This window comes from Rhizobium sp. 9140 (genome assembly GCF_900067135.1).
Taxonomy (GTDB): domain Bacteria; phylum Pseudomonadota; class Alphaproteobacteria; order Rhizobiales; family Rhizobiaceae; genus Ferranicluibacter.
Genome location: NZ_FJUR01000001.1, coordinates 917,218 through 1,370,340, shown reverse-complemented (window position 1 = coordinate 1,370,340; position 453,123 = coordinate 917,218). Strand labels below are relative to the sequence as shown.

At 63.2% G+C, this 453,123-nt stretch carries 427 protein-coding genes, 7 tRNA genes, 1 other RNA gene, 10 pseudogenes and 1 riboswitch (1 of these 446 only partly in view); of the genes and pseudogenes, 193 read left to right on the top strand and 252 right to left on the bottom strand.

The window, feature by feature from the left end; translation table 11 throughout:
- From flhA to GA0004734_RS06215, 31 genes and pseudogenes are all read right to left on the bottom strand, one after another.
- On the bottom strand, positions 1-307 hold the start of the coding sequence (gene flhA, locus GA0004734_RS06365) for a flagellar biosynthesis protein FlhA (RefSeq protein ID WP_092932175.1). 1,781 nt of this gene lie to the left of the window's left edge; the window shows 307 of its 2,088 coding nt (coding positions 1-307); it begins with the start codon at positions 305-307; its stop codon lies off the left edge, out of view.
- A 149-nt stretch (positions 308-456) separates the two neighbouring features.
- A complete protein-coding gene (gene fliQ / locus GA0004734_RS06360) occupies positions 457-723 on the bottom strand; it encodes a flagellar biosynthesis protein FliQ (RefSeq protein WP_062595080.1) in 267 nt (88 codons plus the stop codon).
- 51 nt (positions 724-774) lie between these two features.
- Complete coding sequence (gene flgD, locus GA0004734_RS06355) at positions 775-1,200, bottom strand: flagellar hook assembly protein FlgD (RefSeq protein ID WP_092932173.1); 426 nt, start codon at positions 1,198-1,200, stop codon at positions 775-777.
- Positions 1,191-1,640 (bottom strand): flagellar biosynthesis repressor FlbT, encoded by a 450-nt coding sequence (gene flbT / locus GA0004734_RS06350; protein WP_092932171.1) that lies wholly within the window; start codon positions 1,638-1,640, stop codon positions 1,191-1,193. The genes flgD and flbT overlap by 10 nt, the downstream gene beginning before the upstream one ends.
- A complete protein-coding gene (gene flaF / locus GA0004734_RS06345) occupies positions 1,637-1,984 on the bottom strand; it encodes a flagellar biosynthesis regulator FlaF (protein ID WP_092932169.1) in 348 nt (115 codons plus the stop codon). The genes flbT and flaF overlap by 4 nt, the downstream gene beginning before the upstream one ends.
- Positions 1,985-2,021: 37 nt before the next feature.
- Positions 2,022-3,119, bottom strand: a complete 1,098-nt coding sequence (locus GA0004734_RS06340; RefSeq protein WP_092932167.1) for a flagellar hook-associated family protein — start codon at positions 3,117-3,119, stop codon at positions 2,022-2,024.
- Between the two features lies 1 nt (position 3,120).
- Positions 3,121-4,599, bottom strand: coding sequence for a flagellar hook-associated protein FlgK (gene flgK, locus GA0004734_RS06335; protein WP_092932165.1), 1,479 nt, complete (start codon positions 4,597-4,599; stop codon positions 3,121-3,123).
- Between the two features lie 23 nt (positions 4,600-4,622).
- Entirely contained in the window at positions 4,623-5,825 is a 1,203-nt protein-coding gene (locus tag GA0004734_RS06330) for a flagellar hook protein FlgE (RefSeq protein ID WP_092932163.1), read from the bottom strand.
- A gap of 229 nt (positions 5,826-6,054) precedes the next feature.
- The gene (locus GA0004734_RS06325) at positions 6,055-6,726 is read right to left on the bottom strand and encodes a transcriptional activator Rem (protein ID WP_092932161.1); all 672 of its coding nucleotides are present in this window, start codon (positions 6,724-6,726) and stop codon (positions 6,055-6,057) included.
- Between the two features lie 293 nt (positions 6,727-7,019).
- Positions 7,020-7,565, bottom strand: coding sequence for a transglycosylase SLT domain-containing protein (locus GA0004734_RS06320; RefSeq protein WP_245292490.1), 546 nt, complete (start codon positions 7,563-7,565; stop codon positions 7,020-7,022).
- On the bottom strand, positions 7,546-9,852 hold the full coding sequence (locus tag GA0004734_RS26380; RefSeq protein WP_245292355.1) for a flagellar hook-length control protein FliK: 2,307 nt from the start codon (positions 9,850-9,852) through the stop codon (positions 7,546-7,548). The genes GA0004734_RS06320 and GA0004734_RS26380 overlap by 20 nt, the downstream gene beginning before the upstream one ends.
- A 2-nt stretch (positions 9,853-9,854) precedes the next feature.
- Entirely contained in the window at positions 9,855-11,171 is a 1,317-nt protein-coding gene (gene motC / locus GA0004734_RS06310) for a chemotaxis protein MotC (protein WP_092932156.1), read from the bottom strand.
- 3 nt (positions 11,172-11,174) lie between these two features.
- On the bottom strand, positions 11,175-12,353 hold the full coding sequence (locus GA0004734_RS06305) for a flagellar motor protein MotB (RefSeq protein WP_092932154.1): 1,179 nt from the start codon (positions 12,351-12,353) through the stop codon (positions 11,175-11,177).
- The gene (locus tag GA0004734_RS06300) at positions 12,350-13,003 is read right to left on the bottom strand and encodes a hypothetical protein (protein WP_092932152.1); all 654 of its coding nucleotides are present in this window, start codon (positions 13,001-13,003) and stop codon (positions 12,350-12,352) included. The genes GA0004734_RS06305 and GA0004734_RS06300 overlap by 4 nt, the downstream gene beginning before the upstream one ends.
- Positions 13,004-13,458: 455 nt before the next feature.
- A complete protein-coding gene (locus GA0004734_RS06295) occupies positions 13,459-14,427 on the bottom strand; it encodes a flagellin N-terminal helical domain-containing protein (RefSeq protein WP_092932150.1) in 969 nt (322 codons plus the stop codon).
- Positions 14,428-14,732: 305 nt separating this feature from the next.
- Entirely contained in the window at positions 14,733-15,647 is a 915-nt protein-coding gene (locus GA0004734_RS06290; protein ID WP_092932148.1) for a flagellin N-terminal helical domain-containing protein, read from the bottom strand.
- Positions 15,648-15,912: 265 nt separating this feature from the next.
- On the bottom strand, positions 15,913-16,833 hold the full coding sequence (locus tag GA0004734_RS06285) for a flagellin N-terminal helical domain-containing protein (protein ID WP_092932146.1): 921 nt from the start codon (positions 16,831-16,833) through the stop codon (positions 15,913-15,915).
- 310 nt (positions 16,834-17,143) lie between these two features.
- Positions 17,144-17,881 carry a flagellar type III secretion system pore protein FliP gene (gene fliP / locus GA0004734_RS06280; protein ID WP_092932144.1) on the bottom strand — a complete coding sequence of 246 codons (738 nt, stop codon included), beginning with the start codon at positions 17,879-17,881 and terminating at the stop codon, positions 17,144-17,146.
- Positions 17,878-18,453, bottom strand: coding sequence for a flagellar basal body-associated FliL family protein (locus GA0004734_RS06275; protein WP_092932142.1), 576 nt, complete (start codon positions 18,451-18,453; stop codon positions 17,878-17,880). Before GA0004734_RS06275 ends, fliP begins: the two co-directional genes overlap by 4 nt.
- A 76-nt stretch (positions 18,454-18,529) precedes the next feature.
- A complete protein-coding gene (flgH, locus tag GA0004734_RS06270) occupies positions 18,530-19,237 on the bottom strand; it encodes a flagellar basal body L-ring protein FlgH (protein WP_092932140.1) in 708 nt (235 codons plus the stop codon).
- A complete protein-coding gene (locus GA0004734_RS06265) occupies positions 19,234-19,770 on the bottom strand; it encodes a MotE family protein (RefSeq protein WP_092932138.1) in 537 nt (178 codons plus the stop codon). Before GA0004734_RS06265 ends, flgH begins: the two co-directional genes overlap by 4 nt.
- Positions 19,767-20,804, bottom strand: a pseudogene (locus GA0004734_RS06260) (flagellar basal body P-ring protein FlgI); the annotation flags it as partial. The gene GA0004734_RS06265 and the pseudogene GA0004734_RS06260, both read right to left, overlap by 4 nt.
- A 98-nt stretch (positions 20,805-20,902) precedes the next feature.
- A complete protein-coding gene (flgA, locus tag GA0004734_RS06255; RefSeq protein WP_245292354.1) occupies positions 20,903-21,472 on the bottom strand; it encodes a flagellar basal body P-ring formation chaperone FlgA in 570 nt (189 codons plus the stop codon).
- Between the two features lie 29 nt (positions 21,473-21,501).
- The gene (gene flgG / locus GA0004734_RS06250; protein ID WP_092932136.1) at positions 21,502-22,290 is read right to left on the bottom strand and encodes a flagellar basal-body rod protein FlgG; all 789 of its coding nucleotides are present in this window, start codon (positions 22,288-22,290) and stop codon (positions 21,502-21,504) included.
- Positions 22,291-22,315: 25 nt separating this feature from the next.
- Positions 22,316-22,654, bottom strand: a complete 339-nt coding sequence (locus GA0004734_RS06245) for a flagellar hook-basal body complex protein FliE (protein ID WP_092932134.1) — start codon at positions 22,652-22,654, stop codon at positions 22,316-22,318.
- A complete protein-coding gene (gene flgC / locus GA0004734_RS06240) occupies positions 22,654-23,073 on the bottom strand; it encodes a flagellar basal body rod protein FlgC (protein WP_092935979.1) in 420 nt (139 codons plus the stop codon). Before flgC ends, GA0004734_RS06245 begins: the two co-directional genes overlap by 1 nt.
- A gap of 5 nt (positions 23,074-23,078) precedes the next feature.
- Entirely contained in the window at positions 23,079-23,459 is a 381-nt protein-coding gene (flgB, locus tag GA0004734_RS06235) for a flagellar basal body rod protein FlgB (RefSeq protein WP_092935977.1), read from the bottom strand.
- A gap of 254 nt (positions 23,460-23,713) precedes the next feature.
- Complete coding sequence (locus GA0004734_RS06230; protein ID WP_092932132.1) at positions 23,714-24,265, bottom strand: flagellar protein; 552 nt, start codon at positions 24,263-24,265, stop codon at positions 23,714-23,716.
- A 19-nt stretch (positions 24,266-24,284) separates the two neighbouring features.
- Positions 24,285-25,667, bottom strand: coding sequence for a flagellar protein export ATPase FliI (gene fliI / locus GA0004734_RS06225; RefSeq protein ID WP_092935975.1), 1,383 nt, complete (start codon positions 25,665-25,667; stop codon positions 24,285-24,287).
- Between the two features lie 5 nt (positions 25,668-25,672).
- A complete protein-coding gene (gene flgF / locus GA0004734_RS06220; RefSeq protein ID WP_092932130.1) occupies positions 25,673-26,398 on the bottom strand; it encodes a flagellar basal-body rod protein FlgF in 726 nt (241 codons plus the stop codon).
- A 2-nt stretch (positions 26,399-26,400) separates the two neighbouring features.
- Positions 26,401-27,180, bottom strand: a complete 780-nt coding sequence (locus GA0004734_RS06215) for a DUF1217 domain-containing protein (protein ID WP_092935973.1) — start codon at positions 27,178-27,180, stop codon at positions 26,401-26,403.
- A gap of 196 nt (positions 27,181-27,376) precedes the next feature.
- On the opposite strand from GA0004734_RS06215, the gene motA reads away from it, so the two are divergent.
- From motA to GA0004734_RS06185, 6 genes are all read left to right on the top strand, one after another.
- Entirely contained in the window at positions 27,377-28,255 is an 879-nt protein-coding gene (gene motA, locus GA0004734_RS06210; RefSeq protein ID WP_092932128.1) for a flagellar motor stator protein MotA, read from the top strand.
- A 3-nt stretch (positions 28,256-28,258) separates the two neighbouring features.
- Positions 28,259-29,197: a FliM/FliN family flagellar motor switch protein gene (locus GA0004734_RS06205; protein ID WP_092932126.1), complete on the top strand. Its 939-nt coding sequence runs from the start codon at positions 28,259-28,261 to the stop codon at positions 29,195-29,197.
- Positions 29,198-29,257: 60 nt separating this feature from the next.
- Complete coding sequence (gene fliN / locus GA0004734_RS06200) at positions 29,258-29,836, top strand: flagellar motor switch protein FliN (protein WP_092932124.1); 579 nt, start codon at positions 29,258-29,260, stop codon at positions 29,834-29,836.
- Positions 29,837-29,996: 160 nt separating this feature from the next.
- Positions 29,997-31,028, top strand: coding sequence for a flagellar motor switch protein FliG (fliG, locus tag GA0004734_RS06195; protein WP_092935971.1), 1,032 nt, complete (start codon positions 29,997-29,999; stop codon positions 31,026-31,028).
- 232 nt (positions 31,029-31,260) lie between these two features.
- The gene (flhB, locus tag GA0004734_RS06190; RefSeq protein ID WP_092932122.1) at positions 31,261-32,343 is read left to right on the top strand and encodes a flagellar biosynthesis protein FlhB; all 1,083 of its coding nucleotides are present in this window, start codon (positions 31,261-31,263) and stop codon (positions 32,341-32,343) included.
- A 5-nt stretch (positions 32,344-32,348) separates the two neighbouring features.
- Positions 32,349-32,789: a hypothetical protein gene (locus tag GA0004734_RS06185; protein ID WP_092932120.1), complete on the top strand. Its 441-nt coding sequence runs from the start codon at positions 32,349-32,351 to the stop codon at positions 32,787-32,789.
- A 9-nt stretch (positions 32,790-32,798) separates the two neighbouring features.
- Here GA0004734_RS06185 and GA0004734_RS06180 read toward each other — a convergent pair whose 3' ends face one another.
- The 14 genes from GA0004734_RS06180 to GA0004734_RS06115 all read right to left on the bottom strand — a co-directional run bounded on the left by GA0004734_RS06180 (position 32,799) and on the right by GA0004734_RS06115 (position 45,698).
- On the bottom strand, positions 32,799-33,542 hold the full coding sequence (locus GA0004734_RS06180; RefSeq protein ID WP_092932118.1) for a transcriptional regulator VisR: 744 nt from the start codon (positions 33,540-33,542) through the stop codon (positions 32,799-32,801).
- A gap of 8 nt (positions 33,543-33,550) precedes the next feature.
- Positions 33,551-34,363, bottom strand: a complete 813-nt coding sequence (locus GA0004734_RS06175; RefSeq protein WP_245292353.1) for a transcriptional regulator VisN — start codon at positions 34,361-34,363, stop codon at positions 33,551-33,553.
- A 264-nt stretch (positions 34,364-34,627) separates the two neighbouring features.
- The gene (locus GA0004734_RS06170; protein WP_139056238.1) at positions 34,628-34,948 is read right to left on the bottom strand and encodes a hypothetical protein; all 321 of its coding nucleotides are present in this window, start codon (positions 34,946-34,948) and stop codon (positions 34,628-34,630) included.
- A 237-nt stretch (positions 34,949-35,185) separates the two neighbouring features.
- Positions 35,186-36,868 (bottom strand): flagellar basal-body MS-ring/collar protein FliF, encoded by a 1,683-nt coding sequence (gene fliF, locus GA0004734_RS06165; RefSeq protein WP_092932117.1) that lies wholly within the window; start codon positions 36,866-36,868, stop codon positions 35,186-35,188.
- A gap of 291 nt (positions 36,869-37,159) precedes the next feature.
- Positions 37,160-37,549 carry a chemotaxis protein CheT gene (locus GA0004734_RS06160; RefSeq protein ID WP_092932115.1) on the bottom strand — a complete coding sequence of 130 codons (390 nt, stop codon included), beginning with the start codon at positions 37,547-37,549 and terminating at the stop codon, positions 37,160-37,162.
- Positions 37,550-37,590: 41 nt separating this feature from the next.
- Positions 37,591-38,145, bottom strand: a complete 555-nt coding sequence (gene cheD / locus GA0004734_RS06155) for a chemoreceptor glutamine deamidase CheD (protein WP_092932113.1) — start codon at positions 38,143-38,145, stop codon at positions 37,591-37,593.
- Complete coding sequence (locus GA0004734_RS06150; RefSeq protein ID WP_062470356.1) at positions 38,142-38,531, bottom strand: response regulator; 390 nt, start codon at positions 38,529-38,531, stop codon at positions 38,142-38,144. Before GA0004734_RS06150 ends, cheD begins: the two co-directional genes overlap by 4 nt.
- A complete protein-coding gene (locus GA0004734_RS06145; RefSeq protein WP_092932111.1) occupies positions 38,532-39,593 on the bottom strand; it encodes a protein-glutamate methylesterase/protein-glutamine glutaminase in 1,062 nt (353 codons plus the stop codon).
- A complete protein-coding gene (locus GA0004734_RS06140; RefSeq protein WP_092932109.1) occupies positions 39,593-40,498 on the bottom strand; it encodes a protein-glutamate O-methyltransferase in 906 nt (301 codons plus the stop codon). Before GA0004734_RS06140 ends, GA0004734_RS06145 begins: the two co-directional genes overlap by 1 nt.
- A complete protein-coding gene (locus tag GA0004734_RS06135; RefSeq protein WP_092932107.1) occupies positions 40,495-40,962 on the bottom strand; it encodes a chemotaxis protein CheW in 468 nt (155 codons plus the stop codon). The genes GA0004734_RS06140 and GA0004734_RS06135 overlap by 4 nt, the downstream gene beginning before the upstream one ends.
- Positions 40,963-40,966: 4 nt before the next feature.
- Positions 40,967-43,261 (bottom strand): chemotaxis protein CheA, encoded by a 2,295-nt coding sequence (locus tag GA0004734_RS06130; protein WP_092932106.1) that lies wholly within the window; start codon positions 43,259-43,261, stop codon positions 40,967-40,969.
- A gap of 25 nt (positions 43,262-43,286) precedes the next feature.
- Complete coding sequence (gene cheY1 / locus GA0004734_RS06125) at positions 43,287-43,652, bottom strand: chemotaxis response regulator CheY1 (protein WP_062470377.1); 366 nt, start codon at positions 43,650-43,652, stop codon at positions 43,287-43,289.
- A gap of 2 nt (positions 43,653-43,654) precedes the next feature.
- On the bottom strand, positions 43,655-43,948 hold the full coding sequence (locus GA0004734_RS06120; protein ID WP_092932104.1) for an STAS domain-containing protein: 294 nt from the start codon (positions 43,946-43,948) through the stop codon (positions 43,655-43,657).
- Positions 43,949-44,075: 127 nt separating this feature from the next.
- Positions 44,076-45,698, bottom strand: coding sequence for a methyl-accepting chemotaxis protein (locus GA0004734_RS06115; protein WP_245292352.1), 1,623 nt, complete (start codon positions 45,696-45,698; stop codon positions 44,076-44,078).
- A 751-nt stretch (positions 45,699-46,449) separates the two neighbouring features.
- On the opposite strand from GA0004734_RS06115, the gene GA0004734_RS06110 reads away from it, so the two are divergent.
- The 4 genes from GA0004734_RS06110 (at position 46,450) to GA0004734_RS06095 (ending at position 48,048) form a co-directional block, all read left to right on the top strand.
- Positions 46,450-46,704, top strand: a complete 255-nt coding sequence (locus GA0004734_RS06110) for a GlsB/YeaQ/YmgE family stress response membrane protein (RefSeq protein WP_092932100.1) — start codon at positions 46,450-46,452, stop codon at positions 46,702-46,704.
- A gap of 12 nt (positions 46,705-46,716) precedes the next feature.
- Positions 46,717-46,905, top strand: coding sequence for a hypothetical protein (locus GA0004734_RS06105; protein ID WP_092932098.1), 189 nt, complete (start codon positions 46,717-46,719; stop codon positions 46,903-46,905).
- A gap of 107 nt (positions 46,906-47,012) precedes the next feature.
- Positions 47,013-47,477, top strand: a complete 465-nt coding sequence (locus tag GA0004734_RS06100; protein WP_092932096.1) for a YbaK/EbsC family protein — start codon at positions 47,013-47,015, stop codon at positions 47,475-47,477.
- A gap of 181 nt (positions 47,478-47,658) precedes the next feature.
- On the top strand, positions 47,659-48,048 hold the full coding sequence (locus GA0004734_RS06095; protein WP_092932094.1) for a DUF930 domain-containing protein: 390 nt from the start codon (positions 47,659-47,661) through the stop codon (positions 48,046-48,048).
- A 39-nt stretch (positions 48,049-48,087) separates the two neighbouring features.
- Here the strand turns inward: GA0004734_RS06095 and GA0004734_RS26665 are convergent, their stop codons facing one another.
- Positions 48,088-48,222: a hypothetical protein gene (locus GA0004734_RS26665; protein WP_280949470.1), complete on the bottom strand. Its 135-nt coding sequence runs from the start codon at positions 48,220-48,222 to the stop codon at positions 48,088-48,090.
- Between the two features lie 236 nt (positions 48,223-48,458).
- On the opposite strand from GA0004734_RS26665, the gene GA0004734_RS06090 reads away from it, so the two are divergent.
- The 7 genes from GA0004734_RS06090 to GA0004734_RS06060 all read left to right on the top strand — a co-directional run bounded on the left by GA0004734_RS06090 (position 48,459) and on the right by GA0004734_RS06060 (position 53,965).
- Entirely contained in the window at positions 48,459-48,995 is a 537-nt protein-coding gene (locus GA0004734_RS06090) for a sigma-70 family RNA polymerase sigma factor (RefSeq protein WP_092932092.1), read from the top strand.
- Positions 48,982-49,767 carry an anti-sigma factor family protein gene (locus tag GA0004734_RS06085; RefSeq protein WP_092932090.1) on the top strand — a complete coding sequence of 262 codons (786 nt, stop codon included), beginning with the start codon at positions 48,982-48,984 and terminating at the stop codon, positions 49,765-49,767. Before GA0004734_RS06090 ends, GA0004734_RS06085 begins: the two co-directional genes overlap by 14 nt.
- Before the next feature lie 59 nt (positions 49,768-49,826).
- Entirely contained in the window at positions 49,827-50,543 is a 717-nt protein-coding gene (locus GA0004734_RS06080; RefSeq protein WP_092932088.1) for a Bax inhibitor-1/YccA family protein, read from the top strand.
- Between the two features lie 124 nt (positions 50,544-50,667).
- Positions 50,668-51,306 (top strand): DUF2076 domain-containing protein, encoded by a 639-nt coding sequence (locus GA0004734_RS06075; protein ID WP_092932086.1) that lies wholly within the window; start codon positions 50,668-50,670, stop codon positions 51,304-51,306.
- Between the two features lie 235 nt (positions 51,307-51,541).
- Positions 51,542-51,976, top strand: coding sequence for an IS66-like element accessory protein TnpA (locus GA0004734_RS06070; protein WP_092932084.1), 435 nt, complete (start codon positions 51,542-51,544; stop codon positions 51,974-51,976).
- A complete protein-coding gene (gene tnpB / locus GA0004734_RS06065; protein ID WP_060716621.1) occupies positions 51,969-52,322 on the top strand; it encodes an IS66 family insertion sequence element accessory protein TnpB in 354 nt (117 codons plus the stop codon). The genes GA0004734_RS06070 and tnpB overlap by 8 nt, the downstream gene beginning before the upstream one ends.
- 53 nt (positions 52,323-52,375) lie before the next feature.
- Complete coding sequence (locus tag GA0004734_RS06060; RefSeq protein ID WP_092932082.1) at positions 52,376-53,965, top strand: IS66 family transposase; 1,590 nt, start codon at positions 52,376-52,378, stop codon at positions 53,963-53,965.
- 126 nt (positions 53,966-54,091) lie between these two features.
- Here the strand turns inward: GA0004734_RS06060 and GA0004734_RS06055 are convergent.
- Positions 54,092-54,166, bottom strand: a tRNA-Thr gene (locus tag GA0004734_RS06055).
- A gap of 244 nt (positions 54,167-54,410) precedes the next feature.
- On the opposite strand from GA0004734_RS06055, the gene GA0004734_RS06050 reads away from it, so the two are divergent.
- The 10 genes and pseudogenes from GA0004734_RS06050 to GA0004734_RS06005 all read left to right on the top strand — a co-directional run bounded on the left by GA0004734_RS06050 (position 54,411) and on the right by GA0004734_RS06005 (position 61,274).
- Positions 54,411-54,644 (top strand): hypothetical protein, encoded by a 234-nt coding sequence (locus GA0004734_RS06050; protein WP_139056237.1) that lies wholly within the window; start codon positions 54,411-54,413, stop codon positions 54,642-54,644.
- Positions 54,645-54,952: 308 nt separating this feature from the next.
- Positions 54,953-56,245 carry a UDP-N-acetylglucosamine 1-carboxyvinyltransferase gene (gene murA / locus GA0004734_RS06045; protein WP_092932080.1) on the top strand — a complete coding sequence of 431 codons (1,293 nt, stop codon included), beginning with the start codon at positions 54,953-54,955 and terminating at the stop codon, positions 56,243-56,245.
- Between the two features lie 132 nt (positions 56,246-56,377).
- Positions 56,378-56,833: a DUF2948 family protein gene (locus tag GA0004734_RS06040; RefSeq protein WP_092932078.1), complete on the top strand. Its 456-nt coding sequence runs from the start codon at positions 56,378-56,380 to the stop codon at positions 56,831-56,833.
- 132 nt (positions 56,834-56,965) lie between these two features.
- A complete protein-coding gene (gene hisD / locus GA0004734_RS06035) occupies positions 56,966-58,270 on the top strand; it encodes a histidinol dehydrogenase (RefSeq protein WP_092932076.1) in 1,305 nt (434 codons plus the stop codon).
- Positions 58,267-58,743 (top strand): UPF0262 family protein, encoded by a 477-nt coding sequence (locus GA0004734_RS06030; protein ID WP_092932074.1) that lies wholly within the window; start codon positions 58,267-58,269, stop codon positions 58,741-58,743. The genes hisD and GA0004734_RS06030 overlap by 4 nt, the downstream gene beginning before the upstream one ends.
- Before the next feature lie 3 nt (positions 58,744-58,746).
- Positions 58,747-59,223: an arsenate-mycothiol transferase ArsC gene (locus GA0004734_RS06025; protein WP_092932072.1), complete on the top strand. Its 477-nt coding sequence runs from the start codon at positions 58,747-58,749 to the stop codon at positions 59,221-59,223.
- A gap of 250 nt (positions 59,224-59,473) precedes the next feature.
- A complete protein-coding gene (gene infA, locus GA0004734_RS06020) occupies positions 59,474-59,692 on the top strand; it encodes a translation initiation factor IF-1 (protein WP_004435948.1) in 219 nt (72 codons plus the stop codon).
- A 261-nt stretch (positions 59,693-59,953) separates the two neighbouring features.
- Positions 59,954-60,574 carry a Maf-like protein gene (locus tag GA0004734_RS06015; RefSeq protein WP_092932070.1) on the top strand — a complete coding sequence of 207 codons (621 nt, stop codon included), beginning with the start codon at positions 59,954-59,956 and terminating at the stop codon, positions 60,572-60,574.
- 79 nt (positions 60,575-60,653) lie between these two features.
- A pseudogene (gene yacG / locus GA0004734_RS06010) lies at positions 60,654-60,860 on the top strand (DNA gyrase inhibitor YacG); the annotation flags it as partial.
- Between the two features lie 338 nt (positions 60,861-61,198).
- A tRNA-Phe gene (locus GA0004734_RS06005) sits at positions 61,199-61,274 on the top strand.
- Positions 61,275-61,354: 80 nt separating this feature from the next.
- Here GA0004734_RS06005 and GA0004734_RS06000 read toward each other — a convergent pair.
- Positions 61,355-61,849 (bottom strand): nucleoside deaminase, encoded by a 495-nt coding sequence (locus GA0004734_RS06000; protein ID WP_245292489.1) that lies wholly within the window; start codon positions 61,847-61,849, stop codon positions 61,355-61,357.
- A 177-nt stretch (positions 61,850-62,026) separates the two neighbouring features.
- The gene (locus GA0004734_RS05995; protein ID WP_092932064.1) at positions 62,027-63,277 is read right to left on the bottom strand and encodes an amidohydrolase family protein; all 1,251 of its coding nucleotides are present in this window, start codon (positions 63,275-63,277) and stop codon (positions 62,027-62,029) included.
- A gap of 166 nt (positions 63,278-63,443) precedes the next feature.
- Here GA0004734_RS05995 and GA0004734_RS05990 point away from each other — a divergent pair, with 166 nt between their 5' ends.
- Entirely contained in the window at positions 63,444-65,024 is a 1,581-nt protein-coding gene (locus GA0004734_RS05990; protein ID WP_092932062.1) for a gamma-glutamyltransferase family protein, read from the top strand.
- On the opposite strand, the gene cysG is transcribed toward GA0004734_RS05990, so the two are convergent.
- The 9 genes from cysG to GA0004734_RS05945 form a co-directional block, all read right to left on the bottom strand.
- A complete protein-coding gene (cysG, locus tag GA0004734_RS05985) occupies positions 65,017-66,573 on the bottom strand; it encodes a siroheme synthase CysG (protein WP_092932060.1) in 1,557 nt (518 codons plus the stop codon). The genes GA0004734_RS05990 and cysG overlap by 8 nt on opposite strands.
- Positions 66,545-69,250, bottom strand: coding sequence for a nitrate reductase (locus GA0004734_RS05980; protein ID WP_092932058.1), 2,706 nt, complete (start codon positions 69,248-69,250; stop codon positions 66,545-66,547). The genes cysG and GA0004734_RS05980 overlap by 29 nt, the downstream gene beginning before the upstream one ends.
- 211 nt (positions 69,251-69,461) lie before the next feature.
- A complete protein-coding gene (nirD, locus tag GA0004734_RS05975) occupies positions 69,462-69,854 on the bottom strand; it encodes a nitrite reductase small subunit NirD (protein WP_092935967.1) in 393 nt (130 codons plus the stop codon).
- A gap of 5 nt (positions 69,855-69,859) precedes the next feature.
- Positions 69,860-72,307, bottom strand: a complete 2,448-nt coding sequence (nirB, locus tag GA0004734_RS05970) for a nitrite reductase large subunit NirB (RefSeq protein ID WP_092932057.1) — start codon at positions 72,305-72,307, stop codon at positions 69,860-69,862.
- Positions 72,308-72,320: 13 nt separating this feature from the next.
- Complete coding sequence (locus tag GA0004734_RS05965) at positions 72,321-73,118, bottom strand: ABC transporter ATP-binding protein (protein ID WP_092932055.1); 798 nt, start codon at positions 73,116-73,118, stop codon at positions 72,321-72,323.
- A gap of 14 nt (positions 73,119-73,132) precedes the next feature.
- Complete coding sequence (ntrB, locus tag GA0004734_RS05960; protein WP_092932053.1) at positions 73,133-74,023, bottom strand: nitrate ABC transporter permease; 891 nt, start codon at positions 74,021-74,023, stop codon at positions 73,133-73,135.
- 59 nt (positions 74,024-74,082) lie between these two features.
- Positions 74,083-75,375 carry a CmpA/NrtA family ABC transporter substrate-binding protein gene (locus GA0004734_RS05955; protein WP_092932051.1) on the bottom strand — a complete coding sequence of 431 codons (1,293 nt, stop codon included), beginning with the start codon at positions 75,373-75,375 and terminating at the stop codon, positions 74,083-74,085.
- A 344-nt stretch (positions 75,376-75,719) separates the two neighbouring features.
- Positions 75,720-77,012, bottom strand: a complete 1,293-nt coding sequence (locus GA0004734_RS05950; protein ID WP_092932049.1) for a CmpA/NrtA family ABC transporter substrate-binding protein — start codon at positions 77,010-77,012, stop codon at positions 75,720-75,722.
- Positions 77,013-77,055: 43 nt separating this feature from the next.
- Positions 77,056-77,643, bottom strand: a complete 588-nt coding sequence (locus GA0004734_RS05945; protein ID WP_062595138.1) for an ANTAR domain-containing response regulator — start codon at positions 77,641-77,643, stop codon at positions 77,056-77,058.
- Between the two features lie 270 nt (positions 77,644-77,913).
- Between GA0004734_RS05945 and GA0004734_RS05940 the strand changes: the two genes are divergently transcribed.
- The 6 genes and pseudogenes from GA0004734_RS05940 to GA0004734_RS05915 all read left to right on the top strand — a co-directional run bounded on the left by GA0004734_RS05940 (position 77,914) and on the right by GA0004734_RS05915 (position 93,196).
- On the top strand, positions 77,914-79,815 hold the full coding sequence (locus tag GA0004734_RS05940) for a potassium transporter Kup (RefSeq protein ID WP_092932047.1): 1,902 nt from the start codon (positions 77,914-77,916) through the stop codon (positions 79,813-79,815).
- A 553-nt stretch (positions 79,816-80,368) separates the two neighbouring features.
- A complete protein-coding gene (locus tag GA0004734_RS05935; RefSeq protein WP_092932045.1) occupies positions 80,369-87,901 on the top strand; it encodes a type I polyketide synthase in 7,533 nt (2,510 codons plus the stop codon).
- A complete protein-coding gene (locus GA0004734_RS05930; protein ID WP_175386229.1) occupies positions 87,898-89,310 on the top strand; it encodes an aminotransferase class I/II-fold pyridoxal phosphate-dependent enzyme in 1,413 nt (470 codons plus the stop codon). The genes GA0004734_RS05935 and GA0004734_RS05930 overlap by 4 nt, the downstream gene beginning before the upstream one ends.
- 52 nt (positions 89,311-89,362) lie before the next feature.
- Positions 89,363-90,166, top strand: a complete 804-nt coding sequence (locus GA0004734_RS05925) for an SDR family oxidoreductase (RefSeq protein WP_092932043.1) — start codon at positions 89,363-89,365, stop codon at positions 90,164-90,166.
- Between the two features lie 83 nt (positions 90,167-90,249).
- A complete protein-coding gene (locus GA0004734_RS05920) occupies positions 90,250-91,854 on the top strand; it encodes an LTA synthase family protein (protein ID WP_092932041.1) in 1,605 nt (534 codons plus the stop codon).
- A 6-nt stretch (positions 91,855-91,860) separates the two neighbouring features.
- A pseudogene (locus GA0004734_RS05915) lies at positions 91,861-93,196 on the top strand (capsular biosynthesis protein).
- Here GA0004734_RS05915 and GA0004734_RS05910 read toward each other — a convergent pair.
- From GA0004734_RS05910 to GA0004734_RS05885, 6 genes are all read right to left on the bottom strand, one after another.
- Positions 93,166-94,191: a KpsF/GutQ family sugar-phosphate isomerase gene (locus tag GA0004734_RS05910; protein WP_092932039.1), complete on the bottom strand. Its 1,026-nt coding sequence runs from the start codon at positions 94,189-94,191 to the stop codon at positions 93,166-93,168. The pseudogene GA0004734_RS05915 and the gene GA0004734_RS05910 sit on opposite strands and share 31 nt — an antisense overlap.
- Before the next feature lie 135 nt (positions 94,192-94,326).
- Positions 94,327-94,794, bottom strand: coding sequence for an RrF2 family transcriptional regulator (locus GA0004734_RS05905; RefSeq protein WP_092932037.1), 468 nt, complete (start codon positions 94,792-94,794; stop codon positions 94,327-94,329).
- Between the two features lie 158 nt (positions 94,795-94,952).
- Positions 94,953-95,195, bottom strand: a complete 243-nt coding sequence (locus GA0004734_RS05900; RefSeq protein WP_092932035.1) for a hypothetical protein — start codon at positions 95,193-95,195, stop codon at positions 94,953-94,955.
- A 511-nt stretch (positions 95,196-95,706) separates the two neighbouring features.
- Positions 95,707-98,241 carry a protein translocase subunit SecD gene (gene secD / locus GA0004734_RS05895; protein ID WP_092932033.1) on the bottom strand — a complete coding sequence of 845 codons (2,535 nt, stop codon included), beginning with the start codon at positions 98,239-98,241 and terminating at the stop codon, positions 95,707-95,709.
- Between the two features lie 89 nt (positions 98,242-98,330).
- Positions 98,331-98,816: a hypothetical protein gene (locus GA0004734_RS05890; RefSeq protein WP_139056236.1), complete on the bottom strand. Its 486-nt coding sequence runs from the start codon at positions 98,814-98,816 to the stop codon at positions 98,331-98,333.
- A 212-nt stretch (positions 98,817-99,028) separates the two neighbouring features.
- Positions 99,029-99,907, bottom strand: coding sequence for a dimethylarginine dimethylaminohydrolase family protein (locus GA0004734_RS05885; protein WP_092932029.1), 879 nt, complete (start codon positions 99,905-99,907; stop codon positions 99,029-99,031).
- A 566-nt stretch (positions 99,908-100,473) separates the two neighbouring features.
- On the opposite strand from GA0004734_RS05885, the gene GA0004734_RS05880 reads away from it, so the two are divergent.
- On the top strand, positions 100,474-100,788 hold the full coding sequence (locus GA0004734_RS05880) for a chorismate mutase (RefSeq protein WP_092932027.1): 315 nt from the start codon (positions 100,474-100,476) through the stop codon (positions 100,786-100,788).
- A gap of 33 nt (positions 100,789-100,821) precedes the next feature.
- Here GA0004734_RS05880 and GA0004734_RS05875 read toward each other — a convergent pair whose 3' ends face one another.
- The gene (locus tag GA0004734_RS05875) at positions 100,822-102,027 is read right to left on the bottom strand and encodes a pyridoxal phosphate-dependent aminotransferase (RefSeq protein ID WP_092932025.1); all 1,206 of its coding nucleotides are present in this window, start codon (positions 102,025-102,027) and stop codon (positions 100,822-100,824) included.
- A gap of 107 nt (positions 102,028-102,134) precedes the next feature.
- Complete coding sequence (gene mscL, locus GA0004734_RS05870) at positions 102,135-102,572, bottom strand: large conductance mechanosensitive channel protein MscL (RefSeq protein WP_092932023.1); 438 nt, start codon at positions 102,570-102,572, stop codon at positions 102,135-102,137.
- A gap of 215 nt (positions 102,573-102,787) precedes the next feature.
- Here mscL and GA0004734_RS05865 point away from each other — a divergent pair, with 215 nt between their 5' ends.
- Positions 102,788-106,285, top strand: a complete 3,498-nt coding sequence (locus GA0004734_RS05865; RefSeq protein ID WP_092935963.1) for a hybrid sensor histidine kinase/response regulator — start codon at positions 102,788-102,790, stop codon at positions 106,283-106,285.
- A 43-nt stretch (positions 106,286-106,328) separates the two neighbouring features.
- On the opposite strand, the gene GA0004734_RS05860 is transcribed toward GA0004734_RS05865, so the two are convergent.
- Positions 106,329-106,976, bottom strand: coding sequence for a response regulator transcription factor (locus tag GA0004734_RS05860; protein WP_092932021.1), 648 nt, complete (start codon positions 106,974-106,976; stop codon positions 106,329-106,331).
- A gap of 84 nt (positions 106,977-107,060) precedes the next feature.
- Entirely contained in the window at positions 107,061-107,528 is a 468-nt protein-coding gene (locus tag GA0004734_RS05855) for a hypothetical protein (protein ID WP_092932019.1), read from the bottom strand.
- A gap of 273 nt (positions 107,529-107,801) precedes the next feature.
- On the opposite strand from GA0004734_RS05855, the gene GA0004734_RS05850 reads away from it, so the two are divergent.
- Positions 107,802-108,152 carry a DUF952 domain-containing protein gene (locus GA0004734_RS05850; RefSeq protein WP_092935961.1) on the top strand — a complete coding sequence of 117 codons (351 nt, stop codon included), beginning with the start codon at positions 107,802-107,804 and terminating at the stop codon, positions 108,150-108,152.
- The gene (locus GA0004734_RS05845; protein ID WP_092932017.1) at positions 108,149-109,234 is read left to right on the top strand and encodes a quinone-dependent dihydroorotate dehydrogenase; all 1,086 of its coding nucleotides are present in this window, start codon (positions 108,149-108,151) and stop codon (positions 109,232-109,234) included. Before GA0004734_RS05850 ends, GA0004734_RS05845 begins: the two co-directional genes overlap by 4 nt.
- On the opposite strand, the gene GA0004734_RS05840 is transcribed toward GA0004734_RS05845, so the two are convergent.
- From GA0004734_RS05840 to GA0004734_RS05830, 3 genes are read right to left on the bottom strand one after another with little or no spacing between them, the layout of a single operon-like run.
- Entirely contained in the window at positions 109,213-110,583 is a 1,371-nt protein-coding gene (locus tag GA0004734_RS05840) for an MATE family efflux transporter (protein ID WP_092935959.1), read from the bottom strand. The genes GA0004734_RS05845 and GA0004734_RS05840 overlap by 22 nt on opposite strands.
- A 43-nt stretch (positions 110,584-110,626) precedes the next feature.
- Complete coding sequence (locus GA0004734_RS05835; protein WP_092932015.1) at positions 110,627-111,133, bottom strand: CAP domain-containing protein; 507 nt, start codon at positions 111,131-111,133, stop codon at positions 110,627-110,629.
- A gap of 1 nt (position 111,134) precedes the next feature.
- Positions 111,135-111,401, bottom strand: coding sequence for a DUF6460 domain-containing protein (locus GA0004734_RS05830; protein ID WP_092932013.1), 267 nt, complete (start codon positions 111,399-111,401; stop codon positions 111,135-111,137).
- Positions 111,402-111,605: 204 nt separating this feature from the next.
- Between GA0004734_RS05830 and GA0004734_RS05825 the strand changes: the two genes are divergently transcribed.
- Together GA0004734_RS05825 and GA0004734_RS05820 are read left to right on the top strand one after the other, a co-directional pair.
- Positions 111,606-112,601, top strand: coding sequence for a class I SAM-dependent DNA methyltransferase (locus tag GA0004734_RS05825; RefSeq protein ID WP_092932011.1), 996 nt, complete (start codon positions 111,606-111,608; stop codon positions 112,599-112,601).
- A 199-nt stretch (positions 112,602-112,800) separates the two neighbouring features.
- A complete protein-coding gene (locus GA0004734_RS05820) occupies positions 112,801-113,433 on the top strand; it encodes a YitT family protein (protein WP_092932009.1) in 633 nt (210 codons plus the stop codon).
- Positions 113,434-113,480: 47 nt separating this feature from the next.
- Here GA0004734_RS05820 and GA0004734_RS05815 read toward each other — a convergent pair whose 3' ends face one another.
- Positions 113,481-113,768 carry an Rmf/CrpP family protein gene (locus tag GA0004734_RS05815; protein WP_092932007.1) on the bottom strand — a complete coding sequence of 96 codons (288 nt, stop codon included), beginning with the start codon at positions 113,766-113,768 and terminating at the stop codon, positions 113,481-113,483.
- Positions 113,769-113,830: 62 nt separating this feature from the next.
- Positions 113,831-114,040 carry a hypothetical protein gene (locus GA0004734_RS05810; protein ID WP_092932005.1) on the bottom strand — a complete coding sequence of 70 codons (210 nt, stop codon included), beginning with the start codon at positions 114,038-114,040 and terminating at the stop codon, positions 113,831-113,833.
- Between the two features lie 147 nt (positions 114,041-114,187).
- Between GA0004734_RS05810 and GA0004734_RS05805 the strand changes: the two genes are divergently transcribed.
- The 3 genes from GA0004734_RS05805 to pdeM are packed head-to-tail and all read left to right on the top strand — an operon-like array spanning position 114,188 to position 118,208.
- Positions 114,188-114,826 carry a YitT family protein gene (locus GA0004734_RS05805; protein WP_092932003.1) on the top strand — a complete coding sequence of 213 codons (639 nt, stop codon included), beginning with the start codon at positions 114,188-114,190 and terminating at the stop codon, positions 114,824-114,826.
- Positions 114,827-114,882: 56 nt separating this feature from the next.
- Positions 114,883-117,480, top strand: a complete 2,598-nt coding sequence (locus GA0004734_RS05800) for a ligase-associated DNA damage response DEXH box helicase (RefSeq protein WP_175386226.1) — start codon at positions 114,883-114,885, stop codon at positions 117,478-117,480.
- A complete protein-coding gene (gene pdeM / locus GA0004734_RS05795; RefSeq protein WP_092931999.1) occupies positions 117,480-118,208 on the top strand; it encodes a ligase-associated DNA damage response endonuclease PdeM in 729 nt (242 codons plus the stop codon). Before GA0004734_RS05800 ends, pdeM begins: the two co-directional genes overlap by 1 nt.
- Before the next feature lie 212 nt (positions 118,209-118,420).
- Here the strand turns inward: pdeM and GA0004734_RS05790 are convergent, their stop codons facing one another.
- The 4 genes from GA0004734_RS05790 to GA0004734_RS05775 form a co-directional block, all read right to left on the bottom strand.
- Complete coding sequence (locus GA0004734_RS05790) at positions 118,421-118,657, bottom strand: Lrp/AsnC ligand binding domain-containing protein (RefSeq protein WP_092931997.1); 237 nt, start codon at positions 118,655-118,657, stop codon at positions 118,421-118,423.
- A gap of 118 nt (positions 118,658-118,775) precedes the next feature.
- Positions 118,776-119,576: a TIGR02186 family protein gene (locus GA0004734_RS05785; protein WP_092931995.1), complete on the bottom strand. Its 801-nt coding sequence runs from the start codon at positions 119,574-119,576 to the stop codon at positions 118,776-118,778.
- The gene (locus GA0004734_RS05780; RefSeq protein WP_092931993.1) at positions 119,576-120,502 is read right to left on the bottom strand and encodes a sulfite exporter TauE/SafE family protein; all 927 of its coding nucleotides are present in this window, start codon (positions 120,500-120,502) and stop codon (positions 119,576-119,578) included. Before GA0004734_RS05780 ends, GA0004734_RS05785 begins: the two co-directional genes overlap by 1 nt.
- Positions 120,503-120,697: 195 nt before the next feature.
- Complete coding sequence (locus GA0004734_RS05775) at positions 120,698-124,579, bottom strand: peptidoglycan-binding protein (RefSeq protein WP_092931991.1); 3,882 nt, start codon at positions 124,577-124,579, stop codon at positions 120,698-120,700.
- A 343-nt stretch (positions 124,580-124,922) separates the two neighbouring features.
- On the opposite strand from GA0004734_RS05775, the gene GA0004734_RS05770 reads away from it, so the two are divergent.
- From GA0004734_RS05770 to GA0004734_RS05760, 3 genes are all read left to right on the top strand, one after another.
- Positions 124,923-126,719 (top strand): acyl-CoA dehydrogenase C-terminal domain-containing protein, encoded by a 1,797-nt coding sequence (locus tag GA0004734_RS05770; protein WP_092931989.1) that lies wholly within the window; start codon positions 124,923-124,925, stop codon positions 126,717-126,719.
- Positions 126,720-126,792: 73 nt separating this feature from the next.
- Positions 126,793-128,001: an acetyl-CoA C-acetyltransferase gene (locus GA0004734_RS05765; protein ID WP_092931987.1), complete on the top strand. Its 1,209-nt coding sequence runs from the start codon at positions 126,793-126,795 to the stop codon at positions 127,999-128,001.
- Between the two features lie 296 nt (positions 128,002-128,297).
- Positions 128,298-130,511, top strand: a complete 2,214-nt coding sequence (locus tag GA0004734_RS05760; RefSeq protein WP_092931985.1) for an FAD-dependent oxidoreductase — start codon at positions 128,298-128,300, stop codon at positions 130,509-130,511.
- Positions 130,512-130,644: 133 nt separating this feature from the next.
- Here GA0004734_RS05760 and GA0004734_RS05755 read toward each other — a convergent pair whose 3' ends face one another.
- From GA0004734_RS05755 to GA0004734_RS05740, 4 genes are all read right to left on the bottom strand, one after another.
- On the bottom strand, positions 130,645-131,700 hold the full coding sequence (locus GA0004734_RS05755; protein ID WP_092931983.1) for a Tim44 domain-containing protein: 1,056 nt from the start codon (positions 131,698-131,700) through the stop codon (positions 130,645-130,647).
- A gap of 176 nt (positions 131,701-131,876) precedes the next feature.
- A complete protein-coding gene (locus GA0004734_RS05750) occupies positions 131,877-132,908 on the bottom strand; it encodes a glycerophosphodiester phosphodiesterase family protein (RefSeq protein ID WP_092931981.1) in 1,032 nt (343 codons plus the stop codon).
- Between the two features lie 101 nt (positions 132,909-133,009).
- The gene (locus GA0004734_RS05745) at positions 133,010-133,441 is read right to left on the bottom strand and encodes a DUF4174 domain-containing protein (protein ID WP_092931979.1); all 432 of its coding nucleotides are present in this window, start codon (positions 133,439-133,441) and stop codon (positions 133,010-133,012) included.
- A gap of 90 nt (positions 133,442-133,531) precedes the next feature.
- Positions 133,532-134,899, bottom strand: coding sequence for an Nramp family divalent metal transporter (locus tag GA0004734_RS05740; RefSeq protein WP_092931977.1), 1,368 nt, complete (start codon positions 134,897-134,899; stop codon positions 133,532-133,534).
- Positions 134,900-135,161: 262 nt separating this feature from the next.
- Between GA0004734_RS05740 and mntR the strand changes: the two genes are divergently transcribed.
- Positions 135,162-135,611: a manganese-binding transcriptional regulator MntR gene (mntR, locus tag GA0004734_RS05735; RefSeq protein ID WP_245292351.1), complete on the top strand. Its 450-nt coding sequence runs from the start codon at positions 135,162-135,164 to the stop codon at positions 135,609-135,611.
- A 90-nt stretch (positions 135,612-135,701) separates the two neighbouring features.
- Here the strand turns inward: mntR and GA0004734_RS05730 are convergent, their stop codons facing one another.
- The gene (locus tag GA0004734_RS05730; RefSeq protein ID WP_245292350.1) at positions 135,702-136,796 is read right to left on the bottom strand and encodes a calcium:proton antiporter; all 1,095 of its coding nucleotides are present in this window, start codon (positions 136,794-136,796) and stop codon (positions 135,702-135,704) included.
- Positions 136,797-137,051: 255 nt separating this feature from the next.
- Here GA0004734_RS05730 and GA0004734_RS05725 point away from each other — a divergent pair, with 255 nt between their 5' ends.
- The 3 genes from GA0004734_RS05725 (at position 137,052) to GA0004734_RS05715 (ending at position 139,006) form a co-directional block, all read left to right on the top strand.
- Positions 137,052-137,711, top strand: a complete 660-nt coding sequence (locus GA0004734_RS05725; protein WP_092931973.1) for a S24 family peptidase — start codon at positions 137,052-137,054, stop codon at positions 137,709-137,711.
- Positions 137,712-137,724: 13 nt separating this feature from the next.
- Positions 137,725-138,477: a hypothetical protein gene (locus tag GA0004734_RS05720; protein ID WP_092931971.1), complete on the top strand. Its 753-nt coding sequence runs from the start codon at positions 137,725-137,727 to the stop codon at positions 138,475-138,477.
- A 118-nt stretch (positions 138,478-138,595) separates the two neighbouring features.
- Positions 138,596-139,006, top strand: a complete 411-nt coding sequence (locus GA0004734_RS05715; protein ID WP_092931969.1) for a tellurite resistance TerB family protein — start codon at positions 138,596-138,598, stop codon at positions 139,004-139,006.
- A 121-nt stretch (positions 139,007-139,127) separates the two neighbouring features.
- Here GA0004734_RS05715 and GA0004734_RS05710 read toward each other — a convergent pair whose 3' ends face one another.
- Positions 139,128-139,901, bottom strand: coding sequence for a transporter substrate-binding domain-containing protein (locus GA0004734_RS05710; RefSeq protein WP_245292349.1), 774 nt, complete (start codon positions 139,899-139,901; stop codon positions 139,128-139,130).
- Between the two features lie 158 nt (positions 139,902-140,059).
- On the opposite strand from GA0004734_RS05710, the gene GA0004734_RS05705 reads away from it, so the two are divergent.
- A complete protein-coding gene (locus tag GA0004734_RS05705) occupies positions 140,060-141,982 on the top strand; it encodes a glycosyltransferase family 2 protein (RefSeq protein ID WP_092931965.1) in 1,923 nt (640 codons plus the stop codon).
- Between the two features lie 73 nt (positions 141,983-142,055).
- Here GA0004734_RS05705 and GA0004734_RS05700 read toward each other — a convergent pair whose 3' ends face one another.
- Entirely contained in the window at positions 142,056-143,498 is a 1,443-nt protein-coding gene (locus tag GA0004734_RS05700; protein WP_092931963.1) for a sensor domain-containing diguanylate cyclase, read from the bottom strand.
- A gap of 264 nt (positions 143,499-143,762) precedes the next feature.
- On the opposite strand from GA0004734_RS05700, the gene GA0004734_RS05695 reads away from it, so the two are divergent.
- Genes GA0004734_RS05695 through GA0004734_RS05685 form a run of 3 tightly spaced genes read left to right on the top strand, consistent with a single transcriptional unit; the run spans position 143,763 to position 147,795 of the window.
- Positions 143,763-145,301, top strand: a complete 1,539-nt coding sequence (locus tag GA0004734_RS05695) for an FGGY-family carbohydrate kinase (protein WP_092931961.1) — start codon at positions 143,763-143,765, stop codon at positions 145,299-145,301.
- Positions 145,298-146,074: a DeoR/GlpR family DNA-binding transcription regulator gene (locus tag GA0004734_RS05690; protein ID WP_092931959.1), complete on the top strand. Its 777-nt coding sequence runs from the start codon at positions 145,298-145,300 to the stop codon at positions 146,072-146,074. Before GA0004734_RS05695 ends, GA0004734_RS05690 begins: the two co-directional genes overlap by 4 nt.
- 35 nt (positions 146,075-146,109) lie before the next feature.
- Positions 146,110-147,795: a glycerol-3-phosphate dehydrogenase/oxidase gene (locus tag GA0004734_RS05685; protein ID WP_245292487.1), complete on the top strand. Its 1,686-nt coding sequence runs from the start codon at positions 146,110-146,112 to the stop codon at positions 147,793-147,795.
- Positions 147,796-148,134: 339 nt separating this feature from the next.
- Here the strand turns inward: GA0004734_RS05685 and GA0004734_RS05680 are convergent.
- Positions 148,135-148,208 (bottom strand) — tRNA-Gly (locus GA0004734_RS05680).
- 76 nt (positions 148,209-148,284) lie between these two features.
- Positions 148,285-149,379 (bottom strand): 2'-deoxycytidine 5'-triphosphate deaminase, encoded by a 1,095-nt coding sequence (locus GA0004734_RS05675; protein ID WP_092931955.1) that lies wholly within the window; start codon positions 149,377-149,379, stop codon positions 148,285-148,287.
- Positions 149,380-149,452: 73 nt separating this feature from the next.
- Positions 149,453-149,531, top strand: a riboswitch (SAM riboswitch).
- A 45-nt stretch (positions 149,532-149,576) separates the two neighbouring features.
- Here GA0004734_RS05675 and GA0004734_RS05670 point away from each other — a divergent pair.
- Together GA0004734_RS05670 and apaG are read left to right on the top strand one after the other, a co-directional pair.
- Positions 149,577-150,770 carry an O-succinylhomoserine sulfhydrylase gene (locus GA0004734_RS05670; RefSeq protein WP_092931953.1) on the top strand — a complete coding sequence of 398 codons (1,194 nt, stop codon included), beginning with the start codon at positions 149,577-149,579 and terminating at the stop codon, positions 150,768-150,770.
- A gap of 154 nt (positions 150,771-150,924) precedes the next feature.
- Positions 150,925-151,317 (top strand): Co2+/Mg2+ efflux protein ApaG, encoded by a 393-nt coding sequence (gene apaG / locus GA0004734_RS05665; RefSeq protein ID WP_092931951.1) that lies wholly within the window; start codon positions 150,925-150,927, stop codon positions 151,315-151,317.
- A gap of 51 nt (positions 151,318-151,368) precedes the next feature.
- Here apaG and GA0004734_RS05660 read toward each other — a convergent pair whose 3' ends face one another.
- The 3 genes from GA0004734_RS05660 to GA0004734_RS05650 form a co-directional block, all read right to left on the bottom strand.
- The gene (locus GA0004734_RS05660) at positions 151,369-152,355 is read right to left on the bottom strand and encodes an Hsp33 family molecular chaperone (RefSeq protein ID WP_092931949.1); all 987 of its coding nucleotides are present in this window, start codon (positions 152,353-152,355) and stop codon (positions 151,369-151,371) included.
- A gap of 207 nt (positions 152,356-152,562) precedes the next feature.
- Positions 152,563-153,480, bottom strand: coding sequence for an ornithine carbamoyltransferase (argF, locus tag GA0004734_RS05655; RefSeq protein WP_092931947.1), 918 nt, complete (start codon positions 153,478-153,480; stop codon positions 152,563-152,565).
- Between the two features lie 96 nt (positions 153,481-153,576).
- Positions 153,577-154,776 carry an aspartate aminotransferase family protein gene (locus GA0004734_RS05650; RefSeq protein ID WP_092931945.1) on the bottom strand — a complete coding sequence of 400 codons (1,200 nt, stop codon included), beginning with the start codon at positions 154,774-154,776 and terminating at the stop codon, positions 153,577-153,579.
- Positions 154,777-155,213: 437 nt separating this feature from the next.
- Between GA0004734_RS05650 and GA0004734_RS05645 the strand changes: the two genes are divergently transcribed.
- Entirely contained in the window at positions 155,214-155,786 is a 573-nt protein-coding gene (locus GA0004734_RS05645; protein ID WP_092931943.1) for a GcrA family cell cycle regulator, read from the top strand.
- Positions 155,787-155,944: 158 nt separating this feature from the next.
- On the opposite strand, the gene phoB is transcribed toward GA0004734_RS05645, so the two are convergent.
- From phoB to phoR, 7 genes are all read right to left on the bottom strand, one after another.
- Positions 155,945-156,628 carry a phosphate regulon transcriptional regulator PhoB gene (phoB, locus tag GA0004734_RS05640; protein WP_062595195.1) on the bottom strand — a complete coding sequence of 228 codons (684 nt, stop codon included), beginning with the start codon at positions 156,626-156,628 and terminating at the stop codon, positions 155,945-155,947.
- Between the two features lie 188 nt (positions 156,629-156,816).
- Positions 156,817-157,527 carry a phosphate signaling complex protein PhoU gene (phoU, locus tag GA0004734_RS05635; protein WP_092931941.1) on the bottom strand — a complete coding sequence of 237 codons (711 nt, stop codon included), beginning with the start codon at positions 157,525-157,527 and terminating at the stop codon, positions 156,817-156,819.
- 55 nt (positions 157,528-157,582) lie between these two features.
- Entirely contained in the window at positions 157,583-158,398 is an 816-nt protein-coding gene (gene pstB / locus GA0004734_RS05630; protein WP_092931939.1) for a phosphate ABC transporter ATP-binding protein PstB, read from the bottom strand.
- Positions 158,399-158,412: 14 nt separating this feature from the next.
- A complete protein-coding gene (gene pstA / locus GA0004734_RS05625; RefSeq protein WP_092931937.1) occupies positions 158,413-159,735 on the bottom strand; it encodes a phosphate ABC transporter permease PstA in 1,323 nt (440 codons plus the stop codon).
- Positions 159,732-161,216 carry a phosphate ABC transporter permease subunit PstC gene (gene pstC, locus GA0004734_RS05620; protein WP_092931934.1) on the bottom strand — a complete coding sequence of 495 codons (1,485 nt, stop codon included), beginning with the start codon at positions 161,214-161,216 and terminating at the stop codon, positions 159,732-159,734. Before pstC ends, pstA begins: the two co-directional genes overlap by 4 nt.
- A 140-nt stretch (positions 161,217-161,356) precedes the next feature.
- Positions 161,357-162,391, bottom strand: coding sequence for a substrate-binding domain-containing protein (locus tag GA0004734_RS05615; RefSeq protein ID WP_092931932.1), 1,035 nt, complete (start codon positions 162,389-162,391; stop codon positions 161,357-161,359).
- 196 nt (positions 162,392-162,587) lie between these two features.
- Complete coding sequence (gene phoR, locus GA0004734_RS05610) at positions 162,588-163,826, bottom strand: phosphate regulon sensor histidine kinase PhoR (protein ID WP_245292486.1); 1,239 nt, start codon at positions 163,824-163,826, stop codon at positions 162,588-162,590.
- Between the two features lie 309 nt (positions 163,827-164,135).
- Here phoR and ppk2 point away from each other — a divergent pair, with 309 nt between their 5' ends.
- On the top strand, positions 164,136-165,020 hold the full coding sequence (ppk2, locus tag GA0004734_RS05605; protein ID WP_245292485.1) for a polyphosphate kinase 2: 885 nt from the start codon (positions 164,136-164,138) through the stop codon (positions 165,018-165,020).
- A 55-nt stretch (positions 165,021-165,075) separates the two neighbouring features.
- Here ppk2 and GA0004734_RS05600 read toward each other — a convergent pair whose 3' ends face one another.
- Complete coding sequence (locus GA0004734_RS05600) at positions 165,076-166,392, bottom strand: hypothetical protein (protein WP_092931926.1); 1,317 nt, start codon at positions 166,390-166,392, stop codon at positions 165,076-165,078.
- A gap of 354 nt (positions 166,393-166,746) precedes the next feature.
- On the opposite strand from GA0004734_RS05600, the gene GA0004734_RS05595 reads away from it, so the two are divergent.
- Together GA0004734_RS05595 and GA0004734_RS05590 are read left to right on the top strand one after the other, a co-directional pair.
- On the top strand, positions 166,747-167,706 hold the full coding sequence (locus tag GA0004734_RS05595; protein WP_092931924.1) for an NAD(P)H-dependent flavin oxidoreductase: 960 nt from the start codon (positions 166,747-166,749) through the stop codon (positions 167,704-167,706).
- 142 nt (positions 167,707-167,848) lie between these two features.
- A tRNA-Thr gene (locus GA0004734_RS05590) sits at positions 167,849-167,924 on the top strand.
- 230 nt (positions 167,925-168,154) lie between these two features.
- On the opposite strand, the gene GA0004734_RS05585 is transcribed toward GA0004734_RS05590, so the two are convergent.
- Positions 168,155-168,559 (bottom strand): host attachment family protein, encoded by a 405-nt coding sequence (locus GA0004734_RS05585; protein WP_092931922.1) that lies wholly within the window; start codon positions 168,557-168,559, stop codon positions 168,155-168,157.
- Positions 168,560-168,871: 312 nt separating this feature from the next.
- Positions 168,872-169,108 (bottom strand): DUF6894 family protein, encoded by a 237-nt coding sequence (locus tag GA0004734_RS05580; RefSeq protein ID WP_092931920.1) that lies wholly within the window; start codon positions 169,106-169,108, stop codon positions 168,872-168,874.
- Between the two features lie 221 nt (positions 169,109-169,329).
- On the opposite strand from GA0004734_RS05580, the gene GA0004734_RS05575 reads away from it, so the two are divergent.
- Positions 169,330-170,049, top strand: coding sequence for a Crp/Fnr family transcriptional regulator (locus GA0004734_RS05575; RefSeq protein WP_092931918.1), 720 nt, complete (start codon positions 169,330-169,332; stop codon positions 170,047-170,049).
- A 9-nt stretch (positions 170,050-170,058) separates the two neighbouring features.
- On the opposite strand, the gene GA0004734_RS05570 is transcribed toward GA0004734_RS05575, so the two are convergent.
- From GA0004734_RS05570 to GA0004734_RS05555, 4 genes are all read right to left on the bottom strand, one after another.
- The gene (locus tag GA0004734_RS05570) at positions 170,059-170,319 is read right to left on the bottom strand and encodes a hypothetical protein (RefSeq protein WP_092931916.1); all 261 of its coding nucleotides are present in this window, start codon (positions 170,317-170,319) and stop codon (positions 170,059-170,061) included.
- 111 nt (positions 170,320-170,430) lie between these two features.
- Positions 170,431-172,485: an NAD(+) synthase gene (locus tag GA0004734_RS05565; RefSeq protein WP_092935955.1), complete on the bottom strand. Its 2,055-nt coding sequence runs from the start codon at positions 172,483-172,485 to the stop codon at positions 170,431-170,433.
- 91 nt (positions 172,486-172,576) lie between these two features.
- On the bottom strand, positions 172,577-173,734 hold the full coding sequence (locus GA0004734_RS05560) for an AI-2E family transporter (RefSeq protein ID WP_092931914.1): 1,158 nt from the start codon (positions 173,732-173,734) through the stop codon (positions 172,577-172,579).
- A 137-nt stretch (positions 173,735-173,871) separates the two neighbouring features.
- A complete protein-coding gene (locus GA0004734_RS05555; protein ID WP_092935953.1) occupies positions 173,872-175,071 on the bottom strand; it encodes an MFS transporter in 1,200 nt (399 codons plus the stop codon).
- Positions 175,072-175,398: 327 nt separating this feature from the next.
- Here GA0004734_RS05555 and GA0004734_RS05550 point away from each other — a divergent pair, with 327 nt between their 5' ends.
- The 3 genes from GA0004734_RS05550 to GA0004734_RS05540 all read left to right on the top strand — a co-directional run bounded on the left by GA0004734_RS05550 (position 175,399) and on the right by GA0004734_RS05540 (position 179,869).
- A complete protein-coding gene (locus tag GA0004734_RS05550) occupies positions 175,399-177,099 on the top strand; it encodes a long-chain-fatty-acid--CoA ligase (RefSeq protein WP_092931912.1) in 1,701 nt (566 codons plus the stop codon).
- Between the two features lie 188 nt (positions 177,100-177,287).
- The gene (gene pgi / locus GA0004734_RS05545; protein WP_092935951.1) at positions 177,288-178,913 is read left to right on the top strand and encodes a glucose-6-phosphate isomerase; all 1,626 of its coding nucleotides are present in this window, start codon (positions 177,288-177,290) and stop codon (positions 178,911-178,913) included.
- Between the two features lie 245 nt (positions 178,914-179,158).
- A complete protein-coding gene (locus GA0004734_RS05540) occupies positions 179,159-179,869 on the top strand; it encodes a L,D-transpeptidase family protein (RefSeq protein ID WP_092931910.1) in 711 nt (236 codons plus the stop codon).
- 47 nt (positions 179,870-179,916) lie between these two features.
- Here GA0004734_RS05540 and GA0004734_RS05535 read toward each other — a convergent pair whose 3' ends face one another.
- From GA0004734_RS05535 to GA0004734_RS05500, 8 genes and pseudogenes are all read right to left on the bottom strand, one after another.
- Positions 179,917-180,843: a carbohydrate kinase family protein gene (locus GA0004734_RS05535; RefSeq protein ID WP_092931908.1), complete on the bottom strand. Its 927-nt coding sequence runs from the start codon at positions 180,841-180,843 to the stop codon at positions 179,917-179,919.
- Between the two features lie 68 nt (positions 180,844-180,911).
- Entirely contained in the window at positions 180,912-181,607 is a 696-nt protein-coding gene (locus GA0004734_RS05530) for an orotate phosphoribosyltransferase (RefSeq protein WP_092931906.1), read from the bottom strand.
- 54 nt (positions 181,608-181,661) lie between these two features.
- A pseudogene (locus GA0004734_RS05525) lies at positions 181,662-182,021 on the bottom strand (glyoxalase superfamily protein); the annotation flags it as partial.
- A gap of 16 nt (positions 182,022-182,037) precedes the next feature.
- Positions 182,038-183,102 carry a dihydroorotase gene (gene pyrC / locus GA0004734_RS05520; protein ID WP_092931902.1) on the bottom strand — a complete coding sequence of 355 codons (1,065 nt, stop codon included), beginning with the start codon at positions 183,100-183,102 and terminating at the stop codon, positions 182,038-182,040.
- 159 nt (positions 183,103-183,261) lie between these two features.
- Positions 183,262-183,897, bottom strand: a complete 636-nt coding sequence (locus tag GA0004734_RS05515; protein WP_092931900.1) for a nucleoside triphosphate hydrolase — start codon at positions 183,895-183,897, stop codon at positions 183,262-183,264.
- Entirely contained in the window at positions 183,894-184,691 is a 798-nt protein-coding gene (locus GA0004734_RS05510; RefSeq protein ID WP_092931898.1) for an ATP-binding cassette domain-containing protein, read from the bottom strand. Before GA0004734_RS05510 ends, GA0004734_RS05515 begins: the two co-directional genes overlap by 4 nt.
- A complete protein-coding gene (locus GA0004734_RS05505; RefSeq protein WP_092931896.1) occupies positions 184,691-185,782 on the bottom strand; it encodes an ABC transporter permease in 1,092 nt (363 codons plus the stop codon). Before GA0004734_RS05505 ends, GA0004734_RS05510 begins: the two co-directional genes overlap by 1 nt.
- 154 nt (positions 185,783-185,936) lie before the next feature.
- A complete protein-coding gene (locus tag GA0004734_RS05500) occupies positions 185,937-186,959 on the bottom strand; it encodes a sugar ABC transporter substrate-binding protein (protein ID WP_092931894.1) in 1,023 nt (340 codons plus the stop codon).
- Between the two features lie 258 nt (positions 186,960-187,217).
- Between GA0004734_RS05500 and GA0004734_RS05495 the strand changes: the two genes are divergently transcribed.
- Together GA0004734_RS05495 and GA0004734_RS05490 are read left to right on the top strand one after the other, a co-directional pair.
- Positions 187,218-188,450, top strand: coding sequence for an ROK family transcriptional regulator (locus GA0004734_RS05495; RefSeq protein ID WP_092931892.1), 1,233 nt, complete (start codon positions 187,218-187,220; stop codon positions 188,448-188,450).
- Positions 188,450-188,884, top strand: a complete 435-nt coding sequence (locus tag GA0004734_RS05490; protein ID WP_092931890.1) for an RbsD/FucU family protein — start codon at positions 188,450-188,452, stop codon at positions 188,882-188,884. Before GA0004734_RS05495 ends, GA0004734_RS05490 begins: the two co-directional genes overlap by 1 nt.
- 73 nt (positions 188,885-188,957) lie before the next feature.
- On the opposite strand, the gene GA0004734_RS05485 is transcribed toward GA0004734_RS05490, so the two are convergent.
- Positions 188,958-189,341, bottom strand: coding sequence for a DoxX family protein (locus GA0004734_RS05485; protein ID WP_092931888.1), 384 nt, complete (start codon positions 189,339-189,341; stop codon positions 188,958-188,960).
- A gap of 160 nt (positions 189,342-189,501) precedes the next feature.
- Positions 189,502-190,536, bottom strand: a complete 1,035-nt coding sequence (locus GA0004734_RS05480) for a proline racemase family protein (protein ID WP_092931886.1) — start codon at positions 190,534-190,536, stop codon at positions 189,502-189,504.
- A gap of 170 nt (positions 190,537-190,706) precedes the next feature.
- Between GA0004734_RS05480 and GA0004734_RS05475 the strand changes: the two genes are divergently transcribed.
- From GA0004734_RS05475 to GA0004734_RS25870, 5 genes are all read left to right on the top strand, one after another.
- A complete protein-coding gene (locus GA0004734_RS05475) occupies positions 190,707-191,021 on the top strand; it encodes a YkgJ family cysteine cluster protein (RefSeq protein ID WP_092931884.1) in 315 nt (104 codons plus the stop codon).
- A 181-nt stretch (positions 191,022-191,202) separates the two neighbouring features.
- A complete protein-coding gene (gene putA, locus GA0004734_RS05470; protein WP_092931882.1) occupies positions 191,203-194,898 on the top strand; it encodes a trifunctional transcriptional regulator/proline dehydrogenase/L-glutamate gamma-semialdehyde dehydrogenase in 3,696 nt (1,231 codons plus the stop codon).
- Between the two features lie 103 nt (positions 194,899-195,001).
- On the top strand, positions 195,002-195,598 hold the full coding sequence (locus tag GA0004734_RS05465; RefSeq protein WP_092931880.1) for an IMPACT family protein: 597 nt from the start codon (positions 195,002-195,004) through the stop codon (positions 195,596-195,598).
- An 83-nt stretch (positions 195,599-195,681) separates the two neighbouring features.
- Complete coding sequence (locus tag GA0004734_RS05460; protein ID WP_092931878.1) at positions 195,682-196,167, top strand: DUF1810 domain-containing protein; 486 nt, start codon at positions 195,682-195,684, stop codon at positions 196,165-196,167.
- A gap of 34 nt (positions 196,168-196,201) precedes the next feature.
- Positions 196,202-196,354, top strand: a complete 153-nt coding sequence (locus GA0004734_RS25870; protein ID WP_092931876.1) for a hypothetical protein — start codon at positions 196,202-196,204, stop codon at positions 196,352-196,354.
- Between the two features lie 47 nt (positions 196,355-196,401).
- Here the strand turns inward: GA0004734_RS25870 and GA0004734_RS05455 are convergent.
- From GA0004734_RS05455 to GA0004734_RS05445, 3 genes are all read right to left on the bottom strand, one after another.
- Positions 196,402-196,478: transfer RNA gene (locus tag GA0004734_RS05455), tRNA-Arg, on the bottom strand.
- 161 nt (positions 196,479-196,639) lie between these two features.
- On the bottom strand, positions 196,640-198,115 hold the full coding sequence (locus GA0004734_RS05450) for a sensor histidine kinase (RefSeq protein WP_245292483.1): 1,476 nt from the start codon (positions 198,113-198,115) through the stop codon (positions 196,640-196,642).
- A 136-nt stretch (positions 198,116-198,251) separates the two neighbouring features.
- A complete protein-coding gene (locus GA0004734_RS05445; RefSeq protein WP_092931872.1) occupies positions 198,252-200,360 on the bottom strand; it encodes a methyl-accepting chemotaxis protein in 2,109 nt (702 codons plus the stop codon).
- Between the two features lie 369 nt (positions 200,361-200,729).
- Here GA0004734_RS05445 and rpmH point away from each other — a divergent pair, with 369 nt between their 5' ends.
- The 4 genes from rpmH to yihA all read left to right on the top strand — a co-directional run bounded on the left by rpmH (position 200,730) and on the right by yihA (position 203,867).
- Positions 200,730-200,867 (top strand): 50S ribosomal protein L34, encoded by a 138-nt coding sequence (rpmH, locus tag GA0004734_RS05440; RefSeq protein WP_092931870.1) that lies wholly within the window; start codon positions 200,730-200,732, stop codon positions 200,865-200,867.
- Between the two features lie 81 nt (positions 200,868-200,948).
- Positions 200,949-201,347: a ribonuclease P protein component gene (rnpA, locus tag GA0004734_RS05435; protein ID WP_092931868.1), complete on the top strand. Its 399-nt coding sequence runs from the start codon at positions 200,949-200,951 to the stop codon at positions 201,345-201,347.
- Positions 201,347-203,146 carry a membrane protein insertase YidC gene (gene yidC, locus GA0004734_RS05430; protein WP_175386458.1) on the top strand — a complete coding sequence of 600 codons (1,800 nt, stop codon included), beginning with the start codon at positions 201,347-201,349 and terminating at the stop codon, positions 203,144-203,146. Before rnpA ends, yidC begins: the two co-directional genes overlap by 1 nt.
- 67 nt (positions 203,147-203,213) lie before the next feature.
- Positions 203,214-203,867, top strand: coding sequence for a ribosome biogenesis GTP-binding protein YihA/YsxC (gene yihA, locus GA0004734_RS05425; RefSeq protein ID WP_092931864.1), 654 nt, complete (start codon positions 203,214-203,216; stop codon positions 203,865-203,867).
- Positions 203,868-203,925: 58 nt separating this feature from the next.
- Here yihA and msrB read toward each other — a convergent pair whose 3' ends face one another.
- A complete protein-coding gene (gene msrB, locus GA0004734_RS05420; RefSeq protein WP_092931862.1) occupies positions 203,926-204,420 on the bottom strand; it encodes a peptide-methionine (R)-S-oxide reductase MsrB in 495 nt (164 codons plus the stop codon).
- Between the two features lie 118 nt (positions 204,421-204,538).
- Positions 204,539-205,279 (bottom strand): anti-sigma factor, encoded by a 741-nt coding sequence (locus GA0004734_RS05415; RefSeq protein ID WP_175386224.1) that lies wholly within the window; start codon positions 205,277-205,279, stop codon positions 204,539-204,541.
- Positions 205,280-205,516: 237 nt separating this feature from the next.
- On the opposite strand from GA0004734_RS05415, the gene argB reads away from it, so the two are divergent.
- A complete protein-coding gene (gene argB, locus GA0004734_RS05410) occupies positions 205,517-206,404 on the top strand; it encodes an acetylglutamate kinase (RefSeq protein WP_092931858.1) in 888 nt (295 codons plus the stop codon).
- A 4-nt stretch (positions 206,405-206,408) separates the two neighbouring features.
- On the opposite strand, the gene GA0004734_RS05405 is transcribed toward argB, so the two are convergent.
- On the bottom strand, positions 206,409-207,041 hold the full coding sequence (locus GA0004734_RS05405) for a histidine phosphatase family protein (RefSeq protein WP_092931856.1): 633 nt from the start codon (positions 207,039-207,041) through the stop codon (positions 206,409-206,411).
- A gap of 105 nt (positions 207,042-207,146) precedes the next feature.
- Between GA0004734_RS05405 and GA0004734_RS05400 the strand changes: the two genes are divergently transcribed.
- Positions 207,147-207,860, top strand: coding sequence for a pyrimidine 5'-nucleotidase (locus tag GA0004734_RS05400; RefSeq protein WP_092931854.1), 714 nt, complete (start codon positions 207,147-207,149; stop codon positions 207,858-207,860).
- Between the two features lie 187 nt (positions 207,861-208,047).
- Entirely contained in the window at positions 208,048-208,566 is a 519-nt protein-coding gene (locus GA0004734_RS05395; protein WP_092931852.1) for an EF-hand domain-containing protein, read from the top strand.
- A 79-nt stretch (positions 208,567-208,645) separates the two neighbouring features.
- Here GA0004734_RS05395 and GA0004734_RS05390 read toward each other — a convergent pair whose 3' ends face one another.
- Positions 208,646-209,068 (bottom strand): pyridoxamine 5'-phosphate oxidase family protein, encoded by a 423-nt coding sequence (locus GA0004734_RS05390; RefSeq protein ID WP_092931850.1) that lies wholly within the window; start codon positions 209,066-209,068, stop codon positions 208,646-208,648.
- Positions 209,069-209,149: 81 nt separating this feature from the next.
- Positions 209,150-210,049 carry an LOG family protein gene (locus tag GA0004734_RS05385; protein ID WP_092931848.1) on the bottom strand — a complete coding sequence of 300 codons (900 nt, stop codon included), beginning with the start codon at positions 210,047-210,049 and terminating at the stop codon, positions 209,150-209,152.
- Positions 210,050-210,216: 167 nt separating this feature from the next.
- Between GA0004734_RS05385 and dapD the strand changes: the two genes are divergently transcribed.
- The gene (dapD, locus tag GA0004734_RS05380; protein WP_092931846.1) at positions 210,217-211,074 is read left to right on the top strand and encodes a 2,3,4,5-tetrahydropyridine-2,6-dicarboxylate N-succinyltransferase; all 858 of its coding nucleotides are present in this window, start codon (positions 210,217-210,219) and stop codon (positions 211,072-211,074) included.
- A 21-nt stretch (positions 211,075-211,095) separates the two neighbouring features.
- On the opposite strand, the gene GA0004734_RS05375 is transcribed toward dapD, so the two are convergent.
- The 4 genes and pseudogenes from GA0004734_RS05375 to GA0004734_RS05360 form a co-directional block, all read right to left on the bottom strand.
- Complete coding sequence (locus tag GA0004734_RS05375) at positions 211,096-212,247, bottom strand: GAF domain-containing sensor histidine kinase (RefSeq protein ID WP_092931844.1); 1,152 nt, start codon at positions 212,245-212,247, stop codon at positions 211,096-211,098.
- A 120-nt stretch (positions 212,248-212,367) separates the two neighbouring features.
- A complete protein-coding gene (locus GA0004734_RS05370) occupies positions 212,368-213,408 on the bottom strand; it encodes an aldo/keto reductase (protein ID WP_092931842.1) in 1,041 nt (346 codons plus the stop codon).
- Between the two features lie 98 nt (positions 213,409-213,506).
- Positions 213,507-214,514 (bottom strand): annotated as a pseudogene (dmeF, locus tag GA0004734_RS05365) (CDF family Co(II)/Ni(II) efflux transporter DmeF).
- Positions 214,511-214,789, bottom strand: a complete 279-nt coding sequence (locus GA0004734_RS05360) for a metal/formaldehyde-sensitive transcriptional repressor (protein WP_092931840.1) — start codon at positions 214,787-214,789, stop codon at positions 214,511-214,513. The pseudogene dmeF and the gene GA0004734_RS05360 overlap by 4 nt, the downstream one beginning before the upstream one ends.
- A 116-nt stretch (positions 214,790-214,905) precedes the next feature.
- Here GA0004734_RS05360 and dapE point away from each other — a divergent pair, with 116 nt between their 5' ends.
- Complete coding sequence (gene dapE, locus GA0004734_RS05355; protein ID WP_092931838.1) at positions 214,906-216,171, top strand: succinyl-diaminopimelate desuccinylase; 1,266 nt, start codon at positions 214,906-214,908, stop codon at positions 216,169-216,171.
- Positions 216,158-216,757, top strand: coding sequence for a hypothetical protein (locus GA0004734_RS05350; RefSeq protein WP_092931836.1), 600 nt, complete (start codon positions 216,158-216,160; stop codon positions 216,755-216,757). Before dapE ends, GA0004734_RS05350 begins: the two co-directional genes overlap by 14 nt.
- Before the next feature lie 6 nt (positions 216,758-216,763).
- On the opposite strand, the gene truA is transcribed toward GA0004734_RS05350, so the two are convergent.
- Genes truA through def form a run of 3 tightly spaced genes read right to left on the bottom strand, consistent with a single transcriptional unit; the run spans position 216,764 to position 219,024 of the window.
- Positions 216,764-217,507, bottom strand: coding sequence for a tRNA pseudouridine(38-40) synthase TruA (gene truA / locus GA0004734_RS05345; protein ID WP_092931834.1), 744 nt, complete (start codon positions 217,505-217,507; stop codon positions 216,764-216,766).
- A gap of 1 nt (position 217,508) precedes the next feature.
- Complete coding sequence (gene fmt / locus GA0004734_RS05340) at positions 217,509-218,444, bottom strand: methionyl-tRNA formyltransferase (RefSeq protein ID WP_092931832.1); 936 nt, start codon at positions 218,442-218,444, stop codon at positions 217,509-217,511.
- Positions 218,445-218,499: 55 nt separating this feature from the next.
- Complete coding sequence (gene def / locus GA0004734_RS05335; protein ID WP_092931830.1) at positions 218,500-219,024, bottom strand: peptide deformylase; 525 nt, start codon at positions 219,022-219,024, stop codon at positions 218,500-218,502.
- A gap of 143 nt (positions 219,025-219,167) precedes the next feature.
- Here def and GA0004734_RS05330 point away from each other — a divergent pair, with 143 nt between their 5' ends.
- The 3 genes from GA0004734_RS05330 to GA0004734_RS05320 all read left to right on the top strand — a co-directional run bounded on the left by GA0004734_RS05330 (position 219,168) and on the right by GA0004734_RS05320 (position 221,781).
- Positions 219,168-220,400, top strand: a complete 1,233-nt coding sequence (locus GA0004734_RS05330; protein ID WP_092931828.1) for a DNA recombination protein RmuC — start codon at positions 219,168-219,170, stop codon at positions 220,398-220,400.
- A gap of 62 nt (positions 220,401-220,462) precedes the next feature.
- Complete coding sequence (locus tag GA0004734_RS05325; protein ID WP_092931826.1) at positions 220,463-221,362, top strand: ribokinase; 900 nt, start codon at positions 220,463-220,465, stop codon at positions 221,360-221,362.
- Positions 221,363-221,460: 98 nt separating this feature from the next.
- Complete coding sequence (locus GA0004734_RS05320) at positions 221,461-221,781, top strand: hypothetical protein (RefSeq protein ID WP_092931824.1); 321 nt, start codon at positions 221,461-221,463, stop codon at positions 221,779-221,781.
- A gap of 75 nt (positions 221,782-221,856) precedes the next feature.
- Here the strand turns inward: GA0004734_RS05320 and GA0004734_RS05315 are convergent, their stop codons facing one another.
- Positions 221,857-222,801 carry a nucleoside hydrolase gene (locus GA0004734_RS05315; RefSeq protein WP_092931822.1) on the bottom strand — a complete coding sequence of 315 codons (945 nt, stop codon included), beginning with the start codon at positions 222,799-222,801 and terminating at the stop codon, positions 221,857-221,859.
- Between the two features lie 212 nt (positions 222,802-223,013).
- On the opposite strand from GA0004734_RS05315, the gene GA0004734_RS05310 reads away from it, so the two are divergent.
- The 6 genes and pseudogenes from GA0004734_RS05310 to GA0004734_RS05285 form a co-directional block, all read left to right on the top strand.
- Positions 223,014-223,442, top strand: coding sequence for an Hsp20 family protein (locus GA0004734_RS05310; protein WP_092931820.1), 429 nt, complete (start codon positions 223,014-223,016; stop codon positions 223,440-223,442).
- A gap of 140 nt (positions 223,443-223,582) precedes the next feature.
- Complete coding sequence (locus GA0004734_RS05305; protein ID WP_062595250.1) at positions 223,583-223,840, top strand: BQ00720 family protein; 258 nt, start codon at positions 223,583-223,585, stop codon at positions 223,838-223,840.
- A gap of 150 nt (positions 223,841-223,990) precedes the next feature.
- Positions 223,991-224,455: pseudogene (locus GA0004734_RS05300) on the top strand (EamA family transporter); the annotation flags it as partial.
- Between the two features lie 125 nt (positions 224,456-224,580).
- Positions 224,581-226,077, top strand: coding sequence for an IS21 family transposase (istA, locus tag GA0004734_RS05295; protein WP_139056207.1), 1,497 nt, complete (start codon positions 224,581-224,583; stop codon positions 226,075-226,077).
- Positions 226,074-226,832: an IS21-like element helper ATPase IstB gene (istB, locus tag GA0004734_RS05290; protein WP_092930036.1), complete on the top strand. Its 759-nt coding sequence runs from the start codon at positions 226,074-226,076 to the stop codon at positions 226,830-226,832. Before istA ends, istB begins: the two co-directional genes overlap by 4 nt.
- Before the next feature lie 132 nt (positions 226,833-226,964).
- A pseudogene (locus tag GA0004734_RS05285) lies at positions 226,965-227,396 on the top strand (DMT family transporter); the annotation flags it as partial.
- Positions 227,397-227,408: 12 nt separating this feature from the next.
- Here GA0004734_RS05285 and GA0004734_RS05280 read toward each other — a convergent pair.
- The 18 genes and pseudogenes from GA0004734_RS05280 to mutS form a co-directional block, all read right to left on the bottom strand.
- Entirely contained in the window at positions 227,409-228,125 is a 717-nt protein-coding gene (locus GA0004734_RS05280; RefSeq protein WP_092931814.1) for a tRNA (guanine(46)-N(7))-methyltransferase TrmB, read from the bottom strand.
- Between the two features lie 83 nt (positions 228,126-228,208).
- Positions 228,209-229,450 carry a methionine adenosyltransferase gene (gene metK, locus GA0004734_RS05275; RefSeq protein ID WP_092931812.1) on the bottom strand — a complete coding sequence of 414 codons (1,242 nt, stop codon included), beginning with the start codon at positions 229,448-229,450 and terminating at the stop codon, positions 228,209-228,211.
- Between the two features lie 219 nt (positions 229,451-229,669).
- Positions 229,670-230,095 carry a helix-turn-helix domain-containing protein gene (locus GA0004734_RS05270; protein WP_092931810.1) on the bottom strand — a complete coding sequence of 142 codons (426 nt, stop codon included), beginning with the start codon at positions 230,093-230,095 and terminating at the stop codon, positions 229,670-229,672.
- Positions 230,096-230,247: 152 nt separating this feature from the next.
- A complete protein-coding gene (gene lnt / locus GA0004734_RS05265) occupies positions 230,248-231,843 on the bottom strand; it encodes an apolipoprotein N-acyltransferase (RefSeq protein WP_092931808.1) in 1,596 nt (531 codons plus the stop codon).
- 184 nt (positions 231,844-232,027) lie between these two features.
- On the bottom strand, positions 232,028-233,242 hold the full coding sequence (locus GA0004734_RS05260; protein WP_092931806.1) for a hemolysin family protein: 1,215 nt from the start codon (positions 233,240-233,242) through the stop codon (positions 232,028-232,030).
- A gap of 12 nt (positions 233,243-233,254) precedes the next feature.
- A complete protein-coding gene (ybeY, locus tag GA0004734_RS05255; RefSeq protein WP_092931804.1) occupies positions 233,255-233,770 on the bottom strand; it encodes an rRNA maturation RNase YbeY in 516 nt (171 codons plus the stop codon).
- Positions 233,771-233,773: 3 nt separating this feature from the next.
- On the bottom strand, positions 233,774-234,820 hold the full coding sequence (locus GA0004734_RS05250; protein WP_092931802.1) for a PhoH family protein: 1,047 nt from the start codon (positions 234,818-234,820) through the stop codon (positions 233,774-233,776).
- Positions 234,821-234,860: 40 nt separating this feature from the next.
- On the bottom strand, positions 234,861-236,282 hold the full coding sequence (miaB, locus tag GA0004734_RS05245) for a tRNA (N6-isopentenyl adenosine(37)-C2)-methylthiotransferase MiaB (RefSeq protein ID WP_245292482.1): 1,422 nt from the start codon (positions 236,280-236,282) through the stop codon (positions 234,861-234,863).
- A gap of 111 nt (positions 236,283-236,393) precedes the next feature.
- Complete coding sequence (locus GA0004734_RS05240; protein ID WP_092931800.1) at positions 236,394-237,182, bottom strand: lysophospholipid acyltransferase family protein; 789 nt, start codon at positions 237,180-237,182, stop codon at positions 236,394-236,396.
- A gap of 8 nt (positions 237,183-237,190) precedes the next feature.
- A complete protein-coding gene (locus tag GA0004734_RS05235; protein ID WP_092931798.1) occupies positions 237,191-237,691 on the bottom strand; it encodes a GNAT family N-acetyltransferase in 501 nt (166 codons plus the stop codon).
- Between the two features lies 1 nt (position 237,692).
- Positions 237,693-238,379: a tRNA (adenosine(37)-N6)-threonylcarbamoyltransferase complex dimerization subunit type 1 TsaB gene (gene tsaB, locus GA0004734_RS05230; RefSeq protein WP_092931796.1), complete on the bottom strand. Its 687-nt coding sequence runs from the start codon at positions 238,377-238,379 to the stop codon at positions 237,693-237,695.
- A gap of 107 nt (positions 238,380-238,486) precedes the next feature.
- Positions 238,487-239,053, bottom strand: a complete 567-nt coding sequence (locus tag GA0004734_RS05225) for a NifU family protein (RefSeq protein ID WP_092931794.1) — start codon at positions 239,051-239,053, stop codon at positions 238,487-238,489.
- Between the two features lie 175 nt (positions 239,054-239,228).
- Entirely contained in the window at positions 239,229-239,720 is a 492-nt protein-coding gene (locus tag GA0004734_RS05220) for a universal stress protein (protein ID WP_092931792.1), read from the bottom strand.
- Between the two features lie 86 nt (positions 239,721-239,806).
- Positions 239,807-240,871 carry a tryptophan--tRNA ligase gene (gene trpS / locus GA0004734_RS05215; protein WP_092931790.1) on the bottom strand — a complete coding sequence of 355 codons (1,065 nt, stop codon included), beginning with the start codon at positions 240,869-240,871 and terminating at the stop codon, positions 239,807-239,809.
- 118 nt (positions 240,872-240,989) lie between these two features.
- The gene (locus GA0004734_RS05210; protein ID WP_092935947.1) at positions 240,990-241,382 is read right to left on the bottom strand and encodes a VOC family protein; all 393 of its coding nucleotides are present in this window, start codon (positions 241,380-241,382) and stop codon (positions 240,990-240,992) included.
- 20 nt (positions 241,383-241,402) lie between these two features.
- Positions 241,403-243,022, bottom strand: coding sequence for a murein biosynthesis integral membrane protein MurJ (murJ, locus tag GA0004734_RS05205; protein ID WP_092931788.1), 1,620 nt, complete (start codon positions 243,020-243,022; stop codon positions 241,403-241,405).
- A gap of 140 nt (positions 243,023-243,162) precedes the next feature.
- A pseudogene (locus GA0004734_RS05200) lies at positions 243,163-246,009 on the bottom strand ([protein-PII] uridylyltransferase); the annotation flags it as partial.
- 266 nt (positions 246,010-246,275) lie between these two features.
- Positions 246,276-248,966 (bottom strand): DNA mismatch repair protein MutS, encoded by a 2,691-nt coding sequence (mutS, locus tag GA0004734_RS05195; protein ID WP_245292481.1) that lies wholly within the window; start codon positions 248,964-248,966, stop codon positions 246,276-246,278.
- Positions 248,967-249,161: 195 nt separating this feature from the next.
- On the opposite strand from mutS, the gene GA0004734_RS05190 reads away from it, so the two are divergent.
- Positions 249,162-251,444, top strand: a complete 2,283-nt coding sequence (locus GA0004734_RS05190) for an NADP-dependent malic enzyme (RefSeq protein WP_092931784.1) — start codon at positions 249,162-249,164, stop codon at positions 251,442-251,444.
- A 224-nt stretch (positions 251,445-251,668) separates the two neighbouring features.
- Here the strand turns inward: GA0004734_RS05190 and GA0004734_RS05185 are convergent, their stop codons facing one another.
- The 5 genes from GA0004734_RS05185 to GA0004734_RS05165 form a co-directional block, all read right to left on the bottom strand.
- On the bottom strand, positions 251,669-252,535 hold the full coding sequence (locus GA0004734_RS05185) for a GNAT family N-acetyltransferase (RefSeq protein WP_245292480.1): 867 nt from the start codon (positions 252,533-252,535) through the stop codon (positions 251,669-251,671).
- A 222-nt stretch (positions 252,536-252,757) separates the two neighbouring features.
- Entirely contained in the window at positions 252,758-255,052 is a 2,295-nt protein-coding gene (locus tag GA0004734_RS05180) for a hybrid sensor histidine kinase/response regulator (RefSeq protein ID WP_092931780.1), read from the bottom strand.
- Between the two features lie 54 nt (positions 255,053-255,106).
- Complete coding sequence (gene lspA / locus GA0004734_RS05175) at positions 255,107-255,634, bottom strand: signal peptidase II (protein WP_092931778.1); 528 nt, start codon at positions 255,632-255,634, stop codon at positions 255,107-255,109.
- Entirely contained in the window at positions 255,631-256,515 is an 885-nt protein-coding gene (locus GA0004734_RS05170; RefSeq protein ID WP_092931776.1) for a TrmH family RNA methyltransferase, read from the bottom strand. The genes lspA and GA0004734_RS05170 overlap by 4 nt, the downstream gene beginning before the upstream one ends.
- Complete coding sequence (locus GA0004734_RS05165) at positions 256,512-257,603, bottom strand: class I SAM-dependent rRNA methyltransferase (RefSeq protein WP_092935943.1); 1,092 nt, start codon at positions 257,601-257,603, stop codon at positions 256,512-256,514. The genes GA0004734_RS05170 and GA0004734_RS05165 overlap by 4 nt, the downstream gene beginning before the upstream one ends.
- 240 nt (positions 257,604-257,843) lie before the next feature.
- On the opposite strand from GA0004734_RS05165, the gene GA0004734_RS05160 reads away from it, so the two are divergent.
- Positions 257,844-258,299, top strand: coding sequence for a CoxG family protein (locus GA0004734_RS05160; protein ID WP_092931774.1), 456 nt, complete (start codon positions 257,844-257,846; stop codon positions 258,297-258,299).
- A 3-nt stretch (positions 258,300-258,302) separates the two neighbouring features.
- Here GA0004734_RS05160 and GA0004734_RS05155 read toward each other — a convergent pair whose 3' ends face one another.
- The 3 genes from GA0004734_RS05155 to sppA all read right to left on the bottom strand — a co-directional run bounded on the left by GA0004734_RS05155 (position 258,303) and on the right by sppA (position 260,184).
- Positions 258,303-258,698 (bottom strand): DUF1049 domain-containing protein, encoded by a 396-nt coding sequence (locus GA0004734_RS05155; protein ID WP_245292348.1) that lies wholly within the window; start codon positions 258,696-258,698, stop codon positions 258,303-258,305.
- Positions 258,699-258,799: 101 nt separating this feature from the next.
- Positions 258,800-259,114 (bottom strand): integration host factor subunit beta, encoded by a 315-nt coding sequence (locus tag GA0004734_RS05150; RefSeq protein WP_092931772.1) that lies wholly within the window; start codon positions 259,112-259,114, stop codon positions 258,800-258,802.
- Between the two features lie 119 nt (positions 259,115-259,233).
- Positions 259,234-260,184 carry a signal peptide peptidase SppA gene (sppA, locus tag GA0004734_RS05145; RefSeq protein WP_092931770.1) on the bottom strand — a complete coding sequence of 317 codons (951 nt, stop codon included), beginning with the start codon at positions 260,182-260,184 and terminating at the stop codon, positions 259,234-259,236.
- 299 nt (positions 260,185-260,483) lie between these two features.
- Between sppA and lptC the strand changes: the two genes are divergently transcribed.
- From lptC to GA0004734_RS05105, 8 genes and pseudogenes are all read left to right on the top strand, one after another.
- The gene (gene lptC, locus GA0004734_RS05140) at positions 260,484-261,152 is read left to right on the top strand and encodes an LPS export ABC transporter periplasmic protein LptC (protein ID WP_092931768.1); all 669 of its coding nucleotides are present in this window, start codon (positions 260,484-260,486) and stop codon (positions 261,150-261,152) included.
- Between the two features lie 15 nt (positions 261,153-261,167).
- Entirely contained in the window at positions 261,168-261,737 is a 570-nt protein-coding gene (locus tag GA0004734_RS05135) for an LptA/OstA family protein (protein ID WP_092931767.1), read from the top strand.
- Positions 261,738-261,856: 119 nt separating this feature from the next.
- Positions 261,857-262,588, top strand: a pseudogene (gene lptB, locus GA0004734_RS05130) (LPS export ABC transporter ATP-binding protein); the annotation flags it as partial.
- A 623-nt stretch (positions 262,589-263,211) separates the two neighbouring features.
- A complete protein-coding gene (gene rpoN, locus GA0004734_RS05125) occupies positions 263,212-264,753 on the top strand; it encodes an RNA polymerase factor sigma-54 (RefSeq protein WP_092931764.1) in 1,542 nt (513 codons plus the stop codon).
- A gap of 241 nt (positions 264,754-264,994) precedes the next feature.
- Complete coding sequence (raiA, locus tag GA0004734_RS05120; RefSeq protein WP_092931762.1) at positions 264,995-265,567, top strand: ribosome hibernation-promoting factor, HPF/YfiA family; 573 nt, start codon at positions 264,995-264,997, stop codon at positions 265,565-265,567.
- A gap of 262 nt (positions 265,568-265,829) precedes the next feature.
- Positions 265,830-266,294 carry a PTS IIA-like nitrogen regulatory protein PtsN gene (ptsN, locus tag GA0004734_RS05115; RefSeq protein WP_092931760.1) on the top strand — a complete coding sequence of 155 codons (465 nt, stop codon included), beginning with the start codon at positions 265,830-265,832 and terminating at the stop codon, positions 266,292-266,294.
- Between the two features lie 109 nt (positions 266,295-266,403).
- Positions 266,404-267,183, top strand: a complete 780-nt coding sequence (locus tag GA0004734_RS05110) for an SDR family NAD(P)-dependent oxidoreductase (RefSeq protein ID WP_092931758.1) — start codon at positions 266,404-266,406, stop codon at positions 267,181-267,183.
- 23 nt (positions 267,184-267,206) lie between these two features.
- A complete protein-coding gene (locus GA0004734_RS05105; protein ID WP_175386455.1) occupies positions 267,207-268,445 on the top strand; it encodes a D-arabinono-1,4-lactone oxidase in 1,239 nt (412 codons plus the stop codon).
- Between the two features lie 77 nt (positions 268,446-268,522).
- Here the strand turns inward: GA0004734_RS05105 and grpE are convergent, their stop codons facing one another.
- Positions 268,523-269,158 carry a nucleotide exchange factor GrpE gene (grpE, locus tag GA0004734_RS05100; RefSeq protein WP_092931754.1) on the bottom strand — a complete coding sequence of 212 codons (636 nt, stop codon included), beginning with the start codon at positions 269,156-269,158 and terminating at the stop codon, positions 268,523-268,525.
- A 117-nt stretch (positions 269,159-269,275) separates the two neighbouring features.
- Positions 269,276-270,337 (bottom strand): heat-inducible transcriptional repressor HrcA, encoded by a 1,062-nt coding sequence (gene hrcA / locus GA0004734_RS05095; protein ID WP_092935941.1) that lies wholly within the window; start codon positions 270,335-270,337, stop codon positions 269,276-269,278.
- A 203-nt stretch (positions 270,338-270,540) separates the two neighbouring features.
- On the opposite strand from hrcA, the gene rph reads away from it, so the two are divergent.
- From rph to hemW, 4 genes are all read left to right on the top strand, one after another.
- A complete protein-coding gene (gene rph / locus GA0004734_RS05090) occupies positions 270,541-271,257 on the top strand; it encodes a ribonuclease PH (RefSeq protein WP_092931752.1) in 717 nt (238 codons plus the stop codon).
- A gap of 17 nt (positions 271,258-271,274) precedes the next feature.
- Complete coding sequence (locus tag GA0004734_RS05085) at positions 271,275-271,700, top strand: VOC family protein (protein WP_092931750.1); 426 nt, start codon at positions 271,275-271,277, stop codon at positions 271,698-271,700.
- 120 nt (positions 271,701-271,820) lie between these two features.
- Entirely contained in the window at positions 271,821-272,468 is a 648-nt protein-coding gene (gene rdgB, locus GA0004734_RS05080; protein ID WP_092935939.1) for an RdgB/HAM1 family non-canonical purine NTP pyrophosphatase, read from the top strand.
- A 5-nt stretch (positions 272,469-272,473) separates the two neighbouring features.
- Positions 272,474-273,649, top strand: coding sequence for a radical SAM family heme chaperone HemW (gene hemW, locus GA0004734_RS05075; RefSeq protein WP_092931748.1), 1,176 nt, complete (start codon positions 272,474-272,476; stop codon positions 273,647-273,649).
- Positions 273,650-273,698: 49 nt separating this feature from the next.
- On the opposite strand, the gene GA0004734_RS05070 is transcribed toward hemW, so the two are convergent.
- The 6 genes from GA0004734_RS05070 to GA0004734_RS05045 form a co-directional block, all read right to left on the bottom strand.
- Positions 273,699-274,946: an aminopeptidase gene (locus GA0004734_RS05070; RefSeq protein ID WP_092931746.1), complete on the bottom strand. Its 1,248-nt coding sequence runs from the start codon at positions 274,944-274,946 to the stop codon at positions 273,699-273,701.
- Between the two features lie 73 nt (positions 274,947-275,019).
- Positions 275,020-275,814, bottom strand: coding sequence for an ABC transporter permease (locus GA0004734_RS05065; RefSeq protein ID WP_245292347.1), 795 nt, complete (start codon positions 275,812-275,814; stop codon positions 275,020-275,022).
- Between the two features lie 27 nt (positions 275,815-275,841).
- Positions 275,842-277,149, bottom strand: coding sequence for a hypothetical protein (locus tag GA0004734_RS05060; RefSeq protein WP_092931744.1), 1,308 nt, complete (start codon positions 277,147-277,149; stop codon positions 275,842-275,844).
- A gap of 162 nt (positions 277,150-277,311) precedes the next feature.
- Complete coding sequence (locus GA0004734_RS05055) at positions 277,312-278,466, bottom strand: polysaccharide biosynthesis/export family protein (protein ID WP_092931742.1); 1,155 nt, start codon at positions 278,464-278,466, stop codon at positions 277,312-277,314.
- 159 nt (positions 278,467-278,625) lie between these two features.
- Entirely contained in the window at positions 278,626-279,606 is a 981-nt protein-coding gene (locus GA0004734_RS05050; protein ID WP_245292346.1) for a polysaccharide pyruvyl transferase family protein, read from the bottom strand.
- A gap of 76 nt (positions 279,607-279,682) precedes the next feature.
- On the bottom strand, positions 279,683-280,720 hold the full coding sequence (locus tag GA0004734_RS05045) for a polysaccharide pyruvyl transferase family protein (RefSeq protein ID WP_245292345.1): 1,038 nt from the start codon (positions 280,718-280,720) through the stop codon (positions 279,683-279,685).
- Positions 280,721-280,974: 254 nt separating this feature from the next.
- Between GA0004734_RS05045 and GA0004734_RS05040 the strand changes: the two genes are divergently transcribed.
- From GA0004734_RS05040 to GA0004734_RS05020, 5 genes are all read left to right on the top strand, one after another.
- The gene (locus tag GA0004734_RS05040; protein ID WP_092931738.1) at positions 280,975-282,156 is read left to right on the top strand and encodes a glycosyltransferase family 4 protein; all 1,182 of its coding nucleotides are present in this window, start codon (positions 280,975-280,977) and stop codon (positions 282,154-282,156) included.
- Entirely contained in the window at positions 282,153-282,878 is a 726-nt protein-coding gene (locus GA0004734_RS05035) for a hypothetical protein (protein WP_092931736.1), read from the top strand. The genes GA0004734_RS05040 and GA0004734_RS05035 overlap by 4 nt, the downstream gene beginning before the upstream one ends.
- Positions 282,875-284,203 (top strand): capsular polysaccharide export protein, LipB/KpsS family, encoded by a 1,329-nt coding sequence (locus GA0004734_RS05030; RefSeq protein ID WP_092931734.1) that lies wholly within the window; start codon positions 282,875-282,877, stop codon positions 284,201-284,203. The genes GA0004734_RS05035 and GA0004734_RS05030 overlap by 4 nt, the downstream gene beginning before the upstream one ends.
- A 120-nt stretch (positions 284,204-284,323) precedes the next feature.
- Positions 284,324-285,643: a glycosyltransferase family 4 protein gene (locus GA0004734_RS05025; RefSeq protein WP_245292344.1), complete on the top strand. Its 1,320-nt coding sequence runs from the start codon at positions 284,324-284,326 to the stop codon at positions 285,641-285,643.
- A 32-nt stretch (positions 285,644-285,675) separates the two neighbouring features.
- Positions 285,676-286,350 (top strand): hypothetical protein, encoded by a 675-nt coding sequence (locus GA0004734_RS05020; RefSeq protein ID WP_092931732.1) that lies wholly within the window; start codon positions 285,676-285,678, stop codon positions 286,348-286,350.
- Between the two features lie 32 nt (positions 286,351-286,382).
- Here the strand turns inward: GA0004734_RS05020 and GA0004734_RS05015 are convergent, their stop codons facing one another.
- The 3 genes from GA0004734_RS05015 to GA0004734_RS05005 form a co-directional block, all read right to left on the bottom strand.
- Positions 286,383-287,444: a polysaccharide pyruvyl transferase family protein gene (locus GA0004734_RS05015; RefSeq protein WP_245292343.1), complete on the bottom strand. Its 1,062-nt coding sequence runs from the start codon at positions 287,442-287,444 to the stop codon at positions 286,383-286,385.
- Between the two features lie 87 nt (positions 287,445-287,531).
- The gene (locus GA0004734_RS05010) at positions 287,532-288,752 is read right to left on the bottom strand and encodes an adenylate/guanylate cyclase domain-containing protein (protein WP_092931730.1); all 1,221 of its coding nucleotides are present in this window, start codon (positions 288,750-288,752) and stop codon (positions 287,532-287,534) included.
- A gap of 175 nt (positions 288,753-288,927) precedes the next feature.
- Positions 288,928-289,641 (bottom strand): transcriptional regulator NanR, encoded by a 714-nt coding sequence (locus GA0004734_RS05005; RefSeq protein WP_092935929.1) that lies wholly within the window; start codon positions 289,639-289,641, stop codon positions 288,928-288,930.
- Between the two features lie 217 nt (positions 289,642-289,858).
- Here GA0004734_RS05005 and oiaX point away from each other — a divergent pair, with 217 nt between their 5' ends.
- The 5 genes from oiaX (at position 289,859) to ggt (ending at position 297,340) form a co-directional block, all read left to right on the top strand.
- Positions 289,859-291,112 (top strand): 3-oxo-isoapionate-4-phosphate decarboxylase OiaX, encoded by a 1,254-nt coding sequence (gene oiaX, locus GA0004734_RS05000; protein WP_092931728.1) that lies wholly within the window; start codon positions 289,859-289,861, stop codon positions 291,110-291,112.
- The gene (locus tag GA0004734_RS04995) at positions 291,105-292,457 is read left to right on the top strand and encodes a four-carbon acid sugar kinase family protein (RefSeq protein ID WP_092931726.1); all 1,353 of its coding nucleotides are present in this window, start codon (positions 291,105-291,107) and stop codon (positions 292,455-292,457) included. The genes oiaX and GA0004734_RS04995 overlap by 8 nt, the downstream gene beginning before the upstream one ends.
- A gap of 82 nt (positions 292,458-292,539) precedes the next feature.
- Positions 292,540-293,574, top strand: coding sequence for a Gfo/Idh/MocA family protein (locus GA0004734_RS04990; RefSeq protein WP_092931724.1), 1,035 nt, complete (start codon positions 292,540-292,542; stop codon positions 293,572-293,574).
- Complete coding sequence (locus tag GA0004734_RS04985; RefSeq protein ID WP_092931722.1) at positions 293,571-295,514, top strand: D-apionate lactonase; 1,944 nt, start codon at positions 293,571-293,573, stop codon at positions 295,512-295,514. The genes GA0004734_RS04990 and GA0004734_RS04985 overlap by 4 nt, the downstream gene beginning before the upstream one ends.
- 86 nt (positions 295,515-295,600) lie before the next feature.
- Positions 295,601-297,340: a gamma-glutamyltransferase gene (gene ggt, locus GA0004734_RS04980; protein WP_092931720.1), complete on the top strand. Its 1,740-nt coding sequence runs from the start codon at positions 295,601-295,603 to the stop codon at positions 297,338-297,340.
- A 4-nt stretch (positions 297,341-297,344) separates the two neighbouring features.
- Here ggt and GA0004734_RS04975 read toward each other — a convergent pair whose 3' ends face one another.
- From GA0004734_RS04975 to treZ, 3 genes are all read right to left on the bottom strand, one after another.
- Positions 297,345-297,947, bottom strand: coding sequence for an alpha/beta hydrolase (locus GA0004734_RS04975; RefSeq protein WP_092931718.1), 603 nt, complete (start codon positions 297,945-297,947; stop codon positions 297,345-297,347).
- Between the two features lie 83 nt (positions 297,948-298,030).
- Positions 298,031-298,960 carry a VOC family protein gene (locus tag GA0004734_RS04970; RefSeq protein ID WP_092931716.1) on the bottom strand — a complete coding sequence of 310 codons (930 nt, stop codon included), beginning with the start codon at positions 298,958-298,960 and terminating at the stop codon, positions 298,031-298,033.
- A 203-nt stretch (positions 298,961-299,163) separates the two neighbouring features.
- Positions 299,164-300,954: a malto-oligosyltrehalose trehalohydrolase gene (gene treZ, locus GA0004734_RS04965; RefSeq protein WP_175386221.1), complete on the bottom strand. Its 1,791-nt coding sequence runs from the start codon at positions 300,952-300,954 to the stop codon at positions 299,164-299,166.
- 373 nt (positions 300,955-301,327) lie between these two features.
- Here treZ and glgX point away from each other — a divergent pair, with 373 nt between their 5' ends.
- A complete protein-coding gene (gene glgX / locus GA0004734_RS04960) occupies positions 301,328-303,418 on the top strand; it encodes a glycogen debranching protein GlgX (RefSeq protein WP_092931712.1) in 2,091 nt (696 codons plus the stop codon).
- 109 nt (positions 303,419-303,527) lie between these two features.
- Here the strand turns inward: glgX and glgA are convergent, their stop codons facing one another.
- A complete protein-coding gene (gene glgA / locus GA0004734_RS04955) occupies positions 303,528-304,985 on the bottom strand; it encodes a glycogen synthase GlgA (RefSeq protein WP_092935927.1) in 1,458 nt (485 codons plus the stop codon).
- A gap of 243 nt (positions 304,986-305,228) precedes the next feature.
- Positions 305,229-305,501: a DUF2934 domain-containing protein gene (locus GA0004734_RS04950; RefSeq protein ID WP_092931710.1), complete on the bottom strand. Its 273-nt coding sequence runs from the start codon at positions 305,499-305,501 to the stop codon at positions 305,229-305,231.
- Positions 305,502-305,789: 288 nt separating this feature from the next.
- On the opposite strand from GA0004734_RS04950, the gene GA0004734_RS04945 reads away from it, so the two are divergent.
- Positions 305,790-306,188 carry a hypothetical protein gene (locus tag GA0004734_RS04945; protein ID WP_092931708.1) on the top strand — a complete coding sequence of 133 codons (399 nt, stop codon included), beginning with the start codon at positions 305,790-305,792 and terminating at the stop codon, positions 306,186-306,188.
- Between the two features lie 70 nt (positions 306,189-306,258).
- Here GA0004734_RS04945 and GA0004734_RS04940 read toward each other — a convergent pair whose 3' ends face one another.
- The gene (locus GA0004734_RS04940; RefSeq protein ID WP_092931706.1) at positions 306,259-306,918 is read right to left on the bottom strand and encodes a TetR/AcrR family transcriptional regulator; all 660 of its coding nucleotides are present in this window, start codon (positions 306,916-306,918) and stop codon (positions 306,259-306,261) included.
- A gap of 120 nt (positions 306,919-307,038) precedes the next feature.
- On the opposite strand from GA0004734_RS04940, the gene GA0004734_RS04935 reads away from it, so the two are divergent.
- A complete protein-coding gene (locus tag GA0004734_RS04935) occupies positions 307,039-307,305 on the top strand; it encodes a hypothetical protein (protein ID WP_139056234.1) in 267 nt (88 codons plus the stop codon).
- A 135-nt stretch (positions 307,306-307,440) separates the two neighbouring features.
- On the opposite strand, the gene pncB is transcribed toward GA0004734_RS04935, so the two are convergent.
- Positions 307,441-308,745, bottom strand: a complete 1,305-nt coding sequence (pncB, locus tag GA0004734_RS04930) for a nicotinate phosphoribosyltransferase (protein WP_092931702.1) — start codon at positions 308,743-308,745, stop codon at positions 307,441-307,443.
- A gap of 238 nt (positions 308,746-308,983) precedes the next feature.
- On the opposite strand from pncB, the gene GA0004734_RS04925 reads away from it, so the two are divergent.
- The 3 genes from GA0004734_RS04925 to GA0004734_RS04915 are packed head-to-tail and all read left to right on the top strand — an operon-like array spanning position 308,984 to position 311,013.
- Positions 308,984-309,742 (top strand): DeoR/GlpR family DNA-binding transcription regulator, encoded by a 759-nt coding sequence (locus tag GA0004734_RS04925; RefSeq protein WP_092935925.1) that lies wholly within the window; start codon positions 308,984-308,986, stop codon positions 309,740-309,742.
- Between the two features lie 30 nt (positions 309,743-309,772).
- Positions 309,773-310,540, top strand: a complete 768-nt coding sequence (locus tag GA0004734_RS04920) for a triose-phosphate isomerase (protein WP_092931700.1) — start codon at positions 309,773-309,775, stop codon at positions 310,538-310,540.
- A 35-nt stretch (positions 310,541-310,575) separates the two neighbouring features.
- Positions 310,576-311,013 carry a D-erythrulose-4-phosphate isomerase gene (locus tag GA0004734_RS04915; protein WP_092931698.1) on the top strand — a complete coding sequence of 146 codons (438 nt, stop codon included), beginning with the start codon at positions 310,576-310,578 and terminating at the stop codon, positions 311,011-311,013.
- 87 nt (positions 311,014-311,100) lie between these two features.
- Here the strand turns inward: GA0004734_RS04915 and GA0004734_RS04910 are convergent, their stop codons facing one another.
- Positions 311,101-313,368, bottom strand: a complete 2,268-nt coding sequence (locus GA0004734_RS04910) for a heavy metal translocating P-type ATPase (RefSeq protein ID WP_092931695.1) — start codon at positions 313,366-313,368, stop codon at positions 311,101-311,103.
- 140 nt (positions 313,369-313,508) lie between these two features.
- Between GA0004734_RS04910 and GA0004734_RS04905 the strand changes: the two genes are divergently transcribed.
- The gene (locus tag GA0004734_RS04905; RefSeq protein WP_092931693.1) at positions 313,509-314,063 is read left to right on the top strand and encodes a 2'-5' RNA ligase family protein; all 555 of its coding nucleotides are present in this window, start codon (positions 313,509-313,511) and stop codon (positions 314,061-314,063) included.
- Between the two features lie 5 nt (positions 314,064-314,068).
- On the opposite strand, the gene GA0004734_RS04900 is transcribed toward GA0004734_RS04905, so the two are convergent.
- The 17 genes from GA0004734_RS04900 to GA0004734_RS04820 form a co-directional block, all read right to left on the bottom strand.
- Positions 314,069-314,386: a DUF6074 family protein gene (locus tag GA0004734_RS04900; RefSeq protein WP_092931691.1), complete on the bottom strand. Its 318-nt coding sequence runs from the start codon at positions 314,384-314,386 to the stop codon at positions 314,069-314,071.
- Between the two features lie 83 nt (positions 314,387-314,469).
- Positions 314,470-314,943 carry a Cys-tRNA(Pro) deacylase gene (gene ybaK, locus GA0004734_RS04895; protein WP_092931689.1) on the bottom strand — a complete coding sequence of 158 codons (474 nt, stop codon included), beginning with the start codon at positions 314,941-314,943 and terminating at the stop codon, positions 314,470-314,472.
- 18 nt (positions 314,944-314,961) lie between these two features.
- Complete coding sequence (locus tag GA0004734_RS04890; protein ID WP_092931687.1) at positions 314,962-315,312, bottom strand: ArsC family reductase; 351 nt, start codon at positions 315,310-315,312, stop codon at positions 314,962-314,964.
- A gap of 4 nt (positions 315,313-315,316) precedes the next feature.
- On the bottom strand, positions 315,317-316,390 hold the full coding sequence (locus tag GA0004734_RS04885; protein ID WP_092931685.1) for a succinylglutamate desuccinylase/aspartoacylase domain-containing protein: 1,074 nt from the start codon (positions 316,388-316,390) through the stop codon (positions 315,317-315,319).
- 241 nt (positions 316,391-316,631) lie between these two features.
- Positions 316,632-318,209: a glutamine-hydrolyzing GMP synthase gene (guaA, locus tag GA0004734_RS04880; RefSeq protein ID WP_092931683.1), complete on the bottom strand. Its 1,578-nt coding sequence runs from the start codon at positions 318,207-318,209 to the stop codon at positions 316,632-316,634.
- Positions 318,210-318,294: 85 nt separating this feature from the next.
- The gene (locus GA0004734_RS04875) at positions 318,295-318,936 is read right to left on the bottom strand and encodes a 5'-methylthioadenosine/S-adenosylhomocysteine nucleosidase (protein ID WP_092935923.1); all 642 of its coding nucleotides are present in this window, start codon (positions 318,934-318,936) and stop codon (positions 318,295-318,297) included.
- 17 nt (positions 318,937-318,953) lie between these two features.
- Entirely contained in the window at positions 318,954-319,406 is a 453-nt protein-coding gene (locus tag GA0004734_RS04870) for a PaaI family thioesterase (protein ID WP_092931681.1), read from the bottom strand.
- 124 nt (positions 319,407-319,530) lie between these two features.
- Positions 319,531-319,983, bottom strand: coding sequence for a TspO/MBR family protein (locus tag GA0004734_RS04865; protein ID WP_092931679.1), 453 nt, complete (start codon positions 319,981-319,983; stop codon positions 319,531-319,533).
- Between the two features lie 152 nt (positions 319,984-320,135).
- The gene (locus GA0004734_RS04860; protein ID WP_092931677.1) at positions 320,136-321,245 is read right to left on the bottom strand and encodes a DUF1513 domain-containing protein; all 1,110 of its coding nucleotides are present in this window, start codon (positions 321,243-321,245) and stop codon (positions 320,136-320,138) included.
- 12 nt (positions 321,246-321,257) lie between these two features.
- Entirely contained in the window at positions 321,258-322,391 is a 1,134-nt protein-coding gene (locus GA0004734_RS04855; RefSeq protein WP_092931675.1) for an imelysin family protein, read from the bottom strand.
- Positions 322,391-323,983, bottom strand: coding sequence for a di-heme oxidoreductase family protein (locus tag GA0004734_RS04850; protein WP_092931673.1), 1,593 nt, complete (start codon positions 323,981-323,983; stop codon positions 322,391-322,393). Before GA0004734_RS04850 ends, GA0004734_RS04855 begins: the two co-directional genes overlap by 1 nt.
- A 35-nt stretch (positions 323,984-324,018) precedes the next feature.
- Positions 324,019-325,299, bottom strand: a complete 1,281-nt coding sequence (locus GA0004734_RS04845; RefSeq protein WP_092931671.1) for an imelysin family protein — start codon at positions 325,297-325,299, stop codon at positions 324,019-324,021.
- Between the two features lie 162 nt (positions 325,300-325,461).
- Positions 325,462-326,751: an RsmB/NOP family class I SAM-dependent RNA methyltransferase gene (locus tag GA0004734_RS04840; protein ID WP_092931669.1), complete on the bottom strand. Its 1,290-nt coding sequence runs from the start codon at positions 326,749-326,751 to the stop codon at positions 325,462-325,464.
- Between the two features lie 186 nt (positions 326,752-326,937).
- On the bottom strand, positions 326,938-327,261 hold the full coding sequence (locus GA0004734_RS04835) for a septal ring lytic transglycosylase RlpA family protein (protein ID WP_170865907.1): 324 nt from the start codon (positions 327,259-327,261) through the stop codon (positions 326,938-326,940).
- A 396-nt stretch (positions 327,262-327,657) separates the two neighbouring features.
- Positions 327,658-328,530, bottom strand: coding sequence for an SDR family oxidoreductase (locus tag GA0004734_RS04830; RefSeq protein WP_092931667.1), 873 nt, complete (start codon positions 328,528-328,530; stop codon positions 327,658-327,660).
- Positions 328,530-329,705 (bottom strand): tRNA epoxyqueuosine(34) reductase QueG, encoded by a 1,176-nt coding sequence (gene queG, locus GA0004734_RS04825; protein WP_092931665.1) that lies wholly within the window; start codon positions 329,703-329,705, stop codon positions 328,530-328,532. The genes GA0004734_RS04830 and queG overlap by 1 nt, the downstream gene beginning before the upstream one ends.
- Positions 329,686-330,378, bottom strand: a complete 693-nt coding sequence (locus GA0004734_RS04820; RefSeq protein WP_092931663.1) for a glutathione S-transferase family protein — start codon at positions 330,376-330,378, stop codon at positions 329,686-329,688. Before GA0004734_RS04820 ends, queG begins: the two co-directional genes overlap by 20 nt.
- A 195-nt stretch (positions 330,379-330,573) precedes the next feature.
- On the opposite strand from GA0004734_RS04820, the gene GA0004734_RS04815 reads away from it, so the two are divergent.
- Positions 330,574-331,380 carry an undecaprenyl-diphosphate phosphatase gene (locus GA0004734_RS04815; RefSeq protein WP_092931661.1) on the top strand — a complete coding sequence of 269 codons (807 nt, stop codon included), beginning with the start codon at positions 330,574-330,576 and terminating at the stop codon, positions 331,378-331,380.
- A gap of 517 nt (positions 331,381-331,897) precedes the next feature.
- On the opposite strand, the gene GA0004734_RS04805 is transcribed toward GA0004734_RS04815, so the two are convergent.
- The 5 genes from GA0004734_RS04805 to pmtA all read right to left on the bottom strand — a co-directional run bounded on the left by GA0004734_RS04805 (position 331,898) and on the right by pmtA (position 335,220).
- On the bottom strand, positions 331,898-332,878 hold the full coding sequence (locus GA0004734_RS04805) for a complex I NDUFA9 subunit family protein (protein ID WP_092931657.1): 981 nt from the start codon (positions 332,876-332,878) through the stop codon (positions 331,898-331,900).
- A gap of 111 nt (positions 332,879-332,989) precedes the next feature.
- Positions 332,990-333,277: a DUF1330 domain-containing protein gene (locus tag GA0004734_RS04800; protein WP_092931655.1), complete on the bottom strand. Its 288-nt coding sequence runs from the start codon at positions 333,275-333,277 to the stop codon at positions 332,990-332,992.
- Between the two features lie 36 nt (positions 333,278-333,313).
- Entirely contained in the window at positions 333,314-334,027 is a 714-nt protein-coding gene (pyrF, locus tag GA0004734_RS04795; RefSeq protein ID WP_092931653.1) for an orotidine-5'-phosphate decarboxylase, read from the bottom strand.
- Positions 334,020-334,616, bottom strand: coding sequence for a histidine phosphatase family protein (locus GA0004734_RS04790; RefSeq protein WP_092931651.1), 597 nt, complete (start codon positions 334,614-334,616; stop codon positions 334,020-334,022). Before GA0004734_RS04790 ends, pyrF begins: the two co-directional genes overlap by 8 nt.
- A 7-nt stretch (positions 334,617-334,623) precedes the next feature.
- Entirely contained in the window at positions 334,624-335,220 is a 597-nt protein-coding gene (gene pmtA, locus GA0004734_RS04785) for a phospholipid N-methyltransferase PmtA (RefSeq protein WP_092931649.1), read from the bottom strand.
- Between the two features lie 201 nt (positions 335,221-335,421).
- Between pmtA and GA0004734_RS04780 the strand changes: the two genes are divergently transcribed.
- Positions 335,422-336,333: an arginase family protein gene (locus GA0004734_RS04780; RefSeq protein WP_092931647.1), complete on the top strand. Its 912-nt coding sequence runs from the start codon at positions 335,422-335,424 to the stop codon at positions 336,331-336,333.
- A 48-nt stretch (positions 336,334-336,381) separates the two neighbouring features.
- Here GA0004734_RS04780 and dnaN read toward each other — a convergent pair whose 3' ends face one another.
- On the bottom strand, positions 336,382-337,500 hold the full coding sequence (gene dnaN / locus GA0004734_RS04775) for a DNA polymerase III subunit beta (RefSeq protein ID WP_092931645.1): 1,119 nt from the start codon (positions 337,498-337,500) through the stop codon (positions 336,382-336,384).
- Between the two features lie 231 nt (positions 337,501-337,731).
- On the opposite strand from dnaN, the gene rsmI reads away from it, so the two are divergent.
- Complete coding sequence (gene rsmI, locus GA0004734_RS04770; protein WP_092931643.1) at positions 337,732-338,664, top strand: 16S rRNA (cytidine(1402)-2'-O)-methyltransferase; 933 nt, start codon at positions 337,732-337,734, stop codon at positions 338,662-338,664.
- Entirely contained in the window at positions 338,661-339,026 is a 366-nt protein-coding gene (locus tag GA0004734_RS04765; protein ID WP_092931641.1) for a YraN family protein, read from the top strand. Before rsmI ends, GA0004734_RS04765 begins: the two co-directional genes overlap by 4 nt.
- Positions 339,027-339,051: 25 nt before the next feature.
- On the opposite strand, the gene GA0004734_RS04760 is transcribed toward GA0004734_RS04765, so the two are convergent.
- Entirely contained in the window at positions 339,052-339,315 is a 264-nt protein-coding gene (locus GA0004734_RS04760) for a BON domain-containing protein (protein ID WP_245292342.1), read from the bottom strand.
- Between the two features lie 164 nt (positions 339,316-339,479).
- Complete coding sequence (locus GA0004734_RS04755; protein WP_092931639.1) at positions 339,480-339,752, bottom strand: DUF982 domain-containing protein; 273 nt, start codon at positions 339,750-339,752, stop codon at positions 339,480-339,482.
- Positions 339,753-339,882: 130 nt separating this feature from the next.
- Between GA0004734_RS04755 and GA0004734_RS04750 the strand changes: the two genes are divergently transcribed.
- On the top strand, positions 339,883-340,827 hold the full coding sequence (locus GA0004734_RS04750; protein WP_092931637.1) for an AEC family transporter: 945 nt from the start codon (positions 339,883-339,885) through the stop codon (positions 340,825-340,827).
- Positions 340,828-340,910: 83 nt separating this feature from the next.
- On the opposite strand, the gene GA0004734_RS04745 is transcribed toward GA0004734_RS04750, so the two are convergent.
- Positions 340,911-341,567, bottom strand: a complete 657-nt coding sequence (locus GA0004734_RS04745) for a c-type cytochrome (RefSeq protein ID WP_092931635.1) — start codon at positions 341,565-341,567, stop codon at positions 340,911-340,913.
- A 176-nt stretch (positions 341,568-341,743) separates the two neighbouring features.
- On the opposite strand from GA0004734_RS04745, the gene GA0004734_RS04740 reads away from it, so the two are divergent.
- The 3 genes from GA0004734_RS04740 to GA0004734_RS04730 all read left to right on the top strand — a co-directional run bounded on the left by GA0004734_RS04740 (position 341,744) and on the right by GA0004734_RS04730 (position 344,596).
- Positions 341,744-342,508, top strand: a complete 765-nt coding sequence (locus tag GA0004734_RS04740; RefSeq protein WP_092931633.1) for a 3-deoxy-manno-octulosonate cytidylyltransferase — start codon at positions 341,744-341,746, stop codon at positions 342,506-342,508.
- Positions 342,505-343,359 carry a prephenate dehydratase gene (locus GA0004734_RS04735; protein ID WP_092931631.1) on the top strand — a complete coding sequence of 285 codons (855 nt, stop codon included), beginning with the start codon at positions 342,505-342,507 and terminating at the stop codon, positions 343,357-343,359. The genes GA0004734_RS04740 and GA0004734_RS04735 overlap by 4 nt, the downstream gene beginning before the upstream one ends.
- Positions 343,360-343,534: 175 nt before the next feature.
- A complete protein-coding gene (locus GA0004734_RS04730) occupies positions 343,535-344,596 on the top strand; it encodes a porin (protein WP_092931629.1) in 1,062 nt (353 codons plus the stop codon).
- A gap of 127 nt (positions 344,597-344,723) precedes the next feature.
- On the opposite strand, the gene nudC is transcribed toward GA0004734_RS04730, so the two are convergent.
- Positions 344,724-345,692 (bottom strand): NAD(+) diphosphatase, encoded by a 969-nt coding sequence (gene nudC / locus GA0004734_RS04725; RefSeq protein WP_092931627.1) that lies wholly within the window; start codon positions 345,690-345,692, stop codon positions 344,724-344,726.
- Positions 345,689-346,096, bottom strand: a complete 408-nt coding sequence (locus tag GA0004734_RS04720) for an HIT domain-containing protein (RefSeq protein ID WP_092931625.1) — start codon at positions 346,094-346,096, stop codon at positions 345,689-345,691. The genes nudC and GA0004734_RS04720 overlap by 4 nt, the downstream gene beginning before the upstream one ends.
- A 108-nt stretch (positions 346,097-346,204) precedes the next feature.
- Between GA0004734_RS04720 and ffs the strand changes: the two genes are divergently transcribed.
- The 3 genes from ffs (at position 346,205) to GA0004734_RS04705 (ending at position 348,688) form a co-directional block, all read left to right on the top strand.
- Positions 346,205-346,301, top strand: an RNA gene (gene ffs, locus GA0004734_RS04715) — signal recognition particle sRNA small type.
- A gap of 117 nt (positions 346,302-346,418) precedes the next feature.
- Entirely contained in the window at positions 346,419-348,341 is a 1,923-nt protein-coding gene (locus GA0004734_RS04710) for a DNA polymerase III subunit gamma/tau (protein WP_092931623.1), read from the top strand.
- 23 nt (positions 348,342-348,364) lie between these two features.
- Positions 348,365-348,688, top strand: coding sequence for a YbaB/EbfC family nucleoid-associated protein (locus GA0004734_RS04705; RefSeq protein ID WP_092931621.1), 324 nt, complete (start codon positions 348,365-348,367; stop codon positions 348,686-348,688).
- On the opposite strand, the gene GA0004734_RS04700 is transcribed toward GA0004734_RS04705, so the two are convergent.
- Both GA0004734_RS04700 and GA0004734_RS04695 read right to left on the bottom strand, forming a co-directional pair.
- Positions 348,685-349,239, bottom strand: coding sequence for a hypothetical protein (locus GA0004734_RS04700; protein ID WP_092931619.1), 555 nt, complete (start codon positions 349,237-349,239; stop codon positions 348,685-348,687). The two genes, GA0004734_RS04705 and GA0004734_RS04700, sit on opposite strands and share 4 nt — an antisense overlap.
- 85 nt (positions 349,240-349,324) lie before the next feature.
- Positions 349,325-349,945 (bottom strand): MOSC domain-containing protein, encoded by a 621-nt coding sequence (locus GA0004734_RS04695; RefSeq protein WP_092931617.1) that lies wholly within the window; start codon positions 349,943-349,945, stop codon positions 349,325-349,327.
- A 90-nt stretch (positions 349,946-350,035) separates the two neighbouring features.
- On the opposite strand from GA0004734_RS04695, the gene recR reads away from it, so the two are divergent.
- Entirely contained in the window at positions 350,036-350,641 is a 606-nt protein-coding gene (recR, locus tag GA0004734_RS04690) for a recombination mediator RecR (protein WP_092931615.1), read from the top strand.
- A 1-nt stretch (position 350,642) separates the two neighbouring features.
- Positions 350,643-351,896, top strand: a complete 1,254-nt coding sequence (locus tag GA0004734_RS04685) for a lytic murein transglycosylase (protein WP_092931613.1) — start codon at positions 350,643-350,645, stop codon at positions 351,894-351,896.
- Between the two features lie 10 nt (positions 351,897-351,906).
- On the opposite strand, the gene GA0004734_RS04680 is transcribed toward GA0004734_RS04685, so the two are convergent.
- On the bottom strand, positions 351,907-353,538 hold the full coding sequence (locus GA0004734_RS04680) for an MFS transporter (protein WP_245292341.1): 1,632 nt from the start codon (positions 353,536-353,538) through the stop codon (positions 351,907-351,909).
- A 304-nt stretch (positions 353,539-353,842) separates the two neighbouring features.
- On the opposite strand from GA0004734_RS04680, the gene rimP reads away from it, so the two are divergent.
- The 4 genes from rimP to infB all read left to right on the top strand — a co-directional run bounded on the left by rimP (position 353,843) and on the right by infB (position 359,691).
- A complete protein-coding gene (rimP, locus tag GA0004734_RS04675) occupies positions 353,843-354,478 on the top strand; it encodes a ribosome maturation factor RimP (RefSeq protein ID WP_092931609.1) in 636 nt (211 codons plus the stop codon).
- Positions 354,479-354,560: 82 nt separating this feature from the next.
- On the top strand, positions 354,561-356,183 hold the full coding sequence (gene nusA / locus GA0004734_RS04670; protein WP_092931607.1) for a transcription termination factor NusA: 1,623 nt from the start codon (positions 354,561-354,563) through the stop codon (positions 356,181-356,183).
- A gap of 6 nt (positions 356,184-356,189) precedes the next feature.
- Positions 356,190-356,918, top strand: coding sequence for an RNA-binding protein (locus GA0004734_RS04665; protein ID WP_280949468.1), 729 nt, complete (start codon positions 356,190-356,192; stop codon positions 356,916-356,918).
- A gap of 106 nt (positions 356,919-357,024) precedes the next feature.
- Positions 357,025-359,691: a translation initiation factor IF-2 gene (gene infB / locus GA0004734_RS04660; RefSeq protein WP_092931605.1), complete on the top strand. Its 2,667-nt coding sequence runs from the start codon at positions 357,025-357,027 to the stop codon at positions 359,689-359,691.
- A 60-nt stretch (positions 359,692-359,751) separates the two neighbouring features.
- Here the strand turns inward: infB and GA0004734_RS04655 are convergent, their stop codons facing one another.
- Positions 359,752-360,168 carry a DoxX family protein gene (locus GA0004734_RS04655; protein WP_245292478.1) on the bottom strand — a complete coding sequence of 139 codons (417 nt, stop codon included), beginning with the start codon at positions 360,166-360,168 and terminating at the stop codon, positions 359,752-359,754.
- 251 nt (positions 360,169-360,419) lie between these two features.
- Here GA0004734_RS04655 and GA0004734_RS04650 point away from each other — a divergent pair, with 251 nt between their 5' ends.
- From GA0004734_RS04650 to GA0004734_RS04625, 6 genes are all read left to right on the top strand, one after another.
- Positions 360,420-360,710, top strand: a complete 291-nt coding sequence (locus GA0004734_RS04650) for a SelT/SelW/SelH family protein (protein ID WP_092931601.1) — start codon at positions 360,420-360,422, stop codon at positions 360,708-360,710.
- A complete protein-coding gene (locus GA0004734_RS04645) occupies positions 360,707-361,132 on the top strand; it encodes a YqaA family protein (protein WP_092931599.1) in 426 nt (141 codons plus the stop codon). Before GA0004734_RS04650 ends, GA0004734_RS04645 begins: the two co-directional genes overlap by 4 nt.
- 131 nt (positions 361,133-361,263) lie before the next feature.
- Positions 361,264-362,733 (top strand): phosphomannomutase, encoded by a 1,470-nt coding sequence (locus GA0004734_RS04640; RefSeq protein ID WP_092931597.1) that lies wholly within the window; start codon positions 361,264-361,266, stop codon positions 362,731-362,733.
- 95 nt (positions 362,734-362,828) lie between these two features.
- Positions 362,829-362,915, top strand: a tRNA-Leu gene (locus GA0004734_RS04635).
- 351 nt (positions 362,916-363,266) lie between these two features.
- Positions 363,267-363,470, top strand: coding sequence for a hypothetical protein (locus GA0004734_RS04630; protein ID WP_092931595.1), 204 nt, complete (start codon positions 363,267-363,269; stop codon positions 363,468-363,470).
- 171 nt (positions 363,471-363,641) lie between these two features.
- On the top strand, positions 363,642-363,869 hold the full coding sequence (locus GA0004734_RS04625; RefSeq protein ID WP_092931593.1) for a hypothetical protein: 228 nt from the start codon (positions 363,642-363,644) through the stop codon (positions 363,867-363,869).
- Positions 363,870-363,917: 48 nt separating this feature from the next.
- On the opposite strand, the gene GA0004734_RS04620 is transcribed toward GA0004734_RS04625, so the two are convergent.
- Entirely contained in the window at positions 363,918-364,949 is a 1,032-nt protein-coding gene (locus tag GA0004734_RS04620) for a hydroxyacid dehydrogenase (RefSeq protein WP_092931591.1), read from the bottom strand.
- A gap of 129 nt (positions 364,950-365,078) precedes the next feature.
- Positions 365,079-365,411, bottom strand: coding sequence for a hypothetical protein (locus GA0004734_RS04615; RefSeq protein WP_139056233.1), 333 nt, complete (start codon positions 365,409-365,411; stop codon positions 365,079-365,081).
- Positions 365,412-365,592: 181 nt separating this feature from the next.
- Between GA0004734_RS04615 and GA0004734_RS04610 the strand changes: the two genes are divergently transcribed.
- Complete coding sequence (locus GA0004734_RS04610) at positions 365,593-366,219, top strand: ribonuclease D (RefSeq protein ID WP_092935915.1); 627 nt, start codon at positions 365,593-365,595, stop codon at positions 366,217-366,219.
- Positions 366,220-366,278: 59 nt separating this feature from the next.
- Here GA0004734_RS04610 and GA0004734_RS04605 read toward each other — a convergent pair whose 3' ends face one another.
- Positions 366,279-367,661 carry a nicotinate phosphoribosyltransferase gene (locus GA0004734_RS04605; protein ID WP_092931587.1) on the bottom strand — a complete coding sequence of 461 codons (1,383 nt, stop codon included), beginning with the start codon at positions 367,659-367,661 and terminating at the stop codon, positions 366,279-366,281.
- A 286-nt stretch (positions 367,662-367,947) separates the two neighbouring features.
- Here GA0004734_RS04605 and GA0004734_RS04600 point away from each other — a divergent pair, with 286 nt between their 5' ends.
- Positions 367,948-370,467, top strand: a complete 2,520-nt coding sequence (locus GA0004734_RS04600) for a hypothetical protein (RefSeq protein WP_092931585.1) — start codon at positions 367,948-367,950, stop codon at positions 370,465-370,467.
- Between the two features lie 134 nt (positions 370,468-370,601).
- Here GA0004734_RS04600 and rpsA read toward each other — a convergent pair whose 3' ends face one another.
- From rpsA to GA0004734_RS04585, 3 genes are all read right to left on the bottom strand, one after another.
- Positions 370,602-372,308, bottom strand: a complete 1,707-nt coding sequence (gene rpsA, locus GA0004734_RS04595; protein WP_092931583.1) for a 30S ribosomal protein S1 — start codon at positions 372,306-372,308, stop codon at positions 370,602-370,604.
- Positions 372,309-372,445: 137 nt separating this feature from the next.
- Positions 372,446-373,078, bottom strand: coding sequence for a (d)CMP kinase (cmk, locus tag GA0004734_RS04590; RefSeq protein WP_092931581.1), 633 nt, complete (start codon positions 373,076-373,078; stop codon positions 372,446-372,448).
- Positions 373,075-373,899 carry a hypothetical protein gene (locus tag GA0004734_RS04585; RefSeq protein WP_092931579.1) on the bottom strand — a complete coding sequence of 275 codons (825 nt, stop codon included), beginning with the start codon at positions 373,897-373,899 and terminating at the stop codon, positions 373,075-373,077. The genes cmk and GA0004734_RS04585 overlap by 4 nt, the downstream gene beginning before the upstream one ends.
- A gap of 219 nt (positions 373,900-374,118) precedes the next feature.
- Here GA0004734_RS04585 and GA0004734_RS04580 point away from each other — a divergent pair, with 219 nt between their 5' ends.
- Both GA0004734_RS04580 and GA0004734_RS04575 read left to right on the top strand, forming a co-directional pair.
- On the top strand, positions 374,119-374,511 hold the full coding sequence (locus GA0004734_RS04580; protein ID WP_092931577.1) for a TIGR02300 family protein: 393 nt from the start codon (positions 374,119-374,121) through the stop codon (positions 374,509-374,511).
- Between the two features lie 216 nt (positions 374,512-374,727).
- Positions 374,728-374,803 (top strand) — tRNA-Ala (locus GA0004734_RS04575).
- A 51-nt stretch (positions 374,804-374,854) separates the two neighbouring features.
- Here GA0004734_RS04575 and xth read toward each other — a convergent pair.
- Together xth and GA0004734_RS04565 are read right to left on the bottom strand one after the other, a co-directional pair.
- On the bottom strand, positions 374,855-375,628 hold the full coding sequence (xth, locus tag GA0004734_RS04570) for an exodeoxyribonuclease III (protein WP_092931575.1): 774 nt from the start codon (positions 375,626-375,628) through the stop codon (positions 374,855-374,857).
- Between the two features lie 66 nt (positions 375,629-375,694).
- On the bottom strand, positions 375,695-375,886 hold the full coding sequence (locus tag GA0004734_RS04565) for a hypothetical protein (protein WP_092931573.1): 192 nt from the start codon (positions 375,884-375,886) through the stop codon (positions 375,695-375,697).
- Positions 375,887-376,672: 786 nt separating this feature from the next.
- Here GA0004734_RS04565 and GA0004734_RS04555 point away from each other — a divergent pair.
- The 5 genes from GA0004734_RS04555 (at position 376,673) to GA0004734_RS04535 (ending at position 381,228) form a co-directional block, all read left to right on the top strand.
- Positions 376,673-377,122, top strand: a complete 450-nt coding sequence (locus GA0004734_RS04555) for a helix-turn-helix domain-containing protein (RefSeq protein WP_092931569.1) — start codon at positions 376,673-376,675, stop codon at positions 377,120-377,122.
- 38 nt (positions 377,123-377,160) lie between these two features.
- The gene (locus GA0004734_RS04550) at positions 377,161-379,008 is read left to right on the top strand and encodes a hypothetical protein (RefSeq protein ID WP_139056231.1); all 1,848 of its coding nucleotides are present in this window, start codon (positions 377,161-377,163) and stop codon (positions 379,006-379,008) included.
- Between the two features lie 99 nt (positions 379,009-379,107).
- The gene (locus GA0004734_RS04545) at positions 379,108-379,311 is read left to right on the top strand and encodes a hypothetical protein (RefSeq protein WP_092931565.1); all 204 of its coding nucleotides are present in this window, start codon (positions 379,108-379,110) and stop codon (positions 379,309-379,311) included.
- Positions 379,312-379,316: 5 nt separating this feature from the next.
- Positions 379,317-380,486, top strand: a complete 1,170-nt coding sequence (locus tag GA0004734_RS04540; RefSeq protein ID WP_092931563.1) for a YcaO-like family protein — start codon at positions 379,317-379,319, stop codon at positions 380,484-380,486.
- A 10-nt stretch (positions 380,487-380,496) separates the two neighbouring features.
- Positions 380,497-381,228, top strand: a complete 732-nt coding sequence (locus GA0004734_RS04535) for a TfuA-like protein (RefSeq protein ID WP_092931561.1) — start codon at positions 380,497-380,499, stop codon at positions 381,226-381,228.
- A gap of 76 nt (positions 381,229-381,304) precedes the next feature.
- Here GA0004734_RS04535 and GA0004734_RS26270 read toward each other — a convergent pair whose 3' ends face one another.
- The 12 genes from GA0004734_RS26270 to GA0004734_RS04475 form a co-directional block, all read right to left on the bottom strand.
- The gene (locus tag GA0004734_RS26270) at positions 381,305-381,580 is read right to left on the bottom strand and encodes a hypothetical protein (protein ID WP_092931559.1); all 276 of its coding nucleotides are present in this window, start codon (positions 381,578-381,580) and stop codon (positions 381,305-381,307) included.
- Between the two features lie 56 nt (positions 381,581-381,636).
- Positions 381,637-382,425 (bottom strand): ABC transporter permease, encoded by a 789-nt coding sequence (locus GA0004734_RS04525; protein ID WP_092931557.1) that lies wholly within the window; start codon positions 382,423-382,425, stop codon positions 381,637-381,639.
- Positions 382,422-383,360 (bottom strand): ABC transporter ATP-binding protein, encoded by a 939-nt coding sequence (locus GA0004734_RS04520; protein WP_092931555.1) that lies wholly within the window; start codon positions 383,358-383,360, stop codon positions 382,422-382,424. Before GA0004734_RS04520 ends, GA0004734_RS04525 begins: the two co-directional genes overlap by 4 nt.
- On the bottom strand, positions 383,357-384,523 hold the full coding sequence (locus GA0004734_RS04515) for an ABC transporter permease (protein ID WP_092931553.1): 1,167 nt from the start codon (positions 384,521-384,523) through the stop codon (positions 383,357-383,359). The genes GA0004734_RS04520 and GA0004734_RS04515 overlap by 4 nt, the downstream gene beginning before the upstream one ends.
- Before the next feature lie 181 nt (positions 384,524-384,704).
- Positions 384,705-385,574, bottom strand: coding sequence for a glycine betaine ABC transporter substrate-binding protein OsmF (locus GA0004734_RS04510; RefSeq protein WP_092935913.1), 870 nt, complete (start codon positions 385,572-385,574; stop codon positions 384,705-384,707).
- A 180-nt stretch (positions 385,575-385,754) separates the two neighbouring features.
- Complete coding sequence (abc-f, locus tag GA0004734_RS04505) at positions 385,755-387,377, bottom strand: ribosomal protection-like ABC-F family protein (protein WP_092931551.1); 1,623 nt, start codon at positions 387,375-387,377, stop codon at positions 385,755-385,757.
- Positions 387,378-387,463: 86 nt separating this feature from the next.
- On the bottom strand, positions 387,464-388,741 hold the full coding sequence (locus GA0004734_RS04500; protein WP_092931549.1) for an arsenic transporter: 1,278 nt from the start codon (positions 388,739-388,741) through the stop codon (positions 387,464-387,466).
- 63 nt (positions 388,742-388,804) lie between these two features.
- The gene (locus tag GA0004734_RS04495; protein ID WP_175386220.1) at positions 388,805-390,022 is read right to left on the bottom strand and encodes a CHASE3 domain-containing protein; all 1,218 of its coding nucleotides are present in this window, start codon (positions 390,020-390,022) and stop codon (positions 388,805-388,807) included.
- 144 nt (positions 390,023-390,166) lie between these two features.
- A complete protein-coding gene (locus GA0004734_RS04490) occupies positions 390,167-391,126 on the bottom strand; it encodes a sugar-binding transcriptional regulator (protein WP_092931545.1) in 960 nt (319 codons plus the stop codon).
- Between the two features lie 161 nt (positions 391,127-391,287).
- Complete coding sequence (locus GA0004734_RS04485) at positions 391,288-392,223, bottom strand: sugar phosphate isomerase/epimerase family protein (RefSeq protein WP_092931543.1); 936 nt, start codon at positions 392,221-392,223, stop codon at positions 391,288-391,290.
- A gap of 9 nt (positions 392,224-392,232) precedes the next feature.
- Positions 392,233-393,744 carry a glycerol-3-phosphate dehydrogenase gene (locus GA0004734_RS04480; protein WP_092931541.1) on the bottom strand — a complete coding sequence of 504 codons (1,512 nt, stop codon included), beginning with the start codon at positions 393,742-393,744 and terminating at the stop codon, positions 392,233-392,235.
- Between the two features lie 10 nt (positions 393,745-393,754).
- Positions 393,755-395,383 (bottom strand): FGGY-family carbohydrate kinase, encoded by a 1,629-nt coding sequence (locus GA0004734_RS04475; protein ID WP_092931539.1) that lies wholly within the window; start codon positions 395,381-395,383, stop codon positions 393,755-393,757.
- A gap of 887 nt (positions 395,384-396,270) precedes the next feature.
- On the opposite strand from GA0004734_RS04475, the gene GA0004734_RS04470 reads away from it, so the two are divergent.
- From GA0004734_RS04470 to GA0004734_RS04450, 5 genes are all read left to right on the top strand, one after another.
- On the top strand, positions 396,271-396,927 hold the full coding sequence (locus tag GA0004734_RS04470) for a DUF2291 family protein (RefSeq protein ID WP_092931535.1): 657 nt from the start codon (positions 396,271-396,273) through the stop codon (positions 396,925-396,927).
- Positions 396,924-398,519 (top strand): sugar ABC transporter ATP-binding protein, encoded by a 1,596-nt coding sequence (locus tag GA0004734_RS04465; protein WP_092931533.1) that lies wholly within the window; start codon positions 396,924-396,926, stop codon positions 398,517-398,519. Before GA0004734_RS04470 ends, GA0004734_RS04465 begins: the two co-directional genes overlap by 4 nt.
- A 50-nt stretch (positions 398,520-398,569) precedes the next feature.
- Positions 398,570-399,559: an ABC transporter permease gene (locus GA0004734_RS04460; RefSeq protein WP_245292477.1), complete on the top strand. Its 990-nt coding sequence runs from the start codon at positions 398,570-398,572 to the stop codon at positions 399,557-399,559.
- A gap of 132 nt (positions 399,560-399,691) precedes the next feature.
- Positions 399,692-400,639 (top strand): D-ribose ABC transporter substrate-binding protein, encoded by a 948-nt coding sequence (locus GA0004734_RS04455; protein WP_092931529.1) that lies wholly within the window; start codon positions 399,692-399,694, stop codon positions 400,637-400,639.
- A 151-nt stretch (positions 400,640-400,790) separates the two neighbouring features.
- The gene (locus tag GA0004734_RS04450) at positions 400,791-401,636 is read left to right on the top strand and encodes a DeoR/GlpR family DNA-binding transcription regulator (RefSeq protein ID WP_092931527.1); all 846 of its coding nucleotides are present in this window, start codon (positions 400,791-400,793) and stop codon (positions 401,634-401,636) included.
- Positions 401,637-401,645: 9 nt separating this feature from the next.
- Here the strand turns inward: GA0004734_RS04450 and phnF are convergent, their stop codons facing one another.
- Positions 401,646-402,380, bottom strand: a complete 735-nt coding sequence (gene phnF / locus GA0004734_RS04445) for a phosphonate metabolism transcriptional regulator PhnF (protein ID WP_245292340.1) — start codon at positions 402,378-402,380, stop codon at positions 401,646-401,648.
- Between the two features lie 113 nt (positions 402,381-402,493).
- Between phnF and phnG the strand changes: the two genes are divergently transcribed.
- The 11 genes from phnG to GA0004734_RS04390 all read left to right on the top strand — a co-directional run bounded on the left by phnG (position 402,494) and on the right by GA0004734_RS04390 (position 411,874).
- Entirely contained in the window at positions 402,494-402,955 is a 462-nt protein-coding gene (gene phnG / locus GA0004734_RS04440) for a phosphonate C-P lyase system protein PhnG (protein WP_092931523.1), read from the top strand.
- Complete coding sequence (gene phnH, locus GA0004734_RS04435; RefSeq protein WP_092931521.1) at positions 402,952-403,542, top strand: phosphonate C-P lyase system protein PhnH; 591 nt, start codon at positions 402,952-402,954, stop codon at positions 403,540-403,542. Before phnG ends, phnH begins: the two co-directional genes overlap by 4 nt.
- 3 nt (positions 403,543-403,545) lie before the next feature.
- Positions 403,546-404,649: a carbon-phosphorus lyase complex subunit PhnI gene (locus GA0004734_RS04430; protein WP_092931519.1), complete on the top strand. Its 1,104-nt coding sequence runs from the start codon at positions 403,546-403,548 to the stop codon at positions 404,647-404,649.
- Entirely contained in the window at positions 404,646-405,545 is a 900-nt protein-coding gene (locus tag GA0004734_RS04425; RefSeq protein ID WP_092931517.1) for an alpha-D-ribose 1-methylphosphonate 5-phosphate C-P-lyase PhnJ, read from the top strand. The genes GA0004734_RS04430 and GA0004734_RS04425 overlap by 4 nt, the downstream gene beginning before the upstream one ends.
- The gene (gene phnK, locus GA0004734_RS04420) at positions 405,542-406,315 is read left to right on the top strand and encodes a phosphonate C-P lyase system protein PhnK (protein WP_092931515.1); all 774 of its coding nucleotides are present in this window, start codon (positions 405,542-405,544) and stop codon (positions 406,313-406,315) included. The genes GA0004734_RS04425 and phnK overlap by 4 nt, the downstream gene beginning before the upstream one ends.
- A gap of 75 nt (positions 406,316-406,390) precedes the next feature.
- Positions 406,391-407,107 (top strand): phosphonate C-P lyase system protein PhnL, encoded by a 717-nt coding sequence (phnL, locus tag GA0004734_RS04415; RefSeq protein ID WP_092935911.1) that lies wholly within the window; start codon positions 406,391-406,393, stop codon positions 407,105-407,107.
- Positions 407,107-407,724, top strand: coding sequence for a DapH/DapD/GlmU-related protein (locus GA0004734_RS04410; protein ID WP_092931513.1), 618 nt, complete (start codon positions 407,107-407,109; stop codon positions 407,722-407,724). The genes phnL and GA0004734_RS04410 overlap by 1 nt, the downstream gene beginning before the upstream one ends.
- Positions 407,725-407,847: 123 nt before the next feature.
- Complete coding sequence (gene phnC, locus GA0004734_RS04405) at positions 407,848-408,714, top strand: phosphonate ABC transporter ATP-binding protein (RefSeq protein WP_092931510.1); 867 nt, start codon at positions 407,848-407,850, stop codon at positions 408,712-408,714.
- Between the two features lie 30 nt (positions 408,715-408,744).
- Positions 408,745-409,740 (top strand): phosphonate ABC transporter substrate-binding protein, encoded by a 996-nt coding sequence (gene phnD / locus GA0004734_RS04400; protein ID WP_092931508.1) that lies wholly within the window; start codon positions 408,745-408,747, stop codon positions 409,738-409,740.
- Between the two features lie 93 nt (positions 409,741-409,833).
- A complete protein-coding gene (gene phnE, locus GA0004734_RS04395; RefSeq protein ID WP_245292339.1) occupies positions 409,834-410,664 on the top strand; it encodes a phosphonate ABC transporter, permease protein PhnE in 831 nt (276 codons plus the stop codon).
- 70 nt (positions 410,665-410,734) lie between these two features.
- A complete protein-coding gene (locus GA0004734_RS04390) occupies positions 410,735-411,874 on the top strand; it encodes an alpha-D-ribose 1-methylphosphonate 5-triphosphate diphosphatase (protein WP_092931506.1) in 1,140 nt (379 codons plus the stop codon).
- A 20-nt stretch (positions 411,875-411,894) separates the two neighbouring features.
- On the opposite strand, the gene GA0004734_RS04385 is transcribed toward GA0004734_RS04390, so the two are convergent.
- From GA0004734_RS04385 to GA0004734_RS04365, 6 genes are all read right to left on the bottom strand, one after another.
- Entirely contained in the window at positions 411,895-412,554 is a 660-nt protein-coding gene (locus GA0004734_RS04385) for a peroxiredoxin (RefSeq protein WP_092931504.1), read from the bottom strand.
- Between the two features lie 170 nt (positions 412,555-412,724).
- Positions 412,725-413,285, bottom strand: a complete 561-nt coding sequence (locus tag GA0004734_RS04380) for a DUF922 domain-containing Zn-dependent protease (RefSeq protein WP_245292338.1) — start codon at positions 413,283-413,285, stop codon at positions 412,725-412,727.
- Between the two features lie 111 nt (positions 413,286-413,396).
- Positions 413,397-413,573, bottom strand: coding sequence for a hypothetical protein (locus GA0004734_RS25865; protein ID WP_175386218.1), 177 nt, complete (start codon positions 413,571-413,573; stop codon positions 413,397-413,399).
- The gene (locus GA0004734_RS25860) at positions 413,570-413,746 is read right to left on the bottom strand and encodes a hypothetical protein (RefSeq protein ID WP_175386216.1); all 177 of its coding nucleotides are present in this window, start codon (positions 413,744-413,746) and stop codon (positions 413,570-413,572) included. Before GA0004734_RS25860 ends, GA0004734_RS25865 begins: the two co-directional genes overlap by 4 nt.
- 240 nt (positions 413,747-413,986) lie before the next feature.
- Entirely contained in the window at positions 413,987-415,297 is a 1,311-nt protein-coding gene (locus tag GA0004734_RS04375) for an NAD(P)/FAD-dependent oxidoreductase (RefSeq protein ID WP_092931498.1), read from the bottom strand.
- 420 nt (positions 415,298-415,717) lie between these two features.
- Entirely contained in the window at positions 415,718-415,900 is a 183-nt protein-coding gene (locus GA0004734_RS04365; protein WP_092931496.1) for a hypothetical protein, read from the bottom strand.
- Positions 415,901-416,142: 242 nt separating this feature from the next.
- Between GA0004734_RS04365 and GA0004734_RS04360 the strand changes: the two genes are divergently transcribed.
- The 3 genes from GA0004734_RS04360 (at position 416,143) to GA0004734_RS04350 (ending at position 416,856) form a co-directional block, all read left to right on the top strand.
- Positions 416,143-416,316, top strand: coding sequence for a DUF1328 domain-containing protein (locus tag GA0004734_RS04360; RefSeq protein WP_082477214.1), 174 nt, complete (start codon positions 416,143-416,145; stop codon positions 416,314-416,316).
- An 89-nt stretch (positions 416,317-416,405) separates the two neighbouring features.
- Positions 416,406-416,564, top strand: a complete 159-nt coding sequence (locus GA0004734_RS04355; RefSeq protein ID WP_092935907.1) for a YqaE/Pmp3 family membrane protein — start codon at positions 416,406-416,408, stop codon at positions 416,562-416,564.
- Between the two features lie 103 nt (positions 416,565-416,667).
- A complete protein-coding gene (locus tag GA0004734_RS04350; RefSeq protein WP_092931494.1) occupies positions 416,668-416,856 on the top strand; it encodes a hypothetical protein in 189 nt (62 codons plus the stop codon).
- Positions 416,857-416,871: 15 nt separating this feature from the next.
- On the opposite strand, the gene GA0004734_RS04345 is transcribed toward GA0004734_RS04350, so the two are convergent.
- Positions 416,872-418,119: a TIGR03862 family flavoprotein gene (locus GA0004734_RS04345; RefSeq protein ID WP_092931492.1), complete on the bottom strand. Its 1,248-nt coding sequence runs from the start codon at positions 418,117-418,119 to the stop codon at positions 416,872-416,874.
- Positions 418,120-418,285: 166 nt separating this feature from the next.
- On the opposite strand from GA0004734_RS04345, the gene GA0004734_RS04340 reads away from it, so the two are divergent.
- Together GA0004734_RS04340 and GA0004734_RS04335 are read left to right on the top strand one after the other, a co-directional pair.
- Positions 418,286-419,086, top strand: coding sequence for a YdcF family protein (locus GA0004734_RS04340; RefSeq protein ID WP_092931490.1), 801 nt, complete (start codon positions 418,286-418,288; stop codon positions 419,084-419,086).
- The gene (locus GA0004734_RS04335) at positions 419,083-419,718 is read left to right on the top strand and encodes a trimeric intracellular cation channel family protein (protein ID WP_092931488.1); all 636 of its coding nucleotides are present in this window, start codon (positions 419,083-419,085) and stop codon (positions 419,716-419,718) included. The genes GA0004734_RS04340 and GA0004734_RS04335 overlap by 4 nt, the downstream gene beginning before the upstream one ends.
- Positions 419,719-419,747: 29 nt before the next feature.
- Here the strand turns inward: GA0004734_RS04335 and irrA are convergent, their stop codons facing one another.
- Entirely contained in the window at positions 419,748-420,167 is a 420-nt protein-coding gene (irrA, locus tag GA0004734_RS04330) for an iron response transcriptional regulator IrrA (protein ID WP_092931486.1), read from the bottom strand.
- 305 nt (positions 420,168-420,472) lie between these two features.
- Here irrA and fabA point away from each other — a divergent pair, with 305 nt between their 5' ends.
- The 5 genes from fabA to GA0004734_RS04305 all read left to right on the top strand — a co-directional run bounded on the left by fabA (position 420,473) and on the right by GA0004734_RS04305 (position 424,746).
- A complete protein-coding gene (gene fabA / locus GA0004734_RS04325) occupies positions 420,473-420,988 on the top strand; it encodes a 3-hydroxyacyl-[acyl-carrier-protein] dehydratase FabA (protein WP_062595396.1) in 516 nt (171 codons plus the stop codon).
- Between the two features lie 55 nt (positions 420,989-421,043).
- Complete coding sequence (gene fabB / locus GA0004734_RS04320; RefSeq protein WP_092931484.1) at positions 421,044-422,267, top strand: beta-ketoacyl-ACP synthase I; 1,224 nt, start codon at positions 421,044-421,046, stop codon at positions 422,265-422,267.
- A 6-nt stretch (positions 422,268-422,273) separates the two neighbouring features.
- Positions 422,274-423,080, top strand: a complete 807-nt coding sequence (gene fabI, locus GA0004734_RS04315; RefSeq protein ID WP_092931482.1) for an enoyl-ACP reductase FabI — start codon at positions 422,274-422,276, stop codon at positions 423,078-423,080.
- A 109-nt stretch (positions 423,081-423,189) separates the two neighbouring features.
- Entirely contained in the window at positions 423,190-424,434 is a 1,245-nt protein-coding gene (locus GA0004734_RS04310) for a S8 family peptidase (protein ID WP_245292337.1), read from the top strand.
- Positions 424,435-424,503: 69 nt separating this feature from the next.
- On the top strand, positions 424,504-424,746 hold the full coding sequence (locus GA0004734_RS04305; protein WP_092931480.1) for a hypothetical protein: 243 nt from the start codon (positions 424,504-424,506) through the stop codon (positions 424,744-424,746).
- 115 nt (positions 424,747-424,861) lie between these two features.
- On the opposite strand, the gene GA0004734_RS04300 is transcribed toward GA0004734_RS04305, so the two are convergent.
- From GA0004734_RS04300 to rbfA, 6 genes are all read right to left on the bottom strand, one after another.
- Positions 424,862-425,878, bottom strand: a complete 1,017-nt coding sequence (locus GA0004734_RS04300; protein WP_092931478.1) for a class I SAM-dependent methyltransferase — start codon at positions 425,876-425,878, stop codon at positions 424,862-424,864.
- Positions 425,879-426,049: 171 nt separating this feature from the next.
- A complete protein-coding gene (gene pnp / locus GA0004734_RS04295; protein ID WP_092931476.1) occupies positions 426,050-428,182 on the bottom strand; it encodes a polyribonucleotide nucleotidyltransferase in 2,133 nt (710 codons plus the stop codon).
- A gap of 294 nt (positions 428,183-428,476) precedes the next feature.
- Positions 428,477-428,746 (bottom strand): 30S ribosomal protein S15, encoded by a 270-nt coding sequence (rpsO, locus tag GA0004734_RS04290; protein WP_092931474.1) that lies wholly within the window; start codon positions 428,744-428,746, stop codon positions 428,477-428,479.
- Positions 428,747-429,026: 280 nt separating this feature from the next.
- Positions 429,027-430,748: a sensor histidine kinase gene (locus GA0004734_RS04285; RefSeq protein ID WP_245292336.1), complete on the bottom strand. Its 1,722-nt coding sequence runs from the start codon at positions 430,746-430,748 to the stop codon at positions 429,027-429,029.
- Positions 430,749-431,047: 299 nt separating this feature from the next.
- Positions 431,048-431,983, bottom strand: coding sequence for a tRNA pseudouridine(55) synthase TruB (gene truB, locus GA0004734_RS04280; protein ID WP_092931472.1), 936 nt, complete (start codon positions 431,981-431,983; stop codon positions 431,048-431,050).
- A gap of 95 nt (positions 431,984-432,078) precedes the next feature.
- Complete coding sequence (rbfA, locus tag GA0004734_RS04275) at positions 432,079-432,492, bottom strand: 30S ribosome-binding factor RbfA (protein ID WP_092931470.1); 414 nt, start codon at positions 432,490-432,492, stop codon at positions 432,079-432,081.
- Positions 432,493-432,670: 178 nt separating this feature from the next.
- On the opposite strand from rbfA, the gene GA0004734_RS04270 reads away from it, so the two are divergent.
- The 3 genes from GA0004734_RS04270 (at position 432,671) to GA0004734_RS04260 (ending at position 434,837) form a co-directional block, all read left to right on the top strand.
- Complete coding sequence (locus GA0004734_RS04270; RefSeq protein ID WP_092931468.1) at positions 432,671-433,411, top strand: type 1 glutamine amidotransferase; 741 nt, start codon at positions 432,671-432,673, stop codon at positions 433,409-433,411.
- A gap of 180 nt (positions 433,412-433,591) precedes the next feature.
- Positions 433,592-434,368, top strand: a complete 777-nt coding sequence (locus GA0004734_RS04265; RefSeq protein WP_245292335.1) for a pentapeptide repeat-containing protein — start codon at positions 433,592-433,594, stop codon at positions 434,366-434,368.
- 10 nt (positions 434,369-434,378) lie between these two features.
- On the top strand, positions 434,379-434,837 hold the full coding sequence (locus GA0004734_RS04260) for a GFA family protein (RefSeq protein WP_092931466.1): 459 nt from the start codon (positions 434,379-434,381) through the stop codon (positions 434,835-434,837).
- A gap of 3 nt (positions 434,838-434,840) precedes the next feature.
- Here the strand turns inward: GA0004734_RS04260 and GA0004734_RS04255 are convergent, their stop codons facing one another.
- From GA0004734_RS04255 to lepA, 5 genes and pseudogenes are all read right to left on the bottom strand, one after another.
- Complete coding sequence (locus GA0004734_RS04255; RefSeq protein ID WP_092931464.1) at positions 434,841-435,140, bottom strand: CcdB family protein; 300 nt, start codon at positions 435,138-435,140, stop codon at positions 434,841-434,843.
- Positions 435,140-435,370 carry a type II toxin-antitoxin system CcdA family antitoxin gene (locus GA0004734_RS04250; RefSeq protein WP_092935900.1) on the bottom strand — a complete coding sequence of 77 codons (231 nt, stop codon included), beginning with the start codon at positions 435,368-435,370 and terminating at the stop codon, positions 435,140-435,142. The genes GA0004734_RS04255 and GA0004734_RS04250 overlap by 1 nt, the downstream gene beginning before the upstream one ends.
- Before the next feature lie 193 nt (positions 435,371-435,563).
- Positions 435,564-435,773: a YegP family protein gene (locus GA0004734_RS26375; protein WP_245292476.1), complete on the bottom strand. Its 210-nt coding sequence runs from the start codon at positions 435,771-435,773 to the stop codon at positions 435,564-435,566.
- A gap of 12 nt (positions 435,774-435,785) precedes the next feature.
- A pseudogene (locus GA0004734_RS26370) lies at positions 435,786-435,938 on the bottom strand (DUF1508 domain-containing protein); the annotation flags it as partial.
- A gap of 147 nt (positions 435,939-436,085) precedes the next feature.
- Complete coding sequence (lepA, locus tag GA0004734_RS04240; RefSeq protein ID WP_092931460.1) at positions 436,086-437,912, bottom strand: translation elongation factor 4; 1,827 nt, start codon at positions 437,910-437,912, stop codon at positions 436,086-436,088.
- A gap of 131 nt (positions 437,913-438,043) precedes the next feature.
- Between lepA and GA0004734_RS04235 the strand changes: the two genes are divergently transcribed.
- The 3 genes from GA0004734_RS04235 to GA0004734_RS04225 are packed head-to-tail and all read left to right on the top strand — an operon-like array spanning position 438,044 to position 439,974.
- Positions 438,044-438,643 carry a helix-turn-helix domain-containing protein gene (locus GA0004734_RS04235; RefSeq protein WP_092935898.1) on the top strand — a complete coding sequence of 200 codons (600 nt, stop codon included), beginning with the start codon at positions 438,044-438,046 and terminating at the stop codon, positions 438,641-438,643.
- 32 nt (positions 438,644-438,675) lie between these two features.
- On the top strand, positions 438,676-439,254 hold the full coding sequence (locus GA0004734_RS04230; protein ID WP_092935896.1) for a GNAT family N-acetyltransferase: 579 nt from the start codon (positions 438,676-438,678) through the stop codon (positions 439,252-439,254).
- A gap of 54 nt (positions 439,255-439,308) precedes the next feature.
- Entirely contained in the window at positions 439,309-439,974 is a 666-nt protein-coding gene (locus GA0004734_RS04225) for an OmpA family protein (RefSeq protein ID WP_092931458.1), read from the top strand.
- 59 nt (positions 439,975-440,033) lie between these two features.
- Here GA0004734_RS04225 and GA0004734_RS04220 read toward each other — a convergent pair whose 3' ends face one another.
- Both GA0004734_RS04220 and epmA read right to left on the bottom strand, forming a co-directional pair.
- Positions 440,034-441,074 carry a lysine-2,3-aminomutase-like protein gene (locus tag GA0004734_RS04220; RefSeq protein ID WP_092931456.1) on the bottom strand — a complete coding sequence of 347 codons (1,041 nt, stop codon included), beginning with the start codon at positions 441,072-441,074 and terminating at the stop codon, positions 440,034-440,036.
- A 7-nt stretch (positions 441,075-441,081) separates the two neighbouring features.
- A complete protein-coding gene (gene epmA / locus GA0004734_RS04215; RefSeq protein ID WP_092931454.1) occupies positions 441,082-442,146 on the bottom strand; it encodes an EF-P lysine aminoacylase EpmA in 1,065 nt (354 codons plus the stop codon).
- Between the two features lie 225 nt (positions 442,147-442,371).
- On the opposite strand from epmA, the gene efp reads away from it, so the two are divergent.
- Positions 442,372-442,941 carry an elongation factor P gene (gene efp / locus GA0004734_RS04210; protein WP_092931452.1) on the top strand — a complete coding sequence of 190 codons (570 nt, stop codon included), beginning with the start codon at positions 442,372-442,374 and terminating at the stop codon, positions 442,939-442,941.
- A gap of 79 nt (positions 442,942-443,020) precedes the next feature.
- Here the strand turns inward: efp and GA0004734_RS04205 are convergent, their stop codons facing one another.
- Positions 443,021-443,350 (bottom strand): hypothetical protein, encoded by a 330-nt coding sequence (locus tag GA0004734_RS04205; RefSeq protein ID WP_092931450.1) that lies wholly within the window; start codon positions 443,348-443,350, stop codon positions 443,021-443,023.
- Between the two features lie 55 nt (positions 443,351-443,405).
- On the bottom strand, positions 443,406-443,660 hold the full coding sequence (locus tag GA0004734_RS04200; RefSeq protein WP_062471330.1) for a GlsB/YeaQ/YmgE family stress response membrane protein: 255 nt from the start codon (positions 443,658-443,660) through the stop codon (positions 443,406-443,408).
- A gap of 233 nt (positions 443,661-443,893) precedes the next feature.
- On the opposite strand from GA0004734_RS04200, the gene mbfA reads away from it, so the two are divergent.
- Entirely contained in the window at positions 443,894-444,877 is a 984-nt protein-coding gene (gene mbfA, locus GA0004734_RS04195; protein WP_092931448.1) for an iron exporter MbfA, read from the top strand.
- A 117-nt stretch (positions 444,878-444,994) separates the two neighbouring features.
- Here the strand turns inward: mbfA and GA0004734_RS04190 are convergent, their stop codons facing one another.
- Positions 444,995-445,615 (bottom strand): transglutaminase-like cysteine peptidase, encoded by a 621-nt coding sequence (locus GA0004734_RS04190; RefSeq protein WP_092935894.1) that lies wholly within the window; start codon positions 445,613-445,615, stop codon positions 444,995-444,997.
- Between the two features lie 464 nt (positions 445,616-446,079).
- Between GA0004734_RS04190 and GA0004734_RS04185 the strand changes: the two genes are divergently transcribed.
- The 5 genes from GA0004734_RS04185 (at position 446,080) to GA0004734_RS04165 (ending at position 451,476) form a co-directional block, all read left to right on the top strand.
- Positions 446,080-447,429, top strand: a complete 1,350-nt coding sequence (locus GA0004734_RS04185) for an extracellular solute-binding protein (RefSeq protein WP_092931446.1) — start codon at positions 446,080-446,082, stop codon at positions 447,427-447,429.
- A gap of 79 nt (positions 447,430-447,508) precedes the next feature.
- Positions 447,509-448,399, top strand: a complete 891-nt coding sequence (locus tag GA0004734_RS04180) for a carbohydrate ABC transporter permease (protein WP_092931444.1) — start codon at positions 447,509-447,511, stop codon at positions 448,397-448,399.
- A gap of 7 nt (positions 448,400-448,406) precedes the next feature.
- A complete protein-coding gene (locus GA0004734_RS04175) occupies positions 448,407-449,294 on the top strand; it encodes an ABC transporter permease subunit (protein ID WP_092931442.1) in 888 nt (295 codons plus the stop codon).
- 47 nt (positions 449,295-449,341) lie between these two features.
- A complete protein-coding gene (locus GA0004734_RS04170; RefSeq protein WP_092931440.1) occupies positions 449,342-450,463 on the top strand; it encodes a sn-glycerol-3-phosphate import ATP-binding protein UgpC in 1,122 nt (373 codons plus the stop codon).
- A 74-nt stretch (positions 450,464-450,537) separates the two neighbouring features.
- Positions 450,538-451,476: a sugar phosphate isomerase/epimerase family protein gene (locus tag GA0004734_RS04165; RefSeq protein ID WP_092931438.1), complete on the top strand. Its 939-nt coding sequence runs from the start codon at positions 450,538-450,540 to the stop codon at positions 451,474-451,476.
- 14 nt (positions 451,477-451,490) lie between these two features.
- On the opposite strand, the gene GA0004734_RS04160 is transcribed toward GA0004734_RS04165, so the two are convergent.
- Positions 451,491-452,291, bottom strand: coding sequence for an alpha/beta hydrolase (locus tag GA0004734_RS04160; protein ID WP_092931436.1), 801 nt, complete (start codon positions 452,289-452,291; stop codon positions 451,491-451,493).
- Between the two features lie 233 nt (positions 452,292-452,524).
- On the opposite strand from GA0004734_RS04160, the gene infC reads away from it, so the two are divergent.
- A complete protein-coding gene (gene infC / locus GA0004734_RS04155) occupies positions 452,525-453,061 on the top strand; it encodes a translation initiation factor IF-3 (protein WP_092931434.1) in 537 nt (178 codons plus the stop codon).
- The last annotated feature ends 62 nt before the right edge of the window (positions 453,062-453,123 follow it).

The window sequence follows — 453,123 nt, the reverse complement described above, 5'->3', positions numbered from 1 at the left end:
CATCGTGCCCCTGGTGTCCGTGCGAGAGAATGACGCGCGTCGTCGCGATGTTCAGCGCGAGGCGGATCATCGTCGAGATCAGCAGAATGACCGGGAAGGACGAGAAATCGAGCGGTCGCTGGATCCAGAGCGACACCATCAGGATAAGGATGGAGAAGGCGATGGAGAAGGCCAGTCCCATGTCGATCAGGAAGGGCGGTATCGGCAGGAAGAGGATCGACAGGATCGCGACGATGCCGAGCGCGAAGCCGACATCGCGCCCGTTCGGGGCGATCTTGGGAATGACTATTGCAGGAGGTTGTGCCATCGGAATGTCCGTCTCGTCATGAGAGGCGGGCGACATTCATACCTGTCGCCCCATATGCCGACAGTTCTAGGTGTCCAAGCTTGCGCGGGGATGGCTGGCGAGGCGAAACGGACGGCGCCATCGATGGCTTGCCTGGTCCGGGAGACGGATCAAAAGCCGGTCTGGATGCGGGAGAAGACGATGTCGGTGAAGATCGAGACCTGCGAGCCGATGAACGGTGCAGCGATGGCTACGGTCACGAGGACCGCCAGGATCTTCGGAACGAAGGTCAGCGTCATTTCCTGAACCTGCGTCAGCGCCTGGATCAGCGCGACGACGAGGCCGACGATCATGGCGGCGAGAACGGGCGGGCCAGATGCCACGACCACCGTCCACATTGCCGTCTGAACCATGTCGAGAGCGTCGGCCTCGTTCATTGCAGTATCACTTCACCACGGAGGACCGGACCCAATCCTGGGCCGAGACCGCTACTTTACCGAAACCCCAGGACCGATGGGAAGCTTGGTGCCATTTTCGAGAAGCGCAACGATTCCGTCGGAGTATAGCGTGACCTCCTTGACCACGCCAGTCGTCTTGCCGTCCGCGCTCGTCACCGTCTTGCCGATGACGGCATTGGCTTCCGAGAGCGAGGTGCGCTGCAGCAGGCTTTCCAGATTGGTGTTCGTCTGGATGGTCTGCTCGACCTGGGAGAAGGTCGCGAGCTGGGCGATCTGCTGGGTCGAATCCATCGGCTGAGTCGGATCCTGATTCTTCATCTGGGCGACGAGCAGCTTGAGAAAGCTGTCATAATTGAGGTTGGCCTTGCTGGCCGCACTGGCCGCGTCCTTGGCTGTCGAGGTCGCTGCCTTCGTCGCTGCGGCTGCCGCAGCGCCGGTGACTGTGTCTACCGCCATGGTGCAATCTCCTTACGGATGTGTTCGATCATCGCCGGCGCCATTTCCTGGGCGTTGAGGATCTTGTCTTCGATCGGGTAGAGACCACGGATCGCCTTCAGGGCGTCGAAGGCACGACCCTGCATGACGAGACCGTCGACGCGCTTCAGTTCGGACAGGATCTCGTCGTTCTTGAAGCAATTCAGCAGCATGACGATCGACTTGCGGAACATGATGGTCGACTGCTCGGCACCTTCCGGGTTGATCAGGATCATCTGGGCGATGAAATAGAGCTGACGCAACGGGGTGGTCGCGTCCTCCGGCTGGAGGACGTGATTTTCGAGCAGGAAGGTGACATCGTTCAGGAACTCGACCGCCACCTTGCGATCGACCCGCAGAACGGCGCCATTCACAAAGATCCGTTCGCCCGACTTCAGCGAGATGCGCAGTGTGCTTTTCATTTCAGTCCATCCCTGATGATGGTTGTGATGTCGATGATGCCCTGGAAGTTCGAGGATTCGCGTTTGCGGATCTTCTCGGTTTCGTTCAGAATCCAGATGGCAATGGAGATGAGATTGGCACGCAGCTCTTCGTTCAGCTGATTGTCGGGCGCACGCAGATCCTCGATGAAACGGATCCAGAGGCGCCGCGTGTAGTAGACCGCTTCGATCGCTTCTCGGGAGTACCCCTTCTGCAGGCTGGCAGATGCGAGAAGTGCGATCGAACGGTCGAGGACTTGCCGCTCACGATCCTTGGAGTCGGCAACGCCGTCCTCCATGATCTCGGCATACGAAAACTGATACATTCAGACATCCCTCATGTTTGTCTAAGGCCTCTTCGCATCAGAGGAAATTGATCAAGCTCAACTGCTGCATTCGCGACGTGAGCGTGTAAGACGTCTCGATCTGCGTCATCAGGGCCTTCATTCGCGTGGTCGCCTCATAGGGATCGACACCTTCGAGGTCGCTGACGTGCGTGGTGAGCAGCTTCGTCTGGGAGTCCAGCAACGCATTGGCCTTGGCGACGCGCCCCTCGGACGTACCGAGATCGCTTCCCATGCTGATCAAGCCGGAAATTGCCTGCTGGGTATAGTTCTGCGCCGTCTGGTTGACGACCTGGCGCGCCTGGCTGGAGAGATCCTCGGCCAGCAGCTGGGAGGCGATCACGGAAGCCAGCACCATCTTACGGACACCCGCCTCGTTGGCGTTCGTCGTCGTCGATACGACTTCGGATCCGGAAATTCGGCTCTGGACATTCTTGTCCGACGCCTGCGACCAATCTGTCATCCACTGATCGGGAACCGCGTTTTCACCGGCGCTCGTATCGCCCACGTAGAGAGGCACGATCTTGCGATCGATGAAGTCCTTCATCTGATCCGCGGAGAGGTCGCGATACCCCGTGATCGTCGCGTTGGCAGGATTGCTGTTGTTCTCCAGCTTGAAGCTTTCGAACGCGTCGGCGAAGGTTTGCTTGGCGGCCGCGTTCTCGGCGTAAGGCGTCAGCGGCCTGGCGTCGGAATTCAGGCCGGAAAGAAGGTATTCTCCGTTCGACTGGGAGTTTGCCGCGACAAAGAACGCGTTAAACGTCGAGGTGAGAGCCGTCTTCGTGTTGGCAAGCCGCGAGGCGTCGTCGACGCCCATGCTCCCCACCAGCGTGGTGTTCATTTCCTCGCCCGCCTTGCGCATCGATTCGACGGCAAGCTGCGATGTCGAGAGACGCTGGGTTACGAGTGCATTCGTGTCCTTGATGTTGGCCAGACGCTGCAGCTCGTCCTTCAGGCTGACGAGCCGCGCCGCGCTGGAACCGAGAGCCGCGCCCGGATCGGCATGAATGCCGGTCGTGACTTCCTGCTGGAGCTTCACGACTTCGGACTGGCCGCGCTGGACGCTGAGCCGCATGGCGTTCTGAACCGCCAGGTTGGAAATGAATGACGTCTTCATCTTATCTCACCATGTCCAGCAGGGATTTGAGCATCTCGTCCACCGTGGTCATCAGCTTTGCCGACGCTTTGTAGGACTGCTCGAGATCGAGCATCAGCGACAATTCCTCGTCAAGACTGACACCGGTTTCGTTGCTCAGCGTCTGCTGCATCTGGGCCAGCATAGCGCCCTTGGTCTCGTCGGCAGAGGTTGCCGCCTTGCGCAGCTGCTCGATCCAGCCGATCGAGTTGGAGGCGTAGCCCATGAGGGTTGCGGTTCCGCCGATATCCGCCGTGGCATCGAACGCCTGCGGCGTTCCCATCTGTTCGATGAGGCCGTCGAGGCGACCGGTATAGGCCGCAACACCGTCTGTGTTGTACGTGTAGTTGGTGGAGGCGGGCGTGCTGTTAAAACCGCCGTCCCGCAACAGCATAGGATTGTCGTCGATCGTAGCGTTGATCGTAATGCGTCCGGCGAGACCTGAGGATATCGTGCCCGACGTCGGAATGGGCATGGGTTTTCCCGTGCTATCCGGTTCAATGAAGAGACCCGCCAATCCCGGCTCCCGATCTTCAACGGCAAGCGTCTGGTCCGTCTCACGGAAGGCGACGATGAGACCGCGGGCGATCTCGTCCAGCTGGTTCTGCATCATGGGTGCGATATCGTCGCGCAGCTGAAAGAGAGCTGCGAGGGTTCCCTGCGCCGAGGTGTTGCCACCGATGCCGGGCTTCAGCTCTTCATTGTCGATCTCCACATGAAACGGCGGAGACGAAGACCCGTCCTTGCCGACCAGTTCGACCTTGCGTGCCGACGTTTCGAAGAGCACGCTGCCATCGCTCGTATAGATGACGGTGTCCATGCTCTGGCGCACGGTGGTCGAGATTCCGACGATGCCGGCGATCGACTTCAGGAGCGAGTCCCGCTTGTCGAGCGCATCGCTCGCATCCTTGCCATTGGCCAGCATTCCGATGACGGTATAGTTCACCTTTTCGAAGGCCGAGAGATATTCGTTGAGCTGCACCACCTGCTCACCGATCTCCTTGTCCGTCGTCGCCTTGACCTGATCGATGACCGTGGAGGCGGAGTTCAAGGCGTTTGCAACGTCTCGCGCGTCCGCAACGGCGGATCTCGCGATCGTGATGCTGCTGGGCGATGCGGCGAACGTCTGAAGACTGCTGCGGAAGGCGGTCATGTAGGTCGACGGCGACGTCGGATAATCCGCGCCGCCGAAAGCCGACTGTATCTGCTGGAGACCGAACAACAACCGCGACTGCCCCGCATTGTCCGAGATGCTGGCAACGGTCTGCTTGAACAGCGCGTCGTTCTGGGCGCGCTGCACCTTGAGATAAGGCTGTCCGTCGTTGTCTACGCCCATCATGGCGAGACGACGCGAGTAGTCGGCGCTGCCGACATTCGCGATGTTCTGCGATACGACGGCCGTCTGCTTGCCGGTATTGCTGAAGATCGTCTGAGCCGTGGTAATGGCAGAAGCAAGAGACATGACGGAGCCCGTCCTTTTCTAGATCAGCGCTTGAGGTTGACCAGGACGTCCAGAAGGTCGGCGCCTGTCTGGAAGACCTTGGAATTTGCCGTGTAGCTGCGCTGGGATTCGATCATCGCTGTCAGTTCGTCAGCGATATCGACGTTGGAACCTTCGAGAGCGTTATCCTGAACGCCGCCGAACTGTCCGGTACCCGCATAACCAACGGAAACTTCGCCGGATGAGGATCCTGCCAGATAGACGTTGCCGGTCTGCGGCTCGAGGTTGTTGACGCTCTGAACCGTTGCGAGGGCCAGGCGATAACGGGGATCCAGATCGTTGTTTTCGTAGCGAACGTAGACGATACCTTCCTTGTCGATCTCGAAGCCGGCAACGGCGCTCGGCGCGTTTCCGTCCTTGTCTCCGGGTACGGGCGTGAAGGCAGAGCCCAGCTGGGTCGTCTTGGACAGATCGAGCGTGATCTCGTTGAGCTTGGCACCGGCATATGTCTGCTCGGTCGTCGTGACCGTGACAGGCGACGTCGTCAGGCTGCCGTCTGCTTCGAAGGACATCGTGGTCGCGCCGAGCGCGTCACCTGTGGCGCGATCCGTCACGGCGACGTTCCAGGCGTTGGTTCCGCTCTTCGTGTAGGAAATGTCGAGGACGCGCGCATTGCCCTGCGTGTCGTAGACGCTCAACGAGGTCGTGGATGCAGGATCACCTGCCGTCGTCCGCGAGTCCAAGTTGGCACCGAAGGCTGCAACTGTCGTTCCTGTTGCCGTCAGGCCACCGGACGAGAGATTGATGTTCGTCAGACCGTCGAAGCTGTTGGCCACAGCCGTCGGCGCTTGGCCATTGACATAGGCATAACCCTGAAGGGCGTAACCACCCGAATTGATCAGGTTGCCATCTTCGTTTTTGGTAAAGGCGCCGGCGCGGGTCATGTAGGGGCTGCCGGTCGCATCCGATACGACGAAGAAGCCCTCGCCGTTGATCCGCAGATCGGAGCCGGATGTCGTGGTGACCGTGGCGCCTTCGTTCTCGATGCTGCGGCGAACCTTCGTCTCGACGCCACCGGAATTGTAGCTTCCACCCGTGGCTGGCAGGATCAACGAGGAAAATTCCGTCGATGAGCGCTTGTAGCCAGTGGTGCTGACATTCGCGATGTTCTCCGCGACGGTGCTAAGGCGGTTGGCCTGTGCGTTCATGCCGGAACCGCCGGTCTGCATCATTCCAAAGAGACTCATGTCCAATCCTCGTTTCGTTCGTCTTGGCGACACTAGGAAGCAAGCCTTGCGTGAACCTGTTCAGGCTGCCTGCCGCAGCGTCGAAAGCAAAACATCGAATGCGAATTCTGCAAGAAAATCAGTATACTAAAACGAGAAAGAGCCATGGCGCCTCCCGATTGCGAACCCTCGTCGTTCGCTTTCGAAAGACCCCATGGCTCCCACAGAAACCGGGGTAGAAGATAGAGCCTCAGCTCCAGTCGATGCAGTAGCCCAGGAAGCGCTTGCTATCGATCGGGTCGAAGCCCAGCTTCTTGCGCAGCTTCTTGCGCAGCTTGCTGATGTGGCTCTCGACGACGTTCTCTTCGACGTCTTCGTCGAAGATGCCGTAGATCGCGTTGAAGATCTGCGACTTGGAAACGCGCCGGCCGCGGTTGGCGACCAGATATTCCAGGATGCGGCGCTCGCGGCGCGGCAGGGCGAAGGTATCGCCTTCGATCTCGGGATCGCGGCCGTCCGAAAAGACGCGGATCGCACCGATATCGGTGTAGTTGGACAGGGACTTGAGGCGGCGGCGAATGGCCGCCGCACGGGCGAGGATCTCGCGGGGATGGACCGGCTTGCGCACGACGTCATCGACTCCGCAGTCGAAGAAGGCGAGCGTGGCTTCCAGCGACGGCGTGTCGCTGATGGCGATGACCGGGGCCGTGGAACGATCGCGGATGGCGCGGGGCAGCGTCATGGCCCGTTCGCCCTGGCCGATCAGGAACACCTCGACGGCGTCGATATCGCTGTCGGCGGCGGTGGAGACCCAGTCGCCGAATTCCTTGGGATCAAACCCGGTGGAGGGTACGCCTTCCCGTCCGAAGAGAGAGGTGTATCCATCTTTTACAAGTTCACGTTCATCAACCACTACGATCATTCGTCCGCTCCGAATCAGTATGGTGTTTTCCAATACGTCATTGGTACGAATCGTGGCGCCTCGTCACAATTAGAGGCTTTTGGTGGGTAGAAATGGTACTAGCTCAGGGTCCCCGCACCGATTTGATCAATATATAGTGGTTCATTTCGATACACCGACTATTAATTCTGTGGAAAGGTTAACGCGTGTTAATGAGCGCCATTGCACGTGCCTTATTTCTGCGACTCAGACTATGCGTTTGCACTGCAACAAATCATCGATTTAAAATCGTATAGGTTGTGACCAACGAACGTTTAACGACAGAAGGACGCGGCGTTTGGCGTCCATTTTCCGTAACCTGTCGCGACCAGATTTGCGATCACGCGGCAGACATATCGCTTCTGGGCAGGATCATTGTTCGGACCGGCATGATACCGCGCGACCGCCATGGTCCAGGTCTCGTGGCGGGCATGGAGATTTGCAAGGAAGCGGGCGGCATATTCGACGTTTGCGCGCGGATCGAGCATCGCTTCAGGTGACGTGAAATTCTCTCCATGGTAGCGATAATTGATCTGCATGCAACCCAGATCAATGAGCTTGGCACCTTCCGCCCGAGCCGTTTCGAACCTCTGCAGCACCTCACCCGCACTCGACGCGAACACAGCCTTGCCATCGATGTTCATGGCATAGGGCTGCAACGAACCCTTGCGGCCCGTTTCCGTCAGTCCGACTGAATAGAGGATACCTTCGGGAATGCCGTATTTGGCGGCGGCTGCGACGATCTGGCTTTCGCACAGGCCGGCATCCGAGCCGGATGCGGCGTGTGCGACTATGGGAGCACTAGAAATAAAGCTCGTCAGACAGGCCAGGCTGAGGTGCCGCAGGTGTTTCACGACGCGTGTCTTGTCTGGTCCGCCCGTCATCTGCACTCCGCTGTCCCGCCGCGCCATTGCGGCCGTCGCCGCCATTACGGCCTTCTCCGCCATTGCCTGCCGCAAGGCCGCCCTGGCTGTCGCGTCCGTTCTGCGACGGCTGCTGCTGGTTGCTCTGTGGTTGCCCCGAGCCGTCATTTCCACCGGAACTGTCCGACGGGGTGAAGATCACATTGACCTGATCGACCTGGAAACCCTGCGCGCGAAGCGCCTTGATCATCGCATCCTGATCGTTGGTGAGCTGCCGGTAGGCGTCACCCGTCTGGACACGAAGATCGATCTGCAACTCGTCGTCGCGCAGGCGCAGCGTGGCCGTGACGAGACCGAGGTCGATCGGATGCATCTGGATCTTGAGCGTGTTGACCACCTTGCCGGTGGCGCCCTGCGGCCCTGCGATGCCGGTGTTCGCCTGGAGGCCCTGCGTTGGATCGCCATTGCCCGTGATCGCGGCAGCAACGGCTTGCGCGTTGGCCGTCATCGGCAGCTGGTTGCCGAGGGTCGGTGCGATGCCGAGATAGCGCCGGGCTTCCAGCACGGTGACGGTCTCGGCCTTGGTGTTTGCCTGGTCGTTCGATGCTGTGGAAACGGGCCGGTCGGCATCCGCTCGCAGAGAGATCGGGCTCGCTTTGCCATCCGCCCGCGCGAAACGGAAGACCTGATCCGTGGCGTCCGTCGACGTTGGCAATGTCGATGACTCGGCTGCGGCCATCGTAGCCATGGGGATTGTGATCCTGTCACCCGCCAGCTTCAGGCCCGGCATACCGGCATCCGCACCGGGCTTGGCCTCGATATTTTCCGTTCTGGCGGACGTATCCGCCACCGGCTGTGCCACGGCCGGACCGAGAATCGCCATGAGGCTGCGGATATCCACCTCTTCGTCCGGCACGGATGCTGCCGCAGGCTCCTCCGCAGCTTCAGGCGGCATCTCGGCCGTCAACTGCCTTGTCGGGCGCGCTAGAGGCGCCGAGGTTCCCGCGGGCTCTTCCGCAGCTTCAGGCGGCATCTCGGCCGTCAACCGCCTTGTCGGGCGCGCTAGAGGCGACACTGCGACCTGCACAGGCACTTTTTCGGCCGCGGCCTCGACAGAAATTGAGGGCGGGGTAGCACCTGTCTTTTCAGCAGCGAGCGCCTGCACGAGCGCAGGCATTGCCGGTTCCGAGCCAGCTTTGGAGTCCGCCGTTGCAGGAGTCTGGTTCGCGGCGTTCGCGAGGACAGCGGCCGAAGCCGGCTCCCGCGGAATTTCGAACGGGGCCGCAGCCGACACCTCTTGCATCGTTGCCGTCTCGACAGAAGCAGCCTTTGCAGTCCGTTCCGGCATAACGGCGCGAAGCCTTGCCACGGGCGCCTGCGTTTCGAGGTCGCGACTGACCAGTGGCGCGGCCATATTTTCCTTCGTCTTCCAGACTGCCTTCGAGGGTGTCTCGACCGTATCGAGGCTCTTGCCGACTCCAACCTTCGTCTCGTCGTCCGCAGGCGCTGTCGCGGCAGCCGCAACATTTTCGGCACGAGTTGCCTCGGGATCGGCCTTTATGGCTTTGAGAGCGAGGGTGGCGGAGAGCGTTGCGGCAGCAGATGGTCTGGTGGGCGCCGTTGTGGATGCCGTGGCCACCGGCGCCTTCTCCGGGTTGCCGGCAGGCACGGACTTGCCTTCAATGCGCTCGCCGACAACCGTCGCCTGCACCTTCGTTTCGGGGGCTGGACGGTTCCCGCTGGGTTCATCGGCCGATCGAGTTGGAATATCGACCGTTTCTCCGTCTGCGTCTCGCGGTTGGTCTGCCGTCGTGAGAGACAGAAGAGCGAGCGCATCGGTCTTCCCGGCAGGAGCCTTGGACGGCTCCCTGGAAGTCTCCGACGTCGCTGCGGGTGTGCCACGGGCGGTAGCCGCATGTAGCGTCTGTTCCGATTTGTGCTCTGCTTCCGAGGGAGTCGGAACATGGGTTCCGGACGCACGCGGCTGCGCAGCATTCGACGTGCCTGCTTGAGCGGTCGTTGCAGACGACGCGGATGGCGTCACGTTTGCCTGCTCATTCGACTGTGTCTTGGCGTGGCCGGCCGGCACGTGCGTCTTCGCGTTCGTATCCCGTGCGTGCCCGAGATCGGCGAACGCCTTGCGAAAGGCTGCGCCGCCTTCGGCCTCGCCCTGCCGGTTCTTCACCGCAGAAACACTCGCGCGGGCAGCTTTCGCTGCCGGCAGCATGTCATCAAGGGATCTCATGTCTACATATCCTCCCGCAGCAGGGCGTCGATCTCGCCCAGCTTGCTCTTCCCGCTCGTTAGAAACGTCGCCAGCGCCGGATCAAGATCCGCCGGGGTTGGTTTCTCGGGCTCGCTGGTGACAGCCTCGGATGCCGACGGCGTTGCCGGGGCTGCAAAGGGGCTGTCGCTGCTACCGGATCCCGACAGAGCTTCGGGAGACGGCGTTTGAGACGCCAGAATGTCAGCGCTGGCTTGTGCTGAACTGTCGGCACGGGGCTGCACATCTGCAACCGGAGCCCGCAGCACCTCCCGTGCAACGGCCTGGGCTGCCTCCCTCAAGCTGAGATCGCGCGAAGAAAGTTCGGCATCGGGAATGGCTTCGATATCCTTGACGGCTTCGAGGATGCCGGTCGACGGCACATTGACGAGACCGGAATAGAATGTCGCGAGCGCGTTCGGCTCCATATCGGCCGCAGCGGAAAGGGCCGCCGCGCGTTCGGAGGCCAGTTTCGTCAGAGGCTTCAGCCCCGCAATGGCGGCATTTCGCGCGATCCGCAGGAAGATCTCGCGCTGGCGCGGCTTGTCCATGAAGGACAGGATTTCCTCGACCTTCTGGCGCTTTGCGTCGCCGTAATTGGCGACAGCAAGCTCCACGAAGATATCCGCGAACTGGCCCGCATAGGGCGACGTCATGAAGCGGCGGGTATAGGAGAGCGAGTAAGCCAGCGCCTGATCGACATTGCCGGCACGGGTGGTGAGCATGAGGGAACGGCGCAGAGCCGCTTCCTCGATATTGGTGCCGGGCGCAACAAGCCTCGCCCAGTCATAGGCCTTCACGGCCTTGCCGGGATCCTGCTGGGCGACCGCATTGCCATAGACGAGATAGAGATACGGCCCGATTGGCGCATTCTTGTACTCGTCGATCATCTTCGACAGGGTCTCCACGATCAAGCCGCCCTTGCCGTTCAGGTAATGGCTCAGGGCATCGGTGACACGATTGTCGAAATTGCCATCGATGTCGCGGCTGGCAAGGTAGGCGAGCGTCTTCGGGTTGCCCCCGCTCATGGCGTAGATCAGCGCCGCGTCCACATTGCGGGGATCGGCGAAGACGCTCCGATCGGCCGTCATCAGACGTTTTTCGATGGCGCCGAGCATGAACTGCTGCATATCGGCCGAGGAGAAATCGCCATGCACCACGCTGTCTTGAACGTGCTGCAGCGAGCGGATCATCTTGTAGGGCGGCAGATTATCGTCTTCGCTGCCTGCAGCGTGAACGGCCGAAAGCGAGACGAGCGATGCGCATGCGCCGAGCAGAATGGAGCGGAGAGCCTTCATCATGGCCTAGCCCTGGTTCGTCTGGACAAGGATCTCGATGCGCCGATTTGCAGCCGCGTTCGGATCCGTTGGAACCTGCAGGCGCCGGTCGGCGAAGCCACTGATCTGGCTGACGCGGTTTTCGGCAAGGCCACCGTGCACCAGCATGTAATAGGCGCTCTGCGCGCGATCGGCGGACAGGCGCCAGTTGTCGTAACCACCCGACTTGAACGGCCGTCCGTCGGTATGGCCGCGGATGGCGATCGCGCCGGTCCGGGTCGAGAGCAGCTTGCCGATCTTCTCCATGGCGAGAACCGTCGCGCGCTCCGGAACGGCCGAACCCAGGCCGAACATCGGCGTATCGCTCTGCTCACTGATCGAGACCAGCAGCCCGCCTTCGGTCGGCGTCACGATGAGGCCTTCGGCAAGCTTGCCGGCAGCGCCGCCGATTTCCTTCTCGATGGCCTGTTTCAGATCCGTCGCAGCCTTGGCCTCGGCGACAGACGGCGCGGCTTTCGGGGTTGCGGGATCGTTCGCAGCTGCCATCGCATCGCTCTTGCCATCGCCGATATTTTCGGCAGCACCGTTGCCCGCCTTGTCGGCGGCACTCGAACCGGCGTCGGCGATCTTCTTCAATTCGACCTGCTTCGTCCAGAAATCCGGATCGAAGGGATCGCGATAGGCTTCTCCGCCATCGGCGCCGGTCGCCGGGCCGGAGGTCGAGGCTCCGCCATCGCCTTTCGAGCTGATATTGGCCTCGCGGCCGACCTCGTTGGCGATTTCGGACAAGACAGAATAGGGATTCTCGAAGAAATCGGCGTCGGAATATTTGGTTTCCTCGCCCGATGTCGCGGCTTCATCCTCTCCGGTCTTGGCCGATCCGCCGCTTTTCGGCTGATCGCCATCGACCTTGGATCGTGACTGCGTCTCTTCGCCTTTTGCGTCCTTCGCCGGCGCTTTGACGCCTTTCTCCGCCGGTTCCTGCTGGGTCAGCTGGACCGGATTGAAATAGGAGGCAATGGCAGCCTTGGTTTTCGGGTTGGAGGCGTTGACCAGCCACATGACCAGGAAGAAAGCCATCATGGCCGTCATGAAGTCGGCATAGGCGATTTTCCATGCACCGCCATGGCTGCCGCCATGGGCGGGGGCATGGCGCTTGATGATGATAATTTCATTCTTGCCGTGATGGCTGTTGCTCTCGCTCATGCTATCACTTTCCGCACGGTATCAGCCCAGGCCGATAGCCGGGTCATCAGAATCGAATCGCCGAATTCGGCAGAGAGGTCGATGTCGTCGGTTTCGACGTGGCGGAAGGTCGCCTCCGTGTCGGAGAGACGAGCCTCGAGCGCCTGGAACATCCGGGACGGGCCGCGCACCGTGATCTTCACGGCATCGCCATCGACGGAATGCCGGATCGCGACGGCGAGCGACTCGATGGCCTTTTCGGCCAGTTGCTCCTGCAGGATCGGCGCGAGAACCTGGGCGGTCTGCTCGGAGATCATGTCGGCGAGCAGCGAGCCGATCTCGCTGAAGCGCTGGTGGATCATCGCGGCAGCCTCGTTTTCCAGGCGCTCGCGAATCGTCTCGCACTCGGCTTCATGTTCGGCCCGCAAGGCGGCGATCTCGGCCTGGTGACGGACGCGCATCTCCATTTCGGCGTGCTCTCGGCCACGCCCATAGGCGCTCTGGCGTTCGGCCTCGATATCGATGACCGGCTCCGGCGGCTGCTTTGCGACCGGACGCGTATCGCGGGAGATCGGCTCTTCGAGTTCGTGGAAATACGTCTTGGGCACGCGCGTCAGGTCCACCTTGGGCGCGCTGAAATCCTTGAGATATCGGGAAAGCGGCGCCGTCATCGTTGCATCTCCGGCATCGGCCGCTGCGCATCGGTGCGCATGGGGGCGGTGCAGGCTGGGGACAACAGGCTTTCGGGGCCGAAACAACGGGTCATGGGCACGTCCGACCGTCTCCTTCTAGGCTCGTGCCGTGTCAGCAGAGCCCGGACATCTCGTTGAGCAGACAGGCGGAACGGGATCCGATCCGGAAGGCTGCAAGCGGCAGTGCAAGGACAGGATGCACCGGCGGCCCCTTCCCGCGACAAGCGGGATCTTCTGCCTCGACCGCGCTCCTGAGAAAGAGGCACGTGCCAGAGACGGGGCTGCGAGAGGAGACTAACGGGTCAAACTTGTGCGAGGGTTGAAGGGTGTTGGACCGCGCTCGGGCAATAGCGCGGTCCAACCGATCCACCGAAGCCGATGACCGCGGCTCCGGCGAATGACGGCCTCCCCGCGAAGGGAGGCCTTGTCCCGGCTTACTGCTGGAAGAGGCGCAGGATGTTTTCGGAATTGGTGTTGGCGATCGAGAGAGACTGGACGCCGAGCTGCTGCTGCGTCTGCAGGGCCTTCAGACGGGTCGATTCCTCGTTCATATCGGCATCGACCAGACGGCCGACGCCCTTGTCGATCACGTCGATCAGGTTGGCGACGAAGCCTTCCTGCAGGTCGATGCGCTTGGTGATGGCGCCGAGCGTCGAGGCCGCGTCCGTCAGGCCGGACAGGATCGAATTGACCGCAGAAAGCATCCCCGCAATTTCCTGGGGGGTCGTCGAGGTCTTCAGTTCGATCACTGTGCCAGGCGCGGCGACGCCGCCTTGAGCAGCGATCAGGTGGTAGGTGGCAGACGTCGTTCCGCCCAGACCGTCCGGCTGATCGACCGTGATGTCCTTGGTCAACTGACCGCGCGACGGATCTTTCAGGTCGATCATGATCGACGTGGAGGTATCGTAGTCGAGCGTCGTGACGGAAACCGAGCCATCCGACGAGCGGTTGAAGGAACCGACGATCGACTTGACGCCGACAGCGGCCGTGTTGGCGTTGTAGAGCCAGTTTTCGCCGGAGAACGAGGCGGACTGCGAGGCGGCGGCGAGCTGGTTCTTCAGCTCGGTTATTTCCTTGTTGATCTTGGACTTGTCGACGCCCGGCTCGCTGGCCGCGACGAGCTTCGACTGGATCTCGCTGATGACGTCGATCGAGGAGCTCATGGCCGAATAGGAGGTATCAACCTTTGCAGCGCCGAGACCCAGCGCGTCCTGTACGGTCGAAAGCGCCATGTTGTCCGAGCGCATGGTCGTTGCGATGGACCAATAGGCGGCATTGTCGGCGGCGGTTTCGACGCGGTAGCCCGAGGATACACGCGCCTGCGTTTCTTCCATAGAGGTGTTGATCGTCCGCAGGGTCTGCAGAGCCGCCATTGCGGCAGCGTTGGTCATGATGCTGGTCATTGGGGTTTGCCCTTTTGTCAAACGTCGGGAAACATGCGGCCGGAGGCCTGCTGCGACGGAACGGCGTCATGCACACTGCCCAATTTACCCGATCGGCAGTTCGTCGTCTTAAGGATGATTTAATCCCGTTATGGTTAACAAAGGTTTAAATGACGCGCCGGTGCGTCAATCTTCATGAACAGATTTTAAACGAAGATGACGAATTCGTTAAGCCATTGTTCGCCAACGAGAAAAGCCGCCCTCTTGCGAGAGCGGCTTTTGTCTGGTCGGATGGAACGACGCTGGAGCGCCCTTTCCTCGGTCTCTTAACGGAAGAGCGAGAGGATATTTTCCGAGTTGGAGTTGGCAATCGAGAGCGACTGAACGCCGAGCTGCTGCTGAGTCTGCAGGGCCTTCAGGCGGGTCGATTCTTCGTTCATGTCGGCGTCGACCAGACGGCCGATACCCTTTTCGAAGGACGAGCTGAGATCGTTGACGAAATCGGCCTGCATGTCGATACGCTTGTTGAGAGCACCGAGGTCGGCGCCGGCGTCCGTCATGTCCTGAAGAACGGAGTCAACACCGGAAATGGCAAGCTTCAGTTCCGCAGCGTCCAGCGTCGAGATATCGAGGGTCAGAACGCTCTTGGCTGTAGCAAGCCCGGTAATGTCGGTCGTCAACTTTCCTGCACTACCACCAACAGCGGGGACCCCGTTTGCGTCGACTTCGATCAGGATGCTCTTCGTCGTGTCAAAGTCCAGCGTCGTCAGGCTGACATTGTTGGCGCTGTCTCGGTTGAAGCCGCCAACAACGCTCTTCGTCGCGCCTGCTGTGCCCTGAACCCAGTTTTCGCCGGAGAATGCGGCCGACTTCGAGATCGACTTCAGCTGGTTCTGGAGCTCGGTGATTTCCTTCTGGACCTTGGCCTTGTCGACGCCCGGCTCGCTGGCCGCGACCAGCTTGGCCTTGATTTCATCGACGACCTTGATCGACGAGTCCATTGCGGTGTAGGCGACGTCGGTCTTTGCGGCGCCCAGGCCGAGCGCGTCCTGAACGGTTCCGAGTGCCTTGTTGTCGGACTTCATGGTCGTCGCGATCGACCAGTATGCGGCGTTATCGGCGGCTACGCCGACCTTGAGGCCGGAGGAAACGCGACCCTGCGTCGTCTCCATGTCTGCGCCAATCTGGCGCAGCGTGGAGAGTGCTGCCATTGCGGAAGAATTCGTCAGAATGCTCGTCATTGTAATCTGCCCCTCTTGAACAGGAAAATATGGAAGGGACATTCCGGCCTTTACCGGGAAACAGCAGCCAGCTTCATGCCTGCTAACGTGTTAAATCTTTTGGTTAACCCGCTGTTTCGATGACCACAGAAAACACCATCAGGGTTAAGGAACAGCTAAAGCGGAAAAAAAATCGAATCGCACAACAGAAAAGGCCGCGCCTCCTGCGAGACGCGGCCTTTTCGACATTGCGTTCTGTCAAGGCCCTAGCAGGACCCCACTCCGATTAACGGAAGAGCGACAGGATGTTCTGTGCGTCGGAGTTGGCGATCGAGAGCGACTGGATGCCGAGCTGCTGCTGCGTCTGCAGAGCCTTAAGGCGGGTCGATTCTTCGTTCATGTCGGCGTCGACAAGGCGGCCAACGCCCTTCGTGAAGGATGCCGTCAGGTCGCTGACGAAGTCCGTCTGCAGGGTGATACGCTTGTTGAGAGCGCCAAGGTCGGCGCCAGCATCGGTCATGTCCTGCAGAACCGAATCGACGCCGGAGATGGCTGCGGTCAGGTCGGCAGCACTGAAGCCGGAAGCCGAAATATCGAGCGTCAGCACGCTCTTGGCGGTCGTCAGTCCGGTAATATCGGTCGTCAACTTTCCTGCAGTACCACCAACAGCGGGGACTCCGCTTGCGTCGACTTCGATGAGGAGGCTATTCGTCGTATTGAAGTCCAGTGTCGTCAGGCTGACGGCGTTGCTCGAGTCACGGTTGAAGCCGCCGACAATGCTCTTCGTCGCGCCTGCGGTGCCCTGTACCCAGTTCTCGCCGGAGAAGGCGGCCGACTTCGAGATCGACTTCAGCTGGTTCTGGAGTTCCGTGATGTCCTTCTGAACCTTGGCCTTGTCGACACCCGGTTCGCTGGCAGCAACCAGCTTGGCCTTGATTTCATCGACGACCTTGATGGAAGCGTCCATGGCCGTGTAGGCGACGTCGGTCTTTGCAGCGCCAAGGCCGAGGGCGTCCTGTACGGTTGCAAGCGCCTTGTTGTCCGACTTGATGGTCGTGGAGATCGACCAGTAAGCGGCGTTGTCGGACGCCGAACCGACCTTGAGGCCGGAGGAGATGCGCGACTGCGTCGACTCCATGTCGTTGTTGATCGTGCGCAGCGTGGAGAGTGCTGCCATTGCGGAAACGTTGGTATTGATGCTCGTCATTAGACTGTCCCTCTAAGGTACAAAAAACAAAAAACTTAGGGACATACCGGACTAACTTACCGGTGATAACGGTTCGGCATCATGCCACTCGGTACCTGTTATTCCTCAGGAGAACCAAACCCGTCATGTAGGGTGAATATCGCAGTCAAAGCTTGCGATTTGCTTAAATCCACCTTTTGGGGGCACAGGCTCGAAGGGCCGCAAAACGACGCAACCTCGAAAAATTTATCAATAAAAACAGTTATTTGAAAAAGCTATTAAGACTAAATATACCGTGCCGCGCAATACTTGGTTAACCACGCCGCAAAGGTCAGTTAAACGAGCGCACCAAACTGCCCACGAGCAGGTTCCAGCCGTCGATCAGGACGAAGAAGAGAATCTTGAAGGGCAAGGAAATGGAGGTCGGCGGCAGCATCATCATGCCCATCGCCATCGTGATGGTCGCCACGATCAGATCGATGACGAGGAAGGGCAGCATGATCAGGAAGCCGATCTCGAAGCCACGCCGGATCTCGGAGATCATGAAGGCGGGGATGACGGCACGCAGATCGACGCGGCCGTCCACGACCACGGTCTGGTTCTTCTCCTGGGCGATATCGACGAAGAGCTGAAGGTCCCGGTCTCGGGTATTCGCCAGCATGAACTCGCGGAAGGGCTCGCTGATGCGGGTGAGCGCTTCCGTCTCGGTGATCTGGTTCTGGATCAGCGGATCGACACCCTCGCGCCAGGCGCGGTCGAAGGTGGGGGCCATGACGTAGAAGGTCATGAACAGCGCGAGGCTGACCATGATCATGTTCGACGGGGTGGTCGCAAGACCCATGCCGGTGCGCAGGATCGCAAAGGCGATGACGAAGCGCGGGAAGCTCGTGACCATGATAAGGATGCCGGGCGCGACCGACAGGATCGTCAGGAGCCCGAATGTGCGGATGATCCACGAGGCCGCGGAGCCGTCGATCGGCTGGTTGAAGATCTGGGAGGGAAACCCTTGAGCCCCTGCGATCCCCGTCATGGCAACCATGGCGGCTATGAATGCGACCAGACGAATCATTGGACCACGAATGTTCTGAAGATCACATTCGTTACGCGCCCTTCGGAGCGCAGGTCAACCCGTTCCTGAATATCGTCCTTCAGATACTGGAAGCCGCGAGGGCCTTCGATCTGTTGCAGGGAGACAGTGCGCAGGTAAGCGGCGACATCCTCGTGGATCTGCTGCGCCATGGCCACGTCAGGCGCGCCCTTGAAGAGGAGCGCCAGTTCCAGCCGGATCCAGTTTTCCGTGGGATAGGACAGGTTGGTGGTGATCGGGTCGAGCTGGAGAACGCCATTGGCCTCCGTCGAGGCCTTCGGGAGACCTTCCTCGTCCTCCTTCTTGGCTTTGCCATGCTCGCCGCCGGCCGGAGCTGCCTCGTTGGCCGCCTCCGCCGCTTCGCGGGCCTTGATGGTGGCCTTCGCCTCCTCCAGCACCCTCGCCTCGTCCGAACTCAGGGGCTCGGGCGCCAGCATGCCGCCGAGAAACCACCCACCGCCCGCGCCGAGCACCGAGACGATGGCGATCGCCGCGATGGTCATGACCATGCCGCTTTTCTTTTTCGGCGGAGCGCCGTCTTCGATCTCGTCCATCACAGCCTCGCTTATGCCTTCCAGATGCCCGTCCGATCCGCTTCACGCCCACCCTTGCGGGTCTGCGCAGCGGCGATCAGAGCGGCGATATGATGTCCATGACCTGCTGCCCCCAGGGCGGCTGCTGCACTTCCGTCAGGCGACCGCGTCCGCCGTAGGAGATGCGGGCCTCGGCGATCTTGTCGTAGGAGATCTGGTTCTTCGCATCGACGTCCTGTGGCCGCACGATACCGGCAACGTTGAGGATGCGGAGTTCGTGGTTGACGCGAACCTCCTGGGAGCCGCTGATCAGCAGGTTGCCGTTTTCGAGGACGCCTGTGACCACGGCCGCGACGAGCAGGACGAGCTTCTCGGACCTCTCCGTCGTCCCCTCCCCCTTGGTCGAGGTATTGGAGCCGTAGTCGAGATTGCCTTTCCAGCCAAAATCGCTGACCTCGGAATTGCCGGAGGCGCCGATATTGTAGCCACTGTCGTTGGTGCGCTTGCGGTCGGTCTTGTTGTCGAAGCTCGCCTTGTCGTCGATGCGGATATCGACGGTGATGATGTCGCCGATCTTCATGGCGCGAGCGTCCTTGAAGAGCGCTGATTGCTGGTCGCTCCAAAGGGAGTATCCGCTCGCCACCTGATGCGGCTCCTTGGGATACATCGCCAGCTGCGGCGTCTGGGTATATTGCAGGCCGCTGCCGATCGGGCTCATAGCCGGGGCGCGGCCGACATCGTGCAGCGACGACTGGCAACCGGTCAGAAGACTTGCGGCCAGGGCGGCCGAAAGGCGAATGTTCATGACGGTTCCTTCGATGTGTTCGGATCGGCGGCACTGGAAATGATGTTGGTCAGAATGGCCGCCTTTTCGTCGCTCATCTCGCTGAGGATGAGGCTCGACTGGCGAGGCGGCAGCTTCATGATGACGGCGGCGGCGATTTCAGAGCGGACCAGGGTCAGTTTGCTGGCCGCCGCGTCCGGCTTCATGGTCTTGTAGATATCGACGAGGTTAAGTTCCGCCTGCTTCAGGAATTCGTCGCGACGCTTGCGCCAGTCCTCGTACTCCGCACGCTTCTTTTCCAGAAGCGCGATGCTCTCATCGACACCGGCCTGTAGCTGTTCGATCTGCTGCTTCTGCAGGAGGTAGCGCTGGTCGCGGGCGGCATCCGCAATATTGGTGCAGAATTGCTGGATCTCGCCGCCCTGGGGAGCACCTGGTCCCGTAGGTGCGGCGACCTCCTGGGCGAAGGCGCCCGGGATCGTCAGGACGAGCGTGGCTGCGGCACCGATGAGAAGCTGGCGCAGGCGTGGGGAAAGCGTATGTGTTGCGGTCATTGCAGAACGAGCTCCGCCTGGAGGGCACCGGCCGATTTGATGCCCTGGAGAATGGAAATGATGCCGTCCGGCTTCACGCCGATCGAATTCAGGCCCGAGACGAGCGTCCGCAGATTGGAGCCGTTGAGGATGGCGACCCTGCCGCCGGCCTCGGTGGCGTCGATCCTCGTGTTCGGCTCGACGGCGGTTTCTCCGCGCGAGAAGGGTTCGGGCTGGATGACCGTCGGCGTTTCGGTGACCTGCACCGTCAGCGTGCCGAAACTCACCGCCACCGGAGAGATTTGCACGTCCTGTCCGATGACGATCGTGCCGGTCCGCTCATTGACGACGACCCGGGCGGGGACATCCGTCTCGATGACGAGGTTCTCGACATCCGCCATCAGGCGGGCGAGATCGGCCATCTTGGGCTTGTCGATGACCACGGTCTGGCTGTCGCGGGCTTCGGCAATCTGGCCGCCGAACTGCTCGCGCCCATAACGGTTGATGGCCGCGGCCATGCCGACGGCGGTGGAGAAGTCGGGGTTGCGGAGCTGGAGGACGAGATTGACCCCGTCCTTGAACTTTGCCGGCAGCTCGCGCTCGATGATGGCGCCGTTCGGCACGCGTCCGGCCGTGGTGATGCCCTGCTGCAAGGTCGCGGCATCGCCTTCGGCGCTGAAACCGGTGACGACGACGGACCCCTGGGCCACCGCGTAGATCTGTCCGTCGGCACCTGACAGAGACGTCATGACCAGCGTGCCGCCGCGCAGCGAGGTGCTGTCGCCGAGCGACCCGACCGTCACGTCGATACGGCTGCCGGGGCTGGCGAAGGGCGGAAGGTTGGCGGTGACGAGGACGGCCGCGATGTTCTTCGACCGGGATTCGCCGCCCTGCGTGGAGATGCCGAGGTTCTGCAGCATGGCGCGCAACGACTGCTCGGTGAAGGGCGAGGAGCGCAAGCTGTCGCCCGTGCCCTGCAGGCCGACCACGAGGCCGTAGCCGATCAGCTGGTTGTCGCGGCCCGACTGCAGCGAGGCCACATCCTTGATGCGCGCCGCGGCGGATGCGGTATCGACGCCGAGGGTGAGGTTGAGCGGCAGGCTGAGAGCCAGCGCCGCAACCACCGCGATGAGGCGCCGTGCCATGGAAACGATCATTTTGCCACCACGTGTACTGTGCCGTCTGCCATGACGGTGCCCGAGACGATCATGCCGGAATCGGTGTTGCGGATACGAATAAGGTCGCCGACCGAGGCATTGTCGAGCGGCGAGCCGCCGGCCGTGATGGTCAGCGAGCCGTTCGAATAGACGATCCGCACGGCCTTGCCGCGTTCCACGGCATAGGGCTCGCGCAGCCCGGCGACGAAGATGACGCGCCCGGCGAGAAGCGTGCGGTTGGTGACCTTGCCGACGACCTGGTCGAGACCTGAGGCATAGTCGCCCGACAGGTCCGGATTGGTGACGGCCACCACCTGCAGGTGCGTCTCCTCGATGGTCTGGCCGGGATAGATGGTTTCCGTGGGGATGACGGCGGTCTTGGAGGCCGTCCGGGCGCCGCTTTGGCTGCTGCTCTGGCTTCCGGCCTGACCGCTTGCGCCGGTCACCGTCATCGTCGAAAAGGCGGCAGCACACAGCATCGTGGCCAGCAGACGCCGGGTGGCGTGCTGCACGAAGCGCGCTGCCAACCTTTCCTTCCCCAGCCTGTTCATCGGGCGAAACATCATGTCTGCCGCTCCTTCCGCGTTCTTGCCGCTTATCTCAGGTTCTTGCTGACCGTGGAGGCCATCTCGTCGGCCGCCTGGATGATCTTCGAGTTCATCTCATAGGCGCGCTGCGCCGAGATGAGATCGGTGATTTCCTTGACCGGATCGACGTTCGACGCCTCGAGATACTTCTGCTTGATCTGGGCGTAGCCCGGATCGGCCGGCGAGCCGACGACGGCGGCACCCGATGCCGGCGTTTCCTTGAAGAGGTTGTCGCCCTGCGGCGCGAGACCGGCTTCGTTGATGAAGTTGGCGATCGTCAGCTGGCCCACCGTCTGGGGAATACTGCTGCCGTCGATCAGCGCCATGACCTGCCCGGACGTGCTGACCGTAACCTGCGATGCGCCCTGCGGAATGGTGATGCCGGGGACGACCGTGTAGCCGTCGATGGTGACGAGCTGACCCGTATCATTGGTGTTGAAGGCGCCGGCGCGGGTATAAGCCGTCTCGCCATCCGGCGTTTCGACCTGAAACCAGCCGCGGCCGACGAGCGCCATGTCGAGATCGTTGCCGGTGGAAACGAGGCTGCCCTGGATGTGCAGGTTGCGCACGGCCGAGGTCTGGACGCCGAGGCCGACATTGGCCCCTTCCGGAACGACCGCCTGATTTGCCCGGTTGGGTACACCGGCGGCACGCTCGGTCTGATAGAGAAGATCGGAGAACTCGGCACGCGCCCGCTTGTAGCCCGTCGTGTTGATATTCGCGATGTTGTTCGCGATCACTTCGAGGTTGAGCTGCTGGGCGTTCATGCCGGTGGCGGCAATGGAGAGAGCCTTCATGGTACTATTCCTTTAGATCCGCGCCTCAGATCGGTGTACGGGCGATTTCGAGATAGGCGGTGACGATCTTGTCGCGGATGGCGATGGCGGTCTGAAGCGACTGTTCGGCGCTCATGACGGCATCGATGACTTCGCGGGTGTTGGCCTTGCCGCTGATCCCCGCGATGGACGAGGTTTCGGCGGAGCGCAGCGAATTGGTCATTTCGGACGCCATGCCGCTGAAGACCTCCGAGAAACTCTGCCCGGCCGGCGCGGCGCTGCCGAGCGCCTGCGAGGCCATGGAGGCTGCGGAACTCGTGGCGTTTGTGGTGCTTTCGGTGGCGGAAGAGAGCGCGGCACCGATGGTCTTGATTGCGTCGATCATTATTGCGAAGCCCTCAGAAGGTCGATTGTCTGGGAAATGAGGTCGCGCGCCTGCTTGGTGGTCTGCAGGTTGGCCTCGTAGGAACGGTTGGCTTCGCGCATGTCGGCCATTTCGATCAGCACGTTGACGTTGGGCAGCTTGACCATGCCCTTGTCGTCGGCGGCCGGGTTGCCGGGGTCGAATTCGACGCTGAAGTCGGACTGGTCGACGCCGAGCTTCTGGACCTCGACGCTCGAAGCCCCGCTGGCCCGATCCACCTCGGCGGCAAAGCTGATCGTCTTGCGGCGGTAGGGATCGGCACCGGCGGTATCGCCGGTCGAGCGGGCGTTGGCGATGTTTTCGGACACGATGCGCAGGCGGGTAGACTCGGCTTCGAGACCGGAGGCTGCGACTTTGAGAGCGGAGACGAGAGGATCCATGGCCATTACTTCCTGACGACCATCAGCATCATGCGATGGAAGGACTTCACGAGACCCGTGTTGAGTTCATAATCCCGCTTCACTTCGCCGGACTTCATGAGCTCCTTCTCGATCTCGACGCTGTTGCCCGACTGCTGGACTTCGCCATCGTCGATCAGCGAGGTCTCGGTGATCTGGTTGCTCATGGGACCGCTGGAAAAATGCGCGGGATTGGTGGCCGCCAGCTGAAAGCCGGTTTCCTTCATGACGCTATCGAACGGCTTGATATCCTTCGATGCGTAGTGCGGCGTATTGGCGTTGGCGATGTTGCCTGCGACGACATTCTGGCGGACGGCGAGCCACTGCGCTTGCCTCGATGCCAGTTCGAACAGCTGAATAGGTTGCATCATGCGACTCCATGCTTGTTGCTGGAGACACTAGGCTTGTAAACTTGCGTGGGACTGGCGCGGATTTGCAGGCTTTCGGCGCGTGAGTGCGCACGAAAACGGCCTTCGACCAAACTGTGGAAAAGGCCGTCATGGCGGGGCTCCGGGCGAGTGCCAGGCGTTTCGGGAACGCAAATGGCGCTGCGGCCATCCTTCGAGATGGCGGAGCCTGCGCAAGCATCATGCAAGCGGAAGATGAGGAAGGGCGGAACGTGTCACTCCGCCTTGAAGACGTCTCCCCGGGACGTGATCATCACCCAGCTGCCATCGCGCTCCTCAAGCGTGGCAAGCCGGCTGTTGTCCGGCAAAGGCGACCCCACCCGGACGATATACATACCGCTGACATCCTCGATCAGGGCGCGACCGCCGGCGACGTGGACGAGCTTAAAGGTGATCGATCCGGGCAATGGCTGGTCGAGCATCGGCTCGGCGGGCTCTCCCGTTCTAGGCGCGGGCACCGTTGCGGTGACGAGCCGATCGACGGCGGCCTGCGTTTCCGCAGCCAGTGTCTGCGCCGGTTCGGACGGAGACGCCTCCGGAGCGGACGCCATGCCCGGCGTGCCGATTTTTTCGGGAAGGTCCCGGGTGGCACCGTTCCAGAGGGCGGGAAGCGCGAATTTCTCCTGATTGAGGAAGGCATACCACGGGAAGAACATGGCAAGGCCCGCAAGGGCGATGCCCGTGCCGACGAGCGCCTTATCGAAAATGGGCATGCGATCGCTCTGCTTGCGCTGCCTGACGATTTCGTCTGCGTCCATGTCGTTCATGCCGGCCTCCTTCCCGTCGTCAGCGCCGCGCCTGCTGTCCGCCCGCTCCGGCCTTCAGCGCATTGGCGAGGTCGGTAAAGGCGTCGAAAGCAGGGCGTTCGCCCGGTGTCTGCTTCAAGATGTCGTAGATGACCGGCACCTGTTTGATGGCCATGTCGAGATCGGGATCCGAGCCGGCGCGGTAGCCGCCGATGAGGCGGAGGTCGCGGGTTTCCTCGTAGCGGTGGATGAGCGACTTCAGCCGCGAGACCAGCATTTCCTGATCCGGCGTCCAGGCCTTGCGCGCGAGACGCGAGACGGAGGACAGCGGGTTGATCGGGGGATAGCGACCCTCTTCGGCGAGGCTCCGGTCCATGACGATGTGACCGTCGAGAATACCGCGCGTGGAGTCGGCGATCGGGTCGTTGTGGTTGTCGCCATCAACGAGAATCGAGATGATTGCCGTGATGGTGCCTGTGCCTTCGGGACCGGGGCCGGCACGCTCGAGAAGACGGGGCAGCTCCGTGAAGACGGAGGCGGGATAGCCGCGCGCGATCGGCGGCTCGCCGGATGCCGTCGCCACTTCGCGGATCGCGTGGGCGAAGCGGGTCACGCTGTCGATGATGAGAAGGACGTTGTCGCCCTGGTCGCGGAAATGCTCGGCGATGGTGATGGCCGTCAGCGGCGCCATCTTGCGCAGCATCGGGCTCTCGTCGCTGGTTGCGACCACGGCGACCGACTTCTTCAGATTGTCGCCGAGCGTGTCTTCGATGAATTCGCGCACTTCGCGGCCACGTTCGCCGACCAGGGCGATGACGACGCGATCGAAGGCATCCGCACGGGCGAGCATGGAGAGAAGCGTGGACTTGCCGACGCCGGAGCCGGCGAAGACGCCGAGGCGCTGGCCGAGGCAGAGCGGCGAGAAGATATCGACGGCGCGAACGCCCGTGCGGAAGCCGTGCTCGACGCGCTGGCGCGTCATGGACGGCGGCGCGGAGGTGGAAATGGCGCGACGGACATCGCCCTGCATCATCGGCCCGCGACCGTCGATCGGCTCGCCGAGCGAATTGATGGTGCGGCCGCACCAGCTGGCCGTGGGGGCGACGCGGAAGGCGCCCTTGCGGATGACCGTATCGTGTATGCCGATCGGCTCGCCCGGCTCGATCGGGCAGACGACGACGGTTTCCGGCTCGACCTTGACGACTTCGCCGAGATGGATGCCGGTCGCGCTCTTGTGGGCGACGAACTCGCCGAGGCGAACATGGCGCGACAGGCCGCTGACGGTGTAGTGACCGGGCGAGATGGTCTGGACATGGCCGCCGGGCGCAACGGCATGCTCGGCCTTGGCGTACCGATCGACGAGACCGGCAAGCGCCGACAATGCGGTCGATGGCTGCCGGACGTCCAGCGGCTGATCGCTGATGACGGTCACTTGCTGCCACCGAGCGTCTTGATCGCCTCATCCAGCGAGGTCTCGCTGTCGCGCAGCAGCGAGGCGATGCTCTCGAAGGCGCGCGAGACGGTGATCAGCTGCGACATCTCCTGAACGGGATTGACGTTGGATTCCTCGACATAGCCCTGCATCACGCCGACATCCATGCGATCGACCACCGGCTCCGGAGCGGTCGTCGGAATCACGGAGGAATTGTCGTAGCGACGGAAACCGTTGGCGAAGTTGGCCTCGGAGAGACCGAGGGCCGCCACCTGGGTGCCGTTCTGGCGGATGGAGCCGTCGTTGCCGATGACGACCTCGCCGGCATTGGCGTTCAGCTGGATGGGAGCACCGCCAGCGTCGAGGACCGGGTACCCCCGCATGGTGACGAGATCGCCGGTTTCGGTCAGGGTAAAACGTCCGTCGCGCGTCAGCGCCGGGCCGGCCGGTGTTTCGATGGACAGCCACGCATCGCCCTTGATGGCGACATCGAGCGTATTGCCCGTATGGGACAGACCACCGGACGAGGTGTTCAGGAACTCCGCGCCCTCGCCGACGAAGGCGACCTTCGTCGGCCGGGTATCGCCGAGCACGGTATTGAACTTCACTTCCGTGGCGCGAAAGCCGACGGTGGTGGCATTGGCGACATTGTCGGCCAAGGTGTTCATACGCTTTTCGAGCGCAATCTGCGAGGAAACGCCGACGTACAGACCGGTTTGCATGCTCATCGACCTCCGAGCTTCAAAGTGTTGATGGACAGGAGCAGATCGGACGAAATGCCGAAGCCGCTCTGCGTGCCGAAAAGCGCCAGTGGATCGTAGTTGCTCGTGGCATGGTCCAGCTCCCAGAGCGCCGTGAAGCGCTCCATCAGCTTCGACATCTTCTGCGGATCCTGAAGATCCTTGAGGTCGATCGCCTTGGAAACGGCGTCGGCCTGCTTATCGATATCGGCGGCAGCAAAGGCCTCCGGGACCTGCATGATCGTTCGCACGACCTGCGCCAGCGCCTCGTCGGCCAGGAGGCCGAAGGCATTGGTGACGCCGGGCGCCATGCGCTCGAAATAGAGTGCCAGGCGAACGCCGGCATTGTCCTCGCCCGCATCCTGCTCCAGCGTCTGGCGGGCATATTTCTCCGTCACGCCCTTGCGGGCCTTGTCGGAGGCGGTGGCAGTAGCGCCGTCCGCGGCGAAGTTGAGCGACTTCACGAGATCGGTGTAGCGGCTGTCGGAGAGCTTGTTGGCGAAGGCATCGTCGCTGGCAACGCCTTCGGTCAGCACCTTGCGCATGAAGGCTTTGGCATAGCCCATGTCTTCGAGGCCGTGGGCCTTCATGGCATAATCGTAAAGGCGGGGATCGGCGAAGAAGTCTTCGATCGATTTCACATTGCCGATATGCGCGAGATAATATTCGGTTTCCCGCGCCACGTCGGGCTTCTCCGTGACGCGCTTCAGCGACGTCGTCAGGTCGGCCGTTATCTGCCTGTAGCTGGTAAATGTGGTGGTCACGGCATATCCCCGAAGGCGAAGCGCACGGCTTGGGGCCGGCTTCTGTTCATCGCCAAGCTGGACCATGCTCCTTGCGCGAACCTGTCGGGGCTCCTTGCGCGAACCCGTCGGACTTTCCACAGGTTGCAACCAGCCTCACGCAAGCATCGGACCCTAGGGATGGACCCCACAATCCACCACTGCGGCAGGTAGAGACATGAACATCATCATCGGACTCGTCATGACAATGGGCTGTATTCTCGGCGGCTTCATTGCGATGGGCGGGCACATGGCCGTTCTCAACCAGCCGTTCGAGCTCGTCATCATTGGCGGTGCCGGCATCGGCGGCTTCATCATGGGCAATTCCATGAAGACGGTGAAGGACGCCGGCAAGGCGCTCGTGGAAGCCTTCAAGCACAAAGTGCCCAAGCAGCGCGAATATCTCGATACGCTGGGCGTGCTGTACAGCCTCATGCGCGATCTGCGCACCAAGTCGCGCAACGAGATCGAAAGCCACATCGACAACCCGGACGAATCCGCGATCTTCCAGTCGGCACCGACCGTTTTGAAGAACAAGGACCTGACGGCCTTCATCTGCGACTACGTCCGCCTCATCATCATCGGCAATGCGCGCAGCCACGAGATCGAGGCGCTGATGGATGAGGAAATCAACACCATCACCCATGACAAGATGCATTCGTACAATTCGCTGGCAACGATGGGCGACGCCTTCCCCGCCATCGGAATCGTCGCGGCCGTTCTCGGCGTCATCAAGGCCATGGGCGCCATCACCGAGAGCCCGGAAGTTCTCGGCGGCAAGATCGCGGCCGCCCTCGTCGGCACCATGCTCGGCATCTTTCTGTCCTACTGCATCGTCAGCCCGCTGATCGCCAACGTGAAGCATGTGCGCGAGAAGCAGAACCGCCTCTACATCATCGTGAAGCAGACGCTGCTCGCCTACATGAACGGCTCCGTGCCGCAGGTGGCGCTCGAATACGGCCGCAAGACGATTTCCTCCTACGAGCGCCCGTCGATCGACGCGGTCGAGCAGGAAATGATGAACCCCGGCGGTGGCGGCGAGAGCAAGGCGGCCTGATCCATGACCAGCGAGAACATCTACTCCTTCGATCGCAGACTGCTGGCGCGCATGACCGGCGCGCTCGGCGACGACAAGACCATCGGCAAGATCTGCGCCGATCTCGGCCAGGTCTTCGGCGAGTTCCTGCCGGACCTGCTGCAAAGCGAAACCGGGCTCGACCTGACCATCGGCTATGCCGGGTTCGACACGGGCCTGAAGAGCGCGCTGATCCGCAAGCTCGGCGACGGCGTAGCCCTTTCTGACTGTGAGTTGCGCAACTGGTGCAGCGACTTCACCATCAGCTGCGACAGCCCGGCGATCATTACCATGATGGAAATGCTGCTGGGCTCGCCGGCCGAGTCCATCGAGGAGCCGAAGCCGCGCAACCTGTCGGGCATCGAGCTCGACGTAGCGGCCATCGTCTTCGAAAAGGTCGCGGGCGTTCTGAAATCCGCGGTGAATGCGGCCGGCGGCTTCGAGCCGATCGTCGGCAAGGCGTATAATGCGGAGAGCCGGCCGGCGCCCGACAAGGATGTCGAGGACGTCTACGCGGCCTGCGTGAACATCACCCTTGGCGTCGGGCCGGTCCTGTCCACATTCTCGATCCTCGTACCGCAGCAGACGCTGCTGAAAACCACCATCGTGTTTCCCAAGGGCATCGGACAGGCGCGCCGCCAGAAGACCGCGTGGGCCGAACAGGTCGAGCAACAGGTTCGCCGCTCCATGGTCGAGCTGCAGGCGCATATCAAGCTCGAGGAGCTGACGCTCGCCGCGATCACGCAGCTGAAGCCCGGCGACGTCATCCCCTTCCACGACCCGAAGGATGTCCGCGTCGATGTGAAGGCGAACGGCCGCGATCTCTATGTCTGCGAATTCGGGCGCTCGGGTGCCCGCTATACCGTGCGGGTCAAGGACACGTACGGCACGGAAGACGAGCTTCTTCAGCATCTCACGCGCTAATCCACGGGTCCCCCACGCCACGACAGGCTTGGGGCAAGTTTCAACTGGAATACTCTCGACATGGCACCCAAGACAGCACCACTGACAGACGACCAGAGCGCGGTCACCGGCGATGCCGAGCTCGATCAGGCCATCGACGATCTGCGCGGCGTCCTGAAAACGGATGCCGAGGGCGGCATTGCGGAAACGGACTTCGACATGGACTTCGGCGCGGCCCCTGCGGCGGCTCCCGACTTCATGAGCAATTTCGGCGCGATCGGCGACGACGACGACCCTTTTGCCGGCAGCTTTGCCGAGCCTGCACCAAGTGCCGCGACGGCTTTTGGCGAGACGTCGTTCGACGACAGCTTTGCGACGCCTTCGGCAACGGCCGGCACCACGATGCACGGCAATCTCGATCTGATCATGGACATCCCGATCGATGTGCAGATCGTGCTCGGATCCAGCCGGATGCAGGTTTCCGGCCTGATGGGTCTGACGGAAGGCGCGACGATCGCTCTCGACAGGAAGATCGGCGAGCCGGTCGAGATCATGGTCAACGGCCGGGTTATCGGCCGCGGCGAGATCACTGTTCTCGAGGAAGACGATACCCGGTTCGGCGTCAGGCTGATCGAGGTCAACAGCGGAAAGAAGGCCTGAGGGCCGGATGAGACTGGAGAAAGGCGGTCATGATGGCCGGCTTTCACATCCCGCAAGGGAACTGCATTCCCTCCGGGCCATCAAGGCCTGGAGACAACCGCAGCAGATGAAAAAGCGTTTCGGCGGCGTGACCGAGAGCGACGCCGTCCAGGAAGGATCCATGATGGATTACGACGATTTCGAAGCATCGGCGCTGACGCGCCCCCTGACCCAGATGGACAAGGCTGCGGCCGTGCTGTTGAGCATGGGCAAGCCGATCGCCGGGAAATTGTTGAAATTCTTCACGCAGAGCGAGCTGCAGGGCATCATCGCCTCCGCGCAGACGCTGCGATCCATCGAGCCGCACGAGCTCGAAATCCTCGTCAACGAATTCGAAGACCTGTTTACCGAAGGTGCAGGCCTAATGGACAATGCCAAGGCGATCGAGGCCATCCTCGAAGAGGGCCTGACACCCGACGAGGTCGATGGCCTGCTCGGCCGCCGCACAGCATTCCAATCCTACGAGACCAGCATCTGGGACCGGCTGCAAGATGCCGATCCGGTCTTCGTCTCGCAGCATCTTTCCAAGGAACATCCCCAGACGATCGCCTACATTCTGTCGATGATGCCCTCCACCTTCGGCGCCAAGGTGCTGCTGCAGCTGCCGGAAGCCGGGCGTGCCGACATCATCAACCGAACCGTCAACATGAAGAACGTGGCGCCGAAGGCAGCTGCGATCATCGAGACGCGCGTCATCGAGCTGCTGCGCCAGATGGATTCCGAGCGCAACTCGGCCGGTTCGGTCAAGATCGCAGAAGTCATGAACGAGATGGAGAAGAGCGACGTCGATACGCTGCTCGCCTCGCTCGAGTCGATCAGCACGGATTCGGTCAAGAAGGTCCGCCCGAAGATCTTCCTGTTCGACGACATCCTGCTCATGCCGCAGAAGAGCCGCGTGGCTCTGTTCAACGATATCGCCGGCGACATCATCACCATGGCACTCCGCGGTTCGAGCATGGAGATGCGCGAAAGCGTGCTCGCCTCGATCGGCGCCCGCCAGCGCCGTATGATCGAGTCGGATCTGAGTTCGGGCGATGCCGGGATCAATCCGCGCGACATCGCGGTTGCACGCCGCTCGGTCACGCAGGAAGCCATTCGCCTCGCCGCCAGCGGCCAGATCGAACTGAAGCCGAAGGAAGCCGTCGCCGCTTAGGCCGGTCGATCCCGAGATCTCCAGAGCCCGCCTGCAACACGCGTTGCGGCGGGCTTTCGCATTTCTGACTGCACCTGCCTACCGAGAGGCCGGCTGGACCGACCTTTAAAATATGGGAAAAGACGAGGCTCTTGCCAGACGGCGCCCGTCAGCCCACAACATCGGCGACAATGCCAGCCGGCACGAGACGATCGGCCCCGGCACAGGCGCGATATCGTGAAGGGCCGTTTTGATGTCGGACGATCAGGATAAAGACAGCAAAACCGAGTTGCCGTCCGAGAAGAAGATCAGCGATGCCCTCGAGAAGGGAAACGTCCCGTTCTCCCGCGAGGTCACGATGTTCGCCTCGACGCTCGCCATCTACATCTATGTGGTCTTCTTTCTGCCGGACGGGTTCCGCAGCATGGCCGAAGCGCTGAAGGATGTGTTCGAGCAGCCGGACGCCTGGCGAATCACCACGTCGAACGACGCATCCGCCCTGATATCAAAGCTCCTCTGGGCATCCGGCGCGCTGGTCGTGCCGGTGTTCGTGCTGATGATTGCGTTCGGTGTGGGATCATCGATCCTGCAGAACCTGCCGAGCCCCGTCTTCGACCGAATCGCCCCGAAGCTGAACCGGATTTCGCCGATCGCCGGGGTGGGCCGGATCTACAGCCTGCCCGGTCTCGTGGAATTCGCGAAATCTTTCTTCAAGATCGCCGTCATCTCCGGCATCGTCGCGCTGACACTCTGGGACGATTTCTACGCGACGCTCGACGCGATGTTCTCGGACCCGATCACGATCTTCGAGATCATGGGTCGCGACTTCAACAAGATCATGAACGTCGTCCTCTTTTCGACCGCGGCCATCGCCATCGCCGACTTTTTCTGGACACGGCATCACTGGCACAGCGAGCTGCGCATGACGAAGCAGGAGGTGAAGGAGGAAATGAAGCAGACGCAGGGCGATCCAATCGTAAAGGCTCGCTTACGTTCCATCGCACGCGACCGTGCGCGGCGTCGAATGATTTCCTCCGTTCCCCGCGCAACGCTGGTCATTGCGAACCCGACCCACTTTGCCGTGGCGCTACGCTATGTCCGGGAAGAAGGCGACGCTCCGGTCGTGGTTGCCAAGGGGCAGGACCTCGTGGCGCTGCGCATTCGCGCCCTTGCGGAGGAAAACAACATCCCCGTCTTCGAGGACCCGCCCCTCGCACGCTCAATGTTTGCGCAAGTCTCGGTGGATAGTGTCATTCCACCGGTGTTTTACAAGGCGGTCGCCGAACTCATCCACCGGGTCTACGCAACGAAATCGAACCCGACACGGATGAACTGATTGCGATGAAAAAATGCGAATATTCCGAACAGCGCGAAAAGATCGTTGCGGATGCCATCCGTCCGGTCGCGACCGAACTTCGTCTCATCGATGCCGCCGACTTCATTGCGCTTCTGCGCTATGAATCGCACGGCAGCCTCGCCGACCTGGTGTCGTCGGCAGCCGAGCTTTATTTCGTTCCGGGTACCGTCAATTTCGGCATTGGCGGCAACTACATGCTCGATTGGAATCGCAATCCGGAAATCGTGCTCGATCTCGAACTGAAGCCCGATGGCGTCACCGTCTACGCGCAACTCGCGCTCCGCGACAACTCGGCTGCCATCGAGATCAACCATATCGCCTTCAAGAAGCCGTCCGTCGATCCGGAAGAGAACACGGCGTTCCTCGCCCGCAGCCTGGATGCGGCCAAGTTCATCAAATCCTATCCCACGGCGATGGCCAGCTGAACGGGCAGCTCAGCTAATATAGCCGAGGCGGATCGCCTTGGCGATCGCCTGGATGCGGTTGACGGAATCGAGCTTGGCGGTGGCCGCACCCAGATAGGCGTTCACGGTGTGCACCGACAGGCCCATCTTTTCCGCGATCTCTTCGCTGATGTACCCGTCCCCGGCCATCTGCAGGCAGCCGATCTCGCGTTCGCTCAGCGCCTCGGCCGGCTGCAGGCGGCGCTCGTCGGCGGCAAACAGATCGGTCATGACGTGACAGCTGCGGCCGTGGAGATCGAGAATGACCTCGCTGGTCAGATCGAGCGACGGCGCCATGAAGGCGACGTAGCCGTTGCCCTGCGCGCCGAGGCGCACGGGAAAGGCGATGCCGGCATAGGGAAGCGTGCGCGGCTTCATGCGAAGCACGAAGCGGTCGAAATCGATCGTTTCCGCCGTCTGCCGATTGTCTGCACCGTTCCACAGGAGGGGCAGAAGCGAGATATCGAGATGATGCTTCATCTCGTCGCCATAGGTCGAGACGACGTCATGCGTCATCTCTTCCGCCGCCGTTCCCCAGTTGTCGAGAACGCATGTCAGCTTGCGCGACGCCGGAAGGCCGTTTCCGTTCATTCGGAAGACGGCGAAGTTGCGGGCTTCGATATCCTTCTGCATCACCTGCAGGCGGGCGACCAGAGTGGCTGTGCGCGAGGCCCGGGTCTGGCGGCCGTTGCGGTTGTCATCGCCGCTTCGACCCCCTGGGATATAGATGACCATCGGCGTTCCTATACGAGGTTGTTTCGGACCGCGCAGGCAATCGCTTCCGAGCGCGTCTTGGTCGCCGTCTTACGCATGACACTGGTGATGTAGTTGTTGATGGTATTGCGCGAGATGCCGAGAATGAGGGCGATCTCCTCGCTGGTCTTGCCTTCCGCGATCCACGAGAGGCATTCAAGTTCGCGATCCGTCAGGTCGAAATCGCGTTCCGAGCGCAGTGACGTTTCGCGCGCGAGGCTGGCGAAATAGCCGGTGAGCAAGCCGATGTCGCGCAGACCCTCCCGCGACAGGATCAGGTCCTGCGGGAAGAGCAGCATCAGCGACAGCCGCAGCCGGCCGATGGAAAAGGTGATGGCGCAATATTCACGGCTGATGCCGCGACCAAGGACAGCCTCTTCGGGAAGGCGCATGAAGACGGGATGCAGCAGCGACAGGCACTTTTCCTGTTCGTTGGTCTTGGCGTGAAGCCCCTGCATCACCTGGCCCAGCCGCTTGACCACATCAAAGGGCCAATCCGAAACCATGACGAAGTCGAGGCCGCTATCCTGCGACAGGTCGTAACGCGCGAGAAGATAATGGCTGGCGCCGACATAATCCGTCAGGGCCGCAAGTGCCTTGTTGAGCTGGCCGCGCGCCGCATAATCGCCGAGCTTCTCCAGAAGCTGGCGCTTTGCAGCGGGATGGCCGGCCGTACCTAGGCACGTCGGGCTTGCCGGCGCCGGCTGGCCGGTGTGAACAGTCAGGCTCGATCCGCCCATTGCCGTTCGCATCGAGGCGACCGGCACAGGTCGACCCGCAATCTCTGTCTGAAGAGCTTCCATGATATTTTCCCCGTGTGGATCCGGTCATGCGATCTGCGCACGCGCTCTGCCGGAGGGCAGCGACACGGCCGGGGATCCGCATTCCCCGGCGAGCACACATCATCACGCGAATCACTGTTAAAACTATACAGGCCCGAACTCAAAAAACTACTGCCAGCTTATCGGGATTTACTTTTTGTTAATAACCTGAAGTGATTCGTAAATGCAGTATCACAGAACGGTCGCCCACCGTGAACAAACGAGAACAAACAAATTATCGCTTTGTTAATACTCGTTTTTCTCCGCGATATTTAAGGCTCTCAGAGCCGGAACCGAAGAGAAATCGCGTTTTTCAAAGCCGCCAGCATGCTGAAAATTGGCATCCAATGAATCAAGTGGCGAATCGGATTTGTATTTGAGGGTATCATGTTGCGCAATTGCACCAAAATGATTTGGAGCACAACAGCGAGCCTCTGCAAGCACACACTTAGGAACCTTTCTAACTATACCAGTTTCTGGAAGAATTTTTCTTGAACTGGCACAATCAATTTTCCCACGCCCGGAGTCGAAGAGCATCCGCAAGCAAGCAAAGTCGTCTTTCCACATAAAAAAATAACCAAATGGTTAAATAGAGGAATCCCTGGTGCGCCGCGGCGACTCTGGCGACGCAGACAGGACACTGCGGAAACGACATGAAGACTCCGGCCATCGTTGCCCGGACCTTTCCAGGCCCGTCGACCGGCAGACGAGCCACCGCCGTTTCTTTGTCATGCCACTGTCAGGTCCGAACGAAAAAAAATCCGCCGAAGGGGCGGATTTTTTCGTCTGCTTCTTTTTTTGGTCTCAGGCGGCTTTTTCTGCGACCCATTTGCGCAGGATCTTGGCAGCGCGTTCCTCGTTGATCTCGACCATGCGCGCCAGCCGCCGTTCGGGGCCTTCCTTGACGCGGCGGTTGAAGTCGCCGCCGTCTTCGCCGAGGCTCAGCAGATCGTCGGTGCTGTCGAAGCCGAAATCCGAACCGAAACCTTCCATGAGCGCACCACCTGCAGCACCCCCCGGGGCCGGCGAGAAGTCGGGGAGTTCAAGGCCGACGGCCTCGGTTTCCGTGAGGGTGCCCGGTCCGCCGAAGCCCATGGAGCGGGCCAGAGGACGCAGGCCCATCCAGACCACGAGGACGGCGACCGTGATGAAGGCGAGGGCGTTGATGATGCCGCCGAGATTGCGCGTCAGCGTTTCCATAATGCTCGGGCCTTCGACCGGCGTGTCGAGCAATTGGTTGTTGACGAAGTCCATGGCGGTCAGCGTCACCACATCGCCGCGGGCCGCGTCGATGCCGACGGCGGACGCCACGATCTTCTGCATATCGGCGAGATAGGTGTCGATCTTTGCCTGGTCCGCACCTTCGCCGACCATGGCGGCGACACGGCCGCGATTGACGACGACGGCGACGGAGAGCTTTTCGACCTTGTAGCTGTTCTTGGTGGTGGCGACCGTCTTCGAATTGATCTCGTAGTTGGTCTGCTCTTCCTTCTTCTCGGCCTGGTCGTTCGACTGCGGGCCGGCACCACCGCTCTTGGGGGCTGCCTGCGGCACGTTCTGCTGAACGGTCGCCGCATTGTCCGCCTGCTGCTGGCTCGACTTCTGCTCTTCCTTGGTGACCCGTGTCGAACGTTCGACGCGCGATTCCGGATCGAAGGTGGTTTCCTGAACCTGCTGCGTATCGGTGTTCAGCTGCGCGGTGACACTGGAGCGGAAGTTGTCGACGCCGAGGAAGGGTGAGAGGGCCTTGTCGATGTTCTTTTCGATTTCGCCCTGGACGGACTGGACGATGGAGAGCGACTGGCTCATCGCACCGTTCTGCGGATCGTCGCCGGAGGCGAGCAACTGACCGGCGCTGTCGAGAATGGTCACGTCGTCGATGGACAGGCCAGGGACGGACGAGCCGACAAGGTGTCGGATCGAGGCGGCCGCGTTGCGACCGATGGTCGAGCTGGCGCGGATCATGACGGATGCGGTGGGCTTCTGCTCGGTCTTGCGGAAGCTGCCGCGGTCGGCCATCACGATGTGAACGCGGGCCGAGGCGATACCAGAGATCTGCTGAATGGTGCGGGCGATTTCGCCTTCCAGTGCGCGGACCCGGGTGACTTCCTGCATGAACGACGTCAGGCCGAGCGAGCCGACATTGTCGAACAGTTCGTAACCGGCATTGGCGCTGTTGGGCAGGCCGCGCTCGGCGAGAAACAGGCGGGCCTTGCCCGTGGTGCCGACCGGAACCTGAACGCTCTTGCCATCCGTGCCGACGTCGAAGGGGATACCGCCCTCGGCCAGCGCCATGCTGACCTGGTTCAGGTCCCCTGATTCAAGGTTGACGTAGAGCGTCTCGTATGCCGGCTTGTTGACGTAGAGCCCGGCTGCCAGAACAAGCCCGACTGTGACCATGGCTGCTGCCGCCAGCGCGATCAGCTTGCCCTGCCCCAGGCTCTTCAAATTTCTCGTGACCGACGAAAGTTGTTCTAACAGATTCATTCTGTTTCGCACCCAGTAGCGCACTTCACCGTGCGAGATTGCACGGACGAAGCTTCATTGCGCAGTCCCAACATTTTGATCCGATCCGGCCGCATCTGGCGAAAACTCTCGCAAATGCTGGCATAGATCCATCTGACCCGTTTGGAGAATAGGATGCGAAGCTTGCGCGAACTTGTCGCTCGCCCCCGCAAAGTTCACTATTTCGAAAGACTCTAAAACGGCAAAACGCACCTTCGGATGAAACCGGAGGTGCGTTTTGCCGCTTTTTCCGCCTGGCGACAGCCGTTTCGGCTAGAAGGCTTCGAAATCGCCGGCGGCTTCCGTCAGCGGCTGCGAATGGCCGTGGCGCAGGCCGTTTGCGAGCGATTTTTGCATATCCGCCAGCTTCACCAGGTTCAGCGCCGTGGAGATATCCACCAGCCAGGACTCCGGCAGCGCCGCTGTTATGGTGTCGATGAACTCCGCAAGCCCGCGCGTCTTCTGAACCGCAAGGTCGATGCCCTGCAGCACCTGGATGCGGTGCGCGGCATTCGCCTGCGGATCGCCGGCTATCTCACCGAGCATCGGCTCGATCCGCTCGATGAGGTAGGCGACGTCGTGCAGTTCCGAGACGACACGCATCATCACGTCCGGCAGGGCCTCGTCCATGTCGCCGGGGTGCTCGTTTCGCTCGCTCTGCATATGATGTCCCCTGACCGCGCGCCGGACGGCGCGGTTGCTGTTTAAAAGAATTCGATCGAATTGTCTGCGGGCTTGGGAGCCGGGACCGGGCGCTGCTCCTGGGCCACAGTCTTCTGCGTCTCGATGCCGGTCAGGGCGTATTGACGTGCCCGGCCGGTGACCGGCCAGTATTCCAGCTTGCGTCCGTGCTCGCCGCCCGTGCTCTCGCCGACGATGGGAATACCTTCGTCCTGCAGGAAGCGGCGGGCGAACAGGGCGTTCTGCTCACCGACATTGGAAAAGCGTGCAATGGTTTTAGCACCGCCGAAGATCTTGGCCTCAAGACGGTCGCGCCGCGCGCCTTTCTTGAGAAGTCCGTTGATCAGCAATTCCATGAGATGGACGCCATATCGCGTAGCGTCTCCTCCCGATGACATCGCTTCGGCGGAACCGGGCAGCAGGAAATGGTTGATGCCGCCCACGCCTGCCACGGGATCACGCATGCAGGCAGCCACACAGGAGCCAAGAATCGTCGAAAGAACCACGTCCGGGTCCGTGACGACCTTGTACTCGCCCTGGATGACATGCACGCGCTTAACCGCAGCGTCTAAGGTCATTTGAGTGCTCCGAACACGGCTTCGATCGCCGCCCGCATCTTTTCGATGGTGAAGGGTTTGGCCAGGACGTTGTTGGCGCCCAATGCTGCCGCCTTGGTGACGAGGGCACGGTCGCCCTGAGCCGTCAACATGATGAAGGCGGCCTTCTTGGTTGCCGGATTGGTGCGAACGGCCTGAAGCAGGCCGAGACCATCCATCTTCGGCATGTTGAAGTCCGAGATCACGAGATGGTGCGGCTGTTGCGCCATGATCTTGGCCCCCTGCTCGCCATCGGCGGCAACGGTGATCTGCTTGAAGCCGAGCTGCTGGAGCGCTTCGCCCAACAGAAGCCGGCTGGTAACCTGATCGTCGACGATCAGCACTTTGATTTTTTCGGCGATAGACATTTATTCAGTTCCTTCCCTTCGGGTCGCGGCGCATTTCAGAACTTCCTCCCCGATGGAGTTGAGGGGCAGTTGCATTTCGACGGCGCCTATTTCGTAGGCCACCCTCGGCATTCCATAGACCACACAGGTCTTTTCGTTTTGGCCGAACGTCCGGGCTCCGGCTTGGCGCATCCGCAGAAGGCCGGAGGCGCCATCACGCCCCATGCCCGTCAGGATGATGCCAATGCCGTTGCGCCCGGCGAGATCCGCCACAGAATCGAACAGAACGTCCACGGACGGGCGATGTCCATTGACGGGCTCCCGGTCGATCAGCCGGCACGTCGGTGCGGACGGATTGACCACCTGGAGGTGACGATCGCCCCCGGGGGCGAGGTAGATCTTGCCGATCTCAAGCTTGGCACCGTCGAAGGCCTCTTCGACCGTCGGGGCACAAAGCCGGTTGAGACGTTCCGAAAAGCTCTTCGTGAAGGTGACCGGCATGTGCTGGGTAATCACCGTCGGCGGGCAGTTCTTCGGAAACTTCTGTAAGACGTTGATCAGAGCCTCCACCCCCCCGGTGGAGGACCCGATGGCGATGATCCGGCGGGCGGCCCGGTAGTCGACTGCCGTCGCATTGGTGTTCGCGGCACTCGGTGCTGCGACCTTGTTGCCAGATATGATGAACTTGCGCTGCGACCGCGCCGCCGCCTTCACCTTTTCGGCAAGGTCGGCGAAGGGGTGCGGATCGCCCGGCAAGGGCTTGCCGACGCAGTCGAAAGCGCCGATCTCAAGGGCCGCGACCGAGGCTTCCGCGCCCTTGTGGGTCAGCGTGGAGACCATGATGACGGGCATCGGGCGCAGCCGCATGATCTTCTCGAGAAATTCGAGACCGTTCATGTTGGGCATCTCGATGTCGAGCGTGACGACGTCGGGATCGAGATCCTTGATGGCCTGGCGCGCCTGCATGGCATCGGCCGCCTGACCGACGACGTTGACGGCGGGATCGGCATTCAGGATGGCCGTGATGAGACCGCGCATGGTGGCGCTGTCATCGACGACGAGGACGCGAGCGGGCGCGGTCATCAGCGGCCTCCCCCGTGCTTGCCGGTGTAGCGGTAGGCGGTGATGCCGATATTGTCGAACACGGCCTTTGCATCGCCGGAGACGCGTTCGGAGTGACCGATATAGAGGTGCCCTCCCCCATCCAGCATCGTCGAGAACCGGGACCAGATCTTCATCTGCGTCGGCTCGTCGAAGTAGATGACGACGTTGCGGCAGAAGATCACGTCGAACGGACCCTTGAACGGCCACTGCGCCATGAGGTTGAGTTCGTTGAAGGTGATAAGCCGCTTGACCTTGTCGTCGATCTGCCACTTCTCGCGGCCGTTGACCGAGGTCTGCGAAAAGAACTGCTTGCGCATCTGCGGTGTGACCGTTTCCAGCGCGTTGATATCGTAGGCACCGGCCCGGGCGATCGCGAGGATCTTCGGGTCGATATCGGTCGCCAGGACGCGGATGTCGTATTCTGCCGCGTTGGGCAGGACCGACAGGATGGTCAGCGCGATCGAATAGGGCTCCTGCCCGTCGGAACAGGCGGCAGACCAGATGCGCACGCGGCCGCCGGCCTTGGCACGCGCAATCAGTCCCGGCAGGACCGTGTCGCGCAGATGCTCGAAATGATGGTTCTCGCGGAAGAACCGCGTGAAATTGGTGGTGAGGTGCGAGAGCATGTCCCGGCGCTCGGCGGCACCGGCTGGGGACGCCACGAGGTTGCAGTACTCGCGGAAGCCACCGAGCCCAAGATTGCGGATGTGTTTCGACAGGCGCGAATAGACGAGCGAGGCCTTGGTCTCGTTCAGATAGATGCCGGCATCCGCATAGATCATCGCTGCGATCTCGGAAAGATCGCGGCGCGTCAGCGGGTATTCGCCGCTGGCCAGGCACTCGTCGGGCGACGCTTTCGTGTCGAAGGCGGCCATTCTGCTCATGCGGCTTCGCTTTCTTGGTGAGGAAATACGGCGTCCAGTTCGATCAGGCAGATCATGCGCTTCTCGATGGGAAGGACCCCGCGGGCAAAGGTTCGCTCGAAGTCGGAACTGACATCGGGCGTCGGCTGTATGTTGTCGTTCGTCACGCTCAGTATGTCGGAAACCGCCTCGACCAGCAGCCCGACGATCCTCTGTCCGGACTGAGCGACGATGATGACATGCCGAACGGTCGGTTCGGCCGGGTTCATTCCGAGGCGCGCTGCCAGATCGATGATCGGCAGGACTGCGCCCCGCAGGTTTATGACGCCGAGCATGTAGCCCGGCGTATGTGGCATCGGCGTCGCAGGCGTCCAGCCACGGATCTCGCGCACGGACATGATATCGACGCAGAATTCCTGGTCGCCGATCCTGAAGGCGATCAGTTCGCGGGCACCGCTGGTCATGGTGTTTGCGAGCGTCGTCATGGCTTTATCCTACAGCGGACAAGGCTGATTCCAGCCTCAGGGGCTGGCCGCGGGAGGCGGCGACCACAGCGTCCACATCCAGGATCAGCGCCACGCGGCCGTCACCGAGAATGGTCGCCGCGGCGATGCCGGGCACATGGGTGTAGTTCGCCTCCAGGCTCTTGATGACGACCTGGCGCTGGCCCTGGATCGCATCGACCATCAGCGCGCGCTGACCGCCGCCTTCCGATTCCACCAGCAGCGCCACGCCCTCGACGGGATTGGCCTGCGTGGCGCGGAAGTTGAGGATCCGGCCGACATCGACCAGCGGGCAGAAGGAGTTGCGGATCGAGATCAGACGCTGGGTCGCACCGAAGGAATGGATCGAGGCGGCATCCGGCTGAAGCGTTTCGACGATGGCCGTCAGCGGCACGACCAGCGTCTGGCTGGCGACCGTGACCACCATGCCGTCGAGAACGGCCAGCGTCAGCGGCAGGCTCATGGTGAAGACGGAGCCCTGGCCGGGCTTCGAAGAGATGTTGATACGTCCGCCGAGCGCCTGGATGGAGCGCTTGACCACGTCCATGCCAACGCCGCGGCCGGAAAGGTCGGAGACCTTCTCGGCGGTCGAGAAGCCGGCGTGGAAGATCAGGTTGTCGATTTCCTCGTCCGACAGGTTGGCGTCGGCCGCGATCAGGTCGTTGTCGATCGCCTTCTGGCGGACGCGTTCGCGGTTGATGCCGGCGCCATCGTCAGCGAGCTCGATGATGATGCGGCCCGAACGGTGCTTGGCGGTCAGACGAACGGTACCTTCCGGGTTCTTGCCGAGCGCGATGCGCTTCTCCGGCATTTCCAGGCCGTGATCGACCGCGTTGCGGATCATGTGCGTTAGCGGTTCGGCGAGCTTGTCGATGACGGTCTTGTCGACTTCGGTGTTCTCGCCCTCGGTGACAAGGCGCACCGACTTGCCGGTGATATCGGCGATTTCACGCACCGTACGGGCCATGCGCTGGAAGACGGGCTTCACCGGCTGGGCGCGGATGGCCATGACCGAGTCCTGGATCTCGCGGGTGAGCTGCTGCAGCTCTTCGAGGCCCATATTGATCGAAGACGTGCCGTTGGCGTCGTTCTCGATGACGCTCTGGGACAGCATAGCCTGGTTGATGACGAGCTCGCCTACGAGGTTGATCAGGCGGTCGACGCGATCGAGATCGACGCGGATCGTCTGGCCTGCGGCTGCGGCCTGCTGCGCACTGGCGGCGTTTGCAGCGGGCGCCTGCTTTGCGTCCGCTACCTTGGCGGCGGCGCTGGCAAGGTTGAGGACGTTGCTGACGGTTTCGAGAGCCGTGATCGTGGCTTCGCGCTCGCCGGCGGCGATCTGTTCTTCTTCTTCCACCACGCCGAGGGGATGTTCAGGCTCCTCGTCGAGGATCGACAGATCGAAGGGCACGGCCTGCATCGGGGCGTCGCCTTCGACCGCTACCGGCTGCTCGCCTTCGGCAAGCTCGGCCACGGAGAGTTCGCAGTCCCATTCGGCAAATTCGAACACCCCGCGGATCGCATCTTCGCCCTTGTCGGTGCGGAGCGAGATCTTCCACGAGAAGTAGGCGTCTTCCGGGTTCAGGCCATCGAGCGACGGCAGGCTGTCCATGTCGCAAAGAATGCTCATCTCGCCGAGACGGGAGAGATCGCGCAGGAGCAGCGTCGCCTCGTTGCCCTTGCGATAGAGATCGGCATTCGGCTTGAAGGAGATTTCGAAGGTCGGCACCTCGACCGGCACGGCGTCAGGATCGAAGTCATCGAACGAGAAAGCGACAGGCATGAAGCCTTCGTCATTGGGGGCGGCCGGAGCCGGAGCTGCTGTTGCAGGGGCGGGCTTGGCGGCTGCGGGTTTGGCGAAAGCCTTCACGGGAGCGTCTGCGGCCCCCGGGAGTGGCGTGCCGTGCGCCAAGGCCTCAAGTTCGCGGATCAGCTGCTTGGACCGCGCTTCATCGACACTGCCGCCGTCGCGGGCGCAGTTGGTCAGGTCGGCCAGAACGTCGGCCGACTTGAGCATAACTTTGAGAACCTCCTGCGTGGGTTCCAGCTTGTTGGAGCGAACGCAATCCAGCGTGGTTTCGAACACGTGAGCGAACGATACCAGATCGTCCAGCCCGAAGGCGCCTGCGCCACCCTTGATGGAGTGAACGGCCCGGAAGACCGCATTGACCGTCTCCGGATCGCGATCCCCGTCATTCAAACGAAGGAGACCGGATTCCAGTTCTGCGAGCTGTTCTTCACATTCCTGGAAGAAGATCTCTTTGATTTCATTCATATCCATAGCTGGAATCCTGGCGAGGGCTTTTTTAAGCGGTTACGCGCTCGATGGCGTCGATCAGCTTGGTCGGATCGAAGGGCTTGACGATCCAGCCTGTCGCTCCGGCCTGGCGGGCGCGGTTCTTCTTTTCCGCGTCGCTTTCCGTGGTCAGGACCAGGATCGGGATGGCGCGGTACTTCTCGTTGCGGCGCACGCCTTCGATGAAGCCGAAGCCGTCGAGGCGGGGCATGTTGATGTCGGTGACGATGACATCGGGATTACAGTCTTCGAGGACTTCGAGACCTTCGATGCCGTCTTCGGCCTGAATGGTTTCGAAACCGGCATTGTTGAGCGTCACGAGGAGCATATTCCGGATCGTCCGGCTATCGTCCACGGTAAGGACCTTCTTCTTCATTTTCAGATCTCCTTAGCCATCAGGTGGTCGACATTGACCCCGATGAGCTGCGTCGTTTTGGTGAAAGCGTCCGACACCTTGGAAAGGGTGAAGGCGTGTTTGTCCTCTTCCCAGCTTTTGGCTCCCGCCATCAGCACCTGCACGCAAAGCGCTCCGACCCGCTCTACGGCCGAGGCATCGATGACGATGTTGCTGCCGCGCATCTCCGTCAGCTTGCGATGAAGGACGCTGGCCTCGTTGAGGTCGAGGACCGGCGCGAGATTGAGCGTCTTCGATGCGGCTTTCTTTGGGGCCATCACGGCGCCTTTCCTTGTGTCACCTGGAGGAGATTGACCTGTCGAACGAAACCGTCCGCGTTTCGATGGCCGGCAGGACCGGTGTCACGCAGGCGGAACGGGCATGGACGCAGAGCCGGGAGCGTCGTCATGATCGCCCCCATGCCGACACGCGCCCGAAGGCCATGTCGTCCTCGTCTTCGAGAAAAGCCTCCGCCCTCGCCACCTGCGCAGGCAGAGCCTGTCGCGGCGGCGTAGCAGCGGCCATCGTCTTGTCTGCCGCGCGTGCGCCCGTGTTTGCGGGGCGCAGCGTGAAGCGGCGAATGGTTTCGCCAAGCTCGATCGTCACGATGCGCGCCGTCTGACCGGCAGCCGCCGTGCGTTCGGCATCGCTGGTGAGACCGGCAAGCGCGCGGCCGGAGCGGTCGATCTCGGTGCGCAGGTCTTCGAGGCTGGACAGGTCCTCACCCGACTGACGGGCAATACCGATGATGGCGGACTGAATGCCGTGGACCTGCTCGACGATGCTGCCGATGGCGGCCTGCGTGCGTCCGACGCGTTCGACACCGGCATCGACCTGGGCCTTGGTGCCCGTGACGAGCTGCTTGATTTCGCGGGCCGCATCGCCGGAACGCTGGGCGAGTGCCCGGACTTCCTGGGCGACAACCGCGAAGCCGCGACCGCTTTCGCCGGCGCGCGCAGCTTCGATACCGGCATTCAGTGCGAGGAGATTGGTCTGGAAGGCGATCTCGTCGATCACGCCGATGATCTGACCGATCTTCTCGGCGGAAGATTCGATATCAGCCATGGCCGCAATCGCAAGACCGGCGATCTCACCGCTGCGCTCGACGGAATGTCCCGTCGCCGCGACGGCCTTCTCGGCCGCGGAGCTCTCCCGTGCGCTGTCGCGAACCCTGATAACGAGGGCTTCCAGCCGTTCGGCAACCGAATCCAGCGCCGCCGCTTCCGATTGCGCGGCCGATCCCAGGCGCTCGGTTCCCGCGGTCATCGTCTCGCTGGCCGCGGCCGAGGAAGAGATCCCGGTGTCCAGATTGCGCAAGTTAGCCTCGATCGTGTCAAGGGCAGCATCCAGCGACCGGGCAAGCGGCACAGCCGCTTCCGGCACGTCGGTCGGGGTGCGCGCAGAGACGTCGCCCGCGGCCAGTGCCTCGGCGATGCCGGTGAAGGCTGCGAGCAATTCGGCTTCCGACGTCGCGCGCGTCTCGGCCAGCTGGCGCTGGTGGGTCTGGCGCTGTTCGTTGAAGCGAAGGGTGACGCCGATTTCCGTATCGACGAAGACAGTGCGGATGAGGGCGGAGATAAGGTCCGTCAGTTCCTGCTGCTTACCCTTGCCGGTCGACAGCATGGATTTAGGCCAGAACGCTTCGATGGCGGAGACGATCAACCGCTCGAGGATGACGCCATGGCCGGCGATCTGCCAGCGGGGGTCGAGGCCCATGCGGCTTTCCGCATCGGCGAGAACCTTGACGCGCTCGGCATAGAGACTGTCGAACCGCGCATCTGTCAACACGCCCCAATGAGAGGCGTGGAGGTCGTGCAGCCGGTCGATCTGACGGTCGCTGGAGAAATGGCGCGCGGCTTCGGGGAAGGTCTGAAGGCGCTGGAAAAGATCGCGCAGAGCGAGATCGACCTGCGGCTGGAGGGCCTGGCGGTGACGGCGCAGGATGTCGGTTTCGCTGGAATCCAGCCCGGCAAACCGCAGGCGCTCGACCAGGCTTCCTGCCTGCGCCCTCCGATTCTGGTCTGCCACGGCTTCCTGTCCCACGTTTGTCCCCGGCCCCGGTATGTCTCCCGTCAGGACCGGTGACCATCACCGCCTGCCGAATGAAATGAGAATGCGCGCCCGATGGCGCCAGATGATGCCTGCTTGTCCGAAAACGGAGCATAGGCCCCGTTAACATCACATACCGGGTTGGGACCGGCTCGTCGGATCGGCATCATGCCCGGGAGGGGACAAAAGGGTCCCCGCTTCGACGTGTAGGGACCATGTTTATGGTTAATTCCTTGCTTGAAAGTTAACGCCGACCCCCTATTCCACAGATCGCTGAAAGATAGCATCGAAAAGGGCGCAAACGCCTGTCGGCACAGGTTTTCATCCCCCATTCCTCGCAATTGTGGCTGTGGTCTCGCGCGCATAGAAAGAGGACACTTCCGGCGCGACACGCAGCTGCCCGGCGACCGCGTCTTGGACGGCGCGATGAGGTCGTCCCGGCATCGTGCGCGTCTTCCAGGGAAGGATCCAGCGGACATCATGATGATGACGCGAAAAGGAAACGGGCAATGATTGTTCTCGGACTGAGCGCCACCCTCATCGCATGCCTGACGCTCGTTGCCATCTCTGTCCTTCTCAACATCGACGACGGCCGCGTCGCGCTTCCCTCGCGGATCCTCTAAGCCGTTTTCGGGACAGTCTTCGACTTAACATTTCCTCTTGCTGAAGATCTAACCCGGCGCGCGCGCTGCCCTATCTCCTGGTTCATCCATTCGGAAAGGAACCATCCATGGGTATCGAAAGCATTCTCATCTTCCTCCTGATCGGCGCAGTGGCCGGTTGGCTTGCCGGCCTCATCGTGTCCGGCTTCGGCTTCGGTCTGTTCGGCAACATCATCGTCGGCATCATCGGCGCCTTCATCGCAGGCTGGCTGTTTCCGCGTCTCGGCTTCGTGATCGGCGGCGGCATTCTCGCCGCCATCATCCATGCGACGCTTGGTGCGATCATCCTGCTCGTGCTCATCCGCGTGATCAAGCGAGCCTGAGGAAGAGGCATCATGTCCAGCACGACAGACCCCAAGATCGAAGCCGCGCTCGCATCGTTCATTTCCGACCATCCGGAAATCGACAGCCGCGACGCGGCCATCGCCGCCATTCTCGAGAACTGGTTTACGAGCCATGGCTATCTGCCACATGGTCAGGAGGGCACGCGCCCAGAAGACCTTGACGCAACCAACGACGACTGAAAAAATCGGCGACAGCAATGCTGGAGGCGGGCTTAACGGCCCGCCTTTTCGTGTCAGGCGTGACACCGGCTGGCGACCGACGAATCTTTCAGAGAGCGGACAGCCTCATGAGCCTATCCTCCGTGACCGCCTTCCTAGCCGAGAAGGCGCCCGACCTCAAGGTCATCGTTCTCGACGAGAGCACGGCGACGGTCGCCATGGCGGCGGCGGCACATCGCGTCGTGCCGGCGCAGATCGCCAAGACCCTGGCGCTCCGGGTCGCAGACGCGGTGATCCTGATCGTTACGGGCGGTGAAGCGCGTATCGACAACAAGAAATTCAAGGCGCGGTTCGGCACCAAGGCCCGGATGCTCGACCTTGCTGACGTGGAGGCGGAGACGAGCCATCCGGTGGGCGGCGTCTGCCCTTTCGGTCTGCCAAAGCCGCTTGCGGTTTATTGCGACGTCTCGTTGCGCGCCTTCGACATCGTCGTTCCGGCGGCGGGCGCCACCAATGCTGCCGTGCGGATTTCGCCCGAGCGCATGGCCGACATCACCGGAGCAGAGTGGATCGACGTGACCGCCTCGACATAAATCGGGCAGCTTGCAGATGTTCGTGGAAAGGCCTTTCGAAACAACGGGTAACGCCATTGCGCGTGCGTCATTTCATACGCAAATTCGAGCCAGCCGGTGACGTCGCCTTGTTTCAGCCATCGAATGGCCAAGAAAATTGCCTTGAAGCGGCGGTTCCGACCGATAGTGAGAGAATCAACGCATGAACAGGATTGCCTTGTCGGCTCTGCTGGCGGCATGCACCGCCACCTCGGCTGCTGCCATGGATCAGACGCTCGTTCGCCAGTTCCAGAAGCTCGATCCCGCCACACGACTGGAGCAGCGCTGCGATACGGAAGCAATGGAGCGCATCAACAAGGACAAGACGCAATACCGGCCCGACAAGGTCATCGCCTACGCGTTCGGCGATCCGGTGACGGGTACCAACACCATCACCGCGCCCGGCGCGGTCTTCCGCAGTCAGGGAGAATGGTACCGGCTGAAGTTTCGCTGCACCACCGGTCCGGACCACATCGACGTGCGGTCGTTCAAATACGAGATCGGCAGCCAGATCCCGCATGATGCCTGGGAGAGGCACTATCTTTATCCCTGAGGTTCGCCGAGCTATAGGCTCACGGCTCTCAACGGGATCCTACAGGACGGCCCAGAGACCGAGAACCGTCAGGACGGCAAGGAACGCCATGGTGTTCAACAGCGTGCGCATCATATGTGTGGCCATGTTCAACTCCTCCCTCAGCGCGGCCAATGCCTCAGCATGCCGCGCCATTTCTCCCGATCGACGGTCACATTTTCGGAACGGCCTCCTCCAAGGCCTATCCATCCGCAGGCGCTTGGGCGCCTCTGATTTTGTGAGCATATCATCAACACGTTAATAAACCTCATGACAGAGGTGTGAACCGCTGTCCATTAGCGGATGCGAAGATTCCGTTTTAGAATTTCGCGCCTGCGAGAAATATTTCGCGAGGCGTGGAATAGAGTGTCGTCGCCATGCGTATATCTCACATGGACGACAGGAAAAGCCCCTTCGATGTCATCGGCCAGCTCGGCGCTCTCCGGCGCTATGCCCGTTCGCTCGTGCGCAATCCCGACGATGCCGAGGATCTGGTGCAGGACGCGCTGATGCGCGCTTATGAGCGCCGGCCAAGCTTTCGTCAGGGCGCGAACCTACGGACATGGCTGATGTCCGTCCTTCACAATACGCATATCGACAGCCTGCGCCGCAAACGCTCGCAAACGCAGCGCGTGGAGGAAGCGGCCCTGCTTTCGCAAGGCGTGCATCATAGCGGCGCGGAAGATGTCGTTCGTCTCGGGCAGTTGCGCGAAGCGTTCTTCAGCCTTCCCGAAGAGCAGCGCGCTGCACTTCATCTCGTCGCCATCGACGAGATGTCCTACCAGGACGCCGCGCGCGTTCTCGATATTCCCGTGGGGACGCTGATGTCGCGCCTTTCCCGCGCGCGGGCGCGCCTGCGCGCCTTTGAGGAAGACCGCACGCCGACTCACCTCAAGATCGTTGGAGGCACCGACAATGACCATGGCTGACCCGATCCTCGACAGCGACCTCGATGCCTATGTGGACAACCAGCTGACGCCACAGCGCCGGCTTCAGGTTGAGGCGCATCTGGCGCAGAACCCGGAGTCTGCTGCCCGCGTGATGGGCGATCTGCATCTGCGCGGTGAGCTGCGTCTGTCGCTTCAGGCAACCGTCGATCCCGGCGGCACACGGCACACCCGGGATGCGGCGCGTCGGCTGGAAAACGGCCTGCGCTTTCCCCGCGTCAGTCAGCAGTTGCAGAAGGTGGCGGCCGTCGGCCTTCTCGTCGGCGCCGGCTGGGTTGCCAGCACAAGCTTCGGGCCGTTCCAGGTGACCGAGGTCGTGGCATCCGAGCCGCCGCCCGCGCATGTGGAAGAGGCCGTTCGCGCTCACCGCACGGCAGAGATCCGCGAGACCATGACGTCGCAGCCGGAGGTGCAGACCTACGACCGCGAGGACATTCGCGCGGCGACGGCGATCATCATGCCGGCCCTGCCCGAAAGCTGGACCGTGGTGGACGTGCAGGTGTTCCCCTCGCGCTTCGGCCCGAGCGTCGAGCTTGCGATCCGCACGCCGGACAAGGAGCAGATGTCGCTCTTTGCCGTGCGCCCGGGTGCGTTCTCGGTACGGCCGGTCAAGACCTACGCCATCGACGGGATCGAGGCGGCGGACTGGCAGATCGGCGACGTGGCCTATGCACTGGTGGCCGCGCCCGGTGGCACCACGGGTAAGGCCAAGCTGGCGCAGACGGCGGAGCGCCTGTCCAAAACCCTTTACTGACCTCTGGCCGCCCGACGCCAGAGTCCTTCACACTTTCTCATCTACCAAGGAGAACCTCGATGAGCTTCAGCAATCCCGGCCCCCGTTACGGCGCTACGGCGCAAAGCGGCGCCTTCCTCGACCAGGCCCTGCGCCAGCATATGCTGCGGGTGTACAACTATATGGGCCTCGGCCTTGTGGTCACCGGCCTTGTCGCCTTCATCGTCGGTACGACGCCGGCGCTCTACGTGCCGATCTTCCAGACGCCCTTGAAGTGGGTCGTCATGCTGGCACCGCTCGGCTTCGTGCTGTTCCTGTCGTTCCGCCTGCAGACCATGTCGGCCGGCGCTGCACAGGCCATGTTCTGGGCATTCTGCGCCGTCATGGGCCTGTCGCTGGCTTCCGTGTTCCTCGTGTTCACGGGCACGAGCATCGCGCGCACCTTCTTCATCGCCGCGACCATGTTCGGTGCGACGAGCCTTTACGGCTATGTGACCAAGGCCGACCTGTCGAAGATGGGCTCGTTCCTGATGATGGGTCTGATCGGCGTCGTCATCGCCTCGGTCGTCAACATCTTCCTCGGCTCGTCGGCTCTGCAGTTCGCCATCTCGGTGATCGGCATCGTCGTCTTCGTAGGCCTCACCGCCTACGACACACAGAATATCAAGGAACAGTTCGCCGAGAACATGGACCAGGAATCGCAGCAGAAGCTCGCCGTCTTCGGCGCCCTGTCGCTGTACCTCAACTTCGTCAACATCTTTCAGCTCCTGCTGAACTTCACCGGCGAGCGCGAATAGCCGACGCCGGTCCGCAACAGGACAGACACCCCTTCCCTTCCGGCCCCGATGGCCGGGAGGGAGCCCATCCGACCCGACCCCTGCAACAATCTTGTTGCGCATGAGATCACGGAGACACATCACCATGGACAGCAATGACCGCCAGGCGATCGACGGGCTTTTCTCCCGCATTGCCGAGGTCGAGCGCCAATCCGGCCCGCTCGATCAGGAGGCCAATGCCTTCATCGGCCAGAAGATCGCGGCCCAGCCGACGGCCCCCTACCTGATGGCGCAGACCATCGTGGTGCAGGACCAGGCCCTTGCCGCAGCCGAGAGCCGCATCCAGGAACTGGAGCGCCAGTCCTCAAGCCGCTCCTCCGGCGGGCTGTTCTCCAGCCTGTTCGGCGGCGGAAGCCAGGCCGCGCCTGCCCGCCGCGCGGCCCCCGCCACCCCTTACGCACAGCAAGCGCCGCAGCAAGGCGCCTACGGCCAAACCGGCCCGGCCATGGGCCAGCCGCCGGCAGGCCAGCCCAACGGCCAACCGAATAGCCCCTGGGGCAACCAGGGTGCCGCCCAGCAGGGCCAGCGCAGCGGCGGCGGCTTCCTGCAGGGTGCCGCCCAAACCGCCATGGGCGTCGCCGGCGGCATGCTTCTCGGCAGCGCCATCGGCAGCATGTTCTCCGGCAACGAAGCCAACGCGGCGGAAACGCCCGCTGAAGCGGAAGCACCGGCGGAGGACGTCGGTGCGGATATGGGCGACGACATGGGCGATATGGATTTCTGATCGCCGGAACAGTTATGTCCGTGCATGAGAAAGAGCCGGTCAAAAGCCGGCTCTTTTTTGCGTGAACACCGCTGTCGGTCACGGCCCAAGCCTGTCCAGATGCCGTATCGACACGCGAAGCGGCGTTGTACTGTGCTGCACGAAGCTTCAGTGGTAAGCGCGAATTTCTCCGCACCTTCTGTAATTGAGTGAGCTTTGGCATGAGGTGTCCACTTAAAAAAGGTGGACACCAAGTATGGGTGAAGGTCAAAAACTTGCTGTGCGGCTGGTTGGTCGGAATGGAAGACGGCGCTTCGATCAAGGTTCGAAAGATCGCCTTGTTGCGGCCTGCCTTGAACCCGGCGCATCAGTATCGAAACTGGCGCGAGAACACGGGGTCAACGCGAACCTCGTTTGGAAATGGATCAGGAAACATACCCCGGCACATCCATTATCGCCGTCTTCGACATCTGCGTTTATTCCAGTTCAGATTGCCGCCCCGAGCAGCGAGTTCGACATTGAGATGCCTGCCACGGATCGCGAAGAGCGATTGCCGACGACGGAGAGGAGCGACCCGCTGACCTCTCCAGCGAAGGTGAGTGTATCATTGCCGAATGGTGTGAGATTGACGCTGGAGTGCCGCGATCTCAACGCATTGACGGCAATCATCGGAGCTCTGGGTCATGTTTAAGCTTGGCGCTGATCTTCAAGTCTATCTGCATCGCGAACCGATCGACTTCCGGGCCGGCATCAACAGCCTTGCGGTCCTGGTCCAGGAGACGATGGCGCTGGACCCGTTTGCTCCTGCAGTGTTTGCCTTCTGCAACCGCCGGCGTGACCGGGTGAAGCTGCTATTCTTCGATCGCTCGGGCTTCGTGCTCATCCTGAAGCGGTTGACCGAAGACAAGTTCCGATGGCCGCGCCGAGAGGTGACGGTGGTCACACTGACGACCGAGCAACTGCACTGGATCCTCGACGGGATCGATATCGATGCGATGATCCGCCATCCCGTGCGGCAGTATCAGATCGCCGGCTAAAGGTGGCGAATTGAGCTATTGACGCGGCAGCACGGCTCAGATTCAAAACTGGGATGACCCGAACCGGCGAACTGAGCGTTGCAGAGCTGATGGCGCATTTGGCGGCCAACGCCGCCGAAATTGCTGCGCTCAAAGCCGAGAAGGAGGCCCTCTCGCAGCGGGTCGTCAAGCTTGAAGAAGAACTGGCGCTTGCAAGGCTCCATCGTTTTGCCCCCCGCAGCGAAAAGCACATTGATCGCATCTTCAACGAGGCCGAAGAGGCCGCGGACGAGGATGATCCTGATTATGGCGACGCGGCCGCCGATCTCCCGGATACAGGCTTGCCGGTGGTCCAAAGCACAACGGGAAAGAAGCGTGGCAGAAGGCCTCTACCGGAAGATTTGCCACGCGAGCGTGTCGAATATGACCTTGCCGACGATCAGAAAGCTTGCCCTTGCTGCGACAGTCAAATGCATCGCATGGGCGAGGCCGTCACCGAGCAGCTCCATATCGAGGTCAAGGCAAAAGTCCTGCAGAACGTGCGGTTCAAGTATGCCTGCCGCCATTGCGACCGCACCGGGATCAATACGCCTGTCGTGATCGCTCCGATGCCGACGCAGCCCCTGCCGGGCAGCATCGCCACCGCCTCGACACTGGCTTTCGCGCTCGTCCACAAATACGTCGATGGCACGCCGCTCTACCGCGTGGCTCAGACATTCGAGCGTGCCGGCGTTCCGATCAGCCGAGGCGCTCTCGCTCACTGGGTGATCGGCTCGAGCGAGAAGCATCTTCACCGCATCTATGATGCGCTGAGATTGCGGCTCAGGTCGCAGCCTCTCATTCACGGTGATGAGACGACCGTTCAGGTCCTCAAGGAAAAGAATAAGGAAGCCACCAGCACATCGTATATGTGGGCTTATCGCAGCGGCGAGGACAGTGACGAGCCGATCGTGCTTCTCGACTACCAGCCCGGCCGCGGTCAGATTCACCCACAAACCTTCCTTGGCAAATACCGCGGCATACTCATGACGGATGGCTACACAGCCTGGCGCACCTTCGATGATGCCACCCATGTCGGATGCATGGCTCATTCCCGGCGGCGCTTTGTCGAGGCACTCAAAACCAGAAAGAATGGAGGCGGACCGCCGGAACAGGCACTCCGGTTCTTCGAGCAGCTCTACCGGATCGAAAAACAGGCGCGAGACAAAAAGCCCGACGCCGATGAAACGCAGGCCGATTGCATTCGCCGTTTCCGGCAACAGCACAGCTTGCCGGTCCTGAACGCTCTAAAGGCATGGCTTGACAACATCGCGCCGAAGATTATGCCTGATACAAAGCTCGGCGATGCAGTGTCCTACACCCTCAACCAATGGGATTATCTGACGCGCTATATCACCGACGGCAGGATGCCGATCGATAACAACATTCTGGAGCGTGACATCAGGGTCTTTGCGACAGGAAGAAAATCGTGGCTGTTCAGCGACACCGCTGACGGAGCCAAGGCCAGCGCAGTGGTCTACAGTTTGATGCTGACTTGCCGCGCATGTGGCGTCGACCCACTCACCTGGCTGCGCTATGTGCTCACTGAGTTGCCGCAGCGGGACGAAGCGGCCGAAATCGACGACCTGCTGCCGTTCAACTACGCCACGACCACTGCGGCGTAATAGAGCTGGATATCAAAATCGGTGTGACGGCGGTTCAGCGCTGCCGCAGCCGTCAAGGTGCATCGAAAATTGCGCTTACCTTCAGTGTGCTTGCACCGGGCTTTGATGTGTCCGACGGGAGGAAGATGGTGCTGCTAGAGAGATTTGAACTCTCGGCCTCTCCCTTACCAAGGGAGTGCTCTACCCCTGAGCTATAGCAGCACTGAAGACAGCGGCGGCGTGTTGGCGACCGTGTCGGAGCGAGGGCCTATTGCCATAGGTTTTCGGGGAGCGCAAGGCGGATGGTGCGGTTTTCTTATGTTTGGTCGGATTTGGATGATGGGACGCGGGTTTCGCGAGGCTTGGTGATTTCGTAGGAAGGGTGCCTGGTAAAGCGGTGATAGGTAGCCTTGGTGCCATCGATCGTTCGGTGCAGGCGATAGCGTGAGGAAAAGGGGAGCGACGGATGAGTGAGGCGGAGCGGCAGGCGCAGGCTCGGCGGGAACGGGCAGCGCGGACGTTGCGGGAGAACCTTCAGCGCCGCAAGCAGCAGGGGCGTGCCCGGCGGGCGGGCGATGCCGACGAGGCCGTGGGGCTGCCGGCGGCCGGTGGTGCGGCATCCCGTGATGCGGCTTCGGCGACCGAGGGCGGCCTTCCTATCGCAGGCACGGGTTCAGCCGATGACACGGCGGAAAAATAGAGGGATGCCATTTTCGACGGAAATCGAATCGGGTCACGTTGCCGATGTCGCCTGGGAGAGGGCGAGCGATACTGATCGCAATTGTCGAGCAAACCGGCACCCTGCCGTAAATCCGGACGAATCCTTGAGATAGTAGCGCGCGGCACCCTTCTTTTAGGGCTCCGGTGTTGGCGATACACCCGCTTGCGCCTCGGCGTGCTGCGGGTCGCTTCTCATTTGCCGTGGCTTGCTTTATGGAAGCCGTCTTTCCTGCCGACGAACGGCACATCTATCATTCAGGGGCTCCCTAGCCCTGACGAGGACCGATCATGGATCGCATCAGAATTACCGGTGGCAACGAGCTTCACGGGATCATCCCGATTTCCGGCGCCAAGAACGCCGCCTTGCCGTTGATGATCGCATCGCTCCTGACGGACGACACGCTGACACTGGAAAACGTGCCGCACCTGGCCGATGTCGAGCAGCTGATCCGCATCCTGGGCAATCACGGTGCTGACATTTCGGTCAACGGCCGGCGCGAGCGGCAGGGCGAAAGCTACGCCCGGACCATCCATTTCACCTGCCGCAACATCGTCGATACCACGGCGCCCTACGAGCTGGTCTCCAAGATGCGGGCGAGCTTCTGGGTCATCGGCCCGCTTCTGGCGCGCGAAGGCCGCGCCCGCGTATCGCTGCCGGGCGGCTGCGCCATCGGCACGCGGCCGGTCGATCTGTTCATCGAGGGCCTTGCGGCGCTCGGCGCGAACATCGAGATCGACAGCGGCTACATCAATGCGACGGCGCCGATCGGCGGGCTCATCGGCGCGCGCTACGTTTTTCCGAAAGTCTCCGTCGGCGCGACCCACGTCATGATGATGGCGGCGACGCTTGCCAATGGCACGACGACGATCGGCAACGCCGCGCGCGAGCCGGAAGTGGTCGATCTCGCGAACTGCCTCAACGCCATGGGCGCAAAGATTACGGGCGCCGGCACCTCGACCATCACCATCGACGGCGTCACGTCCCTTTCGGGCGCGCGCCACCGGGTCCTTCCCGACCGTATCGAAACCGGAACCTACGCCATGGCTGTGGCCATGACCGGCGGTGACGTCATTCTCGAAGGGACCGATGCGAGCCTGCTCGATACGGCGCTGGAGGCCATCCGCCGCGCGGGCGCGGAGATCACGCCGACGGAAACCGGCATCCGGGTCTATCGAAATGGCGGCGGCATCAAGCCGGTCGATGTGGTCACAGACCCCTTCCCCGGCTTCCCGACCGACCTGCAGGCGCAGTTCATGGGCCTCATGACCCGCTCCAGCGGCGTTTCGCACATCACCGAGACGATCTTCGAGAACCGCTTCATGCATGTGCAGGAACTCGCCCGCCTCGGCGCGCGCATCACCCTGTCGGGCCAGACGGCGAAGATCGAGGGCGTGCCGCGCCTCAAGGGTGCGCCGGTCATGGCGACCGACCTTCGCGCCTCCGTATCGCTCGTCATCGCGGGGCTCGTGGCCGAAGGCGATACGATGGTGTCGCGCGTCTACCATCTCGATCGCGGTTTCGAGCGGCTGGAAGAGAAGCTGACCCGCTGCGGCGCCATCGTCGAGCGTGTCACCGACTGATGCCGTCCGGGTCGTGGCCCGTTGCGTGATGACACGTTGCGCATGCGCGGGCCGCGACCTATCTCTGCTACAGACCACGGAACCCGACGGCCTGACGGGCAGGACCGCAGGCTGGATCACAGGCAGGATCGCATGGACACATTGAAGCTCATGGCGCTGGACGCTGAGGATCTCGAGATCATCTCCGCCCATGTGCAGGATGCGGTCTTCAAGGTCGAGGGCATCTCCTATGCGCCCCGCACCGGCAGCTTCGCGCTCGTCGTGAACCGCTTCGTCTGGGAAAAGACGGTCGGCGGGAAAACAGCGGCGTCCGCAAAGAAGACCAACGAGCGACGCCGCGCCGTCATCGGTTTTCACCGGGTCACATCCGTGCGCTCCATCGGCTTCTCGCGAGCAGACAGGGATGCCGTCCTGTCGCTGCTCGCCCTGCGGTTCGAACCCAAGGGCGAAGGTCCCGATGGCGTGCTGGAACTGGTGCTGGCGGGCGACGCGACCATTGCACTGAATGTGGAATGTATCGAGGTACAGCTTGCGGATACGGGCGGGGCGTGGGAAACCGCTTTCAGGCCCTATCATCCGGAAAGCTGAGAAGACGAGCTGAGACGGTGCGGGCCACGCCTGACGGGAGCGGCCAAGTCCGGCCGCCAGCCGAACGGCGCCGTTTCGCTTGACAGACCTGCATCTCATACGACATCCGCCGACACGAAGGATCCAGACCCAGTGGCCATTCGCCTCGATCATCGCGCTTCCGATTTCGAGGCCGCTTTTGCGGCCTTTCTCACCACCAAGCGGGAGGTGTCCGAGGATGTCGACCTCGTCGTGCGCCGGATCATCGCCGATGTGCGCGAGCGGGGCGATGTAGCGGTCGCCGAATACACCCTGAACTGGGACAAGCTCGACCTCTCCACCACGCCCATGACCGTGACAGCCGAAGAGATTGACGCCGCCATCGAGGCCGTGCCCTCCGAAGTGCTGGGCGCACTCAAGGTCGCCGCGGTACGCATCGAGGCGCATCATGCCCGCCAGCTGCCGAAGGACGACATCTATACCGATGCCATGGGCGTCGGTCTCGGCTCGCGCTGGACGCCGATAGATGCCGTCGGCCTCTATGTCCCCGGGGGAACAGCGAGCTATCCAAGTTCCGTGCTGATGAACGCGCTACCGGCCAAGGTCGCGGGCGTTCCGCGCGTGGTCATGGTGGTGCCAGCGCTGGCCGGCGCCATCAATCCCGCCGTGCTGGCCGCGGCCCGCATGGGCGGCGTGTCGGAGATCTACCGGATCGGCGGCGCGCAGGCCATTGCGGCGCTCACCTACGGCACGGCCACCATCGCGCCGGTCGCCAAGATCATGGGTCCGGGAAATGCCTATGTGGCAGCCGCCAAGCGGCAGGTGTTCGGCACCGTCGGCATCGACATGATCGCGGGGCCTTCCGAAGTGCTCGTGATCGCCGACAAGGACAACGACCCGGACTGGATTGCCGCCGATCTCCTGGCGCAGGCCGAGCATGATCCGAGCGCGCAATCGATCCTCATCACCGACGATATCGATCTCGCCGATGCCGTGGAGCGTGCCGTCGAGCGGCAACTCACCACCCTTCCCCGGGCCGAAACCGCCCGCAGCAGCTGGCGCGACTTCGGCGCGATCATTCTCATCGACGATCTTGCCAAGGCGCCGGATCTCGCCAACCGGATTGCCGCCGAGCATGTCGAGCTGGCGCTCGCCGATGCCGATGCGATGATCCCGCAGATCCGCAATGCCGGGGCGATCTTCGTCGGGCGTTATACGCCGGAGGTGATCGGCGATTATGTCGGCGGCTCCAACCATGTCTTGCCCACGGCCCGCTCCGCACGCTTTTCCTCCGGCCTCGGCGTGCTCGACTATATGAAGCGCACTTCGATCCTCCGGCTCGGCCCGGACGAGCTGCGCGATCTCGGTCCCGCCGCCATCGCGCTTGCCCGCGCGGAAGGGCTGGAGGCGCATGCGCGCTCCGTCGCGATCCGGCTCAACCTCGGAGAGGCGGGATGAGCCAGCTACCCGCTTATCGCCTGTGCGACGTGGTGCTGGACGAAACGATCGGCCGCTCGACGCCCGATGTGGAGCATGAGCGAGCGGTCGCGATCTTCGACCTGATCGAAGAGAACAGTTTCGAGCCGCTCGGTCACGAGGGCGGCCCCTACCGGCTGAAACTGTCGCTGATGGACAGCAAGCTCGTGCTCGTCGTGACCACGGAGGCCGGTGGCGACGTCATCACCCATATTCTGTCGCTGACGCCGTTCCGGCGGATCGTGCGCGATTACTTCATGATCTGCGAGAGCTATTACGAGGCGATCCGCAGCTCGACGCCGAGCCAGATCGAGGCGATCGACATGGGGCGGCGCGGCATTCACAACGAAGGCTCGCAAACGCTGATGGATCGCCTTTCGGGCAAGATCAAGCTCGACTTCGATACGGCACGCCGGCTTTTTACCCTCGTCTGCGTGCTCTACTGGCGGGGATAGGCGATGGCGCCGGGGCTTGAACCGCGAGACGACGGCGCCAGTCCACCCCGGTCGGTGCTGTTCATGTGCGGCATGAATGCCATCCGCTCGCCCATGGCCGAGGTCTTGGCGAAGGCGCTTTTGCCGCCTGGCACCTATATCGCGTCCGCCGGCGTAAAGACCGGCGAGCGGGACCCCTTCGTCGATGTCGTGCTGGACGAGCTGGGCCTGACCGCCGGTCGCCACGAGCCGCACACGCTGGACCAGCTCGAGGACGATTATTTCGACATGATCGTCACCCTTGCCCCGGAAGCGCATCACGCGGCACTGGAACTCACCCGTTCCATGGCGGTGGATGTGGAATACTGGCCGACAGCGGACCCGACGGCCACCCGCGGCACGCGCGACCAGATCGTCGCGGCCTATCGCGACGTCCGCGACCATCTGGAAAGTCTCATCCGGCATCGTTTGCTTGGACAATCGCCGCGCAAGATGCCATAGAGCGGGTCACGCGCAGCCGCGCATGCGAGGACAAACGTTCTCCGGCGGCCGCACGGACCCTCGTCGACGCCATCGTGCCCGGCCTGCAGCGTCGAAAGACGCCGTTTTGCCGTTGCCGAACCCCGGTTGCTGACGGAAAGATCGAAAACCGGAACGCCGCTGTTCACAAACGGACGGTGATTGTGTAGTTTCCGGCAAATTTTTTAAAGAGGCCCAGTGCCTTCATGAAACTCGGAAAGACAAATCGTCAATGGCGAAAGAAGAAGTCCTCGAATTCCCGGGCGTCGTAACCGAACTGCTCCCCAATGCGACGTTCCGCGTCAAGCTGGAGAACGAACACGAAATCATCGCTCACACGGCCGGCCGCATGCGCAAGAACCGTATTCGCGTTCTCGCTGGTGACAAGGTGCTCGTGGAAATGACTCCCTACGACCTGACCAAGGGCCGCATCACCTACCGCTTCAAATAAGGCGGGCGGCAGCCTCTGGCACCGATCGCGGTGGAACGGCTGCCGTCGACGGACGTTTGATGACGACCGTGCTTTCGCCCTGCCCTCCATGGTTCCGGCGAAGTGAGGCCTCGAAGACGCGCTGTTACCTTGCGCTGGCTGTTTTGACGCTATGTGGGCTCTCTCCACGCCGCTCCGCAACGAAACATGCCGCAGGGGGTTCGTTCCTGGAAACCGGTTCCGGTCGAGATCCTTGCGGAGAGATCCGGGAAACGACAGACGATGGCAAACGATCAGACGCTTATTCTGGCATCCGGCTCGCCGCGCCGGGTCGAACTTCTCGCTCAGGTCGGTATCGAACCCAAACGCCTGATGCCGATGGATCTCGACGAGTCCCCGCGGCGCACCGAGCACCCGCGTTCGCTTGCCTGGAGGCTTTCCGTCGAGAAGGCGCGAGCCGCCGCAGCCGTGCTCAAGGGTATGGACGAGGCACGCGGTGCTTATCTGCTCGCGGCCGATACCGTCGTCAGTGTCGGCCGGCGTATCCTGCAGAAACCCGAGAGCGTCGGCGAGGCCACGGCGGCATTGACGCTTCTCTCCGGCCGCAGCCACAGGGTCTATACCGGCATCTGCCTCATCACTCCGGATGGCTCCGTGCGGCAGAAGGTCGTGGACACGAAGGTCCGTTTTCGCCGCCTCACCTCGCACGATATCGAGAGCTACCTCGCCTCCGGCCAGTGGCGCGGCAAGGCGGGCGGCTATGCCATTCAGGGCATCGCGGGCAGCTTTGTCGTGAAACTCGTCGGCTCCTATACCAATGTCGTCGGCCTCCCCCTGACCGAAACCGTTGCCCTCCTCTCCGGCGAGGGCTTCAACGTGCATGACGCCTGGCTCGAAGGATGACACCATGAGCAATGATACCTCCAAGTCCCCACGCGGCTCCAAGCCTGCCAACGACGCCGGAGCTGCCGAGGCCAAACCTGCGTCCAACGTCGCCCCGCTGCGCAAGACCGTGCCCTGCCCCGAATGTGGCCGCCCATCCCACCGCGAGCACTACCCCTTCTGCTCCAACCGCTGCCGCGACCTCGACCTCAGCCGCTGGCTGACCGGCGCCTACGCCATCCCCGTCTCGCAGGACGAGGACAATCCCGACGACACGCTCCAGAGCGGTACGCGCGACGACGAATAGATCGTAGCGCCTGACGAAGAGTACGCCCGCGTTATAATCCGCCGTTCGGACTGCGATGACCGTCATCGCGTTCAGGATGCCCGGCTCTCGACCATCGCGCGCCACTCTCCCCCAATACGATCTTGCAATGTCGCCTCATTGGCCTTGCCGAACGGCCCCTCCGCACCCCGAAGCCTCTCCAGAACCTGAATTCTATCAACACGTTGATCCCGAAACGCATTTTCTGTCAGAAAAACGCCATCTGGTGCTGGACACCTCCGAACAAGATGTTATAACCCCGCTCGCTTCCCGGGGAAAACCAAAGCCCCATGGTCTGCAAAGATCCTCGAAGCCGGTATGCCCGGATAGCTCAGTTGGTAGAGCAGCGGATTGAAAATCCGCGTGTCGGTGGTTCAAATCCGCCTCCGGGCACCATTTTTCCCAACTTGTTCATCAGCCCTGCCTTTTGGGCGGGTCATCGTGTCGATCGTTCGGTCCCCCGGACTCAGCGGTCCTCAGCCCCAAGCCCCTCTGTGTACGTCGCCGGCCTCGTCCTCGAGACACGGGCCTGTGACCGCAATCGCTTTCTGTCCCGCGGCGAAGACGGTGCGGGAGGGGAGGTCCATGGTGGGGTTGTCGGGGTGGTCTCCGGTGAGGGTTTTCAGGGCGTGTTCGGAGAGGCCGTAGACGACGCGGCCGATGCCGGTCCAGTAGATGGCGCCGGCGCACATGGCACAGGGTTCGGCCGAGGAATACATGGTGCATGTGGCGAGGAAGGGTTCGCGGTAGCGTTTGGAAGCTTCGGTCGCAAGCAGGCGTTCGGCATGGGCGGTTGCGTCGAGGTCGGGGAAGTAGCCGTTTTCCATTTCGATCAGCACCTCACCTTCGGGGCCTGTCAGAAGCGCGCCGAAGGGCATGTTGCCGTGGGTCTGGGCACGGCGTGCGATGTCGAAGGTTTTTCGCAGGAGGCGGGCGTCGGCTTCGGTAAGAGGTTGGCTTGCAAAAGGCAGGTTGCCTGTGGCTTCGTCCGCCTGCGTGCTGGCCGCCTCACGTGGCCGCGCTGCAACGCAGTCGATCGCGGCCGGTTTCGTCGATGTTTGGTCGGCTGTCGTCTTGTCGCTCATGACGGACTCCTTCATCTCCCGTGGGACATGGATCTTTGGTGGGACGTTTGCGCTTTCAGGGCGTCAGGCTGTCGGGATAGGACGGAAGAGTTGGGGTAGCGGGCGCTCGAAGGTCTGTCGGCCGTTCTTCCAGGCGGCCGTGGCCGTTGCCGGACCGGCTATGGCCTGCGCGGCGGAGGGGGCAGACAGGAGGACGAGGGTGGCGGGATCGCCAATGGCCGGCGGCAGAGCGTTCAGGCCGAGCAGGCGTTCCGCGTTGACCGTGATCATATCGAAAACGCCTGCGAGAGCCTGCTCCGTGCCCAGTTGCGCAACATTTGCGTAGAGATTGGCCATTCGCAGCAGCGAGACGTCGCCGAACGGGGTGAACGGGTTCAGCACATTATTGGTGGAAATGGTGGTGAGCACGCCGAGGCTTGCAAGGCGATGGGCCGGCGTGACGCCACGGGGAACGAGATGCGTCGCGGCGCGGCCGGTGAGGAAGAGATCGGTCGCCGGAAGGACGGTGACGGCGATGCCGGCGTCCGCGATCTTCCGGGCGACCTCCGTAAATGCCTCCGGCGGCAGCGCGGACAGTTTGGTAACGTGACCGACGGAGACCCGGCCCTGGTAGCCGCGCCGCAGCGTCTCGGCGATGACCGTCGGCAGGTTGGAGCCTTCGGGGTCGAGATCGAAATCCAGGTGGAAATCGACGGGTACGCCGTGGCGTTCGGCAAGGTCGAAGATGGCGGCGACATGCGCCCGCGGATCGGGATCGGTATAGGGGCAGCCGCCAACGAGATCGGCGCCGGACCGCAGAGCCGCGTCCAGCATCTCCAGCGTGCCCGGATCGTTGGTCAGGCCTTCCTGCGCGAAGGCGCAGATCTCGATGTCGATAAGCGCGCGATAGTCGATCCGCACCTGCTTGATCGCCTCGAAGGAGCGGAAGCCGGCGCGTCCGTCGATCTCCACGAAGGTGCGGATACGGTTCGTTCCGTTGACAACCGCCTGCTCCACCACCGCAGCGGCCCGGGCGTACACGTCAGCCTGCGTGAAGGCAGCCTTGGCGCGCGAGGTCTCCGCAACCGCCTCCGCCAGCGTGCCTGTGCAAAGCGTGCATCGGCCGATGATGCCGGCCTTGTCGAGATGCAGGTGGGTTTCGACAAGGCCACGGCAAAGGAGGTTGCCTTTCGCATCGCGCTCCGGCGAATCGCAGACGAAGGCTCGTGCCGTGCCATCGGCGATGCCGGCGATCACGCCGTTTTCGAAGGCGATATCGGTGACAGCGTCTCTTCCCGGCAGGCGGGCATTGCGGATCACGAGATCGATGGTCATTGTTGCCTCGCCGTCGCCAAGGGGTCGGCGAAGTTGAAACGGGTTTTTGCGGGAACGCAAGGCCGGAGATGGCAATGAACCGATGAGCAGTCAGCAATCCACGGAAACGTCCGGAACGTCAGTCACGGGATACGCAGCCAAGGGTTGCGTGCGGGGGCGTGGCGGGATGGTCACCAGTCCTCATGCACGGGCGAGCGACGCGGGCGCACGCATGTTGCGCGAGGGCGGCAATGCGCTGGAGGCCTGTATCGCAACCGGCGCGGCCATCGCCGTGCTCTACCCGCATTTCTGCGGTCTCGGCGGCGATGCCGTCTGGATCGTCGCGGACCCCGACGGGCGTCGGACATGCTTTCTCGGGATCGGGCAGGCAGCGCGGCAGTTGCCCGCGCGAAGCGGAGACGAAGCCGGCATTCCCCTTCGCGGGGCGGGCTCGGCGCTGACCAGCGCCTGTTTGGTCGATAGCTGGGGGCATGCGCACGCCTACTCGGCGCAGCATTGGGGCGGAACGCGAACCTTTGCCAGCCTGCTGGACGATGCCATCGGTTTTGCGAAAGACGGATTTCCGGTAACGGCATCGCAGGCCTTCTGGCTCGACTTCCGAAAGGCGGAGGCGGCGGGTTGGCCGGGTTTTGCCGAGGTGTTCATGCCGGGCGGCGCGGCGCCGGAGGTCGGCGCGATCTTTCGCCAGCCGCAGCTCGCGCGCACCCTCGAACGGCTGGCGGCGGATGGACCGCGCGCCTTTTACGAGGGGCCGCTGGCGCAGGCGATTGCAGACGGGCTGCATGCGGCCGGGTCGCCGCTGACGGCGGCGGATCTCGCGGCAACGCGAACGCGGGAAGAGGCACCGGCAAGCCTCGTCTATCGCGGGGTCGAGCTTCTGGCCCCGCCGCCGCCGACGCAAGGCGTGACGACGCTGGCCATCATGGGCATTCTCGCGCATTTCGACCTTGGCGCGCTCGACGTCGGCAGCGCCGATCATCTGCATCTCTGCGTCGAGGCGGTGAAGCAGGCTTTTCTCGACCGGCGCGGGCTTGCCGATCCCGATGCGAGCGCGCAGCGGGTCGATGCGCTTCTCGATCCCGGCCATCTCGCCGGGCGGGCGCAGGCCATCGACATCGCGCGGGCGCAGGCCTGGCCGCATGTGTTTCGCACCGGCGACACCGTGTTCTTCGGCGCGACGGACGCCTCGGGGCGTAGCGTCAGCGTGCTCCAGAGCACTTATTTCGACTGGGGAAGCGGCGTGGTCGTCGGCGATACCGGCATTCTCTGGCAAAACCGGGGTGCCGCCTTCTCGCTCGATCCCGGTCACCCCAATGTGCTCGCGCCGGGCAAGCGGCCCTTCTACACGCTCAACCCCGGCATGGGCCTGCGCAACGGGCGTCCGGAACTGATCTATGGTACGCAAGGCGCCGACGGGCAGCCGCAGACGCTGGCCATGCTTCTCACCCGGCTGATCGATTTCGGGGAAAATCCGGCAGAGGCGCTTGCCGGGCCGCGCTTCCTGCTCGGCAAGACCTTCTCCGACAGCCGCGACAGCCTGAAGCTCGAAGCGGATGCGGGTGAGGCCGTCTTCGAGACCCTCGCCGCTCGCGGCCATCTGTTGTCGCCCCTGCCCGCGCAGAGCCCGATCGCCGGACAGGCCGGCGTCATCCGCTTGAACGCGGATGGCACGCTCGACGGCGCGCATGATCCGCGTGGGGATGGCATCGCCATCGCTGTCAACGAGGATATGTCGCCGGCTAAATAGCGATCCGCTGCACGGGAAGCTCCATGTCTTCCGGGACCGCATGGCTCTCGCTGGCGGCCTTGGGAAAGACGCTGCCGACGCCGATCAGGACCGGATTGTCATAGCCGATTTCGCCGATGCCGATATGCATCGTCGATACGGTGCCGTGCCAGCGTCGCTCCTCTGCACGGCTGATGTTGGAGGCGATGACCACCGGCATGTCACCGGACATACCCTCGGCCATCAGGCGCTCGGCGATGGCAGGGGCCTTGCGTCCGCCCATGTAGAAGACCGTCGTGGTGCGCGGGTCGGCGCAGGCGCGCCAGTCGACATCGGTCGGCAGGCAGCCTTTGCGCGAGTGGCCGGTGATGAAGCGGACGGCGTGCGTGTGATCGCGGTGGGTCAGGGACACGCCGAGGCGGGAGGCAAGCGCGCTGGCGGCGGTGATGCCGGGTACGACCTCCACCGGAATGCCATGCGCCTCCAGACAGGCGATCTCTTCCCCTGCCCGGCCGAACACCATGGGATCGCCGCTCTTCAGGCGCACCACGGTCTTGCCGGCCTTGGCAAAGGTGACCATCATCGCGTTGATGTCCTCCTGCTTGCAACTGGTGCGGCCACCGCGCTTGCCGACCAGCATGCGCTTGGCCTCGCGACGGGCGAGCTCCAGAACATCCCCGGAAACGAGATCGTCAAACAGGATGACATCGGCGGCCTGAAGCGCGCGGACGGCCTTCAGCGTCAGCAGCTCCGCATCCCCCGGGCCGGCGCCGACCAGCGTCACCTTGCCGAGAGCCGGCCCCCCATGCGCGTCTTTGCGACCGGCAGCCAGTCGATCGGCCTCGGCGACGAGATCCGCAGCGCTCTGCGCCGTGGGAACGCTGGTGAAGGCCCGATCGACGAAGCGCTCCCAGAAGGCGCGCCGCTCCGGGCCGGGATGCAGACGCGCACCGACAGCATCGCGCAGCGACTGCGCCAGCATCGACCAGCCCTTGATGCTTTGCGGCAGCAGCGTCTCGATACGGCGGCGGATTGCCTGCGCCAGGATCGGCGCGGCGCCATCCGTGGAGATCGCCACGACGACCGGCGAGCGGTTGACGATGGAGCCGAACTGGAACTGGCAGAAAGCCGGCTTATCGATGACATTGACCGGCACGCCGGCAGCAATCGCGGCATCGTAGAAGGCACGCGCCTCGTCTTCTTCCTCACAATCGGCGATAGCGAGGGCGGCACCGGACATGATGTCTGCCGTCCACGCCTGCGGGTGGTGGACGAAGGCGCCGCGCGCATGTTCTGCAGCGTGGTCTTCTGCGTGACGCTGGAACATATCGGCAAAGGCGTCGCAGAGCGCATCGCCGGAGGCATATACATGGACCTCGGCGCCGCAGGCGGCGAGAAGTTCCGCCTTCCAGCATGCCCCCTCCGTGCCGCCGGCGAGGATGACCCGCTTGCCGTCCAGACCCCAGAAGACGGGGAGTTTTGCCAGCGCCTCGACGCGGGCACCAGACCTCGCTGTCGCACCTTCGCGGGGAAAGGTTGCGTCACTCCGCAGCAGCGATACGCGTTCCATTGAGGATCTCCCTGATCTCTGCGCGGCAGGAGCCGCAATTGGTGCCTGCATTGAGGGCTTTGCCGATGGCCTCGACCGTGCAGCATCCGCCGGTCGCCGCCGCGACGATCTGGTTGATGCCCACGTTGAAGCAGGAACAGACCGTTGCGCCGGGATCGACCGCTTCCGCGCCCGGCCGGCCCGCGACGACCGCAAAGCGGCGGCGCAGATCGGAATGGACGACGCCGAGCTGGGCGATGGCCCAGTTGCGTGCGACGGCTACAGGGCGCGGGCTGAGGAAGACGGCACCGAGCAGCTGCTCGCCATCGAAGAAGGCCAGCCGGATATGGCCGGTCACGGCATCGCGGTAGCCGAGAGGTTCAAGTCCGGGGGGAATGCCGAGCGTTTCGACACTCCACCCGGTCCAGTCGCGATCCTGCACCTCGCCCTCCTCCCCGAGGGTTAAGGGTGCAGCCGCAAACTCCATCCGCCAGCCACCGGTCGCCCGGGCGAGCGCGTGATAGGCGAGAGGATGAGAGGAAAACTTGGATATTTCGGGCTTCTCCACCGAGATGGCAAAGCCGTAGAGCCCGACATCGAGCTTGGCAGCGGCGACGGCCACATGCTTGGAGGCGGGCTGGCCTGACACAGGGTCAACCAGCCCCGGCACCAGCGCATCGATACGGGCGGCAGAGGCGAACTGGTCGTTCCAGTGCATGGGCGCAAAAAGATGACCCGGCTTCTGGCGCGGGGTCACGAGGGCGCGCAGCACCGCCCTTCCCTGCGGGCTCTCCAGCACCACGAGGTCTGCCGGTGTCAGATCCAGTGCCTCCGCATCGTCGGGATGAATCTCCACGAAGGGTTCTGCGAAATGGGCTGTCAAGCGCGCCGTCTTTCCGGTGCGCGTCATCGTGTGCCACTGGTCGCGGATGCGGCCGGTATTGAGCGCGAAGGGATACGCCGTGCTCGTGCGACGATCCCGCGCAGGGATGACGGGTACGAAGCGCGCCCGGCCATCCGGATGGTAGAAACGGCCCTCTGCGAAGAAGCGGCTGTCGGCACCGCTTGCCGCCATGCCGGCCGGCTGCGGCCACTGGAAGGGCAAAAGCGCGTCGTAGGCATCCGCCATGATATCGGCATGGGCGCCGATGTCGAAATCCCGGTTCCCTTCGTTCTCGAAGGTGGACAGCGCGGCGTGCTCCGCAAAGACGGCGGCCGGATCAGCGAAGTCGAATGCGGCGGCAAAGCCCATCCGCCGGGCGACCTGCGCCATCTGCCACCAGTCGGCTTTCGCCTCTCCCGGCGCACTCAGAAACGCCCTCTGGCGCGATATGCGGCGCTCGGAATTCGTCACCGTCCCGCCCTTTTCGCCCCAGCCGAGCGACGGCAGCAGGACGTGGGCATGGGCCGTGGTGTCGGTCTCGGCCATGACATCGGAGACAACGACGAAGGGACAGGCGGCGAGCGCCGCCCGCACGAGGTCGGCCTCCGGCATGGAGACGACGGGGTTGGTCGCCATGATCCAGATCGCCTTCACCCGGCCATCGGCAACGGCGTGGAAGAGATCGACGGCCTTGAGGCCGGGTCTTTCGGCGATGGCGGGCGACTGCCAGAAGCGCTGGACGGTGTCGCGATCCCCGGCGCTTTCGATGGCCATATGGGCCGCGAGCATGTTGGCAAGGCCGCCGACCTCGCGTCCGCCCATGGCGTTCGGCTGGCCGGTCAGGGAGAACGGCCCCATGCCGGGCCTGCCGATGCGGCCCGTGGCAAGGTGGCAATTGATGATGGCGTTGACCTTGTCGCTGCCGGAGGAGGACTGGTTGACCCCCTGGCTGTAGCAGGTGACGACGCGCTCGCTGGCGGCGAACAGGCGGTAGAACGCTTCGATATCTGCAACATCGAGCCCTGTGGTCGCGGCAACGCCGGCGGTGTCGAGATCTGCGACGCGGGACAATGCGGCGTCGAAGCCCTGCGTGTGATCCTCGATGAAGGTCCGGTCGAGCCTGTTTTTCGCTGTGAGATCGGCGAGCAGCCCGCCGAACAAGGCCGTGTCGCCATCGGGGAGGATCGAGAGGTGCAGGTCGGCGATATCGCTCGTCGCGGTGCGGCGCGGATCGATGACCACAACCTTCATCTGCGGCCGCGCGGCCTTGGCAGTGGCGAGGCGCTGGTAGATGACCGGGTGGCACCAGGCGAGATTGGAGCCGGTGAGCACGACGAGATCGGCAAGCTCGATATCCGCATAGGTCCCCGGCACCGTATCCGACCCGAAGGCGCGCCGGTGGCCGGCAACGGAGGAGGACATGCAGAGGCGGGAATTGGTATCGATGTTCGCCGAGCCGATGAACCCTTTCATCAGCTTGTTGGCGACATAATAATCCTCGGTGAGGAGCTGGCCGGAGACGTAGATGGCGACCGCATCCGGCCCATGCTGCCGGATGGTGTCGGCGAAAGTCGTGGCCACCAGATCGAGTGCCGCATCCCATGACGCCGGCGCGCCGGAGATGTGGGGGGTGAGCAGCCGACCGTCGAGATCGATGGTTTCGGCGAGTGCCGAGCCCTTGGAGCAGAGCCGACCGAAATTCGCGGGATGGTCCGGATCGCCCTTCACCGAAACGGCGCCGGTCGCCTCGACGCGAGCTATCACGCCGCAGCCGACACCGCAATAGGGACAGGTGGTCTTGGTCTCAACGGGCATCGATATTTCCCAAGGTTGACGTGAAGGGTCGCCCCTCATCCGGCTGCCGCCACTTTCTCCCCGCAGGCGGGGAGAAGGGATTTGTGGCAAGCGCTCGCTTCTATCTCGAAGGCTCATGATCGTGTCTGAGCCGGCGCCGTATGTCCCTTCTTCCCGCCTGCGGGGAGAGGTCCCGGCAGGGGGATGAGGAGCCGATACGAGCGCTGCCCCCCTACTCGGCCGCGACGAGCAGGCTCAGATTGTCCACCGCGATCGACAGGAGACCATCGCGGTTGCGGATCGGGATGGTGCGAACCTCGCCCTCGTCGGCACCCTGCGCCTGGCCGGTTTCGAGCGAGATCACCATGTTGTGCAGCGGGCAGGTGACGGAGGTGCCGTGGACGATGCCCTGCGACAGGGGGCCGGCCTTGTGGGGGCAGCGGTCCTCCATCGCAAAAACCTGATCGTCCGCCGTGCGGAATACGGCGATGCGACCCTGCGGCGTGCGCACGCAGCGGGCGCCGCGCAAGGGAATGTCGTGAATCGTGCCGATATCGACCCAGTTCACGCCAAAGCCGTTCTCGAAACCGCCTGCATCGCTTTCCCGGATGGTCTTCGTTTCCATGGTCATCACTCCGCCGCTTCCGCCATGCCGACGATGGCCATGGGCTTGAACTCGTGCTTGTCCTTGCCGGAGACGCGCTCCGACCAGGGATCGACCTGTGCGAATTTCTGAGAGAAGACGAAGCGGTCGAAGTAGCCCTTGCGCTTTTCGGCATCGCCCATGATCTGGCGGCGGATTTCGTCGAGCCCGACCCGCTTTGCCCATTTGTAGATGCGCTCGAGGTAACGGCCCTGCTCGCGGTACATCTGCGCCAGCGCGACGATGTGTTCTAGAGCCTCGTCTTCCGTCGCCACGAGACCGAGCACTTCGGTTCCCTTGATGTCGAGGCCGGCGGCACCGGCGAAATGGATCTCGTAGCCGCTGTCGACACAGATGACGCCGATGTCCTTGCAGGTGGCTTCCGCGCAGTTGCGCGGACAGCCGGACACGGCAAGCTTCAGCTTGGCCGGCGTCCAGGAGCCCCACATGAACTTCTCCAGCCGTATTCCGAACCCGGTCGAATCCTGCGTGCCGAAGCGGCACCAGTCCGTGCCGACGCACGTCTTCACGGTCCGAAGACCTTTGGCATAGGCCTGTCCCGAGACGAAGCCGGCCTTGCCGAGATCCGCCCAGACGGCCGGCAGATCTTCCTTGTGGATGCCCAGAAGGTCGATGCGCTGCCCACCGGTCACCTTGACCATAGGGATCTCGAACTTGTCGACCACGTCGGCGATGGCCCTGAGTTCGCCGGCATTCGTGACACCGCCCCACATGCGGGGAACGACGGAATAGGTGCCGTCCTTCTGGATGTTGGCGTGGACGCGCTCGTTGATGAAGCGCGACTGGTAATCGTCGGCATACTCGTCCGGCCAGTCGCAGACGAGGTAATAGTTGAGCGCCGGCCGGCACTTGGCGCAGCCGCAGGAGGTCTTCCACTCCAGTTCCTGCATGACGGCCGGAATGGTCTTGAGCCCCTTGGCGACGATCAGGCGGCGGACATCGTCATGGCCGAGCTCGGTGCATTTACACATGGGCTGCACGGCGGCCGGGTTGTAGCTGTCGCCGAGCGTCAGCACCATCAGCTGCTCGACGAGGCCGGTGCAGGAGCCGCAGGATGCGGAGGCCTTGGTATGGGCGCGCACATCGTCGAGCGACGTCAGGCCCTTGGCCGTGATCGTGCCGACGATCTTGCTCTTGCAGACGCCGTTGCAGCCGCAGATTTCCGCATCATCCGGCAAGGCTGCAACGGCCGCCGTAGGGTCCAGCGGGCTGCCCCCCTGATAGGCTTGGCCGAAAATAAGGGTATCGCGCATCTCGGAGATGTCGGTTCCCCGCTTGATCATGTCGAAGAACCAGGCGCCGTCGGCCGTCTCGCCGTAGAGCACGGCGCCGACGATGCGGTTGTCCTTCAGCACGAGGCGCTTGTAGACGCCGGCTGTCGCGTCGCGCAGCACGATCTCCTCGCGGTCCTCCCCTTCGGCGAAGTCGCCGGCGGAGAACAGGTTGATGCCCGTGACCTTGAGCTTGGTATTGACGACCGAGCCCCGGTACTCCGAAGCGCCGCCGATCAGGCAGTCGGCGAGCGTCTTAGCGCTTTCGTAGAGCGGCGCCACGAGGCCATAGCAGACGCCCCGGTGTTCGGCGCATTCGCCAAGCGCATAGATCGAGCCGTCCGACGTCATCATGCCGTCGTCCACCACGATGCCGCGATTGGTGACCACCCCGGCGTCCTTGGCAAGCTGGGCTGCCGGACGGATGCCGACGGCCATCACCACGATGGTTCCTTCGATCACCCGGCCGTCTTCAAGCTCGATGCCCTCGACCTTGTCCTCGCCGACGATGCGCTTGGTGTTCGCCTTGGTGATGATCTCGATGCCGCGATCATTCAGGGCCTTTTCGAGCAGGTAGGCGGCCGGCGGATCGAGCTGTCGCTCCATGATCGTCGGCATGATGTGGATAACGGTGACATCCATGCCCTGTCGCTTGAGGCCATAGGCGGCCTCCAGCCCGAGCAGGCCGGCACCGATGACGATGGCGCGGCCGCCGCGCCGGGTGGCGTCGAGCATCTTTTCGACATCGTCGAGATCGCGATAGGCGAGCACGCCGGGCAGCGTGTGTCCCGGCACGGGGATGATGAAGGGAAGCGAGCCCGTGGCGATGATCAGCTTGTCGTAAGCTTCGGTCACGCCGTTTGCCGAGGTCACGGTCTTGGCAAACCGATCGATGCCGGTGACCTTGGCGCCCTTGTGCAGCGTCACGCCGTGGCGGGCGTACCAGTCGTCGCCATGGATGACGATGTCCTCGTAGAGCTTCTCGCCGGAAAGGACCGGCGACAGCATGATGCGGTCGTAGTTGACGCGCGGCTCGGCGTTGAAGATCACGACGTCGTAGAGGCCGGGAGCCTGTTCGAAAAGCTCTTCCAGCATGCGGCCGGGCGCCATGCCGTTGCCGATGATGACCAGTTTCTGTTTCATGTCATCCTCTCCTTCAAGCGGCTTCCACGAGGCGGTGGCGCTCGTAGAGGAATTTCAGGACGGCTTCCCGGCACTTCAGGTAGCTGCGGTCGGTGGCCAGCTCGATGCGGTTGCGCGGACGGGCGATCGGCACGTCGAGGATCTCGCCGATGCGGGCCGCCGGCCCGTTGGTCATCATGACGATACGGTCCGACAGCAGCACGGCCTCGTCCACGTCGTGGGTGATCATCAGCACCGTGTTGCCGAGCTTTGCATGGATCTGCATCACCTGGTCCTGAAGGTGGGCGCGGGTGAGCGCGTCGAGCGCGCCGAAGGGCTCGTCGAGCAGCAGCACTTTCGGCTCCATGGCGAGCGCGCGGGCGATGCCGACGCGTTGCTTCATGCCGCCGGACACTTCGGACGGCTTCTTGTCCTTGGCATGCGTCATCTGCACGAGATCGAGATTGCGCATAACCCAGTCATGGCGTTCCGCCTTGGACTTCTTGCGGGAAAAGACCTTGTCGACGGCGAGCGACACGTTTTCGTAGACGGTGAGCCAGGGAAGGAGCGAGTGGTTCTGGAAGACCACGGCGCGCTCCGGGCCGGGCTCGGAAACTTCCTTGTCCTCAAGCAAAACCGCACCGCTGGTAACCTTGGTCAGGCCGGCGACGAGGTTGAGCAGCGTGGACTTGCCGCAGCCGGAATGGCCGATGATCGAGATGAACTCGCCCTTTTCGACGCCGAGCGAGACCTGCTTGAGCACTTCGGAAACCTGACCGTTGCGCTCGAACGACTTGTCGACCAGTTCGATGGAGAGATAGCTTTTTGCCATGAGAACGTCCTCCTTCAGGCCGTTGCGGTGCCGCGGGTGACCGCGCGGCCGATGAATGCGATGAAGCGATCGAGGAAAAAGCCGACGACGCCGACGTAGATGAGGGCGACGATGATGTCGCTGATGAGCGACGAATTCCACGCATCCCAGATGAAGAAGCCGATGCCGACGCCGCCGATGAGCATTTCGGCCGCGACGATGGCGAGCCAGGAAAGGCCGATGCCGATGCGCAGGCCGGTGAAGATGTAAGGGGCGGCGGCGGGCAGCATGATCTTGGAGAAATATTCGAGCTGGTTGAGGCGCAGCACCTTGGCGACGTTCTGATAATCCTGCGGGATGTTGCGGATGCCGACGGCGGTGTTGATGATGATCGGCCAGACGGCGGTGATGAAGATGACGAAGATCGCCGAGGGATTGCCATCCCGGAAGGCGGCGAGCGACAGCGGCAGCCAGGCGAGCGGCGGCACCGTGCGCAGGATCTGGAAGATCGGATCGAGACCCTTCATGGCCCACTGGCTCTGCCCGACGAGCACGCCCATGGCGATGCCGACGACGGCGGCGATGGCATAACCCACGGCCACGCGCTGGAGACTGGCCATGATGTGCCAGGCCATGCCCTGATCCGTGCCTTGGCCGATGTAGAAGGGATGGACGATCAGATCCCAGCTCTCGGCCATCACGCGCGTCGGAGACGGCAGGCTCGATGTCGGGGAGGAACAGATGAGCTCCCAGGCCGCGAGCAGCACGAGCAGCGTCACGAGCGGCGGCACGAGATCGCCTGCGATGGCCGACAGGCGGCGCATGAGGTGGGAGGGTGCCGGGCGCTTCGCCGGCGCGGAAAATGGAACGACCTGTGCGCTTGGCTTTGCCTTTGCGGGAGCCGCGTTGAGATTGGTGACGGACATGCCGGTCTCCTGAGAATGAGGGTTGCGGCCGACGCCAGGCGCCGGCCGATCGGGTCCGGTCAGGCGAAGCGCTTGATCGAGAGGCTCTGCAGGTAGGCTTCCGGGTTCGCCGGATCGAAGGTCTTGCCGTCGAAGAAGGTCTCGACGCCGCGCGACGTGGAGGCGGGAACATCGGTGATGCCGAGATCCTTGGCGGCGGCGCGCCAGATGTCCTCGCGGTTGACCTTGGAGATCAGCGCCTTGATGTCCGTGTCCGCTGCGTACTTGCCCCAGCGCATGTCCTCGGTCAGGAACCAGGCATCATGGCTCTGGTAGGGGTACGAAGCATGGTCCGCCCAGAACTTCATGAGGTGCGGGCTCTGGTCGACCACCTTGCCGTTACCGTAGTCGTACTGACCCTTCAGGCGCCCGACGATGTCCTTGGCCGGCACGTTGAACCATGCGCGTTTGCCGATGATGGCAGCCAGTTCTTCTTTGTTGGCCATGTCGTCGCACCATTGCTGGGCTTCCATGATGGCCATGGTCAGCGCCTTGGCGGCATTCGGGTTGGCTTCGACCCAGTCGCTGCGCATTGCGAAGGACTTTTCGGGATGCTTGTCCCAGATCTCGGCCGTATTGACGGCGGTGTAGCCGATGCCCTGATTGACCAGCTGCGCGTTCCAAGGTTCGCCGACGCAGAAACAGTCCATGGTGCCGACCTTCATATTGGCGACCATCTGCGGCGGGGGAACGACGATGGTTTCGACGTCCGTATCCGGATCGATGCCGCCGGCCGCAAGCCAGTAGCGGATCCACAGATCGTGCGTACCGCCGGGAAAGGTCATGGCGACCTTTGCCGCCGCGCCTTCGGCCTTTTTCTTCGCAAAGACCTCCTTCAGCACGCCGGAGTCGATGCCGACCTTCAGGTCCGCATAGGCCGAGCCGACCGAGATCGCCTGGGCATCGAGGTTGAGCCGGGCAAGGATCGACATGGGCAGCGGCTGGTTGTTCTGCGTCACCTTACCGGCCGAGATAAGGTAGGGCATGGGGGTGAGAATGTGCGCACCGTCAATGCCGTTGCCGGCCGAGCCGAGCACCAGATTGTCGCGGGTCGTACCCCAGGATGCCTGCTTGACGACGTTGACGTCGGTCATACCGTGCTTGTCGAAAAGGCCTTTCTCCTTGGCGACGATCAGCGGCGCGCTGTCCGTCAGCGCGATGAAGCCGAGCGTTGCCTTGGTGGTCTCTGGCCCTGCCCCTTGCGCAAAGGCGCCACCGGGGAAGGCAGCCTTCACGGCCGTAAGGAGCGCTGCGGTGGCAGTGGTCTTGAGGATCGAGCGGCGGCTCAGGGACGGGGTCGGAATACGGGTCATCTAAGGATATCCTCTGGTGAAACGGGCGGAAGCTGGGAAATTCGGCACAAAAAAACGCCGCTCGGAAAATGCCTCTCGAGGAGCCTGAAGCTCCGGAGCAAAAACCTTGCGACGTCGGTGTCATTGGGTGAGCGCGTCTTGCGCTCTTTCGCTTCAATCGCCGTTGACTGAGCAGCTTCTAACAAGCAAGCGGCGTGCCAGATGCCAGAAACTCGATCAACGGATTGTTTCTAATGGAAAATCACGACCGTGCTTGAAATATACCCAATGTTTTCTTTGCTTATCTTCTAGCCACATGCCTGCAACGCAGCGAAAAGCATGCATCGCAAAACGGCACCGTCCCATCAGGCATCGTCGCTGAGGGGTCCCGCAACCTGTTCGTAGCGGACGGGAAAGGCAGCGACATAATCCGGAATGGCTTGGGGATCGAAGGTGAAGCCATCCATAAAGCGGTCGCCATAGGAAGTGCCTTCCGCCCGGAGATCGGCATCGGCAGGGCCTGTACCCAGAGCGGCGCGATAGAGATCGGGCCGATAGGCCGAACGGGCCTTTTCCGCCAGCGCCGGCGACCATTCGGCCTGTCCCCAACGGAGCATCTGGCTATAGGTCCAGAGCGCGTGGCTCGGCCGGGGATAGTTCGCAAAGCCGCCATGGAAGGTGAAGTAATCCGGGATCACCCGACGCTCGCCGGTATCATCGAGGCTGAACTCGCCGGCGAGCACCCGGCGGATGATATCGACCGGAGCCGCGATGTAGTTCGGCTGCGCGAGAAGCGCCGCGAGTTCGTCATGGTTTTCGCCCCTGTCGCACCAGCGGGCGGCCTCATCCAGCGCGACCAGCAGGCGCGAGACGGTTTCGGAATGGCTTTCCGCCCAATCCGGCCGCATGCCGATGACCTTCTCGGGCGCGGACGGCCAGATATCCTGTTTCGCGGCAACGATTCGGCCGACGCCGCGTTCCGACGCCACCATATTCCAAGGCGCGCCGACGCAGAAGCCATCGATGGCGCCCGCGGCCAGCGCATCGGAGGTCAGGGGCGGGGGAACGACGACCAGCTTCACGTCCCGGTCGGGATCGATGCCCCCAGCGGCGAGCCAATAGCGGAACTCGTAATTGTGGGACGAGAACGGATAGGTCATGCCGAAGGTCGGCGGCGCCTCGCCGGCGTCCCGCATTCCGTCGAGAACGCGGCGAAGCACGCGGGCATGCGCCAGAGCATCAGCCCCCTCCGGCGCGCCGGCATCGCGCATCCGGGCAAAGAGCCGGGTCGAGAGCGTGATGGCATTGCCGCCGCGCCCCAGTGAAAACGGCGTGATCGTCGGCGACGGGTTGGAGCCGAGCCCCAGCATAGAGGCGACGGGCATCGGCGAGAGCATATGGGCGATGTCGAACTGGCGGAATGCCAGGCGGTCGCGCACATTGGCCCAGGACACATCACGCACGAGATCGAGCGCCAGTCCCTCGCGGGCCGCGAAACCAAATTCGGCCGCCGCGATCAGCACAGAGGCATCGACAAGCGGAATGAAGCCGGCCCTCAGGACGCGCGCACCCTCGCTCTTCGCACCGCGTGCCGGTGCCGCAAGGGCAGCGCCGGGCGCCGCAGACGCTGCGCCGGGGGCGATCAGCGTTGTCGTCATCGGCGTATCCTCCGGTCGATGGGTTGGTGGTGGAACGCGGCGATCATGTCAGAAGACCCGCCGCCGTCACGACGCTTTGCGCGATATCGGCGATCTTCTTCTTCTCGTTCATGGCGGTCTGCCGCAACAGGGCGAACGCCTCTTCCTCAGAGAGCCCGCGCATTTTCATCATGATGCCCTTGGCACGCTCCACCACCTTGCGCTCCTCCAGCGCGGATTTCGCTTCCGCCAGTTCCCGCTGCAGTCTGGAGAAGGCGTTGAAGCGGCTGACGGCCATGTCGAGGATCGGCTTCACACGCTCCTTGCGCAGGCCATCGACGATATAGGCGGAAACGCCGGCATCGACGGCAGCCTCGATCGAGGCCGTATCCGAGCGATCGACGAACATGGCGATCGGGCGGCTGACGGTTCGGGTCAACTGGAAGAGATGCTCCATCATGTCCCGGTTCGGGTTCTCGAGGTCGATGATGATGACGTCCGGCTTCAGTGTCTCGATGATCCGGGCAACGCCATTGACCTCGTGGATGACCGTCACCTTCAGATGCCCGGCCTCGCGCAGCCCCTCCTCGATGATCGAAGAGCGGATGGCATTTTCATCGATAACGAGGATCGTGAGATCGGCGTGGCGCATGCGTCTATTCTTGTGCAGCGCAACAGAATGCGCAAGCGGTACCGCTGCAACATTTGGGCACGCAAGACAGCGATGCGTCTTCGTGCTTGCTCGCGACCGGACAATAATTGTAACGGTGTGTTCGAAACGGCCGGGATACAATGTCCGTCTGGGCTCGCAGGCGCCGTGACCGACGGCGTTTCGCGTCTCGGACGAAGCATCTCGATCGAGCCGTTTGCGCACGCAACGTGTCTTGCCCGGTGCGAGACGTGAAGGAAAGTCTGACATTCCATGACCGCATCCGCCGGCCCTGCCCAGCAGGACACCGCAGGCACGAAGAAATTTCTCGTCCTGCTCATGGGATCCATCGGCGTCGTTTACGGCGACATCGGGACCAGCCCACTCTACGCTTTTCGCGAAGCGCTTCGCCCCTTTTCGCATGACGGCATCAGCCATAACGAGGTCATCGGCCTCATCTCGCTAATGGTCTGGACGCTGACGATCATCGTCACCTTCAAATACGTCCTGTTCCTTCTGCGCGCCGACAATGACGGCGAAGGCGGCACGCTGTCGCTTCTCGCTTTGCTGATGAAGAAGACCGGGCGCTACATGCCAGTTCTGTTCTTTGCCGGCATCATTGGCGCCGCCCTGTTCATCGGGGATGCCATGATCACGCCGGCGCTGTCGGTCATGTCCGCCGTTGAGGGGCTGAAGCTCGTGACGCCCGCGCTCGGTGACTATGTGCTGCCGATTTCGGCCGCCATGATGGTGGGCCTTTTCGCTGTCCAGTCTCGCGGTACCGCCGCCGTCTCCAATTTCTTTGGACCGATCACCATTCTCTGGTTTCTTGCCATGGCCTGGGGAGGCATCCTGCATATCGGTGACGACTATACGATCCTCGAAGCTCTCAACCCCGTCAACGCCGTGTGGTTCATCACGCATGCGGGCTTCGTCGGCCTCATCGTGCTCGGCGCCGTTTTCCTGACCGTCACCGGGGCCGAAGCGCTCTACGCCGATCTCGGTCACTTCGGCCGCAAGCCGATCCAGGTAGCGTGGTTCATCCTGGTCTTCCCGTCGCTGGCACTCAACTATCTGGGCCAGGGCGCCTTCGTCCTGGCGCATCCGGAGGCGGCGGAAAACCCGTTCTACCTGATGTATCCGGACTGGGCGCTGTTGCCGGTCGTGCTTCTGGCAACGGCCGCCACGATCATCGCCAGCCAGGCCGTCATCACCGGCGCCTTCTCGCTGGCGCGGCAGGCGGTCCATCTCGGGTTCCTCCCACGCCTGCAGATCACCTTCACCTCGGAGACGAATACGGGGCAGATCTACGTTCCCGCCGTGAACACCCTGCTCTTCGTCGGCGTTCTCGTGCTCATCTTCACCTTCGGGGACTCGGAGTCGCTTGCGACCGCCTATGGCATCTCCGTCACCGGCGCCATGGTGGTCACCACGCTGATGGCGTTCCAGTTTCTGCGCTCGGTGTGGAAATGGAGCGCCGTTGCCGCCGGTGCGATCCTCCTGCCACTGCTGCTTCTGGAAACCGTGTTCCTTGCCGCAAACCTCCTGAAGATCCACGATGGCGGTTGGGTGCCCGTGCTGCTGGCGGCCACCATCATGGTCATCATGTGGACATGGCGGAAGGGCTCGATGATCCTGCGCGAAAAGACCGCGCGCAACGACATCCCGCTCGAAACCTTCATCCGGTCGATAGAGAAGAAGTCGGATCATGCCCCCGTGGCCGTTCCCGGCACGGCCGTGTTCCTGACCAGCGTGCCCGACAAGACGCCGGCCGTGCTGCTGCACAATATCAAGCACAACCACGTCCTGCACGAGCAGAACGTCATCCTGACCGTTCGCACGGCCGATACGCCCTATGTGCCGCCCACATCGCGCATCGAACTCGTCCGGATTTCCGAACGCTTTCTCCGCATCCAGATCACATTCGGATTCATGGACGACCAGAACGTGTCCAAGGCGCTCGGCCTTTGCAAGAAAGCGGGCTTCAAGTTCGAGATCATGCAGACGTCGTTTTATGTCGGAAGACGCAACCTGATCAGCGACCCGAACTCGGGCCTGCCGAAGTGGCAGGATCGCCTCTACATCGCGCTCGCGGGTATCGGCATCGATCCGTCCGACTACTTCCGCCTGCCGGCAAACCGGGTGGTGGAACTGGGCGAACAGGTGACGATCTGATTGCCGGGAGAGCACGTTCTTTGCTGACCATGCGCTCGGTCCTGCATCGCGCATTGAAGCATCCGACCGTACGAAGACCGCCCTCCTATGGCATTGGGGGTAAAGTTCTGCTAACCACCGCATCGATACGCCTTGGCATCGGCGGTGATAATGAGGCACGCGCATGGTGGCCTCTTCGGGTAGCCGTGATCCAGCAGGCCTCAAAACCTGCACATTTTCGGGTCATCCATCGCCAATATTAAGAACATTCAGCCTCCGTTCATGCAGGGAAGGGCGTTGTTCTTCTGTGATCAGGAGAAAATGAAATGAGTCTCTCGACAAAAGGGCTCGCTTGTTGCTGTACTCATCCAGACGAGCGACATTGCGCCGTAAAGTTGAAGGCATACGCACTATATCGATAGATTATATTTTATATATATCTTATATGAAGTGAACGATGAGATTAAAGTCTCCGATCGGGGACCACCATCCAGGAGAAGTTCTGATTGATTTTTCGGGACCCAAGTGCAATCAGCAAGTCACACCGCAGACAGTTCAGAGCGTTCGATAAAAGATGACAGCAGAAATCATAGGGCGCGCCTGCGTCGCTCCGGGAGCTGATTCGCCTCAAGCTCTTTTTCGGCTTCTGCGGCAGGGCAAATGTGCGGTAACGCGGATTCCATCCGACCGGTGGGACCTTGCCCGCTTCTGGCACCCCGAAATGAACAACCCCGGCAAGACCTATTCGTTTGCCGCCGGCGTGATCGACGATATCTACGGCTTCGACCCTGCCGCCTTCGGCATGTCGCAGCGCGAAGCCATGTATATGGATCCGCAGCAGCGCGTTCTCCTGCAGCTGGCGTGGCGGGCGATCGAGGATGCCAACATTTCGCTGACCTCGCTTCAGGGCGAGAATGTCGGCGTCTATGTCGGCGCGTCGAGCCTCGACCATGCCAACCTGACGGTCGAGGATCCGGCGGCCGCCGGCCCCTACTTCATGACCGGCAATACGCTGTCCGTCATTTCCAACCGGATCTCGCACATCTTCGGGCTCAGCGGCCCGTCCATGACCATCGACACGGCCTGTTCGTCCTCCATCGTCGCGCTCGATCAGGCGATGCGGGCGCTGAATGCCGGAGAAATCGACACTGCCATCGTCGGCGGCATCAACATCCTTGCGCATCCCCTGCCCTTTGTCGGCTTTGCGCAGGCGCGCATGCTGTCGCCCGAAGGCCTGTGCCGCGCCTATGACAATGACGGCGCCGGCTATGTGCGCGCCGAAGGTGGCGTCGTGTTCGTCCTGCGCCGCTCCGACCGGGCGCGGCAGGAAAAGGACCGCAGTTACGCTCGCATCGTCGCGACCGGGACCAACTCGGCCGGCCGCACGAACGGCATCTCGCTGCCGTCGCGCGAATCGCAGGCCGCCCTGCTTCGGTCGATCTATGAGGGCAACAATATCGACGCCAATCAGGTCGCCTTCGTCGAGGGCCACGGGACCGGTACGAAGGTCGGCGACCCCGCGGAAGTCTGGTCGATCGGCACGGTCATCGGCACCAACCGACGTGCGCCGGTGCCGATCGGCTCCATCAAATCGAATATCGGCCATACCGAGCCTGCCTCCGGCCTCTTCGGCATGCTCAAGGCCGTCATGGCGCTGGAGAACAATTATCTCCCGGCATCGCTGCATTTCGATACGCCGAACGAAAACATCGACTTCGACGGATTGAACGTGCGCGTCACGGCGAACCCGATCGAGCTTCTGCGCGGCAAGCGCGCCCGTCTTGCCGGCATCAACTCCTTCGGCTTCGGCGGCGCCAATGCGCATGTCGTGATTTCCGATCCCGAGCCCGTATCCGAAGACCGCCAGCGTAACGCGGCTGCCGGCCACATGTTCATGGCGAGCGCCCATACGGCGAGCAGCCTCGAAGAGCTTCTGCGCGCCTACAAATCGTCCTTCGCCAAGGCGTCCCGCGAGGAAGCCCGCGCCATCATCGCCGCGTCCGGTGCCAACCGCACGGCCATGCGCCATCGCTTTGCAGCGCGCAGCGAGAACCCCGAAGATATTATCCGCGCGATTTCAAGCCATCTGGAAACGCCGGCGTCCGATCTCGGCGAGACCGGCGAAGCCGTGACGCGGGAGGCGAAGGTCGCCTTCGTGTTTTCCGGAAACGGCTCGCAATGGGCCGGCATGGGTGCGGACGCCTTCCGCGAGAACCTGCATTTCCGCCAGTGCTTCACCTCGATCAGCGCTCTGTTCAAGTTCCACGCGGACCTCGATCTCGCTGCGTTGTTGACCGATCCGGATCTTGCCCATAAGCTGGCCGACACCAAGATCGCCCAGCCGCTGCTGTTTGCGGTGCAGGCAGCCCTGTCAGATTCGCTTGTTGCCATGGGAATCAAGCCGTCGGCCGTCTTCGGTCATTCCGTCGGCGAAATCGCAGCAGCCTATGCGGCCGGCGCCCTGTCGCTGGTCGATGCGGTGGCGATCGTCGCCAAGCGCTCCCTTCACCAGGACCTGCTGGCCGGCAAGGGTACCATGGCCGCCGTCATGCTCGGCGACGAAGCCGCACAGGCATTTGCAGAAAAGCATGGCATCGCCAACGTCTGTGTCGCTGCCATCAATGCGCGCAACTCCGTCACCATTTCCGGCCCCGTGGCCGAGGTGACCGCGTTCAGGGATGCCGCCCGCAAGGCGAAGATTCCGGTCCAGGTCCTCGACATCAACTACCCGTTCCACCACCCGATCATCGACCAGGCCAAAAAGGCCTTCATGGGCGATATTCCGGACCTGGCGCCACGCACCACCGAGATCGCCTATCTCTCCACCGTCACTGGCGAGCGCCTCGACGGGTCGCAGCTGGATGTCGACTACTGGTGGAAGAACGTGCGCGAGCCGGTTCGCTTCCAGGCCGCGACGGAAGCAGCTATCGCGCTCGGCTGCACGATGTTCCTCGAGATCTCGCCACGCCCGATCCTGTCGTCCTACGTCAAGGAAACGATCAAGGCGGCGACCGCGCCGGGGATCGTGGTGCCAACATTGCTGAAGGAAGTTGCGCCGAAGGGGATCGACCCGGTTTCGCGCGCCATGGCCCGCGCCATCGCGCATGGTGCCGACTGCAACCCGGCGCGCCTCTTCGGCAAGCGGAATGCATCCGTGCGCCTGCCGCTTCTGCCTTTCGAGCCGACCGAACTTCGGCCGGCCGTCACCAGCGACAGCGCCGACCTCTTCGGCCGCGGCTCCCGCGTGCCCTATACGCTTGCCGGCTGGCGTGCCGATCTGAACAGCGGCAGCTGGAAGAACCATATCGACGGACATCTTTTTCCGGATCTCGCCGAACACGTCGTCGATGGAAAATCCATCTTGCCGGGCAGCGGCTTTATCGAGATCGCGATTTCCGCGGCGCAGCAGTTCTATGGCACCAGCGAGGTCGAGATCACCAATCTTGAAATCGTGCGGCCGCTGGAACTCGGCGACACCAAGATCATGGAGCTCTCGACGCTTCTGTCGCCGGAAACCGGCGATATCGAAATCCGCTCGCGCGAGCGCCTGACGGAAGACGACTGGGCGGTGCATGCGGTTGCCCGCTGCCGCAAGCCGATCGCGCGCAACGACCATATCCGGCCCGACTTCAAGGGGCTTGAGAAGACGGAAACCGTTCTTGCGGCAAAGGCCTACGAGACGGCGCGGCAGTTCGGTCTGGACTACGGTCCGCGATTCCAGCTGCTGTCGAAGGCCGTCGCTTTCGGCGAGCGCTTTATCGATGTCGAGCTGAAGACGCCGTCCGAGACCGGGCATCCCTTCGTGTCCTACAGCCTCAATCCGATCTCCGTCGATGCGACCTTCCACGGCATGGTGGCGCTGTTCGGCCGCTTTACCGGCGAAGCCGGCGGCGCACCCTATATCCCCGTTCGGTTCGGTTCGGTTCGGCTTGCAGCCTCGGGCCAGGTGATCAAGCGGGCGATTGCCGAAGTGGAGCGTGTCAGCGCGAACTCGATCAAGGCCAAGTTCCGTTTCTACGGGGAGGACGGCAAGCTCATTGCTGCGTTCGACGACTGCCGCTTCCGTCGGACCTACCTGCGCCAGCACAAGACGCTGGACATGCTGTCCTACCACTACGAAGCTGTACCCTCGGATACGCTGGCGGCCATGCGCCCAGCGCAGCCGAAGCCACTGCCGGCTATTCTTCTGCCGGTCGATGGCGGCGACGGGATCGACAACACGACGCTTCTCTTCAACGCGGCCATCTACCGGGCTTGCTACGAAATCGCGCTGAAGCTCGCGCGCGGCGGCAATCAGGTGGACATGCGGCTTCTGCCCGGTGATGTCGGCTTCCGCTGCTTCCTCAGCAACTGCCTCGTCGTTCTCGGAGATGCAGGCCTTGCCGAGCACACCGACAATCGCTGGACGGTGACGGCGGATTTCGCGCTGCCTCCGGTCAGCGAGATCCTGAAGGAACTCTACGCCGAAAATGCCGCACGCGCCGTCGAGGCCGTGCTGATCAACGATGCCTACACGGAAGCGCTCGATCGCCTGTCGGCGCTCCACGCTACGGAACTCTCCGGCCAGAGCGGCGATGACACCGTCGTGCAGACGACGGGCTTCATCAGCGAGGCCACGCTCGATCATCAGGCCGTCCACTCGCTGGCCACCCGCCAGCGGACCGACATGGTCTACATGGCACTGGAACAAGCCTTCTCGTCGGCCGAAAACGGCCTTCGCATCATCGAGCTTGGCACCGTGTCGGCCAGTTTCACGCGGCGCCTTGCGGCTCTTGCCGTGCGCCATGGCGCAAGCCTTGCCGTGATCGAGCCGCGCGACAATGCGCAACGCAACCTTGAAATCGCGTTCGAAGACGATGCGCGCGTGTCCGTCCTGAAGAAGGACGCGTTCACGTCGGTCAAGACGGTCGATATCGTCGTCAGTGCCTCCGAGATGCTGTTTGCCTTGGCGGACGAAGACCCGTCGCTTCGCGGTATTCTCGGTCATGCCCTGCGTCCGGGCGGCGCCTTCATCGCCGTGACGACAGCGCCGACCGTGTTCAGCGATTTCGCCTATGGTCTGACGGACGGATGGTTTGCCCGAAGCCAGTCGCCGGAGTTCCCGATCGGCCGCTTTGCGACCGCACCGCAGTGGGAAAAATGTCTTGCCGACCTGAGGCTCGCCGATATCGTCGTCGATGATCGCGAAGGGGCCTATGGCGCGCTGATCGCGCTCGAGGCGAGAGCCGGGCGATCGTCGCTCGACGCAGCCTCGCAGGACGTTGCGGCACCTGTCTCACATCACCCGATCCTTGTGCTCGGGTCAGCGGCGGCGACCTCCGCATTGCCGGCATCCATTTCCGACTGTGCGATCGTGCCCGTGACGCTCACGGGCGAAGAGACCGACAAGGTGCAACTCCTCGAAGCGTTCAAGGCGCTTCAGGGTCGCGCTATCCGGGCGGTCTACCTGTCGCCTGTGCCGTCGGCAGATACGCTCAAGGATTCCGAGCACCTGCAGACCATCGTCCTCTCGCTCAGTGCCTTCGGCGAGGCCGTCCGCGTGCATCATGCAGATCGTGAACCCACGGGCGACGAGCGTCCGCACCTGGCACTGGTTGCCCCGGGCGGATCGCCGGTCGCTGCGACGTCGGCGCTGAACAGCGGCGTCTGGACCTTCTGCCGTGTTCTCCAGAACGAGTACGACCTGATCGATCTCCACGCGGTCGACGCTCCCGCTGCCACCCCGTCCGAGGTCGAAACGGTGCTCGCTCTTGCTGCAACGCTTCTTCAGAGTGAACACGAGAACCGCGAATGGGCCGTCATCGACGGTCATGCGCAGGAGATCCGTACCGTTCCCGGCCCGGTCGAAGGCACCCTTCGCCAGACGCAGTCGTTCGAGGCGGCGACCATCCGCCAGCGGGTGGCCTCGCAGGTCGGCAGCATCGCATGGGAAGCCACCAGCCTGCCGGAACCCGGCCCGACGGATGTCGTCGTCGAAGTCGCGGCCACGGGCCTCAACTTCCGCGACGTGATGTGGGCCATGGGCCTTCTTCCGGAAGAGGCTCTCGAGGACGGATTTGCCGGTGCGACGATCGGCATGGAGCTTTCCGGCCACGTGGTCGCGCTCGGCAGCGAGATCACGGACCTTGCTATCGGCGATTCCGTCATGGCGATGGCTTCGGCCGCCTTCTCGACGCATGCCGTGGTCGCGCGCGCCGGCATCGCCCGACTGCCGGAGACCGTCAGCCCGGTTGCCGCTGCGACGGTTCCGGTTGCCTTCCTCACGGCCTATTATGCGATGATCGAACTCGGTCGCATTCGCGCCGGCGAGACCATTCTCATCCATGGCGCGGCCGGCGGTGTCGGTCTTGCGGCGCTGCAGGTGGCAAAGCATGCCGGTGCCAAGGTGATCGCCACCGCGGGCACCCGCGAGAAGCGTCATTTCCTGACGATGCTGGGTGCCGATCACGTCTTCGATTCGCGTTCTCTGTCGTTCGTGGAGGACATTCGCGCCGTGACCCATGGCGAGGGCGTCGATCTCGTTCTGAACTCGCTCTTTGCCGAGGCGATGGAGCAGAGCCTGTCGCTGGTCAAACCCTTCGGCCGGTTCCTCGAGCTCGGCAAGCGCGACTACTTTGCCGACAGCAAGATCGGGCTTCGCCCGTTCCGCCGGAACATCAGCTATTTCGGGATCGATGCCGACCAGCTCCTCGTTAACCAGCCGGACCTGACGAAGCGGATCTTCGCCGAGGTCGGACAGTTGTTCGAAGAGGGCAAGTTCGTGCCGCTGCCCTATCGTGCCTTTGCGCATGACGAGATCGGCAACGCCTTCCGCCTGATGCAGAATGCAGGGCATATCGGCAAGATCGTCGTGCTCCCGCCAGTATCGGGTCGGGATTCCGTTTCGGCAGCCGCGGGCGCGCGGATGACGGTATCGGCTGACGGTGTGCATCTCGTCGTCGGCGGCATCGGCGGCTTCGGCCTGGCCGCTGCCAATTGGCTCGTGGAAAAGGGCGCCCGCAGGATCGCGCTGACCACCCGGCGCGGCGTGGCCGGTGCGGATACGCTGGACGCCATCCAGCGTTGGGAAGCCAAGGGCGTCGTTGCCAGCGTTCACGCCTGCGATATCACCGATGTCGATGCGACCGCTGCGATGCTGGCCACGCTGCGGCGCGAAGGTCCGTTGAAGGGCATCATTCATGCCGCCATGGTGCTTGACGATGCGCTGATCTCCAATCTCGACAGGGCGCGCAACCGTCCCGTCATCGACACCAAGGCCAAGGGCGCCGCCGTGCTCGACAGTCTGACGCGGAAAGACGATCTGGATCTCTTCTTGCTGTTCTCGTCGGCGACGACCCTGGTCGGCAATCCCGGCCAAGGCAATTACGTCGCGGCCAACGGCTATCTCGAGGGACTGGCGCGGGCGCGGCGGGCAGCGGGGCTGAAGGGTCTCGCCATCGGCTTCGGCGCGATCGCCGATACCGGCTATCTGGCGCAGAATACCGAGGTCAACGACATCCTGTCGAAGCGTATCGGCAAGACGGCTCTGAAGGCGCAGGCGGCGCTCGACCAGGTCGAAGCTTACATCGTTGCCGACCCCGGCACGGTGAATGCGGCAACTGCCATGATCGCCGAGTTCGACTGGGCGGCCGCGCGCAATCTGTCGGTCGTTCGCCAGCCGCTTTTCGAGGTGGTGATGCGCACCGCGGACCAGCATACCGGCAGCAGCGACGGCAGCACGCTCGATCTCGTCGCCATGATCGAGGGCAAATCGCCGCAGGAGGGCGAAGATCTGCTTTATGAGCTCGTGGCCAACGAAATCGCCGCAATTCTGCGGGTTTCCAAGGATACGATCTCCCGGAACAAGGTCTTGAAGGAAATCGGACTGGACAGCCTGATGGCCGTGGAACTCGGCATCAGCTTCCAGCAGAATACGGGCTTCGACATGCCGCTCTCAGGCGTCGCCGACAACACGACCGTTGGGGATGTTGCGCACAAGCTGTACGAAAAGGTCAGCAAGCGCGATCAGGGAAGCGACGAGGACGAGCCGCCGACGGAAGACAAGATCCTGAGCGAACTGACCCAGCGCCACAAGGCGACGTCTCCGGAGAAAGTTGCAAGCCAATGAGCGACGACCGGCAACCTGCCGCATCGAAGATGAACAGCAGCCTGCGCGAGAACCTGCTCGACCGGATGCGCAACACGCATCAGTCATCCGAGCGCAACCGGATGGCGCGCTCCGAACGCGAGGTTCCGACGCCGGTGCGCCGGACGCAGATGCGGTTCGAGGATCTGCCGGAATTCAAGCAGGTGCAGACGCAGGAGGCGGCGAGCGCGCAACTCGGTATCGACAATCCCTTCTACCGTGCGCATGCGACGGCGGCCGGCGCGACGACCGTGATCAACGGTCGCGAGCTGATCAATTTCGCCTCCTACGACTATCTCGGTCTCAACCGCCACCCGCATGTGCTGGAGAAGGCGAACGACGCCATCGGCACCTACGGCATTTCGGCGTCCGCCAGCCGCCTCGTGGCCGGCGAGCGTCCGGTGCATGGCGAACTGGAAGAGCGGATCGCCCGCTTCTATGGCGTGGATGCCGCGGTTTGCTTCGTCAGCGGTTACCTGACCAATGTCGCGGCGATCAGTTGCCTGCTCGGCCCGAAGGATCTGGTCGTCCATGACGAGTTTATCCATAATAGCGCCCTTGCCGGCATAAAGCTTTCGGGTGCGACGCGTCGTCTGTTCAAGCACAACGACGCCCAGGACCTCGAAACGGTGCTGCGGACGGTATCCGGCGACTACCGTCGAATCCTTGTGGTCGTCGAAGGCATCTACTCGATGGATGGCGACGTGGCGAACCTGCCGGCCATCCTCAAGCTCAAGGCGGAATACGGCTTCTGGCTGATGGTGGACGAGGCGCACTCGCTCGGCATTCTCGGCCGCCGGGGTCGCGGCACGTTCGAGCATTACGGCATCGACGCGAAAGAGGTCGACATCTGGATGGGTACGCTGTCGAAAACGACGGCAAGCTGTGGCGGATACATCGCCGGCAATGCGGCGCTCGCTTCCGTTCTCAAGGCAACAGCGGGCGGTTTCGTCTACAGCGTTGGCCTTGCACCGGCTCTGACGGCGGCGGCCATCGGCAGCCTTGATATTCTGGAGAGCGAGCCGCATCGTGCCGCATCCCTCCGGCGCAACGGAACGCTGTTCCTGAAGCTCGCGCAGGAAGCTGGCCTCGACACCGGGCTCAGCGCCGGCTTTTCCGTCGTGCCGGTTCTCGTCGGCGACAGCCTGCGGGCCGTGCAGCTTTCGAACGATCTCCTGGCGGCCGGCGTCAACGCGCTGCCGATCATTCACCCTGCCGTGCCCGAAGGCCTGGCGCGCCTGCGCTTCTTCATCACCAGCGAGCACACCGAAGAGCAGATCCGCAAGACGGTGGCGCTGACGGCGGAGAAGCTCAAAGACCTCACCGACCGCAATTTCGGGCTGGCTTCCATCGATATCCAGCAGATGATGAAACTACTGGCGGCCCGGTGAAACAGGCGCGACGGTCTTCGGTGACGCACGCATCCAGACCGCTGGGCGCCGCATGACACATGTGGTCATCACCGGTGGATCGAGCGGTATCGGCCTAGCCGTGGCAGGGATCTACGTGCGTCGCGGTCATCGCGTCTCTCTCATCGCGCGCGGCGCAGCAGCGCTCGAAGCGGCGCAAATCGCACTGCGCGAGGGAAACGGACAGCGCGTTCACATTGCCTCAGCAGATGTCGCGGATGGGGACGCCGTGGACGCGGCGATCCGCGCCTGCGAGGCGGAAGCCGGTCCCTGCGACATCCTGATCTGCTCGGCTGGTATAGTGGAGCCCTCCCCTTTCGAAGACCAGACGGAGGCAGACTTCGATCGCCAGATCGCCGTCAACCTCACCGGCTCCGTCCATGCTGTCCGTGCCGTCTATGCGCAGATGTGCGCACGCGGACGGGGGCGTATCATGCTCGTCTCATCCGGTGCAGGGCTGATCGGCATTCCCGGATATGCCGCCTATTGTGCGTCAAAATTTGCGCTGCGGGGTTTTGCCGAAGCCTTGCGATCGGAAGCAAAGCCGAGGGGCGTCACGGTCTCCATCTGCTTCCCGCCCGACACCCAGACACCACAACTTGAGCGGGAACGCGCGGCACGTCCGGCGGAAGCCGAGGTGATCATGGGTCAGGTCAAGCCCTGGAGCGCGGCGCAGGTGGCGACCCGGATGGTGCTGGCACTCGATCGCGGACGCTTCGACGTCTATTTTGGGCTGACGCTTCTCGCGCTGGGGAGGCTCGCTCCGCTCGTACGTCCCCTCATCGACTGGCACTTCGACCGGCAGATTCGCCGCCGACAGAGAGTAACGGAACCGTGACAACGCTTGTCACCCATCGTGATTGCCTCTAGAACTCGGTCGCGACGTGATAGCGCTCACGCCGCGATATTGAAGGGTTTCGTTTGCCGTCGACATCGCTCCAGCTTCACGATCATCCTGTCTCGTTGATCCTCGTCTGCTTCACGCTCTCGTTCCTCGTTGCGTGGTTCACCGACAGGTTCGCTCTGCCTGCGCGCGAACGTCGCCGCAACATGCCCCCCAACAGGACTGTGTGGCACGCGCTGCGCGACGGTATCGCCCGCATGCCTGTCGTCGCGATCATCTATGCGTTCTTCTTCGCCATCTCCTGGCGCCCGCTCTATGGTGCCGCAGGTTGCATGAGCTTCTTCATCATCTTCACCGCGATCTCGCGCGCCAAGTTCCGGTTCATCCGCGAACCCCTGGTGTTTTCCGACATCGCATTGGTGGCGGATGTCTTCAAGTACAAGTCGATCTTCTACGCGAACTCCCTGAACATCGTCTTCTGGATCGTCGCCTTCGGCTACGTCTTCGGCGTGTCCGGCCTCTATATGTATTTCGAGCCGAACGTGCTCCCGAACCACGCCGAGCCCTTCTATGTCGTGATGATGGTCATCGCGGCCGCTCTGCCCTGGATCTCGCTCTTCTGGGGTCCCGTCAACACGCCGACGGCGGACCTCGTGCAGCGGCTCGTCGGTAAGCCCGACGCAAAGGTCAGCACCGTCCGCTTCGGCACGTTCTCTTCTGTCGTGTTCCACTTCATCATCTGGCTCGGCGTTCGCCGGGAGAAGATCGTCAACGAGCTTTCCGGCGCGTTCTTCGCGGCCGTCAACGACCTCATCGGCCATGATGCGGAAAACAAGGCGCCGCTGGTCGTCGTCTGGCAGTCGGAATCCTTCCTCGACATGCGCCATTACGGCGTCAATTCCATCCGCCTTCCGACCATCGACCGTTTGCAGAAGCTTTCCACCCAATGGGGCCGCATCGCGACGGTGTTCGAGGGGGGCTATACGCTGCGCACCGAGTTCGCCGTTCTGAGCGGCCTGCAACCTGACGACATCCATGTGGATGCCAGCTACCCCTATCTCCGGGCGCGGCACTATACCGATGTGGTCTGGCCGACCAAGCTCAAGAAGGCAGGATGGCGGACGCACTTCATCCACCCCTACGACCGCACGTTCTTCCTGCGCCACAAGGCGATGCCGCTGCTCGGCTTCGAGGAGATGACGATGCTGGACGCGTTCGACCACGATCCGGCGCGCGACGGCCCCTATGTTTCCGACGCGGCGCTGACCCGCAAGGTGATCGAGGCGGTGGACAAACAGAGGGACGACAAGGGCAGCTTCATCTTCGTCGCCTCCATGGCCAATCACGGCCCGTGGGAGCCCGGCCGCGTTCCTGGCTACAGCGACCCCGTCAGCATCTATCTGGAAATCCTGCAGCAGTCGGACAGGGCGCTCGGGCAATTGGTGGATCACCTGAACAAGCTCGACCGGCCCGTCTGGCTCATCTTCTACGGCGACCATGCGCCGCTGCTGAAATCCTTTGCCGATCCCTTTCCGGACCCGCGCACCGACTACTTCATCACGCCGCTGGCAGCGGCCCGCACTTTGCAGCAGGGTCCCGTATTCCCGCGCAACGAAGAGCCCTGGAACCTGCTGAAGGCCATGCTGAAGCATGCGAACCTTCACAAGGACGAGTTGGACTAGGCGGCGATGACCCTTGGCGGCACGCACGCATCCGGCTCGGCACAGCGGGTGTTCCTGTTTCTTGAGGGACCGTCTTCGCCGCTTTTCATGAAGATCGCCGACCGGCTGGAGCGCACGGGACACACCTGCCTCCGGGTCAACCTCAATATCGGCGACCGGATCTTCTGGCGCCGGCGCGGCGGATACGCGTTTCGCGGCTGCCCGGAGGCGTGGTCCGGCTGGATCGCCGATTTTCTGACGCGCCACCGCGTGACCGATCTCATCCTTCTCGGCGAGGAGCGCCCCTACCACCGCGTCGCGACGGAGGCTGCGAAGCGGCTCTCGATCGACATCTACGTGATAGAGATGGGATATCTTCGCCCGGACTGGCTGACGCTCGAACGCGACGGCATGTCGACCAACTCGCACTTTCCGGATGATCCCGATCACATCCTGCGGGCAGCCCGCGACGTACCCGAACCCGACTGGACGCGGCGATATACCCAGTCGTTTCTGACGGAAGCCGCCTACGATCTTCTCTACAATCTGCCCAACGCGTTTCTGTGGTTCCTCTACCCGCATTATCGCCGCCACGCGCTCTACCATCCGCTGGTGGAATATGGTGGGTGGATCCTCAGGCTCGTTCAGGAGAAGCGGCGCATGCGGGAAGCGCAGGCGACGATCTCGGCCCTTGAGGCGGGACACGGGCCATTGTTCGTCTTTCCCCTGCAGTTGCAGACAGACTTTCAGCTTCGGGCGCATTCGCCCTATCACGACCAGCAGCAGGCAATCGACGAGGTCCTCACCTCGTTTTCGCGTTTCGCGGCACCCGACGCACGGCTTGTGGTGAAGATTCATCCGCTCGACAACGGCCTTGTCAACTGGGCCGGAACGATCGCACGGAAGGCTGCGGCGCTCGGGCTCGGTTCCCGCGTATCGTTTCTCGATGGCGGAGATCTCGCCGCGCTGATCGGCCTCAGCGCCGGCATCGTGACCGTCAATTCCACCGTCGGGCTGCATGCCCTTCAGCAACGCAAGCCGGTGAAAGTGCTGGGCGTCGCGATGTTCGACATCGACAGGCTTACGGATCAACAGCCGCTCGATGCCTTCTGGCACACGCCGCACCTGCCGGATGCCGACGTCTGCACGGCCTTTTTCCGGCTCGTCGCGGCCGCCATCCAGGTTCGGGGAAATTTCTATTCGAAGGCCGGGACAGATGCCGGTGCGGAGGCCATCGCTGCACGTCTTCTCGCGCGCGATGTCAACGAGCCCGATGCCTTCGTAGATCCACCGCCGCGCAAGCGCCCGGTCAAACGACCGCGACCGTAACCGTCACGCGACGCCAGCGCGCAGCAGGTCATGAATGTGCAGGATGCCAACCGGCGTCTCGGTTTCATCGACCAGGAAAAGCACCGTGACCTTGCTCGACTGCATAACCTGCATGGCAGCACTGGCGAGAAGCTGCGGCGAGATCACACGCGGCTTGACCGACATGATCGCCTCGACCGTCTGTTGCAGAAGACCGTCCGACATATGCCTGCGCAAGTCGCCATCGGTGATGACGCCAGCCAGCTTGCCATCCGTATCGACCACGCCGACCACGCCGAAGCCCTTGGAGGACATCTCGATCAGCGCCTGCCCCATCTGCGCGCCGAGCGGCAGGATAGGCATGGCGTCACCGCGATGGGCGAGTTCGCCGACGAGGAGGAGTTGCGCGCCGAGCTTGCCGCCGGGATGGAAGGTCTTGAAATCCTCGGGCGAGAAGCCGCGGCGCTCCAGAAGTGCTATCGCCAGCGCATCGCCGACGGCCAGTTGCAGAAGCGCCGAGGTGGTCGGCGCCAGTCCGTGCGGGCAGGCTTCATTGACCTTCGGAATGACGATCGGCACGGTGGAATGGCGGGCGAGCAGGCTGTCCTGGTTCGACGTCAACGAGATTACCGGCACCTTGAAGCGCTGGGCATAGGCCAGCATATTGCCGAGCTCCACCGTTTCCCCCGACCAGGAAAGCAGGATGACCAGATCATCGGAGGTGATCATGCCCAGATCGCCGTGGCTGGCTTCCGTCGGATGCACGAAATAGGCAGATGTGCCCGTAGAAGCCATGGTTGCCGCGATCTTGCGGCCGATATGACCGCTCTTGCCGACACCCGACACAACGACGCGACCGTTGCGATCGGCAATCAGCTTCACGGCATCGGCGAGATTGCGCGCGAAGACGGCATCATTGGCAAAGCTGGTGGCGAGTGCATTGACGCCGTCAACCGTGGTGGCAAGCGAGCGTCCGATGGAGTCGAGAATCGCGCTGTCCTCGGTCAGGATGTCCTCGGTCAGGCTGGCATCGATCGATCTAAGGCTCATTGTGTCTCTCCCGGCAATCTCAACGCGGGTTACTCCCTGCGCGGGGAAAGATCAACGCGTAAACCTCAACGTACCAAGTCAGCCGCATAGCTGAGTCTCGGTAAAAGCGCCCCTGTACGGCGCCTTGCAAAAAGCTCAGCTGACGCGCTGGACCGCCGTTTCGTCCGGCAGCGCCACGCGGTGCTTTTCGGGATTGGCGATAAAATCCTCGAGCGTCATCGAATCCAGAATATCGGCCATCGCATCCCGCACGGTGGTCATCGAACGGCGGACTTCGCATGTATCGGGATCGTTGCAATCGTCGCAGACCTCGTAGGCCGTGCGGCTGGCACAGCGGATCGGCGCCAGCGGACCGTCCAGCGTGCGAACCACCTGCCCGATGCGGATCTGGGCTGCGGGACGCGACAGCGAATAGCCGCCACCCGGCCCCTTTTTCGACTTGAGGAAGCCGGCATTGCGCAGTTCGAGCAGGATCGCGTCGAGAAACTTCTTCGGAATATTGTTGCGGGTCGCAATTTCGGTGATGAACGCCGTTTCACCCGGATCCAGATGCGCCAGATCGACCAGCGCCTTCAATCCGTACTTGCCCTTTTTCGTCAACATTCCGCTTGCTCGTTCTGAGAGGCTACGCCCGACAATTCAGGCGTGCTGCTACGCCACACTATCACGTTTGGCGCATTCCAGACATAGGCGGCATGCCTCATAGCGAGGTTTTTACCGGGAAAGCCGAACAAGACCACCGTTGCGAGCAGCAGCTTCTATCAGGCTGCCAGTTCCGCCCATCGGCCGGGCCGTGCCCCGGCGCCCGCGAGATGGGCGACCACGGCGTGCCGTGCAGCATCCGCCGTGTCGAAGCGCTGCGCATCCAGCTCCCAGACATGATACTTCACGGCAACGAACTTCAGTGTGCCGGCGTCGGGGACGACGACGCCAACGGCTTCGCCGTTGATCTCGATAACCTGCCGGTCGGCATGCGCATTCGCGTTGACGGTGTTCTTTTCCATAGTGAACGCTCCTTCCGCGCCAAAGGCGGGAGTGTCTGTCAGTTTCGCAAGTCTCGATGGTTTACGCCGGGGTCACATTCGCGAAAGCGAACACATCCACCGGTCTGCCACTGCTTTACGACACAGGGAACGAGAGCCGCGGACGAAAGCGGTACGGTCAATGTCGAACATGCCTTCTCCTCTGGCTCGACCCGCAGAGCGGGCTTTCTGGAACAGTCCGCCGACCTTGGTCGCTGCGGATGGTCAGAAACTAGTGCAGTCTACATTCGAAGTCAATTACAAAATCTACCGAGGCGCAATCTCATTCCAAAAATACTCTTCTGCGCGCCATTATCGATAGTCTCATTCCGTATTTCGACATTATTCGAAAATTTATGCTGATTCGAGAAGCCGAGCGGCCCTTCCCTCCCGGCGATAGGAATCTAAGGTCTTTCTTTCACGAAAAAAGGGCGGCCCTATCAGCCGCCCTGTGAAATTTTCATGACATCTTAGTGCCGGAGAACCGGTATTCTCAGCCTTTGACCGGCTCGCCCGGGGCGCCGGCCGCGCGGGCCGTTTCCCGGTCCTTCCACCAGCGGCTGAGGAACAGCAGGATCGGGCCGCCGATATAGATCGACGACGTCGTCGCAACGATGACGCCGAAGATCATCGGCCAGGCGAAGCTCTTCACCGCGTCGCCACCCCAGATAGCCATGGGCACCAGCGAGAAGGCCGTCGCCATGGAGGTGAAGATGCATCGTGCGAGAACCTGATTGATCGACATGTCGATCAGATCGGCGAACGGCATCGACTTGTACTTGCGCAGGTTCTCTCGCATGCGGTCGTAGACCACGACCTTGTCGTTGACGGAGTAGCCGATCATCGTCAACACCGCGGCGATGGCCGTGAGGTTGAAGTCGATGCCCGTCAGCGCGAAGAAGCCGATGGTCTTGGTGATGTCGAGCAGCAGAACCGCAATGGCGCCCACGGCAAAGTGCCATTCGAACCGCCACCAGATGTAGATCAGGATGGCGAGCATGGCGAGCGACACGGCCAGGAAGCCGGACCGTGCAAGCTCGGCACTGATCGTCGGACCCACCACTTCGGTGCGCTCGAACGAGGCATCCGGGATGGTGCTGGCAACGGCGCCCTTGATGGCGTTCAGCGCCACCGTCTGTTCCTGCTCGCCGCCCGGCTGGCGCTGGACGCGGATGAGAACCGACGTGCCCTGCCCGAATTCCTGCAACGCGACTTCGCCAAGGTTCAGGCCTTCGAGGTTTTCTCGCAGCTTGGGCAGGTCGAGCGTCGTCTTCGACGTGGTTTCCACCTGGATACCGCCGACGAAATCGATGCCGTAATTGAGGCCCGGCGTGAAGAACAGAATGATGGAGCTGATGGAGAGGAAGGCCGACGTGGCGATGGCGATGTAGCGGCCGCGCATGAAGGAGAAAGACGGGAGATGCCGGACTTTGCCGAACAGCGAGGGGATGTCGAGCTTCTTCATCTTCCGGCGCACCACCACTTCCCGCATCATCAGGCGGACGACGGTGATGGAAGTGAACATGGAGATGACGATACCGAGCATCATGGTGACGGCGAAGCCGCGCACCGGGCCGGAGCCGAAGGCAAACAGCAGCACGGTGCCCGAGAGCGTCGTGACGTTGCTGTCGATGATGGTGGCATAGGCCTTGTTGAAGCCGATATCGAGCGCCTTCATGGCACCGGCACCGGCTGCGGTTTCTTCCCGGATACGGGCGTTGATGAGGATGTTGGCATCCACCGCCATGCCGATGCCGAGAATGATACCGGCGATCCCGGGTAGCGTCAGCGTGGAACCGAGCATGCCGAGCACGCCAATCGTGAGGATCGTGTGCAGCAGCAGGCCGATATTGGCGATCATGCCCCAGGACCCGTAGAGCACCACCATCAGCGCAACGACGAGGATGAAGCCGGCGACGCCTGTGTAGATGCCCATGCGGATGGAGTCGGAGCCGAGGTTCGGGCCGACGGAGCGTTCCTCGATGATGGTGAGCGGCGCCGGCAGCGCGCCGGAGCGCAGGAGCGCCGAAAGGACGGTCGCTTCCTGGGCGGTGAAATTGCCCGAGATCTGGCCCTGTCCGCCGAGGATCGGCTCGCGGATCACAGGCGCCGTCAGCACCTTGCCGTCGAGCACGATGGCGAAGGGTTTGCCAACATTGTCGCGCGTGATTTCGGCGAACTGGCGTGCGCCCTGCGCGTCGAAGGAGAAGGAGACGATCGGCTCGTTGGTCTGCTGGTTGAAGCCGGCCTTGGCGTCAGCAAGGCGCTCGCCGGAAATGGCGACGCGGGTTTCGACCGCATACTTCGCCGGGTCGTTGGCACCGACGAGAATATCGACGCCGCGCGGCGCGACACCGTTCGGATCGACCGTCTGATCGACCATGTGGAAGCTCATCTGGGCGGTGGAGCCGAGCAGCTGGCGCAGGCGCGTGGGGTCCTGGAGACCTGGCAGCTGGACCAGGATGCGATCCGAGCCGACGCGCTGGATGAGCGGTTCGGCGACGCCGACCTGGTCGACGCGGCGGCGGATGATCTCGAGGCTCTGATCGACGGCGGCCGTCATGCGCTCGTCGAGGCCGGCCTGGGTCAACCGCACGGTGATGGCAGCATCCGCGCTGGTGATGTCGATGTCGGATGCAGCCGTACCGAAGCCCAATGGGCTTGCCGGTGCAGCGAGCGCGTTGATTTTCGGCAGCACACGTTCCCGTGCGGCTGCATCGGCAATCGTCACGACGATAGCGTCACCGGCGATGCGGGCGGAGGAGACGGGCACGCGCTCCGTGCGCAGCACGCCGCGAATATCATCGAGAAGCGTGTTCAGCCGGGCCTGCCGCAGGCCGGCGGCATCGACTTCGAGCACAAGATGGGAACCGCCCTTAAGGTCGAGGCCGAGGGTCACCGGCTTGACCGGGAGGTAGGCGGCATAACGCTGCTGCGTTTCCACCGAGAGAACGTTGGGAAGCGCCGCGATGATCCCGAAGAGGGTGATCGCGACATAGGCCAGAATGGCCCATTTCGATGTGCGCATGAAGGGTTTCCAATATCGTCCGCCCTGAAGCCCTGATGGGTTCGGCGGGTCGTGAAGGCAAAGGGTATGACGCGCAAGGCGCCGGCGCGTCAGCGGCCGAACGGCATCGGAGCCGGTGGCGCCCGGGCCTCGGCGGCCTCCGAAATACCGCCGTCAAGAAGATGGCTGCGGCTTGAAGGGGCGTTGACGGTGACCGGATGGAGAAGCGCTAGTGCGCTGAAGATGGGGAGGAAGAACGGGTCGGAACCGCCGGGAACGGGCTTTGCGTCCACGCGTTCGGCGGTGAACCGGATGTCTGCCGGCTGGGCCGCCCGCAAAGCCTGACGGGAGAGCGCGGTATCGGCGGCGCGGTCATCCCTGTTCTCACGATCGGAGACATCGCCGGGTCGCAGGGATGCGCCGGTTCCCGACGCGACGATCTGGGCAGAGGCGACGAGCGGCATCGCCAGCACGGCGGCAAACAGCCACAACAGCGCCAGAAGCCTGGTCGAGGCTCCCCACACTGCCCGGCGCCAATCCGGGCGGCCCTGTCGCCATGGCTGGCGGCGGCTTGTTCTGCCGATCCCGTCGTTCACGGGCCTGTCCTTCCCTGCGGATCGCGTCCGGCGCTTGTTCAACGTGGTCGCGTCCGGCGCTCCGTTGATTTGGTCGCGGCCCGGCGCTTCGTTGATTTGGTCGCGTCCCGGCGCTCCGTCGATGCGGGCCTTACAACCATTCCCGGCAACCAAAGTCAAATCACGCTCTATCCTTAGAGATGGCCGGAAGGCCAAGGACGACGTTCGCAGCCTCAGCCGGCGCTGCGAAAGATTGGACAGACGAGCCCGGTCGGACCGACTTCGCATGGTACGCACAGCGCGTCACCCTCGAAGGTCTGCACCGTGCAGCCTGCCGCCTCAAGCGCGGCCTGCGTTTTCGGATAGCCTGACAGCATCACAAGTTCGCCCGGCTTCAGCGCGAGAACCTGGAGACTGGCACCGTTGCTGGCATGGAACTCGTCGGCCGGGGCCTCGATCAGGCTGATGCCCCATTCCTGAAGGATCTGATAGAGCGCGACGGGCAGAAGCAGCGCGAAAACCAGCGCCAGATCGCGCCGCAAGGGGCTGACGATCGAGGACAGGTGGAAACAGGCGTCGTCGCCGTTCCAGAGCGGCAGGTCGTAGCTGAGGGCATCGATGCCTTGTGCGGAAAGAATCGCCGCGAGCTGGGCAATGCCTTCGTCATTGGTGCGCAATCCGCGGCCGATGAGCAATGTTTCCGCATCCAGCCAGATGACATCACCGCCCTCGACCGTGCCAAAACCGTCGATGCGGCCGAGAATCGGAATGCCGGCCTTCTTGCAGGCGGCTTCATGCAGCGCGACTTCCTTACGTCGCTCGGCCTTGCCCGGCCGCAGGAGGACCGCGCCATGCGGCGTCATCAAGAGCGGATCCTGCGTGAACATCGCATCGGCGAGACGATCGCCTCTGTCCTCGATCCAGAGGATCTCGGCACCGGATTGCTCCACGAGGTTTGCAAAGTTGCCATATTGCCGGATGGCTTTTTCAGCGTCGAAAGCCGCACCATAATGCCATGTCGCGGCGTCGGCATCGATGAGGCTCTTTGCCGGGCGGCGCATCAGAACGCGCTTGAGGGGGGCCGACATATCCCGAACGCCGTATTCCGCCATGGTCTCTCCTGTCCGGGCACAGCACCCGACAGTGCAGCATGCATCATATGGCGCATCATAGGCAGGATATGGACGGCAGCAAGGCCGACGAAAAAGGGCCGCAGGACGGGACGATCCTGCGGCTTAAAATCGGGACAGTCTATCAGGCGACACCGCAAGCACGGTGTCGATGGATGACCATAGCCCGACGGCCATCAGCATCGGCTTAAGCGGTTCGGGACAATTTTACCAATCGCGGCATTTCCATCCCCTAGCCTTTCGCTTCTACAGCGTTGTTTTATCCTGAACGCGATTCCGAATTAAGGAATCATGCAGTAGGCTGCAGCTTCGCTCAAGATTGCGACGATATCTCTTGGCACATGCCGGCGGGCATGTGGCATCCAGCATGTCCGCACCCATGCGGATCCCCGATCCGCCCGTCGGCATTCCCCTCCCTCCTCATCGTCAAGAGCTGGCATGCATCGTCAGCCAGGGGATCATTTTCCCCTTGCCTCGGTTCAAGTGTCGGGCGACATGCGTTACGACCGTGCCGGTCGTTTCGGCGGATGGCGAGAAGGATGGTAGGGATGAAGACGGCGGCAGAATGCCAATCGATGGCGGATATCCGGACGGAGATCGACCGGCTCGACGAGACCCTCATGCAGCTTCTGGCAGAACGCTGGAGCTATATCGGCAGGGCGGGCGAGATCAAGACGAAGGCAGGCCTGCCCGCCGACATCCCAAGCCGCGTCGATGAGGTCCGCGCCAATGTCCGCCGCCACGCCGCAGATCTCGGCCTCGATCCTGCATTCTACGATGCGATCTGGGCGCAGCTGATCCGCCACAGCATCCTGCGGGAGGAAAAGATTCTCGCGCCGCAGGCCCCCCATTCAGGGACCTGACCCGAACTTGATCCCCTCCGGTGCATTCCGGGATCAGAGGGCAGCGATATAGCTCGCGAGCCTGTCGGCTGCGGTGCGGATGTGCAGCGGATCGCGCAGGAAACAGGCGCGCATGAAGCCCTCGCGCCCGGCACCGAACGCCGTGCCGGGGGCGAGGCCGACCAGCGTCCGATCAACGATATCGAGCGCTGCCGCGCGCACATCGGTGATGCCGTCGATCTTCAGGAAGGCATAGATCGCGCCATCCGGGCGCAGCGTCTCCACGCGGTTCGTCGCGATCAGGGCGTCGCAGAGGATATCCCGCGACATCGTTGCTTTGACAACGTTCTGGCGAGCGAATTCGTCGCCGTGATCGAGCGCCGCGCAGGCGCCGGCCTGGATGAAAGGTGCAACGCCGGAGGTGGAATACTGGATGAGGTTCTCGAGGGCCTGTCCGATCTCCGCCGGGGCGACGATCCATCCTGCCCGCCAGCCGGTCATCGACCAGTTCTTGGAAAAGGAATTGACGAAGATGATCCGGTCCTCATCCTCCATCACATCGAGGAAGGAGGGCGCGCGGGCATCGGCGTAGAAATAGAGCGCGTAGATTTCGTCGGCGATGATCCACAGCCCATGACGTCGGGCCAATTCGAGAAGGGCGACCAGATCGGACTGCGTCGCCGTCCAGCCGGTCGGGTTCGATGGCGTATTGACGAAGAGCGCCCGGGTCCGCGGGGTGATCGCCGCCTCGATGCGGCCAAGGTCCAGCTGCCACTTGCCATCTATGAACGACAGCGGCACGCCGATCGCGCGGGCGCCCGAAAGTTCGGCGGAAGCGGCAAAATTGGGCCAGGCCGGCGTGAGATAGAGAAGCTCGTCACCCGGCGAAGCAACGGCCTCGACCGAGAGCTTGATCGACTGCATGCCGGACCCAGTGACGAAGACATTGTCCATGCCGAGCGTCTTGTGAAAGTGCCGGTCGTAATAGCGGACGATCGCCTGGCGAAGCTGCGGAATGCCGCGCTGCCAGGTGTAGAAGGTCTCGCCCGCCGTCAGCGATTCCCGTGCGGCCTGCGAGATGAAATCCGGCGTCGGCAGATCGCCCTCCCCCACCCAGAGCGGAATGAGCCCTTCGCGACCGCGCGCATAGTTCACGACCTCGACGATGCCGCTTTGCGGCGCGGCGAGCGCCCGGGCGCTGAGGCCGGGTGCGGCAGGATCGGAAGGCTGGGTAAGCGACGAGGACGAATATGACGACATGGCTGGCTGCGGTCCGGTTGACGACGACCCCGACGTCCTAGACCCTTTCGACCGGACGATCACGCGATAATCGCTCGCCGTCCGATCGATTTTCGTGATGGATCGCGTCAGGCGCGCGGTGTGCGCAGCAGATCGCGGATTTCGGTGAGCAGCTGGACGTCGGCCGGTGGCGGTGCCGGATCTTCCTTGCCCTCACGCTTGTCGCGCTCGACGGAAGCCCGCAGCTTGTTCACGCCTTTGATCATCATGAAGATGATCCAGGCGAGGATGAGGAAGTTGATGAAGACGGTGATGAAATTGCCATAGGCGAAGATGGCGCCCTGCTCGCGCGCCTGCGCCAGCGTCGTCGCCGTCACATTGCCGCTCAAGACAAGGAAGTAGTTGGAGAAATCGAAGCCGCCGCCCGTCAGTGCGCCGACGATCGGCATGACGAGGTCGTTGACGACGCTGTCGACGATCTTGCTGAAGGCTGCGCCGATGATGACACCGACGGCCAGATCCATCACGTTGCCGCGGGCGATAAATTGCTTGAACTCGTTCAACATCCCAACTCTCCTTTGACGTGCACCGGACGCACCGGACCCCATATTCAACCTATCGTCCTGCGGGAGAAAGGAAAGCCGCAACGACACGCTTTCGTGATCCCCGCCTTTCCAAACTCGCGCGAAGCTTCGACTTAAGGCGAAAGCCAAGGCAATGTTCTTGGACGAACCTTTGGCCTATGCTCGCCATCGAGGAACGCAGCCGAGGGAGGAATCTGATGCTATCCGGCACGGTCATCTTCGCGGCCGCATTCATCTATCTGCTGCTGCTTTTTGCCGTTGCCACTTATGGCGACAGGAAGGCGGCATCCAGCGGCCTTGCCGCCCGTGGCCGCCCCCTGGTCTACGCCTTCAGCCTGGCGATCTACTGCACGAGCTGGACCTATTTCGGCGGCATCGGCCTTGCGGCAGAGCGGGGATTGGAATTCACCGGCATCTATATCGGCCCGATCCTGATGTTCACGGTGGGGCTGCCGATCATCCGTCGCATCACCACGCTTGCCAAATCGCAGAAGCTGACATCCGTCGCCGATTTCATGGCGGCGCGCTACGGCAAGAACCCGACGGTTGCCGGCATCGTAGCGCTGATTTCGCTGGTCGGCGCCATTCCCTATATCGCCTTGCAGCTGAAGGCCGTGTCCAGCTCCATGGCCGCGCTGGTCGACACGCGGTCCTACGGGCTCGACGGCGGAACGGCGTTCATCGACCTGCCGTTGCTCGTCACGCTGTTTCTCGCCTGCTTTGCCATCGTCTTCGGCACCCGCCACACGGATGCGACGGAGCATCAGGACGGGCTGATCCTCGCCATCGCCATGGAATCCTTCGTCAAGCTCGTGGCGCTGGTCACCGTCGGGCTCTACGTCGTCTTCTTCCTGTTCGATGGCCCGGCCGACATGCTGGCCCGCGCCCGGGAAAACAGCGCCGTCATGGAGGCCCTGACCTACAGGACGCCGATGGCGCGCTGGATCGTGTTGACCGTTCTCTCGGCCATCGCCATCATCATGCTGCCGCGGCAGTTTCATGTGACGGTGGTGGAGAACCGGACGCCGGGCGAGTTGCGGATGGCGGGCATTCTCTTCCCGCTCTATCTCGTCGGCATCAATCTCTTCGTCCTGCCGGTCGCCATCGCCGGCATGCTGACGTTTCAGGGGAACGGCGTTGCCGATCTTTACCTCCTGACGCTGCCGCTGTCGCACGATCTGCCGGTTCTCACGCTCGTTGCCTTCATCGGCGGCTTTTCGGCGGCCACCGCCATGGTCATCGTCGCCTCCGTCGCGCTGTCCATCATGCTGTCGAACGACATCGTCATGCCGATCTTCCTGCGGCGAAACCTGACCGGGCGCGGACGCTCGAAGGATGTCGGCGCCACGCTGCTGAACGTTCGCCGGACGGCCATCTTCGCGGTGCTGCTGCTCGGCTACGGCTATTATCGCGCAGCCGATATGACGGCCGGCCTCGCCTCGCTCGGCCTCCTGTCCTTCGCCGCCATCGCGCAGATGGCGCCGGCCATGTTCGGCGGACTCGTATGGCGACAGGCGAATGCGCGCGGCGCCATTGCCGGCATGACCATCGGCTTCTTCGTCTGGGCCTACCTGCTCTTCCTGCCGAGCCTCGGCGGCCCCGACAATTCGCAGGTCTCAGCCACCATTCTCGGCTTCCTGTTTCCCTTTGCCGACATGTTCACCGCGCAGACCGCCGATCCGCTGGTCAACGCCACGGCGCTCAGCCTGCTTTTCAACACCACGGCCTATGTGCTCTTCTCGCTGTCGCGGTCGCCGAAACCGCTGGAACGGCTGCAAGCCGGGCTCTTCATCCACCGGGCGTCGCGCACGGAGCGCGCCTTTCGCGGCCGCAAGACCAAGATCACCGTGCTCGATCTGAAGAGCACCATCGCGCGCTATCTGGGCGAGGAGCGCATGCAGCGGTCGTTCGAGACCTATGCGAAGAAGAGCGGGCGGCATCTCGAAGACACGCAGCCGGCCGACATGGCACTGATCCATTTCTCCGAGCAGATCCTCGGCAGCGCCATCGGCTCGTCTTCGGCCCGTCTCGTGCTGTCGCTGGTCCTGCAACGGCTGGACGATACCTCGCCGGATACCGCAATCCTGCTCGATCAGGCCAGCGAGGCGCTGCAATACAATCAGGATATGTTGCAGACGGCGCTCTCGCAGATGGATCAGGGCATCGCGGTCTTCGACAGCTCCAACCATCTGATCATCTGGAACCGCCGGTTCCGGCAGCTTCTCGACCTGCCGGAGGCTTCGGGACAGGTGGGCTTTCCGCTGTCGGAGATCGTCGCGATCCTGACGCAACGGGGCGACCGGGTGCGCGATGGCGAGCCGGCTTTGCTGACGAGCTTCCTCGTGCTCGACAAGCCGTTTCAGCTGGTGCTGTCGGGCGGCGAGCGGATCATCGAGGTGCGCAGCAATGCAATGCCGGACAAGGGGCTGGTGACGACCTATACCGACATTACCCAGCGCGTGGCAGCCGACATGGCGCTGCTGCAAGCCAACGAAACGCTGGAGGCGCGCGTCGCCGAGCGGACGGCGGAGCTGACGCGGGTGAACCGCGAGGTGGCGGAAGCGCGGGCTGCCGCCGAGGAGGCCAACAACGGCAAGACGCGTTTCTTTGCCGCGGCAGGCCACGACATCCTCCAGCCGCTGAATGCCGCCCGGCTCTATTCCTCCTCGCTGGTCGAACGGCTGGGCACGTCCGAGAACCGGCTTCTGGTTGAGAACATCGATTCCTCGCTCGAGTCCGTCGAAGCCATCCTCGGCGCCGTGCTCGATATTTCCCGGCTCGATACGGGGGCGATGAAGGCGCGGCTACAGACCGTGCCGCTCGACGATTTCCTGCGGCGCATCGAGACGGATTTCGCGCCCGTGGCAAAGGCGAACGGGCTGACGCTCACCGTCATGCCGACCTCGCTCAGCGTTCGCACCGACCCGAACCTGCTGCGACGGCTGGTGCAGAACCTCGTGTCGAACGCCGTGAAATACACGCCGAGCGGGCGGGTGCTGGTGGGGGTGCGACGTCGTGGCGATGAGGCCGTCATCGAGGTGATCGATTCCGGCATCGGCATTCCCGCCTCCAAATTCCGCACCGTCTTCAAGGAGTTCGCACGACTGGAGGAAGGTGCGCGGACGGCCTCCGGCCTCGGACTGGGCCTGTCGATCGTGGACCGCATCTCGCGCGTCCTGCATCACGCCGTCGATCTCCAGTCGATTCCCGGCAGGGGTACCCGTTTCCGGGTCACGCTGCCGATCGAGAAAGGCGCGGTACGGCCGGCAGGGGTGGCGGCGGACATTGCACAGCCGGGCCATACCGCATCGATGAACGGCCTAGCCGTGCTCTGCATCGACAACGAGCCGCGCATTCTCGAAGGCATGCGCAGCCTTCTGGAAAACTGGGGGTGCCGCGTGATGACCGCGGCATCGGGCGTCGGGTGGCTCTCAGAGGGTATGCACGACATGCCGGATGCGGTCATCGCCGATTATCATCTCGATGACGGCACGGGAATCGATGCGATCCGCGACCTCAGGGCCGCGTTCGGCCGCGAGATACCGGCACTCCTGATCACGGCGGACCGGTCGGTCGAGGCGCGCGCTGCGGCCGAGCGCGACGGGATCGCACTTCAGAACAAGCCCGTGCGGCCGGCCGCGCTACGGGCCTGGCTGACGCGTTCGGCGACGATGCCGAAGGCCGCTGCCGAATGATCACGCGCGGCGGCGTAACGAATACGCCGCGACAGTGCAGGAACTACGCCGCGACGGCGGTAACCTTGCCGAGTTGAATGACCGCCTGCGTGCGGCTATCGACGTTGAGCTTCAGAAGAATAGCCGAGACATGCGCCTTGATGGTCGCCTCGGATACGCCGAGTTCATAGGCGATCTGCTTGTTGAGCAGTCCTTCCGCCAGCATGGCCAGCACACGTGATTGCTGCGGCGTCAGCGTGTTCAGCCGCTGGATAAGGTCCGCCACGTCGGGCTCATGGCTCATGCCGCGCCGGAAACCGTCCGGCGTGTAGAGATTGCCGGCGATCACCGTATCGATCGCGCGCCGGATATCCTCGATGCCGGCCGACTTCGACAAGAAGCCGCAAGCGCCGAGATCGATCGACCGGGTGATGGTAGCCGGCTCGTCGTGGGCGGAGACGATGAGGATCGGCAAGGAGGGAAATTCCGTGCGCAGGACCATCAGGCCGGAAAAACCGCTGATGCCGGGCATGGTGAGGTCGAGCATCAGGAGATCGGCATCCGGGTGGCGCGCGGCGGCCTCGCGAACGGCACCGAAGTCACCAGCCTCGACGATATCCGGCGCACCCGGCATGGCGGCAAGCGCCTGACGCATCGCCCCGCGAAACAGCGGATGGTCGTCTGCAACGATGATGGTCATTCCCATTGCCATGATGCTCCCTCCTCGAGCGACCGTCCGTCAGGTCCTCCAACCCGTCAGCCGGCTTCATGCCTTATCGTCGGACATCGTCCGGAATCACGTCTTGCGGAGATCGCTCTCGGGCTCCGTTGCCGGCGGGGTTTTCTCCTCCCCCTGCCACTCGCGCCCGAAATCCCTAGCGATCCCCATGAAGCTGCGCAGCATTCTATCCATAATGCCCATGGTCTGGTCAATCTCTTCCTGCGTCGGCAGCCGAGGCGAGAAACCCGAAGGCGCGTCCTTCACGGCTTTTTCCAGTGTTTCCACGCGTTTTTCGAGAAGATCGAGTTCCAGGTCATAGGCCGTACGCTCATCGGCGGCCATGCGGCAGACAAGATCGCCAGCCTTTTCCTGGCAGAGCGTCACCTCGCCCGTCTGCGTATCCAGCCGGGCGATACCAGTCTCGGTCTTCTGCATGCTGTAGCGGCCGGGCACGGGCTCCTGCGCGAGGGCCGGAACAGCGCCCGCCAGCAGCGCGACGATGGCAAGGAGAGAGCTTTGCGACGAGAGGCGAGGGTTCGGCATAGCGACAAGTCTCCGTTCAGTGTCTGGTCGGGCGCGTCATGTGACACGCATGTTACACGAGTGGTGGACTTTTACGGCGCTTTGCGGCAAGTCCACGGCATCAAGGCCTATCCGGTCTGTCCGGCTCAGTCCCGCGCCTGTCACCGCCGTCTCGCCGACGGCGTCATGAAGGAAAAGGACGGCCAGAGGGCAAGCCCCGGAGCGTCCTGTCGCGCATGGCGGATCATCGAACCCCGCGCGCTCAGAAACGGATCAGAGCGACGAGGAGCAAGGATCATGTCCGGCATCATCTACAAAATCGTCCCATCGTCCCTGTGGCGAAACGCGCAGGAAGCCGGAACGTTCGACGGCGCGCCGGTCGATCTTGCCGACGGCTTCATTCACTTCTCCACGGCGGATCAGGTCGAGGAAACCGCGCGGCGGCACTTTGCCGGGCAGGACGACCTGCTGCTGGTCGCCATCGATGGCGAAGCGCTGGGTGAGGCGCTCGTTTACGAGACCTCGCGCGGCGGCGCACTGTTTCCCCACCTCTACGGCCCGCTTCCCCTGACCGCCGTGATCTCGGAACAGCCCCTGCCACTGTCGCCGGAAGGGGCGCATGTTTTTCCGGAGCTTGCCGCATGAGGATCAATCTGGAAGCGCTGGCGAGACGCGCGCTGTTTCTCGTGGATCCGGAAACGGCGCATGGGCTCTCCATCAACGCCCTGCGGTCCGGCCTCGTGCCGTCCCATGCGGCACCGGCCGATCCGCGGCTGCGCCAGTCGGTGGCTGGCATCAGCTTTCCCAACCCGGTCGGCATGGCTGCCGGCTACGACAAGAATGCCGAGGTGCCGGAAGCGCTGCTGCGCCTCGGCTTCGGTTTTACCGAAATCGGCACCGTGACGCCGCGCCCGCAGGCCGGCAACGACCGGCCGCGCATCTTCCGGCTCGTGCAAGACGAGGCCGTCATCAACCGGCTGGGCTTCAACAATGAGGGCCATGCCGCAGCGCTGGAGCGGCTGAAGGCCTGCCGGGCCGACCCGCTGATCGGCGTCAATATCGGCGCGAACAAGGATAGCACCGACCGGGTGAACGACTATGTGCTCGGCATTCGCTGCTTCGCATCGGTCGCGCGCTATTTCACCGCCAATATCTCCTCTCCCAACACGCCCGGCCTGCGTGATCTTCAGGCACGCGGCAGCCTGTCGGCCTTGCTGACGGCAGTGCTGGAGGCGCGAAATATCGAGGCCGCCAAGCTGAAGCGCAAGCTGCCGGTGTTCCTGAAGATCGCGCCGGACCTGAGCGACGAGGGTCTGGACGACATCGCTGCGGAAGCGCTCGCACACCCGCTCGACGGGCTGATCGTGTCCAACACGACGCTCTCGCGTAGCGGCCTGAGCGACGCGGCCCAGGCGGCGGAGGCGGGTGGTCTGTCCGGCAAGCCGCTTTTTGACCCCTCGACCGTCGTGCTTGCGAAAATGCGCCAGCGCGTCGGCCCCGACCTGCCAATCATCGGCGTCGGCGGCATTCATTCGGCCGAGACGGCCGCTGAGAAGATCCGGGCGGGCGCCGATCTCGTCCAGCTCTATTCCGGCATGATCTACGAAGGCCCCGCCCTGCCCGGCCGTATCGTGCGCGGCCTGTCGCGCATCTGCGACCGGGAGGGACTGGCGTCAATCCGCGATCTCAGGGATTCGCGAACGAACTACTGGGCCGCAAAGGTCTGAGCCGCTCGCCGGGGCACGCGCGACAAAAGCAGCAGGCCCCGGCAGAGCAGGAACAGGTTCAGCGCCGCCCAGAGGCCGTGATTGCCAAAGACCGGTACGAAGGCGCAGAGCGCCGCGATGTAGATCGCGAAGGCCACCAGCATCATGTTGCGCATGTCGCGTGACCACGTCGCGCCGATGAAGACACCGTCCATGAGGAATGCCAGCGCGCCCGTCATCGCGGTCAGCGCCGCCCAAGGCGTGTCGTTATACGCGACGGCGCGCACATCCGGCGCCGTGGTCAGGAGATCCACAAGGTCGTTTCCAAAGCGGAAGAAGCCGAGCGTGGTCAGCGCTGCAAGCCCGAAGGACCAGAGCGCCGTCATCTTCAGCGCGCGCTCGAAGGCCGGGCGATACGCCGCGCCGATGGCGCGGCCGATCAGCTGCTCGGCCGCATTGGCAAGGCCGTCGAGGTAATAGCCGGCGACGAGAAAGATGGTCATCAGCACGGCATTGGCCGCGAGCGTGACCGGGCCGAAAGCCGTGCCGACCCGCGTCATCACCAGAAAGACCGCGAGGAGCACGAAGGACCGGATCATGATGTCGCGGTTGAGCGCGAAGAGGCGCGTCAATCCTGCCCGCTCCACGATCTCGTGCCATGTCGGTCGCGCCGTGGCGTCGAAGCGGGAGACGACGAGCGCGAAGCCAACGAGGGCGCCCACAAGCTCGCCGGTCAGCGTGGCGATGGCGACGCCGGCCACGCCCCAGCCGATGTAAAGGCCAAGCGTGATCGACAGGACGATGTTGACGCCGTTGATCAGCGTCTGCAGGAGGAGGCCGAGCGTCGCCTGCCCGCGCCCGAGCACGTAGCCGAGAATGGCATAATTGGCGAGGGATGCGGGGGCGGCCAGAATGCGCCAGAGGAAGTAGGTGCGCGTGACCTCGGCCACGGCATCGCCGGGATCGAGCAGTTTGAGCCCAGCCCAGAGAAGGAACGGCGACAGAGCGATGGTCGCGACGCCGGCCGTCAGTGCGATGATCATCGACCGCCAGAACACCGTCTGCTCCTCGCGCCGGTCGCCGCGGCCATAGGCCTGCGCCACGAGCCCGGTCGTTGCCGAGCGGAGGAAGTTGAAGGTGACGAAGATGAGGTCGAAGACGACGGCCCCGACGGCAAGGCCCGCGAGCAGCGTGGCATCGCCGAGCCGCCCGACCACAGCGGTATCGACAAGGCCGAGAAGCGGCGTCGTGAGAAAGCCGAGCGTCATGGGGACGGCGATGGAGAGAATAAGCCTGTTGGTGACGTGGAAGGCGCCCGCCCCTTGCCGGTCAAGGCCGCTCGGGTCGCGATCAATACTGCCTGCCTGCATATGCTCGTCTCCCGACGTCATGCAGCGGCGTTTCCTCGGCCTCTCAAGTGCCGGAGGAGAGCACCATCGCCCAATAGGGCCGGTTGCCGGAGGCGGGGTTGCGCATGACGGCAACGCCCAGACCTGAATAGCCGGGTCCGAGCATGTTTTCGAGATGTTTCGGCGAGTTCAGCCAGGCAAGATAGGCCTTTTGCGCATCGGCCTGACCGACCGCGATGTTCTCGGCCGCCGGCAGGGAGACCGACTGGCTTTTCATGCGGCCGCCGAAGCTGTCCGTGATGCCGATCAGATGCGCCATCTTGCCCGCCTTCGCCATACGGCCGGCCTGGGAAAGGGCGGCGCTGGCCGCGGCCGGATCGCGCGACAGGGGGCTTAGGCCACGCTCCTTGCGCAGACCGTTGATCAGGCCGAGCGTCGCCTCGGTCTGATCGCTGCCGTCTCCGGACGGCGCCAGCACCGAGGTGGTGCTGCAGCCGGCAAGACCGGCCAGCGTGACAAGGGCCGCCGTCTTCAGGAGCGTGCGGCGGTTCTGCGTGGAGGAAACGGGCATATTATCGGCGGAAACTCAGGAGCCTGAGGACGATGAAGATCGGAATGACCACGGCGGCGCCGATCAGCAGATATTCGCCGACATCGCCCAGCGCATCGAAGCCGGTGTACCAGAGCTCGACGAAGAAATCGCGGATGCTGCGGAAGATGCCATAGGGCGTCCAGCCGAAAACGGTCATGAGGAAGCCGACGATCAGCGACAGGACCAGAAGCTTTACGATCACCCGGCCGGGCGTATCGCCAAGAAACCTGTTCACACCATCCGCCATGTCTATCCGTCTCCCTGGCTGTCTCACGCATCTGCGCCGGACTCAACCGTCCCTGCCCAGCATGTAGCGGTCACGGCCTTCTGTCGCAAGGATTGTGGGCGGAATCGCGGCGCAGCCAAGCAACCCTGCGAATTCCCTTTTCACGCATCCAGCGACAGCCTATGTCATCGCTCGCCGTCCGGCATCGGGCGCAGGAGCTCCGTCATGACCCCGCATCAACTGTCCTCCGGCGACCTTATCGCCGATCGGCGCGCCGAATATGCCCAGATGCTGGCGGCAGGCGGCGATCATGCGGAAGCGGCGGATCTGATGCGGCAGGCGTTGGAGCTCGTGCCCGACTGGGCGGCCGGCTGGTTTCGCCTTGCCGAGCACGAGGAGAAGGCCGGAGAGCGAGAAGCGGCCGTGGCATCGCTTGCCCGCGTGCTCGACCTCAATCCAGAGGACGTTTTCGGCGCCCGCCTGAAGCGTGCCGTCCTCGGTGCCGGCGAGGTGCCCGGACAGGCGTCCAGCGCCTATGTCGCGCGGCTGTTCGACGACTATGCGGACCGGTTCGATGCAGCTTTGGTGGAGCGGTTGGCATACACGGTGCCCAGGCGGCTGGCGGAGATGGTGGAACGCTTTACCGGCGGCGCAAAGCTTGGACGCGCCATCGACCTCGGCTGCGGCACCGGCCTGTTCGGCGCGGAAATCCGTCATCGGGTGGGCACGCTGGAGGGCTATGACCTCTCATCCAACATGCTGGCGAAAGCGGCCGAGAAGCATCTCTACGATCATCTCGGGGAAGCCGATCTTTCCAAGTCGCTTGCCGCCTCCGGTCTGATCGCTCCAGATCGCTGCGAATATCGCGCGGATCTTGCGGCAGCGGCGGACGTCCTGATGTATCTTGGCAATCTCGTGGCGGTCTTTGCCATCGTCCCGCATCTGTTGCAGACGAGAGGGCTTTTCGCCTTCTCCGTCGAGGACGCGGAGGACGGCGCGGGGAACAGCGCCGTCGAGGACGCGGAGGACGGCGCGGGGAACAGCGCCGTCGAGGGGTTCATCCTGCGCCCGTCGCTACGCTATGCGCATACGGAGACCTATGTCCGCAGACTCTGCGAGATGGCCGGACTTGAGGTGCTTGAGGTAACGCGCGCGACCATTCGCAAAGATGGCGCGCAGGACATCGCCGGCATTCTGTTTCTTTCGCGCAAGAGCCTCTGAACGGCGCTTTATTGCGAAGATGAGATAGGTCAGTATTCCTTACGTATTTACCTTGCAAAGCGCTTGGAAACGCCGATGATATCGGTGTTTCCAAGGCATGCGGCCGCGTGCGCTCGCGTCTTGGACAATCGCATCTTCTGACCCTCTCGGGCGCTACGCCTGTCGATACCGACCTCAACGCTTTTTCGGAGCGAATGCCATGTCCTTGATTTCGGCCCTGGGCTTCTGGAATACCAATGCGGCGCGCCATACGCCGATCGAGGATGTGCAAGGTGTCTTCACCGGCAGTGTCGTCTCGGCGCTTGGACTGTATATTCTTGCCAGTGCAGGGCTTCTCACGGGTAGCACTGCAGGGGTCGCCTTCCTCTTGCATTATGCGCTGAATGTGAACTTCGGCCTCGCTTTCTTCCTGCTCAACCTGCCGTTCTTCTATCTCTCGCTCAAGCAGCTGGGATGGGCCTTCACCATCAAGACCTTTATCGCCATCGGCCTGACATCCATCATTGCCGACATGCAGTCGCGCTTTTTCGTGATTTCGAGCATCCATCCGGCCTGGGCTGCCCTTCTCGGCGGGCTCCTGCTCGGCTATGGCCTGCTGGCGCTCTATCGCCACCGCGCCAGCCTTGGCGGCGTCGGCATTCTCGGGATCTATCTGCAAGAGCGTTTCGGCATCCGCGCTGGTCTCGTGCAGCTTGCCATTGATCTCTGCGTGCTCACCGCGGCCTTCTTCGTCACCCTTCCCTCGGTCGTCTTCTACTCCGTCCTCGGCGCTGTCGCTCTCAATCTCTTCGTAACGATCAACCATCGGTCCGATCGCTACATTGCCCTCTAAGCCGACGCCCCCTAGGCCGGCACTGCCGAACCGGCATCCTGTCAGCGTCACTTCATCGTATTGAAGCCTTCGATCCAGGCCTCGCGCTTTGCGCGGCTCGACCCTGCATAGGGGCAGGACCTGAGTGCCCTACCCTCGAAGGCGGCATTCCGTCCCTCGCATCGCATGCGTACCACGTCTTCCGGCGTCAGTGCCGGCTCAACGTCGTTGAGGTCGTCGGACGCCGGCGGCCTCTCCCTCTTTAGCCTCGCTTCGATGCTGCGTAACGCGGCAAGGACCGGTGCCGTCGCATCGGCGGTCCTTTCTCCTCTTTGTCCTGGCATGATGAAGGTCATCTGCGGTCTCCTCCTCCTGTTGATCCTCTTCCATCAGCGAAACATGAAATAAATTTTCCGCATCATGGGCCGGGCCGGACGCCGGTCTGGGGTGCCGCCTCGTCCATCGCCTTGCGGACAGTCTCGTGGATGTCGCCATCCTTGTCATTCTCATGGAGCGCCGCATTACCGCCGTCCATGCGTTCCAATTCGCGGTCGATCGTTGCGCGGTCGCCTTCTGCAGGATCCTGAAGGATCTTGTTGTCGGTCGGTGCCGTGTCTTTCTCGCCCATGATGCCATCCTTTCGTCGTCGCGAACATCGCTTTCTGTCAACGAGAAGAAACGAGCAGCCACATCGATGGTTCCTCGAACGGCTCCACACCTTTCCGTTTCCGCTGCAAAGCCGTATGCCTGTCTTTTACGGAGCGAGAGGCGGGACATGACGGCGGTTAGGGGAGCATTTACGGCACTGATCCAGTCGCGAGCGGAGCGGCATTCGCTGCTGGAGGATGCGCAGGGTATCGTGGCCGGCAGCATGCTGGCCGTCCTCGGCGTTGCGCTGCTGCAGGGCGCCGGTCTGTTCACCGGCGGCACGGCTGGCGCGGCGTTTCTGCTGCACTATGCGACAGGACTGTCCTTCGGGGCCTGCTTCTTCGCTATCAACCTGCCGTTTGCCTATCTCGCCTATCGCCGGCTGGGGGTTGCCTTCACGCTCAAGACCTTTGCGGCGATCGCGCTGACTGCCCTCCTCTCCGAGGTCGTGCCGGCGCAGCTCGGTCTTGCGCGCGTCGATCCGGTGGTGGGCGGCCTTTTCGGCGGGCTGGCCATCGGGGCGGGCATGCTGGCGCTGTTCCGGCACAGGGCCAGCCTTGGCGGCATCGGCATCCTCGCAGTCTATATCCAGGATCGCTTCGGTTTTCGGGCGGGCCTCGTGCAGCTCGGTTTCGATGCCGTGGTCCTCGCCTTCGCCGTCTTTCTGGCCAGCCCCTTCATCATTCTCTGCTCGGTTCTCGGCGCGCTGGTGCTCAACCTCACCATTGCCGTGAACCATCGCAAGGACCGCTATATCGCCTTCTGATCGCGAATGCCGCTGGCGCCTGGAAACAGCAGGCCTCGCGTTCTACATTCGTACCCGTGAAACAGATCCCGTCCGCCCAGCCCGCATCGCCGGCCTTCGCTCTGCCCGAACCATTTCTGCGCTGGTTCTCGCGCAAGGGCTGGCAGCCGCGTGCGCATCAGCTCGACCTGCTTGCGCGCATTCGCGGTGGCGAGAGCATGCTGCTGATCGCGCCGACCGGCGCCGGCAAGACGCTCGCAGGCTTCCTGCCCTCGCTCGTGTCCCTTACCGAGCGCGGCCGGATTCCGCCCGGCTCGGGCTTTCACGGCATCCACACGCTCTACATCTCGCCCCTGAAGGCGCTGGCTGTCGATATCGAGCGCAATCTGATGACGCCCGTTGGCGAAATGGCGCTGCCGATCCGGGTGGAGAACCGCACGGGCGATACGCCGCAATCCAAGCGCCAGCGCCAGAAACTCGATCCGCCGGATATTCTCCTGACGACGCCGGAGCAAGTCGCGCTGCTGATCGCCAACGGCGAGGCCGAGCGCTTCTTCAAGAATCTGGAATATGTGATCTTCGACGAACTGCACTCGCTGGTCACATCCAAGCGCGGCCACCTGCTCGCCCTCGGCCTCGCGCGGCTCAGGCGGCTTGCGCCCGGGCTGAAGACCATCGGCCTCTCCGCGACGGTGGCCGACCCCATGGACCTTCAGCGCTGGCTTGTGGCGCAAGTGCCGGATCGTGAGGAGGCTGCCGGCCTGATCACGGTTTCGGGCGGGGCGAAGCCCGATATCTCCATTCTCGCAAGCGAGGTTCGCGTGCCCTGGTCCGGGCATACGGCAAGTTATGCCATGCCGGAGGTTTACGAGGCGATCAAGCGGCACCGCACCGCCCTGCTCTTCGTCAACACCCGCAATCAGGCGGAGCGGCTGTTCCAGGCGCTGTGGACCATCAACGACGACAACCTGCCGATTGCCCTGCATCACGGCTCGCTCGATGTCGGGCAGCGGCGCAAGGTCGAGGCAGCCATGGCGGACAATCGCCTGCGCGCGGTCGTCGCGACATCGACGCTCGATCTCGGCATCGACTGGGGCGACGTCGATCTCGTCATCCATGTCGGCGCGCCGAAGGGGGCGAGCCGACTGGCCCAGCGCATCGGCCGCTCCAATCACCGGATGGACGAGCCGAGCCAGGCGATCCTCGTGCCGGCGAACCGCTTCGAGGTGATGGAATGCCAGGCGGCGCTCGATGCCAATTATTTGGGTGCGCAGGACACGCCGCCGGTCGGACGCGGCGCGCTCGATGTGCTTGCCCAGCACGTGCTCGGCATGGCCTGCGCCGCGCCGTTCGATCCGCTGGCGCTTTACGACGAGATCACCAGTGCCTCGCCCTATGCCGAGCTGACATGGGAGACCTTCGAGCGCATCGTCGATTTCGTCGCGACGGGCGGCTATGCGCTGCGCACCTATGAGCGATATGCCCGCATCCGCAAGACGGATGATGGGCTCTGGCGTGTCTCGAACGGCAAGGTCGCGCAGCAGTACCGGCTGAACATCGGCACCATCATCGAATCGCCGATGCTGAATGTGCGGCTGGTCGGCAAGATGGCCAGCAAGGCGCGCATGGGGCGCGGCGGCCTGTCGCTCGGCAAGGTGGAGGAGTTCTTCCTTGAGATGCTGTCGCCCGGCGATACGTTCCTGTTCGGCGGCCGGGTCATCCGCTTCGAAGGCATCCATGAGAACGAGTGCCTGGTGACGCAGGGTTACAAGCTCGATCCGAAGATCCCTTCCTATGCCGGCGGCAAGTTCCCGCTCTCGACCTACCTCGCGGCACAGGTTCGCCGCATGCTCGCCGACCCCGAGGCCCATGCCGACCTGCCGGAGCAGGTGCGTGACTGGCTGGCCATCCAGCGCGATCTCTCCATGCTGCCGCAGGAAGACGAGTTGCTGATCGAGACGTTTCCCTATGGCAACCGCTACTTCATGGTGGCCTATGCCTTCGAGGGCCGGCTCGCACACCAGACGCTCGGCATGCTGCTGACCCGCCGGCTCGACCGGGCCGGACTGAACCCGATGGGCTTCGTCGCGACCGATTATTCGCTGGCCATCTGGGGCATGGAGGATATGACGCAGGCGTTTCAGGCGGGTCACCCGTCGCTCGCGGACCTGTTCGACGAGGACATGCTGGGCGACGATCTCGAAGCTTGGCTGGACGAGAGCTATCTCCTCAAGCGCACCTTCCGCAATTGCGCCATCATCGCCGGGCTCATCGAGCCCCGGCATCCCGGCAAGGAGAAGACCGGGCGGCAGGTCACGGTTTCCAGCGACCTGATCTACGACGTGCTGCGCAGCCACGAGCCGGATCATATCCTGCTGGAGGCGACCCGCAACGACGCGGCAACAGGGCTTTTGGATATCGGACGTCTTGGCGATATGCTGGTGCGAATCAAGAGCCACATCGTTCACCGGCCGCTCGAAAAGGTTTCGCCGCTCGCCGTTCCGATCATGCTGGAAATCGGCCGGGAATCCGTGCCGGGACAGGCACCGGATGCGCTGCTGGCGGAAGCCGCCGACGAGCTGATCTTGGAGGCGATGGGCGAGCATGCGGACATGCCGGCCCTCTTGGAAAACGCTGACAAGCCGGTGGACGGACCGGCAGGAATGACGCCCTGATGCACCGCCTCTACCATGCCAGCCGCAGCGCGGCCGATGCCTATCCGGCCCTCTCCGAGCGCATTGCCATCAACGGCGTGGGCGCCGTCTGCGATCCGCTCGGCGGTCTGCACCTGCCGGACCACGACGTGCTCGTCGTCTCCGACCTGCACCTCGAAAAAGGCGCAGCCTTTGCCCGGCGCGGCATGATGCTGCCACCCTACGACACGCTGTCGACGCTGAAGATCCTCCAGGCCATCATCGCCCGCCACAACCCGAAGACCGTGATCAGCCTCGGCGACAATTTCCACGATCGCATCGGCTCCGCTTTGATGCCGGAGATGTTTCGCCAGATGATCGTCGATATGGCGCGCGGCCGCGAATGGATCTGGATCAATGGCAATCACGACCCGGATGGTGCCGCGACCCTGCCGGGCGCCTCTCTCGACGAGCTGCGGCTCGGCGGCCTCACCTTTCGGCACGAGCCGAGCGTCGATGCGATCCCCGGCGAGATCGCCGGCCACCTTCACCCCGCCGCCATTGTCCGCCGCCGGGAAAAATCGGTGCGCCGCGCCTGTTTCGCGACCGACGGCACCCGCCTCGTCATGCCCGCCTTCGGCGTCACCACCGGCGGCATGGACCTCGCCCATCCCAACATCTGCCGTCTGTTCGACCAGACGAGACTGACCGCGCACATGCTTGGTCGTGACCGGATCTATTCTGTGCGGTTTGCGAATTTGCGGGGGTGAGTGGGCTGGCTGCGCGGCGCGCTTAGCGGGTGTGGCTGCCCCTCATCCGGCTACCGCCACCTTCTCCCCGTTTTGACGGGGAGAAGGGACATTTGGCACCCATTGCGCTTACCAATAAGAGTCAGATCGAGGGCCGCCACAAATCTCTTCTCCCCGTCAAAACGGGGAGAAGATGCCGGCAGGCAGATGAGGGGCTGGCTCCTCGGTACAATCTAAAACGCGTTGAACGTCAACGTCGTCAGCGAGCGGGTGATGCCGGGGACAGTGGCGATGTGGTCGTTGATGAACTTGCCGATGTCCTGGCCTTCTTCGATATAGACCTTGATGATCAGGTCGTAGTCGCCGGATGTGGAGTACATTTCCGAGACGATTTCCTTGCGGTAGATCGCGTCGGCGACCTCGTAGGTCTTGCCGGGGGCGCATTGGAGCTGGACGAAGATCGGCTTCATGACAGTTGGTCCTTGAGATGTTTCCGCACGACATAGGGCAGAATCGCGGTCTGTGGAACCATACCGTGTTGGCGACGGCTTTTTCCATTCGTCGCGTCGGAAGACGACGACTTTCCTTCTAGTCGCGTCGGAAGACGACGCTGGCGGCCCAGCCGGTGATGACGGCAAGCAGGACGGCGAAGAGGCCGTAGAAGAAGGGGTGCTTGTGGGCGGCTTCGGTGATGGCGGCTTCGAGGCCGGTCTTGATCACCCGAAGCGGCAGGGCCTTGGCGGCGACGAACACGCCGTCGCGGAAGAGATAGGCACGTACGACATGGACACCGTTGGGTACATCCGCCGGCAGGCGCACGGAGGCCTTGAAGAGGCTTGCGGAGATGAACTGCACGCCGCCGGGGTCGCGCTGATAGACGCCGCTCGTTTCACGCAGGCGTCGGAAGGCACTGCGAAACTCGGTGACGCTGCTGCCATCGCCGATATAGCCGATCGGGCTGAGCGTCATGTGCGCGACGCCGATGCCCATATTGTTCATCTCGTTGGCAGGGGCGATGGCATCGATGTCGCGTGTGCTCGAGAGCGAGTAGGATTCCGGCACGAGCTCGAACGTCATCGACTGGGTGTTGACCCAGATGCCGAAGACACGGCGCTTCTTGCGCACGGTGGCACTTTCCTTCGGGCCTTCCAGCGAGACGACGATATTGTATTTGCCCTGCGCCAGAAGGTCGGGCGCGAAACCGTCGATCGCGCCGAAAATCGTGAGGTCGGCGCCGCGGAAGTCGGAGGTGATGGCGATCTCGTCGGTGGAGATGCCGATGTCGAGCTTTTCGGTGAACTCGTCGTTGCCGTTCTGCGCCGTGGCGGGAGCCGCGAAAGCCAGAGCGACGAGGAGGCTTGCGAGAAGGCTGCGTACGAGACGGGGCATCAGAAGCCGGACCCCGACGAGATGACCGAATAGATATCGGCGGGCGGCAGCACGAGTTCGACCGCAAGCCGGATGCCGACCGCGAGCACCAGCAGGGCCAGCAGCGCCCGCAATTGCTCGCCGCGCAGCTTCTGTCCGACACGCACGCCATATTGCGCTCCGATGACGCCGGCGATCATCAGCACGAAGGCAAGGACGATATCGACGGTGTAATTCGCCGTCGCCTGGACGATGACGGTGTAGGCGGAGACGAAGATGATCTGGAACAGCGATGTTCCCACGACGACATTGGTGGGGATGCGCAGGAGGTAGATCATGGCGGGCACCATGATGAAGCCGCCGCCGACCCCCATGACGGAGGTGAGAATGCCGATGCAGAAGCCGAGGCCTGCAACCGGGATGATGCTGAGATAGATCTTCGACTTCTTGAACCGCACCTTGAGCGGCAGCCGGTGGATCCAGCCATGATGGCCGGGCCGGCGCAGCGGCATGGTCTCATTGCGCTTGGCACGCCGCAGCGCGCTGATGCTTTCGGCCAGCATCAATGAGCCGACGGAGCCGAGCAGCAGGACATAGGCAAGCGAGATCACCAGATCGAGCTGGCCGATGCGGCGCAGGGCGGCAAAGATCCAGATACCGAGCGTCGCGCCTGCAAGACCCCCGAGCAGCAAAACCGTGCCGAGCTTGATATCGATGGTGCCGCGGCGGAAATGGGTGATGGCGCCGGAGATGGAGGAGGCGACGACCTGGTTTGCGCCGGTGGCGACGGCGACGACCGGCGGGATATTGTAGAAGATCAGGAGCGGCGTGATGAGGAACCCGCCACCGACACCGAACATGCCGGAGAGAAAGCCGACGGCCGCCCCCATGCCGAGGATGATCAGCACGTTCACCGACAGTTCCGCAATGGGCAGGTAGATCGTCACGGCCGGACCTCAAACGTCGAACAGAGCGGCGCATCTGACGGACGCTCTCATACGAAGGCAGCGCGAACCGCGTGCGACCGCGCCCTTCGCCTCAGTATGCACCGGGCTGCTGCATAATGTCTAAACGACGCCCGGCTTTTTCGAACTTTGGCCTCGGACGCGGCGGAACGCGCGTCCGATTGCGTCACGCTGAAATCAGCTGTTGCGCTTCAGCAGCTCCTTGACGAGGGCGTCGGTGATGCGGCCGTTCGGCTCCTGTCCGATCGAGGTCTGGAAGGCCTTGATGGCGTTGACGGTCTTGGCGCCGAGCGCGCCATCCGGCGTACCCGCATCGAAGCCGTTATTGTTGAGGATGGCCTGAATGTTGCGGACGGCCTTCTTCATATCGACGGAGGACGTCTTGGTGCCCTTGCCGACCCAGGTGTCCGGAACCGTCGTGTCGTTACCCTTCGGATCGAGCGTTGCCGGCTTCCAAGAGGCGACCTTGGCCTTGGCGGCCGTCAGCTGGTCCGGAGACAGTTCCTTTTCGACCTGATCGCGCTTCTGCGCCGCATCCGTATCGCCATCGGCTGCCGCAACCGAGAACCACTTGTAGGATTCCAGGAGATCCTTCGCGACGCCGTTGCCGCGGGCATAGAGGATGGCGAGGTTGAACTGGCTGTCGCGCAGGCCGAGGTCTGCAGCTTTCGCAAACCACATGCTGGCGAGCGTGAAGTCCGGATTGGCGCCGCTGCCGCTGGCCAGCATGACCGCAAGGTTGTGCATGGCATTGGCATTGCCGCTCTCGGCCGCCTGCTGGTAGAGCGCACGTGCCCGGGCGGGATCGCGCGGAACGCCGGTGCCTTTTTCGTAGAGGCTGCCGAGGCGGTATTGCGCGGGAACCACGCCGGCATCCGCCGCGCGCTGGTACCATTCTGCGGCCTTGGCGAAGTCGGCCTTCACGCCGCGACCCTCGGTGTAAACGGCGCCGATTTCGAAGTAGGCCTTGGGATCGCCGGCACGGGCTGCATCGGCAAGCGCTGCGGGCACGATTTCGGCGGGCACGTCCACCGGAGCTGCAGACGCAGGTGCATCTGTCGCAGAAGCCTGGGCAACGGGTGCTTCGGCCTGAGCATTTTCGGCGGCCGTTGTCGTCACCTGTGTCTCGGCCTGCGATGCCGCAGCGCTTTCGCCGGCGGCCGCGTCGCTTTGCGGCTGGAGCGAACTCAGTGGCGCGACACCATCGTCCGCCGCCTGCGGCGCAGGTTCGCCCGAGGGCGCTGCGAGCGTCGGCACCGACCCGGAGGACGTTTCCGGTGCGACGTCGGCCGGCGCCGTTTCCATCGTGCCTGGCGTCTCGATGGACGTTACCGGCGCAGTTGCCTGCTCGTGCTTCATCAGCGTGCTGACGAGCGGATAGGAGAGGATGGCAAGCAGCACCGCGCCGACGGCCATGAGGATCGGGCGGCGATGACGGGCAAGGGCGCCCGGGGCTGCACCGGGACGCGCGGCCGACCGGTTGCCGGTGTCCACTTCCTGGGCTGCCTGCTGGGCCGCACGGCGCGCCGCGGCGATGAAATCCGACTTGTCGCCGTCTCCGGAAGCAACGGGCCGCGCCGACTGCCCGGCGCGCACGCGCTCCAGGATCTTCTTGACATCCGGCGTACCGGAGCCCGGCTCCAGCAGCTGATTGGCAGCATCGGGATTGATGGTTTCCAGCGCATCGATGGAGGGCGTCGGCTCGACGAACTGGCGCTCGACGGGAGCCGCCGGCTTGCCGCGCCTTGGCGAAAAGCGGCTGGCGAGGCCGGAGAGAAGGCCGGTGCGGACGGCGGGTGCATCGACTTGGGCTGCGGCGGTGGCGGGCTCGCGGATCTCCGCATCGGCGAAACGGTGCGCGTCCAGGCCGGCATCCTCGGACACCCGGTCATCCCGCTCCATGGGCGAACGGGCCGCCAGATCGGCCGGCATCGCGACGGTGGCGCGCATGTTGCGCGTCAGGTCGTCATAGCTGCTACCGACCTCTTCGCGCTCCAAAAAAGCTGGCGTTTCGGCACGCGGCATTGGTGCCGCCGTATCGCGGCGGCCGAAGGCGGGAACCGGTTCATCGCGCAGCATTTCATCGCGCAGCATAGGCGCGGTGGCGCGCTCCTCGATGCGCTCCAGCTTGTCGGCAATGTGCACGAGCGTCTCGTGCAGCGCCTCGAAGGTGCGGGCGGTGCGCTCATCGCTCGAGCGGCTGAGATCTTCCAGCGTCTTCAGATCGTCGGCGAGCGCCGAGATGGCGGCGATATCGGCAATGGCCGGGGATGCCGACTGCGTCATGCCGTTGCGCGTGTAGGCTTCCATCACAGCTTCGGCGGCCTGACGGGCAGCCTCGATGATGTATTCGTCGCTGGAGGCGAGATAATCCTCCAGCGCGTTCATGCGGCCCTCGACGTCGGCGGGCACGGCGGCTGCGACCTCGCGCGGCTCGCTGATGAGGAAGGAGAGATTGGCGATCTGGTCCTGCAGGCTGCGCAGCACCTGACCATCGTCATAGGGTGCGGCATGCGTTTCGTCGAGACGCTGGGCGATGCCCGACAGCTGGTCTTCCAGCCGCAGGAAGCGATCGTCGACCAGCGGTGCCGGGCTGTCGAGGCCATCGATGCGGCGGGCGAGATCGTCGAAGCGGCGGGCAAGCGTGTCGCTCACATCACCGGTATCGAGTGCATCGATCTTGGCGGATATTTCGGCGAGGTGACCGCTCAGGTCCGGCTGTGCGGAGGCGCGTTCGGCGCGCTCCATCATGGCGGAGAGATGGTCCAGCCGCTCTTCGAGGCGGGCGGCGGCTTCCGCGTTGACCAGATCTTCGACGCGCGCGGACAGCGCTTCGATGCGGGAAGCGAGGCCATCGTCGGCGGGAAAGGCGAGATCGTCGATCTGGCGCGAGAGGTCTACGAGCCGGCTTTCGACACGGGTGACGCCCGGGCTGTCGGAGGTCGATGCGGTGCGGCCGCTGGCGACGATGGCGCGGCTGATTTCGTCCAGACGCGCATCGAGATCGGCGAACTGCTCCTGGAAACGGCGGTCGTCTGGCTGCATGTGGCGGCCGATCAGGTCGATGGCCTGTGCGACGGCCACGAGCTTGTCTTCCAGCGCATAGAGCGCCGGGCCATTGTTCATGGTGCCGAGCTGCGACTTGATTTCGTCGAGGCGGTAGGCCAGCGCAACGAGTTCGTCGTCGCGGGCGGCATCGAAAACGTTCAGCCGGTCCTCCACGCCGGTCCAGCGGCTCTCCATACGGCGCACGCTTTCCTCGCGTGCGAGACCATCGATCATGGCGCGCATCTCGTCGAGATCGGCGCGCAGGGCATCGCTGTCGGAGGTCGTCGGCTGGCGACCGAGATCGGCCAGCGAGAGCGAGAGACGCTGCAGGTCCTGACGGATGTCGTGCGCGAGCGCATCGCCCTGCGTGGCAGCCGCGGCGATGCCGTGCATCTCGCTGCGCAGCGACGACATTTCGCGGGACAGACCCTGCTCGATGTCGCGCTTCAAGTCCTGGCGAAGGCCGACCAGAGCCGTGGCGATGTCGCGAACGGCGGCATCCGACATGGCGGCGGGTGCAGCCTGCGGAACGGGACGGGATGCGGTGCGCACCGGCTCGGCCGCGCTCCGCGCGGAACGGTCGTCGTCCAGCGAGCGGCGCGGGGGCTGGCGGTCGTCATAGGCGGGCATGACGTAGCGGTCGGGCGAACGGGAGACGGCGGGGGCCGGTGCCGTGGCTGGCGTGGAGGGCGCGCGCGTCTGGATCTGATGGCGCTCGGTCGCCTTTTCCAGACGGGTGGCGCTCAGAGCGCGCTGCCGCTGCAGGATTTCGGAAATGGCATCGGCACGGGAAACCGGGCGTTCGGCAATGGCGGGACGTGGCTCCACTCTTGCCGCTTCCGGCGGATGGGCCTCGCGCTTGGCGGGCGCGATCAGGCCTTCGATGCGGGCTTCCAGGCCTTCAATCGTACGGTTGAGAGCTTCCAGCGAGGAGCGCTCGCCGTGCCGACCGTCAAGACGCTCGTCGGCCGGCATGCCCATCCGGGGAGGAGTTGATCGCGATCCGTTCATGTTTGCTTTCGCCTCTTCGCCTGGCATTCCCTGAACACGACTGAAGGATCAGGCCCCTTGAGCCGGTGGACAAGGCTGCGGACGACTCGGAACGGAACAAGCAGCATTGACCTCTCGCGCCACTTTCCCGGAACGTGGTAAACAAGCCGTTAACCTGTGGGAGGATTTCGGATTCGGCCTTCGAAAATCCCGCACGACACCATGCCCGGGGTGCCGTTCACGCCAGATTGTTCGGGCAAAATGCCGCGGACCTGAATTTTGACGTTTACGCGCACGTCAGTTTTTAATAGAGTACCCTCATGAATGGCCTTATGAGGTTAGGCCGCAGGGAGGAAGACAGTCGATGCCCATCTACAAGGCTCCGGTCGAGGATACGCTTTTCATTCTTAACGACGTGCTCGGTATCGAGCGGTATAACAATATACCCGGTTTCTCGGACGTGACGCCCGACATGCTGGACGCCATCGTCGGCGAAGCCGCAAAGCTTGCCGAGGAAGTGCTGTTCCCGCTAAACCTCTCCGGCGACCAGGAAGGCTGCGTGCGCCATCCGGACGGTTCGGTGACGACGCCCAAGGGGTTCAAGGAAGCCTATGAGCTGTATCGCGAAAGCGGCTGGCTCGGTCTTGCCGCACCGGAAGAATTCGGCGGCCAGGGCCTGCCCTACACGCTGCACACGGCGATCGGCGAATACATGTCGTCTGCCAACATGTCGCTGACCATGTATCCGGGTCTGACGCAGGGCGCGATCGCCGCCATCATCGAGCATGGCACGGACGAGCAGCGCGCGACCTATCTGCCGAAGATGATCGCCGGCGAATGGACGGGAACGATGAACCTGACGGAGCCGCACTGTGGCACCGATCTCGGGCTTCTGCGCTCCAAGGCCGTGCCGCAGCCGGACGGCAGCTACAAAATTTCCGGCCAGAAGATCTTCATCTCCGCCGGCGAACACGACATGGCCGACAACATCATCCATCTCGTTCTCGCTCGCATCGAAGGCGCACCCGAGGGCACGAAGGGCATCTCGCTCTTCATCGTGCCGAAGTTCATCGTGGAAGCCGACGGCACGCCGGGCACCCGCAACGGCGCGACCTGCGGCGCCATCGAGCACAAGATGGGCATCCACGGCAACTCGACCTGTGTGATGAACTACGACGATGCGACGGGCTACCTGATCGGCACGGCCAATCGCGGCCTGAACGCCATGTTCGTCATGATGAACGAGGCCCGTCTCGGCGTCGGCCTTCAGGGCCTCTCCATCTCGGAAATCGCCTACCAGAACGCCGTCGCCTACGCCCGCGAGCGCCTTCAGGGCCGCTCGCTGTCGGGCATCAAGGCGCCGGACAAGAAGGCCGATCCGCTGATCGTCCACCCCGACATCCGCCGTGTGCTGATGACCATCCGCGCCTTCAACGAGGCCAGCCGCGCCTTCACGCTGTGGACCGCGCTGAAGTCGGACGTCGCGCATCGCTCGCAGGACGAGGCCGAACGCCAGACGGCGGACGACCTGCTCGGCCTGGTGACGCCGATCCTCAAGGGCGTGCTGACCGACCGCGGCTTCGACCACGCCGTCATGGCGCAGCAGGTCTTCGGCGGGCACGGCTATATCGAAGAGCACGGCATGAGCCAGTATGTGCGCGACGCCCGTATCGCCATGATCTACGAAGGCGCGAACGGTATTCAGGCGCTCGACCTCGTCGGCCGCAAGCTGGGCCTCAACGGCGGTCGCGCCGTGATGGCCCTGTTCAAGGAGATCGGCGACTTCTGCGACGAGAACCGCGGCGACGAGCAGATGACCGCCTATACCAAGGCGCTCAAGAAGAGCCTGAACGACCTGCAGTCGGCCTCCATGTGGTTCATGTCGAACGCCATGGCAAAGCCCGACAATGCCGGTGCCGGCTCGACGGATTACATGCACCTCAGCGGCCTTGTCGTGCTGGGCTACATGTGGGCCAAGATGGCCAAGACCGCACAGGGGCTGCTCGCATCGGGCGCTGGCGACCGGGAGGACTTTCTGAAGAACAAGCTGGTGACGGCGACCTTCTACATGGACCGCATCCTGCCCGAGACGGCTCTGCGCCGCTCGCGCATCGAAGCGGGATCGGATACGCTGATGGCGCTCGACGCCGCCGCGTTCTGATACGCAACCACCCCTGAATTGATCGCCTCCACGAATATACAGACGGCTTTGTGCCGATTGGGAGAACGGGATAATGACTGACGTCTTCATTTACGACCATGTGCGCACGCCACGCGGTCGCGGCAAAAAGGACGGCGCCCTCCATGAGGTGCCGACACCCCGCCTCGCCGCACGCATGCTGGAAGCGCTGCGCGACCGCAACGGGCTCGACACGAACACCGTCGACGACATCATCATGGGTTGCGTCGATCCGGTGTTCGAAGCCGGCGCCGTGATCCCGAAGGCCGCGGCCTTCGAAGCGGGCTATTCCAACCGCGCACCGGGGATCCAGATCTCCCGCTTCTGCGCATCGGCACTCGATGCCATCAATCTGGCGGCCGGCAAGATCGCGCAGGGCGCCGACGACATCGTCATCGCCGGCGGCGTCGAGAGCATGTCACGCGTCGGCATGGGCATGTCGGGCGGTGCCTGGTACATGGACCCCTCCGTCAGCTTCCCCGGCTACTTCATGCCGCAGGGCGTGTCGGCCGATCTGATCGCGACCAAATACGGCTTCTCACGCGATGACGTCGATAGCTACGCCGTCGAAAGCCAGCGCCGCGCCGGCGTCTCCTGGGAGAAGGGCTATTTCGACCGGTCGGTCGTTCCAGTAAAGGACCAGAACGGCATCGTCATCCTCGCAAAGGACGAGCATATGCGTCCGACGACGACAATGCAGAACCTGGCCAGCCTCAACCCGTCCTTCCAGATGCCCGGCGAAATGGGCGGCTTCGAGGCCGTCGGCATCCAGGCGCACCCGGAAATCGAGAAGATCAATTACGTCCACCATGCCGGCAACTCGTCGGGCATCGTGGACGGTGCCGGTCTCGTGCTGCTTGGCTCCAAGGCCGGCGGCGAAAGCCTCGGAGCCAAGCCCCGCGCCCGCATCAAGGCCTTTGCGAACATCGGCTCCGACCCGGCACTGATGCTGACCGGCCCTGTTGACGTGACGGAAAAGCTTCTGAAGCGTGCCGGCATGACGATTGCCGATATCGACCTGTTCGAGCTGAACGAGGCTTTTGCCGCCGTCGTGCTGCGCTACCTCCAAGCTTTTGACATCTCGCATGACATCATGAACGTCAATGGCGGCGCCATCGCGCTCGGCCATCCGCTCGGCGCAACCGGCGCGATGATTCTTGGCACAGTGCTCGACGAGTTGGAGCGCCGCGACCTCAACACCGCCCTCGTCACGCTTTGCATCGGCGCGGGCATGGGCACCGCTACGATCATCGAACGCGTCTGATATCGCTAGGCCTATCGAAGGGATGACGGAGTGGGTCAGAACGAGACGAACCGGCATTTCGAACTGCGTCGTCTGGACGAGAACATGCGCGACGCCCACGAAGCGGCGTCCCGCGTAATCTCGAAGAAGGAAGCTGCGCAGCGGGCCAAAAAAAAACGCTGTCGGCTCTCTTCTGACGCTGCTCGTCATCGCTGGCTTCGTTGTCTTTCTTTATTTTCAGTGATCTGGACTCAGAGGCAGCATGCCTCGGCCGGTAGCGGCTTCTATAGACACCTTTCAGGGAGAGGAATCCTGCCATGACCTACACCAATTTCACAATCGAAACGGACGCCGACGGCATTGCTCTCGTGACCTGGGACATGCCGGACAAGTCGATGAACGTGTTCACGGCCGATGTCCTGCGGGAACTCGCCGCCGTCAACGATGCGGTCGTGAAGGACGAGGCCGTCAAGGGCGTCGTCTTTACCTCGGGCAAGGCGACCTTCTCGGGCGGCGCCGATCTCTCGATGATCAAGGGCATGTTCACCTTCCAGGCGGAAGAGAAGAAGAAAAACCCGGAAACCGCGGCACAGAAGCTGTTCGAGCTTTGCGGCGAGATGACCGGCTTATTCCGCAAGATCGAGACCTCCGGCAAGCCATGGGTTTCCGCCATCAACGGCACCTGCATGGGCGGCGCCTTCGAGCTGTCGCTCGCCTGCCATGGCCGCGTCGCTTCCAATTCCAAGGCCGTCAAGATCGCCCTGCCCGAAGTCAAGGTCGGGATCTTCCCTGGCGCCGGCGGCACGCAGCGCGTGCCGCGTCTCACCAATGCGCAGGATGCGCTGCAGATGATGACGACCGGGCAGACGCTCACCCCCCAGCGTGCCAAGGCGCTGGGCCTGGTGCACGAGCTTGCCGCTCCCGAGGCTCTGATCGATGCCGCCAAAGCCATGATCAAGAACGGCCTGAAGGCTGTCCAGCCCTGGGACGAAAAGGGATTCAAGGCGCCCGGCGGCTCCATGTGGAGCGCTGCCGGCGCCCAGCTCTGGCCGGCCGCCTCCGGCATCCTGCGCCGCGAGACTTACGGCAACTATCCCGGTGCGCTGGCCATCGTGAAGTGCGTCTATGAAGGCCTTCAGGTTCCCTTCGACACGGCGCTGAAGATCGAGCAGCGCTACTTCACCCAGATCCTGCAGACCACCGAGGCCTTCTCGATGATCCGCTCGCTGTTCGTCTCCATGCAGGAACTCGGCAAGGGCGCACGCCGGCCGGCCGGCGTTCCGAAGTCGGACTTCAAGCATGTCGGCGTCATCGGCGCAGGCTTCATGGGCGCTTCCATCGCCTATGTCACGGCCGCAGCTGGCATTCCCGTGACCCTGATCGACCGCGACATCGCGGCGGCAACCAAGGGCAAGGCGCATTCGGAAGGTCTCGTGAAGGACAGCGTGGCCAAGGGCCGCATGACGCAGGAAAAGGGCGAACAGCTTCTCGCACTGATCACCCCATCTGCCGATTATGCCGACCTGAAGACCGCCGACTTCGTGGTCGAGGCCGTATTCGAGGACCGCAAGGTCAAGAAGGATGTGATCGAAGCCGTCGAAGCCGTGCTGTCGCCCGACGCGATCTTTGCATCCAACACCTCGACGCTGCCAATCACCGGGCTTGCCGAGAACTCGAAGCGTCCCGCCCAGTTCATCGGCGTCCATTTCTTCTCGCCGGTCGAGAAGATGATGCTGACCGAGGTCATTCTCGGCAAGGAAACCGGCGATGCGGCGCTTGCCCGGGCGCTCGACTATGTCGCGGCGATCAAGAAGACCCCGATCGTCGTCAACGACACGCGCGGCTTCTACGTCAATCGTTGCGTCTTCCGCTATATCCACGAAGCCTATGACATGCTGATCGAAGGCGTGCCGGCGGTGATGATCGAGAACGTGGCTAAGATGGCCGGCATGCCGGTCGGTCCCCTCTCGCTCAACGATGAAGTGGCCATCGACCTGTCGCAGAAGATCCTCAAGGCGACCGTTGCCGATCTCGGCGAACAGGCTGTGGATCCGGCCCATCTCGAACTCGTCAACAAGCTCGTCGATGACCTCGACCGGCGCGGGCGCAAGAACGGCAAGGGTTTCTACGACTATCCGGAAAAGCCTGCGAAGAAGCATATCTGGGCAGGTTTGAAGGAGCTCTACCCGCAGAAGCCGGCGGACGAACTCGACGTCCAGACGATCAAGGATCGCTTCCTCGTCACCATCGCGCTCGAAGCCGCGCGCACCGTGGAGGAAGGCATCGTCACCGATCCGCGCGAGGCCGATGTCGGCTCCATCCTCGGCTTCGGCTTTGCGCCCTATACGGGCGGCACGCTGTCTTACATCGACGGCATGGGTGCCAAGGCGTTCGTCGCGCTCTGCGAGACGCTGGCCGCGACCTATGGCGATCACTTCGCACCGACGCCGCTGCTGAAGGACATGGCAGCCAAGGGCGAAACCTTCTACGGCCGCTTCGACCCCTACGCAAAGGTTGCTGCCGCTGCCTGATAAAGGCTGTCTCATCGGGCATGGCGATGGAACCCGGCCCGGACGACGTCAATAATAAAAAAGGGCCGGCGCATTGTGCGCCGGCCTTTTCTTTTGGAACCCCTATTTCTGGGGCGGAGCCGCCTCGGCGACGTCAGGCTGCCTGGATAGCGGAGACCTGCCACTGGGTGCTCGGGCGGCGGAAGAAGGTCCAGACTTCGGTCGTTTCCGTCGGACGATCCGGATCGCCTTCGACGACCTTACCCGTGTCCCGGTCGCGCGTGACGTCGATGCTTTCGTAGCGCATGGCGACGGTTGCAAATTCGCCGGCTTCTTCGCGCCAGGATTCCGCCAGATCGCCCTGGAGAAGCTTGACGTCGCGGACTTCGTTGCGGAGGCCCTTGGTCGCGTTTTCGCTCAGTTCCTCGGCGAGCCACGACATGGCTTCCGGCGTCGTCAGGCGACGCAGGGCACCGTAGTCTTCCGCGCCGTAGGCTGTCTGCACGTCCTTCAGCATGGTCTCGAAACGCTCCAGATCGGCCGGGCCGATGCCGAGTTCATCGGAAACGGCTGCGGCGCGTGCCGGCTGTACAGGACCGCCGCCAATGCGCGGGATCGCGAAGCCCGGGCCGCGCGAGCCTTGCGCATTTCCCTGCTGTGCATTGCTCGTCTGGCCACGGGAAGGGTCGTTTGCCGCCTCGCGGGCGTAGCCATTATACGGGTTGCCAGCAGTGGCTCCGCCAGCGCCAGCGCGACCGGTCGCAGGCTGCTGACGATTGCGCAGGAAGCGCATCAGCAGCATCGCGGCACCGCCGATCAAGGCGAGTTGCAGCAGCATGCCGAGGAAGCCGGCAGCGCCGCCGAAGCCGTTGCCCATCATCATGCCGAGCAAGCCACCAAGCGCGAGACCGCCCAGCAGCGAGCCGCCGAACCCGCCGAAAAAGCCGCCGGGACGACGCGCGGGCGCTGTTTGAGCAGCACCCGGCTGGTTCTGCGCCGCATTCGGACGCGTCGATTGCGGGGTCATGGTCCGGTCAATCGGCGCCGTGGTGTTCGGGGCCGTGCGCGTGACGGGCGGTGCGGAGAAGGTGCGCGTGCCGCGGCTACCGAAGCCACCGCCTGCACGGCGTGCTTCCGCGAAATCCGTCGCCGTAATGACGAGCGTCATCGCGACCGCCGACAATACTGCAAATTTCTTCAATCCTGACATGCCTCGTCCCCATCATCGTTCAACCGGATCGCTAGACCCTTGTGCGAACTATATGGGCATAGACACCACGTGTTGAAAGGGTTTTGCGCGTCGTTCACGAAAACGGCATCGGCTGTGACGGAACAGGCGGGTGCAATTTGCCTCTCCGCATCGCGTCGGGCACTCCTGGAGCGTCTTTAGTTGGTCAGGTCGTAGGGAACCCGGTAGCCGCTCTTTTCCAGCCACGCAATCAAGGCCTTGGGCTCGTCGGTCTGGATGATCGTTGCGCCACGGTCGATCCAGAAGCCCCAGCTTTCAAGCGGCTTGCCGTCGATGACGGCGCGCTCATCCCCGCGTCCGCCTGCCTGCATGCCCGGTGCGCGATTGATGATCGTGTAGGTGTTGACCCACTGGTGCCAGTTGCCCCGGATGGCGGCGGCGCGGGCCTTGGCGGAGAACAGCACGCCGCCATCGACCGTCTGCGGTGCATCGTCGGCGTGCCAATGGACGAGTTCTGCGGCCGGCGCGCCGAAGCTCGACGTTGCCTTCGCCATGAAATCAGCATCGTGTACGGCATCGTCGGCAAGGATGGGCAGGAAGGTGATATCGGGACCGATCGCTGTCATCAGCGCCCTGGCGTCGGCGATGCGCCTGTCGTTCCAGAGGTTTTCCTTGACGAGGATCTGCTCGGCCATCCCCAAGCGACGGGCAAGCGTAGCGACCTCCGGCAAGATATCCGGCGTCAGCTTGTTGTCGATGTTGACCAGAATGCGGCCGCGCGTCTCAATGAGGGCTTGCTCCAGCGTCGGCACCGTCTCATCTGTCGCATGACCGTCAGCCTCGACCAAGAGGCGGCAGGTTTTCAGCCTCGCCAATGGTGTCGTGCGGGTTTCGCCGCGGCAGGTCGTGGTCCGATCCAGAAAATCGTCATGCATAAGGATCAGCGTGCCATCGGACGACTTGCGGACATCAAGCTCGATCATCTCGGCGCCGATCGCGATGGCATTACGGATCGCATCGAGCGAATTCTCCGCGCGGATCATGCGGCCGTTTTCCTTCCAGCCGGTCCGGTGCGCGACGACCATGATATGACTGCGCCAGGCATTGGCGTTCTTCAACCGGTCGAGGATCCGGGCAGTCCGCGTGTTATCGACCGCCTGAGCGGGAAAGGTCGAGACCAGAGCGACGCAGAAGGCGAATGCGGAGATGAGAAAACCAGTCCGGCGCATCGTGCAAGCCCTTTGGACGGTTGCGGGTCCGCTGGGCTTACAATCCGACCGTGACAGCGCCGTGAAGCTGTGATGACGGGAGGGTGAAGTGTGATGTGGCCTTAGCGAGAAGCCTCATTCGCACGCATCGGCATGCTGTCGATCAGGCCGAAGAGCTGATCCGGCCCCACGGGCTCTGTCGCGCGCAGCTTGATTCCGCCGTCCTTGCCGACGAGAATCACCGTGAAACGGCTGCCCTCCATAACGCCAGCGTCGTTGCGAAGTTCTTGCGCCGTGACCGCATCCGCCTTGCCGTAGATCGGCTTTACGGTGTCGCTCACAACGTCGAGGACCACCATGTCGCGATCTGCAAGGGCTTTCGTGTCATCGACAAGAAGTCGCCGCTGCTCTGCCGCATCGGGATTGCCGGGGTTTGCGAAGACGATCAGCACGCGGTTCTTCCAGCCGAATGCATCCAGGCCAGCGGCGCTGGCGACCGATATGCCACTGGCGACGAAAAGGGCAACGGCGAACGTCTTGAGACTGCGGATCATCGGGGATCTCCTTCACGCGACAAACGCCGCGCATCGGCACGGCGTTCCTTCACATCCCCGTCAGACCGCGGCCCCCTCAGAGTACGGCGGTCAGGCGATGAACGTGTCGTAGAGCAGCTTGACGTTGAGCACGACGATGATCGTGGCGACCAGCCAGGCAAGCACGCCGACCCAGCGGGCAACCACGAAGGTGCCCATCTTTTCGCGGTTGGTGACGAAGCTGACGAGCGGGATGACGGCGAAGGGCAGCTGCATGGAGAGCACGACCTGGCTCAGCACCAGAAGTTCGGCCGTGCCGCGCTCGCCATAGAGGTAGGTGATGACGACGACAGGAACGATGGCGATGCCGCGGGTGATGAGGCGACGCGCCCAGTTGGGGATCGTCAGCCGCAGAAAGCCTTCCATGACGATCTGGCCGGCAAGGGTCGCCGTGACGGTGGAGTTGAGGCCGGAGGCGAGAAGCGCCACGGCAAAAAGCGTCGAGGCGATGCCGAGGCCCAGCAGGGGCGACAGAAGCTCGTAAGCCTGTTCGATCTCCGCGACATCGGTGCGGCCATTGGCATGGAAGACGGAGGCTGCGACGATGAGGATGGCGGCATTGATGAACAGCGCCAACATGAGGGCGATCGTGCTGTCGAGCGTTGCCCACTTGATGGCCTCGCGCTTGCCCGGCTCGGTGCGCTCGAACTGGCGCGTCTGGACGATGGACGAGTGGAGGTAGAGATTGTGCGGCATGACGGTGGCGCCGATGATGCCGATGGCGATGTAGAGCATGGCCGGATTGGTGACGACCTCCGTCGAGGGTAGAAAGCCCTGAAGCACAGCGGCGACCGGCGGAGCCGCCGCCGCAATCTGTACGATGAAACAGAGGGCGATGATGCCGAGCAGCGCCATGACGAAGGCTTCCAGGAAGCGGAAGCCCTTCTGCATCAGATAAAGCAGCAGAATGGCGTCGAGCGCGGTGATCAGCGCGCCGGCGATCAGGGGAATGCCGAACAGCAGCTTCAGCGCGATCGCCGTGCCGATAACCTCTGCAAGGTCGCAGGCGATGATGGCGAGTTCGCAGGCGATCCAGAGCACGAAACCGACGGGCTTCGGGTATGCATCGCGACAGGCTTGCGCCAGATCGCGGCCAGTGGCGATGCCGAGGCGCGCGGCCAGCGCCTGTAGCAGAATGGCCATGAGGTTGGAGAGGAGAATGACGGTCAGCAGCGTGTAGCCGAACTGGGCGCCACCGGCGATATCGGTTGCCCAGTTGCCGGGGTCCATGTAGCCGACCGACACCATGTAGCCCGGGCCGACGAAGGCGAGGAACCGCCGGAACCACGTGCCGCCGGTGGGCACCGCGACGGTCGAATGCACATCTGCGAGACTCTGGCGTCCCTCCTCTTCCGAGTGGTTGAACCGCCAGCTGGAGCGGGTCTCGCGCTGGTTCAGTGAAACGTCGGGGGTGGCCATTGGGGCAGTCTCCGGATGCGGAAAGGCGTCAAGGTCAGAAAATTAGGGCAGGCCCCAACATTATGCAATATGCTATATTTCATCGATCTTGCTTTTTTCTGCAGTGCGGTGTCATTGTAGCGATGCACGCATTGTGGCGGTGCCCGAATTGTGGCGGTAAACGAGCGGATAAAGCCATTCGGCAAATCCGGCGCGCATGCTAGACACGCAAACCCCGATGCCATGCTCATTCGGGCATGCGAACTGGAAGGATCAGCAATACGTGGCGCGTCGAACCATTCCCCGCGCGGATCCTCTTCCGGACGCCGACATTCACTCCGAGGGCTTTCGCCAGACACGGGAAGCGCGGCGCGGCGCTCTGATCGAGGACTATGTCGAACTCATCGTCGACCTGATCGATGACGGCAACGAGGCGCGCCAGGTCGATATCGCCGCCCGTCTGGGCGTGGCGCAGCCGACCGTCGCCAAGATGCTGGCACGGCTCGCGGCCGATGGCCTCGTCTCGCGCAAGCCCTATCGCGGCGTATTCCTGACGGAGGCCGGGCAGAAGATGGCAGCCGAAAGCCGCGAGCGTCACCAGACCGTAGAGCAGTTTTTGCGTTGTCTCGGCGTCAGCCCGGAGACCGCCCGCATCGATGCCGAAGGCATCGAGCACCATGTCAGCGACGAGACGCTCGCCGCCTTCCGCCGTCTGATTGCCGACAGGTCCTAGAGCGTTTCCGCGAATCGCGGAAACGCTCTATCTCATTGTTTTAACGCAATTCCGGACGCAAAACCGCTGCGCACTTTTGCTGGAATTTCTCTAGAGCCCGAGGCAGGACAGCATGATGAAGGTGGCGAACAGCACGAAATGCGTCATGCCTTCGATGGCGTTGGTCTCGCCGTCGTTGAGGTTGATGGCGGCGACGATCAGCGTGATCGTGATCATGACCGTCTGCACCGGCGTCATCGCCATGATGAACGGCTGGCCGGTGTAAAGCGCAATGGCCTCCATGACGGGCACCGTGAGGATGACCGTCGACAGCGAGGCACCCAGAGCGATATTGACCACCGATTGCATATGATTGGCAAGCGCCGAGCGCATGGCCGTCATGATCTCGGGCGCAGCCGAAATGGCAGCGACCACGATGGCGGCGAGAACCGGCGGCGCGCCGGTTCCGTCCAGGCCCGTATTGAGCAGCGTCGACATGATTTCCGCGAGAACGCCGATGACGACGATGCCGAAAACCAGAACGCCGATCGAGAGCGTCGTGCTCTGGGGCTCCTCGACGTGGCCGCCAGCACTTTCGCGGCGCGTCTTCGGATAGCTGTAGCTGAAGAAATAGCTGTGTGCACCAACCTGCATGCGCAGGAACACTGCGTAGAGCATGATCATGGCGACGATGGTGAAGCCGGAGTAGAAGTGCCACTTCGCCTGCGGAATGAATTCCGGCACGATCATGGAAATGCTCATGGCCGTCAGGATCATGACGCAATAGGTGCGGCTTGAATCATCGTTATAAGGCTGTTCGCCGTGCTTCAGGCCTCCGAGAAGCGCTGCGATGCCGAGAATGCCGTTGATATCGAGCATGACGGCGGAATAGATCGTGTCGCGTACCAGCGTCGGCGAACTCTCCGGCGAACTCATCATGATGGCGAGAATGACCACCTCGACCAGCACGGCCGACAGCGTCAGGATCATCGTGCCGTAGGGATCGCCGACCTTGGTCGCGAGGATTTCCGCATGGTGCGCCACCCGCATGGAGGCGAGAATGATGGCGGCGATGAGGAAAACGGCACCGGCGAGCGACGCTACCTGCCCCATGCCGATCAGCGTGTGCTCTGCGGAAAAACCGGCGATACCGGCCGCAATGGCAACGAGGATGAGCCGCTCTGAGCGGATGAGGGTGGAGAGCACGGCGCCTCGCTCGTCTGGATGCTGGAATGCGACTGGGTCGGCCTGACGTCGTCGGGAAATGCAAGTATAGGTGCCGGCAGACGCATTTCAACAAAAGCGCTGCGCGTGGACGCACAAGGATTATTTTCCTCGTATTCTTTACTTGATGCTGTTTTTTGGCTAGTCTGCTGCCGGATAGAGGAGAGGTTCCGCTTCCCCGGACATGTCATCCGGACACCTTGACCAGGACACCAAGATTACCAGGACCCCGGGACGATGCTGTCACATGAGCGTATCTGGCATGCGATAGACGCCTTGGCGGAGCGGCACCAGATGTCGCCGTCGGGACTTGCCCGGCGTGCCGGCCTCGATCCGACGTCGTTCAACAAATCCAAGCGCCAGTCCGCCGATGGGCGTGAGCGCTGGCCATCCACGGAATCCATCGCCAAGGTTCTTGATGCGACAGGCTCGACCATCGGGCAGTTCATGGAATTCCTGCGGCCGGACGGCGGCAAGGGCTACGACAGCGTGGAAACGCTGGCTCCGTCCAGTGCCATTCCGCTCCTCGGCTTTGCACAGGCGGGCGCCGGCGGCTTTTTTGACGACGGCGGCTTTCCCGCGGGCCAAGGCTGGGATGTGGTCGATTTTCCCGCTGCCGACACGAAAACGGGGGTCTACGCGCTGGAAATCCAGGGCGACAGCATGCAGCCGCTCTACCGGGATGGCGATGTGCTGATCGTGGAGCCGGGCGCGCAGGTTCGCCGCGGAGACCGTGTCGTCGTCAAGACCACCGAAGGCGAGGTTATGGCCAAGGTGCTGATGCGGCAAAGTGCGCGCGGCATCGATCTTCACTCCCTCAATCCCGAACATCCGAACCGCAGCTTCGACCTTTCCGAGGTGGAGTGGATTGCCCGGATCATCTGGGCGAGCCAGTAGGACCGTTTTCCTCATGCAACGCTCCCTGCTTCATATTGGCGGCCCCACGCTCTGCGTCGTCCTGACCCTCGGTCTGCTGATGGCGGGCAAGTCGGCGATCACGGGTGCGGAGAGCACGGCCGCACCGGAGATGACGCTGGAGACGCCCGATCTCAGCGATGTCCCGACGATCGGCGAAGATCCTGCTGTCAGTCATGATGTCCCCACCGATCCCGGCATGGAGACGATGCCGTTTTCTCCCGACGTGCAGGAGCCGGAGGGTGACATGACGCCAGTTCCCGTTCCCGAGCCGCCGGCGGTGGACTCGGAATTCCTGGCGCCGCCAAGCGAGGCGCCGGTCGATCCGGCGACGCTGGAGGAGACCATTCTCCGGCATCCCGTTGCTCTATCGGCCGGTCTTGTCCAGTTCGAGGGACGAACGATCCAGATCGCGGGCGTCAAGCCGCAGTCGGCCGACCGGATCTGCCCGGCGACGACGGGTGACTGGCCGTGCGGCACCGTTGCCCGCACCGCCTTCCGCAATTTCATTCGCGCCCGGGCCTTCACCTGCCAGACGCCGAAAGGCGGATGGAGCGGAACGGTGACGGCGCGCTGCACGGTGGGCACCGATGATCCCGCCCTATGGCTTGCCCGCAATGGCTGGGCCGAGGTGGACGGAAACGATACCGCGTTGACGGCAGCCGTTGCATCCGCGAAGACCACGGCAAAGGGTTTCTACCGCGTCGGCACCGAGCCTTCCCCGCCGCCTCAAGGTCTTGCGCCTTGATGTCTCGAACGAGGTGACGCCTGCGGTAGGCCTTCCAAAGGCTCGGCGTCTCCCGCGGATGTCTTGCAACAGGCCTTCAGCGACTATACGTGCGGGGCGGATGAACCCCGGAGATCGCATGTCCCAAACTTTGACCCACCAGGAAGCCCTGATCCACGTCATGGTCATGATGTCCGCGGTGGACAGCGCCATGAGCGACGAGGAGCTGGAGCGAATCGGCAAGCTCTCCCGCATCCTGCCCGTCTTCGACGACTTCGAGGCAGACGACCTTGTACCGGTGGCACAGCGCTGCGCGACCCTGCTGTCGGCACCCGAGGGGCTGGATATTCTGCTGGAACTGGTGCGGGAAGCCCTGCCGCCGCGGCTGTTCGAGACGGCCTATGCGCTGGCCGTCGATATCGCGGCGGTCGATCTCACTGTCCGCACCGAAGAGCTGCGGCTCCTCGCGTTGCTGCGCGATCGTCTCGGCCTCGACAAGCTCGTCTGCGCCGCCATCGAGCGCGGCGCGCAGGCCCGCATGCGGTTCTAGAGTCCGCCAGGTTCATTCTGAACCAGCCAGCCCCTAGATTCCCTTGTCATCGTTTGTCTCTTCGGGATAACCGGATTCCACTTATCCCTGACAAACTCTAAACGGACGCCCGAAAACGCGATCAGTAGATACCGGTCGGGAAATACCGCAGGTAGATTTCGTTGAGGCGGCCGCTGCGGGCTAGCTCCAGAAGCGCGTGATCCAGCGCCTGCGTCAGGGCCGGATCGCCCTTCCGGTTCATGATCGCCAGGCCTTCGCCGAGGAAGTGCTCGGAGACGTAAGCGCCTCCGACGAGCGTGCAGCAAGCTGCCGCATCGGCAGAAGCTGCCCAGAAGGACAGCTGCATGCCGTCCGAGAAGACCGCATTCACCGTGCCCGCCTTCAGTGCCTGCAGCATGGCCGCCCGATCGGGAAAGGCCTGCGCAGTGGCTGCCGGAAAGAACGCCTTGAACATGGCCTCATGCGTCGTGCCCGCGACGACCCCGACCGGCTTTGCGAGAATTGCCGACAGTTCGACTTTGCCTGCCGCGCTGGGTGATGTCCGGGCGGCAAAGCGGGCGGGGAGACGCAGGAAGGGCCGCGTGAAGGCGAAGCGCTGGCGAAGTTCGCCCGTCATGTCAACGCCCGCAAGAACAGCCTCGCCCTGCCCCTCCTCCAGTGCCGGCTGCAGTTCCTCGAAGGTCACGGCCTGAATCTGGCACTTCGCCTCAATCTCCAAAACCCGGCAGATCTCGCGGGCGAGATCGATGTGGAAACCGGACAGCTTCTGCGATTGATCGATAAAGTTGAACGGCGGGAAATCGACGGTGGTCAGGAACCGCAAGCGTGCAAGCCCGCTGAGATCCGGCTTTGCAATCCGCTCGCGGGCGTCGAAGGACAAAGGCAGCTCGCGCATGGGCTCTGCCGCGTGCACTGCAATACCCCCTATCCAAGCCGTCACAAAGATGATTAAGATTATCCTAATGATCGGTTGAATTGAGAAAATCCGTATCATTCTCATCAAATTCCGGCTTCAGGTCGTCAAGGGCCGACGCTGTCTGCGACGAGGTGTTCATGCGTCTCCTAGACTATCCGTCGCTGCCGGGAATGGCTACTCGAAGAGCGCGTGCCGTTTCGGAAAACACGCCTCTACCCGCTTTTTCGGTCGATCTGTTGCGCGAAGGACGCCTGCTTCTCAAGCTCGGGATCGGTAAGCCGACGATCGCCCGGATGATGCTGCGGGCACAGGAGAACGGGACATCAGCCGAGGAAGAGCTTCTGGCCTCCGGCGAGATCGTCGATACGCTGTACTTCGAGGCGCTGGCGGATCTGCTGGGGCTACCCTTCATGGCGGAGATCGATGCGGATCAGGTTCATGATGCCGAGACGCTGGATGCGCAGCTTGTCTTGCCGGACATGCTGCGCCTCTACCATTCCAGCCGTCCGGCGATCACCGTCATCGTGCCAAAACTCAGCCAGATCCGCGACCTCGCACTGACGCTCGATCGACGACCGGCGCTGGTCGGGATCCTGGCCGTCTCAACGCCGCGTGCGGTGCGGATGGCTGCCTGGACGGCGGGCCGGGAGCGGCGCGTCCGCGACACGGTCAGCCTTCTCTTCGAGGCAGCGCCGCTGCACAGTGCCCGCATCGTCTTCTGGGGCAAGCAGGGATTCTATGCCGGGCTCGGGCTTTCGATTTTCGTTTTCTCCGCCTTTCTCGCGCCTCTCGTCTGGCTTCTGGTCACGCATCTTCTGTTGACCAGCCTCTATTTCTGCCAGCTTTTCCTGCGTGCGCGGGCTCTCCTCCATGTGAAGAAAGCCGTGACGAAGCTGCCATCCGGCGAGGGGCTTGAGGCGCAGCAGACCGGGCCTCTTCCGGTCTACTCGATCTTCGTCGCCCTCTACCGCGAAACGGAGGTCGTGGCGCAACTGGTCGGAGCCCTCGACCGTCTCGACTGGCCCCGGTCGCGCCTCGACATCAAGCTGATCTGCGAGGCAGACGATGGCGAAACGCTCGCGGCGCTGGAAGCCCTGTCGCTATCCTCCGAATACGAGATCGTGCGTGTTCCCGCAGCTGCGCCGCGCACGAAGCCGAAAGCGCTGAGCTATGCCCTGCCCGGTGCGCGCGGCGCATTTCTCACCATCTACGACGCGGAGGACCGGCCGCACCCGGGGCAGTTGCGGGAGGCTCATGCCGTTTTTCTTGCCGCGGATCCACACGTTGCGTGCCTTCAGTCGCCTTTGGTCGTCACGAATGCCAAAGCGGGCTGGCTCAGCGCGATGTTCGCGCTCGAATATGCCGCGCTGTTTCGCGGGCTCCTGCCCTTCTTGTCCTCTGTCGGCCTGCCACTTCCGCTTGGCGGCACCTCGAACCATTTTCGTGTGGATGTTCTGAAGGCCGTCGGGGGCTGGGACCCCTTCAATACGACGGAGGACGCGGATCTCGGCATGCGGCTCCATCGGCTAGGCTACCGATCGCAGATGATCCTCCGCCCGACGCTCGAGGACGCACCGACGGACACGGCAGCCTGGTTCGCGCAGCGGACGCGGTGGTACAAGGGCTGGCTGCAGACATGGCTCGTGATGATGCGCGACCCCGAACGTCTCCGTCGACAGATGGGATGGAAAGCGTTCGCAGCCGCGCAGATCCTCGTGGCCGGCATGATCCTGTCCGCGCTCAGCCATCCGCTGACCCTTGCCTTCCTGTTCTATCTCGGCTGGACGCTGCTGGCGGGCGACCTTTCGAGCGGAGACACGATCCTTGCCTCCTGCCTGATGCTTCTCGACATCCTCAACATCATCGGCAGCTACGCCATCGTGATCCAACTCGGGCGCAAGTCGATGAGCGCGGACGAATGGCGGGCGGTGGGCGGGCGATGGCGGGCCGTACCGGCCTACTGGCTGATGATTTCCGCCGCGGCCTGGGCCGCCATCATCGAGCTCTATCGCAAGCCCTTCGTCTGGAATAAGACGCCGCATCTGCCGACGGTGCCATAGAGCATTTCCAGCCGAAGCGGACTCACTTCGGCGTCGGACAATGCGGCAAAAACAGTTGACGAGAGCCGGCCGCTCAGCGCCTCCGATTGGCCGCAGCGCGGCTGTAATAGGCCTGCTTCTGCTTGTACATGTCGATATCGGCACGCTTGACCAGGGATTCCATGCTTTCCGCAGCCAAGCTGGTTGCGCGGCCCATGGAGACGCTGAGCGTGCCCGTGGGATAGAACTGGTTGTTGATCTTCAGAAGATCGTCGATGCTCTCGATCATCGCGGCCACCGCCATCTCGTCGGCACCGGGCATGAGCAAGGCGAACTCGTCGCCGCCGATGCGCGCGGCGTGATTGGGACCGCTTACCGCCTCGTTCAACACCTCGCCCAGACGCCGCAGCAGCGCATCGCCTGCGTCGTGGCCGCGCTGATCGTTCGCCTCCTTCAGACCGTTGAGATCGAGAATGACGACGGACACCGGGCGTAGCGACTTCCGCTCGATCCGGTTCAGCTCCTCCATGTAGAAGGCACGGTTGTGCAGTTTCGTCAGGACGTCGTGCTTGCCGAGATATTCAAGATAGGCTTCTGCCTTCTTGCGGGCGGTAATGTCGGTCAGGGCGACCTGCACCAGCGACCAGTCGTCCTCGTGCCCCGGCAGCACGGAAAACTGCAGCAGCACGAATCGCTCGGACCCATCGAGCGCATAGTTGACGACTTCGCGATGGTGAAACAGGTTGCCGTTCCAGAGCTCGATCAGTTGCTCGCGAAAATGCTGCTGCATGTTGCCACGGAAGATCTCGGCGAGCCGATGGAGCAGCGTCCGGCGGTCGGGCGCAACGAAAAGATCGAGCGTCGCCTGATTGACGTCGATCACCCGGATCTCGCTCATGCACTGCGTTACGAACTCGGGATGCACGTCGGTGAACACGCGGAAGTCCACGATGCCGCGCCGGCGCACGTCGTCCAGCAAGATTTTGATCCGGCTGAAATCTTCCACCCAGAGCGAGACCGGGGAGTGTTCGAAGATCCCTTCCGCATATTGGCGACTTTCCCGCTCCGCGCGCGCCGCGGTTTCGCGCGCCGTCACGTCCTCCGTGGTCAGAAGGACCCGAGCCAGCGTTCCTTCGTGGCCCGGAAGCACATTACCTCTCAGCTGGATGTCGAGCCTGCGGCCGCCCAATGTGTAATTGATGGCATTGCTGGAGAAGGCGGATTTGCCGTCGAACAGCTGCGAGAGTTCGCTGATATGGCTGGTCAGCATGTCGTCTCGGAAGACGAGACCGAGGTTTTCGACCAGATGATCGAGGTCGCGCGCCTCGAACAGGTCCAGCGTCCGCTTGTTGACCTTGAGCACCTTGATGCGGCTCGAGCAGGCTGCGACACGCGCGGGATCTTCGGCAAGGAAGGCGGAGATATTCTCGACGCCCTCCCCACGCCATGTCTCGAACAAGGCGTGGACGCCGCTGAAATCCTCGATCCACATGGCGACCGGCGCCAGTTCGAACGTTTGGGCTACATCGTCTTCCATCGTCACGAAATCATGGATCCTTGTTGAATCGATGCGTCATTTTTAACTGACCCTTAAAGCCCTAGCCAAGAAAGGACGATCTTGCAACGCAACGATGCTGCGCCGCACGCAAAACCAGCCTTTCGCGCTACTGCCTTAAGGACCGTGCGTGACATCGCCTCGGCATTCACGTCTGTGTCACGCCAATTGACGGGAATATCACACATCCGTATGTTACCTCGTGCCGAGGCTGCAGCTTTCGGGTGGGGATTGGAGGACGATACGATGGATTGCCTGCTCGGCATCGACAATGGGCTGACCGTGACGAAGGCCGTCGTCTTCCGGCCGGATGGAACGCCGATTTCCGTGGCGCGGCGCCGGGTCGCGCAGTCTCTTCCGCATCCGCGCTGGGTGGAGCGCGATATGGATGGGCTCTGGGCTGCTACGGCCGAGGCGATCCGCGAAGCGATTACGACAGCCGGCTGCCGTCCGTCCGACATCAAGGCGGTCGCTGCGACGGCGCATGGCGATGGCGTCTATGTGCTTGGCCGCGACAGCCGGCCGCTCGGGCCTGGCATCCTGTCGCTCGACAGCCGCGCGGGCGCATTGTCCGATGCTTGGAACGCGACGGAGATCGCCGCGCGGGCGCTCGAACTCACCGGCCAGTCTCCGCATGCGTCCGCGCCATCGGCCATCCTTGCCTGGATTCGCGACAACCAGCCGGAACGGTTCGCCGGCATCGGTCATGTGCTGGCCTGCAAGGACTGGCTCCGCTTCTGCCTGACCGGCACGATCGGTACGGACCGGACGGAGGCGAGCATTTCCTTCACGAATGTCGCGACGCAGGCCTTCGACCGCGAGGCGCTGTCGCTTTTCGGCCTGGATTCCTTATGGAACGCGCTTCCCGACATGGCGCCTTCGGCCGCGATCGTCGGCGGTGTCACGGCGGCGGCCTCCGCGCTGACGGGGCTTCTGGAGGGAACGCCCGTCGCTGCCGGGCTGCACGACGTGACGGCCTCGGCATTAGGGATCGGCGGGCATGAGACGGGCTTGCTATCGATCGTTGCCGGCACCTATTCGATCAACGAGGTGGTGACGGACCGGCCGGTCACCGATCCGCGCTGGCACTGCCGCAGCGCCATCGAGCCCGGGCAGTGGAACAACATGGCCGTGTCCCCGGCATCCACCGCGAATTACGACTGGTTCCTCGACCAGTTCTGCCGCGCCGAGCAGAGCGAAGCCGCGAAAGGCAGCATTGGCGTTCATGAGCTTCTGAAGCCGGAACTCGATGCCGCCTTCGGTCGTCCGTCCGATATTCTGTTCCATCCCTACCTGTTCGGTTCGCCTTATGGCAGCACGGCGAGCGCCGGCTTTTTCGGCGTTCACGGCTGGCACGGTCGCGGCGACATGCTGAAGGCCGTGCTCGAAGGCATCGTCTTCAATCACAAGGCCCATGTGGACGACCTGCGGAGCGTCATGCCGATCACGGAGGCGCGGATTTCGGGCGGCGGCGCGCGGAACCCTGCGCTGTCGCAGATGTTTGCCGACGCGCTCGATCTGCCGGTGCATGTGACCTCGGCGGATGAGGCCGCAGCCTGGGGTGCTGCACTGACGGCAGGGGCGGCTATCGGCGTCTATGACAGCCCGCAGGCCGGCGCACGCCAGACCACGACGATCCTGCGCAGCCACACGCCGGACGCTGAGCGAAGGGCGGCCCTTTCGGCACGTTACACCCTTTACCGCGAGATGGCGGAAGCGATGCAGCCGCACTGGCGGGCCATCGAACGGCTGGCGGAAGGCTCGCGGAAGGCGATTGCGACATGAAGGCCGATGCGCGCCGGGACGAGATCGCCGACTACATCATGCAGGCCGGACAGGCACGCATCGAGGATCTCGTCACGCATTTCGGCGTGTCACGCATGACGATCCACCGCCATGTCGACCGGCTCGCCCACCAGGGCGTGCTGCGCAAACTGCACGGCACCGTCACCGTTCAGCCATCCGGCCTTTACGAGAGCGCCTTCCGTTACCGCGAAACCGTCGGCAAGGCGGAGAAGGCAGCGCTGGCGCGCGCCGCCCTTGCCCATGTGGAGCCGGGACAGGCGGTGATGCTCGACGACAGCACCACCGGTGCCGCTCTCGCCGACCTTCTCGCCGGCGTGCGACCGCTGACGGTGATCACCAACGGGCTTGTCTCCACCAACCGGCTGATCGACAACGACGAAATCGAGGTGCTCTGCCTCGGCGGCACCTATCACCGCACGTTCAACGCTTTCATCGGCCTGACGACGGAGCGCGCCGTGGCAGCGTTGCGGGCCAACGTGTTCTTCTGCTCGGCCTCGGCGGTGGAAGGCGGCACGGCGTTCATCCAGGATGCGCAGGTGACCAAGGTCAAGCAGGCGATGATGGCCGCGGCCTCACGCCGTATCCTGCTGCTCGACGCCTCCAAATTCGGCAAGGTGGCCCTGAACGTCTTTGCCGATCTCACGGCCTTCGATGCCGTGCTGGCCACCGACCGGCTGGCAGACAGCGTCCGCGCCGATCTTCTTGCACGCGGCGTTCCCCTCAGCATTACCAAGACAGGCAGGACATCATGAGCGATACCGTCAACGAGACGCGCTGGCCGGGCGGCATGGCAGAGCGCATGGAAGCGATCGGCAGAACCGGCACCGTCGATGTCGTCATCATCGGCGCGGGGGTCAACGGCGCCGGTCTGTTTCGCGATCTCTGCGCGCAGGGCCTCACCTGCCTCATCCTCGACAAGTCGGATTACGGCTCCGGCACGAGTGCCGCACCCTCGCGGCTGATCCATGGGGGGCTGAAATATCTGGAGACGGGCGAACTTCGGCTGGTCGCGCAATCCACCTATGAGCGCAACCTGCTGCTGCGCAACGCGCCGCATTACGTGAAGCCGCTTGCAACCGTCATACCGATCTTCTCCTGGACGAAAGGCGTCTGGTCGGCCGTGCGCACGCTCTTCGGCGCCAAGGGAACGCCGCGCAGCCGTGGTGCGCTTCTGATCAAGACCGGGCTTTCAATGTATGACGCTTACGGCGCCCGCCAGCGGGTGATGCCGCGGCACACGATGGCGGGCAAAGCCTCATCGCTGCGCAGCCTGCCGGCGCTGACGCCGCGCATCGTGGCCACCGGCACCTATTACGACGCGACCGTGACGCATCCCGAGCGACTGGTGGCCGAACTGGTACGCGATGGCCTTGCGGCCAGTCCTACCTCCGCCGCCGTCAACCATGCGCGTCTGGAAAGCCGCACCGGCGATACGCTGGTTATCTCCAGCCTGCTCAACGGTGCGCAGTTGCGCGTGAAACCGAAGCTCGTGGTCAATGCCGGCGGCCCTTGGATCGACACGGTCAATGCGACGCTCGGCGAGACCTCCCGCATGATCGGCGGCACCAAGGGCTCGCACATTCTGCTGCGCCACGATGCGCTGCTGAAGGAGCTCGCCGGCCGGATGATCTACTTCGAGGCCGATGACGGCCGTATCTGCCTCGTCTTCGACTATCTCGGCCGTGCGATGGTCGGCTCGACCGACATCAAGGCCGACCAGCCGGACAGCGTGCGCTGCGAGGATGACGAGATCGACTATCTGCTGGAGAGCCTCGGCAAGCTCCTGCCGAAGATGCAATTCGACCGCAGCCAGATCGTCTACACCTATAGCGGCATCCGTCCTTTGCCGGCTAACGATGCAAAGAACCCCGGGCTGATCAGCCGCGATCATATGACACCGGTGCTGGAGCCGGCGGGAGACCGTCCATTCCCCGTGCTGTCGCTGGTCGGCGGAAAATGGACGACGTTTCGCGGCTATGCGGAAGAGGTGGCCGACACCGTGCTGAAACGTCTTGGTCGGGCGCGCACGGTTTCGACGGAAGCCATGCCCATCGGTGGCGGGCGCGACTATCCGGGTGACGATGCCGCACGCAAACGGCTGGTGGCCGATATCGCCGCGACGTCAGACCTTCCCCAGGCGCAAACGGAGGCGCTCTTTGCCCGCTATGGAACGACGGCACGCGCCGTTGCCCTGCACATCGCCGCGTCGAGCGCTGCCTCCCTTCCCGACGCGCCGGACCATGTCGAGGGCGAGATCGATTATCTCGTACGTCACGAGCAGGTGGGACGGCTCGCCGATGTCGTGCTTCGCCGCACGGCGCTTGCCGTCACGGGCACGCTAACGCTCCGCCTCCTTCGCCGTATCGCGCAGATTGCCGGTCAAGCGCTCGATTGGAATGCGGCGAGGATGGAGCAGGAGATCGAGAGCGTCAGAGACGAACTCTCGCGACTGCATGGCGTGACCCTGGCTTAGTCGCCGGGGTTCTATCGCTTGATGTGCGCCAATATCTCCAGAAATATCTCCAGATCGCCTCAGACAATAAAAAAGGCCGGGGCGAAACCGCACCGACCTTCCTCATTCGCTTTTATCAAGTTGCCAGTACATCCGTGGTCAAATCGACGAAAGCTTGTATCGGACCCGAGAGCATTTCTTTTCGAAACGCTCGACCGTTTGCCGATGAGAGAGATATAGGAGCCGAATGTGACAGCTTCAAGTCGAAGCCGAATTTTCTTCGCAAAATCGCTTTGATCAAGATTTTGGTTTAGGAACCGGCTCAGTGATACTCCGCTTCGCTCGAACCGGTGAGTTTGTTGGAGCGGGTGAAGGGAATCGAACCCTCGTATTCAGCTTGGGAAGCTGCTGCTCTACCATTGAGCTACACCCGCCAATGCGCCAGACATCCAACAGATGCGATCGCAAGTCAATCCTCAAGTAAGGATACGAGCCTTCGAAACGCGCTGTTCAGCCACGAAAATGCTTGGAAAGCTTCAGTCCCTGCGCCTGATAGTTCGATCCGACGCCAAGGCCGTAGAGCCCTTTCGGGCGCTCCATCATGTGTTCATAGACGAGACGGCCGACGATCTGGCCGTGTTCGAGAATGAAGGGTACCTCGTGGCTGCGCACTTCGAGCACGGCACGGCTGCCGGTGCCGCCGGATTGTGCGTGGCCGAAACCGGGGTCGAAGAAGCCGGCATAATGAACGCGGAATTCGCCGACCAGCGGATCGAACGGCGTCATTTCCGCGGCAAAGAGCGGCGGCACATGCACGGCCTCGCGCGAGACGAGGATGTAGAACTCGTCGGGATCGAGGATCAGTTCGTCGGCGCCGCGGCTGTAGAGCGGCTCCCAGAAATCGTAGATTCCATGCGCGCGCTTGCGGTCCACGTCCACCACGGCCGTGTGGTGCTTGCCGCGATAGCCGATCAGCCCGTCGGGGCCAGTGCCCTTGAGGTCGATCGACAATGCGATGCCGGCACCGGAAACGTTCGGCGTATCGCTGGCCACCAGGGTGTCCGTGCGGTGAAGCTCGAGAACCTCGGTCTCCGTCAGCAGCGCGTGGCCGATCCGGAAGCGGATCTGCGACAGGCGCGAGCCGCGCCGCACGATGACGGGAAAGGTGCGCGGGCTGATTTCGAGGTAGAGCGGACCGCGATAGCCGGCCGGGATCTTGTCGAACTCCTGCGCGCGGTCGGTGATGACGCGGGTGAAGATATCGAGCCGGCCGGTCGAGCTTTTCGGGTTGGCCGAAGCCGACATCACGGCCGGCAGATCGAGGCTTTCCATCAGGGGCACGATATAGACGCAGCCCGTTTCGAGAACGGCGCCTTCGCTCAAGTCGATCACATGCAGTTTCAGGCGGTCGAGCTTGTCAGCGACAAGATGCCCCGGCCCCGGCATGAAGCTCGCGCGCACGCGAAAGGCCCGGGCGCCGAGCCGCAGGTCGAGGCTCGCCGGCTGGATCTGGTCCGCGTCCAGCGGCCCTTCGCTGAGAAGACGGCCTTGCTCGAACAGCGAAGCGATTGCGCTATCCGCCAGAATGCCCGTTTCGCGCGCCATGCCATCATCCTTTTTTGAAGGCCGACAAAACCAAATACGGCCGATTGACGCAAGCGGGGCGAAGACGTATGGGAACTTATCCCGTGGTGATTTGGCCGGTCGGCTTGCAGCCACGTTAAACAAATGGCTAAAAAGACCGGGCTCGAACCGGTCTGCTTTACGCGACCGGTTTTTTTGTTTCTGGAAGGAGACAATTGATGAGCACGGCAAACAACACCTGGCGCCCGGCGACACAGCTCGTTCACGGCGGCACCACCCGCTCCAGCCACGGCGAAACCTCCGAAGCGATCTTCCTAACGCAGGGCTTCGTCTACGAGACGTCGCAAGCCGCGGAAGCGCGCTTCAAGGGCGAGACGGACGGCTTCATCTATGCCCGCTACGGTAGCCCCACCAACGAGATGTTCGAAAAGCGTATGTGCCTGCTGGAAGGCGCCGAAGATGCACGCGCCACCGCCTCCGGCATGGCAGCGGTCTCCGCGGCCATCCTCTGCCAGTTGAAGGCGGGCGACCATATCGTTGCGGCCCGCGCACTCTTCGGCTCCTGCCGCTGGGTCGTGGAAACGCTCGCGCCGTCCTACGGCATCGAATGCACGCTGGTCGACGGTCGCTTCATCGAGAACTGGGAAAAGGCGATCCGCCCGAACACCAAGGTCTTCTTTCTGGAAAGCCCGACCAACCCGACGCTGGAAGTGGTCGATATCGCTGCGGTGGCCAAGCTTGCGGATGGGGCAGGCGCCAAGCTGGTGGTGGACAACGTCTTTGCGACGCCGCTCCTGCAGAAGCCGCTCGAACTCGGCGCGCATGTCGTCGTCTATTCCGCCACCAAGCATATCGATGGCCAGGGCCGTTGCCTCGGCGGCGTCATTCTCTCGTCGAAAGACTGGATCGACGAGCATCTGCACGACTACTTCCGCCACACCGGCCCTGCCCTGTCGCCATTCAACGCCTGGACGCTGCTGAAGGGCATCGAGACCCTGCCGCTGCGCGTGCGCCAGCAGAGCGAGAATGCGGCGAAGGTTGCCGATTTCCTCGCCGAGCAGAGCCAGGTCGCCCGCGTGATCTATCCCGGCCGGAAGGATCACCCGCAGGCCGATATCATCGCCAAGCAGATGAAGGGCGGCTCCACGCTGGTCTGCTTCGAGATGAAGGGCGGCAAGGACGCCGCGTTCGCGCTACAAAATGCTCTCGAGATCGTCAAGATCTCCAACAATCTCGGCGACGCCAAGAGCCTGATCACGCATCCGGCGACGACGACGCACAAGAACCTCGCCGAAGACGCCCGCGCCGAGCTTGGCATTTCCGACGGCACCGTGCGCCTCTCGGCCGGGATCGAGGACGGCGCTGACCTGATCGAGGATTTCGCCAGGGCACTCAAGGCCGTTTCGGCCTGAGTCCCTCTTCTGCGATCGCTATCATGCCTGAAAATCGCGCTTTACCGGCGCGATTTTTCTTTGTGCCGCGCTGCAACACACTTTCCGCGGGCGTTATTCTTCGGGAAACCATCTGGTCCTAGAATAGGTTCAGCGACTGGAAAGGTTTTGCATCATGTATCGCGCGTTGACACGGGACATCGAGGTCACCGTAGAGCCCTATTATCTGGAGGATCAGTCCGATCCCGAGGATGGGCGCTATGTGTGGGGCTACCGGATCCTGATCTCCAACCGCTCCGTCAAGACCGTGCGGTTGATGACGCGCTACTGGCATATTACCGACGAAAACGGACAGGTCGACGAGGTGACCGGCCCCGGCGTGATCGGTGAGCAGCCGGTGCTCAACCCCGGTGATACGTTCGAATATTCCTCCGGCTGCCCGCTCGACACACCATCCGGCGTAATGTTCGGCCATTACGCGATGGAGACGCCCGAGGGAGAGACGTTCACGGTGGACATTCCTGCTTTTTCGCTGGATCTGCCGGGCCTCAGCCGCACGCTGAACTGACCCCAGAACAGGGGTCGGGCGTCAGTCTAACCGTAACGTCTCCAGGCACCTTTACTGCGGACGCACTTCCGTCGCCTCGAAGGTGTATGTGGTCGAGCAGAACTCGCAGGTCACCGAAATGACGCCATCTTCCACGGTGCTTTCGATCTCCTCCTGGCTGAAGCTGGCGAGGACATCGCGGAGCTTTTCGCGCGAGCAGGCGCACTGGTCGTAGACCGCCTGCGGCGGATAGACCCGCACGCCGCGCTCATGGAACAGGCGAAAAAGCAGCCGCTCGGTGCCGACCATCGGGTCCGTCAGTTCGTCGGCATCGATCGTTTCGACCATCACGCGGGCTTCGTCCCACAGATCATCGACGCTGCCATCGAAGCTCTCGGCACCATCGCCACCATGCAGGTCCGGCTGGCGCATGCGGTCCGGCGCTTCCGGCAGGAACTGCGCGACCATGCCGCCGGCACGCCAGCGGTGGCGCGGCTTGCCGTTCTCGTCGCGATCCAGAAGCTCGGCGACGCCGAGGCGCACCTTGGTCGGGATCTGCTCCGACTGACGGAAATAGACGCCGGCGATCTCCTCGAGGGAGGCGCCGTCGAGCGGCACGATGCCCTGATAGCGCTGAGTGAACTCGCCCTGATCGATGGTGAAGGCGAGAACGCCCTGTCCGAGAAGGGCCTGCGGATCGGCCTCGCCCTTCTCGATAGCACTGGCCAAAGCCTCCTCGTCGTAGCGGGCATAGGCCCGCACGCGGTCGGGCGTCGAGAAATCGGCGACGACGAGATCGACAGGACCGTCGCTCTTCGTCTGGATGATCAGCTTGCCATCGAACTTCAGCGAGGTACCCAGCAATACCGTCAGCACCACCGTTTCGGCCACGAGGCGCGCGACCGGAAGCGGATAATTGTGACGTTCGAGGATAGCGTCCAGCATCGGCCCGAGCTGGACGGCGCGACCGCGCACATCGAGCCCTTCCACCTGAAAGGGCACGACGCGGTCATCGCCCGCATAGCCGAATTCGCCGAGATCTGGTCCCTTGTCCACCATGTCCATGCTCCTCATGCAAGACCCGCCGCAGCGAGCCCGAACGCAGATGACGGCGCCCCGGACACGTCCGGGAATCGCGAAGCCGCAACTCCATTCTATTGGATTGATATGAAATGCCAGCAAAAAACCGTGGCATCCCGCTTGGCCCCTAGATCGGGGGCCGGATGCCCGTTTTCAAGGTTTGAACCCTGCGCGCGACGACAAGCCTCAGAGCGCGCCGAGGCACCAGGCAAGGATCGACTTCTGCGCGTGCAGCCGGTTCTCGGCCTCGTCGAACACGACGGATTGCCGCCCGTCGATCACCTCGTCGGTCACTTCCTCGCCGCGATGCGCCGGCAGGCAGTGCATGAACAGTGCGTTCTCGTCCGCCTTCGACATCAGAGCGGCATTGACCTGATATGGCTGGAAGACATTGTGGCCACGGGCGCGGTGTTCCTGGTTCATCGATACCCAGGTGTCGGTCACCACGCAGTCGGCACCGGCCACCGTCTTTTCCGGATCATGCGACAGAACGATATCGCCGCCATTGTTGCGCGCCCAGTTGAGGATCTTGTCATCGGGCTCGGAGCCAAGTGGCACGGCCATTTTCATGGTGTAGCCGAAACGGGCAGAGCCCTCGATGAAGGAGTGCAGCACATTGTTGCCGTCGCCGGTCCAGGCGATGGTCTTGCCCTTTACGGGGCCGTTATGCTCCTCGAATGTCATGATGTCGGCCATGATCTGGCAGGGATGCGTTGTATCCGTCAGCGCGTTGATGACGGGCACGGTGGCGTGTTCGGCAAGCTCCAGAAGACGGCTGTGATCCGTGGTGCGGATCATGATGGCATCGACATAACGCGAAAGAACCTTGGCGGTGTCGCCGATGGTCTCGGCGCGACCGAGCTGCATTTCCGTGCCCGACAGGAACAGCGTCTCGCCGCCGAGCTGCCGCATGCCGACATCGAAGGACACGCGGGTCCGTGTCGAGGGCTTTTCGAAAATCATAGCCAGCATCTTGCCGGCCAGCGGCTTCTCGGCTGTACCGGCCTTGGTGGCTGCCTTTCGCACCCGCGCATCATCGATGATGGAGCGCAGATTCTCTGCCGACATGGCGGAGAGATCGAGGAAGTGCCGGGTATCAGCCATGGAAATGCGGTGTCCTGTCCTTGTCCCGTTAGGGCTTTCAGCCCCCTGTCAGGGCCTGGGGTGTCGGTGATTCTGGTTGTCAGTAGGGGCGCGACCTTAAGCGGTCGCGCGTTGCTTCACGGCCGTCAGCGTCTCGCTGGCGCGCTCGATGCGAGCAAGACCCTCGCGGGCTTCCTCTGCTGTGGTGATCAGCGGCGGAAGCAGGCGAATGACGTTTTCGCCAGCAGGCACCGCCAGCATCTTTTCCGCCCGGATCGCTTTCAGCAGATCTGCCGAGGGAACCACCGCCTTGATGCCGAGCATAAGGCCTTCGCCGCGGATTTCCTCGATCACATCTGGGAAGCGGTCGGCAAGCGACGCCAGGCCCTGGCGGAAGACGAGCGCAACATCGCGCACGTGTTCCAGAAAGCCGTCGCCCAGAACCACGTCAAGCACGGCATTGCCGACGGCCATGGCGAGCGGGTTGCCGCCATATGTGGAGCCATGCGTGCCGGCAACCATGCCGGAGGCGGCCTCTTCCGTCGCAAGGCAGGCGCCAAGCGGAAAGCCGCCGCCGATACCCTTGGCCGCCGCCAGAATATCCGGTGTAATACCGGACCATTCATAGGCGAAGAGCTTGCCGGTACGACCGACGCCGCACTGGACTTCGTCGAAAATCAGCATCAGCCCGTATTCGTCACAGAGGTCGCGCAGCGCCTGCAGGAAAGCCTTGGGCGCCGGGCGTATGCCGCCCTCGCCCTGGATCGGCTCGATCAGGATCGCAGCCGTTTCCTCGGTGATCGCCTCCTTGACGGCATCGAGATCGCCGAAGGGAACCTGCACGAAGCCGGGCGCCTTGGGACCGAAGCCTTCGAGATACTTTGCCTGCCCGCCGGCTGCGATCGTCGCAAGCGTGCGGCCGTGGAACGCGCCTTCGAAGGTGATGACGTGGAAACGCTCCGTCCGGCCCTTGGCGAACTGATAGCGGCGCGCGGTCTTGATGGCGCATTCCAGCGCTTCCGCGCCCGAGTTGGTGAAGAAGACCTTGTCGGCAAACGTGTTGTCGGTCAGGCGCTTGGCAAGCTTTTCCTGGCCGGGAATCTCGTAGAGGTTCGACAGATGCCAGACCTTTTCGGCCTGATCCTTCAGCGCCGCCACCAGATGCGGATGGGCGTGGCCAAGTGAATTGACCGCGACGCCGGCAGCGAAATCGAGATAGCGCGCGCCATCTTCCGCCACCAGCCAGACACCCTCGCCGCGCTCGAAGCGCAGCGGCGCGCGCATGTAGGTCTCGTAAAGTGGGGTTGCCTCGGCCATCGTGCCAATCTCCTCGTCCTGTCCGCGCGGTCTGCGGGAAGGTTCGATCTGTTTTGCAGAGACCGGCAGTGCCGGCCCGGAATGAAAAATACCGCCCTGACGGCGGCGAGCGCACTATCGGTATTTCAGGTGCTGCTGTCAACAAAAGTCCCGGAATTACGGCCTTGTCGCGCGTTTTTCGGGCGCGATGCTTTCTGGAGAAAAGGCCTTGCAAATATATCACGCGGTGACAGCAAGTTGGGGAAAACCCAAAAATCGATTCGGGTCGATTCCCCGGACTCTTGTCAGGGAGTCACCCCGTCTCTAGGTTAGCAAATAATTGCTAGACGCATGCGGCGGACCTAGTCACCAAAAGAGTCAAGGCGTTGCAGCTTCGGAGCCATCCGGGGCGCGGTGAGGGATTCGTCCTTCATGAACGGCCTGGAACGGAGACGACCATGAATTGGACTGACGAGCGGGTTGAGAGACTGAAGAAGCTCTGGGCCGAGGGGTTGAGCGCGAGCCAGATCGCGGCACAGCTCGGCGGTGTCAGCCGTAACGCCGTTATCGGCAAGGTTCATCGCCTGTCGCTTCCCGGTCGTGCGAAAGCCGGTGGTGCCGCCCCGAGCGCAAACCGCCCGAAGCGTCCGGTCGTTGCCGCACGCCCGGCAGCGCCGGAAGCCGTCGTCGCCAACGCCGCCCCGCGCGCAGCACCGCTGCGTCCCATGGCACGCCCGGTCAACACGATGAACGTGAACGCGGATTCCGAAGGCGCCTTCGCACCGGAAACCGCACTGACGGTGACCGGCAGCGGGACGAGCGGCGCAACGGGCAGCAATGTCGTCGTACCGATGTCGCGCAAGCTCGTTCTGACACAGCTTACCGACCGCACCTGCAAGTGGCCGATCGGCGATCCCATGAAGGACGAATTCCACTTCTGCGGCAACGACTCTCCGGATACCTCGCCCTACTGCACATTCCACGCCAAGCTGGCCTACCAGCCCTCGGCAGAACGTCGCCGCGCGCGATAAACGCCTGGTAGACCACAACGAAAAGGCCTTCTTCGTTCTGTGAAGAAGGCCTTTTGCGTTATGGATGATGAAGGATGCTTCGTCTGCACCGGACCTGGGCAATCGACAGCGATGCAGCCCTCGAAGACGTTATGCTTCGGGAGCAAAGCGTCATATCATCAGCTTTCCAGCGAGTAGCCTGCGCCGCGGACCGTGCGGATGACGTCTTGCATGTTGGAGAAATTGAGGGCCTTGCGCAGGCGGCCGACATGGACGTCGACGGTGCGTTCGTCCACATAGATGTCATGACCCCAGACGCCGTCGAGAAGCTGCGAGCGGGAGAAGACGCGACCGGGCGAGGCCATGAAGAATTCGAGCAGGCGAAACTCCGTCGGCCCGAGGCGGACTTCGCGGGTTTTGCGGTGAACGCGGTGGGTTTCGCGGTCCAGCTCGATATCGCCGCATTTCAGAAGCGAGGACAGGACTTCGGGACGCGCACGGCGCAGCATGGCCTTCACGCGCGCGATCAGCTCGGGCGTCGAAAATGGCTTCACGACATAGTCGTCGGCGCCAGTGGCAAGGCCGCGAACCCGCTCGCTCTCTTCGCCCCGCGCCGTCAGCATGATGATCGGCAGGCGCTCCGTTTCGCTGCGCTGGCGCAGGCGACGGCAGAGCTCGATGCCGGAAACGCCGGGCAGCATCCAGTCGAGGATCAGAAGATCGGGCAGCCGCTCCTGCAGCCGCACCTCTGCCTCGTCGCCCCGGTTGATGGTGTCGACATCGAAGCCTTCGGCCTCAAGATTGTAACGCAGGAGGACGCTCAGCGCTTCTTCATCTTCGACAACGGCAATTTTCGGCTGCATTTCTGGACTCCGTAGTCTCCTTGTCACGCGACAAGGCTTTCGCCAGAACCCGAGGGCGGCGATCATCGTTGACAGTTCATGCGCGGCGCAGAGGCCACCGGATGGCTGCATATCCTTCAGCCGAACGTCCGCCGGCATCGAGACCGGAAGCAACGGCGCAGGAGCATTTCGGCTCCCGCGCCGCTCGCTCAGGTGGCGAGTGCGCCGACGGTGTTCGACGAGTCGTCCTTCGGACGTTCGCCCAGCGGCTGCGCACCGGTCGTCATGTAGTAGATCGTCTCGGCGATGTTGGTCGCGTGGTCGCCGATGCGCTCGATGTTCTTGGCGCAGAACAGGAGATGCGTGCAGGGCGTGATGTTGCGCGGGTCTTCCATCATGTAGGTTAGAAGCTCGCGGAACAACGAGGTGTAGATCGCGTCGATCTCGCTATCACGCTCGCGAATGGCCTTTGCCTTCTCGGCCGAGCGGGATGCGTAGACATCCAGCACTTCCTTCAGCTGCATCAGCGTCAACTCGGCCAGATGCTCGATGCCGCGGGACAGCTGCCGCGGCAGGCTGGCGCTGGAGACGGCGATGACGCGCTTGGCCGTATTTTTGCCGAGATCGCCCACGCGCTCCAGATCGGCCGCAATGCGGATCGACCCCATGATTTCGCGCAGGTCGGCCGCCATCGGCTGGCGCTTGGCAATCGTCACGATCGCCTTCTCGCCGATCTGGCGCTCGGCGTCGTCAAGCACGACGTCGTCGGAGATGACCTTCTGGGCAAGACCCAGATCGGCATTGACGAGGGCGCGAACGGATTCGGCCACCATCTGCTCGGCAAGGCCACCCATCTCGGAGATACGGCGGCTCAGATATTTCAGGTCTTCGTCATAGACGGATGCGATATGGGTTGCCATGGATCCTGTCCTTGGAGTTCGGTCACGGGCACAAGGCTGTCGGTCGGGCGACCGATCAGCCGAAGCGGCCCATGATGTAATCCTGGGTGCGCTGGTCATCCGGATTGGTGAACATCTTGTCGGTGTCGTTCTCCTCGACAAGATTGCCGAGGTGGAACATGGCGGTGCGCTGCGAGACGCGGGCTGCCTGCTGCATGGAGTGCGTGACGATCACGATCGTGTAGTTGGCGCGCAGCTCGTGGATCAGTTCCTCGACCTTGGCGGTGGCGATCGGGTCGAGCGCCGAACAGGGCTCGTCCATGAGGATGACTTCGGGGCTGACGGCAACGGCGCGCGCGATGCAGAGACGCTGCTGCTGGCCACCGGAAAGGCCGGTGCCCGACTCGTGCAGGCGGTCCTTGACCTCGTTCCACAGACCGGCCTTCTGCAAGCTCTGCTCGACGATGGCGTCGAGTTCGGCCTTGGTGCGGGCGAGACCGTGGATCTTCGGCCCGTAGGTCACGTTTTCATAGATGGACTTCGGAAACGGGTTCGGCTTCTGGAAAACCATGCCGACGCGGGCGCGCAGTTCGACGACGTCGATCGAGGGATCGTAGATATCACCGCCGTCGAGCGTGATCTTGCCCGTGACCTTGCAGTGGTCGATCGTGTCGTTCATGCGGTTGAGCGTCCGCAGGAAGGTTGACTTGCCGCAGCCCGAGGGGCCGATCAGCGCCGTGACCGTGTTTTCGCGGATGTTGAGGTTCACGTCGAACAGCGCGCGCTTTTCGCCGTAGTAGACCGACACATCCTTGCCAATCATCTTGTGAGGGACAGCATTCATCTTCTGATCGACCGCCTTTTCGAGAGTCGCTTCTGACATCATGTTCATTGTTTTCTACCTCACTACCAGCGTCGTTCAAAGCGGCGCCGCAACAGGATTGCGCCAAGGTTCATGACCACCAGGAAGATCAGGAGCACGATGATCGCGCCGGAGGTCCGTTCGACAAATGCACGTTCGGCTTCGTTGGCCCACATGTAGATCTGGACCGGCAGTGCCGTGGAAGGTTCGAGCGGCGAGCCCGGGAAATCGACCACGAAGGCCACCATGCCGATGAGAAGCAGTGGCGCGGTTTCACCCAGTGCATGCGCAAGGCCAATAATGGTCCCCGTCAGGATACCCGGCATGGCAAGCGGAAGCACGTGGTGGAAGATCGTCTGCATCTTCGAGGCGCCAAGGCCGAGGGCCGCAGCCCGGATCGACGGCGGCACGGCCTTCAGCGCCGCACGCGTGGCGATGATGATCGTGGGCAGCGTCATCAGCGTGAGGACGAGACCGCCGACGAGGGCTGCCGAGCGGGGCATACCGGCAAAGTTGATGAAGATCGACAGGCCGAGCAGACCGTAGACGATGGAGGGAACGGCCGCGAGATTGTTGATGTTGACTTCGATGAGGTCGGTCAGCTTGTTCTTCGGCGCGAACTCTTCGAGGTAGATCGAGGCGGAGACACCAATCGGCAGCGCGAGCGCTAGCACGATCAGCATCATGTAGAGCGAGCCGAGCGCTGCGACGCCGATGCCGGCAGCTTCCGGACGCGAGGAGGCGCCCGAGGTGAAGAGGCCCGTGTTGAAGGACTTCGTCATCGCGCCGTCCTGCGCGAGCGTCTGCATCCAGCCGAGTTGCTTATCCTTCACCTTGCGGTTGGCTTCGTCCACCGTCACGTCGATCTGGCCCTTGTTGGCCGAGTCGATGTTGCCTTCCGCCAGAAGTGCCACCGGCACCGTCTGGCCGATGATCGCCGGATTGGCAACGACGACATCGCGAAGCTGCGTGCGGGCGCTGGCCGAGACCATGTCGGTCGCGAGCTTCACGTCCGCGCGGTTGGCGGGGTCGATACCGAGCTTCTGTACCAGCGCGTCACGCACCAACAGCGGATAGTTCGCGGTCATCAGCTTGGCAGGGTTGGTCGCCCGTTCGTTCTTCGGGTCGATGACCTGTTCACTGAAGGTGATCGGCAGGACGATCTCGGTCTGCAGGAAGGCCGTGTAGCCCTTGGACACGACGGTCCAGAGCAGGAGACCGAGGAAGAAGATGCCGATGGAGATGGCACCGATGCCATAGGCCCGGAAGCGGCGTTCTGCGGCGTAGCGGCGCTTGATGCCGATATCGCGACGGGTGGATGCGGGACGCTGCGACGCACCGGCGAGCGATGAGGTCATGTCGGTCATTCGTACTGTTCCCGGTATTTGCGCACGATGTAGAGCGCGTAAATGTTGAGGCAGAGCGTGATGGCAAAGAGCGTGATGCCGAGCGCGAAGGCGACGAGGGTCTGCGGAGAGGTGAACTCTAGGTCGCCCGTCAGCTGGTTGACGATCTTCACCGTGACGGTCGTCATCGGCTCGAAGGGGTTGATCTGCATGCGGGCGGCGACACCGGCCGCAAGCACCACGATCATCGTCTCGCCGACGGCGCGGGATGCCGTTAGCAGAAGCGCACCGACGATGCCGGGAAGAGCGGCAGGAAGGACGACGCGCTTGATGGTTTCCGACCGTGTGGCACCGAGGCCGAGCGAACCGTCGCGCAGCGAGCCGGGCACCTGCGTGATGATGTCATCCGACAGGGAGGACACGAAGGGGATCAGCATGATGCCCATGACGAGGCCGGCGGTGAGAACGCTCTGCGCCTGGATGAAGCTGGTATAGTTGCCGGTGACGAGGCCGTTCAGCTGGCCCGAGATATCGCGCAGAAACGGGCCGACCGTGACGAGGGCGAAGAAGCCGTAGACGATGGTCGGGATGCCGGCGAGGATTTCGAGCAGCGGCTTGGCGATCGAGCGCACCGTGCTGTTGGCATATTCCGCCATGTAGATGGCGGCGAACAGGCCGATCGGCACGGCAAAGAGCATGGCGACGAAGGCGATGTAGAGCGTGCCGGCGAGAAGCGGCAGGAGGCCGAACTGCCCGGCCTGACCCGCTTGGCCGGCTGCGGCGAAGCGCGGATCCCAGACGGTGCCGAAGAAGAACTCCATCGGCGACACCGAGGCGAAGAAGCGCAGGGCTTCCGACAGCATAGAGCCGATGATGCCGACGGTGGTGAGGATGGCGATGGAGGAAGCGAGGATCAGGCCGCCGAGAATGACCTGCTCGACACGGTTGCGTGCCCGGAAGCGCTGCGAGATGCCGCGGAGCGCCAGAAGTGTTCCACCGATGGCCAGCAGCAGCACGACACCGGCCATGGCCAGATGGCTGTTTGCCGTCATCCGATTGAAGGTCGTAGCGGACTCGATCATCCAGGGTTCGCCGGCGCCGGCCAGCGGAATGCCCTTGGCACCCATGGCGTCGCGAAGATTGATGGAACCGCTGTCAAGTGCGCTGCGCTCGGCGTCCGAGAGAAGGGCGAGACCGCGGGCGACCGACTTGACCTGGCCGAGTGCCAGCTGGGCGGGCGCATTGCCCTGGTTCAGGACCTCGGTCGGCAGATGGAAGAGCACGCTGCGATCGATCATCGGCGGCGCAGCGACGAGCCAGACGGCGAGCACGACGAGCGAAGGCAGAAGAGCCCAGATGGCAGCGTAGCTGCCGTGGTAGCCGGGCAGAGAATGCAGAGAGGAAAGCTTGCCACCGGCCGTGGCCATGGCCCGCGAACGACCCATCACGAAGGCGGATGCGCCGACGAGCAGGACGAGGAGAAAGAGGAGAGAAGCGCTCATGGTCTGGGTCCCCCGGTCGTTTCACGACATCGCATGCTGCAAGATCGGACGCCGGCCATTCGAACGTTGGGGCTCCCACACGGCGCTCGCGCGCCGTGCGGGGTGATCCTTAAGAGACCAGGTCTCCGGATCGGCTCCTATTACAGCTGCGTGCCGTCGGTGAAGGCCTTGCGGTCAGCTTCGCGCTCTGCATCCGGCGCGGCAACGAGGCCGTAGGCTGCCAGCGGGCTTTCCGGGCCGACCATCTGGTCGTCGAGGAAGAATTCAACGAATTCCTTCAGGCCGGGGATAACGCCGAGATGCGCCTTCTTGACGTAGAAGAACAGCGGACGCGAAACCGGGTATTCGCCGGAAGCGATCGTTTCCGTGGTCGGGATGACACCGTTGACGGTCGCAACCTTCAGCTTGTCGGCGTTGTTTTCATAGAAAGCCAGACCGAAGACGCCGATGCCGTTCTTGTTGGCAGCGATGCGGGCGAGCGTTTCTGTGTAGTCGCCGTCGATGTCGACAGCCTTGCCGTCCTTGCGAACGGCAACGCAGGTGCGGGCCTGTTCCTTGGCGTCGGCAACGGCAGCCTTGATGACCTCTTCAGCACCGGAAGCCTTGCAGCCTGCATGAAGGATCTTCTCTTCGAAGACTTCGCGCGTGCCGTGCTTTTCGCCCGGGATATAAGCGGCGATTTCGGCGTCCGGCAGGTTCTTGTTGACTTCAGACCACTTCGTGTAGGGGTTCGCAACAACCTTGCCGTCGACGACGACCTGGGCTGCGAGGCCGAGGTAGAGATCCTTCGGCTCGAGCTTCAGGTCGGCATTGCCGCTGTCGGTGGCGAAGACGATGCCGTCATAGCCGATCTTGACTTCCTGCACTTCGGTCACGCCAGCCGACTTGCATTCCGCCAGTTCGCTGTCCTTGATCTTGCGCGAAGCATTGGCGATGTCGATGGTATCAGGGCCGACGCCCTTGCAGAATTCCTTGAGGCCGGCGCCCGTGCCGCCGGATTCGACGACCGGCGTCTTGAAGTCGGGGAACGTCTCGCCGAAGGTTTCGGCAACGATCTTGGCATAGGGAAGAACGGTGGACGAGCCAGCGATCTGGATCTGGTCGCGGGCAGCGGCAGCGCCAGCAAAGGCGACGGAAGCCACCAGGGCTGCAGCAGTCAGTTTCAGGGCGTTCATGGAATTCTCCCGGATGGGCTTGTGTGGGTGCGCTAGAGTGTCAGCGCTCGCTTTCGCCGTTTATTCTCATCGGCTACCCTTCATTAGCGGCCGATGCCACAAGCTTTTATGTCAAGTTGACGAAAGATTTATGACAGTCTATCTTCCTGATTTTCATGATCTTTTTGTTAAAGACCCAGATTTCGTCGATATTCCGTCAAAAACGGACCGTGAAAACGGTTCCCTCGCCCAGCACCGAGCGGACGATCAGCCTCGCGCGGTGCCGGGTGAGGATGTGTTTAACGATCGCAAGCCCCAGCCCGGTGCCTTTCTTCGAGCGGCTGGCCTCGACATTCACCCGGTAAAAACGCTCGGTGATGCGCGGCACGTGCTCGGCGGGAATGCCCGGCCCGTGATCGCGCACAGAGACCTCAACTGGATCGCCGCCGCCGCCGGAAAGGGTCACCTCCACGGTCTTGCCTTCCTGCCCATACTTGCACGCATTCTCCACGAGGTTCTCGAACACCTCGATCAGTTCGTCGCGATCCCCCTGAACGACGACGGGAAGTGACGGAACGGCGAGCGAGATGGTGATGCCCACATCCTGGGCAAGCGGACCCAGCGTGTCGCAGACATGGCCGAGCAGAGGTGCAAGCGCGACCTCCTGCTCGGGCGCGATGTGGGATTTCAGCTCAAGGCGGGAGAGCGACAGCAGGTCGTCGACAAGGCGGCTCATCCGGTTTGCCTGCTCCAGCATGATGCCGAGGAACCGCTCATGCGCCTTCACATCGTTGCGCGCCGGCCCCTGCAGCGTCTCGATGAAGCCGCGCAGGGAGGCGAGCGGGGTGCGCAATTCGTGGCTGGCATTGGCGACGAAATCCGAGCGCATGCGATCGATGCGGCGCGCCTGCGAGATATCGCGGTAGGAGACGACATAGACGGTATCGATGCTTTCCGGCGCCGACACCCGCTTGGGGCCATCAGCGGCAAGCGCAGCCGGCGCCACGCGCACGATATAGACGGCCTCGGACGGCAGACGTTCGGAATGTTCGATCTGGTTGATGCGGCCGGTCGCGATGGTCTCGCGCACCATATCGAGGATACCGGGCGAACGAACGCGACCGGAAAGGTCGGAATTTGCCGGGATGACGCCAAAGGCCTTTTCGGCCGCCTGGTTCTGGAAAAGCACGCGCTCGTCCGGCCCGATGACGAGCACCGGCATATCCAAAGCGTCGAAGCCGGCTTCAAGCGTCGCGAGTTCAGCCTCACCGGTGGAAGGCAGCGGCTCGACGGCAGCGGGGGGCGCCGGCATCGCCGGTTGCCGCAGAAGTGCCAGAACGACAACGATCCAGAATACGGCGGCAAGGGCGGCGTGGCCGCTGGTCGCGATCAATCCGACGCAGCCGGCAAGGGTGAGGCCGATCAGCCACTTCTCCGCCCAGATGCGGGTGCCCATCGTCCGCCAATATGTCGTTTCCAGCACACGTCCTCCCGACTGTCGCTGCCTTCCCGAACGAGCCTGCGCCAACAGGCACGTACCATAACACCTGCCAGCCGATGCGGCGAACATCCACCATGTAACCCGGCTTCATGACATGATTTTCACGGTGCGCTTGAAATCGCAATGGACTTATGGCCTGCTCCCCAGCTACGGCGGCAACCGGCCCTTCAGGCTTGGCCTGCCGGCACCCCGCTTGGCACACCCCGCTGGGCACACCCCGCTGGGCACACCCCGCTGGGCACACCCCGCTGGGCACACATGGAGATGAGAAGCATGGACGACATCAAGCCGGTCGAGATCGTCATCGACGGGAAGACGCGCCTGTTCGACGTCGACACGCCGGACCTGCCGGACTGGATCACCAAATCCGCCATGGCCTCCGGCGGCTACCCCTATGAAAAGAAGCTGAGCAAGGGCGTCTTCAAGGCTGAGCTGGAAAAGCTGCAGATCGAGCTGGTGAAGGTGCAGACTTGGCAGCAGGCAAGCGGCAAGCGCGTCATCGTGCTGTTCGAGGGGCGCGACGCGGCCGGCAAGGGCGGCGCGATCCACGAAACCCGCGCCTATATGAATCCCCGTACGGCCCGGATCGTCGCCCTGACCAAGCCGACGGAGACGGAGAGCGGGCAATGGTATTTCCAGCGCTACATCTCGCATTTCCCGACGAAGGGCGAGTTCGTGCTGTTCGACCGGTCCTGGTACAATCGCGCCGGCGTCGAGCCGGTCATGGGCTTCTGCACGCCCGCCGAGTACGAGCATTTCCTCAGACAAGTCCCGGCATTCGAGAAGCTGATCGTCGAAGAGGGTATCGTGCTCTTCAAGATCTGGCTGGAAATCGGGCAGGAAATGCAGCTGATGCAGTTCCATCAGCGCCGCCACGATCCGCTGAAGGTGTGGAAGCTCTCACCCATGGACATCGAGGCTTTGTCGCGCTGGAACGACTATACCGAGAAACGCAACCGCATGCTGAAGGAAACCCACAAGGGCAAGGCGCCCTGGACCGTGATCCTCGGCAACGACCGCCGCCGCGCCCGGCTGAACCTCATCCGCCATATCCTGACGGGACTCGACTATACCGGCAAGGACGAGAAGGCGATCGGCGAGATAGACGGCAAGATCCTGAACTCAGAGCACCATTTTCTCAAATCGTGATGTCCTGACGGGGTCAGCGACAAGGCGGCGCCTGGATCCGGTGCCGCCGTTCGTCTCACTGTCCGGGCAAGAGCCGGATGGCATAGAGATCCAGACGACCGCCATTGGCGGTGACGTCGCTGTTCAAAAGGATACGGCCAGGGCCGTTTGGCGACATCGTCCGGTCGAAGCTGATCTTGAACAGCATGTCGCTCTTCTCGTCATTGACCGTAAACCGATGACGGCCGCAATCGCCGAGGGATGCGAAGTCGCATTCCACCGAGAACTGGGTCGGCTTGCCGTTTGCCGATTGAACGCTGAGGGCGATGGTGGAAGTCTGCCCCGACATGCGCTGCAGCGCCGACGCCGGCACCTCGATGGCGACGTTGCCGCTGGCGTCGCCCGCGCCAGACGCGATGCGGAGCCGTGCACCGCCCTCGTCGCGCACCACTTCGGTACGAACGCGCGCGCCTGGCGTAACGCCGCCCGTGGCGGTCGGCAGATAGAGATCGACCCAATCTGCCGTGAAGCCGGCCTGGGCACCGAGCGTTCGCAGGCCTGCGCCGCCATCGAAATCCTCCGCGGCCACGGTCGGCGGAGGTGCCGGCTGGCCCTGCGGGCGTTCGAGAAGACCCGTGCTCATCACCCACCACGTGGCACTGCCGACGGCTGCCACGAGCACGGCCGCAACCATGAGAATGGAGGCGATGCGCCCGCCGCGGCCACGGCGCCGGCGCAGCACGAGCGGCTCCGCCCCGGGAAGGCCAAGATCGTTGACGGCATCGCGTGCCTGCGCGCCAGGCCGCTTGGAATCGCGAACCGGCGCGACCATCGGCGTTGGCGTTTCCGTAAACGGTGCATCATCGTGCTCGCGGTGCCGGTCGCCGCGCTCAACCCTGCCATCTCCGCGCGGTCCATCCACGTCAGGGGCATCGAACGAGGGGCCGTCACGTCGGGACGAGGGGCGCTCGGCAGTCACCTCGGCAAACCCGGGCTCCTGCCGTTCGGCATCGCGGACGCTTGCACGCTGCTCCGCACGCGGAGCGTCGGCAATGGTCACGTGGGGCTCGGCAGGATATGCAGGCTCTGCGGGATTTTGCGGAGGAACTGTGGAAGGAGAGACGGGGGCCGGAGAGAATGGGGCTGGAGAAACTGGGGAATGAACGACCGAGAGATCGCGAAGAGCCGCCCGTTCCTGCTGTTCGATCGCGTGAATGGTGACTTCCAGACGGTGCCGCTGCTGGGCGACGACGGTTTCGTCAAGGACGTTCTGCTTGCGCAGGCCGGCTTCGAGCGCGTTTCGTGCCGACTGGTAGATCCGCGCGCGCGTTTCCGCACTTGCCCGGTCGGAGCGCTCCAGCGCCTGCTTGATGGCCGTTTCCAGTCCGCTCACGGTAATCCCTTGCCACCTTGGGCCTGCGCTTGGGGCATCCGTGAGGATGCCGGTGCCGAAACGCAGGAAAGCACGTTCACTTTTCGGTAACGATTGACGTCTCGTTACGCAAGTCCGCGCAATGCACATAGGCTGGTATGAGCACCTTTCCAGCCTCTTCCGGCAGTGTTCGGATCGTGACACACTGTTCAACCATCTGAAAAGCAACGGATCTGCGGATTGGACACGCGTGTCGCAGGACGCCATGATGCCCTACCGCAAGTACCCAGCCGCATCTCACGATACCCCTCTTGTCAGACCTGCCATCCCGCGGTTATCTTCCGTTTACGCAAACGTCAATTAAGAGAGAGCACCATGGCCCTGCCGCCGATCCTGTCCCGTCTTCGCATTCCCGTCGTATCGGCGCCGCTGTTCATCATATCGCATCCGGCGCTGACCATCGCCCAGTGCAAGGCCGGCGTCGTCGGCTCCTTCCCGGCGCTCAATGCCCGACCGGAAGCGCAGCTCGATGAGTGGCTGGCGATGATCACGGAGGAGCTGGCCGCCCATGACAAGGCGAACCCGGACAGCCCGTCCGCGCCCTTCGCCGTCAACCAGATCGTCCACCGCTCCAACCGACGGCTGGAACACGACCTGATGCTGTGTGCGAAGTACAAGGTGCCGATTGTCATCTCCTCACTCGGCGCCGTGCCGGAGGTGAATGCGGCCGTGCACAGCTATGGCGGCATCGTGCTGCACGACGTGATCCATGATCGTCATGCGCGCTCCGCCATCAACAAGGGCGCAGACGGGCTGATCGCCGTTGCGGCCGGCGCCGGCGGCCACACCGGGGCGCTGTCGCCCTTTGCGCTCATCCAGGAAATCCGCAGCTGGTTCTCCGGCCCTCTCCTCCTGTCCGGCGCGATTGCCAATGGCGGCGCGGTGCTGGCGGCGCAGGCCATGGGCGCAGACCTCGCCTATATCGGCTCGGCCTTCATTGCGACCGAAGAAGCCCGGGCGAGCGACGGCTACAAGCAGATGATCGTCGACAGCAAGGCGAAGGACATCGTGGAAACGCCGCACTTTACCGGCGTCAACGGCAACTATCTCCGCCCCTCCATTTCCGCCGCCGGACTGGACGCCGACAACCTGCCCGTTGCCGACGCTGCCACCATGGACCTCGAGGCCGCCGTCGGCACCGGTGCGAAAGCCTGGCGCGACATCTGGGGCTCGGGCCAGGGCATCGGCGCCATCACAGCCGTCACCCCTGTCGCAAAACTCGTGGAGCGTCTGGAAACGGAATACAACGCGGCCCGCGCCCGCCTCTCGCTGTAGCGGCTCCACGATATTCCCGCGGGCAGCCACCCTGCCCGCGTCAGTTTTTCCCTCGACAGACGAAGAGACCGCTTGAATTCCCCGAACTTTGCAGGTATCAGCCCCTCACAACACAGGCTGAACCCTTTGGTTCGCCCGGTGAGCCGCTTTAGCTCAGGTGGTAGAGCACATCATTCGTAATGATGGGGTCGCAGGTTCGAGTCCTGCAAGCGGCACCAATTCCTTTTATCAATTATTATAGGGACCTTGGCATTCTGCTGGGCGTAATCGTGCGTCTGCTCGCTTTCACAGCCGATTGGCTTCTCACCAATTGGCTATCCGCGCGCACTCAAGCTGACGCGTCGGTCAATACTTAAGAGGCAGTGAGAGCTGCGAACCAAAACGAACGAAGGCAGAGCCGCTTGAGTGTGGCTCTGCCTTCGACGGTTCTCAGTCTGTAGCGGCGGCGTCAGGCCGCGGCGATGGCCTTTTCGATATCCTGGATCGAGTGCCCCGTGAGATCCTTGTCCAGTTCTCCGACGAGCGCGTCGGACAGGGCCTTGCGATAGCCCTTTCGAAGCTCACCGAGTGTGCGTGGCGCCGCGATGATCACGAGCTTCTTGATCTTGCCGTCGAGGACGCGCTTGTTCAGAAGATCGACCACGCCTGCGGTGAAACCGTCTTCGTCCTGCTGACCATCGCTCGGGTTGGCGGCGCTGCTGGAATGGCGGCCACCGGAGGGGATTTTCGAGTCATCGACCTCGGCGTCGGGCAGGGCTTTGAGCTGAATGTCGGATGCCTGGCCCTCGTTCTTGAAAAGAACGAGCTTTTTGCCATCGGCAACGGCGACGACTGCATTTTGGGGAAGGTCCATGATAATCTCCGTTGTCATGACGCATGAGGTAAGCGGTTTTGCCATGCTCTGCGCGTACCCGATACAAGCCTTCCAAGCCGCTTTTCGTTCCGCTTCCATTGAGCGAAACGATCGCTCGTCGCCTTCGACGATCCTTATGGGACTTCGAACACACGCCGTCAGGTTGCGCTGGAAAAGTGCCTCAGACGGACGGCATGCGCCCGACGTCGGGTCCGAAACCGACCCATCGTCCATCTGCACAGCCTGCCGCTCCGGACATCATCGCGAAGGAGCCGAAGCGGATTTAGTCCTGCTTCGTCGCGCTAGACATCTCTACTCGACCCACTCGTTGCTGAACGTCAGGCGAGCGACGGTGATCGTTCTGCCTGTCTCGTCGCGGACGGTGAGGGAGATGGTGCCGTTGCGGGTTTCCGGCATTTCGTCCCGGGCGATATCCCCGAGAATGCGGGCGACCTCCATGGCGACGGACTCGCGCGAGACCATGTCCTGGCCTTCCTCGTCCAACACAGGACCATCTCCATTGTGAAGATCAAAGAAATAGCGGCTCATCACATGTCTCTACGTTCTCAGTGCGTTTGCGCCACGCTAAGCTGGAGACGAACCTTTTGTTCCGACGTGACCGGGCGTCCGTTCGTAAAACATGCGCACGGCGATGCCGTCGTGCGTTTTGCGCTTGCCGTCTTTCAAACACCGCTGTTTAAAATGCGCCGCGGCCCCGGCCGGCCTGCGCGCGGCTTGTCTCTACCGGTTCATTCTCGAAGGCCTTCATCGTGATCGACATTCTCATTCAGAACCTCGCCAATCACGACATCGTTTCGGAGGATGAGCGAAGCCTTATGAGATCCCTTGCCACCCGCGAGCGGTCGTACGAGGTTGATGAGGACCTCGTGTCGGAGAATACGCGGCCCTCCTACAGCACGCTGCTGACCGCAGGCTTTGCAGCACGCTACAAGCTGACGCCGGATGGCACGCGGCAGATCACGGCGCTGCATGTTCCCGGCGATTTCGTCGATCTGCATGCTTTCCTCCTGAAAACGATGGACCACGGAATCATCGCGCTTTCACCCTGCCGCGTCATGCAGATCGATCATACCGAACTGGAAACTTTGACGCGGAAAGCCCCGCACCTGACGCGGCTGCTCTGGCTGAAGACGATCATCGACGGCGCGATCCACCGCGAATGGATCGTTGCCATGGGCCGTCGCTCAAAGCGCGCGCATCTTGCCCATCTCATCTGCGAGCTGCATATGCGCCTGCAGGCGATGGGGCTGACGCAGGACCTGAGCTTCCACTTCCCCCTGTCGCAAGGAGAGATGGCGGACGTGCTCGGGCTGTCGCTCGTCCACATGAACCGCACCATCCAGAACCTGCGCAAGGACGGCCTGATCAGCTGGGTCAATCACACGGTGACAATTCTCGACTGGGACGAGCTTCGTGACATCGCGGATTTCGATCCGACCTATTTGAGCCTGACCGTGGAGCCGCGCTGAGTTGGCTCTTTACATGGGCCAGTAGGCATCCGACTGATAATCGTCCGGGATGCTTTCGAGGCTCGAGAGCGCCAGCGCGATCGCCATGATCTGAAGATGCTTAATGTGGACCTCGCGCGGCATGTCGATGCCGGTTGCGAGCGAACGCACGCGATGACGCTCATGGCCGAGCACGGACAGTCTCCGGCGCGCCTCCGCCTCGACATCGCGAGCACCGACCGGTGCCTCGCCGCGATCGGCATCATCCTTTCCGACAAGTCTCAGTCCCATTCTCTGCCCCAGGAAACGAACCCGCCACCATGATGGCGGAAACGGTTCGTTTCTCAAGTCGCAGAAGTAAGGAGCGAAACCTTGGATAGGATAGGGTGGAGTTCCCGACGCTTAAGCCTGCTCGTTCTCCGGAACGTTGCGTCTCAGTTCGTCCAGCCACAGGCGTGCATTGCCGTCGGAAGGTGCGCGCCAGTCGCCGCGCGGCGAGAGAGATCCGCCGGAGGTGACCTTCGGGCCGTTCGGCGAGGCAGAGCGCTTGAACTGGCTGGTCGTGAAGAAGCGGAACAGGAACGCTTCCAGCCATTTGCGGATGGTAGCGAGATCGTAGGCGTTCCGGCTCTCCTCGGGGAATCCCGTGGGCCAGGCACCGGCCTTTGCATCATGCCAGGCATGCCAGGCGAGAAACGCGACCTTCGAAGGCTTCAGACCGAAACGGGTGATGTAGTAGAGCGCGAAATCATGCAGTGCATATGGGCCGATCTTGTCCTCCGTGCTCTGGATCGCGCCGGTTTCGTCGGCCGGCACGAGCTCGGGCGAGATAACGGTGTCGAGAACATCGGCGAGCGTCGCATTCGTCTCAGCATCGAAGAGGTTCTTGGCGATGATCCAGCGGATCAGGTGCTGGATGAGGGTCTTCGGCACGGAGGCATTGACGTTGTAATGGCTCATGTGGTCGCCGACACCATAGGTGGACCAGCCAAGCGCGATCTCCGAGAGATCGCCGGTGCCGAGCACCAGCGCGTCGTAGCGGTTGGCAGCGCGGAACAGGAAATCGGTGCGCAGGCCTGCCTGTACGTTTTCGAAGGTGATGTCGTAGACCGGCTTCCCTTCGGCGTAAGGGTGCTTCAGGTCCTTCAGCAGTTGTTCTGCCAGCGGCTTGATGTCGATCTCGTCGGCAGTGATGCCGAGCGACCGCATCAGCTTCCAGGCGTTCGTCTTCGTTACGTCGCCGGTGGCAAAGCCCGGCATGGTGAAGCCGAGAATGCCGGAGCGCGGCAGGCCCAACTGGTCGAAGGCGCGTGCGGCGACGACGAGGGCATGAGTGCTGTCGAGACCGCCGGAGACGCCGATGCAGATCTTCTTGATGCCGGTCGCCTGCAACCGCTTCATCAGGCCCTGAACCTGGATGTTGTAAGTCTCGTAGCAATCCTGATCGAGCCGGGCGGGATCGGCGGGCACGAAAGGATAGCGCGAGATGCCGCGCTCGAACCCAATATCACCCCTATCCGGCTCAAACTGGAACTCAACCGTGCGGAAGGTCCGATCATCGCGGTGCTGATGGTTGGCAGCATCGTTGAAGGTGCCTGTGCGCAGGCGTTCGAGCAGCAGTCGGTCGACGTCGATATCGGCCACGCACATCTGGGGGCCGCTTGGAAAGCGTTCCGTCTCCGCCAGGAAATTGCCGAGTTCGTAGATGCAGGCCTGTCCGTCCCAAGCAAGGTCGGTGGTGGATTCGCCCGGACCGGCGGCGGCATAAACATAGGCGGCAAAGCAGCGGCTGGACTGGGAGCCCGCAAGCTGGCGGCGCGTTTCGGCCTTGCCGACGGTAATGTTGCTGGCCGAGAGATTGGTGAGGATCAGCGCGCCTGCGAGCGCGCCGAAATCGCTCGGCGAGGCGGCGATCCAGACATCCTCGCAGATTTCGATATGAAAGACGAAGCCGCGCACGTCCGTTGCCGAAAACAAGAGATCCACGCCGAACGGCGCCATTTGGCCCGCAACTGCGATGGTCTCGCCGCGAATGTCGCGCCCGGCAGCGCACCAGCGCTTCTCGTAGAACTCACGATAGTTCGGCAAATAGCTCTTTGGCACAACACCGAGGATGCGGCCGCGATGGATGGCGAGGGCGCAATTATAGAGCCGGCCGTTCTTCGGGATCGGCGCGCCGACGAGGAGGACAGGCGACAGGGTGCGGCTTTCCTCCACGACGCGGGCGAGAGCCATGTCCACCGCCTCATGCAGCGCCGCCTGGCCCAGCAGGTCATCGAGCGTGTAGCTGGAAATGCAGAGTTCGGGGAACACCATCAGACCGACGGAACGGGCATGTCCGTCGCGCGCAAGCGCGATCACCTGTTCGGCATTGAAAGCGGGGTCGGCAACCTCGCAGCGCGGCGTGCAGGCTGCAACGCGAACAAAACCCTGATCATAGGCTGAAAAGAAATTCACCGGCACGCATCCCGTGTTGATCGCTGTCGCAACCATACTTAAGGCAGGCGGCGGTTCGGGAAAAGGCTTTGTGCCCTGCTTTGCAGGCCTATCAGGCCTGCTTGATCAGCTTGGCGGTCTGCTCGGGCACGGGCGTCGTTACTTCGTGCAGCCATTCGCGCCAGATGGCGACGATCAGCGCCATCAGCACCGGCCCGACGAAAAGGCCAAGGAAGCCCATGGTCTTCACGCCACCCACGAGGCCGAAGAAGGTCGGCAGGAACGGCAGTTTAATCGGCCCGCCGACAAGGCGCGGACGGAGCGTCTTGTCGACGATGAAGAGCTCGATCGTGCCCCAGGCAAAAAGGGCGAAACCGGCAACCGGCGCACCGCTGGCCAAGAGATAGACGGAGACCAGCGTGAAGCAGAGCGGCGCGCCGCCGGGGATGAGCGCCATGAAGCCGGTGATAATGCCGAGGGTGACCGGTGACGGCACGCCGGCGATCCAGTAGGCAACGCCGAGCACGATGCCTTCGCCGATGGCGATGAGGCCCATGCCTGTGACGGTGGAGGAGATGGTGAGCGGCACGATGCGCGACACGCGCTCCCACCGCATGGGGAGAATGCGCTCGCCGAGCTTGTCGAGTTGCGCCACGAATTTCTCGCCGTCGCGATAGACGAAGAACAGGGTGATGAGCATGAAGAGCAGTGTTAGCAGCGAGCGCGCAGCCCCTGCCCCGACCACGAGCGCACCGCGATAGATGCTGCCGATATTGGAGCCGCTGACCAGTTGCACGAGTTCGCCGAGCGCACCGGGATGCCCGACATATTTCGCCCATTGCACACCGAGCCAGGCCCCGCCGAACGGCAGTTGCAGCACCCAGGCTGGCACATCGGCGCCGACGGAATTGGCCTCGACCGCCCATCCGACCCAGCCGCGGAACTCATCGACCGCATAGATGGCGGCGAAGGTGACGGGCGTCACGATGAAGGCGACGACGAGGATGATGGCAATCGTGGCGCCGATGGTGCGATTGCCGTTTACCGCCACCAGCAGACGGCGGTAGAGCGGCCAGCTGGCAAAACCGATGACGACCGCGGCCAGAACCGGCACGAGAAAGCCGTGAAAGAAATAGGCCCCGGCAAGGAGGATGAACACGAGCAGCCAGCGTGCGGCCGATGCGGGTCCGACCAGCGCCGAACGATCATAGGCTGGACGGCCGAACAGCCGCGGCTCTGCAGGCTGGTTTTCCAATTCGCGATGGCGCACCCGGTACCTCCGTCAGGCTTCCGCCTGCAATTGCCTTATCCACTCTCTATACAGCCGAATGGCAAGCGCGGGATGACAATTCCACAAACGGAGCCAAAATATGGCGACAGCTGGAATGGGTTTCCGTGCGAAATCGCTCAAATGCGCCGCGATGAACGCTCGACGGCAACGGAAACCACGAAGATCCCGATGCCGAACACGGCCATGACGGCGCCGACGAGGCCGGTGGACGTCCAGCCGTAACCCGCCGCGATGGCCATGCCCCCGAGCCAGGCACCCAGCGCGTTGGCAAGGTTGAAGGCGGAGTGCATAAGCGCTGCGGCGAGCGTCTGCGCATCGCCGGCCACATCCATCAGGCGGGTCTGCATGGCCGGCACCATCAGAAAGCCAAAGCCGATGGAGAGGATGTTGAACATCGCGATCGCTGGCGAATACATCGTGGCGTAGAACAGCAGGAGTGCGGCGAGATTGAAGACGAGGCCGAGGCCGATCGCCTTGAGGAGCGACCAGTCGGCGAGCCGCGCGCCGATGATGTTGCCGAGGATCATGCCGGCACCGAAGACGGACAGCATCAGCGGCACGCTGGAGAGCGACAGGCCCGCCACCTCCGTCAGGGCCGGCGTGATATAGCTGAAGGTCGCGAACATGCCGCCGCAACCGATCGCGCAGATGCCGAGGGTCAGCCAGACCTGCAGCTTCTTCAACGCGCCGAGTTCGCGCAACGGCGAAGACGCGGCATTGCCGCGATCCTTCGGCACGAAGACCATGGTGAGCACGATGGTCAGCAGGCTGATGCAGCCGACGATGGCGAAGGCGGCGCGCCAGCCGAGCGCCTGACCGAACCAGGCGGCAAGCGGGGTGCCGAGCAGTGTGGCAATGGTGAGGCCCATCATGACACGACCGATGGCGCGGCCTCGCTGGTGCGGCGCGACCATGCCGGCGGCCACGAGCGCGGCAACGCCGAAATAGGCCCCGTGCGGCAGGCCGGCGAGAAACCGGGCCGTAACCAGCAGACCGAAGGACGGCACGAGCGCGCTGGCGATATTGCCGAGCGCGAACAGCGCCATGAGCGTCAGGAGCACGGTGTGGCGGGCATATCGTGCCGCGACCACGGCGATGAGCGGCGCACCGACAACGACCCCGAGCGCATAGGCGCTGATGACGATGCCGGCCCGCGGCACGGACACCGCGAGATCCTGAGCAACCTGGGGCAGCAGGCCCATGATCGCGAACTCGCCCGTACCGATGCCGAACCCGCCGACGGCCAACGCGACTTCCGCCATGGACACGCCGCCAAAGCGGGCGACGGGGTGAGACGGAAGCGCGGTATCAGACATGGCTTTGATCTTGCGTCGAGACCGCATAGGGCCTCAGGAAAGAGTGCGGCAGCCGGCGCGACGACGCAGCCGGGCGTATGCCGTCACGGGCTGGCGTAAACCTTATCCGGCGCCGCCGCAAAGGCTCGGTGATTAGCCATGCGCTTACGGAAGAGGACCCATGCTTTGGCGACATGGCTTATTGACGCTTACGTGTAGGTCATATAATCCAAAAGACACTTGAAGGCGCTGCTGAAGAGCATAGACTTCGACACCGGCCCACTCGAGAGACGTGGGGCATCTGGAGGATTGCCGGGCGACACAAACACCGGCACAGGGAGGACGAACATGCCCGATACGGCCAGCCGGACACAATCGATGTTGCCTGACAGGCCCTGGCTTGCGTCCTACCCCGTCGGCATGCCGACGGACATCGCCGCCAGCCCCTACCCATCCCTTGGTCATATGTTCGAGACGTCGTGTACCAAACACGCAGATCGTCCGGCCTATACCTGCATGGGCACGACGATCACGTTCGGCGCCCTCGCGAAAACCGTTGACGCCTTTGCCGCCTACTTGCAGTCGACAGGGCTGAAACAGGGCGACCGCGTGGCCGTCATGATGCCGAACGTGTTGCAGAACCCCGTGACGATCTTTGCGATCCTGCGGGCGGGCCTCGTCGTCGTCAACGTCAACCCGCTCTACACGCCTCGGGAACTCGAACATCAGCTGAAGGACAGCGGCGCCAAGGCCATCGTCGTTCTGGAAAATTTCGCCCACACCGTCGAACAGGTGGCATCCAAGACCTCGCTACAGCACATCGTCGTCGCATCGATGGGCGACCTGCTCGGCGCCAAGGGGCTTCTCGTCAACTTCATCGTCCGTCGCGTGAAAAAGCTGGTTCCGGCATGGTCGCTGCGCGGTCATGTCAGGTTCAACACGGCTATCGCCAAGGGCAAACGCCTGACGCTTGCCACGCCCGACACCAGGGCCGGCGATATCGCATTTCTTCAGTATACCGGTGGAACGACAGGCGTTTCCAAGGGCGCCGTTCTGACGCATGCCAATCTTCTGGCAAATGCGGCGCAGATGAGCCTCTGGATCGAGACGGCCTTCATCAACAAGCCGAAGCCCGAGACGCTTGTCTTCCTCTGTGCGCTGCCGCTCTATCATATCTTCGCGCTCACCGTGAACGGCCTGATGGGACTGGTTCTCGGCGGCCACAATATCCTCATTCCGAACCCGCGTGACATCCCGTCGCTGGTCAAGGAATTCGGCAGTCACAAGGTCACGATCTTTCCGGGCCTCAATACGCTGTTCAACGCCCTTCTGAACAATGGTCCGTTCCGCGCGCTCGACTTCTCGTCGCTGGTGCTCACCTTTGGCGGCGGCATGGCCGTACAGCGGCCGGTGGCGGAGCGCTGGGAGAAGGTAACGGGCTGCCCGATCAAGGAGGGTTACGGCCTGTCGGAAACCTCGCCGGTTGCGACGGCCAATCGCCTGGACCTGCCGGACTTTACCGGGACCATCGGCCTGCCTTTGCCTTCGACCGACATCGAAATCCGCAACGAGGCCGACCAGAACGTGCCGATCGGCGATATCGGTGAGATCTGCATTCGCGGACCGCAGGTCATGCCCGGCTACTGGAACAAGCCGGAGGAAACCGCGCAGGCGATCTCCAAGGACGGCTTCTTTCGCACCGGCGATATCGGCCGCATGAGCCCGGAGGGATTGATCAAGATCGTGGACCGCAAGAAGGACATGATCCTCGTCTCCGGCTTCAACGTCTTCCCGAACGAGATCGAGGAAGTGGTGATGTCCTATCCCGGCGTTCTGGAATGTGCCGCCATCGGCATTCCGGACGCGCATTCCGGCGAAGCCGTGAAGCTGTTCGTCGTCCGTCGCGACCCCAACGTGACAGAGACCGAGATCCGTGCGCATTGCAATGACGGGCTGACCAACTACAAACGCCCGCGCATCATCGAATTTCGCGACGACCTGCCGAAATCCAATGTCGGCAAGATCCTGCGCAAGGAATTGCGCAGCTGAGAGATCAAGCGGGGGCATGTCCTTGAATGTCCTAGCCCTCCACGAATATCCGGGCGCCCGCGAAAATCGGGCGCCGAGGCTTGATTTGCGGTGACCAAACGCACTAGCTATCGCGGCTGATAAAAACCATTGAAAGCATGTCCGGCGAACGGCCCGAGGCCCTGACCGGAACTGCCAAGGAGCCGATGATGAAAGCGCTGGTCGAAGAGCTGAAGAGCACCGCCACCGAGACAGACGCCACCGACATTCGTGCAGCCTTCGCTGCCGATCCGCAGCGCTTCCAGCGCTTCTCCGTGACGCTCGACGACATCCTGTTCGACTACTCCAAATGCGCCGTGAACGAGCGTGTGCTGGACGGCCTGGAAGCCATTGCCAAGGCTGCGCGCGTCGCGGAAAAACGCGACGAGATGTTTGCCGGCAAGCCGATCAACTTCACCGAAGGCCGCGCCGTTCTCCATACGGCGCTGCGCAACCGGTCGAACACGCCGGTCCTGGTCGATGGTCGCGACGTGATGCCGGACGTCAACGCCGTGCTCGATGCCATGGGCACCTTTTCCGACAAGGTCCGCAACGGCGCATTGACCGGCGCAACGGGCAAGAAGATCACCGACATCGTCAATATCGGCATTGGCGGTTCGGATCTCGGCCCTGTCATGGCCACGCTGGCGCTGGCGCCGGAACATGACGGCCCGCGCGCGCATTTCGTTTCCAACATCGACGGTGCCCATATCGCCGATACTCTGAAGCTGCTCGACCCGGAAACCTCCCTCTTCATCGTCGCGTCGAAGACGTTCACGACGATCGAGACGATGACCAATGCCCAGACGGCGCGCGCCTTCATCGCCAAGGCGCTCGGAGAAAAGGCCGTCGGCCACCATTTCTGTGCCGTTTCCACGGCACTCGACAAGGTTGCCGCTTTCGGCATCGCCAGCGACCGCATCTTCGGGTTCTGGGACTGGGTCGGCGGGCGTTACTCCATCTGGTCGGCCATCGGCCTGCCGCTGATGATCGCCATCGGCAAGGAGAAGTTCGGCGAGTTCCTGGCCGGCGCGCATGCGATTGACGAGCATTTCAAGACGGCGCCGCTGCGGCAGAACCTGCCGATGCTGCTCGGCCTCATCGGCTACTACCACCGCAACGTGCTCGGCTATCCCTCCCGCGCCATCCTGCCCTACGACCAGCGCCTGTCGCGCTTTCCCGCCTATCTCCAGCAGCTCGACATGGAATCGAACGGCAAGGGCGTGACGCTCGACGGCACGCCGGTCGAAGGCAATTCCGGTCCGGTCGTCTGGGGCGAGCCGGGTACCAACGGGCAGCACGCGTTCTACCAGCTGATCCATCAGGGGACGACGGTCATTCCGGCCGAGTTCATGATCGCGGCCAACGCGCATGAGACGACGTTGCGCCACCAGCACGACCTCCTGATCGCCAATTGCCTTGCCCAGTCGGAAGCCCTGATGAAGGGCAGGACGCTGGAAGAGGCAAAGGCCCAGCTGACGGACAAGGGCATGGACGACGCCAAGGCCGACCACATCGCGCCGCACCGCGTGTTTACCGGCAACCGCCCGTCGCTGACCATCGTCTACGACAAGTTGACCCCGTTTGCGCTCGGCCGCATGATCGCGCTCTACGAACACCGTGTCTTCGTGGAAGGTGCGCTCTTCAACATCAACTCCTTCGACCAGTGGGGCGTGGAACTCGGCAAGGAACTGGCGACAGGCCTGCTGCCCGTGGTGGAAGGCAAGGAAAGTGCCGAAGGCCATGACTCGTCGACCGTCGGCCTCGTGAAGGCGTTGCTGGCAGCCAAGAAATAGGCTCCCCGACCGTCGAAAATCGGCCACCCGACAACGATCTTCCCCTGCGGGGGAAGATCCCTGGGTCGAGCGCCTACCCGCAGGTCCTAGTCTTCGGTGCCAGTGACGCGGGCAAAACTGTTGCCGCTCGGCGACACCGTCCGGGTTTCCGCCGGCTTACCTTTGTTTCCGGGAAACGTGATCGGATCACGCCTTGTGCCTGTGCGGGCTGGGGATAGAGATCAGGTCTCACCGGGACCCTGCTTATGACACCGACCGATATCGCCGATCCATTCTCGCGCCGCACCTTCCTGCTCGGCGCGCTGTCCGCTGCCGCCACGATGGCCGGCTGTACGACCTCGACCGGCGTGCGCACGCCGCCCGTGCCGCCCGTGATCAGCCGGCCGATCCTGCCGCCGACGGAGGCAGAGCTCGCCGTGATGTATGGTGCGGTGGAAGATGACGGCATTCTCATTCCCGCCATCCCCTACCGCGAGATCGATCCGCGCTTCTATCGGCAGCGCGTGGCCAACACGACGGGCGAGCCGGAAAACACCGTCGTCGTGGATACGCCCGGCCGATTCCTCTATATCACCGAGCCCGGCGGCACGGCCATGCGCTACGGCGTCGGCATCGGCCGCGAGGGCTTTGCCTGGCAGGGCGAAGGCATCATTCACTGGCGCCAGCACTGGCCGCGCTGGAAGCCGCCGAACGAGATGGTGGCGCGCCAGCCGGAGCTTGCGCGCTATTCCATCGAGAACGGCGGCATGGAGCCGGGCCTGAAAAACCCGCTCGGTGCGCGCGCGCTCTATATCTTCCAGAACGGGCAGGACACGCTGTACCGCCTGCATGGCAGCCCGGAATGGCGCTCGATCGGCAAGGCCGTATCCTCCGGCTGCGTGCGCCTGATCAATCAGGATGTCATCGACCTCTATACGCGCGTCCCCTATCACGCGCGCATCGTCGTGCATCAGTAGGAGCATCGTCGGCGCGCCTCAGGATTGGCGCGCCGCATTCTCAAACGTTACAGGCCGATCTCGTAGGCCCAGGGCGGATTGGCGCCGGCGCGGGAGACCGTGACGGAAGCGGCCTTCGCACCGAGTGCGAGGGCCGCCTGGATGGCGTCGTCGCTCAGGGTCGCGATGGCATCCTTCGTGAGCAGGTTGTTCATCTTCAGCGATGCCAGAATGCCCGCATCGAAGGTATCGCCGGCACCGACCGTATCGACCACCGTCACCTTTTCGCCGGGTACGGACACTTTGCCGCGAACCGTATAGGCATCGGCACCATCAGCGCCCTTGGTGATGACGACGAGCTTCGGGCCACGGGCGAGCCAATGCCCGACCAGCGTTTCGTGATCTCCTTCCTCACCGAACCAGTCGAGATCCTCGTCGGAAAACTTGACGATATCCGACATGGCGGCCATGCGCAGCATACGCGCCTTATGGGCGTCTGCATCCTTGATGAAGCCGGGGCGGATGTTCGGGTCGAAGGAGATCACGCGCTTCTTGTGCTCGCGCGTCATCAGTGCCTCATAGGTCGAGCCGCAGGGCTCGGGGATGAGGCTGATGGCGCCGAAATGCAGGGCCTCGCAGAAATCGCCGAGTGCCGGCAGATCCGCTTCCGTGATCATCCGGCCGGCGCTGTTCTCGTCGAAGAACGCGTAAGTGGCCGAGCCGTTGACCAGCTTGACCACGGCAAGCGTCGTGTGGAGATCGGATGTGGCCGACGGGGCGAAATCCACATTGCTGCTTTTCAGCGTGTCGCGGAGGATATCGCCGAACATATCGCTGGAGAGGCCGGTGAAAAAGCCGGTGGGAATGCCAAGGCGCCCGAGCGCAATCGCCGTATTGAAGATCGCGCCGCCCGCATAGGGCGCGAAAGCGGGTTCGCCGAGCGTGGATTCGCGCGGCAGCATATCGATCAGGGCTTCGCCGCAGCAGATGATCATGGGTCTTCCTCTTGGGATACTAAGCGTTGCAGTCAATGGGCTTGTCGGGCGATCGGCTTCTGACGGGCTCAGCCCGCCAGGCTGGAGATACCGCCGTGGCGGCCCGACCATTCGAGCGGCGCATCGAGGAAGGCCTCGACGCTTGCCAGCGTGTCCGCATCGAAAAGCTTGTCTTCCCGAGCTACGGCCAGCACATTGCGCCATGTCGCGATGTTGTGGAGGGTAATGCCCTTTCTGGCCATGTTGGCGCGGCCTTCCGGGAAGATATCGTAGTAGAACAGCGCCATGCCGTGATCGACCACGCCGCCGGCGGCGCGGATGGCATCGATGAAGGTAAACATCGAGACGCCGGCCGTCGTCAGGTCCTCGATGACGAGAACGCGCGCGCCCTCGGGCATGTGGCCCTCGATCTGGTTCGTCCGGCCATGGCCCTTCGGCGCCTTGCGCACGTAGATCATCGGTAGCGCCAGACGCTCGGCCAGCATCGCGGCAAAGGGGATGCCCGCCGTCTCGCCGCCGGCGATCACGTCGAATTTTTCAAAGCCCGCCTCGCGCATGACGGTGACGGCCGCAAAATCCATGACGGCGGAGCGGATGCGCGGATAGGAGATCAGCTTGCGGCAGTCGATATAGACCGGGCTCGCCATGCCGGAGGCAAGCTTGTAGGGCTGGTCGGCCCGGAAGTGCACCGCCTTGATCTCCCACAGCATTTTCGCCAGCAGTTCGGCCATGACGGCCTTGTCGGGGAAGGATGTGGGAATCATGGTGCGGTTCCTTATGGTCCAAGGCTCATGGCGTGGCGGCAGATAGTTCCTGCGTCAGGACCTCTGCTCACAGAATGTGATGCGGTTAGCGAAGGGATCGGTGACCGTGACTTGCAGTCCCCAGGGGACTGTTTCCAGACCCGGCTTCATATAGGCATAGTTGCGGCCGGCAAGCTCGGCCTGCAGCGACGTCGCATCGCCGACCGGCACGAAGATGCGGGTGCCGGGCGTCGTGTCGCCCGCATGTTCGCTCAGATGAAGTGTCAGCCCATCGCGCGAGACCTGCGCATAAAGGGGCATGGTCTCGGCAAAACGATGCTCCCAATCCAGCGTGAAGCCGAGAAAGTCCAGATAGAACTCCATGGCCTTCTCGACCGAGAAGATCCGCAAGATCGGGATCGCCGGCTTGATACCGGCCTCCGCGCGCCCGTCAGCCATGCGCTTCCTCCACGGCCCAGTGCAGCGGGAACATCGGGTCGAACACCGTCACCGGCCCGGCGCCCGTCTCGATCTTGGTGGGATACGCCACCGGCTCGCCGCGGCGGACAAGCGTGATCGTCTCCTCGTTGACCGGCAGGCCGTACCACGCGGGACCGTTGCGGGAGGCGAAGGTTTCGAGCTTTTCGAGCGCATTTTCCTGCTCGAAGACATGGGCAAGGCAGCTCATCGTGTTGACGGACGTGTAGATGCCCGCACAACCGCAGCCGCATTCCTTCAGCGGATCGACATGCGGGGCGCTGTCGGTGCCGAGGAAGAACCTGGTATCGCCTGATGCCGCGGCCTTGCGCAGCGCCAGCCGGTGCACCTCGCGTTTGGCAACGGGCAGGCAGTAGTAATGCGGGCGGATGCCGCCGACGAGCAGCGCGTTGCGGTTGATGATCAGGTGGTGGGTCGTGATCGAGCCGGCGAGGTTCCTCTCGGCGCTTTTGATGTAATCGACGCCATCCTGCGTCGTCACATGTTCCATCGTCACCTTGAGGTCCGGCAGGCGACGGCGCAAGGGGTCGAGGACGGTCTCGATGAAGACGGCCTCGCGGTCGAAAATATCGACCTCCGGCGTCGTGACCTCGCCATGGACGCAGAGCGGCAGGCCGATCTCGGCCATTTTCTCCAGCACCGGCATGACCTTCTCAAGGTCCCGGACGCCGCCATGGGAATTGGTGGTGGCACCGGCGGGGTAGAGCTTGACGGCATGAATGAGCCCGCTCGCCTTGCCATGCGCAACGTCGGCCGCCTCCGTGTGCTCCGTCAGATAGAGCGTCATCAGCGGCTCGAAACGGTCGCCAGCGGGCAGTGCCGCGAGGATGCGGGCGCGATAGGCCTCGGCATCTGCCGTGGTCACCACAGGCGGCACCAGATTGGGCATGATGATGGCGCGGACGAAGTGGCGGCTGGTGTCGGGCAGCACGCCCTTCAGCATGTCGCCGTCACGCAGGTGCAGGTGCCAATCGTCAGGCCGGCGGATGGTGAGGGTCGTCGTCGGGTGGTCGCTCATCGTCTGCCTCTCCTCCGGCGGATATCCGCAATCCCCGAAACGAGGACGAGACAATCCGCATCGCTCTCGCGGTGGTGTCGTCTAGCCCAAAGCCTCGGGCTGACCGCTCCCGTTTGCCTCATCGAGGCCGGGATGACAATGGTCATATGCTCCCTTCGATCACGGCTGCTCGAAAACCTCCAGCGTGACATCGGCCGGCCGGGAACCGTTGCAGATGCGCTCGCCGTTCGGCAGGTCGTTGCCGTAGAGTTTCCACTGGATGGCCTCCTCGTCGAGACCGTAATGGATCCAGCGCTGGCGCAGGCGTTCCTCAAGCACGGCATAGGCCGGGCCGACGAAGATCGTCAGGTCGAAGAGCGGTGCGAGCCGGGTCCATGGCGCCTCGTCCAGCAGCAGGTAGTTGCCCTCGGCGAGGATGAAGCGGGTCTCCGGCGCAACGGCGCGGGCCGACGCGATGGCGATCTCGCGGGAGCGGTCGAAGACCGGCACCAGCACCTCCTCGTCGCCGCGGCGTACGGCCGTGACGATATCGAGGAAGCCGCGCACGTCGAAGGTTTCCGGCGCGCCCTTGCGTTTCAAGAGGCCGCGCTTCTCTAGGATGCCATTATCCATGTGGAAACCGTCCATGGGCAGAATGGCGGATGTTTCGCCGCGTACCGCAAGCTCCGCATGCAGCGCGTCGGCCAGCGTCGACTTGCCGGCGCCCGGAGGGCCGGCAATCCCCACGATGAAACGGGCGGCACCGACCGCCCGGTCGAGAACGAGATCGGCAATCTCGCCAACGGTCCGTGTCATGCCGCCAGCGCCTCGCGCGGGGGTTCCTTGGCGCCGGTCATGAAGGCCACGGCATCCGACATTGTATAATCCTTCGGATTGATGACGCAGAGGCGCTTACCGAGGCGGTGGATATGGATGCGGTCGGCGACCTCGAAGACATGCGGCATGTTGTGCGAGATGAGCACGATGGGCATGCCGCGCGAGCGCACGTCGAGGATCAGTTCCAGCACGCGCCGGCTTTCCTTGACGCCGAGGGCCGCCGTGGGTTCGTCGAGAATGACGACCTTGGAGCCGAAGGCTGCGGCGCGGGCCACGGCCACGCCCTGACGCTGGCCGCCGGAGAGCGTTTCCACGGCCTGGTTGATGTTCTGGATGGTCATCAGCCCAAGCTCGGACAGCTTGTCGCGGGCGAACTTTTCCATCGCGCTCTTGTCGAGCATGCGGAACACCGAGCCGAGCACGCCGGGTTTGCGGATCTCGCGGCCGAGGAACATGTTATCGGCAATCGACAGCGCCGGAGATACGGCAAGGTTCTGGTAGACGGTCTCGATGCCGGCCTTCTGCGCCTCGATCGGCGATTTGAAGCTGATCAGCTGGCCGTCGAGTCGGATCTCGCCTTCGTCGGGCTTGATCGCGCCGGAGATCGCCTTGATCAGCGAGGACTTGCCGGCACCGTTGTCGCCGATGACCGCGAGGATCTCACCCTTGTGCAGATCGAAATCCGCATGATCGAGGGCGGTGACCCGACCGTAGCGCTTGACGAGACCGCGGCCGGTCAGAAGAGGTGCTTCATTATAGGCGGGAGCGTTCATCAGCCTGCTACCTTTCTGATCCACTGGTCGATGGCGACGGCGGCGATGATGAGAACGCCGATCATGAAATAGGTCCATTGCGGGTCGGTGCCGATGAGGCGCAGGCCAAGCTGGAAGACGCCGACGATGAGCGCTCCGAACAGCATGCCCATGATCGAGCCACGTCCGCCGAAGAGCGAGATGCCGCCGATCACGACGGCCGTGATGGATTCGATATTGGCGAACTGGCCGGCGGTCGGGGAGACCGAACCGATACGACCGATGAGAGCCCAGCCGGCAAGAGCACAGATGATGCCGGAAAGCGTGTAGACCGAGAGGAGCATGCGCTTGACGTTGACACCCGCAAGTTCGGCTGCGACCGGATCGTCGCCGACGGCATAGAGATGGCGTCCCCAGGCGGTCTTGTTCAGGACGTACCAGAGAAGGGCGACGACCAGGATCATGGCGACAACGCCATAGGTGAACACGGCACCGCCGATGCGGAACGTGTAGCCGAACAGCTTGAGAAGCGGCGCAGTCGCCTCGATATCCTGGCTGCGGATCGTCTCGTTGGCGGAATAGAGGAAGTTGGAGGCGAGGATGATCTGCCACATGCCGAGCGTGACGATGAAGGGCGGCAGCTTCATGCGGGCAATCAGCCAGCCATTGATGGCACCGCAGAGCGCGCCGACGCCAAAGCCGGACAGGATCGCGACTTCGACAGGCAGGCCGTAGCGGAAGACGAACTGGCCCATGACGACGGAGGAGAGCACCATGATGGCGCCGACCGAGAGATCGATGCCTGCCGTCATGATGACCAGCGTCTGCGCCGCACCGACGATGCCGACGATGCCGACGATCGCCACCTGCTGCAGGATCAGCGTCATCGAGAAAGCGGAGAAGAATTTCGATCCGAGGATCGATCCGAAGATGATCAGCGACAGCACGAGCACGATCAGCGGAACCGCAGAGGGCCGCGAGTGCAGGAAATGCTGGAAGTGCTGGACGGGTGTCTTGCGGTCGGTGTCGAAAGACGCAACCGTCTTGGAACTGCCGGACAGGACGGACTCGAAGTCCTGCGAGGGCCGCGCAGCGGCTGTTGGCTCGCTCATCAATATATCCTCCGCTTGGCGGCCTGTGCAGATGACCTCGAACGAGAGGTCATGCCGGGCCGGGCGCTTCGTCGGGATGACGGGTCAAGATGGACTTATTTTGAAAAAAGGGCGGCTGAAGCCGCCCCTCGCATGTCGTATGGAAATGCGCAGATCAGCCCCAGCACTTGTCCGTGCCGGCCTTGATGTCGATCGATTCGACGCCTGCCGCAGGCTTGCCGGTGACGAGCGAGACGCCCGTGTCGAAGAAGGTCTTGCCGGGGGTCGGCTGCGGCTTTTCGCCGGTGTCAGCGAACTTCTTGATGGCCTCGACGCCGAGCGCCGCCATCTGCAGAGGATACTGCTGCGAGGTCGCGCCGATGACGCCGTCCTCGACGTTCTTGATACCCGGGCAACCGCCGTCGACGGAGACGATCAGCACGTCCTTCTCGCGGCCGACGGCCTTGAGCGCTTCATAGGCGCCGGCAGCGGCCGGCTCATTGATCGTGTGTACGACGTTGATGGTCGGATCCTTCTGGAGAAGATTTTCCATGGCGGTACGACCGCCTTCTTCGTTGCCGTTGGTGATATCGTGACCGACGATGCGGGCGTCGTCCTCGTCACCGATCTTGTTCGGGTCCTTCGGGTCGATGCCGAAGCCCATCATGAAGCCCTGGTCGCGCATGACATCGACGGACGGCTGCGAGGGGGTGAGGTCGAGGAAGGCGACCTTCGCGTCCTTGGCGGCATCGCCGAGGGTGGCAGCAGCCCACTGGCCGATCAGCTTGCCAGCGAGAAGGTTGTCGGTCGCAAACGTCGCATCGGCACTGTCGGCCGGTTCCAGCGGGGTGTCGAGCGCGATGACGAGAAGACCGGCGTCGCGGGCCTGCTTGACGGTGGGGACGATGCCCTTGGTGTCGGACGCGGCGATCAGGATACCCTTGGCGCCATCGGCGATGCAGGTTTCGATGGCGGCAACCTGGCTTTCGCTATCACCGTCGATCTTGCCGGCATAGGCCTTGAGCGTCACGCCCAATTCCTTGGCCTTGGCCTCGGCGCCTTCCTTCATCTTGACGAAGAAGGGGTTCGTGTCGGTCTTGGTTATAAGGCAGGCGGTCACGTCGGCAGCCTGTGCCGAGCCCGCGAAAACGACGCCGAGCGCCAGCGCGCCGAGACCGGCGGTTACGAGATTCTTCATGGATATCCTCCCAAGGATCAAATGGTGAGCCGGGTTCCCGGCCCGTCAGGCTTCGCGATCGTTACGTCCTCCGCAATGAAACCGCGCTTCCGTTAGCGAGCAAACACTAAACGTTTTTGCGTGTCAATAACTAAATCAAATTGATTTATTAAAAACCTGTGGCATTCTCTGCCTGTCGATTGTGCAGTCGCATGCCTAACATGCAGAGAAAAAGCGCAGGGACGGTTCCGGCACTGCGCCGGAACGGGAGGACTTGGAATGACGGACTTTACCGAACAGGAGACGCTGCCTGTTATGCCCGATGTCGTGGATCCCGCGGGCGGGGCAAACCAGACGCGCGTGCGCGCTCACAACGAGCGCCTCGTCATGTCGCTTGTGCGTCGCCACGATGGCCTGTCGAAGGCGGATATCGCGCGCCGGTCGGGTCTTTCGGCGCAGACCGTGTCGGTGATCATGCGCGCGCTGGAGAAGGACGGGCTGCTCATCCGGGGCGAGCCGACGCGAGGGCGCGTCGGACAGCCATCGGTGCCGATGCATCTCAATCCATCCGCCGTCTACTCCTTCGGCGTCAAGATCGGCCGGCGCAGCGCCGACCTCATTCTCATGGATTTCGTTGGCACCATCCGGCTCAATCTGCACCAGCCCTACCCCTACCCCATGCCGGACGACATCCTGGCCTTCATCACCGAGGGGGTGGCGAAGCTCGAGCGGATGCTGAGTGCCGACGAGCGGTCGCGCATCGCCGGCATCGGCATCGCCACCCCATTCGAGCTGTGGAACTGGGCGCCCGAAGTCGGTGCACCGAGCGAGGCCATGGAGCGGTGGCGGCATTTCGACCTGCAGGCTGCGGTGTCGGCGCGCACGTCCTACCCGGTCTACCTGCAGAACGACGCGACGAGCGCCTGCGGCGCGGAGCTCGTATTCGGTGTCGGCGCGAACTATCCGGATTTCATCTATTTCTACATCGGCTCCTTCATCGGCGGCGGTATCGTGCTGAACTCCGCGCTGTTCTCAGGCCGCACGGGAACCGCGGGAGCGCTCGGCCCCTTGCAGGTGCCGGGGCCGGACGGACGCACGCAGCCCCTTCTCAAGGTCGCGTCGATCTTCGTTCTTGAAAACATGCTAAGGGAGCGTGGTATCGATGCGCGGCCGCTCTGGTATACGGCCGAGGAGTGGATCGATTTCGGCGCGGCGCTGGAGGACTGGATCGTCCAGACGGCGGAAGCGCTCGCCCGCGCCATCATCTCCGCCGCCTCGATCATCGATTTTGCAGCCGCCGTCATCGACGGCGGCTTTCCAAGCTGGGTGCGCGCGCGCATCGTCGCCGCCACGCGCACGGCCGTGCAGGATCTCGATCTGCAGGGCGTCATCGTCCCCGATATCATCGAGGGCGCCGTCGGCTCCGAAGCGCGTGCCATCGGCGGAGCGAGCCTGCCGCTTTTCTCCCGCTATCTTCTCGACACCAATGTCCTCTTCAAGGAACCTGCCTGATGCTGAAAGGTCTTTCCCCTCTCCTGAGCCCCGACCTGCTCGCAACGCTCCGCGCCATGGGCCATGGCGACGAGATCGCCATTGTCGATGGCAACTATCCCGCGCTCGAACATGCCCGCCGACTGATCCGTCTCGACGGTCATGGCGTGGTGCCGGTGGTCGATGCCATCCTCAGCGTCATGCCGATCGACGATTTCGTGGACGAGGCGATTTTTCGCGCGACGGTGAAGCAGGACCGGGATCTTCTCGATCCCGTGCACGCGGAACTCATTGCCTGCTGCGCCCGGCACGAGCCGGAGAGGACCGTGGTGCCGCTGCTCGGCCCCGACTTCTATCCGCGGGTCAAGGCGGCGCACACCGTGGTGCAGACCAGCGAGCCGCGCCTCTACGGCAACATGATCCTTCGCAAGGGGGTCATCTATCCTGCAGGGTGATGCGCCATCCGAGAAACGAAAAACCCGCTGGATGTCGATCCGGCGGGTTTTTCATTGAGCGAAAGAGAGCCGATCAGGCGCGGCGCGCGTCCACTGAAAGGGCACCGGGGCCGAAGGCCGCGAGCAAGAGGAAACCGCCAGCCATGGCGAAGTTCTTCTGGAAGTTGATCGCCTGGCCCATGTCGGCAAAGTTGAAATGCGCGATGAACGCCGTGGCGATGCAGAAGGCGGCGAGGACATAGGCCGTCGGGCGCGTGAAGAAGCCGACGAGAATGAAGATGCCGCCGACGAGTTCAACGAGAGAGACGATCACTGCGGTCACCATCGGCACCGGCAGGCCGGCGCCGGCGAAGTAGCCGGCCGTTCCCGACAGGTTGGTGATCTTGCCGAAACCGGCGACGATGAAGATGATGGAGAGGAGAATGCGTCCGACGAGGACGATGGCGCTGGTGGACATGGGTGCGGGCTCCGTTGAGGAAGAAGATGCCTCAGCTTTAGCAACAATGCATGACAAACATAGCCTACGCGCTGACGACACATCGTTCACAAGGGGTGAACGACTTTGGTCAATCGTCAACTTCGACTGCCCGTTGCAACCGTGCGGGTCGGGATGCAGGCTAGCGGATCTCGCCCGCCTGCGGCCCCCAAGTATCTGTCAGCGCAAAGCCATCCGCCAGCGGATCGAAAGGATCCAGAGCAACCTGATGCAGGCCGAACGTCCAGCCGCGGCCCGAGATGGTGGGGATGATGGCAGGCCGGCCGGCGACTTCGGTCACGCTGTCCAGCCCGACCTCGAATTCGGAGCCGATGATCGAGCGGGACTTGAAGACATCGCCGGGCTTGGCGAGACCGCGGGCGTGCAGCGTGGCGAGGTTGGCGGAACTGCCCGTGCCGCAGGGAGAGCGATCGACCCGGCCGGGCCACATCGTCGTGCAGGTGCGCACCGTGCCATCGGCTTCGGTGCTGCGGAACATGACATAGGCGACGCCAGAAATTTCCGGGATCTCGGGATGAACCGTCGGGATGGTGCGGTTGACGATGTCCTTGATGATCATGCCGGCCTCGACGATCGCGCGGGCATTGGCTTTCTCGATCGTCGTGCCGATCTGATGAACGTCCACAAGGGCATAGAAGATGCCGCCATAGCAGAGATCGACCTTGATCGTGCCCCATTGCGGCGTGTCCACCGCAACATCCAGCGCCTGCACGAAGGACGGTGTCATCGTCAGCTTGACGCGCTCGCAGCGGCCGTCGCGGCAGGTCGCCGTCGCCTTGACGAGCCCGGCGGCGGTATCGAGCATGACGACCGTTTCCGGCTCCTTCATCTCGACGATGCCGGATTCGAGCAGCGCCGTGGTAACGCAGATGGAGTTGGAGCCGGACATGGCATGCGCCTGATCGGCCTGGAGAATGATGAAGCCGGCATCGGCCTCCGGACGCTTGGCCGGCACCAGCAGATTGACCGAGCCAATGGAGGCCGCGCGCGGCTCCAGGCACAGGAACCGCCGGAGGCTGTCATCCACCGTGTTGATGTGATGAAGCTGTTCGGCGATGGTGTTACCCGGAATTTTCGGCACGCCGCCGATGGCGACCTTGCCGATTTCGCCCTCGCAATGAACATCCAGCAGCTGGATCGTGCGCTTCCATCTCATCGGTCGACTCCTCTTGTGCCGTCACGTCGCGCAAGCTGGCGACAAAATGTGTACAGAGGTATTTACGCTTGTTCTCAGCTTTTGCCTAGGGACCCTCTTTCGATCGTTTGCGCATTTGCGACCCCGCGAGCGGCATAGCGCGGCATGCCTTTGCGTGCTAGATTCCCCCCATGATGCCTGCCGTCCCCACTGACGATTTCGACTGCCAGAGTTGCGGCGCCTGCTGCTCCTATTCCGCCGACTGGCCGCGCTTCTCGATGGAGAGCGAGGAGGAGCTGGCACGGATTCCGGAAGAGTTCGTCTCGACGGATCTTGGCGGCATGCGCTGTGAGAACGACCGGTGCTCGGCCCTGTCCGGTGTGCTGGGGCAGCATGTCGGCTGCGGCATTTACGATGTCAGGCCGATCGTTTGTCGCACCTGTATGCCGGGCGACGACGAGTGTCTGACAGCGCGACAGGCTTTATCGGCGCATGTCCTGCTTTAGGCGATCCGACGGCGTATTTTCTTAAGTGCCGCATGAACCGCGCCCAAAAGGGGTTCCAAGCGTGGATCGTGAGGCCTTATGCCGTTTTTTCCGGATGGAGATGCGGCGCGAGCGGCCGTAGTCTGCGCTTCGTGTTCAACAAGACGCATCTCCCTGTTTCCACACCTGAAAAGGCCTCCCAATGAGCCAGACGTCGCAGAAATCCCCCCTCGACACCATGCCGCGTCCTTTCGAGGCCTTCGCACCGCCGCTCAACGCTCCGACACCGCTTCGGGCCGCCGTCACGCGTGCCTATCGCCAGCCGGAGACGACGTGCGTCGCCGCCCTTCTGGAACAGGCGACGCTGCCCGAGGACCTGCGCATGCGGGCTGCAAAGACTGCGCGGGGGCTCATCACCGCGCTGCGTGCCAAGCACAAGGGCTCCGGCGTCGAGGGGCTGGTGCACGAATACTCGCTGTCGAGCCAGGAGGGCGTGGCGCTGATGTGCCTTGCCGAAGCCCTGCTGCGCATTCCCGACATGGCGACGCGCGATGCGCTGATCCGCGACAAGATTGCGACAGGCGACTGGCGCTCGCATGTCGGCGGCGGGCGCTCGCTCTTCGTCAATGCTGCCACCTGGGGGCTCGTGGTCACCGGCAAACTGACATCGACCGTCAACGATCGCGGGCTTTCAGCAGCGCTCACGCGCCTCATCGCGCGGGCCGGCGAGCCGGTCATTCGCCGCGGCGTCGATATGGCCATGCGGATGATGGGGGAGCAGTTCGTCACCGGCGAAACCATCGAGGAAGCGCTGAAGCGCGCCCGCCCGCTGGAAGCCCGCGGCTTTCGCTATTCCTACGACATGCTCGGCGAGGCCGCGACGACAGCGGCCGACGCCAAGCGCTATTATGTGGACTACGAGAACGCGATCCACGCCATCGGCAAGGCTGCCGCCGGCCGGGGGATCTATGAGGGTCCCGGCATTTCGATCAAGCTCTCGGCGCTGCATCCCCGCTATGTCAGGGCGCAGGCGGCGCGCGTGATGGACGAACTGCTGCCGCGCGTGAAGGCGCTGGCGCTGATCGCGAAACGCTATGACATCGGACTGAACATCGACGCCGAGGAAGCCGACCGGCTGGAATTGTCGCTCGACCTTCTCGAAGCCCTGCGGCTCGACCCGGAGCTTTCCGGCTGGCATGGCGTCGGCTTCGTCGTCCAGGCCTATGGCAAGCGCTGCCCGATGGTGCTCGACGTCGTCATCGACCTTGCCCGCCGCTCCGGCCACCGTATGATGGTCCGCCTCGTCAAGGGCGCCTACTGGGATGCCGAAATCAAGCGGGCGCAGGTGGACGGGCTCGAGGACTTCCCGGTCTTCACGCGCAAGATCCATACCGACGTTTCCTACATCGCCTGCGCGCGCAAGCTGCTGGCGGCAAAGGACCTGATCTTTCCGCAGTTCGCCACGCACAACGCACAGAGCCTTGCGACCATCCACGCCATGGCCGGTCCGGATTTTGCCATCGGCGACTATGAGTTCCAGTGCCTGCACGGCATGGGCGAGCCGCTCTATGACGAGGTCGTCGGTGCCGACAAGCTCGACCGGCCGTGCCGCATCTATGCGCCCGTGGGCACGCACGAAACCCTGCTCGCCTATCTCGTGCGCCGCCTGCTGGAGAATGGCGCCAACTCGTCCTTCGTCAACCGTATCGCAGATCCCTCTGTCTCCGTGGACGAACTGATCGCCGATCCGGTGGAGATCGTGCGCGGCATGCCCTCCCCCGGCGCCTCGCACGACAAGATCCGCCTGCCCGCAGCGCTCTATCCCGGCCGCAGCAATTCGGAAGGCCTCGACCTCTCCTCGGAAACGACACTTGCGATGCTGTCGGAAACCTTCGCGAAGGGCGCGACCGCCGACTGGACCGCCGCACCCATGCTCGCGGGCGACGCGCCGGCCGGTCAGGGACGGCCCGTCGAGAACCCCGGCGACCGGCGCGACCGTGTCGGCACCGTTATCGAGGCTTCGGACGCCGACGCGGTGCGGGCAGTCGCGCTTGCCGCCGATGCCAGCGCCCGGTGGGCCGCAACGGTTCCGGCCGAGCGTGCCGCCTGTCTGTCGCGTGCCGCGGACCTGATGCAGGCGCGCATGCCCCACCTCCTCGGTCTCATCATCCGCGAAGCCGGCAAGTCGGCGCCGAACGCGATTGCCGAAGTGCGCGAGGCGATCGACTTCCTGCGCTATTATGCCGAGCAGGCCGGCCGGACGCTCGGTCCGGCGCATGGGGCTCTTGGCCCGATCGTCTGCATCAGCCCGTGGAATTTTCCGCTGGCCATCTTCACCGGGCAGATCGCCGCAGCACTCGTTGCCGGCAATCCGGTGCTCGCCAAGCCCGCCGAGGAAACGCCGCTGATCGCCGCCGAAGGCGTGCGCCTGCTGCATGAAGCCGGCGTCCCGAGAGATGTCCTTCAGTTCCTGCCCGGCGACGGGCGCGTGGGCGCAGCCCTCGTCGGAGCGGAAGGCGTTGCCGGGGTGATGTTCACCGGATCGACGGAGGTCGCACGGCTCATCCAAGCCCAGCTTGCAGGTCGGCTCTCGCCGGAGGGCAAGCCGATCCCCCTGATCGCCGAGACCGGCGGCCAGAACGCCATGATCGTCGACAGCTCGGCGCTTGCCGAACAGGTGGTGGCCGACGTCATTGCGTCCGCCTTCGACAGCGCCGGACAGCGCTGCTCTGCTTTGCGCGTCCTCTGCCTCCAGACGGATGTGGCCGACCGCGTGCTAACCATGCTGAAGGGCGCTCTGCACGAGCTCGATATCGGCCGCACCGACCGACTGTCCGTCGATGTCGGACCGGTGATTTCATCTGACGCGAAGGAGACGATCGACAGGCATATCGCCGCGATGCGGAACATCGGGGCGCGCGTCGAGCAGATCGCCATGCCGGAGGCAACCGCAAACGGCACCTTCGTCGCGCCGACGATCATCGAAATCGCGAAGCTCTCGGACCTTTCCCGCGAGGTGTTCGGGCCGGTGCTCCATGTCCTGCGCTACGAGCGGGACGATCTCGACCGGCTGATCGACGATATCAACGCCACCGGCTACGGCCTGACCTTCGGCCTACACACGCGCCTCGACGAGACCATCGCGCATGTGACGAGCCGAGTGAAGGCGGGCAATCTCTACGTCAACCGCAACATCATCGGCGCAGTCGTGGGCGTGCAGCCCTTTGGCGGGCGCGGACTTTCCGGTACAGGGCCGAAGGCCGGCGGTCCGCTCTATCTCGGACGCCTCGTCCGCGTGGCACCGGTTCCGCCGCAGGTCAGCTCCGTCCACACCGATCCGGCCCTGCACGATTTCGCCAAATGGCTCGATGGACGCGGTCTGAAGGCTGAGGCGTCCGCTGCCCGCGATACCGGCAGCCTGTCCCCTCTCGGCCTCGTCAGCGAGATGCCAGGCCCGGTCGGCGAGCGCAACCTCTATGCGCTGCATCCGCGCGGGCAGATCCTTCTGGTGCCGCAGACGCTGGATGGCCTGATCCGTCAGATCGCGGCCATGCTGGCAACCGGCAACACGGGCATTATCGATGCCGCTTGCGAGCTCGAAGGCGACCTCACTGCCTTGCCGGCAAGCGTTACGGCGCGCCTGTCCTTTGCCCGCGACTGGGCTCTTAGAGGCCCTTTCTCGGGCGCGCTGGTCGAAGGGGATGCGGACCGGGTAAAGGCGGCAAACCGGGCCATCGCCGGCCTGCCGGGTCCGCTCGTTCTCGTGCAGGCGGCGACGACCGCAAGCCTTGCAACCAATCCGGATGCCTACTGCCTCAACTGGCTGCTGGAAGAGGTCTCTACCAGCGTCAACACGGCTGCGGCCGGCGGCAATGCCAGCCTGATGTCGATCGGCTGACGAAGAGACCATCCACGAGCCGGGACGATCCTGCGTCGTTCCGGCTCTTCATCCTTGTCCTCGGACGGATTTCAACGCGGCGAAATTTGCCGTAAGAGACGGCATGCTCACGCTTGCCCGACCGTACAACTTCCCTCAGGAGATCAAGAAGAGCCGGTTTCTGGCGCATTGCGCGCCGGTGGCCGACGAGGCGGAGGCGCGCGCATTTCTCGCCGCGCAGTCGGACCCGACGGCCACGCACAATTGCTGGGCCTGGCGGATCGGGCAGATCTATCGCTTCAGCGACGATGGCGAACCGGGCGGCACGGCCGGCAAACCCATCCTTCAGGCGATCGACGGGCAAGGGCTCGATCATGTCGTCGTCCTTGTCGTCCGCTGGTTCGGCGGCATCCTGCTCGGCAGCGGCGGGCTGATGCGGGCCTATGGCGGCACGGCGGCCATGGCGCTGCACGCGGCGGAGCGCGTCGAGCATATCGCGATGGCGCGTGGCACCGTGCGCGTCGCATTCGCCGACCTCGCGCTGATCAAGGCCCGCCTGGCGAGTCTTGGGACCGTCTTCATCGACGAGACCTTCATCGCGACGGGTGCCGATCTGGTCATCGATGTGCCGGAGGGCGTGCGCGATCAGGCAAGGCTGCTGGCGAGCGACGTAACAAGCGGACGCTCCATGCTGCGCTTCGACGGCGATCTCCCAGTTTAGAATCCCGGCGGCGGCACCCTATCGACGTGTCGAACAAACGGCCTGCAAGATGGTTAGCCTAAACTGACATTCAGGAGGCCGCCATGAAAGATCCTTTCCACCTGACCCGCTTCATCGATGCACAGTCGCGCGTCTATCGTCAGGCGCTCAACGAACTGGCGGCTGGAGAGAAGCGGACGCACTGGATGTGGTTCGTCTTTCCGCAGATCGAGGGCCTGGGCTCTTCGCCAACGGCGCGGCACTTCGCCATCTCCGGGCTGGCGGAAGCGCAGGCGTATCTCGAGCATTCGCTGCTCGGCAGCCGACTGCTGGAGTGCATGACGACGGTGAACGGGCTCGACGATGCACTGACGGCACGCGCCATCTTTTCCAGCCCGGACGACCTGAAATTCCGCTCGTCCATGACGCTGTTCTCCCGCGCCACAATCGAGGCAGGTGGCGATGCAGCGCCGTTCGAGACGGCCTTGAAGCGATACTTCAGCGGCAAGCCGGATCAGCGCACCCTGGACCTGCTCAAGCCCGTAACTGTCCGTCCTGCCCGTCTGCATGCTTCGACGGGCGAACGATGAAACTGTTCTGGCCCCCACATTAAAGGAGATAAGCATGGAAAACTATATCTGGCTCTTCGCCACCGCTGGCGGCGCGGCCATTCTCGGCCTTGCGCTCGCCTACGGCCTCTCAAGCCAGCGCAAGCTGTCGCGAGCCGAAAAAGAGCGACAGGACGACAAGGTCGAAGATCTTTACGGCAAGCGCTAAACCCTTTGCGGTGGCCGTTTCATCATGATTTGCTTTGGGAGAAGAAGTGGCGCACCCGGAACGATTCGAACGTCCGACCCTCAGATTCGTAGTCTGATGCTCTATCCAGCTGAGCTACGGGTGCGTGCAACAGCGTCTGCTGTGTGCGTGGCGATCCTCTAAAGCCTGGGAGAAACGAATGCAAGCCAATTTCGGAATATTTCTGGAAATTTGCGTCGGCGATTCTCCATCTCATTGAAATTTTTATATTTTTCCATGACGAAGAGATGACGGTGAATCGCGGCCTCAGGTTCGTCCCTGCGAACGGAACGCATCGAGAGGCACCGGACGGTCGGGAAGCTCGATACGGAACAGGGTGCCGGGCGTCGCCTTTTCCACCAGCGCGATGGTGCCGCCATGCGCAAGCACCAGTTCGCGGGCAATGGCGAGGCCGAGGCCGGTGCCACCCGAGCGCGCGGAGCCCCTGAAGGGCGCAAACAGGTTCTCCCGCGCCTTCCTCGGCATGCCGGGACCGGTATCATCCACCGTGATGCTGACAACGCTGCCGGTGCGCATGGCGGAGACCGTGACGTTGCGCGCCGTGTTGCCGGGATCGTTCTCGTTGACCAGCGCCTGAACGGCATTGCGGCAGATGTTGTGCACAACACGGAAGAGTTGTTCCCCATCCGCATCGACCTCCAGTTCGTCGGGAACCGCAATGACGAATCCGATGCCCGACTTCGGATCGATGGCCAGGACTTCACCGACGTCCTCCACCAGCGGACGCAAAGAGAGAAAGCGGCGCCGCGGCTCCGGCTCGGTCGTGCGACCGTATTCCAGCACTTCGCTGGTGTACCCGACCGCGCGGTCGATGGTGCGCAGCAGCGTCGGGGCGAACCGCTTGACCACGGGATCGTCCACATCGGCCAACCGGTCGGATAGTAGCTGCGCGGAGGACAGGATATTGCGCATGTCGTGGTTGATCTTGGAAACCGCGAGGCCGAGATCGGCAAGGTTCTTCTGCTGCTTCAAGGTCTTTTGCAGCTGCGTTTGCATGGCGGCGAGATGCCGGCCGGCCATGGCGAGCTCGTCATAACCCGGCAAGGGCTCCATCACGCGACGGGGATCGGCGGGGTCGGCGGCAAAGTCCCGCATGCTCGCGGTCATGCGGCGGATGGGCGCGATCATCACGCGGTTGATGACGAGGAAGATCAGGGTTGCCGTGAACAGCGAGATGCCGATGGAGACCAGGAAGACGGAACGTGCATAGACGAGCATGGCCTTGCGCAGGCTGCGTTCGTCCATGACAAGTTCGATCAGCGTATCGCTTTCGCCGATAGGCCCGTAGAAGCGGATGGTGCGATCGCCGCCGAAGAGCAGGGTGTCGAAGGCATCGCGGATGGCACCGACGGCACTGGTATTGGCCACGTCGAACTTCGCATCCACTTCGGGCGGCATTTCGGTTGCGGCGATCAGACGAGATTCCTCGGCACGGCGCAGGGCAATGGCCTTGGTTCCCGTCGCCATCAGCGTATCCTCCCGCACAGGGCCGGATAGCTGCATGTTCTGAAGGCCATCCACCACGACGGCGGCGGCCGCCGCCGTGTTCAGCCTGTCCTGCATCCAGCGCAGCCGCATATTGGCGACGGACGGCACGAAGATCAGAATTTCGGCGATCATGACGAACAGGATCGTCAGCAGCAGAAGCTTGCCGGAAAGGCCGCGCAGGAACCCCGAGCGCAGCTGCGGCTCGTCCGGAGCCGTCTCGTTCATGGCATCCATCGGCATTCGGCGTTCCCATGGCGCCGACCTGCCGGACACAACCGGCCGCTCACCAGCGCATTACGCCAATTATAGGTCACGCGTTGCGAATGTCCAAGCCGCGGCCCTGAGGCTTCCCGATGCAGGGCCGGGCGGCTCAGAACTCCTCCCAGTTGTCTTGCGAGGCGGCAGGGGCTGGTGCGGCATGGGTGGCCGGGCCGGCGGAAAAGGCGCGAGCGACGGATCCCATCATCTTGCGGGCCGGCGATGCGACGGGACTGGCCGTGGCGGAGACGGGCCTGGGCGCGCCTGCACGTGGCGCGCCGGCTTTCAGGGGCGCCGGGCGGACCGGCAGGGCCGTGGTGCCTGGTCGCGTGTTCGAAGTGGCATAGGCGGCGGCAGGCCTGGACTGATCCAGCCGGAAATGGCCGATCATCTGCGCAAGGTTTTCCGCTTCCGTCGAGAGCCTGTGGGTGGCGGCGTTCGCCTCTTCCACCATGGCGGCGTTCTGCTGGGTCACCTTGTCCATCTGGTTGACGGCCGTGGAGACCTCGCCGAGGCCCGTGGCCTGCTCGCGTGCAGCCGTGGCGATCGAGTGGATGTGATCCGTGATCGAGAGGACCCGGCTTTCGATCTCGCCGAGAACCTGCCCCGTTTCCTGCACCAGCTGCACGCCGGTGGAGACTTCGGCACCGGATTTGGCGATGAGCACCTTGATGTCCTTGGCGGCGCGTGCCGCACGCTGGGCCAGCTCGCGCACTTCCTGGGCGACGACCGCAAACCCCTTGCCCGCCTCGCCTGCACGCGCAGCCTCGACGCCGGCATTGAGGGCCAGCAGGTTCGTCTGGAAAGCGATTTCGTCGATGACGTTGGTGATCTTGCCGATTTCGCTCGAAGCCTGCTCGATGCGACCCATGGCATCGACCGCGCTGCGCACGACGGTGCCGGACTGGGCAGCCGCTTCCTTGGCCTGCGTCACAATGACGGTGGCTTCCTGGGCACGCTCCGTCGATGTCTGCACGGCAACCGTGATCTGGCCGAGCGAGGCCGAGGTCTGCTCGAGAGATGCGGCCTGCTGTTCGGTGCGCTTGGCGAGGTCATCCGTGGCCGAGCGCAGTTCGCCCGAAGCGCCGGTGATCTCGAGCGTCGTCGAGCGGACTTCGCCGAGCGTCTTCTGAAGGACCGAAAGCGTCTCGTTCACATTGCGCTGGAGTTCGGCGAAGGCACCTTGGAAATCGCCGGTCATGGGCTGCGTCAGGTCGCCCCGGGCGAGGCTTGCAATGACGCGACCGGTCTCCCCGATGCCGCGATCGACGCCGGCCACCAGTTCGTTCACATTTCCGGCAAAACGATCGAGGCTCGGCTCGCCATAGGTCCGCGTGATGCGGCGGGAGAAGTCGCCGGCGGCGGCGGCCTCCACGACATGTGCCATGCTAACCTGCAAATCGGCGGTCTTTTCGCGCAGAACGCCGTCTTCGCTGCTCGTGCGGCGGGCGGCAAGACCATTGCTTCTGAAGACCTCTACGGCACGCGCCATCTCGCCGATCTCGTCGGACCGCTTGGCCTCGGGAAGATCGACGTCGAGATCGCCCCCGGCCAGTGCCGTCATCGACCGGGTGAGGTCGGAGATGGGCCGGCTGAGTTCGCGGCGGGCGATGGAGACGGCAACCAGCAGGCCCGCGGAGAGACCGATGAGAGCGGTCGCCGCGATCATGATGGTCATCTGCCATCCGATGCCGTCGATTTCGGTCTGGATCGCCGCGAGATCGGCCTTGTCCTTGGTCACGACGGCGTCGATCTCGGCCTGGAAGGCCTTGCGATTGGCGCGGTTCTGGTCGGTGTTGCCCTGCTCGTTGGCGGCTTTCAGGGAGACGGAGCGGGCGAGGCGCGCGGTTTCCGTGCGGAAAGTGCGGAATTCGGCGGCGCGGCCGACGACGGCATCGAACGCCGGCAGATCCGCCTGCGGCACCAGCGGGCGCCATTCGGCGGTGAGGACGTCGATCTTGTCAAGCGTCTTCAAAAGACCCTCGGCGAAGGGCTCGGCTTTTTCCAAGGTAGGCGCGGCGTAGATGCCGCGGGCGTCCATGACGACGGCGGTGACGAGGCGGTTGAGCTTCTCGCCATTATAGGCGCGCTCGGAAGCCCCCTTGTATGCGGCGAGCTGGCTGTCGTAGCGGGCGACGACGGCCAACGCCATCCCGGCCACGACGAGCGTGACCACGCTCATGACGATGACGATCAACGAAATCTTACCGCGTATGCGCATGGCCCGCGTTCCCTCCAACGGCTTCCCGGCAGGAGATTGTTCCCACCTCCCGCGCTCTGCCGGGCAAATTATCGGTAACTGGTTAATAACATTGTAGCGGACACCTGCCGATTCCCGGAACAGCCGTCGTTTCGCTCACGGTGGCGCTGGGCGCGATGAGGATTGGCGAGGACGCGTTTTCGCATGAAAAGCGCCCTGAAACCGGGCTGGCGATTGACTTTGACACTTTTATTCTTATAAGCCGCCGCACGTCTGGGAACTGAATGGCGGGCAAGCTCCGTGCTTGCCGGCTCTGCCGTGCCCGGACAGAAACGCTGCTTGCTTAAGGAAGCAAACCAAGAAGGGCCGCACACCGCGGTATTAAAATAAATGCCAAAGCGTACCTATCAACCCTCCAAGCTTGTTCGCAAGCGTCGCCACGGTTTCCGTGCACGTATTGCTACCAAGGGCGGCCGCAAGGTTATCGTTGCCCGTCGCGCCCGCGGCCGCAAGCGTCTTTCGGCCTAATGGCATACGGCGTCCGCGCCGTCGCCACAGCCGGCACTCCTGCCCTGCAGGAGGCTGCCGGTGACAAGAGATCCCAGACGCATGACGTCAGGTAATCCCAAACCAACTGTCGGGCGGCTGAAAAGCCGGCCGCAGTTTCTTGCCGTGCGTGCAGGCGAGAAGCGGAAGGGCTCCGTTTTCCTGCTCGAAGTGCTCGACAGACAAGCGGCGGACGAGCCCGCCCGCGTCGGTTTTACGGTGACAAAGAAGCATGGCAATGCGGTGGAACGGAACCGCATGCGCCGCCGCTTGCGCGAGGCCGTCAGGCTCCAAGCCGCGTTTGCAATGAAACCCGGCCACGATTATGTGATTGTCGCCCGCCGCGAGGTGCTTGGCGTCCCCTTCGACAGGCTGGCAAAAATGCTCGGTGCCCGAATCGAAGGGCCACTCGAAGGCAGGCAGAAACAGGCACGGCCGCCGGCCGGCTCCAGGAAAGAATGATGGACAAGAACCGCAACTATTTCATCGCGATCGGCCTGTCGGTGCTGATCCTCATCGCCTGGCAGTTTCTCTATATCAATCCGAAGATGGAGCGCGAGCGCATCGCGCAGGAAGCGGTGCAGGCCCAGCAGGCCCAGACACCGGCCAACACGACCGGCGGCTCCATCCCCGACGCCATTCCCGGCACTGCGACGACCGCCGTTCCCGGCGCCGTGCCGCAGGGTGCTGCGCGTGAGGAGGCCATCGCCCGCTCTGCCCGCGTCGTCATCGACACGCAGGCCCTCTCCGGCTCGATCAACCTCACCGGCGCCCGTCTCGACGACCTGAAGCTGCGCGAGTATCACGAGACCGTCGACGACAAGAGCCCGATCATCACGCTTTTCAGCCCGGCCGAAACGCCGGAAGGCTACTTTACCGAAATCGGCTATGTCGGCGATGCCTCGACCGGTGCGGTTCCCGGCCCGTCCACCGTCTGGACGGCGCCCGAGGGCGCGAAGCTGACGACCGCGACGCCGGTCACGCTGACCTTCACCAACGAAAAGGGCGTGGTCTTCACGCGCGTCATCTCGATCGACGAGCATTTCATGTTCAAGATCGACGACACGATCCAGAACGCGACCGGCGCACCGATCGCACTGTCCACCTATGGCCGCGTGACCCGCTTCAACAAGCCTGTCACGCCCAGCGTCTACGTTCTGCATGAAGGCTTTATCGGCGTCATCGGCGAGCATGGCCTTGAAGAGGTCAGCTACAGCAAGGTCGAGGACAATGCGCCGGCACAGCCCGGCAAGACGACCGGCGGCTGGCTCGGCATCACCGACAAGTATTGGGCGGCGACCATCGTCCCGCCGCAGGCGACGCCCTACGAGACGCGTTTCGCGCATTTCACGGACGGCCGCCCGCGCTACCAGGCCGATTACAAGCAGGATGCCATCACCGTGGCACCCGGCCAGACGACGACGCTCAACAACCTCGTCTTTGCCGGCGCCAAGCAGGTGCCGCTCGTCGATGGCTATGAGGCGAGCTACAATATTCCGAAGTTCGACCTCCTGATCGACTGGGGCTGGTTCTATTTCATCACCAAGCCGATGTTCAAGCTGATGGATTTCTTCTTCCGCTTCTTCGGCAATTTCGGCGTCGCCATCCTTCTCACCACCATCGTCGTCAAGGCGCTCTTCTTCCCGCTTGCCAGCAAGCAGTACGCCTCCATGGCGAACATGAAGAAGATCCAGCCGAAGATGGAGGAGATGAAGAAGAAATTCGGCGACGACCGGATGGGCATGCAGCAGGCCATGATGGCGCTGTACAAGGAAGAGAAGATCAACCCGATCGCGGGTTGCTGGCCGATCCTCCTGCAGATCCCGGTGTTCTTCGCGCTCTACAAGGTCATCTACGTCACCATCGAAATGCGGCATGCGCCGTTCTTCGGCTGGATCCAGGACCTGTCCGCGCCGGACCCGACCTCGCTGTTCAACCTGTTCGGCCTCCTGCCCTTCGCCGTTCCGCACGCTCTGATGATCGGCGTCTGGCCGCTGATCATGGGTGTCACCATGTTCCTGCAGATGCGCATGAACCCGACCCCGCCCGATCCGACACAGGCGATGCTCTTCACCTGGATGCCGGTGGTGTTCACCTTCATGCTGTCGAGCTTCCCGGCCGGTCTCGTGATCTACTGGGCCTGGAACAACACGCTTTCTGTGATCCAGCAGGCCTTCATCATGAAGCGCCATGGCGTCAAGGTTGAGCTGTTCGACAATATCAAGGGCCTGTTCTCGCGAAAACCGAAGCCCGCGGAATAGCGACCGACCTTCCCGCCCCGGGCCGCAAGCCCGGGGTTTTCTTTTTCAGCCCCTGAGGGACCTGCCGATGACCGACACCGCCCTGAACGACGAAAAGCCGATGTTCGGCAATCCCTGGATCTTCATTCGCGGCGTTCCCTCCATGGAGTTCCTGCCGCCCGAAGGGCCGACGGAGATCGCCTTCGCCGGACGCTCGAACGTCGGCAAGTCGTCGCTGATCAATGCGCTCGTGGGACAGAAGGGGCTGGCGCGCACGTCCAACACGCCCGGGCGGACGCAGGAGCTCAACTATTTCGTGCCGGACGGCTATTCGGGTGCTGCCGGCGACCTGCCGCCGATGGCGCTGATCGACATGCCGGGCTACGGCTATGCGCAGGCGCCGAAGGCGCATGTGGATGCCTGGACGAAGCTGGTGTTCGACTATCTGCGCGGCCGCGCCACGCTGAAGCGGGTCTATGTGCTGATCGACAGCCGCCACGGCATCAAGCCAAACGATGACGACGTGCTGTCGCTGCTCGACAAAGCCGCCGTATCCTATCAGGTGGTGCTGACGAAGACGGACAAGATCAAGGCGGGCGCCGTACCGCATCTGATGGCGGAGACGCTGGAAAAGATCCGCAAGCGCCCGGCCGCCTTCCCGGAGATCGTTGCGACATCGTCCGAAAAGGGCGAAGGCATCGAAGAACTGCGTTCGGCGATCCTCACCGCGATCCGGAACTGAGATTATTCGAACACACGGGCGCGGCGGCCTGCCGCGCCTCAGGCTTTGCCATCGGTTATCAGGCGGGTGCCGCACCCGGCACGAAGGTCATCGACAGGCCGTTGATGCAGTGACGCTTGCCGGTCGGCTTCGGGCCGTCGTCGAAGATGTGCCCGAGATGACCGCCGCAACGGCTGCAATGACATTCTGTCCGCACCATCAGGAACGACGTATCGGTGCGCGTCTCCACGGAATCGGGCAGCGCCTGCCAGAAGCTCGGCCAGCCCGTACCGCTATCGAATTTCATTTCCGAGGAATAGACCGGACGGGCGCAGCCGGCGCACTGGAAGGTGCCCTTGCGCTTCTCCTCGTTAAGCGCGCTCGTAAACGGGCGCTCGGTGTCTTCGTGCCGCAGGATCCGGTATTGCTCGTCGCCGAGCATCGCCTTCCATTCGGCATCCGTCTTCGTCACCGCGAATGTTTCGGCAGCGGCGAAGGGGGCAATCTGGTTTTTCAAAGCAAAAGCGGCAAGACCGGCCGTGCCGGTCAGGAGAAAGAAGCGGCGGCTGAGCATGGGACCTCCTTGCGGGCGATATGGAGCCCGCGCCGGTGTCTTACGCCTGTCCGGTCCGTTCAGAAAGAAGCCCACCGATCAAACCCCCGTGAGCATTGCGGCACTCGGATATACCAGATCAACGACCGGCGATGCCGCTGCTGAGGATTTTGCCCGTCGGGGCGCCGGTCGGCGAACCGCCTGCCGGCTCGAGGCTGACCGTGATCGGAGCGCCTTCGCGCAGGCGGGTCCGCACCGCCTTGGGCACGACGATCTCGCCATGGCTGCTTGCGTTGACGACGCCGAGCGACACGGGGGCGGCACCCTCCGGCGTCAGCCAGACTTCGAGCGACTTCGCATCCGCCACGCCCGGTGCGCTGGCAGCGGCTGCGACGGGGGCGATCCGGAGACGACCGCTGTCGTTATCGTAACGTGCCGTCAGCGCCAGATCAGACCCGGCGAGATTAAGGCTGGTCGTCAGGCCACGCGTCGGCGAGGCTTTGAGGAGGCCGGACTGGGAGATGCCCATTGCGAGGAGGCCGATGGTCGCGATGCAGGCAACGCCGCGCCAGAAGGCAGCGGAGTTCCAGATGGCGACGTTGAACACCGGCACGCGTTCGCGCTGCGGACGCGCCCGCGCAACCATCGGCTCGGCGAAGGGAGATGCACGGCGCGGAGCACGGCGGGTGGGTCGCGGCGTCTGGTCAACGGTGAGCATGTTGCTGCGCCAGTGATCGACCATGGCTGCGAAGTTGCGGTCGAGCGTCATGCGCGCCTCGACCTTCTGTCGGTCTTCCGGGGAGAGAACGCCGAGGACGTATTCTCCGGCAATAACCTGATCGAGGCGGGAATCGCCACTCTTCGCGTTTTCTGTCGTCATGATGTCAATGTGCTCGCCTAGAACCGCGGCCATGCCAAGCGGATGATGGACGAGATCATACGCATGGTTCGGCGCATTTTCCACGGCTTTTACGCCGCAAGCCTCATGTTCGGCCGAAGGCGGCGCGAAGCGCTGTCATTTCCAGCTGTCATCATGCCGTTATATTCCCTTCCGATCATTCCCCCGAGAAAAAACTTGCGCTAAACAGCATCCGCATCGATCCCGAAGGTTTCCGACATGTCCCCATCCGAAAGCGAAATCCAGGCCCGTCTTCTCGCGCAGGCCCTGCCCTATATGCAGCGTTACGAGAACAAGACGATCGTCGTAAAATATGGCGGGCATGCCATGGGCGATCCGGAGCTTGGCAAGGCGTTCGCCGCCGATATCGCGCTCCTCAAGCAGTCCGGCGTCAACCCGATCGTCGTGCACGGCGGCGGCCCGCAGATCGGCGCGATGCTGACCAAGATGGGCATCGAATCGAAATTCGAGGGCGGCCTGCGCGTCACCGACGCGAAGACCGTCGAGATCGTCGAGATGGTTCTGGCCGGCTCGATCAACAAGGAGATCGTGGCGCTCATCAACCAGACCGGCGAATGGGCGATCGGCCTTTGCGGCAAGGACGGCAACATGGTCTTTGCCGAAAAGGCCCGCAAAACCGTTATCGATCCCGACAGCAATATCGAGCGCGTGCTCGACCTCGGCTTCGTCGGCGAGGTGATCGAGGTGGATCGCACGCTTCTCGATCTCCTGGCGAAGTCGGAAATGATTCCCGTCATCGCACCGGTCGCCCCCGGCCGCGACGGCGCGACCTACAACATCAATGCCGATACCTTCGCAGGCGCCATTGCTGGCGCGCTCAATGCCACGCGCCTCCTGTTCCTCACCGACGTTCCCGGCGTGCTCGACAAGAACAAGGAACTCATCAAGGAACTCTCCGTCGCGGAAGCCCTGGCGCTGATTGCAGACGGTACGATTTCCGGCGGCATGATTCCCAAGGTCGAAACCTGCATCGAGGCCATCAAGGCCGGCGTTCAGGGCGTCGTCATCCTCAACGGCAAGACGGCCCATTCGGTGCTGCTCGAGATCTTCACGGAGCACGGTGCGGGAACGCTGATCGTTCCGTAAGCGGTCAGTCCGCACCGGTAGCGAGGTGGTCGACATCGCCGAGCGACACGACCGCCCGGCTCTGCCACAGGTCATCCTGCTCGAGATGGGTGATGCTGCCCGACGCAACCTTGAAGGCGACCCAGCCTGCCGCGTGAATCGGCATGCCGATCCACTTCGCCACGACGAAGGTCGAGGCGAAGCCGTGGGTGACGACGATCTGGCAGTCGCAGGGGCGGGCCATGATTGCATCCATCGCCCCATAGATCCGGGTCGCCAGTTCCCGTCGGGTCTCGCCGCCGGTCAGGCTGTTGCGATAGTCGAGGCGGTCATCGTCCGGAATCGATTCGTGCCTGAGGTCGAGCCATTCCTGCGGCCGCCCTTCGGCTGCACCATAGCTGATTTCCCGCAGGTCCCGGTTGACGGTGATCCCCGTTCGGAACAGATCGGCGATCGTATCGGCCGTCTCAGACGCGCGCAGCAGATCGGAACTGACGATCTCGACCGGCCGGTTGCCGATCCGCGCGAGGAGCGCCTGCGCGATGGCACCAGCCTGCGCCTGCCCCCGTTTCGTCAAACCGGTATCGAACCATCCGCCGACGCGCTTTTCGACATGGTGCGCGGATTCTGGATGCGTAACGACGAATATGGTTCTCATGGCTGTTCCCTTATCGCAGCGCACTTATAGTTTGTCAGCTTACCTAGCATCTTTCCCCGCCGCTCTTCTCTGGCGTCCGACTTCGCATTCTTGGAACAGACCCTCATGACCTCCATCGACCGACTGCCGACCATCGACGATTTCGCCCATGTCACCGAATGGGTGTTCGACATGGACAACACGCTCTACCCGCATCGCGTCAACCTGTTCTCGCAGATCGACCGCAACATGACGGCCTTCGTGGCCGACCTGCTGCAGATGGAGCCCGTCGAAGCCAAGCTGCTGCAGAAGCAGTATTACCGCGACCACGGCACGACGCTGAAGGGCCTGATGGTCAATCACGGTATCGACCCAAACGAATTCCTCCAGAAGGCGCATGCGATCGACTACAACGTCATCCCGCCCGATCCAGCGTTGGGCGATGCGATCAAGGCGTTGCCGGGTCGCAAGTTCATTTTTACCAATGGCACAGTGGTGCATGCGCAGATGGCGGCGCAAGCGCTCGGCATTCTCGATCATTTCGATGATATCTTCGACATCGTCGCGGCCGACTACGTACCAAAGCCGGCGGGTGCGACCTATGACAAGTTCGCGAGCCTCAATCGCGTCGATACCCGCCATGCCGCCATGTTCGAGGACCTGCCGCGCAACCTGACGGTGCCCAAGGCGCTCGGCATGAAGACTGTTCTGCTGGTGCCTCAGAATTTCGAGTACGAATTCGCGGAGGCATGGGAACAGAGCGAAGACGGAAACGCGGATATCGACTTCGTGACGGAAGACCTTGCCGGCTTCCTGCAGCGGCTCGTGCGCTCCGCTTAAGCCAGCGCCCAGCCTTTATTACCGAAGTTTAACTGGTGCCTGGCGGCGTCTCCTCTATCTTTATGCCCAGGGACGAACATGCTGCGGTCAGCCCTGCGATAAAGCGGCACCGCATCCCCCAAGCTCAGCACGCGGCCACATCCTGCCTTTCGGGACGATGGCGCATGCTTCTAGACAAGGACGACTTATGACCAAGAAAACCCTCATCCTCGGCCTTTCCGCCGTCGCCATCGCCGCCTCGGCCTTGGCAACACCGTCCTTCGCTGCCAAGCACAACGGCCCGACGCGCGAGCAGCGCGCCGAGTGGATGATCAAGCAGCTGGATACGGACAAGGACGGCAAGGTTTCGCGCGTCGAGGCCGATGCCGCGGCATCGCGCGCTTTCGCAGCCTTCGACGCAGACGAGAACGGGCAGGTAACGCCGGACGAAGTCAAGGCCAAGCGCGAGGCATTCAAGGCAGCGCGTGCCGAGATGCGCAAGGCGGACAAGGGTCCCGAGCGTCAGGAAGCTCGCGCCAAGCTTCAGGAACTGCGCCCGACCATGATCCCCGCGATGGGTCCGCGCCTTCTCAAGCAGGCCGATACCGACAAGAACGGCTCGCTCTCGCTGGCCGAGGTTACGGCAGCTGCCGGCGAACGCTTCCAGAAGCGGGACGCGAACGGCGATGGCTTCATCGATGCGGCCGATCTGACCCGGAAGATCTGATCCCGGAAACGACGTCTGCACGTCACATGGAAATGCCCCGGAGACGGGGCATTTTTTCGTTTCGACAGGACCTTGCTCTTCACGCTTTCAGCGTGACTTCGCCTTCGTCCTCGCCGTCCCAATAGTGCGCGCGCTCGGCAACGACCTTGATCATCACGAGACCTTCGGTGTCGATGCCGTCGGCAAACCACTTGTCGATATCGGCGGACCAGTGTTCCCTGAAGGCGGCCTTGTCACGGATGAGGTCGGCCCTGCCTTCGACGGCCACCAGAAAGGCCTTGGCACCCTGAAAAGCGAGAGCGACCTTGGGGTCGGCTTTGATGTCGTCCACCATGCGGGTATCGTCGAGCGTGAAGTAGTAGGAGCTGCCGTCGTAATCGACGTCGCGGTTGTTGCTCATCGGACGGCCGGCAATCGCGCCGCCATCGGTGTGCGTCGAGAGCATGCAGATATCGATCTCGCGCATCTTTTCTGCGAGATCGGCAAGGGTCTTGTTGGTCATGGCTTCAGTCTCCTCTTCGTGACCGAGGAGAACGCAGGCCGGACCAACTTGTTGCCTACCGCTTCCGGGCGAAAGGACGTCTCAACGCTCACCCGACGCGAGCGGCAGGGAGGCGGGATCGACGCTACCGTAAAAGCGGGCGATGATGTCCCAGGCCTCGTCAGCGGTATCGACGAACTGGATCAGATCGACATCATCAGGCGCGATGGTGCCGAAGGCGGCGAGAGCGTCGAAATCGACAATGGAGCGCCAGAATTTTTCGCCGAACAGGATGAGCGGCACCAGCGCCATGCGCCCCGTTTGCATCAGCGTGATCGTCTCGAACAATTCGTCCAGCGTGCCGAAGCCGCCGGGAAAGACCGTGACGGCCTTGGCGCGCACGAGGAAGTGCATCTTGCGGATCGCAAAATAGTGGAAGTTGAAGCTGAGGTCCGGCGTAACGTAAGGATTGGGCGCCTGCTCGTGCGGCAACACGATGTTAAGCCCGATCGACGGCGCGCCGACATCGGCCGCGCCGCGATTGCCCGCCTCCATGACACCCGGCCCACCGCCCGTGACGACGATGAATTCTTTGTAGTCGGACTGCGCCGAATGCTCCGAGCAGAGCCGCGCGAATTTGCGGGCCTCGTCGTAATAGACGGAGGCTGCCGTCAGGTTTTCGCGCTGCGTCTCGTTTTTCGCGGCCCAGGCGTCCTTGCCCGGCTCGGGAATGCGGGCGCCGCCGAACATGACGACGGTGGAGGTGATGCCGCGCTCGGCCAGCGCCATCTCGGTCTTCAGCAGTTCGAGCTGCAGGCGGATCGGCCGCAGTTCCTCGCGGCAGAGAAAGTCTTCGTCGGCATAGGCCAGACGATAGGACGGCGAGAGCGATTGCGGGGTCTTTTCGACACTGGCGGCACGGGTCCGTGCCTGCGCGCTGTCTGCAAGCGGATCCCAGACCCCGTCCTTGCGCCGCAAATTCCGCTTCTTCATCCGTGTCATCGGGTCTCGTCTCCAGCGCCCGCCGCTGCAACGGCCGGCGAATCTCATCACTTACGTTCCCGAGACATAGACCGTGCCTCCCGGTGCGCCGCAACCGAAAAACGCTTCAAATCTCGGGCATCATGCTCTACAGCGTTGGAAATCAGCCCGGATTTTTAGGATTTGCGATGACCTCCCACGATCTTGCCTTTCTCGCTTCCACGATCGAGACCGCCTTCGACAACCGCGACGCGGTGACGACCGGCACGAAGGGCGAGGTGCGCGACGCTGTTGAAACGGCGCTGAAACTGCTGGACAGCGGCAAGGTCCGCGTGGCGGAGCGCGCATCGGACGGCAACTGGACGGTCAACCAGTGGCTCAAGAAGGCGGTTCTCCTCTCCTTCCGTCTCAACCCGATGGAAATCGTCAAGGGCGGCCCGGGTGGGTCGACCTGGTGGGACAAGGTGCCCTCCAAGTTCGACGGCTGGAGCGCGAACGAATTCGAGAATGCCGGCTTCCGTGCCGTGCCGAACTGCGTCGTGCGCCGCTCGGCCTACATCGCGCCGAACGCCATCCTGATGCCGTCCTTCGTCAACCTTGGCGCCTATGTCGGCGAAGGCACTATGGTCGATACCTGGGCCACCGTCGGCTCCTGCGCCCAGATCGGCGCCCATGTGCACCTGTCAGGCGGCGTCGGCATCGGCGGCGTGCTGGAACCCATGCAGGCCGGCCCGACGATCATCGAGGACAACTGCTTCATCGGCGCGCGTTCGGAAGTCGTGGAAGGCTGCATCATCCGGGAAGGCTCCGTGCTCGGCATGGGTGTCTTCATCGGCAAGTCCACCCGGATCGTCGATCGCGCCACCGGCGAGATCACCTATGGCGAAGTTCCCCCTTACTCTGTCGTGGTCGCGGGCGCGCTGGCATCCGACAAGGTGATGGGCAACGGCCAGCCGGCACCGGCGCTCTATTGCGCCGTGATCGTCAAGCGTGTGGATGAGAAGACCCGCTCGAAGACGGGGATCAACGAGCTGCTGCGCGACTGAGGTTACCGCGCATCAAGCGCTTCAGCGAAGCGGGATCCGGCAGGTAAAGCAGGTTTCCGCTTCGTCCGACGTGACATCGATCGTGCCGCCATGCGCCTTGACGATCTCCGAGGCGATATAGAGCCCGAGGCCTAGTCCTTCGCGGCCATGCTCGACCGTGGCCCGCACGAAGGGCTTGAACAGGTCGCGCTGAACGGCCTTCGGGATCGGTTTCCCCGAATTGGTGACGCTGACGATGAACTCGCGTCCGAGCTCTGCCGTCCTCACCCGGATCGGGCTGTCGGCGTTGCCGTGCGTCAGGGCATTTGCCACGAGGTTTGAAACGAGTTGGCCCATGCGGCCTTCGTCGCAGCGCACAAGGCAATCGCTGAAATCGGTCTCGATCGACCGGCCGGGATTGGCGATGCTGAGCTCGGCAACGACATGCTCCAGCACCGGGCGAAGCGGCACGCGCTCGGCTTGCTCCACGGCCAGCCCGCCACCCAAACGCCCGCGCGCAAAATCCAGGACATTGTCGATGAGGCCCGACATGCGCACGACGCTGGCACGCATGAGCTCCACCACGGTCTTCGACTTGTCGCTGAGGTCGGTGCGGGCCAGCATGCGCGTGCCCGCGTCGATCGAGGCCAGGGGATTGCGCAGGTCGTGGCCGAGAACGGCTATGAACTGCTCACGTAGCTCGCTGGCATGGCGGTCTTGCTCCATCTGGCGATGCGCATCGACATGGAAGCCGATCAGCTCGGCAAACAACCGGAACATCTCGATGATAGCGGGCGTATCGATCTTGTTGGGCGCGGGATCGATGGCGCAGAGCGTGCCGAAGAAGGAGCCATCGGAGAGAACGATCGGAGCGGAGATGTAGCTCTGGAAGCCATATTGCGCGGGTGTATGATGCGTGCGGAAATTCGGGTCTTCGGCCACATTTTCGATGATAACGACCTCGCGATGATCGCGGATCTCGTTGCAGATGGTTGTCTCGATGGCGAGTTCACTGCCGGGCGTGAGGCCGAAGTCGATTTTGTCGAGGACGCCGCAGGCGATCCACCGGCTTTCCGTGACGCGGGCGACGGCTGCAAAGCCCATGCCGGTGACGCGGCAGACGACATCGAGAACTTTCGGTACGGCATCGATCCTGGAGACGATATCGACGGATTCGGCGGCCAGATCGGGCAACGGTATACTCTCGGGAAACAGAACATTTGACGTGGTCGAGAGGGTAACCTTTCACACACTCACAAGCAATGGGCGCAACGGAGCATCTGCCCTGATGACGCTCCGTTGATGTAGCGATATCTAACGTTTGAAAGGCTCGGGACGCCGGTTGGCAGCCTGCCGCTCCAGCATCCAGCCGGGATATTCCGGAGCGAGTGCGCTGACCGTGTCGAGACGGTCGAGATCCTCGGCATCCAGTCGAACCTCGGTAGCCTTCAGGTTCTGCTCCAGCTGTTCCAACCGCTTGGCGCCAATGATGACGGTGCTGACGAAGGGCTTGGCGAGGATATAGGCGAGCGCGATCTCGGCGACGCTGACACCATGCTTTTCACCGACCTCGCGCATCGCGGCGACGCAGGCCCATGCGCGGTCCTTATCGACGGGCGGAAAGTCGAAGGTGGCGCGGCGGCCCTCGCCGTTTCCGGGTGCACCGGGACCGTACTTGCCCGACAGGAGCCCGCCGGCCAGCGGCGACCAGACCATGAGGCCGAGCTTTTCTTCCAGCAGCAAGGGAGCAAGCTCGCGCTCCAGATCGCGCCCGGCAATCGAATAATAGGCCTGAAGACTGTCGAAACGGGCGTAGCCCTTGCGTTCGGAGATGCCGAGGGCCTTGGCGATCCGCCAGGCCTGCCAGTTGGAGACGCCGATGTACCGCACGAGCCCGCGGGAGACGAGATCGTCCAGCGCGCGCAGGGTCTCGTCGATTGGCGTGACGGGATCGGTGGCGTGGATCTGGTAGAGATCGATATGGTCCGTCTGCAGACGCTCAAGGCTCGCCTCGACCGAGTCCATGACATGGCCACGGGAGGCGCCGCGGTCGTTGGGCTTGTCGCTCATCACGCCATAGACCTTGGTGGCGATGATCACGTCCTTGCGGGCGACTGCATTGTTCTTCAGCGCCTGTCCCAACAGTCGCTCGGACTGGCCGAAGGAATAGACATCGGCGGTGTCGATGAAATTGATGCCGGCAGCGAGCGAGCGCTCGACGATGCGGTCGGCCGCGTCCTGGTCGACATCCGCGATCGGTCCCCATCGCGGATCGTCCGGCGAGCCGAAGGTCATCGTTCCCAGGCAGAGTTCGGAGACGAAGAGGCCGGTATTGCCAAGCTGGTTGTAGCGCATGGTCTGTTCCCATCCTGTCGATATGGATCGTTTTGGGTGCATTCTGACCTACTAGCTAGAGGAGGGTACGCGCAGGTCCAGCGTCATCCTCCATACGCTCAAGCCGCTTCGGTTCCTGCCGCCTCGACCTCGATCGTCACATGCGAAAGCTCGGCGATATGCGCAAGTTTCTCGCGGTAGAAGGCCGGAGGTTTCGGGCTTGCTGCTGTCAGCGCGACGATGGCGCCGTGATGGCCGGGGCCGAGTTGCCAGACGTGCAGGTCGGTGATCCTGACATCGCCATCCTCGACGGCGTGGCGGATTTCGTCCGGCAGATCTTCGCCTGCGGGACCGTAGTCGAGCAGAACCGCGCCACTGTCGCGCAGGAGGCCGAACGACCAGCGGGCGATGACGAGCGCACCGACGATGCCGATGGCGGGATCGAGCCAGAGCCAGCCGTAAAGGCTGCCGAGAACCAGCGCGGCAATCGCCAGGACCGAAGTGAGGGCATCGGCGAGCACATGAAGATAGGCGCCGCGCAGATTGTTATCCGTGTGGTGCGGGGCCTGCGAATGATGATCGTAGTGGGGGTGATCGTGACCATGGGTGTGGTCATGGTGATGCCCACCTTGACTGTGCTCGCTATGGCTATGACCGCCGTGTCCGTGGTGATGATCGCCGCCGAGCAGCCAGGCGCAGAGGAGATTGACGGCAAGGCCAAGGGCTGCGACGGCGATCGCCTGATGAAAGTCGATCGACACCGGCGACCACAGCCGCAGCGCGCTTTCCTAGGCGATGAACAAAGCGACGAGGGCCAGAACGATGGCGCTGGCAAAGCCTGCGAGATCGCCAAGCTTGCCTGTGCCGAAGGTGAAGCGCGGATTGCGGGCGTTGCGGCGGGCATAGACATAGGCAAGGGCCGTGATGAGCATCGCGGCCGCGTGCGTGGACATGTGCCAGCCATCCGCGACCAGCGCCATGGATCCGAAGGCGGTGCCGGCAACGATTTCCGCGACCATCATGGCGGCGGTCAGCGCAATGACGATCCATGTACGACGCTCGTTGCGCGCGTGGTCGCGGCCAAGGAAGACATGGTCGTGCGGGCTCGAAAGGCGGTTCCCGGTCATTTCAGATAGGTCCTCATCACCTCGATCAGATCTGCGGCACCCCTCGCCCGCTCGGGATCGTCATCGGTATCGGGGTCGGCCACATGGTTACGGATGTGATCCTCGATCAACTCGGCCGTCAGTCCGGTGACCGCACCGCGAACGGAGGCGACCTGATTGAGAACGGCGCCGCAGGGCTCATCCGCGTCCAGCGCGCGCTCGATCGCCTCCAACTGCCCCTTGAGGCGGCGGACGCGGGCGATCAGCTTCGTCTTGTTCTTCGACATATGTGACATAGCATAGGGGGATACCCTATCTTATCCTCTCGTGCAATCCGTTGCTGCGGATGCGAACTGCCGTGACAGCTGGGATGCGATCGGCTACATCTTTGCGGAATCAACAGGCTGCCATCATGTCCCTTGCCGATCCCGCGTCCTCCGCTCATTCCGCTTCCGCGCCTTCTTCAAGTGACCCGGTGGCCAATCTGGCCGCCCTCATCCGCTGCCCATCCGTGACGCCTGCCGAAGGCGGTGCGCTCGGGGTGCTGGATGCCATGCTGGCGCCGCTCGGCTTTGCAGTGGACCGTGTGCTCGCACAGGAAGAGGGGACGCCGGATATCGAGAACCTCTACGCCCGGCTCGGCAGTTCAAGCGACCATTCTGGCGATCATCCCGCCGGTCCGCACCTGCTGTTTGCCGGACACACCGACGTCGTGCCTGTCGGCGATGAGGCGGCGTGGACGCATGCGCCTTTTTCCGCCGCTATCGAGAATGGCATGATGTACGGCCGCGGCGCCGTCGACATGAAGGGGGGCATCGCCTGCTTCATCGCGGCCGTCGCCCGTTACGTCGATCGACATGGAGCGCCCAAAGGGGCCATCTCCCTGCTGATCACGGGGGATGAGGAAGGCCCCGCCATCAATGGCACCACCAAGCTGCTCGACTGGGCGAAGGCCCGCGGCGAGCGCTGGGACGCTTGCATCGTCGGCGAGCCGACCAATCCCGACCGGCTCGGCGACATGATCAAGATCGGCCGGCGCGGCTCGTTGTCGGGCACCATCATGGTCCACGGCGTGCAGGGCCATGCCGCCTATCCGCATCTGGCGGACAGCCCGGTGCGCGGAGCTTTGCAGCTTGCGACCGCCCTCATGGATCCGCCCTTCGACGCGGGTACGGAGAACTTTCAGCCGTCGAACCTCGAGGTGACCAGCCTCGACGTCGGCAATCCCGCCGTCAACGTCATCCCGGCACGCGCGACCTTCCGCTTCAACATCCGCTTCAACGATACGTGGGATGCCGACAGCCTGAAGGGGGAGATCATCGCGCGGCTCGACCGGGCCGCCGCGAACGGCCCGCTCCGGCCGGGTCGCGATCCCGTTCGCTACGATCTCGTGTGGAACGAGCGGCCGAGCCACGTCTTCCTGACCCGCAGCAACCAGCTCATCTCGTCGCTCTCCTCCGCCATCGAGGCCGTGACCGGGCGCCAGCCGGCGCTTTCGACCACGGGCGGCACCTCGGATGCCCGCTTCATCAAGGATCATTGCCCGGTGGTGGAGTTCGGACTCGTCGGCCAGACGATGCACATGGTGAACGAGCGCGTCTCCGTTGCCGACCTGGAAACGCTGACCGGCATCTATCTCGCCTTTCTCGAACGCTGGTTCGACGATGCCGCAGCTTGACGAGATCGGTATCTACCTCAAGGGCGTCTGGATGCTGGTGCTGGGCAAGCCGGAAGGCTTCGACTGGCTGGATCTCAGCGCCTCCGGGGTCTGGCGCTCCTTTGCCGCCATTCTCTGGTGCCTGCCGGCCATGGCCGTCAGCTGGTCGGCGTGGCGCATGTTCTACCTTGCCAACATGCCCGATGGCTCGACGGCGGGCCTCGCCTTCATCGCCAAGCTCTTCATCGTGGATGTCGCGACGTGGATCCTGCCGATCCTGCTGATCGTCATGCTTGCCCGACCGCTCGGCTACGGGCAGGCGCTGGGTGCCATCATCGTCGTCACCAACTGGCTGTCGATCCCGACCTTCTACGGCATGGCGTTTCCGGCCGCCATCCGGCTGGTCGTTCCCGGCAGCGAAGGTCTGACGGGTACGCTTTCGCTGGTCGCGCTCATCGCCATCGTCATTGCGATCTTCCGGGTGCTGAAAGTGATCACGGGCGGCGACCAGACGCTGCTGGCCGCAACGCTCTCTGCGCTGTTCATCCTGCCGTCGCTGATGATCGGCGAGGCGCTGCAGCGCAGCTTCGGGCTTCTGCCGGCATAGCGCCCGTCAGTAGTCCACCTGCATGAAATAAAGCCCATCCGGCGGAGCGACCGGGCCACAGGCCTTGCGATCACAGGCCTCGAGTGCGGCACGCACCCGTTCCACCGGCCACTTCCCCTCACCCACCATCTTCAGCGTTCCCGCCAGCGAGCGGATCTGGTTGTGGAGGAAACTCTGGGCCGTCGCACGGATCTCGATCACATCGCCGTCCCGTGTCACATCCAGCCGGTCGAGCGTGCGAACAGGGCTGTTGGCCTGGCAGTGGACGGAGCGGAACGTGGTAAAGTCATGCCGGCCGACCAGCGTCTGGGCCGCCGCGTGCATCAGCCCCGCATCGAGCTCCTTTACCACCCACCAGGCGCGTTTGGCTTCCAGTGCTAAGGGCGAGCGGCGGCAGATGATGCGGTAGAGATAGTGCCGGCGAAGGGCCGAGAAGCGGGCGTCGAATGTCTCCGGCACGGGTTCGGCGTCGAGAATCGCGACACGCTCGCCATGCTGGCCGAGATGGGCGTTCAGCGCATTGCGCAGCGTTTCCGCCGGCCAGTCGCGGGTGAGATCGGTATGCGCCACCTGCCCGCGGGCGTGAACGCCTGAGTCGGTGCGTCCCGCGCCGCGGACCGAGACCGTCTCGCCCGTAAGGCGCAGGATCGCGGCTTCGATGGCGCCCTGCACGGAGCGGCCATTGTCCTGGCGCTGCCAGCCGACATAGGAGGTTCCGTCATATTCCACCAGAAGCCGGAAGCGCGGCATTTCAGAACAGCCTCGTGCCGGCGGGAACCGGTGTGCCGCGCCGGAACTCGTCGGCAGGCAGAACCTTGCCGCCTGCCTTTTGCAACCGTGTGAGGCGGATGGAGCCATCCCCGCAGGCGATCGTCAGATCGTCGAAGAGCGCCGTGCCCGTCTCGCCGCCGGCCGTCTCGATGGTGGAGGCAAGCACTTTGACACGCTCGCGCCTGCCGGCGATGTCGAGTTCGAACCAGGCACCCGGAAATGGCGAGAGGCCGCGAATGTGATCGTGGACCTCCTGCGCCGGCTTGGAAAAATCGATATGGGTTTCGCCTTTGGCGATCTTGGCGGCGTAGAGGACGCCGTCCTCGCGCTGCGGGGTCAGGGGCAGATCGTCCCCCTCGAGCTTCTCCATCGCTTCGCGCATCAGGGCTGCGCCGCGCACCATGAGCTTGTCGTGCAGTTCGCCCGCCGTCATGTCGGGGCCGATAGTGACGAGGCTCGTCAGGGCCACGGGGCCGGTATCGAGCCCCTTTTCCATCTTCATGACCATCATCCCGGTTTCCCGGTCGCCCGCCATGATCGCCCGCTGGATGGGGGCCGCACCGCGCCAGCGCGGCAGCAGGGAGGCATGGCCATTGTAACAGCCAAGGCGCGTGCCCGACAGGATGGCCTCCGGCAGGAGCAGGCCATAAGCAACGACCACGGCCACGTCGGCATCCAGCGCGCGAAACGCTTCGCGGTCCTCATCGGCCTTGAAGTTCTGCGGTGTGCGGACCTCGATGCCGAGCAGTTCCGCTGCCTGATGCACGGGAGATTTCTGCAGGTCGAGACCGCGCCGGCCGCCGGGGCGCGGGGGCTGGGTGTAGACGGCAACGATTTTGTGGCCGGCTTGCGCCAGCGCGGCAAGCGTCGGCACCGAGAACTCCGGCGTTCCCATGAAAATAATACGCAGCGGCATGACGGCCTCCCTCGATAGCGCGGCCGGGTCCGTCATCGACGGCGGCCCGCCGCGATCAGATCGCCTTCGAACCGCGGGTCTTGGCGGCCTTGGTGAATTTTCGGACGACCATTTCGCGCTTCAGCTTGGAGATATGGTCGATGAACAGCACACCATTCAAGTGGTCGATCTCGTGCTGAAGACACGTGGCGAGCAGGCCATCCGCCGCAATTTCCTGCTGGCGGCCCTCGCGGTCGAGATAGCGCAGGGTGATGCCGGCGGGTCGCTCGACCTCGGCGTAATAATCGGGGATCGACAGGCAGCCTTCCTCGTAGACCGAATGCTCGTCCGTCGATGTCAGAATTTCCGGATTGATGAAGACCTGAGGCGCCGGGTCGTCACCCTCCTTGGCAAGGTCGATCACCAGCAAGCGGCGGGGAAGGCCGATCTGGATCGCTGCCAGTCCGATGCCCGGCGCGTCGTACATGGTCTCCAGCATGTCGTCGGCGACCCGGCGCACGTCGTCATCGACACGCTCGACGGGCGCGGAGATCTGGCGAAGCAGGGGATCGGGCAGGATGATAAGAGGCTTGATCGTCATGGCGTCGTGATAGCCGATCTTTTCTGGCGATGGAATTCGGGCAGACAGAATTTGCGCTGATTTTCACGCGGAAATTGACACCGATCAAGATGATGTTCACGATTTGATCTGGTCTTGGCTATAAATTTCGGTACAGTCCGGCCATGAACGCTTTCTCGCTTACCGATATCGTGCTCGCAGCCGCCAACGCGACCGGCCTTTCCGCGTCCGTTCTCGCGTGGCTTCTGGTCGGCGCCGTGGTTCTCGTCGCTCTCGCCATCCTCGCAGCCTTTCGTCGCCGAGGCGCTGCCAAAGCCGACACGGCGCAGGAGCAGATGGCCGCGCTGATCCAGTCGCAGACCGAGATGCAGGGCCGGATCGCCGCTATTGCCGATATCTTCGGGACGCGGCAATACGAGCTGAACCAGTCGATCAACCAGCGGATCGACGGCATGACGCAGCGCATCGGCGCATCGATCACCGAGCAGACGCGGCAGACGCATGAAAACCTGCGGACGCTGCAGGAGCGGCTGGCCGTGATCGACACGGCCCAGACGAACATTCAGTCGCTTGCCAAGGACATGGCCGGGCTGCAACAGATTCTTGCCAACAAGCAGACCCGCGGCGCCTTCGGTCAGGGACGCATGGAAACGATCATCGCCGATGGCCTGCCGCAGGGCGCCTACACGTTCCAGGCAACGCTGTCCAACGCCTCGCGGCCGGACTGCATCATCCGCATGCCAAACGGCCAGCCGGGACTGGCGATCGATGCGAAGTTTCCGCTGGAGGCGTGGAACGCCATGCGGGCGGCACAAACGCCGGAGCTGAAGCGGCAGGCATCGCTCCTCTTCCGGCGCGACATCGAGGTGCATATCAAGGACATCGCCGGGAAATATCTGATCCCGGGCGAGACGCAGGATACGGCCTTCCTGTTCGTGCCGTCCGAGTCGATCTTCGCCGACATCCATGAGCATTTCGAGAGCATCGTGCAGAAGGCGCACCGTTCGCGGGTCGTCATCGTCTCGCCCTCTCTGTTGCTGCTCTCCATCCAGGTCATCCAGGCGATCCTGCGCGACCATCGCATGCGCGAGCAGGCCCATCTGATCCAGGACGAAGTCGTGCGGCTGATGGAGGACCTCTCGCGGCTGGACGAGCGCGTGCGCAAGCTGCACGGGCACTTCACCACCACGCAGAAGGACGTCGATGACATCCTGATCTCGTCCGACAAGCTCAAGCGCCGGGGTGCGAAGATCGAGGCGCTGGACCTGCAGGAGGGCGGAGGCGTCATGTCAGCGGACCCCGCCTCACCCGTTCCGGCCAGTTCGCAGCCCGGACAAACGTCTGCCCCCGGCAGCCGCATCGGTTCGCTGAAGCTGAGAGTGGTTGACGAGGACTGAGAGCGTCGGGCAGTGTCCGGCTTACACACGCCGCTCGGCGCGGCGCATTCGGGAGGCATTGCATGATCACCGTTTTCGGTTCCATCAATATGGACCTTATCGCCACCACGGCGCGCCTGCCCAAACCGGGCGAAACGGTGACGGGCAACAGTTTCACCACGGCAGCCGGCGGCAAGGGCGCAAACCAGGCGCTGGCCGCAACCCGCGCCGGCGCGTCCGTGCGCATGGCCGGCGCCGTCGGCTGGGATGCCTTCGCCGAATCCGCCCTTGGCCTCATGAAGGAGGCGGGTACCGATCTGTCGCTGGTGAAAACTGCGAGCGAGCCGACGGGCACCGCGCATATTCTGGTCGGCGGAGACGGCGAGAACGTGATCGTTGTCGTTGCCAGCGCGAACGGCACCGTCAACGAGGCGGATGCGCTTGCCGCCATCGAAACGATGACACCGCAGGATACGCTGGTGCTGCAGCTTGAGGTGCCGCCCGAGGCCGTCGAAGGCGCGCTTCTCGCCGCCCGCGAGCGGGGCGTCCGCTCGATCATCAACATCGCGCCTTTGACCGAATATGCCGCAGCGCTCGGCCGCATGGCGGATATCGTGGTGGCCAACGAAACCGAGTTCGAGCGCCTTGCCGGCCGAGACCGGCTATCGCCCGAGGAGCGCCAGTCGGCGATCCGCGCACTCAGCGCCGAAACGGGCCAGACGGTCATCGTCACGCTCGGTGCGGACGGTGTTATCGCCCTGCATGAGGGTGAAATGTTTGCGGCGGAAGGCCTCGTGATCGAGCCTGTCGATACGGTCGGCGCCGGCGATACGTTCTGCGGATATCTTGCAGCCGGGCTTGATGCCGGACTGCCATTCGAGTTGGCCCTGCGGCGGGCGGCCGTGGCAGGCTCGCTCGCCTGCCTCAAGCCCGGCGCCCAGCCCGCCATTCCGCTTGCGAGCGCGGTGGATGCAGCCCTTTGAGGGCTATCGCGAGATCCTCAGTTTCGGCAGCGTCTTCCTGACCGGAACCAATCCTTGCCCGAGGGAGTTTAGCGTTCGGTAGACAAGGAGAACCCGAAATGTCTTTCAATTCCTCCAGTGAAGATGTCAGCGCCCTTCGTGACGAAGTCGCACGCCTGACAAAAATCGTTTCCTCGCAAAGCGCCCGCGCCTACAGCGACACGCGCGAGAAGGCTGCCGAGGCCTATGATGCGGCAGCGCCCTACGCCAGGAAGGCTGTGGCACAGGTAAAGGCCGAGAGCCGCGCCGTAGCCGATGTCGCCCGCGAACACCCCACCGGCGTCGCCGGTGTCGTCGTTCTCGCAACGGCCATCGGTATTGCCGTCGGCTACATCCTCGGCTCATCGAGCGAACCCGAGCCCCGTTCCTGGTGGCGTTAAGCGGTAGCTACAGGATAGAGGTCCAGAGCCGCGCGTCCTCAAGGGTCGCGCGGTTTTTCGTTAACTGTACCCTGCTCACAGGCGCGCGAGCCGCTCCGTCAGAAGATCAAAGAAACCGTCGGCATCGACATCCTTCATAACCTTCGCATTATGGGGACGGCCGGTGACTTGCCACCAGTCCACGACTGTCATACCCACCGTCAGCTCCGACGTCGTCTCGATCTCGACGTTGCAGTCACGACCGGAGAAAAGCTCCGGGCGAAGAAGGTAGGCGATCACGGTCGGGTCGTGCAGCGGGCCGCCATCGCTGCCGTATTTCTCGATGTCGAAGCGCTCGAAGAAATCAAGCATTTCCGCCATGGCGACAGCCGCCGGGCGGCCGATGGCGCGGATGCGATCGACGCGCGCTTTCAGCGTCAGCACCTTATGCGTCACGTCGAGCGGCATCATGACGATGGACATGCCGGACTTGAAGACGATGTCGGCGGCTTCCGGATCGACGTAGATGTTGAACTCAGCCGCCGGCGTGATGTTGCCACCCTCGAAGAAGCCGCCGCCCATCATCACCAGTTCCTTGACCCGGCCTGCGATCTCCGGCGCCTTTTGCAGTGCCAGCGCCATATTCGTCAGAGCGCCCAACGTGCAGAGGGTCACGGTTCCCTCGGGCTCGGCGCGCAGCGTCTCGATGATGAAATCTACGGCGTGCTTGTCCTGCAGCGGCATGGTCGGCTCGGCGAGGTCGGTGCCGTCGAGACCCGTCGAGCCGTGGACGTGCTCCGCCGTTACGAGCGTGCGCGAGAGCGGTTTGTCAGCACCGGCATAGACCTTCACGTCCGGACGGCCCGAGAGCTCGCAGATGATGCGGGCGTTGCGGGCAGTCAGGCTCAGCGGCACGTTGCCGGCAACGGTCGTGATGCCGACGACCTCGAGCGCTTCCGGGCTTGCAAGCGCCAGCATGATGGCGGCCGCGTCGTCCTGTCCGGGATCCGTGTCGATGATGATCTTGGCGGGTGCGCTCACGGCGATATCCTTATCCTGCTGTCGCTACCTCCTCCATAGAATGATTCCCTAAGCGCTGTCAGGCGTCGTTGCACGGCCGCGGTGATTCGCAAGATGATAGGTGCAAGGCGGCTTGCGCGTATTGGAGGTCCACCCCATATATCCAGATATCCAGCGCGGACGCCGCCTCGCGGGTTCGCGCATCGGTCGCTTGAGGTTTGCAAGGACGAGATATGAGCCGCCTGACGCCTTTCACGAGTCCGCTGATGCTGGGCTTCGACGCCATGGAGAAGACGCTCGAACGCGTCGCCAAGGGCAATGACGGCTATCCTCCCTATAATATCGAACGTGTGCGCGGCGGGATGGCGGAAGAGCCGGAGCGCCTGCGGATCACGCTCGCTGTGGCCGGCTTTACCGAAGACGATCTCGACGTGACGATTGAGGAGAACCAACTCGTCGTTCGCGGCCGCCAGACCGACACGGAAGAGCGCGACTATCTCCATCGCGGGATCGCGGCGCGTCAGTTCCAGCGCATGTTCGTGCTTGCCGAAGGCATGGAGGTGCTGAGGGCCGAATTGCGCAACGGACTGCTTTCTGTCGATCTCATTCGTCCAGAACCTGCTCGTATGGTAAAGAAAATTAACATTTTGGTCTCAGAGTGATCCCACCGGCAAGGGTGACCTCGCCGGCTGCAAGGCTGGCGACCCTGGTTGCGAATTTCGCCAATCCTCGCATGAAAACATAATCTTATGTCGCGTGACCTTTCCGAGGAAAGGCTCGTGCGGCAACGAGGAGAGAGTTCATGGGATTGAAGCACGTCAGCAGCCATTTGTCGAAAACCGACCTGGCACATCTTGGTGCAGGTGAAGTCGGTTACATCCGGAAAATGCGGTCTGACGAGGTCTCGCGCTGCTTCCCCGAAGCACCCAGCATGGAACCGGGACTCGACCTCTGGGCTCTTTTCGGCGCCGATGGCACGCCGATCCTTCTCACCGACAACCGTTCCAGCACCTTTTTCAAAGCCGCCGAAGACGACCTGAAAACGGTCACGCTTCACTGATCATCGAGACGGCTCCGACCTACGGGCGATAAACCCCTCTGTTCAAAGCCGCAAACGACGCCGCAGTCATTGAACCCGGCCATGGCGGCGTCCCAATCTTCCCCCGCAAAAGTCTTTGCCGTCCTCATTGCCTTCGGATAACCGGATGGCATGAAGAAGCAGGACGTCGCCGCCTATCTGTTCCTCGCCATTGCCTGGGGGCTTTCGTTCCTCGTGCTCCTGCACGTGGTCGATGCCTTCGGCTGGGTGGGTGCGGTCACGTTACGGAGCCTTGTTGCCGGCGGCACGCTTCTCGCCTTCGCGGCCCTGCGTCGCCGCGCGCTTCGTTTCGGCGCACGCCGGCTGCCCTTCGCCATCGTCGGTGCGACCACGGTCGCCGGGCAACTGATCGGCCTTTCCTATGCGACGCCGCGCATCGGAACGGCAATGGCCGCCATTCTCGTGGCCGCGATCCCGCTCTTCTCCATGGTCATCGCGCATCTCTGGAAGCTGGAGCGCATGCGGGCGCAGGGGCTGCTCGGGCTCGTCACCGGCACGATAGGGATCGTGCTGCTGGTCGGCTTTCCCGCTGTGCCCATCACGCCCGAATTTCTTTCCGGCTGTGCCGCGTCGCTCTTCTGAGAGCGGCGGTGCAAAATTAGACCACGGTAGCGGCGGGATTGTCCCGCTTCGGGCGGCGTAAAAGTCGGCCACCTATTTCTCTTCTGCAATGAGCGCAGGAGGGCCTGGGGATCTATACCGTGGAATTATATCTGAAGGTTCGACTGGCTTGCTCGGAAGGCATGAGCCGGCGTCAGGCTGCAAAGCATTTCAACATATCGCGCGACAGCGTTTCCAAGATGCTGTCCTATTCGACGCCACCTGGCTATCAGCGACAATCACCGATCCGGCGGCCCAAGCTGGATGCGTTTGTCTCGACGATCGATCACTGGCTGGACGAAGACAGACAAGTGCCGCGCAAGCAGCGCCATACGGCCAAGCGGGTGTTTGACCGGCTTCGAGACGAATGCGGGTTCACTGGCGGCTATACGATCATCAAGGATTACATGCGCGAGCGGGATCAGCGCCGCCAGGAAGTGTTCGTGCCGCTGTCGCATCCGCCCGGCCATGCGCAGGCCGATTTCGGTGAGGCGATGGTGGTCATCGGCGGTGTCGAGCAGAAGGCGCATTTCTTCGTGCTCGACCTTCCGCACAGCGACGGCTGCTACGTGCGGGCCTATCCGGCGGCAGTGGCCGAGGCCTGGGTCGATGGCCATGTCCATGCGTTCGCTTTCTTCGGCGCCGTGCCGCAATCGATCGTCTACGACAACGACCGTTGCCTGGTGGCGAAGATTTTGCCTGACGGCACCCGCAAGCGCGCGACGTTGTTCAGCGGCTTCCTGTCCCACTACCTTATCCGGGATCGCTATGGCCGTCCCGGCAAGGGCAACGACAAGGGGAACGTCGAGGGTCTCGTCGGCTATGCCCGGCGCAACTTCATGGTACCGATCCCGCAGTTTGCGACATGGGAGGCGTTCAACACCTTTCTGGAGGAGCAGTGCCGGAAGCGCCAGCGCGACAGGCTGCGCGGCGAGAGCGAGACGATCGGCGAGCGCTTGCGGCGCGATCTGGCTGCCATGCGCGCCTTGCCAGCCTCGCCATTTGATGCCTGCGACCAGGCAAGTGCCAAGGTGACGGCGCAGTCGCTGGTGCGCTACAAGACCAACGACTATTCCGTCCCGGTCGCCTATGGCCATCAGGATGTGTGGGTGCGCGGCTATGTCAACGAAGTGGTCATTGGTGGCCGTGGCGAGATCATCGCCCGCCATCCTCGGTGCTGGGAACGGGAAGACGTCGTCTTCGATCCTGTCCATTACCTGCCGCTGATCGAGCAGAAGATCAATTCGCTGGATCAGGCAGCGCCCCTCCAGGGCTGGGACTTGCCGCAAGAGTTCGCTACGCTGCGCCGGTTGATGGAAGGCCGCATGGCCAAACACGGCCGGCGTGAGTACGTGCAGGTCCTCCGCCTGCTGGAGAGCTTCGAACTCGCCGATCTGCATGCGGCGGTGAAGCAGGCGATCCAGCTTGGCGCCATTGGCTTTGACGCCGTCAAGCATCTGATCCTGTGCCGGGTGGAACGCCGGCCGCCCAGACTGGACCTGTCCATCTACCCGTATTTGCCGAGGGCGACGGTCGAGACGACATCGGCGAAGGCGTATATGCGTCTCCTGTCGTCGGATGCGGGAGAAGTCGCATGAACACCCAAGCACCCGAGATCCTTCTCACCCATTATCTCAAAACCCTGAAGCTGCCGAGTTTCCAGCGCGAGTACCAGAAGCTGGCCCGGCTGTGCGCCACCGAAGGCGTCGATCATGTCGGATACCTCACCCGGCTTGCCGAGCGGGAGATGATCGAACGGGACCGTCGCAAGGTCGAGCGTCGCATCAAGGCGGCCAGGTTCCCGGTCGTCAAAAGCCTCGACAGTTTCGACTTCGCCGCCATCCCAAAGCTGAACAGGATGCAGGTGCTGGAACTGGCGCGCTGCGAATGGATCGAGCGCAGGGAGAACGTTATCGCTCTCGGCCCCAGCGGCACGGGCAAGACCCATGTGGCGCTCGGCCTCGGCCTGGCCGCCTGCCAGAAGGGCCTGTCCGTTGGGTTCACGACAGCGGCCGCACTGGTCAGCGAGATGATGGAGGCGCGCGACGAGCGGCGTCTCATCCGGTTCCAGAAGCAGATGGCCGCCTACCAGCTGTTGATCATCGATGAACTGGGCTTCGTGCCGCTGTCAAAGACCGGCGCGGAATTGCTGTTCGAGCTGATCTCGCAACGATACGAGCGAGGCGCGACCCTGATCACCAGCAACCTTCCTTTTGACGAATGGACGGAAACCTTGGGGTCCGAGCGCCTGACCGGCGCTTTGCTCGACCGCATCACCCATCACGTCAGCATCCTCGAGATGAACGGCGACAGCTATCGTCTCGCCCAAAGCCGCGCCCGAAAGGCCGGCTGACGCCCTTCGAAAATCGCAACGCGCGCATGAGACCCCCGCTCGGGCCTAAGCCCTCCCGGCGGTCTCATGCGCGCGCCACAAGTGGCCGACTTTTGCGCCGCCGCGTGGCAGGATTTTACTCCGCCGTTGACACTCTTCAGTGCCTTCTGCGCCGCCTTCGGCAGCAACTATGCGAGCCACCGCCTACGCGGCATCGGATCGCTAGAAGTTACGATCGGCGCATTTCTCTCGGGTGGGATCATGACGCTGCCGCTTCTCCTCGCGGTCCCGGTGCCGGGCCTGCCCTCATGGACGGATGTCGGTGCGCTTCTGGTGCTTGCCTGCGTCATGAGCGCGCTGACCTACGTCACCTATTTCCGCCTCGTCGCCTCCATCGGCGCCACGCGCACCATCAGCGTCGAATTCGCCGTAACGGTCGTTGCCGTTCTCGTCGGCGCCGTCATGCTTGATGAGCCGATCGCTCCCCTACAGATCGCCGGCGCCGCCGTCATCATTGCCGGCTGTGCGCTGGTGCTCGGCCTCTTGCCCTTCGGACGGAAACCGACGTTCAAGCCCGTACCGTGACGATCCGAAGCCTCAGGCCTCTTTGCGCCGAAAGGTGAGATAGGCGGAGCTGCGCCCCTCGCGCCGCGCCTTGGCCTCGTAGCGGGTGCTCGGCCAGGTGTCGTAGGGCGTCAGCCAGTCGCTGGCGTTGCGGGCAGGCCAGTCGAAGGCGGCATGATCCCGGCAATGCAAGAGCGTCCAGTTCACATAGGTGTCGATGTCGGAGGCAAAGCAGAACAGGCCACCGGGCTTCAACACACGGGCGAGACGGTCGAGATTGACGGGCGAGACGAACCGGCGCTTCCAGTGCTTCCGTTTCGGCCAGGGATCAGGATAGAGCAGATCGATCTGGTCGATGCTCGCTGCCGGCAACCAGTCGAGAACCTGCGTCGCATCGTCGTCATGAAGACGAATGTTGCGCGCGCCGACCTCTTCGATGCGGCCGACCAGCTTTGCCATAGAGTTGACGAAGGGCTCGACGCCGATGAAGCCGGTCGAGGGCTGCTCGACGGCGCGGTGGATCAGATGCTCGCCGCCGCCGAAGCCGATCTCCAGCCGCACGCGCTCCACCTCATCCGGGAAAAGGCTTTTCAGATCGTCCGGCGAAGGCGCATCAAGATCGAGACGGAATGCCGGCAGGCCGTGTTCCAGCTGCGCTGCCTGGCTCGCCCGCAGCGGCTTTCCCTTGCGGCGGCCGAAAAAGGCCTCTGTGGCCCGGGTGGGGGACCCGGAGGGGCGCTTGTCTGTCATGCGCTGACGTCTCCAAAAACAAAAACGGATGCCGGCGAAGGGCATCCGTTCTCTTGTCACACATTTCTGCAAACCGAAACGGCTCAGGCCGCTTTCAGCGCATCCTTCAACGGCTTGACGAGGTCGAGACGCTCCCAGGAGAACGAGCCGTCGCGACCGGCCTTGCGACCGAAATGGCCGTAAGCCGATGTCTTGGCATAGATCGGCTTGTTCAGGTCGAGATGCCGGCGAATGCCGGAGGGCGAAAGATCGATCGTCTTGCGGATTGCTGCTTCGACCTCATCTTCGCTGATCTTGCCGGTGCCATGCAGGTCGACATAGATCGAGAGCGGCTGGGCTACGCCGATGGCGTAGGAGAGCTGGATCGTGCAGCGGTCGGCAAGCCCTGCCGCCACGACGTTCTTGGCAAGGTAACGAGCGACATAGGCCGCGGAGCGATCGACCTTGGTCGTGTCCTTGCCCGAGAAGGCGCCGCCGCCATGCGGTGCTGCACCGCCATAGGTATCCACGATGATCTTGCGGCCCGTCAGTCCGGCATCGCCATCCGGTCCACCAATGACAAACTTGCCAGTAGGGTTGATATACCAGTTGCAGTCCGCCGCGATCTCGATGTCGTGCAGGGCTTCGCGGATATAGGGCTCGACGACGGCGCGGACCTTGGCGGAATCCCAACTCTCGTCCAGATGCTGGGTGGACAGGACAATGGAGGCAACCTCCTTCGGCTGACCGTCGACATAGCGCACGGTGACCTGGCTCTTTGCGTCCGGTCCCAGCTTGCCGGCATCGCCCTCGCCCTTCTTGCGGGCGGCGGCGAGCAGGTGGAGAATGCGGTGGGAATAATAGATCGGGGCCGGCATGAGGTCGGCGGTTTCGCGGCAGGCGTAGCCGAACATGATGCCCTGATCGCCGGCACCTTCGTCACCCTGCTTGTCGGCTGCGTTATCGACGCCCTGGGCGATATCGGCCGACTGCGAGTGCAGCAGCACGTCGATCTTCGCCGTCTTCCAGTGGAAGCCGTCCTGCTCGTAGCCGATTTCGCGGATGGCCTTGCGGGCAGCGGTCTTGAACTTGGCCGGGTTGATGACGTCCTTGCCGTTCTTGTCCTTCTTCATCAGGCTCGGCGGCAGGCGCACTTCGCCGGCGATCACCACGCGGTTCGTGGTCGCCAGCGTTTCGCAGGCGATGCGCACGCCCCAGGGATCGACGCCCGTCTTTGCAGCTTCGCGATAGACCAGATCGACGATCTCGTCCGAAATGCGGTCGCAAACCTTATCGGGATGTCCCTCGGCCACGGACTCGGAAGTAAACAGGTAGTTAGCACGCATGCGGGACGTCCCCTCAGTGAAAACAGGCTTCGATGGTGTAGTAAGTATGTCCGCAAAAGACAAGCGCACAAGGACATAAATATATCTTTATATCAACAAATGAGGTTGCTTATTGCCGAATTTCGGCTTGCTACGGTGTGAAGCCAATTCTTCGCAGCGTCCTGTCCGACATGAAAAAAGCGGCCCGTAAGCCGCTCTTTTCATACGAATCTCATTGCACTATTCCGAGTCGATGTCTGCCGCGAGCGCCTTGACCAGATCGACGATCTTGCGCCGGACCTTGGGATCACCGATCTTGACGAAAGCCCGGTTCAGCTGGAGGCCTTCGGAAGACGACAGGAAGTCCACGACATAGTTCGAGCTCGAGGCTTCAGCCATGCCGGACGCACCGCCGCCTGAACCGGAGTCGCCCGGTGCATCCTCGAAGAAGAAGGAGACAGGCACATTGAGAATAGCGGAGATGTTCTGAAGACGGCTCGCACCAACACGGTTGGTGCCCTTTTCATATTTCTGGATCTGCTGAAAGGTGATGCCAAGGGCTTCGCCCAGCTTTTCCTGGCTCATTCCGAGCATTGTCCGGCGAAGCCTGATCCGACTTCCGACATGGATGTCGATCGGGTTAGGCTTCTTCTTATTCTCAATCATAGCGGGTTCCTATTATTCGAAGTGACTTCAGCCCGTACTCCGGCCGGTGCAGAGAGCAGACCATATGCCATGCCACATGGTCCGGATCATTCCCCTCCGAGCATAAGTGAGGTTGCCGGCGGCGGGCACTATGCAACTTCATGCGTTTTGGGTCAATTACGCCAAAAAACAAAACCAAAACGAGAAATTAACGCGCACACCATCAGAAACAGCACCAGAACGAGAGCGTGCCTTCGCTGTTGCTCAGGCGCGGCGACCAAAGCCGCACGACCGGGCAGAATTGTGTCGAAAAAGCCACGTTCGCCGAGAGAAAGCCCCGAGACGACATTTCCTTGCGCATCGATGACCGCTGATATGCCGGAATTGGCCGCACGGATCATGGGGACACCATTCTCGACCGCACGCAGGCGCGCCTGCTGGAAATGCTGGTAGGGTCCCGGCGTGTCGCCAAACCAGGCGTCATTGGTGATATTGAGGAGAGCACCGGTGGAGAGCGCGTCGCTGCCGATTTCGTTCGGAAAAATCGCCTCGTAGCAGATCAGCGGATACAGCGTGCGCGCCCCCGGCAGCGTTAGAATGGTGCGGGTTGCTGCCGACGAAAAGCCGCCCGGCATGGAGGCGGCGATCGCGTTCAGCCCCATGCGCGACAGCAGGTCCTCGAACGGCAGATATTCGCCGAAAGGCACGAGGTGAACCTTGTCCGCCGCACCGACGATCTGGCCGCGATCGTCGATCACATAGACGGAATTGTAGTAGCGCGGCGGCAGACCGGCGCCGGCGTCTTCCGTACGGACGGCGCCGGTGATGAGGATCTGCCCGTCTTGCAGCACGTCGGCGATCCGCGTCAGGGCATCCGGATTGTCCGTGAGGATGAAGGGAACCGCCGTCTCCGGCCAGACGATGATATTCGGCCGTTTGCCGCCATTCTCGGGCGGTGCTGCACTCAGCGCCAGGTGGGCCTCGAAGACCGAGGCACGCTCGCTATCGTCGAGTTTGCGAGCCTGATCGATGACGGGCTGGACGATCCTCACCGTTGTCTGCGGCTCGGCTGCGGGCGGCTGGGGCTCGTGCAGACGATAGGCGCCATAGCCGACATGGGCCGCGACCAGACCAGCCGCAAGCGTCAGCCCGACGCCCATGCCCTTGCGGGTGCCGATCAGAGCAGGTGCCGCATAGACAAATACGGCGAGCAGGTTCATGCCGACCATGCCGACCAGCGAGACCGACTGCATGAGGAGCGGCACCGGCATGGCGGCCATTCCAATCGCGTTCCACGGGAAGCCCGTGAACAGAACGCCGCGCAGCCATTCAGCGCCTGCGAAGGCGACGGCGAGTGCCGCGATGCGCCCTGCCCCGTCGGACCAGAGCAGACGGGCGACGAAGGCCGCCAAGCCGTAGTAGACCGCGAGCACGGCCGGTAGGCCGACGACGGCGAGCGGCAGAGCCCAGGCAAAGGTATCTGCCTCCACCAGAAGCGCATTGCCGAGCCACCAGAGACTACCGAGGAGGTAGCCGAAGCCGAAGCACCAGCCGAGCGCGAAGGCCGGCAGCGCCCGGCGGAGCGGGCCGTGTTCCGGCTGGCCGGACGTGCCGTCCAGCAGCCAGACGAGAACGGGGAAGGTCAGAAAAGGAACAGCGAAGATGTTGAAGGGCGGCAAGGCGAGGACCGTGACCAGCCCGGCTAGACACCCGAGGGCTGCCCGCCGAAGACCCGACGACAGCATGATCCTGCCGGCCAAACGTTCCATTCGCAATCCTATCCGCCTGCTACGATCCGGGCATCCGGCACCCTGCGCCACGATGATCCCGAGGCGCCGGTCGATGTCCCGCGCTCTTCATGATGCATCAGGCATGCCCAGAGCATGTGTCCTGTTGCTGATCGACGCGCCGGAAAGGCCATGCCACGACCTGCCCTGCGGAACTGCGGAACCGTCAGCGGCCGGACGGCTCTTCGGTGGAGGCCGCTTCGGCCCGTGGGGACTCGACACCGATGTCTTCCTCGCCCTTCACCGCCACACGGCGGCGGGCCGGCGGGCGCTTGCGGACGATCCGGACCTTCTTCACGCGGCGGGGGTCGGCATCCAGAACCTGGAATTCGAATCCGGGAAGCGCCTGCACGACCTCGCCGCGGGCGGGAATGCGGCCGAGGGAGGCAAACACCAGCCCACCCAGCGTATCCACCTCTTCCAGCTGCTCGCGCACGTCGAAGTCGGGACCGATCGCAGCTGCGATCACCTCGAGCTCGACGCGGGCATCGGCAACGAAAATATCGTCCGACGTGCGGGAGAACATGACCTCGCTGTCGTCATGCTCGTCCTCGATATCGCCGACGACCATTTCGACAATGTCCTCCAGCGACGCCAGACCGTCGGTGCCACCATATTCATCGATGACGAGCGCCATCTGGATGCGCGCGGCCTGCATGCGCTGCATGAGGTCGGAGGCATGCATGGACGGCGGCACGAACAGAACCTGACGGATGATACCGGCCTCTTCAACGGTCTTGTCCAGATCGATCCGGGCAAGGTCGATCCCGGCGCGTGGCTGGCGCTGCACCTTCTGCGGGCGATCCGCGGCGAGAGCCGCCACGGCCGGCGATGCCGCCACGCGCGGCGGGCCGCGGCGGTTAGCGCGCGCCTGCTTCGTCACATAGGAGAGGAGATCGCGGATGTGGACCATCCCACGGGGATCGTCGAGGCTTTCGCTGTAGACCGGCATGCGCGAACGCCCGGACTCATCGAAGATGATCATGAGTTCGCCGATGGTGATGCTTTGATCGACCGCCTCGATATCGGCTCGAGGCACCATCACATCCTCCACGCGCACTTCGCGGAAGCGCAGGATGTTGTTGAGCATCGCGCGCTCGGCCGGCGAGAAGACCTCGTCGGCCCCCGGATCCGCCATCAGGGCGTCGGCAAGATCCTCGCGGATCGTGGCGCCGTTCGGGCTGCGGAACAGGCGGGCCGCCCTGGCCCAGAAAGAGGTATGGTGCCGGTGGCCTTCCGGCTTGTGGGCCTCGGGCTTGAGGGCGTCGGCGGCTTCGGCCTCGTAGGCTTGGACCGCGCTACTACTGCCCGGTTCGTCCTGACTGGAGGCGTCGGCATCGTCTTTGCCAGCCACGGCCGGCTGTGATCTGAAGTCGCTCATCGTTCCAAACTGTCAAACGGGATCGCTGTCCCCATAGGGATCAGATACCCCAAGACCCGAGAGAATGCGAGTCTCCAGCTGTTCCATTTGCTCGGCTTCCTCTGTTTCCAGGTGGTCATAGCCAAAAAGATGCAGGAAACCATGTACCAGAAGATGTGTCAGATGATCATCGAACGGCTTTCCCAGGTCTTCTGATTCGCGCACCAGCGTCTCCCAGGCCAGCACGATATCGCCCAGCATCGGGCCTGGCATGCCGCCCGGCACCACGGGAAAGGCGGGGAAGGACAGGACGTTGGTCGGCTTGTCCTGACTGCGCCATTCCGCGTTGATGCTGCGAATTTCCGCATCGCTGGTGAAGACGAGAGACAATTCCGGCGGCGTCGTCGGGAAGGGCTGCCCCTCCTCGCGAGCGAGAAAGGCTGCGGCATGCTCGAGGATGCGCGTGCTCGATGCCTCGAGCATGGCTTCATCCGGCCATCCGCCTTCCTCGGCGCTGACCTGCAATTCCAGCAAGGACGTCTGCGGCATGCTTCAGAGACTTTCGTCCGGCACGGCCGTCTGCGCCTCGTAGGCCCGCACGATGCGCGCGACCATCGGGTGGCGCACGACGTCGACGTCCTTGAAACGCACGACGGACACGCCCTCGACATCTTTCAGGATCTGAAGCGCCTCCACGAGGCCCGATTTAGTGCCGCGCGGAAGATCGACCTGGCTCGGATCCCCGGTGACGATCATGCGGCCGTTCTCGCCGAGACGCGTCAGGAACATCTTCATCTGCATGGTCGTCGTGTTCTGCGCCTCGTCGAGAATGACCACGGCATTGCCTAGCGTGCGGCCGCGCATGAAGGCGAGCGGAGCGATTTCGATGACGCCGGCCGTGATCGCCCGTTCCACCTTGTCACCGGGCATCATGTCGTAGAGCGCATCATAGAGGGGCCGGAGATAGGGATCGACCTTCTCCTTCATGTCGCCGGGCAGGAAGCCCAGACGCTCGCCCGCCTCGACCGCCGGCCGCGAGAGAATGATGCGATCGACGGCGCCGCGCTCCAGAAGCTGGGCCGCATAGGCAACGGCGAGATAGGTCTTGCCGGTGCCGGCCGGGCCGACGCCGAAGACAAGCTCGGAACGCTCCAGCGCGCGAATATAGGCATCCTGCGTCGGCGTGCGGGCGGCGATGGTCTTCTTACGGGTCGAAATCTGCGCGAGGTTCAACTTGGCCTTCTTCTCCATGGTGGGAAGCTGCAACTGATCGTCGGCGGCAACAGCCATGCGAATCGCGCCTTCGACGTCGGAAACCTCGACGGTGCTGCCCTTCTGCAGGCGACCATAGAGATAATCCAGCGCCCGGCGCGCCTGATTGGTCGCCGTCACCTCGCCCGAGATCGCCACGGAGTTGCCGCGCGGACGGGCATCCACATGCAGGCGCTGTTCGATAAGCTTGAGATTCTGGTCGTATTGTCCGAACAACTCGCTCGCAAAGCGATTGTTCTCGAATGTGAGCACGAAGTGATTGGCGTCTGTCGTGGGCGTTGTCTTCGACTGGCGCGGCGGGGTTGAAACCAATTCGTGTCCGTTCAAGCGGCAGGGCTCCCGAGGATGTCGTCAGGCCCTGATTATATCAGTCGTCGACCACGTCGGCAAACAAACTGTTAGGACCCGCGGCGGTGATTCGCACCCTGATAATGTCACCGATTTCCACGCCCTTTGCATCAACATTCACAGATTGCAGCCAGGGAGAGCGGCCGATAAGCTGGCCGGGCATGCGACCGGGCTTTTCCAGAAGCAGGTCGATCGTGCGGCCGATGCAGCTTTCGTTGAACGCCCGCTGCTGCTCCAAAAGCAAAGCCTGTAGCGTTTCCAAACGCTTGGCCTTGACATCCTCCTGCACCTGATCCTTCAGATCGGCGCCGGGTGTGCCGGGACGAGTTGAATATTTGAACGAAAATGCCTGTGCATAACCGATGGTGCGCACGAGGCTCAGCGTATCCTCGAAATCCGCATCGGTCTCACCGGGGAAGCCGACGATGAAATCGCCCGACAAGGCAAGGTCGGGCCGGGCGCGGCGGATCCGCTCGACCAGTGCCACGTATTCTGCCGCCGTGTGGCGGCGGTTCATGGCCTTGAGGATACGGTCCGAGCCCGACTGGACCGGCAGATGCAGGTAGGGCATCAGGGTCGGCAAGGTGCGGTGCGCCTCGATCAGACTGTCATCCATGTCGCGTGGGTGGCTGGTGGTGTAGCGCAGGCGCGCGAGACCCTCGATGTCCGAAAGGCGGTGCAGCAGAGCGCCAAGGCCCTCGCCGCCGGTGGTAACGAGGCCTGCGACGCCGGTGGTAACGAGGCCTGCGACGCCGGTGGTAACGGTGCCGTGCCAGGCATTGACGTTCTGTCCGAGCAGCGTGATCTCACGAACGCCCGCCGACACGAGCCTCTCGGCCTCCGCAACGATCTGCGCCATCGGGCGGGAGACTTCCGAGCCGCGCGTGTAAGGCACGACGCAGAAGGTGCAGAACTTGTCGCAGCCTTCCTGCACGGTGAGAAAGGCCGTGACGCCGCGCGCGCGCGTCTTCGCCTTGTCGGGCGCCGGCAGGTGCTCGAACTTGTCCTCGATCGCGTAATCCGTTTCCAGCACGCGCTCGCCGCGACTGACGCGCTTCAGCGCCTCCGGCAGGCGATGATAGGTCTGCGGGCCGATGACGAGATCGACGGCCGGAGCGCGGCGTAGGATCTCGTCGCCCTCGGCCTGCGCGACGCAGCCGGCCACGCCGATCATCATCTCGCGCCCTTCGCCCGCTTTTCTCTTCTTCAGGTCACGCAGCCGGCCGAGCGCCGAATAGACCTTTTCGGCCGCCTTTTCCCGGATATGACAGGTGTTCAGGAGAACGAGATCCGCATCCTCGGCATTGTCGGTCGCGACATAGCCATCCTTTGCCAGCGCATCCGTCATCCTGTCGGAATCATAGACATTCATCTGGCAGCCATAGGTCTTCACGAAGACCTTCTTGGTCGGTGCCGGCGTGGCAGGAGCCGGGGCCGGCATGGAGGCGGGAGCAAGGAGCGTTTGGTCGGTCATGCCGGCTGCATAGCGCAAATCGGGGCGGAAATGAAGCGATGTGGGTTTGCGAAGGTGATGCCGAGGATACGAAGGCCCTCAGCGCCCCAGAAGCCGCGCCAGCAACATGGTCTTCAGCTGCGTCTCGACAGCCCGGCTCACCTGCTTGCGGTTGCTGTCGGCACGGTATTCGATGGTGTCGCCGAAGACGAGATCGACGTCGACGGCGCCTTCGCGCAGGACGCCCATCAGGTGCGGCACCAGCTCGATATCCCCCGGCCAGGCGGCAATGGGCCGGTGGTAGCGCCCCATAGGCATGCCGTGGACCCTGGTGTAGGCAATGGCGACCGGCTGGACGTGAACGACGCCCTCCGGCGCCAGCGGCACGGCGGCGGCGGCGGCGCCGAAGAGCGACGTCTTGATTTCCAGCAGCCGGTTGCCGTCGGAGGTCGTGCCTTCGGGAAAGAGCACGACGATTTCACCGGCGGCAAGGCGGACGCCGATCTCGTTAACCTGGTTGCCGGTTGTGCGCTTCTGCTCGCGTGCGACGAAGATCGTTGCCTGCAAGCGGGCGAGCACCCCGAAGACGGGCCATGCCTTCACTTCCGCCTTCGCGATGAAGACGACATCGGCGACGGAGCCAAGGGCGAGGATGTCCTTCCAGCTGACATGGTTCGCCACGAGCAGCAGGGGCCGCCTTGTATCGGGGACGCCGTGGACATGCACGCGAAGGCCGATCATGCGGCAGGCAATGCGATGCCAGACGCGCGGGAGGGTTCGCCGCGCCGGTCCATCACGCCAGAGCAGGACGAGTTGCACCGGCGCCAGCAGAAGCGTCGCCAGGATCAGGAGAAAGACGCAGACGACGATCCGGAGCCAGACGATCATCGTGCGGCTCAGAGATCGAGGCGGAGAACGTCGGCACCGCCGGGAGCGGCATCCGGGCCGGATGGCTTGTAGTAGGCCTTGCGCTCGCCGACCTTGCGAAAGCCCAATCGGCGATAGAGCGCGAGTGCCGCCACATTGGCCTGATCGACCTCGAGGAACATGGCCTCCGCACCATCCTGCCGGGCACGACCGAGCGCCGCCTGCATCAGACGCCACCCCAGGCTCAGCCTGACATAGCGGGGATCGACGCCGATGGTGAGGATTTCCGCTTCGCCGCCGGCTGATCGCGTCAGGACGAAGCCGCCCATCGCCGCTCCGCCGGCCGCATTGTTCTGGCAGGCGACGAAGCCGGAGACGCTCTCCTGCAGCAGAAGCCCATGAAACTCACCGGCGCTCCAGGCGGGCTTGAACAAAGTGGCGTGAATGCGCGCGACGCTTGGGAGATGATCGACATTCATGTCGAAGATATCGAACTCCGGGCGGCGGATGAAATAGTCGATCAGGGACATCTCAGGCGCGTGCCACGGCAAAGCCAGCCTGCGAGCGCACGTCGGGGCCTCGGAGGTAGAGCGGCTTGGGCAGGGCGAAGGCGGGATCGGCGGATGCACCGAGCTTGGCCACGACCGCGATATCGGCGGTATCGCCAGGCGTCTGGTTCGCATCCGTTTCGCTCGCGTGAACGGCCCCGTCGTCACGTAACAGGCGTGCGCCGGAGCCGCTGATCGTGCCGGCGAAGCTGTGAAACGCGGATCTGGCGGAGACGACATCGAGCGCTTCGGCATCGGCGACGGGCTCGCCCGCGGCATCGAAGGGCTGGAGATAGACCTCCTCGCGCTTCGCATCGGTGACGATGAGCACGGGATGACCGGGTGTGGCGGCGAGAGCGGAGATGGCCAGTGCCTGCAAAACGGAAATGCCGACGACAGGCCGTCCCAGCGCCAGCCCGAGGCCGCGGGCCGTGGCCACCCCGACGCGGATGCCGGTAAAGGAGCCCGGACCGATGGTGACGGCGATGCGATCGACCTTGTCCATCCCGAGGCCTGCCGTCTCCAGCGCCTCGTCGATGAAGCCCATCAACCGCTCGGCATGGCCGCGACCGATATCGGCACCGGCCGTGCTCAGCGTCACGTCGCGCGCGGCGTCGTAGATCGCGACGTTGCAGGCCGTGCCGGCGGTGTCGATGGCAAGAACGATCATGCGGAAGGGTGGCCCCGTCTCAGGTTGCCCGTCTCCGGGCGGTCATTGATCCCGTCAAAAAGGGCCGCCCCCGGCGCTTTCTGACAGGCAGTCTTGTCCGCTGCGGGTCAGACCGCTTCGACGGCCTGAACCTCGGGTACGAAGTGGTGCAGTAGGTTCTGCACGCCGTGTTTCAGCGTTGCGGTCGAGGACGGGCAGCCCGAACACGCGCCCTTCATGTTGAGGAAAACAGTGCCATCGCGAAAGCCTTTGAAGGTGATATCGCCACCATCCTGGGCAACGGCCGGGCGGACGCGGGTTTCGAGCAATTCCTTGATGGTCGCGACGATGGTCTCGTCGCCCTTCTCGAAGAATTCGCCTTCCTGGTCTGCCTCTTCCGCACGGCCCTGCCCCGCCATGATCGGCTGGCCAGACATGAAGTGCTCCATGATGGAGCCCAGAATGGCGGGCTTCAGATGCTGCCACTCGGCATCCGCCTTGGTGACGGTGATGAAGTCATAGCCGAAATAGACGCCGGTGACGCCGGGAATATCGAAGATGCGGGCGGCAAGCGAGGAACTCGCGCGGGCCTCGATCTCGTCGCGAAACTCGGCGGTGCCGGTTTCCAGCACGACCTTGCCCGGCAGGAACTTCAGGGTGGCGGGGTTCGGGGTCGATTCGGTCTGAATGAACATGATGTGCTCCCTGTCGGGTCAAGGCCGACGGTCAAAGAAATGCCGGATGAGCATAGGCGTCTCGCCCCTCGCCATCAAGCCTGCGCTGCTGACCGTAAAATGGTGATCGTGGAGCCTCCATACCAGAGGCGCATCCGGTTTGACAGAAAGATCCGTCGCCGGCCGGCCGCTCGGATCAGCTCAGCGCATCGATCTCTTCGTCCGTCAGCAGGTCCGGAATGACGGTCACGGGGATCGGGAAAACGGCCGTCTTGCCGGCGATGGAAGCAACCAGCGGGCCGGGGCCGTCCTTGTAGGAGCCGGCGGCGAGCACGAGAATGGCGATATCCCGGTCCTCCTCGATGAGACCGTAGATCTGCTCGGTCGGAAGCCCCTCGCGGATGATCATTTCCGGCTCGATGCCGATCTTCTCGCGCACGTCATGGGCGATCTTTGCGAGCGTCGCCTCCGCTTCGGCACGCGCCTCGGCCCGCATGATGCCCTCGACGCCCAGCCATTGCTGAAAATCGCCGTCGGGAATGACATAGAGCAAAACGAGGGCGCCGGAGGAATGTTTGGCGCGCATGCCCGCATAGTGCACGGCGCGACCGCATTCCGGGGTGTCGTCGATCACCGCCAGAAACTTGCGGCGGTGACCTTCCATGCGTGAGAGACGTGTCGAGACCATGCGGGAACACTGGCATTCGCAGCGGCCGTTCGCAAGGCCGTTTTCGTCTCGTCCCCTTCCAGAGACGCAAGCGGCATACTGGCGGCCTACTGAAGGAAGCCGATGATCTCGCGAACCTCGCGCATCGTGTTTTCCGCCCGCGCCCGCGCCCGCTCGCCGCCATCGCGCAGGATGGCATCGATGTGGCTCGTGTCATCCATCAGCCGCGACATTTCGCCCGTGATCGGGGCGAGCACGTTGACGGCGAGATCGACCAGCGCCGGCTTGAAGACGGAAAACTGCTGGCCACCGAATTCGGCGAGGATGTCCGCCTTGGTACGGTCGGCAAGGGCGGCATAGATGCCGACGAGGTTGTCGGCTTCCGGGCGGCCGGCAAGGCCGTCGATTTCTGATGGCAAGCCATCCGGATCGGTCTTGGCCTTGCGGATCTTCTTGGAGATCGTCTCGGCGTCATCCACGAGGTTGATGCGCGAGAGGTCGGACGGATCCGATTTCGACATCTTCTTCGTGCCGTCGCGCAGGCTCATGACGCGCGGCGCGGGGCCGTCGATCATCGGCTCGACCATCGGGAAATAGGCGTGGACGGGCTCTTCGCCGACCGTGATATCGATGCCCTTGCCGCCCTTGCGGATATGGGCCTGATAATCGAGGTTGAACTTCATGGCGATGTCGCGCGTCAGTTCCAGATGCTGCTTCTGGTCATCGCCGACCGGCACGTGCGTCGCGCGGTAGACGAGGATGTCGGCGGCCATCAGACTGGGATAGGCGAGCAGGCCGAGCGAGGCATTTTCGCGGTCCTTGCCGGCCTTGTCCTTGAACTGCGTCATGCGGTTCATCCAGCCGATGCGCGCGACGCAATTGAAGATCCAGGCGAGTTCGGCATGCTGCGGCACGGCCGACTGGTTGAAGACGATATGCGCCTTGGGGTCGATGCCGGAGGCGATGAAGGCGGCGGCGATCGAGCGGATCTGCCCCGGCAGGTCCTCATGCACCAGCTGCGCGGTGAGCGAATGCAGATCCACCACGCAATACATGCAGTCGTTATTGTCCTGCAACGCCACGAACTTGCGGATCGCGCCGAGATAGTTGCCGAGGTGGAGATTGCCTGTCGGCTGGACACCGGAGAAGACGAGCGGCGGAAAGTTTGACATGGAGACCTCGATCAGGCGCGGGAAATCATGCGTTCCGCGGCGAAGACGAGCGGCGGAATTTTCCGGGCTTATGCACGGGCAGTGCCCGACAATCAAGGTTGTTCTCTATCTGTCGATCTCAGCCGGCCGGCTGCAGGAGATCCCAGAGATTGCCGAACGGATCGGCGAACACCGCGACGATGCCGTAAGGCTCATGCCGGGGCTCTTCGCGGAACGTGACGCCCTTGGCGAGCATGGCGGCATGGTCGCGCGCAAAATCGTCGGTGTGGAGGAAGAACGCGACCCGGCCACCTGTCTGGTTTCCGATCGCGGCCAGCTGCGCCGCGCCATCTGCCTTTGCGATCAGAAGCGCGGTTTCTCGCGCGCCACGGGGCCGCAGCACCACCCAGCGCTTGCCGTCTTCCATGTCGAGGTCATCCAGCAGCTCGAAGCCGAGGCTGTCGCGGTAGAAGGCGATGGCCTCGTCGTAATCGGGTACCACGAGGGTGACACGGGCTATGGTCTGGCGCATCGGGTGCCTCTTGGCTGTGGTCATATCTGCGGTGGAGGCTGGACGCTGGTGTCGGCTTCCTCTTTTGCCGTATCGGGGCGCGGTTTGCGCTTGAGGTTCCGGCGAAGCATCGAAGCATCGGCACCGCCGATGGCGAAGGCGAGCGCGAAATAGACGATCATGGCCATGCCAATCAGCAGCATCAGCGCCGTCAGCTGTGTGATGAGCCGCGCCTCCGGCGTCAGCCAGCTCGCCAGATAGCCGGAGGCATAGTGAAGGGCGACGGCCATGACGACGGTTGCCGCGACCAGACGCAGGACACGCGAGAACAACGCCGCCTCCCATTCCCAATGACCGCGGCGGACGAGCGTCACGAAGAGCAGCACCGTCGTCAACCAGCCGGAGGCGGCTTCCGCCGTGGCAATCCCGCGTTCGCCGTAGATCGGGAATAGCGAGACCGCGAGCAGGCAGTTGAAGGCGACGGAAATACCGGTAAAGCGCATCGGCGTCTTGGTGTCCTCGCGCGCGAAGAACCCGGGATTGAGCGCCTTGATCATCACGAAGGCAGGCAGACCGAGGCCATAGATCGCCAGCGTGGACGCAACCGTGGCCGTGGTCGTCGGCGAGAAGGCGCCGCGCTCGTAGAGCACGCGCACGATCTCGTCGGAAATGACCCAGATGGCGCCGGCTGCCGGTAGCGTGAGGAACAGCACGAATTCGAGCGAGCGGTTCTGCAGGTTTGCCGCTTCCTTCACCGCGCCGCCGCGAAGGGCGCGCGACAGCTCCGGAAGGAGCACGACACCGACGGCGATGCCGACGACGCCGAGCGGCAACTGGTAGACCCGGTCGGCATATTGCAGGACGGCAATGGCGCCATCCTTCGTGGAGGCGATCATCTGACCGATGAGCTGGTTGATCTGGGTGATGCCGCCGGTGATTGCGGCGGGAAAGGCGAGCACCAGCAGGCGCTTGACGTTGGGCGTATAGCGCGGGCGGCGAAGGCCGAACCGCATGCCGGCATGGCGCACGCCCGCATACAGCACCGCCATCTGGAGAATGCCGGCGACGAGCACGCCCCAGGAGAGATACCAGGCCGTCATCAACGGATCGGCGCCGGTCCAAAGACCATAGGCGAGCGCTGCAATGAGGGTGAGATTGAGAAAAACCGGAGCAATGGCGGCCGCAAAATAATGGTGCAGCGAGTTCAGCATGCCCGACAGCATCGCCGTCAGCGACATGCACATGAGATAGGGAAACATCACGATGGCAAGCTTGACCGTGACGTCGAACTTCTCGGGATCGCCCACAAAGCCCGGCGCGATGATCGTCGAGACGATCAGCGGCATCGCGAATTCCATCGCGATGGTGATGACGAGCAGCACTGTGAAGAGGACGCCAAGCACTTCTTCGGAGAAGCGCTTCGCTCCGTCGATGCCGTTCGCCTCGATCTCCTTGGCAAACAGCGGCACGAAAGCGGCGTTGAACGCACCCTCGGCAAAGAGGCGGCGGAAGAGATTGGGAAAGCGGAAGGCGGCGTAGAAGGCATCGGCCATGGGACCGGTGCCCAGCGCCGCGGCCATCAGCGTCTCGCGGCCGAAGCCGAGCAGCCGGCTGCCGAGCGTGGCTCCGCCGACGGTCGCGAACTTGCGGGCAAGGCTCATCCTTCGGCCTTCATCTTGCGAGCCCCTGCGGACCGCGTGCTGGCGGGTGCTGGGCCGACGGTCTGCGGGGCGCTGACGTTCGGTGCATGACCTTCAGCTGCATGGCCCGGAGGTACATGACCGAGGGGCGCAATCCCCTGCGCGATGATGCCGGTCGGCATGCGGTCCCGCACCTCGTCGGCCTGCTCGGCCATCACGGCCTTGAGGCGAGCGGTGATATGTCCGTGCCGCGTCTCGTTGGTGATCTTAGCGCCCACAAGGTCGGTCACGTAGAAGGTGTCGATGACCTTCTCGCCGAAGGTGGTGATGTGGGCCGAGTGGATGTCGAGCGACAGATCCGCCAGCACCGCCGTGATCTCCGACAGAAGGCCCGTCCGGTCGAGGCATTCGACCTCGACGACCGTGAACTTGTTCGACAGCGAATTGCTGATCGTGACGGCCGGGGGCACGGTGAAGGTCTTGTTGCGCTTGCGGCCCTTGGTGCGGCTGGCGATGACGCCCGGCAGGTCCTTCTTGCCCGACAGCACGTCCTCGATCATCCGGCCGATGCTGGCCGCGCGCCGCGTTTCGTCGTCATCGACGTTGAATTCGCGATTGATGAGGATGGTGTCGAGAGCGCGACCGTCCGATGTCGTGAAGATCTGCGCATCCACAATGTTGGCGCCAGCGGCGGCGCAGGCACCGGCGATGATGGCGAGCAGCCGCGGATGGTCGGGCGCGAGCACCGTAATCTCGGTGATCGCGTGAAACTGATGCGTCCGCACCATGGTGGCGAGCGTTCGGGCAGCCTTGTCCGTCTCGCGGATGAAGCGGGCATGGCGGACCTGATCGTCAAGCGATACCGACAGCAGGTAGGGCTGGTAGTGCAGCCGGGAATAGGTCTTGCGGTCCTTGCTGCTGAAATCGTCCAGCGCATCGAACAGCAGCGAAGCCGCATGCGCGGCCCGCTCCTTGCGCGGTACATCCGAGAAACCGCCCGACAGCAGCAGTTCTGTTTCATAGTAAAGCGTGCGGAGCAGCTGTCCCTTCCAGCCGTTCCACACGCCCGGACCGACCGCGCGGATGTCGCAGACGGTGAGGATCATCAGCATTTTCAGGCGATCGAGCGACTGAACGCGTTCGGCGAAGTCGAGGATCGTCTTGCGGTCGTTGAGGTCGCGGGTCTGCGCGACCATCGACATGGTCAGGTGCTCCTCGATCAGCCAGGCAACCGTTTCCGTCTGCTTGTGCGTCAGGCGGAAGCGGGGAGCGAGACGACGGGCGAGCCGGGCGCCGGCCTGGGAGTGATCTTCCGGGCGCCCCTTGGCGACATCATGCAGGAGCACGGCGACATAGAGCGCGGTACGCTCCTCCACCTGCGGCATGAGCTTGGCGGCGAGCGGATGAATATCCTGGTCGAGCCCGCGGTCGATGCGCGACAGCATGTCCACGGCCCGCAAGAGGTGCTCGTCCACCGTGTAATGGTGGTACATGTTGAACTGCATGAGCGAGACGATGCGGCCGAAATCGGGAATGAAACGGCCCAGCACGCCGGCCTCGTTCATGCGGCGCAGGACAAGTTCCGGGTCGCGGCGCGAGGTGAGGATGGATATGAAGAGGCGGTTGGCCTCCTCGTTCTCGCGCAGAGCCGGCGTGATGAGCCCGAGCGACCGCGTCAGCTGCTTGAGAGCGGCCGGGTGGAACTCCAGCCCGTTGACGTCGGCGATGTGGAAGAAGCGGATGAGATTGACCGGATCGCGCCGGAAGATGTCGGGGCTTGCCAGCGCGATGCGTCCGCCGTCGTCGACGAATTCGAGCGAGCCGGGGATCTTGCGCACGCGGCGGCGGAAACGGTTGATGACGGCGGAAAAGCCGGGCAGTTCCTTGGCCTGCTGATCCTCCAGTGCCGCGCAGAAGATGCGCGTGAGATCGCCCACATTCTTCGCGACGAGGAAGTAGTGCTTCATGAAGCGCTCGACCGAGGTCATGCCGGGATGATCCTGATAGCCGAGGCTTTCGGCGATCTCGCGCTGGATGTCGAACGACAGGCGCTCTTCGGCCTTGCCGGTCAGGAAGTGCATGTGGCAGCGCACGGCCCACAGGAAATCGTCGGACTTGCGGAACAGATGATATTCCGAGCGCGACAGCACGCCGAGCTTCACCAGATCGGCGGACTCGCGCACGCGATAGTAATACTTGGCGATCCAGAACAGCGTGTGCAGATCGCGCAGGCCGCCCTTGCCCTCCTTGACGTTCGGCTCCACGAGATAACGCGTGTCGCCGGCCTTGCGGTGGCGCTCGTTGCGCTCGGCAAGTTTGGCGGCGATGAATTGCGGGCCGGTGTTGCGCACGATCTCGTCGTCGAAGCGGGCTTCCAGATCGTCCACCAGCCCGGCGCAGCCGCAGATGAGACGCGCTTCGAGAATGGCGGTGCGGATCGTCATGTCCTCCTCGGACAGACGAATGCACTCTTCCACCGTGCGGGTGGCGTGGCCGACCTTGAAGCCCATGTCCCACAGGAGATAGAGCATGTACTCGATCGCCGGCTCGCAGAAAGGCAGCTTTCGCGCCGGCAGCAGAAACAAGAGATCGATGTCGGAGCCGGGCGCGAGCGTACCGCGGCCATAGCCGCCGACCGCCGCTACCGCGATCTGCATGGAGGGCGGCATGCTCGAAGCGTTGAAGACGTGATTCAACACGAAATCGTGCAGGATGGCGATCAGCCGATCCTGCAGCCAGGAGATGCGAGCGGCGCAGGCAAGCCCGCCGCCGTCCTCCTTCAGGAGTTCATAGGCTTTGGCGCGGCCACGGGCATTGGCGTCTTTCAGCGCAGCCAGCAGGGCCTGACGCATCGGATCGCGCTGTTCGGCATGCGCCGACGCGATGAAATCCACCTTAGCCTTGAGGGCTGCGATGTCCAGGATGTCGCTGAAGTCGATGTCCTGTCTCCTTGGCGCCGGCCGGATGTACTCCGGGCGCGCGATAGTTGCGAGCCGCTGTTTTGGCATCACATTCGAACCTTCCGCCCTTCCGGCGTCAACGGGCAACCGGTCGCAGCGCGATCGTCGTCTGCACCCCGACCCCCATTTCCCACCGGGGCCTGAAGGGTATAGGGCAAAACGATTGCCAAGACGTTTCCGGCCCGGCTCCATCGTTTCCAAACGGGCAATTGCGCCCTTTCGAGAGCGTCTCTAGGCTGCCCGCCTGACCCAGAGCTGGATATGGTCGTGGCAACAGGGGAAGGTCAAGCCCCCACGACGCGCGGGAAGAGCGTTCAGGACGCCTGTGAGGAAAGCTGCTTCTTGAGGGCGTAGAGTGCGTCCATCGCCTCGCGCGGGGTCATGTCGTCGGGGTTGAGGCGCTTCAGCGCATCTTCCACCGCGGACGGCTTGGCACGGGCGACCTCCTCGCGGCGGATGGCCACCTGGAACAGGGGAAGATCGTCGATCAGCTGGCTGGCCGGGTTCTTCCGGTCGGCGTCCTCGAGCTTGGCCAGCACGTCCTTTGCGCGGGCGACGACGGCTGCGGGCAGGCCAGCGAGACGGGCGACCTGGATGCCATAGGAGCGATCGGCCGAACCCGGGCCGACCTCGTGCAGGAAGATGACGTCGCCGTCCCATTCCTTGACGCGCATGGTGACGTTGGACAGGCGTTTGAGCTTTTCGGAGAGGACGGTCAGCTCGTGGAAGTGCGTGGCGAACAGGCCGCGGCAGCGATTGGCCTCGTGCAGGTGCTCGACGGCAGCCCAGGCGATCGACAGGCCGTCGAACGTCGCGGTTCCCCGGCCAATCTCATCCAGAATCACGAGCGAGCGGTCCGTCGCCTGGTTGAGGATGGCAGCCGTCTCGACCATCTCGACCATGAAGGTGGACCGGCCGCGCGCGAGGTCGTCGGAGGCGCCGACGCGGGAAAACAGGCGATCGACCACGCCGATATGGGCGCTGGCGGCGGGCACGTAGGAGCCCATCTGCGCCATGATAGCGATCAGCGCGTTCTGGCGCAGAAAGGTCGATTTACCGCCCATATTGGGGCCGGTCAGCAGCCACAAGGCGCCGTCGCCCTCCGCCGAGAGGGGCGAAAGATCGCAGGTATTGGCGACAAACGCTGCGGAGGCCTGACGGCGGAGCGCCTGCTCGACCACCGGATGCCGGCCGCCGTCGATTGCGAACATCCTGGATGTATCCACCATCGGGCGGCGATAATCCTGCTCCTCGGCCAGCACGGCGAGCCCGGCGGAAACGTCGAGAATGGCGAGCGCCAGCGCTGCGCTCTTGATCTCCTCCGCTGCCGCGATCACCGCCTCGACCATGCTGTCGAAGGCGGCGAGCTCTATAGCCAGTGCGCGGTCGGCGGCATTGGCGATCTTGGTTTCGAGATCGGCGAGTTCGGTCGTCGTGAACCGCATCGCGTTGGCCATGGTCTGGCGGTGGATGAAGCGGGCCTTCGCCCCCTCCCCCTCCGTCATCGGCCCGGCATTTCCCGCAGTCACCTCGATGAAATAGCCGAGCACGTTGTTGTACTTGATCTTCAGAGAGCGGATGCCGGTTTCTTCGGCGTAGCTCAGTTGCAGCGCGGCAATGACCCGACGGGACTGATCGCGCAGCGCCCGCATCTCGTCGAGCTCGGCATGGCAGCCGTCCCGCAGGAAGCCGCCATCGCGCTTGAGAAGCGGCAGGTCGTCGGCGAGCATGCCGGCAAGCTTTTCGGACAACTCGGACGGGAGCCGGGCGAGCGAGGTGCGCGCCGCCTCCAGTTCGGGCGGCAGATCGGCCTGATCGATCTGCCGGGCGATGTCGGCGCCGGCGCGGATGCCGATGAGCACCGCGCCGAGATCCCGCGGGCCGCCACGGCCGAGCGAGAGGCGCGACAGGGCGCGCGGCATGTCCGGCACCTGTTTCAGCGCCGCGCGCAGATCGGCGCAGAGCGACGGCTGCGCGAGGATGGTGGCGATGGAATCCAGACGCGTGCGAATGCGCTCCGGATCGGTCAGCGGCGACATCAGCCGTTCGGCCAGAAGGCGTCCGCCGCCGCCGGTCACCGTCCGGTCGAGCGCCCGCAGCAGGGACCCGTCCCGGCTGCCGGAGAGCGTCTTGACCAATTCCAGGTTCGCCCGTGTCGCAGGATCGATGAAGAGCGTCGAAGCGGCACTTTCGCGCTCGGGAATGTCGAGCGGCGGGCGCTCGGCCAGCTGGGTCTTCTCGACATAGCCGACGGCGGCCGAGGCTGCGGCCATTTCGGCACGCGAGAACTGGCCGAACCCATCGAGCGTCTTCACGCCGTAATACCGCGCAAGCCTGTTTTCGGCCGTTGCGCTGTCGAACAGGATGGCCGGCTGCGGCACCGCGACGCGGCCGATGACATCGAGGATCGGACGCATATCGGGATCGTGGAACAACGTGTCGGCGAGAATGAGTTCACGCGGCTCGATGCGCAGGATATCGGCGAGAAGCCGCGTTTCCGTCGTTTCAGAGAGGCGGAAGATGCCGGTGGAAATATCGATCCAGGCGAGCGCGAAGGCAGGTTCGGCGCTTCCCCGCAGACGGGCCATCGCCATCAGGTAATTGCTCTCGGAAGCGACGAGCAGCTTCTCTTCCGTGATGGTGCCGGGCGTGACGAGGCGCACCACATCGCGCCTGACGACGGACTTGGAGCCGCGCTTGCGGGCCTCCGCCGGATCCTCGGTCTGCTCGCACACCGCGACGCGAAAGCCGAGGCCGATCAGCTTCTGCAGGTAATCGTCTGCCGCGTGGATGGGCACGCCGCACATGGGAATGTCCTGGCCGAGATGCTGCCCGCGTTTCGTCAGAACGATCCCGAGTGCGCGGGAGGCTTCCAGTGCATCGTCGAAGAACAACTCGTAAAAGTCGCCCATCCGGTAGAACAGAAGAGAGCCCGGATTGTTGGCCTTGATCTCGATATACTGTTCCATCATCGGCGTTGCCTGCACGCGCACCTCCGGCGGCACGGAGGATGGCGCCGTCGTTGCTTCGGCCGGTGATGAGAAGTGTGTCGTCAAGATATACCAGTTTTTGCTAAAAAAGCCGCCAGCCGGCCAAAAAGACAGTGTCACCCTAGCGAACGGCGTCTATAGAAGACAACAAGAAAGCGCGGCCGGGGATGGCCGCCCACAGAAGCTTGAGGGACCCGAGGGAGCATCATCATGGCAAACGAACGCAAGGCCCGCGCAGGCGGAACGGCCGTCACGGATCAGGAAGCGCTGGATTTTCACTCGCAGGGACGCCCCGGCAAGCTGGAGATCACGCCGACGAAACCCATGGCGACCCAGCGCGATCTGTCGCTGGCCTATTCGCCTGGCGTTGCCGTTCCCGTGAAGGCCATCGCGGCCGATCCGGCGAAGGCCTACGACTATACGACGCGCGGCAACATGGTCGCCGTCATCTCCAACGGCACCGCCATTCTCGGTCTCGGCAATCTGGGCGCGCTGGCCTCCAAGCCGGTCATGGAAGGTAAGTCGGTTCTCTTCAAGCGGTTTGCGGACGTCGATTCCATCGACCTCGAGGTTGATACGGAAGACGCCGATACCTTCATCAACTGCGTGCGCTATCTCGGCCCCTCCTTCGGCGGCATCAACCTGGAGGATATCAAGGCGCCGGAATGCTTCATCATCGAGCAGAAGCTGCGCGAGATCATGGACATTCCGGTGTTCCACGACGACCAGCACGGCACCGCCATCATCGCGACGGCCGGCCTGATCAACGCGCTGGAACTGACCGGCCGCGACCTGAAGACCACGCGGCTTGTCTGCAACGGTGCGGGTGCTGCGGCCATCGCCTGCGTCGAGCTGATCAAATCGCTCGGCTTTGCGCCCGAAAACGTCATCATGTGCGACACCAAAGGCGTGATCTACCAAGGCCGCACCGAGGGCATGAACCAGTGGAAGTCGGCCCACGCCGCCAAGACCGACCGGCGGACGCTGGAAGAGGCGATGGACGGCGCCGACGTGGTGCTCGGCCTGTCGCAGAAGGGCGCCTTCTCGGAAGCCATGATCCGCTCGATGGCACCCCGGCCGATCATCTTCGCCATGGCCAATCCCGATCCGGAAATCACGCCGGAAGAGGTTGCCTCCATTCGTGACGACGCGATCATGGCAACCGGACGCTCGGACTATCCGAACCAGGTCAACAACGTGCTCTGTTTTCCCTACATGTTCCGCGGCGCGCTCGATGTGCGGGCCACGACGATCAACGAGGACATGAAGATCGCCGCGGCCCGGGCGCTGGCAAGCCTTGCCAAGGAAGACGTGCCGGACGACGTCGCGGCGGCCTATCAGGGCAACCGCCCGCGCTTCGGGGCGCAGTACATCATCCCCGTCCCCTTCGATCCGCGCCTCATTTCATCCATTCCGGTTGCCGTTGCCAAGGCGGCGATGGACAGCGGCGTGGCGCAGAAGCCGATCGCCGACCTCGCAGCCTACGGCGACCAGCTCTCGATGCGCCGCGACCCGATCGCCTCGACGCTGGCGCGGATCTACGAGCGCGTGCGGCTCGCACCGAAGCGGATCGTCTTCACAGAGGGCGAGGAAGTGCCGATGATGCGCTCGGCGCTGGCCTATGCCAACCAGAAGCTCGGCACCGCGCTGCTGCTCGGCCGCGAGGACCGCATGCGCGAAACGGCGGCGCGCGAGGGCATCGACCTCGACCGCCCCGGCATTCAACTCGTCAATGCGCGTATTTCCGACCGTACCGCCGCCTATACCGACTATCTCTACGCCCGACTTCAGCGGGAGGGCTTCCTGTTTCGCGATGCGCAGCGGCTGATCAACCATGACCGCAATCACTTCGCGGCCTGCATGGTCGCACTGGGTGACGCCGATGGCATGGTGACGGGCATCACCCGCAACTATTCGACGGCGCTCGACGATGTCAGGCGTTGTATCGACGCCAAGCCCGGGCACCGGGTGATCGGCGTGTCGATCGCGCTCTGCCGGGGCCGCACGGTTCTGGTGGCGGACACGGCCGTGCACGACATGCCGTCGTCGGAAGAGCTTGCCGACATCGCGGTGCAGGCCGCGGGCCTTGCGCGACGCCTCGGCTATGTGCCGCGCGTGGCGATGCTCGCCTATTCCACCTTCGGGCATCCGCAGGGGGAACGCTCGGAGCGGGTCCGGGAGGCCGTCAAGATCCTCGACCGGCGCCGCGTCGATTTCGAATATGACGGCGAAATGGCGGCCGATGTCGCGCTGAACATGAAGGTGATGGAGCAGTACCCGTTCTGCCGCCTCTCCGGCCCGGCAACCGTGCTCGTCATGCCGGCGTTCCACTCCGCATCCATCTCGACCAAGATGCTGCAGGAACTCGGCGGCGCTACGATCATCGGTCCGCTGCTGGTCGGCCTCGACAAGTCCGTGCAGATCGTCTCGCTGACCGCCAAGGACTCCGAGATCGTCAACATGGCGGCACTGGCGGCCTACAACGCCGGATAAAAAGCGATCGGTCCGCCTGATATGCGCGAAAACTGCCCTTCCCGATATGGGGAGGGCGTTGAGTTTTTTATGCTTCGGGTTTCGTATGGAGATTCATCGTCCCCTGGCCATGCTGCGGCTGAGATGAGCGCTTTGCCAACGCTTGCGACCATCCGGGGGCGATCTGTTCGCCCGTCTCCCGTGGTCCTCCCACGGGATGGCGTGCGTCAAAACCCACACTCGGATCAGAGAGCGAAGCGGGTGGCGTCGGCGCCGTAGTAGTTGAGGTAGCGGCCAGCGATGTTGGTGATCGGCAGGACGACGAGAACGTCGGTCGTGCGGAAGGCCTCGTCCACCACGGCACCGTCACCGACCATGGCACCGATGCGCAGATATCCCTTGATCAAGGGCGGCATGGCCGAGAGGGCGGCGCGGGCCTGGATCGCCTCGACAGGCATCAGGTCCATGACGCGGTAGAGTTCCGGCCGCGCCTTCACCTGCCACTCGCCGCTTGCCGGCACCGTGTGGTACAGGAAGGACAGGGCCAGCGCGTGATGTTCGGGGACGGTACCGGGAAACGAGGCGCAGCCGAACATCGCGTCGATGCCGTGCTTCAGCGCATAGGCCCAGTTACCCTGCCAGAGAAGCTCCACCGTGCGCTTGGTGCGATAGGAGGGCAGGACGCAGGAGCGGCCGAGCTCCATGAAGCGCTTGCCGGGGTGACGGGCGATCAGCGGGTCGACGAGAAATTCGGAGGCGGAGTAGAAGCCATCGGCAGCCGCCGCCACGTCCTGGCGCAGCAGCCGGTAGGTCCCCACGATCTGCGCCTCGGACTGGCCGGGCAGCGCGGTATCGAGAACCAGAAGATGGTCGCATACGGCATCCCAGCCGTCGATATCGCGGCCGATCAAGGCGGCACCGGCCGGCACGCGGGCGCCCATCTCTTCGACAAACACCTTGTAGCGCAGCGCCTGAGCCGCATCGATTTCGGAGGCCGTGCGGGCGATCCGGGTTTCGAGCGGCCCGATGCGGCCGAGCACGTCGCTGGCCGGCGCCGCTTCGCGCGGCGGACGCGAACGGACGATGGTCGGGCTCGCGACGGGCACGGACATGGTGCGGAGAGCCGATACGGATTCCAGAATTTCGATCGTCATCGCAGATTACCCCTAATCGCGAGCATGCGTCTGCACGTTGGCCGCGAACGCCTGGAAAAGACGACGGGCATTTTCCCGACATTTTCCGAATCGCACTCTGGCCGCGGTGGCAGTCCGCTTCCTGCAGGCCTTTAAGCATGTCACTGCAACAAGACCGTGACAAGGCTTGCGGACCGATCCTTAGCCGGCGATCAATCGGGCGACCAGTTCGATCAGGGACTTGGGATCGGCGGGCTTCGCGAGGACGGCATCCGCGCCCGCCTCCAGAAGCTCGCGGTGTGTTTCCGGGCGGCGATCCGACGTCTGCACGATGACGGGGAGCCGCGATGCGCCGTCCGTCGACCGTTCGGAGAAGCGCAGGCGGCGCAGCATCGTCAGGCCGTCGCCATGGGGCATATTGAGGTCGGTGATCAGGATCTTCGGCGCCTGCCCCTCGCCCGCGGCGTTCGACAATCCCTGATCGAGGATATCGCCCATGGCGGCGAAATCGACAACATGGCGCACGGTGTAGCCGACGCGCTCCAGCGTGCTGCGCAGGATCGCGGCATTGACCGGATCATCCTCGCCGAGGAGCACGGTTTGCACGGCAAGCGCTACGGGCACAGGTGTGGCGTCCACCACATCTCTGAGGACCGGACGATTGTCGTTGATCGCGTCGCGAACCTCGATACCCTTCAGCTGCCCCTTGAGCACCGCCACCAGCGAGCGCTCCCGCAGGGGGCGGATCAGCCAGGCGTGGAAGCCGTCGGTCTGGTGCAGCGGCTGCTGGATGCGCTCTTCCGGATTGACGAGATAGGTTCGCCGCAGCGGCATGGTTTCAAGATCCGGCCTGTCGTCGCAGATCCGCCGGAAGAGGGCAGCACAGCGGTGATCGACGATGATGTCGGTAAGACGTTCCTCACTCCCCGTATCCGTTGCGATCTTTAGAAAATGACTGGCTTGCTCGATGGTCGAGGCGATGCGGCAGCGACCGCCGAGCGTCTCGATCGTCGCGGCCAGCGCTTCGGAGGCCGGACCCTTCGGCGCGACGAGAAGGACGCGGGAGGTGGCGAGCGTCCGGGTACGGGCCGTGGCCAGCGGCGTGGGGGATGCCGTCAGGGGAAAGCGGATCTCGAAGAGACTGCCGCTGCCGAGGCGGCTGGAGACAGTGATATCGCCACCGAAAGCCCTGATGATACGACGCGATATGGCAAGGCCGAGGCCCGTTCCGCCGGCTTTCGAGGCGGTATCACCGGCCTGCTCGAACGCGTCGAAGATGCGTGACTGGTCGTCGGGGGTCATGCCGGGTCCCGTGTCGGTCACGCGCAGTACGAGTGCGCCCTGCTGCTCGGCGCAGCTGACAAGGACGCCGCCGGTCGTCGTGAACTTGACGGCGTTGCCCACCACGTTGAACAGGACCTGCTTCAGCCGGGGACCGTCGATCTGCAGCGTGTCGGGCACGTCGGCGGCGATCGTAGAGGCGATCTCGATGCCCTTCGCATGGGCACGATGCGACAGCATTTCCACGACGCTCTCGACCAGAGGCCGCAAGGCTTGGCGCGTCGGCCGCAGGGCAAACCGCCCGACTTCCATCGAGGCGCAATCGAGGAGGTCGTCGACAAGCTGCACGAGGTCGTGGCCGGACTGGCGCATGCCGGCGAGATAGTTCGCCTGCTGCGCGCTCAGCCGGGTCTGGTCGAGGAGGTCGCTCATGCCGAGAATGCCGGACAGCGGCATGCGGATTTCGTGGCTGACGGTTGCCAGAAGGTGGGATTTCGCCTGGCTTTCGGCCTCGACCCTCCGGAGCGCCGCCTCGCTGCTGCGCGCCGCGCTGACATTGTCGGTGACATCCCGGCCGACGCTGACGATGCGCAGCGTACCCGTCTCCGCCTCGCGTATCAGCACGTCATGCCAATCGAAAGATCGCGGGCCATCTGCGGTCATGATCTCGACCGTATAGCGACCGGAGGTGCCGGCGGGCCGGAGTTCGAGCCCCAGCGCCTCGCAACGCTGTCCCTCTGGCGCAGGCGCGCCGGCCAAAGCCCGGAAGGTCTCGTTTGTCTCGAGAATAACGCCCCTGGCGTCGCGCAGGATCGCCATATCGCCGAGCGCATCGTGGATTGCGAACCCCGACATGCTGGCTTCGCGGGCCTCCCACGCGCGGTCGCCGGCCCGTTCGGATATTGTGCCCATGCTGCGCCGGCTGCGGCGCCAGTCGCTAAGAAGAAGGGCCGTTCCGGCGATGCCCGCGATGGCAAGCCCGATGGGAAGGAGGAGGAGATTTTCCTCCAGACCGATCGCGACGATGGCGGCGGAAGCGAGAAGGCCGGCGCCGGCAATGGCCGGGCGAAAGGCGGAGACGCGGGTGGTGCCGGGGTTCGTTTCAGCGGCGCCATGCTCCGGAAAGGGTTTGCGTGGCGGAAGTACATCCGGCGCGGCGGTGTGCTGCGACAGTTTCCAGATGATCTCGCGCTGCAGTTTCGACGGCTCGCTCATACGCGTTGAGTATCACGCAGCCGTTGGGAATGATTTCAGCCGATCGCTCGCATTCTAACGATCGCGTTTTTTTGCCTGCAGGATTTCATCCAGCACAATCGCACCGGCCCCGACAGTGATGAAGGCATCGGCGAGGTTGAAGACGGCGAAGGACCATGTCTCGGTGTAAAACAGGATATAGTCGATCACATAGCCATAGAGAAACCGGTCGACCAGATTGCCGAGCGCACCGGCGATGATCATCGCATAGCCGAGATGGGCGAAGAACCTGTCCTTCGGCGTCCGGCGCCAGAGCCAGAGCACGAAACCGACCACCACGAGGCGCATGCCGACGATGAACCAGCCCTCCATGCCCGACAGCATGGAAAAGGCGACACCGTAATTATAGACGCGGTAGAGCGCCAACATGGGGATGACGTGAACGGCCTCCTCCATCGGCAGGTAGGCCTCCACCGCCTGCTTGATCGCCTGATCGAGAAGCAGAGCGACGATGATGAAGATCGCAATCGGCCAGGGGCGCGAAAACAGGGTTGGGCGGCTGCCGGGCGCGGCGGGCGAAAGAGGCGTCTGGCTTTCGGTCATCCGCGCTCGTCCAGTGTCAGCAGATGGCGGCGGGCCTCGAAGAGCATGACGCCGGTGGCGATGGCGAGGTTGAGCGAATCCGCGCGTCCTGCCTGCGGAATGCGGGCAAGTCTGTCGGCCTTGGCTGCAAGCTCGTCCGGAAGGCCGGCCTGCTCGTTGCCCATGAGGACGACGACCGGGCGGGGCCGGTAATCGATCGTGCGGTAATCGACGGCACCGGCCAGATGCGTGCCGACGACCATGACACCCGCCTGCTTCTGCCAGGCGAGGAACTCGGCCACGCTGGCGCGGAACACCGGCACGGCAAAGACCGAGCCCATGGTCGCGCGCACGGTTTCGAGCGAGAACGGATCCGTCGTCTCGCCGATGAGGATGACGCCGGAGACGCCGGCCGCATCCGCCGTGCGGATGATGGTGCCGAGGTTGCCCGGATCGCGCACCCTGTCGAGCGCCACATAGGTCTCGTTCGCGCGCGGCTTGATGTCCCTCAGATTTCCATAGCGCTGCTCGAACACGCCGACGACCATCTGCGGATTGTCGCGGCGGGTGACGGTGGCGATGACCTTTTCGCTGACCTCCAGCACGAGGCCACCGCGGGCCACGGTGCGCGCGGCGATGTCATCAACGGGCTTCTTGCCCTTTGCGGCCTTGGCATAGACCAGCGTACGGATGGCCCAGCCGAGTTCGACCGCATCGATGACGAGCTTCAGCCCTTCGGCAATGAACGTGCCGCTCTCGTCGCGCGCCTTCTTCTGCGTCAGCGCGCGGATGTCCTTGATGATCGGATTGGCAAGGCTCGTGACCTCCTTGACCTGGCCCACACGACCCTCGCCGCGCCCCACCTGTGCGCGCGGATTGCCGTCGCTATAATCGCTGCTCATTTCGGCACCCATCGGCTGAAGAGAGAGGTGGACAGCGCCCGGCCGGAGCCGGCCTCGCCATCCTGTTTCGACCCCGCGGACTCGCGCAGGATCAGTTCGCCGGATTCGACGACGCCGCCGCGGCCGCGCATGACTTCGCGCATCAGCTCGTGGATCGAATAGAAGCTTGCCCGGATGGAATAGGCTGTGAGAACGAGACCGCGTGCATCGTCGGACAGAAGTTCGCGGCAGATATCCAGCATGCCGGCAAGGTGATCGAAAAGGTGCCAAACCTCGCCGTTCGGACCGCGGCCGAACTTCGGCGGATCGGTGAGGATGATGTCATAGCGGCTGCCGCGGCGCTCCTCGCGCTGGATGAATTTCATGGCATCGTCGCAGATCCAGCGGATCGGCAGGCTTTCGCCCCGGCCGAGTGCCTGGTTCTCGCGCCCCCAGCCGATCGCCTTCTTCGAGGCATCGACATGGGTTACCTCGGCCCCGGCCTTCGCCGCGATCAACGATGCGACGCCGGTATAGCCGAAGAGGTTCAGCACCTTCAGCGGCCGACCGGCCGTCTCGACCTGCGCTTTCATCCAGCGCCAGTGCGCCAGCTGCTCGGGGAAGACACCGACATGGCGGAAAGAGGTGAAGCGGCCGAAGAATTCGGCATCGAGCAGGCGCATCGGCCAGGTCTCGCCGAGCATATCGTGCGGGAAGCGCCAGCGGCCCATGCCGTCTTCATCCGTGTCGCCGGTAAAAATCGCATCCGCGCGCTCCCAGAGGGGGACCTGCGACTTCGGCCACAGGGCCTGCGCCTCCGGACGGACGATCGTGTAGGGACCGTATTGCTCCAGCTTCAGGGCGTCGCCGCTGTCGATCAGGCGATAATCGGCCTCGCCTGCGGTTTCCAGAATGACCGGCACGCGCTCGGTGGGCTTGTCTCCAGTGCGGGGGCGCAGGGTCACGGGCGCAGGCGCTTCCTGCCGAGCCTCAGACGGGGATGGACGCGGAGAGGCCGGCTGCGGGCGGCTGGACGAACGCTGGCCGTACGGCTCCTGCGCTGCGGGCTTTCCTCCCGCCTTGAAGGGCGGCGCGACGGTCGCATCCAGCCGAGATGCCCCGACTTTCGGGAGGCTCTTGTGCGATGGACCGGATTTCGGTGGCGCCTTGCCGGGCGATCGTCTCTGCTTGTCCTTCAAGGGGCGTCGTTTCCCGTTTCTTCAGCGTGTTGCGTGCAAATAGCATCGCAACCGCTCTTGGCAAAGCGGTTTCCGCCCGTAGATTCCAAGCCACGCGGCGGCAGGGCGCGACGTCTGCTGCCGCAGCGCATGAAATCGAGGAGGACATCCATGGACATGACCGGTGAAGAGCGGATCTCCGCACCGCGCGACGCTGTCTGGGCGGCGCTCAACGATCCCGAGGTGCTCAGGGATTGCATTCCCGGCTGCACGCGTCTCGAATGGACATCGCCGACGACGCTCGATGCGGTGGTCACCGTAAAGTTCGGCTTCATGTCGATGGCGTTTTCGGGCGTCATCACGCTCTCGAACATGAACCCGCCCGAGAGCTACACGATCTCGGGAGAGGGCAAAGGCGGCCTTGCCGGGTACGCCAAAGGCGGCGCGGATGTGCGGCTGGTGGAGGACGGCGAGGACACTATCCTGCATTACGCCATAATCGCGGATGTCTCCGGAAAAATTGCATCGCTCGGATCGACGCTTGTAAAATCCGGCGCAAACCGAATCGCGAGCCGCTTTTTTTCCGACTTCACCGCGGCCGCCAATGCCAAAGCGGCAGCGGCCTGAGGCTTATTTCTGCTGGGCGGCGATCATCGTCGGTGTCGATCCCTGGAAGGCCGGGCGATCGGCAACGGGATTTGCGGCCTGGGCCGAGACGATCGCCTCCTGCTGCAGGCGGCGCTTTTCTGCTTCCGTGTGCCACTTCAGCGCTTCCTTCGCTTCGACACGCGAGCGCTTGCGATACTTGCCCTGGCTGAACCAGACGGCAGAAGCGCCGATGACGAGGCCGAGAATGGCGGCGAGAAACAGGAAGACGAAGAAGGGGGCTGATACTGCCAGGACCGTGTCGGACGGATCGAACGGATTGAAGCCCAGCGTGACCGGTTGCCGGTTGGCAACACAGAGCACGACGAGCACGATCCCGAGCGGAACGAGGACGACGATGTTCAGAATTTTACGCAGCATGCGAACCAGTCTCCGCGTCTATCAGGGCTTGACGACAACATGGGCGGCAAACGTGCCGGGTCAAGATCAGACCGCCGTGAACGAAAACGGCGATCGCGACATCAATCTTCGTCTTCCTCGTCCACGTCAGCGTCGGAGCCCGGGTTCAGCCGCTCGCGCAACTCCTTGCCGGTCTTGAAGAACGGCACCCATTTTTCCTCGACGAAGACGCTATCGCCCGTGCGGGGGTTGCGACCCGAGCGGGACGGACGGTTCTTGACGGAGAAGGCGCCGAAGCCGCGCAGCTCGACGCGATTGCCCGCCGCCAGCGCATCCGTAATCTCATCGAGAACGGCGTTGACGATGTTCTCGACATCGCGGTGATAGAGGTGCGGATTTCGCGCCGCCACGATCTGCACCAGTTCCGACTTGATCACCCTCTGCCCCCCTTTTGACGATGTTCTTCGCGATACGCCCGTCATCCACGGACAGACGAACGATATCGTTCCGCCAACCGGACACGCGTCAGCGCGGGTTGCCCCGCGCCCGGCGTCTCTCAATCGCGGCCAACCTGCCAAACGGAAACGAGACCGTCAAGAAACAACTTGTCCTGCGACAGATTTCCCGAAAAGGGAAAACCGTCAAATCCCAACGATTTGGCAAAGATAGCGGCCAGTGAGCCAAGCCCGAAGGGCAGCGCGGTTTCCGGCTTTTCCCAATCGACGATCGGCAGTGTATCGACAACATCCCGGCTCTTGAAATAGTTGCGGATCTCGCGCTCGCCGCCGAGTTCGTCGATGAGGTTCAGGTCGATCGCCTGCCGCCCCGTGAAAATGCGGCCATCGCCGAGACGAAGCGCTACCTCGCGCGGGATCTCGCGGCGTTCCGCGACGAGATCCACGAACCAGGCATAGCTGTCGTCGATCATCGACTGGATCACGGCCTTTGCCGCGTCGCTCGGGGGATGGAACGGCGACGGCTCGGCCTTTAGCGGCGCCGATTTGATCTCCTCCAGCGATACACCGAGCTTGTCGAGCAGCGTCTTGACCTGCGGATACTGGAAGAGGACGCCGATGGAGCCGGTGATGGAGGTGTCGCCGGCGATGATCCGGTCGCCAGCCAGCGCCACCATGTAGCCAGCGGACGCGGCCAGCGTCCGGACGTCGGATACGACCGGCTTCTTCTCGGCAACCTTGCGGATCGCATCGTAGAGCGTCTCGCCGCCGAAGGTGGAGCCGCCAGGCGAATTGATGCTGACGATCAGGCCCTTGACCTGATCGGCCTTGGCGATGCGGTCGAGCCGTTCGATCAGTTCGCGATCATCGAGAATGATGCCGGAGATGGTGACGCGCGCGACCTGGCTTGCGCCGAGCACACCCGAGCGCGACTGCGCGATGGCGACATAGGCGCCGATGGCGACGAGCACGATGAGGCCGATCGCCACGAGGCGCCAGAAACCAAGCTTGCGCCGAAGCTGCCGCCGATCGACGAATGCGAGAGGATCCATTCCAAATTTCCCTGTTCAGCGCGCAGCAGGACAAGCCGGCACCGTCTGTTCCAACGATGACTCCTACTGCATAAACGCGCAAACCGGTATCGGCCCGCGCGCAAAAATTCGCCCGCCAACAACAGGCTCCATGACGCTTTCGACAGGATCGACCGACGCCCGGTCCCTGCCGCGACAAAGAATTTCAAGCCTCCATTGTACGGCGACATAAAAATCTCCATATTCGCTCTTCTTGACACCATCGGCTGACGCAGCACGGACCTCGACTTCGTCACGCCCCTGGATTTACGGAACCGCTCATGGCGAACGATGTGCATTTTCCCGGCGCCCTGCCGCATACGGGGCCGACGGTCAACGACGCCTATGAACGGGCGGCGCGGCATTCGCGCCGGGTCAAGCGGCTGAAGATCGTCCTGCCGATCGTCGCCGTGATCATAGCCGTGATCTTTGCTGCCGTCTCCATCGTGCGCACCATGCTGCCGGAGGAACTGCATATCGAGAACGCGACCATCGAGAACGGCAAGATCGTCATGCAGAATCCCGCGATATCGGGGCGCAACAAGCAGGATATCAGCTACTCGATGAAGGCCGAGCGGGCGCTGCAGGACATCGCCAATCCGGATCTCATCACGCTTGAAAAGATCCACGCGGAAATGCCGGTCAACGACAAGACGATCGCGACCGTGGATGCGACGAGCGGACTTTACGATCGTGGCGGCAATACGCTCGACATGAACGCTCCCTTTACCATCTCCATGAACAATGGCGTGATCGCCGATTTCCAGTCCGCCTATCTGGATATCAATGCGGGCGAGATGCAGAGCAAGAAGCCGATCGCCATCCGGATGTCCGGTGGGTCGATTGTTGCGCAAGAGATGAGAATGACGGATAAAGGGCGGGTTATTTCCTTTGAAGGCATGGTGAAGGTCGTCGTCGAGCCGAGCACCATACGCAAGAACGCAAATTAGGACCCGGTGCCATCCATGTCGACCCTCCATGCCTCCTTCCCCCGCCGCAGCCTTTCCATCGCTGGCATCCTCGCGTCTTCGCTGGCCTGTCTCTGCCTGACGATCGTTCCGGCATCTGCCCAGCAGAAAAGCCGGATGAACGGCATGAAGCTGTCCAACGACCAGCCGATCCAGATCGAAAGCGACAAGCTGGAGATCAAGGATCCCGAGAGCAAGGCGATCTTCACCGGCAACGTCAAGGTCGTGCAGGGCGCGACGACGCTGCAGGCGGGCAGCATGGTCGTCTACTACAAGTCCGGCGGCGGCTCGATTTCGGGCGGCAATGCCGAGATCGACCGGATCGAAGTCGACAACAAGGTGTTCCTGCAGTCCGGCACGCAGCAGGCGACGGCAGATAGCGGCCAGTTCAACATGGCAGCGCAGACGCTGGTGCTGAAGGGCAAGCAGGTCGTACTCTCGGAAGGCAAGAACGTCTTCAGCGGGTGCCAGCTGAATGTGCAGATGGAAACCGGAGAGGCACAGCTGGACTCCTGTGGCGGCCGCGTCCAGATCCAGCTCGATCCCAAATCCCAGAAGACCAACTGACGCAGCCCCAGATCGTGAACATTCCCTTCAAGCGCAAGCGCGGCGCCGAGCCGGCCGACATCTCCCATGCCAAGGATCCTGGCACGACTGTTTTCGATGACAGGTCACCCGAGGACAAGGCACGTTACGACGGCACGCTGATCGCGCGTGGCCTGACCAAGAGCTATCGCGACCGCAGGGTTGTGAACGGCGTGTCTCTGGTGGTGCGGCGCGGTGAGGCCGTCGGTCTTCTCGGACCGAACGGTGCCGGCAAAACCACCTGTTTCTACATGATCACCGGCCTCGTTCCCGTCGACGAAGGCTCGATCGAGATCAACGGCAACGACGTCACCTCCATGCCGATGTATCGTCGGGCGCGGCTCGGCGTCGGCTATCTGCCGCAGGAAGCGTCGATCTTTCGCGGGCTTTCGGTCGAGGACAATATCCGCGCCGTGCTGGAGTTGCACGAGCCCAAGCGCGCGACGCAGGACGCCAAGCTGAATGCGCTGCTCGACGAATTCAACATCACGCATCTGCGCAAGGCGGCGGCGATCTCGCTTTCGGGCGGCGAACGGCGGCGGCTGGAAATTGCCCGTGCGCTGGCGACGGACCCGACCTTCATGCTGCTCGACGAACCGTTTGCGGGCGTCGATCCCATTTCGGTCGCCGACATCCAGGCGCTGGTGCGTCATCTCACCTCGCGCGGCATCGGCGTGCTCATCACGGACCACAATGTCCGCGAGACGCTGGGCCTGATCGACCGCGCCTACATCATCCATGCGGGCGAAGTGCTAACCCATGGACGCGCCAACGACATCGTCAACAATCCCGATGTGCGCCGGCTCTATCTCGGCGACAACTTCAGCCTGTAACGCCCGGCGTGCCGCGATCCTGCGTGTCTGCGGAAGACGCTTCAGGCCCGGGTTTTAACCCAGGTCGTTGCCGCAGGATCGCTGCGCATCTCTGCGCGACACGCATTGGGAGCCGTGAAGGCCAGGCATGACTTGCCATGCTCGCGAGACGAACCACTGCTCTTCCCCTTTGACGTCGCGCGTCCCTCTTGACGCAGCCCGACGATTGCGCGACGTTCAGCCATCGATGCTGCCGGGGGGCCGCGCCATCGAAAAGATGGAACTTCCGCGTCTGCCGATGCTCCGACATCCTTAATGGTTTGTCAGCGACACCTGAGATCGCGGAGCATGTCGGATCACATTGACATCCGCCCTGCCGCTTCTTCCGGCACTGTGCTTTCACCAGCGGCAAACTTATCAAATTTACGACAGCCGCTTGACCAAACCTTTTTAATAAGCAATTTTCGGGCCAGTTTACAAAGTGAGCCCAAGATTTCGTGTCAGAGCAGGCAGCGTGCCGGATATCGGGAGCGCTGCGCGTCATGTTTCACGACACCGTGGTGGCTTCATTGCTTTGAGCTGATGCAGAGGTCCTGATGCCGTTTACGGTATCGAGATGTCTGCCGTAGGGGAGTTTTGCGTTCATGGCACTTTCGGCTAGCCTTTATCTGCGCCAGTCCCAGACCTTGGCTATGACGCCGCAGCTGATGCAGTCGATCCAGCTGTTGCAGATGACGCATTTTGAGTTGACGCAGTTCATCGAGCAGGAAGTCGAGAAGAACCCTCTCCTTGAATTCGTCTCGGAAGCCGACCATTCGGCCGAAAGCGCGCGTGAGGACATGCCGTCCGAAAGCCGTGACGGCGAGGATTTTTCCGGCCTGACCGACGTCTATGACGGCACGACGCGCGACGATTCCCTGCGCATGAGCGAGACGCTGGACGCCAATTTCGAGAACGTCTTCCCGGACGACACCTCCCCCCAGCGCGCCGATGCGCCGGAACTGCTCAGCCAGTGGAAATCCATGTCCGGCGGGGGCGACGGGGAGACCAGCGAGGGCTACGATCTCGAGGATTTCGTCGCGAACCGGCTGACCTTGCGCGACGTGCTGAACGAGCAGCTGATCCTCAGCATTCATAGTGCCCGCGACCGGCTGATCGCCCAAGCGCTGATCGACCAGCTCGATGATGCGGGCTATCTGCACGCCGACACGACGGAAACGGCCGAACAGCTTGGCTGCACGGTGTGCGATGTCGAGGCGGTGCTTGCCACCCTGCAACGCTTCGATCCGCCCGGCGTCTTCGCCCGGAGCCTCAGCGAATGTCTCGCGATCCAGCTACGCCAGAAGAATCGGCTTGATCCGGCAATGTCGGCCCTTATCGGCAATCTCGAACTGCTCGCACGGCGGGATTTCGCAACGTTGAAGAAGCTCTGCGGCGTCGACGAAGAAGATCTCATCGATATGCTCGGCGAGATCCGCAAGCTCGATCCGAAGCCGGGCACGAGCTTCGAGATGACGCCTTGCGAGGCGATCGTGCCGGATATCGTGGTGCGCGCGGCGCCGGACGGCACCTGGGCCGTGGAACTCAATCCGGAAACGCTGCCGCGCGTGCTCGTCAACCAGGTCTATTACACCACCGTTTCGCGTCACGCGCCGAAGAACAGCGGCGACCACGCGTTCCTGTCGGAGTGCCTTCAGACCGCCAACTGGCTGACCCGCAGCCTCGACCAGCGCGCCAAGACGATCATGAAGGTGGCGACCGAGATCGTGCGTCAGCAGGACGCGTTTCTCGTCAACGGTGTCGATCACCTGCGGCCGCTCAACCTCAAGACGATCGCCGATGCGATCAAGATGCACGAGTCGACTGTCAGCCGCGTGACCTCCAACAAGTACATGCTGACGCCGCGCGGCCTGTTCGAGCTGAAATATTTCTTCACCGTCTCGATCGGCTCGGCGGAAGGCGGAGACGGGCATTCGGCGGAATCGGTTCGCCACCGCATCCGCAACATGATCGTGCTCGAAAGCCCGGAAGCCGTGCTGTCGGACGACGACATCGTGGAGATCCTGAAGAAGGGCGGCGTCGATCTCGCCCGCCGGACGGTGGCAAAATATCGTGAAGCGATGAATATTCCCTCATCCGTGCAGCGCCGGCGCGAAAAACGCGCCATGGCAAAGGTTTCCGCCTAACCGACGAGATCGACCGCGTGCACTGCGGCACCGACAACACGCAATGGGTGTTAAGCTTTCATTGACATTTGACGGCAGCCCGCTTATAGGGCGCGCCGACAGTCATCAACGATGGGCTCCTTTTTCTCCTTCCCCGACATCGCCGATCACATGCAAAGTGAAAACGGCTGCGTGAAAGGCTTGGAGGTAGGAGGCGCTTGGAATAAACTGGACACGCAAATCATGAAAGAGAGGAAACTCCATGAATGTGCGTGTGTCCGGTAAACATATGGAAATCGGCGAGAGCTTTCGTCTTCGAATCGAGGACCAGATCACTCAGGCGGTCACCAAGTATTTCGACGGAGGGTATTCGAGCCAGGTCACGGTGGTGAAGTCGGGACCGCGTTTCAGCGCGGACTGCATGATCCACCTCGACACGGGCGCCACGTTGCATGCGAACGGCGAGGCTTCGGAGCCGCAGGCCGCATTCGACGCGGCATCGGAACGGATTGCAAAGCGCATTCGGCGATACAAGCGCAGGCTGAAGGATCACCACAACGGCAGTGGTCATGCCGGGCTCGAAGTCGCCTACACCGTGATGGACTCGGTGCCGGACGAAGAGGACGACGTGCCGGAGGATTACGCACCGACGATCGTTGCGGAAAGCTCCAAGCAGATCCGGACCATGTCGGTGGCGAATGCCGTCATGGCACTCGACATGACGGACAATCCTGTGCTGATGTTCCGCAATCCCGGCAATGACGAACTCAACATCGTCTATCGCCGGACGGATGGGAATATCGGCTGGATCGACGCCGCCACTATGAAGAGCTGACGCAGGGACGAAGCACCGCCTCGGGATCGTCGCGATGCGGCGCTCCGGGTGGCGCCTGAAACAGAGACCGAGCCTGCCCGTGAAATTTCGTTCCACGGGGGCCGGTCATGACAAGCGAGGCGGCGCGCGGAAAGCGGCCGCCTCGTTATCGACGGTGAACGGCAGGCACGGGGATGAAGCCTGTCGAGCATCGAGGGAAACGGGCCGCAGGGCCGGCACGTCGTGCCGCCTGATGCGACCCTGTCAACTAAGGTAAGACAACATGGCATTGGCAGGTCTGCTGCAGCAAGATGCGATATTTCCGAGCGTTCGGGTCCAGTCCAAGAAGCAGTTGCTTCAGGAACTGGCCATCAAGGCTTCCAAGCTGACCGGCCTGCCCGAGCGCGAGATCTTCGACGTCATTCTGCAGCGCGAGCGTCTTGGCTCGACAGGCGTTGGCAACGGCATTGCCATTCCGCATGGCAAGCTTCCCGGCGTGACAGCCATCGTCGGCATTTTCGCGCGGTTGGAAACGCCTGTGGATTTCGAGGCGCTGGACGATCAGCCAGTCGATCTCGTCTTCCTGCTGCTTGCTCCGGAAGGCGCGGGCGCCGACCATCTGAAGGCGCTCTCGCGCATTGCACGCGTATTGCGCGACCCCGACATGGTGGCCCGCCTGCGCGGCACCGAGTCCGCCTCCGCCATCTACACCTTCCTCAGCGACGACCAGACCTCCAACGCGGCCTGACGTTCGACGCAGGCTTGGTCTGATCTTTTTCGCCCTGCCTCCACGTTGATATCGACAGCGCCCTGCTCCGGGTGAATACTCCCGTTCGACAAACGGGAGACAAGAGCGCATGGCCGGAACGGGTTCGGGACGATTGGCGGGCAAGATTGCCCTCATCAGTGGCGGTGCCGGCGGCTGCGGCCTTGCGGCGTCGGAGCTCTTCGCTCAGGAAGGCGCAAAGGTCGGCATCGTCGATCTGCCGTCGAGCCGTGGCGAAGAGGTTGCGGCGGCCATTCGTGCCGCCGGTGGCGAGGCGATCTTCGCGCCGGCCGACGTGTCCGTCTCACGCGACGTCACCGCAGCGGTCAAAGCCGTCGAGGCCGCTTTCGGAGCGATCACCGTTCTCTTCAATCATGCGGGAATCCTCGCCGTCGGACCGTTTCTCGAAACGGAGGAGGATGAGTGGGACCGGCTGATGGCGGTCAATGTCCGCTCCATGTTCCTGATGACCAAGGCCGTGCTGCCGGGCATGATCGCGGCTGGCGGCGGCAGCATCGTCTCGACCTCCTCGATATCAGCCGTTGCCGCGACGCCGATGGAGGTGCTCTACGACACGACGAAGGGCGCCTGCCATATGTTTGCCCGCGCCATCGCCGTGGAATTCCGCGGCCGCAATATCCGCTCCAACGCCGTCTGCCCGGGCTTCATCGCCACCGACCACGGCAAGCGCGAACTGGTGGGTCTCGCAAAGTACGGCATCGACGTCTCGGATGCGGCCATCGCCGCGCAGCAGGGGCGTCTCTGCGAGCCGATCGAGGTGGCGCGTGCCGCCTTGTTTCTTGCCAGCGACGAGGCGAGCTTCATCAACGGCACGCATCTGTTCGTCGACAATGGCTTCACCGCCGTCTGAAAGGACCCGTCATGGACACGACGATATCGAGACAGACCGGTGGCCTCTGGCGGAACTGGGTCGGAAACCAGGCCTGCGTGGTGCGAGCCCGTGGCACCCCCGGCAGCGAGGCGGAACTGTCGGACATGGTGCGGGCGGCGGCGGCCGAAGGGATGGCGGTGCGCTGCGCCGGCTCGGGTCACTCCTTCACGCCCGTGGCGCTCACCAGCGGCCTGCACCTAACGCTGTCGGGCATGCAGGGCGTGACCGGTATCGACCGGGCGCGCAAACGGGTTTCGGTCTCGGCGGGAACCACCATCAATGCGCTCGGCAAGGTGCTGAAGGAGAACGGCCTCTCGCTGATCAACCAGGGTGATATCGACAGCCAGGCGCTGGCGGGCGCCCTTACGACCGGCACGCATGGCACGGGCGCAACGCTCGGCAACATGGCCTCGCAGATCGTCGGCATGCGGATCGTCCAGCCGGATGGCAGCATTCTGATTGCAGACGAAAGCAAACCGGATCTGTTGAACGCCGCGCGCGTCTCCATCGGCATGCTGGGCGTGATCTCGGAGATCACATTGCAGGCAATGGACAGCTACCGCCTGCATGAGACGCTCTGGCGCTGCAGTTTCGATGAGTGCATGGAGAGCCATGACGAGCTTGCCGCCCGACACCGGCACTTCGGCTTCTTCTGGTGTCCCGTCCCCGAAAGCCGGCACTGCTACTGCCTGCCGGATACCTCGTCGGTCTCCACGACTGACAGCCTGTCGGATGTCTGCGAGATGAAGGTCATCGACATCACGGATGCGGAACCGATGGAACGGGGATTCGAGAAGATCGCCTATTCCTCGGAGATCTATCCGATCGAATATGTGCCGAATTTCCACGAACTGGAATATGCCGTGCCCGTACGGCATGGCAAAGAGGCCTGCCGGGCGGTGCGCGAGTTGATGCTCGCCAAGCACCCGACCTGCATCTACCCGATCGAGTACCGCTTCACCGCTGGCGATCCCGGCTGGATCAGCCCGTTCTTCGAACAGGATTCGATCACCCTCTCCGTCTCCGGCGAGCCGGGTACGGACTACTGGGCGTATCTGTCGGATGTCGATGCAATCCTGCGGCAGTTCGGTTCACGACCGCACTGGGGAAAGCTGCATTTTCTGACGGGGGACGACGTGACCGCGCTCTATCCCAGAGCCGGGCACTTCCGGGCCTTGCGGGAGACGCTCGATCCCGGCGGGGTATTTCTCAACGACCACCTGCGGCAGCTGTTCGGGTAGGCCGCGCCGGAGCAGGGAGCGCGCGAAAGATCGGAAGCCGGAGAAGGTTGCTCACCCTCCCCGGCCTTCGTTCACTATCAGCCGGCCGACGCTTCGCCTTCGGCGACGGCAACCTTCGGGCCGCCCTTGGCAACGCCGACCATGGCAGGACGCAGGACGCGCTCGCCGATGGTGAAGCCGGCCTGGACGACCTGAACGACCGTGTTGTGCGGCACGTCGGGGTTGGGGATCTCGAACATCGCCTGATGGAAGTTCGGATCGAACTTCTGGCCTTCCGGCTCGAGCTTGCGAACCCCGTGACGCTCGAGTGTCGAGAGCATGGACCGCTCGGTCAGCTCGACACCTTCGATCAAGGTGCTGAGGCCCGCATCGGCACCGGCCCGCACGTCGGCAGGAATGGCATCCAGCGCACGACGGAGATTGTCGGACACGGCCAACATGTCGCGGGCAAAGCCTGCGACAGAGTAGGACTTGGCATCCTTGACTTCGCGCTCCGTGCGACGGCGCAGATTGTCCATGTCGGCCGCCAGCCGCATGTAGCGGTCACGGAAATCAGCCGCTTCGGCGCGCGCGGCCTCCAGCTCTTCGGATTGGGCCTGAGCCGCCTCATCGGCATCCTCAAACATGTCTTGCACATCTGCCTCGGCCGGCGTGACGATGTCTTCCGCCGGTTTGCTGGCTTCGGCACCGTGTTTGTTTGTTTCGTCGGTCATGACGTCTCCGCATTCAGGATCGTTTCGGGAATTTGATGCCGATATCGAGGTTCGGGCGCCAAAAATCAAGGGTCGTTGCACCCGATCGCCTGCCGCCCCCGGCATCGCCGGGGTCGGCTATCGTGAAAGGCGCGACATCAGCTGTGCCGTATAGTCCACCATCGGCACGATCCGCGCGTAATTCAGCCGTGTCGGGCCGATGACGCCGACAGCACCGATGATCCGGTCGTCCCCATCCTTATAGGGCGCGACGATCAGGGACGAGCCGGACAGCGAGAACAGCTTGTTTTCCGATCCGATAAAAATCCGCACGCCCGGCCCCGTCTCCGCAAGGCTGAGAAGCTCGATCATGCTGTCCTTCTTCTCGAGGTCATCGAACAGCATGCGCAGCCGGTCGATATCCTCCGCACCGGCAAGGCCTTCGAGCAAATTGGCACGGCCGCGCACGATCAACTGGGTCGGGCTCTTGTCGTCGGCATCGCTGCCGGACCAACTGGCAAGGCCACGCTCGACCAGATCCTGCGACAGCACGTCGAGTTCGGTGCGGACCGTTTCCTTGACCTTCTGCAACTGTCCGCGCACTTCGGCGAGGGTCTGGCCGGCGAGATGCGCATTCAGGAAATTCGCAGCCTCCGTCAGCTGCGAACTCGTGACGCCGGCGGGAAGCTCGATGATACGGTTTTCCACCTGATCGTGTTCGCCGACCAGCACCGCCAGGGCCTTGGTGGGCGCAAGACGCATGAATTCGACATGCTTGAGCACGGGATCGTTCTTCGCCGTGATGACGAGGCCGGCACCGCGCGACATGCCGGACAGGACCTGGCTCGCCTCGTTGAACAATTGCTCTACGGGCTGATCCCGGTCGCTCCGCCGCACCTGCCGGTCGATCGAAGCGCGGTCCTCGGCCGAGAGATTGCCGACCTGCATGAAGGCGTCCACGAAGAACCGCAGCCCGATCTGCGTCGGCAGGCGTCCGGCGCTGACATGCGGCGAATAGATGAGGCCGAGATCCTCCAGATCGCTCATGACGTTGCGCACCGAGGCCGGCGACAGCGACATCGGCAGAAGCCGCGACAGGCTGCGGGAGCCCAGCGGCTCACCGCTGTCGAGATAGCTTTCGACGATGCGGCGGAAGACCTCGCCGGAGCGCTCGTCGAGGGCCGAGAGCCTGTCGCGCATTGCCGATGTCAGCGCCGCCGTTTCGGTGGATCGTTCCTTTTGTGCCATGGCTGAAATATAGGGAGAGGCCGTCGGATCGACAAAGGGAAAATTGGCATTCGGCTGCCGCCGCACGACTTTGACAGCCCTATTTTACGCCCCGCATTTCCTTTGGGCGGCAACATAGGCTAGAAGGCACGCAACTTAGACCCAAGGAGTCCCCGATGCGGCCGTCCGGAAGAAAAACAGATCAGATGCGCAAGGTCACCTTCGAGCGCAATGTTTCCAAGCATGCCGAGGGCTCCTGCCTGGTCAAGTTTGGCGATACGCATGTGCTGTGCACCGCGAGTCTTGAAGAAAAGACGCCGCCATGGCTGCGCAACAGCGGCAAGGGCTGGGTAACCGCTGAATACGGCATGCTGCCGCGCGCGACCGGCGACCGCATGAAGCGCGAGGCCGCAACCGGCAAGCAGAGCGGCCGCACGCAGGAAATCCAGCGCCTCATTGGCCGCTCGCTCCGCTCGGTGGTCGATCTGCAGGCGCTGGGCGAACGCCAGATCTCGCTCGACTGCGACGTGATCCAGGCCGATGGCGGCACCCGCACGGCGTCCATCACCGGCGCATGGATCGCGCTGCACGACTGCCTGAAGTGGATGGAAGCGCGCAACATGACGAAGGTCGAGCGCGTGCTGAAGGATCATGTCGCGGCGATCTCCTGCGGCATCTTCGCCGATCAGGCCGTGATCGATCTGGACTATCTCGAAGACAGCGCCGCCGAGACGGATGCGAACTTCGTCATGACCGGCTCCGGCGGCATCGTCGAAATCCAGGGCACAGCCGAAGGCAAGCCGTTCTCGGAAGCCGAATTCGCGAGCCTCATGGGGCTGGCCAAGAACGGCATCTCGGAACTGGTCGCCTTGCAGAAGCGGACGATCGCATAAAGGACGGAGGCCAAGCGGTGGCGGATAGGACGCAGGTTCTCGAAGGTGTTCTGGAAACGGCACTTTACGCAGCCGATCTCGATGCGGCCGATCGCTTCTATGGCGATGTGCTCGGTCTGGAGCGCATCGCCCGCGTCGATGGCCGCCACCTGTTCTTTCGCTGCGGACAGGGCGTTCTCCTGATCTTCAATCCGACGGAGACGCTGAAGCCCGCCGAAGGCTCTGCCCTGCCTGTCCCCGTTCACGGGACGACCGGTCCCGGCCATGCCTGCTTCCGCGTATCGCGCGACAATCTGACATCCCTGCGGGAGAGACTTGCGGCGGATGGCGTGATGATCGAAAGTGACGTTACTTGGCCGACGGGCGCGCGATCCTTTTATTTTCGCGACCCGGCCGGCAACAGCCTGGAATGCGCCGAACCGGGCCTCTGGTCCATCGACTGAACTGTTCTTCTTCATGCCATGCGCCGACCGGTCGCTTCGCCGGATTGGACGACTCATATTTACCGAACCCATGTTTCCGCGGCGTCTCAACGCCCTCCGGTTGACCTTCCGAGACCCATGATGACACGAACGCTTGACGACAAGACCCTGATCGTCGCCAGCCACAATGCCGGCAAGATCCGCGAAATTCGCGACCTGATCGGCCCGCTCGGCTTTTCCGCCAAATCCGCCGCCGACCTCAACTTCATCGAGCCCGACGAGACCGGGACAACGTTCGAGGGAAACGCGACCATCAAGGCGCTGGCCTCCGCACAGGCTTCGGGCCTGCCGGCCCTGTCGGACGATTCCGGGCTTGTCGTGGACGCACTCGGTGGCGATCCCGGCGTCTACACGGCCAACTGGGCCGAAACCGCCGACGGGACGCGCGACTTTGCCATGGCCATGCACAAGGTGGAAACGGCCCTGCAAAACGTCGGCGCGGAGACGCCGGCAGCACGTTCTGCCCGCTTCGTCTCCGTGCTCTGCCTTGCTTGGCCGGATGGCAATGTGGAACTCTTCCGCGGCGAAGTCGAGGGCACCGTTGTCTGGCCCCCACGCGGCAGCCAGGGTTTCGGCTATGACCCTATCTTCCAGCCGCAGGGCCATGAGCGTACCTTCGGCGAAATGAGCGCCGACGAGAAGCACGGCTGGAAGCCGGGCGATGCCAACGCCCTCTCGCATCGCGCCCGCGCCTTCAAGGTGTTTGCCGAGACCTGCCTCGGCGCCTGACGGATATGGCTGATTTCTCCTTCATCGGCGACAAGACGGACCCCGGTTTCGGGGTCTACGTGCATTGGCCGTTCTGCGCGGCGAAGTGCCCTTATTGCGACTTCAACAGCCATGTGCGGCATCAGGGTGTCGATCAGGCACGCTACGTCTCCGCTTTTCTAAAAGAGATGGAGGAAGCGCGGCGGCTGTCGGGACCGCGCACCGTGACCAGCATCTTTCTCGGCGGCGGCACCCCCTCGCTGATGGACCCGGCGACGGTTGACGCCATCATGAACGGCATCGCCCGCTTCTGGCATGTGCCTGACGCCATCGAGATCACGCTGGAGGCCAACCCGTCGAGCGTCGAGGCGACTCGGTTTCGCGGCTATCGTTCAGCCGGCGTCAACCGCGTTTCCCTCGGCGTCCAGGCGCTGAACGATCGCGATCTCAAGTTCCTCGGGCGACTTCACAATGTGGAAGATGCGCTGAAGGCGATAGGCCTTGCGCGCGATATCTTCCCGCGCATGTCCTTCGACCTGATCTATGCCCGGCCGAACCAGACCGTCGAGGAGTGGGAGGCGGAGCTGAAGCAGGCCGTCTCCTATGCGGTCGACCATCTCTCGCTTTACCAGCTGACCATCGAGGAAGGCACGCCCTTTTTTGGCCTGCACAAGGCGGGCAAGCTCGTCGTACCCGATGGCGACCAGTCGGCGCTCCTTTACGAGGCGACGCAGGACATCACGGCTTCGATCGGCATGCCGGCCTACGAGGTTTCCAACCATGCGGTGCCCGGCGCCGAAAGTCGCCACAACCTCACCTATTGGCGCTATGGCGACTATGCCGGCATCGGCCCCGGCGCCCACGGCCGCCTGACGATCGGCCGCGAGAAGCTGGCGACGGCGACTGAGCGAAAGCCCGAGACATGGCTCGACCTCGTCGAGGCCAATGGTCACGGGATGATCGATCAGGAGGTGCTGGGCTATGACGAGCAATCCGACGAACTGCTGCTGATGGGCCTGCGCCTCAAGGAGGGTATCGACCTCGTGCGTTGGGAAGCGCTCTCCGGCCGGGCGCCGGATCCGGAGAAGGAACGGTTCCTGATCGAGCACGGCTTCATCGAGAGGATCGGCAATTCCCGGCTGCGCTGCACCCCCTCCGGCATGCTGATCCTCGACGCCGTGGTCGCCGATCTCGCCTGCTGAGAACGATCGGTGATGTTGTGACCGGCCGTTGAGGCCGGTCACAAGACGATCAGGCCCACTCGCCGCCACGCATTACAGGCACCTTCGTTCCGTCTTCCCGAACACCATCGATATCGACCTTGTCGGAACCGATCATCCAGTCGATGTGGATGAGGCTGGAATTGCCGCCCTGCGCCGCGATCTGCTCCTGGCTGAGGGACGCGCCGTCGAGGAAGCATTTCGAGTAGCACTGGCCGAGCGCGATGTGGCACGACGCGTTCTCGTCGAAAAGCGTGTTGTAGAACAGGACGCCGCTGGCGGAAATCGGCGAGGAATGCGGCACGAGGGCAACCTCACCCAGACGCCTCGCGCCTTCATCCGTATCCAGAACCTTGTTCAAAACCGATTCGCCCTTCGAGGCCTTGGCCTCGACGATCCGGCCGCCCTCGAAACGAACCTGGATGTCGTCGATCAACGTCCCTTGATGCGATAGCGGCTTCGTGCTGGAGACGTGGCCTTCGACGCGCAATGCATGCGGCGTAGTGAAGACCTCTTCGGTGGGGATATTGGGATTGCAGGTGATGCCATTCTTGGCGGTGGACGCGCCGCCGTGCCACTCGTGCCCGTCTGCGAGGCCAACCGTCAGATCCGTTCCCGGACCGGTGAAATGAAGCGCCGAGAAACGTTCGCCATTCAGCCAGGTCGAACGCTTGCGCAGGTTGGCGTTGTGCTCCTTCCACGCAGCGACCGGATCCTCGACATCGACACGCGATGCCGCGAAGATGGCGTTGGCCAGTTTCTCCACAGCCAAGTTTTCGGGATCGTCAGGAAACATCTGCCGTGCCCATGACGGATTGGGATAGGAGACAATGTTCCAGTTGATATCGAAGTTCGAAATCTTCTCCAGCGCCGGCTTGTAAGCGATGGACATGGCCTTGTTCGCCCGCGCGACCTTCGACGGGTCTTGCGTCGCCAGCATCATGGGATTGTCGCCGGAAATCGCCAAGCGCGCCGCGTTGCCGGCATAGGCCTTTGCCATGCCCTCATAGAGCCAGTCGCTGGCGCGGTCGAAACTCTCGTCCGGCGCATGTTCGTAGCGCGCCAGCGTGCTCTCTTCATCGGCATAGAACGTCGTGACGAGACCAGCACCGGCGCGATAGGCGTGCTTGGTGATCAACCGAACCATCGGCAGAGCCGCGATGGGCGCCGTGATCACAAGATCCTGGCCTCGTTCAAGACCAAGGCCGATCTTGACGGCCACCTCGGCCAGTTTCTCGAGTTTCCGGGCGTCGATCGGCTGGGTGAAGGCTGAAATCATGTTGAGCAACTTTCTCGTCGAAACAAGGTTCAAACGCCGCGGATGTCATCACTATTCTGAAAGTGTTTGACGATCAATGATCGGCGCGATGGTTTCGCAAGGCGCGCTCAAACGCCAATCCCATGACAAGCAGAAAAGCGGTCCATGTCCCAATATAGGACAGCGACAACAGATGTGTTGGATATGTCGGATAGAATGCCGTGCGGAAGAGAGAAACAAAATGCATCATCGGGTTCCAAGCTACAATATTTCGCAACTCCGGAGGCATGTACTCAGGAATAAAGAAGACTGCACTTAGAAAAATTTGCACACGCGAGAAAAAGCCCCAGAAAAACTTCCACAGAGGGAAGAGGAACGTTATGAATGAGTTGATAAGGCCTATACCGAAGGAAAACACAGCCAGCATGGCGAGACAAATCACCACTGGCGTGAAGTCATAAGGGATAGCATAACGTGATAGGCCTAGGGCGGAGATCATGACAAATCCCAATCCAAACAGCATGGTGAAGGACAGAAATTCGACAAAACCGCGCGCAATGGAATAATCGATCGCTTCGACGTAGGGAATATTTGTAACTGACTTCGCAGCTTCCAAGGCAGACGCCGTCTTGATACTAATTGTTCGGAAGAACAGCACAGGCAGAATGCCCGTGCTGATGAAAAGCAGCAAGCTGTCTCCAATAAGGAGATGCCTGTGCATAAACGTGAAAATCACCCAGTGAATGATGATGAAAACAATCGCTTCGAGCAGATCGAAAAGCTGCCCGAAAGCGTGCTTGCTGTTGCGCAAGCGAACCTCGCGGATCGTCAACGCGCTAACAATCCGAATCTGACGACTGACGCCAGTTGCAATTACACCGCTATTCATCGTCAACTCCCGACCAACCGCTCAAACCTACGCGTGGTCTCTGATGCTGTAGTACACGAGGGTAAGAACAACCCACATGCCGAGAGCCGAGAGGAAAACGAGGAACGTATCAACGATGGCCTTAGGATAGGAAGCAACTTGGGCGACACCCGGCTGGACATACGTTGCCAGGTAGATCTGATTGTTGCTCGCCAGCATTCGAGCATTCTCGTAATTTGTTAAAGAAGACGTATAAAGCTTGGTCGCGATATCCAGATCGCTCTGGATCTTATCGTACTGGGTCATCAGCTGCGCGTCGGCTAACATGCCAGTGCCTGCCGCGTCGTCGCTGGGGGAACGAACTTGCGACTGCAGCCGATCAAGTTCCTGCTGCGTTGCGTTTATCTGGGACTTCAGCACTGTTAGGCGCGGCGATTTGGCATCCATATAGCTTCCAAGCGCCGTGTACTGCGCCTGCAGGTCGGCAAGGCTACCGTGAAGCTTCGTGATCAGCTGGATCTTGCCGTCAGCTTCCTTGCGCGCGTCGATACTCTTCTGCCCGGTGCGCAACTCCGTTTCCTTGCTACGAACGTCCGTCAGTCGCTGTTCGGAACGATCGAGCTCCGCCTTGGCAAAGGCAAGCTGACTCTGGCGCGCTTTTTCCGAGAGATCGTTGACGAGCTTCTCGCAGAGCTCCTTCAGTGCAGACGAAATCCGGAAAGCGTCCTGTGGATTGAACGCCGCCACCTCGACCGTGTTGATACCCGTCGTCAAGTCGTAGCTTGTTGACAGACGCTTGTTCCAGTAACGAACAAGACCTTCCAACGAGATATCGGGCTGCAAGCGCGAGAGGAAATCAGCTTCCGGACGAGAGTACATTTCACGCAGGCCAACTTCTTTCTCCAACGCCTCGACTGCGTCACGACTCATGGCGTAGTCGGAAACGATGTAGCTGTTCGACATCGTCAATGCGAGTTCCCCAGCACTTGAGCCACCGCCTCCTTCGCCTGGACGAACCGAGAAGCGAAACTCCGAGACGTAGCGCGGCGACGCTATTGCAGCGTAGTAAACGCCGCCGATAATAGTAGGAACAACGACCATCAGGAAGAAAGCAAGCTTTGCGCCCGAAAAACCACCCTTCGCCTTCGTGACGAAGCCGGTCATCTTTTCGGATTTATAGGTAACCGTCGTCTTCCGAACCGGTTTTGTCGGCTTTTCCGGCAGATCCGGCATGCGCTTCGGCACCGCCGCCATCTGACGGTTCGGTCGAACCTCATCCAGCCTCAGAACAAGTGCGCCATCCTCCTGCCGTGATTTCAGCTTGTCGGCTCTCGCGGTCTTGGACGCGTCGCTCATTGGCACTCCTGAAGGGGTCTTCGGCCTGTTTCGCAGCATGTATACCATGACTTACGGCCATTCGGAAGATCACCGCGATAAAGCGCGGCGATCCTGTCCTGAGACAGCTTTTGCCCGGAGATGAAGGCATTATTGCGGCGCAACAATGCCTTCTCTTTTTCGCTACTTGAAGTTGTTCAGCGTACTGCCGACAGAGGCCGCCTGCGCGACCGGCGCTGCGGTCGAACTGACCAGGGTTGCGAACTTGCGCACCTCGGCGAGCGACGAGTTGGCGATATAGATCAGATCCCGGTTCCGCAGGCTGAAGCCCTTAAGGAGGAAGAAGCCGTTCGGATCCTTCAGGTCGATCTGATAGATAACATTCGTTGTCGCACCGGATGATACGACCTTGCCCGGTACCATGCGCTGCACGAGCGAGGTCGGCTCTGTGCGGTAGATGAAGACGCCGCGCGCATTGGCCCGCTCGTCGTTCAGACCGCCAACCTTGGCAAGTGCCTGGTTGAGGAAAAGCTGCGATTCGTCGAACTGGATGGAGGCATTGGCCGTTGCGGCACCGAACACGGTGAAGCTCCGCGGCTGGCGAATGAGCGCGATGACGTCATCCGACTGGACGTAGATGTTCTCGCTCGGATCCGAGATCAGCCGCTCCATGGGAACGGTTTCCGTGCGTCGGCCGCGCGTAATCTGGACGGAGAGCTGATGCGATTCGATGCGCGGTCCGCCTGCCATCGCAATGACATCAAGCAACTTCTCGCCACGGGGCGAAAGGGCGATGCGGCCACTGCTGGCGACTTCGCCGGTGACGGTGACCGTGTTGGAAACGTTCTTGACGACGCTGACGAGAACCTGCGGTTGGATAGCGATGCGCGTGAGCGCATTCTCGATGGCGGCCTTGACCTGCTGCGGCGTGCGGTTGGCAGCCTGCACGGTGCCGGCATAGGGCACGGAGATTGTGCCGGATTCGGAAACCGGCTGTTCCGGTATCTGCGTCGCGCCCTTGGCGGAACCGCCGGAGAAAAGACCGTCAGGCGACGCTTCCCAGATGGAGACAACGACCGTGTCGCCAACGCCGATAATGGAGGAGCTTCGCTTGCGCGTATTGCCCAGTGTTTCGGCGAGCTGCGTGTCGAGGCTGCTGGAGAGGAGCGAGACGATGCCCTGGGTGACCGGAATCACCGTGTAAGGCGAATAGCTATCCTTGGCTTCCTGGAGAATCTGCCCGGAACTCGGTCCCGAGCTCGGCATAACCGTGCAGGACGTGGTGCTCAGGCAGATGGCGGCCAGCGACAAGCTGGTGAATTTGGTCAAGAACGGCATGGGCACCCTCAAGCGCAGATCCTTCAGACGAAGATGATCTGCTCCCCCGAAATAGCGGTGTCGTTTTGGTTATCTCAACACCAACTGGTAAACAATGACTTCAAGGTCGCACCAGATAAAAACAAACAGGCCTCTGCAAAAAGGGCACAGTCCCTGAGGTCAGTATCGGTTGGACTCCAGGATGTCAGGTGGACGGGTCCACACGGAATCCTTGAATTTTACGGCCTTGCGAAGCGGAAATGCCTTGAACAGCGCTTCTCCGGTATAGGTCAGTCCCTTCCAGTTTCGATCGATGAAGCCGATGGCATCGGCCCAATCGGTTGGTTCCATCAATGGCTGCAGATAGCTCAGCACGGTCTCGCGATCGGCACCGCCATAAAAGTCGATCATACGATGATCGATCGGCTGGGGGCCATCGAAAGGTAAGGCCGCAGCCTCGCCGCGACCGGTCGAAAACCAGGCGCAAGGGATGTTGTAAGTTTCAGCTATGACCAAACCGTGAAGACTGGTGGAGAGAATCCGGCGGCAGGCGGCGATCTCACGCACCTTCCGCTCGAAACCCTCCATGGTCGCATCCGTGTATGTGTTGATGATCGTAATGTCGTCCGCCAGTTCCGGCGGAATGGCATATCGGGCCAGCTGCGCCTTGACGGTTGCCGCCGCTGTCGCCTCGTCAAGCTCGGAGATATGGACGATCACGCCCAGTTCGAAGCGCTTCTCAAGGTCGGGAAAGGGGAAAATGCGCGGCAGGAACCAGACGGGATCGCCGAAGACATCGGGGACATCCAGACCCAGAGCCCGCAGACCGGTGGCCGTTTGCCGTCCGCGAACCGCGTGCACGACGAGTTCCGTTTCCGGGGGCACAGCGTAAGGCGAGAGGGCGCCGGATGGCCCGCGATTGAGGTCGAACCCGGTGCCCCATAGATGCACGCGCGCACCCTGCTGGGCATGCCCGATGGTGCCGACGGCTGCCAGTCTCTCTCTCGGTTGGTCAAAGGCTGCCGGCTCGATCCGGAGGCCGGACATCACGGAAACGACCACTGCGCTCAGGGCATCGCCCAGATTGGCGTCGGGATGCCGGTCGGTCGTCCAGACCCAGGAGAGACGTACGGCTTCGGCCGCACCCCGGTCGCTTGTCACCAAGGCACCGGAGGCTGCCGATCTGTCGGCAGAGACGGAACGACGGAAAAGTCTTTTGGCTGCTTTTAAAGGCACGTCAAACTCCGCTCAGGCCACGGGCATGCGCCGCCAGTTTCGAAAGCCAGCCGCGCGATGGCGGTGCACCTTCGGTTGGCGGCCGATGGCGCTCCATGGGAAGCGAAGCAATGAGAGGGTGATCGAAGGCGCTGCCGGTCGGACCCTTGTCGAGCATCGTCCCCGGCAAGGGGAAGGCATCGATCAGATCCTCTCCGGTAAACGTCTTCTGGTACCAGATGTCGTCGATCGCCCGGATCAGCACGCCCCAGTCCGTCGCCGTGCGGCGGGGCTGGTACCAGACATCGAGACTTTTCTGGCCGATGCCCTGGTAGAGATCGACAAAGCGAAGATCGAGCCCCTCCTCTTCCATCAGGTCGATCTTCCCCGGACCTGCCTGTGCAGCGCGGGGTGAAAAGTAAAGACAGGGAATGCCGTAGGATTCGGCAAAGACCATGCCGTGAAGGCTGGTAGAGACGATACGCTTGCAGGAAAGAATCTCGTCGAGCCGCTCCCGCAGCGCGCCAACAGAAATCGGGGTGACCGTATTGATCAGGCGCACGCTCGACCGGTCGGCGTCCGAGACATGGTGGCGCAACGATTCCGGCTTGGGGTGTGCTTCGTAAGCGCGATCTTCCAGTTCGGACAGATGCAGAATAACGCCGAGTTCGCAGGTCTTTTCGACCGGTGCGGTGTGAAACCGCGGCAGCAGCCAGAGCGGATCGCCGAACACGCCGGCCTCTTGTGCGTCGGGCGCCAACAGGCGTCGACTGAACGGACCGCGCGTCGCATAGGTGGTGATCCGGGTGTCTGCCGGCGTCTGATAGGCGATCTTCGGCTTGTCGCCTTGATGCGGATTGAGGTTCGGCGACGTGCCTGTTCCCCAGAACGAAACGTCGCCGCCCGCAAACATGTGCCCGATCGTGCCGACCGCCGCCAGCCGCGTGGCCTGGGACTTGGCAGCCATGTGATGCACCGGCAGGCCCGACATCATCGAAACAATAACGGCGGACAGGGCGTCACCAAGGTTGAGATAGGATTCCTTACCCGTCGTGGTCACCCAGGAGAGCGGAATGGTGCCCTCCGATTTAACAATATCAATGAGTTTTTGAGACAAATTCCACCATCGCGGCATTACTGAAATGGGCTTACCGGCCGCCCGGTATCGCCTTGGCCCTTTGGCCGAGCGTATACCATAGGCGAATAGTGTGCGAAAGTGGCGCGAGTAAGCCTATCCTTGCGGGACGATCCCGCGTTTTTCCTACCGGCTTTGCGTGACCTGCAGCGCGCAGCCGCAACGCCTGACGAGTTTTCATGTATCGCCTTTCCATGACGCCGCTGACGATTGAGACGCCGAGCGTGCTTTTCGATCTTTCGCGACTGGTGCGCAGTCGCCACAAGCCGTTCGGCACCGGCGTCGATCGCATAGACCTCGCCATCGGCCTCGATCTTGTCGCCCGCTTCGGCACCAACTGCCATTTTCTGCATGCAGGCATCCACGGCGTCTGCCGGCTCAAGCATTCCCTCGGCCGTGCCGTCCTCAGCCATCTCGATGCCGCCTGGAATGGCAGCCCTGGCAAACGACTGGAGAAAAGCACCGACTGGCGGCTCTCGGTCACGCCCTTCGTCGATCGCAGGGCACATCGCCTGCCCGGCTCGATCATCAATCGGCAGACCACCTATGTCGTTGCCTCCCATTCCGGCCTGGGCAAGGTGAAGGGCGGCATGAAGCGGCTCGATCCGACGGCCGAGATGAAGCGGGTCGTCTATATTCACGATCTCATTCCGATCGATTTTCCGGAGTATCAGAGGCCGCAGACCTATAAGCAATTCACCGCCTATCTCGATGAACTTTTCGATGCACCGGTTCAGGTCGTCGCAAACTCGAAGGATACGGCTCTGCGCATGCAGGCCTATGCCGCCGCGCAGGGCATGAGGCTGTCGGGCACGGAGGTGATCATTCCCACTCTGACATTCGGTGCCCCGGCTTCAGCGCCGGTCGCCCCTGCCGTTCGCGCCGTCATCGAGGATTCCAGCCCCTATTTCGTGACGCTCGGCACCATCGAACCCAGAAAAAACCATCTTCTGCTGCTGGAGATCTGGCGCATGATGGCGGATCGACAACAGATCCCGCGCCTTTGCATCATCGGCAAGCGCGGATGGGAAAACGAGAACGTCATCGACATGCTGGAACGGTCGCCCGTCATTCGGGAACATGTGCTGGAGTTCGGCGGTCTCGGCGATCACGAGGTTCAGTTGCTGCTCAAGGGCGCGAGAGCTCTGCTTTTTCCCTCCTTTGCCGAAGGGCTCGGCATTCCTCTTCTTGAAGCGGGAGCGCTCGGCGTTCCCGCCATCGTCTCGGACATTCCCGTGTTTCACGAGATTGCGCCTTCGGATACTGTCTTTCTCAACCCGATCGACGGTTTGGGATGGATGCGCGAGATCCTTGCCCGAAGCGGGCAAGGCACAACAAACGAGACGGAAGGCCAGGCGTGAGCGTTACCTTTACCAATGTGCACAAGACGCTTCGTCAGAAGAACGAGAAGACGAAGGTGCTGGACGATGCCAGCGCTCTGTTCCCCGGCGACAAGATCACCGGAATCCTGTCTCCGCCCGGCGGCGGAAAGACGACAACCGTGCAGCTGACCACAGGCAAGCTTCGTCCCGATATGGGCAGCGTGCGGCGAGAATCTCTCGTTTCCTTTCCGGTCGCTGGAGGCGGTGTGTTCAACAATGCCCTGACGGGACGGGAAAACCTCGCCTTTCTTTGCCGCGTGTTCGGTTTCGACCCCCTGCCGATCATCCGTTTCGTGATCGATTTTGCCGAGGTGGGCAAGGCGATCGACAAGCCGATGAAACTGCTCAATCGCGACGAACGCACGCGCCTGCTGTTCACCTCGGCCTATGCAATTCCATTCGAAACTTACATCGTCGATGAGACGCTACTGGGTGGCCGTGGTGCGTTTCGCGAGCGGTGCGTAGAACTGGTCGAGGAGAGGATGCAGACGTCAGGCTTCCTGATCTTTACGTCGTCAGCGGTCCTGGTACGCCGTTATTGCAACGAATTCTTCACCATAGACCGCATGAAAATCACGCAGATGGACAGCGCCGACGATGCCATTGCCGCCATCGGCGAGGATCGCCTGAAGTTCGGCGCCGGCGATATCGATGGCATCGACGAGAACAGCGACGACACATCTGTGATCAATCCGGGATGAGACCCGCCGTAGATCCACAAACCGAAAGACTGCCGGTCCTCACCTATGCCTTTCATATGCAGGCCTGGAAGCGAGAGGTGCTTCGCCGCTATTTTCCGGAGCGGACCTTCGTTTTCGTTCCCTTCTTTCTGAGCGAAACGCAGCTTCGGAAGGATTGGCTGGACCGGATCGATCTCACAGCCTCGCCCGAGATTTTCGTCTGGAGCCTGAACCTGCCGGAAACGGCCCGGGCATTCGCACGTCGCAACGCAATCCCCGTCCATGTCGTGGAGGATGGCTTCATCCGTTCGGCCGTTCCGCATGCCGGCCGCACGCCGCCGCTATCCCTGATCGTGGACAGGCAGACAGCCTATTTCGACAGCCGGACCGCCTCCGATCTCGAAGACATCCTGCAACATCACGACTTCGAGGGAGATCCCCTGTTGATGGAGCGGGCGCGTCAGGGGATGGCGCTGCTTCTCTCGACGGGAATCAGCAAGTACAACGCCCCCTTGCGTGAGGTCGCCTTGCCATACGGACCCAAGCGCAAGCGACGGGTGCTGGCGCTGGGCCAGGTGGATGGCGATGCATCGATCCGTTTCGGCTGCCCGCGGCCCGTGACCAACGACAACATGGTGCGGCAGGCCGTTGCCGAAAACCCGGATGCCGAGGTCATCTACAAGCCGCACCCCGACGTGCTGAGTGGTGTTCGAAGCTCGTCCGCAGACCTTTCCGAACTCGCGCGCATCTGCACGGTCCTCACAGACCGCATCCCCCTGTCCCGTGCCTTCGAGACGATCGACCATGTCTACGCCATCACGTCCCTTGCCGGGTTCGAGGCGCTGCTGCGGGGGCTGCCCGTCACCGTTCTCGGGCTGCCCTTCTATGCCGGATGGGGTCTGACGGAGGATCGGCAGACATCGGCGCGCCGGCAGCGGCGCCTGACCATCGAGCAGGTGTTCGCCGCGACATATCTGCTGTATCCCCGCTATTTCGAGCCAGAGACGGGTAAGAACACGACGTTCGAGGCCGTCATCGGCGATCTCCGCCGCCCTGTCGCGCCGGCCTTCGCCTATCGGAAGCCCCCTTCGTGGCACGCCTCCGGGCCTTACGGGGTTCTCGGCTGGCGCCACGCACTGGCGCCGATCGTCGCCGCTGCCGTCAAACAGGTCGCAACGGCCGAAGATGCAGATTACTATCGGCACTACCCGATCGACTTCTTTCGCGAGCGGCCCGAACGCGTCCTCCGCACCATTGGACGTCTCCTTTATCCTTTCGACGAAAGGCCGGACCGAAAGAGCGATGCACCCTTCCGGTTGCTTCCGGAAGGTCAATCGCCTAGATAACCAACGCAATTCGCTTCAGGACGCGGTCTTCCCATCCTTACAGACACATCTCCCCCTCGAGATGTGGGCTCGCCGCCCGCACCGCATTCGAGGGGACGAAGACAGGACGATAAGCATTCGATGACCAAGCCCCGCGTGATGATCGACGGTTATAATCTGGCCCTGGAAAAGGGAACGGGCATCGCCACCTATGCCCGCAATCTCAGCGGCCATCTATCCGAACTCGGCTACCCCATCGACCTTCTCTACGGCGTTCGCGCTTCGGTCGGCAAGAATGCCCTGCTTTCGGAAGTCGGGTTCTTCGACCCATCGACGCGGGCGCTGAAACCGACGGAGGTCATCAAGCGGCTGGCGACGTCGCCGCTCGGCACCACGTCGCGCCAGGTGCCGATCACCGGCAAGGTCATCGCGCGGCATGTGCCGGGCGGATTGCCCAAGCACGAGCGCATCTTCAACTTCCGCAATCTCTATACGATTTCGCGCTGGCACTTCCGCACCTACGGCCAGTTCATGCAGACGAGTTACGACCAGTCCGCCGACATCGCCCACTGGACGTATCCGCTGCCGATCAAGCTGAAGAACGCGGCGAACATCTACACGATCCACGACCTCGTGCCGCTGCGCCTGCCCTATGCCACGCTCGACAACAAGCGCGAGTTCCTGAAGACCGTCCGAAAGATCGCCGACAAGGCCGATCACATCGTTACAGTCTCGGAAGTCTCAAAGCGCGATATCGTTGAACTTCTCGGCGTGGATGAACGCCGGGTGACCAACACCTACCAGGCGGTCAACCTGCCGAGCCATATCCTCAACCGCGACGAGGACGAGGTGCGCAACGAGGTTGCGTCGATCTTCGGACTGGAGCACAAGAAGTTCTTCCTGTTCTTCGGCGCGATCGAACCGAAGAAGAACATCGGCCGGATTATCGAGGCCTATCTGGCGAGCCAGGTCAGCTATCCCCTCGTCATCGTCGGCCAGCTGGTGTGGAAGAATGCCAACGACCTCCGGCTTCTCGGCGTTCCCGGCGGCGGCAAGAAGACGGACGTCTATGACCCGACGGTGGGTCACATAACGCGCTCCTCCTCGATCATGCGTCTCGAATATCTGCCGCTGAGCCTTCTGACGTCGTTGATCCGCTGTGCCCGCTCCGTCGTCTTTCCCTCGCTCTACGAAGGCTTCGGCCTGCCGATCCTCGAAGCCATGCAGTTGGGAACGGCCGTCATCACCGGCAGCGAAGGCGCCAATCCGGAAATTGCCGGCGACAGCGCCATCGTGGTCGATCCCTACGACGTCAATGCGATCGCGCAGGCCATTCGCAATGTCGCCCATGACGATGCACTGATGCGGTATTACGAGGCCGAGGGTCTCGAGCGGGCAAAATTGTTTTCACCGGAGCGCTATGCAGAGCGGCTCGATTCGCTCTACACCACATTGAAGTAACACCTAGATGCAGTCGATACGGAAAAACAGCGATGAGTGACGAAAAGGCTCGGCTGGACGGTCTCGTGGCGCGTGCGCGCGAGACGGCAATTTCGGGTGCCAGCCCGGAGATCTCGGCCGTTCTCCTTGATATGGCGGCAGCGCTCGATGCGGCGCACAGCGCCGAGGAAACCGTTCGTCGCGAGGCATTCCGCGAGGGTATCCGTGGTGCCGCCAAGGTCATCCGCAATCGCCAAGCCACCCCCGGCTCTCCCCTCGGCGACCTTCTCTCCTCGGCCAATGCCGATCCAGAAGCCTTCGCGAACGAAGTGTTGAAGGTCGCGGGCGGAGAACCCGTGACGGTGGCCGATCTGCGGCGCCTGCGCCAGAAGGTCAATACGGCGATCGAAGGCTCCGACGATATCGATGACGATCTGAAGCGGATCTATTATTCCGTGATGACCGAGCGCAATCCGACAGCCGCCGACATCCTGCCGCCGGGCTCCCCGTCCCGCTCGCTCGATGTGACCACGTTCATTCTGGAGCGCATCCTGCGGGATGGCTGGTGGACGCTCGGCAATAGCGGCATCAATGCCAACGATCAGCCGGTGGGCAAGGTCGGGCTGTCGCCGGCGCAGAGCTCCAAGCCCCAGACGGCACCGACCCCGCCGCTCGCGCTGCTGTCCGCGCTTGTTCTGACACTGATCGAGACCAGCAAGGGGCGCTGACGCAGGCGTCGCGGTGCCGAGCGCTTGCGCGCTCAGGCCTTGTTGCGCAGCCTGTCGGCGAGGTTAAGCTCCTTCACGTCGTGCTGCAGCACCAGCCCCTGAAGCACCGGGTGCTCCCAGATGGTTTCGCCCGGACGGGCTTCCAGCGGCGCGACATCGAGCGGGAAAGCTGCGATCAACGCTTCCGCATCAAACGCCTTCGGCGTCCAGGCACGGTCGATGGCAGAGATGAGATCCTCCCAATCGGTCGGCTCGGCATGCGGCAAGGCATAGACTGGCAGCTCCGTGAGGCCGAGACCACGATAAAGATCGATAACCCTGGGATCGAGGTCGCAGGTCTCGTCGAGTTCTCGTGTCTGCAGCCCCTTCGCCGGACCATGCGTCGTGAAATGCAGGCAGGGAATATTATAGCTTTCGGCAAAGACCATGCCGTGCAGGCTGGTGGAGACGATGCGCTCGCAGGCCAGAATGTCGTCGATCCGTGCCTTCATGGAATTCATGTCGATAGACGTGACCGTGTTGATGAGGCGGACATGCGGGGCGAACGCTTCCGGAATCCTGTACCGCAGCAGCGTTTCCTTTATATGCGCTTCCGGATCGCGATCGGCGAGTTCCGACAGGTGGACGATGACGCCGAGCTTCCAGGTCTTTTCGACGGGCGGCGCATAGAAGCGCGGCAGCAGCCAGACGGGATCGCCATAGACGCCGACCGTGCCCTCGGCCGCGCCGGTGGTCAGAGCCTCGGACAAGGGACCCCGCGTCGCCGTGACATGGAACGTTGAGTCTTCGGAAGGCACAAACGGGATCAAATCATCCTTCGCCGCCGACGGATTGGTCCAACGCGATGATCCCGTGCCCCAGAACCAGACCTCTCCACCGGCAAAGCCATGCGCGATCGTGCCGACGCAAGCCATGCGCATCGTCTTCGAGCGGGAGGGAACCCGATGGACCGGCTTTCCGCTGAGGAGCGCCACCATGACCGGGCTCAGGGCATCACCGATATTGAGGTAATCCATGGCCATCGTCGATCCTGCCCACGACAATGGCACGGAACCCGTCTTGCGGACCTGCTCGGCGAGCCTGTTCATCTTCATCTGTCGATCTTCCTCGTTCCGACCCTCAATGGCTCGGCGGTTCTATGGAACGGATACTTCGGAAACCGGAGGTTTCCTGCGTGTGGTTCACGCGTCTGCGTCCGGCATCGGCATGAGCGTGAAGAGTTCCTGCGCCAGCTTCACGCCCCGCAACGCGTATCGGCCGATGGAGACCACCTCCCTGTCGCCCGGCGGCGGTGCCGCGGCCACAAAGGGCGAGGACATGACGACCGTGCGATCGACGAAACGGCAAAGCGAGGCGATGCGGCTGACCTCGTTGACGGCGGGTCCGATGACCGTGAAATCGAGGCGGTCGGCGCTGCCGATATTGCCGTAGAAGACGTCCCCGATATGCAAGCCGAGATAGACTTCCGTTGTCGGGCGGCCTTCCATGGCACGGCGTGCGTTGAGATCGGCGAGCTTGCCCCGCAGGCGCCGTTCGGCGTCCAGCGCCCGACGACAGGCGTCCTCCCGCTCCTCCGCCTTGAAGATCGCGAGCGTGCCGTCGCCGATCAGTTTCAGCACATTACCCCCGGCCTCGTGGATGGAGGTGATGACCGCATCGGCGTAATCGTTGAGGAACGGAATAATCTCGTCCGGGGCGAGGCTTTCGGTGATGCGGGTGTAGTTCTGCAGGTCGGAAAACCAGAGCACCGCCGAAATCCGCTCGGCCTTGCCCCGGGTGATGCGGCCTTCCAGCACGTGACTTGCGGCGTCTTCGCCGAGATAGACTTCGGCAATCGTCCGCGTGACGCGGCTCAGCGATCCTGCCTTGATGGCAAGGGCGAGGACGGGCACCAGCGAGCGCAGCGCATCGACCCCCTTATCCGAAAAACCACCCTCGTCGACCGTCGTCCAGTGCGAATAGAAACAGTCCATATCGCCGATATGGGCGTCCGGCGAGAAGCGGTGGATCATGGCGATATAGTCGCGATGACCGTCCGCCAGCAGCGTGTCCAGCGCATAGAAATCGGTGGGATCGCCGAAGCCGATCCGGCGGCGCAGCTCGTTGCCGTTGGTTTCGCGCAGGTGGTAGAACGGCGAGCGCTTCCAGTTTTCCTCGGAGACGCCTTCGTTCGTCGGGCCGTATTCGAACATACCCTTGCCCGGCTCACGGCTGTCCCACTGAAAGGCACGCCCTTCATAGACCGGGTGGAGGGTGTCGATGAGCGCGAGCCCCCTGTCAAGCGGCAGCCCGGCCTCGCGCAGGTGCTCGCAGAAGCCGCGCATGATCTCCATCTCGTCGGAGCCCTTGAGACCCTGCGTCGTCAGCCATGCGGAGATGCGTGCCATTTCGCCTGAGTCCATGTCCGCCACTCCCTGTCCCCGTCGTCATGATGCTGCAGTCCCGGCCCCTCGGCTTCGAAACGGAACGGCAAGAAATTGTTCGAGGGTGTCGGGTTCTACTGCATATTCCGCCAAACCGGAATCGTTTTCAGTCCGATTTCCGAAAGGTCAGACGAACATTAAGATGCGTCGGTGTTTAAGAGTCCTTCGACGCATAGAGCGCGCGGGAGCGTTCGAGGTGGCGCAGCATGGCCTGCTCCGTTGCATCGGCGTCTCGGGCGACGATGCAGTCGATGATGGATTGGTGCTCGGAGAGCGTCACGGTTTCCTTGCCGGTCCAGATCAGCATATGCGTGTGGTAGCCGCGCAACCAGGCGAGCATGGCTTCGCTGACGGCGATATAGATGGGATTACCGGAGATGCGGGCGATACGGCTGTGAAACTCCATGTCGGCCGCGATGAAGGCGGCGGCATCGTCCAGTGCCGCCGCCTGCCGACCGAGGATCGCGTTGAGGTCTGCAATATCGGCTTCGGTGGCCTTCACTGCGGCTTCCCGCGCCATGCCCCGCTCGAAGAAAATGCGCGCGCTCTTCAGGTGCTCCAGCGTGTCGGAGGATTTCGCGAGCATCATCTGGGCGGTCGTATCCACCTGACGCAGGATCGACCGGGCTGTAAGCTCCAACACCCGGGCGCGTTCCCCATGCGAGATGACGACGAGGCCCATATTGGCCAGTGCCTGCATCGCCTCGCGGATCGCCGGCCGCCCGACGCCGAAGCGCTCCATCAGCTCCCGTTCGGAGGGCATTTCGTCGCCTGGGTTCAGTTCGCCGGACGTGATCATCGCCTGCAAGCGGGAAAAGACCTCGTCGGACAGTTTTCGGCGCGTGATGGTTTCGGTCGGCTGGCTCATGAGGTTCCAGATATTTGTTCGATCCTGCATCTTCGCATGCCGCAACGCGCTTGGAAAAGGGAAACGCGTCCGCGCCTCGCTTTCTCCCCTGTCGCAACGGCTGCTGCTTCTGTGCATTTTCCGGTCATCGATACTTGCGTCATTGTTATACTCATTATACCAGTTCATCAACGACGATCTGCCGGAGCCGGCAGGTCGAGACGGGGAGGAGAAGCCGATGATCACGGTGACCTATCGCATCGAGACGACGGGAAGCGTCGAGGCCATGGCTGCCAAAATCGCCAGCGACCAGTCGACGGGGACCTTCGTGCCGGTGCCGGGTGAAACGGAAGAACTGAAGGCCCGGGTTGCCGCCCGGGTGATCGCGATCCGGCCGCTTGAGCCCGCCAAGACGCCGAGCTGGCCGGAGGTGCCATCGGATCACGGAACCATTCACCGGGCCGATGTGGACATCGCCTTTCCGCTCGACGCCGTGGGCACGGACCTCTCGGCGCTGATGACGATCGCCATCGGCGGCATCTTCTCCATCAAAGGCATGACAGGGCTTCGCGTCGTGGACCTCAAGCTGCCGCCGGAATATGGTGCCGCCTATCCCGGCCCCCAGTTCGGCCTGCCGGGCAGCCGGCGGCTGACGGGCGTCGAGGGCCGGCCGATCATCGGTACCATCGTCAAGCCGGCGCTCGGGCTTCGACCCATGGAAACGGCGGAACTGGTCGGCGAACTGATCGGCTCGGGCGTCGATTTCATCAAGGACGACGAGAAGCTGATGAGCCCGGCCTATTCGCCGCTCAAGGAGCGTGTCGCGGCCATCATGCCTCTGATCCTCGACCATGAGCAGAAGACCGGCAAGAAAATCATGTACGCCTTCGGTATCTCGCATACGGACCCCGACGAGATGATGCGCAACCACGATATGGTGCTCGGCGCCGGCGGCAATTGCGCCGTCGTCAACATCAACTCGATCGGCATGGGCGGCATGGCCTTCCTGCGCAAGCGCTCCGGCCTCGTGCTGCATGCGCACCGCAACGGCTGGGACGTCCTCACGCGGCATCCCGGCATCGGCTTCGACTTCAAGGTCTGGCAGCAGTTCTGGCGGCTGCTCGGCGTCGATCAGTTTCAGATCAACGGCATCGGCGTGAAATACTGGGAGCCGGACGAGAGCTTCGTCGAATCCTTCAAGGCCGTATCCACGCCGCTCTTTTCGCCTGCGGATTGCCCGCTTCCGGTTGCCGGGTCCGGGCAATGGGGCGGGCAGGCGCCGGAAACCTATCGTCGCACCGGCCGCACGACCGATCTTCTCTACCTCTGCGGCGGCGGCATCGTCAGCCATCCCGGGGGACCGGCCGCGGGCGTGCATGCCGTGCAACAGGCCTGGGAGGCCGCCGTTGCCGACATCCCGCTCGAAACCTATGCTCTCGACCATCCCGAGCTTGCCGCATCCCTGAAGACCTTCGGCGGGAAGGATGGCTGACATGGCGGCACCCCTGCTTCTGAGCTATTACGGCGACGATTTTACCGGCTCGACGGACGTCATGGAGGCGCTGGCCTCCCATGGCGTGGAAACCGTGCTCTTCCTGCGCATTCCCGACGACGCGCTGTTGCAGCGCTTTGCCCATTGCCGCGCCATCGGCCTTGCCGGCACCAGCCGCAGCGAAACCCCGGCTTGGATGGATGAACACCTGACGCCGGTCTTCCAATGGCTGAAAGGGCTGGAGGCGACCGTCTCTCACTATAAGGTTTGCTCGACCTTCGATTCGGCCCCTGCGGTCGGCAATATCGGCCGGGCGATCGAGATCGGGCTCGATGTCTTCGGGCAGAGCCTCGCACCCCTTGTCGTCGGGGCGCCGCAACTCAAGCGCTACACCGCCTTCGGCCATTTGTTCGCCGGCTATCACGGTGAGGTCTATCGGATCGACCGCCATCCGGTCATGAGCCGGCATCCGGTGACGCCGATGAACGAGGCCGATCTCACGCAGCATCTCGGGCACCAGACAAGCCTGCCGGTTGCGCTGGTCGATCTTACCATACTCACGGATGCGCAAGTCGATGCGCGCGCCGCAACGCTTGCCGGCGACGGCATTCTGATGCTGGACGTGGAGGGACCGGAGACACAGAAGGCGGCAGGCGCGCAACTTCTGCGGCTTGCCAACCACGGTTCGCGGTTCATGGCGGGATCGTCGGGCGTCGAATATGCGCTCCTCCACGCTTGGCGCGCCGCAGGACTGGTCAAGGGCGCACGCGACTTTCCGTCCCCCGGCAAGGCAGACCGGATCGCGGTCGTCTCTGGCAGCGTCTCGCCGACCACGGAGCGGCAGATCCGGCAGGCAACAGGCGCCGACGGCTTCGACGGCGTGCCACTTGATCCTCTCGCTCTTCTCGGGGAGGACGGCGAACGTGTCATCGAGCACGCAATCCGGAATGCGCAGACGAGCCTTGCAGCCGGCCGCAGCGTCATCCTTCACACGGCCCTCGGTCCGCAGGCCGATCGTGGCGGCGAGATCGACCGGGTGGCCGGCAGCCGGCATCGTTTGGGTCAGATGCTTGGCCGGATTCTCCTGCACCTCATCGAAACGCAAGGTCTTGGCCGGGCCGTCATCGCAGGCGGCGACACGTCAAGCCATGCGCTCGGCGCCCTGAAGGTCGATGCCCTCACAACCCTGCTGCCGCTGCCGGAAACGCCGGGATCGCCACTCTGCACCGCTCACGGCCTGCATGCACCGACCAATGGACTGCAGATTGCGTTGAAGGGCGGACAGGTAGGACGCGACGGCTACTTCGCCCAAATCCGCGACGGGCGCGCGACTTCGGCTGGTTGACTCATTATACCAGTCGCCCTTACATAGCCTGACCTGATTGGCCGGGCTGGACCGTGAACGACAATTTTCAAGGACATTGACCATGCCGAGTTTTCGAGGAGCGCTGATCGGTTGCGGCTTCTTTGCCGTCAACCAGATGCATGCCTGGCAGGATGTGCAGGGCGCCGAGATCATCGCCATTTGCGACCGCGACCCGGAGCGCCTGCGAATCGTCGGCGATCAGTTCGCGATCGCGCGCCGCTATAGCGACGCCGCGCAGATGATGGCGGATGGCGGCTTCGATTTCGTTGACATCGCCACCACGGTCAACAGCCACCGCGCGCTGGTGGAGATGGCGGCTTCGCACCGTCTGCCGGTCATCTGCCAGAAGCCGTTTGCGCCGACGCTCGCCGATGCCAAAGCCATGGTCGCCGCATGCGATGCGGCGGGCGTTCCCCTGATGATTCACGAGAATTTTCGCTGGCAAACGCCGGTCCAGGCGGTGCGGAAGGCGCTGGATGCTGCGCAGATCGGCACGCCGTTCTGGGGTCGCTTCTCGTTCCGCTCCGGCTACGACGTGTTCTCGGGCCAGCCCTATCTGGCCGAAGGCGCGCGCTTCATCATTGAGGATCTGGGTATCCACACGCTCGACATCGCCCGCTACATTCTGGGCGACGTCACGACGCTGACTGCCCGCACCAAGCGCGTCAATCCTGCGATCAAGGGCGAGGATGTCGCGACGATCCTGCTCGATCACGAGAACGGCGCGACTTCGGTCGTGGATGTCAGCTATGCGACGAAGGTTGCCGTCGAGCCCTTCCCCGAGACGCTGATCGAACTGGACGGGACCGAAGGCTCGCTGCGGCTGATGCAAGGGTACCGGCTGGAGATCACCAATGCGTCCGGCACGGAGATCCGCGATGTGTCACCGGCTCTCCTCCCCTGGGCATCCCGCCCGTGGCACAATATCCAGGAAAGCGTTCTTGCCATCCAGCAGCACTGGACGGAGAAACTGGCAAGCGGCGCGGAAACATCGACCTCCGGCGCCGACAATCTGAAGACCTTTGCACTGGTGGAGGCGGCTTATGAAAGTGCCGCAACGCTGCAGCCCGTCGCCATCGGACCGCTGATCGCATGACGGACACCGCGCTCGCCTTTCGCCTGACCGGCACCGTTCGCACTGAGCCGGATTCCCGTGTGCTCGCGGCTGGAGGACTTTCGGCAGAGCTTTCCGGCGGCGCGCTGCGCAACATCCGCTTTGACGGGGTGGAGGTGCTTCGCGCCGTGTCGTTTCTCGTGCGCGATCGTGACTGGGGCACCTGTGATCCCGACATCGAGGACCTCGTGGTGAACCAGCGCGCGGACGGTTTCACCGTCACCTACCGCGCGCTATGCCATGGCCCGCATGAGACACGGCTCGGCATCCACGCCCGTATCGAAGGTGACGCTCAAGGTCGGCTCGGCTTTTCCGGCACGGCATCATCCGGGACGGGGTTCGAGACCAATCGCTGCGGCTTCTGCGTCCTCCACCCGATCGTCGGCGTGGCGGGAACGCCGGTGCGCGTTGAGCATGTCGACGGGACCATCGAGGCCACCGTCCTGCCGGACCTCATCGAACCCTGGCAACCCTTCAAGGAGATGCGCGCCATCACGCATCACGCTCTGCCGGGCGTCAGCGTCGAATGCCGGATGGAGGGCGACACGTTCGAGATGGAGGACCAGCGCAACTGGTCGGATGCCTCCTACAAGACCTATGTCCGCCCGCTCGCTTTGCCCTGGCCTTACCGGATCGAGGCGGGCGTCGATGTCGTGCAGAAGATCACGTTGCAGATCGTGGACGAGCGACCGCGCCGTACGGGTTCCCCCTTCGCGCTCTCGGCCGGCCCTGCGCGGCTGACGCCGGGGCAAGGCCCTGCAAAGCCGCTGCCGCCCATCGGGCTCATCGTCACCCCCGAAGAAGCCGCGGCAACCCGGGCGATGCTGATGGCCGGCCTCGACCCAAAGGCGCAGGCCCTGCTTTTCCACGTCGATCCGCTCGCGGGTCATGACGACAGCGTATTCGATGCCTTCGTGGCTCTCACGGCTCAACACCCGGGTTTGTCCACGCTGGAGATCGCGCTGCCGTGCGGGGAGCCTTTTGCTGATGAACTCCGCGCGATGGCTGCGGCGATGGACAGAGCAGGTTTCGCGCCGGATGCCGTCATGGTGTCCCCCGCCGTCGACCGGCAATCGACGCCGCCGGGCAGCGCCTGGCCGGCGTGTCCACCGCTCGAAGATATTTATACCGCTGCGCGCACGGTGTTCCCGTCGCAGATGCTCGGCGGCGGCATGCTCAGCTACTTCACCGAGCTGAACCGTAAGCGCGTACCGGCGGCAACACTCGATTTCATCAGTCATTGTACCAACCCGATCGTGCATGCCGCGGACGACCGCAGCGTCATGCAGACGCTGGAGGCGCTGCCGTTCATTACCCGCTCGGTGCGCGCGATCTATGGCGACCGGCGCTACCGCATTGGCCCGTCCACCATCCCCATGCGCCAGAACCCCTATGGCAGCCGGACGATGGACAATCCGGATGGCAGCCGGATTCCGATGGCGAACCGGGACCCGCGCCAGAACGGCCTTTTCGCCGCCGCCTACGCCATCGGCTATGCCATCTCGGTCGCACCGGCCGGGCTCGATCAGCTAACGCTTTCGGCTCTCACAGGCTCGTTCGGCCTGATCGCCGGCGCAAACGAACCCGTTCCCGAAGGCGGGCGGCGACCACTGTTTCATGCCGTCGCCATGCTCGCGGGTCTTGCCGGCGCGGAGGCCACCACCATTGCATCCAACCGGCCGGATGCGGTTCTCGCAATGTGCGCGCACAGAAGGGATGACCGGACGATCCTTGCCGTCAACCTGACGCCGCTGCCGCAGACACTCGATCTGTCCGCGCTCGGCATCGCTTCGGATGCATCGGCCTTTCGGCTGGATGCGGAGACGATGATCGATGCTGCGGTCGGTCCGCTGAAAGGCGAACAGCTCGGCACCGGGGACGTTCGGCTCGGCGCTTATGGCGTGCTGCGGATCGACGGCTAAGCGCGCATTTTTCCGAAGCGGCGCCATGACGTTTGGGCTATCTTCTCCCTTGCGACTGTGATCGCCGACCCGGAGGAGCCACGCTTATGACCCTCATCCGCACCCCTCTCGTGCATCTGACCCTCATGATCGGCCTTGCCGTATCCCCTGCACAGGCGGCCTCGCCGCAGCCGGTTGCGGGTGAAAACGGCATGGTCGTCACGGCCCAGCATCTGGCCTCGGATGTCGGCGTGGAGATCCTGAAGCAGGGCGGCAATGCGGTCGATGCCGCAGTGGCGGTTGGCTATGCGCTGGCCGTCGTCTATCCCACGGCCGGCAATATTGGCGGCGGCGGCTTCATGACGGTGCGCCTTGCCGATGGCCGCACCAGCTTTCTCGACTTTCGCGAGCGGGCACCGCTTGCCGCGACGAAGACGATGTATCTCGACGATAAGGGCGAGATCACCAAGGGCCGCAGCACCGACGGCTATCTCGCCGTCGGCGTGCCCGGATCGGTGGCCGGTTTCGAGGCCGCGCGCACCCGCTTCGGCACCCTGTCGCGCGAAGCGCTTCTGGCTCCCGCCGTCAAACTGGCAGAGCAGGGTTTCATTCTCGATGGTGGCGATGTCGCTTCGCTCGGCAACAGCCTGAAGAAGCTCGGTCGCGACCCGGCCGCCGCCGCGATCTTCCTGACCCCGGATGGCCAGGCGCCGAAGATCGGCGCGACGCTGGTCCAGCCGGACCTCGCGCGCAGTCTGGCTGCGATCTCCAAGACGGGGCCGGACGCGTTCTACAAGGGCGCGATCGCGGACGACATCGTCAAGGCGAGCACGGAGAAGGGCGGCATCCTGACGAAAGAGGACTTCGAGCGCTACGCGGTGCGCGAATTGAAACCTGTCACCTGCACCTATCGCGGCTACGAGATCATCTCCTCCCCGCCGCCAAGTTCCGGCGGCGTCATCCTCTGCGAGATTCTCAACATTCTCGAGGGCTATCCGCTCGGCGAGCTTGGCGCGGGCTCGGCGGCGACGGCGCATGTGATGATCGAGGCCATGCGCCATGCCTATGTCGACCGCAACTCGGCGCTCGGCGACCCCGACTTCGTGAAAAACCCGGTCGAGAAGCTGCTCTACAAGGCCTATGCTCAGGAAATCCGCGGCAAGATCGACCTTAAGAAGGCCGGCGTTTCCGCCCAGCTTACACCCAAAGGGCTCGGGGAGAGCCACGAGACCACGCATTACTCGATCATGGACAGCGCCGACAACGCGGTCTCGGTGACCTATACGCTCAACGGCTCCTTCGGCGCCGGCGTCGTGGCGCCCGGTACCGGCATCCTGCTCAACAACGAGATGGACGACTCCACCTCCAAACCCGGCGCACCGAACCTCTACGGGCTCGTTCAGGGCGAGGCCAACGCGATTGCGCCGGGCAAGACGCCGCTCTCCTCCATGAGCCCGACCATCGTGACCAAGGACGGCAAACCGTTCATGGTCATCGGCAGCCCCGGCGGCGCCCGCATCATCACCATCACGCTCGAAGCCATCCTCAACGTCATCGACCATGGCATGACGCTGCAGGAGGCGATCGATGCGCCGCGGCTTCATCATCAATGGATGCCGGACACGGTCGCGATCGAGCCCTTCGCTTTGTCCGCCGATACGTTAAAGGTGCTTCAGGGCATGGGGCATGATGTCGGCCCGGACAAGAACTGGCCCGCCTGGGGCCAGGCTGCCGGCATCCTCGTCGGCGGCAGGACGGCGGCGGAGGCGGCGGAAGGTTCTGAAGGCACTCGCTACTACGGCGCTATGGACAGCCGCGCCGCATCGGGCGCGGCGCGGGGATATTGAGCGTTCAGGCAAACAGCGTGCGCATCGCCTCGATCTCGTTCTCGCGGATATCGTGGCCGCCATTGTGCCATGCGAGTTGCGTCGTTGCGCCCTGCGCCGTGAAGTAGTCGGCCAACGCGATGGTCAGCGGGGTCGGGCAGATGGGATCGCGCTCGCCAGCGGTGACGAGAATGCGGCGACCGGCCAGACCCGGTGCGGGCTTCGGCTGAAACGGGATCAGCGGATGCAGGAGTGCGGCCCGGTCGAAGAGGTCGGGAAACTCCACCAGCACGTTCGCCAGAATGTTGGCGCCGTTGGAGAAGCCGAGGCCGAAGATCTCCGAGGCCCCGACCGTTTCGGCCGTCTTTCGCACAAAATCGGCAAGCTTCTGCGTGCCGCGTGCGAGATCGGCCATATCGTAGACACCCTCGCCCGTGCGGCGGAAGAAGCGGGCCGCCCCATGTTCCGAGACATCGCCGCGCGGCGACAGGATGGTTGCGTCGGGACGCAGCTGGCTGGCGAAGGTGAAGAACTGGTTCTCGTCTCCGCCCGTGCCGTGCAGCGTCACGAGAAGCGGTACGCCGGTCGCGCCCTTTTTGATGAGGTGCTTATAGTCCGTGTCGGTCATGACAAAACTCCTTCGGTATGGCCGCCGCATGTCCTGCGACGGCTCCGGTTCTGTGTGATTTCCTGATCGTTGGCGGTGGAACCTCAGTCGAGCTTTTCCAGCTGCTGCTCCAGGATCGGCCGCAAATGCTTGTGCTGCTGCGGCAGCTTGAGTGCCTCGCCCAGATGCGCCCGTTCCTCGTCGCGCTCAAAGCCCGGCTCGTTGGTGGCGATTTCGAAAAGGACGCCGCCGGGCGTGCGGAAGTAGATCGCCCAGAAGTAATCGCGGTCGATGACCGGGGTGACCTGATAGCCCGTATCCATCAGCGCCTTGCGCACCTCCAGCTGGGCCGCCCGGTTATCGACGGCGAAGGCCACATGGTGGACGGAGCCTGCGCCCTGGCGGCTACCGGGTGCATCCGGCAGGGTCTCGATGTCGATGACGCCTGCTGCCTGCGCGCCGGGTACGAGAAGACGTGTGACGCCGTCGCGCGTTTCCAACGTGTCGTAGCCCATGAAGCCGAGCAGTTCCGAGGTTGCACCGGCATCCCGCAGCCGCAGGGCGACGGAGTGGAAGCCGCGAATGGCATGATCCGCGCTGATGCCGCCTGCCGTCCACGGCGTACGCGGATCGTCGGACGTCTCCACCAGCGCGAAACCATCGCCATCCGGCCCGTTGAAGGAGAGGCGCTTCTCGCCGAAGGTCTCGCTCGGCGTCACGCCGGTCACACCCTTCTTCGTCAGGCGATCGGCCCAGTAGGGGAGAGAGCCCTGCGGCACGGAGAAAACGGTTGTACCTACTTCACCGGTACCCGAACGTCCCCGCGCTATGTGGGGAAACGGGAAATAGGTCATGACGGTGCCGGGCGTGCCGATCTCGTCGCCGTAATAGAGGTGGTAGACGTCGGGCGCGTCGAAGTTGACGGTCTTCTTGATGCGGCGGAGGCCGAGAACATCCGTGAAGAACGCGTTGTTGACGCGGGCGTTTGCTGCCATCGACGTGACGTGATGGAGGCCCTTGATTTGGTCGATCATGATCTCATCCTTTCCTGCCCGAAGGTTTTGCCGCTGTGGCGGCGACCGGGCGTTTGATGAGGTCAAGATGGTGCAGGATCGCTGCCCGCGATAGAGGATCGATACAGGACGGATTGTTCTCAAATCGAGAACGATCACGTTTCGTTGTTCACTTCTCAGGCAGCGGCGGCGGAGGTCTCTCCGCCGCCCAAGCCCTCCGTTTTCTAGGCGCGGTCGAGGGCGAACAGGACCGAAAAGGGCGCCATGCTTTGCGTGCTGTGCGTGCCGTAGAGCGTTTCGCCGGTTGCCGGCGGCAGGTCCGCTGCCACGTCGCCGAAATTAGCGCGCAGCTGCAGGCGGCGATCGCCGAGCTGCCAGTCGATGGCGAGCAGCCTGCCTTCCGCCGTCAGGACAGTGCCGGCCGAGAGCGTGTTGGGGGCGGCAACCAGCAGGGGGATGATGGCCCGTTTGCGAATGGCAATCAGCTTACGATAGAGGCCACGCCATTTCTGGCCTTCGTCGGTTTCGGACTTGGCCCAGTCAAGACGCGTGTTCTCCATCGTCTCGATGGCATTGGGGTCTGCCACGTCCTCGACGGATTTGCCGTCCGGAAGGCCGCCGAAATTGTCCATGTCGGTGCGCCGGCCTTCGCGCACGGCCTTGCCGAGTTCGCCGTCGTAATCGGTAAAGAACAAGAAGGGACGCGTCTCGCCATATTCCTCGCCCATGAACAGCATGGGGATGTGCGGCGCCAGCATGGTGACGACGGTGAGTGCCTCCAGCATCTCCTTTGACGTCAGCGTGATCAGCCGGTCGCCGAAGGCCCGGTTGCCGATCTGGTCGTGGTTCTGAAGAAAGCCGACGAAAGCCTCCATCGGCACCGGCTCACTCATCTCCACAGGCTTTTGCCCGGGATAGATGTAGCCTTCGGTCAGCGCGCGGGCGAAATTCTCGACCGGTTTGTCGATGAATTTCCCATAGTAGCCGTTCTTCTCGCCCGTCGCGACCACATGGGCCGCGTGGTGATAATCGTCGTTCCAGTCGGCGTCATAGAGCAGCGCTTCATTGTCGTCGCTGCGGCGCAGTTCGATGTGGTTTTCCGGATCCTCGGTAACGAGGTGAATGTGGCGGCCTTCGAACTCGGAGCGGGCGCGACGTGCGATCTCGATCAGGACATGCGTTTCCGCATCGTCGAAGATCATGTCGATCGCGTCGAAGCGCAGGCCGTCGATACGGAACTCGCGCAGCCAGTAAAGGGCATTTTCGACAAAGAAGTCACGCACCGGCTGCTTGTTGTAGGCGATGGCGGCGCCCCAAGGCGTCTTCTTGCCCTCGCGGAAGAAGTCCGGCGCATAGGCGCTCAGGTAGTTTCCGTCCGGTCCGAAGTGGTTGTAGACGACATCCATGTACACCATGAGGCCGAGCCCATGCGCTGCATCGATGAAGGCCTTAAGATCGTCCGGCGAGCCATAGGCATTGTGCGGCGCGTAAGGATAGACGCCATCATAACCCCAGCCACGCGTGCCGCCGAAATGCGAGACCGGCATGATCTCGACGGCGGTGATGCCGGTTTCCGCGATGGCGGCCAGCTTGTCGATGGCCGCCCGGAAGGTGCCTTCCGGCGTGAACGTGCCGACATGGAATTCGTAGAGGATCGTTTCGGCCCAGGGCATGCCGGTCCAGCCGGCATGCTGCCACTGGTAGGCATCGGGATCGACCAGAACGGCTGGGCCGTGAACGTCTTCCGCAAGCGCACGCGCAGCCGGGTCCGGCACCACCTTTCCATCCGGCAAGACGAAGGCATAGATGGCACCGGGCTTTGCGTCGGGAATAATGGCTTCGAACCAGCCCTCGCCCGCCTTCTGCATTGCGTAGTCCTTGCCGTCCAGCCGTAGCGTCAGCGTGTCTTCGCCCGGCGCCCAGAGGCGGAACCGCGCGCCGCCCCCCGGCAGTAGCTCGGGTCCCCAGGCTGTCGTCTGCCGGTTTGCGGAAGGTGGTACGCTCTCAGTTGTCATCAGGGAGTTCATCCTGTCCTCGTATCGGTTCTGGGTCCGACGCACTGTCTGCGCCATTCCGGCTGGCCTGCGATCCGCCCTTCAACAGGCGGATCCGGACAAAGGTTCCGTGCGCGCTCGGGAGCTTGCTGCATTGCGAAGGAAATGCGTCGCGCGGTCACGAAATCCAGTCCACGAAGCGACGGACCGGCGATGTTTATTGCTGACTGAACTTGTTCATGCTCCGCCCGTTAAGATGCGAGAGGCGCAGACCAGCACCTTCCGGCTACTGGCAGGCCAGTACGCCGCCGCCGAAAAACAAGATTTCCTCTTCGAGAGGGAACAAAATGATGCGACGCACAATTTCCGATCTGATCAACACAGGGGATGTTTCATGGACGCCAAAGTCAATCAGTACGCGGTCGAGCCGGGATCGTGGCATACGCTCGGGGCAACGCCCGACAAGGATGGCGTCAATTTTGCGATCTTTTCGGCACATGCCGAACGCATCGAACTCTGCCTCTTCGATGACAGCGGCGCCGTCGAGGTCGCGCGCATCGAGCTTCCCGAATACACGAACGAGGTCTGGCACGGCTACATCCCCGGCCTGAAACCCGGCGCGCTCTACGGCTATCGCGTCCACGGACCGTTTGATCCGGAGCGGGGGCATCGCTTCAATCCAAACAAGCTTCTGGTGGACCCGTACGCCCGCGAACTGGTTGGCGATGTGGAATGGTCTAAAGCGCATTTCGCCTATGACATGGACGCCGAGACCGATAAGGATCTGACTTTCAACACGCTTGACAGCGCGTCGGTGACGCCGAAGGGTCGCATCATCGATCCGAAGACCTACGACTGGCAGGGCGATCGTGGCCCGATCATTCCCTGGTCGAAGACGATTTTTTATGAAACGCACGTTAAGGGCTTCACCAAGCTGCACCCGGCGATTCCGGAAAATATGCGTGGCACTTTCGATGGTATGGGCCACAAGGCAGCTGTCGATTATTTAAAGAGCCTCGGCATCACCTCGGTGGAACTGCTGCCGACCCACTTCTTCCCCGACGACAGCATGCTGGTTGACAAGGGGCTGCACAATTACTGGGGCTACAACACGCTCGGCTTCTTCGCGCCCGCGACGCGCTATTACGGCCCCCGCGCCCTCGACGGCTTCCGCGATATGGTTCGCGCCCTGCATGATGGCGGGCTCGAGGTCATTCTCGACGTGGTCTACAACCACACGGCCGAAGGCAACGAGCTTGGGCCGACGCTCTCCTTCAAGGGCATCGACAACTTCTCCTATTACCGCACCCTGCCCGACAATCACCGCTACTACATCAACGACACTGGCACCGGGAATACGGTCAACACCTCTCACCCCCGCGTGCTGCAGATGGTGACGGATTCTCTGCGCTACTGGGTCGAGGAAATGCATGTCGATGGCTTCCGATTCGACCTCGGCACCATTCTCGGTCGCGAGCCGGAAGGTTTCGACGAGCGCGGCGGCTTCTTCGATGCGGTCTCGCAGGATCCGGTTCTCTCCAAGGTCAAGCTCGTCGGCGAACCCTGGGATATCGGTCCAGGCGGCTATCAGGTCGGCGGATTCCCGCCCGGCTGGGCCGAATGGAACGACAAGTATCGCGACACGGTCCGCGACTACTGGATGGATACGGACGGCACGGCGCCGGATTTTGCAGCGCGTCTGTTTGGCTCCGGCGATATCTACGACCTTCGCGGCCGTCGCCCCTGGGCGAGCGTCAACTTCGTTGCCGCGCATGATGGCTTCACCATCAACGATCTCGTTTCTTACAACGAGAAGCACAACGATGCGAACGGCGAAGACAACAAGGACGGTCACGGGGACAACCGGAGCTTCAACTACGGCGCCGAGGGTCCGACCGAAGACGAGACCATCAACGCCACACGCGAACGCCAGAAGCGAAACTTCCTCGCCACGCTGCTGCTGTCTCACGGCACGCCGATGATTCTCGGCGGCGACGAATTCGGTCGCAGCCAGATGGGCAACAATAACGGCTACTGCCAGGACAGCGATATCAGCTGGATACATTGGGAGAACCTGCCGCCAAGCGCCGACGTTCTGCGCGACTTCGTGCGCCGGCTGACCACGCTACGTGCGACCCAGCCGCTGCTGCACCGTGAAAACTGGCGCGACGGCATGGTCATCACCTGGCTGAATGCCGGTGGCGGCGAGCAGACGGAGGAGCAGTGGCAGGATGGCGGCGGCACCACCATCGGCGCCCTGATCTCGCGCGACGATCTCGTCGGCAAGGAAGGCATCTGGTCGCATATCCTAATGATCTTCAACCCGCATGACGGCGTCGTTCCCTTTGCCCTCCCCGAATCGCCGAGCGGCAACTGGGTGCTGGAACTGACGACGGGCGATCCGGACGTCGAAGCGCAGCCTGTGGATACGGCAGAGGCGTTCGACATGCAGGCGCGCAGCCTCGCAGTGTTCCGCCCGGCCTGATCATCTCAGACCGGCCTGCGCTTCGCGGGCCGGGTTTCTATAGCGAACAAGAAAAAGCCGGTCAGACGCAAGGTCAGGCCGGCTTCTCTCGTTCAATACGATGATAGGATCAGGCCGTCGCCTTTTTCGCCTTTGCGATCACCTTGCCATACAGCTCGGCATATTGCTCGGCGCTGCGCTCCCAAGAGAAATTGGCCTTCATGCCCTGATTCTGCAAACGAGCCCACTTCTTCGGATCGCTATAGGCGTGGAACGCCCGGTGGATGGCGAGGCGGAGATTGTCGCTGGTGGCGGGGTGGAACTGGAAACCAGTGGCGACGCGCGCGGACATTGCGGCGTCGTTGGCGTCGATGATCGTTTCCGACAATCCGCCCGTGCGCGAGACCACAGGCACGGCGCCGTAGCGCAGCGCATAGAGCTGAGTCAGGCCGCAGGGCTCAAAGCGGGAGGGCTGGACGATGATGTCCGTACCGCCATGAACCAGATGCGCCGTTTCCTCGTCATAACCGATGCGGACGCCGATCTTGCCGGGATGTCGCCCGGCAGCGAGCAGCAGCTGGGTCTCGATATCCTTGGAGCCTTTGCCGAGCACGATCAGCTTGCCGCCGAGCGCCACGATCTCTTCGGCGACTTCGGCGAGCATATCGCCGCCCTTCTGCCAGGTGAGACGGGTGACGGCGGCAAACACCGGTCCCGGTGCGGCGTCGAGCCGGAATGTTTCAAGCAGCCGGGTCCGGTTGATGCCCCGGTTGCGGATGTGACGAACGTCGTATCGTGCCGGCAGATAGGGATCGGTAGCAGGATCCCAGATCTCGCTGTCGATGCCATTGACGATGCCGGTGAAGGTGTCGAGACGCGACAGAAGCGCACCTTCCATGCCCATTCCAAGTTCTGGCGAGACGATCTCGCGGGCATAGGTCGGGCTGACGGTGGTGATCGCGCTCGCGGTGCGGATGCCACCTTTGAGATAACTCATGTCGCCATAATATTCGAGGCAATCGATCGACAGCGCCTCCGGTGGCAGACCGATATCCTTCAGATGGGCGGCGGAATACTGGCCCTGAAATGCAAGGTTATGGATGGTGAGAACCGACGGGATCGTCCCGGCATTGGCGGAGTAGCGCATGTAGACGGAGGTCAGCGCCGTCTGCCAGTCATGGGTATGCACAAGATCGGGCGTCCAGTCCGGCAGAAGCCCGCCTGCGACGGCCGAGGCCACGTAGGAGAGAACGGCAAAGCGCTTCCAGTTGTCGGGGTGGTCGATGCCATCTTCGCCGACATAGGGGCCACCGGGACGATCGTAGAGCGCAGGCGCGTTCAGCACGAGAAGATCGAGACCCTGGCACTCCGCTTCGAGCAGCCATGCCGGATTACCGAAAAGATCCGGGAAGAAATGCACCGGTCGCGCGTCGCTCACCTCGGCAAGAACGGAGGTATAGCCGGGGATCAGGCTGCGGGTGCGATACCCGCGCGCGGAAAGGACTTTCGGCAGCGCCCCGGTCACGTCGGCAAGGCCGCCGGTCTTGATCAAGGGGAAGATTTCCGACGTCACAGATAGTACGTTCACGCAGGTCACGTTCCTCTTTGCAATCCGGTCGGATTGCCGGCTGAAATGGAGGTCGGGAGAAAAGCGAAACACCTCTTGCTCCGATGATGGAGGAAACCGGACCCCGTGTCCGCACAAATATTGCGGAGCAGGTGAGAAACTTGTGCAGTGCGATACGAGGCACGCAGCGTGCGCGAAATGTCTGGGGGGAGCCGTCGTCGCGAGGAAAATCAGGCACCGGTCAAAGCCGGCGCCTGTGTGGTCTTAGACCGTCTTGCGCTTGCGCTTGGCACCGGAATTTCCGGCAGCGCCACCGTCCACAACCGACAGCGGAGGCTTTGCCTTATCGGCATTGACCGGCGTATCGACAGGTGCGGCTTCGTCCTCTGGCTCACCGAGCACCGAGGTGTTTTCGGCATTGGCAAGCTCTTGATAGGCTTGGCCCCAATGCTCGTCATGCCGACCTTCTGGCCGGCCTTCGGATTCCCACAAGGCATAAGCCCGCTTCTTGATCAGGTCTTCGTCTTTCTCGGTCATGGCCTTCTCCCTTTGATAATCGGACTACCGCCACTCCCAAATCAGGGAGGGTCGATTTGGTTCCAGATCAGACAGACATTTTCCCTATTCCGGCGCTCTCTCATAGGGAGCGACGAAGGTCCTTGGAGACAGGGTGTCCACATGGCCGTTGCGGTCGACACGACGGCTGGATGACGGTCGAAACTGCCCTATCTAGCGCTCACGGATCGTCTCGGCGCAGGCTCTTATCCGCCGACGCGAAGAATCCGCCAAGTCACTGCCGCACCATGCGGCTTTCCGGAGTGTGTCATGAGAAAACGGATTGTTCTAGCCATTGCCGCCGCATCGGCTTTTACCGGCCTGTCGCCAGCCGCCGCACAAACGTCCAAAATCGAGCCCACGATCGAGAATGTCTGCGTGCAGGTCGCAAAGCACCTGCTTCTTGCCGAGACCTTTCAGACCGGCGTCGTCCAGTCCTTTCCGGAATTGAAGCCGCCGGGCGCCCGCCTCACCTTCTCCACCCGCGAAGGCGTCGAGAAGAAGGACATGGTGGATTCCATCGAGTGCGAATTCCAGAACACCGCCGCACCATTCAATGTGCAGCGCTTCTGCGTGTCCAGCACCTGCTATGGCCCGAACGAGCGCAACGAGGCGAACAAGCGCCGCTTCGAAGAGGTTCGCGCGCTTCTTAAACGCGATGGCCTTTAGTCCGACGCAAACCGCCATCGCGATCCCGTCGCGATGGCGGTTCTATCGAATTAAGCCGGCGGACGTGGCTTCAGGACGTGCTGACGCCGAAGGCTGTCAGCGTGTTGCGACAGGCGCGCTGGAAACACTGGGCGGGGCCTTCGAGCCCTGAGGCCTGGCGGCTGACGCGGGCGCCTTCCAGCAAGAGGAGCAGCGTATCGGCAAGGGTTTCGGGCTCTTCGATACCCGTCCGCCGGCAGAGATCCGTTAGCTTTTCGCGCTGCAGAATCTTGAAGGTCTCGATGACGGCATGGGCTGGATGGCCCGCCTCCTTGAGTTCCACCGCAGCATTGGCAATGTCGCAACCGAACTGGTCGCGCTGGAGACAATCCGAAAGGGCGGTTACCCAGGCGCAAAGCTGGGCCTTCGCATCTTCGGGAAACCGCGTTTCGATGTCCGCCCACATTGCGCCGCTCTTTTCCGAGGTCACACGAAGCGTCTCGCAGACGAGGTCGTCCTTCGAGCCGAAATGCCGGTAGAGCGTCATCTTGTTGGTCGACGCCGCCTCGGCGATCGCATCGACGCCGATGCCACGGATGCCATGCTGGCGAAACAGTTCGCAGGCCGTCGTGACGATACGGTCACGTGGAGCGACTTTTGCAGAGGAAAGACCGGGGGGCGATGTCGATTCCTGATCCGACTTCACAGTAGAGCCACGTTTGGCGTTTTTATTCACGACAGCGATTGACATGGGTGTGACCGTTCGGTAACAAATGACGCGTTACTTACCGGTAACACACCAAAGCATTTCGGTCAAGGACAGGCCCAACCCCGCCTGACCTCGGCTGTGGACGACACGAAGGAGAAGGCCATGAACATGGCACATGACGATCTGACCCTGAACGAGGTGCTGACCGATCCGATGATCCGCGCCGTGATGCGGGCCGATGGCGTGACCTCCTCGCAATTCAGGACGCTGCTGTACTCGGCAGCGAACGCGCTGGAGCATGCCAAGCCGGAACCCGGCGGCGCTCGCACGCATGCGGCCAAGCTTCTGGCCGCGCCGAAACGCCGCCTGCTCGCCATGGTCCATCCGCTGGCGGTGCGCACCGGCTCCGCCTGCGCTGCCTGCTACTGAGCGGCACCCCGATCCACGGGTTTGGCTCCGATCGAGCCGGTCTGTCGGACGCGCCCCGTTCCCGGGCGTCATGAAAACCCGACCGGAAGGACCTCCTCCGGTCGGGTTTTTCGTGTTTGCTGCAGGGTGACGCTGTCAGACGCGGACGGCGAGTTCTTCAAAGTCCTGCGTTCCGAAGAATTTCAGGTAGCGTTCCACCTCGGCCGGGTCGCCCGTCGCCTTGCGGGGATTATCGGACAGCTTGACGGCGGGGCGGCCATTGGCGTCGATGACCTTGCAGACGATGGAGATCGGGTTGAGACCACTGACCTCCGTCGGTGCGCAATCGGCAAAGTCATTGGTGAGGTTGGTGCCCCAGCCGAAGCTCATGCGCACCCGGCCCTCGAAATGCCGGTAGGTCTTGACGATCATCTCGACATCGAGCCCGTCTGAAAAGATCAGCAGCTTTTCCCGGGGGTCGCGGCCATGGGCGCGCCACCAGTCGAGAATGCGCTCGCCACCCTCGATCGGCGGAGCGCTGTCGGGGCGGAAACCGGTCCAGTCGGCGACCCAGTCCGGCGCGTTCTTGAGGAAGGCCGCCGTTCCGAACGCATCCGGCAGGACGATCAGCAGGTTGCCGCCATAAAGCCGGTTCCAGTCCTGCAAGACCTTGTAGGGCGCGTCCGCAAGCTCGGCATCGGTTCGGGCCAAGGCTGCCGCCACCATCGGCAGTTCATGGGCATTGGTGCCGAGCGCCTCGAGATCGGTATCCATGGCGAGGAGCACGTTGCTGGTACCTGAGAAGGATTCGCCGATACCTTCCTTCAACGCCTCGACGCACCAGCGCTGCCACAGAAACGAATGACGGCGGCGGGTGCCGAAGTCGGAGATGCGAAGGTCTGGCACCGCCCGCAGCTGTTCCACCTTCGACCACATCTTCGCCTTGGCGCGGGCATAGAGCACATCGAGCGCGAAGGGACCCATGCCCTTCATGGCCGTGCGTGAGCGCAGCTCGTTGACGATAGCGAGAGCCGGGATTTCCCACATGCTTGTATGCGTCCACTTGCCCGGGAAGGTGAGCTCATACTGGCCGTGACGGCGCGAGAGCTCGTAGTCCGGCAGCTGGAAATCGGCGAGCCAGGCGAGAAAGTCGGGCGAGAAGATCTGCTTGCGGCCGTAGAAGGTGTTACCGGCGAGCCAGATCATTTCCTTCTTGGTGAAGCGGATCGTGCGGACATGATCCAGCTGCTCGCGCAGTTCCTGCTCATCGATCTCCTCCGTCAGAAGCACCGTCTTGGTGCGGTTGATCAACGAGAAGGTCGCATCGACATCCGGGTAGAGACGCCAGATCATCTGCAACATCAGAAGCTTGTAGAAGTCCGTATCCAGAAGGCTGCGCACGACGGGATCGAGCTTCCAGGCATTGTCGTAGACGCGCCGCGCAATATCCGTCTTCGTCATGCCGTATCCTCGCATCCGCGTGAACGGCAAAACCGCAGCGGATATTCCTCCGGCGCTGCACTCTTGATGGCGCAACGAGCTGCATCTTCATGCCACGCCAAATCGCTACCTGCAACACGTGCAGGCTATCGAATCCTCCGAACAACGTAACATTCGATCATCACATAATATCATTCAGCATGTTGTCTTTCTGCACGACGCTGTTTATATCGCCGTGAGGATGGAGATTTCGGTGGCTTTGAAACCGGACGATCGGCGGCAGGAAATCATGGATATTCTGATGGAGGCAGGCTCTGCCTCCGTCGAGGATCTGTCTCTGCGCTTTTCCGTCAGCAAGATGACCGTCCATCGCGATCTCGACGATCTCGAGCAGGCGGGCCTTTTGCGCAAGGTGCATGGCGGGGCCTCCATCCAGTCGAGCGCGCAGTTCGAGAGCGATTTTCGCTACCGCGAGAAGATGGCGGCCGAGGAGAAGCGGCAGCTCGCAGCCTACGCCGCAACACTGGTGGAGCCCGGGCAGATCATCATCATCGACGACGGATCGACGGCCGGCGGGCTTGCCGATCATCTCGCGACCATCCGGCCGCTGACGGTGATCACCAACAACCTCTCCGTCATCGTCAAGCTCACGGCCGTTCCCGGCATCGAGGTCATCTCGCTTGGGGGTCAGTACAGCCGCAAGTTCAACGGCTTCTTCGGCATCGTCACGGAGGAGACGTTGTCGTCGCTGCGGGCCGACATCGCCTTTCTCTCTTCCTCTGCTATCCAGGGGGCCGCCGCCTTTCACCAGGATCAGGAAGTCGTGAAGACGAAGCGCCAGATGATGCGCTCGGCCAGCCGCAACTACCTAATGGTGGACCACGCGAAATTCGGCAAGCCGGCCCTACACTTTCTGACGGAACTGGACGATTTCAGCGCCGTCATCACCAGCGACCGCATCGACGCCGGCCACGAGTCCAGTCTGAGCGATGCCGGCATATCGATCATCAAGGTCTGACGACCGGGACGTCACGACGAGGAGCATGCAGTGAAAACGAACAGCATCTGGGTTGGAACGAGCTGGAAGATGAACAAGACGCTCGGCGAGGCCATGGCCTTTGCCGACGGTCTGGGACAAAGCGACGCGGCGCGCGATCCGCGCATCCAGCGCTTCGTCATCCCACCCTTTACGGCCGTGCGCGAGGTCAAGCAGCGGTTGTCGGGGACCAGCGTCAAGGTCGGCGCACAGAACATGCACTGGGACGATGCCGGCGCATGGACCGGCGAGATTTCCGCTCCGATGCTCACCGATTGCGGCCTCGACCTTGTGGAGCTCGGCCATAGCGAGCGACGCGAACACTTCGGCGAGACCGACCGGACCGTCGGCCTGAAGACGGCCGCCGCCGTTCGTCACGGCCTGACGCCGCTGATCTGCATCGGCGAGACGTTGTCCGAACGCGAGGCCGGCGAGGCGGATGCTGTCTTGAAGCGGCAGGTCGAAGGCGCGCTTTCGGGCCTTCCGGGTGCGGACAGGGAACAGCCGGTGCTTCTCGCGTACGAGCCCGTCTGGGCCATCGGCGTCAACGGCATTCCGGCATCCGCCGATTATGCCGACGACCGCCACGCCCGCATCGCCGAGGTGGCAAAAGCCTGTCTCGGCGTCCCTGTACCCGTTCTCTATGGCGGCAGCGTCAATCCCGGCAATTGCGCGGAGTTGATCGTCAAACCCCATATCGACGGCCTCTTCATCGGCCGCTCCGCTTGGAATGTCGCGGGCTATCTCGACATCGTGACCCGCGTCTCATCCGTTCTCTGACACCAAGACCAACAAAAGCCTGAAAGGAAACAGCCATGAAAATCGCCATCGGGGCCGACAGCGCCGGCAAGCCGCTTCTCGACGTCATCGCCAGGCATCTTGCAACCCGCGATGACATCGACGTCACGGATCTCAGTCAGCAGGGGTTCTACGCGGACCTGTCGCAGAAGCTCGCCCAGACCATTGTGGATGGCGAGAACGAGCGCGGCATTCTCTTCTGCGGCACCGGCATCGGCGTCAGCATTTCGGCCAACAAGGTCCCCGGCATCCGGGCGGCGCTGACGCATGACACCTATTCGGCGGAACGCGCCGCAAAGTCGAACAATGCGCAGATTATCACCATGGGCGCGCGGGTCATCGGCCCGGAACTCGCCAAGGCGATCGTCGATACCTGGCTTGCCTCGGAGTTCGATCCGAACGGCTCGTCGGCCGACAACGTCAAGGCGATCGATCGCCTCGACACCGCGAAATAACATTCCCTTCCGCCGGTCGCGCAGATCCTCCCGCGCGATCCCGGAGACAGACGCCCGGCAGCGATGCCGGGCGTTTGTCTTTGGAGATCAGGCGCGGACGCGCAGGAGCCGCAGGGCGTTGATGGTGACGAGCACGGTCGCGCCGGTATCCGCCAGGATCGCCGGCCAGAGGCCGGTGATGCCGACAATGGTCGTGACGAGGAACACGGCCTTCAGACCGAGCGCGACGGCGATGTTCTGCCGGATATTGGCCATGCAGCGCTTCGACAGATTGATCAGCGCCGCAACATCCGCGATGCGCCCATGGAGAATGGCGGCGTCGGCGGTTTCCAGGGCGACATCCGTACCGCCACCGATGGCGATGCCGATATCGGCGGCCGCCAGCGCCGGCGCATCGTTAATGCCGTCTCCGACTTTGGCGACCGTCGCACCCTGCACCTTCAGTTCGCGCACGATGGTCTGCTTGTCTTCCGGCATAAGTTCGGCCCGCACGTCGATGCCGAGGTCACGCCCGACGGCTTCAGCCACGCGGCGGTTGTCGCCGGTGAGCATCACGGTGCGAATGCCGGCTGCCCTGAGCGCTGCAAGCGCCTGCCGTGCGTCCTTGCGCGGCTCGTCGCGCATGGCGATGGCGCCGGCCACCTGACCATCGATGACGAGTACGGACACCGTCTTGCCGTCGTCATTGAGCGCCTGAATGGCGCTCCACTGCTCCGCGGAGAGCGCCGCGATCTCGGCCGCGGCATGGGGCGAGCCGAGGAACAGCTTTTGCGGGCCGACCGTACCGGTAACGCCCTTGCCGCCTAGCGCTGCTGAACCTTCGGCTGCGGGATAAACGATGCTGTCCGCTTCAGCACGCGCGAGGATGGCGAGGGCCAGGGGATGACTTGAGCCTGCATCGAGCGCAGCCGAGAGTCTCAGGATGTCGCTCTCCGCAACCGTGAAGGCAAGAATGTCGGTGACGACGGGACGTCCTTCGGTGAGCGTCCCCGTCTTGTCAAAGGCGACGGTATCGACCGTGCCGAGCTTTTCCAGGACGGCGCCGCCCTTGACCAGCAGTCCCCGACGGGCGCCGGCGGACAGGGAGGCAGCGATGGCGGCCGGCGTCGAGATGACCAGTGCACAGGGGCAGCCGATGAGCAGGATGGCGAGACCCTTGTAGACCCACTCCGACCAGGACCCTTCCGCCAGAAGCGGCGGCAGGATGGCGACCAGCGCGGCGACCACGACCACGCCCGGCGTGTAATAACGCGAAAAACGATCGATGAAGCGCTCGGTCGGCGCCTTTGCCTCCTGCGCTTCCTCCACGAGGCGCACGACGCGGGCAATGGTATTGTCGGCCGCTGCCGCCGTGACGGTGACCCGCAGCACGCCTTCGCCATTAACAGTGCCGGCAAAGACCGGATCATTCGCGGTCTTGCGAACAGGCACGCTTTCGCCTGTCACGGGCGCTTCGTCGATCGCGCTTTCGCCGGAAATGATATCGCCATCTGCGGGAACACGGTCGCCGGGACGGATGCGGATGATGTTGCCGGGAACGAGCGAGTCTGCTGGCACCTCGCGCGTGACACCGTTGTCGTCAAGGAACGCCGTCTTCGGCACGAGGTCCGACAAGGCCTGAATGCTGCGCCGTGCCCGGCTGGCCGCAACGCCCTCCAGCAGTTCACCGACAAGGAACAGGAAGACGACGGCTGCCGCCTCCTCGCCCGCGTCGATGATGACGGCGCCGATAGCCGCGATGGTCATCAGCATTTCGATCGAGAACGGCGTTCCCGCCAGCGCCGCCATGATCGCGCGCCGGCCGATGGGTACGAGGCCGACGAGAAGCGCGATGAGGAAGGCGTTGGAGGCAAGCGGGGGAAAGAGATGCCCGACGGCATAGGCGGCCACGAGAGCGCCACCGCAAAGAAGCGTCAACCGGCCCTTGTCAGAGGCCCACCAGGGGCCGGACATGGGTCCGTGGTCGTGACCATGCAGGCCCGAGGGTGGAGCGGTGGCTGCGTTTGCCGGATCTGGATCGTGGCCATGATGTTTATGGCCATGGTCGCCTTGGCCGTGGCTTTCATGATCATGGTCGTTAGGGGCGTTACCTCCGCAGCAAGCCGAGGCCTGCGGAGCCGCTTTCACCGGCGTCCGGTTCGCGGGCACCGTCTTGTAGCCGAGACCCGAAACCTTTCGCGCCAAAGCGGGAAGGTCCGTCGTCTCGTCATGGTGAACGGTCATGGTCTGCGTCGTCACCGAGACCGCGACATCGGCGACGCCCGGCAGCCGCCGGACGGCTGTGTCGATCTTGGATGCGCAGGAGGCACAGTCCATGCCTGAAACGTCGAATCGTGTTTGCCGCATCTCGCCCATCATCATCTCCGTCACGTGATGGAACCCTTGTAAAGGCTCTAGCGACTAGAGCTACAAGGCAGAAAATGATGGAACGTGCTTTCCCTGCATCCGAGCCGGATACGCAGGCGTAAGACGGATAGCACAGGGGTACAGGGATCATGGCCGAGAGCGAGGACGAACAACGCGACGAGGCGCGCTCAGCGGATGTCGACCGTCGGCCCATGATTGTTACGGTCGAGATGGAGGCAGCGGCGCAGGCGCATTTCGATCATCTGCGGAGCCGGTATTTCCCGCCGGAGCGAAACTGGCTCTCCGCGCATATCACACTGTTTCATGCTCTGCCGGGCGAGGAACGAGAGGCCATCATGCAGCATCTCGCGCAGGCCGTTGCCGGGCGATCGCCGATCACGGTGACGGTCGAGCGTGTGCGCTTCCTTGGAAACGGCGTTGCCTTTGCGCTGTCGAGCCCGGCACTACAGGGCCTGCGAGCCTCGCTTACCCAGCGCTTTCAGCCATGGCTGACGCGGCAGGACCAGCAGGGCTTCCGGCCGCATGTGACGGTGCAGAACAAGGTTTCGGCGGAAACGGCGCGGACGCTTCAGGCCACTTTGTCCGAAGACTTCGCGCCGTGGGATTTCACCGTCACCGGTCTGTCCCTCTGGTACTATGCCGGTGGCCCTTGGGAGAAGGCGGCTCGCTTTCCGCTCTCCTGACGGCGTCAGGTGCGGGCGCGATGACCGGTCTCCGGGTCGGCATCCGCGCCGGCTTCCAGGCGCTCGGTGTAGCGGCGCATCATTTCGAGCTGAACTTCGGTCTGAAAATCCATGACCTGATGGTGGATATCGTCCTCGTCACAGCCGAGTTTGCCAAGATCATCGGCAAGGCCGCGGCAGGCGGTGCGCCAGTAGGCAATAGCGGCCTCGCCATGGACGGCCTCGAGTTCGGCCGCGCAACGGCGAATCAGGTTTGTCCGTCCGGACAGCGGAAATGCGACGATCGCGCCATGCGTTTCCCGGGCGTCGTGTCCTGCCTTCATATTCACACCGATTCTCCTTCTGTCACACCGATGTAAGGAGATTTTGGTTAACGCTTCGTTTCCAACCTCTTGTTGCTGTTCTCTTATGTAACCAACGGCACGGCGATGGCGCCGAGAACCTTGAGCGCATCGGCGGGCGACAGACGGATCTGCAAGCCGCGCTGGCCGCCATTCATATAGACCAGCGGCTCTGCAAATGCCGTCTCCTCGATGAAGGTCGGCACTGTCTTTTTCTGCCCGAATGGGCTGATGCCGCCGACATGGTAACCGGTCAGCCGCTCGGCCGCGGCCGGCTTCATCATCGCGGCGGCCTTGCCGGCCGCCGCCGCCGCCAGCTTCTTCATGCTCACTTCGCGATCGGACGGCACGACCACACAGACCGGTCTGCCATCGACCTCCGCCATCAGCGTCTTCAGCACGCGCTGCGGCGCCTCCCCCATCGCTTCGGCCGCAGCTATGCCAATCCTGTCCACAGAGGGGTCGTAATCGTAGCTATGGGTGGTGAACGCTGTTCCCGCCTTGATCAGCATCTGCGTCGCACGCGTCGTCTTCGACATGGCTCGTTTTCCCCTGGCTCAGTTCCCGAAAAGCGTATCGTAGATCTCCGGCCGGAAACCCGCCGTCAGCGCACCGTCGCGGTCGAGGATCGGCCGTTTGATCATGGAAGGATTGGTCAGCATCAGGGCAATCGCCTTTTCCCTGTCGATGGCCTCTCGTTCCGCGTCCGGCAGCTTGCGGAAGGTGGTCCCTGCCCTGTTCAGCACGGCTTCCCAGCCCAAGGCAGCACACCAGCCCGATAGATACGCACGGTCGATACCTTCGATCTTGTAGTCGTGAAAACGGTACTCGACCGCATGACCATCCAGCCAAGTGCGGGCCTTCTTCATCGTGTCGCAGTTGCGGATGCCATAAAGGATCGTGGTCATGGGGTCAGTCCTCCAGCGTTCCGGCCCTGCGGCCTGCTGCGGTCATCTCGGCGCAGCCGATCTTCATCAGGTCGTCGCGGCGGCGGGCGAAACGTGCCGACGACCGTGTGACGACCAGCCCCGCCTGCGGTGCGCGTAGCTCTACGTCGTCTTCCGGAAAGCCGGGACGCGGGACGAGCACGGCCAGCAGATCGCCGGCTTCCACGTGATCTCCGATATCGCAATGAAAGAGGATCGTGCCAGGAATGGGCGCCTTGATCATTTCGATCGTATCGAGCGCGAAGGCAGGCCCCGCATAGGGCCGGAGTGCCGGCCCGCCCCCGTCAACGACGCCGCGCGTTTCGAGAAAGGCCCAGAGACCATCGGCATCGCACTGTGCGACATCCGGGCCGACATTGCGACGCCCGCGCAATTCCACCGTGACGGAGAGGCGACCGGGCAGCGGAACACCTTTGCCGCCCTCCTCCTGCTTCCACGCGTAGGAGACGGCCTCCTCGAAAGCGGAGCTTTCACCGTCGGAGAGAAATACGGCATCCATATCGAGGGCGGACGCCAGGTCGGATGCCTCGGGCCAGAAGGCGCTGTCGATATAGGCATAGGGCAGCGATTCGTCGTCGCAGTGCAGGTCGAGCACGAGATTGGCACCGAGCGCACGGTAGAGCAACTCCCGCTTCAACCGCTCCGGCGCGGTAAAGCGGTCGAGATCGACCAGCAGATCATCGCGGTCGGAGGCAGCGATCAACGGGAAATCGCGATTGTAGTTCCCGCGGGAGCCCAGGTCGAAACGGCCCTGCATCTCGCCGAAATGCGACTGGGCCGCTCCGATAGGATTGGCCTGCGGTAGGATGGTGATGTCACCCCGGATCGCTCCTGCCGCCTTTGCCTCGCGCAGACGGGCGCAGAGACGGTGAAGCGTCGCAACACCCGGAAGCTCGTTGGCGTGCAAGGCCGCCTGAATGTAGACCTTCGGCGTAGTACCAGCCTTGGCGCCTGAAAATTCGAGCACCGGAACCCGCCAGCTAACCCCCGGCGTATCTCCGGGAATGACGATTGCGTCCTGCTTCACACTGGCCTCCATCCTGTCGCGCGACTATAGCCGAACCCTCGCGACCTTCAAGAACAAAAAGGGAACGAAAATTCTGCGGTCTATCGATTAAGGGCTGTGAATGGCGCAAAAGAGAGAGATCTTCAAGCGATGGGACTGGCTTACCTGTGCAGCAACCATGCGGGCCTTGCGATCACGCGCTTAACTTGCTCCGGCCATGACCGTGCAGAACAGCCAGCGCGTCACCCCTCGGTTCCGCGCCGGCCTGCTTTGCTTATTCCCACTCGATCGTGCCGGGCGGCTTCGACGTCACGTCGTAGACGACGCGATTGATGCCGCGGACTTCGTTGATGATGCGGGTGGCCGTGCGGCCGAGGAAGTTCATGTCGTAGGGGTAGAAGTCGGCCGTCATGCCGTCGACCGAGGTGACGGCGCGCAGGGCGCAGACGAAGTCGTAGGTGCGGTAATCGCCCATGACGCCGACGGTCTGGACCGGGAGCAGCACGGCGAAGGCCTGCCAGATGACATCGTAGAGGCCGGCCTTGCGGATCTCGTCGAGATAGACGGCATCGGCCTTGCGCAGGATGTCGAGCTTTTCGCGCGTCACGCCACCGGGGCAGCGGATGGCGAGGCCCGGACCCGGGAAGGGATGGCGGCCGACGAAGCGTTCGGGCAGGCCGAGTTCGCGGCCGAGCACGCGCACTTCGTCCTTGAAGAGTTCGCGCAGCGGCTCGACCAGCTTCATGTTCATGCGGGCCGGCAGGCCGCCGACATTGTGGTGGCTCTTTATCGTCACGGACGGGCCGCCCGAGAAGGACACGCTTTCGATGACGTCGGGATAGAGCGTGCCTTGCGCGAGGAAGGCCGGGGCGCCCTTGCCGTCCGCGGCGATCTTGGCGGCTTCCGCTTCGAACACCTCGATAAACAGGCGGCCGATGATCTTGCGCTTGATCTCGGGATCCACCTCGCCGGCAAGCTCGGTGAGGAACAGGTCCGACGCATCCACATGAACGAGCGGGATGTTGTAGTGATCGCGGAACATCTTGATCACTTCGTCCGCCTCGTTGAGGCGCATCATGCCGTGATCGACGAAGACGCAGGTCAGCTGGTCGCCGATCGCCTCGTGAATCAGAACGGCGGCAACCGAGCTGTCGACGCCACCGGAGAGACCGCAGATCACCCGGCCGTCACCCACGTCTTCGCGAATCTTGCGGATCATCTCGGCGCGATAGGCGGCCATGGTCCAGTCCGACTTCAGGCCCACGATCTTGTGCACGAAGTTGGAGAGGAGCCTCGCACCATCCGGCGTGTGCACCACTTCGGGATGGAACATGGTGGTGTAGTAGCGACGGCTCTCGTCGGCTGCGATGGCGAAGGGCGCGTTCTCGGATGTGGCGATGACCTCGAAGCCGTGCGGCAGCTGCGTCACGCGGTCGCCATGGCTCATCCACACGGGATAACGGCCGCCGACCTCCCAGAGGCCTTCGAACAGCGGGCTTGCCGCCCTGATCTCGACATCGGCACGGCCGAACTCGGCAGCGTGGCCGCCCTCGACGGTGCCGCCGAGCTGGGTGCACATGGTCTGCTGGCCGTAGCAGATGCCGAGCAGCGGAATGCCGCTGTCGAACACGGCCTGCGGCGCGCGCGGGCTGCCTTCCGCCGTCACGGAGGCCGGGCCGCCGGAGAAGATGACACCCTTCGGACCCATGCGGGCGAAGGCTTCCTCGGCATTGTTGAAGGGATGGATCTCGCAGTAGACGCCGGCTTCACGAACCCGGCGCGCGATGAGCTGCGTCACCTGGCTGCCGAAATCGATGATGAGGATGCTGTCGGGATGGGCTATCTCGGTCATGCCTGGCCTTTTCACGCGCGGGATCATTCCGAGCCTTTAAATAAACAGGCCGGCAAGTGCAACGTCAAACCCGCTTTTGCGCCCTTCAAAGGCCGAGCCTGCCCTCTGCCACCGCCGTTTCCAGCCTGTCGATGACGGCTGCGAGCTTCTCGTCGATGACATGGAGATAGGCCGTCCAGTCGGAGATATGGCGAAGCTCGGCCTTGCCATCGGAAATACCGCGCAGCGCGACCAGAGGCACGCCGAAGGCCTGGCAGGCGCGCAGCACGGCAAAGGTCTCCATATCCACCATGCCGGCGGCGATGTCGGCATAGGCATCGCCCGACACGATATTGCCGCCGGTGGAGAGGCTCGCCTCTGCAAGACCGGGGATGCGCAGGGGCAGGGTAACCGTCACGGGAAGATCGAGAAAGGGCGTCGCGCCCTTCTCGAAGCCAAGCGGCGAGGCGTCCATATCGCGATAGGCAACCGAGATGGCCTGATAGATTTCCGCCTGCTCGAGCGTGGCGGAGCCGGCCGAGCCGAGGGAGACGACGAGCCCCGGAAGCCTGTTTTCGAGGGACAGTTGCGACAGGGCGCGCGTGACGGAGACGGCAGCCTCCACCGGACCGACGCCGGTCATCAGCGGCGTCATCCGGGTCTTCAGGTGCGGGCCGTATTCGGCCTCTGCCGCCATCACATAAAGAATGGCTTGCCCGCCCACCTGTTTCAGCAGGGTCTGCGGCATCACGTCGGGCTTCTCGTTCACTCTGCAAATCCTTCGCGGCCGCGCACGACCATCTTGGTGGCCGTCATCGAGGCGATCAGTTTTGGTGGGGCATCCTGCGACATGGCATAGGCGCGGCCGTCGGAGACGATGATGGTGGTGCCGGGCTTGGTCACCTCGCCGCGAAACAGGAAGCGCTCGCCTCTGCCGGGCGAGAGAAGATTGACCTTGAATTCGATGGTCAGCAATCCCGCATCCGGCTCCAGCACCGAGTAACCGGCATAGGTTCCCGCCGTTTCCAGCGCGGACGAGATGATGCCGGCGTGGAGAATGCCGTGCTGCTGCGTCATCATCTCATCGAAGGGCAGCTCGATCTCCACCATGCCCTGCTCGACCCGCGTCAGGTCGGCGCCGATCGTGCGCATGAAGGCCTGCCGGTCGAAACTCCGGCGGACACGGGCACGAAAGTCCGGTTCAGTCGTCTCAGCCATGTCCACACCCCTCCGCCAAACCCGGCTGGCCCTCGGCGAACGGCTGTGGCCGGCCGCCTGTTCAGAACGGACGGAGACTGGCACGCGCTTCCCCTCCCCCGCAAGGCCTTCGCTTCGGGGATCCTCAGTTCAGGAGCAGAATGGAGCCGTTGAGCAGCGTCGCAAACGACACCCAGGCGGCATAAGGTACGAAGAGCCATGCCGACAAACGGTCCTGCCGCCACGACACGGCGATGAAGCCGTAGACCGAGATTAGCAGCGCGAGGACGACGATCAGCGCCAGGGCGATTTCGTGAAAGCCGAAGAACAGCGGCGACCATGCGAAGTTGAACAGCATCTGGGCGCCCCAGAACCGCATGGCGCGCGAGCGGGGATACCGTAAAAAAGTACGGGCGCCGACAAAGCCGATGATGATGTAAAGCGTGGTCCAGACCGGCGCGAAAATCCAGTCCGGCGGGTTGAACGGCGGCTTCTGGAGAGATTGGTACCATTCGCCGGGGATATTGTTGATCCCGATCAGCAAGCCGCAGGCGACGACGGCGACGATGAAGAGAGCATAGGTCAGGAGTAGGCGCATGAGGGTCCGATCAAGGGAATGTCCAGCCGGAGCGCGAATGCTTCGGAACCGGATAACTGCAAAACTGGGCTTGGGATTTCGGCAAGCGAGGTAGACGGAAAATTAGGGCAGAGCCCAGCGGTTTACAGTGAGGTGCCGAGCCACAGCGCCCGTCAGGTCGGGCGGGTGCGGACGATATGCTGGTCCCAGGCGACAGGCGAGGTCGTTCCCGCAAAACGGCCGTCGTAGGAGGAGACCGCAAAACCCGGGCTCTGCGCCGGCGCGATGCCGGCGGCATCGGCAAGCCGGTCCAGCCGGACGAAGGCGCCGGTGTGCGCATCGACGGTGACGACAGCGCCGCCTTTCGGAGACGCAAGACCCACCAGGCCTTGGCCGCGGTGAACAGCGATGGCGCCGACGTAGTTGGAAAGCGCCGCCGAGGCTTCCTCCGGCAGGTCGAGAAAGCGGATGTCCTCGCCGGGCGCGAACACGCCGGCAACGGGCGGGCGGGCATTGCGCGGCCCCTCGTACTGGCAGGCAAACCAGATCCGGCCTGTCGTATCGATGTCCACATGGCGGGTCGAGAGCTGCCGGAGATGCGATGGCATGAGATGACGTTCCACCAGACGGCCGGTCGCCGTTTCGATGAGCGCTAGTGACGGCTCCATGTGATCGAGGTTCAGCTTGGTCCGCCCGAAATCCGGATGCGTTTCGATACCGCCATTGGCGACCACCAGCAGGCGTCCATCCGGCGACAGCGTCATATCGTGCGGACCGATGCCGTGGGTCGGGAATTCGGCGATGTGGCGGAAACCGTCCGTGCCGTCATAGACGCCGATCATGCCGCGATTGGCGGCAAAATCGTTCTCCGTCGCGTAAAGCAGCCGGCCATCCGCCGAGAAGCAGCCATGCCCGAAGAAATGCCGTCCCTCGCTGGCGGTGATGACGACCGGCTCATTGCGTGCGGCCCCGTCGAGGATCATCGCGAAGGTTCCCGGGCGACGGGCAAAGGCGACAGTGCGGCCGGATAGCGGCGAATGCGCCAGTCCATGGGCGCGATCCGGCAGGACATGACGATCAATGACCTCGCCTTCCTCGGAGACGGTCGCGATGCCGTAGGACCCGTCTCGATCTCTGAAGGCGGAGGCGAAGACGGCGTCTGTGCGGGTAAAAGCTGTTGCTGCCGCCGGCGAAAGAGAAGCCGCCCAGGCGGCGCCGGCCATGGAGAGAAAGGCGCGTCTGTCGAGAAGGTTTGCGCGCGCTGGTCCGCCGGAAAGCGTCATGGCTCAGCCCCGTCAATCGCCATCGGCAAAGGAGAATCCGGCACCGAGCCCGATGGCGGCACCGAAATCCATGTTCAAGCGTTGCAGCAGATCGTTGGCATTGCGCAGGACGAGAAGCAGTTTCACGCGTTCGGCTGGGTTCATCAGTGCCTTGTCGATCGGCTGATCGACGGCATCGGCCGAGGCGATGAGATCGTTGAAGACGATGTCGATCGAGTCTGCGATCGACTGCCTGTCGGCCGGAAGCAGCGCGCGCATGCCGGCGGTGTCGAACAGGGCCTTGAGGCCAAGCGCATTGCCGGCAACCGAGTCCATCGTCTCGCCGGAGCGCCAGTAGACGGCGAGTTTCGGGTGGCCCGGCGAAGGCTTAGGCGTTATCTCGCCGGCAAAGACCGGGCGAAGGCGCTGATCGCGCAGGCTCTCAACGCCATGGACGAGGATGCCGAGAAGTTCGGTCGCGGCCTCCCCTTGCGTTCTGTAGAGCGGATTGTCCGGCCCCGGCGCCTTCCATGCGGCCTGTACGCCCCGCGGGTTCTCCCAGGCGGCGCTCAGTTCTGCGGCGACGCTGGTGAGGTTTTCGGCGATGGCGCGGGCATAGCGGCAACGGAAGCCATCGGGCGCGTCGAGCAATTCATCGGCATCGGTTCCGAACAGCACGTATTCCAGCGCGCCGAGCCCCTGCACCGCGACGCTCTTGCCGCGCAGCGAGGTGGCAATCGTGGCGGTCTCGTCGTTTTCGGCGAGAATCCGCTGGACCTGTTTCAGGCCCGTGCTCTTGCGGTCGGGGAAGAACAGAACGCGCTCGAACCGGTTGTCATCGAGAACGGGTCCGACGCGGACGATCTCGATGCGCGACCAGGCGGCGGTGACCTCGGAGAACGCGCGCCTAGCGCGGGCGAGCGACTGCGGCGATGGCCGGTGGCAGAGCGGGCGAAGATGATCGGCCAGCGCGCCCGTACGCTCCACCAGATCGCGGTAACCGGGGCGGATGAAGCCATCGACGGCGCGCGCCATGGCCGTCGGCACGGCCTCTGCCACAAGTCCGCCCGACGAGACCGCGCCGACATCCTCGTCCGCCTCTTGCGCGAAGGCGGGCGTGGCTGAGGCAAGCGCCGCAGTAAGCAGGATGGCTGTCCATAGACGCATCAGAGCGACTCCAGAAAGGCGAGCAACGCGCGGCGATCCGCGGCGTCGAGGGAAACGAAACGATCGCGCGCGGCCTGCGCTTCGCCACCGTGCCACAGAACGGCCTCGGTCAGCGTTCGCGCGCGGCCGTCATGCAGAAAGCCTGCCCGCGCATCGACGGTTTGCGCAAGACCGATACCCCAAAGCGGCGGCGTGCGCCATTCCCCCGGCAGCGGCTTCGCCGCGTCCGCGTTCCCAGGATCGGACGGCGAGACGGCATCGGAGAGGCCCTCGCCCATGTCGTGCAGCAGCAGGTCGGAATAGGGCCAGATGAGCTGGAACGCCGTGGCTGGCGAGGTTGGATCGCGGCGGGTGACGAATTTCGGGACGTGGCAGGAGGCGCAGCCCGCCTCGGAGAAGAGCCGCTTGCCCGCGAGCACGGCGGGTGCCGCGACGTTCCGCCGCGCCGGGACCGCGAGGTGACGGGCGTAGAAGGCGACGAGATCGAGCACCGGATCGGGTGCCTCACTCGACCCCAATCGGGGCTGCACGCCGTCTTCCATGGCAAGGCACTTCGGCTGCCGGTCGGTGCAGTCGCCGTGGCTTCTCATATCGTCGGGCGTGGAGATTCCGATATCGGTCGCGAAGGCGTCCGCTGCCTGAGCGCGAACTGTCGGGGCCTGCGCCTTCCAGCCGAACCGGCCGAGCACGGACACGCCACCTGCCCCCGATGTCAGCCAGGATGGCCGGCCGCTGATCCCGTCGCCATCGCGATCATCGGGGTCTGCATGGGCGAGGATATCGGCAACGTCGATCGCCTCCAGCAGACCGAGGCCGGTCATCGGCGGCGCGAGGCGCGGCGATAGGCGGGTGGCGCTGTCGAGAGGTCCGTAGGCGAGATCCTGAATGTCGTAGGCCGGGCGGCGCAGGTTGACGCGTTCGCCGCCGGCCAGCGTGACCGGCACTTCTTCGTAACGGAGGGCCAGATGCCCCTCGGCCGACAGGCCGGGAACGCCGCTGTCCTGCAACTGCCGGCCATAGACCGGGTCGCCTCCTGCACCGGATCGCGAGGCATCGGGGAACGAGAATTTCAGGACCAGAGACGGGCTTCCCGCCGCACCGGCCGGCGGGCGCCCTCGCCCGTCCCTGACATGGCAGGTTTCGCAGGAGCGGGCATTGTAGAGCGGGCCGAGGCCGTCCGATGCCTGCGTGGAAGACGGCGAGGACACCCAGAGCTTTTCGAAGAGGGCGCTGCCGAGGCGGAAGCTCTCCCCGCCACCGGCATCGAGATTGCCTGCCGGATGGGTCAGTCCCGCCCGGTCGGGCTTCGCCGTCGAGGTTCCCGCGCCGCCGGCCATCGTCTCGAACGGTTCCGGGCGGGAAAAATCGCGCGTCGGCCTGACCACATCGGCGACGCGGCGCCTGTCCATGTCCGACAGATCGGTCCGTTGCGCCATGTTCTCGCCTTGCGCGGTTGCAGGCGCCGGTACGGGGCCGGTAGCGGCAACGTCAGCCGCCGACAAACGCCAGCCGGCCCACACGACCGCGACAACCGCCGCAAGAGTCGCGGCGGCGATGGGCGTGACGAAACGAGGGGCGGTCCGGACGGTCATCGCGGATCAGGCTTTGCTGCGTCCGGGCGCGTTTCTCATTTGAAGACGGCGTTCGGGTTGTCGAGGCTGTCGGATCCTTCGAGTTCGATCTTGCCGAGATCGAGCGCGGTCAGCACGCGCTCGACGGTCTTCGACTGGGCGATGAGCCCGTCAATCGCCTTCTGAACGACGGCGTTGCCTTCGGTGTTGCCTTCCGCGATCATCTGGTCGTAGGCCTCGACCGTCTGGCCGCGTTTCGCCATGGCCTGCATGGCCGCAACGGTCGCTGCGAGCTTCTCCTTCATCTCCGCATCGACGGCCGGGTCCTTGGCCGCGACGAGTTCAGAGAGCGAGGGGCCGGTCAGTTTCGTGCCGTCGGTGCGGGTATAGGTGCCGAGATAGGCCTGCTCGATGCCGATCGCGTCATGAAGGTGCGAATTGTAGGTGTTGTCCGAGAAGCAGTCATGCTCCTCTTCCGGATCGTGCAGCAGCAGGCCGAGCTTCATGCGCTCGCCGGCCAGTTCGCCATAGGACAGCGAGCCCATGCCGGTCAGGATGGCGGTGAGGCCGACCTTCGAATCGGCTTCGACGTTCTTCGTGGCCGCACCGTCCGGCGTCCAGTTGGCGGTCATCTCCTTCAGGTCGGAAACGAGCAGATCGGTCGCGGCCTTGAGATAGGCGGCGCGGCGATCGCAATTGCCGTTTGTGCAGGCCTTGGTGTCGTAGTCGGTATAGGGGCGGTTGCCGGCGCCCGGGCCGGTGCCGTTCAGATCCTGCCCCCAGAGCAGAAACTCGATGGCGTGGTAGCCGGTCGCTACGTTCGCCTCTATGCCGTCGGCTTCCTGCAGCGTGCCCGACAGAAATTCCGGCGTAATTTTCGACGCATCGATCGTCTTGCCATCGATAGAGATCGTCTTGTTGGCAATGACGTTGGCTGTGAAGAGCGCGTTCTCGTCGCTCTCGCTGCCATAGCTCGCATCGACATAGTCGATCAGGCCTTCGTCGAGTGGCCAGGCATTGACCTTGCCTTCCCATTCATCGACGATCGGGTTGCCGAAACGATAGACTTCCGTTTCCTGATAGGGGTTGCGGGCGGCGAGCCAGGCTTCGCGCGCGGCCTTCAGCGTCGCCTCGCTCGGCGTCGCGATCAGCGCGTCCACGGCCTTGTCGAGCGCCTGCGCGGTCGTCAGGGCGTCCTCGAACTTGGCATGCGCTACGTCGGAGTAATGCTTGAGCACGGCGGCGGCATCGGTCGCAGCTGCGGCCGGCTGGATGGCCAGCGCAGAGGTGGCGGTTGCCAGCGCCAGAGCGGCGGAACGAAGGAATGATACGGTCATGACCTCTCCTCGGCGGAGCCCGACCGGGATCCGGACAGGGGTACCGCACGCGTGAAACGGATCCGGGACCGGGCGCACGTCCAGCGCGCCCCGCCCGTTCGAACCTCATGAACCAAAACGAAACTTGTGTCAAAGCGTATAGTTTAGAACGCTTTGAAGCTGTCACGCCTGCCGTTGCAGCATGGCGAAGAAGAAGCCGTCGGTCGCGGTGGATGCCGGGGACAGCGTCAGCGTGCGGCCATCCCGCGAGACCGGCCGGCGACCAGCCGTGCCGAACAGGGCATTCCAGCTATCGAGCGCTGCCATGGGTGCAAAGGCGGGGTTCTGGCCAAGAAAGCGATCGACCTGCTGGTCGTTTTCTTCCGGCAGGACGGAACAGGTGACATAGACGAGCCGCCCACCGGGACGGACATATCTTGCGGCTTCCGCCAGCGCCTCGCGCTGCTGGCCCTGACGCTCCTCGATGTTGCGCTCGTTCAGGCGCCATTTCGTATCCGGTCGCCGGCGCCATGTTCCCGTGCCCGTGCAGGGCGCATCCACCAGCACGGCATCACAACGATCCGTGAGACTGGCGAGCGCCTGCGCCCGGTCGTGAACCTGAACGTTGCGGGTGCCTGCCCGCTTCAGCCGCTCGATGATCGGCGCGAGCCGCTTGCGATCGGTGTCGAAGGCGTGGACCTGCCCCTTGTTGTCCATGGTGGCGGACAGAGCCAGCGTCTTGCCGCCGCCACCGGCACAGTAATCGAGGATCTGCTCGCTGCCCGTCGCGCCGACCAGATCGGCGACGATCTGCGAGCCTTCGTCCTGCACCTCGAACCAGCCCTTCTGGAAGGACAACTCGGCCGTTACGTTCGGGAGCCTCGATGGACCTTCGCCGGGCGCGACGCGCAGGCCCTGTCGCGCGGTTTCGGTCGGCCGCACACCGGCCTCGTCGAGCGCCTTCAGCACCTTCGCGCGGTCGGCCTTCAGCGTGTTGACGCGCAGGTCGAGCGCCGGACGCTCGGCCAGCGCGGCGGCCTCCTCCAGCCATCGATCGCCGAAAACCGCCTGGAAAGACGGCACCACCCATTCGGGAATATCGCCCTGGACATGCGCGGGGGCCTGTCCGAGATCGCGGCTATGGAAGGCGGCCAGGGCAGCGTCCGGCAGCGGCGGCGGCGCGAAGCGGTCGCCCTCCAGACTTGCCGCCAGCGATTCCGGCATCTGGCCCCATTGGCGCAGCATGACCGCGTAGCCGAGCGCCGTCGCGCTGTCGTCGTCCATCAGATAGGCGTGAGAGAGTTTCCGGCGGAGTGCGTCGTACACGATATTGCCGATCGCGGCGCGGTCGCCGGATCCGGCGAACCGATGGGCAAGGCCCCAATCCTTCAGCGCATCCGCAACCGGGCGCTTTCGCGTCTCGATATCGGAGAGGACATCGATCGCACCGGCAAGTCGTCCACCCAGTCGCATCAGTCACACTCCATCGGCCCGTGGCAGAAAGTCCATCGTCTATCGTGGCGCTGTACCGGCGATGAAGGCGAAGAGCAAGCGGGAAGGCCTTTTGTGGCCTCTGTCTCTGCCTCCACAGTCCCGGGTCGTGGAGGAGGTCTCATTATCGATCCCGAATTTTTCTGGAACCTTTTTGAGCGCCGGACCTTAACCGACCACGCGATAACAGATGCTGGCGTGACCGGAACTTACCATGCCCACCTGCGACGCGGCGGCCTTGGAGAGGTCGAGAACACGACCGCGAATGAACGGCCCGCGGTCATTGATGCGCACGACGACACTCTTGCCGTTACGCTTGTTGGTGACTTCGACCCGTGTTCCGAATTTCAGGCTGCGATGCGCGGCCGTCAGGTAGGAGGCGTTCATTCTCTCGCCAGACGCCGTCCGGGACGAGAGGGCATACCAGGAAGCGCCGCCGCAGCCCGCACCTGCCGCCTGTGATGGTGTGATGGATGTGAAAGTTGCCCCCAAAGCAACGCATGCCGCCAGTGCGACATTGGCAAGTTTCAGTCTCGTCAACAAGGTACCCCTTCGTCGTATCGTCTTGCTTTTCAGCGAACGAGACGGCTTGTCCGGGGCAAAAATGGCGGAAAAGTGCTTCAACCGTTAAGCAACGGTTAGGATTTACTATCCCTGAGGCTTGTTGAATTTTCTTAAAAATTTGAAAAATCGTTGTTTCCATGAAAAAAGCGCGTGGAATCAAAATGATTCATGAAATACGGCTTTTTGTGGAATGATTTTTCCACAGGTCAGATAAAATGAGATTAAAAGTTTGAAATCGCGAAAAGCGGGCCGCTCTGCGGTATCTTAAAAACTAATATTCTCGAAAAGGTTGCATCGCCGGCGAAAGGAAATGTGCCCCTGACGTCAGGATTTCCAGCAATCGTCGTTCCACATCTGACGAAGAGACTGGCGATATTCGGGATGAAGGAAGGTATATCCGGCAGCGCGCAGTTTCGCGTTCGAGACGCGCTTGTTCTCGCCATAGAATGTGCGCGCCATCGGCGAGAGTTCGGCCGTCTCGAAAGGGATTTCCGGCGGAGGCGTCACGCCCATCAGGCGCGCGGCTTCCAGCACGACATCCTGCGGCGGGGCGGGCTCGTCATCGGTGACGTTGAAGATGCCGCCCGTGCCGCTTTCGCTCAGAAACGCGACGGAGCCTGCGATGTCCTCGACGCGGATGCGGTTGAAAACCTGTCCCGGCTTGACCAGTCGCCGCGCCGTGCCATTGGCAAGATTGCAGAAGCCATTGCGGCCCGGCCCGTAAATGCCCGACAGACGCAGAACGGCGACGGGAATGTCCGCCGCCTGCCCAAGCTCCAGCCATGCCTGCTCCGCCTGGACGCGTTCCTTCGATCGGTCCGAAACGGGATCGAGCGGCGCATCCTCGGTCACCCATGCTCCCTTATGGTCGCCGTAGACACCGACGGTCGAGAGATAGGCCGCCCACCGCAGGTTCGGCATGAGGCTGGCGACATCGGGCCTATCCGGGCGCATCAGCGGATCGCCGGCCTTGCCGGGCGCGATGGACTGCACGAGATGCGTGACCCGCTGCATCGCGGCGCGAAGCTCGGCGGAGATCGTTTCGCCGTCATAGATCAGCGCTTCGAGACCCATATCGGCCAACGCCTTCTGTCGCTCTGCTGACCGGGTGGTGCCGGTCACAGAGGCTGCCGCCGGCAGAAGACGGCGCGCAATGGCGGCTCCGGAAAAACCGGCACCCAGAATGAGAACGTCCATCATGCTGCTCCTGCTCGTATCCATTCGTCCAAGACCTCGCTGTCATCCTCCAGCGGTCGACGCTCCGCAAGCTCCCTGAAAGCATCGGCCGACATCAACCGGGACAACGCCCAGATGGCCATGCCCCGCACGGCGGGTGCGGCATCCGTCAGTCGCTCGCGGCATGGGGCCACCAGCGCAGGGTCGCCGGAATTCCCGGCGGCGATCAGGCAGTTCCGCACGAAGCGGTCGCGCCCGATGCGCTTGACAGGAGAGCCGGAGAAAAGCGCGCGGAAACCCGCATCATCCAGCGCGAGAAGGAGAGCGAGCGAAGGCGCTGAAAGATCGGCGCGGGCCTTCAGCTTCATCTCGCTTGCGGCGGCCGCAAACTTGTTCCACGGGCATGCCGAGAGACAGTCATCGCAGCCATAGATGCGATTGCCGATAGCCGGGCGCAGCGCGGGGTCAATTGGCCCCTTGTGCTCGATTGTGAGGTAGGAGATGCACCGGCGCGCATCGATCTTGTAGGGTGCGGGAAAAGCATCCGTCGGACAGGCATCGAGGCAGGCGCGACACGAGCCGCAATGATCCCGCTCGGGTGCATCGATCTCCAGATCCTCCGTCGTGAACAGGCTGCCGAGGAAGAGCCAGGAGCCGAAGCTGCGGCTGACGAGATTGGTATGTTTGCCCTGCCAGCCGAGGCCAGCCTGCTCGGCCAGCGGCTTTTCCATCACCGGCGCGGTGTCCACGAATACCTTGACGTCGGCACCCGCCCGGGCAGCAAAGCGCGTTGCAACCTCCTTCAGCCGGCCCTTGATGACGTCATGATAGTCGCGGTTCTGGGCATAGACGGAAATGGCGCCACGATCCTTCAGATCGAGCACGGCGCGAGGGTCGTGATCTGGGCCGTAGTTCATGCCGAACATGACGACGGAGCGGACTTCGCTCCAGAGCGTGCGCGGGTCGGCGCGCCGCTCGGCGGTCTCGGCCATCCAGTCCATGGTGCCGTGATAGCCGTGATCCAGGAAATCGGTCAGCCGGGCCGGCGCGTCCGGTATCGTATCCGGCGTCGTGACACGGCAGACGTCGAAGCCCTTGTCGCGTGCTTCGGCCTTCAGGAAGGCCGTGAGGCTCCCGCGGCGGCGCAGGGGTGCGCCGTCCGCGCGGCGTTGCGGATCAGAAGTCGAGGTCCGCATAATGCGATACTGGGGTCAGACCGCGCACACGCTCGGCCAACAGCGGGCGAAAGGAGGGGCGCGACTTCAGGCGCTGGTACCAGTCCTTGGCGGCCGGCGCCTCCGTCCAGTCGATCTCACCCATATAGTCGAGCACGGAGAGGGCGGCAGCGGCAGCGAGGTCGGCATAGGACAGGCGGTCGCCCGCCAGATAGGTGCGCGACCCTGCAAGCCAGGACAGGTACTTCATATGCTGGCGGATATTGGCGCGCGACAGGCGCAGCATCTTCGAGTCCGGCGCGCCGCCGCCCTGCTCGGCCGTCATCTGCAGCTTGAAGATCCGCTCGCGCACCAGCGGGCGTGTCACGTCCGCTTCCATCTTCAGGAGAAACCATTCGGTCAGCCGGCGGATTTCCGCGCGCTGGAACGGGTCTTCCGCCAGAAGCCGGCGCTCGCGTTTCAGGACACCATTGGTCTCGTCGAGATATTCGGAGATGACGGCGGCGCCGCACAGAGCCCGCATGCTGTCATCGACATAGACGGGCAGCGTCGCAGCCGGATTGAGCGCCAGAAAATCGCGCCGCTTTTCCCAGGGCTGCTCTTCCGTCAGATCCGTCTGGTAGCCGTATTCCGACAGGATGAGCCGGACGAAACGGGACGCTGTGGACATGGGGTGGTGATAGAGTGTGGGCATCGATGCGTCTGTCTCGGAACAGGTTTTCAAGGTTGGATCGCGGGGCGCGGTTTCGTCTGGCAATGGCAGAGAGAAGGCAGCTATAAGACAGCGCTCGTCGCAGCTATAGAAGCAAGCTTTCCCGAACTCAAGCGAATCGGCCCTCCCCCGGTTCTTGAACCCTTAAACTCCTTTGCTTAAAGGAAACTTTACCTCATGCCCGAACATTCGATCTTCAGTGCGCTCATTCTGGGCCTTATCGAAGGCCTGACCGAGTTCATTCCCGTGTCCTCCACGGCGCATATCCTGCTGGCAGGCCATTTTCTGGGCTTTGAGTCGAAGGGAAAAACCTTCGAGATCATCATCCAGTTCGGCGCGATCCTTGCCATCCTCACTGTCTATTTCCAGCGGCTCTGGTCGATCCTGATCGCGCTGCCGAGCGACCCCAGGGCGCGACGCTTCGTGCTTCTCATCCTGCTCGCCTTCTTGCCGGCGGCGGTTATCGGTTTCCTCGCCCATGACTTCATCAAGAACGTACTATTCGAGACGCCGAAACTGATCTGCATCATGCTGATCGTCGGCGGCATCATCCTCTACGCCATCGACCGCATGCCGATGGAGCCGCGCTACCGCGACATGATGGACTACACGCCGGCGCTGGCCCTGAAGATCGGTCTCTTCCAGTGCCTCGCCATGATCCCCGGCACGTCCCGCTCCGGCGCGACCATTGCCGGCTCGCTCCTGATGGGCACGGACAAGCGCTCGGCAGCCGAGTTCTCCTTCTTCCTCGCCATCCCCACCATGCTGGGTGCGACGGTTCTCGATCTCTACAAGAATCGTGATGTGCTGGATTTCAACGATGCCTCGCTGATCGCGGTCGGCTTCATCGCCGCCTTCGTCTCCGCGCTGCTCGTGGTACGCTCGCTGCTCGCCTTCGTGTCCAGCCGCGGCTTTACCCCTTTCGCCATCTGGCGCATCGTCGTCGGCACGGCCGGCCTTATCGGCCTCACCGTTTTCGGCTGACGCGCAAAAACAAACCGCATGCAGCCGGATCACGGTCTGCATGCGGTTTCCTGGCCCCCGCCATACCTTCAAAAATTCATGTCGCCAGCAGGTGAAACATCACTGCGGCAAGACGACGTCAACGACCGGAAACGAGACCGATCGACGAGGTCGTGCAAGGATCCACGCCATAAGCCGGCGCACAGTTATCGTGGCTGCCTGCCACGGTCTTCGGAGCGGCGAACGAGCCTGCAACGATGACCAATGCCGCGCACGCAAAGAAGATTGCGATCGACTTACCCATTTACTCTCTAGCCTTTCGAGATGTCGGAATGGCGTGCCTCGATCCTGACAAAAGCACGCGGCTGCTGTCTATGCTCCAGCGCCGGCACAAGCAATAACGCAACATGTTGAATCGCCGGTAAAGGCCGACGGCAAATGTGCAGTGCGGCAGAACTGCAACGCCGCACTTTCCGAACAAACGAAAGCCGCCGGCTCATCACCGGCGGCTTTCGTCATTCCAGCGATTTGAAAGGGCTCAGGCAGCCTTGCCGGAGCGCGTGTACTGGCCCTGCGGCCGGTAGCGCACGAGATAGCTCGGGATGATTGCCTCGACCAGCGTCGGCTCGATGCCGAACGCCTTGAAGGTGCGGCCCTCCGCTTCTGCCGCCGGCGAGACGACGTTGTCGCTCTTGAGCAGTGTCACCTGATCCGTCGTCAGCGGCGGGGCGATCAGCGGAACGAGGGAGGCGATGCTACCGATGAGAGAGGCTGCACCGAAAGGCAGCGTGACGAGCGCGCGCTTACGGTCGATCGCCTTCAGCATGATCTCGAGACACTGGCGGAAGGTCAGCACTTCCGGGCCGCCGAGTTCGTAGATCCGGCCCTTCTCGACCTTGCCTTCGACCGCCTTGGCAACCGCTTCCGCGACATCGGCGACATAGACCGGCTGGAACGCCGTCTTACCGCCACCGATCAGCGGAAGGGCCGGCGAGAAGCGTGACATCTGGGCAAACTTGTTGAAGAAGCCGTCTTCCGGACCGAAAACGATCGAGGGACGCAGGATGACCGCATCCGGCTTGATCTCCATCACAGCCTTTTCCGCCTTCGCCTTGGACTGGGCGTAGATGGATGCGCTGCCGGCATCGGCGCCGATTGCCGAGACATGGGTCAGCGAGGCGCCGACGCTGCGCGCGGCCTCGGCCACGGCGCGCGCGCCGAAATCCTGTACGGCGTCGAACGTGTTGCGCCCGGCCTCAAACAGGATGCCAACGCAGTTGACGACGTGATCGCTGCCGTGAACGGCGGCATCGACCGACTGGCGGTAGCGCAGATTCGCCTGAACGAAGGAGATCTGGCCGACATTGCCGAGCGGCTGGAGGAATCCCGCCAGATCCGGACGGCGCACGGCGACCCGGATGCGGAAACCACGCCGGGCAAGCGCGCGCACCACGTGCCTCCCGACGAATCCCGATCCGCCGAAGACGGTGACGAGCGGGGGAAGATTGGACAGGGTCATGGAACGGCGCTCCGGTGTTTTTCAGGCATGATCAGTCATGCGATATAGCTTACCTCGCCTCGTACGGGAAGGTATCATGCAGCGCAACATGTCGCAGATGGAAGGCGCGGCTCAGACGCCTTCGACCACCAGCATGTCGGCATCGGCGACCTCCTGGCGGATGGCCGCCGCGATCTGGTACTCCGGCGAATTGTAGCAGGCGACGGCGGCCTCCATCGACGGGAATTCGATGATCACGTTGCGCGCCCGGACGTCGCCTTCGAGCTTTTCCGCCAGCCCGCCACGCGCCAGGAAGACGGCGCCATATTTCTCGAAGGCGGGCTTGGCCGCCGAGACATAGTCCTTGTAGCGCTCGGCATCGCGAACATCGACGCGGGCGATCCAGTATCCCTTGGCCATGACGATCTCCTTCTTGAGGCGTTCGATCTTGAAAGGTCAGTCGTTGCTGGGCCAGGCCGCGCGGCGCATATCGTCGAGGATAGCGCGCGTTGCCGCGCGCGGATCCTCCGCCTTGACGATCGGCCGTCCGACGACGAGATGGCTCGCGCCAGCCGCAATCGCATCGAAAGGGGTCATCACCCGCTTCTGATCGCCCCTGTCGGCCCCCACGGGGCGGATGCCAGGTGTGACCACGGCGAGATCGGGACCGACGATCTCGCGGACGACAGCGGCTTCCTCGGCGGAACAGACGATGCCGCCCATTCCCGCATCGCGCGCCTGCGCCGCCCGGCGCAGCACCAGCGCGCGGGGGTCGTCGGCATAGCCGGCCGCCGTCAGATCGTCCGCATCCATCGAGGTCAGTACGGTCACGCCGAGCAGGCAGAGGCCGGAGCCCTTCGCGGCCTCGACGGCAGCGGCCATGGCCTTGGGATAGGCGTGCAGCGTCAACATGGTCATGCCCATGCGCGCGATGTTCTCGACGCCCTTGGCGACCGTGTTATCGATGTCGAGAAGCTTCATATCGAGAAAGATTTTCTTGCCGGACGCGGCGAGGTCCCGCGCGAAGTCGAGACCGCCGGCAAAGACCAGCTGATAGCCGATCTTGTAGAACTGGCCGTCGTCGCCGATGGCATCGACGATGCTTTGAGCTTCAGCGATCGTGGGAACGTCGAGGCCGATGATCAACCTGTCGTGTGCTGCCTCAGCCATCCGTCCACCCCTGCCAGTCCTCGATGCGGGTCCACTTGCATACCGGGCGTCTGCGGGCAAGGGAAAATGCGAAGAGATTGCCCCCGCCGCCCGGACCCTGGTCGTGTGCCCGCGAAACGGGAATGCCGGAGAGGTGACAGAAGAGCAACGTGCCGACGCCGCCATGGCCGATGAAGGCGATCGGGATCGACGGATCATGCGCGTCAAGCACGGATGTAACGGCGCGAACGATGCGGGCCCTGGCGTGGTCCGCCGTTTCCCAACCGCGAAAGCTCACAGCCGGTTCGGCAAAGAAGCTGTCCGCTGCGGCTTCGAACTCGGCTGGCGGCAGGAAACCCGTCGCCGAGCGGTCATTCTCGCCGCTGTCCGCCAACACCTCGACAGGCACTCCGGATGCCTCGGCAAGGAGAGCCGCCGTCTCCAGCGCCTTCGTCTCGTCCGAAGAGACGATACGACCGAGGCCCCGCGCCCAGCCTGAAGCGGCTGCGACCCGAGCGCGCTGATGCCCCTTTTCGGAAAGGCCCCAGCGCGGAATTGGCACGTCCGGATCGATCGCAACCTCCGGGTGGCTGATGTAGAGGCCGAACATGACAACCTCAGTGGGTTTTGCGGTAAATCCAGAGCCGCGCCGGCGGGATGTTGCGCATGATGAAGTCGAGCTGTTCCGTGCGGAAACGGTCCGGCATATTGGCGACCGGCGAGCGCGGGCCGTAGGAAATCTGCACCACGGGGCGGCCGACGGGCACCCGCGTCAGCAGATCCTCGATCAGCGCGACACGGCTGTGCATGGGCATATTGAGGAGAGGTACCGCCGAGATGACGCAATCGAACTGTTCGCTGGCGCGTAGGCCGAGCGTCGTATCGAGATTGAACGCATCGCCGTTGATGAACTCGACGGTGGGAAACCGTTTCAGGAGTTGATGGTAGAAATCGGTCGAATACTCCACCGAGACCAGCTGCTCGGGTGCCACGCCACGATCAAGGATCGCCTTTGTGATCACGCCCGTACCCGGGCCGAGCTCGAGAACCGGGAGCCCTGAGCCATTGTCGATGACGCTTGCCATCCGCCGCGCAGCAATGGACGAGGTCGGCGTAATCGCGCCCACGGCGCGCATATTGCTGCGCCAGCCCTTGAAGAACCGGATTTCCTCATCGAATTTCTTGCCGAAACGCTCTTTCAAACGCAAATTCATACTCGTCTCCACTCCGACTCGCTGCTTGAGCGTTCGCTGTCATACCGCATTCAAAAACCCTAGGCGACAAAAACCATTCTCTTTGCGTCATTTCGTTGTTATCTTTGAGGCTAGCCAACATGCCTGACACGATCCCAACACTGGCTGCGAGAATGATGGCCAGCGTGTAGACTGCTGCTCGAAACAACACGGAGCTCCAGTATGATCGGTGCATCTTCCTTCCTCGGCTTTCCGGAGCGCCTTCCCCAAGACACCAAGCCTATCGCCGCCATCTTCGGTGCCGGGCATGGAAGCACCTATCCCGGCAAGGATAGCAGTGGTTATGCGCTTGCCGCCGATGCCGTTCGGGCTGCGAGCCGGGAAGACGCCGGTTTGATCGATCACTGGGATTTCGATCTTGGCGGGCCGCTGTTCGATGACGGTGCGCATTGCTGCATCGACCTCGGGAACGTGCCGACGCGGATGGAGGACAATGCCGGCAACCGGACTCGTATCGAAGCGATGACACGGGAGGTTCTCACAACGGGTGCCGTTCCGATTCTTCTCGGCGGCGACGACTCCGTGGTGATCCCGTTCCTGTCGGGCTTTGTGGACGCAGGGCCGATATGGATCGTCCAGATCGATGCGCATATCGACTGGCGAGACACCCTGCACGATGAGCGATACGGCTATTCCAGCCCGATGCGGCGGGCGAGCGAGATGGCGCATGTCGCAGGCATGGTTCAGGTGGGCATGCGCGGCATCGGCAGCGCGCGCCGTGCCGAGGTCGAGGATGCGCTGCGCTTCGGCAGTCGGCTCGTTACCGCACGGCAGGTTCACGCCGAAGGTGTCGCGGCGGCCCTTCGGCATATCCCGGAGGGCGCGAGGGTCGTCATGACGGTGGATTGCGATGGGCTCGACCCGGGCATCATGCCGGGCGTGGCCGCGCCATCGCCGGGCGGGCTGACCTACACGCAGGTGATCGACATCATTGCGGGGGTAGGCAAACGCGGCAGGCTCGTCGGGTTCGATCTGGTCGAGCTTTTTCCACCGGGCGACATTGCGGGCCTTTGCGCGCTAACGGCGTCGCGCCTGGTCGTCAACGCGATCGGCACGATCATCCGCCAGAGGTAAACGTCCCGGCTTTCGATTGCAGACATCGGCCTGCCGCAGCAGGTGGGACTACACCCGCATCGGCATCAGCACATACAGCGCATCTTCGCCGGCAAGGTCGCGCACGAGCGTGGGCGAACCCGCATCCGCGAGCATGAAGACGGCTTCCGTACCCGAAAGCTGGGCCGTGATGTCGAGGAGATATTTGGCGTTGAAGCCGATTTCGAGCGGCTCGTTGTCGTAACCGACCGGCAGTTCTTCCGTCGCGCTGCCGCTGTCCGGATTGTTGACGGTCAGCGTCAGTTGTCCGTCGGCGAGCGCCAGCTTCACGGCGCGGCCGCGCTCGGAGGAGATCGTGGAGACGCGATCCACGGCCTGCGCGAAGGACTGGCAGTCGATCCGCAGTTCCTTCTCGTTATTGGCCGGGATGACGCGCTGGTAATCCGGGAACGTGCCGTCGATCAGCTTCGACGTCATGACAATCGAGCCGATGCTCATGCGGATCTTGGCGTCGGAAATTTCCAGCGTCACGGTTGCGTCGGGCTGGTCCACCAGCTTCTGCAGCTCGCCCACCGTCTTGCGGGGAATGATGATGCCCGGCATGCCTTCGGAGCCGGACGGCGCTTCCAAATCGGCGCGTGCTAGGCGGTGACCGTCGGTCGCCACCGCGCGCAGCTTCAGGTCGCCCTTGCTCTCGATCGTGTGGATGTAGATGCCGTTCAGATAGTAACGCGTTTCCTCGGTCGAGATCGCGAATTGCGTGCGATCGATCAGCATCTTGAGATCGGTCGCCTTCATCGTGAACTTGTGCGTGAAGGTGCCTGCGTTCAGATCCGGAAAATCCGACTGCGGCAGGCACTGGAGCGAGAACTTCGAGCGACCGGAGGCAACGGTCATCGCCGTCCCCTCGGCATTGGTCGACAGCCGCACTTCCGAACCGTCCGAGAGCTTGCGCACGATGTCGTAGAGAAGATGGGCCGGCACGGTGGTGGCGCCCGGCTGCTCGACCTGAGCGGGCGTCGCCTCGGTAATTTCGAGATCGAGGTCGGTCGCCTTCATGTCGAGACTTTCGCCTTCGGCCCGCAGCAGCACGTTCGACAGGATCGGAATCGTGTTCCGGCGCTCGACGACCCGGTGGACATGGTTCAGCGATTTGAGAAGATTGGACCGCTCGATCGTAATGCGCATGTGATGCTGTCGCTTTCCATCAGGACCGGAAGACGCTTCCCGGCATGAACTCTTGAACGCCTCGGCCACCGGGCCGCGGGCGGCCGAAGAGCGGCGTGGATATGGACGCGCAAAATGGCACTACACTGTGGCGAAGTGCAAGGGCCAAGCCGACCCTGAAGCCGAACTACCCACCATTATCGTTCAGTGCACCGGCTTGCGGGCAAGAGCCGGCTCGCCCATAAAGACTGCATGAAGGACAAGACAACAGAACGGGATACGGCACCGGATGCCGGCATGCGGCAGCGCAGCTACCGCGTCCACGACACGATCGTCGAGGCGCGGCCGATCGAGCCGGCGCTCTATCTGGTGGCGACGCCGATCGGCAATCTCGGCGACATCACCCTGCGGGCGCTGGAAACCCTGGCCGGCGCCGATGTTCTCGCCTGCGAGGACACGCGCGTCACCCGCGTCCTGCTGGATCGCTACGGCATTACCAACCGTCCCTATGCCTATCACGAGCACAATGCCAACGAAGCAGGCCCCCGGCTGATCGCGGCGCTCGACGCTGGCCGCTCCGTCGCGCTCGTCTCGGATGCGGGCACGCCGCTGGTCTCCGACCCCGGCTACCGGCTTGCCCAGACGGCCATCGAGGCGGGGCACCGGGTGGTGCCGCTTCCCGGACCCTCCGCGCCGCTGGCGGCCCTCGTCGGCTCCGGCCTTTCCAACGAGGCTTTTCTGTTTGCCGGATTCCTTCCCTCGAAGGACAAGGCGCGGCGCGACAGGCTTGGCGAACTCTCACGCGTGCCGGCAACGCTCATCTTCTTTGAGTCCCCGCACCGGATCGGCGCGACGCTCGTCGGCGCGGCGGAAACGCTCGGTCGCGAGCGCGACGCCGTCGTCTGTCGCGAACTGACCAAAACCTTCGAGGAATTCCGCCGAGGAACGCTCGGTGCGCTTGCCGATCATTATGGCGGCGATATCGTTGTCAAGGGCGAGATCGTGCTGGTCATCGGCCCCCCACCGGAAGAGGCAGCACCGGACGAGCGGGATGTGGATGCACTGCTGACGCGTCTGTCGGCTGATCTGCCGGCCGGCAAGGCCGCGACCGAAGCGGCGAAACTGACGGGCCTCAACCGGCGAACGCTTTACGACCGGCTTCTGACGCTGAAGGAGCAGCCGTGACGGGAACGGCCGACCGACGGCGCTTGCAGGCGGTTCGAAAGGGTGCGCTTGCAGAATATTTCGCTGCCTTGGCGCTCATGGTGCGCGGCTACCGGATCATCGCCTTCCGCTACCGCACGAAGCTCGGAGAGATCGATATCGTCGCCCGGCGTGGCAATCTCGTCGCCTGCGTCGAGGTCAAGGCACGGCCGTCGGTCGATGCCGCAATCTTTGCGGTCAGCGAGCAGTCGAAAGCGCGCATTCGCAGGGCGAGCGAACTCTGGCTTCAAAAGCAGAGAGACGCGGATCGCCTTTCCATTCGCTACGACATCATCGCCGTTCGGCCATGGCGCTGGCCGAGCCATGTCCAAGACGCGTTCTAACCAGGCGCTGACAGCTTCGGAACGGTCAGTGGCGGCGGACGATGACGTTGTTCTCGACAAGATGAACACCGATCACGGACGCCGCTGCCTGCTCGACGCAACCGACTTCGGCCTCGCTGGCAACGGAACCGGAGAGGATGATGGTTCGTCCGATGGCAATGACGTTGAGGTGGGCCGTATCCACCAGCGCGACATACTGGATGTAGCGGGTGACCTTGCCCGCGAGATCGTCGTCCCGCAGGTGAGGCTCGTCGTCGCGTCGGCAATACATCTGCTTGTCCATCGGCATGCACGCATCCCTCGCTGCTTGCTGGCCGCTTCCCGCTTTTGGCCCCTGCCGGAGCTTCTTGCCGATCGGCGTTTTAGTTGATGTGCAAACGCGAGGTATCCCTGGATGTTCCATCATGATCCGTGTGGCTGGCCGGGTACCAACACCGGGCGCGACAGCAGGCGTCAAGAGGCTGAAGGATGGCTCTCATCGACATGAATATAGGCCTCGACCGCAGCGGCGATGAAATCCTCGCGCGCGTAGTCGGCGGGTTGCTCGCCGTTGAGCACATAGCGGCACATCCGGATGGCTGCCTTGTAGGCAACGCCCTCATGGGTCGGCCATCTGTCGAGCAGGACCTCTGCCGCCTCCCGCGTATTGCGAACGGCGCGATAATCTCCGATGCCGTCCAGTTCGAGCAAAACGGGCTGTTGCCACCATTTTTCGCTGACCGCCATGTCCCATCCCTCTATTGCGGGTACCGATCCGTATTATGACAGCTGAAGCTTACGCTGGCATTGCGCCGTAAACGGAAAGGTTGCGGAGCGCGTACGAAGCAGTCTATGCGGTAGAAGCACGGAGAGCCTCATGTCCGACGTCCTGATCAATGTCCTTCCCCTCTTCGTTCTCATCTTTGCCGGTTGGGTGATCGTGCGCACGGGCTATCTGAAGCCGGCCGTGGGCGATGCGCTCGGCGACTTTGTCTTCAAGGTTTCCGTCCCCATCCTGCTGTTTCGCACCATCGCGACGGCAGATTTCACCGGGGGCTCGCCCTGGCCGCTATGGGTCGCCTATTTCTCCGGCGTCGCGGTCGTCTGGACGCTCGGCCATCTCGTCGCCACGCTCGGCTTCGGGCGAGACCGGCGCATCGGCGTTCTCGCCGGTGTCTCCTCGGCCTTCGCCAACACGATCTTCATCGGCCTGCCACTCGTCTCGCGCAATGTGGGCGATGCCGGCGTCGTCGCGCTGTCCATCCTCATCTCGGTTCATCTTCCGGTGATGATGATCGCCGGCACGATCCTCATGGAGCGTGCGGAGCGCAAGACCAATGGCGGCGTGGCGCAGAGCCCGCTGGCGCTCTCCCGCGGCATTCTTCGCAACCTCATTCGGAACCCTCTGGTGATCGGGCTTGTCTGCGGTGCGCTGATGCATGTGGCGAACCTGCCGCTGTCGGGGCCGCTCAAGATCGCCATCGACCAGACCGCTGCCGTCGCCGGTCCCGCTGCGTTAATCTCCATCGGTATGGCGCTCGACAAGTACGGCCTCTCCGGCAATCTCGGCCTTGCCGCCTTCACCAGCACGCTGAAGCTTGTCGTGCTGCCCGCCTGCGTCCTCGGTGCCAGCCATCTGCTCGGCCTCGACCGTGACTGGACGGCGGCCCTGGTGTTGACCTCCGCTGTGCCCACCGGCGTCAATGCCTGGCTGATTGCCAACCACTTCAACGTAGGCCACGGCCTTGCATCCTCGACCATCACGCTGACCACCGCCCTCGGCGTCGTCACCGTCTCCGCCTGGGCCTACGTGCTTCTCTGAAGCCCGCGAAACGTTCGCCATCGAGACATGAAAAAGCCCGGCGCGAGCCGGGCTTCGAAAAGATCCGCCAGGAGAATTGCGTCTCAGTTCGCCGGTGCAGCAGCCGCCGGGGCGGCAGGCGCTGGGGCGGCAGGCGCTGGGGCAGCCGGTGCGGCACCTTCGGCCGGAGCGGCTGCAGGCGCTGCAGACGCAGACGCCTCGGGAAGGGCGACCGGGGCATCCGCCTGGCCACGCAACCAGGCGATGAGGTTTGCGCGCTCATCCGGCTTCTTCACGCCGGCAAAGCCCATGGCGGTACCGGGCACATGCTTCTTCGGCGCTTCGATGAAGTAGCTCAGGTGGTCGTAGGTCCAGGTCTTGTTGGCTTCGGCGAAGGTCTTCATGCCGGCCGAATAGGCGAAGCCCTCATGCGAGGCGATCGGCCGTTCGACGACACCCCAGAGATTGGGGCCGACCTTGTTCGGCCCGCCCTTCTCGATGGTGTGACAGGCAGCACACTTCTTGAACACGGCTGCGCCGGCGTTCGCATCTGCGCTGGCTAACAGCGGCTTGATGTCGACCTCGGCTTCTGCCGCAGCACCCGCTCCCGCTTCGCCCGTCGTCTCCTCGGCGATGATGGCGAAGCCCGGCTTTTCCGGTGCTTCGGAATGAAAAATGCCTTCCGAGGCGATCGATACGGACATCAGCACGAAGACCGTTCCGAGAAAGGCTCCCACGGCCATGTTTACATGCGAGTTCATCAACACACCTCCCCTTGCGTCCGGCTTCAAGCATATGTGCCGCCGATATGAACAATCTGCCGCGACACCTTGAAATCGCGCGGAAGCTATGTCTTTTGACCGAGCGTTGCAACAGCGATATCCGTGCCGGACGAACCACTTCTGGCACTTTTCGCGTGCGTTTTGAAGGGCTCGGCATGAAAAGCGACAATTTGGCCAGAACACTCGTGCTGATCCCGGCGCGGATGGCCTCCACGCGGCTTCCCGGCAAGCCGCTGGCCGACATCTGCGGGCTGCCGATGATCGTGCAGGTGGCGCTCCGCGCACGCGATGCCCAGGTCGGACGGATCGTCGTCGCCGTCGATCACCAGGAGACGTTCGATGCCGTGACGGCTGCCGGTTTCGAAGCCGTCATGACGCGCACGGATCACCAGTCCGGCTCCGACCGCATCTACGAGGCGCTGAGCCTGTGCGACCCGGACGGCGCGATCGAGACCGTCATCAACGTGCAGGGCGACCTGCCGACGATCGAGCCGGAGACCATCCGTGCGGCACTGCGGCCGCTGGAAGACCCGACCGTGGATATCGCGACGCTGACCGTCGAGATCGTTCACGAGGCGGAGAAGACCAATCCGAACGTCGTGAAGGTCGTCGGCGTGCCTGTGTCGGACAACCGCATGCGGGCGCTCTACTTCACCCGCGCCACCGCACCCCACGGGGCCGGGCCGCTCTACCATCACATCGGCCTCTATGCCTACCGCCGCTCGGCTCTCGAACGGTTCGTCGCCCTGCCACCCTCGACCCTCGAGAAACGCGAATCGCTCGAACAGCTGCGGGCGCTGGAGGCGGGCATGCGCATCGACGTGGAAATCGTCAGCTCCATTCCGCTCGGCGTCGATACGCCCGACGATCTCGAGGCCGCGCGACGGCTGCTTTCGTCCAGCACCGGAGCCGCATCATGATGCCCGCGACGAACCGCATCTCATTCCAGGGCGAATACGGCGCCAATTCCGACATGGCCTCGCGGGACATGTTTCCGACGATGGATCCCCTGCCCTGCCAGACCTTCGAGGATGCGTTTCTCGCTGTCGAGAACGGCGAGGCGGACCTTGCGATGATCCCGATCGAGAACACGATCGCCGGCCGGGTTGCCGATATCCACCACCTCCTGCCGGAATCGCGCCTGCACATCATCGGCGAATATTTCATGCCGATCCGGTTCCAGCTGATGGTGCTGCCGGGCGTGTCGCGCAGCGAGATCCGGACCGTGCACAGCCACATCCATGCGCTCGGCCAATGCCGCAAGATCGTGCGGGCCAATGGCTGGAAGCCGGTCGTGGCCGGGGATACCGCCGGTGCCGCCAAGCTCGTGGCCGAGACCGGCGACCGTTCCATGGCCGCCCTTGCGCCACGGCTCGCGGCAAACCTCTACAAGCTCGACATCGTTGCCGAGAACGTCGAGGACACCGAAAATAACGTGACCCGCTTTGTCGTGCTCTCGCGCGACGAGAAGCCCATCCGGCGCGATGCGCCGAGCGACCTCATCGTCACCACCTTCGTCTTCAATGTGCGCAACATCCCCGCCGCGCTCTACAAGGCGCTGGGAGGCTTTGCCACGAACGGCATCAACATGACGAAGCTGGAGAGCTACCAGATCGGCGGAAAATTCATCGCGACGCAGTTCTACGCCGATATCGACGGACATCCGGATGATGCGAACGTGAAGCGGGCGCTGGAGGAGCTGCGGTTCTTTTCAGAGAAGGTCCGCATCCTCGGCTCCTATCCGGCGCACCCGATGCGGCGCGTGTTATAAAAGTCGCGCCCTTCTGAAATCCCTCGCGCACGGACGGAGAGACCAGAATTGTGGGGTAGTGTTTATGGCGCGAAAGTGATTGCGTACGGAAAAGAGGTGACTGATTTGCGGCCAGGCCGTGCTCGCCTCTCTTTTCGACAGCCGCGGAAATGGCGGCATCCGGAGGACGCCTACCATGATCATCAGAACGCTTTTCCTGGCCTCGACGGCCGCCCTTTCCATCACCGCCGGCGCGCAGGCGGCCGATGCGATCGTTGCAGCAGAACCGGAAGCCATGGAATATGTCCGTGTCTGCGACGCCTTCGGCGAAGGCTTCTTCTACATTCCGGGTACGGAAACCTGCCTGAAAATCGGCGGTTACGTTCGCTTCGACAACAATGTCGGCGACAGCCCCTATGACGGCGAAGATCAGGCCTGGTCGCCCTTCACGCGCGGCACCCTGACGCTCGACGCCCGCAGCGATACCGAGTACGGCCAGCTGCGCTCCTTCATCGAAATGCGGTCGGAAGCCAGCAGCGGCGAGACGACGAGCTACATCAACTCCGGCTTCATCACGCTCGGCGGCTTCATGGCCGGCGTCAATGATTCGCGCTACGACCTGTTCCTGAATTCGGCCGGCAACATCATCAACGACGACGTCATCGACTATACCGGCAGCCGGACTAATCAGGTCAGCTACCAGTGGGGCGGCGACAAGGGCTTTTCGGCGTTCATCGGCCTGGAAGAAGGCGGTGGCACCTACGACACCGGCTTCGCCGGCCGTCCGACCGAAGACTACAAGGGCGCGCATCCCCTGGCCGGCGCCCGCATTCAGGAGGATTGGGGCGGCCTGTTCGTCATCGGCGGCTACGATACCGAAGCCGATGCCTTCGGCGGCAAGATCCGCGCCGACGTCGTCTTCAACGACGTGTTCAAGATCTTCATCATGGCCGGCTACCAGTCCGACTGGGACAACGACAAAGGCCTGGGCAACACGCGCCAGCGCAATTATTACGGCCCCTGGAACGGCGACTGGGCAGCCTGGGGCGGCTTCACCGCAACAGTCAACGACAAGACGTCCATCAACGGTCAGGTCGCCTATGAGGAGGACGGCACGCTCGCGACGGCCCTCAACATGGAATATATGATCGTCGATAACTTCAAGGTGCAGCCGGAATTCAACTACACCAAGTTCGACGGCGAGCGCGGCGATGGCGATGCGTTCGGCGGTACGATCCGCTTCCAGCGCGACTTCTGATCGCGCGTCTCTTCAAAGCGATATGGACAGATGAGAACCGGCGCCTGCGCCGGTTCTTTCGTTTCCAACTCTGGCGTTTACAGTTCTGGCGTTTCCAGCTCTGGCGTTTCCAGCTCTGGCGTTTCTGTCAGGCCGGCCAGTCCAGCCAGTCACGCATCAGCTGGTGGGCGATGGCGCCTTTGGGCGGGGTGGAGTGTTGGCTCGCGTCCTGACCCGTGTTGCGGGCGAGCATGACGCGCGTTTCCTCGCGCGTGAACCAACGGCAGTCTTCCAGCTCCAGATCGTCCATGCGGATGTCGCTCGACTGCGCTTCCGCATAGCAACCGATCATCAGGCTGTGCGGCATGGGCCAAGGCTGCGAGGCGTGATAGCGCACGCGGCCGGTGCGGATGCCGGATTCCTCCAGAGTCTCGCGGCGCACGGCATTCTCGATCGTCTCCCCCGGCTCCAGGAACCCGGCAAGGCAGGAATACATGCCTTCCGGGAAATGCGGACTGCGGCCGAGCAGGCAGAGATCTCGCTCGACGTCGATGGTCAGCATGATGACGACGGGGTCGGTGCGCGGGAACGCCAGATGGCCGCAGGCCGTGCAGACCCGCCTGTACCCTCCGCCCTTGGCCTCCATCGGGCTGCCGCACTTGCCGCAGAAGCGGTTTGCTGCGTTCCAGGCGATCAGGCTTGCAGCCTGCGCGAACTGTCCGAGAAGTTCGTCGGGCAGCATGGCCTGCCGGTAGAGGCTGCGGCCGTCGGCGAGTTTGAAGGGTTCCTCCAGCGTCGCCTCCGTCCGGTTGACCGGAACGGCGATCCGCGGCTCACCCGAGGGCAGCCGTCCGAGAAGGATTGCGGCATCGAGATCGGGCTGGAGAGCGGCGATCTCGTAGGGCGCAAACAGCGGGTCGATGACGTTTTCGTCATGCTTGACAACCAGTTTGCCCTCCGCGAACGCGAAGAGATGCGCGCCCTCGGTTCTCAGCGCCTCTTCCAGGCAATCGTCGCTTCGGTGTTCGCTGTCGCGCACGAGGTGGTTTTCGGCGAAGGCAACGAGCGAGCTCGGTTCGGGATGAGGCCCCTTGAGGTCGAATATCGAGTGGGTCATGTCAGGGATTCCGTCAGACGTTTCAGGAAGGCGTCGCGCTCGCTCAGGTCCCGGGCTTCCGCCGTGCCGAAGCCCCAGATCGGGCCGGGCCAGTTTGCATCGCCTTCGGTGCGGGCGACGATATGGACATGGAGCTGGCGGACGATATTGCCCAGCGCGCCGATGTTGATCTTGGTCGCCCCGGTCACCTGTTTCAGTGCGGCGGCGACGCGGTTGGTTTCGTGCGACAGCGTCGCCTGCTCGTCGGGCGACAGCTCGAACGTCTCGCTGATGGCGTTCCGCTCGGGGATGAGAATGAGCCAGGGCCAGCGGGCGTCCCGGCTCAGCCGGAGCTGGCAGAGATCGAGATGCGCCACGAGGTCGCTGTCGCGCGCCAGGCGCGGGTCGAGATCGAACGTCGTCACGGTTCTTCCTTCTAGCATGCGTCGTCTTTGTCCGAGTTCTGACAGGGATGCCAGATTCTTCCAAGGGCCGACTTGCATTCCGTTTCGATATTGCCGATATGGAGATCGGGAGGTTGGTGGTGGACGAGCCACTCGCCAACCGGGTCAGGTCCGGAAGGAAGCAGCCCCAACGAGCCCGGCACGGGTCATCGTGCCAGCCTCCCACCCTCAGGGTCTTCGTGAAAGATCCTGAACCATCAGACCAGGGCCGCCCGTTCGCAAGCTCGCTGCCGCGTCCAAAGCTTGCCGACTGTCCGGACAGACGGAACCAGCGGCGGGGCGCATGAACGACATCACCATCCCATCTCCTGATACAGCCCCCGCCCCGACGGAAAAGCCGGCCACCTATCGCGTGCTCGCCCGCAAGTACCGCCCGAAGGACTTTTCCGACCTGATGGTCGGCCAAGAGCCGATGGTGCGGACGCTGACCAATGCCTTCGAGACGGGACGCATCGCCCAGGCCTATATGCTGACCGGCGTACGCGGCGTCGGCAAGACGACCACCGCACGTATCCTTGCGCGTGCCCTGAACTACAAGACCGACGAGATCGACAAGCCGACGATCGATCTTCGCACGCCCGGCGAGCACTGCCAGGCGATCATGGAAGGCCGGCATGTCGATGTGATCGAGATGGACGCCGCGTCCCACACCGGCATTGACGATATCAGGGAGATCATCGAGCAGGTGCGTTACCGGCCCGTATCCGCCCGCTACAAAGTCTATATCATCGACGAAGTGCACATGCTCTCGACGCAAGCCTTCAACGGGCTCTTGAAGACGCTCGAAGAGCCGCCGGAGCATGTGAAGTTCATCTTTGCGACGACCGAAATCCGCAAGGTCCCGATCACCGTTCTGTCGCGGTGCCAGCGGTTCGATCTGCGGCGGATCGCGGCGACAGATCTGGTCGGCCTGTTCTCCACCATCCTCGGCAAGGAAGGCATCACCGCACAGGCCGAAGCGCTGGCGATGATCGCGCGCGCCGCCGAAGGCTCGGCCCGCGACGGCCTGTCGCTGCTCGACCAGGCCATCGCCCATGGCGGCGGCATCGTGGATGCCGACGCGGTGCGCAGCATGCTCGGCCTTGCCGATCGCGCCCGTATCGTCGATCTTTTCGGCCATGTCGTGCGCGGAGACGTGAAGGCGGCGCTCGAGGAGTTTTCCTGGCAATACGAGGCCGGCGCCAGCCCGGCGGTCGTGCTGACCGATCTTGCCGATTTCACGCATCTCGTGACCAAGCTGAAATTTTCGGCGGAAGCCGCCAACGACCAGTCGCTGAGCGAGGTCGAGCGGGTGCGCGGCGCGGAATTCTCCGCAGCCGTCGCCGTCTCCACCCTGTCGCGGATCTGGCAGATGCTGTTGAAGGGCATACCGGAGACGGAGAACGCCGCCCGCCCGGCGGGCGCGGCTGAAATGGTGCTGATCCGGCTGACGCATGCAGCCCATCTCCCGTCTCCGGAAGACGCCGCGCGCCGGCTCCTGGAGATGTCGGGCAGCGATGCCGGTCGTCCAGCGCCGCGCGGGGCTGCACCTGGCAATGGTGGCGGCACTGGCGGTGGCAATGGCACGACCTCGTCCGTGTCGTCGCAGGGCCAGAGCAGCATCCAGGCGCGCGCCGGCGAACCGGTCATGCCCTCGCGGATGACGGCCAATGGCGCGGCCATGCTGCGCGCCGTGCCGGAAGCCGAACTTCCCACGGCGCAGGAAGGCGGACAGGCTGATATAAAGCCGGAACCGGAACCGGCCGCACCGGTCGTGCCGCTGCGCTCCGTCGCCGATATCGTCGATCTCTGCCAGAAAAACCGGGACATTCTCCTGAAGACGCTGGTGCGCAATTTCGTGCGGCTGGTGCGGCTCGAACCGGGCCGGCTGGAGTTGAACATCCCGGACGATGCGCCGAAGACGCTGGTGACGGACCTGCAGCGGAAACTGGAGGAATGGACCGGCATCCGCTGGATGGTGACCGTCAGCCGGGAGCCGGGCCAGCCGACCATGGTAGAGACGGAAGCCGCAGCGAAAGAGCAGCGCTTCAACGATGCGCGGCAGGACCCGGATGTCGCCGCCATCCTCGCCCGCTTTCCCGGATCGAAAATGGTCGATGTCCGCATCAAGGTTTCGGAGATCGAGCTGGACGAGACGCCCGAGGTCGCTGCCGTGGCCGAGTCCGAAGAGGGCGACATCCTTCCCGGCGACGATATCGAACATTAACTGATCAGCAGAGGAGACGGACGATGCGCGACATCATGGGTATGATGGGCAAGGTCAAGGAAATGCAGGCCAAGATGGAGAAGCTTCAGGAGGAAATCGCCCTTCTCGAAGTGGACGGCACCTCCGGCGGCGGCCTCGTCACTGTCCGGCTGGATGGCAAGGGTGCTCTGAGGAGCATCAAGATCGACCCCTCCCTCTTCAAGGAAGACGATGTCGAGATCCTCGAGGATCTCATCGTTGCCGCGCATAAGGACGGTAAGGACAAGGCCGAGGCGATCACAGCAGAAAAGACCCGCGAACTGACCGCCGGCCTGCCGATCCCGCCCGGAATGAAGCTGCCGTTCTAAGGCTCCGGCAGAAATGCCGGGCCGACCATGCGCACCTTGCGCGGAAATCTTGGAATATCCGTCTTCGTGCCGCGCAGGCTGACATTCATGAAAAGCCCAGTCGTCGGCTCGCTTTCAAGGACCGCGACAACCGTCGGCTCGATTGCCGGTATCGTCTCGGGGGCCACCACCGTCATGGCCGGCAGCACGGCTACGGCTACGGCTTCGGTCGCGGTCTTGATCGGCTTCCGGACGACACGTTTCGGTTTCGGCTTGCTCTCTTCACGCACAGTGCGGATGACGGGCTTGCACGCGGACGGCAAGGCGGCAAGTTCGGCGCGTGCCTGCGCGATACGACCGGCGATTTCCCGGCACGCAAAGCCGCTGCTTTCTATGGTGCAGACGTGATTGCGCGCCATGGCCATGTTGGATGCGATCTGGCGCTGAAGCCGCGACGCTTCGCTGCCGGATGGCGTGCAGGTCTTGGCGAGGCTATGGCTTGCGGGTATGGCGACGAGAAGAAGGAGCGCGAGACATCCGGCCTGCCGTCTGATCCTGTCTGCCCAAGCCATCGCATCTCTCCATCGCCAGCCCCGTGGGCATGCCGACGACATAGCCGAGAGGAACGCGCCTGCGAAGCGGATCCTTAAGAAATGGTTAAGGCGCGAAGCCATCCAGCTGCGCGCGGACGCGCTCGCTGATCGGGGCCGCACGGTAGCGGGCACGGTCCTCGTCCGACAGGTTCTTGACCGAAGCGCCGAGCATGTCCGGCATCGTGATCCTGGGGCCTTGGAACGCCCGATAGGTGACGGCATCGCCCACGCTGAGCATGCCCGGCCGCAGCACGCGGCAGTAGAAGCCGGGCCGGGCCACGGCACGGAACCTTCGGGCGAAACTCGGATCGTTCAGCCGCAGCGACAGTGTTGAGCAGGGGATGCGGGTCGAGGTGACCTCCAAAGTCACGCCGTCCGTCTCAAAGCGGTCGCCGACCGCGATTGTCCGGCTATCGATCTCTGAAATGACGAGGTTTTCGCCGAACAGGCCGGGCTCGATCCCGTAGCCGAGTTCGTCCGCCCATGCCGCCAGATCCAGAGAGCCGAGACCGTAGACGGCCTGATCCGGTCCGCCATGATGTTTCCGATTGCAGACCGCATCGCCGGCAAGCCCCGCGGCATCGACGATGACGGCACCGCCCTGCGGATGCTTGAGGATGCCGGTCTTCGCGGTCTTGCCTTCGATGACGGTGGCATGGCCAATGCAGACGGCGTCGATCTTCATGGTCCACCTCTTTTCCTCCGCCATCGCGGATCATCGCCGTTCGATGCAAAGCCTTTTCACTCCGACGACATATGGGATAGAACGCGCCTCATGGCAAAGCGAGTCACCGGCCCCGAAATCGAAAAACTCATCCAGCTTCTGGCAAAGGTGCCGGGCCTCGGGCCGCGCTCGGCGCGCAGGGCCGCGCTGCACCTCGTCAAGAAGAAGGACCAGCTGCTCGGCCCGCTCGCCGATGCGATGGTAGAGGCGCACCGGAAGGTCAGGATCTGCTCCTGCTGCGGCAATGTGGATACGAGCGACCCGTGCAGTGTCTGCACCGACGAACGGCGCGACCACAGCTGCATCATCGTGGTGGAAGACGTGGCCGACCTCTGGGCGCTGGAGCGAACGGGGGCGATGAACACGGCCTACCATGTGCTGGGCGGTACGCTCTCGCCGCTCGATGGCGTCGGGCCTGACGATCTCAACATTCGCGGCCTTGTCGATCGCGTCGTCAAGGGCGAGGTGCGCGAGCTGATCATCGCCGTCAATGCCACCGTCGAGGGCCAGACCACGGCGCATTACATCACCGACCAGCTCGACGGGCTGGACGTTCGCATCACCCGGCTTGCCCATGGCGTTCCCGTCGGAGGCGAGCTCGACTATCTAGACGACGGTACACTGACCGCAGCCTTGCGAGCGAGAACGGCAATCTGACATGACATTCCTGAAACATTTCCGCCGCCTGGGCCTCGCGGCTCTCCTCTGCACTTCCGCCGCCCTTCCCGCGTTTGCCGCGTCGAAGGCGGAAACCGAAGCGCAGTTCCGCCGCTGGCTCCAGACCGATCTCTGGCCGCAGGCGCAAAAGGGCGGTATCTCCAAGAACGCGTTCGACAAGGCCTTCGCGGACGTGAAGCTCGACTGGGACCTGCCGGACCTCGTGCCACCGGGCTCCAAGCCGCAGGGCGAGCAGAAGCAGAGCCAGGCGGAATTTGCATCCCCCGGCGCCTACTTCTCCGAAAAGCGCCTTCAAGGTCTTGCTGCGACCGGCCGGAGCCTCGCCTCGGCCCATGCCGCCACGCTCCGGCGGATCGAGAAGACCTATGGCGTACCCGGGCCGATCGTGATGGCGATCTGGGGCCGCGAATCCGGTTTTGGCCGGGCGAAGATCCCGCATCCGGTTCTCGATGTGCTCGCGACGAAGGCCTTCATGTCGACCCGTGGCGAGCTTTTCACCCGCGAACTGATCTCCGCCCTGCACATCCTTGAAAGCGGCGACGTCGATGAGGCCGACATGCGCGGCTCCTGGGCAGGCGCCATGGGCCAGCCGCAGTTCCTGCCATCGAGCTTCCTCTCCTATGCCGTGGATTTCGACGGCGACGGGCGGCGCGACATCTGGAATTCCGTGCCGGACGTGCTCGGCTCCATCGCGCACTATCTGTCGGAAAAGGGCTGGCAGCGCGGCCGTGACTGGGGCTTCGAGGTGTCGATCCCGCAGAATGTTTCCTGCGCGCAGGAAGGGCCGGACCTTGCAAAGCCACTCGGTCAATGGGCCGCGACCGGCATCACCCGCATTTCGGGCAAAGCGTTTCCGCGTAGCGAGGCGAAGGCCAGCGGCATGATGCTGGTGCCGGCCGGGCGCCACGGGCCGGAATTCCTGGTGACGCCGAATTTCTACGTGATCAAGGAATACAACAATTCCGACCTCTACGCCCTCTTCATCGGCAATCTCGCCGACCGGATCGGCGCGAATGGCGGGTCCTTCCAGGGCAGCTGGGGCGATGTCGGCAAGATGCTGCGCTCGGACGTGCTGGCCATGCAGAAGCGGCTGGAGGCGCAGGGCTACGATATCGGCAAGGCCGACGGTCTCGCCGGTTACAAGACCCGACGCTCGCTCGGGCAGTGGCAGGAGAAGAACGGCCTTGCTGCGACGTGTTTTCCGGATGCGGGGCTGAAAGCAAAACTGCGGTAGATCACAAAGCTCAGTGGCCGATATCGACCTGCCGTTTGAACTGCTCGTATTCGTGCGGCAGGATGGTCTGGCGCTCGATCATCCGGTGCACATAGGGCGCGTTTTCGCCGCGGTGGAGCGCGCGGAGCTGTTCGTGGATCGCCGCGTCGTCCTGGGTACGCCGCTGGTTGTGGCGGACGTACTCGACCCATGTCGGCACGTGATAGGTCTCCGTCCAGATTTCCGGCCGCTCCAGATCGCGCATCAGCGTCCACTGGCCGGCACCATCGCGGATGCGGACGCGACGACGTTCGGTCATGATCGACAGGAACGCCTCGACATCGGCGGGATCGATCTCGTAATCGATCATCACGACGATCGGCCCGCTTCTCGGCTTCAGATCGAGCTTCAGCATCGGCTCGGTGAAACTGCCGAGAGGATCGAGGTTGAGCGCCTTGAACTCCGGCAGGGCGAAGCGCAGCCCGACGGCCGCCCCGACCAGCATGACGACCGCGGAGGCAACGAGGGCCGTCGAGGGACCGTAGTCCTCCGCGGCCAAACCCCAGACCCAGCTGCCCAGCGCCATGCCGCCGAACGTGGTTGTCTGGTAGAGCGAGAGGGCGCGGGCAACCACCCAGCGCGGCGTGGACAGCTGCACCGTGGTGTTGAACAGCGACAGCGCCAGAACCCAGCCCGCCCCCGACATCAGCATGGCAAGGCCGGTCAGGATCTCGGAGCGGCTGACGGCCGCCAGGACGGCCGACAGGGCAAAACCGATAAAGGCGATCCGCACGACGGCTTCGCCGGCCAGACGCTCGCGCAGGCGAGCGCTCAGGAGCGCACCGCCGATCGCGCCGATGCCGAAGGCGCCAAGCAGGACGCCGTAGGTCAGGGGTCCGCCGGCCACGAGATCGCGGGCGACGAGCGGCAGAAGCGCGAGGATGGCGCTAGCGGAAAGGCCGAAGAGAAAGCCCCGCAGCATGACCTTCAGAATGTTCGGTGACATCGCGACATAGCGCAGGCCGGCGCCGACCGCGCGCGCCAGCGGCTCGCGCGGCAGGGCGTTCAGCGCCGGTGTCCGCTTCCACCGCAGCAAAGCGGTAATGAGCGCGAAATAGGTGAGCGTGTTTACGGCAAAAGCCGCCGCCGCACCGGCCGCCGCGACGATGACGCCGCCGATGGCCGGGCCGACGCTGCGCGTCATGTTGAAGCCCATGCTGTTCAGCGACACGGCGCCCGGCAGATCCTCGCGCGGAACCATGTCGCCGACGGAGGCCTGCCAGGCCGGATTGTTCAGCGCCGTTCCACAGCCGATGAGAAAGGTGAACATCAGGAGCAGCCAGGGCGTGATCAGCCCGAACCAGGCAAACGCCGTCAGCAGCGCGGACACGGTAAGCATGAAGAACTGCGCGATCAGCATGATCCGCCGCCGGTCGAAACTGTCGGCCAGCGCGCCGGAGATCAGCGAAAACAGCATGATCGGCAGCGTCACCGAAGCCTGCACCAGCGCGACCATATTCACCGAAGTGGAAATCGAGGTCATCATCCATGCCGCACCGACGGACTGGATGAGGCCACCGAAGTTGGAGGCAAGGCTTGCGATCCAGATGATGCGGAAGGTGTCGTGACGGAAGGGTGCCAAGGGCGATATTCGATCTGGCAAGGCCGTCTCCTTCTTCACGCACGCAGCCCTCGCGCACCAAACGGCGGAATGACCGCAACGCGGGAAAAGCATCGTCAGGCTGTCTAAGGTCCTCGAGTGCAATGTAGCCCGGTCGTCCCGTGTGACAACCCGCTGCGATACGCGAAATTCGCCGTGGAGTACCCATCGGCGCGGCGCTTGCAATTGCGGCCGATGCGGCGTATATGACGCTCAAATTCTTGATCGGTTGATGAAGAGTGGGCCCGTCAGGACCCGCTCTTTTTTATTACCATCATGACAGAACATGCATGACGGGAGACATCGCTTGTCCGACATCGACACCGCAGACATCCAGCAGGAACCGCGCCTGATCACCGAGACCGGGATCGATCGCCGCGTTGCCGACATCATCGAGCCTGTGTTGATGCCCATGGGCTACCAGCTGGTGCGCGTGCGGCTTTCGGCCCAGAACGGTGCGACGCTGCAGATCATGGCCGAGCGGACCGACGGCACGATGACGGTCGAAGACTGCGAAGCGGTTTCCTCGGCGATCTCGCCGGTGCTCGACGTGGACGATCCGATCGGCAAGGCGTATCATCTCGAAGTGTCTTCGCCGGGTATCGACCGGCCGATGGTGCGCAAGGGCGACTTCGTCCGATGGATCGGCCATCTCGTCAAGTGCGAGACCTCGGTTCTGGTGGAGAACCGCAAGCGCTTCCGCGGCGTCATTCTGGGTGCGGACGCGGACGGGTTCACCATCGAGCGCGACCAGCCGGGTCCGGAGGAGGCGCCGACGGTGGTCGTGCCGTTCTCGGCGCTGGCCGAAGCCAAGCTGATCCTGACGGACGAGCTGATCCGCGATGCACTGACGGCCGACAAGAAGGCCAAGGCCGCACGCGAGGCGGCAAACGAGAATTTCGAAGAGCTCGACGGCGACGACGAGACCCCTTCGCAGGAATGACACGCGCCCGGCCGGCGCTTCTCCTCTGGAGCGTGGCCTGAGAGGCACCACCCGGACTATTCGACCTACGGAGACCTACCCCATGGCAGTCAGTGCTAACCGGCTCGAACTTCTGCAGATCGCGGATGCCGTCGCGCGCGAAAAGGTGATCGACCGCGAAATCGTGCTGGCCGCCATGGCCGACGCGATCCAGAAGGCGGCGCGCTCACGCTACGGCTCGGAAAGCAACATCCGCGCCGACATCAATTCCAAGACCGGCGAGATCCGCCTGCAGCGTCTCCTGGAAGTGGTCGAGGTTGCCGAAGACTACGGCACGCAGATCCCGCTGGAACTGGCGCGCGACCGCAACCCGGACGCCAAGCTCGGCGACTTCATTGCCGATCCGCTGCCGCCGATGGATTTCGGCCGTATCGCCGCACAGTCCGCCAAGCAGGTCATCGTCCAAAAGGTTCGCGAAGCCGAGCGTGACCGCCAGTTCGACGAATATAAGGATCGCATCGGCGAGATCGTCAACGGCACGGTCAAGCGTGTCGAATACGGCAACGTCATCGTGGACCTCGGCCGCGGCGAAGGCATCATCCGCCGCGACGAGATGATCCCGCGCGAAAACATGCGCTACGGCGACCGCGTCCGCTCCTATGTCTACGACGTGCGCCGCGAACAGCGCGGTCCGCAGATCTTCCTGTCGCGGACGCATCCGCAGTTCATGGTCAAGCTCTTCACCATGGAAGTGCCCGAAATCTACGACGGCATCATCCAGATCCGCTCGGTCGCCCGCGATCCGGGTTCGCGCGCCAAGATCGCCGTGATCTCCAACGATTCGTCGATCGATCCAGTCGGCGCCTGCGTCGGCATGCGCGGCAGCCGCGTTCAGGCCGTTGTCGGCGAGCTTCAGGGCGAGAAGATCGACATCATTCCGTGGAGCCAGGATCCGGCATCCTTCATCGTCAACGCCCTGCAGCCGGCCGAAGTGTCCAAGGTCGTTCTCGATGAGGACGCAGAGCGTATCGAAGTCGTCGTGCCTGACGAGCAGCTGTCGCTCGCCATCGGCCGTCGCGGCCAGAACGTCCGTCTCGCGTCGCAGCTGACCGGCTGGGACATCGACATCATGACGGAAGCCGAAGAGTCCGAGCGCCGCCAGAAGGAATTCAACGAGCGCACCAACCTCTTCATGGAATCGCTCGACGTGGACGAGATGGTCGGTCAGGTTCTGGCCTCCGAAGGCTTCGCGCAGGTCGAGGAACTCGCCTATGCAGAGCTTGACGAAATCGCCTCTATCGAGGGCTTCGACGAGGAGACCGCAAGCGAGATCCAGACCCGCGCCCGCGAATATCTGGACAAGCTCGAAGCCGAGATGGACGAAAAGCGCAAGGCGCTCGGCGTTGCTGACGAACTGCGCACGATCAACGGTATGACCGGGCAGATGATGGTGGCGCTCGGCCAGGACGGCATCAAGACGATGGAAGACTTCGCAGGCTGCGCCGCCGACGACCTCGTCGGCTGGTCGGAGCGCAAGGACGGCGAGACCAAGCGTTTCGAGGGCCTGTTCTCCAAGCTGGAAGTTTCGCGCACGGAAGCGGAAACCATGATCCTTCAGGCACGCTTGGCTGCGGGCTGGATTACGGAAGAAGACCTTGCACGTGAGACCGAGGCACTCCAAATAGTGGAAGCGAGCGAGGAGGACGAGGCGGAAGCCGCGTCCTGATCTCTCATGAATTCCGTGACCAACCAGCCAGACATGGCACCAGACGATGCGAACGTCCCCGATCTCGTGCCGCACGGGGATGATGACGACTTGCCGCTGAACGGGCGCATGTGCATCGTAACCCGCATGAGCGCATCAGTCGATGACGGCCTGATCCGCTTCGTTGCCGGGCCGGACGGCCGGGTGGTTGCAGACCTGAAACGCCAGTTGCCGGGACGCGGCTGCTGGGTCACCGCCGAACGCGCGGTTCTGGAGAAGGCGATCAAGCGCAAGCTTTTTGCGCGGGCGCTGAAGACGGCGGAGGCCAAGCCCGGCCCCGAGCTTCTGGACGAGGTCGACAGGCTTCTCGTCCACCAGCTGATCGGCATGATGAACATGGCGCGCAAGGCCGCGCAGTTCATCACCGGGGCTTCGAAGGTGGAACAGGCGGTTCGCGGAATGGCGGCCATCGCCACGTTCCACGCTTCGACGGCCGCACCCGACGGTGTGCGGAAAATAGACCAGGCGCGCAAGGCCATGAGCTTTGTCGCCGACGACGGCGAGCAGATACCCACCTTCCGCTTCTTCACCGGAGAGGAATTGGATACGTTGCTTGGAAGTAATTCTTTTATCCATGCCGCAGCGCTTGCAGGGCAGGCGGGTGAGGGTGTAGTGAAGCGCGCAAACATGCTGGAAAGATACCGGGGCGAAATGTCCCCCCGTGCCTTCGGCGACGCTTCCCAGCCGACATTATGACGCGGGACACCGGCCACGGCCGTGACGACCGCAATACGGTAAGACGACAATCGAACGACGGGGTCTGGTGATACGCATCCGGCTTCGATCTTAGGAACGGAACGGAATGACCGATAACAACGACGACAAGACCCTGAGCGGAGCCGGCAAGAAGACTCTGACGCTGCGCCCCTCCGGCGTGAGCCAGGGCACAGTCCGCCAGGACATGGGCCGCGGCCGCACGAAGGCTGTCGTGGTCGAAACCCGCAAACGCCGCCCCACCCGGCCCGAAGACGAGAAGCCGGTCGCACCGATCGCCTCGGCTGCGGCTCCCGTGCGTGCGCCGCAGCCGCGCCCGCCGGAAACCCGCCCCATGCAGCAGACCACGGTTCGCCCGCAGCCTCAGGCTCCGCGGCCCGATCCGGCGCGTCCGCGCACCGGCGTCGTTCTGAACCAGCTGTCGGCCGGTGAAATCGACGCGCGCCGCCGCGCGCTTGCCGAAGCGCAGATCCGCGATGCCGAGGAAGCCAAGGCACGCGTCATCGCTGAAGAGAAGCGCAAGATCGAAGAAGCCGAACGCCTGAAGCGCGAAGCTGAGGAAGCCGCACGCCGCGCGGCGGAAGAGGCTGCCCGTCCGGCTGCCGAACGCGAAGCCGAGAAGGTCGCGCTCGCCGCTGCTGCCGAGGCCGAAAAGGCCGCCGCCGCCGCAGCAGCTGCTGCTCCCCCTGTGGTCGAACGCCCCGCCCCCGTCATCACGACGGACGCGAATGGCGTGCGCACGCGCCGCACCAATGAAGCCGAGGAAACGCGCCCTGCCCGTCCGGGCGCCGTGCCGGTTCGCGGCAAGCCGGTTCGCCCCGAGCCTGCCAAGGCTCCGGCGCGTCCGAAGACAGAAGAAGAGCGCCGCAAGGGCAAGCTGACGCTGACGGCAGCCCTTGACGACGATGGGAATGCCCGTGGCCGCTCGCTCGCCGCCATGCGCCGCCGCCAGGAGAAGTTCCGCCGCAGCCAGATGCAGGAAACGCGCGAAAAGGTCATGCGCGAAGTCGTTCTGCCGGAAACCATCACCATTCAGGAACTGTCGCAGCGCATGTCCGAACGCGCCGTCGACGTCATCAAGTACCTGATGAAGGACGGCCAGATGATGAAGCCCGGCGATGTCATCGACGCCGACCTGGCCGAGATCATCGCTGCCGAATTCGGCCACACGGTCAAGCGCGTATCGGAATCCGACGTTGAAGAAGGCATCTTCAATCAGGCCGACGATGCCGGCGAAATGGTGTCGCGTCCTCCGGTCGTGACCATCATGGGCCATGTCGACCACGGCAAGACCTCGCTGCTCGACGCCATCCGCCAGACGAGCGTCGTCTCGGGCGAAGCCGGCGGCATCACACAGCACATCGGTGCCTATCAGGTCGAGAAGAACGGCCAGAAGATCACCTTTATCGACACGCCCGGCCACGCCGCCTTCACGGCCATGCGTGCCCGTGGTGCGCAGGCAACCGACATTGCAATCCTGGTGGTTGCGGCCGACGACAGCGTCATGCCGCAGACGATCGAGTCGATCAGCCATGCAAAGGCTGCCAACGTTCCGATCATCGTTGCGATCAACAAGATCGACAAGCACGAAGCCAACCCGGAGAAGGTGCGCCAGCAGCTGTTGCAGCACGAAGTGTTCGTGGAATCGCTCGGCGGTGAAGTTCTCGACGTCGAAGTGTCGGCCAAGAACAAGCTCAATCTCGACAAGTTGCTCGAGGCGATCCTGCTGCAGGCCGAAATCCTCGACCTCAAGGCCGATCCGAGCCGGACGGCCGAAGGTATCGTCATCGAAGCCCAGCTCGACCGCGGTCGTGGCTCGGTTGCGACCGTCCTCGTCCAGAAGGGCACGCTGAAGCCCGGCCAGATCATCGTTGCCGGCGACCAGTGGGGCCGCGTGCGCGCGCTCGTCACCGACAAGGGCGACCATGTCAAGGAAGCCGGCCCGGCGACCCCGGTCGAAGTTCTCGGCCTGTCGGGAACGCCGGCTGCCGGCGATCGCTTCGCCGTGGTCGAGAACGAAGGCCGCGCCCGCGAGATCTCCGAATATCGCCAGCGCCTGACGCGCGACAAGGCGGTTGCCCGCCAGTCCGGCCAGCGCGGTTCGCTCGAACAGATGATGAGCAAGCTGCAGAACACCGGGTTCAAGGAGTTCCCGCTGGTCATCAAGGGCGACGTGCAGGGTTCAGTCGAAGCCATCATCGGCGCGCTCGATCGTCTGGGCACCGACGAAGTTCGTGCCCGCATCGTTCATTCGGGGGCCGGTGCGATCACCGAGTCCGATATCGCGCTGGCGGAATCGTCGGATGCGGCGATCATCGGCTTCAACGTTCGTGCCAACGTGCAGGCACGCCAGGCGTCCGAGCGTTCGGGCATCGAGATCCGCTACTACAACATCATCTACGACCTGGTGGATGACGTGAAGGCAGCGATGTCGGGCCTGCTCTCGCCAGAGCGTCGCGAAACCTTCCTCGGCAATGCCGAAATCCTGGAAGTGTTCAACATCACCAAGACCGGCAAGGTTGCGGGTTGCCGCGTGGTCGAAGGCAAGGTCGAGCGTGGTGCGGGCGTCCGCCTGCTGCGCGACAACGTCGTCATCCACGAAGGCAAGCTCAAGACCCTCAAGCGCTTCAAGGACGAAGTCTCCGAAGTGCCGGTCGGTCAGGAATGCGGTATGGCCTTCGAGAACTACGAAGACATCCGTTCCGGCGATACGATCGAGTGCTTCCGCGTGGAGCACATCACCCGCACGCTGTAAGGCGACAGTGGATCATAGATTTGAAAATGGCGGCTTCGGCCGCCATTTTTGTGTTTCCGCTCAGATCTGTCGACCGAGCTTCGCATCGACCGACTGGGCGTTGGAGCCGCGCACGGCAAAGGAGAGGAAGATCGCCGCCCAAAGGATCGACGTCTCCGCACCGGCCAGCCCCTCGGCCTTGACGATGCCATGGAAATAGATGGTGACCAGAAGCACAATCATAGAGGCGAATGCCGCAGGCCGCGTGAACAGGCCGATGGCAACGAGAATGCCCCCGAAGAATTCGGTGGCGGCCAGCAGCGGCGACCAGAAGACGCCGGGGTAGAAGCCAAGGCTTTCGACCATGCCGACGGCGCCGAAGGGATTGGTGATCTTGCCGAAGCCGTGGGTGACGAGAAGGGCACCGGCGACGACCCGCAGGACGGTCTCCACCATCGTATCAAAGGGGCGGTAGAGGCGCTGGAGGGCGGGGAAGATCGGCCGCGCCGGCTGGTAACGATATCGGTCCTGGGAATGGCTCCTGGGTTCGGGGCAAAAGAATTTCCCTCCCCGTCTTCCCGCAGTTACCCGCCGCCGCAAGACGGCTCCCTCGAGAAACATGAGCCTGCCAGTTAACATTTGCGTGAAAGATCACATGGGAAATACGGCAGACGGCGTGCAAACCGTTTCGGCGCCATCGAGAATGCAGTAAGCCTCATCCGCAACCGTCACGCCGAAGGAGCAGGGTCATGAGCCAGGAAAAACCCCGTGTCAGCATTCTCTATTGCACGCAGTGCAACTGGCTTCTGCGCTCCGGCTGGATGGCGCAGGAGTTGCTGCAGACCTTCCCGGACGCGCTCGGCGAAGTCGCGCTGATCCCCGCAACAGGTGGCAATTTCGAGATCCGCGTTAATGACATACTGATCTGGGAGCGCAAGCGTGATGGCGGTTTCCCCGGGCCTAAGGAGCTGAAGCAGCGCGTGCGCGACATCATCGCGCCCGAGCGCGATCTCGGACATACCGATCGGCCTGCCTCTTGAGCCTTGCAGCCCTCTCCGGCGTCTTCGCTGCCGCCTTCCTGTCCGCCACGCTTCTCTTCGGCCTGTCGGAAGCGGCTGTCATCGCAGCCCTTCAGGATCCGAGCCTGCCGCGCGGCTTCGTCTTCCTCGTCGCCACGGTCGGCAATGTGCTCGGCGCCGTCGTCAACTTCGTCCTCGGGCGCTTTTTCCTGCGGTTCGAAGGGCGCCGCTGGTTCCCCGTCTCGCCGAAGGGTCGCGGCCGGGCAGAGGCTACCTTCCGCAAGTACGGGCAACCGGTCCTGCTTCTCTCCTGGGTGCCCGTCATCGGCGACCCCCTGACGCTGGCAGCCGGCCTGCTGCGCATGCCGTGGCTGCCGTTTCTGGTCTACGTCACCATCGGCAAAGCTGCGCGCTATGCTGTGCTGGTCTGGGTATTCGGATAAGACGGCCTCGGTAACAGCCTTTCCATTTCTCTGCTGCGCAATGCTCCCATGCCTATGATGCGTCATGGGTTTGCGATATTCCTGCTATCAGCATCGCATCGAGACACGATAAGCCGCAGGAGAGACGCGACATGAGCCTGAAATTCGGAACAAGCGGGCTTCGTGGCCTTGCCATCGATCTCGAAGGTCCGGCTGCCGCGCTCTATGCCACGGCCTTTGCGCACTATCTTCTTTCCACCGGTCAGGCAAAGCCCGGCGATACCGTCCTCATCGCCCGGGATTTTCGGCCCTCCAGCCCGGCTATCTCCGCGATCGCCGCAGGTGCCCTTCTGCGGGCCGGCTTGACCGTTCTCGACTGCGGCACCGTGCCAACGCCGGCACTTGCGCTGCATGCGCTGGCCACCCGTTCCGCGGCCCTGATGGTCACGGGGTCGCATATCCCCGCCGACCGCAACGGCATCAAATTCTATCGCCCGGATGGCGAGATCGGCAAGGCCGACGAACAGGCGATCACGGAGGCGGCGGATGCGCTGCGTGCCGGACAGACCACGATCGACGCGACACCTGCCGAGGTGCCGACGATCGAGGCGACGGTGCGCGATCTCTTCATGGCCCGCAATGTGAGCCTTCTGCCGGGTCACGCGCTCTCCGGCCTGAGGATCGGCGTCTACCAGCACTCGACGGTTGCACGCGATCTCTTTGTCGACGTGCTCGTGCATTACGGGGCGGACGTGGTGCCGCTCGGGCGCTCGGAAACCTTCATTCCGGTGGATACCGAAGCGGTCGCTCCGGACACCATCACGGCTCTGCGCGGCTGGGCCGGCGAATACCGCCTCGACGCGATCGTTTCTGCCGACGGCGACGGCGACCGGCCGCTCGTCAGCAACGAAGCCGGAGAACCGGTCCGGGGGGATCTTCTCGGCCTCATCGCGGCCGAATTCCTCGGGGCAACCATCGCCGTGACACCGGTAACATCGAATTCCGGACTGGAGCGGCGAGGCACGACGGACATCCTTCGGACCCGCGTCGGCTCCCCCTTCGTCATCGCCGGCATGGTGGAAGCGGCAGCGGCCGGACATGAGCGCGTGGTCGGCTTCGAGGCGAATGGGGGAACGCTTACGGGGAGCGCGGTGACGGTGAACGGCACCACGCTCGCACCGCTTCCGACACGCGACTGCTTTCTGCCGGTGCTGGCGGTCCTTCATCAGGCCGCTCAGCGTCGCCAGTCGCTTTCCGCCATCGTGAATGGTTACAACCTCCCGATCGCCCTCAGCGACCGTCTGGAGCGGTTTCCGGTGGAAACGAGCCAGGGCTTGATGGCGCATCTCCGGAGCAGCCCTACAGCGCTCGCGGCCTTTCTGAAGCCGCTCGGCATACCGGTGTCCGTCAGCGATATCGACGGCCACAGGATCACGCTGGCAGACGATAGCATCGTCCACCTCCGCCCCTCGGGCAATGCCCCGGAAATGCGCTGCTACGTCGAAGCGGAGACGGAGACGAAGGCTCTTGCTCTGCTGGCAGCCGGCCTTATCCGAATTCGCTCATGGGCCGAAGCCGACAGCATCGGACATGCTGGAGACACCGGCAAGGCGGCAGAATGAAACGTTACCAAAAACAACAACTTGCCTAAGGTGTCGTGAAATCTTCAAAATCGCTGTTGACACCGGACGCCCGGCCTTTTACATCCCCGCTCGTCGCCCAGATGGCGGAATTGGTAGACGCGCCAGCTTCAGGTGCTGGTACCCGAAAGGGTGTGGAGGTTCGAGTCCTCTTCTGGGCACCAAATTCCCAAGGACTACCCATAAAGCCCTGCTCACGCAGGGCTTTTGGCGTTCGGGGATACTGTCGGCGACAGTCCTTCCTTGAGCGATCGATGTTCTGGGGTGCATCGAGGTCATCCGGAGACGTCGGCCTGAGAGAGCGCCTCCGGTCTGCACCGACGGCCAAAAGGTCCTTGGAACGCCGCTTCCGAACTGCTGCCACAAAACCCTTACTTTTCATCGTGCAGAAGTCACGCTTCTCAGGGAGTGATATTTCGCATCTTCTTGAACATGTTTCCATGATTCGCGGCGCATCCGTTTTGCACCTCGGAGGGAACGCGTCGAGCTTATGATCAAGCGAAGGGGGTGTCGTGATGGGGAAGAACGATAACGTTGAAAATTGGGCCGTGCTGCGGGCGCAGCAGATCCTGATGCGGGAAGGCATGGACCTTGCCGTGTCGGCACGCGATGCGAATACGGGGACGGTTCGCGCGAAGGGCAAACTTTTGGCCATGGCGATCGCCGCATCGCTGATGGAGGCGTCCGCCGCATCCGTGCGGGCGGAGGCTGCCTCGTAAGCGCGTCGCGATCTTTCAGATTCGCTTGGCACGCTTTCCGTTTTTGTTTCTCTTCATGTCGTTATCGCAACATCGCGGCCTAGTTTTGCGCGACATGCACGAGATCTAGCGATGTCGAGACCGGCATGACGCATGCTATAGTCCGCCCTCCTGCAGCGGAAGGGAGCCTTCATGTCGTTTCTATCGGATATGGCGCTCGGGCAAACGGAGATTGATGTCGTCTATCGGGCGCTCGATCTCTGGTGTCAGGAAATCGGTGCGCCCATCGACAGTGCGGACGGCCGCGATGTCGCGACCGTGCTGCTCGCTCTTTACAAGACAGGCCATAGGAGCGAGTCGGCGCTACTGGAAGCAATGCGCAGGATCAATCCCGAGGGACCGATCCCCGCATCTCCTTAAAGCATGCCAAGCTCCCGAAGCCGCGGTCCAGTTTCGGGCGACACGCCTTTAGTTATTGGTGACAGGCTTGGAGCGCATGCGCGACACGGTCTCGCGTTCCGCGCGCTTGCAGCGCATGGGCGGCAGTCCGCGATCCATCAGGTCCATATCCTCCAGCACCATGTCGCCCATCTTCTTGAACGCGCTGTCGAGCGCCCCTGCCCTGTGTGCGGACCGCAGAAAACCGGGCAGGCTGCGGACCTTGTGGTCGAGCGCTAGCGGCTCTTCCGGGAAGACGTCGCTGGCAGCGACGATGTGGCCCGCCTCGACGGCGGCCATCAGATCGTCGAAATCCACCACGTTGGCGCGGCTCAGCAGAATGAAGGCTGCGCCCTTCTTCATCTTTGCAAATGCCTGCGCATCAAGGAAATTCTGGTTCTCGCTGGTCACGGCCGCCACGACGAAGATAAAATCGCTCTCGGACAGCACGGTGTCGAGATCCGCCGGAATGACGCCATTGTCCTTCAGGATCGAAGCGGGCAGCCAAGGGTCGAACACGCGCGTGACCGTCCGGAAGCCGGTGAGAACGCGGTTCAGCGCCTTGCCGAGATCACCGAAGCCGATGATGCCGACGTTGGAGCCACTCAAGAGCCTTGCCGTCTGGTTGCCGTCTCCACCCCAAAGTTCACGCCCCTGGCGGAAGTCGAGATCGGCATCGACAAGCCCGCGCGCGATCCCGAGTGCCATGGCGAGGCCCATTTCCGCGACCGGCTCGGCAAACACCTGCCCGGTGGTGACAACATGAATGCCGCGCTCGAACAGCACATCATAGGGCATGTTGTTGATCAGGTTGCTTTCCACGTTGAGGACGCAGCGCAGTTCCGGCATGCGTGCAAGCGTCGCGGAATCAAGCGGCGGCTGGCCGAGCACGTAGCGCGCCGTCCCCAGAAGATCGCCATCCAGGCTTGCGATCGTATCGGCCTCCACCTCCACGACCCGGTATCGGTCGTGCAAAACCCCGAAGGCTTCCGGCGTGAAAATCAGATCGAGCGTTCGCGGCTCGGGCGCGCTGATCACCAGCGGCTTTTCGTTTTCGGACATTCGCATTCCTCCCGCATCCTTCCAGCCCTATCCCACAGAGCGGAGACATGGCCCTCTGCTCCAACCTCTCGCGATTGGAGACGGTCCTCAGTACCAGAGGGAACGCGTGCAGGACATCCGAAGGTTACGTCAATAATTGAAACCGCGAAGCTGCCGGTAATTCGAGGGCGGTAGGCGGGGAGAGACGAATTCGGGGCCGCCGTCGCGGCTGCAGACATTGACCGTGTGGTAGCGCGGCCCACGATTGGGCAGGATATTGCCCTGCGCGCGGTCGATGAGGGCCTGTTCGCAGCGCAGACTGCTGGTGGTGCCGATCGGATCCAGTGGCACGACGCCGGGCAGGCTGTCGAACGTCGCGACCGGCTGTTGCGGCTGTGCAGCAGCCGGAATCGTCATCTCGCCCAGTGCTGCCAGGATGCCGACAAGGAGGATCGACCAGTTTCGCATGCTCGTTCGTCCCATGGCTCACGCCCCACCTTCGCCCATCATATGGCCTTTGAGCGAACGCTATCGCATCGAAGGCGGTTCCGCGTTATACCGCCTGCGCTGTCCACCGGTCGAGGGCAACACGCTCGTGACAGCCCTGACCGTCGATATGGCCGGCAGCCTGCCCATCGGGCAGGATGATGATGTGGGGAATTTCATGCCGAATACAATACGGTTTCACGAAGGTGATATCGCCGCCAAAGACGCAGCCCGCTACAATGGCGCGATCGCGGTCGATACCGAGACGCTCGGCCTTGTGCCGCGTCGCGATCGTCTCTGCCTCGTGCAGCTTTCGCCGGGCGACGGGACGGCCGATATCGTGCAGATCGCGGCAGGGCAGACGTCGGCGCCCAATCTCGTGAGAATGCTCGCCGATCCCGCGCGGCAGAAGATCTTCCATTACGGTCGGTTCGATATCGCCGTGCTCTTCCACACCTTCGGTGTCACCACGACGCCGGTGTTCTGTACGAAGATCGCCTCGCGCCTCTCGCGCACCTATACGGATCGCCACGGTCTGAAGGACAATCTGAAGGAAATGCTGGAGATCGACATCTCCAAGCAGCAGCAGTCGTCCGACTGGGCAGCACCCATTCTGACACCGGCGCAGCTGGACTATGCCGCCTCCGACGTGCTGCACCTGCATGCGCTACGCGACACGCTGAACCAGCGGTTGATACGCGACGGGCGGATCGACCACGCGGAAGCATGTTTTGCCTTTCTGCCCACCCGCGCGAAACTCGACCTGCTCGGCTGGAATGACACGGATATTTTCGCGCATAGCTGACCGGGTGTCGTCACGTCTACGACGGCATGCCCGTCGCCCGGCGCGGCGATGGCTTGATGTCACCGTGCCTGTGCACGGACCTCCTCGAACGACCAGTCCTTCAGCAGGCGGCCGTCCTGCCAGACGGGCCGCAGGTGGTTTTCGCGGCCGGCCAGCGCATCGAGCCGCACGGCCTCGAGGCCTGCCATTCCGGAAACGACGGCCTGGCGACCGGCTTTCGAAGCCTTGACGTTCATCGTGGCCGGGCGCTTCCACACATCGTGCCAGCGGCCGCTCGTGTCCTGTCGCGCATTTGCCTTCATGGCAAAGGCATAGGTATCGCGGTTGACCTTCTGGAGGAGGCCGCCGCCCATGGCGAAGGTCATGTTCTCCGCCGAGTAGCCGAACGCCTCCAGCCGGTTCAGGATCTGGTTCATGTCGGCGAGCGTAATGCCGTCGCCCTGGATCACCCGGACGCAACGGTCGAGAACCTTGAACCCCTTGCGGTTCTGGGTGGCGCCGAAGCGGTAGTCGAGCTGCTGCACCACCTGCACCGGCGTTTCGATCGGGTCGCCGCTATCGGGGCGGATATAGACGGTGGCGCCAGCGGCCTTGACCGTGTCGCGCAGCTGCTTGCCCCAGATGAAGGAAACCGCCTGATTGATGTCGTAGCTGTCGGACACCACGGCAAAGGCGCCGGAGGGCGCGAAGCGGGAGACCATGTTGGCATAGGCATCCGCTTCGCGGTCGCCGCCCCAGGCGGTCATGGTCGAGTGCTCGGAGGCGGGCATGGAGCGCCCGGCCATGGCTGCGCCGTAGCAGCGGCGTGCCGTGAGGACGCCGGACAGCGTATCCGTGCCCGTGAAGTGGACGAGATGGGCGGCACCGCCGATGCCGGCCTGCTCGAAGGCGCCGACGCCGCGGGCGCCGTAATCGAGCAGGCGCGATGGCAGCAGCAGTTCGGGCTCATCGGCCGTGCGCTCCAGCGCGTCGCGCAGCGCCAGCTTCACCTTGCGGACATTGCTGGCCACCGATGAGGGATACCAGACGGCGCGCAGCAGCGCCGTCTCGATATGCGATGTCAGCCACCAGCAGGCAGGGTCCGTGTTGACGACCTGAACCAGCGGTACGCCCCGGCGCGTCAGCGTGCCCTCCGGCAGCGCCTCGATCCTCAGCGGCAGGTAGCCGCCATGCGCGTTGACGATATGCGTCCAGCCGGCACGGTCGAACGGCAGGCCGTGCGCCTTCGCCACCTCCTCGGCCTCGGCAACGTCGCTCATGGTCACCGGGCGGCTCAGCACATCCTTCAGAAAGATCTGGAGACCGAAGAACACCACGTCGATGAGATCGCTTCCGCCGCGCGTTTCGACGTAGGAGGAAATCGCGGCTGTTTCCGGCGGATATTGCAAGAAATGGCTGAGCTTGTAGCTATCGATGTTGAGGATGAGATTTGCCCAGTTCATGGCGTTCGGCCTTCCGTCCATCGCGCGGCATGTCAACCGCAGTCCGGTAACGATATCGTAACCATGTTGCGCTAATCTGGAGACATTCATGCCAAGCCGGCTCTTTTCCCGGCACATGCTGCCTCCAGGTGTATCCTGTCGGGTATGCGCATGACGCGCCCATCGACATCATGACGCTGGCACTTCTGCCGCACCTGAACCCGCCGGCCGGCAGGGCACACCCGTTCCCTGCGTCGCTTTTCAGCAACTGCACCCGGCCGTGGCCGGATTATGGACGGAGACTGCCATGCAGACATCGGCCGCCATTTCCCGGAGTGCCGCCGCAGCGTTGACCGATGGCGGTACGGCAAAGGACCGGCATGCGCTGCCGTCAGCGGCAACGAAGCGGTTCGATGCGATCCTCCACGTTATCGAGATCGTGCTGCGCGACATGGCGAATGCCGATCCGGCAACGCGGGTCGCACTGGCGCGCCTGACCGAAGCCCTGGCCCGGATCGTCGATTTTCCGCCGCAGCCGCAGGAGAGCCTGCGCGACTTCACGCGCCGGCTGGCCGCTCATATGGACGTTCTGTCGACCGCTGCCCGCGCGCTGCTCGAAAAGCAGCTCAACCAGCAGCCGCTGCTCGCGGCCCTGAAGATGCTGGTGGAAACGCTGCGGCCGGCGCTGACGCTCGATCTGCGGATCGACCTGCCGCTCACGCGCGACGGTTTCTGGCATCCCGATCCCGTCTCCGCGCTCTTTCCGGACGAAGATAACCAGCCCGTCTTCCGTCAGCCGACCATCCAGGCGCCGCTTCCGACCCGCATGGCCTTCTCGCAGGCGCCCGGCGTGGCACCCGGTGCGCCGCATCTGCAGCAGGCGCTGGGGCAGGCCTTCTCTCCCGAGACGACGTTGCAGGCGCCCGACGCCCCTGCCCCTGCCCCTGCCCCTGCCCCTCAGACAAACCCCACAGCGGATGCGTCAAATCCGGTCGGCAATCTTTTGCAGACCGCAGACGAACCCGTGCCGGCCTTGCGCGAGGCGGCGGCCTTCCTCGCCTCCGACGCACAGGCGCTCGCGCAGGCCGTGGCCATCGCCAGGGGACACGAAGGCGATGCCCTGCTCGACCTCATCACGGATCATCCCCCGGTCGGAGAGCACCTGACCGACATGGATGTGCCGACGTCGGGGATCGAGACGGGCGAACCCGGCGCGCCGGATATCGCTCAGGATGAGGCAGCCGACGCGCCTTCGAGAAGCTTCGCAATGCCCGAGGATATGCCTGAGCGGCCGGCTCATCTCGCACCGGAGCGTCGCGCACCCATGGCTGTTGTCGCAACGGCGGCAGGCCTGAAGCCAGCGACGGGCGACCAGCTACACCCTGTGAAATCCAGCGCCTTATTGCCCGCCACATCCGCAACAGGCGATGTGACTTCCGAGCATAAAGTGACCGTTCTTGCGACATCTGGCGTCACGGCTGCCAGCACCGGCCAACAGATGCCGATACGGGCTGAGGATGTCAGTGCTCCCCTCAAACCGGATGAAGCCGTAACCGGCCAGCACATGGCCGCTCAACGCTGGATATCCCAAGCCGACGTCTCGATCACTCAATCGATAGCGGCGTCAACCTTACCGGCAACGTCACTTCAGCAAGCACGTGCGGCGGCACAACACATCGCCGAACCGCCCTCCCATGCGTCCGGTCATCCGAACCCGACGCAAGCCGTCGGGTCTCCTCAGGTCCAACCGCAGCTGTCTTCCGGGCGGCCCGATCCTTCCCTTCCCGCGTCTGCCTCGCAGGCATTCTCCGAGCCACACCACACCGCAGGCGGCGCAACACCGCTACAGACGACCCAGACTGCGCCGGCTGCGCCACCCCCGGTGCGAACTGGCGAAGCTGCCGGAACCACGGTGCCCGCTTCCGCCACGACCGCAAGCCGCCTTGCGCCGCAACCGGCGGACGGCGAGACCCTTTTGCCAGGACTTCGCCGGATCGAGGAGACGATCACGTTTCGGGCTCGCCCGATGGCGTCCGACCTGCCGGCAGGACGCGTTCAACAGCAGGGTGCGTCACCTGTACCGTCGCCACCCGTCGAAGACAGTCCGAAGCCCTCCGCTTTGCCGGAGCGCGATGGCCAACGCCTACGTCATCCCGCTGCATCCCTCGACGCGGATCGGAACCGGAGCCCGCAGAGTTCGACCGACTCCATTGCTCCCGGTCTCGATCATCTCGCGCCCAAGGTAGAGATCGCCCTGATCACGACGGGTGTACACGAGGTTGCGAATACGATCGGTCAACTCGATGAATGGGAAACGCTGTTCTACATGCTGTCCGGCAGCCTTGGTGAAAGCTCCGAGGCGCCTTCGCCATCGGACGCCCATCGCCTCCCGGACAATCAGCAGGATGCCGCCAGTCCGCGCCCGCCTGGAAGCCGCAGCGTCGAATCCGACCTTCTGACGGTGATCGACGAGGATCGCCCCGCGCAGGCACGCGTTCCCCACGTGCCGGTGGAGGATGCGATCCCTGCATCGCTTCTGCCACGGGGAATGGAGGCCATCATCGCCCGCGAAGCGATCGGCTATGCGTTCGCCCCTTATCTCCCCGTCACCGATTCCGGCAGCGTTGACGTCGAGGAGGAAGAGCCCCGTCGCCAGCGCCGCGAGAACGAGGCCGAACTTTCCGGAGGCGAGGACGAAAGCGGGCGACGCGGTTCCGGCTCGTCCTCAAAGCATGACGAGGCGTCTCCTGCCGAACCGGCTAGCGACGAGGATGGCGAACGTCATGACGCCTACGATCTCTACCAGCGCCTTTCGGACCTTGCCTGACCTAGGGATACGAGGTCCGCGCCGGTTGGAATCACGCGCTGGTTAGAATCACATGCAAAAAGCCCGCGGCGATATCTCGCCGCGGGCTTTTCTGTTTCAAACCATGTTCGACCGACTGTCGAACCGGGCAATGATTACTCGTTGCCGCCACGGTTCTTGAGGGCTGCGCCCAGGATGTCGCCGAGCGACGCACCGCTGTCGGACGAACCGAACTGTGCGACGGCTTCCTTCTCTTCGGCGATTTCCAGCGCCTTGATCGAAAGCATGACCTTGCGGTCCTTCTTGGAGAAGTTCGTGACGCGGGCGTCTACGGTCTGGCCGACCGAGAAACGCTCGGGACGCTGCTCGTCACGGTCGCGCGACAGGTCGGCACGACGGATGAACGAGGTGATGTCCTCGTGGTTGACGAGACGAACTTCGAGGCCACCGTCGTTGACGGCAATGACTTCGCACGAAACGACGGCGTTCTTGCGCAGTTCGCCGGACGTGGCGGCTTCGCCGACCGCATCCTTGCCGAGCTGCTTGATGCCGAGCGAGATGCGCTCCTTGTCGACGTCCACATCGAGAACGACGGCCTTGACCATATCGCCCTTGTTGTATTCCTCGATGACCTGCTCGCCCGGACGGTTCCAGTCGAGATCCGACAGGTGCACCATGCCGTCGACGTCGCCGTCGAGGCCGATGAACAGGCCGAATTCGGTTTTGTTCTTGACTTCGCCTTCAACTTCCGTGCCAGCCGGATGGCTGTGCGCAAAAGCCTGCCACGGGTTCTCGAGCGTCTGCTTGAGGCCGAGCGAAATGCGGCGCTTGGTCGGATCGACTTCGAGAACGACAACGTCGACTTCCTGCGTCGTGGACAGGATCTTGCCGGGATGGACGTTCTTCTTGGTCCAGGACATTTCCGAGATGTGGATCAGGCCTTCGATGCCCGGCTCCAGCTCGACGAATGCACCGTAGTCGGTGATGTTGGTGACGGTACCGGAGATCTTCTTGCCGACCGGGTACTTCGCACCGATGCCATCCCAAGGATCGCTCTCGAGCTGCTTCATGCCGAGCGAGATACGGTGGGTTTCCTGGTTGATGCGGATGATCTGAACCTTGACCTGCTGGCCGATGTTCAGGATCTCGGACGGATGGTTGACGCGGCGCCATGCCATGTCCGTCACGTGCAGCAGACCATCGATGCCGCCGAGGTCAACGAACGCACCGTAATCGGTGATGTTCTTGACGACGCCGTCAACAACCTGGCCTTCTTCGAGGTTCTGAACGATTTCAGAACGCTGCTCGGCACGGGACTCTTCCAGAACCGTACGACGCGAAACCACGATGTTGCCGCGGCGCTTGTCCATCTTGAGGATTTCGAAGGGCTGCGGGTTGTGCATCAGCGGGGTAACGTCGCGGATCGGGCGGATATCGACCTGGCTGCGCGGCAGGAAGGCAACGGCACCGTCCAGATCGACGGTGAAACCGCCCTTGACCTGGTTGAAGATGACGCCTTCGACGCGTTCGCCGGCTTCGAACTTCACTTCCAGACGCATCCAGCTTTCTTCGCGGCGAGCCTTCTCGCGCGACAGAACGGCTTCGCCCAGAGCGTTTTCGATGCGCTCGACATAGACTTCGACTTCATCGCCGACCTTCAGCGTGCCGTCCTTGGCCTTCGCGCCGAATTCCTTCAGGGCGACGCGGCCTTCGACCTTGAGACCGACGTCGACAATGGCGACGTCCTTCTCGATGGCCGTGATCACACCCTTTGTGACGTAGCCTTCGGCCAGATCCTGCTGGGCGAAGGATTCCTGCAGCAACGCTGCGAAATCGTCGCGGGTGGGTTGTGCTTCAGACATGAATACTCCTGGTCGTGCCAGCTGGCACGGGCGCCGGGGGTTTGCGTTGATCATATCCGATGACCCTCCGCTCCCGATTGCCCCATAGGGCATCGTATCGGGAACAATTCCGGCGCGGGGACGGTCGGTTCGGACTGCTAGTGCGCTAACGCGGCGTCGACCACTGACTTCGCCGCTGAAAACGCCGCCTCTATACCCATTTCCGAGGTATCGATCAAGTGCGCGTCTTCGGCGGGGCGCAAGGGGCTGTCGGCGCGGCCCATATCGCGCTCGTCGCGCTTGATGATGTCGGCGAGGACGGCGAGATAATCGGCCGGCACGCCGTGCCCCGTCATTTCGTCGAACCGGCGGCGCGCGCGCACGTCGGGCGACGCCGTGACGAAGAGTTTCACCTGCGCCTGCGGGCAGACGACCGTGCCGATATCGCGCCCGTCGAGCACCGCGCCGGGGTTACGGCCCGAAAATGCCCTCTGCGCCTCGACCAGCGCCCGCCGGACCGCCGGCATCACCGCGATCTTTGACGCGGCTTCGCCGATCTCGTGCGCTGCAAGCACAGAACGGTCGAGCCCGGCAAGATCGACCTTGAACGCCATGGCCTCGGCGACAGCTTCGTTATCCAGCGGCAGAGCGGCATCAAGCAGCGCCTTGGCGGTCGCACGGTAGGTCAGTCCGGTATCCAGATGGTGAAACCCATAGGTTTCGGCGATCCGGCGCGAAAGCGTGCCCTTGCCCGCCGCAGCCGGTCCGTCGATGGCAATAATGAATGTCATGCTTCACCTGAAATGTGGGGGCTCACCTGAAAATGAATATGGTCGTCGTGACGCGCTGCGCGGCATCCCTGAAACCGGACGATCTCGTTCTCCACGCCGAGCATCCTGGCAAGATGGGGCTCAATAAAGATCTTTTCCACACCGAGATCCTGCCCACGCGTCGAAAGCCAGGAAACGGCGGCAGCGGTTCGGGCCTCGTCGAGCGGCAGACGCTTGAACATTGGCTGCAGCACATCGAGATCCCAGCGGAAGCTCAACAGGTCGTGCCGCCCGGCGCAGGGAAGCACGTCGCCGGGCTGCGGCTGTTCGAACGCGAAATAGCCGAGCGGCGAGCGCGTGACGCCGTTGAGCGGTTCGCCGCCCGACGTCCTGTAGTAGAAGGCCACATCGAGTTTCCTGCCGTCATTGTGCGAGAGGTGCGGCAAAAGCGGGAAGCCGCTGAGAAACGGAAAGTTCGCATCGAGCGCCAGCGTTAAGGTACCGGGATAGGTCGCCTCCATGTGGCGCGCGAGGGCGAGCGCAGCCGTTTTCATGGTCGGCGTCACGTAGTTGCGGTTGAGCGCGCAAAAGAGCGGCGACCGGACTGCCAGCGGCATATCCACCTGCCCGCAGGACAATGGCACCCGTCCGAAGACCGGCGCGACAGATTGGGTGAGGACTGTCGCTCCGGCATAGACGACAAGAAACACAGAGAAGGTCGCCACGCCCTTGCGCCACCCGGCAAGACGCGCCAGCCCCAGCGAGACGAGATAGGCAAGGCCTCCAATCTGCGTCAGGGCGGTGAGGACAAGAACCAGCAGGAAGCGCCAGAGGAAGATCATCGTGATTCCGTCGTTATGATACCTTGCGTCGCCCGGCGGGCAGTCCGCCGTCCGACACCGCCTTACAACCCCTTCTCGCGCATGGAAACCGTCACCATTCACGTTTTGGCTTTGACAGTTTCCGCCCTTACGATTAAGGGGACCGGCTAATTCATCTTAGGTTTACCGCCGGCATTCCGGCTGACGCCGGTTCGTCCGGCCGTTCAAGAGGCATCGACAGTGGCAAAAGCGGAACTCGGAACCAAGCGCATCGACCCGGAAACGGGACGCAAGTTCTATGACCTGAACAAGGACCCGATCGTGTCTCCGTACACCGGCAAGTCCTACCCGCTCTCCTTCTTCGAGGAGACATCCGTCGCCAAGGTCATGGAAAAGGCTGCGGCCGAGGAAGAGGACGTCGCCGAAGTCGACACCGAGAACCCGGAAGTCGAACTCGTCTCCCTGGAAGAGGCCGACGAGGGTGCGAACGGCGACGACATCCCGGATCTGGGCGATGACGAAGTCGAGATCGACAATGACGACGACGACACCTTCCTCGAGGAAGACGAAGACGACGACAATGACGGCCTGTCCGACCTGATCGGCGTCAACGACGACGACGACGAAGTCTGATCATCTTCATCTTCGAATGTTTCGAGGCCTGCCTTTCCCATGAGAGGCAGGCCTTTCTTTTGGCCCGCGACAGAGCTTTTTCGTCGGGATTTCAACAAAATATCGATGCCACCAATTTTATGGCTTGCCATCTCCGGGAAGCGGAAGTAATAAGCCGCACCTGCCCGGCACGAAGCGCCCGGCGGTACCCGGAACCGGCCTTGCCGGACCCTTTATGGGGCTATAGCTCAGCTGGGAGAGCGCTTGCATGGCATGCAAGAGGTCAGCGGTTCGATCCCGCTTAGCTCCACCAAATCTTCTCAGATACGAATATCCTGACACTCTTCAGCGCTTCACCGTGCCCTCATAGCGAAAGCTCGATCCAGACCGGCGCGTGGTCGCTGGTCTTGGCCCATCCCCGAACGTGACGGTCGACGCCGCAGGCGGTGAGGTGGGGTGCGAGATCGGGGCTGAGGAGGCAATGGTCGATGCGCAGGCCGGCATCGCGGGCGAAGGCGTTGCGGAGATATTTCCAGAAGGTGAAGATCTGCTCGTCGGGGTGCAGCGCGCGGACGGCATCTGTCCAGCCGGTTTCAACGAGGTCGCGATAGGCTTTACGGACCTCGGGGCGGAAGAGCGCGTCGTCCTGCCAGCGGGCGGGGTTGTAGACGTCGCGATCCGTGGGCATGACGTTGAAGTCGCCGATAAGTGCGGCCGGCATGCCGAACTCCAGAAGCGTTTCGCCATAGTGCGTTAGTGACTTAAACCAATCCAGCTTTCGGGTGAATTTTGGTCCGGGATACGGATTGCCGTTCGGTGCATAGAGGCAACCGACGATCACACCACCGGCGATGGCTTCGATGTAACGGCTCTCGTCCTCATCCGTGCGATCGGGAATGCCGCGCCGTGTAAGAACGGGCACGGCATCGCGCGCAAGAATGGCGACACCATTCCACGCTTTCTGGCCATGCCAGACGGCGCCATAGCCTGCTTTTTCCAGAGCCTTCTTGGGAAATCTGGCCTGTGGGGCTTTTAGTTCTTGCAAGCATACAATGTCTGGACGGCTCTCCTTCAGCCAGCGTAGAAGGATGTCGAGCCGGCCGTTGATACCGTTAACGTTGTAGGTCGCAACCCGCATGTACTGCCTCCGCTCCCGAGCCGATGCGGCCTGCCCATAAGAAGGTAGGCCATCGAGTCCGAAGCGTCAGTCGCCATGTCGGCCGCCATGCCGGTCGCCCTTGTCACCCTCTCCAGGCTTCGCCGTCGTCTTCGCATCATGGCGTGCGTCGGCAGACAGCGAGCGGCTGACATCGACACTTTCCTCGAAACGGCCTTCCTCGTCGCGGCGGACATAGCGCTTGTCCTTACCCGTATCGATCAATTCCCGCTTTGACATGGTCTTTTCCTCTTGGCGAACGATACCGGGATAACGCAAGATCCATCAAAAGGATGCGTCTAGGGCTCTGCCACGGGACGCGCATCGCATGGCTACGCATCAAGAGTGGGGTGGTGCCAGACCAGCGCGCTTGGGCCATGCAGACAAACGGTGCAGGACGAAGAGGGATCAGATGGGGACTTGGAAAGTCTCCTCCAGAAACTGAAAAGCCTGCCGCGGGAGGAGGTGCGGCAGGCTTTCCAAAAGAACCGAACAGCGGCTGGGAGGAGGAGTGCCGCTATTCCTACAGGGGTCCGGGGAGGAGGATCGGAGCCCTGAAACTCGAAGAACGCGGGAGGAGGTGCGTGCTTCGATGAGGAGATCATACGCGAAAGCGGAAGATCCGAAAGTCGTGATATTGCAGTGCAGCTATGCAGCATGAGCATATCACTCGAAATCTGCCGAAGATATTGACCAAATCTTCATCGTTTCCAAAGCAGCTCTCGTACCTCCACATATAAAGGTCCCAGATCTAAGGATCTATGTGCCCTCGGTGCAGCGTTGGCGGGGCCTGCATATCGCCAAGCTTTCGACATTCGAGACAATGGCACGTGTCAATCCTCGAACATGACGATCTGCTTGCGTGCCAAAAAGAGTAGCGGACCCGGGCGGAAAACGTTATCGCTTGCTAACCAGAAGTGCCGTGAGCGCGCAGCCGCAACCCTGTGGGAAACTCATTGCTCTTTCTGAAAAATCATACATTCTCGCGCAAACGAGAATTCAGCCGGTATTTCTGCAGGAGCGACTATGAACGCGAAGGCCCCCCATGCGATCGATATTTACGTCGGAGGTCGTGTTCGTGCGCGCCGGCTTATCCTCGGGATGAGCCAGACTGCGCTGGGCGACCGGCTGGGCATTACCTTCCAGCAGATCCAGAAGTATGAGAAGGGCGTGAACCGGATGGGCGCGAGCCGGCTGCAGGCCGCCGCCGATATTCTGAGCGTGCCGATCAGCTACTTCTTTCAGGACAATCCGAGCGACCAGACCCGGCCGGAGGCCGCGGATTTCGACGCGGTCAATGCGTTTCTGTCCACGCGCGAGGGCCTTTCGCTCAACAAGGCGTTCTCCTCCATCAAGAGCCCCGACATCCGCAAGACGGTCGTTGCCCTCGTGACGTCGCTGGCGCAGGGCGAAGAGGCTGCCGCCCGGCAGCCCGCGGATGCTCCCGCCGCGCAGGCTTCCGCCAACGCCTCCTGATGTCACCGCTGCGGCTGCAGACCTTCGGCAACCTGGCCTTGAAAACGGCGTGCGGCGAAGACCTCGCCTTTCCGCAGAAGGCCTTGTTGCTCGTTTGCATGCTGCGCCTGGGAGACCGTCCCGTCCTGCGACGGGACGAAGCCTCGGCCCTACTCTGGCCGGAAGCCGGCCGCGAGGCGCAGCACATCAACCTGCGCAAGATGGTCTCGCGCATCCGCAAGGCGCAGCTTGCCTATCGCAGCGTGATTCTCGATATCGACGACGCATCCATCACGCTGGGTGACGACGGACAGCGCCTGGCCATCGACGCTGCCTGTTTCCGGCGAGACGACACGTCGCTCGAAACCATGCTCGCGCTGTTTCGGGAACGCTTCCTCGGCGGCAAGCTGCCGGACGGCCCCCTGCGCCGCTGGGCCGATCTGCAGATCGATACGCAGTATCACGTCCTGCGCGAGCGGCTGCTTTCCCTGCCTGGCGAGGCCTCTGCCAGGCCGGATACCGCGGCGATGCGGGAAGCAGCCTTTCTGCTCCTCGAGCGCAATGTGCATGACGAGCCGGTGCGAGCCCTTCTCGAAGATAATGCGCCCTCGGCACGGCAGGCGATGCTCTCGACCGCCGACGGGCAGGCCTCGACGCCGACCCTAAGAGCAACGATCACGCCTGCAAGCACACCATCGGACACGCGCCTGCCCGTCTACGCCCAGGTCGTGCCGCGCGTGCAACGCGCGCTGACGGTGACGGCATCGCTGCCGAGACTGGCGCTCTTGCCGCCAGCCTTGCGAGCCGGCGCATCGCGGACACTCACCGGGACGGTCGCCGCCCTGATCGACGACATCGCCATCAGCCTCTGCACCCTGCGCAACATCTCGATCGTCGCGCCCCACACCGCCAAGCGGATCCAGGAAAGCAACGACAAGATCGCCATGCTGGAAACACATGCCGTCTCCTATCTCGTGGATACGACACTCTGTGCGGAAGGCCTGATGGTCCAGATCATCTTCGTTCCGCTCGATCGGGTCATCTGGGCGCAGCGCTTCGACCTCGACGTTCCCTTTTCCTCGCACCGCAAGGTGATCGCCACGATCATCGCGGACAGCATCGCGACGGAACTGCAGCGCAATCAGAATCCCCTGGTCGAATACGAACATCACCCCGATGCCTATCGCGCCTATCTCTCTGGTGCCCGCCAGACGAAGGATCTCTCCCTGCCCTCTATTCGCGGTGCACGCCGCGGCTTTCGCGAGGCGCTTCAGTATCGGCGGGACTTTGCACCAAGCTTTGTCGGGCTCGCGCGCACCTATTCGCTGGAGTGGGTCCTGACGGCGCGCGGCGACAAGGGCCTTCTCCACAAGGCAGAGGATCATGCCCGGCTCGCCATCGAGCAGGATCCCGAAAGTGCTGCCGGCTACAAGGAACTCGGCGTTGCCAAGCTCTATCTCGGCGACCTCGACGAGAGCCTCGAGGCCCTGGCGCGCGCGGAAGCCCTGAGCCCGCATTACGCGGATGCGATCTACAGCTATGCCGACTCGCTCGTTCATGCCTCGCGGCCAGACGAGGGCCTGCGCAAGATAAAGCGGGCGATCGAGCTCAATCCGCTGAGCCCGGACGATTACTTCTGGAGTGCGGCGGGTGCGAGCTACTTCGTCGGCCATTATCAGGATGCCATCGATTATATCGGCAGAATGGCCCACCAGTCATCTGCCGACCGCCTGAGAGCGGCCGCCTTCGCCATGCTCGGAGACATCGCAACGGCGCGGCGATACCGGCGCAAGGACCGCGAAGCCAACCCGCATTTCGACCTCGATCGTTGGCTGTCGGTTCTACCGATACGCGAAACCTGGCAGAAAGAGCTTTACCGTGAAGGTCTTTCAAGGGCAGGATATTAACGGCAGAATCGCCTGTCGATCCTGCCGGGACCGTCGCTGCCGCACTCAACCTCAGGCCGCAGCCGGTTGTCTTTTCATTCTCGCCACGAAGGAAATCGCATGTCCAAAACTGTCGTTTTCGGCTTTCCCGGGGATAGCCAGCTCTATGTCGCCGATGTCGAGGCGGGCACTGTAAAGCCGCTTGAGGACACGGACGGTCGAGCGGGCGAACTGCGCTCGTCCAGCGCGCCATTCATCCGCGGCGTGGACTTCGCCGTCGCGCTCGATCCGGCCGACAAGGCCTTCTCAGGCCTCTTCGACTGACGCCATTGCGCCTTCAAAGCTTCGCCAGACAGTGCACCGCGGCCGAGACCTTCGACCGCGTTTCACCTTTCCTTGCCGATTTCGGCATCACGCGGGTGGCGCGGCATACCTCGCTCGACCGCATCGGCATTCCCGTCTGGTGCGCCTACACGCCCAATGCCAAATCCATCGTCGTGGCGCAGGGCAAGGGTGCGACGGATGCGGATGCACGGACATCCGCCGTCATGGAAGCGCTGGAACGTGCGGTGGCCTGCGATCCCGCTGTTGCGGTGCTCAAAACGAGCATGGCGGACCTGACGCGTCGCGGACAGGCTTTTCATGCGCTGGCGGGATTGGTGGCATCCGGCCATGATCCGCTTTCGGCAGACGAGGAGACGGACTGGGTCGCGGGACAGGATCTTGTCAGCGGGGAGACGATCTTCGTGCCCTGGCAGGCCGTTGTCCTCGACCGGACGATCCGGGACAGTCGCTACTGGCAATCCTCCGACGGGCTTGCCTCCGGCAACACGGTGGAGGAGGCGATCCTTCATGGGCTGATGGAGCGCGTGGAGCGCGATGCACATGCGCTCTGGCAGTTGCGCCCCCTGATGGCGCGACAGGCGACCTGCGTGGACCCTGCCGGTTTCGACTGCCCGGCCATCCACGAGCTGGAACGCCGAATCGCGGATGCGGGGCTGACGCTGCGTCTGTTCGACGTGACCGGCGACCTCGACATTCCCTGCTTTTCCGCGTTCCTCGGCCCTTTCCGAACGTCCTTCTCGGGGCGGCTGCGGCATGTGGACGTGACGTTTGGATGCGGCGCGCACCCCCTGCCCCGGCAGGCAGCCCTCCGCGCCATGACGGAAAGCGCCCAGTCGCGCCTGACCTATATCAGCGGTGCGCGGGACGACGTGTTTCCCGCCGACTACGACCGACCCTTGGCCGACAGCACCCGACAAGCCATGATGGCGGCGCCCGGCACACGGGAGGTTCCCGACCGGCCTGCGTGCACGCCCGAGACCCTGCTCGATCATCTCCATGCGCGGCGGGCCGGCCCGATGATCGCGGTGCGGCTCTCCCGCCCCGACCTTCCCTTTGCCGTCGTCAAGGTTCTCGCACCCGCGCTCGAAAATCCCGAGGGGAAGCGGAGGCAGCGATACGGGACGCGCGCGCTCCGCCAGGCACTGACACAATGATGAGGCGAGCATGAAGGTTCTGTTCATCGGGCCGACGCTGCCGGATGCCGCGCGGGTCGCGCCCGGCCTCGACATCCGACCGCCGGCGATCCAGGGCGATCTCTATCGCGCCGTGCGCGATGGCGCCGCCGCGATCGGTCTGGTCGATGGCGGGTTCGAATATACGGCGCCGGTCTGGCACAAGGAGATCCTCTACGCATTGTCCGAGGGCGTCGCGGTCTTCGGTGCGGCCAGCATGGGTGCGCTCCGGGCTGCGGAGTGTCGTGCCTTCGGAATGGTCGGCGTCGGCACCATTGCGCAGGCCTATGCCGATGGCACGCTGGTGGACGATGCCGATGTGGCGCAGCTTCACGCGCCCGCGGAGCTGGGGTGGGTGAGCCTCACCGAACCCCTGGTCAATATTCTCGCCACGCTGCAGCTGCCCGATCTACCGGCCGGGCTTACACCGAACATCTGCAACCGGATCGAGGCGGCGGCACGGCAGCTGCATTTCAAGGACCGGACTTGGGCGACCATCGCGGATCGCGTCACGCTGCAGGACATGACGCTTCGCAAGCGGCTCGAAGCCGAACTGAAGGCCTGTGCGCACAACAGGAAGCGTGATGACGCCCTGCTACTCATCGCCGCCATGAAAGCGCATGACGTCGGACGGTCGCGCGAAAAGCCCGACTGGGTTTTCCAGGAGACGACGCTCTGGCGGGACCTCATGAACCGCGAAAATGCGAAACGTCTAATGTCTTGAAGAACTTTCACGGGCTTGTGACAGGTCACGCTTTGCATGTCACGGCTGTGTCACGCGCGTTTTCCTGCGTCAGTCGCTACAGTTCTTCCGGGACAACGGAACGGCTTGGAACATGACACTCAGCAATCCCCACGCGAAACATATCGACGTCGCTCACGCAGAGCGAGACCCTCAGGAAGTCCGGGCCCTCGCCCGACTGATCCTGTTCGCCCGGCAGAATGCGATCGATCTCAATATGGAAGATGCGGTGCTTTGCCTCGATCTCGCTTTGCGCTCCGTACTTCAGGAAGGCGACAGCACCTTCGATGGTCTCACCTTCCCCGATTCGAGCCTGCAGAGGCTCCGCGCGCATTAATTCCCACTATGGCTTCGTCTTTGTCCGGTTAAGAACGGACTTGTCTGGCCAGGTCAGAGGCCGGCGCGGCGGCGCAGGCGGGCTTCCAGCGCCGAGAGACCGTCGTAGATGAGCACGGCGAGCGCGCCGACGATGAGGCCGCCTTGCAGGATGAAGGCGAGGTTGTTGGACTGGAGGCCGGCGATGATGACCTCGCCAAGGGTCCGCGCTGCAACGGTCGAGCCGATCGTCGCCGTAGCGAGACTGACGGTGATCGACAGTCGGATCCCGGCGAGAATAACGGGTGCTGCCAGCGGAAGCTCCACCCGGAACAGGCGCTGTCTATCCGTCATACCCGCGCCCCGCGCGGCCTCCATCACGGCTGGCGGCAAAGTGGTCAGTGCCGTCAGGGTGTTCTCGAAAATCGGCAGCAAACCATAGAGAAAGAGCGCCACCAGTGTCGGCTTCTCCCCGAAGCCGAGGGCGGGCACCGAAAGCGCGAGCACCGCGACCGGGGGAAAGGTCTGCCCGACATTGACGAGGCTGCGCGACAAAGCGAGAAATTCTGCTCCGAACGGCCGCGTCACAAGAATGGCGAGGGTGACCGCAACCAGAATAGCCGCTGTCGTGGCGATGGCGACAATGCGCAAGTGCAGCAGCGTCAGGTTGAAGAGACTGCCCTGATTGTAGATGGCCGGCGCATTGTCCTGCACCAGCGGCTTCAGGATCGGCTCGAAGATCGAGGGCGCAATGAGGAAGGTAAGAAGCGTGCCGAGCAGCAATGCCCGCAGTGCGAGCGGTATCCATGCTCTTGCCCGCGGACGCGCCGCTGCACGGTCGGCCGTCGTGGGAGAAACCGTCATCGGCGCCTCGCAGCACGCCGGACCAGCCCATCGAGCGTGATCCGGCCGATCGGCTGACCGTCGGCGCCTGTAATCGGTGCGGCATCCCGGCCGCTCCACAGAAGTTCGGCAAGCGCATCGCGCTGGGTCGTCGCTGCGGCGATAGCAGCGCCCTGCGCATCTCCGGGTTCGGCAGCGGCGCCCACTGTGTCGATCGACAGCATGCGGAACGGACGCTCCGTGGCGCCGATCAGGGTCTCGACAAAATCGGTCGCGGGGCGCTCGACCAGCTCGGCCGGCGGGCCGTACTGGACGAGTTCGCCCTTGTCCATGACGGCAATACGGTCTGCGAGGTGGAACGCCTCCTCCATGTCGTGCGTCACGAGGATGATGGTCGTGCCGAGCAGCCGCTGGATCGCCAGCAGATCCTCCTGCGCCTTGGCGCGGATGATCGGATCGAGCGCGCCGAAAGGCTCGTCCATGAGGAGCACGTTCGGCTCTGCCGCGAGCGCACGCGCCACGCCGACACGTTGCTGCTGTCCGCCTGAGAGTTCATGCGGAAAGCGATCTGCAAAGGTATCCGGATCGAGCTGGAACAGCGCCAGCAACTCCGCCACCTTGGCCTTGATGCGCACTGTGTCCCAGCCGAGCAACACGGGCACCGTCGCGATGTTTTCGGCCACCGTGCGATGCGGGAACAGGCCATGGCCCTGGATGGCATAGCCGATGCGGCGGCGCAGCTCGAAACCGGGAACGGAGCGGTTGTCCTCGCCATCAAGGCGGATCGTGCCCGAGGTCGGCTCGACGAGACGGTTGATCATGCGCAGCAACGTCGTCTTGCCGGAGCCGGACGTGCCGACGATCACGGTGACGGTGCGCGGGTTGATGGTCATCGTGACATTGTTGACGACGGTGTTGTCGCCATATCGCTTGGTGATGCCGTCGATCTCGATCATGCGGTCCTGCCTGCGCGGTTGAGCGGCGCGTTGATATCGATGAGGGCATCGAGGATGATGGCGGCGGAAAAGGCCAGAAGCACCGTCGGCACCGCGCCAAGCAGCACAAGATCCATGGCGGTCTGGCCAATGCCCTGGAAGACGAAGACGCCGAAGCCCCCGCCGCCGATCAGCGCCGCGATGGTCGCAAGGCCGATATTCTGCACGAGGACGATGCGGATGCCAGTGAGAATGACCGGCAGGGCCAGCGGAAATTCGACCCGCAGCAGGCGCTGTGCGCCCGTCATGCCGATGCCGCGCGCCGCCTCGTTCGCCTCGCGCGGCACGCCCGCAAGGCCCACCACCGTGTTGGCGACGACGGGCAGCAGCGAATAGAGAAACAACGCCACGAAGGCAGGTGCCGCGCCGATGCCGCGCACGCCGATCGCATAGGCACCGGGAACGTTGACCGCGATCCAGCCGAGCGGCGCGATCAGGATGCCGAACAGCGCGATGGAAGGGATCGTCTGGATGAGATTGAGGACGTTCAGCACCCCGGCCCGCAGCGGCCGCACCCGGTGACAGAGGATGCCGAGCGGCAGGCCGACGACGACCGCGGCAACGAGCGAGCCGATGGCGAGCGTTACATGCTTGGCCGCTTCGTTCCAGAAGACATCCGCCCGGCCGGAATATTCCTTGAGGAGCGACAGCGCGTCCCACCGACCGGAAGCGAGGATGGCGGCGAGCACACCGAGCGTCACGCCCAGCAGGAGCACCCGGACCGCGGGCTTCGGCTTCATGCGCGTGATGGCATCGGCCGCAAGCAGCAGAAAGGCGAAGAGCAGTGTCCAGAAACCGGATGCCGGAGACACCCGCGCATAGGTATTGCCTTCCGGCGTCAGGACGCTTCCCGCCGTGCCGATGAGCAGCATCAGCGCGAGCAGGCCGAGAGCGGCGACAGCGAGCCTGACTGCCGCCGATGTCTTGAGGATGGCGAGCACAGCCGCCACGCCGAGGGCGATCATGAGAGCCGTTCCCCACACGGGCGGCAGGGATTCGAGGATGGAGCGCGGGCTGCCGGGGACGATCCGGTTGGCGCGGAACGTCGCGAACGGCGCAAGGAACGCACCGAGGCCAAGGAGGATGGCGATCAGGACGCCGAGCTTGTCGAAGCGGATGCGCATGCCTCTCCTGACGTTTCGGAAGGATTGCCCGGTGCCGCAAGTGGCTCGGACGCCGGGACTTTTCATTCTGGTACCGGCTGCATCGCAAGGGCGTCGTCCGAGATCGATGCGCTCGCCGTCCGCCACCATCGTTCAATGTCAGAGAGCCGGCCGGGAGATCAACGTCTCCCGGCCCCGTCGCTTACTTCAGAAAGCCGTTCTTCTTCAGAAAGTCCTCGGCCACGGCCTTGGCCGGCTCGCCGCCCACCTGCACGCGACCGTTCAGGTCCTGCAGGGTCACGAGATCGAGCTTTTCAAAGACGGGCTTCAGAAGCGTCTCGATCTCGGGATTTTCCTTCAGAACGGCTTCGCGGATGATCGGCGCGGGCTGGTAGACGGGCTGCACGCCCTTGTCGTCTTCCAAAACCACGAGGCCCGACGGTGCGATGCCGCCATCCGTGCCGTAGACCATGGCCGCATTGGCGCCGTTCGTCTGGTTGGCGGCCGCTGCGATGGTCGCCGCCGTGTCGCCGCCCGACAGCGTGATCAGCTGGTCGGGCTTCAGGGTGAAGCCGTAGGTGGTCTGGAAGGCCGGCAGGGCGGCTGCGGAATTCACAAATTCCGAAGAGGCCGCGAGCTTCACCGTACCGCCATCCGTGACGTATTTGCCGAAGTCGGAGAAGGTCTTGACCTTGGCGCTGTCGGCGACATCCTTGCGGATCGCAACGGCCCAGGTGTTGTTCGCCGGCGACGGTGTCAGCCAGACGATCTTGTTGGCGTCGTAGTCGAGCTTCTTGGCCTCCTCATAGGCCTTGGCTGCATCCTTCCAGGCGGGGTCTTCGGCCTTCTCGAAGAAGAAGGCGGCATTGCCCGTATATTCCGGATAGATGTCGATCTCGCCGGATGTGATCGCCTTGCGCACGACCGGCGTTGCACCGAGCTGCACGCGATCCGTCGTCTTGATGCCGTTCGCATTGAGGACCGACAGGATGATGTTGCCCAGCACGCCGCCTTCGGTATCGATCTTGGAGGACACGACGACCTGGGCCTGGGCTGCGGCGGCAAACGACATGGCCGCGGCTGCAGCCGCGATGAGTGTAGACTTGAGACGCACGTAAATTCTCCCCTGATGACACACTATCGTCCACGCGATGACGGCGATCGTCGCGGCATAGACTGTCATATGTGGCGACATCGAAGGAAAAACAGAGCGGTTCCGGGGCAAAATGCGACCCGTTCGTTTCAATGCAGCCTAAACGTGTATGCCGGGTGCCTCCTGCCCCGTCCGCTCGACATATTCGGTATATCCGCCGCCATATTGATGGATGCCATCGGGCGTCAGCTCCAGCACGCGGTTGGACAGCGCCGCGAGAAAATGACGGTCGTGCGAGACGAACAGCATCGTGCCTTCATAGGCCGACAGCGCCTTGATCAGCATTTCCTTCGTGTCGAGGTCGAGGTGGTTGGTCGGCTCGTCGAGCACGAGGAAATTCGGTGGATCGAACAGCATCGCCGCCATGACGAGGCGAGCCTTTTCGCCGCCCGAAAGAACCCGGCAGCGCTTGTCCACATCATCGCCGGAAAAGCCGAAGCAGCCCGACAGGGCTCTGAGCGGCGCCTGACCGGCCTTGGGAAACTGCTCTTCCAGCCACTGGAGAACCGTGCTCTCGCCGTCAAGCAGATCCATGGCATGCTGTGCGAAATAGCCGACCTTAACACTGGCCCCGACGGTAACCGTGCCCTTGTCGGGTGTCGTCGTGCCCGTCACGAGCTTCAGCAGCGTCGATTTTCCGGCACCGTTGATGCCCATGATGCACCAGCGCTCGCGTCGGCGGACCATGAAGTCGAGCCCGTCATAGATGGTTCTCGAGCCATAGGCCTTGTGGACCTGCTTGATATTGACGACGTCTTCGCCCGAGCGGGGCGCCGGCAGGAAGTCGAAGGCGACCGTCTGCCTGCGCTTCGGAGGCTCGACGCGGTCGATCTTCTCGAGCTTCTTGACGCGGCTCTGCACCTGCGAAGCATGCGACGCCCGCGCCTTGAAGCGCTCGATAAACTTGATTTCCTTGGCAAGCATAGCCTGCTGTCGTTCGAATTGCGCCTGCTGGTGCTTTTCGCTCAGCGCCCGCTGCTGCTCATAGAAGCCGTAATCGCCGGAATAGCTGGTGAGCGAACCGCCGTCGATCTCGATGATCTTGGTGACGATGCGGTTCATGAATTCGCGGTCGTGCGACGTCATCAGCAGCGCGCCGTCATAGGTCCTCAGGAAGCTTTCCAGCCAGATCAGGCTTTCGAGATCCAGATGGTTGCTCGGTTCGTCGAGCAGCATGACGTCGGGGCGCATCAGAAGAATACGGGCGAGCGCCACGCGCATCTTCCAGCCGCCCGAGAGCTTGCCGACATCCCCGTCCATCATCTCCTGGCTGAAGGAGAGGCCGTCGAGCACCTCGCGGGCGCGCCCCTCCAGCGCGTAGCCGTCCAGTTCCTCATAGCGCGCCTGCACCTCGCCATAGCGCTCGATGATCGAGTCCATTTCGTCCATGCGGTCGGGGTCGGACATGGCCGCTTCGAGGTCGCGCAATTCGGCCGCAACGATGCTGACGGGGCCGGCGCCCTCCATGACCTCGGCCACGGCGCTGCGGCCGGACATCTCGCCGACGTCCTGATTGAAGTAGCCGATCGTCACGTTCTTCTCGGTCGCGACCTGCCCCTCGTCGGGCAGCTCGGAGCCGGTGATCATGCGGAACAGCGTCGTCTTGCCGGCTCCGTTCGGGCCGACGAGGCCGATCTTCTCGCCCTTGTTGAGGGCCGCCGAGGCCTCGATGAAGAGGAGGCGGTGGCTGTTCTGCTTGGAGATGTTTTCGATGCGGATCATGATCGGTCGGGCCTAAGTGCGTTTCGGGTCGCCTTATGGCACGGGATCACCCCGATGTCCCGGGTTTTTGCTGCAGCGCACGCGCATCACAATAGGGATAGGCCGACGAGCGTGGCGATGGAGAGGAGGAGCGCCGGGATCATCACCACGGCCCCGAGCTTCAGGAAAGCCCACGTGCCGATCTCGATGCCCTCGCGGCGCAGGGCGGTGAGCCAGAGGATGGTGGCGAGCGAGCCGGTGACGGAAAGATTGGGGCCGAGATCGACGCCGATGAGGATGGCGGCCGCAACAAGGCTCGGCGCACCCGCGGCCTGAACGGCGCTGCCGGCAAAGAGCCCGGCCGGCAGGTTGTTGACGAGGTTTGCCGCAAAGCCGACACCGATACCGGCAACGCCAGCCGTCCACGCGGGCGAGGTCGCCGCGTTGCGGGCGAGGAGATCACTGAACATGCCGACGAGACCGGTGCCGCTGAGCGCCTCCACGATGACGAAGAGACCGGCGACCAGCGGCAGCACGCTCCACGAGATACCCTTGACGACGTCGACAGGCGGTTCGCGATTGACGACGACGATCAGGAGCGTCGTGGCGATGCCGGCAACCAGGGTGGGCAGGCCGAGATCGAGATCGAGCGCGGAGACGATCACGAGGCCGATGGCCGTCAGCGCAAGGCCGACCCCTGCGACGCGGGCGGCGGGCGACAATATCGGCATCGGCACATCGGCGGCGACGGTTTCCGAAGCGATGGCCCGGCGCTGTGTGAAGGCAAGCGTTACATATGTAACGGCAATCGCCACGATGGAGGGCAGCGTGAAGGTGCGCAGCCATTCCCCGAGCGGCGGCATCTCGCCGCCGCCGAAGATCACAAGGTTGGCGGGATTGGAAATCGGCAGCACGAAGCTCGCGGCATTCGCAATGAAGGCGCAGATCAGCAGGTAAGGCAGCGGGTTTGCAACCTTCGCCGCCCGCGTGGCGGCATAGACGGCCGGCGTCAGCACCACGGCCGTGGCATCGTTGGAGAGGAACATGGTGACGAGCACGCCAACCGCATAGATGAGGAAGAACAACCGCTTCGACGACCCCTTTGCGTGCCGCGTCGCGATGGCGGCCAGCCAGTCGAACAGGCCTTCCTTGCGGGCAAGCTCCGACAACAGCATCATGCCGATCAGGAACAGATAGACGTCATAGCCACGGGCGATGCCGCTCCAGACGGCCGATAGCGGCATGAGCCCGAGCGCCGCGATGACCGCAGCACCCGCCACCGCCCACACGGCCTCCGGCAGATGGAACGGCCGGGTGATGACGCCGGCGACGGCAAGGGCTGAGATGCCCCAGGTGAGCATGACGGGGGAGAGGAACGTCGGCATGAGTTTTCCGGCTGTGTTGACGCTTGAGAGATGGCGGGGAAGCGCGTTGTCTGGACCGGTCTTCTACACGGCCTGAACCCGCACGCGAAAGGCGCTGATCGGCTGGGCGATGTTCTTCACATGCTGAAAGCCGAGGTCGTCGAAGGTCAGGGGGCGCTGCTTGCGGACATGATCGCGCACCGCGCGGGAAATGCAGATCGCGCCCGGTTCGGCGAGGGCTTCCAGCCTTGCCGCCACATTGACCGTATCGCCGAAGACGTCGCCATCCTGCACCACGACATCGCCGACATTGATGCCGATCCGGAACGTCAGCCGCGCATCGTCATCGAGCTGCGCATTTGCCTGCGCCATCGCCTGCTGAATCTCGATCGCGCAGTCGATGGCCGAGAGAGCGCTGGCGAAGGCGGCGAGAACGCTGTCGCCCGCCGTGTTGACGATCGAGCCGCTGTGATGCTCGATGATCGGATCGATGCGGTCGCGCACGATCTTCAGGCTTGCCAGCGTCCGTGTCTCGTCGCCCTCCATCAGCCGGGAGTAACCGACGACATCGGCCGCCATGATCGCAAGAAGCCGCCGGTCGAGCCGCGAGAGCAGCTCGTCGCGCGTCAGTTCGGCGGAACGGGCGCGGCGGGCGGTGGCGCGCACGGCGACCAGCGCGAAGACGGCGGTGAGCAGCGCTAGAGCAAACACCACCATCTCCATGCGGGCACTGGCCTGCTGGGCGTCGGCCACGCGCTGCATACGCTGGTTGCTTTCCTCGGCCCGCATGGTCTTCAGCGCGTTGCGCACACCGTCCATCAGCATCTTGCCCTGGCCGGTCTTCATGATGGCCAGCGCCCCTGCCGTATCGCCCTCGCGCTGACGGTCGATACTCTGGCGCAGCTCCGACAATTTTTGGACGATCAGCGAGCGCAGGACGGCGACGTTGGCATCCTGACGCGTATTGTCGGAGAGCCCTGTGGCAAGCTCTTCCATCATGCGGTCGATCTCTTCGATCGAGGCCTCATAGGGCTCCAGATAGGTCCGGTCCTGCGTGATGAGATAGCCGCGCTGCCCGATCTCCGCATCTTGAAGCAGCGATTGCAGCGTCGAGATCCGCCGCTCATTGCCGATCGTGTGGGCGATGGCCTCCTGCGCCTGGCGCTCCCGCTGGGACAGAAGAACCGAGGCGCCTATGGAGGCGAAGGCGACGAAAAGCATGGCGACGATGATCATCCCCGCGCTCTGTCGCACCTCGTTGCGCGCCTGCAGCAGGAACGTGTTCACCGTCGGTCTGGCCATAGTCCCTCGCGCAGCAGCGTCACGGGCGTGCCGTGCGGCCCCGCGTAACAGCATAGATGTGTTCGTCACGTCGAATGGAAAGCATCGTCCGCGCATTTATGCTGCACAGCTTTTCCACCGTTTCCTGACGTTCAACAGTTAGGATCACTCCACGTCGAGCAGGGCCTGCGCAGTAGGCTCGTCGGTGATGAGGCCGGACAGGCGGCGGCTGGTGAGAACCGCGCGGATCGCCTCCACCTTGCCCGGGCCGCCGGCGATGGCGACGATGCGATCGGCCTTCGCGGAGTGGAACGAAACCGAGAGCGTGCGGGCCGTCAGCATGGTCTCAAGCAAGCGGCCGCGGGCATCGAAGAAATGGCCGAGCAGTTCGCCGACCGCACCGTTGCCAGAGATCTCGCGGATCTCGCGCGGCTCGATCATGCCGGAGGCGACCAGCTGGGCTGCAGGCTCTACCGTGCCGATACCGACGAATTTGAGGTCGGCGCCTTCGGCAAGCGCGAAGACCTCGCCGACGCCGCGCTGGGCGAGAAGAACCTCGCGATCCTCTGCCGTGTTGGCAAAGAAGGGGACCGGCATGACATAAGCCGTCGCCCCGGTCTTCTCCGCGATCTGGTGCATCACGTCATGCGGGTTGATGGCATAGTTGCGGGTCACGCCGCCGAGGAGGGACACGAAGGAGACCGTGGTGGCGGAAAGGCGCGGCATGTGGCGCACGGCGGCGGCCAGCGTGCGGCCATGGCCGAGACCGATCATCGCGTGCTCGCCGCGCTCGATCTCGCGCCGCAGATAGGATGCGCCGGCATAGGCGAGCGCCCGCAGCGGCAGGCCCTCCTCGCGCATGTCCGGCGCGACTTCGCAATATTCGAGGCCGTAGCGCTCGGCGAGTCGCGCCTCCAGATCGACGCATTCGACGATGTCGCCATCGATGGTGACTTTGACCATGCCGTCGGCCACGGCGCGCGCGATCATCCGGTGGGTCTTGACGGAGGGCAGGCCGAGCATCTTGGCGACGGCCGCCTGGGTCATGCCGCCGACATAGTGCAGCCAGGCGGCGCGGGTTGCGAGCGATTCCTCGGGGTCGATGGGGCGTCGGTTTCCGGCCATGTGTCCTGTCATGCGTTCTGTTGAGGCTTCTGGCGTTCTATAAAGGCTTCCGATCGCCAACGTCCTGCCGCAGGCCGATCCGTTTCGCCCTCACTTCTGCCATATACCCCGTCCCTCACGCCTGCACGTCATTTCAGCTCCCGCCTCCACGAACATCGGGCCTATCCGATGTTGAGGTCGGCAGCGCCCGTATCGATATGCGGCGCCCAGAAGGCGATGCTTTCCGCGATCTGTTCGATCACCTGACGGTCGTTCGGATCGCGCTCCTTGAAGGACAGCTCGAGGCAGATCTCGTTGTCCTCGGCACCTCCCTCGGCGAGTGCTTCCAGCAGCGGCGCGGGATGCACCCGGCCACGGGCGTTGAACTCGGACGTGAAAGGCCTGTGGCCACCCTTATCCATCAGGCTCTGCTTGATATGGATGATCGGCGAGAGCTTTGGCACCGCGCGCGCCCAGGCATAGGGATCGACATCGTCGGGATTGGGCGAGGTCACGTCGCCATGATCGATATCGGCCATCATCCACATGGGAATCGCCATATCAGCCGCCGTCAGCCGGTCCTGCAAGCGTATGCATTCGGAAATCGTCTCGCCGAACTCGCGCCCGACGCTCATCGGCTCCCAGAAGATGTAGTGAAGACCGGCCGCCTTGCCATGCTCGGCAACCTCCGACCAGCAGTCGATGGCGATCTTGACGAGCTCTTCGCGCCGGGCGGGATTGTCGAAATCCTTATAGGTGAAGATGGCGAACTGCGTGCCGACCGAGACGCCGCCGAGATCCGCCGTGATATCGGCAAAGGTCTTGAACCAGTCGACATAATAGCGCCGCACGTCCCGGTCGGGGTGGCCGAAATGGTTGAGGCGTCCGTAGGGACCCGTCATGCCCGAAGTGATGCGCACGCCGGTCCGCGTGAGAGCCGCCCGCATATCCCGCGTCAGGCGGCGGATGACGGGTGCGGGCCAGCTCGGATTGATGAACTCGTGCGTCAGCTGCAGATCGCGGATCTTCAGTTCACGCGCCACGGTATCGATCAGGTCGTCCGGCTCGGCGAACCGGTTGACCAGCGGATTGGTGTTGAGCGACAGGGTCAGCTTCATGATCGATCCTCAGGCCGCCAGCGCGACATGCGCGTCGAACCAGTCCGCAAACGCCGTCCGCTCGGCTTCCGTCAGATGCAGGTTCTGCTTGGTGCGGCGCACGAGCACGTCTTCGGCCGTCTCCGCCCATTCGTTGGCAACGAGATAGCGCACCTCGGCCTCGTAGAGTTGTCCGCCGAAGTGGCGGCCGAGCCCGTCGAGCGATGTCACACCCTTGACGATGCGGTTAACGCGGGCGCCATAGAGGCGGCCGTAGTGGTTGACCAGTGCGCGCGGCATCCAGGGGTAGTCGCTGCGCATCCGTTCAGTGAACTGCACGTAATCGGCGTTCGGGATCTCGCCGCCCGGCAGCGTCGCTCCCCGAGTCCAGTCGCCCTTCATGTTTGGAAAGAAGCCGGCGATCTTCTGGATGGCGTGTTCGGAGAGCTTGCGGAAGGTCGTGATCTTGCCGCCGTAGATGTTGAGCATCGGGGCGCCGCCGGTCTCGTCAAGCTCGAAGACATAGTCGCGCGTGACGGCAGACGGGTTGCCCTTGCCGTCGTCGAAGAGCGGACGAACGCCGGAGAAGCTGTGCAGCACATCGCTGCGGCGCAGCTTCTCCTTGAAGTAGCGGTTCACGGCGGCGAGCAGGTAATCGATTTCCTTCTCCTCGGCCTGCACCTCTTCCGGACGGCCTTCATAAGGAATGTCGGTGGTGCCGATCAGCGCCTTGTCGCCCTCGTAAGGGTTGATGAAGATGACCCGCTTGTCGTGGTTCTGCACGAGATAAGCCTGTTGACCGTCCCAGAACTTCGGCACGACGATGTGGCTACCCTTGACGAGGCGCACGTTGCGGCTGCTGTTGGAGCCTGCGACCCTGCCGACGATATCGTTGACCCAGGGGCCGCCGGCATTGACGAGAACCTTCGCCCGGAAGGACGATATTTCCCCGGTGCGCTCGTTGCGCGTCTCCACGCGCCAGCCGCCGTCCTCCCGGCGGGCGCTGATGCAGGCGGTGCGCGTCAGCACCGTTGCGCCGCGCTCGGCCGCGTCGAGCGCGTTCAACACCACGAGGCGGGCGTCGTCCACCCAACAGTCGGAATACTCGAAGCCTTTGGTATATTTGTCGAGGATCGGCGCGCCCTCGGGATCGCGATGCAGATCGAGCGAGCGGGTGCCGGGCAGGCGCTTGCGGCCGCCGAGATGGTCGTAAAGGAAGAGGCCGAGCCGGACGAGCCAGGCGGGACGGTCGTCCGGGCTGTGGGGCAGCACGAAGCGCATGGGCCAGATGATGTGGCTTGCCGAATTGAGGAGAACCTCGCGCTCGATCAGCGCCTCGCGCACCAGCCGAAATTCGTAATATTCGAGATAGCGCAAGCCGCCATGGACGAGCTTGCCGGAGCGCGACGACGTGCCTTCTGCCAGATCCCCTTTTTCGCAGAGGATGACCTGGAGGCCGCGGCCTGCGGCATCGCGCGCGATGCCGGCGCCGTTGATGCCGCCGCCGATCACGAAGAGATCGACCGTCTTTGCTTCTGTCATGTCAGGCTCCTCAAAGGTGGGACGCGTCGTCGCGCGTCGTCGTGTCGGCAAGGCCTAAAACGGCCGTCGTCTCGTCTTTCTCGGGGCTCGCCTGCCCATGCTCGTCGGCCAGCGTTTCCCATACGGGCGCAAGCGACTGGCGCGCCGCGACATAGGCCGGATAGAGGCGGTCGTAGTGGCGGGCGAGATCGGGATCGGCCGCTTCGGCCTGCCCCAAGAGCGGGCTCACCCATTCGTCGATGCAGGCATCCATGGTGGGGTATACACCGAGGGCCACGGCCGCCATCATCGCGGCACCGGCGGCCCCTGCCTCCTCGCGGTCGGAGATGCGAACCGGAGCATCGACCGAGGCGGCAAGGACGCTGCGCAGCGCGCGGGAACGGGCGGCACCGCCGGTCAGCCGCAGTTCCTCCGGCATCGCGCCCATGGCCGCGTAGCAATCGCGCGTCGCCATGCCCAGCCCCTCGACCACCGCGCGCAGCATGTCGGGAAAGCCATGGCGGGTGGAAAGGCCGATAAAGCCGGCGCGGGCATTGGCATTGACGAAGGGTCCGCGTTCGCCGGCCTCGGAAATATAGGGATGATAGAGCAGCGCGCCGGGCCGCGTCGTTTCCAGCCAGTGCTCGATCCGCCCGACGAGATCGGAAAACGCGACCTGCCGGCCCGCATCCGCCATCAGATCGGCGGCCAGGCGCAGGATCCAGTCGATGTTCAGGGTCGCGCCCATGTTCGTCTGAACCTGGGTGACGATGCCGGGTACGGGCAGCGCGATGACATAGCCCGTCCCCTCGGCGTTCAGATGCACCGCGTCCACGGGCTTGGCGCGCATGTGGACGCCGGTGGAGCCGACGGTGGAGCAGGCGGCATTCGTCGAGCGCGTGCGCACGCCGGCACCGAGCGCGGTCATGACCATATCGACATAGCCAAGCGACACCGGTGTTCCCGCGAGAAGTCCGGTCGCCCGGGCGGCGTCGGCGGAGAGCGGGTGCATGACCTCCGTGCCATCGATGATCTCCGGCAGGAGGGTGCGGCGATGGGCAAGACCGAGGCTGTCGATCGCCACGTCATCGTAGCGCCGGGTGCGGAAATTGCCGAAAGTGAAGCTAGCTTCCGACGGGTCCGTGGCGCGGATGCCGGTGAGGTTCAGGTAGAGCCAATCCTTGCAATGCAGCGCGACATCGGCGCCGTCTAGAAGCTCGGGGCGGTGCCGGTCCATATGCGCCATCTGCGCGCCCTGCTGGCAGGTGTTGAGCCCTGTGCCCGTCGCCTCGAAACGGGCGCGGTCCTCGCTGCGGCCGGCAAGGCGGCGCACGGTCGGCGCGGCGCGGGCATCGAGCCACAGCCAGGCATCGCCGACGGGACGGTTGTCCGGCCCGACGAGCCAGGTTCCGTCCCCTTGCGCGGTTACGGCCAGGGCCGCGGTTCTTGCCGCAAGGCCGTCGATCTTTTCGGAGAGGCCTTTCAGCGCGGAGACGCAATCCGCCCAAGTCTGCGTCAGGGACTGGGTGGCGGAGCCATCGTCGCCGGTGACATAGACATTGCGGACGGATGCGCAGGCGAGCTGTCGTCCGCCCAGATCGAAGGCCACGGCCTTGATGACCGACGTTCCCGCGTCGATACCGATGATGATGTCACGCATGACGCCGGTTCCTGCGCGCCAAAACGGGTCGCAGCCGCGCTCCTGCCCATCGCGTCATCGAAACTCCTCCCATCCTCGCAAAACTCTTCCTCCGAAGAGTGTTCGGCGCCGGCGCCTCCAGAGAGATCAACCGGGAAAGCAGAACCCCTGAAACGTCCGGCCAACCGAAACGATCGATATCTCACAGACATAACATTGTCATCGAAATATCTTTCTGTTCTCGTATTTTTTTTCATAGAGATTGCGATTTGTCAAGATCGTCTGGAGGCGATCCCAATGAGTCACCTTTATAATTCCGTCACCCTCTCACCTGTAATGACACCCGCAAGCGCCGCGTCAGACAACGTTGCAGATCATCCCGATATCACCAGATATCAGATTATTATTTAATATTTTCAACTCACTAAACCGACATCCGTGCCGGTCAAACGCCACACCCGCGGCCAATGCCTCCTCCTGATCCTGAATTCTGATAAGCACGACCTCCCCGACATCCGAGCGTGCCACACGTCCGTTACCCAAAATTTCCGCGCTTACCAACATGCCTTTCCGAAAGCCGCAGCCGTTGACACCTCGAAATTTTTCTATCATTGTTTGCCTCGTTGATAACACAGACCTACCATCTGTTATCACCCAGCATGAAGGCCGATGGGAGGAGATCGTCGGCGGATGCGTGAAGGAGGAGACGCCATGACCAGCACCGCAATCCCGTTCCGCCGATCTGCCCTGCTCTCGCGGCAGGCGCTGCCAGCAGACAGGTGCATTCCCGTCATCCTTCGCCAGAGCTGAAACCCGACCCGACCGTCCCTCCGTCGCGGGAAGTCTGCGGCGTCCATTCGACCCTTGCGCCTCTTTCGAGAGGCGATTCCAGATTTGAGGCTTTCGTCATGAGCACCGTTGCCGACACGAAATCGCTGAACACCCCTCTCCTGACCCGCGGACGCGCGATCGCGGCGGCACTCGCCGTGGTCCTCGTCGGTGCCATGGTCTACGACACGAGAGTGGTGCGGATCGGCTCTGAGCATGACGTGCGCGCCGACGTGTTCTCACCCGAAGCCTTTGGGACGGAGAACTTCCCCAAAGTGCGCGACAGCGTGGTCAGCCGCGCGGTCGATGCCGCCGAACTCGGCAGCGCGATCGCCGCCGACAAGGCTGCAGCCGGCACGAAATACGGCGTTGCCACCAGCACCGGACCGGTCATTCCGGTCAAGTTCACCGGCACGGTCGGCGAGCGGATGTCGAGCACCAACACGATCGCCGTTACGGGGCTGCCCGAGGGAACCGTGGTGCGGGTGCAGACCGGCCCGGCCATCAACGGCACGGACCTGCGGGACGCGACCGGCGAGATCGAGTTCGGCCAGTTCACCAACCAGATCGAGTACCAGAACGCCGGCTCTGCGCTGAACAACGCCATGAAGAAGGAGACGCTCGGCAACATCGATCCGACAGCGCTCGAAGGCAAGACGGTCGAGATCACCGGCGTCTTCAAGCTGATCAACCCCAAGAACTGGCTGGTGACACCGGTAATGGTGACCGTGAAATGAACGCCGTCACCGCCAGCACAGCCCGCAAAACATCCGGCGACCACGGCGCCGTCGTCATGGAAGCGCGCAACATTGCCAAGTCCTATGGCAGCATCCACGCGCTGAAAGGCGTGAACTTCGAGATCTGTCGCGGCCAGGTCACCACGCTGTTCGGCGAGAACGGGGCCGGCAAGTCGACGCTGATGAAGATTCTCTCTGGCGTCATTCAACCGACCTCCGGCGAGATCATGCTGGATGGCGCGCCCGTCACCTTCTCCTCCTCGTCGCATGCCCGCGACAGCGGCGTCTCGATCATCCATCAGGAACTGTCGCTGGCGCTGAACATGAACGTTCGCGACAACATCTTCATGGGCCGCGAGATCATGGGCGCGACCGGTGTCGATTACGCCGAGGAAGAACGGCAGACGCGGCTTCTGATGGAAGAGCTGGAGGAAGAGATCGACCCGCTGACGCCGGTCGAGGCGCTTCGCCTCGGGCAGCAGCAGATCGTGGAAATTGCCCGCGCCCTGTCGGTCAATTCCCGCATCCTCATCATGGACGAGCCGACTTCGGCGCTGAGCGCGTCGGAAGTCGAGGTGCTCTTCAAGGTCATCCGCGACCTCACAGCGCGCGGCGTTTCCATCGTCTATATCTCACACCATCTCGAAGAAGCGTTGCAGATCACCCATCACGCCGTGGTGCTGCGCGACGGCACGATGACGGCCTATGCGGCGCGGAGCGAGATCGATCTCGAATGGATCGTGCGCAACATGGTCGGCGAGAACTTCGATCTCGGCGCGCCGCCGACCGGCTATGCCTTCGGGCCGGTCGCGCTGTCGATCGAGAACCTGTCGGTGCCGGATGCCTCGGGCGCCGACTATTCCGTGGTCGACAATCTCTCGCTCGACGTGCGCGCCGGCGAGGTCGTCTGCATCTACGGGCTGATGGGTGCCGGGCGCACCGAGCTTCTCGAATGCGTGGCCGGCCGGCTGCAACCGTCTGCCGGCCGCGTCATGCTGCACGGGCAGGACGTGTCCGGGCTCTCGATCGCAGCGCGTATCGACAACGGGCTGGTGCTTGTGCCGGAAGACCGGCAGCGCGACGGGCTGGTGCAGACGATGACCGTCGGCAGCAACCTGTCGCTCGCCAGCATCGGCGCCTTTACCAAGGGCATTTTCACCTCGCGCCGCAGCGAGGCGGGGCTCGTGACGGACGCGATCGCCAAGGTCCACATCAAGACGGATGGTGGGGCCGCACCCATCGGCTCGCTGTCGGGCGGCAACCAGCAGAAGGTGGTCATCGGCAAGATGCTGGCGACGGACCCGGAGGTCATGCTGCTCGACGAGCCCAGCCGCGGCATCGATATCGGGGCGAAGTCGGAAGTGTTCAAGCTGCTCGCCGAGCGCGCCCGCCAGGGCCTCGCCGTCATCTATTCGACATCGGAAGTGGGCGAATGCCTGAGCATCGCGCATCGCATCGTCGTCATGCGCCGTGGCCGCATCTCGGCCGAGTTCGGCTCCGACGTCACCAAGGAAAGCATCATGGCGGCATCCGGCGAAAAGGCTGGCGGCCATGGATCAGATGGGCACGAGCCCGAAACGAGGACGCAGTGATCATGTCGGCAACCAACTCATCCGCGCGCCCGACCCCGCAGAAGAAGACGATGAATATCGGTCAACTCCTGCTCGAGGGCCGCGCCTTCTTCGCATTGATCGCGATCATCGTCGTGTTCTCGCTGCTGTCGCCCTATTATTTCTCCGTCGCCAATTTCCTGATCATGTCGTCGCATGTGGCGATCTTCGGTATCCTCGCCATCGGCATGCTGCTCGTCATCCTCAACGGCGGCATCGACCTCTCGGTCGGCTCCACCCTCGGCCTGTCCGGCGTCGTCGCGGGCTATCTGATGCAGGGCGTGACGCTCGATGCGTTCGGCGTGGTGCTCTATCCGCCTGTCTGGGTCGTGGTCATTCTCACCTGCGCGCTCGGCGCCTTCGTCGGCGCCGTCAACGGCGTGCTCATTGCCTATTTCCGCGTTCCCGCCTTCGTGGCGACCCTCGGCGTGCTCTATGTCGCACGCGGCGTGGCGCTACTGATGACCAACGGCCTGACCTTCAACAATCTCGGCGGTCGCCCGGAACTCGGCAATACCGGCTTCGACTGGCTGGGCTTCAACCGTCTGTTCGGTGTGCCGATCGGCGTTCTCGTGCTCGCCCTCCTCGCCATCCTCTGCTTCGTCATGCTCAGCCGCTCGGCCTTCGGCCGCTGGCTCTATGCGTCGGGCGGCAACGAGCGCGCGGCCGAGCTTTCCGGTGTGCCGGTGAAACGGGTCAAGATCATCGTCTACGTGCTTTCGGGCATCTCTGCGGCCATTGCCGGCCTCGTCCTTTCGTCGCAGCTCACCTCCGCCGGCCCGACGGCCGGCACGACCTATGAGCTGACGGCGATTGCGGCCGTTGTCATCGGCGGCGCGGCGCTGACCGGCGGACGCGGCACGATCGGCGGCACCATGCTCGGCGCCTTCGTCATCGGCTTCCTGTCGGACGGCCTCGTCATCATCGGCGTGTCCTCCTACTGGCAGACCGTCTTTACCGGCGCTGTCATCGTGCTCGCCGTTCTGCTCAACAGCATCCAGTACGGCCGCCGCCCGAAGTAAAGGCGACCGACACACGACCTTCTCCGCATCACCGGCTTTCTGCCTTCTCAAGGAGAGGCAGGGGTCCGGCCACGGACAAGCACCGCCGGGTGACCGGCACAACCGAACCGCATTTCAACCGGGAGAGAGACCATGATGAAAAAAGCAAGCCGCCTGCTGATGGCAGCCGCCGCTGCCGCAACGATGTTTGCCAGCACCGCCTATGCCGAGGGCCTGATGACGGTGATCGTCAACGACCCGTCGAACCCCTACTGGCTGACCGAAGGCAATGTGGCGAAGGCCGCCGCCGAAAAGCTCGGCTACACCGCGACCGTCGGCGCGCACAAGGGCGACACCAACACCGAAAGCAACCTGATCGACACCGCCATCACCAACAAGTCGGTCGCGATCATCCTCGATCCGGCCAACGCCGACGGCTCCGTCGGCGCTGTCAAGAAAGCCGTTGCCGCCGGCATCCCGGTCATTCTCGTCAATGCCGAGATCAACCAGGAAGGCCTTGCCAAGGCGCAGCTCGTGTCCAACAACGCGCAGGGTGCAGCCCTCGGCGCCACGCAGTGGGTGGAAGCCGTCGGCGACAAGGGCAAGTATGTCGAGCTTTTCGGCGCACCCTCAGACAACAATGCCGCGACCCGCTCCAATGGCTACGAGACCGTGCTGACGCAGTATCCGGACCTCGAAAAGGCGGCTTCCGAAGTGGCCGACTGGGACCGCACCAAGGGCCACGACAAGATGCAGTCCATGTTGCAGGCCAATCCGGATATCAACGGCGTGATCTCGGGCAATGACGAAATGGCGCTCGGCGCCATCGCAGCGCTGAAGGAAGCCGGCAAGATCGCCAACGTCAAGGTCGGCGGCTTCGACGGTTCGCCGGATGCAGTCGCCGCCATCAAGGCCGGCGAATTGCAGTACACCGTGCTTCAGCCGGTCGCCGTCTTCTCGGAAGAAGCCGTGAAGCAGGCCGACAGCTTCATCAAGACGGGTGCCACGGGCGCCAAGTCCGAAAAGCAGCTGTTCGATTGCCTGCTGATCACCAAGGACAATGTCGACAAGTACTCGGCACCCTTCGTGCTCGACAAGTAAGCATTCGACACCAGAGAGGGTGCCGCTTGCGGCGCCCTCTTTCTCCTGACGCGCCCCTTGTCACGCCCGGCGGTCGCATCCTTGCGAACGGGTTTCCCGTTAGAGGTTTTATGCGCTAGGACGCATACAGAGCGAACAGAGGGGCTAAGGGATGACGAACAGGACAACCGTCGGTCAGTTCATGTCCGAGCTTCCCAGCGACAGTCGCCAGGCCCGCCAGATCGTGCGCCGCCAGCTGATCGCCGAGGCCGTGATGGCCGAGGGCTCGATGCGGATCGAAGACCTGACCGACCGTTTCGGCATCAGCCTGATGACCGCGCACCGGGATGTCGACGAGCTCGTCAGCCGCGGCCTCTTTCGCAAGACGCGCGGCATCGTGACGGCCGCGCCGACGAGCCTTATCGAATCCAGCGACGTCTACCGCTCCAGCCGTCAGGCGCGGGAGAAAGCCGCCATCGCGCAGGCGGCCATGACCTTCATCGAGCCGGGACAGGCGATCTTCTTCGACGACAGCACCACCGTGCTGCAAATGGCGCATCACCTGCCCGAAAAGGTGCCGCTGACGGTCATCACCAATTCGCTCAATCTGATGAACGACCTGAAGGCCGTGCCGGACGTGACGCTGCTCGGGCTCGGCGGGCAGTTCTACAATTGGTGCAACGCCTTCATGGGGCGCATGACGATCCGCGAGATCGAGAAGCTCAGGGCCGATACCGTGTTCATGTCGATGTCGGCCATTCTGGACGACGTTGCTTTTCACCAGTCGCCGGAAATGGTGGAGACCAAGCGGGCGATGTTCGACAGCGCCGCCATGCGCATCCTTCTGGCCGACCACACGAAATTCGAGCGCCGGGCGCTCTATTCCTTCGCTGCGCTGACCGAATTCGACCTCGTCATCGTGGACGACAACATTGCCCCGGAGCATCTGGAGCGCATGCGCTCCAAGGGCATCAACCTGATGGTCGCGCCAGTGGATCGGCCGAAGGCAGGCCGATAGGACGTCCGCTCACGCAGCACTTTCCGGATTGACGAAGACGAGCTCCATGCGGTCGGCGAGGAAGCGGGTGCGGATCGCCTGCAACGGCCGGCCGTCGAGATCCACATCCACCGCATTAGTCACCAGCACGATGGCATCGCCGGCACAGGAGAGCGCATCGGCATCGCCCGGCGAAACGCGTTCCGCCGTCAGCCGCGTCTCGCGCCTTCGATAATCGGCAAGTCCACAACGGCCAAGCGCCTGGGTGATCGAGCCTTCCTGCGCATAGGCGGCGATAATGCCGGGGAACCGTTCAGCCGGGAAATGCGAGGTGGAGCGGGACAGAGGCACGCCATCCACCACGGCCATATGATCCAGCCGGTGAAGCGGGGCTCCGAGCGCTAAACCGAGCAGCCGCGCCATGGCCATGTCGGCCGATACCTTCTGCGATCCGACAAGCCGGCCCGAAGGCTCCAGCGACTGGCGCATCATGTTCTCGGAGAACCGCGCCCGCGTGCCGATCGGATAGGAGATGCGCGGCTCGACCGGATTGACGAAGGTGCCGCGCCCCCGCTCGGCCCGGACGATCCCCTCTGCCGCGAGAACCGCAATGGCGCGGCGCACCGTGTGTCGGTTGACGCCGTAGTCGGCTGCGAGCTCAGTTTCCGGCGGCAGGCGGTCGGTCACCACAGCGTCCATGATCGATGCGCGAATACCGTCGGCAACGCGCCGCCAGCGGGAAATACCGTCATCCTGCCCGTCCAATGTCAGCTCCTTCTCTTCGTATCGCGCCGTAGTGTCATAGCGGCGTCACGATTCCCGGGTTATAAATCGGATCAAGATTAGTTGTCTACACAAATAGACAAATAGGATCCGAAATGACCAGAGAACATCAGATATCGGGCCGCAAGCGCGCCCTCGACGCCATGGCGTCCATGCCGGCCGATCTTCTCGGCGAACGCTACGGCGCGATTGCCAAAGCGGCACCGCAGGCCATTCCAGTGCGCGGCCCCGAGATCGGCGCCGTGATGGTGCGCGGGCGGATCGGCGGCGGCGGCGCTCCGTTCAACCTTGGCGAGACGAGCGTGACGCGAGCGACCGTAAAGCTCGACAGCGGCGAGGTCGGCCATTCGATCATTCTCGGCCGCGACATCGAAAAGGCCCGCATGGTCGCACATCTGGATGCGCTCGGGCAGCTCGACGCATGGCAGGCCGTGATCGAAACGGATGTCGTCACGCCGGCGCTGGCGCTCGATGCCGAGGCGCGCAAGCAGCGCGCGGAAGAAACGGAAGCGACGCGCGTCGATTTCTTCACGCTGGTCCGGGGAGAAGACCGATGAGCCTCGCCTTTGTCGACGGCGGCTTCGCCGAACCCGTCTTCGGATCGCAGCGCGCCTTTCGCGCCCTGATGGATGCCTTCGCGCGACCGGGCACCGTCGCGGATCTCTCCGGCCTTGCCGTGCCGCCGGCACCGATATCCCCTGCGGCCGGCGCGATCCTGCTGGCGCTCGCCGATGCGGACACGCCCGTTTTCTTCGAGACGGACATGCCGGACGTGAAGGCCTGGACCGGCTTTCACACGGGTGCTGCGGCAACCGCTGACGCGTTGTCGGCCCGTTTCGTCCTCCTTTCGGATGACAGCGACTGTGCCGGCTGGCGCCGATTTGCCGTAGGCACGGCGGAATATCCGGATCGTTCGGCCACACTGCTCCTGCCGGTTGCGGAGCTTCGCGGCGGGCAGCGCCTCACCCTTCGCGGACCTGGCATCGAGACCACGACCGACATCGCGCCGCAGGGCCTGGGCGCCGGCTTTCTCGACGTGATGGCCGCCAACCGTGCCGGCTTTCCGCTCGGCTTTGACCTCGTCCTCGTTTCGGGCGGCGAGGCTCTGGCTTTGCCCCGCACCACACGCATTCAGGAGGCCTGAGCCATGTATGTAGCCGTCAAAGGCGGTGAAGCCGCCATCGAGAAGGCGCACAAACTTCTGGCCGACCGTCGTCGGGGAGATCGCTCCGTTCCTGCTCTCTCGCTCGAACAGATCGCGGGCCAGCTTTCGCTGGCTGTGGACCGTGTCATGGCCGAGGGATCGCTCTACGATCCCGAGCTTGCAGCCATGGCCGTGCGACAGTCGCGCGGCGACATGATCGAGGCGATCTTCCTCATCCGCGCCTATCGCACGACGCTGCCGCGTTTCGGCGCAACCCGGCCGGTGGAGACGGCGGCCATGCGGATCGAGCGGCGCGTCTCGGCCACTTACAAGGATATTCCCGGCGGACAGCTGCTGGGGCCGACCTTCGATTATACCCACCGCCTGATCGATCCCGATATGGCCGGCGACCATCCCGTCGCGCCCGGCGCGCGGCGTGACGTGACGGAGGATGCCGCCTACCCGCGCGTGACGGATATCCTCAACGCCGAAGGCCTGATCGAGCCGGATATCGCCTCCGATGCCGAGCCCGGCGACCTCACCCGCGACCCGACCGGCTTTCCCGCCGGCCGCGACCTCCGGCTTCAGGCACTTGCGCGCGGTGACGAAGGTTTCCTTCTGTCGCTCGGCTATTCGACCCAACGCGGCTACGGCCGCACGCACCCCTTCGTCGGTGAAGTGCGCATTGGCCTCGTCGATCTGGAAATCGACCTGCCGGAACTCGGCTTTGCCATCAATATCGGCGCGATCCGGGTCACCGAGTGCCAGATGGTGTCGCAGTTCAAGGGCGGCGGCGAGGACGGTCCGCGCTTTACGCGCGGCTATGGCCTCGTCTTCGGCCAGTCGGAACGCAAGGCCATGTCGATGAGCCTTGTCGATCGCGCGCTGCGTGCGGACGAGTTTGATGAAAACAGGGCGGCACCGGCGCAGGACGAGGAGTTCGTCCTCTCGCACTGCGACAATGTCGAGGCCACCGGCTTCGTCGAGCATCTGAAACTGCCGCATTATGTGGATTTCCAGGCCGAACTCGACCTGCTGCGCATGCTGCGGCAGGAACATGCGGCGGAAAAGACCGCCGGGACGGACCGACAGGAGGCCGCGGAATGACCTTGCCCGCCTATAACTTCGCCTATCTGGACGAACAGACCAAGCGCATGATCCGCCGCGCGATCCTCAAGGGCATCGCCATTCCGGGCTATCAGGTGCCCTTCGCCTCCCGCGAGATGCCGATGCCATACGGCTGGGGCACCGGCGGCGTACAGGTGACGGCCGCCATTCTCGGGCCGGACGACATTCTCAAGGTGATCGACCAGGGCGCCGACGACACGACCAACGCCGTCTCCATCCGCGCCTTCTTCGCAAAGACCGCCAATGTCGCGACGACGACCAAAACAGCGGAGGCGACGATCATCCAGACCCGCCACCGCATTCCGGAAGAGACGCTGAAGGCGCACCAGACCATCGTCTTCCAGGTGCCGATCCCCGAGCCTCTGCGTTTTCTCGAGCCCCGCGAGACCGAGACGCGGGTCATGCACGGGCTGGAGGAATACGGCCTCGTGCATGTGAAGCTCTACGAGGACATCGCCCAGCACGGCCATATCGCCACAACCTATGCCTATCCGGTGAAGGTCGAGGGTCGCTATGTCATGGACCCCTCGCCCATTCCGAAATTCGACAATCCGAAGCTCGATCGCTCGCCCGCCTTGCAGCTCTTCGGCGCGGGACGCGAGAAGCGCATCTATGCGCTGCCGCCTTTCACCCAGGTGACGAGCCTCGATTTCGAGGATCACCCCTTCACCGTCCAGACCTTCAGCCGCCCCTGTGCGCTCTGCAACGCGACCGGCGTCTACATGGACGAGGTGGTGACCGACGACCGGGGCGGGCGGATGTTCGTCTGCTCCGACACCGACCATTGCGAGACGCGGCAAGCGGACGGCCACACGGGGGCCGGCCTGCCGCAGCTCGGGGAACATGCGTCAATCGAGCAGGAGACCACGCGATGACCGATCCCATCCTCTCCGTCCGCGGGCTCGAAAAGCGCTACGGCGCCTTCATCGGCTGCACCGACGTCTCCTTCGACGTCTGGCCGGGCGAGGTCGTCGCCATCGTCGGCGAGTCCGGCTCCGGCAAGACGACGCTGCTCAACTGCATCTCCGGCCGGCTGGAGCGCTCGGCCGGCGAGATCCGCTACCGGATGCGCGACGAGCGCTTCCCCGACCTTGCCGATCTCTCGGAAGCGGAGCGTCGCTTCCTGATGCGCACCGACTGGGGCTTCGTGCACCAGAACCCGGCCGACGGGCTGCGGATGCGCGTTTCGGCTGGCGCCAATGTCGGCGAGCGGCTGATGGCCGTCGGCGAGCGTCATTACGGGACTATCCGGCGCACGGCTGGCGACTGGCTGTCGCGCGTGGAGATCGCCGCCGAGCGGATCGACGACCAGCCGATCGCCTTTTCCGGCGGCATGCGTCAGCGCCTGCAGATCGCCCGCAATCTCGTTACCCATCCACGGCTGATCTTCATGGACGAGCCGACCGGGGGCCTCGACGTTTCCGTGCAGGCCCGCGTGCTCGATCTTTTGCGCGGACTGGTCACCGACCTGTCGCTCGCCGTCGTCATCGTCACCCACGACCTCGCCGTGGCGCGACTTCTGTCGCAGCGCATGATCGTCATGAAGGGCGGGCACATCGTCGAAGCCGGGCTGACGGACCGGGTGCTGGACGATCCGCGCCATGCCTACACCCAGCTTCTCGTCGCCTCCATTCCTGAATCCTGAGCCCGAATGCCGAACCGGAGCCCGCCGATGTCCATCTCCTCCATCACGCCGACTCATCCTGCCATTTATCCTGCCATGCCGGAAGGCGCGCTGCTCAGCGTGCGGGATGTCGCCAAATCCTTCGTCATGCACCTGCGCGACGGCGTCATGCTGCCGGTGGTCGCCAATGTCCGCTTCGATCTCTTTCCCGGCGAATGCGTCGTTCTCGGCGGCCCCTCGGGCGTCGGCAAATCGTCCATCCTGCGCATGGTCTATGGCAACTACGCCATCGATCAGGGCTCCGTTCTGGTGCGGGACCCTGAAAGCGGCGCGGTTCGCGATCTCGGCGGCGGCGATCCGCGTCTCGTTCTGGCCATCCGGCACAACGGCATCGGCTATGTCAGCCAGTTCCTGCGCGCCGTACCGCGCGTCTCCGCGGTCGAGATCGTGGCCGAGCCGCTGGTTTCACGCGGCGTCGATCGGGTGGAGGCGACCGCGCGCGCCCGTGACATGCTCTCCCGGCTCAACCTGCCGGAAACGCTGCACGGGCTTCCCCCAGCCACCTTTTCCGGCGGCGAAAAGCAGCGCGTCAACATCGCCCGCGGCTTCATCACCGATCATCCCGTCCTCCTCCTCGATGAGCCCACCGCCTCGCTCGACGCGGAGAACCGAGACGTGGTGACCGCGATGATCGGCGAGAAGCTCGCACGCGGCACGGCCATTCTCGGCATCTTCCACGACCAGCCGGTGCGCGAAGCCGTGGCGACCCGCACCATCGACGTTTCCGCATTTTCCGCCCGAAAGGCTGCGTGATGGCCAAGCTTTCCGAACATCGCCCCACAATCCACGAGACGGCCGATGTCACCGACTGCCGGCTTGGCCGCTATGTCGAGATCGCCCAGAGATCGCGCCTCGGCGAGGTGGACCTCGGCGACTACTCCTATGTCATGGAGGATTGCGCGCTCTGGTGCGCGACCGTCGGCAAGTTCGTCAACATCGCCTCCATGGTGCGGCTGAACGCCACGAACCACCCGATGGAGCGCGCCACGCTGCATCATTTCACCTACAGGGCCGGCGACTATTTCGACGGAGCTGCGGACGAGGCGGACTTCTTTGCAGCGCGGCGCGCCCGCCGCGTCACCATCGGGCACGATGTCTGGATCGGTCACGGCGCGACGGTTCTGCCGGGCGTGACGGTCGGCAATGGCGCTGTGATCGGCGCCGGTGCCGTGGTGTCGCACGATGTGGCGCCCTACACGGTCGTCGGCGGCGTGCCGGCACGGCTGATCCGCGAGCGCTTCCCGCGCGCGACGGCGGAGGCCATGGAGCGGCTCGCCTGGTGGAACTGGCCGCACGACAGATTGTTCGCGGCGCTCGAGGATTTTCGCACGCTGACAGGCGAGGCGTTCGTCGAACGCTACGGCGCCTAATGTAAGCGGTTGACGCAAAAGTTTCATGCAAATGTCACGCAACCATCATCGCTTGCCGCTCACAGTCCTCGGACGTGCAGCCGGCATGACGTCGGCTTTCGAGCTGCTGCCCGGGATCAAACCATGACCGAAATTACCCCTATCGCGCTTTCCGTGAGCAATCTGTCGAAACGCTATGGCGAAACGCGAGCGCTCAACGGCGTCAGCCTCATGCTGGAGCAGGGCGAGATGGTGGCGCTGATCGGCGCTTCCGGTTCCGGGAAGAGCACGCTCATCCGCCACATCGCCGGCCTGGAGATCGGCGATGGCGATGGCGGGCGTGTGGAGATCCTCGGCGCGGTGTCGCAGGCCGGCGGGCGGATGAACCGGGAAGCGGCGCGCGGCCGCGTTGCCGTGATCTTCCAGCAGTTCAATCTCGTCGGGCGGCTTTCCGTGCTGACCAACGTGCTGATCGGCCATCTCGGCCGCATACCGCGCTGGCGGGGCACGCTCGGCCTGTTTAACCGACACGAGAAGGACAAGGCGCAGGCAGCGCTCGCCCGCGTCGGCATTCCGCAGGTTGCCGCCCAGCGCGCCTCGACGCTTTCGGGCGGCCAGCAGCAGCGCGCGGCGATTGCCCGTACCCTCGTGCAGGAAGCGCGCATCCTGATTGCCGACGAGCCGATCTCGGCGCTCGATCCGTCGGCCGCCCGCCGGGTGATGGATGTGCTGGCCGCCATCTCCCGCGAGGACGGGATTACCGTGCTCGTATCGCTTCATCAGGTCGAATATGCGCGGCGCTATTGTCGCCGCACGATCGCCATGCGCGACGGCGCCATCGTCTATGACGGCCCGTCCACCGCCCTTTCCAACGATTTCCTTGCCGAGCTCTACGGAGCGGCATCGGAAGAACTCGTCCTGCCGGATGCTGCCCCGAGCAGCCCGGCCGACCCCATGGCGCCATCCGGCGTCGAGCTTCACACACGTCAGGCGGCGCTCGCCACCGTCTGATCGCACGATAACTGCCAACCGGAGACCACCATGAACGCGATCTTCAAGAGCATTGCGGCGCTTTCGCTCGCCGCTTCCCTCAGCCAGCAGGCGCTTGCCGCCGAGACCATCAACTTCGGCATCATCTCGACCGAGTCCCAGCAGAACCTGAAGACGGCCTGGGAGCCGCTTCTGGCCGACCTCAAGACCAAGACCGGTCTCGACGTGAAGCCCTTCTTCGCGTCGGACTATGCCGGCATCATCGAAGGCATGCGCTTCAACAAAGTGCAGGTTGCCTGGTACGGTAACAAGTCGGCCATGGAAGCGGTCGACCGTGCCGATGGCGAGGTGTTCGTGCAGAGCGTCGCCAAGAACGGCGATCCGGGCTACTGGTCGGTCGTCATCGTTCCCAAGGACAGCCCGATCCAGACGATCGACGAACTGCTCGCCTGCGACAAGTCCAAGAGCTTCGGCCTTGGCGATCCGAACTCCACCTCCGGCTACCTCGTCCCCATGACATTCGTGTTCGGCGCCCGCGGCATCGACCCGAAGGAATGCTTCAAGACGGTGACCAACGCCAACCACGAGACCAATGCCATGGCCGTCGCCATGAAACAGGTCGATGCGGCGGCCAACAATACCGAGAACATGGCGCTGATCCAGCAGAACAAGCCGGATGCCTTTGCCAATATCCGCGAGATCTGGCGCTCGCCGCTGATCCCGTCCGACCCGATCGTCTGGCGCAAGGACCTGCCGGAAGAGGCCAAGACCAAGCTGCGCGACTTCTTCCTCGCCTACGGCACCGCCAACTCCACGGGCGATGTCGCCCATGAGAAGGACGTTCTTGCCGGCCTGAAATGGGCGCCGTTCAAGGCCTCGACCGACAAGCAGCTCCTGCCGATCCGCGTGATGGAACTGTCGAAGTCGATTGCCAAGATCGAAGCCGATGCCTCGCTGTCGGCTGACGCCAAGGCCAAAAAGGTCAAGCCGCTGACCGAGCAGAAGGCGAAGTTCGAAGCCGAGCTCGGAACGGCTTCCAACGGCTGATGCTTCAAACCGGAGCGGGCGGCACCGTCCGCTCCGGTTCTCTCCTGATTTCATTGCCTGATCTTACCGCCTGATCCATCAAGGACGACGCCCATGACCGACGTCATCGCCTCCACAGGCGCAACACATGCCCGCCCGATGACCAGCCCCGCTGTCGTAAAGCCTGCACGGAGCGGCATGCGCGGCTGGATCGCCACGCTCGTCTTCGTGGGTGCGCTTGCCGCCAGCTGGGGGCCGGCCGAAATGGGACGGTGGACCTACCTCTTCTCGGACGCCGGCAACATGGCGACCTATGCCAAGGATTTCCTGAAACCGGATTTCAGGGAATGGGCGTCCTATCTCCGCGAAATGATCGTCACGATCCAGATCGCGCTCTGGGGCACCTTTCTCGCGGTTCTCCTGTCCATTCCTTTCGGTATCCTCTCCGCCCACAACATGGCCCCCTGGTGGGTGCTGCACCCGGTTCGCCGGCTGATGGACCTGTTCCGCGCGATCCATGAGATCGTCTTTGCCGTTCTGTTTGTCGTTGCCGTCGGCCTCGGGCCGTTTGCCGGCGTCATGGCGCTGTTCGTTCACACGACGGGCATTCTCGCCAAGCTCTTCTCCGAAGCCGTCGAAGCGATCGATCCGCGGCCGGTCGAGGCGATCCGCACCACCGGGGCTTCCCGGCTGCAGCAGGTCATCTTCGGCGTCATCCCGCAGGTCCTGCCGCTCTGGATCTCCTTCTCACTCTATCGCCTCGAATCCAACATCCGCTCCGCCACGGTTCTCGGCCTCATCGGTGCCGGCGGCATCGGGCAGATCCTGTTCGAGAGCATTCGCGGTTTCTACTATCCGCAGGCCTCCGCTATCCTCCTCATCATCGTCGCAACCGTGACATTGATGGACATCCTCTCGCAGCAACTGCGCAAGCTTGTCATATAAGGCGGCGCTTGCCGCCCGCTTTCACCTCTCACTTGAAAAGCTGCAGCCAGGCGCTGCGGAACGGCAGACCATGACCCGCGAACAGATCTTCACCCACTGCGCCATCGTCCTCCCCACCGAGATCGTCGAAGGCACCGTCGTCGTGCGCGACGGCGTGATCGCCGATATTTCCCCGGGCACGACCGCGCAGGGCATCGACATGCAAGGCGATTACCTGATGCCGGGCTGCGTCGAGCTGCACACCGACCATCTGGAAACGCACATCCAGCCGCGGCCGAAGGTTCGGTGGAACCTTGCCGCAGCTCTCCAGGCACATGACGGGCAGATCGCCACCGCCGGCATCACCACCGTGTTCGACGCGCTTCGCGTCGGGCTCGATGGCGATACCGATCTCGGGACCGGCGATATGGCCGACATGGCGGCAACCATCTCCGCTGCGACGGTCGCGAACCGCCTGCGCGCCGAGCACTTCATCCACCTGCGCTGCGAAGTCTCCATGCCCGAAGTGGTCGAACAGTTCGATGCGATGAAGCGCAACGACCGGGTGCGGCTGGCGTCGCTGATGGATCACGCGCCCGGGCAGCGCCAGTTCGTGAGCCTTGAGGCCTACCGGATCTATTATCAGGGCAAGAAGAAGATTTCGGATGCGGAATTCGAAGCGTTCAGCGCCCGGCGCATCGCCCAGTCGGAGGAGAACGCCGACCGCAACCGTCTGGCCCTCGCGACTCGCTGCCGCGAGGCCGGCATCCCCATGGCCTCGCATGACGACGCAACAGCGGCGCATGTTCGTGAGAGCGTCGATCTCGGCATCGCGCTCGCCGAATTCCCGACCACGATCGAGGCTGCGACACTTTCCAAAGCGTCAGACCTACAGGTGCTGATGGGCGCGCCGAACGTTGTCCGGGGCGGATCGCATTCCGGCAACGTGTCCGCGCTCGATCTTCTGGAGCGCGATGCGCTCGACATTCTCTCGTCGGACTACGTGCCGTTCAGCCTGCTACAGGCCGCATTCCTGCTGGCCGAACGCGGGCAGACGGACCTGCCGCATGCGGTGCGCATGATCACCGCCAATCCGGCCCGGGCCGCAGGCCTTGCCGATCGCGGCCGGATCGAGACCGGCCTTCGGGCCGATCTTGTGCGCGTGCGGGCAGAGCACGGTGCACCGCCTCTGGTGGCCGGCGTCTGGCGGGCCGGCGAACGCGTCGCCTGACGCGTCGCCAGCTTGGTACCTCAGGCCGTCGGCTGCTTCGTCTTGCGCAGGTAGGGCAGCACCGTGTCGAAGCTGCCGAAGCGAGCCAGCGCGTCCTCGTTGGACACAGCCGCAGTGATGATAACGTCCTCGCCCTGCTTCCAGTTGGCGGGCGTCGCCACCTGATGCTTGGCCGTCAGCTGGATCGAGTCGATCGCACGCAGGATTTCGTCGAAGTTGCGGCCGGTCGTCATGGGATAGGTGAGGATCAGCTTGATCTTCTTGTCCGGCCCGACCACGAAGACCGAGCGAACGGTCGCGTTGTCGGCGGGCGTGCGGCCGTCCGAGCTTTCGCCGGCGCCGGCCGGCAGCATGTCGTAGAGTTTCGCGACGGCGAGGTCCTTGTCGCCGATCAGCGGGTAATCGACCTCGAAGCCGGTGGCCGTGCGGATGTCGTTCTTCCAGCGCTCGTGGCTTTCGACCGGATCGACCGAGATGCCGATGACCTTGACGCCGCGCTTGGCGAACTCGTCCTGAAGGCCAGCCATGGCGCCAAGCTCCGTCGTGCAGACCGGCGTGAAATTCTTCGGATGCGAGAACAGAACACCCCAGCCATCGCCGATCCAGTCGTGGAACGAGATCGTTCCCTGGCTGGTTTCGGCGGTAAAATCAGGGGCGATATCGTTGATGCGCAGGCTCATGGAACGATCCTCTTTTCAGTTGCCGGAAAGTGGCATCATCGCAGCTCCGGTTCAAGGCTGCGCCGGTCGGCGCACCATAGAGCCGGCCATCAATTTTTCTCATCTCGCCGTCGGAAAACCGAATGCCATGCCTTGACGGGATGCGCGATCCGGTGCCGCGCGGTCGGCTCTCAAGGGCCGTTGACCAGCGCCAGAATAAGCGCGTGGACCGCACCGCCCTCGGTGAACTCCGCCTGGTCGAAGGCGCGGTCGAGATCGCGCCGTTCATTCGAGATCGCACCAAGACGGCGGTTCATCTCCGTCTTGATCTTCGTGCAGCCGGGATCATCCGTCTGCCGGAGCCCAATGGTCGCCGTCTCGATCTTCGCCACAAGGTCGCGGACATAGTCTCCGTGCACTGCCTCATGCCGGCGGACGCCGTCGATGAAGGTCGTCCAGCTGGCGTGAACGGGCGCCGACAGCTTGGCCGCCGGCTTCGGCAGGGTGGTGACAATGATCAATCGCGGGATCGCCGTTGCCAGAAGACAGTCATTGCCCTGCCTCTGATAGTCCCGCCGCCAGGTCAGCTTGAAACGCGTATGGGCAATGACGCGGTTTGCGCCGAGGAGAGGCCCGCGCTCGCCGATCGATGCATAGAGTTCCGCACCCGTCTTGCCCGGGATGGCATAGGTTTCGACGGTCTCCGTTGCCTTCACCTCGGCAGTGGCCGACAGCGGCATGACGAACATCATGATCGCTGCCGTGAAACCCCAAATCATCCTTGTCAGCGTCACTGTCATCCGCCCATGTTTGCGGGCTGGACCCTAGGCGGAATGTCGGTGCGTTGCAATTGGCCTGGCGGATCAGACCCGCACGATGCTCGCATAGATGAGGACGCTCAGATACATCAGAAACGCGGCAATGGCGAAAACTGCGATGAACATGACGATCCCTTTGCCGGCCTTCGATTTACGCTCCGTCTGCTCCGGTGCATCGGCGGAAGGGGCGATATAGGGCTCGCGGTCTCGATCTCCGGTCAAGATGTTCTCCCGTTTTCCAGCGTCGTGTCCTGGCGATCCTGGCGATCCTGGCGGCCGGAGGATGCCATCGTGGCATTGCGCCGGCGGCTACGGAGCGCCCAGGCGCCAACGACGCCGCAGACGACGACGAGCACGACCACCATAACGATCAGGGATGTGTAATTCTCAGGCATATCGACCTCACGCTCGGCGCGCGGGCGCGCGCTCTGGATGAGCCTGTCGCGGCAGAACCGGCGACAGGGGGGAGCCGGCGCGGCCGCGACAGGCATGCCGGCACGGGGCCGGATGATAGGATGGCCGGGTGTTCCTGCGCATCCTTTGTCATGGGTCGAACCAGTCGGGACGCCAAAGGTTCCGCAATCGGAGCGCCGACATCCCTATCCGTCACGTGGCGTAGGCCGGTTTGGCCGACATCACCTGATAATGGCAGGCGATACGTCTTCCTTGTCGTTCTCGTCGATCAGGCGCGCGCCACGCTGACGGGTGAGATACCGCCAGATCCACTGGACCGTGACCAGCATCCGCTTTTCGAAGTTGACGAGAAGATAGACGTGGACGATCGCCCAGAGGATCCAGGCGAAATAGCCCTTCAGCGTCCAGCGGCCGAAATCGAAGATCGCGGCGTTGCGGCCGATGACCGCCGTGTTGCCGCGGTTGGCGAAGTGAAACGGCTTGGCCGCCTCGATCGCATCAGGCCTGGCCAGAAGCTTGCCGAGATAACGGCCCTGCTGCTTGGCCACCTGGGCCAGGGCCGGCAGCGGCGCACCGCTCTTGTCCGGCTGGAAGGAGGTATCGCCCAATGAAAAGATATCCTTGAAGCCTTCGACCCGAAGCTTGGCATCGACCGGGATGCGGCCGCCTGCCTTACCCTCGATCCCGAGCCACCGGAACGCTGGCGATGCCTTGACGCCTGCCCCCCAGACGACGCTGCCGGCGGGAACCATATGTCCGGCGATGACGGCGCCCTCCGCCGTGATATCCGACACCTGCGCCCCCAGCCGCACCTCGACGCCGATCTTTTCGAGATAGCGCAGGGCATAGGCCTGCAGGTGTTCCGGAAAAGCCGCGAGGATGCGCGGTCCCGCCTCGACCAGAATGACACGGAGATCGCTTGCCGGAATGGTGCGGAAGTCGCGCGATGCCATCGAGCGACCGAGCTCGGAAATGGCACCTGCCATCTCGACGCCGGTCGGCCCGCCTCCCACGACGATGCTGGTGAGCAGAGCCTTCCGCTCCACCGGATCCTTCGTCCGCTCGGCCTTTTCGAACGACAGAAGCAGGCGGTGACGGATGCGACGGGCTTCGTGCAGGGTCTTCAAGCCCGGCGCGAAATGCTGCCACTCATCATGGCCGAAGTAATTGTAGTCCGAGCCGGTGGCGATCACCAGCTGGTCGTAGAAGACGGTGCCGCCATCTTTAAGCTTCACCTGCTTCGTTCCGGTGTCGATGCCATCGGCCTCGGCCAGCATGATGTGGATGTTGCGATATCGCCCGAGCGTGCGGCGGATCGGCTCCGCGATATCTGCCGGAGAAAGCGCCGCCGTGGCGACCTGATAGAGCAATGGCTGGAACAGATTGTGATTGCGCCGGTCGATGACGATCACATCGACATCCGTATCTCCAAGAGCGCCCGCGCAGGCGAGACCGCCAAAGCCCGCTCCGATGAGCACGACACGGCGGCGGGGTGGCGTCACGACGGGGTCTGCGGGTTCCAGATCATTCATCACCGCGAGCTCCTTGCAGATGATTGAGAGACGTCTATGCGCAGTCCTGCACATGAAGCATGAACGGGGTATGCAAAACAAGAAGAACAGATTGAGGCAAGCAACCCCCTTGGGTCCGTGCTGGTCCCGAGATGCAGCCATCTGGATGCACGCTCGAAAACGCTGAACCGTGGCGCTGACATCTGCTGAAAGAGCGTCCGCTGGCCGGAACCAAGCAAGGTTCATATACTTGACCATCCAGATCGCAGGCCGTGTCAGGCGGACGCGATGGGGATGAAGAACATAGGGATTTTTCCGCTTTCTTCCTATGGCCAACGAAACGGCAGACGAGCTTCCCACCCATCCGGCCAGCGATCGCCTCACCGCAAAATCGACGTCCCTACTGCGGAAAAACGGCGTGTTTCGATCTAGGAAGGCCGCTCAGCGAGCAGCCTCGTCCTGCTGCGCTTCCCGCTGCTGGCGAAGCCGTTTCAAGCGCTCCGTTTTCTCACGGGCAGCGTTTAGCTGCGTCTCGATGATCGCCTGCGCAACCACCTTGGTTTCATCGATATTCCCGAGCGCCGGCCCCGCTTTCGGACGGCGTTTTTTCTTCTCTTCGATCATAGAGGGTCTCCGTCTTATCTAGACGAGCGTTTTCCTCCTCGATGCGCGTCGGGTCATTCAACTATTTTAAAGCAGGGGCCAACCGTACGAAATTGGACAATTTTATATATGCCTCATAAGCAGGAACAACCATAGGCTTTAGCCCCCGCATCGGAGATGTGCCCGGCAATCCCCAGACCGCTATCAGGAACAAATATGGGACGAACGCGTTTGCAGGCGAACCCGTTCGTAAAGGAACCACCATGCTCAAGTGGGCGCTGATCTTCTTCGTCGTTTCCCTCGTCACCGGCTTTCTCGGCTTCTCCGGCGTTTCCGCTGCGACAGCGACGATCGCACGCGTGCTGTTTGCCATTGCCGTTGTCGTCTTCCTGATCTTCGTGGTCCTCGCCTTTATGGCAGGTAGCGCCGTTCTCTGAACCTCACCGCTGACGCCGGGCCGGCTGGAAATTGAACCTTCCGGCCGCCCGTCCGTTTGATGATCACAGTTTTCAAGAAAGAAACCGTCATGGACGTCGTCCGAATTCTGCTTGCCATTCTCGTGCCGCCCGTGGGCGTATTTCTTCAGGTCGGCATCGGCTTGCATTTCTGGCTGAACATCCTTCTCACGATCTTCGGTTATATCCCCGGCATCATCCACGCCATCTGGGTTATTCTGAAGAAGTAAGACAAGCGTCCGATCTCTCGGATCACTGCCACAAAAATGCATCCGCGATGGAACCTTTTTCGTCGCGGATGGTTCGCTATCCACCAATCAAAGGGGATAGATCGTGAGCGAGCATATCGATGTTGCCAAAGTGGAAAACAGCCCGTTGCGCCGGGTGCGCAGTGTGGACGATTTCTGTCGGCGCTATCGGCTGGGCGATGACGAGAAGATCCGTCTCACACGGTTGTTCGGGCAGTTCGCGACGGAACAGGAATTGCTGACGAACGCCACGCGGGCGCCGGTTTTTCGCTAAACCCTGCCCGTTCCGCTAAACCCTGTCCCTGTCGGCAAGCCAATCCAACAGACCTGACGCCGCAGACCGTCCCGTGGCCAGACAGGCTGTCAGCAGATATCCGCCGGTCGGCGCCTCCCAATCCACCATTTCGCCCGCGACGAAAACGCCAGGCATCTGCCGGATCATTCCGGCAGCGTCGATCGCGGCCAGCGGGATGCCGCCGGCAGACGAGATCGCCTCCGCGATTGGCCTTGGGCGATCCAGGGGGATACGCAGCCTTTTCAAAGCTGGAGCCAAATCTTTCGCCGGCAAACGATCTGCATCGCGAACGACTTCCCGCAGCAAGGCCAGCTTCACCCCGTCGATCCGTGCAGCCTTGCGCAGACGATTGCTGAAGCTCGCCTTTCGGGGTGCCGCCTCCAGCGCCGATGTCAAAGCCTCCAGCGAGCGGCCCGGCAGGAGATCGAGACAGAAATCAGCCTGCCCTTCCGCCTCCAGCCTGTCCCGCCGCGCCGCCGCGTGGCTATAGACGAGGCTTCCCTCGATCCCGTGACGCGTGATGACGAACTCGCCTTGTGTGCGGCCACCCTCCGACGTTGCCACGACCGACTTCACCGGGGTCCCTGCAAACCGCGTTGTAAAATCCTCGCTCCAGGCGACATCGAAGCCGCAATTGGCCGGACGGAACGGCGCAACGGCAATCCCCCTTGCTTCCAGCATCGGCACCCACCGCGCGTCGGATCCGAGCCGCGGCCAGCTTGCGCCGCCCAGCGCCAGCACGGTCGCATCGCTGGTAATCGTCCGGATGCCCTCCGGCGTTTCGAACACGAACTCCTCGTTATCACGACCATCGCCAAAGCCGATCCAGCGCCAGCGGGTCTGGATGATAACACCACGCGTCTCCAGTCGCTGGCGCCATGCGCGCAGCAGGGGCGATGCCTTCATGGCTTTGGGAAACACCCGCCCGGACGAGCCGACGAACGTCTCGACCCCAAGACCTTCCGCCCATCGCTGCACGGCTTCCGGGGAGAAGGCATCAAGCGCCGGCCGAAGCCTGTCATTGGCTGCGCCGAAGCGGCCGGCAAAAGCGTCGTAGGGCTCGGCATGCGTCAGGTTGAGGCCGGACTTGCCGGCAAGCAGGAACTTCCGGCCGATCGTCGGCATGGCGTCGTAGACCGTGACCCGATGATGCGTTTCCGACAGGACTTCGGCCGCCGCCAGACCCGCCGGTCCGCCGCCGATGATCGCGATCGTCTTTTCTGTGCTGTCCGCTGTCGTCATGGTTCGTTCATGCGGCAAAGTGCGCCTCGGGGCAAGCCGGGGAGACCGAGACGCGGCGATCACGCCGCCGTCATCGCCGCACGCGCAATATCGCGCCCGGTTGCCTCCGGGCAAGGCGGACGTCTATGGTCGTTCATCGATATCCAAACCTTGCGTGCGCACATCCATGTTTCTCGTCTCCAAGATCTTCTGGCTGCTCGCCCAGCCCCTGTCGCTCGCCTTTGCGCTCGTGCTCTCCGGGTTCGTCGCCGTCGTCACCGGCTATCAGCGGCTCGGATTTCTGTTCTCGGGCCTTGCGGCGCTTCTCCTCTTCGTGGCTCTGTTCACGACGACGGGCAGCGTGCTCTTGCAGCGGCTGGAAGACCGGTTTCCGCGCCCGCCTGCCCTCCCCGCCGATCTCTCCTGCATGATCGTCCTCGGCGGCGCTTTCGAAAACGAAGTGATGTCGACGCGCGGCGGGATCGAGTTCAACCAGGCGGCCGACCGCTTCGTCGAGGCATTGCGCATCGCCCGCCTCGTGCCCACAGCGCGCATTCTCATTTCGGGCGGCGACGGCTCGCTCAGCGGCACCTATGATGGCGATGCAGAGGCGGCCGAACGGTTCTTTCCGCTCTTCGGCGTGCCCGTCGAGCGCCTGATCCGCGAGGACGCATCGCGCACGACATTCGAAAACGCGGCGAACACGCAGGCGCTACTGTCGCAAAACGGACTGTCGAACTGCCTGCTGATCACGTCGGCCTTCCACATGCCTCGTGCCATCGGGCTCTTCCGCAAACTCGGCATACCCGTCACGCCATGGCCGACGGATTACCGGACGACGGGCAAGGCGCGCCCCGGCTTCGACTTCAGCCAGCCGGCGCTCAATGCGCAGCTGACGACAACGGCCGTGCGCGAGTGGATCGGCCTTGCCGCCTATTCCTTCACAGGCCGCACTTCTGCGCTCTTCCCCTCGGTGGAAAGCCCATGAGCGTTCTCGATCTTCTCGATTATGCCGGCGTTGCCGTCTTCGCCGCCACCGGCGCGCTGTCCGCCTCGCGCAAGCAGCTCGATATCATCGGCTACATCTTCCTCGCCTCCATCACCGGCATCGGTGGAGGTACGTTGCGGGACGTTGTTCTGGGGGCGACGCCCGTCTTCTGGGTGAAGAACCCGCTCTATATCGTCATCTGCGCCAGCGTTGGCGTCATCCTGTTCCTGTCCTCACACCGGCTTGATTCGCGCTATCGCGCGCTCGTCTGGCTTGATGCCATCGGGCTGTCAGCCTATTGCGTCATGGGTGCCGCCAAAGGGCTGTCGGCCACGGGTTCACCCGTCGTCGCTCTGGTCACGGGCATGCTGACGGCGACCTTCGGCGGCATCCTGCGCGATCTTCTCGCGGGCGAACCCTCTGTGCTTCTGCGTCCGGAAATCTATGTGACGGCGGCATTGACGGGCTCTGCCGTGTTCACGCTCGCAACGCTTGCCGGCCTGCCGCTGATCGCCGCATCCGCGCTCGGCATCGTCTCTGCCTTCATCGTGCGGGGCGGGGCGCTGAAATTCGGCTGGACGCTACCGACAGGCAAGGCCGGCCCGGGCCGAGACCCTGACGATGTGCTCTGAGAGGGGAAACCTGACGGGGAAACGACGTGTCAGCGCTGCTTCGGCTTCAGCCGGATGACCACGTCGACATGGGAGATCTCCATGCCTTCGGGCGGCTCGGGGAGATTGCCGATGGTGATGTTGTTAACAGGGATATCGAGCACCTCGTTCGCACCCTCCACGAAGAAGTGGTGGTGATCGGAAACATTGGTGTCGAAATAGGTCCTTGCACCCTCGACCGAGAGAACGCGGATCATGCCTGCCTCGGTAAACTGGTGCAGCGTATTGTAGACGGTGGCCAGCGACACGGGCACGCCGACAGTCACAGCCTCCTCGTGCAACTCCTCGACCGTCAGGTGACGGTCGCCCTTGGCGAACAGGAGATCGGCCAGCGCCATGCGCTGACGCGTCGGCCTGAGGCCGAAGCGGCGCAAACGGTCGTCAGGCCTCATCTCTGTTTCCATCGTCATGCAGACTTGTCCGGGCGGCTCTTGTTAAGTGGAGTCATCGTGTCGATATAACTTTGGTCGGCCGGCCTTTCAATACACATAAAGGTGCCTGACCCGCCCCGGAGGATAAAAGGCCGCGAAAAAATGACGATATGGCAATTGCTACTGGTTGTTTTCGGTATCATGCGCTATGCGACTGCGGATATAGGCCAAAGCCGGCATGTCCCGGACGGCGAGAGAACGACGGGTCGAGCGGCTCGGCAAAAGCAAGACCTGGTTCGCAACCGGGCTAACCAAAGACATCTTGGCGGAGACACCAGAGGTTCATGACGACCAGACAATCCAGCTACGGCTACGACGACATCCTGCGTTGCGCGCGGGGCGAACTGTTCGGCCCCGGCAATGCGCAGTTGCCGCTTCCGCCGATGCTGATGGTCCATCGCATCACGGACATTTCCGAAACGGGTGGCACCTTCGACAAGGGCTATATCCGCGCCGCGTATGACGTAAAGCCGGACGACTGGTATTTCCCCTGCCACTTCCCCGGCAATCCCATCATGCCCGGCTGCCTTGGCCTTGACGGCATGTGGCAGCTGACGGGCTTCTTCCTCGGCTGGCTCGGCGAGCCGGGCCGCGGCATGGCTCTGTCCACCGGCGAGGTCAAGTTCAAGGGCATGGTTCTTCCCGATACCAAGCTGCTAGAATATGGCATCGACTTCAAGCGCGTGATGCGCGGCCGGCTGGTGCTCGGCATCGCGGACGGCTGGCTGAAGGCCGACGGCGAAACCATCTACCAGGCAACGGATCTTCGCGTCGGCCTGTCGAAGGAGAAGGCCGCCTGATCCTTGACGGATCGCAGGCGCTTTTTCCAGTTCACTTCAAGAAAAGGTCATCGAGATGAGACGGGTTGTTGTCACGGGTCTTGGTATCGTTTCCTCCATCGGGAACGACGCCGAAGCAGTTACGGCTTCGCTGCGCGATGCGCGCTCCGGTATCAGCTTTTCCAGCGATTTTGCCGAGCACGGGTTCCGTTGCCAGGTCTGGGGCTCTCCCGACCTCGACACGACGGATCTGGTCGATCGGCGCGCGGCGCGTTTCCTGTCGCAGGGCGGGGCCTGGAACCATGTGGCGATGAAGCAGGCGATCGCCGATTCCGGCCTCGAGGACAGCGACATCTCCGGCAACGAGCGGACCGGCATCATCATGGGCTCGGGCGGACCGTCCACCCGGACGCTGATCGAAGCCGCCGACATCACCCGCAAGAACAACAGCCCGAAGCGCATCGGCCCGTTCGCGGTGCCCAAGGCCATGTCCTCGACCGCGTCGGCGACGCTGGCCACCTGGTTCAAGATCCACGGCGTCAATTACTCGATCTCGTCGGCCTGTTCGACTTCGGCGCATTGCATCGGCAATGCCGCGGAAATGATCCAGTGGGGCAAGCAGGACATCATGTTCGCCGGCGGCCACGAGGATCTCGACTGGACCATGTCGAACCTGTTCGACGCAATGGGCGCCATGTCCTCGAAGTTCAACGACACGCCCGCGACCGCCTCGCGCGCCTATGACGTTTCCCGCGACGGCTTCGTCATCGCCGGCGGCGCCGGCGTGCTGGTGCTCGAAGAGCTGGAACACGCCAAGGCCCGTGGCGCGAAGATCTATGCCGAGCTGACCGGCTACGGCGCCACCTCCGACGGCTACGACATGGTTGCTCCCTCGGGCGAAGGCGCCATCCGCTGCATGCGGCAGGCGATGGCCACCGTGAAGACGGAAATCGACTACATCAATACGCACGGCACCTCGACGCCGGTCGGCGACAGCAAGGAAATCGGCGCCATCCGCGAGGTCTTCGGGGCGAAGATCCCGCCGGTCCAGTCGACCAAGTCGCTGACGGGCCACTCGCTGGGTGCTGCCGGCGTTCAGGAATCGATCTATGCGCTGCTCATGATGCAGGAACGCTTCATCGGCGAGAGCGCGCATATCACCGAAATCGATCCGGAATTCGACGGCGTCCCGATCGTTCGCAAGCGCATCGACGATGCGAAGATCGACACCGTGCTCTCGAACTCCTTCGGCTTCGGCGGCACCAATGCCACGCTCGTTTTCCAGCGTTATAACGGGTAAGTCGCCATGACCGGTCTGATGTCGAGCAAGCGCGGGCTCATCATGGGCGTTGCCAACAGCCATTCTATCGCCTGGGGCATCTCCCAGGCGCTTTCGCGCGAAGGTGCGGAGCTTGCCTTCACCTATCAGGGCGAGGCGCTCGGCAAGCGCGTGAAGCCTCTGGCGGCACAGCTGGACTCCGACCTGCTGCTGCCCTGCGACGTCGAGGACCTCGCCTCCGTCGACACCGTCATCGAGACACTGAAAGAGCGCTGGGGCAGCCTGGATTTCATCGTCCACGCCATCGGCTTTTCCGACAAGAACGAGTTGAAGGGCCTCTACGCCGATACGAGCCGCGACAATTTCAGCCGGACCATGGTCATCTCCTGCTTCTCCTTCACCGAGATCGCGCGCCGCGCGGCCGAGATGATGACGGAGGGCGGCTCCATGCTGACCCTGACCTATGGCGGCTCGGTTCGCGTGATGCCGAACTACAACGTGATGGGTGTTGCCAAGGCCGCTCTTGAAGCCTCCGTGCGCTATCTTGCCGCCGATTACGGCCCCCGTGGCATCCGCGTCAACGCAATCTCCGCCGGCCCCATCCGCACCCTGGCCGGCGCCGGCATCTCCGACGCGCGCGCCATGCTCTCCTGGAACCAGAAGAACGCGCCGCTGCGCCGCACCGTCACCATCGACGACGTCGGCAATTCCGCTCTCTACCTCCTCTCCGACCTCGCCTCCGGCGTGACGGGAGAGATCCACTATGTGGATTCCGGCTACAACATCACGTCGATGCCGGTGCTGGAAACGTTGCGGAACGCTGACGGGGAGTGACCCGATACAACCCGCTGCAGTTCCAGGTAGCCGTTTCGGCAGGAGCGGTTTATTGCAACCTGAAATTTAACTTGTAGTCTCTCACGCTGGTTCAGCGCAGGGGGAATTCATGGTTATCGGAAACGGACATAGCGGTAAGGTCGGGTCAGAAGACGGTGTCCTGGCAGACAGCGGGCCTCTGCTGGACAGCCTGCTGCCTCGCCTGACGGGGTCGATTCTCGTCACCCTTGATGACGGGGCCTCTGTCGGAGAAAGCGTCGATCTCCTGACAGCGCGTACACAATCTCAGGTTCATATTATCCCGTCTTTCGAAGGTTCCCGCTCGATCAAAGGTGAACATACCCTCCTTTTTGAAGATATCGGCGTTGCCCTCTTTACCCCGGCCAGGTCTGGTCGGTCTGCTGGCGTCATGGCTGAACTGCTAAGGGATGATATTGTCCTCGAAGCACGTCCGGAATTCTTTCTCTTCTCCCAGCAAGAGTATCGGGACACGACGGAACACACATGGGGTGTGGGCGCAACGAAAGCATGGGAGTCGCCCTACACCGGGCTTGGCATTCGCATTGCCATTCTGGACACCGGGATTGACCTTGACCATCCAGACTTCAAGGGACGGTCGATCGTCACGCGCTCTTTCGTAAACGGCGAAGATATCATGGACGCCCAGGGGCACGGAACGCACTGTGCCGGGACGGCAGCCGGACGAGCCCGCTCCCCGGGCGTCCCGCGATACGGCGTGGCGCCGGATGCCTCCCTTTATATCGGGAAGGTTCTGAATAATCGTGGTTTCGGTGCGGAGCGTGACATCATTACGGGCATCCGTTGGGCCATCGAACAGCGGTGTGAGATCATTTCGATGTCTTTGGGAAGTCCGGTTCAACCTGGCGCCTCCTACAGTCGCGCCCATGAGAGACTCGCAAAGATAGCGCTCGACAATAGCTGCCTGATCATGGCTGCGGCAGGAAACGAGAGCAACCGGACCTTCAATGCCATCGCGCCGGTCGGCTGGCCGGCCAATGTTCCGTCAATTCTTGCGGTCGGCGCGGTCGACCCGCTTTACAAGCCTGCCAGCTTCTCGAACGGCGGGATCAATCCGGATGGTGGCGAACTCGATCTCGTTGCACCGGGCGTGAACATCTTTTCGAGCGTTCCGCGTCCCCGTCTCTACACCACCAACAGCGGCACGAGCATGGCATGTCCCCATGCAGCGGGCGTGGCAGCATTATGGGCCGAGAGCGATCCAAGCCTGCGCGGAAGAGCGCTCTGGAACGCTTTAAAAGCTCATTCACGAAAGCTGCCGTATAATGTCAGGGATGTAGGAGCGGGGCTCGTAGCGGCGCCACCTGCGCCGTGAGTTGATTTCGCTACCCATATTCCTACTTATTGTGTCACATATGCACATCAGATGCAGAAGAGGTAGACTATGAGCAAGCTTAGCTATGCCGTCGTGGTCGACGATCATCACATAGATGCCACCCGAGCGATTGCAGACACGATGTCCAGCCAGGGATTCATCGTCATGTCTGTCATGCCGGATATCGGCGCGATTTACGGCGAGGCGGAAGAGACTGTGGCCTCCCGCATCAGGAAGATGGAGGGTATCGAGGAGGTGCGCCTGTCGATGGATGTTCAATTGCCGCCATTCTCAAGCGCCGTACCGCAGTAACAGATTTGCAGGGCCTCGTGATCGATGCCGACAGCCAATTGCGAAATTGAATGGCAAAAGGCGCCGCGATCATCTCGCGGCGCCTTTTGCATGATAGATGCGACCCGAATCAGGCCTACTTCCGGCCCCACAGCACCTTGAACCGCGCATTCCGGCAGGTTTCGCCCCATTCCTTGAAGGCTGCGTTCATCGTCGGCTCGTAGGGAAGGCCGCGGTTGGCGACGAGCATGAGGCGACCGCCGGCTTTCAGCGACTTGGCGGCCATGGCGATCATGGCGGCTCCCAAGGCAGGATCGGCGGCCTGGGTCTCGTGGAAGGGCGGGTTCATGACGACGAGGTCGTAATGATCGCGCGGTGTTTCCTGCGTCAGGTCCTGCCAGTGGAAGCGTGTGGGCACCTTCGGCGCATTGGCCTTCAGATTGCCACGGGCCGCCTCCAGCGCGTGATAGTCGGCCTCAAACAGGTCGATGCCTTTGACGCCGGGCGCGCGTTCGGCGAGCATCACCGAGAGGTAGCCCCAGCCGGCGCCGAAATCGGCGGCGTGGCCGGCGAAGTCCGTCGGCAGGCGCGAGGCCAGCAGTTCCGAGGCGCCGTCGATCCGGTCGTGCGAGAACATGCCGGGGGCGGCATCGAACCGACCCTCGACGCGAACCGAGGTGGATGCGAAGCGTTCGATTTCGGCTGCCGGGTCCTCGGGACGCGCGAACCAGAAGGCGACGCCGTGATATTTCGGCATGCTGTCGCCGCCCCACTCCAGCGCACCGATGCGCTTGCGCAGCGACTGGATACCGTCTTCCTTGGTGCCGGCAACGACGATGACGCCGCCGATGCGGGTGCGCTTCAGCGCCTCGGCAATACGGTTCTCGTTCTCGCCGCGGTGCTTGCCGCAGAGGATCAGCGTTGCAGCATAATCGTCGCCCTCGACGAAGGGGGTGACGGTGGCGCCGGCAGACACCAGCGCGCGGTAGGCGGGGCGGTTCGGCTGGACGCAGACGAGGTCCGCATCGAAGCCTTCCGGCAGCCGGTAGCCGGTTTCGGCGGCCAGGAAGAGGACGCGTTCGCCTTCGCCCGGCGGCGACAGCACGCCGCTGTCGAAGGGATGAAACAGGGTCTTGACCTTGTCGCTCGTCATTGCGTCTTGCCTCTTCGGCGGCCTCTTGCGGCTGCCCGTCGTGCCGGATCTCATCGGGATACCAGCGGTGTTCTTCTTGTCGCGGCCAAGGGGCCGCTTTCGTGATCATGCAAGAAGGGCGCGGAGCGATCAACGCCCCGCGCCCTTCCTGTCAAAGTTCGGCGGTTCGCCTTATTCGGCGGCTTCGCCACCCTTTTCGCTGACTTCCTTGCCAGTCGCCTGATCGACGACCTTCATGGACAGGCGCACCTTGCCGCGCTCGTCGAAGCCCATCAGCTTGACCCAGACCTTGTCGCCTTCCTTGACGACGTCGGAGGTCTTGGCAACGCGGTCGGAGGCGAGCTGCGAGATATGCACGAGGCCGTCACGCGGGCCGAAGAAGTTGACGAAGGCGCCGAAGTCGGCGGTCTTCACAACGGTGCCTTCGTAGATCTGGCCGACTTCCGGTTCTGCGACGATCGAGTGGATCCACTTGCGGGCCGCTTCGATTTCCTTGCCGGAAGAGGATGCGATCTTGATCGTGCCGTCGTCTTCGATGTTGACCTTGGCGCCGGTCTTCTCGACGATTTCGCGGATGACCTTGCCGCCGGAGCCGATAACTTCCCGGATCTTGTCGACCGGGATCTGCATGACTTCGATGCGCGGTGCGAATTCGCCGAGCTGGCTGCGGCCTTCGGTGATGGCGTTGGCCATCTCGTTGAGGATGTGCTTGCGGCCGCCCTGTGCCTGGCTGAGCGCGACCTTCATGATCTCTTCGGTGATACCGGCGATCTTGATGTCCATCTGCAGCGAGGTGATGCCGGCGTCCGTGCCTGCAACCTTGAAGTCCATGTCGCCGAGGTGGTCTTCGTCACCCAGGATGTCGGAGAGAACCGCGAAACGGTCGCCTTCGAGGATCAGGCCCATGGCGATGCCGGCGACCGGCTTTGTCAGCGGAACGCCCGCATCCATCAGTGCCAGCGAGGTGCCGCAAACGGTGGCCATCGAGGACGAGCCGTTCGATTCGGTGATCTCGGAGACGACGCGCAGCGTGTAGGGGAACTGGTCCGGGCTCGGGAGCATCGGACGGATGGCGCGCCATGCGAGCTTGCCGTGGCCGATTTCGCGACGGCCCGGGGAGCCCATGCGGCCCGTCTCGCCAACCGAGTAGGGCGGGAAGTTGTAATGGAGCAGGAAGCGCTCCTTGTACATGCCCGTCAGGCTGTCGACGTACTGTTCGTCTTCGCCGGTGCCGAGCGTGGCGACGACGATCGCCTGCGTTTCGCCGCGGGTGAAGAGCGCCGAGCCGTGGGTGCGCGGCAGGATGCCGACTTCCGAGACGATCTTGCGGACCGTGTCGAGATCGCGGCCGTCGATACGGCTCTTGGTGTCGAGGATGTTCCAGCGAACGATCTTGGCCTGCAGGTGCTTGAAGACGGCACCGATGACTTCGCTCGTGTACTTGGGCTCAGCGCCTTCCGGGAAGAAGTGTGCCTTCACCTTGGCCTTGACGGCATCGACAGCTGCGTAGCGCTCTGCCTTCTGGGTGTTCTTGTAGGCGGTGCGCAGCTCGGCTTCGAAATGCTGAAGCATTTCGGCTTCGAGGGCGGAATGATCTTCCGGCGTGAAATCGCGCGGTTCCTTGGCGGCCACTTCGGCAAGCTTGATGATCGCGTCGATGACCGGCTGGAAGCCCTTGTGGCCGAACATGACGGCGCCGAGCATGATCTCTTCGTTCAGTTCCTTGGCTTCGGACTCGACCATCAGGACGGCGTCCTGCGTGCCGGCGACGACGAGGTCGAGAACCGATTCGTCCATCTCGTCGAGATGCGGGTTCAGGACGTATTCGCCATTGATGTAGCCGACGCGCGCGCCGCCGACCGGACCCATGAAGGGGATGCCGGAGAGCGTCAGCGCAGCCGAGGCTGCAACCATCGACAGCACGTCCGGATCGTTTTCAAGGTCGTGCTGGACGACGGTGACGACGACCTGGGTGTCGTTCTTGTAGCCTTCCGGGAAGAGCGGGCGGATCGGACGGTCGATCAGGCGGGAAACCAGCGTTTCCTTCTCGCTTGGACGACCTTCGCGCTTGAAGTAGCCACCCGGAATCTTGCCGGCGGCATAGGTCTTTTCCTGGTAGTTGACGGTCAGCGGGAAGAAATCCTGGCCGGGCTTGGGCGACTTGGCCGAAACGACGGTGGCGAGAACGACGGTTTCGCCGTAGGTGGCGAGAACGGCGCCGTCGGCCTGGCGGGCGATCTTGCCCGTTTCCAGCTTCAGCGGGCGGCCTGCCCATTCGATTTCGACGCTATGGGTATCGAACATATCTTGTCCTAACATTTGTGCGGCAAGGCCGCGCCGCAGGCCTTTGTAAAGAACGGCGCGGGCGGCCCTGCGTGGTCGACGCATCACGGGCAAGACAACGGGAGGCTTCCGGGTTCACGAAGCCTGAAGAGGCTCCGAAGCATCCTGCAATCCTGCCCCATGACAGGTCATCTGTTGCTCTGCAGTCCGGCACGTCCGGCCTGCTCGTGGACTTTCAGTCGAGATGCGGAAACCGCATCCGTAAAAAGAGGCCGGCGGGCGAGCGTCTGAAGACGCCGCCCGCCGGGAACGATCTTAACGGCGGATGCCGAGGGAAGTGATCAGCTTGGTGTAGCGGGCCTCTTCCTTCTTCTTGAGGTAGTCAAGAAGCGAACGACGGCTCGAAACCATGGCGAGAAGGCCACGACGCGAGTGGTTGTCCTTCTTGTGGCCCTTGAAGTGTTCGGTCAGGTTGTTGATCCGCTCGGTCAGGATAGCCACCTGGACTTCCGGAGAACCGGTGTCGCCTTCGGCGGTTGCGTATTCCTTGATGAGCTGGGTCTTGCGTTCTGCAGTGATCGACATCGTGTGATCCTTTCGATTTTAAGGATTGCGGGTCGCCGGCAGCCGGGATGTCGTCTAGCTGCGGCCTTGAAGGCAGAAGGAGACGGGCACGTTAAAGCCCGTTCTTATGCTGGCGGTGCCTATAAAGCATTCGTGACAGAAAGGAAAGAGCCGCATTCCCAAGGACAGCCGGCCCAAGGACAGCCCGCCCGAGGACAGCCCGCCCGAGGACAGCCCGCCCGAGGACAGCCGGCCCGAGGACAGCCGGCCCGAGGACAGCCGGGCCGGGCGTGTCCCTGCCCTACTCTGCCGCCGCGTCCTTGCCGCCGCCGGGTGCGGGCGTGTTCAGCCGGGCGCTGTCGATCTCCACCCGCCACTCGATACCGTCCTCGTGCATCAGCCGCTGCAGCCGCGCGTCGAGCGACATGCCGAGCATGCGCTCCAGCACGAGCGTGCCGAAGCCCTTGCGGCCGGGCGCCCGCATCTCCGGCGTCAGGTCGGCGAGGCTCTCGCGCCAGACGAGGCGGAACGTACCCTCCTCAAGGGTCCAGAAGAGATCGACCCGGCCGTACGCATTGGCGAGGGCGCCGTATTTTGTGGCGTTGGTGGCAAGCTCGTGCAGCGCCATTCCCAGCGTCTGCGACACCTGCGTATCGAGCCGCACCGGCGGGCCGGAGATGTGGAAACGATCGCCGTCATCGGGGATGAAGGGCTGCAGTTGATTGTGCGCCAGCTCGTCCATGTCGATGCCCTGCGCCGCATTCGCGATCATCAGGTCGGTGGAACGTGCAAGGCCTGCGACGCGGCGGCGGAAGCTTTCCACGAAATCCTGCCGGCTTTCCGGCGATGCGCCAGACTGGCTGGGCATGGACTGGCTCAGCATGGACTGGATGACGCTCAACTGGTTCTTGGAACGGTGCGCCACCTCGCGCATCAGGAAGCGGATTTCCGCCTCGGCCCGCGCCCGTTCTTCCGCGGCTTCCGAAAGGGCGGTCGAGACGATCGTCACCTCCTCCACCATATGCGGACGCAGGGCGACCGGCTTGCCCTGCCCGAGCCTGCGGGCGTCGTCCGCCAGCAGGCGCACGCCCCGGCTCATCATACGCGCGATGGCGAGCGAAATGCCAAGCGCAATGGCGGCGAACACCAGCGCACCGCCGGCCAGCCAGGCATAGGAGCGACGCGCGGCCGCTTCGACATCGGAAGCTTTGGCCCAGGCGACGATCTTCCAGCCGCTGAGCACGGAGAACTCCGTGACGGTTCGGTAGCGGGTGCCACCCTCGTCCGCTTCGCCCACGCCGACACGCAAGGAGGGCACGATGGACATGAAGAACGGGTTGCCGGGCTCGACCTTCGGATCCGAGGCGGCCACGACATCGCCGGCCCCGTCGATGATCGCGGCGTTCCAGCCGGGTGACAGCACATCACGACCGATCGAGCGCTCCAGCGACACCGCATCGCGCGTCAGCGTCATCAGATAGTCGCCGCGCCGGTCGGCCGAGAAGACGGGGAGGTAGACGTTGAACACCCACGTTTGCGCCGTGCGCCCGAAGAACACCGGCGAGACGAGGGGCACGCCGCTTCGAAACGCCTGATCGACCGAGACCGGATCGGACGCGCGGCCGAGCGGCTGGCCGAAGGGAATGCGCGTGTTGAGCAACTGCTGGTAGCTGCGGTCGATAATCAGGAGGTTCATGCCCGTGCCGGCAAGCGCCGAAGAGGCGCGCCGGTAGAAGGCGCCGAGATCGTCGTTTTCGAGCGACCGGGTGGCGGCGAGCACGCGCAGCGTGGTCAGCATGCCGTCGACCTCGCGCTCCACGGCGCGCGTCACCGAGCCGGTCGAGGCTTTCAGAAGTGCGGTGACCACGCGCTCCTGATCGTCCATGCTGCGCTTCAGCACCACCATGGAAAAGAGGAAGGACGGGATGATCGCCACCAGCAGCAAGGCGGCGAGATAGAAGGCCAGAGGACGGCGCAGGCGTTTGCGCAGGCCCGAAAGCCCGCTGATGGTTCGTTGGCGCAAGCCTCTGTTCAGCCCAACACCCAAGATCCCTCGCCCCCGCAGCGCCGCGTCTCCGTCTGGACACGCTGGAGGCGCCGCCTTTCGACCCCGCTCCGGACGACGATCGCCGGCTCGCTCCTCACCCGGAAGGCGTTTCCGGCCGGGAAGGCCGACGCCCCGAATCACGCCACTACACCATGCCCGCGCCCTGTTTGGAAGGACACGGGCTTGGTGCGCGCGGAAGCGGACGGTCTGGGCCAAGTGCGGGCCAAAGGTGCGGGCCAAAGTGCGGGCCAGATAAAGGCCGGCGAAGGGCCGGGTCAGTCGGTGTTGAAGACGCGTTTGGGACGGAATTCGCCTTCGCCAATCTCGCCGATGGCCACCAGCCGGCCGCGAACGGTGGCATAGGCCTCGTCTTCGGCGAGCGGCGCATCGCGACCGCGCAGGATGATCGGGTTGCCCATGCGGATGCGGTGCGCCTGATCCTCGCTGATGGCGATATGCGGCAGGTTCGACAGGGCCTCACCCGTGTCGATCAGGAACGCGTCGAGCGCCGCCAGCCGGTCCTCGTCGCTCTCGATGGCTTCGAGCGCCGTCAGTTGCGACAGCGGCACCATCTTCTCCTCGGCAAAGGGCGCGACAAAGGAGCGGCGCAGCGAGGCGATGTGACCGAAGCAGCCGAGATCGCGGCCGAAATCGCGCGCGAGCGAGCGGACATAGGTACCCTTGCCGCACTCGATCTCGAAATGCGCGAGATGGGGCGTGCAGCCGAGCAGCGACAGGCGGAAAATCTCCACTTCGCGCGACGGAATATCAAGCACCTCGCCGCCGCGCGCCAGATCGTAGGCGCGTTCGCCGGCGATCTTGATGGCGGAGAATTGCGGCGGGACCTGCTCGATGACGCCAGTATAATTCGGCAGGAGGGCGCGGACGTCCTCCTCGCTCGGGCGGCTCTCGGAGGATTGGACAACCGCGCCTTCCAGATCGTCGGTCGTGCGCTCTTCGCCCCAGGCGACGGTGAATTCGTAGATCTTGCGCCCGTCCATCACGTAGGGCACGGTCTTCGTGGCATCTCCCAGCGCGATCGGCAGCATGCCGGAGGCCAACGGATCGAGCGTGCCGGCGTGTCCCGCCTTCTGCGCCTTGAAAAGCCACTTGATCTTGGAGACGGCCTCCGTCGATCCGAAATCCAGCGGTTTGTCGAGGATCAGCCAGCCGGAGACCGGCCGCCCTTTTGGTTTGCGCGGTTTACCCATCGTCTTGTCGTTCCAATATTTGTGTCGGTTTCGTGGAAACCCGAAGGTCTCGCATCCTGTTCAGGCACATCGCGTCATGGAGGACGGATGGCGCTCTAGCGCTCATCGCCCTCGTCGTCACTCGGCCCCAGGTCGCGGGCGACATCGGGCGAACGCAGGAGATCATCGATCTTCTTGTAGTTGTCGAAGCTCGTATCGTCCTCAAAGCGCACTTCCGGCATATACTTCATCTGGCGCAGATGCGGCGACAGGCGGCCCCGCAGGAATTTGGCATGCCGGTTCAGCGCGTCTACGATGCCGGCGTGATCGGCGACGCCGAGCGGCGTCACATAGGCCGTGGCCACCTTAAGGTCGGTAGACATGCGGACTTCCGAGATCGAGATCACAGTACTTTCGATCAGCGCATCGCGCACCTCTCCCCGCTGCAGAACCTGAACCAGGGCTGCGCGGACTTGTTCGCCGACCCGCAGCATGCGCTGGGTGCGGCCCGAAGAGGTGGATTTGGCCATGGTGTATCCAATATCGAGCGCCGATCTCGGCGCGATTGAGGCGGTGCAATGCCTCTTTCGCGGCTTAAGGTCAAGACTCGGCGCGCAAAAGTCCCGCAAATGCGGGCTTGTACCACCCTCTTGAACCTCTCCGCCGCGCATGATCTCTATCCGACAACGCCAAGCCTGCGGAGCCGCCATGCACGTCCTCGTCATCGAAAACATGCCCCATTCGGATCTCGGTCTCGTCGGTATCGCGCTGGCGGAAGCGGGCGCGCGTCTCGATGTCCGCAAGGCCTATGCCGGCGAAGGCCTGCCGGCAGAGCCGGAGCCTTACGATGCGATGGTGGTGCTGGGCGGGGAGCAGAGCGCGCGCGACGATGCGCTCCACCCCTATCTGCCGACGCTTTGCGATCTGATGCGCCGTTTTGCGGAAACGGACCGCGCGGTGCTGGGCATCTGCCTCGGCAGCCAGCTTCTCGCCCGGGCGCATGGCGGCGACAATCGTCTCGGCGCATCGCGCGAGTTCGGCTGGCAGGAGATCGCCCTGACGGCGGCGGGGCAGGTTGACCCGGTTCTGTCTGCGGCCGGCGCACGCTTTCCGGCCTTCCAGTGGCATTCCGACACCTTCACCCTACCCTCGGCGGCGGAGGTTCTGGCGAGCAACGACGCGGTTCCGCTACAGGCCTTCCGCATCGGCCGGGCGAGCTACGGGATGCAGTTCCACTTCGAGGCGGGAACGGCCGTCATCGCAAGATGGAAAGAGATCTACAAGGACCAGATCGACGGGATCGACCCTGACTGGCTCTCCCGCTCCGCAGACCTTGAAGCGCAATACGGTGCGGCCTCGGACGCGGCGGGGCTGGCGCTCGCGCGCGCCTGGGTCCGCGCGATCGTTGTGGCGCAGGCTGTGACGGCCGCAGGAGTGGATGCGGCCTGACGCTCTGGTTCGTACCGTTTTCGAATAGTCGGGCCGGTCGCGTGACTGCCTTGACCTCGACTTGGAGGCGTTCGTCAAACGCAACGTTGGGCCTACCGACCATTGCAGCACGGAGCCCTTGCCCCTAGTATGGTCATCATGAATACATGGAGGACGCGCTGGCTTCCGGCGTGCATGGAAATGACGAACACCATCGGCCGGCCCCCGACATCATCCCTTCTTGATCGGATGGATCTCCGCGCAAAAGCTTTTCTGGGCTTCAGCTTGCCGGTTGCAGGCCTTTGCGCGCTCATTGCAGCTGTGAGCCTTTCCGGTACGGCCGGCCGGGTCGAAGCGGCGGATTGCGAGGCGACGCCCAATGCCGGGATCGACTGGAGCGGCTGCAGCAAGGCCAACCTGATGCTGCCCTCCAGCACCCTGACCAAGGCCGTTCTTGCGGGCGCGAACCTCTCGGCCACCGACCTCGGGAGCTCGGATCTGACCGAGGCGAACCTCGAAAAAGCCACGCTGATCCGCGCGTCGCTGAGCGGCGCCATGGCCGAGAAGGCGAACTTTTCACGGATCGAAGCCTATCGCTCCAACTTTTCCGGCATCAAGGCGGCCGGAGCGTCCTTCGCCGGAGCCGAACTTCAGCGCACGAATATGACGGAAGCCGATCTGACCGGAGCGGATTTCAGCAAGGCCGAGCTTTCCCGGGTCAACTTCTCGAAATCGACCATTACCGGCACGCGCTTCTCGCTCGCCAACCTCGCCCGCGCCAAGCTGACCGGTGTGACGTTCAATGGCCCGATCGCCTTCGACGAGGCATTCCTGTTCCTCACCCGCGTCGAAGGGCTGGACCTGTCGGCGGCGACCGGCCTGAAACAGGAGCAGATCGCACTCGCCTGCGGCGACGGCACGACGAAGCTTCCGGCGGGACTGACGCCGCCGCCGAACTGGCCCTGCAAGCACGATTGAGGAAATTGGAATGACGGTTTCACCATCCCTGCCTCTGACGGGCGCCTGCCGTTGCGGCGAGGTCCGCCTGCGCATCATGGCCGAGCCGATCCTGACCATGGCGTGCCATTGTACAGGCTGCCAGAAAATGACGGCCGGACCTTATTCGTTGAGCGCGGCCGTTCCGGCGACAGGCTTTTCCGTCACGCAGGGCGAGCCCGTCATCGGCGGCCTTCATAGCGAGATGCTGCATCACTTTTGCTGTCCGCATTGCCTGAGCTGGCTGTTCACGCGGATCGAGGGCCTGCCGGATATGGTGAATGTCCGCGCGACCATGCTGGATGATATCACCTGGTATCGCCCCTTCATCGAGACCTATACCTGCGAGAAGCTCGACTTTGCCGAGACGGGTGCCGCCCATAGCTACGAGCGTTTTCCGCCGATGGAGGATTTCGAGCGACTGATCGCTGCCTATCACGCGGAAGGGTGACGATCAGAAGCCCTGGAAGAGGAAATCGAGGGCGGCTGTGATATCGTCGGAACGGGAGGATAGGTTCGCAACCTCTCGACCGATATCTCGCTGATCCACAGCCGACATCCTTTGCGTTGCCATGGAATACGCTTGCCCGTCGATCACAAAACGTGGGTTCAAGCGACTGAAGGCCCAAGTCATCGTCGTTAGTGGATAGAGCGGCGCCATGACTCGTGTCGGCAAAAGCTCCACGAGATCCGCCTGCAGATCCAGCGCGAAAACCTCTGAAGACTTCAGTTCATAGACACGGAAGCGTGCCATCAGAATTGGCGATACTTCGCCAACGGCAGCCCGTGCTTTTCGATATATTCTCTCTCGGCTCGGAAAGCCTCGGCGTTCTCGATCAGCCACAGCCGTTCCCGTTCGGCCTTGACCGCCCTGGCGATGCCGTCGGCAGCCGCGCTCGATATGTCGATATTCAGTTCCAGCGCGTCGGCAACGAGTTTTTCATCGAGCGAGACGTCGGGCCGTATGCGGGCAGTTTGCGACATGAAAGCATCCTCGATAGCTCCCGAGCCGTCCTGCACCTCTTTTCCAAACTTGCAGGCCGCTTCCGGGCGAGAGCGACAGGATAAACCATCCCGCCCGGATTGAAAGAGACGATCCGTCACGCATACCCGCGGCGATAAGGGCTTCCTGCGGGATATCGACCTTGCCGAACCGGCGCCTGCGCGTCGTGCGGCTTCAAGCCGTGACCGTCTCGTCCTCGACAGGTGCATCCGGCGCGTTTTTCTTGACGGATTCGATGCAGTTCCGGGCGCTCGCCTTTGAGGCGTAGGCTTCGGACTGGACCATGGGCTCGCCGTTTGCCGCCTTGAAGCGGACGAAGTGCTCGCCGCCCTTGTTCTCGACGATCTCGAAACGATATCCGGAGCCGGTTTCATCCTTGGTCAGATCGACCGTCGACGCGCCCGGGGCATTCTTCTGGATGGAGTCGATGCAGTTTTTGGCGCTGGCTTTTGAAGCGTAGTTCTCCGACCAGACCATGACCTCGGCATTGTAAAGGAACTGAACGCGGAACTGGCCGCTGGCGGCTTTCAGGATCTTGAACCTATGCATGTCATATCCTCCCTTCGGATACGGCCGGGTGCCGTCCTCCGTGAGAAGGATCTACAACAAAATTCGCAACTCAGGAAAGCAGATTAAAAAAGACATAACCGATGCGCCGCCGAGAGTTCGGCACCGCACCGGCTGCATCTCAAGACATTATTCGTCGCTCATCTTCAGAGCGGCGATAAAGGCTTCCTGCGGGATATCGACCTTGCCGAACTGGCGCATGCGCTTCTTGCCGGCCTTCTGCTTGTCGAGCAGCTTGCGCTTGCGGCTGGCGTCGCCGCCATAGCACTTCGCCGTCACGTCCTTGCGCATGGCCGAGATCGTCTCGCGGGCAATCACGTTGCCGCCGATGGCCGCCTGGATCGGGATCTTGAACATGTGCCGCGGGATCAGGTCCTTCAGCTTCTCGCACATGTCGCGGCCGCGCTTTTCGGCCGCCGAGCGGTGCACGAGCATGGAGAGCGCATCGACCGGCTCGCCATTGACCATGATGGACATCTTCACGAGGTTGCCCTCCTTGTAGCCGTCGAGATGGTAGTCGAACGAGGCATAACCCTTGGAAATCGACTTCAGCCGGTCGTAGAAGTCGAACACGACTTCGTTGAGCGGCAGCTCATAGGTCAACATGGCGCGCTTGCCGACATAGGTCAGCTCCGTCTGCACGCCGCGACGGTCCTGGCAAAGCTTGAGAATGCCGCCGAGATAATCGTCGGGCGTGAGGATCGTCGCCTTGATCCAGGGCTCGTGGATCTCGGATATCCGCACCGGATCCGGCATATCGGCCGGGTTGTGCAGTTCCTTCTCCGAACCGTCCGTCATCGTCAGCTTGTAGACCACGGAGGGGGCCGTCGCGATCAGGTCGAGGTCGAACTCGCGCTCCAGCCGCTCCTGAATGATTTCGAGATGCAGCAGGCCGAGGAAGCCGCAGCGGAAGCCGAAGCCGAGCGCGGCCGAGCTTTCCATTTCGAACGAGAAGGACGCGTCGTTGAGGCGCAGCTTGCCCATGGCCGAGCGCAGATCCTCGAAATCCGCCGCATCGACCGGGAAGAGGCCGCAGAACACCACCGGCTGGGCCGGCTTGAAGCCCGGCAGCGCTTCCGCCGTCGGCTTCTTGTCCTCGGTGATGGTATCGCCGACGCGGGTATCGGCCACTTCCTTGATGGAGCCGGTGAAGAAGCCGATCTCGCCCGGGCCGAGGCTGTCCACCGCGAGCATCTTCGGCGTAAGAACGCCGACGCGCTCCACCTGATACTTCGCGTCCGTGCCCATCATGCGGATCGTCTGGCCCTTGGTGAGCACGCCGTCGATGATGCGCACGAGAACCATGACGCCGAGATAGGTGTCGTACCAGCTGTCGACCAGCAGCGCCTTCAAGGGCGCCTTCTCGCCGCCGGGGCTTTTCGGCGCCGGCAGCTGGTGGACGATGGCTTCGAGAACGTCGGGAATGCCGAGGCCGGTCTTGGCCGAGATCAGCACGGCCTGGCTGGCATCGATGCCGATGACCTCCTCGATCTGCTCGCGGATGCGGTCCGGCTCGGCCGCCGGCAGGTCGATCTTGTTGAGGACCGTGACGATCTCGTGATTGTTGTCGATGGCCTGATAGACGTTCGCCAGCGTCTGCGCCTCGACGCCCTGGCTGGCATCCACAACCAGCAGCGAGCCTTCGCAGGCCGACAGCGAGCGGGAGACTTCATAGGCGAAGTCCACATGGCCGGGGGTGTCGATGAGGTTCAGGATATAGGTTTCGCCATTGTTGGCCTTGTAGTGCAGACGCACCGTCTGGGCCTTGATGGTGATGCCGCGCTCGCGCTCGATATCCATCGAGTCCAGCACCTGCTCGGACATGTCGCGTTCGGCAAGGCCGCCCGTCGACTGGATCAGCCGGTCGGCAAGCGTCGACTTGCCGTGGTCGATATGGGCGACGATGGAGAAGTTGCGGATATGATCCAGCGGCGTCTTGGAGGATGGTGTGCTCATGCGCCCGCATATAGCAGCGGTCCCCACGGGCGCAAAGCGGGAAATGCAGGGTGTTCAGCATTCGGATACCATAATTTCCGACGTCAAGGCCACATGTTGACTCCACTATAGAAGACTGTAATTCTCCTATGATGGAAAAGACCCCATCACCATCCGACGCGGATATCGGCGAGCGACTGCGATCCCTGCGCCAAAGACACGCAACGACGCTCGATGCGCTGGCACAACGCTCCGGCGTCAGCCGCGCCATGATCTCGCGGATCGAGCGCGGCGAGGCCAATCCGACGGCACAGCTTCTGGCGCGCCTCTGCCACGCGCTCGGCACGACCCTGTCGCGGTTCTTCGCCGAGGATGCGCCGCCGGAGAGCCCCTTGCGGCGGGCCGGGCAACAGCATGTCTGGCGAGATCCGGAAACCGGCTATGTCAGGCGGGCCGTGTCTCCGGAGGCCACGGGGTCGCCGGTCGATATCGTCGATGTCGGCTTCCCGCCGGGCGGGCGGGTCGTGTTCGAGCCGCAACCCTTCGACAGCGGCGCGACGCAGCATCTCTGGCTGCTCGAAGGCCGCATGACGATGACGGCCGGCGACGAGACCTATCACCTTCACCCCGGAGATTGCCTGTTCATGCGGCTCGGCGAGACGATCGTGTTCTCGAACCCGCATGCGGAGATGGCCCGCTACGCCATCATCCTCCACCGCGGCCATCCGCAGACGAACAAGGGACGTTCATGACCATGCCGACGACTGACATATTGCCCGACCCATTGCCCGCGATCCGCCGCCTGACCGGCGAGGATGCCCGCGCGGCGATCCCAGCCCTTTCGGCGATCCTAATCGACTGCATCGCGGACGGCGCATCCGTCGGCTTCCTCCAGTCCTGCGGCGATGAGGAGGCGGCAGCCTACTGGGACGGCGTCGCGGACGCCGTGACCTCGGGACACACGATCCTGCTGGTGGCGGAAGCCGATGGCGAGATCCTCGGCACGGTGCAGCTCGGCGTCGGCCTGTCCCCGAACCAGCCACATCGCGCCGACCTCAAGAAGCTCCTCGTCCACCGGCGTGGCCGCGGGCGGGGCCTTGCCCGTCTGCTGATGACGGCAGCCGAAGGCGAAGCGCTGGCGCTCGGGCGGCATCTTCTCGTGCTGGACACGGCAACCGGCAGCCCGGCCGAGGCGATCTATGCGCGTCTCGGCTGGAGCCGCGCCGGTGTCATCCCCGATTACGCGCTCTTTCCCGATGGAAGCTTCTGCGGTTCCACGTTCTTCTACAAGTCGCTCGCGATGTCCCGCACACTCGCCGGCGCGATGGAAACCCCATCTCCGTCATCTCTGTTTCCATCATAAGGCCGTAATCAATGCTATGAGAAACAGGGAGCAATTTCGGGGACCCTTGATTCGATGATGAAGAAACTCGCCATCGTGGCCGTCTCGGCCATCTACCTTTCCGGCTGCACGACGACCGACCCGTATACGGGTGAACAGAAGATGTCGAACACGGCGGGCGGCGCTCTGATCGGCGCGGGCCTCGGTGCGGCAACCGGCCTTCTCGTCGGCGGCAGCGCCCGTGGGCGACGCGATTCCGCGCTGGTCGGCGCCGGTATCGGCGCGCTCGGCGGCGGCCTCATCGGCAATTACATGGACAGCCAGGAAAACGAGCTGCGCGCCCAGCTTCAGGGTACCGGCGTCTCCGTCACCCGCCAGGGCGATCGCATCATCCTGAACATGCCGTCGAACATCACGTTTGCGACCGATCAGGATCAGGTCATGCCGGGCTTCTATTCGACGCTGAACTCGGTCGCCATCGTGCTGCGCAAGTTCAACAAGACGCTCGTCGATGTCGATGGCCACACGGACTCGACCGGCAGCGCCGGCTACAATCAGGGCCTCTCGGAACGCCGCGCCGCTTCCGTCGCCAACTATTTGGGGTCGCAGGGCGTGGACCAGCGCCGCATGTCGGCCATGGGCTACGGCGCCGAACGTCCGGTCGCCTCCAATTCGAGCGAAGCCGGCCGCGCCCAGAACCGCCGCGTGGAAATCTCCATCGCGCCGATCAAGGAACAGTAAGCGTTACCTCGCTTCGGGAATGACGAAAGCCGGTGCCGAAAGGTGCCGGCTTTTCCCGTTCAGCGGGGCGGATAATTGTGGATGCCGCCCCGGAAATCCTCGACCCTGTGGCCCTGGTCCGTCCGCTCGATACTCGGAGCGGCAATGACCGCCTTGCCGTGGCCGCCGGGAATGTCGAGCACATAGGTCGGCTGGCAGAGGCCGGAAATCACGCCGCGAAGCCCGGCGACCAGCGCCTGCCCTTCTTCCACCGACAGGCGGAAATGCGCGGTTCCCGGCGCAAGGTCCGGGTGGTGCAGGTAATAGGGCTTGATGCGGGTCTCCACGAACGCCCGCATGAGAGCCGACAGCGTGGCGACATCGTCGTTCACGCCCTTCAGCAGCACCGTCTGGCTGATCATGACGATGCCTGCATCCACCAGCAGAGCGCAGGCATCGCGTGCTTGCCGGGTCAACTCGCGCGGGTGGTTGGCATGCAGCGCGACATAGACCGTCTTGCCGCTCGCATGAAGGGCGGCGATCAGCGCCGCATCGATCCGCAAGGGATCGACGGCGGGAACGCGGCTGTGCAGGCGAACGATCTTGACGTGGTCGATGACGGAGAGACGCGCCATGATGTCCGCCAGACGGCGGGGCGACAGCACCAGCGGATCGCCACCCGTGAGAATGACCTCCCATATCTCGGCATGGTCCGCGATATAGGCGATCGCCGCATCCAGTGCGTCCGCCGCCAGCGTTCCCAGACCGTCCGGGCCGACCATCTCGCGGCGGAAGCAGAAGCGGCAATAGACCGGACACACATGCACGGCCTTCAGGAGCACGCGATCGGGATAGCGATGGACGATGCCTTCGACGGGACTATGGGCGGCATCGCCGATCGGGTCGGCACGCTCTTCCGGCCTGTGGTCGAGCTCGGCGAGATCGGGAACGAACTGGAGCGCGATCGGGTCGCGGGGATCGGCGGGATCGATAAGCGCGGCCATGGCCGGCGTAACGGCGACGGCATAGCGACGCGCGACCGCCTCGACATCGCCGGCCCGTTCGCCCAGAAGCCCGGCGTCCCGTAAGTGAGAAATGCTTTTCAGCGTCATGCCTGTCATCGGACCCTCAACGTCCCGCTTCCGTTTCGACGACCGGCGCCCAGAGCACCTGTTCGATCCGCGTGGCATCCGTCGCCAGCATCACGAGTCGGTCGAAACCGAGCGCGCAGCCGCTCGCCTCCGGCATGATCGCGAGGGCTGCCAGAAAATCCTCGTCCAGCGGGTAGCGCTCGCCATAGATGCGGCTCTTTTCCGCCATCTCCAGCTCGAACCGCCGCCGCTGCTCGCCGGCATCCGTCAGCTCGCCGAAGGCATTGGCAAGCTCGACGCCGCAGGCATAAAGCTCGAACCGCTCCGCCACGCGCGGATCTTCCTGCGAGGGGCGCGCGAGCGCGGCCTCGACCACCGGATATTCCATCAGGATCGTCGCCCGGCCCATGCCCAGATGCGGCTCGATCTTCTCCACCAGGACACGGCTGAAAAGGTCGGACCAGCTGTCGTCGTCCGCCATGCGGATGCCCGCGCTGCCGACGGCTGCCGCCAGCGCATCGCGGTCGGTCTCGCCGGTGGGGGAGACCGTGCCGAGGAGATCGATACCGGCATGGCGGGCAAACGCCTCCGCCAGCGTCAGGCGCTCGGGCGCAAGCGCGGGATCGCAGGACCGGCCGCGATACCGGAGCATGCCCGTTCCCGCAGCCTCCGCCGCGCCTATCAGCATCGCATGGCAGTCGGTCATCAGCGCGTGGTAGGTTTCGCCTGTCCGGTACCATTCGAGCATGGTGAACTCGGGGTGGTGCAGCGGGCCGCGCTCGCGGTTGCGGTAAACGGCTGCGAAGCAGGCGATGCGATGCTCGCCCGCCGCCAGCAGCTTCTTGCAGGCGAATTCCGGCGAGGTATGGAGATAAAGCGGCGTGTGCGCGCCGTCGTGGCCGATCGCCGCCGTCTCGAAAGCATGGAGATGGGTCTCGTTGCCGGGCGAGACCTGAAGGGCTGCTGTCTCCACCTCGATGAAGTCCTCGCGCGCAAGATAGGAACGCAGCGCCGCCTTGATGCGGTTTCGCGCCAGCAGGAACGGACGTCGGTCGGCGTGAACATGCGGTGTCCACCAGGGGGAGGCTGCGGCTGGCGTCATGGCAGGGTTGGTCACTCATTCGGTGTTGGGGGTTCGGCGTCGGGCATCGCTTGCGCCTGCGAGCAGCCCTTCGTGTTCAGGCATTCTTGGCGTCCGCCGCGCGGCCCGCACTGGCTATTTGCCCTGATATGCGCTAGGTGCGGCCCAAATCCGGTTTTACCCGCATCGCAGATGGGCAGATTTCAACGCTCTACGATGCATCTTTATCAGTTACAAGGAAGACTTATGGTCAAGGTGATCGCCTCCTCCGTTCGCAAGGGCAACGTGCTCGACGTCGACGGCAAGCTCTATGTCGTTCTCACGGCCGCCAACTTCCACCCCGGCAAGGGTACGCCGGTGACGCAGGTGGACATGCGCCGCATCTCCGACGGCGTGAAGGTTTCCGAGCGCTACCGCACGACCGAACAGGTCGAGCGCGCCTATGTCGAGGACAGCGACCACACCTTCCTGTATGAAGACGGCGAAGGCTTCCACTTCATGAACCCGGCGAACTACGACCAGCTCACGATGACGGCGGAAGACATCGGCGACCAGAAGGTTTTCCTTCAGGACGGTATGACCGTGACGCTGTCGATCCACGAAGGCCTCGCCATCGCGATCCAGCTGCCGCGCCACGTCACGCTCGAGATCGTCGAAACCGAGCCGGTCACCAAAGGCCAGACGGCATCCTCGTCCTACAAGCCCGCGATCCTGTCGAACGGCGTCCGTACGCTCGTTCCCCCGCACATCGTCGCAAACACCCGTGTCGTCATCGCGACCGAAGACAACTCCTATGTCGAGCGCGCGAAGGACTGATCGTCCCGCAAACGAACACCGCAAAAAGGGCGCCGCGATGAACGGCGCCCTTTTCTATGGTTCAACCATGCGGTTGAAATCAGTGCTTCAACTCGGGATAGGCCGCGTTCACATCGGACGCGTCGCTTCGAGTATCGTCATAGCCTTCGAGCGTCACCGAGACGGCATCGTCCACATCCAACCCGCCTTCGCGGCGGACGGGAATGCGGTCACCATTGGCACGCACGAGGGTCGCCTCACCCTTGAAGCCCTGGCCCAGTAGCCAATCGCGCGATGCACTGAGGCGGATGCGCACCTGACGCGATTCGTCCTCTTCCCGGGCGACGACAAGTTCGTACGTCACGGGCGCTGTCTGCCCATTGATTTCCAGCTTGCCCTGACCGTTGCCTTCGGCAGCGAATGTCAGCATGTTGTTCTCCTAGAAAAGGTCGCGGTACGTTACGCCTGCCGCCCTGTTACGCCGCTTAGCGGCGCACCATGCGCCCGATGGCGATGAGAATGCAGGCACCGATAAAGCCGGTGATGAGGTATGCGATCCAGCCGGCACCCAGCGATACGCCGATAGCCGCGAGAATTGCGTTGAGCACGACAGCACCGATGATGCCGAGGATGATATTCATGAACACGCCCATATTGGATTTCATGAACTGTTCTGCGAGCCAGCCGGCAAAACCGCCGATGATGATGGCTGCGAGCCAGCCTACGCCATTTACGTCCATTGTCATTCTCCGTGGGTTCAATGATTTTGAATTGCCCAAGTGAACGTAACGCGTGTGGTTTTGTTCCCTCGTCGGGTCCTCTGCGTAAGCCCTGCCCGTTTTGGATCCCGTTTTGGATAAGGAATCGCATAGGCCGCCCGACGGTGCGGCTTCAGGGAAGAGGCCGGCGCATTCGCACTTGATCTAGTCGCCAAAGAGTCTAGTTTAGAATTATTCTAAATTCAGGATCAACCATGCTGACAAGCTTCTTTTCCCGTTCCCGCCGCACTTTCGTCAGTCTGAGCGAGCAGGAAATCCTGGCGCTGGCGATATCGTCCGAAGAAGATGACGCGCGGATCTACCTTGCCTATGCCGATCACCTCAGGGTTGCCTATCCCGCCTCCGCCAAGGTGTTCGATGACATGGCGACGGTCGAGCATACGCATCGCAACATGCTGATCGACATGCATCGCCGGCGGTTCGGCGAGCGCATTCCGCTCATTCGCCGCGAGCATGTCAGCGGCTTCATCCGCCAGAAGCCGGATTGGCTGCAACGCAGCCTGACGCTCGACCAGATGCGGCGCGAAGCCGAGACGATGGAACGGCAGGCGCAGAACTTCTATCATGAGGCGGCCAAGCGCACCGGGGATGCCGAAACGCGAAAACTGCTCGGCGACCTGGCACTGGCCGAAGAGGGCCACGAGGACATCGCCCGCATGCTCGGCGCGCGGCACGCGCCCGACGACGTCAAGGCCTCGGAGGACGACACGGCACGGCGGCAGTTCGTGCTCACCTATGTGCAGCCGGGGCTCGCGGGCCTGATGGACGGGTCCGTCTCGACGCTCGCCCCGATCTTCGCCGCAGCTTTCGCGACGCAGGATACCTGGCAGACCTTCCTCGTCGGCCTCTCGGCCTCCGTCGGTGCCGGCATCTCCATGGGCTTCACGGAAGCGGCGCATGACGACGGCAAGATTTCCGGGCGCGGCTCGCCGCTCAAGCGCGGCCTTGCCTGCGGCATCATGACCGCCGTCGGCGGCCTCGGCCATGCCCTGCCCTATCTGATCCCGGATTTCTGGACCGCGACCACGCTCGCCGTCGCCGTGGTCTTCATCGAACTCTGGGCCATCGCCTTCATCCAGAACCGCTTCATGGAAACGCCGTTTTTACGCGCGGCCTTTCAGGTGGTGCTGGGCGGCGGGCTGGTTCTGGGGGCGGGTATTCTGATCGGAAATAGCTGAGGCGTCCTCAGGCGCCTCGCAATACTTCAGGTTTCCGCTACTGCATCATTCCTTAAATCGGAATCGATTTCAGGGTAGAATGATGCAGCAAATATAAAGTGCTGTAGCCGTCGGGCCTTAACGTCCGACCGAACCCACGACGATTTCGGCACCGTTCTCGATCGTCACCCAGCGGCCCGTGTTGAACGAGGCCTGCCGCTTGAGGAAGCGGTAGGACGTCTTGGTCCAGAGCTTCACCTCGTCGTCGAGATTGTCGAGAACGAAATCGCCTTGGGCGGTGCGCACGGTGAGGACCGCATGGCCTTCGCCGTCCGGCTTGCGCACGACGGTGATCAGCACGTCGGCCGGCGAGAAGCCCTTCTCCATGAGGCGCTTGCGCTTGAGAAGAACATAGTCCTCACAGTCGCCGGCCGTTTCCGGATAGGCCCAGACTTCGTCCCGGCCGTAAAGCTCGAGATCGGTCATGGGCGTGATCTCGTGATTGGTGTCGGCGTTGACTGCGCGGATAACGGACCAGCCATAGGCGGTGACGCGGGGTGCGGGCGTCGAGCGGGTGCGGATGTCGCACTCGGCGGCATGCGTCCTGCAGAATTCGTAGTGGCCGATGGGCTGGGACGTGATGGCGCCTGTCTGCATGGACAGCGCAGTTGCCGAGAGCGCCGGTACGGCGGCACCTGCCGATACGAGAAGGCTCGCGAGCGCGAAAACCATTCCCTTGAGCCCCGTCATCTGTGCCATGCACATCCCCTGTGGCGCAGGGATGCCTTCGCCGCAAAGCATGCGACGTCCGGTCCCCGCTCGAAAAGTGACACCAACGTCGGTTTCGCGTCTTGAAGGCTGCGCGCACCGCTCTAATCGTTAACAGAAAGTTAACAGCCTCTTTCCACCTGCGTCAATCTGAAGATTTCGGGATCGATTCATATGGTTAAAATGGGAGGCAATTCGGCATCACGTCCTCCATGCCTTTGAAATCGATGTTCTTTTCCAGAAAAATGCACCCCGTCGGGAAAGATTAACATCGCGCTTCCACGGTTTTTCAGGCATTTGCCGGTTTCGCGCGCACCGCGCTACGTCAATTTCGACCGTCATGATTCCTTAAGAAAAGCGACGCCTGACTGTCATGCCCGGCTGCTAGCAGCGGCGAGGATTTATCCGAGGCCTTCCGTCCGGATGGCCTTCCGTCCCTGCAAGAGGCACAAACGATGAAACCTTCCGTTCTCACATCCGTCCTGGGGGCCTTTCTGGCCGCCACCACCCTCGCCGCCACGACCACCCCGGCCCATGCGGAAAAGACCAAGTTCGAATTCTGGTACGGCCTGACGGGCGATCTCGGTGAACGCGTGCAGGAAGCCTGCTCGAAGTTCAACCAGTCGCAGGGCGACTTTGAAATCGTCTGCACCTCGCAGAACGCCTATGACACCACGCTCCAGAATACGATTGCCGCCTATCGCTCGAAGAAGCAGCCCGCGATCACGCAGATCTACGATGCCGGCACGCTGGACCTGATGCTGTCCAAGGCCTTCATTCCCGCCAAGACGCTGATGGCCGATAATGGCTATACGATCGACTGGGACAACTATTTCGGCGGCATCGCCAATTACTATGCGACGGCCGCCGGCGAGCTGAACTCGTTCCCGTTCAACTCCTCCACCGCCATGTTCTATTATAATGTCAGCGCCTTCGAGAAGGCCGGCATCGATTTCAAGCCGGACACCTGGGAGCAGGTCGAAGAAGCCGCGCGCAAGCTGAAGGCTGCCGGCTATGAATGCCCTATGGGCATGAGCTTCGACACCTGGGCGACGATGGAGCAGTTCTCGGCCATCCACAACCAGCCGATCGCAACGCAGGCCAACGGCTACAAGGGCCTCGATGCCGAAGTCGTCTTCAACAAGACGAAGTTCGTCGATCAGGTCAAGTTCCTGAAGAAGCTGGCCGACGAGAAGCTGGTGGTCATCAAGACCAAGCAACTCGGCATGGACGTCGTGCCCGCCTTCACCTCGCAGACCTGCCAGATGATCCAGTCGTCGGTCGCCGACCACGGCACGGTCGGCAAGACCCTGCCGGAAGGCGTCAAGTGGGATGTCGCCATGCTTCCGGTCTGGAAGGGCACCGAGCGGCAGAACTCGCTCGTCGGCGGCGCTTCGCTCTGGGTCATGGCCGGCCTTCCCGATGCCCAGTACAAGGGTGCCGCCGCGTTCCTCAACTATCTCGGCACGCCGGAAATGGCGCAGTGGTGGTCAACGGTCACCGGTTACATCCCCGTCACCAAGACCGGCTTCGACGCCATGAAGGCCAACGGCTTCTACGACAAGGCACCCTACAAGGGGCGCGAACTGGCCATCGCCAGCCTCACCTACACGCCGACCTCCGAGAACACCCGCGGCATCCGCCTCGGCGGCTTCACGCAGATCCGCAAGGAAGTCGGCACTGCGCTCGAAGCGATTTTCATGCAGAACGCCGACGTTCAGACGTCGCTCGACCAGGCTGCCGAGCGCAGCAACGCGATCCTGCGCCGCTTCGAAAAGACCTATGCCGGCCAGACGCTGAACTAAGCGCTCCCCCCCGTCATCGAGCCTGCCGCGCCCTGCGGCAGGCTTTCCTGCCGTCTGCTCACTTTCAGGTTTCCCTATCATGGACAAACGCGCCGTCTTCCGAAGCTGGTGGCTTCCGACCGCCTTCGCCCTGCCGCAGCTCGCGCTGATCGCCCTGTTCTTCTACTGGCCGGCCGTCGCCGTCGTCCGCTGGGCCTTCACGCTGGAGCCGCCCTTCGGCGGGTCTGCCGAGTTCGTCGGCCTTGCCAATTTCCGCGACGTGTTTGCCGATCCGCTCTATTGGAACTCGGTCGTCGTCAGCCTCACCTTCGCGCTGGCCGGCACGCTTTCCACCATCTTCATCGGCCTCGTGCTGGCGCTGGCCGTGGACCGGCAGCTGCCGGGCTCGGGCGCCGTCCGCTTTCTCTATATCCTACCTTACGCGATTGCCGGCCCCGCCGCGGGCATGGCCTTCCGCTTCATCCTGTCGCCCGAACGCGGGCTGATGGCCTCGGTCAATTCCGTCTCTCCCGATTTCTGGAATCCCGCGAAATACGGAAGCCACGCGCTGATCCTCGTCATCGTCGTGTTCGCCTGGAAATGGGCCGGCTACACCTTCATCTTCCTGCTGGCCGGCCTGCAGTCCGTGCCGAAATCGCTGACCGAAGCGGCCGCGATGGATGGCTCAGGACCGGTCCGCCGGGCGATCGACATCCAGATCCCGATGCTGGCGCCCACTTTGTTCTTCCTCACCGTCATCATGATGACCGAAGGTTTCGTCGGTGCCGACACTTATGGCATCGTCGCCCGCACGACGGATGGCGGCCCCAATCACGGCACCGACGTCATGGTCTACCGCATTGTCGAGGAGGCTTTCCGCGGCCTCAACTATTCCGGTGCTTCCGCCCAGAGCATCGTCCTCATCGGCCTCATCATGATCTTCACCTTCATCCAGTTCCGCTTCGTCGAGCGGCGCGTGCATTACAAGTGAGACGACCGTGATCCAGCGCACACCCTATGCCGACGCCTTCACCTACGTGCTGATGGCGCTTGGCTTTCTCCTTCTCCTCGGTCCCTTTGCCGTCATCGTCGCCGGCGCCAGCCAGACCGTGCAGCAGGTCAATGCCGTTCCCTTCAACTTCCTGCCGCAGAACCAGCTGATCGTGAATATCACCGCGGCCTGGCAGCGGGCGGATCTCGGCACGGCCATGCTGAACAGCTTCATCATGGCGAGCATCGTCACGTTCGGCAAAGTCGCGCTGTCGGCGCTCACCGCCTTCTCGATCGTGTTCTTCCGCACGCCGCTCAAGCACTTCTTCTTCTGGATCGTGTTCATTACGCTGATGCTTCCCCTCGAAGTGCGCGTGGTCCCGACCTATGCGGTCGCCGCCGACCTGTTCGAGCCGATCCGTCTTCTGATTGCCTGGATCACCGGCATCACGGTGTCGATCGAGTGGAACCTGCTGAACTCCTATGCCGGGCTGACACTGCCGCTGGTCGCAACAGCCACCGGCACCTTCCTCTACCGCCAGTTCTTCATGACCCTGCCCGACGAACTGGCCGAGGCTGCCCGCATGGACGGATCGGGGCCGGCGCGGTTCTTCTTCGACATGCTCATCCCCCTCTCGCGCACCAACATGCTGGCGCTGACCACCATCATGTTCGTCTACGGCTGGAATCAGTATCTCTGGCCGCTGCTGATGATCACCGATCCCGCCTACAAGACCACCATGATGTCGCTCGTCGCGTTGCTCCCGGCCGAGAACGGCACGCCGGACTGGAACGTGACGCTCGCCGGCTCGCTCATCATCATGCTGCCGCCGCTCCTTGTCGTCGCGATCCTTCAGCGCTGGTTCGTGCGCGGCCTCGTCTCCAGCGAGAAATGACATTCCGGCGCTGAAAAGCAGCCACTCCACACAGAAAGGCTTCACCCATGGCTGACATCACCATCCGGGCCGTCCGCAAATCCTACGGCAAGACCCAGACGCTGCACGGCATCGACCTTGCCTTCGCCTCGGGCGAGTTCGTCGTCATCCTCGGCCCCTCCGGCTGCGGCAAGTCCACGCTGCTGCGCATGATCGCAGGACTGGAAGACATCACCGGCGGCGAGATCGAGATCAACGGCCGCGTCGTCAACAAGCTCGAACCGCGCGAGCGCGGCTGCGCCATGGTGTTCCAGAATTATGCGCTCTATCCGCACATGACGGTCGCCGACAATATCGGCTATGCCCTCAAGGTCGCGGGTGTTCCCAAGGCCGAGCGCCGCACGCGCATTGCCGAAACGGCGAAGATTGTCGGGCTCGGCGACTATCTGGAGCGCAAGCCGGCGGCCCTTTCGGGCGGACAGCGCCAGCGCGTCGCCATGGCCCGCGCGATCATCCGCGAGCCCGGCGTGTTTCTGTTCGACGAGCCCTTGTCGAACCTCGACGCGACGCTGCGCGTCACCATGCGCGCCGAAATCCGCAAGCTGCATCAGCGCCTTTCGGCGACCTCCGTCTTCGTCACGCACGATCAGGTGGAGGCGATGACGTTGGCCGACAAGCTGGTCGTGATGAACAAGGGGCATGTGGAGCAGGTCGGCCAGCCACTCGACATCTATCACCGCCCGGCCAGCACCTTCGTCGCCGCGTTCATCGGCGCGCCGCCGATGAACCTCATGGACGCCCGTATCGACGCGTCCGCCGCGGTCGCCCGCCATGAACATCTGGCGATCCCGATCTCCTCCACCATGGCCGCCGCCCTTGCCGGCCGCGACGTGACGCTCGGTATCCGCCCGGAGGAATGCCGCGTGCTGCCGGCGGGCGAGGGCCTGCCGGCGCGGGTCGATTTCGTCGAGGAGCTCGGCTCGGGACGGATCGTCCATGCCGCCTTCGGCAGCCGCATCTTTGCAGCCGCCATCCCGCTTGATATCCGTGTGGCGTCCGGCGACCTGATCGGACTGGCCCTGCCGCCCGCACAGCTTCACGTCTTCGACCGGGAAACCGGACGTCGCCTCGACGTGACGCATTCGATAGGGCGATACGAGCCCGTCCGCCAGGCTGCGGAAGCCGTCTGACCGATACACATCATCGCGGCGGGTGTCGTCGCGATGGCAGACCGATTTCAACAGACGATGAGGACGAACCATCCATGAGCGACATCATTTCCGCCATTGGCTTCTGCAACCGCACCGGCAAGGGCGACCTCTCGGTGCTCGACGCCTCGCTGCGCGAGATCGCCGAGACCGGCGCCAATGCCTGCGAGATCGGCATCTATGCCGAGGAGATCATCGCCGGCGGCCGCATTATCGAGGACCGCACCCGGCGCGTCACCGATATCGTGCGTCCCTACGGCTTCCAGAAACTCTCCCTGCACGGGCAGATCATCTCCAACTTCATGGACCGCCAGCATCTCCACCTCCAGAAAAAGGTGGTGCGGGCGATGCTGGAGCTCTGCGACCGGCTCGGCGCCGGCATTCTCGTGCATCATTCGGGTGCCGCCCTTCTCGGCCCGGAGGAGAACGGGGCAGATCTCGACCGGATGGAGCGCGATGCGCTGGCCGAGATGGGAGAGGTCGCGCGCGGCTACGGCGTGCGCATCGTGCTCGAAAACATCTTCACGACCGAAAGCGGGCAATACCGCCAGACGCCGAGCCAGGTGGCCGAGACGGTGCGGGCCGTCGGCTCCGACAATGTCGTGGCGCTGATCGACTTCTCGCATGCCTATATCGAATCGACCTTCAAGGGCCTCGATTTCCGCGACCAGCTGCGCGCCATGGCGCCCGTCACAGGCCATCTACATGTCCATGACAGCTTCGGCCTGCCCTATACGAGGAAGACGTTCTACCACCCGGCGGAAGCCACGGCGCTTGGCATCGGCGACCTGCACCTGCCGATCGGCTGGGGCGACATCGCCTGGGAAGAGATCTTCTCCGAGCTGACCTTCCTGCCCGATACGACACTGATCATGGAAATCGATTCGGGCCGCTTCCTCGACCAGCAGCCGGCCTGCCTGCAGCAGGCCCGCAAGCTTGCGACGCTCGTCAACGACCGCGCAGCGGCCACGGCACGCGAAGCCCTGAGGGCCTGAATGTCGGGGCGGGCCTAGCCCGCCGTCAGCCCGTCGATCGCCGCAAGGATCCGCTCGATATCCTCAGGGCGGGACAGGCGGTGATCGCCGTCGCCGATGAGCGTCATGACGACGTCGTCGGCCGGCAGGTGTTCCATCAGCTTCAGGGCATGGGCAAAGGGCACATCCGGGTCCGCCATGCCTTGGAGGATATGGATCGGGCATCCCGTCTCGATCATGCCGGAGAGAACCACGTTCGCGCGCCCGTCCTCGATGAGCGCTGAGGTGAAGACGTTGGCATCAGGCCCATAGGGCGTCGGCTCCTCGAAATAGCCGCGCTCGGCCAACGAGGCCCGCTCGGCCTCCGTAAGGTTCGGCTCGATCAGCTCGACCGTGAAATCCGGCGCAGGCGCAATCAGCACGAGGCCGGCGAGGCGCTGCCCTTCACCCCGGGCGCGCAGGGTCTGCACGGCGCGCAGTGCGATCCAGGCGCCCATGGACGAGCCGATGAGGATCATAGGGCCACGGACGGTGTGGTCGATGACGGCAAGGCTTTCCTCCAGCCAGCGCGAGATCGTGCCGTCGCGGAAGGCGCCGCCGGATGCGCCATGGCCGGAGTAATCCAGCCGCAGGCAGGCGCATCCCGTCTCGCGTGCATGACGCTCGATCTCCACCGCCTTCGTGCCGCTCATGTCGGAGCGGTAACCGCCGAGCCAGACGAGGGTCGGCTTCGTCTCGTCGGTGGTGGGGTGAAGGATGTAGGCGATGCGCCGCCTGGCGCCGTCTTTTCCGACATCGAGGGTCTCCGGCTGGACAAGCTGGGGGGTAAGCGACATATCCGTTCCTTCCAAGACGACGTATTCTGGCCAAGGCGACGCAGTCGGCAAAGAGGTGGCCGAAAATCTTCTAAAACAGATTTTGCGGGCGCATGACAGGTGGTGATTTTCTTTCCGACCTGTGGTAAAGACGTCGCCTCAAACGATCCAGACAATCCCGCGGCCAGCGCCGCCTTCGGATCCTGCCTCGTCAGATATCAAACCGTCGTCAACAACTCGAGGAGAGTACGACCATTCGCAGACCTTTCAAAAATGATGCCCCGGTCAAGGACGGCCCCCGTTCCAACAAGGAGATCCGCGTTCCCCGGATCCAGCTGATTGATGCCGAGGGCGGCAACCAGGGCATCGTGCCGACCGATCAGGCACTCCGCATGGCAGAGGAAGCCGGCCTCGATCTCGTCGAGATCTCGCCGAACGCCGAACCGCCGGTGTGCAAGATCCTCGATCTTGGCAAGATGAAGTACGCGACCCAGAAGAAAGCCGCCGAAGCCCGCAAGAAGCAGAAGATCATCGAGATCAAGGAGATCAAGATGCGTCCGAACATCGACACCCACGACTACGAGGTGAAGATGCGCGCGATGAACCGCTTCTTCGAGGAAGGCGACAAGGTCAAGGTGACGCTGAAGTTCCGTGGCCGCGAAATGGCGCACCAGGAACTCGGCATGAAGCTTCTGCTTCAGGTCAAGGAAGACACCACGACCATCGCCAAGGTGGAAGCCGAGCCCAAGCTCGAAGGCCGCCAGATGATGATGGTGCTCGCACCGAGATAACCGTCCGGCCGGGACAGCTTTCGCGCATTTCCCGACCAACTTTCAAAAGCCGTCCGCGACAT

Bases quoted from the DNA above. Each gene is read 5' to 3' on its own strand.
- GA0004734_RS06085 (WP_092932090.1), top strand. From the start codon at position 48,982: ATGACCATGGCTGACCCGATCCTCGACAGCGACCTCGATGCCTATGTG.
- GA0004734_RS04615 (WP_139056233.1), bottom strand. From the start codon at position 365,411: ATGGGACGAACGAGCATGCGAAACTGGTCGATCCTCCTTGTCGGCATC.
- GA0004734_RS06015 (WP_092932070.1), top strand. From the start codon at position 59,954: ATGGCAAACGATCAGACGCTTATTCTGGCATCCGGCTCGCCGCGCCGG.
- GA0004734_RS06070 (WP_092932084.1), top strand. From the start codon at position 51,542: ATGGGTGAAGGTCAAAAACTTGCTGTGCGGCTGGTTGGTCGGAATGGA.
- truA (WP_092931834.1), bottom strand. From the start codon at position 217,507: ATGCCGCGCTTCCGGCTTCTGGTGGAATATGACGGAACCTCCTATGTC.
- rnpA (WP_092931868.1), top strand. From the start codon at position 200,949: ATGACGTCAGGTAATCCCAAACCAACTGTCGGGCGGCTGAAAAGCCGG.
- GA0004734_RS05900 (WP_092932035.1), bottom strand. From the start codon at position 95,195: ATGGAAAAGAACACCGTCAACGCGAATGCGCATGCCGACCGGCAGGTT.
- rpsA (WP_092931583.1), bottom strand. From the start codon at position 372,308: ATGTCTGAAGCACAACCCACCCGCGACGATTTCGCAGCGTTGCTGCAG.
- flgG (WP_092932136.1), bottom strand. From the start codon at position 22,290: ATGAAGGCTCTCTCCATTGCCGCCACCGGCATGAACGCCCAGCAGCTC.
- GA0004734_RS05540 (WP_092931910.1), top strand. From the start codon at position 179,159: ATGACACCGACCGATATCGCCGATCCATTCTCGCGCCGCACCTTCCTG.
- phoB (WP_062595195.1), bottom strand. From the start codon at position 156,628: ATGCAGCCGAAAATTGCCGTTGTCGAAGATGAAGAAGCGCTGAGCGTC.
- GA0004734_RS05060 (WP_092931744.1), bottom strand. From the start codon at position 277,149: ATGAGCGACGCGTCCAAGACCGCGAGAGCCGACAAGCTGAAATCACGG.
- pyrC (WP_092931902.1), bottom strand. From the start codon at position 183,102: ATGAGCGACCACCCGACGACGACCCTCACCATCCGCCGGCCTGACGAT.
- GA0004734_RS06040 (WP_092932078.1), top strand. From the start codon at position 56,378: ATGGACACATTGAAGCTCATGGCGCTGGACGCTGAGGATCTCGAGATC.
- GA0004734_RS04805 (WP_092931657.1), bottom strand. From the start codon at position 332,878: ATGACCCTGTCCAATCTTCCCCCGCTCGTCACCGTCTTCGGCGGATCG.
- guaA (WP_092931683.1), bottom strand. From the start codon at position 318,209: ATGACCGAGATAGCCCATCCCGACAGCATCCTCATCATCGATTTCGGC.
- flgA (WP_245292354.1), bottom strand. From the start codon at position 21,472: ATGATGTTTCGCCCGATGAACAGGCTGGGGAAGGAAAGGTTGGCAGCG.
- infA (WP_004435948.1), top strand. From the start codon at position 59,474: ATGGCGAAAGAAGAAGTCCTCGAATTCCCGGGCGTCGTAACCGAACTG.
- pgi (WP_092935951.1), top strand. From the start codon at position 177,288: ATGAAAGCGCTGGTCGAAGAGCTGAAGAGCACCGCCACCGAGACAGAC.
- nudC (WP_092931627.1), bottom strand. From the start codon at position 345,692: ATGACCCACTCGATATTCGACCTCAAGGGGCCTCATCCCGAACCGAGC.
- GA0004734_RS04465 (WP_092931533.1), top strand. From the start codon at position 396,924: ATGAACGCCGTCACCGCCAGCACAGCCCGCAAAACATCCGGCGACCAC.
- GA0004734_RS05450 (WP_245292483.1), bottom strand. From the start codon at position 198,115: ATGGATGCCATGAACGAGACGGCTCCGGACGAGCCGCAGCTGCGCTCG.
- truB (WP_092931472.1), bottom strand. From the start codon at position 431,983: ATGGGTAAACCGCGCAAACCAAAAGGGCGGCCGGTCTCCGGCTGGCTG.
- GA0004734_RS05945 (WP_062595138.1), bottom strand. From the start codon at position 77,643: ATGCGCCACGCCGATCTCACGATCCTCGTTATCGATGAAAATGCCATC.
- fliN (WP_092932124.1), top strand. From the start codon at position 29,258: ATGGCACCCAAGACAGCACCACTGACAGACGACCAGAGCGCGGTCACC.
- GA0004734_RS04975 (WP_092931718.1), bottom strand. From the start codon at position 297,947: ATGACCGACACGGACTATAAGCACCTCATCAAAAAGGGCGCGACCGGC.
- def (WP_092931830.1), bottom strand. From the start codon at position 219,024: ATGACGATCAAGCCTCTTATCATCCTGCCCGATCCCCTGCTTCGCCAG.
- GA0004734_RS05550 (WP_092931912.1), top strand. From the start codon at position 175,399: ATGCCCGATACGGCCAGCCGGACACAATCGATGTTGCCTGACAGGCCC.
- pnp (WP_092931476.1), bottom strand. From the start codon at position 428,182: ATGTTCGATACCCATAGCGTCGAAATCGAATGGGCAGGCCGCCCGCTG.
- GA0004734_RS04555 (WP_092931569.1), top strand. From the start codon at position 376,673: ATGAACGCGAAGGCCCCCCATGCGATCGATATTTACGTCGGAGGTCGT.
- ybeY (WP_092931804.1), bottom strand. From the start codon at position 233,770: ATGCCGCAGACGTCCTTGCTGGAATTGCAGGTCAGCGCCGAGGAAGGC.
- GA0004734_RS05495 (WP_092931892.1), top strand. From the start codon at position 187,218: ATGACGGACTTTACCGAACAGGAGACGCTGCCTGTTATGCCCGATGTC.
- GA0004734_RS05710 (WP_245292349.1), bottom strand. From the start codon at position 139,901: ATGCGCGAGCTGCCTTTGTCCTTCGACGCCCGCGAGCGGATTGCAAAG.
- GA0004734_RS05745 (WP_092931979.1), bottom strand. From the start codon at position 133,441: ATGATCCGCAGTCTCAAGACGTTCGCCGTTGCCCTTTTCGTCGCCAGT.
- GA0004734_RS05240 (WP_092931800.1), bottom strand. From the start codon at position 237,182: ATGATCGTCTGGCTCCGGATCGTCGTCTGCGTCTTTCTCCTGATCCTG.
- GA0004734_RS04990 (WP_092931724.1), top strand. From the start codon at position 292,540: ATGCCGAGTTTTCGAGGAGCGCTGATCGGTTGCGGCTTCTTTGCCGTC.
- dnaN (WP_092931645.1), bottom strand. From the start codon at position 337,500: ATGCGCATTACGATCGAGCGGTCCAATCTTCTCAAATCGCTGAACCAT.
- GA0004734_RS26665 (WP_280949470.1), bottom strand. From the start codon at position 48,222: ATGGCGCGGCATGCTGAGGCATTGGCCGCGCTGAGGGAGGAGTTGAAC.
- GA0004734_RS05280 (WP_092931814.1), bottom strand. From the start codon at position 228,125: ATGACAGACAAGCGCCCCTCCGGGTCCCCCACCCGGGCCACAGAGGCC.
- GA0004734_RS04375 (WP_092931498.1), bottom strand. From the start codon at position 415,297: ATGAATGATCTGGAACCCGCAGACCCCGTCGTGACGCCACCCCGCCGC.
- GA0004734_RS04820 (WP_092931663.1), bottom strand. From the start codon at position 330,378: ATGCCCACACTCTATCACCACCCCATGTCCACAGCGTCCCGTTTCGTC.
- GA0004734_RS05770 (WP_092931989.1), top strand. From the start codon at position 124,923: ATGCCCATCTACAAGGCTCCGGTCGAGGATACGCTTTTCATTCTTAAC.
- GA0004734_RS05325 (WP_092931826.1), top strand. From the start codon at position 220,463: ATGATCACCGTTTTCGGTTCCATCAATATGGACCTTATCGCCACCACG.
- GA0004734_RS04565 (WP_092931573.1), bottom strand. From the start codon at position 375,886: ATGTCAAAGCGGGAATTGATCGATACGGGTAAGGACAAGCGCTATGTC.
- GA0004734_RS05030 (WP_092931734.1), top strand. From the start codon at position 282,875: ATGAGACCCGCCGTAGATCCACAAACCGAAAGACTGCCGGTCCTCACC.
- GA0004734_RS05370 (WP_092931842.1), bottom strand. From the start codon at position 213,408: ATGCGCTACAACCAGCTTGGCAATACCGGCCTCTTCGTCTCCGAACTC.
- rsmI (WP_092931643.1), top strand. From the start codon at position 337,732: ATGAAGGACAAGACAACAGAACGGGATACGGCACCGGATGCCGGCATG.
- GA0004734_RS05675 (WP_092931955.1), bottom strand. From the start codon at position 149,379: ATGGCGCGCGAAACGGGCATTCTGGCGGATAGCGCAATCGCTTCGCTG.
- GA0004734_RS04265 (WP_245292335.1), top strand. From the start codon at position 433,592: ATGACGAACACCATCGGCCGGCCCCCGACATCATCCCTTCTTGATCGG.
- GA0004734_RS04345 (WP_092931492.1), bottom strand. From the start codon at position 418,119: ATGACGACAGCGGACAGCACAGAAAAGACGATCGCGATCATCGGCGGC.
- GA0004734_RS04940 (WP_092931706.1), bottom strand. From the start codon at position 306,918: ATGTCAATCGCTGTCGTGAATAAAAACGCCAAACGTGGCTCTACTGTG.
- flhB (WP_092932122.1), top strand. From the start codon at position 31,261: ATGTCGGACGATCAGGATAAAGACAGCAAAACCGAGTTGCCGTCCGAG.
- GA0004734_RS05360 (WP_092931840.1), bottom strand. From the start codon at position 214,789: ATGTCACATATGTCGAAGAACAAGACGAAGCTGATCGCCCGCGTCCGC.
- GA0004734_RS05225 (WP_092931794.1), bottom strand. From the start codon at position 239,053: ATGTTCATTCAGACCGAATCGACCCCGAACCCCGCCACCCTGAAGTTC.
- GA0004734_RS05185 (WP_245292480.1), bottom strand. From the start codon at position 252,535: ATGTCCGTGCCCGTCGCGAGCCCGACCATCGTCCGTTCGCGTCCGCCG.
- GA0004734_RS05860 (WP_092932021.1), bottom strand. From the start codon at position 106,976: ATGGCAATGGGAATGACCATCATCGTTGCAGACGACCATCCGCTGTTT.
- GA0004734_RS04485 (WP_092931543.1), bottom strand. From the start codon at position 392,223: ATGAAGCTGACCCTGTCGCTCAACACCAATCCGCTGGTCAACCGGTTC.
- GA0004734_RS04605 (WP_092931587.1), bottom strand. From the start codon at position 367,661: ATGAACTGGGCAAATCTCATCCTCAACATCGATAGCTACAAGCTCAGC.
- GA0004734_RS04905 (WP_092931693.1), top strand. From the start codon at position 313,509: ATGGCCGAGAGCGAGGACGAACAACGCGACGAGGCGCGCTCAGCGGAT.
- GA0004734_RS06325 (WP_092932161.1), bottom strand. From the start codon at position 6,726: ATGATCGTAGTGGTTGATGAACGTGAACTTGTAAAAGATGGATACACC.
- GA0004734_RS06265 (WP_092932138.1), bottom strand. From the start codon at position 19,770: ATGACCGCAACACATACGCTTTCCCCACGCCTGCGCCAGCTTCTCATC.
- GA0004734_RS06130 (WP_092932106.1), bottom strand. From the start codon at position 43,261: ATGGATATGAATGAAATCAAAGAGATCTTCTTCCAGGAATGTGAAGAA.
- GA0004734_RS05475 (WP_092931884.1), top strand. From the start codon at position 190,707: ATGATGCCTGCCGTCCCCACTGACGATTTCGACTGCCAGAGTTGCGGC.
- GA0004734_RS05155 (WP_245292348.1), bottom strand. From the start codon at position 258,698: ATGCTGCGTAAAATTCTGAACATCGTCGTCCTCGTTCCGCTCGGGATC.
- GA0004734_RS04650 (WP_092931601.1), top strand. From the start codon at position 360,420: ATGAGCCAGGAAAAACCCCGTGTCAGCATTCTCTATTGCACGCAGTGC.
- GA0004734_RS04545 (WP_092931565.1), top strand. From the start codon at position 379,108: ATGTCCAAAACTGTCGTTTTCGGCTTTCCCGGGGATAGCCAGCTCTAT.
- glgX (WP_092931712.1), top strand. From the start codon at position 301,328: ATGGACGCCAAAGTCAATCAGTACGCGGTCGAGCCGGGATCGTGGCAT.
- yihA (WP_092931864.1), top strand. From the start codon at position 203,214: ATGACCGACACCGCCCTGAACGACGAAAAGCCGATGTTCGGCAATCCC.
- pncB (WP_092931702.1), bottom strand. From the start codon at position 308,745: ATGACGAAGACGGATATTGCGCGGCGCGTCTACGACAATGCCTGGAAG.
- GA0004734_RS04510 (WP_092935913.1), bottom strand. From the start codon at position 385,574: ATGTCGTTTGCCGCCGCAGCCCAGGCCCAGGTCGTCGTGTCCTCCAAG.
- GA0004734_RS05070 (WP_092931746.1), bottom strand. From the start codon at position 274,946: ATGATTTCAGCCTTCACCCAGCCGATCGACGCCCGGAAACTCGAGAAA.
- GA0004734_RS04840 (WP_092931669.1), bottom strand. From the start codon at position 326,751: ATGCGACTGGGTGGACGACTTGCCGGTGCGATCGATGTCCTCTCCGAT.
- GA0004734_RS06290 (WP_092932148.1), bottom strand. From the start codon at position 15,647: ATGACGAGCATTCTGACGAATTCTTCCGCAATGGCAGCACTCTCCACG.
- GA0004734_RS05950 (WP_092932049.1), bottom strand. From the start codon at position 77,012: ATGACGACAACGCTGATCGCCCCCGGCGCAGCGTCTGCGGCGCCCGGC.
- motC (WP_092932156.1), bottom strand. From the start codon at position 11,171: ATGATGAAGGCTCTCCGCTCCATTCTGCTCGGCGCATGCGCATCGCTC.
- nirB (WP_092932057.1), bottom strand. From the start codon at position 72,307: ATGAAACAGAAACTGGTCATCATCGGCAACGGCATGGCGCCCGGCCGC.
- ggt (WP_092931720.1), top strand. From the start codon at position 295,601: ATGACCCTCATCCGCACCCCTCTCGTGCATCTGACCCTCATGATCGGC.
- motA (WP_092932128.1), top strand. From the start codon at position 27,377: ATGAACATCATCATCGGACTCGTCATGACAATGGGCTGTATTCTCGGC.
- GA0004734_RS05485 (WP_092931888.1), bottom strand. From the start codon at position 189,341: ATGTCCACCAGCGCCATCGTCCTCGTCGGACGCATTCTCCTCTCCATC.
- GA0004734_RS05515 (WP_092931900.1), bottom strand. From the start codon at position 183,897: ATGACACGGACCGTTGGCGAGATTGCCGATCTCGTTCTCGACCGGGCG.
- GA0004734_RS05170 (WP_092931776.1), bottom strand. From the start codon at position 256,515: ATGAGCAGCGATTATAGCGACGGCAATCCGCGCGCACAGGTGGGGCGC.
- GA0004734_RS05790 (WP_092931997.1), bottom strand. From the start codon at position 118,657: ATGAAGCCGATCTTCGTCCAGCTCCAATGCGCCCCCGGCAAGACCTAC.
- msrB (WP_092931862.1), bottom strand. From the start codon at position 204,420: ATGCTCAGCCGCCGCTTCTTTCTCCTGACCGGCACGGCCGGTCTTGCC.
- GA0004734_RS04935 (WP_139056234.1), top strand. From the start codon at position 307,039: ATGAACATGGCACATGACGATCTGACCCTGAACGAGGTGCTGACCGAT.
- GA0004734_RS04235 (WP_092935898.1), top strand. From the start codon at position 438,044: ATGGAAAAGACCCCATCACCATCCGACGCGGATATCGGCGAGCGACTG.
- GA0004734_RS06285 (WP_092932146.1), bottom strand. From the start codon at position 16,833: ATGACGAGCATCAATACCAACGTTTCCGCAATGGCAGCACTCTCCACG.
- GA0004734_RS05460 (WP_092931878.1), top strand. From the start codon at position 195,682: ATGAAAGATCCTTTCCACCTGACCCGCTTCATCGATGCACAGTCGCGC.
- GA0004734_RS04255 (WP_092931464.1), bottom strand. From the start codon at position 435,140: ATGGCACGCTTCCGTGTCTATGAACTGAAGTCTTCAGAGGTTTTCGCG.
- GA0004734_RS04740 (WP_092931633.1), top strand. From the start codon at position 341,744: ATGAAAAGCGACAATTTGGCCAGAACACTCGTGCTGATCCCGGCGCGG.
- miaB (WP_245292482.1), bottom strand. From the start codon at position 236,282: ATGCCGGCCCCGGCTCCTGCCACGCCGGCACCGACCAAGAAGGTCTTC.
- abc-f (WP_092931551.1), bottom strand. From the start codon at position 387,377: ATGATCCGCATCGAAAACATCTCCAAGCAGAACAGCCACCGCCTCCTC.
- phnD (WP_092931508.1), top strand. From the start codon at position 408,745: ATGAACGCGATCTTCAAGAGCATTGCGGCGCTTTCGCTCGCCGCTTCC.
- GA0004734_RS05465 (WP_092931880.1), top strand. From the start codon at position 195,002: ATGCTCACGCTTGCCCGACCGTACAACTTCCCTCAGGAGATCAAGAAG.
- GA0004734_RS05055 (WP_092931742.1), bottom strand. From the start codon at position 278,466: ATGCCGTTCTTGACCAAATTCACCAGCTTGTCGCTGGCCGCCATCTGC.
- mbfA (WP_092931448.1), top strand. From the start codon at position 443,894: ATGCTGACAAGCTTCTTTTCCCGTTCCCGCCGCACTTTCGTCAGTCTG.
- GA0004734_RS06080 (WP_092932088.1), top strand. From the start codon at position 49,827: ATGAGCTTCAGCAATCCCGGCCCCCGTTACGGCGCTACGGCGCAAAGC.
- GA0004734_RS04620 (WP_092931591.1), bottom strand. From the start codon at position 364,949: ATGTCCGAAAACGAAAAGCCGCTGGTGATCAGCGCGCCCGAGCCGCGA.
- GA0004734_RS04270 (WP_092931468.1), top strand. From the start codon at position 432,671: ATGCACGTCCTCGTCATCGAAAACATGCCCCATTCGGATCTCGGTCTC.
- fliG (WP_092935971.1), top strand. From the start codon at position 29,997: ATGATGGATTACGACGATTTCGAAGCATCGGCGCTGACGCGCCCCCTG.
- GA0004734_RS04185 (WP_092931446.1), top strand. From the start codon at position 446,080: ATGAAACCTTCCGTTCTCACATCCGTCCTGGGGGCCTTTCTGGCCGCC.
- GA0004734_RS04165 (WP_092931438.1), top strand. From the start codon at position 450,538: ATGAGCGACATCATTTCCGCCATTGGCTTCTGCAACCGCACCGGCAAG.
- GA0004734_RS04160 (WP_092931436.1), bottom strand. From the start codon at position 452,291: ATGTCGCTTACCCCCCAGCTTGTCCAGCCGGAGACCCTCGATGTCGGA.
- GA0004734_RS05160 (WP_092931774.1), top strand. From the start codon at position 257,844: ATGGACATGACCGGTGAAGAGCGGATCTCCGCACCGCGCGACGCTGTC.
- GA0004734_RS05875 (WP_092932025.1), bottom strand. From the start codon at position 102,027: ATGTCGTCATATTCGTCCTCGTCGCTTACCCAGCCTTCCGATCCTGCC.
- GA0004734_RS05715 (WP_092931969.1), top strand. From the start codon at position 138,596: ATGTCCCAAACTTTGACCCACCAGGAAGCCCTGATCCACGTCATGGTC.
- fliP (WP_092932144.1), bottom strand. From the start codon at position 17,881: ATGATTCGTCTGGTCGCATTCATAGCCGCCATGGTTGCCATGACGGGG.
- GA0004734_RS05880 (WP_092932027.1), top strand. From the start codon at position 100,474: ATGAAGACGGCGGCAGAATGCCAATCGATGGCGGATATCCGGACGGAG.
- GA0004734_RS06050 (WP_139056237.1), top strand. From the start codon at position 54,411: ATGAGTGAGGCGGAGCGGCAGGCGCAGGCTCGGCGGGAACGGGCAGCG.
- rpoN (WP_092931764.1), top strand. From the start codon at position 263,212: ATGGCACTTTCGGCTAGCCTTTATCTGCGCCAGTCCCAGACCTTGGCT.
- GA0004734_RS05840 (WP_092935959.1), bottom strand. From the start codon at position 110,583: ATGCAGGCAGGCAGTATTGATCGCGACCCGAGCGGCCTTGACCGGCAA.
- cheD (WP_092932113.1), bottom strand. From the start codon at position 38,145: ATGACCTTAGACGCTGCGGTTAAGCGCGTGCATGTCATCCAGGGCGAG.
- fmt (WP_092931832.1), bottom strand. From the start codon at position 218,444: ATGCCGCTGCGTATTATTTTCATGGGAACGCCGGAGTTCTCGGTGCCG.
- GA0004734_RS06230 (WP_092932132.1), bottom strand. From the start codon at position 24,265: ATGAACGACATGGACGCAGACGAAATCGTCAGGCAGCGCAAGCAGAGC.
- rph (WP_092931752.1), top strand. From the start codon at position 270,541: ATGCGGCCGTCCGGAAGAAAAACAGATCAGATGCGCAAGGTCACCTTC.
- phnH (WP_092931521.1), top strand. From the start codon at position 402,952: ATGAGCCTCGCCTTTGTCGACGGCGGCTTCGCCGAACCCGTCTTCGGA.
- GA0004734_RS04945 (WP_092931708.1), top strand. From the start codon at position 305,790: ATGAGAAAACGGATTGTTCTAGCCATTGCCGCCGCATCGGCTTTTACC.
- GA0004734_RS04260 (WP_092931466.1), top strand. From the start codon at position 434,379: ATGACGGTTTCACCATCCCTGCCTCTGACGGGCGCCTGCCGTTGCGGC.
- GA0004734_RS04205 (WP_092931450.1), bottom strand. From the start codon at position 443,350: ATGCTGACATTCGCTGCCGAAGGCAACGGTCAGGGCAAGCTGGAAATC.
- GA0004734_RS06075 (WP_092932086.1), top strand. From the start codon at position 50,668: ATGGACAGCAATGACCGCCAGGCGATCGACGGGCTTTTCTCCCGCATT.
- GA0004734_RS25870 (WP_092931876.1), top strand. From the start codon at position 196,202: ATGGAAAACTATATCTGGCTCTTCGCCACCGCTGGCGGCGCGGCCATT.
- GA0004734_RS05755 (WP_092931983.1), bottom strand. From the start codon at position 131,700: ATGTCAGGATTGAAGAAATTTGCAGTATTGTCGGCGGTCGCGATGACG.
- GA0004734_RS04910 (WP_092931695.1), bottom strand. From the start codon at position 313,368: ATGGGCGAGATGCGGCAAACACGATTCGACGTTTCAGGCATGGACTGT.
- GA0004734_RS04310 (WP_245292337.1), top strand. From the start codon at position 423,190: ATGGTTATCGGAAACGGACATAGCGGTAAGGTCGGGTCAGAAGACGGT.
- fabI (WP_092931482.1), top strand. From the start codon at position 422,274: ATGACCGGTCTGATGTCGAGCAAGCGCGGGCTCATCATGGGCGTTGCC.
- GA0004734_RS05845 (WP_092932017.1), top strand. From the start codon at position 108,149: ATGAGGATCAATCTGGAAGCGCTGGCGAGACGCGCGCTGTTTCTCGTG.
- GA0004734_RS06095 (WP_092932094.1), top strand. From the start codon at position 47,659: ATGAACAGGATTGCCTTGTCGGCTCTGCTGGCGGCATGCACCGCCACC.
- tnpB (WP_060716621.1), top strand. From the start codon at position 51,969: ATGTTTAAGCTTGGCGCTGATCTTCAAGTCTATCTGCATCGCGAACCG.
- pyrF (WP_092931653.1), bottom strand. From the start codon at position 334,027: ATGGCTGAGGCAGCACACGACAGGTTGATCATCGGCCTCGACGTTCCC.
- GA0004734_RS04900 (WP_092931691.1), bottom strand. From the start codon at position 314,386: ATGAAGGCAGGACACGACGCCCGGGAAACGCATGGCGCGATCGTCGCA.
- GA0004734_RS05955 (WP_092932051.1), bottom strand. From the start codon at position 75,375: ATGACCCGTATTCCGACCCCGTCCCTGAGCCGCCGCTCGATCCTCAAG.
- GA0004734_RS04515 (WP_092931553.1), bottom strand. From the start codon at position 384,523: ATGCGCATCCGCTTCGACAAGCTCGGCGTCCTGATCGCCATCCTCCTT.
- xth (WP_092931575.1), bottom strand. From the start codon at position 375,628: ATGCGGGTTGCGACCTACAACGTTAACGGTATCAACGGCCGGCTCGAC.
- GA0004734_RS05670 (WP_092931953.1), top strand. From the start codon at position 149,577: ATGAGCACGGCAAACAACACCTGGCGCCCGGCGACACAGCTCGTTCAC.
- fabB (WP_092931484.1), top strand. From the start codon at position 421,044: ATGAGACGGGTTGTTGTCACGGGTCTTGGTATCGTTTCCTCCATCGGG.
- GA0004734_RS05940 (WP_092932047.1), top strand. From the start codon at position 77,914: ATGACCGCATCCGCCGGCCCTGCCCAGCAGGACACCGCAGGCACGAAG.
- GA0004734_RS04850 (WP_092931673.1), bottom strand. From the start codon at position 323,983: ATGACCGTCCGGACCGCCCCTCGTTTCGTCACGCCCATCGCCGCCGCG.
- murJ (WP_092931788.1), bottom strand. From the start codon at position 243,022: ATGAGCCTTGCCCGCAAGTTCGCGACCGTCGGCGGAGCCACGCTCGGC.
- GA0004734_RS05910 (WP_092932039.1), bottom strand. From the start codon at position 94,191: ATGAGCCTTAGATCGATCGATGCCAGCCTGACCGAGGACATCCTGACC.
- GA0004734_RS05260 (WP_092931806.1), bottom strand. From the start codon at position 233,242: ATGAGCGACTTCAGATCACAGCCGGCCGTGGCTGGCAAAGACGATGCC.
- GA0004734_RS06170 (WP_139056238.1), bottom strand. From the start codon at position 34,948: ATGTGGAAAGACGACTTTGCTTGCTTGCGGATGCTCTTCGACTCCGGG.
- GA0004734_RS05395 (WP_092931852.1), top strand. From the start codon at position 208,048: ATGACCAAGAAAACCCTCATCCTCGGCCTTTCCGCCGTCGCCATCGCC.
- GA0004734_RS04430 (WP_092931519.1), top strand. From the start codon at position 403,546: ATGTATGTAGCCGTCAAAGGCGGTGAAGCCGCCATCGAGAAGGCGCAC.
- GA0004734_RS04730 (WP_092931629.1), top strand. From the start codon at position 343,535: ATGATCATCAGAACGCTTTTCCTGGCCTCGACGGCCGCCCTTTCCATC.
- GA0004734_RS05320 (WP_092931824.1), top strand. From the start codon at position 221,461: ATGTCTTTCAATTCCTCCAGTGAAGATGTCAGCGCCCTTCGTGACGAA.
- GA0004734_RS04170 (WP_092931440.1), top strand. From the start codon at position 449,342: ATGGCTGACATCACCATCCGGGCCGTCCGCAAATCCTACGGCAAGACC.
- GA0004734_RS04460 (WP_245292477.1), top strand. From the start codon at position 398,570: ATGAATATCGGTCAACTCCTGCTCGAGGGCCGCGCCTTCTTCGCATTG.
- trpS (WP_092931790.1), bottom strand. From the start codon at position 240,871: ATGTCAAACTTTCCGCCGCTCGTCTTCTCCGGTGTCCAGCCGACAGGC.
- pstA (WP_092931937.1), bottom strand. From the start codon at position 159,735: ATGACCGACATGACCTCATCGCTCGCCGGTGCGTCGCAGCGTCCCGCA.
- GA0004734_RS04225 (WP_092931458.1), top strand. From the start codon at position 439,309: ATGATGAAGAAACTCGCCATCGTGGCCGTCTCGGCCATCTACCTTTCC.
- flgK (WP_092932165.1), bottom strand. From the start codon at position 4,599: ATGTCTCTTGCTTCTGCCATTACCACGGCTCAGACGATCTTCAGCAAT.
- GA0004734_RS04685 (WP_092931613.1), top strand. From the start codon at position 350,643: ATGACATTCCTGAAACATTTCCGCCGCCTGGGCCTCGCGGCTCTCCTC.
- GA0004734_RS04360 (WP_082477214.1), top strand. From the start codon at position 416,143: ATGCTCAAGTGGGCGCTGATCTTCTTCGTCGTTTCCCTCGTCACCGGC.
- GA0004734_RS04745 (WP_092931635.1), bottom strand. From the start codon at position 341,567: ATGAACTCGCATGTAAACATGGCCGTGGGAGCCTTTCTCGGAACGGTC.
- nusA (WP_092931607.1), top strand. From the start codon at position 354,561: ATGGCAGTCAGTGCTAACCGGCTCGAACTTCTGCAGATCGCGGATGCC.
- GA0004734_RS06275 (WP_092932142.1), bottom strand. From the start codon at position 18,453: ATGGACGAGATCGAAGACGGCGCTCCGCCGAAAAAGAAAAGCGGCATG.
- lnt (WP_092931808.1), bottom strand. From the start codon at position 231,843: ATGGAACGTTTGGCCGGCAGGATCATGCTGTCGTCGGGTCTTCGGCGG.
- apaG (WP_092931951.1), top strand. From the start codon at position 150,925: ATGTATCGCGCGTTGACACGGGACATCGAGGTCACCGTAGAGCCCTAT.
- GA0004734_RS06120 (WP_092932104.1), bottom strand. From the start codon at position 43,948: ATGGCCCCAAAGAAAGCCGCATCGAAGACGCTCAATCTCGCGCCGGTC.
- efp (WP_092931452.1), top strand. From the start codon at position 442,372: ATGGTCAAGGTGATCGCCTCCTCCGTTCGCAAGGGCAACGTGCTCGAC.
- GA0004734_RS04815 (WP_092931661.1), top strand. From the start codon at position 330,574: ATGCCCGAACATTCGATCTTCAGTGCGCTCATTCTGGGCCTTATCGAA.
- GA0004734_RS05065 (WP_245292347.1), bottom strand. From the start codon at position 275,814: ATGAATAGCGGTGTAATTGCAACTGGCGTCAGTCGTCAGATTCGGATT.
- GA0004734_RS05720 (WP_092931971.1), top strand. From the start codon at position 137,725: ATGCAACGCTCCCTGCTTCATATTGGCGGCCCCACGCTCTGCGTCGTC.
- GA0004734_RS06340 (WP_092932167.1), bottom strand. From the start codon at position 3,119: ATGAAGACGTCATTCATTTCCAACCTGGCGGTTCAGAACGCCATGCGG.
- GA0004734_RS05930 (WP_175386229.1), top strand. From the start codon at position 87,898: ATGAGCGACGACCGGCAACCTGCCGCATCGAAGATGAACAGCAGCCTG.
- GA0004734_RS04760 (WP_245292342.1), bottom strand. From the start codon at position 339,315: ATGCCGATGGACAAGCAGATGTATTGCCGACGCGACGACGAGCCTCAC.
- GA0004734_RS06180 (WP_092932118.1), bottom strand. From the start codon at position 33,542: ATGGTCATCTATATCCCAGGGGGTCGAAGCGGCGATGACAACCGCAAC.
- phnC (WP_092931510.1), top strand. From the start codon at position 407,848: ATGACCGAAATTACCCCTATCGCGCTTTCCGTGAGCAATCTGTCGAAA.
- GA0004734_RS04300 (WP_092931478.1), bottom strand. From the start codon at position 425,878: ATGACGAGCGACAAGGTCAAGACCCTGTTTCATCCCTTCGACAGCGGC.
- GA0004734_RS05570 (WP_092931916.1), bottom strand. From the start codon at position 170,319: ATGGGACTGAGACTTGTCGGAAAGGATGATGCCGATCGCGGCGAGGCA.
- GA0004734_RS05855 (WP_092932019.1), bottom strand. From the start codon at position 107,528: ATGCCGAACCCTCGCCTCTCGTCGCAAAGCTCTCTCCTTGCCATCGTC.
- flgC (WP_092935979.1), bottom strand. From the start codon at position 23,073: ATGGATCCTCTCGTCTCCGCTCTCAAAGTCGCAGCCTCCGGTCTCGAA.
- GA0004734_RS05005 (WP_092935929.1), bottom strand. From the start codon at position 289,641: ATGAGCCAGCCGACCGAAACCATCACGCGCCGAAAACTGTCCGACGAG.
- GA0004734_RS04220 (WP_092931456.1), bottom strand. From the start codon at position 441,074: ATGACAGGCATGACGCTGAAAAGCATTTCTCACTTACGGGACGCCGGG.
- GA0004734_RS05505 (WP_092931896.1), bottom strand. From the start codon at position 185,782: ATGAGCGAGCCAACAGCCGCTGCGCGGCCCTCGCAGGACTTCGAGTCC.
- GA0004734_RS05390 (WP_092931850.1), bottom strand. From the start codon at position 209,068: ATGACCAACAAGACCCTTGCCGATCTCGCAGAAAAGATGCGCGAGATC.
- GA0004734_RS06205 (WP_092932126.1), top strand. From the start codon at position 28,259: ATGACCAGCGAGAACATCTACTCCTTCGATCGCAGACTGCTGGCGCGC.
- queG (WP_092931665.1), bottom strand. From the start codon at position 329,705: ATGCGGACCTCGACTTCTGATCCGCAACGCCGCGCGGACGGCGCACCC.
- argF (WP_092931947.1), bottom strand. From the start codon at position 153,480: ATGGCTGATACCCGGCACTTCCTCGATCTCTCCGCCATGTCGGCAGAG.
- grpE (WP_092931754.1), bottom strand. From the start codon at position 269,158: ATGACCGACGAAACAAACAAACACGGTGCCGAAGCCAGCAAACCGGCG.
- GA0004734_RS05400 (WP_092931854.1), top strand. From the start codon at position 207,147: ATGACCTCCATCGACCGACTGCCGACCATCGACGATTTCGCCCATGTC.
- GA0004734_RS04180 (WP_092931444.1), top strand. From the start codon at position 447,509: ATGGACAAACGCGCCGTCTTCCGAAGCTGGTGGCTTCCGACCGCCTTC.
- GA0004734_RS04800 (WP_092931655.1), bottom strand. From the start codon at position 333,277: ATGGCCAAGGGATACTGGATCGCCCGCGTCGATGTTCGCGATGCCGAG.
- GA0004734_RS04755 (WP_092931639.1), bottom strand. From the start codon at position 339,752: ATGGCGGTCAGCGAAAAATGGTGGCAACAGCCCGTTTTGCTCGAACTG.
- GA0004734_RS05830 (WP_092932013.1), bottom strand. From the start codon at position 111,401: ATGGCGGATGGTGTGAACAGGTTTCTTGGCGATACGCCCGGCCGGGTG.
- GA0004734_RS04190 (WP_092935894.1), bottom strand. From the start codon at position 445,615: ATGGCACAGATGACGGGGCTCAAGGGAATGGTTTTCGCGCTCGCGAGC.
- GA0004734_RS04780 (WP_092931647.1), top strand. From the start codon at position 335,422: ATGATCGGTGCATCTTCCTTCCTCGGCTTTCCGGAGCGCCTTCCCCAA.
- GA0004734_RS05270 (WP_092931810.1), bottom strand. From the start codon at position 230,095: ATGATTGAGAATAAGAAGAAGCCTAACCCGATCGACATCCATGTCGGA.
- GA0004734_RS05020 (WP_092931732.1), top strand. From the start codon at position 285,676: ATGAGTGACGAAAAGGCTCGGCTGGACGGTCTCGTGGCGCGTGCGCGC.
- GA0004734_RS06100 (WP_092932096.1), top strand. From the start codon at position 47,013: ATGAGCCTATCCTCCGTGACCGCCTTCCTAGCCGAGAAGGCGCCCGAC.
- murA (WP_092932080.1), top strand. From the start codon at position 54,953: ATGGATCGCATCAGAATTACCGGTGGCAACGAGCTTCACGGGATCATC.
- treZ (WP_175386221.1), bottom strand. From the start codon at position 300,954: ATGACAACTGAGAGCGTACCACCTTCCGCAAACCGGCAGACGACAGCC.
- rdgB (WP_092935939.1), top strand. From the start codon at position 271,821: ATGACACGAACGCTTGACGACAAGACCCTGATCGTCGCCAGCCACAAT.
- GA0004734_RS05015 (WP_245292343.1), bottom strand. From the start codon at position 287,444: ATGAAGATGAACAGGCTCGCCGAGCAGGTCCGCAAGACGGGTTCCGTG.
- argB (WP_092931858.1), top strand. From the start codon at position 205,517: ATGTCCCCATCCGAAAGCGAAATCCAGGCCCGTCTTCTCGCGCAGGCC.
- GA0004734_RS06090 (WP_092932092.1), top strand. From the start codon at position 48,459: ATGGACGACAGGAAAAGCCCCTTCGATGTCATCGGCCAGCTCGGCGCT.
- lepA (WP_092931460.1), bottom strand. From the start codon at position 437,912: ATGAGCACACCATCCTCCAAGACGCCGCTGGATCATATCCGCAACTTC.
- GA0004734_RS05825 (WP_092932011.1), top strand. From the start codon at position 111,606: ATGACCCCGCATCAACTGTCCTCCGGCGACCTTATCGCCGATCGGCGC.
- GA0004734_RS05805 (WP_092932003.1), top strand. From the start codon at position 114,188: ATGACGGCGGTTAGGGGAGCATTTACGGCACTGATCCAGTCGCGAGCG.
- GA0004734_RS26270 (WP_092931559.1), bottom strand. From the start codon at position 381,580: ATGCGCGCGGAGCCTCTGCAGGCTCGAATCGGGGAAGGTGAGACCATC.
- GA0004734_RS05990 (WP_092932062.1), top strand. From the start codon at position 63,444: ATGGTCACCAGTCCTCATGCACGGGCGAGCGACGCGGGCGCACGCATG.
- GA0004734_RS04365 (WP_092931496.1), bottom strand. From the start codon at position 415,900: ATGATCGAAGAGAAGAAAAAACGCCGTCCGAAAGCGGGGCCGGCGCTC.
- GA0004734_RS04860 (WP_092931677.1), bottom strand. From the start codon at position 321,245: ATGACGCTTTCCGGCGGACCAGCGCGCGCAAACCTTCTCGACAGACGC.
- GA0004734_RS04995 (WP_092931726.1), top strand. From the start codon at position 291,105: ATGGCTGACATGGCGGCACCCCTGCTTCTGAGCTATTACGGCGACGAT.
- cheY1 (WP_062470377.1), bottom strand. From the start codon at position 43,652: ATGAAGAAGAAGGTCCTTACCGTGGACGATAGCCGGACGATCCGGAAT.
- GA0004734_RS04625 (WP_092931593.1), top strand. From the start codon at position 363,642: ATGTCGTTTCTATCGGATATGGCGCTCGGGCAAACGGAGATTGATGTC.
- GA0004734_RS05750 (WP_092931981.1), bottom strand. From the start codon at position 132,908: ATGCGCCGGACTGGTTTTCTCATCTCCGCATTCGCCTTCTGCGTCGCT.
- GA0004734_RS06060 (WP_092932082.1), top strand. From the start codon at position 52,376: ATGACCCGAACCGGCGAACTGAGCGTTGCAGAGCTGATGGCGCATTTG.
- GA0004734_RS05415 (WP_175386224.1), bottom strand. From the start codon at position 205,279: ATGACGACAGAAAACGCGAAGAGTGGCGATTCCCGCCTCGATCAGGTT.
- GA0004734_RS05350 (WP_092931836.1), top strand. From the start codon at position 216,158: ATGCCGCAGCTTGACGAGATCGGTATCTACCTCAAGGGCGTCTGGATG.
- GA0004734_RS04790 (WP_092931651.1), bottom strand. From the start codon at position 334,616: ATGTTCGGCCTCTACATCAGCCACCCGGAGGTTGCGATCGATCCGGAC.
- GA0004734_RS04630 (WP_092931595.1), top strand. From the start codon at position 363,267: ATGGGGAAGAACGATAACGTTGAAAATTGGGCCGTGCTGCGGGCGCAG.
- tsaB (WP_092931796.1), bottom strand. From the start codon at position 238,379: ATGATCGTTCTTGCCATCGACACCGCCGGCACGGCCTGCAACGTCGCG.
- GA0004734_RS04695 (WP_092931617.1), bottom strand. From the start codon at position 349,945: ATGAAGATCGACGCCGTCTGCATTGGCCATGCCACCGTCATCGAAGGC.
- putA (WP_092931882.1), top strand. From the start codon at position 191,203: ATGAGCCAGACGTCGCAGAAATCCCCCCTCGACACCATGCCGCGTCCT.
- GA0004734_RS06300 (WP_092932152.1), bottom strand. From the start codon at position 13,003: ATGACGGCGCCGCTTTCCCGATATCTCAAGGATTTCAGCGCGCCCAAG.
- mscL (WP_092932023.1), bottom strand. From the start codon at position 102,572: ATGTTGAACGAGTTCAAGCAATTTATCGCCCGCGGCAACGTGATGGAT.
- ntrB (WP_092932053.1), bottom strand. From the start codon at position 74,023: ATGTCCGTCACCAATCTCAACGCGGCTCCCGCAAAGGCAAAGCCAAGC.
- GA0004734_RS05965 (WP_092932055.1), bottom strand. From the start codon at position 73,118: ATGGCAAAAAGCTATCTCTCCATCGAACTGGTCGACAAGTCGTTCGAG.
- GA0004734_RS04390 (WP_092931506.1), top strand. From the start codon at position 410,735: ATGACCCGCGAACAGATCTTCACCCACTGCGCCATCGTCCTCCCCACC.
- GA0004734_RS05385 (WP_092931848.1), bottom strand. From the start codon at position 210,049: ATGACACGGATGAAGAAGCGGAATTTGCGGCGCAAGGACGGGGTCTGG.
- GA0004734_RS05490 (WP_092931890.1), top strand. From the start codon at position 188,450: ATGCTGAAAGGTCTTTCCCCTCTCCTGAGCCCCGACCTGCTCGCAACG.
- GA0004734_RS06160 (WP_092932115.1), bottom strand. From the start codon at position 37,549: ATGCAGAGCGAGCGAAACGAGCACCCCGGCGACATGGACGAGGCCCTG.
- GA0004734_RS05650 (WP_092931945.1), bottom strand. From the start codon at position 154,776: ATGGCCGAGGCAACCCCACTTTACGAGACCTACATGCGCGCGCCGCTG.
- GA0004734_RS06185 (WP_092932120.1), top strand. From the start codon at position 32,349: ATGAAAAAATGCGAATATTCCGAACAGCGCGAAAAGATCGTTGCGGAT.
- GA0004734_RS04735 (WP_092931631.1), top strand. From the start codon at position 342,505: ATGATGCCCGCGACGAACCGCATCTCATTCCAGGGCGAATACGGCGCC.
- GA0004734_RS05760 (WP_092931985.1), top strand. From the start codon at position 128,298: ATGACCTACACCAATTTCACAATCGAAACGGACGCCGACGGCATTGCT.
- GA0004734_RS05815 (WP_092932007.1), bottom strand. From the start codon at position 113,768: ATGACCTTCATCATGCCAGGACAAAGAGGAGAAAGGACCGCCGATGCG.
- GA0004734_RS06140 (WP_092932109.1), bottom strand. From the start codon at position 40,498: ATGAGCAGAATGGCCGCCTTCGACACGAAAGCGTCGCCCGACGAGTGC.
- GA0004734_RS04950 (WP_092931710.1), bottom strand. From the start codon at position 305,501: ATGACCGAGAAAGACGAAGACCTGATCAAGAAGCGGGCTTATGCCTTG.
- GA0004734_RS05555 (WP_092935953.1), bottom strand. From the start codon at position 175,071: ATGTCTGATACCGCGCTTCCGTCTCACCCCGTCGCCCGCTTTGGCGGC.
- GA0004734_RS04335 (WP_092931488.1), top strand. From the start codon at position 419,083: ATGAGCGTTCTCGATCTTCTCGATTATGCCGGCGTTGCCGTCTTCGCC.
- pmtA (WP_092931649.1), bottom strand. From the start codon at position 335,220: ATGAATTTGCGTTTGAAAGAGCGTTTCGGCAAGAAATTCGATGAGGAA.
- GA0004734_RS04855 (WP_092931675.1), bottom strand. From the start codon at position 322,391: ATGCGTCTATGGACAGCCATCCTGCTTACTGCGGCGCTTGCCTCAGCC.
- metK (WP_092931812.1), bottom strand. From the start codon at position 229,450: ATGCGTGCTAACTACCTGTTTACTTCCGAGTCCGTGGCCGAGGGACAT.
- GA0004734_RS04885 (WP_092931685.1), bottom strand. From the start codon at position 316,390: ATGGAGGCCAGTGTGAAGCAGGACGCAATCGTCATTCCCGGAGATACG.
- GA0004734_RS04700 (WP_092931619.1), bottom strand. From the start codon at position 349,239: ATGGCTTGGGCAGACAGGATCAGACGGCAGGCCGGATGTCTCGCGCTC.
- GA0004734_RS04525 (WP_092931557.1), bottom strand. From the start codon at position 382,425: ATGACGGTTTCTCCCACGACGGCCGACCGTGCAGCGGCGCGTCCGCGG.
- GA0004734_RS05785 (WP_092931995.1), bottom strand. From the start codon at position 119,576: ATGCCCCGTCTCGTACGCAGCCTTCTCGCAAGCCTCCTCGTCGCTCTG.
- GA0004734_RS05330 (WP_092931828.1), top strand. From the start codon at position 219,168: ATGAACGCTTTCTCGCTTACCGATATCGTGCTCGCAGCCGCCAACGCG.
- flgD (WP_092932173.1), bottom strand. From the start codon at position 1,200: ATGGCGGTAGACACAGTCACCGGCGCTGCGGCAGCCGCAGCGACGAAG.
- GA0004734_RS04495 (WP_175386220.1), bottom strand. From the start codon at position 390,022: ATGGCCAGACCGACGGTGAACACGTTCCTGCTGCAGGCGCGCAACGAG.
- GA0004734_RS05725 (WP_092931973.1), top strand. From the start codon at position 137,052: ATGCTGTCACATGAGCGTATCTGGCATGCGATAGACGCCTTGGCGGAG.
- cmk (WP_092931581.1), bottom strand. From the start codon at position 373,078: ATGACATTCATTATTGCCATCGACGGACCGGCTGCGGCGGGCAAGGGC.
- GA0004734_RS05580 (WP_092931920.1), bottom strand. From the start codon at position 169,108: ATGAGCCGCTATTTCTTTGATCTTCACAATGGAGATGGTCCTGTGTTG.
- GA0004734_RS05405 (WP_092931856.1), bottom strand. From the start codon at position 207,041: ATGAGAACCATATTCGTCGTTACGCATCCAGAATCCGCGCACCATGTC.
- GA0004734_RS05480 (WP_092931886.1), bottom strand. From the start codon at position 190,536: ATGAGATGGAAGCGCACGATCCAGCTGCTGGATGTTCATTGCGAGGGC.
- GA0004734_RS05040 (WP_092931738.1), top strand. From the start codon at position 280,975: ATGTATCGCCTTTCCATGACGCCGCTGACGATTGAGACGCCGAGCGTG.
- GA0004734_RS04425 (WP_092931517.1), top strand. From the start codon at position 404,646: ATGACCTTGCCCGCCTATAACTTCGCCTATCTGGACGAACAGACCAAG.
- GA0004734_RS05925 (WP_092932043.1), top strand. From the start codon at position 89,363: ATGACACATGTGGTCATCACCGGTGGATCGAGCGGTATCGGCCTAGCC.
- GA0004734_RS06145 (WP_092932111.1), bottom strand. From the start codon at position 39,593: ATGACCGCGCCCGCTCGCGTCCTCGTCGTCGATGACAGCGCCACCATG.
- GA0004734_RS05220 (WP_092931792.1), bottom strand. From the start codon at position 239,720: ATGGTCTCGACACGTCTCTCACGCATGGAAGGTCACCGCCGCAAGTTT.
- GA0004734_RS04500 (WP_092931549.1), bottom strand. From the start codon at position 388,741: ATGCCGACGTTCCTCTCCCCCGTCATGCTCACCTGGGGCATCTCAGCC.
- GA0004734_RS04890 (WP_092931687.1), bottom strand. From the start codon at position 315,312: ATGACCACGATCCTTTATGGCATCCGCAACTGCGACACGATGAAGAAG.
- GA0004734_RS04340 (WP_092931490.1), top strand. From the start codon at position 418,286: ATGTTTCTCGTCTCCAAGATCTTCTGGCTGCTCGCCCAGCCCCTGTCG.
- GA0004734_RS04410 (WP_092931513.1), top strand. From the start codon at position 407,107: ATGGCCAAGCTTTCCGAACATCGCCCCACAATCCACGAGACGGCCGAT.
- flgB (WP_092935977.1), bottom strand. From the start codon at position 23,459: ATGCAACCTATTCAGCTGTTCGAACTGGCATCGAGGCAAGCGCAGTGG.
- lptC (WP_092931768.1), top strand. From the start codon at position 260,484: ATGGCGAACGATGTGCATTTTCCCGGCGCCCTGCCGCATACGGGGCCG.
- GA0004734_RS05595 (WP_092931924.1), top strand. From the start codon at position 166,747: ATGGCCCTGCCGCCGATCCTGTCCCGTCTTCGCATTCCCGTCGTATCG.
- GA0004734_RS06330 (WP_092932163.1), bottom strand. From the start codon at position 5,825: ATGAGTCTCTTTGGAATGATGCAGACCGGCGGTTCCGGCATGAACGCA.
- GA0004734_RS05235 (WP_092931798.1), bottom strand. From the start codon at position 237,691: ATGTCCCTGATCGACTATTTCATCCGCCGCCCGGAGTTCGATATCTTC.
- flaF (WP_092932169.1), bottom strand. From the start codon at position 1,984: ATGTATCAGTTTTCGTATGCCGAGATCATGGAGGACGGCGTTGCCGAC.
- GA0004734_RS05645 (WP_092931943.1), top strand. From the start codon at position 155,214: ATGAATTGGACTGACGAGCGGGTTGAGAGACTGAAGAAGCTCTGGGCC.
- GA0004734_RS05885 (WP_092932029.1), bottom strand. From the start codon at position 99,907: ATGGCGGAATACGGCGTTCGGGATATGTCGGCCCCCCTCAAGCGCGTT.
- GA0004734_RS06135 (WP_092932107.1), bottom strand. From the start codon at position 40,962: ATGACGACGCTCGCAAACACCATGACCAGCGGTGCCCGCGAACTGATC.
- GA0004734_RS04520 (WP_092931555.1), bottom strand. From the start codon at position 383,360: ATGATCGAGATCGACGGCATCACCAAGCGATATGGCGACAACACCGTC.
- lspA (WP_092931778.1), bottom strand. From the start codon at position 255,634: ATGACCGAAAGCCAGACGCCTCTTTCGCCCGCCGCGCCCGGCAGCCGC.
- GA0004734_RS05810 (WP_092932005.1), bottom strand. From the start codon at position 114,040: ATGGGCGAGAAAGACACGGCACCGACCGACAACAAGATCCTTCAGGAT.
- GA0004734_RS06030 (WP_092932074.1), top strand. From the start codon at position 58,267: ATGAGCCAGCTACCCGCTTATCGCCTGTGCGACGTGGTGCTGGACGAA.
- GA0004734_RS04470 (WP_092931535.1), top strand. From the start codon at position 396,271: ATGAGCACCGTTGCCGACACGAAATCGCTGAACACCCCTCTCCTGACC.
- GA0004734_RS04915 (WP_092931698.1), top strand. From the start codon at position 310,576: ATGAAAATCGCCATCGGGGCCGACAGCGCCGGCAAGCCGCTTCTCGAC.
- phoU (WP_092931941.1), bottom strand. From the start codon at position 157,527: ATGGCAACCCATATCGCATCCGTCTATGACGAAGACCTGAAATATCTG.
- flgF (WP_092932130.1), bottom strand. From the start codon at position 26,398: ATGCAAACCGGTCTGTACGTCGGCGTTTCCTCGCAGATTGCGCTCGAA.
- GA0004734_RS06025 (WP_092932072.1), top strand. From the start codon at position 58,747: ATGGCGCCGGGGCTTGAACCGCGAGACGACGGCGCCAGTCCACCCCGG.
- GA0004734_RS06245 (WP_092932134.1), bottom strand. From the start codon at position 22,654: ATGATCGACGCAATCAAGACCATCGGTGCCGCGCTCTCTTCCGCCACC.
- GA0004734_RS05935 (WP_092932045.1), top strand. From the start codon at position 80,369: ATGACAGCAGAAATCATAGGGCGCGCCTGCGTCGCTCCGGGAGCTGAT.
- dapE (WP_092931838.1), top strand. From the start codon at position 214,906: ATGTCCCTTGCCGATCCCGCGTCCTCCGCTCATTCCGCTTCCGCGCCT.
- GA0004734_RS05305 (WP_062595250.1), top strand. From the start codon at position 223,583: ATGGGATTGAAGCACGTCAGCAGCCATTTGTCGAAAACCGACCTGGCA.
- GA0004734_RS05110 (WP_092931758.1), top strand. From the start codon at position 266,404: ATGGCCGGAACGGGTTCGGGACGATTGGCGGGCAAGATTGCCCTCATC.
- phnE (WP_245292339.1), top strand. From the start codon at position 409,834: ATGACCGACGTCATCGCCTCCACAGGCGCAACACATGCCCGCCCGATG.
- GA0004734_RS05510 (WP_092931898.1), bottom strand. From the start codon at position 184,691: ATGAACGCTCCCGCCTATAATGAAGCACCTCTTCTGACCGGCCGCGGT.
- GA0004734_RS04355 (WP_092935907.1), top strand. From the start codon at position 416,406: ATGGACGTCGTCCGAATTCTGCTTGCCATTCTCGTGCCGCCCGTGGGC.
- GA0004734_RS05765 (WP_092931987.1), top strand. From the start codon at position 126,793: ATGACTGACGTCTTCATTTACGACCATGTGCGCACGCCACGCGGTCGC.
- pdeM (WP_092931999.1), top strand. From the start codon at position 117,480: ATGCACCGCCTCTACCATGCCAGCCGCAGCGCGGCCGATGCCTATCCG.
- recR (WP_092931615.1), top strand. From the start codon at position 350,036: ATGGCAAAGCGAGTCACCGGCCCCGAAATCGAAAAACTCATCCAGCTT.
- oiaX (WP_092931728.1), top strand. From the start codon at position 289,859: ATGATCACGGTGACCTATCGCATCGAGACGACGGGAAGCGTCGAGGCC.
- GA0004734_RS04750 (WP_092931637.1), top strand. From the start codon at position 339,883: ATGTCCGACGTCCTGATCAATGTCCTTCCCCTCTTCGTTCTCATCTTT.
- hrcA (WP_092935941.1), bottom strand. From the start codon at position 270,337: ATGCGCGACAGGCTCTCGGCCCTCGACGAGCGCTCCGGCGAGGTCTTC.
- GA0004734_RS05445 (WP_092931872.1), bottom strand. From the start codon at position 200,360: ATGCGCATACGCGGTAAGATTTCGTTGATCGTCATCGTCATGAGCGTG.
- GA0004734_RS05685 (WP_245292487.1), top strand. From the start codon at position 146,110: ATGGCAGAGCGCATGGAAGCGATCGGCAGAACCGGCACCGTCGATGTC.
- fliQ (WP_062595080.1), bottom strand. From the start codon at position 723: ATGAACGAGGCCGACGCTCTCGACATGGTTCAGACGGCAATGTGGACG.
- GA0004734_RS04870 (WP_092931681.1), bottom strand. From the start codon at position 319,406: ATGGCTGAGACGACTGAACCGGACTTTCGTGCCCGTGTCCGCCGGAGT.
- raiA (WP_092931762.1), top strand. From the start codon at position 264,995: ATGAATGTGCGTGTGTCCGGTAAACATATGGAAATCGGCGAGAGCTTT.
- GA0004734_RS05180 (WP_092931780.1), bottom strand. From the start codon at position 255,052: ATGAGCGAGCCGTCGAAACTGCAGCGCGAGATCATCTGGAAACTGTCG.
- GA0004734_RS06105 (WP_092932098.1), top strand. From the start codon at position 46,717: ATGTCCAGCACGACAGACCCCAAGATCGAAGCCGCGCTCGCATCGTTC.
- irrA (WP_092931486.1), bottom strand. From the start codon at position 420,167: ATGACGATGGAAACAGAGATGAGGCCTGACGACCGTTTGCGCCGCTTC.
- flbT (WP_092932171.1), bottom strand. From the start codon at position 1,640: ATGAAAAGCACACTGCGCATCTCGCTGAAGTCGGGCGAACGGATCTTT.
- GA0004734_RS05660 (WP_092931949.1), bottom strand. From the start codon at position 152,355: ATGGTGGACAAGGGACCAGATCTCGGCGAATTCGGCTATGCGGGCGAT.
- ybaK (WP_092931689.1), bottom strand. From the start codon at position 314,943: ATGTCGAAGACGACGCGTGCGACGCAGATGCTGATCAAGGCGGGAACA.
- nirD (WP_092935967.1), bottom strand. From the start codon at position 69,854: ATGGAAACGAAGACCATCCGGGAAAGCGATGCAGGCGGTTTCGAGAAC.
- GA0004734_RS05700 (WP_092931963.1), bottom strand. From the start codon at position 143,498: ATGGAAGACGATGTAGCCCAAACGTTCGAACTGGCGCCGGTCGCCATG.
- GA0004734_RS05835 (WP_092932015.1), bottom strand. From the start codon at position 111,133: ATGCCCGTTTCCTCCACGCAGAACCGCCGCACGCTCCTGAAGACGGCG.
- GA0004734_RS05310 (WP_092931820.1), top strand. From the start codon at position 223,014: ATGAGCCGCCTGACGCCTTTCACGAGTCCGCTGATGCTGGGCTTCGAC.
- fliF (WP_092932117.1), bottom strand. From the start codon at position 36,868: ATGAATCTGTTAGAACAACTTTCGTCGGTCACGAGAAATTTGAAGAGC.
- rpmH (WP_092931870.1), top strand. From the start codon at position 200,730: ATGCCAAAGCGTACCTATCAACCCTCCAAGCTTGTTCGCAAGCGTCGC.
- epmA (WP_092931454.1), bottom strand. From the start codon at position 442,146: ATGACGCCAGCCGCAGCCTCCCCCTGGTGGACACCGCATGTTCACGCC.
- GA0004734_RS05695 (WP_092931961.1), top strand. From the start codon at position 143,763: ATGGATTGCCTGCTCGGCATCGACAATGGGCTGACCGTGACGAAGGCC.
- GA0004734_RS06175 (WP_245292353.1), bottom strand. From the start codon at position 34,363: ATGGAAGCTCTTCAGACAGAGATTGCGGGTCGACCTGTGCCGGTCGCC.
- GA0004734_RS05530 (WP_092931906.1), bottom strand. From the start codon at position 181,607: ATGATTCCCACATCCTTCCCCGACAAGGCCGTCATGGCCGAACTGCTG.
- GA0004734_RS05025 (WP_245292344.1), top strand. From the start codon at position 284,324: ATGACCAAGCCCCGCGTGATGATCGACGGTTATAATCTGGCCCTGGAA.
- GA0004734_RS04970 (WP_092931716.1), bottom strand. From the start codon at position 298,960: ATGATCGACCAAATCAAGGGCCTCCATCACGTCACGTCGATGGCAGCA.
- GA0004734_RS05775 (WP_092931991.1), bottom strand. From the start codon at position 124,579: ATGAACGGATCGCGATCAACTCCTCCCCGGATGGGCATGCCGGCCGAC.
- phoR (WP_245292486.1), bottom strand. From the start codon at position 163,826: ATGGGCACCCGCATCTGGGCGGAGAAGTGGCTGATCGGCCTCACCCTT.
- GA0004734_RS05705 (WP_092931965.1), top strand. From the start codon at position 140,060: ATGCGTCTCCTAGACTATCCGTCGCTGCCGGGAATGGCTACTCGAAGA.
- GA0004734_RS05865 (WP_092935963.1), top strand. From the start codon at position 102,788: ATGCTATCCGGCACGGTCATCTTCGCGGCCGCATTCATCTATCTGCTG.
- GA0004734_RS04250 (WP_092935900.1), bottom strand. From the start codon at position 435,370: ATGTCGCAAACTGCCCGCATACGGCCCGACGTCTCGCTCGATGAAAAA.
- GA0004734_RS04455 (WP_092931529.1), top strand. From the start codon at position 399,692: ATGATGAAAAAAGCAAGCCGCCTGCTGATGGCAGCCGCCGCTGCCGCA.
- istB (WP_092930036.1), top strand. From the start codon at position 226,074: ATGAACACCCAAGCACCCGAGATCCTTCTCACCCATTATCTCAAAACC.
- GA0004734_RS06305 (WP_092932154.1), bottom strand. From the start codon at position 12,353: ATGAGCGAGAGCAACAGCCATCACGGCAAGAATGAAATTATCATCATC.
- sppA (WP_092931770.1), bottom strand. From the start codon at position 260,184: ATGGATCCTCTCGCATTCGTCGATCGGCGGCAGCTTCGGCGCAAGCTT.
- dapD (WP_092931846.1), top strand. From the start codon at position 210,217: ATGACCTCCCACGATCTTGCCTTTCTCGCTTCCACGATCGAGACCGCC.
- GA0004734_RS04585 (WP_092931579.1), bottom strand. From the start codon at position 373,899: ATGATCTTCCTCTGGCGCTTCCTGCTGGTTCTTGTCCTCACCGCCCTG.
- GA0004734_RS05740 (WP_092931977.1), bottom strand. From the start codon at position 134,899: ATGGCCACCCCCGACGTTTCACTGAACCAGCGCGAGACCCGCTCCAGC.
- GA0004734_RS05690 (WP_092931959.1), top strand. From the start codon at position 145,298: ATGAAGGCCGATGCGCGCCGGGACGAGATCGCCGACTACATCATGCAG.
- GA0004734_RS04830 (WP_092931667.1), bottom strand. From the start codon at position 328,530: ATGGACGTTCTCATTCTGGGTGCCGGTTTTTCCGGAGCCGCCATTGCG.
- infB (WP_092931605.1), top strand. From the start codon at position 357,025: ATGACCGATAACAACGACGACAAGACCCTGAGCGGAGCCGGCAAGAAG.
- GA0004734_RS05500 (WP_092931894.1), bottom strand. From the start codon at position 186,959: ATGAAGAATCTCGTAACCGCCGGTCTCGGCGCGCTGGCGCTCGGCGTC.
- ppk2 (WP_245292485.1), top strand. From the start codon at position 164,136: ATGAGAAGCATGGACGACATCAAGCCGGTCGAGATCGTCATCGACGGG.
- GA0004734_RS04865 (WP_092931679.1), bottom strand. From the start codon at position 319,983: ATGCGCCTACTCCTGACCTATGCTCTCTTCATCGTCGCCGTCGTCGCC.
- rbfA (WP_092931470.1), bottom strand. From the start codon at position 432,492: ATGGCCAAATCCACCTCTTCGGGCCGCACCCAGCGCATGCTGCGGGTC.
- GA0004734_RS04490 (WP_092931545.1), bottom strand. From the start codon at position 391,126: ATGGCCGGAAACCGACGCCCCATCGACCCCGAGGAATCGCTCGCAACC.
- GA0004734_RS05995 (WP_092932064.1), bottom strand. From the start codon at position 63,277: ATGACCATCGATCTCGTGATCCGCAATGCCCGCCTGCCGGGAAGAGAC.
- GA0004734_RS04985 (WP_092931722.1), top strand. From the start codon at position 293,571: ATGACGGACACCGCGCTCGCCTTTCGCCTGACCGGCACCGTTCGCACT.
- GA0004734_RS05615 (WP_092931932.1), bottom strand. From the start codon at position 162,391: ATGAACGCCCTGAAACTGACTGCTGCAGCCCTGGTGGCTTCCGTCGCC.
- GA0004734_RS04450 (WP_092931527.1), top strand. From the start codon at position 400,791: ATGACGAACAGGACAACCGTCGGTCAGTTCATGTCCGAGCTTCCCAGC.
- pstC (WP_092931934.1), bottom strand. From the start codon at position 161,216: ATGAGCGCTTCTCTCCTCTTTCTCCTCGTCCTGCTCGTCGGCGCATCC.
- GA0004734_RS05820 (WP_092932009.1), top strand. From the start codon at position 112,801: ATGTCCTTGATTTCGGCCCTGGGCTTCTGGAATACCAATGCGGCGCGC.
- secD (WP_092932033.1), bottom strand. From the start codon at position 98,241: ATGCGCACATCGAAATGGGCCATTCTGGCCTATGTCGCGATCACCCTC.
- rpsO (WP_092931474.1), bottom strand. From the start codon at position 428,746: ATGTCGATCACTGCAGAACGCAAGACCCAGCTCATCAAGGAATACGCA.
- GA0004734_RS04480 (WP_092931541.1), bottom strand. From the start codon at position 393,744: ATGACAGAAGCAAAGACGGTCGATCTCTTCGTGATCGGCGGCGGCATC.
- flgH (WP_092932140.1), bottom strand. From the start codon at position 19,237: ATGAACATTCGCCTTTCGGCCGCCCTGGCCGCAAGTCTTCTGACCGGT.
- GA0004734_RS04200 (WP_062471330.1), bottom strand. From the start codon at position 443,660: ATGGACGTAAATGGCGTAGGCTGGCTCGCAGCCATCATCATCGGCGGT.
- GA0004734_RS04600 (WP_092931585.1), top strand. From the start codon at position 367,948: ATGCAGACATCGGCCGCCATTTCCCGGAGTGCCGCCGCAGCGTTGACC.
- GA0004734_RS05585 (WP_092931922.1), bottom strand. From the start codon at position 168,559: ATGGACCTTCCCCAAAATGCAGTCGTCGCCGTTGCCGATGGCAAAAAG.
- GA0004734_RS04610 (WP_092935915.1), top strand. From the start codon at position 365,593: ATGCCGAATACAATACGGTTTCACGAAGGTGATATCGCCGCCAAAGAC.
- GA0004734_RS26380 (WP_245292355.1), bottom strand. From the start codon at position 9,852: ATGAGATCCCTTGATGACATGCTGCCGGCAGCGAAAGCTGCCCGCGCG.
- cysG (WP_092932060.1), bottom strand. From the start codon at position 66,573: ATGGAACGCGTATCGCTGCTGCGGAGTGACGCAACCTTTCCCCGCGAA.
- GA0004734_RS06150 (WP_062470356.1), bottom strand. From the start codon at position 38,531: ATGTCTATCGCCGAAAAAATCAAAGTGCTGATCGTCGACGATCAGGTT.
- pstB (WP_092931939.1), bottom strand. From the start codon at position 158,398: ATGAACATGATGTCAGAAGCGACTCTCGAAAAGGCGGTCGATCAGAAG.
- GA0004734_RS05535 (WP_092931908.1), bottom strand. From the start codon at position 180,843: ATGATCATCTGCTGCGGCGAAGCCCTGATCGATATGCTGCCGCGCGAA.
- phnG (WP_092931523.1), top strand. From the start codon at position 402,494: ATGACCAGAGAACATCAGATATCGGGCCGCAAGCGCGCCCTCGACGCC.
- GA0004734_RS05210 (WP_092935947.1), bottom strand. From the start codon at position 241,382: ATGCGCCAGACCATAGCCCGTGTCACCCTCGTGGTACCCGATTACGAC.
- GA0004734_RS04475 (WP_092931539.1), bottom strand. From the start codon at position 395,383: ATGCGTGACATCATCATCGGTATCGACGCGGGAACGTCGGTCATCAAG.
- yidC (WP_175386458.1), top strand. From the start codon at position 201,347: ATGGACAAGAACCGCAACTATTTCATCGCGATCGGCCTGTCGGTGCTG.
- GA0004734_RS04380 (WP_245292338.1), bottom strand. From the start codon at position 413,285: ATGATGTTCGTCATGCCGCTGTCGGCCACTGCCGAGGTGAAGGCAACG.
- hemW (WP_092931748.1), top strand. From the start codon at position 272,474: ATGGCTGATTTCTCCTTCATCGGCGACAAGACGGACCCCGGTTTCGGG.
- GA0004734_RS04705 (WP_092931621.1), top strand. From the start codon at position 348,365: ATGCGCGACATCATGGGTATGATGGGCAAGGTCAAGGAAATGCAGGCC.
- GA0004734_RS04710 (WP_092931623.1), top strand. From the start codon at position 346,419: ATGAACGACATCACCATCCCATCTCCTGATACAGCCCCCGCCCCGACG.
- GA0004734_RS25860 (WP_175386216.1), bottom strand. From the start codon at position 413,746: ATGCCTGAGAATTACACATCCCTGATCGTTATGGTGGTCGTGCTCGTC.
- GA0004734_RS04305 (WP_092931480.1), top strand. From the start codon at position 424,504: ATGAGCAAGCTTAGCTATGCCGTCGTGGTCGACGATCATCACATAGAT.
- GA0004734_RS05980 (WP_092932058.1), bottom strand. From the start codon at position 69,250: ATGCCCGTTGAGACCAAGACCACCTGTCCCTATTGCGGTGTCGGCTGC.
- GA0004734_RS04385 (WP_092931504.1), bottom strand. From the start codon at position 412,554: ATGAGCCTGCGCATCAACGATATCGCCCCTGATTTTACCGCCGAAACC.
- GA0004734_RS05905 (WP_092932037.1), bottom strand. From the start codon at position 94,794: ATGTTGACGAAAAAGGGCAAGTACGGATTGAAGGCGCTGGTCGATCTG.
- GA0004734_RS06110 (WP_092932100.1), top strand. From the start codon at position 46,450: ATGGGTATCGAAAGCATTCTCATCTTCCTCCTGATCGGCGCAGTGGCC.
- GA0004734_RS04640 (WP_092931597.1), top strand. From the start codon at position 361,264: ATGAGCCTGAAATTCGGAACAAGCGGGCTTCGTGGCCTTGCCATCGAT.
- fabA (WP_062595396.1), top strand. From the start codon at position 420,473: ATGACGACCAGACAATCCAGCTACGGCTACGACGACATCCTGCGTTGC.
- GA0004734_RS05135 (WP_092931767.1), top strand. From the start codon at position 261,168: ATGTCGACCCTCCATGCCTCCTTCCCCCGCCGCAGCCTTTCCATCGCT.
- GA0004734_RS04535 (WP_092931561.1), top strand. From the start codon at position 380,497: ATGAAGGTTCTGTTCATCGGGCCGACGCTGCCGGATGCCGCGCGGGTC.
- phnL (WP_092935911.1), top strand. From the start codon at position 406,391: ATGCCGGAAGGCGCGCTGCTCAGCGTGCGGGATGTCGCCAAATCCTTC.
- GA0004734_RS05190 (WP_092931784.1), top strand. From the start codon at position 249,162: ATGGCAAACGAACGCAAGGCCCGCGCAGGCGGAACGGCCGTCACGGAT.
- phnK (WP_092931515.1), top strand. From the start codon at position 405,542: ATGACCGATCCCATCCTCTCCGTCCGCGGGCTCGAAAAGCGCTACGGC.
- GA0004734_RS05010 (WP_092931730.1), bottom strand. From the start codon at position 288,752: ATGGACTCAGGCGAAATGGCACGCATCTCCGCATGGCTGACGACGCAG.
- ptsN (WP_092931760.1), top strand. From the start codon at position 265,830: ATGGCATTGGCAGGTCTGCTGCAGCAAGATGCGATATTTCCGAGCGTT.
- GA0004734_RS06295 (WP_092932150.1), bottom strand. From the start codon at position 14,427: ATGACCAGCATCATGACCAACGCTGCCGCAATGGCGGCTCTGCAGACC.
- GA0004734_RS04665 (WP_280949468.1), top strand. From the start codon at position 356,190: ATGAATTCCGTGACCAACCAGCCAGACATGGCACCAGACGATGCGAAC.
- GA0004734_RS04845 (WP_092931671.1), bottom strand. From the start codon at position 325,299: ATGACCGTATCATTCCTTCGTTCCGCCGCTCTGGCGCTGGCAACCGCC.
- GA0004734_RS04875 (WP_092935923.1), bottom strand. From the start codon at position 318,936: ATGCCGCAGACCCTGCTGAAACAGGTGGGCGGGCAAGCCATTCTTTAT.